At 63.8% G+C, this 397,932-nt stretch carries 334 protein-coding genes, 3 tRNA genes and 14 pseudogenes (1 of these 351 running past the window's edge); 181 read left to right on the top strand and 170 right to left on the bottom strand.

The window, feature by feature from the left end:
- From QZ656_RS01910 to QZ656_RS01920, 3 genes are all read right to left on the bottom strand, one after another.
- Positions 1-102 carry the 5' end (the start) of a transglutaminase-like domain-containing protein gene (locus QZ656_RS01910; protein ID WP_291991789.1) on the bottom strand. Its footprint begins 1,164 nt before the window's first position, so 102 of the gene's 1,266 nt are visible here — the first part of the coding sequence; it begins with the start codon at positions 100-102; its stop codon lies beyond the left edge, outside the window.
- 111 nt (positions 103-213) lie between these two features.
- Entirely contained in the window at positions 214-1,635 is a 1,422-nt protein-coding gene (locus QZ656_RS01915) for a PhoH family protein (protein WP_291991790.1), read from the bottom strand.
- A gap of 43 nt (positions 1,636-1,678) precedes the next feature.
- A complete protein-coding gene (locus QZ656_RS01920; protein WP_291991791.1) occupies positions 1,679-2,134 on the bottom strand; it encodes a peroxiredoxin in 456 nt (151 codons plus the stop codon).
- A gap of 167 nt (positions 2,135-2,301) precedes the next feature.
- On the opposite strand from QZ656_RS01920, the gene lexA reads away from it, so the two are divergent.
- The 9 genes from lexA to QZ656_RS01965 all read left to right on the top strand — a co-directional run bounded on the left by lexA (position 2,302) and on the right by QZ656_RS01965 (position 13,395).
- The gene (gene lexA / locus QZ656_RS01925) at positions 2,302-2,913 is read left to right on the top strand and encodes a transcriptional repressor LexA (protein WP_291991792.1); all 612 of its coding nucleotides are present in this window, start codon (positions 2,302-2,304) and stop codon (positions 2,911-2,913) included.
- A gap of 7 nt (positions 2,914-2,920) precedes the next feature.
- Positions 2,921-3,640 (top strand): translesion DNA synthesis-associated protein ImuA, encoded by a 720-nt coding sequence (imuA, locus tag QZ656_RS01930; protein WP_291991793.1) that lies wholly within the window; start codon positions 2,921-2,923, stop codon positions 3,638-3,640.
- Entirely contained in the window at positions 3,573-5,066 is a 1,494-nt protein-coding gene (locus tag QZ656_RS01935; protein ID WP_291991794.1) for a DNA polymerase Y family protein, read from the top strand. The genes imuA and QZ656_RS01935 overlap by 68 nt, the downstream gene beginning before the upstream one ends.
- A gap of 88 nt (positions 5,067-5,154) precedes the next feature.
- Positions 5,155-5,556 (top strand): hemerythrin family protein, encoded by a 402-nt coding sequence (locus tag QZ656_RS01940; protein ID WP_291991795.1) that lies wholly within the window; start codon positions 5,155-5,157, stop codon positions 5,554-5,556.
- A 345-nt stretch (positions 5,557-5,901) separates the two neighbouring features.
- On the top strand, positions 5,902-7,536 hold the full coding sequence (gene pgi / locus QZ656_RS01945) for a glucose-6-phosphate isomerase (protein WP_291991796.1): 1,635 nt from the start codon (positions 5,902-5,904) through the stop codon (positions 7,534-7,536).
- Positions 7,537-7,596: 60 nt separating this feature from the next.
- Positions 7,597-9,234 (top strand): alpha-D-glucose phosphate-specific phosphoglucomutase, encoded by a 1,638-nt coding sequence (locus QZ656_RS01950; RefSeq protein WP_291992109.1) that lies wholly within the window; start codon positions 7,597-7,599, stop codon positions 9,232-9,234.
- Between the two features lie 66 nt (positions 9,235-9,300).
- Positions 9,301-10,566, top strand: coding sequence for a glucose-1-phosphate adenylyltransferase (glgC, locus tag QZ656_RS01955; protein WP_291991797.1), 1,266 nt, complete (start codon positions 9,301-9,303; stop codon positions 10,564-10,566).
- Between the two features lie 24 nt (positions 10,567-10,590).
- Entirely contained in the window at positions 10,591-12,033 is a 1,443-nt protein-coding gene (gene glgA, locus QZ656_RS01960) for a glycogen synthase GlgA (RefSeq protein WP_291991798.1), read from the top strand.
- Positions 12,034-12,147: 114 nt separating this feature from the next.
- Positions 12,148-13,395, top strand: coding sequence for a DUF1015 family protein (locus QZ656_RS01965; RefSeq protein WP_291991799.1), 1,248 nt, complete (start codon positions 12,148-12,150; stop codon positions 13,393-13,395).
- 142 nt (positions 13,396-13,537) lie between these two features.
- Here QZ656_RS01965 and selD read toward each other — a convergent pair whose 3' ends face one another.
- The 5 genes from selD to hemN form a co-directional block, all read right to left on the bottom strand.
- The gene (gene selD / locus QZ656_RS01970; RefSeq protein WP_291991800.1) at positions 13,538-14,650 is read right to left on the bottom strand and encodes a selenide, water dikinase SelD; all 1,113 of its coding nucleotides are present in this window, start codon (positions 14,648-14,650) and stop codon (positions 13,538-13,540) included.
- A gap of 66 nt (positions 14,651-14,716) precedes the next feature.
- Entirely contained in the window at positions 14,717-14,923 is a 207-nt protein-coding gene (locus tag QZ656_RS01975; protein ID WP_291991801.1) for a heavy-metal-associated domain-containing protein, read from the bottom strand.
- Between the two features lie 87 nt (positions 14,924-15,010).
- Positions 15,011-17,446, bottom strand: a complete 2,436-nt coding sequence (locus tag QZ656_RS01980; protein ID WP_291991802.1) for a heavy metal translocating P-type ATPase — start codon at positions 17,444-17,446, stop codon at positions 15,011-15,013.
- A 34-nt stretch (positions 17,447-17,480) separates the two neighbouring features.
- A complete protein-coding gene (locus QZ656_RS01985; protein ID WP_291991803.1) occupies positions 17,481-18,167 on the bottom strand; it encodes a sulfite exporter TauE/SafE family protein in 687 nt (228 codons plus the stop codon).
- Between the two features lie 84 nt (positions 18,168-18,251).
- Positions 18,252-19,649: an oxygen-independent coproporphyrinogen III oxidase gene (gene hemN, locus QZ656_RS01990; protein WP_291991804.1), complete on the bottom strand. Its 1,398-nt coding sequence runs from the start codon at positions 19,647-19,649 to the stop codon at positions 18,252-18,254.
- 96 nt (positions 19,650-19,745) lie between these two features.
- Here hemN and fnr point away from each other — a divergent pair, with 96 nt between their 5' ends.
- The gene (gene fnr / locus QZ656_RS01995) at positions 19,746-20,489 is read left to right on the top strand and encodes a fumarate/nitrate reduction transcriptional regulator Fnr (RefSeq protein WP_291991805.1); all 744 of its coding nucleotides are present in this window, start codon (positions 19,746-19,748) and stop codon (positions 20,487-20,489) included.
- Between the two features lie 22 nt (positions 20,490-20,511).
- On the opposite strand, the gene QZ656_RS02000 is transcribed toward fnr, so the two are convergent.
- From QZ656_RS02000 to QZ656_RS02015, 4 genes are all read right to left on the bottom strand, one after another.
- Positions 20,512-20,904 (bottom strand): SirB2 family protein, encoded by a 393-nt coding sequence (locus QZ656_RS02000; RefSeq protein WP_291991807.1) that lies wholly within the window; start codon positions 20,902-20,904, stop codon positions 20,512-20,514.
- Positions 20,905-20,979: 75 nt separating this feature from the next.
- Positions 20,980-22,290, bottom strand: a complete 1,311-nt coding sequence (locus QZ656_RS02005; RefSeq protein WP_291991808.1) for a hypothetical protein — start codon at positions 22,288-22,290, stop codon at positions 20,980-20,982.
- Positions 22,290-22,526, bottom strand: a complete 237-nt coding sequence (locus QZ656_RS02010) for a DUF2249 domain-containing protein (RefSeq protein ID WP_291991809.1) — start codon at positions 22,524-22,526, stop codon at positions 22,290-22,292. Before QZ656_RS02010 ends, QZ656_RS02005 begins: the two co-directional genes overlap by 1 nt.
- Positions 22,523-22,984 carry a hemerythrin domain-containing protein gene (locus QZ656_RS02015; RefSeq protein ID WP_291991810.1) on the bottom strand — a complete coding sequence of 154 codons (462 nt, stop codon included), beginning with the start codon at positions 22,982-22,984 and terminating at the stop codon, positions 22,523-22,525. The genes QZ656_RS02010 and QZ656_RS02015 overlap by 4 nt, the downstream gene beginning before the upstream one ends.
- Positions 22,985-23,272: 288 nt before the next feature.
- On the opposite strand from QZ656_RS02015, the gene QZ656_RS02020 reads away from it, so the two are divergent.
- From QZ656_RS02020 to QZ656_RS02035, 4 genes are all read left to right on the top strand, one after another.
- A complete protein-coding gene (locus QZ656_RS02020) occupies positions 23,273-23,716 on the top strand; it encodes a universal stress protein (protein WP_291991811.1) in 444 nt (147 codons plus the stop codon).
- 159 nt (positions 23,717-23,875) lie between these two features.
- Positions 23,876-24,559: a TIGR02281 family clan AA aspartic protease gene (locus QZ656_RS02025; RefSeq protein ID WP_291991812.1), complete on the top strand. Its 684-nt coding sequence runs from the start codon at positions 23,876-23,878 to the stop codon at positions 24,557-24,559.
- 12 nt (positions 24,560-24,571) lie between these two features.
- The gene (locus QZ656_RS02030; protein WP_291991813.1) at positions 24,572-24,841 is read left to right on the top strand and encodes a hypothetical protein; all 270 of its coding nucleotides are present in this window, start codon (positions 24,572-24,574) and stop codon (positions 24,839-24,841) included.
- 97 nt (positions 24,842-24,938) lie between these two features.
- Complete coding sequence (locus tag QZ656_RS02035) at positions 24,939-25,469, top strand: CoA pyrophosphatase (protein ID WP_291992110.1); 531 nt, start codon at positions 24,939-24,941, stop codon at positions 25,467-25,469.
- Positions 25,470-25,633: 164 nt separating this feature from the next.
- Here the strand turns inward: QZ656_RS02035 and QZ656_RS02040 are convergent, their stop codons facing one another.
- A complete protein-coding gene (locus QZ656_RS02040) occupies positions 25,634-26,164 on the bottom strand; it encodes a hypothetical protein (RefSeq protein WP_291991814.1) in 531 nt (176 codons plus the stop codon).
- A 99-nt stretch (positions 26,165-26,263) separates the two neighbouring features.
- Here QZ656_RS02040 and QZ656_RS02045 point away from each other — a divergent pair, with 99 nt between their 5' ends.
- From QZ656_RS02045 to QZ656_RS02065, 5 genes are all read left to right on the top strand, one after another.
- Positions 26,264-27,190 carry a CobD/CbiB family protein gene (locus QZ656_RS02045; RefSeq protein WP_291991815.1) on the top strand — a complete coding sequence of 309 codons (927 nt, stop codon included), beginning with the start codon at positions 26,264-26,266 and terminating at the stop codon, positions 27,188-27,190.
- A gap of 24 nt (positions 27,191-27,214) precedes the next feature.
- Positions 27,215-28,396: an acetyl-CoA C-acyltransferase family protein gene (locus QZ656_RS02050; protein WP_291991816.1), complete on the top strand. Its 1,182-nt coding sequence runs from the start codon at positions 27,215-27,217 to the stop codon at positions 28,394-28,396.
- Between the two features lie 637 nt (positions 28,397-29,033).
- Positions 29,034-29,333, top strand: a complete 300-nt coding sequence (locus QZ656_RS02055; RefSeq protein ID WP_291991817.1) for a hypothetical protein — start codon at positions 29,034-29,036, stop codon at positions 29,331-29,333.
- A 332-nt stretch (positions 29,334-29,665) separates the two neighbouring features.
- Positions 29,666-30,637 (top strand): DMT family transporter, encoded by a 972-nt coding sequence (locus QZ656_RS02060; RefSeq protein ID WP_291991818.1) that lies wholly within the window; start codon positions 29,666-29,668, stop codon positions 30,635-30,637.
- Positions 30,638-30,781: 144 nt separating this feature from the next.
- Complete coding sequence (locus QZ656_RS02065; protein WP_291991819.1) at positions 30,782-33,397, top strand: PHB depolymerase family esterase; 2,616 nt, start codon at positions 30,782-30,784, stop codon at positions 33,395-33,397.
- Between the two features lie 76 nt (positions 33,398-33,473).
- Here the strand turns inward: QZ656_RS02065 and QZ656_RS02070 are convergent, their stop codons facing one another.
- Together QZ656_RS02070 and QZ656_RS02075 are read right to left on the bottom strand one after the other, a co-directional pair.
- The gene (locus QZ656_RS02070) at positions 33,474-34,250 is read right to left on the bottom strand and encodes an enoyl-CoA hydratase (RefSeq protein WP_291991820.1); all 777 of its coding nucleotides are present in this window, start codon (positions 34,248-34,250) and stop codon (positions 33,474-33,476) included.
- Positions 34,251-34,532: 282 nt separating this feature from the next.
- A complete protein-coding gene (locus QZ656_RS02075; RefSeq protein WP_291991821.1) occupies positions 34,533-35,999 on the bottom strand; it encodes a metal transporter in 1,467 nt (488 codons plus the stop codon).
- Positions 36,000-36,692: 693 nt separating this feature from the next.
- Here QZ656_RS02075 and QZ656_RS02080 point away from each other — a divergent pair.
- Positions 36,693-38,231, top strand: coding sequence for an AMP-binding protein (locus QZ656_RS02080; RefSeq protein ID WP_291991822.1), 1,539 nt, complete (start codon positions 36,693-36,695; stop codon positions 38,229-38,231).
- Between the two features lie 254 nt (positions 38,232-38,485).
- On the opposite strand, the gene QZ656_RS02085 is transcribed toward QZ656_RS02080, so the two are convergent.
- The 5 genes from QZ656_RS02085 to QZ656_RS02105 form a co-directional block, all read right to left on the bottom strand.
- Positions 38,486-41,227, bottom strand: a complete 2,742-nt coding sequence (locus QZ656_RS02085) for a tetratricopeptide repeat protein (protein WP_291991823.1) — start codon at positions 41,225-41,227, stop codon at positions 38,486-38,488.
- A gap of 328 nt (positions 41,228-41,555) precedes the next feature.
- On the bottom strand, positions 41,556-44,261 hold the full coding sequence (locus tag QZ656_RS02090; RefSeq protein ID WP_291991824.1) for a hypothetical protein: 2,706 nt from the start codon (positions 44,259-44,261) through the stop codon (positions 41,556-41,558).
- Positions 44,236-44,853 carry a hypothetical protein gene (locus tag QZ656_RS02095; protein WP_291991825.1) on the bottom strand — a complete coding sequence of 206 codons (618 nt, stop codon included), beginning with the start codon at positions 44,851-44,853 and terminating at the stop codon, positions 44,236-44,238. Before QZ656_RS02095 ends, QZ656_RS02090 begins: the two co-directional genes overlap by 26 nt.
- A gap of 3 nt (positions 44,854-44,856) precedes the next feature.
- Positions 44,857-45,345 (bottom strand): hypothetical protein, encoded by a 489-nt coding sequence (locus QZ656_RS02100; protein ID WP_291991826.1) that lies wholly within the window; start codon positions 45,343-45,345, stop codon positions 44,857-44,859.
- Between the two features lie 20 nt (positions 45,346-45,365).
- Positions 45,366-45,536 carry a hypothetical protein gene (locus QZ656_RS02105; protein WP_291991827.1) on the bottom strand — a complete coding sequence of 57 codons (171 nt, stop codon included), beginning with the start codon at positions 45,534-45,536 and terminating at the stop codon, positions 45,366-45,368.
- A gap of 153 nt (positions 45,537-45,689) precedes the next feature.
- On the opposite strand from QZ656_RS02105, the gene QZ656_RS02110 reads away from it, so the two are divergent.
- From QZ656_RS02110 to QZ656_RS02140, 7 genes are all read left to right on the top strand, one after another.
- Positions 45,690-46,919 carry a hypothetical protein gene (locus tag QZ656_RS02110; protein WP_291991828.1) on the top strand — a complete coding sequence of 410 codons (1,230 nt, stop codon included), beginning with the start codon at positions 45,690-45,692 and terminating at the stop codon, positions 46,917-46,919.
- A gap of 244 nt (positions 46,920-47,163) precedes the next feature.
- Positions 47,164-47,499 carry a CRISPR-associated endonuclease Cas1 gene (locus tag QZ656_RS02115; protein ID WP_291991829.1) on the top strand — a complete coding sequence of 112 codons (336 nt, stop codon included), beginning with the start codon at positions 47,164-47,166 and terminating at the stop codon, positions 47,497-47,499.
- Positions 47,500-47,512: 13 nt separating this feature from the next.
- The gene (gene cas2, locus QZ656_RS02120) at positions 47,513-47,782 is read left to right on the top strand and encodes a CRISPR-associated endonuclease Cas2 (protein ID WP_291991830.1); all 270 of its coding nucleotides are present in this window, start codon (positions 47,513-47,515) and stop codon (positions 47,780-47,782) included.
- Positions 47,782-48,072 (top strand): CRISPR-associated endonuclease Cas2, encoded by a 291-nt coding sequence (cas2, locus tag QZ656_RS02125; RefSeq protein WP_291991831.1) that lies wholly within the window; start codon positions 47,782-47,784, stop codon positions 48,070-48,072. Before cas2 (QZ656_RS02120) ends, cas2 (QZ656_RS02125) begins: the two co-directional genes overlap by 1 nt.
- An 80-nt stretch (positions 48,073-48,152) precedes the next feature.
- Positions 48,153-48,437, top strand: coding sequence for a hypothetical protein (locus QZ656_RS02130; RefSeq protein ID WP_291991832.1), 285 nt, complete (start codon positions 48,153-48,155; stop codon positions 48,435-48,437).
- Between the two features lie 70 nt (positions 48,438-48,507).
- Positions 48,508-48,684 carry a hypothetical protein gene (locus tag QZ656_RS02135; protein WP_291991833.1) on the top strand — a complete coding sequence of 59 codons (177 nt, stop codon included), beginning with the start codon at positions 48,508-48,510 and terminating at the stop codon, positions 48,682-48,684.
- A gap of 60 nt (positions 48,685-48,744) precedes the next feature.
- A complete protein-coding gene (locus QZ656_RS02140) occupies positions 48,745-49,179 on the top strand; it encodes a thioesterase family protein (RefSeq protein WP_291991834.1) in 435 nt (144 codons plus the stop codon).
- A 39-nt stretch (positions 49,180-49,218) separates the two neighbouring features.
- Here the strand turns inward: QZ656_RS02140 and QZ656_RS02145 are convergent, their stop codons facing one another.
- Positions 49,219-51,090, bottom strand: coding sequence for an alpha/beta fold hydrolase (locus tag QZ656_RS02145; protein ID WP_291991835.1), 1,872 nt, complete (start codon positions 51,088-51,090; stop codon positions 49,219-49,221).
- Positions 51,091-51,634: 544 nt separating this feature from the next.
- Here QZ656_RS02145 and QZ656_RS02150 point away from each other — a divergent pair.
- The 4 genes from QZ656_RS02150 (at position 51,635) to QZ656_RS02165 (ending at position 56,054) form a co-directional block, all read left to right on the top strand.
- The gene (locus QZ656_RS02150; protein ID WP_291991836.1) at positions 51,635-52,771 is read left to right on the top strand and encodes an ABC transporter ATP-binding protein; all 1,137 of its coding nucleotides are present in this window, start codon (positions 51,635-51,637) and stop codon (positions 52,769-52,771) included.
- Between the two features lie 100 nt (positions 52,772-52,871).
- Entirely contained in the window at positions 52,872-53,891 is a 1,020-nt protein-coding gene (locus QZ656_RS02155; protein WP_291992111.1) for an ABC transporter substrate-binding protein, read from the top strand.
- A 60-nt stretch (positions 53,892-53,951) separates the two neighbouring features.
- Positions 53,952-55,220 (top strand): ABC transporter permease, encoded by a 1,269-nt coding sequence (locus tag QZ656_RS02160; RefSeq protein ID WP_291991837.1) that lies wholly within the window; start codon positions 53,952-53,954, stop codon positions 55,218-55,220.
- Positions 55,221-55,232: 12 nt separating this feature from the next.
- The gene (locus tag QZ656_RS02165; RefSeq protein WP_291991838.1) at positions 55,233-56,054 is read left to right on the top strand and encodes an ABC transporter permease; all 822 of its coding nucleotides are present in this window, start codon (positions 55,233-55,235) and stop codon (positions 56,052-56,054) included.
- A 60-nt stretch (positions 56,055-56,114) separates the two neighbouring features.
- On the opposite strand, the gene QZ656_RS02170 is transcribed toward QZ656_RS02165, so the two are convergent.
- Positions 56,115-57,596: a PLP-dependent aminotransferase family protein gene (locus tag QZ656_RS02170; protein WP_291991839.1), complete on the bottom strand. Its 1,482-nt coding sequence runs from the start codon at positions 57,594-57,596 to the stop codon at positions 56,115-56,117.
- A 616-nt stretch (positions 57,597-58,212) separates the two neighbouring features.
- Here QZ656_RS02170 and QZ656_RS02175 point away from each other — a divergent pair.
- The 7 genes from QZ656_RS02175 (at position 58,213) to msrA (ending at position 64,339) form a co-directional block, all read left to right on the top strand.
- The gene (locus QZ656_RS02175; protein WP_291991840.1) at positions 58,213-58,980 is read left to right on the top strand and encodes a 3-hydroxyacyl-CoA dehydrogenase; all 768 of its coding nucleotides are present in this window, start codon (positions 58,213-58,215) and stop codon (positions 58,978-58,980) included.
- 61 nt (positions 58,981-59,041) lie between these two features.
- Positions 59,042-60,223 carry an acetyl-CoA C-acyltransferase gene (locus QZ656_RS02180; RefSeq protein ID WP_291991841.1) on the top strand — a complete coding sequence of 394 codons (1,182 nt, stop codon included), beginning with the start codon at positions 59,042-59,044 and terminating at the stop codon, positions 60,221-60,223.
- Between the two features lie 67 nt (positions 60,224-60,290).
- Positions 60,291-60,731 (top strand): MaoC family dehydratase N-terminal domain-containing protein, encoded by a 441-nt coding sequence (locus tag QZ656_RS02185; RefSeq protein WP_291991842.1) that lies wholly within the window; start codon positions 60,291-60,293, stop codon positions 60,729-60,731.
- A gap of 10 nt (positions 60,732-60,741) precedes the next feature.
- Positions 60,742-61,161 carry a MaoC family dehydratase gene (locus QZ656_RS02190; RefSeq protein ID WP_291991843.1) on the top strand — a complete coding sequence of 140 codons (420 nt, stop codon included), beginning with the start codon at positions 60,742-60,744 and terminating at the stop codon, positions 61,159-61,161.
- Between the two features lie 142 nt (positions 61,162-61,303).
- A complete protein-coding gene (locus tag QZ656_RS02195; protein ID WP_291991844.1) occupies positions 61,304-62,371 on the top strand; it encodes a poly(R)-hydroxyalkanoic acid synthase subunit PhaE in 1,068 nt (355 codons plus the stop codon).
- Between the two features lie 66 nt (positions 62,372-62,437).
- Positions 62,438-63,544 (top strand): class III poly(R)-hydroxyalkanoic acid synthase subunit PhaC, encoded by a 1,107-nt coding sequence (gene phaC, locus QZ656_RS02200; protein ID WP_291991845.1) that lies wholly within the window; start codon positions 62,438-62,440, stop codon positions 63,542-63,544.
- Between the two features lie 246 nt (positions 63,545-63,790).
- The gene (msrA, locus tag QZ656_RS02205; protein WP_291991846.1) at positions 63,791-64,339 is read left to right on the top strand and encodes a peptide-methionine (S)-S-oxide reductase MsrA; all 549 of its coding nucleotides are present in this window, start codon (positions 63,791-63,793) and stop codon (positions 64,337-64,339) included.
- Here the strand turns inward: msrA and QZ656_RS02210 are convergent.
- The 8 genes from QZ656_RS02210 to QZ656_RS02245 all read right to left on the bottom strand — a co-directional run bounded on the left by QZ656_RS02210 (position 64,323) and on the right by QZ656_RS02245 (position 72,087).
- Positions 64,323-65,168 carry an alpha/beta hydrolase gene (locus tag QZ656_RS02210; protein WP_291991847.1) on the bottom strand — a complete coding sequence of 282 codons (846 nt, stop codon included), beginning with the start codon at positions 65,166-65,168 and terminating at the stop codon, positions 64,323-64,325. The genes msrA and QZ656_RS02210 overlap by 17 nt on opposite strands.
- Positions 65,169-65,415: 247 nt before the next feature.
- Positions 65,416-66,057 carry a [NiFe]-hydrogenase assembly chaperone HybE gene (gene hybE, locus QZ656_RS02215; RefSeq protein WP_291991848.1) on the bottom strand — a complete coding sequence of 214 codons (642 nt, stop codon included), beginning with the start codon at positions 66,055-66,057 and terminating at the stop codon, positions 65,416-65,418.
- Positions 66,054-66,371 (bottom strand): HypC/HybG/HupF family hydrogenase formation chaperone, encoded by a 318-nt coding sequence (locus tag QZ656_RS02220; RefSeq protein WP_291991849.1) that lies wholly within the window; start codon positions 66,369-66,371, stop codon positions 66,054-66,056. Before QZ656_RS02220 ends, hybE begins: the two co-directional genes overlap by 4 nt.
- Positions 66,371-66,910: a HyaD/HybD family hydrogenase maturation endopeptidase gene (locus QZ656_RS02225; RefSeq protein ID WP_291991850.1), complete on the bottom strand. Its 540-nt coding sequence runs from the start codon at positions 66,908-66,910 to the stop codon at positions 66,371-66,373. Before QZ656_RS02225 ends, QZ656_RS02220 begins: the two co-directional genes overlap by 1 nt.
- Entirely contained in the window at positions 66,910-68,613 is a 1,704-nt protein-coding gene (locus QZ656_RS02230) for a nickel-dependent hydrogenase large subunit (RefSeq protein ID WP_291991851.1), read from the bottom strand. The genes QZ656_RS02225 and QZ656_RS02230 overlap by 1 nt, the downstream gene beginning before the upstream one ends.
- A gap of 42 nt (positions 68,614-68,655) precedes the next feature.
- A complete protein-coding gene (gene hybB / locus QZ656_RS02235) occupies positions 68,656-69,825 on the bottom strand; it encodes a Ni/Fe-hydrogenase cytochrome b subunit (protein WP_291991852.1) in 1,170 nt (389 codons plus the stop codon).
- Positions 69,826-69,827: 2 nt separating this feature from the next.
- Positions 69,828-70,910, bottom strand: a complete 1,083-nt coding sequence (hybA, locus tag QZ656_RS02240) for a hydrogenase 2 operon protein HybA (protein ID WP_291991853.1) — start codon at positions 70,908-70,910, stop codon at positions 69,828-69,830.
- A 1-nt stretch (position 70,911) separates the two neighbouring features.
- Entirely contained in the window at positions 70,912-72,087 is a 1,176-nt protein-coding gene (locus QZ656_RS02245; RefSeq protein ID WP_291991854.1) for a hydrogenase small subunit, read from the bottom strand.
- Between the two features lie 642 nt (positions 72,088-72,729).
- Between QZ656_RS02245 and QZ656_RS02250 the strand changes: the two genes are divergently transcribed.
- From QZ656_RS02250 to QZ656_RS02270, 5 genes are all read left to right on the top strand, one after another.
- Positions 72,730-73,353 carry a glutathione S-transferase family protein gene (locus QZ656_RS02250; RefSeq protein WP_291991855.1) on the top strand — a complete coding sequence of 208 codons (624 nt, stop codon included), beginning with the start codon at positions 72,730-72,732 and terminating at the stop codon, positions 73,351-73,353.
- Between the two features lie 361 nt (positions 73,354-73,714).
- Positions 73,715-74,101 (top strand): hypothetical protein, encoded by a 387-nt coding sequence (locus QZ656_RS02255; RefSeq protein WP_291991856.1) that lies wholly within the window; start codon positions 73,715-73,717, stop codon positions 74,099-74,101.
- A gap of 629 nt (positions 74,102-74,730) precedes the next feature.
- The gene (locus tag QZ656_RS02260; protein WP_291991857.1) at positions 74,731-75,336 is read left to right on the top strand and encodes a DUF4337 domain-containing protein; all 606 of its coding nucleotides are present in this window, start codon (positions 74,731-74,733) and stop codon (positions 75,334-75,336) included.
- Between the two features lie 465 nt (positions 75,337-75,801).
- Positions 75,802-76,434, top strand: a complete 633-nt coding sequence (locus tag QZ656_RS02265) for a hypothetical protein (RefSeq protein WP_291991858.1) — start codon at positions 75,802-75,804, stop codon at positions 76,432-76,434.
- A 430-nt stretch (positions 76,435-76,864) separates the two neighbouring features.
- Positions 76,865-78,361, top strand: a complete 1,497-nt coding sequence (locus QZ656_RS02270; protein WP_291991859.1) for an AarF/UbiB family protein — start codon at positions 76,865-76,867, stop codon at positions 78,359-78,361.
- A gap of 6 nt (positions 78,362-78,367) precedes the next feature.
- Here QZ656_RS02270 and QZ656_RS02275 read toward each other — a convergent pair whose 3' ends face one another.
- From QZ656_RS02275 to QZ656_RS02290, 4 genes are read right to left on the bottom strand one after another with little or no spacing between them, the layout of a single operon-like run.
- Positions 78,368-79,477 (bottom strand): ABC transporter permease, encoded by a 1,110-nt coding sequence (locus QZ656_RS02275; protein ID WP_291991860.1) that lies wholly within the window; start codon positions 79,475-79,477, stop codon positions 78,368-78,370.
- 5 nt (positions 79,478-79,482) lie between these two features.
- On the bottom strand, positions 79,483-80,589 hold the full coding sequence (locus QZ656_RS02280; protein ID WP_291992112.1) for an ABC transporter permease: 1,107 nt from the start codon (positions 80,587-80,589) through the stop codon (positions 79,483-79,485).
- Positions 80,590-80,636: 47 nt separating this feature from the next.
- Positions 80,637-82,505 (bottom strand): ATP-binding cassette domain-containing protein, encoded by a 1,869-nt coding sequence (locus QZ656_RS02285; protein WP_291991861.1) that lies wholly within the window; start codon positions 82,503-82,505, stop codon positions 80,637-80,639.
- On the bottom strand, positions 82,505-83,539 hold the full coding sequence (locus QZ656_RS02290) for an efflux RND transporter periplasmic adaptor subunit (protein WP_291991862.1): 1,035 nt from the start codon (positions 83,537-83,539) through the stop codon (positions 82,505-82,507). Before QZ656_RS02290 ends, QZ656_RS02285 begins: the two co-directional genes overlap by 1 nt.
- Before the next feature lie 280 nt (positions 83,540-83,819).
- Here QZ656_RS02290 and QZ656_RS02295 point away from each other — a divergent pair, with 280 nt between their 5' ends.
- Positions 83,820-84,137: a hypothetical protein gene (locus QZ656_RS02295; RefSeq protein WP_291991863.1), complete on the top strand. Its 318-nt coding sequence runs from the start codon at positions 83,820-83,822 to the stop codon at positions 84,135-84,137.
- A 378-nt stretch (positions 84,138-84,515) separates the two neighbouring features.
- On the opposite strand, the pseudogene QZ656_RS02300 reads toward QZ656_RS02295, so the two are convergent.
- A pseudogene (locus QZ656_RS02300) lies at positions 84,516-84,626 on the bottom strand (Tn3 family transposase); the annotation flags it as partial.
- A gap of 146 nt (positions 84,627-84,772) precedes the next feature.
- Here QZ656_RS02300 and QZ656_RS02305 point away from each other — a divergent pair.
- The 12 genes and pseudogenes from QZ656_RS02305 (at position 84,773) to QZ656_RS02360 (ending at position 96,284) form a co-directional block, all read left to right on the top strand.
- Complete coding sequence (locus QZ656_RS02305; protein ID WP_291991864.1) at positions 84,773-85,063, top strand: nucleotidyltransferase family protein; 291 nt, start codon at positions 84,773-84,775, stop codon at positions 85,061-85,063.
- Between the two features lie 129 nt (positions 85,064-85,192).
- Positions 85,193-85,327 (top strand): annotated as a pseudogene (locus QZ656_RS02310) (helix-turn-helix domain-containing protein); the annotation flags it as partial.
- Between the two features lie 257 nt (positions 85,328-85,584).
- Positions 85,585-86,532, top strand: a complete 948-nt coding sequence (locus QZ656_RS02315) for a hypothetical protein (RefSeq protein ID WP_291991865.1) — start codon at positions 85,585-85,587, stop codon at positions 86,530-86,532.
- A gap of 242 nt (positions 86,533-86,774) precedes the next feature.
- A pseudogene (locus QZ656_RS02320) lies at positions 86,775-87,950 on the top strand (CHASE3 domain-containing protein); the annotation flags it as partial.
- Positions 87,951-88,001: 51 nt separating this feature from the next.
- Complete coding sequence (locus QZ656_RS02325) at positions 88,002-90,092, top strand: PAS domain-containing hybrid sensor histidine kinase/response regulator (protein WP_291992113.1); 2,091 nt, start codon at positions 88,002-88,004, stop codon at positions 90,090-90,092.
- Entirely contained in the window at positions 90,086-90,919 is an 834-nt protein-coding gene (locus QZ656_RS02330) for a response regulator (protein ID WP_291991866.1), read from the top strand. Before QZ656_RS02325 ends, QZ656_RS02330 begins: the two co-directional genes overlap by 7 nt.
- Position 90,920: 1 nt before the next feature.
- Entirely contained in the window at positions 90,921-91,664 is a 744-nt protein-coding gene (locus tag QZ656_RS02335; protein ID WP_291991867.1) for a Crp/Fnr family transcriptional regulator, read from the top strand.
- A 202-nt stretch (positions 91,665-91,866) separates the two neighbouring features.
- Complete coding sequence (locus QZ656_RS02340) at positions 91,867-92,730, top strand: ABC transporter permease (RefSeq protein ID WP_291991868.1); 864 nt, start codon at positions 91,867-91,869, stop codon at positions 92,728-92,730.
- A gap of 1 nt (position 92,731) precedes the next feature.
- Positions 92,732-93,568, top strand: a pseudogene (locus QZ656_RS02345) (ATP-binding cassette domain-containing protein).
- Positions 93,565-94,509, top strand: coding sequence for an MlaD family protein (locus QZ656_RS02350; RefSeq protein WP_291991869.1), 945 nt, complete (start codon positions 93,565-93,567; stop codon positions 94,507-94,509). Before QZ656_RS02345 ends, QZ656_RS02350 begins: the two are co-directional and overlap by 4 nt.
- Positions 94,506-95,171, top strand: a complete 666-nt coding sequence (locus QZ656_RS02355) for an ABC-type transport auxiliary lipoprotein family protein (protein ID WP_291991870.1) — start codon at positions 94,506-94,508, stop codon at positions 95,169-95,171. The genes QZ656_RS02350 and QZ656_RS02355 overlap by 4 nt, the downstream gene beginning before the upstream one ends.
- A 231-nt stretch (positions 95,172-95,402) precedes the next feature.
- Positions 95,403-96,284: a nickel transporter gene (locus QZ656_RS02360; RefSeq protein ID WP_366522079.1), complete on the top strand. Its 882-nt coding sequence runs from the start codon at positions 95,403-95,405 to the stop codon at positions 96,282-96,284.
- A gap of 99 nt (positions 96,285-96,383) precedes the next feature.
- Here QZ656_RS02360 and QZ656_RS02365 read toward each other — a convergent pair whose 3' ends face one another.
- Complete coding sequence (locus QZ656_RS02365; RefSeq protein ID WP_291991871.1) at positions 96,384-96,662, bottom strand: hypothetical protein; 279 nt, start codon at positions 96,660-96,662, stop codon at positions 96,384-96,386.
- Between the two features lie 153 nt (positions 96,663-96,815).
- Positions 96,816-97,517: a Crp/Fnr family transcriptional regulator gene (locus QZ656_RS02370; protein WP_291991872.1), complete on the bottom strand. Its 702-nt coding sequence runs from the start codon at positions 97,515-97,517 to the stop codon at positions 96,816-96,818.
- 437 nt (positions 97,518-97,954) lie between these two features.
- Here QZ656_RS02370 and QZ656_RS02375 point away from each other — a divergent pair, with 437 nt between their 5' ends.
- From QZ656_RS02375 to QZ656_RS02425, 11 genes are all read left to right on the top strand, one after another.
- Positions 97,955-98,245: a hypothetical protein gene (locus QZ656_RS02375; protein WP_291991873.1), complete on the top strand. Its 291-nt coding sequence runs from the start codon at positions 97,955-97,957 to the stop codon at positions 98,243-98,245.
- A 326-nt stretch (positions 98,246-98,571) separates the two neighbouring features.
- A complete protein-coding gene (locus tag QZ656_RS02380; RefSeq protein WP_291991874.1) occupies positions 98,572-98,793 on the top strand; it encodes a hypothetical protein in 222 nt (73 codons plus the stop codon).
- Between the two features lie 118 nt (positions 98,794-98,911).
- Positions 98,912-99,112, top strand: coding sequence for a hypothetical protein (locus tag QZ656_RS02385; RefSeq protein ID WP_291991875.1), 201 nt, complete (start codon positions 98,912-98,914; stop codon positions 99,110-99,112).
- Between the two features lie 144 nt (positions 99,113-99,256).
- Complete coding sequence (locus tag QZ656_RS02390; protein ID WP_291991876.1) at positions 99,257-101,650, top strand: EAL domain-containing protein; 2,394 nt, start codon at positions 99,257-99,259, stop codon at positions 101,648-101,650.
- A gap of 220 nt (positions 101,651-101,870) precedes the next feature.
- Positions 101,871-102,074, top strand: coding sequence for a CsbD family protein (locus QZ656_RS02395; RefSeq protein ID WP_291991877.1), 204 nt, complete (start codon positions 101,871-101,873; stop codon positions 102,072-102,074).
- 198 nt (positions 102,075-102,272) lie between these two features.
- Positions 102,273-102,935 carry a hypothetical protein gene (locus QZ656_RS02400; RefSeq protein ID WP_291991878.1) on the top strand — a complete coding sequence of 221 codons (663 nt, stop codon included), beginning with the start codon at positions 102,273-102,275 and terminating at the stop codon, positions 102,933-102,935.
- A complete protein-coding gene (locus QZ656_RS02405; protein WP_291991879.1) occupies positions 102,932-104,221 on the top strand; it encodes a cation:proton antiporter in 1,290 nt (429 codons plus the stop codon). Before QZ656_RS02400 ends, QZ656_RS02405 begins: the two co-directional genes overlap by 4 nt.
- A gap of 263 nt (positions 104,222-104,484) precedes the next feature.
- Positions 104,485-104,973: a phasin family protein gene (locus tag QZ656_RS02410; RefSeq protein ID WP_291991880.1), complete on the top strand. Its 489-nt coding sequence runs from the start codon at positions 104,485-104,487 to the stop codon at positions 104,971-104,973.
- 240 nt (positions 104,974-105,213) lie between these two features.
- The gene (locus QZ656_RS02415) at positions 105,214-105,483 is read left to right on the top strand and encodes a hypothetical protein (RefSeq protein WP_291991881.1); all 270 of its coding nucleotides are present in this window, start codon (positions 105,214-105,216) and stop codon (positions 105,481-105,483) included.
- Between the two features lie 91 nt (positions 105,484-105,574).
- Positions 105,575-105,763, top strand: coding sequence for a hypothetical protein (locus tag QZ656_RS02420; RefSeq protein WP_291991882.1), 189 nt, complete (start codon positions 105,575-105,577; stop codon positions 105,761-105,763).
- 61 nt (positions 105,764-105,824) lie between these two features.
- Complete coding sequence (locus QZ656_RS02425; RefSeq protein WP_291991883.1) at positions 105,825-107,153, top strand: alpha-amylase family glycosyl hydrolase; 1,329 nt, start codon at positions 105,825-105,827, stop codon at positions 107,151-107,153.
- A gap of 344 nt (positions 107,154-107,497) precedes the next feature.
- Here the strand turns inward: QZ656_RS02425 and QZ656_RS02430 are convergent, their stop codons facing one another.
- The 5 genes from QZ656_RS02430 to QZ656_RS02450 form a co-directional block, all read right to left on the bottom strand.
- Positions 107,498-107,881, bottom strand: a complete 384-nt coding sequence (locus QZ656_RS02430; protein ID WP_291991884.1) for a hypothetical protein — start codon at positions 107,879-107,881, stop codon at positions 107,498-107,500.
- A 328-nt stretch (positions 107,882-108,209) separates the two neighbouring features.
- A complete protein-coding gene (locus QZ656_RS02435; protein ID WP_291991885.1) occupies positions 108,210-108,410 on the bottom strand; it encodes a hypothetical protein in 201 nt (66 codons plus the stop codon).
- On the bottom strand, positions 108,407-109,201 hold the full coding sequence (locus QZ656_RS02440; protein ID WP_291991886.1) for an ATP-binding protein: 795 nt from the start codon (positions 109,199-109,201) through the stop codon (positions 108,407-108,409). Before QZ656_RS02440 ends, QZ656_RS02435 begins: the two co-directional genes overlap by 4 nt.
- 1 nt (position 109,202) lies before the next feature.
- A complete protein-coding gene (locus tag QZ656_RS02445; RefSeq protein ID WP_291991887.1) occupies positions 109,203-110,531 on the bottom strand; it encodes a DDE-type integrase/transposase/recombinase in 1,329 nt (442 codons plus the stop codon).
- 129 nt (positions 110,532-110,660) lie between these two features.
- Complete coding sequence (locus QZ656_RS02450; RefSeq protein WP_291991888.1) at positions 110,661-111,194, bottom strand: DUF6431 domain-containing protein; 534 nt, start codon at positions 111,192-111,194, stop codon at positions 110,661-110,663.
- 1,112 nt (positions 111,195-112,306) lie between these two features.
- On the opposite strand from QZ656_RS02450, the gene QZ656_RS02455 reads away from it, so the two are divergent.
- Positions 112,307-112,729: a carboxypeptidase-like regulatory domain-containing protein gene (locus tag QZ656_RS02455; RefSeq protein WP_291991889.1), complete on the top strand. Its 423-nt coding sequence runs from the start codon at positions 112,307-112,309 to the stop codon at positions 112,727-112,729.
- 127 nt (positions 112,730-112,856) lie between these two features.
- Here the strand turns inward: QZ656_RS02455 and QZ656_RS02460 are convergent, their stop codons facing one another.
- From QZ656_RS02460 to QZ656_RS02515, 12 genes and pseudogenes are all read right to left on the bottom strand, one after another.
- A complete protein-coding gene (locus tag QZ656_RS02460; protein WP_291991890.1) occupies positions 112,857-113,423 on the bottom strand; it encodes a septal ring lytic transglycosylase RlpA family protein in 567 nt (188 codons plus the stop codon).
- Positions 113,393-113,593, bottom strand: coding sequence for a hypothetical protein (locus tag QZ656_RS02465; protein ID WP_291991891.1), 201 nt, complete (start codon positions 113,591-113,593; stop codon positions 113,393-113,395). Before QZ656_RS02465 ends, QZ656_RS02460 begins: the two co-directional genes overlap by 31 nt.
- On the bottom strand, positions 113,590-114,384 hold the full coding sequence (locus QZ656_RS02470) for an ATP-binding protein (RefSeq protein ID WP_291991886.1): 795 nt from the start codon (positions 114,382-114,384) through the stop codon (positions 113,590-113,592). Before QZ656_RS02470 ends, QZ656_RS02465 begins: the two co-directional genes overlap by 4 nt.
- 1 nt (position 114,385) lies before the next feature.
- Positions 114,386-115,084: pseudogene (locus QZ656_RS02475) on the bottom strand (integrase core domain-containing protein); the annotation flags it as partial.
- Between the two features lie 349 nt (positions 115,085-115,433).
- The gene (locus QZ656_RS02480; protein ID WP_291991609.1) at positions 115,434-115,700 is read right to left on the bottom strand and encodes a hypothetical protein; all 267 of its coding nucleotides are present in this window, start codon (positions 115,698-115,700) and stop codon (positions 115,434-115,436) included.
- Positions 115,701-115,857: 157 nt separating this feature from the next.
- Positions 115,858-116,703: an ATP-binding protein gene (locus QZ656_RS02485; RefSeq protein WP_291991892.1), complete on the bottom strand. Its 846-nt coding sequence runs from the start codon at positions 116,701-116,703 to the stop codon at positions 115,858-115,860.
- On the bottom strand, positions 116,700-118,142 hold the full coding sequence (locus tag QZ656_RS02490; RefSeq protein WP_291991893.1) for a DDE-type integrase/transposase/recombinase: 1,443 nt from the start codon (positions 118,140-118,142) through the stop codon (positions 116,700-116,702). The genes QZ656_RS02485 and QZ656_RS02490 overlap by 4 nt, the downstream gene beginning before the upstream one ends.
- Positions 118,143-118,239: 97 nt before the next feature.
- Positions 118,240-118,581, bottom strand: a complete 342-nt coding sequence (locus QZ656_RS02495) for a hypothetical protein (protein WP_291991894.1) — start codon at positions 118,579-118,581, stop codon at positions 118,240-118,242.
- A gap of 364 nt (positions 118,582-118,945) precedes the next feature.
- Positions 118,946-119,581 (bottom strand): annotated as a pseudogene (locus QZ656_RS02500) (helix-turn-helix domain-containing protein); the annotation flags it as partial.
- Between the two features lie 129 nt (positions 119,582-119,710).
- Positions 119,711-120,244 (bottom strand): DUF6431 domain-containing protein, encoded by a 534-nt coding sequence (locus QZ656_RS02505; RefSeq protein ID WP_291991612.1) that lies wholly within the window; start codon positions 120,242-120,244, stop codon positions 119,711-119,713.
- 615 nt (positions 120,245-120,859) lie between these two features.
- Positions 120,860-121,555: a BON domain-containing protein gene (locus QZ656_RS02510; protein WP_291991895.1), complete on the bottom strand. Its 696-nt coding sequence runs from the start codon at positions 121,553-121,555 to the stop codon at positions 120,860-120,862.
- 180 nt (positions 121,556-121,735) lie between these two features.
- Positions 121,736-121,882, bottom strand: coding sequence for a lmo0937 family membrane protein (locus QZ656_RS02515; protein WP_291991896.1), 147 nt, complete (start codon positions 121,880-121,882; stop codon positions 121,736-121,738).
- A gap of 700 nt (positions 121,883-122,582) precedes the next feature.
- Between QZ656_RS02515 and QZ656_RS02520 the strand changes: the two genes are divergently transcribed.
- The 15 genes from QZ656_RS02520 (at position 122,583) to QZ656_RS02590 (ending at position 134,645) form a co-directional block, all read left to right on the top strand.
- Entirely contained in the window at positions 122,583-122,798 is a 216-nt protein-coding gene (locus tag QZ656_RS02520) for a glycine zipper 2TM domain-containing protein (protein WP_291991897.1), read from the top strand.
- Positions 122,799-122,928: 130 nt separating this feature from the next.
- A complete protein-coding gene (locus QZ656_RS02525) occupies positions 122,929-123,123 on the top strand; it encodes a hypothetical protein (RefSeq protein WP_291991898.1) in 195 nt (64 codons plus the stop codon).
- Positions 123,124-123,313: 190 nt separating this feature from the next.
- A complete protein-coding gene (atpD, locus tag QZ656_RS02530; RefSeq protein ID WP_291991899.1) occupies positions 123,314-124,801 on the top strand; it encodes a F0F1 ATP synthase subunit beta in 1,488 nt (495 codons plus the stop codon).
- Entirely contained in the window at positions 124,791-125,180 is a 390-nt protein-coding gene (locus tag QZ656_RS02535) for a F0F1 ATP synthase subunit epsilon (protein WP_291991900.1), read from the top strand. Before atpD ends, QZ656_RS02535 begins: the two co-directional genes overlap by 11 nt.
- On the top strand, positions 125,173-125,511 hold the full coding sequence (locus QZ656_RS02540) for an AtpZ/AtpI family protein (RefSeq protein ID WP_291991901.1): 339 nt from the start codon (positions 125,173-125,175) through the stop codon (positions 125,509-125,511). The genes QZ656_RS02535 and QZ656_RS02540 overlap by 8 nt, the downstream gene beginning before the upstream one ends.
- On the top strand, positions 125,504-125,818 hold the full coding sequence (locus QZ656_RS02545; protein ID WP_291991902.1) for an ATP synthase subunit I: 315 nt from the start codon (positions 125,504-125,506) through the stop codon (positions 125,816-125,818). Before QZ656_RS02540 ends, QZ656_RS02545 begins: the two co-directional genes overlap by 8 nt.
- Positions 125,808-126,503 carry a F0F1 ATP synthase subunit A gene (locus QZ656_RS02550; RefSeq protein WP_291991903.1) on the top strand — a complete coding sequence of 232 codons (696 nt, stop codon included), beginning with the start codon at positions 125,808-125,810 and terminating at the stop codon, positions 126,501-126,503. Before QZ656_RS02545 ends, QZ656_RS02550 begins: the two co-directional genes overlap by 11 nt.
- A 34-nt stretch (positions 126,504-126,537) precedes the next feature.
- Positions 126,538-126,819, top strand: a complete 282-nt coding sequence (locus tag QZ656_RS02555; RefSeq protein WP_291991904.1) for a F0F1 ATP synthase subunit C — start codon at positions 126,538-126,540, stop codon at positions 126,817-126,819.
- A gap of 3 nt (positions 126,820-126,822) precedes the next feature.
- A complete protein-coding gene (locus tag QZ656_RS02560; RefSeq protein ID WP_291991905.1) occupies positions 126,823-127,656 on the top strand; it encodes a F0F1 ATP synthase subunit delta in 834 nt (277 codons plus the stop codon).
- Positions 127,653-129,230 (top strand): alternate F1F0 ATPase, F1 subunit alpha, encoded by a 1,578-nt coding sequence (locus tag QZ656_RS02565; RefSeq protein ID WP_291991906.1) that lies wholly within the window; start codon positions 127,653-127,655, stop codon positions 129,228-129,230. The genes QZ656_RS02560 and QZ656_RS02565 overlap by 4 nt, the downstream gene beginning before the upstream one ends.
- Positions 129,231-129,282: 52 nt before the next feature.
- Positions 129,283-129,648 carry an HPF/RaiA family ribosome-associated protein gene (locus QZ656_RS02570; protein ID WP_291991907.1) on the top strand — a complete coding sequence of 122 codons (366 nt, stop codon included), beginning with the start codon at positions 129,283-129,285 and terminating at the stop codon, positions 129,646-129,648.
- A complete protein-coding gene (locus tag QZ656_RS02575; protein ID WP_291991908.1) occupies positions 129,648-130,547 on the top strand; it encodes a F0F1 ATP synthase subunit gamma in 900 nt (299 codons plus the stop codon). The genes QZ656_RS02570 and QZ656_RS02575 overlap by 1 nt, the downstream gene beginning before the upstream one ends.
- A 34-nt stretch (positions 130,548-130,581) precedes the next feature.
- On the top strand, positions 130,582-131,475 hold the full coding sequence (locus QZ656_RS02580) for an ADP-polyphosphate phosphotransferase (protein WP_291991909.1): 894 nt from the start codon (positions 130,582-130,584) through the stop codon (positions 131,473-131,475).
- A gap of 615 nt (positions 131,476-132,090) precedes the next feature.
- Positions 132,091-133,791 (top strand): IS66 family transposase, encoded by a 1,701-nt coding sequence (locus QZ656_RS02585; protein WP_291991655.1) that lies wholly within the window; start codon positions 132,091-132,093, stop codon positions 133,789-133,791.
- Complete coding sequence (locus QZ656_RS02590; protein WP_291991910.1) at positions 133,788-134,645, top strand: DUF4338 domain-containing protein; 858 nt, start codon at positions 133,788-133,790, stop codon at positions 134,643-134,645. The genes QZ656_RS02585 and QZ656_RS02590 overlap by 4 nt, the downstream gene beginning before the upstream one ends.
- 310 nt (positions 134,646-134,955) lie before the next feature.
- On the opposite strand, the gene QZ656_RS02595 is transcribed toward QZ656_RS02590, so the two are convergent.
- The 3 genes from QZ656_RS02595 to queA all read right to left on the bottom strand — a co-directional run bounded on the left by QZ656_RS02595 (position 134,956) and on the right by queA (position 140,780).
- On the bottom strand, positions 134,956-136,080 hold the full coding sequence (locus QZ656_RS02595; protein ID WP_366522080.1) for a DEAD/DEAH box helicase: 1,125 nt from the start codon (positions 136,078-136,080) through the stop codon (positions 134,956-134,958).
- A 1,375-nt stretch (positions 136,081-137,455) separates the two neighbouring features.
- Positions 137,456-139,627 (bottom strand): hypothetical protein, encoded by a 2,172-nt coding sequence (locus tag QZ656_RS02600; RefSeq protein ID WP_291991911.1) that lies wholly within the window; start codon positions 139,625-139,627, stop codon positions 137,456-137,458.
- Between the two features lie 109 nt (positions 139,628-139,736).
- Positions 139,737-140,780, bottom strand: coding sequence for a tRNA preQ1(34) S-adenosylmethionine ribosyltransferase-isomerase QueA (gene queA, locus QZ656_RS02605; RefSeq protein ID WP_291991912.1), 1,044 nt, complete (start codon positions 140,778-140,780; stop codon positions 139,737-139,739).
- Between the two features lie 165 nt (positions 140,781-140,945).
- Here queA and QZ656_RS02610 point away from each other — a divergent pair.
- Both QZ656_RS02610 and QZ656_RS02615 read left to right on the top strand, forming a co-directional pair.
- Positions 140,946-141,032: transfer RNA gene (locus QZ656_RS02610), tRNA-Leu, on the top strand.
- Between the two features lie 114 nt (positions 141,033-141,146).
- Entirely contained in the window at positions 141,147-142,049 is a 903-nt protein-coding gene (locus QZ656_RS02615; RefSeq protein WP_291991913.1) for a 1,4-dihydroxy-2-naphthoate polyprenyltransferase, read from the top strand.
- A gap of 7 nt (positions 142,050-142,056) precedes the next feature.
- Here QZ656_RS02615 and cobA read toward each other — a convergent pair.
- The 3 genes and pseudogenes from cobA to QZ656_RS02630 form a co-directional block, all read right to left on the bottom strand.
- Positions 142,057-142,818, bottom strand: a pseudogene (cobA, locus tag QZ656_RS02620) (uroporphyrinogen-III C-methyltransferase); the annotation flags it as partial.
- A gap of 282 nt (positions 142,819-143,100) precedes the next feature.
- On the bottom strand, positions 143,101-143,922 hold the full coding sequence (locus QZ656_RS02625; protein WP_291991914.1) for a pyruvate, water dikinase regulatory protein: 822 nt from the start codon (positions 143,920-143,922) through the stop codon (positions 143,101-143,103).
- 52 nt (positions 143,923-143,974) lie between these two features.
- The gene (locus QZ656_RS02630) at positions 143,975-144,727 is read right to left on the bottom strand and encodes an SDR family oxidoreductase (RefSeq protein WP_291991915.1); all 753 of its coding nucleotides are present in this window, start codon (positions 144,725-144,727) and stop codon (positions 143,975-143,977) included.
- A 408-nt stretch (positions 144,728-145,135) separates the two neighbouring features.
- On the opposite strand from QZ656_RS02630, the gene QZ656_RS02635 reads away from it, so the two are divergent.
- Both QZ656_RS02635 and QZ656_RS02640 read left to right on the top strand, forming a co-directional pair.
- Positions 145,136-145,471 (top strand): cytochrome c, encoded by a 336-nt coding sequence (locus tag QZ656_RS02635; protein ID WP_291991916.1) that lies wholly within the window; start codon positions 145,136-145,138, stop codon positions 145,469-145,471.
- Positions 145,472-145,626: 155 nt separating this feature from the next.
- Positions 145,627-146,163 (top strand): hypothetical protein, encoded by a 537-nt coding sequence (locus QZ656_RS02640; RefSeq protein ID WP_291991917.1) that lies wholly within the window; start codon positions 145,627-145,629, stop codon positions 146,161-146,163.
- A gap of 155 nt (positions 146,164-146,318) precedes the next feature.
- Here the strand turns inward: QZ656_RS02640 and QZ656_RS02645 are convergent, their stop codons facing one another.
- From QZ656_RS02645 to QZ656_RS02685, 9 genes are all read right to left on the bottom strand, one after another.
- Positions 146,319-147,668, bottom strand: coding sequence for a mechanosensitive ion channel domain-containing protein (locus QZ656_RS02645; RefSeq protein WP_291991918.1), 1,350 nt, complete (start codon positions 147,666-147,668; stop codon positions 146,319-146,321).
- Positions 147,665-148,927: an RsmB/NOP family class I SAM-dependent RNA methyltransferase gene (locus tag QZ656_RS02650; RefSeq protein WP_291991919.1), complete on the bottom strand. Its 1,263-nt coding sequence runs from the start codon at positions 148,925-148,927 to the stop codon at positions 147,665-147,667. The genes QZ656_RS02645 and QZ656_RS02650 overlap by 4 nt, the downstream gene beginning before the upstream one ends.
- Before the next feature lie 3 nt (positions 148,928-148,930).
- Entirely contained in the window at positions 148,931-149,986 is a 1,056-nt protein-coding gene (locus tag QZ656_RS02655) for a DUF3108 domain-containing protein (protein ID WP_291991920.1), read from the bottom strand.
- Positions 149,987-150,006: 20 nt separating this feature from the next.
- On the bottom strand, positions 150,007-150,660 hold the full coding sequence (gene purN / locus QZ656_RS02660; RefSeq protein WP_291991921.1) for a phosphoribosylglycinamide formyltransferase: 654 nt from the start codon (positions 150,658-150,660) through the stop codon (positions 150,007-150,009).
- Complete coding sequence (locus QZ656_RS02665) at positions 150,657-151,298, bottom strand: DedA family protein (protein WP_291991922.1); 642 nt, start codon at positions 151,296-151,298, stop codon at positions 150,657-150,659. The genes purN and QZ656_RS02665 overlap by 4 nt, the downstream gene beginning before the upstream one ends.
- Positions 151,299-151,505: 207 nt before the next feature.
- A complete protein-coding gene (locus tag QZ656_RS02670) occupies positions 151,506-152,381 on the bottom strand; it encodes a lipid A biosynthesis acyltransferase (RefSeq protein WP_291991923.1) in 876 nt (291 codons plus the stop codon).
- 453 nt (positions 152,382-152,834) lie between these two features.
- Positions 152,835-153,425, bottom strand: a complete 591-nt coding sequence (locus tag QZ656_RS02675; RefSeq protein WP_291991924.1) for a CHRD domain-containing protein — start codon at positions 153,423-153,425, stop codon at positions 152,835-152,837.
- Between the two features lie 262 nt (positions 153,426-153,687).
- Positions 153,688-156,483 carry a formate dehydrogenase subunit alpha gene (gene fdhF, locus QZ656_RS02680; protein WP_291991925.1) on the bottom strand — a complete coding sequence of 932 codons (2,796 nt, stop codon included), beginning with the start codon at positions 156,481-156,483 and terminating at the stop codon, positions 153,688-153,690.
- Positions 156,476-158,176 (bottom strand): NADH-ubiquinone oxidoreductase-F iron-sulfur binding region domain-containing protein, encoded by a 1,701-nt coding sequence (locus tag QZ656_RS02685; protein ID WP_291991926.1) that lies wholly within the window; start codon positions 158,174-158,176, stop codon positions 156,476-156,478. The genes fdhF and QZ656_RS02685 overlap by 8 nt, the downstream gene beginning before the upstream one ends.
- Before the next feature lie 408 nt (positions 158,177-158,584).
- On the opposite strand from QZ656_RS02685, the gene QZ656_RS02690 reads away from it, so the two are divergent.
- Positions 158,585-160,324 (top strand): nitrite reductase, encoded by a 1,740-nt coding sequence (locus tag QZ656_RS02690; protein ID WP_291991927.1) that lies wholly within the window; start codon positions 158,585-158,587, stop codon positions 160,322-160,324.
- Positions 160,325-160,514: 190 nt separating this feature from the next.
- On the opposite strand, the gene QZ656_RS02695 is transcribed toward QZ656_RS02690, so the two are convergent.
- Both QZ656_RS02695 and QZ656_RS02700 read right to left on the bottom strand, forming a co-directional pair.
- Entirely contained in the window at positions 160,515-161,639 is a 1,125-nt protein-coding gene (locus tag QZ656_RS02695) for a mechanosensitive ion channel family protein (RefSeq protein ID WP_291992116.1), read from the bottom strand.
- A 114-nt stretch (positions 161,640-161,753) separates the two neighbouring features.
- Positions 161,754-162,716 (bottom strand): DUF808 domain-containing protein, encoded by a 963-nt coding sequence (locus QZ656_RS02700; protein WP_291991928.1) that lies wholly within the window; start codon positions 162,714-162,716, stop codon positions 161,754-161,756.
- Between the two features lie 267 nt (positions 162,717-162,983).
- On the opposite strand from QZ656_RS02700, the gene QZ656_RS02705 reads away from it, so the two are divergent.
- From QZ656_RS02705 to QZ656_RS02740, 8 genes are all read left to right on the top strand, one after another.
- A complete protein-coding gene (locus QZ656_RS02705) occupies positions 162,984-164,114 on the top strand; it encodes an aminotransferase class V-fold PLP-dependent enzyme (RefSeq protein ID WP_291991929.1) in 1,131 nt (376 codons plus the stop codon).
- A gap of 96 nt (positions 164,115-164,210) precedes the next feature.
- Complete coding sequence (locus QZ656_RS02710) at positions 164,211-165,092, top strand: mechanosensitive ion channel domain-containing protein (protein WP_291991930.1); 882 nt, start codon at positions 164,211-164,213, stop codon at positions 165,090-165,092.
- Between the two features lie 313 nt (positions 165,093-165,405).
- Positions 165,406-168,747, top strand: coding sequence for a ligand-binding sensor domain-containing diguanylate cyclase (locus tag QZ656_RS02715; RefSeq protein ID WP_291991931.1), 3,342 nt, complete (start codon positions 165,406-165,408; stop codon positions 168,745-168,747).
- 42 nt (positions 168,748-168,789) lie between these two features.
- Positions 168,790-170,250, top strand: coding sequence for a DUF3375 domain-containing protein (locus QZ656_RS02720; protein ID WP_291991932.1), 1,461 nt, complete (start codon positions 168,790-168,792; stop codon positions 170,248-170,250).
- Positions 170,251-170,728: 478 nt separating this feature from the next.
- On the top strand, positions 170,729-171,457 hold the full coding sequence (locus tag QZ656_RS02725; RefSeq protein ID WP_291991933.1) for a DUF4194 domain-containing protein: 729 nt from the start codon (positions 170,729-170,731) through the stop codon (positions 171,455-171,457).
- Positions 171,450-174,821 (top strand): ATP-binding protein, encoded by a 3,372-nt coding sequence (locus QZ656_RS02730; RefSeq protein WP_291991934.1) that lies wholly within the window; start codon positions 171,450-171,452, stop codon positions 174,819-174,821. Before QZ656_RS02725 ends, QZ656_RS02730 begins: the two co-directional genes overlap by 8 nt.
- Positions 174,818-176,014, top strand: a complete 1,197-nt coding sequence (locus QZ656_RS02735; protein WP_291991935.1) for a Wadjet anti-phage system protein JetD domain-containing protein — start codon at positions 174,818-174,820, stop codon at positions 176,012-176,014. Before QZ656_RS02730 ends, QZ656_RS02735 begins: the two co-directional genes overlap by 4 nt.
- Before the next feature lie 296 nt (positions 176,015-176,310).
- On the top strand, positions 176,311-176,973 hold the full coding sequence (locus tag QZ656_RS02740) for an MT-A70 family methyltransferase (protein ID WP_291991936.1): 663 nt from the start codon (positions 176,311-176,313) through the stop codon (positions 176,971-176,973).
- 146 nt (positions 176,974-177,119) lie between these two features.
- Here QZ656_RS02740 and QZ656_RS02745 read toward each other — a convergent pair whose 3' ends face one another.
- On the bottom strand, positions 177,120-178,448 hold the full coding sequence (locus QZ656_RS02745) for an FAD/NAD(P)-binding oxidoreductase (protein ID WP_291991937.1): 1,329 nt from the start codon (positions 178,446-178,448) through the stop codon (positions 177,120-177,122).
- A gap of 18 nt (positions 178,449-178,466) precedes the next feature.
- Positions 178,467-178,787 (bottom strand): c-type cytochrome, encoded by a 321-nt coding sequence (locus QZ656_RS02750; RefSeq protein ID WP_291991938.1) that lies wholly within the window; start codon positions 178,785-178,787, stop codon positions 178,467-178,469.
- A 480-nt stretch (positions 178,788-179,267) separates the two neighbouring features.
- Here QZ656_RS02750 and QZ656_RS02755 point away from each other — a divergent pair, with 480 nt between their 5' ends.
- Positions 179,268-179,738: a hypothetical protein gene (locus QZ656_RS02755; RefSeq protein ID WP_291991939.1), complete on the top strand. Its 471-nt coding sequence runs from the start codon at positions 179,268-179,270 to the stop codon at positions 179,736-179,738.
- 227 nt (positions 179,739-179,965) lie between these two features.
- Here QZ656_RS02755 and QZ656_RS02760 read toward each other — a convergent pair whose 3' ends face one another.
- Positions 179,966-180,877, bottom strand: coding sequence for a recombination-associated protein RdgC (locus QZ656_RS02760; protein WP_291991940.1), 912 nt, complete (start codon positions 180,875-180,877; stop codon positions 179,966-179,968).
- A gap of 197 nt (positions 180,878-181,074) precedes the next feature.
- Between QZ656_RS02760 and QZ656_RS02765 the strand changes: the two genes are divergently transcribed.
- The 13 genes from QZ656_RS02765 to QZ656_RS02825 all read left to right on the top strand — a co-directional run bounded on the left by QZ656_RS02765 (position 181,075) and on the right by QZ656_RS02825 (position 191,806).
- Entirely contained in the window at positions 181,075-181,905 is an 831-nt protein-coding gene (locus QZ656_RS02765) for a 3',5'-nucleoside bisphosphate phosphatase (RefSeq protein ID WP_291991941.1), read from the top strand.
- Positions 181,906-181,920: 15 nt separating this feature from the next.
- Positions 181,921-182,547 carry an L-threonylcarbamoyladenylate synthase gene (locus QZ656_RS02770; protein WP_291991942.1) on the top strand — a complete coding sequence of 209 codons (627 nt, stop codon included), beginning with the start codon at positions 181,921-181,923 and terminating at the stop codon, positions 182,545-182,547.
- Positions 182,548-182,563: 16 nt separating this feature from the next.
- Positions 182,564-183,223 (top strand): site-2 protease family protein, encoded by a 660-nt coding sequence (locus QZ656_RS02775; protein ID WP_291991943.1) that lies wholly within the window; start codon positions 182,564-182,566, stop codon positions 183,221-183,223.
- Between the two features lie 15 nt (positions 183,224-183,238).
- Positions 183,239-184,441 carry a tryptophan--tRNA ligase gene (locus tag QZ656_RS02780; RefSeq protein WP_291991944.1) on the top strand — a complete coding sequence of 401 codons (1,203 nt, stop codon included), beginning with the start codon at positions 183,239-183,241 and terminating at the stop codon, positions 184,439-184,441.
- The gene (locus QZ656_RS02785; RefSeq protein WP_291991945.1) at positions 184,442-185,314 is read left to right on the top strand and encodes a ScpA family protein; all 873 of its coding nucleotides are present in this window, start codon (positions 184,442-184,444) and stop codon (positions 185,312-185,314) included.
- A 7-nt stretch (positions 185,315-185,321) separates the two neighbouring features.
- Positions 185,322-185,879: an SMC-Scp complex subunit ScpB gene (gene scpB / locus QZ656_RS02790; protein WP_291991946.1), complete on the top strand. Its 558-nt coding sequence runs from the start codon at positions 185,322-185,324 to the stop codon at positions 185,877-185,879.
- The gene (locus tag QZ656_RS02795) at positions 185,869-186,825 is read left to right on the top strand and encodes a pseudouridine synthase (RefSeq protein WP_291991947.1); all 957 of its coding nucleotides are present in this window, start codon (positions 185,869-185,871) and stop codon (positions 186,823-186,825) included. Before scpB ends, QZ656_RS02795 begins: the two co-directional genes overlap by 11 nt.
- Positions 186,826-187,054: 229 nt before the next feature.
- On the top strand, positions 187,055-187,963 hold the full coding sequence (locus tag QZ656_RS02800; protein WP_291991618.1) for a DUF4338 domain-containing protein: 909 nt from the start codon (positions 187,055-187,057) through the stop codon (positions 187,961-187,963).
- Entirely contained in the window at positions 187,960-189,480 is a 1,521-nt protein-coding gene (locus QZ656_RS02805) for a transposase family protein (RefSeq protein WP_291991619.1), read from the top strand. Before QZ656_RS02800 ends, QZ656_RS02805 begins: the two co-directional genes overlap by 4 nt.
- A 312-nt stretch (positions 189,481-189,792) precedes the next feature.
- Positions 189,793-190,326: a septation protein A gene (locus QZ656_RS02810; protein ID WP_291991948.1), complete on the top strand. Its 534-nt coding sequence runs from the start codon at positions 189,793-189,795 to the stop codon at positions 190,324-190,326.
- Positions 190,326-190,628: a YciI family protein gene (locus QZ656_RS02815; protein WP_291992117.1), complete on the top strand. Its 303-nt coding sequence runs from the start codon at positions 190,326-190,328 to the stop codon at positions 190,626-190,628. Before QZ656_RS02810 ends, QZ656_RS02815 begins: the two co-directional genes overlap by 1 nt.
- 2 nt (positions 190,629-190,630) lie before the next feature.
- Positions 190,631-190,939, top strand: coding sequence for a BolA family protein (locus QZ656_RS02820; RefSeq protein WP_291992118.1), 309 nt, complete (start codon positions 190,631-190,633; stop codon positions 190,937-190,939).
- Positions 190,940-191,008: 69 nt separating this feature from the next.
- Positions 191,009-191,806, top strand: a complete 798-nt coding sequence (locus QZ656_RS02825; protein WP_291991949.1) for a peptidyl-prolyl cis-trans isomerase — start codon at positions 191,009-191,011, stop codon at positions 191,804-191,806.
- Positions 191,807-191,952: 146 nt separating this feature from the next.
- Here the strand turns inward: QZ656_RS02825 and purL are convergent, their stop codons facing one another.
- Positions 191,953-195,990: a phosphoribosylformylglycinamidine synthase gene (gene purL / locus QZ656_RS02830; protein ID WP_291991950.1), complete on the bottom strand. Its 4,038-nt coding sequence runs from the start codon at positions 195,988-195,990 to the stop codon at positions 191,953-191,955.
- Between purL and QZ656_RS02835 the strand changes: the two genes are divergently transcribed.
- From QZ656_RS02835 to QZ656_RS02845, 3 genes are all read left to right on the top strand, one after another.
- Entirely contained in the window at positions 195,980-196,303 is a 324-nt protein-coding gene (locus QZ656_RS02835) for a hypothetical protein (protein WP_291991951.1), read from the top strand. The two genes, purL and QZ656_RS02835, sit on opposite strands and share 11 nt — an antisense overlap.
- Positions 196,304-196,397: 94 nt before the next feature.
- A complete protein-coding gene (locus QZ656_RS02840) occupies positions 196,398-198,107 on the top strand; it encodes a BamA/TamA family outer membrane protein (protein WP_291991952.1) in 1,710 nt (569 codons plus the stop codon).
- The gene (locus QZ656_RS02845) at positions 198,104-202,189 is read left to right on the top strand and encodes a translocation/assembly module TamB domain-containing protein (RefSeq protein ID WP_291991953.1); all 4,086 of its coding nucleotides are present in this window, start codon (positions 198,104-198,106) and stop codon (positions 202,187-202,189) included. The genes QZ656_RS02840 and QZ656_RS02845 overlap by 4 nt, the downstream gene beginning before the upstream one ends.
- A 218-nt stretch (positions 202,190-202,407) precedes the next feature.
- Here the strand turns inward: QZ656_RS02845 and QZ656_RS02850 are convergent, their stop codons facing one another.
- The 5 genes from QZ656_RS02850 to QZ656_RS02870 form a co-directional block, all read right to left on the bottom strand.
- Complete coding sequence (locus QZ656_RS02850) at positions 202,408-203,439, bottom strand: L-threonylcarbamoyladenylate synthase (RefSeq protein WP_291991954.1); 1,032 nt, start codon at positions 203,437-203,439, stop codon at positions 202,408-202,410.
- A complete protein-coding gene (locus QZ656_RS02855) occupies positions 203,429-204,586 on the bottom strand; it encodes a 5-(carboxyamino)imidazole ribonucleotide synthase (RefSeq protein ID WP_291992119.1) in 1,158 nt (385 codons plus the stop codon). The genes QZ656_RS02850 and QZ656_RS02855 overlap by 11 nt, the downstream gene beginning before the upstream one ends.
- Before the next feature lie 82 nt (positions 204,587-204,668).
- Positions 204,669-205,166, bottom strand: coding sequence for a 5-(carboxyamino)imidazole ribonucleotide mutase (purE, locus tag QZ656_RS02860; RefSeq protein WP_291991955.1), 498 nt, complete (start codon positions 205,164-205,166; stop codon positions 204,669-204,671).
- Positions 205,166-206,017, bottom strand: a complete 852-nt coding sequence (folD, locus tag QZ656_RS02865; RefSeq protein WP_291991956.1) for a bifunctional methylenetetrahydrofolate dehydrogenase/methenyltetrahydrofolate cyclohydrolase FolD — start codon at positions 206,015-206,017, stop codon at positions 205,166-205,168. Before folD ends, purE begins: the two co-directional genes overlap by 1 nt.
- A 129-nt stretch (positions 206,018-206,146) precedes the next feature.
- Complete coding sequence (locus QZ656_RS02870; protein WP_291991957.1) at positions 206,147-206,518, bottom strand: hypothetical protein; 372 nt, start codon at positions 206,516-206,518, stop codon at positions 206,147-206,149.
- Between the two features lie 39 nt (positions 206,519-206,557).
- Between QZ656_RS02870 and aceE the strand changes: the two genes are divergently transcribed.
- The 3 genes from aceE to lpdA are packed head-to-tail and all read left to right on the top strand — an operon-like array spanning position 206,558 to position 212,654.
- Entirely contained in the window at positions 206,558-209,251 is a 2,694-nt protein-coding gene (aceE, locus tag QZ656_RS02875) for a pyruvate dehydrogenase (acetyl-transferring), homodimeric type (protein ID WP_291991958.1), read from the top strand.
- A 12-nt stretch (positions 209,252-209,263) separates the two neighbouring features.
- Entirely contained in the window at positions 209,264-210,889 is a 1,626-nt protein-coding gene (gene aceF, locus QZ656_RS02880; RefSeq protein WP_291991959.1) for a dihydrolipoyllysine-residue acetyltransferase, read from the top strand.
- Positions 210,890-210,902: 13 nt separating this feature from the next.
- Positions 210,903-212,654, top strand: a complete 1,752-nt coding sequence (lpdA, locus tag QZ656_RS02885) for a dihydrolipoyl dehydrogenase (protein WP_291991960.1) — start codon at positions 210,903-210,905, stop codon at positions 212,652-212,654.
- A 221-nt stretch (positions 212,655-212,875) separates the two neighbouring features.
- Here lpdA and QZ656_RS02890 read toward each other — a convergent pair whose 3' ends face one another.
- From QZ656_RS02890 to QZ656_RS02900, 3 genes and pseudogenes are all read right to left on the bottom strand, one after another.
- A complete protein-coding gene (locus tag QZ656_RS02890; protein WP_291991961.1) occupies positions 212,876-213,166 on the bottom strand; it encodes a hypothetical protein in 291 nt (96 codons plus the stop codon).
- Positions 213,167-213,404: 238 nt separating this feature from the next.
- Positions 213,405-213,779: pseudogene (locus tag QZ656_RS02895) on the bottom strand (Tn3 family transposase); the annotation flags it as partial.
- Positions 213,780-213,875: 96 nt separating this feature from the next.
- A complete protein-coding gene (locus QZ656_RS02900) occupies positions 213,876-214,685 on the bottom strand; it encodes an NF038132 family protein (protein ID WP_291991962.1) in 810 nt (269 codons plus the stop codon).
- A 344-nt stretch (positions 214,686-215,029) separates the two neighbouring features.
- Here QZ656_RS02900 and QZ656_RS02905 point away from each other — a divergent pair.
- Positions 215,030-215,188, top strand: a pseudogene (locus tag QZ656_RS02905) (transposase); the annotation flags it as partial.
- A gap of 382 nt (positions 215,189-215,570) precedes the next feature.
- Here QZ656_RS02905 and QZ656_RS02910 read toward each other — a convergent pair.
- From QZ656_RS02910 to QZ656_RS02935, 6 genes are read right to left on the bottom strand one after another with little or no spacing between them, the layout of a single operon-like run.
- Complete coding sequence (locus QZ656_RS02910) at positions 215,571-221,624, bottom strand: PilC/PilY family type IV pilus protein (RefSeq protein WP_291991963.1); 6,054 nt, start codon at positions 221,622-221,624, stop codon at positions 215,571-215,573.
- Between the two features lie 30 nt (positions 221,625-221,654).
- Positions 221,655-222,302: a hypothetical protein gene (locus QZ656_RS02915; RefSeq protein WP_291991964.1), complete on the bottom strand. Its 648-nt coding sequence runs from the start codon at positions 222,300-222,302 to the stop codon at positions 221,655-221,657.
- A complete protein-coding gene (locus QZ656_RS02920; RefSeq protein WP_291991965.1) occupies positions 222,293-223,363 on the bottom strand; it encodes a PilW family protein in 1,071 nt (356 codons plus the stop codon). The genes QZ656_RS02915 and QZ656_RS02920 overlap by 10 nt, the downstream gene beginning before the upstream one ends.
- A 6-nt stretch (positions 223,364-223,369) precedes the next feature.
- Positions 223,370-223,831, bottom strand: a complete 462-nt coding sequence (gene pilV, locus QZ656_RS02925) for a type IV pilus modification protein PilV (protein WP_291991966.1) — start codon at positions 223,829-223,831, stop codon at positions 223,370-223,372.
- A gap of 2 nt (positions 223,832-223,833) precedes the next feature.
- On the bottom strand, positions 223,834-224,418 hold the full coding sequence (locus QZ656_RS02930) for a GspH/FimT family pseudopilin (RefSeq protein WP_291991967.1): 585 nt from the start codon (positions 224,416-224,418) through the stop codon (positions 223,834-223,836).
- Entirely contained in the window at positions 224,415-224,855 is a 441-nt protein-coding gene (locus QZ656_RS02935) for a type IV pilin protein (protein WP_291991968.1), read from the bottom strand. Before QZ656_RS02935 ends, QZ656_RS02930 begins: the two co-directional genes overlap by 4 nt.
- 192 nt (positions 224,856-225,047) lie before the next feature.
- On the opposite strand from QZ656_RS02935, the gene QZ656_RS02940 reads away from it, so the two are divergent.
- The gene (locus QZ656_RS02940; RefSeq protein ID WP_291991969.1) at positions 225,048-225,911 is read left to right on the top strand and encodes a TonB family protein; all 864 of its coding nucleotides are present in this window, start codon (positions 225,048-225,050) and stop codon (positions 225,909-225,911) included.
- Positions 225,912-226,326: 415 nt separating this feature from the next.
- Here the strand turns inward: QZ656_RS02940 and ispH are convergent, their stop codons facing one another.
- The 5 genes from ispH to QZ656_RS02965 are packed head-to-tail and all read right to left on the bottom strand — an operon-like array spanning position 226,327 to position 231,976.
- Positions 226,327-227,250, bottom strand: coding sequence for a 4-hydroxy-3-methylbut-2-enyl diphosphate reductase (gene ispH, locus QZ656_RS02945; protein WP_291991970.1), 924 nt, complete (start codon positions 227,248-227,250; stop codon positions 226,327-226,329).
- An 8-nt stretch (positions 227,251-227,258) separates the two neighbouring features.
- Entirely contained in the window at positions 227,259-227,720 is a 462-nt protein-coding gene (locus QZ656_RS02950; RefSeq protein WP_291991971.1) for an FKBP-type peptidyl-prolyl cis-trans isomerase, read from the bottom strand.
- The gene (lspA, locus tag QZ656_RS02955; RefSeq protein WP_291991972.1) at positions 227,717-228,247 is read right to left on the bottom strand and encodes a signal peptidase II; all 531 of its coding nucleotides are present in this window, start codon (positions 228,245-228,247) and stop codon (positions 227,717-227,719) included. Before lspA ends, QZ656_RS02950 begins: the two co-directional genes overlap by 4 nt.
- Positions 228,216-231,044 carry an isoleucine--tRNA ligase gene (gene ileS, locus QZ656_RS02960; RefSeq protein WP_291991973.1) on the bottom strand — a complete coding sequence of 943 codons (2,829 nt, stop codon included), beginning with the start codon at positions 231,042-231,044 and terminating at the stop codon, positions 228,216-228,218. Before ileS ends, lspA begins: the two co-directional genes overlap by 32 nt.
- 8 nt (positions 231,045-231,052) lie before the next feature.
- The gene (locus tag QZ656_RS02965) at positions 231,053-231,976 is read right to left on the bottom strand and encodes a bifunctional riboflavin kinase/FAD synthetase (protein WP_291991974.1); all 924 of its coding nucleotides are present in this window, start codon (positions 231,974-231,976) and stop codon (positions 231,053-231,055) included.
- A 399-nt stretch (positions 231,977-232,375) separates the two neighbouring features.
- On the opposite strand from QZ656_RS02965, the gene QZ656_RS02970 reads away from it, so the two are divergent.
- From QZ656_RS02970 to QZ656_RS03015, 10 genes are all read left to right on the top strand, one after another.
- Positions 232,376-234,844 carry a heavy metal translocating P-type ATPase gene (locus QZ656_RS02970; protein ID WP_291991975.1) on the top strand — a complete coding sequence of 823 codons (2,469 nt, stop codon included), beginning with the start codon at positions 232,376-232,378 and terminating at the stop codon, positions 234,842-234,844.
- Positions 234,844-235,062, top strand: coding sequence for a cbb3-type cytochrome oxidase assembly protein CcoS (ccoS, locus tag QZ656_RS02975; protein WP_291991976.1), 219 nt, complete (start codon positions 234,844-234,846; stop codon positions 235,060-235,062). Before QZ656_RS02970 ends, ccoS begins: the two co-directional genes overlap by 1 nt.
- Before the next feature lie 327 nt (positions 235,063-235,389).
- Complete coding sequence (gene ccoN / locus QZ656_RS02980; RefSeq protein WP_291991977.1) at positions 235,390-236,817, top strand: cytochrome-c oxidase, cbb3-type subunit I; 1,428 nt, start codon at positions 235,390-235,392, stop codon at positions 236,815-236,817.
- A gap of 12 nt (positions 236,818-236,829) precedes the next feature.
- On the top strand, positions 236,830-237,444 hold the full coding sequence (ccoO, locus tag QZ656_RS02985; protein ID WP_291991978.1) for a cytochrome-c oxidase, cbb3-type subunit II: 615 nt from the start codon (positions 236,830-236,832) through the stop codon (positions 237,442-237,444).
- Between the two features lie 4 nt (positions 237,445-237,448).
- Positions 237,449-237,643, top strand: coding sequence for a cbb3-type cytochrome c oxidase subunit 3 (locus QZ656_RS02990; RefSeq protein ID WP_291991979.1), 195 nt, complete (start codon positions 237,449-237,451; stop codon positions 237,641-237,643).
- Positions 237,640-238,548: a cytochrome-c oxidase, cbb3-type subunit III gene (ccoP, locus tag QZ656_RS02995; protein ID WP_291991980.1), complete on the top strand. Its 909-nt coding sequence runs from the start codon at positions 237,640-237,642 to the stop codon at positions 238,546-238,548. The genes QZ656_RS02990 and ccoP overlap by 4 nt, the downstream gene beginning before the upstream one ends.
- A gap of 147 nt (positions 238,549-238,695) precedes the next feature.
- Positions 238,696-239,526, top strand: a complete 831-nt coding sequence (locus tag QZ656_RS03000; RefSeq protein ID WP_291991981.1) for a DUF3313 domain-containing protein — start codon at positions 238,696-238,698, stop codon at positions 239,524-239,526.
- A 266-nt stretch (positions 239,527-239,792) separates the two neighbouring features.
- Positions 239,793-241,232, top strand: coding sequence for a cytochrome c oxidase accessory protein CcoG (gene ccoG / locus QZ656_RS03005; protein ID WP_291991982.1), 1,440 nt, complete (start codon positions 239,793-239,795; stop codon positions 241,230-241,232).
- Complete coding sequence (locus QZ656_RS03010) at positions 241,229-241,777, top strand: FixH family protein (protein WP_291991983.1); 549 nt, start codon at positions 241,229-241,231, stop codon at positions 241,775-241,777. Before ccoG ends, QZ656_RS03010 begins: the two co-directional genes overlap by 4 nt.
- A 3-nt stretch (positions 241,778-241,780) precedes the next feature.
- The gene (locus QZ656_RS03015) at positions 241,781-241,924 is read left to right on the top strand and encodes a DUF3149 domain-containing protein (RefSeq protein ID WP_291992120.1); all 144 of its coding nucleotides are present in this window, start codon (positions 241,781-241,783) and stop codon (positions 241,922-241,924) included.
- 25 nt (positions 241,925-241,949) lie between these two features.
- Here the strand turns inward: QZ656_RS03015 and QZ656_RS03020 are convergent, their stop codons facing one another.
- From QZ656_RS03020 to QZ656_RS03040, 5 genes are all read right to left on the bottom strand, one after another.
- The gene (locus tag QZ656_RS03020) at positions 241,950-242,489 is read right to left on the bottom strand and encodes an NUDIX hydrolase (RefSeq protein WP_291991984.1); all 540 of its coding nucleotides are present in this window, start codon (positions 242,487-242,489) and stop codon (positions 241,950-241,952) included.
- Between the two features lie 169 nt (positions 242,490-242,658).
- Positions 242,659-242,916, bottom strand: coding sequence for a MoaD/ThiS family protein (locus QZ656_RS03025; RefSeq protein ID WP_291991985.1), 258 nt, complete (start codon positions 242,914-242,916; stop codon positions 242,659-242,661).
- 9 nt (positions 242,917-242,925) lie between these two features.
- Entirely contained in the window at positions 242,926-244,215 is a 1,290-nt protein-coding gene (locus tag QZ656_RS03030; RefSeq protein ID WP_291991986.1) for a glycosyl hydrolase, read from the bottom strand.
- 36 nt (positions 244,216-244,251) lie between these two features.
- Positions 244,252-244,620, bottom strand: a complete 369-nt coding sequence (locus tag QZ656_RS03035; RefSeq protein ID WP_291991987.1) for a YciI family protein — start codon at positions 244,618-244,620, stop codon at positions 244,252-244,254.
- 26 nt (positions 244,621-244,646) lie between these two features.
- On the bottom strand, positions 244,647-245,045 hold the full coding sequence (locus QZ656_RS03040) for a VOC family protein (RefSeq protein WP_291991988.1): 399 nt from the start codon (positions 245,043-245,045) through the stop codon (positions 244,647-244,649).
- A gap of 26 nt (positions 245,046-245,071) precedes the next feature.
- On the opposite strand from QZ656_RS03040, the gene QZ656_RS03045 reads away from it, so the two are divergent.
- A complete protein-coding gene (locus tag QZ656_RS03045; RefSeq protein ID WP_291991989.1) occupies positions 245,072-245,227 on the top strand; it encodes a hypothetical protein in 156 nt (51 codons plus the stop codon).
- Positions 245,228-245,237: 10 nt separating this feature from the next.
- On the opposite strand, the gene QZ656_RS03050 is transcribed toward QZ656_RS03045, so the two are convergent.
- The 3 genes from QZ656_RS03050 to QZ656_RS03060 all read right to left on the bottom strand — a co-directional run bounded on the left by QZ656_RS03050 (position 245,238) and on the right by QZ656_RS03060 (position 249,350).
- Positions 245,238-245,654 carry a YciI family protein gene (locus tag QZ656_RS03050; RefSeq protein ID WP_291991990.1) on the bottom strand — a complete coding sequence of 139 codons (417 nt, stop codon included), beginning with the start codon at positions 245,652-245,654 and terminating at the stop codon, positions 245,238-245,240.
- Between the two features lie 242 nt (positions 245,655-245,896).
- A complete protein-coding gene (locus QZ656_RS03055) occupies positions 245,897-247,222 on the bottom strand; it encodes an RNA polymerase sigma factor (protein ID WP_291991991.1) in 1,326 nt (441 codons plus the stop codon).
- A 136-nt stretch (positions 247,223-247,358) separates the two neighbouring features.
- The gene (locus QZ656_RS03060) at positions 247,359-249,350 is read right to left on the bottom strand and encodes a site-specific recombinase (RefSeq protein WP_291991992.1); all 1,992 of its coding nucleotides are present in this window, start codon (positions 249,348-249,350) and stop codon (positions 247,359-247,361) included.
- Between the two features lie 177 nt (positions 249,351-249,527).
- On the opposite strand from QZ656_RS03060, the gene yaaA reads away from it, so the two are divergent.
- Positions 249,528-250,295 carry a peroxide stress protein YaaA gene (gene yaaA, locus QZ656_RS03065; RefSeq protein ID WP_291991993.1) on the top strand — a complete coding sequence of 256 codons (768 nt, stop codon included), beginning with the start codon at positions 249,528-249,530 and terminating at the stop codon, positions 250,293-250,295.
- Between the two features lie 52 nt (positions 250,296-250,347).
- On the opposite strand, the gene QZ656_RS03070 is transcribed toward yaaA, so the two are convergent.
- The 4 genes from QZ656_RS03070 to QZ656_RS03085 form a co-directional block, all read right to left on the bottom strand.
- Positions 250,348-250,779, bottom strand: a complete 432-nt coding sequence (locus tag QZ656_RS03070; protein WP_291991994.1) for a putative toxin-antitoxin system toxin component, PIN family — start codon at positions 250,777-250,779, stop codon at positions 250,348-250,350.
- A 4-nt stretch (positions 250,780-250,783) separates the two neighbouring features.
- Positions 250,784-251,917, bottom strand: coding sequence for an NAD(P)/FAD-dependent oxidoreductase (locus QZ656_RS03075; protein WP_291991995.1), 1,134 nt, complete (start codon positions 251,915-251,917; stop codon positions 250,784-250,786).
- 169 nt (positions 251,918-252,086) lie between these two features.
- A complete protein-coding gene (locus tag QZ656_RS03080; protein WP_291991996.1) occupies positions 252,087-253,652 on the bottom strand; it encodes a sensor histidine kinase in 1,566 nt (521 codons plus the stop codon).
- Positions 253,639-254,322, bottom strand: a complete 684-nt coding sequence (locus QZ656_RS03085) for a response regulator transcription factor (RefSeq protein ID WP_291991997.1) — start codon at positions 254,320-254,322, stop codon at positions 253,639-253,641. Before QZ656_RS03085 ends, QZ656_RS03080 begins: the two co-directional genes overlap by 14 nt.
- Here QZ656_RS03085 and QZ656_RS03090 point away from each other — a divergent pair.
- The 3 genes from QZ656_RS03090 (at position 254,321) to QZ656_RS03100 (ending at position 256,675) form a co-directional block, all read left to right on the top strand.
- Positions 254,321-254,455 carry a hypothetical protein gene (locus QZ656_RS03090; RefSeq protein WP_291991998.1) on the top strand — a complete coding sequence of 45 codons (135 nt, stop codon included), beginning with the start codon at positions 254,321-254,323 and terminating at the stop codon, positions 254,453-254,455. The two genes, QZ656_RS03085 and QZ656_RS03090, sit on opposite strands and share 2 nt — an antisense overlap.
- A gap of 217 nt (positions 254,456-254,672) precedes the next feature.
- Positions 254,673-254,990: a DUF485 domain-containing protein gene (locus tag QZ656_RS03095; RefSeq protein ID WP_291991999.1), complete on the top strand. Its 318-nt coding sequence runs from the start codon at positions 254,673-254,675 to the stop codon at positions 254,988-254,990.
- Positions 254,990-256,675 (top strand): cation acetate symporter, encoded by a 1,686-nt coding sequence (locus QZ656_RS03100; protein ID WP_291992121.1) that lies wholly within the window; start codon positions 254,990-254,992, stop codon positions 256,673-256,675. Before QZ656_RS03095 ends, QZ656_RS03100 begins: the two co-directional genes overlap by 1 nt.
- A 127-nt stretch (positions 256,676-256,802) precedes the next feature.
- Here the strand turns inward: QZ656_RS03100 and QZ656_RS03105 are convergent, their stop codons facing one another.
- The 3 genes from QZ656_RS03105 to QZ656_RS03115 form a co-directional block, all read right to left on the bottom strand.
- Entirely contained in the window at positions 256,803-258,890 is a 2,088-nt protein-coding gene (locus tag QZ656_RS03105; protein WP_291992000.1) for a sulfatase-like hydrolase/transferase, read from the bottom strand.
- A gap of 338 nt (positions 258,891-259,228) precedes the next feature.
- Positions 259,229-260,239 carry a zinc-binding alcohol dehydrogenase family protein gene (locus QZ656_RS03110; RefSeq protein WP_291992001.1) on the bottom strand — a complete coding sequence of 337 codons (1,011 nt, stop codon included), beginning with the start codon at positions 260,237-260,239 and terminating at the stop codon, positions 259,229-259,231.
- Between the two features lie 28 nt (positions 260,240-260,267).
- A complete protein-coding gene (locus tag QZ656_RS03115; RefSeq protein WP_291992002.1) occupies positions 260,268-260,558 on the bottom strand; it encodes a putative quinol monooxygenase in 291 nt (96 codons plus the stop codon).
- Positions 260,559-260,656: 98 nt separating this feature from the next.
- Between QZ656_RS03115 and QZ656_RS03120 the strand changes: the two genes are divergently transcribed.
- The gene (locus QZ656_RS03120) at positions 260,657-261,568 is read left to right on the top strand and encodes a LysR family transcriptional regulator (RefSeq protein WP_291992003.1); all 912 of its coding nucleotides are present in this window, start codon (positions 260,657-260,659) and stop codon (positions 261,566-261,568) included.
- A gap of 389 nt (positions 261,569-261,957) precedes the next feature.
- On the opposite strand, the gene QZ656_RS03125 is transcribed toward QZ656_RS03120, so the two are convergent.
- The 7 genes and pseudogenes from QZ656_RS03125 to QZ656_RS03155 form a co-directional block, all read right to left on the bottom strand.
- Positions 261,958-262,158: a hypothetical protein gene (locus tag QZ656_RS03125; protein WP_291991885.1), complete on the bottom strand. Its 201-nt coding sequence runs from the start codon at positions 262,156-262,158 to the stop codon at positions 261,958-261,960.
- Positions 262,155-262,949 carry an ATP-binding protein gene (locus QZ656_RS03130; RefSeq protein WP_291992004.1) on the bottom strand — a complete coding sequence of 265 codons (795 nt, stop codon included), beginning with the start codon at positions 262,947-262,949 and terminating at the stop codon, positions 262,155-262,157. The genes QZ656_RS03125 and QZ656_RS03130 overlap by 4 nt, the downstream gene beginning before the upstream one ends.
- Position 262,950: 1 nt before the next feature.
- Positions 262,951-264,279, bottom strand: coding sequence for a DDE-type integrase/transposase/recombinase (locus QZ656_RS03135; RefSeq protein ID WP_291992005.1), 1,329 nt, complete (start codon positions 264,277-264,279; stop codon positions 262,951-262,953).
- Positions 264,280-264,408: 129 nt separating this feature from the next.
- Positions 264,409-264,942, bottom strand: a complete 534-nt coding sequence (locus QZ656_RS03140; protein WP_291992006.1) for a DUF6431 domain-containing protein — start codon at positions 264,940-264,942, stop codon at positions 264,409-264,411.
- 240 nt (positions 264,943-265,182) lie between these two features.
- On the bottom strand, positions 265,183-266,625 hold the full coding sequence (locus QZ656_RS03145; protein ID WP_291992007.1) for an efflux transporter outer membrane subunit: 1,443 nt from the start codon (positions 266,623-266,625) through the stop codon (positions 265,183-265,185).
- 1 nt (position 266,626) lies between these two features.
- A pseudogene (locus QZ656_RS03150) lies at positions 266,627-267,082 on the bottom strand (efflux RND transporter permease subunit).
- Between the two features lie 73 nt (positions 267,083-267,155).
- Positions 267,156-267,944, bottom strand: a pseudogene (locus tag QZ656_RS03155) (efflux RND transporter permease subunit); the annotation flags it as partial.
- Positions 267,945-267,961: 17 nt separating this feature from the next.
- On the opposite strand from QZ656_RS03155, the gene QZ656_RS03160 reads away from it, so the two are divergent.
- The 6 genes from QZ656_RS03160 (at position 267,962) to QZ656_RS03185 (ending at position 272,788) form a co-directional block, all read left to right on the top strand.
- Entirely contained in the window at positions 267,962-268,495 is a 534-nt protein-coding gene (locus tag QZ656_RS03160) for a DUF6431 domain-containing protein (protein WP_291991638.1), read from the top strand.
- A 129-nt stretch (positions 268,496-268,624) separates the two neighbouring features.
- Positions 268,625-269,953 carry a DDE-type integrase/transposase/recombinase gene (locus QZ656_RS03165; protein WP_291992008.1) on the top strand — a complete coding sequence of 443 codons (1,329 nt, stop codon included), beginning with the start codon at positions 268,625-268,627 and terminating at the stop codon, positions 269,951-269,953.
- Position 269,954: 1 nt separating this feature from the next.
- Complete coding sequence (locus QZ656_RS03170) at positions 269,955-270,749, top strand: ATP-binding protein (RefSeq protein ID WP_291992004.1); 795 nt, start codon at positions 269,955-269,957, stop codon at positions 270,747-270,749.
- Complete coding sequence (locus QZ656_RS03175) at positions 270,746-270,994, top strand: hypothetical protein (protein WP_291992009.1); 249 nt, start codon at positions 270,746-270,748, stop codon at positions 270,992-270,994. Before QZ656_RS03170 ends, QZ656_RS03175 begins: the two co-directional genes overlap by 4 nt.
- A 7-nt stretch (positions 270,995-271,001) precedes the next feature.
- Positions 271,002-272,075 (top strand): Druantia anti-phage system protein DruA, encoded by a 1,074-nt coding sequence (locus tag QZ656_RS03180; protein WP_291992010.1) that lies wholly within the window; start codon positions 271,002-271,004, stop codon positions 272,073-272,075.
- Positions 272,039-272,788 carry an ISAs1 family transposase gene (locus tag QZ656_RS03185; RefSeq protein ID WP_291991589.1) on the top strand — a complete coding sequence of 250 codons (750 nt, stop codon included), beginning with the start codon at positions 272,039-272,041 and terminating at the stop codon, positions 272,786-272,788. Before QZ656_RS03180 ends, QZ656_RS03185 begins: the two co-directional genes overlap by 37 nt.
- Positions 272,789-272,983: 195 nt before the next feature.
- Here QZ656_RS03185 and QZ656_RS03190 read toward each other — a convergent pair.
- The 5 genes and pseudogenes from QZ656_RS03190 to uvrB all read right to left on the bottom strand — a co-directional run.
- Positions 272,984-273,447, bottom strand: a pseudogene (locus QZ656_RS03190) (efflux RND transporter permease subunit); the annotation flags it as partial.
- A gap of 13 nt (positions 273,448-273,460) precedes the next feature.
- Positions 273,461-273,913, bottom strand: a complete 453-nt coding sequence (locus tag QZ656_RS24020; RefSeq protein ID WP_366522082.1) for a hypothetical protein — start codon at positions 273,911-273,913, stop codon at positions 273,461-273,463.
- A 45-nt stretch (positions 273,914-273,958) separates the two neighbouring features.
- Entirely contained in the window at positions 273,959-274,606 is a 648-nt protein-coding gene (locus QZ656_RS24025) for an efflux RND transporter periplasmic adaptor subunit (RefSeq protein WP_366522083.1), read from the bottom strand.
- A 340-nt stretch (positions 274,607-274,946) separates the two neighbouring features.
- Complete coding sequence (locus QZ656_RS03200; RefSeq protein ID WP_291992011.1) at positions 274,947-275,582, bottom strand: DUF1043 family protein; 636 nt, start codon at positions 275,580-275,582, stop codon at positions 274,947-274,949.
- 343 nt (positions 275,583-275,925) lie between these two features.
- Complete coding sequence (uvrB, locus tag QZ656_RS03205; protein ID WP_291992012.1) at positions 275,926-278,004, bottom strand: excinuclease ABC subunit UvrB; 2,079 nt, start codon at positions 278,002-278,004, stop codon at positions 275,926-275,928.
- 108 nt (positions 278,005-278,112) lie between these two features.
- Here uvrB and QZ656_RS03210 point away from each other — a divergent pair, with 108 nt between their 5' ends.
- Entirely contained in the window at positions 278,113-279,315 is a 1,203-nt protein-coding gene (locus tag QZ656_RS03210) for an amino acid aminotransferase (RefSeq protein WP_291992013.1), read from the top strand.
- A gap of 602 nt (positions 279,316-279,917) precedes the next feature.
- Here QZ656_RS03210 and QZ656_RS03215 read toward each other — a convergent pair.
- Together QZ656_RS03215 and QZ656_RS03220 are read right to left on the bottom strand one after the other, a co-directional pair.
- Positions 279,918-281,747, bottom strand: a complete 1,830-nt coding sequence (locus tag QZ656_RS03215) for an AsmA-like C-terminal region-containing protein (protein ID WP_291992014.1) — start codon at positions 281,745-281,747, stop codon at positions 279,918-279,920.
- A 47-nt stretch (positions 281,748-281,794) separates the two neighbouring features.
- Positions 281,795-281,995, bottom strand: coding sequence for a hypothetical protein (locus QZ656_RS03220; RefSeq protein WP_291992015.1), 201 nt, complete (start codon positions 281,993-281,995; stop codon positions 281,795-281,797).
- 243 nt (positions 281,996-282,238) lie between these two features.
- On the opposite strand from QZ656_RS03220, the gene QZ656_RS03225 reads away from it, so the two are divergent.
- A tRNA-Asn gene (locus tag QZ656_RS03225) sits at positions 282,239-282,314 on the top strand.
- A 783-nt stretch (positions 282,315-283,097) separates the two neighbouring features.
- Here QZ656_RS03225 and QZ656_RS03230 read toward each other — a convergent pair.
- Entirely contained in the window at positions 283,098-284,885 is a 1,788-nt protein-coding gene (locus QZ656_RS03230) for an ATP-dependent helicase (RefSeq protein ID WP_291992016.1), read from the bottom strand.
- Complete coding sequence (locus tag QZ656_RS03235; protein WP_291992122.1) at positions 284,872-286,668, bottom strand: AAA family ATPase; 1,797 nt, start codon at positions 286,666-286,668, stop codon at positions 284,872-284,874. Before QZ656_RS03235 ends, QZ656_RS03230 begins: the two co-directional genes overlap by 14 nt.
- Before the next feature lie 201 nt (positions 286,669-286,869).
- Here QZ656_RS03235 and QZ656_RS03240 point away from each other — a divergent pair, with 201 nt between their 5' ends.
- The 4 genes from QZ656_RS03240 to QZ656_RS03255 all read left to right on the top strand — a co-directional run bounded on the left by QZ656_RS03240 (position 286,870) and on the right by QZ656_RS03255 (position 289,951).
- The gene (locus tag QZ656_RS03240) at positions 286,870-288,222 is read left to right on the top strand and encodes an IS4 family transposase (RefSeq protein WP_291991684.1); all 1,353 of its coding nucleotides are present in this window, start codon (positions 286,870-286,872) and stop codon (positions 288,220-288,222) included.
- Between the two features lie 103 nt (positions 288,223-288,325).
- Positions 288,326-288,544, top strand: a complete 219-nt coding sequence (locus QZ656_RS03245) for a hypothetical protein (protein ID WP_291992017.1) — start codon at positions 288,326-288,328, stop codon at positions 288,542-288,544.
- A 96-nt stretch (positions 288,545-288,640) separates the two neighbouring features.
- Positions 288,641-289,000 (top strand): hypothetical protein, encoded by a 360-nt coding sequence (locus QZ656_RS03250; RefSeq protein ID WP_291992018.1) that lies wholly within the window; start codon positions 288,641-288,643, stop codon positions 288,998-289,000.
- A gap of 384 nt (positions 289,001-289,384) precedes the next feature.
- Entirely contained in the window at positions 289,385-289,951 is a 567-nt protein-coding gene (locus tag QZ656_RS03255) for a lipocalin family protein (RefSeq protein WP_291992019.1), read from the top strand.
- Positions 289,952-290,223: 272 nt separating this feature from the next.
- Here the strand turns inward: QZ656_RS03255 and bioD are convergent, their stop codons facing one another.
- The 8 genes from bioD to QZ656_RS03295 form a co-directional block, all read right to left on the bottom strand.
- Entirely contained in the window at positions 290,224-290,919 is a 696-nt protein-coding gene (gene bioD, locus QZ656_RS03260; RefSeq protein WP_291992020.1) for a dethiobiotin synthase, read from the bottom strand.
- A gap of 17 nt (positions 290,920-290,936) precedes the next feature.
- Positions 290,937-291,707 carry a malonyl-ACP O-methyltransferase BioC gene (gene bioC / locus QZ656_RS03265; RefSeq protein ID WP_291992021.1) on the bottom strand — a complete coding sequence of 257 codons (771 nt, stop codon included), beginning with the start codon at positions 291,705-291,707 and terminating at the stop codon, positions 290,937-290,939.
- Positions 291,688-292,452 carry a pimeloyl-ACP methyl ester esterase BioH gene (gene bioH / locus QZ656_RS03270; RefSeq protein WP_291992023.1) on the bottom strand — a complete coding sequence of 255 codons (765 nt, stop codon included), beginning with the start codon at positions 292,450-292,452 and terminating at the stop codon, positions 291,688-291,690. The genes bioC and bioH overlap by 20 nt, the downstream gene beginning before the upstream one ends.
- On the bottom strand, positions 292,449-293,603 hold the full coding sequence (gene bioF, locus QZ656_RS03275) for an 8-amino-7-oxononanoate synthase (RefSeq protein WP_291992024.1): 1,155 nt from the start codon (positions 293,601-293,603) through the stop codon (positions 292,449-292,451). Before bioF ends, bioH begins: the two co-directional genes overlap by 4 nt.
- Positions 293,600-294,931, bottom strand: a complete 1,332-nt coding sequence (locus QZ656_RS03280; protein ID WP_291992025.1) for an adenosylmethionine--8-amino-7-oxononanoate transaminase — start codon at positions 294,929-294,931, stop codon at positions 293,600-293,602. The genes bioF and QZ656_RS03280 overlap by 4 nt, the downstream gene beginning before the upstream one ends.
- A gap of 19 nt (positions 294,932-294,950) precedes the next feature.
- Positions 294,951-296,126 carry a DUF2863 family protein gene (locus tag QZ656_RS03285; protein WP_291992026.1) on the bottom strand — a complete coding sequence of 392 codons (1,176 nt, stop codon included), beginning with the start codon at positions 296,124-296,126 and terminating at the stop codon, positions 294,951-294,953.
- A 231-nt stretch (positions 296,127-296,357) separates the two neighbouring features.
- Positions 296,358-296,831, bottom strand: a complete 474-nt coding sequence (locus QZ656_RS03290; RefSeq protein WP_291992027.1) for a carbohydrate-binding protein — start codon at positions 296,829-296,831, stop codon at positions 296,358-296,360.
- Between the two features lie 71 nt (positions 296,832-296,902).
- On the bottom strand, positions 296,903-297,295 hold the full coding sequence (locus QZ656_RS03295; protein ID WP_291992028.1) for a DUF2934 domain-containing protein: 393 nt from the start codon (positions 297,293-297,295) through the stop codon (positions 296,903-296,905).
- Between the two features lie 271 nt (positions 297,296-297,566).
- Between QZ656_RS03295 and QZ656_RS24030 the strand changes: the two are divergent.
- A pseudogene (locus QZ656_RS24030) lies at positions 297,567-300,377 on the top strand (SUMF1/EgtB/PvdO family nonheme iron enzyme); the annotation flags it as partial.
- Between the two features lie 74 nt (positions 300,378-300,451).
- On the opposite strand, the gene QZ656_RS03310 reads toward QZ656_RS24030, so the two are convergent.
- From QZ656_RS03310 to QZ656_RS03335, 6 genes are all read right to left on the bottom strand, one after another.
- Positions 300,452-300,694, bottom strand: a complete 243-nt coding sequence (locus QZ656_RS03310) for a hypothetical protein (RefSeq protein ID WP_291992031.1) — start codon at positions 300,692-300,694, stop codon at positions 300,452-300,454.
- Positions 300,695-300,844: 150 nt separating this feature from the next.
- On the bottom strand, positions 300,845-303,679 hold the full coding sequence (locus QZ656_RS03315; RefSeq protein WP_291992032.1) for an SUMF1/EgtB/PvdO family nonheme iron enzyme: 2,835 nt from the start codon (positions 303,677-303,679) through the stop codon (positions 300,845-300,847).
- Between the two features lie 288 nt (positions 303,680-303,967).
- A tRNA-Val gene (locus QZ656_RS03320) sits at positions 303,968-304,044 on the bottom strand.
- A gap of 162 nt (positions 304,045-304,206) precedes the next feature.
- Positions 304,207-304,830, bottom strand: coding sequence for an outer membrane lipoprotein chaperone LolA (lolA, locus tag QZ656_RS03325; RefSeq protein WP_291992033.1), 624 nt, complete (start codon positions 304,828-304,830; stop codon positions 304,207-304,209).
- Entirely contained in the window at positions 304,827-307,211 is a 2,385-nt protein-coding gene (locus tag QZ656_RS03330) for a DNA translocase FtsK (RefSeq protein WP_291992034.1), read from the bottom strand. The genes lolA and QZ656_RS03330 overlap by 4 nt, the downstream gene beginning before the upstream one ends.
- 20 nt (positions 307,212-307,231) lie before the next feature.
- A complete protein-coding gene (locus tag QZ656_RS03335; protein ID WP_291992035.1) occupies positions 307,232-307,942 on the bottom strand; it encodes a Crp/Fnr family transcriptional regulator in 711 nt (236 codons plus the stop codon).
- Between the two features lie 163 nt (positions 307,943-308,105).
- Between QZ656_RS03335 and trxB the strand changes: the two genes are divergently transcribed.
- Positions 308,106-309,065, top strand: coding sequence for a thioredoxin-disulfide reductase (trxB, locus tag QZ656_RS03340; RefSeq protein ID WP_291992036.1), 960 nt, complete (start codon positions 308,106-308,108; stop codon positions 309,063-309,065).
- A gap of 77 nt (positions 309,066-309,142) precedes the next feature.
- Positions 309,143-309,703 carry a Smr/MutS family protein gene (locus tag QZ656_RS03345; RefSeq protein ID WP_291992037.1) on the top strand — a complete coding sequence of 187 codons (561 nt, stop codon included), beginning with the start codon at positions 309,143-309,145 and terminating at the stop codon, positions 309,701-309,703.
- 21 nt (positions 309,704-309,724) lie between these two features.
- Here QZ656_RS03345 and QZ656_RS03350 read toward each other — a convergent pair whose 3' ends face one another.
- The 4 genes from QZ656_RS03350 to QZ656_RS03365 all read right to left on the bottom strand — a co-directional run bounded on the left by QZ656_RS03350 (position 309,725) and on the right by QZ656_RS03365 (position 313,240).
- Positions 309,725-310,063 carry a P-II family nitrogen regulator gene (locus QZ656_RS03350; RefSeq protein WP_291992038.1) on the bottom strand — a complete coding sequence of 113 codons (339 nt, stop codon included), beginning with the start codon at positions 310,061-310,063 and terminating at the stop codon, positions 309,725-309,727.
- 74 nt (positions 310,064-310,137) lie between these two features.
- The gene (locus QZ656_RS03355) at positions 310,138-311,748 is read right to left on the bottom strand and encodes an NAD+ synthase (protein WP_291992039.1); all 1,611 of its coding nucleotides are present in this window, start codon (positions 311,746-311,748) and stop codon (positions 310,138-310,140) included.
- A 64-nt stretch (positions 311,749-311,812) separates the two neighbouring features.
- Positions 311,813-312,361 carry an inorganic diphosphatase gene (gene ppa, locus QZ656_RS03360; RefSeq protein ID WP_291992041.1) on the bottom strand — a complete coding sequence of 183 codons (549 nt, stop codon included), beginning with the start codon at positions 312,359-312,361 and terminating at the stop codon, positions 311,813-311,815.
- Between the two features lie 171 nt (positions 312,362-312,532).
- The gene (locus tag QZ656_RS03365) at positions 312,533-313,240 is read right to left on the bottom strand and encodes a glutathione S-transferase N-terminal domain-containing protein (protein ID WP_291992042.1); all 708 of its coding nucleotides are present in this window, start codon (positions 313,238-313,240) and stop codon (positions 312,533-312,535) included.
- A 204-nt stretch (positions 313,241-313,444) separates the two neighbouring features.
- Here QZ656_RS03365 and QZ656_RS03370 point away from each other — a divergent pair, with 204 nt between their 5' ends.
- Positions 313,445-315,760, top strand: coding sequence for an SUMF1/EgtB/PvdO family nonheme iron enzyme (locus QZ656_RS03370; RefSeq protein WP_291992043.1), 2,316 nt, complete (start codon positions 313,445-313,447; stop codon positions 315,758-315,760).
- A gap of 75 nt (positions 315,761-315,835) precedes the next feature.
- Here the strand turns inward: QZ656_RS03370 and QZ656_RS03375 are convergent, their stop codons facing one another.
- Positions 315,836-319,498 carry an EAL domain-containing protein gene (locus QZ656_RS03375; protein WP_291992044.1) on the bottom strand — a complete coding sequence of 1,221 codons (3,663 nt, stop codon included), beginning with the start codon at positions 319,496-319,498 and terminating at the stop codon, positions 315,836-315,838.
- A gap of 86 nt (positions 319,499-319,584) precedes the next feature.
- Entirely contained in the window at positions 319,585-320,733 is a 1,149-nt protein-coding gene (locus QZ656_RS03380) for an ABC transporter substrate-binding protein (RefSeq protein WP_291992045.1), read from the bottom strand.
- Between the two features lie 418 nt (positions 320,734-321,151).
- On the opposite strand from QZ656_RS03380, the gene ppk2 reads away from it, so the two are divergent.
- The 3 genes from ppk2 to fetB all read left to right on the top strand — a co-directional run bounded on the left by ppk2 (position 321,152) and on the right by fetB (position 323,929).
- The gene (gene ppk2, locus QZ656_RS03385) at positions 321,152-322,408 is read left to right on the top strand and encodes a polyphosphate kinase 2 (protein ID WP_291992046.1); all 1,257 of its coding nucleotides are present in this window, start codon (positions 321,152-321,154) and stop codon (positions 322,406-322,408) included.
- A gap of 115 nt (positions 322,409-322,523) precedes the next feature.
- Entirely contained in the window at positions 322,524-323,129 is a 606-nt protein-coding gene (locus tag QZ656_RS03390; RefSeq protein WP_291992047.1) for an ATP-binding cassette domain-containing protein, read from the top strand.
- A complete protein-coding gene (gene fetB, locus QZ656_RS03395; protein WP_291992048.1) occupies positions 323,126-323,929 on the top strand; it encodes an iron export ABC transporter permease subunit FetB in 804 nt (267 codons plus the stop codon). The genes QZ656_RS03390 and fetB overlap by 4 nt, the downstream gene beginning before the upstream one ends.
- 199 nt (positions 323,930-324,128) lie before the next feature.
- On the opposite strand, the gene QZ656_RS03400 is transcribed toward fetB, so the two are convergent.
- Positions 324,129-324,590: a hypothetical protein gene (locus tag QZ656_RS03400; protein ID WP_291992049.1), complete on the bottom strand. Its 462-nt coding sequence runs from the start codon at positions 324,588-324,590 to the stop codon at positions 324,129-324,131.
- Between QZ656_RS03400 and QZ656_RS03405 the strand changes: the two genes are divergently transcribed.
- From QZ656_RS03405 to QZ656_RS03440, 8 genes are all read left to right on the top strand, one after another.
- On the top strand, positions 324,579-325,082 hold the full coding sequence (locus QZ656_RS03405; RefSeq protein ID WP_291992050.1) for a dual specificity protein phosphatase family protein: 504 nt from the start codon (positions 324,579-324,581) through the stop codon (positions 325,080-325,082). The two genes, QZ656_RS03400 and QZ656_RS03405, sit on opposite strands and share 12 nt — an antisense overlap.
- A gap of 163 nt (positions 325,083-325,245) precedes the next feature.
- Entirely contained in the window at positions 325,246-327,021 is a 1,776-nt protein-coding gene (locus tag QZ656_RS03410; RefSeq protein ID WP_291992051.1) for a carbamoyltransferase, read from the top strand.
- A gap of 345 nt (positions 327,022-327,366) precedes the next feature.
- A complete protein-coding gene (gene pgk / locus QZ656_RS03415; protein ID WP_291992052.1) occupies positions 327,367-328,623 on the top strand; it encodes a phosphoglycerate kinase in 1,257 nt (418 codons plus the stop codon).
- A gap of 62 nt (positions 328,624-328,685) precedes the next feature.
- The gene (gene tpiA / locus QZ656_RS03420; RefSeq protein WP_291992053.1) at positions 328,686-329,453 is read left to right on the top strand and encodes a triose-phosphate isomerase; all 768 of its coding nucleotides are present in this window, start codon (positions 328,686-328,688) and stop codon (positions 329,451-329,453) included.
- Between the two features lie 373 nt (positions 329,454-329,826).
- Positions 329,827-330,900 carry a Druantia anti-phage system protein DruA gene (locus QZ656_RS03425; protein ID WP_291991588.1) on the top strand — a complete coding sequence of 358 codons (1,074 nt, stop codon included), beginning with the start codon at positions 329,827-329,829 and terminating at the stop codon, positions 330,898-330,900.
- Complete coding sequence (locus QZ656_RS03430; protein WP_291991589.1) at positions 330,864-331,613, top strand: ISAs1 family transposase; 750 nt, start codon at positions 330,864-330,866, stop codon at positions 331,611-331,613. The genes QZ656_RS03425 and QZ656_RS03430 overlap by 37 nt, the downstream gene beginning before the upstream one ends.
- Before the next feature lie 127 nt (positions 331,614-331,740).
- Complete coding sequence (locus QZ656_RS03435) at positions 331,741-332,613, top strand: DUF3365 domain-containing protein (protein WP_291992054.1); 873 nt, start codon at positions 331,741-331,743, stop codon at positions 332,611-332,613.
- Between the two features lie 180 nt (positions 332,614-332,793).
- Entirely contained in the window at positions 332,794-334,188 is a 1,395-nt protein-coding gene (locus QZ656_RS03440; protein ID WP_291992055.1) for a serine/threonine-protein kinase, read from the top strand.
- A gap of 118 nt (positions 334,189-334,306) precedes the next feature.
- Here the strand turns inward: QZ656_RS03440 and ettA are convergent, their stop codons facing one another.
- Both ettA and QZ656_RS03450 read right to left on the bottom strand, forming a co-directional pair.
- Positions 334,307-335,971, bottom strand: a complete 1,665-nt coding sequence (ettA, locus tag QZ656_RS03445; RefSeq protein WP_291992056.1) for an energy-dependent translational throttle protein EttA — start codon at positions 335,969-335,971, stop codon at positions 334,307-334,309.
- 218 nt (positions 335,972-336,189) lie between these two features.
- Positions 336,190-336,966, bottom strand: coding sequence for a ferredoxin--NADP reductase (locus QZ656_RS03450; RefSeq protein ID WP_291992057.1), 777 nt, complete (start codon positions 336,964-336,966; stop codon positions 336,190-336,192).
- Positions 336,967-337,065: 99 nt separating this feature from the next.
- On the opposite strand from QZ656_RS03450, the gene QZ656_RS03455 reads away from it, so the two are divergent.
- The 5 genes from QZ656_RS03455 (at position 337,066) to QZ656_RS03475 (ending at position 350,413) form a co-directional block, all read left to right on the top strand.
- Positions 337,066-337,992: a LysR family transcriptional regulator gene (locus QZ656_RS03455; protein ID WP_291992058.1), complete on the top strand. Its 927-nt coding sequence runs from the start codon at positions 337,066-337,068 to the stop codon at positions 337,990-337,992.
- A gap of 538 nt (positions 337,993-338,530) precedes the next feature.
- A complete protein-coding gene (locus QZ656_RS03460) occupies positions 338,531-338,677 on the top strand; it encodes a hypothetical protein (RefSeq protein WP_291992059.1) in 147 nt (48 codons plus the stop codon).
- 326 nt (positions 338,678-339,003) lie between these two features.
- Positions 339,004-348,591 carry an SdrD B-like domain-containing protein gene (locus tag QZ656_RS03465; RefSeq protein ID WP_291992060.1) on the top strand — a complete coding sequence of 3,196 codons (9,588 nt, stop codon included), beginning with the start codon at positions 339,004-339,006 and terminating at the stop codon, positions 348,589-348,591.
- Between the two features lie 286 nt (positions 348,592-348,877).
- Positions 348,878-349,954, top strand: coding sequence for an HD domain-containing phosphohydrolase (locus QZ656_RS03470; RefSeq protein WP_291992061.1), 1,077 nt, complete (start codon positions 348,878-348,880; stop codon positions 349,952-349,954).
- A gap of 84 nt (positions 349,955-350,038) precedes the next feature.
- A complete protein-coding gene (locus tag QZ656_RS03475) occupies positions 350,039-350,413 on the top strand; it encodes a CZB domain-containing protein (RefSeq protein ID WP_291992062.1) in 375 nt (124 codons plus the stop codon).
- Positions 350,414-350,419: 6 nt separating this feature from the next.
- Here the strand turns inward: QZ656_RS03475 and QZ656_RS03480 are convergent, their stop codons facing one another.
- From QZ656_RS03480 to QZ656_RS03505, 5 genes are all read right to left on the bottom strand, one after another.
- A complete protein-coding gene (locus tag QZ656_RS03480; protein ID WP_291992063.1) occupies positions 350,420-350,908 on the bottom strand; it encodes a cyclic nucleotide-binding domain-containing protein in 489 nt (162 codons plus the stop codon).
- A gap of 95 nt (positions 350,909-351,003) precedes the next feature.
- Positions 351,004-352,257, bottom strand: coding sequence for a glycosyltransferase family 4 protein (locus QZ656_RS03485; protein ID WP_291992064.1), 1,254 nt, complete (start codon positions 352,255-352,257; stop codon positions 351,004-351,006).
- Between the two features lie 199 nt (positions 352,258-352,456).
- Positions 352,457-354,610, bottom strand: a complete 2,154-nt coding sequence (locus QZ656_RS03495; protein WP_291992066.1) for a helix-turn-helix domain-containing protein — start codon at positions 354,608-354,610, stop codon at positions 352,457-352,459.
- A gap of 151 nt (positions 354,611-354,761) precedes the next feature.
- On the bottom strand, positions 354,762-355,529 hold the full coding sequence (locus tag QZ656_RS03500; RefSeq protein ID WP_291992067.1) for a Druantia anti-phage system protein DruA: 768 nt from the start codon (positions 355,527-355,529) through the stop codon (positions 354,762-354,764).
- On the bottom strand, positions 355,526-356,866 hold the full coding sequence (locus QZ656_RS03505; RefSeq protein ID WP_291992068.1) for an IS66 family transposase: 1,341 nt from the start codon (positions 356,864-356,866) through the stop codon (positions 355,526-355,528). The genes QZ656_RS03500 and QZ656_RS03505 overlap by 4 nt, the downstream gene beginning before the upstream one ends.
- 661 nt (positions 356,867-357,527) lie before the next feature.
- On the opposite strand from QZ656_RS03505, the gene tadA reads away from it, so the two are divergent.
- A complete protein-coding gene (tadA, locus tag QZ656_RS03510; RefSeq protein ID WP_291992124.1) occupies positions 357,528-357,989 on the top strand; it encodes a tRNA adenosine(34) deaminase TadA in 462 nt (153 codons plus the stop codon).
- 4 nt (positions 357,990-357,993) lie between these two features.
- On the top strand, positions 357,994-358,476 hold the full coding sequence (locus QZ656_RS03515) for a L,D-transpeptidase (RefSeq protein WP_291992069.1): 483 nt from the start codon (positions 357,994-357,996) through the stop codon (positions 358,474-358,476).
- On the opposite strand, the gene QZ656_RS03520 is transcribed toward QZ656_RS03515, so the two are convergent.
- On the bottom strand, positions 358,446-359,228 hold the full coding sequence (locus tag QZ656_RS03520; protein ID WP_291992070.1) for an NRDE family protein: 783 nt from the start codon (positions 359,226-359,228) through the stop codon (positions 358,446-358,448). The genes QZ656_RS03515 and QZ656_RS03520 overlap by 31 nt on opposite strands.
- A 20-nt stretch (positions 359,229-359,248) precedes the next feature.
- Entirely contained in the window at positions 359,249-360,241 is a 993-nt protein-coding gene (locus QZ656_RS03525) for a folate-binding protein (protein ID WP_291992071.1), read from the bottom strand.
- Between the two features lie 262 nt (positions 360,242-360,503).
- On the opposite strand from QZ656_RS03525, the gene mltG reads away from it, so the two are divergent.
- The 6 genes from mltG to QZ656_RS03555 are packed head-to-tail and all read left to right on the top strand — an operon-like array spanning position 360,504 to position 365,005.
- Positions 360,504-361,505, top strand: a complete 1,002-nt coding sequence (mltG, locus tag QZ656_RS03530) for an endolytic transglycosylase MltG (protein ID WP_291992072.1) — start codon at positions 360,504-360,506, stop codon at positions 361,503-361,505.
- Positions 361,502-362,134 carry a dTMP kinase gene (gene tmk / locus QZ656_RS03535; RefSeq protein ID WP_291992073.1) on the top strand — a complete coding sequence of 211 codons (633 nt, stop codon included), beginning with the start codon at positions 361,502-361,504 and terminating at the stop codon, positions 362,132-362,134. Before mltG ends, tmk begins: the two co-directional genes overlap by 4 nt.
- The gene (gene holB / locus QZ656_RS03540) at positions 362,131-363,162 is read left to right on the top strand and encodes a DNA polymerase III subunit delta' (RefSeq protein WP_291992074.1); all 1,032 of its coding nucleotides are present in this window, start codon (positions 362,131-362,133) and stop codon (positions 363,160-363,162) included. The genes tmk and holB overlap by 4 nt, the downstream gene beginning before the upstream one ends.
- Before the next feature lie 15 nt (positions 363,163-363,177).
- On the top strand, positions 363,178-363,558 hold the full coding sequence (locus tag QZ656_RS03545; RefSeq protein ID WP_291992075.1) for a PilZ domain-containing protein: 381 nt from the start codon (positions 363,178-363,180) through the stop codon (positions 363,556-363,558).
- Between the two features lie 11 nt (positions 363,559-363,569).
- On the top strand, positions 363,570-364,352 hold the full coding sequence (locus QZ656_RS03550; protein ID WP_291992076.1) for a TatD family hydrolase: 783 nt from the start codon (positions 363,570-363,572) through the stop codon (positions 364,350-364,352).
- The gene (locus QZ656_RS03555; protein ID WP_291992077.1) at positions 364,349-365,005 is read left to right on the top strand and encodes an ankyrin repeat domain-containing protein; all 657 of its coding nucleotides are present in this window, start codon (positions 364,349-364,351) and stop codon (positions 365,003-365,005) included. The genes QZ656_RS03550 and QZ656_RS03555 overlap by 4 nt, the downstream gene beginning before the upstream one ends.
- Here QZ656_RS03555 and QZ656_RS03560 read toward each other — a convergent pair.
- Positions 364,997-366,433 carry a 3'-5' exonuclease family protein gene (locus QZ656_RS03560; protein ID WP_291992078.1) on the bottom strand — a complete coding sequence of 479 codons (1,437 nt, stop codon included), beginning with the start codon at positions 366,431-366,433 and terminating at the stop codon, positions 364,997-364,999. The genes QZ656_RS03555 and QZ656_RS03560 overlap by 9 nt on opposite strands.
- A gap of 126 nt (positions 366,434-366,559) precedes the next feature.
- The gene (locus QZ656_RS03565) at positions 366,560-367,444 is read right to left on the bottom strand and encodes an alpha/beta hydrolase (RefSeq protein ID WP_291992079.1); all 885 of its coding nucleotides are present in this window, start codon (positions 367,442-367,444) and stop codon (positions 366,560-366,562) included.
- Positions 367,445-367,733: 289 nt separating this feature from the next.
- Between QZ656_RS03565 and QZ656_RS03570 the strand changes: the two genes are divergently transcribed.
- On the top strand, positions 367,734-369,221 hold the full coding sequence (locus QZ656_RS03570; protein WP_291992080.1) for a hypothetical protein: 1,488 nt from the start codon (positions 367,734-367,736) through the stop codon (positions 369,219-369,221).
- 385 nt (positions 369,222-369,606) lie between these two features.
- A complete protein-coding gene (gene fumC / locus QZ656_RS03575) occupies positions 369,607-371,058 on the top strand; it encodes a class II fumarate hydratase (protein WP_291992081.1) in 1,452 nt (483 codons plus the stop codon).
- Positions 371,059-371,158: 100 nt separating this feature from the next.
- Here the strand turns inward: fumC and QZ656_RS03580 are convergent, their stop codons facing one another.
- The 6 genes from QZ656_RS03580 to QZ656_RS03605 all read right to left on the bottom strand — a co-directional run bounded on the left by QZ656_RS03580 (position 371,159) and on the right by QZ656_RS03605 (position 385,470).
- Positions 371,159-372,544, bottom strand: coding sequence for an ATP-binding protein (locus tag QZ656_RS03580; RefSeq protein WP_291992082.1), 1,386 nt, complete (start codon positions 372,542-372,544; stop codon positions 371,159-371,161).
- Positions 372,545-372,817: 273 nt separating this feature from the next.
- Positions 372,818-373,573, bottom strand: coding sequence for a class I SAM-dependent methyltransferase (locus QZ656_RS03585; RefSeq protein ID WP_291992083.1), 756 nt, complete (start codon positions 373,571-373,573; stop codon positions 372,818-372,820).
- 1,087 nt (positions 373,574-374,660) lie between these two features.
- On the bottom strand, positions 374,661-383,279 hold the full coding sequence (locus QZ656_RS03590; RefSeq protein ID WP_291992084.1) for a glucoamylase family protein: 8,619 nt from the start codon (positions 383,277-383,279) through the stop codon (positions 374,661-374,663).
- 190 nt (positions 383,280-383,469) lie between these two features.
- Entirely contained in the window at positions 383,470-384,540 is a 1,071-nt protein-coding gene (locus QZ656_RS03595) for an AI-2E family transporter (RefSeq protein WP_366522087.1), read from the bottom strand.
- A 264-nt stretch (positions 384,541-384,804) separates the two neighbouring features.
- Positions 384,805-385,119, bottom strand: coding sequence for a BON domain-containing protein (locus tag QZ656_RS03600; RefSeq protein WP_291992086.1), 315 nt, complete (start codon positions 385,117-385,119; stop codon positions 384,805-384,807).
- A 96-nt stretch (positions 385,120-385,215) separates the two neighbouring features.
- Positions 385,216-385,470: a GlsB/YeaQ/YmgE family stress response membrane protein gene (locus tag QZ656_RS03605; protein WP_291992087.1), complete on the bottom strand. Its 255-nt coding sequence runs from the start codon at positions 385,468-385,470 to the stop codon at positions 385,216-385,218.
- Positions 385,471-386,278: 808 nt separating this feature from the next.
- On the opposite strand from QZ656_RS03605, the gene QZ656_RS24035 reads away from it, so the two are divergent.
- Positions 386,279-388,432, top strand: a complete 2,154-nt coding sequence (locus QZ656_RS24035; protein WP_291992874.1) for a helix-turn-helix domain-containing protein — start codon at positions 386,279-386,281, stop codon at positions 388,430-388,432.
- A gap of 30 nt (positions 388,433-388,462) precedes the next feature.
- Here QZ656_RS24035 and QZ656_RS03615 read toward each other — a convergent pair.
- From QZ656_RS03615 to QZ656_RS03635, 5 genes and pseudogenes are all read right to left on the bottom strand, one after another.
- A pseudogene (locus QZ656_RS03615) lies at positions 388,463-389,005 on the bottom strand (rhodanese-like domain-containing protein); the annotation flags it as partial.
- The gene (locus QZ656_RS03620; RefSeq protein ID WP_291992089.1) at positions 388,915-389,793 is read right to left on the bottom strand and encodes a rhodanese-like domain-containing protein; all 879 of its coding nucleotides are present in this window, start codon (positions 389,791-389,793) and stop codon (positions 388,915-388,917) included. The gene QZ656_RS03620 and the pseudogene QZ656_RS03615, both read right to left, overlap by 91 nt.
- Complete coding sequence (locus tag QZ656_RS03625; RefSeq protein ID WP_291992090.1) at positions 389,790-391,043, bottom strand: IS4 family transposase; 1,254 nt, start codon at positions 391,041-391,043, stop codon at positions 389,790-389,792. Before QZ656_RS03625 ends, QZ656_RS03620 begins: the two co-directional genes overlap by 4 nt.
- A 200-nt stretch (positions 391,044-391,243) precedes the next feature.
- Entirely contained in the window at positions 391,244-391,939 is a 696-nt protein-coding gene (locus tag QZ656_RS03630; RefSeq protein WP_291992091.1) for a YeeE/YedE thiosulfate transporter family protein, read from the bottom strand.
- Positions 391,932-392,465 (bottom strand): YeeE/YedE thiosulfate transporter family protein, encoded by a 534-nt coding sequence (locus QZ656_RS03635; protein WP_291992092.1) that lies wholly within the window; start codon positions 392,463-392,465, stop codon positions 391,932-391,934. Before QZ656_RS03635 ends, QZ656_RS03630 begins: the two co-directional genes overlap by 8 nt.
- A 75-nt stretch (positions 392,466-392,540) precedes the next feature.
- On the opposite strand from QZ656_RS03635, the gene QZ656_RS03640 reads away from it, so the two are divergent.
- Both QZ656_RS03640 and QZ656_RS03645 read left to right on the top strand, forming a co-directional pair.
- Entirely contained in the window at positions 392,541-393,608 is a 1,068-nt protein-coding gene (locus tag QZ656_RS03640; protein WP_291991544.1) for an IS630 family transposase, read from the top strand.
- Between the two features lie 306 nt (positions 393,609-393,914).
- The gene (locus tag QZ656_RS03645; RefSeq protein ID WP_291991628.1) at positions 393,915-395,012 is read left to right on the top strand and encodes an ISAs1 family transposase; all 1,098 of its coding nucleotides are present in this window, start codon (positions 393,915-393,917) and stop codon (positions 395,010-395,012) included.
- Here QZ656_RS03645 and QZ656_RS03650 read toward each other — a convergent pair.
- Positions 394,999-395,466, bottom strand: coding sequence for a rhodanese-like domain-containing protein (locus tag QZ656_RS03650; RefSeq protein ID WP_291992093.1), 468 nt, complete (start codon positions 395,464-395,466; stop codon positions 394,999-395,001). The two genes, QZ656_RS03645 and QZ656_RS03650, sit on opposite strands and share 14 nt — an antisense overlap.
- Before the next feature lie 306 nt (positions 395,467-395,772).
- On the bottom strand, positions 395,773-395,997 hold the full coding sequence (locus tag QZ656_RS03655; RefSeq protein ID WP_291992094.1) for a hypothetical protein: 225 nt from the start codon (positions 395,995-395,997) through the stop codon (positions 395,773-395,775).
- Positions 395,998-396,381: 384 nt separating this feature from the next.
- On the opposite strand from QZ656_RS03655, the gene QZ656_RS03660 reads away from it, so the two are divergent.
- On the top strand, positions 396,382-396,915 hold the full coding sequence (locus tag QZ656_RS03660; protein ID WP_291991612.1) for a DUF6431 domain-containing protein: 534 nt from the start codon (positions 396,382-396,384) through the stop codon (positions 396,913-396,915).
- Positions 396,916-397,044: 129 nt separating this feature from the next.
- Positions 397,045-397,932 (top strand): DDE-type integrase/transposase/recombinase (locus QZ656_RS03665; RefSeq protein ID WP_291992095.1); only part of this gene is annotated, 888 nt, incomplete at its 3' end.

Here is a 397,932-nt window from a genome sequence, read left to right on the forward strand (position 1 = left end):
AGCTGCGTGAGCAGTCGTTTTCTTCTTGTTGGCGGCGAGCACCGAAGAAGGCGCCAGTAGTGCAAGAAGCGCCGAAGCAGCAAGGAAATCGCGTCGTTTCAATCGACTCTCCGGTAAGCGCAGGATCCCTGTGGCAGGGAACTGGTCGCCCGTATCGGTGGCTACAAACGAGCAGGCCGTGTCACTAGACACGGCCCGTTAACGTTCGGCAAATTATAGCACCTCGGCCGCGTAGTCAGCGAGGCGGGAGCGCTCGCCGCGTTGCAAGGTGACGTGACCGGCGTGCTTCCATCCCTTGAAACGATCGACGACATAGGCCAGGCCGGAGCTGCCTTCGGTGAGATAGGGGGTGTCGATCTGCGCAATATTGCCGAGGCAGATCACCTTGGTGGCGGGACCGGCACGGGTGATCAGTGTTTTCATCTGCTTCGGGGTCAGGTTCTGCGCTTCGTCGATGATCAGGAATTTATTGAGGAAGGTGCGACCGCGCATGAAGTTGAGTGATTTGATCTTGATCCGGTTGCGAATCAGGTCGTCGGTGGCCGCCCGGCCCCAGTCGCCGGCATTTTCGTCGCTCCTGTTGAGCACCTCAAGGTTGTCTTCGAGAGCGCCCATCCATGGCCCCATCTTTTCTTCTTCGGTTCCCGGCAAGAAACCGATGTCCTCGCCGACCGGCACGGTGACGCGGGTCATGATGATTTCGTTGTAGCGTCGGGCTTCGAGTACCTGCGTAAGCCCCGCTGCCAGGGTCAGCAGCGTCTTGCCGGTGCCCGCCTGGCCGAGCAGGGTGACGAAATCGATCTCCGGATTCATCAATAAATTGAGGGCAAAATTCTGCTCGCGGTTGCGCGCGGAGATTCCCCAGACGCTGTTCCTGGCGTGCGTGTAGTCGGTCAGCGTCGCGATCTCGGCGCTTGTTTCCGAGACCTCGCGGACGCTGGTGTGGAGAGGTCTTTCACCTTCGGCGATGAGGAACTGGTTGTGCAGCAATTGCGTACAAAGGGGTCCCGTGAGGCGGTACAGCGTACGACCGTCGTGCTTCCAGGATTCCATCCCCTGAGCATGGTCGACCCAAAAACCAGGGGGCAGTTCGCGCATGCCGGTGTACAGCAAATCGGTGTCTTCCAGCACCTTGTCGTTGAAGTAGTCCTGCGCGCGCAGCCCGAGTGTGCGGGCCTTGATACGCATGTTGATATCCTTGGAAACGAGGATTACCGGACGCTCCGGATGCCGACCTTGCAGGTGGATGAGCACCGCCAGAATCTGGTTATCGGCCTTGGCTGTGGGTAAGCTTGCCGGGAGCTCGCTGGCAATCGCCTCGGTCTGCAGGAAAAGACGGCCACTGGCCAGTTTGCGGGAAGGCTCGTAGAGTTTGATGCCCTTGGCGATCGCCTCGTCCATGCTGGTAACGATCTCGTCGAGCGTCCGCGTCACCTGGCGAGCGTTGCGAGCGATCTCCGACAGGCCCTTCTTGTGGTTGTCGAGTTCTTCCAGGGTCATGATCGGCAGGAAGACATCGTGCTCCTCGAAGCGGAAGACGCTGCTCGGATCGTGCATCAGGACATTGGTGTCAAGGACGAAGAGCTTTTTCGGCCTGGCGGCCGCGTCGCTACTGACTGCGGGTGGGCGGGCCATTCGAGTGTTTTCCAGGTTGCCTGTGCTTGGGGGGCGATGGCGATCAGAGCTGCACGACAAAATCGAGAACTTCCTGCGCGTGGCCAGCGACCTTGACGCCACGCCATTCGCGCTGCAGCACGCCTTGGCCGTCAATGACGAAGGTGCTGCGCTCGATGCCGCGAACCTGTTTGCCGTACAGCGACTTCATCTTGATCACCGAGAAAGCGGTGCACAGTAATTCGTCGGTGTCGGAGAGCAGATCGAAGGGCAGCTCCTGCTTGCTCTTGAAGTTTTCGTGCGACTTGATGCTGTCACGCGAGACGCCGACGACGATGGCGCCGGCGTTGACGAATTGTGGGTGCAGGTCGCGGAACTGCTGTGCCTCAGTGGTACATCCCGGCGTGCTGTCCTTGGGGTAGAAATAGAGCACCACCGGGCTACCCTGACAGGCTGACAGAGTGAATGTCCGGCCAGCAGTTGCCGGCAGGCTGAAATCGGCTACGGTCTGGTCGCTCATGGCTGTCTCTCAGGGAAGGGGGAATGAATTGTGGTAAGAAAGCGGCGCATCGGTCAAGCCGCTCGATGCCGCCATCTTTTTCAGCCGCCTGCTGCGGCGCTCGTTCTGCTTGCATTCTTGCCGAGAACTGTACGAAAATACAGTGTCAGGAACAGGAGTGGACAATCATGAGCAGAGCTACGGCACTTACTTCGCGACAACAGGAAATACTCGACTTCATCCGCAACACGCTGGAGAGCCTGGGTGCGCCGCCGACCCGGGCCGAAATTGCCAGTGCCTTCGGATTCGCTTCGCACAATGCTGCCGAGGAGCACCTCAAGGCACTCGCCAGGAAAGGCATCATCGTCCTCGAACCTGGCTCGGCGCGTGGCATCCGCCTGGTCGAACAACTTGGCCTGCCGCTGATTGGTAGTGTCGCTGCCGGCAGCCCGATTCTGGCGGTGGAAAACGTCCAGCGCCGCTATACGGTCGATAACAGCCTGTTCAGCCCGCGTGCCGATTTTCTGTTGCGCGTGCGTGGCTTGTCGATGATCAACGCCGGTATTCTGGAGGGTGACTTGCTCGCTGTGCACAGCAGCAGCGAAGCGCGTAACGGTCAGATTGTCGTTGCCAGGCTCGACGACGAGGTGACTGTCAAGCGTTTCCGTCAGCAGGACGGCATGATCCGCCTGATCGCCGAGAACCCCGATTTCGCACCGATCGTCGTCGATTCGGAAGCGCAAACGCTGACTATTGAAGGGATCGCTGTCGGGGTAATCCGCGGTAGCGAGACGATGTGAGTGCGACTTGGCAGCGCTTGTCTCCTCGTCTCCGACGCTTTCGCAAGTCCTTGATCGTGCCGATGTCTGGCGCGGTGATACGCTGGCCAGAGCGCCACTACCCGGCGTGCCGACGGGCTTTGCCGAGCTTGACTGTGAGTTGCCAGGCGGCGGCTGGCCGCGTGGCGGCCTGATCGAAATCTTGCCGGTGCATCGCGGTATCGGCGAACTGAGCCTGCTGCTGCCGGCGCTGGCGCGGCTTTCGACCGATGAACTCTCCTGGCTCGTTTGCGTTGCTCCACCACATCCCCTGCATGCGCCAGCGCTGCAGGCTGGCGGTATTGCTTTGTCGCGACTGCTGGTGGCCAGCGCTCCAGGTCGTGATGCCGTCTGGGCCTGCGAGCGCTCACTGGCTGCCGATGGCGTTGGCGCCGTCGTCGCCTGGCTACCGGAAGTACAGGCCACGTCACTGCGCCGCCTGCAGCTGGCTGCCGAGCGCAGTGGAACACTGTTGTTTGTTTTTCGGCCGGCGGCTTGTGCCAGCCAGTCTTCGCCGGCACCGCTGCGGCTGCTGCTCGATGGGGAGGGTGAGCAACTCAGCGTTCGTCTCCTCAAGCGCCGTGGCGGCGCACAGCCGGCCCCCCTGTCCATCGCCATTCAACGCCCGCTGCGCCTGAGCCATGCTCTGGCTTGTCCTGCATCTACCGCGCCTGTCGCTCGAAGCCTTTCCCGGCCTGCCATCGCCTAGCGCCATCGTCAGCGGCGAACGAATCCTGGTCGCCGACCAGGCGGCGACGTCGGCCGGCGTGTTGCCCGGACTACGGCTGGCCGAGGCGTGGGCGTTGCTGCCGGCGCTGAGCATGCACCCGCGTGATCTCGAGCGAGAGCAGGCCGCCTTGAGCCGACTCGCCTGCTGGGCGGGCGCTTTTACGTCGGAAATCTGCTGCCTGCCGCCACAGACCTTGCTGCTGGAAGTGGCCGGATCGCTGCGTCTTTTTGGCGGCGTTGCGGCGATCTTCGAGCGCATCGTTGCCGGCTGTGTCGAGCAGGGTTTTTCCCCGCAGGCGGCTTTGGCGCCAACGCCGCTCGCTGCGCAGTGGCTGGCGCTAGCCGGTGACGACGAGCCTTGTCTCGACGCGGCGCAACTGCCGCTGCGCCTCGGCAGGCTACCCTTGGCCGTGCTCGATTTGTCGTCAGAGAAACAGGCGTGCCTCGGCAATTTTGGTGCGCGTCTGCTGGCCGACGTGTTTCGCCTGCCGCGTGCCGGCCTGGCGCGCCGCCTCGGCAGCACTTTGCTCACTGACCTGGCGCGGGCGCTCGGCGATTTGCCGGACCCCCGGCCACGCTTTGTTTTTCCGCAGCACTTTGCCGAGCGGCTGGAACTGCCGATGCGGACCGAGCAGGCGATGGCCCTCGGTTTCGCCGGGCGTCGTCTGATCGCCACCTTGTGTGGTTGGCTCACGGTACGTGCCGCTGGGGTCAGCGAATGCTTGTTCGAGTTTGCCCACGAGCGCGCTAGCAGGCAGCGGCCGCCGACCGTTCTCACCCTCGCTTTCAGTACCGCCACGCGTGACGCCGAACGGATCTCGCGAGTGCTCGTCGAACGCCTGCAGCGGCTCAAACTGCCCGCCGCTGTCGAACTGGTCAGCTTGCGGGCCGAAGCGTTTGAGGATCTGCCAGGGCGTACGGCCAGCCTGTTTGGCGAACGTCGAGAGGGCGTGGTGGGCACTGTAGACGATTCGCTGGCGGTGCTCGTCGAACGTCTGCAGGCTCGCCTCGGCAACGAGCGCGTGCATTCGCTCTCGGTGGTCTCCGAGCATCGTCCGGAGAATGCCTCGCGGCCAATCAGGCCGCGGCTGCTGGCCGGAAAAAAAGCCGTGGCAAGCGTGCTCGCTGCTTCGGCGACGCTGGCTACGGGAGCCGCTCCGCGTCCCTTGTGGCTTCTCAGCAGGCCGCAGACCTTGCGCGAAGTGGCCGGTCGGCCGCAGTGCGGTGGCGCCCTGCGGCTGCTGGCCGGCCCCGAGCGTATCGAGAGTGGCTGGTGGGATGCGGCCGAGCCTGAGGCGCTCGGCGACCTGCGGCGCGACTACTTCGTGGCCATTTCCGTGCAAGCTGAATGGCTGTGGATTTTTCGTTGCCAGGCGGGCTGGTTTCTGCATGGCGTGTTTGCCTGACTGCAGCGGATTTAACTGGTGCTTTGCGACAACCATTCTTATAATGCGTGTATTTCCACAGTCGAGCGTTCACCAGCGGAGTCCTATCATGGAGAGCAGCCTCAGCGGTCTGTTACCGCCGTCCATGCTGATTGACATACCGGAAATAGACGTTCAGCACGAAGAGATCTTCCGTCGCATCGAGACCCTGAAGCTAAGCTCCTTCGGCAGCGCGCCGACATCGCTCGACGAATTCGACAGCCTCATCAATTATCTGGAGTGGCATTTCACCAGCGAAGAGCGCCTTGCTCTGCTGCGCGGTGTGCCCTTCGCCGAACACGCACGAGTCCACGAAGAGAATTTGCAGATGTTGCGAAAAGCGCTGCGTGGCGTGCGTGACGGTTCGCGAGATGTTCATTCCTTCCTGCGCTTTATGGAATACTGGTTCGAGCGCCATATCAACGAGGAAGACAAGCCCTTCGCGGCCAGTTTGCATGCACCTCAAAGCTGACGCTTTCCCGCTGCCCGACTGCGAGTTCCCTGTGCTCCGTCGATCTGACCCAGCAATTACCGCCGCCGTTCGCCTGGCCCGTTTGTCGACCGACATTCAGAGGCCGCGCCCGGTCATGGCTGGAAAGGCACTTGCCAATGACCCCGCAAGCGCTTCCGGCAAGCGCCCTGACGAGCATTCCGAAAATAGCCTCGAAAGCCGCCGCCGCGGATTCTTTTTTGCGTTCTTCCGAGCATTCTGGCAAGCTGATAACCGGAACAGCATATGTTGTCATATTTCATTGCAGACCCTCCAGAAGGACCGTTTGCAGTTCTCCTGATTACTCCTCAACGGGCTCTACCGACCATGAACATCACCAACTCAGCCGCCTGGAAGGCCATTGAAACGCACCGGCAATCGCTCTCGCCGGTGCATCTCCGAGAACTGTTTGCCGGCGATCCGGAGCGTGTCGCTGCGCTCTCGCTGAGCTTCGAAGGAATCCATTACGACTTCTCGAAGCAGCGTCTGAATTCGACGACGCTGGCGCTGCTGCTCGAACTGACCAGGGAAGCACGCCTCGTCGAGGCGACGACTCGCATGTTCAGCGGCGAGAAGATCAATGTCAGCGAAGACCGATCCGTGCTGCACGTCGCCTTGCGGCGGTCGCACGCACCTTTCCCCAGTGCTGATTTCGATGTGATGGCCGAGGTTCTGCCGACGCGCCAGCGAATGGCGGCCTTCGCCGACAGAATCCGCGCCGGGCAAGCGCTTGGTTTCACCGGTCTGCCGATTCGTAATGTCGTAAATATCGGCATTGGTGGCTCCGACCTCGGGCCGAAGATGCTCGGCTACGCGCTACGTTCGATCTCGCATCCGGCACTTGGCGTGCATTACGTCTCCAATCTCGACGGTGCCCAGCTGGCGCCGCTGCTACAAACCCTCGATCCGCGCACGACGTTGTTTCTGGTCGCCAGCAAGACCTTCACGACGCAGGAGACGATGCTCAACGCGCAAACCGCCCGCGATTGGCTGATCGCCAATCTCGGCGACGCCGCTGCGGTCGCCAGGCATTTTGCGGCGCTGACCGCAAAACCGGAACGCGCCGTAGACTTCGGAATCAACGAGGATTCGGTTTTCCCGCTGTGGGACTGGGTCGGCGGGCGTTTTTCTCTGTGGTCGGCGGTCGGCCTGGCGTTGATGATCGCCATCGGCCCACAAGCTTTTGGCGATCTGCTGGCTGGCGCTGAACGCATGGATGAGCACTTCCGGACTACGCCGTTCGAGCGCAACCTACCGGTGGTGATGGCGCTGATCGGTATCTGGAATACCAACTTCCTGGGCGCGACGAGCAATGCCGTCCTGCCCTATAACGAGTCGCTGAAGTATTTCCCGTCGTTCCTGCAGCAGCTCGAAATGGAGAGTAACGGCAAGTCGGTCGGCATTGATGGTCAGCCACTGACGCAGGCGACCAACCCGGTCGTCTGGGGCGAACTCGGCAACAACGGCCAGCACGCCTTCTTCCAGCTGCTCCATCAGGGCGGGCGATTGGTGCCTTGCGATTTCATCGCCGCTGTCCGTTCGGACTTTCCACTGCCGGGTCACCAGGAGGCGCTGCTGGCCAACTGCTTTGCGCAGAGTGCGGCCCTGGCATTCGGCAAGACCGCGGACGAGGCACGCCAGGAGCTCGCTCGCAGCATGCCGCCGGCGGCGTTGGCAGAACTTCTGCCGCACAAGGTGTTTGTCGGCAACCAGCCCTCGTCTACCTTGCTGCTGTCACAACTCGATCCGCAGACGCTCGGTGCCCTGGTGGCTCTCTACGAACACAAGGTCTTCGTCCAGGGCATCATCTGGGGGCTCAATTCCTTTGACCAATGGGGTGTCGAGCTTGGCAAGGCGGTGGCCAGCAGCATCCTGCCGGCGATCGCCGATCCGTCGCTGGCGGCAAAGCTCGACGCGTCAACGCAGGCTCTGTTGGCGTACAGCCGGAAACATCTGGCGTGAAGCTGTTTTTTTGCGCCAGCGAATTGGCGCGTTCAATTTGCAACGAGGCATGACATGACTATGAAGTTGATCAGCGTTCCCAGCGCGCCATTCTCGGGCCAGAAGCCGGGGACATCCGGGCTGCGGAAAAAAGTGACGGTATTTCGCCAGCCACGCTATCTCGAGAATTTCGTCCAGGCCATTTTCGACACGCTCTCGGGCCAGCAGGGTAAAACCCTGGTTCTCGGTGGCGACGGCCGCTTCTACAACGATGTCGCCATCCAGACCATCCTGCGGATGGCGGCGGCGGCGGGTTTTGGCCGCGTTCTCGTTGGCCGTGACGGTATTCTGTCGACGCCGGCGGCCAGCGCGGTGATCCGCAAGTGGCAGGCTTTCGGGGGCATCATCCTGTCGGCGAGTCACAACCCCGGTGGTCCAGACGGCGACTTCGGCATCAAGTACAACCTGAGCAATGGCGGTCCGGCCAACGAAGGCTTTACCGACGCTGTTTATCAGCGCACCCAGGAGATCAGCGCCTATCACACCGTCGACGCGGCGGACATCGACCTGGGCCGGATCGGCGAGCTTCACATCGGCGAGATGCTCGTCACGATAATCGATCCGGTGGCTGACTACGCCGAACTTCTGGAGTCGCTGTTTGACTTCGAGCGCATCGCTGCGCTGTTGGCGCGCCCGGATTTTCGCATGCGTTTTGACGCCATGCATGCCGTCAATGGTCCCTATGCGCACGAAATTCTCGAGCGCCGTCTTGGTGCGCCCGCCGGGACGGTGGTCAATGGCACGCCGCTGCCCGATTTCGGCGGTGGCCACCCCGATCCCAACCCGGTTTATGCGGCCGAACTCGTTGCGGCGCTGGCCGATAGCCGTTCCGGATTGTCCTTTGGCGCGGCTTCGGACGGCGACGGCGATCGCAACATGATCGTTGGCCGTGATTTCGTCGTCAGCCCGAGTGATAGCCTGGCGGTGATCGCCGCCAACTACGCACTGATTCCCGGTTACGCCAGCGGGCTCGCCGGCGTGGCGCGATCGATGCCGACCAGTTGTGCCGTTGATCGCGTCGCCAGGGAACTCGGTATCCCGTGCTACGAAACGCCGACCGGCTGGAAGTACTTCGGCTCGCTGCTCGATGCCGGCAAGGCAACGATCTGCGGCGAGGAGAGCGCCGGCACCGGCTCCAGCCACGTGCGTGAGAAGGATGGTCTGTGGGCGGTGCTCTACTGGCTCAACATCCTGGCGGTGCGCGACACGCCGGCCGACGTGATCGTTCGCGAACACTGGCAGCGTTTTGGCCGAAACGTCTACTCGCGCCACGACTACGAGGGCATCGACACCGCCGCTGGCGATCGCCTGATGAATGACTTGCGCGCTCGCCTGCCGCAGTTGGTGGGCACCCTGTGCAACGAGCTGCGTGTCGCCGCGGCCGATGATTTTGCCTATACCGATCCGGTCGACGGTTCGCTGTCGGAGCGTCAGGGCGTTCGTATCCTGCTTGAAGATGGCTCACGGGTCGTCTTTCGACTGTCCGGAACGGGCACCGAGGGTGCCACCCTGCGCGTCTATCTGGAGCGCTACGTGGCCGACGCCAGCCAGCATGAAGTGCCCACGCAGGAAGCGCTGGCACCGCTCATCGGCCTCGCCGAGACCGTCGCTCAGATTGCGGCGAACACCGGGCGGAAGGGCCCGGATGTGATCAGCTAGCACGCGATGACACTTACGGCTGCCGTCACGGATTGTGAATCGAGCTTAAAAACAGGGGATAAGAAAATGGACAGGAAAACATTCCAATTATCACGCAAGGCGATTGCCTTGGTGCTGGCTGGCGGGCGCGGCAGCCGACTACACGAGCTAACCGACCGACGCGCCAAGCCGGCCGTCCATTTTGGTGGTAAGTTCCGGATCATCGACTTTGCCCTGTCGAACTGCGTCAATTCGCAGCTTCGGCGCGTCGGCGTGGTGACCCAGTACAAGTCGCACAGCCTTTTGCGCCACCTGCAGCGCGGCTGGAGCTTCCTGCACGGTGAGGTCAACGAGTTTGTTGACCTGCTGCCCGCGCAGCAGCGGATAGACGAGGAGTCGTGGTATCGGGGTACGGCCGACGCGGTCTATCAGAACATCGATATCCTCGAGACCTATGTGCCGGCGCCTGAATACGTCGTGATTCTCGCCGGTGATCACGTCTACAAGATGAATTACGGTGTGATGCTGGTTGACCACGTCGAAAGCGGTGCCGAGTGCACCGTCGCCTGCATCGAGGTGCCACGCAAGGAAGCCAGCGGCTTTGGCATCGTCGCGGTCGATGAAAATGGTTTGATCACCGACTTCATCGAAAAGCCTGCCGACCCACCGGGAATGCCGAACAACCCGGAAATGGCCCTGTGCAGCATGGGGGTCTACGTTTTCAACGCCAAGTATCTTTATGCCGAACTGGCACGTGACATTGCCGACGAAACGTCCAATCACGACTTCGGCAAGGACATCATTCCGCACGCCGTCGCCAACCGCTGTGCGGTAGCACACTCGTTCTCGCGCAGTTGCGTGGTGGCGCCCGATGAACCGGTCAGAGAACACTACTGGCGCGACGCCGGGACCATCGACGCCTATTGGGACTCCAACATCGACCTGACAGCGACGGTGCCGGCATTGAACCTCTACGACAGCAACTGGCCGATATGGACTCATCAACAGCAACTGCCGCCAGCCAAGTTCGTGCATAACCATCTTGACCGACGCGGTACGGCGATCGAGTCGACGGTGTCCGGCGGCTGTATCGTCTCCGGGGAAGTCAACCGCTCGCTGCTGTTCTCGAGTTGCCGTATCCATTCCTACTCGCGCGTCAACCTGTCGGTGCTGTTGCCCGATACGGTGGTTGGCTCGCGAGCGCGTTTGAGCCGCTGCGTGGTGGACAGCGGTTGTTCCATCCCGCCGGGGATGGTCGTCGGCGAGGACCCGGATGACGATGCCCGGCGCTTCCGCCATACCGAGAATGGCGTCACGCTGATTACCAAGAAAATGCTCGATCGGCTCGCCTAGCGAGGCCTGCAAGGGGCTTGCTCCGTGCGTATCCTGCACGTTGCTGCGGAGATCTATCCGCTGGTCAAAACCGGCGGCTTGGCCGACGTCGTCGCCGCGCTGCCGGCAGCGCTTGCTGCTCGCGGTCTTGACGTGCGCATCCTGTTGCCAGGGATGCCGGCGATTCTCAATGGTGTCGTCGACCTCAAGCGGGTAATCCGCTTTGGTCCGGCCTTTGGTGCCGCCGTCATCACGCTGCGACTGGGTCGCTTACCCGATAGTGGCTTGCTGGCCTACGTCATCGACGCGCCATTCCTCTATCGGCGCGACGGCAATCCGTATCTTGGTCCGGACGGTTGCGACTGGAGCGACAACCATCGGCGATTCGCTCTGCTGGGCTGGATCGCCGCGCACCTGGCTGCCGGCGAACTTGATCGACACTGGCAGCCCGAGGTCGTCCATGCCCATGATTGGCACGCCGGGTTGGCTCCCGCCTACATCGCGCAGAATCCGGCCGGGACTACGGCGACGGTGTTCACCATCCACAATCTCTCGTTCCGTGGTCTCTTCCCACTTGACCACCACAACGACCTCGGTCTGCAAATTTCCGGCGCCAATCAGAGCAGCGTCGAATTCCACGGCCAGCTGTCTTTCATGAAGGCGGCGCTGGTGCATGCCAAGCGCGTGAACGCCGTCAGTCCGACCTACGCCCGCGAGATCTGTACGCCGGAGTTTGGCTGGGGGCTGGACGGTGTTCTCCGTGGCCGCGGCAGCGACCTATCGGGCATCCTCAATGGTGTCGATTATTCGGTCTGGGACGCGCGCACCAATGCAGCGCTGCCCCGCAACTATAGCGCCGATCGTCTTCGTGGCAAGATGGTTTGCAAGCTCAAGCTACAATCTGATCTCGGTTTTGCGCTGCGGGCCAAGGCGCCGCTGTTCGCGGTGGTCAGTCGATTGACTGCGCAAAAGGGCATGGACCTGCTTCTCGGGGCCTTGCCGACGCTGCTCGCCGATGGTGCTCAACTGGTTGTCATCGGCAGTGGCGAAGCCGATATCGAAGCCGCTTTCCGGGCGGCCGCCGCCGCTCATCCTGATGCCGTCTCGGTCCATCTCGGCTACGACGAGCCCTTGTCGCATCGGATCATGGCCGGCGCCGATGTCCTGCTCGTTCCGTCGCGTTTCGAGCCCTGTGGTCTGACGCAGCTCTACGCCTTGCGCTACGGCACTGTGCCACTGGTGCGGCGGGTTGGCGGTCTGGCCGATACGGTAGTCGATGCGACGCCGGAAAACCTCAAGGCGGGTACCGCCAACGGCTTCACTTTTGACGACGCCAGCAGCCGCAAGCTGGCGGCGCGTATCGGCAAGGCTTGTGCGCTCTTCCGCGACCCGGCGGCCTGGCGGCAGATGCAGCAGCACGGCATGGCGCAGAATTTTTCCTGGGACGACTCTGCCGTTCGCTACGAGGCTTTGTACCGTAGCATCTGAAGCGGCGTACGGCGCAGCGGCCGGCCCCGGACCCGCCGCCTGGCAAGCGACTGGCGGCGCCGCCGAGAATCCGCTACTGTTGCTGCCGGAAACCATACTTCACAGGAGAACTCCTTGCCCCTTGATTCTCGCCGCCTGATCCAGCCTTTCAACGGCCTTCGCCCGCGCCGCGCCGACGCGGCAGCGGTTGCCGCACCACCGTACGATGTCCTGTCCAGCGACGAGGCCCGGCAAGCGGCCAGTGGCAAGCCGCTGTCCTTTCTGCATGTCTCCAAGGCCGAGATTGACCTGCCAGCCGCCGTCGATCACTACGCTGCCGAGGTCTATGTCCGATCGGCCGAGAACTTTCGGCGGCTGATTGATGCGGGAATTCTGTCGCGTGACGAGCGCCCCTGTTATTACGCGTATCGCCTGGTGATGGGCGAGCACGTCCAGATCGGCCTGGTGGCGGTTGCCTCGGTCGCCGCCTACGACAGCAATCGTATCCGCAAGCACGAACTCACTCGCCCCGACAAGGAGGACGACCGGGTCCGTCAGATCGAGGCGCTGAATGCCCAGACCGGCCCGGTATTGTTGGTGCACGCCGACGACGCTGAAGTCGAGCGCCTGCTGCTTCAGGCTACCGAGGACGAGCCGGTCGCCGATCTGACCGCCGACGGCAGCGTCAGGCATAGCGTGTGGACCATTGACGATCCCGAACGTGTGGCGCGAATCAGCGCGCTTTTCGATGCCATGCCGTCGCTCTACATCGCCGACGGCCACCACCGTTCGGCGGCCGCCTCGCGAGTAGCGGCCGCTCGGCGCGGCACGCCGGCTGCCACGGCTAGCGGCGAATTCTTCCTGTCGGTGATTTTTCCCGCATCACGCTTGCAGATCATGGACTACAACCGGGTCGTGCGCGATCTGCACGGCCTGACCGAGGAAGCGTTTCTGGCGGCACTTGCCGAGCGCTATCGAATCACCGTGTGTACCAGTCAGGAAAAGCCCGAGCGTCTGGGCGTGTGCAGCATGTATCTCGGTGGGCGCTGGTACCGGCTCGAGGTACAGCCCGAACGCGTTCCTGTGGCGGACCCCGTGCGTCGCCTGGACATCTCGGTGCTTGCCGAGCAGATCCTCGGGCCGCTGCTGGGGATCACCGATCTGCGCCGCGACACGCGCATCGATTTCGTCGGCGGCATGCGTGGCCTGGCAGAACTCGAGCGCCGCGTCGATAGCGGCGAGATGGCGGTAGCCTTTGCCATGTATCCGACGCCGATGGCCGAACTGATGGCGGTGGCCGACACCGGCCAGGTGATGCCGCCGAAGTCGACCTGGTTTGAACCGAAACTCGCCGACGGCCTGGTCTCGCACGTCCTCGATTGAAGTCGCTGTCAGCCGGGTGGTGGTGACCGCGGTGGTGAGCGCAGCGGGTCACCCTCTTCGGTCGCTGGCGGCGCCTTGCCGGGCCGCGCGGAAAACGGCACGCCAGCGGTGCGGTGTCAGCCGCGTCGGTGTCGGGCGGGCGTCAGCCGGCCTTGCTGTTGACCACCGAAACCTGCGCTTTTCCGGCTGACACCTCGCCGATCACGGCGGCGTGATCGAAGCCTTCCTGCAGGAAGATCGCCAGGACTTCGGTCACTACTTCCGGCGCACACGCGAGTAGCAGCCCGCCGCTGGTCTGCGGATCCGTCAGCAGGGCGCGTTCGAGGTCGCCGAAATTTTTCTTCGGGACGACGACGCGCTCAGCATAGCTTGCCCAGTTGCGCTCGGACGCGCCCGTGATACAGCCATTGGCCGCGTAGTCGAGAGCATCCGGCAACACCGGCACGGCCGCGTAATCGACGGCCGCCGCGACTTTGGACGCCTTGCAGATTTCGACCAGATGACCGAGCAGACCGAAGCCCGTTACGTCGGTCATCGCATGCACACCGGCCAGGCACGCCAAGGCCCGCCCCGGGGTATTCAGTTGCGTCGTCGAGGCGATCATTGCCGCGTAGCTGCTCGGCGACAAGATTCCTTTCTTCAATGCCGCGCTGTAGAAGCCGACCCCGAGGGCCTTGCCGAGAACCAGCTTGTCGCCCGGCCGGGCACCCGAGTTGCGTTTGAGCTTGTCCGGGTGTACCAGGCCGATGGCCACCAGACCGTAGATCGGTTCGACCGAATCGATGGTGTGGCCGCCGGCGATCGGTATGTTCGCCTTGGCGCAAATTGACTCACCGCCTTCGAGAATGCGTTTGATGGTCTCGAGTGGCAGCAGCTTGACCGGCATGCCGACGATCGCCAGCGCCAGCAGTGGTACGCCACCCATAGCATAAACGTCGGAGAGCGCATTGGTCGCCGCGATACAGCCGAAATCGAAAGGGTCATCGACAATCGGCATGAAAAAATCGGTCGTCGCGACCAGCGCCTGATCGTCGTTGAGCTGGTAGACGGCCGCGTCGTCGCTGTTCTCGATGCCGACCAGTAGTTGCTTGGGAACCATCGACGGAGCGGTCTTGGCAAGGATCTGTTCGAGCACGCCGGGTGCGATCTTGCATCCACAACCGCCGCCGTGCGAGAACTGGGTCAGTCGGACCACTTCGCTGGCGGTGGTTTCGGGAGCGTCGGGTTCGTCGCTCTTTGATTTTCTTCTGGACATGATGATCAGCTAGGCAGTGTGGCGAGGTGATTCCGGGGGCGGCGCGGTTGTGATCGGCAGCGTATTTCAGGTGGCATCAAAGCCCGCTGCCTCGATTGCCTCGCGAAAGTTGGCGGCGCTGGCGAGCGTCGGGTCGTAGCTGACGCTGGCTTGTCCCGCGGCCAGCGAAACGTCGACGCCGGCAACGCCGGGCAGGGCGGTGAGGACGGTGCTCACGTTCTTTACGCAAGCCTGGCAATGCATTCCGGCGACGCCAATCACGACTGTTTCCATCGGTAGTTCTCCTCTCGATCGTTACCGGCGGCGGTCGCATCTTGCTCCCTCTTGCCTGTCGCAGTTGGGGAGGCGTCGCCGCAAGCCTTAGTTGCCGCCAGCGCGCCAGCGCTTGAGGAGCAGCGAGTTGGAGACCACCGAGACTGAACTCATCGCCATGGCGGCGCCGGCAATGACCGGGTTGAGCATGCCCAGGGCCGCCAGCGGTATGCCGAGCACATTGTAGATGAAAGCGCAGAAGAGATTCTGCCTGATTTTCCGCAGCGTCGCACGCGAAAGCAGGATGGCGTCGGCAATCGCGTGCAGATCGCCGCGCACCAGGGTTACGTCGGCGGCGTCGATCGCGGCATCCGATCCGGCGCCGATGGCAAAGCTGACGTCAGCCGCAGCCAGCGCCGGCGCGTCGTTGATGCCGTCGCCGACCATCGCCACGACTGCGCCCTTGCTCTTCAAGGCATTGATCGCGGCGGCCTTTTCGCCGGGCAGGATGCCGGCCCTGAAATCGTCGATGCCGGCTTCTTTGGCGACGGCTGCAGCTGTCGCCAGATGGTCACCGGTCAGCATCACCACTCGGATTCCCATCGCCTTGAGCCGCGCCACGGCCGCCCGCGAGGTGGGGCGCAGCGGGTCGGCGATGGCCAGCAGCGCCAGGGCGACGCCAGCCTGATCGTCGGCGGCGCTGGCCGCTGCGCCCGCCGTGCCAATTTCTGCCAGGACGACGACGGTTTTGCCAGTGCCCTGCAGCTCCTCGAGCAGTTTTGCCGGCACGGCGACGCCGGCAAAAGCGTCGGCGGCAGTCAGGCGCAGCAGCCGTCCGCCAACCCGACCTTCGACGCCGCGCCCGGGGATCGCGCGAAACTGCTCGAGCGCCGGCAGTGTCAGGCCGCTGGCCCGTGCTTGCTGCAGGACGGCCCTCGCCAGCGGATGCTCGGAAGCCTGTTCGAGAGCAGCCGCGAGCAGCAGTGCCTGCTCAGCCGAAGCGGCCAGCGGCAACAAATCGGTCAGCAGCGGTTCGCCGCGAGTCAGCGTGCCGGTCTTGTCGACCGCCAGCACGCCGATTTTCTCGGCACGCTCCAGCGCCTCGGCGTTCTTGACCAGGATTCCGGCCGACGCACCCATGCCGGTGGCGACCATGATCGCCGTCGGCGTCGCCAGTCCGAGCGCGCAAGGGCAGGCAATCACCAGCACGGCCACGGCATTGACCAGCGCCGCGCTGAAGTTGCCACCCAGGGTCCACCAGGCCAGCAAGGTGCACAAGGCGACGGCACAGACGATCGGCACGAAGACCGCCGAGATACGGTCGGCGAGTCGCTGCACGGGCGCCTTGGAACCCTGCGCCTCGGCGACCATGCGGATGATTCCGGCCAGCAGGGTGTGCTCGCCGACGCCGGTCGCTCGGCAGCGCAACATCCCTTCGCCGTTGGCGGTGGCCGCAAAAACGCGATCACCCGCGTGCTTGGCCACCGGCATGCTCTCGCCGGTGAGCATCGCTTCGTTGACGTTCGACGCGCCGTCGATCACGGCGCCATCGACCGGTAGGTTTTCGCCCGGGCGGACGATGAAGACGTCGCCGGGAATCAACACGCCAGCGTCGACTTCGATCAGCTGGCCGTCGCGCTCGACGCGCGCGGTTTTCGGCTGCAGGCGAGCCAAGGCCTCGATGGCATCGGTGGTCCTGGCTTTGGCGCGCGCCTCGAGCAACTTGCCGAGCAGGACCAGCGTGATCACCGCTGCCGAAGCCTCGAAATAGACGTGCAAATCGCTGGCTGCAGAGAGCGTGACGACCAGGCTGAAGCCATAGGCCATCGACGTGCCGAGCGCGACCAGGACGTCCATGTTGGCGCCGCCCCCGCGCAAGGACTTCCAGGCACCCTCGTAAAAGCGCCAGCCGATCCAGAACTGCACCGGCGTTGCCAGAGCCAGTTGCAGCCAGCGCGGCAAGAGATCCTGATGGTGCGACGCGCCGCCGTCGAACATGGTCAGCATCTGCGCCGCCAGTGGCAGCGTCAGCAGCGCGGCGATCCAGAAGCGGCGCAATTCGGTTTGCTCGGCGGCAAGCCTTCTGGCCTTCTCCTGCGCGTGCGTGCGATTGTCCGCCAGGCGTCCGACGAAGCCTGCGCGCTGCACGGTGGCGAGCAGCAATGGCACATCGACGACGCCGGGAAGATAGCGGATGCTCGCCCGCTCGGTGGCCAGATTGACGACCGCTTCGACAGCCGGCAGACGTTTGAGGAGCTTTTCGAGGCGTGTCGAGCACGCCGCGCAGCTCATGCCCGCGATGGCCAGTTCGACCGCTTGCAGTGGCACTCCGAAGCCGGCTTTCTCGATCGCCGCGACGACCTCCTGCGGGCTGCTTGCCGCGACCGCAAGCTCGACGCGCGCGCGCGCGCTGGCCAGGTTGACGGTGGCCGTGACGCCGGGCAGGCGATTGAGGACTTTCTCGATACGCGCCGCACAGGCCGCGCAGCTCATGCCGGTGAGCGGCAGGTCGAGGAGTCGGGAGTGGGTCGTCGGATCGCTCATCGTCGGAGAAGCCGCAGGAGGTTGAGGAGAGGCATCAAGTCGCGGGTGGCCAGGTCTGGATAAGCAGTCGGCCCAACCCGATCAGTCCCCAGACGCCGAAGCCGAGAATCAGCAGCCCGCAAGCGACGCGCAGCGCCGGCTTGCGCGCATAGGCTTGCAGCCGCGCGGCGAGCAAACCGGCGAGCAGCAGATTGGGCAGTGTGCCGAGTCCGAAGGCGAGCATCAGGCCGGCGCCATGCCACGCCGAAGCGCTGGTCAAGGCCGTCGCCAGCGCGCTGTAGACCAGACCACAGGGCAACCAGCCCCACAGCAGACCGAGCGGGAAGGCCTGCGCGACAGAGCGGGCCGGCAAGAAATGGCGGCTCAGCGGTTGCACATGTCGCCACAGCTTCTGACCGAAGCGCTCGGTGAACGCCAGGGCGCGCGTCAGACCCATCAGATAGAGGCCGAGGGCGACGAGCATCATGTTGGCGAGCAGGTAAAGAATGCTGCGCAGCGGCAACTGCCCGGAGAGGGCGAGGCCGGTTTCACCGAGCGCACCGACGAGTGCCCCGGCGGCCGCGTAGCTGACAATACGTCCGGCGTTGTACGCCAGGTGCAGCGAGGCACGTGCCGGGCCGCCCATCGACAGCGCGCCGACGATGCCGCCGCACATGACCACGCAGTGCGTGCCCCCCAGCAGGCCGACCAGCAACAGCGCGAGATAACTCGATTCAGGCATCAGGGGCGGGCGCGAACGCCGAGCGGGAGGAGGGCAGATTCTACTACTTCGCCCTCGCCGGTCGCCGGCGCACTGGCATCTGCTTCAGATTACCTTCGAGTAGCGCGTGCGCTGGCGGTCGGCGCGCAGGTAGCGGTCGAAGACCATCGAAATGGCGCGCACCAGCATCCGCCCCGGCGGCAGAACGGTAATCCACTTGTCGTCGATACGCACCAGGCCGGCGTCGACCATCTCGCGGAGGTCGTCGAGTTCGGTGGCGAAGTACTTCCTGAAGTCGATCAGGTGGGCGATTTCAATCGACTCGAGCGACAGTTCGAAGTGACACATCAGCGACTGAATGATTGACCGCCGCAGCAGGTCGTCCGCGTTGAGTTCGATGCCGCGGTAGACCGGCAAGGTGCCGCTGTCGAGCAGGTCGTAGTACTCGTCGAGCGTCTTCACGTTCTGACTATACGTCGGGCCGACCTTGCCGATCGACGAAATGCCGAAGGCCAGCAGATCACAATCCGAATGCGTCGAATAGCCCTGGAAGTTGCGATGCAGGCGACCCTGCCGCTGCGCGATGGCCAGTTCGTCGTCGGGCTTGGCAAAGTGGTCCATACCGATGTAGACGTAGCCGGCTTCGGTCATCTTGCGAATCGCCAGCGCAAGAATCTGCAGCCGCGCGTCGGCGTTCGGCATGTCTGCCTCGAGAATTCGCCGCTGCGGCTTGAAGAGGCTGGGCAAATGCGCGTAGTTGTAGATCGAGACACGATCCGGGCTGGCGGCAATGACCCGGTCGAGGGTACGGCTGAAGCCCATTACGGTCTGTTTGGGCAGGCCGTAGATCAGGTCGACGCTGATCGATTTGAAACCGTTGGCGCGCGCCGCGTCCATCACCGCACAGGTTTCTTCCTCGCTCTGGATGCGGTTAACCGCCTGCTGCACGCCCGGGTCAAAGTCCTGTACGCCGACGCTCATGCGGTTGAAGCCGAGTTCGCCGAGCAGTTCGACGGTTGCTGTGTCGACCTTGCGGGGATCGACTTCGATCGAGTACTCGCCGCCTTCGATCAGTGTGAAATGTTGGCGCGTGGCCGCCATCAACTGGCGCATTTCGTCGTGCGAGAGGAAGGTCGGCGTGCCGCCACCCCAGTGCAGCTGCGCTACTTCGTGATCGCCACCTTCCAGATAGCTGCTCTGCAGCGCCAGTTCGCGCGCCAGGTACTTTAAATACTTGGCTGAACGTCCATGATCCTTGGTGATGATCTTGTTGCAGGCACAGTAGTAGCAGATGGTGTTGCAGAACGGAATGTGGAAGTACAATGACAGCTGCCGACTGACAGCGCCGATGTTGCGCTTGCCAAGCCAGAGCTGGTAGGCGTCTGCAGAAAAAGCTTCGACGAAACGATCCGCTGTCGGGTAGGACGTGTAGCGGGGGCCATTGACGTCGAAGCGGCGAATGATCTGCGGATCAAAGAGAAGATTGCCGACGACAGCGCTCATGTTTCCACTACAAGATTTGTTGCGTGCATTATCGGATTGCCCTGAAGTAAACGGGTTGACGTGGATCAAACGTAGAGTTTAGTGAAAAGGGCGCGCATGTCTACCGACGCGACGGCAGCAAGGCTTGCGTTCGAGGTCGTGAAGACCGCTTGTTCGAACTGCAACCTCCGCGAGCTGTGTCTGCCCATCGGCCTCGAACCGGCCGAATTGAAAAAGCTCGACGAGCTCGTTTCGACACGTAAACGCCTGAAACGCGGCGATCACCTGTATCGGGCTGGTCAGGGCTTCGAATCGATCTACGCGGTGCGCAGCGGCTTCTTCAAGACCGACGTGTTGGTCGAGGACGGACGTGATCAGGTCACGGGTTTCCAGATGACCGGCGAGCTGCTCGGCCTTGACGGGATCAGCAGCGAGGTGCATACCTGCAATGCCATTGCCCTCGAAGACAGCGAAGTCTGCGCCATTCCGTTCTCGCACCTGGAAGGCTTGTGTCGGCAAATTCAGGCCTTGCAGCACCACTTCCACAAGGTCATGAGTCGGGAGATCGTTCGCGATCACGGGGTGATGATGTTGCTCGGAACGATGCGCGCCGAAGAACGTCTGGCCGGCTTCCTGCTGAACCTCTCGCAGCGTTTCAAGGCGCGCGGCTACTCGCCCGCGGAATTCAACCTGCGCATGTCGCGTGACGAAATCGGCAGTTATCTGGGCCTTAAACTGGAAACCGTCAGCCGCGCCTTTTCGCGCTTCCAGGACGAGGGGCTGCTTGCCGTTCATCAACGAAAGATCCGCATTCTCAACACCGCAGGTTTGCGAAAACTGATGTCGCACCAGCGCAGCTGAGCCGTGCCAGGGGCGCCGCGCTTCAAGCGAACGACGCCAGAAAGCCGAGCGGGTTGCGGGTCAGGGCGACCGACACGATATAGGCATAGGCGAGCAGCGCGGCGACAAAGTAGAGCGCACGCTGCGCCTGGCTGCGCGCCCGCTTCAGGGCCATCGTGCCACAGCCAATGTAGACCAGCAAAGCGATCAGTTTCGCGCTCAGCCAGTCCACGGCGAATGGATATTGAGCGCTGATCACGGCCATGGCGATGGCGCTGCCGAGCAAGGCCGTATCGACAATGTGCGGCACTACCCGGACCAGCCGGAGTTGCAACAGTGGCGACTCTCTGAGCATCCATACGCCACGCAGCAAGAAACCGGCGCCGCTGACCACAACACAGGTGATATGCAGCTGTTTCAACAGCAGGTAAGTCATCAGTGGCCTCGATTGGCGGTCGGCCTGACGCAGCCGACCCGGAAAATGGTGGGCTTCTTCGCCACCTGTTGTGCTTCAGCTGCTGGTCGCCGGACGTGGCGTCAGGGCTTCGATCTTCAAGCGCTGTCCGCGGTAGAACCATACCGCTCGGAGGACGTTGCGCAGCAAGCAGGCGTTGCTTGCCAGCAAGGCCAGTCCAGCGGGATAAACGAACCATCCGGGCCACAGCGTTGCCGCCAGCAGCAGCGCCAGAGCGACAAAGTGGGCGTACATCTGCCGGTCGATCGCTTTGCCGGCGATCACCTTGTTCATGTTCGGCGCCAGCACGCGACCGCGACCGAGATTCTGCAGGTGCGACCACACCAGAAAAGGAACGATCTTGTAAAGCATGCCACTCGTCGCCGACATCAAACCGCCATTGAGCGCCAGGACGCCACACAAGAGTGGCCATTCGTGACGTTCGGCGATCGCCGGAAAAGCGCTTGCCGCGAGCCACACGGCACAGGCGGCAAGCGTGCACAGCATGGCCATCGACCAGTAGCGCTGTGTAGCGTCGACGCGGGCGCGTTTGCTGCGGCGCTGAAGCTGCAAGGTCAGCCCGGCAAATGCGGCGACCATCAGTACCGCAGCGCTGGCCAGCAAGGCCGCCGGCTCTTGCCAATCCGCAATGTCAGCGGCACTCCACAAGGACAACAAGGCCAGCATCGTCCATGCGAAACGACGAGCGAACCATTCAGGATACGCTGGCGTCATCTGAAACATTGGCACCACGATGAAAGCAACGGCAGCAAGCAGAACGGCACTCCAGCCGCCCAAGCCCCAGCCAAGGTGAATCGACGTCACCTGCATCAATGGTAGTTCGAACGAGCCGTCGAGTGCCGTGGCCAACAGCATCCCGAGAGTGACGGTAACGCTCAGGCCGATCAAAGCCGCCTTCAGGCCGCGAATCGTCGAGTCGGCCGACGAGACGCCCAACAAGGAATGCCCGGCGGCGAGCACGAACACGGCAACACCGCTACCGATCAGCGCTGCCGCCAGCCTGAAAGCGAGCGGCTGATTGCCGAGAAAAGCGGCTGCCAGCAGCAGCGCGCCGAGGCCAACCGCCAGATGAACGAGCCTGGCGATCGCTAGTGGCCAGGGCACGTTGGCGCCCGCCACCACCGGGAGAATCTGGAGCATCGCGCCAAGCATCACCTGCAGCAGGAAACCGACCGTGATCAGATGCGTCAGCGCCAGCGCCGCAGGCGTCCAGCGCGAGGCAAACAGCTCGGGACCGCTCCACAAGAGCAGCAGGGAAGCGAGGATGGCAAACAGCGGTGCAGTCAGAAAAAAGCGGAGTGGCGCAGCAAACGGTGGTGACTGGTCAAAGGACAGCAGCGCCTGCATTACGGTGCTTGATGGCGGATTAGGACTGCTACCGTGCCGTCCGGGAGGCGTTCGGTCTGCCAGGCGAATCCGTTGAGTTCGAGCGCTCTATAGAGCGGGTAGGGCTCACGTGGCAAGAGCACCAGGAGCGTCTCCGAGCGACCGAGGCTGTCGAGTGCTTCCATGGTCTGCACCATCGGCTCCGGAGCTTCCATTTGGCGCGCGTCCAGGACGACATCGGCGCGTTTCTTCGTCATCTCGGAGCTCTCTCGTGGTCGACAATCAGCTCCTGCAGCCGCGGCAGCAGTGTCTCGAGCTGCGCAGCCAGTCGTTGATCACACATCGGGTAGAGCACGTTTTCTTCCTTGATATTGTGCTGCTGGATCATGATCAAGAGCGTCTCGGAATTGCCGTCGTACTCGTCGGCATCGTTCTCGGCCAACGCGGCCTCGGCGGCGGTCAGCAACTGTCGCATCTGTGCATGCTCATCGCGCATGACCTGCGTGGGCCCCAGGCGCATGCCGGTGCATTCTTCAAAGAGCGGAAAGAGGACCGACTCTTCGGCCCCAAAGTGACTCAGAAGCGCATCCCGGAAACGGCCAAAGTCCGCTTCCGCCAACTCCCAGGCGCCCTTGACGACAGACTGCTCGACAGTCGCCAGAAGGCGGTCGCAAGCCCGATGATCGTTGGCCATGAAATCCCGGATCCCGTGCATCGTTTTGCCTTTTCCGATAAATGCTGCATTGTCGGCCGCCGCCTAGGTGCCGACGTTGATCAACATCAACAATTTTCATACGCACGCCGTGCGGACAGCGCCGGAATCGTTCAATGGGCAGGTACATGCGCCGCAAGTTCCCCGTCTCACCGCCGTCGCTGCTGGCATGAGGCGACGACGATTGGGCAATGCTCCTGCCCGAGCCGCCGTCGATGGTTTGATTTCGATCAAGATTGATGCCACATTTCATGCCTATAGTCATTTCATCCCCTATCTGGAGAAAGAACCATGTTCAAGCACATTCTTGTTCCCGCCGATGGCTCCGATCTGTCAAAGCAGACGGCGCGGCGGGCGGTTTCCTTTGCCAAGGAAGCGGGCGCCCGGATTACCGCGTTCTTTGCCAAACCCGAATATCCGGTCAGCTACTACGGTGAAGGGGCGCTAATCGATCCGACGACGCCCGAAAAGTTCGCCGAACTTGCCGAGCAGCAGGCGCAACAGGTTCTCGATTTCGTTGTCGATCTGTGCCAGGACGCTGGCGTCCCGGTAGACCGCTTGGCGCTGACCAGCGACATTCCCTATCAGGCGATCATCGATGCGGCAACGCAATCGGGTTGCGACCTGATCTTCATGGCTTCACACGGCCGTCGCGGCATCTCGGCGCTGCTCCTCGGCAGCGAGACGCACAAGGTGCTGACGCACTCGACGATTCCTGTCCTGGTCTATCGCTGAGAGCGGCACCGGCCGGTCCCGGGTCGGCCGGGGTCAATGCCGGCAGCAGCTGAACGCCGGCGGCGCGGCGTCAGCAGGGCCGCTGCTCGAGTGTGGCAAAATGCCTTGAACCCGTCTCGTTTCGATGGCGAAATACGGTAGGCGGCAGAGGGAGGCAGGATGGTCGTTCGGTGCTTCGAGACTTTGGCCTGGCGGCGAGTGTGGCAGGAATTTCGGCGAGCGTGCGCGCTTGCTCTGGTCGCTCTCTGCCCCTCGGCCCACGCCGTCGACGTCGGGCTGGCCGGAGTTTTTCCGGGCAAGGCGCTGCTGAGCATCGACGGCGGCGCACCGCGAACGGTTGCCGTTGGCGCGACAACTGGCGAAGGCGTCAAGGTGCTCGCCGTCGACAGTGAATCGGCGACCGTCGAGAGCGATGGAAAGAAGCGTATCCTGCGGGTAGGTCAGAACGTCGTTTCGCAGCCTTCGGCGGCGGGCGGCGGTCGTGCGGTGTTGACCGCTGATGCTAGTGGCCATTTTTTAACCACTGGAAACATCAACGGTACCAGCGTTCGTTTCCTGGTTGACACTGGCGCCACGATGATCTCGCTGGGGGCCAGCGATGCGCGGCGGGCCGGTATTGACGCCAGCAAGGGGCAGCCGGCGATGGCCACGACGGCCAACGGCCAGACGCGGGTGTCACGGGTCAAGCTCGATACGGTCCGCGTTGGCGAGATTGTCCAGCACGGCGTCGATGCCCTGGTGCATCAACAGGACATGCCGGTTGTCTTGCTCGGAATGAGTTTCTTGAACCGCCTGGAAATGCAGCGTGATGGTGAGACCATGACCCTTAGAAAGCGCTATTAGGAGTAGGTAAGCATGCGACAACGAAGCGAAAAAGTATCGATGTTGGGAAGTGAACTCGAGATTCTGATGAGCGAGCGACAGGCCTTGCTGCAGGTGGTTGGCGCGGCTGCGGCGCTGATTGCCTCGCTGGATAGTCGTCTTCTGCCGCCGGCCGCGATGAAGTCTGCGGATCTCGTGGCGACGACGATCAATGCCTTGCCGGACGAGGTCTTGCGCGATGCGCTGGCGGCCGTGCGTGCCGAGATCGACGAGGAAGGCGAACGTGCTTTCGTCAGCCACTGAAGACTTGCCCGGTCTGGCGACGGTCCCCAGCGGCCGCGTCGTCAATGTAGAGCGCTTGCCGCAGGTCTTGTACGCTGAACCTTCACCGAATCCCCACGTGCTCGAAGACGGCGTCGGCGACGAGGAGCTGCTGCCGGCAGCCATCCTCTTTCCGATTGTCCTCCGCGGCGGCGAGCCGACGGTATTGCTGACGCAGCGCACAGCACACCTGAAGGATCATCCGGGTCAGATCAGTTTTCCGGGTGGGCGCTGCGAGGCGGTCGACGCTTCGCCGGCAGATACCGCCCTGCGCGAGACGGTCGAGGAAATCGGCCTGTCGCCAGCGCATGTCGAAATCATCGGCTATCTGCCCGAATACCGTACCGCGACCGGTTTCCGGGTGACACCGGTGGTGGCCCTGGTGACGCCGCCCTTCGACCTGCAGCTTGACGCCTTCGAGGTGGCCGAGGCTTTTGAGGTGCCGCTGTCATTCCTGATGGATTCGGCCAATCATCAGCAGCATTCGTTGCACTACCGCGGCAAGCTTCGTCATTATTATGCGATGCCCTACGGTGATTACTTCATCTGGGGCGCCACCGCGGGAATCATCATGTCCCTCTACCGGGCGCTCGCGACCGACGCTTCTTAGGTGATTGCCGGAACGGCGCGTACCCGATAGCCGATTGCGCCGGATTGTCAGTCGCCTTCAAGGCGCGACAATCGGCGCCTGGTCGAGCCATGTCACTGTTGTTGCAACCCGGGAAACCGCCGAAAAGACCAGCAATACGGCGTGGCAGTCGTCATAAACCGCCTTTAGTCGAGCACCAGTGCGACCTTCTCGAGAAACTGCTTGGCCAGCTTCTGGTCTGCGGCCGTGCTGAGCGCCGTGCGCAGTTTGCCGAAATGCTGGCGAAGTTCGTCCGGGGTGTCCGCCTTCTCGATCTCCGCGACCAGCGCGCGCGCGTCAGCACCGACCAGCTCGTGCAGCGTGCGGATAACATAGCTTTTGGCCAGACTGATGTCCTCGTTGGGCAGCACCGTGCGAACAGCGGCGGCCGCTGCTGCAGCTGTTGCCGCTTGCTTCTGCGGTTGAATGAAGCCACCGTCGAGCAGCGCGCCGAGGTGTCGTTTGCCTTCTGCAGCGGACGCGCCGAGCGCCAGTAGCTGGCTCCCCGTGCGGTGGCCGTCGACCATGATCAGCAAGGCGCGCACGCGTGCTGGCAGGCGATGCGCGCGGGTGGAGATCTCGTTGAGTCCCTTCGCTGTCTTACTGAATACAGACGATAGTTCCATCGTGAAGAGCTTCCTAGGTACGCCAGCGCGATGTTGCTTGAAGGGGTGCATTTCTGCAAGCCCCCATAAATTATGGTATGGTCGCCGTTTGACTAATGAGGGCGCGCGGACCATGCAGCGTAGCCGCTACCGCTCAGGCAAGGCTTCGGGATGATCCTTTTTTCCCTGCTTGCCGTCTTGCTGCTCGAGCAGCTACAGCCCCAGCCTTCTCTTCGGTTTGTCGAAAAAAATATGCTGCGCCTGTCAGCTTTTCTCGAAAGCCGATTCAATGCGGGCGAGCGTCGGTATGGAACAATCGCCTGGCTGCTTGGGGTCGGTGTTCTGGTTCTTGTCAGCGGCGGCGTCGCTGTAGCCTTGGCCCATCTCAACCCGCTACTGGCGTGGCTCTGGAATACCCTGATTCTCTACCTGACGATGGGTTTCCGACAGTTCAGCCACTATTATACTGACATTCGTCTGGCCCTTCGCATGGGCAAGGTCGACAATGCGCGCCAGCTGCTGGCCGAGTGGCGCGGCGTTTCGACGGATGGCCTATCGTCGTCGGAGATCGCCAGTCTGGCGATCGAGGAAGCGCTTTGTGCAGCGCATCGCCAGGTGTTTGGCGTCGTTGCCTGTTTTCTCCTGCTGCCAGGTCCTTGTGGCGCTGTTCTTTACCGCGCGAGCGCGTTCTTCGCCGCGTCCTGGGGAACACGCGATGACGAAGAAACTGCTGCCTTCGGAAGCTTCGCACGGCGAAGCTTTGCTATCATTGATTGGCTTCCGGCGCGCCTGACGGCGCTCAGCTTTGCCATCGTCGGCAATTTCGAGGATGCTTTCTACCGCTGGCGGAGGCAAGCAGAATTGCGGCCGGATGATGGTTTGGGTATTGTGCTGGCCAGTGCGGCTGGCGCGCAGGGGCTTCGTCTGGGCACGTCGGCGCGGGTAGCCGGTGAGCTTGCCGAGCAGACCGGGGTCGACGGCGGCGATGGAGCCCATGTCGATTCCATGGACAGTACCGTCGGCCTGCTCTGGCGGGCGCTGGTGCTGTGGATCTTGTTGTTGCTGTTGTTGGGGCTTGCCAATCTGGTAGGCGGTTGATCGATTATTTACAGGAGTTTCTTCATGAGCAGAGAAGTCGTCGTACTAAGCGCAGCCCGTTCGGCCATTGGCACCTTCGGTGGTTCCCTGGCCAACATGGAACCCCACGAGCTGGCCGGCATGGTGATGAAAGAATCGATCGCCCGTTCAGGTGTCGATCCGCAGCAAATCAATTACGTCGCCGTCGGCAACTGTATTCCGACCGATTCGCGTTTTGCCTACGTCGCCCGCGTCGCCGCGATTCAGGCCGGCCTGCCGATGGACTCGGTGGCCATGGCCGTCAACCGCCTGTGCGCGTCAGGCCTGCAGGGTATCGTCAGCACGGCGCAGAACATCCTGCTTGGTGACTCGGATTACGGCGTCGGCGGTGGCGTCGAAGTGATGTCGCGCGCTTCCTACATGCTGCCGGCGATGCGTTCCGGCGCGCGCATGGGTGATGCCAAGGCGATCGACATGATGGTGGCGACGCTCAATGATCCCTTCGGTGTGGGCCACATGGGCGTTACTGCCGAGAATCTCGCCAAGAAGTGGGAGATTAGCCGCGAGGAACAGGATGCGCTGTCGGTCGAGTCGCATCGCCGGGCGGCGGCGGCCGTCGCCGAGGGTCGTTTCAAGTCGCAGATCGTGCCGATTGTCATGAAGACACGCAAGGGTGAGGTGATTTTCGATACCGACGAACACATCAAGCCGACGACGACGATGGAAACGCTGGCCAAAATGAAGCCGGCTTTCGCCAAGGACGGAACGGTTACCGCCGGTAACGCCTCGGGGATCAACGACGGTGCTGCCTTCATGGTCCTGGCGGCTGCCGACGTCGCCGCGGCGGCCGGCCAGAAGCCGATTGCACGCCTCGTTTCCTACGCCGTCGCCGGCGTGCCGAACGAGCTGATGGGTGAAGGCCCGATCCCGGCGAGCAAGCTGGCGCTCAAGAAAGCTGGCCTGACGCTCGACCAGATGGACGTTATCGAGTCCAACGAAGCCTTTGCGGCGCAGGCGATCGCGGTCAACAGGGCGCTCGGCCTCGACCCGGTGAAGACCAATCCCAACGGCGGCGCGATCGCTCTCGGTCACCCGGTCGGCTGCTCGGGTGCGTTTATTGCCACCAAAGCGATCTACGAGCTGCAGCGCGTCGGCGGCAAGTACGCGCTGGTGACCATGTGCATCGGTGGTGGGCAGGGTATTGCGGTTATTTTTGAACGTGCCTGATCGCCTCCTGAGCTAGCGCTTCACGGCGCTTCAGGAAGCAGCAAAGCCCGGCCGCTTGCGGTCGGGCTTTTCTTTTGCGTGCCCTTGGCATCGGCGCACTGTTGCGGGGTGTCAGCGGGGGTGCAAGTCCCGCCGCACGCTGATCGCCGCGAACGAAGTGAAGCGCAACTGCATGAAGTTAACGAGTGTGGGGCGCGGGCGGCAGGCGTGCCGCCTTCGCCGCCGGCAGCTGGCGGCTGACACGATTTTCCAGGCGATCGGCCGCGCACCCGACACGTGCGAAGCAAGGCATGCGAAGGTGGGGCAGCTGCCAGGCTGTCCGCGGTGTCTCGCCTTAGGACTTGCAGAGCTTGACGATTTGCGGCCGCCATTGCGCCGCTTACGCGAGGCGCTTGTGCGGTTCTAGTGGGCGATTGACGAGCACGGCAAAGAGTTTATACATTCTTGCCGTAGCGTTCGATCACCATTCTTAAATCAGGGTCGAATGCGATAAAATCGGGGGGCGAGAAGGTAGGATCGCGCAGCCGGTGACCGGCACGCATGGCCATTTGGCGGCAGCAGTACGCGCACCAGCCCGGTGCGCGGCCTCGACGCAGGGGCAAGCCGGCTTCTGCCAATCTTGATACGGGAGCGACAAATGAGTTTGAAAGACAGCAAAGACGCTTACATCGAAAAATTGAAGGTTCAGCTTGACCAATGGAGCGCCGACGTAGACGCCATGGACGCAAAGGCCAAACAAGCTGATGCCGATCTGCGAGAAAAATACCAGCAGAAAGCCGACGAGCTGCGCTATCAGAAAACCCTGGCGCAGGGCCGGATCGCCGAGTTGCAGGAATCTGCAGATGGCGCCTGGGAAGAAATCCGAATCGGCAGCGAAAGCATCTGGGAAACGGTCAAACAAACTTTCGCCGACGCCAAAGCGAAATTTGACCGGTAATCGTCTTGGTCCCTGCTTGCAAAGGGGAAGGTCGAGGAAAAAAAAACGGGGCTTTGCTCCGTTTTTTTCTTTGTAGCGGCGCGCAGCATGTGCTTTGGTCGTCGGCGTATCGATAGCCCTGATCGTCGGCCAGCCGAGCTTGCTACCCGGTCTTTCGGGAAGCTGAAAGGCCCGGCTGTAGCCGCCGCCGCGGGCCGATACGGCTCCGCCGGCGCGCTGGCGGCGACAACTCGGCGCTTGAACGATCATCGTAGCCGCAAGCGCAATCTACTGCACGGCCAGACCGCCGCGAGTGCGGCAAACTCTCGCCTTTGCAGACGGGGAGACGGCTGATGTGGATTGGCGTGGCGTTTGCTCTGGCGGCGGGCATGCTGTGGGGCCTGGTATTCATCGGACCCTTGCTGCTTCCCGAGTATCCGGCAGCCTTGCAATCGTTCGGGCGCTACCTGGCCTTCGGTCTGGTGGCCATCCCGCTCGGCTGGCTCGACCGCGCCGAACTGGTGCGGCTGACGCGCGCCGACTGGGTCGAGGCGCTGAAGTTGGCGATTGTCGGCAACCTGCTCTACTACCTGTGCCTGGCCAGCGCCATTCAGCGCGCTGGCGGGCCGCTACCAACGATGATCATCGGCACGCTGCCGGTGGTCATCGCGGTCAGCGCCAATCGGCGCAATCGCCACCGTGACGGTCAGTTGCCGTGGCGGCGCTTGATGCCGTCCATGCTGATCATTGGCACCGGGATCGCCTGTGTCAATTACATCGAGCTGGCGGCGTTGGCCGGGCGCTCGGCGCTCGACCTCGAACGCTACGCCAGCGGCGCCTTACTGGCACTTTGCGCTGTCGTCTGCTGGACCTGGTACCCGTTGCGCAACGCCGACTGGCTGCGCGACCACCCCGAACGCAAGCCGCGCGCCTGGGCGACTGCCCAGGGCCTGGCGACGTTGCCGCTGGCGCTGGCCGGCTACCTGTCGCTGTGGGGCTGGCTGAGCGCCAGCGGCGATCCGCTGCCGATGCCCTTCGGCCCACGTCCCGAGACCTTCGTCGGGCTGATGGTCACGATCGGCCTGCTGGCGTCATGGCTGGGGACGCTATGCTGGAACGAGGCCAGCCAGCGCTTGCCGACGGCCTTCGTCGGGCAGCTGATTGTCTTCGAAACGCTTGCCGCGCTGGCTTACGCTTTCATCCTGCGCGGCCAATGGCCGGCGCCGATGACCCTGCTTGGCATCGGCCTGCTCGTTGCCGGCGTGCTGTGGGCGGTGCGCGTCAAGCCAGTCAGGATCGCCGGAACGCCGACCGGCAGGTCGTGACCGGCTGCTGAGTGGCTGGTAATACGCGCGTTCCCGATAGCAACGAGCACCCACCAAGGTTGGCTAGAGGCACTCAAAACTGTTTAGACGTCACTTACTCAATAAGTGCGTGCATCTTCGCATGGGGCGTGCTATCGTCGCTCCATGCTTACTCGACTTGCCCGCTACGAATTCAGCGAACGACTTGCCGACATCCTTGGCGAGTCGCGCCGCGACCTGCGTTTTCGCGTCACCCTGATGGTCACCAGCGGCCTCGTCGCCGCTGGCCCACGCGGCCGCGGCTCACCACCGGCGACGCCGCAGTACGCGGCGCAGCTGCTGCTCGGGGCGATGGCCGCTCCGCAACAGGCGCAGACCGTCGAGGCGATTCGTTGTTATGCCGACCTGCAGCCGGCGGCGGTCGCGCCGGGTGGCAATACGCCGCGCGTGCTGTTCGGTCCGGCGCTTGCCGCGGCCGCCGCCGACGAGCAACCCGCATCGGCGATCCGCCTGGACGGGCTGCGCTTCGGCGACGCGCTGGCGCGACTGCTCGAACTGACGTGCGCCGAAGAAACCCGGGCGATCGTCGCCGGCGAGCTGTTCGGCGTCTGGATCAATCGCGGTTGCCCGGTCGCGTCCTTGCAGTTCAGCGCCTGCTGGCATGGTCGCCGCGCCGTCTTCAGCCACACCTATGGCCTGGCCCCGGACGCAAGCCCGCCGGCCTGGCTTGACCCCGAACGTGGTGGAGTGGTCGACCCCGGCCTGTTCCACACCGTCTTCCTGCCGGTCCGCAAATTGCTTGAGATCGGCTGCCTTACCACCTTGTCAGATGACAGGAGTAGTCCAATGCTGAATAAACTGGGCCACAAAATGGCCGCCATTGCCAACATGGCAAAACTCGCCGCCAAGACACCGCACGGTAGTCGCTGGGAAAAACTGCTGACCACTCTGGCGTCGGTACAAGCCTGGTCCGAGCAGGTCGATTCGCAGGAGAACCGGCTGCGCGAAGTCAGCGACTTCGGCGCCAATCCGGGCGAACTGCGGATGTACACCTACCTCCCCGAAGGCCTGTCGGCCAAGGCACCACTGGTCGTCGTCCTGCATGGCTGCACGCAGAGCGCGGCTTCGTACAACAAGGGCAGCGGCTGGTCTACCTTGGCCGATCGCTACGGTTTCGCGCTGCTCTTCCCGCAGCAACAGTGGAACAACAATCCGCTGCGCTGCTTCAACTGGTTCCGTCCCGAAGACAACGAGCGCGAACGCGGCGAGCCGCAGTCGATCCGCCAGATGGTCGGCAAAATGGTCGCCGAGAACGGCGTCGACCCCGGCCGCGTCTTCGTCACCGGCACCTCATCGGGTGGCGCGATGACCGCCGTGATGCTGGCCAGTTATCCCGAGGTGTTCGCCGGCGGCGCGGTGATTGCCGGCGTACCCTACCGTACGGCCAAGGGTCTGCAGGAGGGACTGGAAAGCATCTTCCAGGGACGCTCGCAGTCACCGCAGGAATGGGGCGATCTGGTGCGCGCCGCGTCGTCGCACCAGGGGCCGTGGCCGAAGGTCTCGATCTGGCACGGCGACGCCGATACCGCCGTCAAGCCGGTCAACGCCGAAGAGCTGATCAAGCAATGGAGCGACGTGCACGGCATTGCTCTGCAACCAACGATCGAGATGCACGTCAATGGTTATCCGCGCCGGGTCTGGCAAGGCGCCGACGGCGAGGAGCTGATCGAGTCCTACACGATTACCGGCATGTCGCACGGCGCCGCGCTGGATCCCGGAGCCGAGCCGCATCAGTGTGGCACGGCGGCGCCTTTCTTCAACGCCGTCGGTATCTCGTCGACGCACCGCATTGCCGATTTCTGGGGTTTGCTCGCCGAACGTCCGGCCGCGTCGGCAGCTCCAGCCGCCGGCGCCAGCCGCGGCGCTGCCGCCAGCCGCGGCGCTGCCGCCAGGCCGGCGGCGAATGCCTCGGCCGCCGATCCGCTTGCCGAACCGGCGCGCGCTGGCACGCCGATTGACGCCCTTGAGCGGCCAGGTCGCGAGGAATCAGCGCGCCAACCCGATGACGCGCAGACCGCCGGCGGCGACCGGCAGCGGCGTGGCGGCGGCTCGCCATTGGGTCTCGACGTGCACGGCATCATTTCGGCGTCGTTGCAGGCGGCGGGTTTGCTCAAGGCTGGCAGCCGGCCGCGCAGCACTGCACCGCTGGGGATAGACGTTCCGGGAATCATTTCGACCGCCTTGGAAGCGGCCGGGGTGCTCAAGGGAGGTGGCCTGCGCGGCCAGCGCCCGGCGGCCGAGACTGCCGACGGGACGCTGCGCAACGCCGGCTGGGAAGGCGCCGGATGGGATCTGCTGCACGACGATCCGCGCGCTTTTCGCGGTGGCTCGATGCTCTACGGGAGCGCGTCGTCGGGTGATGCTGGTGCCGTTGGCGCCAGGGCGCAGTCGATATCGCGGCGCGTCGAACTGGGGCCGCGGCCCGAGCTTAGCTATGTCCGCCGACTCGACCTCAGTGCCGCGGTCAACGATTACACCAGCGCCAGCTTCAGGGTCCTGGTCGACGGCATCGTCGTCGATGAAGTCACGGCGATCGGCATGGTCCACCAGGAGAGCGAGTGGTTACGGCAAGCGGCGGTCGACCTGGCGCGCTTTGCCAACCGCACGGTGACGCTGACGCTCGAAGTCGCCGCGTATTCGAACATCTACAGCCCGGTGCATGCCAGGGCCTGGGTCGACCAGGTGACGATCAGCAACGCTGTCGATGTCGCGCACTGCTAGGTGTTGAGTGCTGAACTGCCTGCCTCCCTCGCGGCGCGGCCGCGGGGAGGGCAGGCAGTTTCAAGCGGTGGGCAGGTCAGCGGTTGGTGAACGCCGCCTTGCGTTTTTCGACAAACGCCGCCATGCCTTCTTTCTGATCGTCGAGCGCGAAAGCCGAATGGAAGGTCCGACGCTCGAACAACAGCCCTTCGCCGAGCGAGCTCTCGTACGAGCGATTGATGCATTCCTTGATCATCATCACCACCGGCAGCGAGAAGCTGGCGATGCGGGTGGCCGTCGACATCGCTTCTTCAAGCAGTTTGTCGGCCGGAACGACGCGCGAAACCAGGCCGGAACGTTCAGCTTCCTCGGCGTCGATGTTGCGCGAAGCGAGGCACATTTCCATCGCTTTGGCCTTGGAAATGGCGCGTGGCAGGCGTTGCGTGCCGCCGGCACCGGGAAGAATTCCCAGGCGCACTTCGGGCTGGCCGAACTGCGCCGTATCGGCGGCCAGGATGATGTCGCACATCATCGCCAGTTCGCAGCCACCGCCGAGCGCGTAGCCGGCGACGGCCGCGATTACCGGCTTGCGGCAATTCTTGACGCCTTCCCAGTTGCGGCTGATGAAGTCGCCCTTGTAGGCTTCCATGTACGTCAGTGACTGCATCACGGTGATGTCGGCGCCGGCGGCGAAGGCCTTGTCCGAGCCGGTGATGACGATCGCTCCGATGTTCTCGTCGGCTTCGTAGATGGCGAGTACCTCGCCCAGCTCGTTCATCAGGTCGTCGTTGAGCGCGTTCAGCTGCTTCGGACGGTTAAGGGTGATCAGGCCGACTTTTCCACGGACTTCGGCGATGATGTTTTCGTAGCTCATAAAGGTGAATCTCCAGGCTGGAAATAGATGATATTCGAGCACCCGGCAAGGACGCGGGTGCTCCTGCTGCTGCACTCGGCAGCGGCGTCGCGCCGGGCGCGGCCGCTATCATGAACGATTTTCGGCGCCACCGCTGCCCCGGCGTCGGCAATCGTTGCCGGCAATAGGCTTCCACAAGTGGCGCGGCCGGCCTGGACGATTGACGTCTGGCCGGCCGCGCCGTTCGTAGGGGATCAGAAAGGCGCCGTCAGAGGCGCTGTCGATCCCCGCTCCCCCCCTTGCTCAGGAAATGTCCATCTGGAACTTGACCGGCCCGCGCGCGGCTTTGCCGTTGGCGTCGGTGAATTCGCCGGTAACCGGTGCTTTCTTGCCGTAAGGGCTGGTCAGGATGGCGACGTGACCACCGAAGAAGGCGACCGACTCGAGCCCGTTCCAACCTTCGAGGAACCTGTTGCCGGCGGTGGCGCAAGCCGGCGTCACGAGGTCGTCCTTGATCGCGTAGTTCTGGTACCAGGGCACCTTCATGTCGATCAGGCTCTTGATGTTCAGCGGCTGGTCGAAGAGTTTCACCGGCAGGCTGCCATCTTCGGCAATCGGTTCCTGGAAGGTGTGCGAGCTCATGTTGGCGATTGCCAGCGGCAGGTGCACACGCTCCTTGAGCAGCCAGCGGAACAGCGCAGCGGGTGTCTTACCCGGGTTCATGCCGGTGGCGCGCTGCAGCGAAGCCTGATCGAGAACCTTGACCAGCGGCGTTTCGCGGTCGATGGCGACAAAGCGCATGCCGAGGCTCAGCAGGAAGCCGTTGGCGACCTTGTTGCCGCTCGGCAGGGTGGTGGTGATGAAATCGTGGTGCATCGTCGGCATGCCGCTGATCGCATCGCTGTAGGTGCCGTCGACCGGCGTCACGTTGGTGATCAAGGCGTCGCAGACGTCCTGCAGCTTGCCCGAAAGGATGTTCATCAAGCTGATGTAGCCACCCTGGCAGGTTCCGTTCAGCGTCACTTTCTTGCCGTCGTTCAGTTCCATGACCTTGGCGCAGAGCTCGCGAGTCTGCTCACAGTCCTGCTCGGGGGTCATCGTCTGGACTTTTTCGACCGACATGATGTCCTTGACGACGCGAACGTAGGTCGGGATGCCCTCGTTGGCGAAGGAGTGACTGTAGCTCTTGTTCTCGAAAGGCAGGAAGGCCAGGATGTGCACTCCGAGCATGTACGGCGGCACGAGAACGACCGGCTTGAGATCCTTGCGAACCTCGACGCCTTCTTTCAGCGGCATCACCTGGTAGAGGTCGAAGGCGTCGGTTTCGTGCACCAGCTTGTAGTTGGGCGTTTCGAAATGGAAACCGAACTCGGCGCCGATGGCCTCGATCTGCTCATTGAAGTTGGCGACCGCTTCCATGATCTCGGCTTCCCGGCGCATGTAGCCACCAAGCTTCTCACCGTCGGCCTTGAGAATCGTGTTGAGGTAGGCGCGCGTCCCTTCTTCGATCTGGTCGAAGGCGTAGTCGGCCATTTTTTCCTGCATGCCGGCGCTTCCCTTGCGGGCCATGCTGACGTTATGTTCCATGACCTCGAAGGCTTCCAGCATGCTCAGCGGATTGTCGCGCGCGGCGGTCATGGCGATATGGGCGGCAATGAACATGTTGTCGTTGAACTCGCCGACTTCGCGGTTCGAAGCGCGCATCATCGCCAGCATGTAGCGCCACCAGCTCGTCGTGAAGTCCGGCATTTCTCTTAACAGTGAGTACATTTTTCAACCTCCAATAATTGACATGAGTCAAAAAGGGCCGGCCCAACAGGGCGACCCACGATTACCTGGGTTTCGCGGCGAGTTCGCCTACTCATGAACTCTCCGCGAGAAACGAGTCGAGCATTGCTGCGAGTTGAACGACCCCGGCAACCTCCGATGGGCCGGCGTTTGGGCCGCCTGGGTGGGTGTCATTCCGCAGCGCACAATTCATTCTACTCTTCTGCGCTGCATTTGTTCACCCCCTGAGCCCTTATGGGAAATATTATTCTGCAGCTCGGCGAGGCCACCCAAAGATGAGCGTTCTGAAGGCTGCTGATGGCTCGCAGCGCACTCGGAGGGAGCTTGTGGCGAGCGCCGTGTGCCGTTTTTGGTCGCTTCTTTCGGGCATCCCCCTTGACGTTGTATAGTATGTCTATGTTGCGCTGCGGTGAGGTGGGCGGTCCACCGGCAGGCAATCGCTGTCGCTTCTGCCCTTGGCCCGCAGCGGCACCGACGATGGCCTGCGAGTGATCGCCCGACCGCGCCCTGACAGTCTAGACGCGCCGGCCAGCGGATGCCGGGGCGAAAGATCCGGCAGCGGCGAAGAATCCAGAAAAGCGCGAAGGGTGCGCCTTGCCAGGGCGCCAGTACACCATGAAGCAGTGGCGCCGACGACCATCGACGTCGCGCACTGCACCGCACGGGAGGATAGAAATGCTGCAACTTGCAAGGCTAGTCAAACACCACGCGCAGTTTCGACCCGATCAGGTCGCGGTCGTTTTCGAGCAAGAGCGCCTGACCTGGCAACAATTTTCGGCGCGCGTCACCCAGTGCGCCCGCCTGCTGCGCTGGCTCGGTGTGCGCAAGGGCGACCGCGTCGCGACCGCTCTGTCGAACTGCCGGGAATTGCTCGAAGTCTACTGGGCCGTGCCGTCGCTGGGTGCGGTGCTGGTACCGCTGAGCCCGCTGCTGATGCCCTCCGGGCTGGCCAGCCTGCTGCGCGATTCCGGGGCCAACTGCCTGATCACGCAGCGTTCGCTGGCGCCGCTGCTCGACGAGGCACGGCAGGAGCTGCCCGGGTTGGCCGCCAATCACGTGCTGATGGTCGACGGCGCCAGCGGCGATTACCCCGACTACACGGCGCTGCTCAAGACCTGTCCGGAAGGCGACGTCGTTGCGCCGACGATGGCCGCCGACGATCTCTTCAACATCATGTACACCAGCGGCACCACCGGCCTGCCGAAAGGCATCATGCACAGCCATTTCGTGCGCTCGATCTACGGCACGCTGTTTGCGTCGGCGTGGCGGATGACCCCCGAGTCGGTCGTCCTGCACACCGGCGCGATCGTCTTCAATGGCGCTTTCGTGACCCTCATGCCGTGTTTCTACCTCGGCGCGCGCTACGTCCTGCAGCGCCAGTTCGACGCCGAAGAGGCGATCGAAATCATCGCCCGCGAGCGCGTCACGCACACCATGATGGTGCCGGCGCAGATCATCGCCATCCTCAACGCGGCGAACTTCTCGCCCGAAAAGCTCGCCTCGCTGCAGATGATCCTGTCGCTCGGCGCGCCCCTGTACCAGGAGCACAAGGACCAGCTCAACAGCCTGCTGCCCGACCGTTTCTACGAACTGTACGGCCTTACCGAGGGTTTCTGGACGATCCTCGACAAGACCCAGTCGGCGCGCAAGTCGGGTTCGGTTGGCTCGCCGCCGTGCTTCTACGAAATGCGCATCGTCCGTACCGACGGCAGCGACGCGCCGCGCGGCGAAGTTGGCGAGATCGTCGGCCGCGGGCCGTCGCTGATGGGCGGCTACTACGGTCGCCCCGACCTCACCGCCGAGGCGCTGCGCGACGGCTGGCTATTCACCGGCGACCTCGGCTACACCGACGGCGAGGGCTACCTGTACCTGGTCGACCGCAAGAAGGACATGATCGACAGCGGCGGCGTCAAGATCTACCCGCGCGACGTCGAAGAAGTCGCCGTCCGCCACCCGGCGGTCCGCGAAGTCGCCGTCTTCGGCGTCGCGCACGAAAAATGGGGCGAAACGCCGGTCGCCGCGGTGATCCTGCACGCCGACGCGACGATCAGCGCCGACCAGTTGCGCGACTGGATCAACGACCGCGTCGGCGCCCGCTACCAGCGGCTACACGCCCTGCAGATCATGGACGACTTCCCGCGCAACGCCGCCGGCAAGACGCTGAAGCGCGAGATGCGCGACGCGTATCAGGCAACGGAGGAGGGCGACGGCTGAGCGCCGTTGGCGAGAGCGGCGTCCGGGCAACGCCTTGGCCGGCGCCATGACCGAGTGATGTGGGCAGACGGTCAGGCGGCAAGCTCGGCTGCCTGTCGGTGGCCGCTGTGCCGGATTCTCGCCGAACAGCGGCTGTCGGCCAGACTAGAGCTGCCGCGGGCCATATCGGCGGGCGTCGCTTTCGAGCATCCGGGATTCCCCGCATACGAGACTTTTATCGCAGCCCGGCCGCGGGGCTTCTTGGCACTTGTCGGTCAAGTCGACGGCTGACCCAGTAGTTCCCGCCGTAGCGAGTGAAATCTTTCCAGCACCTCGTCGTCTCCGTGGCCCATCTCGCCGAGCAGGACAACGTAGTTGCGCATTGCGGTCTGCGAATTCGGATGCTCCGCACCCAGGCTTGCAACGACGATGGCCAGCGCCCGGCGCATGAGCGGCTCAGCCTCGGCTAGGCGCTTGGTGTCCTGGAGCAATTGCGCCAGGTTGTTGAGGTCCCGGGAAACATCGGGATGCTCGGCGCCGAAACTTTGCTCGTCGATTGCCAGCGCCCGGCGCATGAGCGGCTCGGCCTCGGCTAGGCGCTTGGTGGCATGGAGCAATCCCGCCAGGTTGTTGAGGTCGATGGCAACGTGGGGATGTTCGGCGCCCAAGCTCCTCTCGTCGATGGCCAGCGCCCGGCGCATGAGCGGCTCGGCCTCGGCCAGGCGCTTGGTGGTTTTGAGCAATTGCGCCAGGTTGTTGAGGTCGATGGCAACGTCGGGATGCTCGACGCCGAAGCTTTCCTCGTCGATGGCCAGCGCCCGGCGCATGAGCGGCTCGGCCTCGGCCAGGCGCTTGGTGGCGTGGAGCAATGCCGCCAGGTTGTTGACGTCGCGGGCGACGTGGGGATGCTCGGCGCCGAAGCTTTGCTCGTCGATGGCCAGCGCCCGGCGCATGAGCGGCTCGGCGTCGGCGAAGCGGTTGGTGTCCTGGAGCAAGTGCGCCAGGTTGTTGAGGTCGCGGGCGACGTTGGGATGCTCAGCGCCAAAGCTTTGCTCGTCGATGGCCAGCGCGCGGCGCATGAGCGGCTCGGCGTCGGCCAGGCGGTTGGTGGCCTGGAGCAATTGCGCCAGGTTGTTGAGGTCGCGGGCCACGTCGGGATGCTCGGCGCCGAGGCTTTGCTCGTCGATCGCCAGCGCCCGGCGCATGAGCGGCTCGGCCTCGGCGTGCAGGGCCTTGTTGAGTAGCAAGAGTCCGGCCTGATTCATGAGCCTCGCGGTCGGCGCGGCGATGCCCGCCTCATCGCCATGGCCGGCGACGGCACGGGCGTGCGGCAGCAGCGGATCGAGCACCGGCCAATCCCGCACGTCTCGCGGATCGCCGACGAAGGCGTCGTTGATCCAGCCAAGCGCTTCGCCGAGCGTCGCCGCCGCCGCGCCACGACGCGTCACCTCCTGCACCAGGCGATGCACGGTGAAGCTCGCCGTCTCGTCGGCGCGGGTCACCAGCGAGTACGACTCCAGCTCCGCTAGGGCGGCGTAGGCATCGTCCTCTGCCGCAGCCCCCGCTGCCGCCACGTCCAGCAAAGATTCCGGAATCGGCGCGGCCGCCAGCCAGGCCAGCCGGCGCAGCAGCCGCCGCGCCGGCTCGCCGAGCTGCTCGAAGGAAGTCTGCCAGGTGACCGCGACGCTCCTGGGATACTTCATCAGGCGCGCGTCGTGCCACGCGAGCACCTTGTCGCGCTGGCCACGCCATTCCAGCAGATAGCCGGCCAGAGTGAGGCGGCGCTGCGCGATGTAGGCGGCGGCCTGTTCCAGGGCCAGCGCGAGCCCGCCCAGTTCCGCGGCCAGGCTGCGGGCCTGGGCGGCATCGTCGGCCTGCTGGCGGCGCCGCGCGTCAGTGCGCGCCAGCAGGAACGCGACCGCGGCGGGCTCCTCCAGCACGTCGAGCGGTAGCGCCTCGACGCCGCCGCTCCAGTTGCTCAAGCGGCTGGTGATGAGCACGTGCCCGCCGGGAACTTGCGGCAGCAGCGCTTCGACGGTCTGCGCGGCGGCTTCCGTATCGACGTTGTCCACGATCAGCAGCCAGCCGGGATTGCGCTGCAGCCAGGTGAGCACGGCGCTGACCTGCGCGGCTTCCTGCGTCACCCGATTTTCCGGCAGGTCGAGGAGCGCCGGCGCACACAAGGCGGCCAGGTTACGCGACAGTGTTTCGGCGCCGTCGGCGCCGACCAGGAGCAATGCGCTGTAGTCATCGACGTGCCGCCAGGCGTACTCGACGGCCAGCCGCGTCTTGCCCACCCCGCCGAGTCCGTGCAGCGCTCTGCCGACGATCGCGCTGGCGCCGGTCGCCAGGGCATTCGTCAGGCTGATGCACAAGTCGTCGAGCATGGCGGCGCGTCCCTTGAAGAGATCGCCGAGGCTGGGGTAGGGCAGGTGGATGACGCGCCGCGCCAATCCCGCGGCGACGAAGAGGTCGAAGAGCCTGGAGCGCAGGACCTCGATCGCCAGGAGCTCGGGGCTGGTGAAGCGGGGGCCGGGATAACGTTCCACCGCGGCCAGGCGCTGCAAATGCGCGTCCTGGGCGGCACGCTGTTCGGCGATCATTTGGTACCCCTCACCCCGCGGCGCGCCGTCCGCGGGCGCGGCGATGATCAGCGGCTTGCCGTGGTACAGCGCCAGCCACGCCTCCCACTGAGTGTAGGAAAGCGCTGGCGCGCCGGGCTGCAGGAAGGGAAGCAGCGGCGGCAGCTTCTCGCCGAGGTCAGGATAGCGACTGCGGATCAGCGTCAGCGACGGCGCCAACGCCAGCGCCCCGGTCATGTCGCCGACCAGATGGATGACCGCAGCGCAGTGCCGGATGTAGTCGTCCAGCAGGTCGAGCGTCGCGCTGCCGCTGACGATGAAATCCTCCTGCACGGCCACCGAGACATTCGGGCGCGTGAGCTCGTGGCGCAGCACGTCGCGGTAACCGCGGAATTCAGCGCTGACGGCCGAGAGGAAGAGCTGTAGGTGGGCCATGGTCGGGTTCCCTGGGTTGCTGGTCCTTATTCGTTCATCGCCCATCGCATCGACGCTGCAAGCGCGGGCGTCGATGCCATCGCGGACGTCGCTCGCGAGGAACTGGCCGCATTATCAGGGTATGACCGACAGACGTCGAGAAGTCCCCCAAGCCGATCGTCACCTCGAGATCGCGCACTGATTACCTTCGACGGGTGACCGCTAACTGAAGAACACTATTCACCCTTTGCGACCCTGATCAGCCCTTGGAATTTGAGGAAACGAACGGTCGAGCGCTTTGTCAATGGCAAGCGCTTGCCAAGCTAGCCGCCTATAGCCGGGACGGTCCTTACTTTTCCCTGGGTACGCAGACTTGCTTCAACGCCGTAGAAAAGCGGCAGGCCAATACTTCTTTCCCTTTTCTTTCGGCGGTGTTCTGCAAACTTCTCAGGTACTCTGGACCTACCTCGATAATCGGCCGCCAGTCCTCGAGCGGCAGCCAGTCAACAAGACTGTCCAACATCTGTGATTCTAGAGCCGCCCCAAGTAAAGGGCGGTCTCTAAACAACCATGCCGCACGGCGACGTTTCTCAGCCAGAGAAAGTTGGGAAGCGGACAGCGCCGACAATGCTTCCGCTAGCCAATGAGGAAAAATGCCCTCCGCCTTCATGGCGCGCAAGACCTCTGGTTTGAAGTCGAGGAGTGCGTTGACGAAAGCCTGGCGCTCGGCATTCCAGTGCGTGTCGGCAAAAGAGCCCATTGCGCGACCCCTCTCCGGGTAGACCCGATTGACGGAATCTTCCAGTGGCGGCGGGGCGCCAAGGCACGCCAGCGGTTCCATGCCCTTGCACTGACCAAGCAGCGCGGCCATCGCCGGATGGGTTTTCTGCAAAGCACGTAGCGTGGCCGCTTGTCCGTTGTCTGCCGCAAAGCGAAATAGCGCCGGTGGCGTTTCACGGCAGGTACCCAATGATTCGTTGCCGCCCAGCCAATAGTGCTCGCCATCGTTGGTATCGCGAATCAGCATCATGCGTCCAGGGAAAGGCAGGCCTTCCTGAAAGACTGAATTAATCTGCTCGCCAGATAATCGCCAAATCGACGTCGTGTAGACACCGTCGGCACATGGCGTAAATCGCTGAGAGCCTTCAAAGCTGTCGTCTTCAACGGACAACCTTCCTCCCGCGTGGCCTCCCCAGGTGAGCACGGCACAATTCTGCTCGCCTGGAATTGCGACGGCCACTACCCCTTCGATAGAGACGGGCTCGCGTTCCTTAATTGGCAGTGAGTGCAAACCCGCCAGTTTTCGCCGCCACGCGGCAGTCGGCCGAAAGGCGCATTGCCGTTCTTCCAGTACGAAGCGCCCGGCCGCCACAGCCAATGGTGGTTCTACCCAAGCGCGGCTCAATACGGTTTGCCGAATCTCGTCTGGCATTTCGTACCAACACGACGCTTCCATGGCGTATGGCCGCTCCGGCGATGTTGCGGCAGTAGTCAAGGGCAGCGCTTTTTCGATGATCAAACGATCAACGCAGTAGTAGTTCGAGTCATCGACCACGGGTCGGAACAGCAGCTCATGGCTTCTCGGGCCCCATTCGGGGAGGATGGACACTATCTTCGGCCAGAATGCATCGATAAGTTCCGCACTGTTTCTGTCGATCCACCAGCGCAGTTCCTCGCTGCTCGGTCGATAGCCAAGCTCTAGCAAAGTCAAGCGATGGACCTGTGGTACGAACATCCACAATCTTCCCTGCATAGCATTCGGAAGAGGGGGGCGTAAGAGCGCCAGCAGTTCTCCCCATGCGGCGGCGAGCTCTGGGTCGTTTTCCTGCTGATCAAACGAATGTGCGTCCAAGAGCACCGCCGTCAACAGAGCCTCTGGCTCGCGAACCGGCAAATCGCCCCAGCGAGCCATCGCCACCGCACGATCTCTCGCTGGTAAATGAGACAACCATTGCCACCACATCGAGAGTACCTGCTCGTCCTTGAATGCTTCCTGCAATGCCAATGCCGGTATGCGCTCGAGAAGCGTGTAGGTGTCTGATTCATTCGCCGAGCGGTATAGGTTTTTACTTAATACCTTCGCAAGCACAGCGGTAGTGAAAGCAGCGTCGTTCCACGGGCGACGTATCCGCAGCCGGAATAGGCGATCCACCTCGTCGACCGAATCGACCTGAGCGATCAAGGAGAGAAAAATGGGGTTTGGCAAGCGTCGATCGGCGATCTCGAAGTCCTCGTCCAGCGAATCAACCCTGGCCCTGAGTACCCGCTCCGGGTCCTCCGCCGTCAACGCGCGAATCAGGCGTGCATTGCCGGCGACGAGCGCATCATCCAAGAGAAGTTGGCGATTTTTTCCTGCCGGTACGGGTACGCGTGCGGTGATCAGTTGCTTAAGGCTCTCGTCCGAGTTGTTGGCCAAGGCCGCTTTCCAGGCTCGGTATACGCCCGACCGATGTGCATCGCGAACGCCAGGCTTCCTGACCAGAAGGTCAAAAACCGCCTGCTGCCGGTAGATAAGCGCCAGTTCAAGCGCGTCGTGCTCGCCCTCTTGCAAAGGATCGGCACCGTTGGCAAGTAGCCAGGTGGCCGTATCGACCATCCCTGCGCGGATGACGTGATGCAACAGGGTGCCGCCATGGCGCATGGCGTTCATATCGGCACCCAGCTCCTTCTGTTGTTGCAGCCAAGCAAGCAGCATCGCCTCGTCATCGTCGCCATCGACAACAAACCCCGGAGGTGCGTGGTGCTCCCAGCCCCCCTCCGGTGGCTGGGTTTGAGGAAGGGATAGCAGAGCCTCAAACGCGGCAATGGTGGCTTGATTTTCCGCAGCACACGCCGGCCGGGCCAATAGCAGGCTCATGCTGGCCACCACTAGCGCCAGCCCAAACAAGGCCGCGCGTTTGCGACCATCCGAAGAGGTAAGATTCATATTCCATGAATCATAAACCTTGCAAAGCACTTTCCGATAGCGACGTAGAAAACCGGCGGCGAAACGCCGCTTGCGATCAAAGTGGCGGGGCCAAAAGGTATTTTTAAGATGTCCTTGCACGGCCGTCATGCAGAAAGCGCTTGCGTCTGTTTTCCGGGTAGAACGTTGCACACCCGTTCATCGCCATTGGCGCCGCCGAGCATTTTCCAGACGCTGCAATCTGTTTCGACCGCTGCCACGCCCTTGTTCGTGCGGCGCTTGTCTCTGACGATTCCGCGAACCCCAGAACGACTTTTGCCGGCAGACGCTGATCGTCCTGGCGCAGAACAAGCCGATTATCCCGCGCGAACTCGATCTCGCCGAAGCCGAGCGCGATCGCCACAAGCTCGATCTCTGGCGACCGCAGCTGGCCAGCCTGCGGCAGCGGGTGGCGCACGCCGACGACAGCCAAATGGCGCTCGCTAGTGACATCCGGAACGCCGCGCTCGAGGCTTATGCAATAGCCAAGGTCTTCGGCAAGGGTGCTGGGCTCGATGCCTTGAAGGAAGCGATTGCAGTTCGCAGCAGCCGCAAGCCTAAACCGACCGCGGTCGCCGCTCGCTGAGCGCCGCAGCAGCCCTCGCGCTCGGCGCGCAAGGCTCGGAGCTTCAGGCGCAAAGCTCCGAGCTTCGGCGGCAAGCCTCAGAGGCTTGGCCGCAAGCTTCTGAACCTCGGTGTGCAAGCGTCAAAGCCTTGGCCGCAAAGCAAAAAGTCTTGCGCGCAAAGCGTCGATCCTTGGACCAGATGAAAAATAGCCTCGAGCGCAAGCTTCGCGACCTTGCGCGCAAGGCTCTGAGCTTCGCGCGCAAGGATAAAAGCCTTGAGATGCGAGCCTCGCCGCCTTGCGCGCAAGTCTTTTTGCCTTGCGCGCGAAGCTCAGAGCCTTGCCGGGACACGTCGCCATGACGCCGATCGAGCTAAAAGCTTCGCCGCTACGCTTCTCGGGCTGGCGAAAGCAGAATAAAGGCTTGCGGGCCAGCCTTTTTGCCTTGCGCGTGAAGTTCAAAGCCTTGCCGGGACACTTCGCCGTGCCGCCGATCGAGCAGCGAGCTTCGCCGCCAGGCTTCTCGGGCCAACGAGCGCCGATCAAAGGCTCGCCCGAAGTGCAAAGAGGCTTGCCGATCGAGCAAAAAGCCTCGCGCACGCCGATCCGAACTATCAGCACCAGCGCCAAGACGCGCTCGTCACGCAGAATCACCGGGCGAACTCGCCGCCAGGCATCGCGATCCTGGCGCTCAGCGCGACCGTTCCGAGGCCTTGCTCGCGGCGCTGCCGTCCGGCCCGCGTGGCGGCATGGTCGAGATTCGTGCCGCACGCTGCAAGCTCGGCGAGGGCACTCTCGGCCAGTGCCTGGTGTTCACGCATCCGCAGGCGCCAGGCGCAGCTTTTGCCGTCGAAGGCTCCCCGTCGCGCTTCGCCAGCGCCGCGAGCAGCCGAGCTCCGTTAAAATGTCACGATGACCACATACACATCAATCGCCCCCCTCTCCGACAACCGTCACCTACAGGCGCTAGCGCGATGACTCTAGCCGAAAAACGCCGGCAAAAGACGCTCGCCAGGAAACGCAAAGGCCACGGCGCCGGCAAGCCTACGCCGCGATCTCGCGAAGCTCGGCCGGTGCCGCAGGCGGCGCTTTTGCCGATCCATGCGGCTCTCGTGACCCGGGATCTCTTTGCCAAGGGAATCGGCATGGTCGTGCTCGCACGCGCGCTCGCCAACGGCGACGTGGCGCTGGCGGCTTTTATCGTGGACGTCTATTGTCTGGGCGTCAAAAGTGCCCGCTTCAGCGTCGTTTCACCAGACCAGTGGGCGGCCCTGGTGCAGCCCTTCGACCTCGAAGATCTCGATCCAGCCTGCCTGCGCCAGCTGATCGAGGGCGCGGTCGCCTACGCCAGAGATCTTGGCTTCGCAGCGCCTGCCGAATACGCCGCTGCCGCCGCGCTTTTCGGCAACATCGACGCCGCCGCGTGTCCGCGGCACTACACCTACGGCAAGGATGGCAAGCCGCTGTATGTGAGTGGCGCTGAAGACACGCCAGCGCAGTCGCAACACATCCTGGAAACGCTGAGCAGGCGGCTGGGTGCGCAAGGCTTCCACTTCCAGACCGCTGTGCACCATGCGCAGGCGAGCCTTGGCGGTAAGCTGGTGGGGCCGGTGACGCTGTGCAGCTACGAAATCACCGACCAGCCAATTGCCGACGCCGCCTTCGATCGACTGCCCGCCGAGGTGCAGGAACAAATCAACGCGCTCTACCCCAGGGTCATGAAGAGCCGCCCAAGCGCGGCGCTGGCCGAGGTGCGAGTGCTGATCACGCAGCATCCCGAAATTACCCAGCTGCACAACTACCTGTACGCGGCTTACCACAACATGGGTGAGCACGCCGAGGCGGCGCGCGTCGTCGAGGAGACGGTGCGGCGTTTTCCCGATTATCTGTTCGGCCGTATCGCCTGGGCCGAAAGCTGTCTGAAACGCGGCGAAGCGGCGAAGATCGCCGAGATCTTCGAGAACAAGTTCGATCTCGGACTGCTCTACCCCGAGCGCGTGCGCTTCCACGTCACGGAGGCATTGGGCTTCCACAGTATCGTCGCGCGCTACTTTCACGCCCAGGGCGAGCACGAGCTGGCGCAGAAATCCTATGAGCTGATGTGCGAAATTGACCCCAGGCACCCGAACACCAGGCTGGTCGCTGCTGTCCTGCACCCATCACTCCTTGGCGCGTGGCTGCGAAAACGGCTGCTGCAGCCGTGAAAGCCCGGGGCGCGCGCCTTGTTCGGCCATGGCTAGCGCCTTGCGCCTGCCCGCCGCGGGGGCGTTCTCGGGAGAGGGGATGAAAGCACGGCCACTGACTGACCGAGCCGCGGCATGACCACCGGTCTGCATCGTCACTTTGCAACACGGCCGCTCGTCGCCCGGCTGGATCGATGGCGCTTGCCGGTGGTGTTCTAGCAGCTGCTGACGCGGCTTACCGAACGCGGCCTTACCCACACCTGGCGTGCCTGCACGCCGCCACCACCTGGCGCTGGCCTCCGAGCTGATGGGGGAGCTCCGCGCTCTGGTTGTCGACGCGGTGATTCTCAAACGGCTGCACCGTAAGTGCATCGTGGCAAGCGACTTCGTCGGCGGTGCCGCCGGCGAAGCCTGCCGAATTGGTCTGCGCGTGCGCAAGGCCTACCTCGTCGAGCTCGAAGCCAAGCTGCCGAGCGAGGTGAGCCATCCGCTGGGCGGGCCGGGCGGCGACTACCGGCGGGCGATGCGTGCGCAGGTCGCGCACTGGATCCAGGTCCTGCAAGGCGAGGCGCCGGTGTATCGGCCTTTCCTGCCGCGCTGATATGCGACTCTGGGTGATTGCCTACGACATCGCCGACGACCGGCGGCGGCGCGAGCTCGCGCGACTGCTCGGCCGGCAGGCCGAGCGCGTGCAGGAGAGTGTCTTCGAAGGCTGGTTCGGCGGCGCTGAGGTGAATGCGCTGCTCGCCGAAGTGGCGGCGCTGATCGAACCGGGCGTCGACGCCGTCCGCGCCTATCCGCTGGCGATGCGCCATCCTTCCCGGCGCGCAATGCTCGGTGAGCAACCGGGCGCCGCGCTGCCGGCCGATTACTGGATTGCCTGATGCGCGGGGCAGGCGAGTTCACGGTGATCTGCTTCGACATCGCCGACAATCGTCGGCGGCGGCGCGCCGTGCGCGTGCTCGAGTCATTTGCCTACCGCGCGCAGGAGAGCGTCTTCGAGGGCTATCTCGATGCTCGCGAACGGCTGCGCCTGAAAGTCGCGCTGGCGACGGCGATCAAGGCCAGCGAAGATCGCCTGGCGATTTACGTCCTGGCGCCGACCGACCGCGCCGACGTGGTCTCGCTGGGCCACGGCCTGCCGGCCGAAGATTTCCAGGACGTGCTGCTCTGAGAGTGGGTAGTATCGGAATGGCGCCGCCACCCGTCCGGTGGCGCTGCTTGATTCATCCCCTGTCGGTGAAGGAGAACACGATGCAAGCCATCGAACTTGAAACCACCCTATCCGCGCACGGCGGCATTGAGCTGCCAGCGGAACGCAAAGCGCTCTACGGCCGGCATGCGCGCGTGATTCTGCTGCTCGACGACGTGCCGCCGGCTGCGGCCCCGTCGACACCCGGAAGGGCTGAGCGGCAGGAGGCGCTGCGTCAGGCGCTGGTTGCCGTCGCACAAGCCGGGACTTTCGCGCACATCGACGATGCCTCGGCCTGGCAGCGCGAAGCGCGTAGTGATCGCGAGCAGCCCGGGCGCGAGGGCTGAAGCATGTGGCTGGCGGACAGTAACATCCGCATACACGCTTGCGGTCCCGGGTCACCCTCTGCAGGGCTGCTTGTTGGATCAGTTACCGGCGATTTCGGTGGTCACGCGCATTGAGGTGCTTGGCTATCCACGTCTGCGCTTGGACGAGGAGATCTTGCTGCTCTCTTCATTCGACGAATATCCGATTGGCGCGCGAACGGCTGAGCTCGCCATCGCCCTACGGCAGCAGCGAAAACTGTCGCTCTAAAGCAAAGCCATGCCGGGAGGGGGTCGCTTTGAAGAACTGCACGATTATTGGAGATTAATTATGTCTGAACCCGTAGAAATCCTGCGCGGAGTGGTGCACCCGTGGTATTGCGACAACTTTGGCCACATGAATGTGCGTTGGTATAGCCATTTCTTCGACGATGCCGCGTATCACCTTTGGCCGCTTTACTGGGGGAGTCACCGGAAAATGCAGGACGAGTTTGGCGTCCATACGGTGACCGCTGCGGCGACGATTCAGTTTCTACACGAGTTGCTGGCCGGGGATTTGATTTTGGTCGATAGTTTGCTGACTCGCGTTGGCCGAAAAAGCTGCACTTTTACCGAACGGATGTTGCACGTCGACACCAGGGAAGTGCATGCGACATACGAAACCACCGAAGTCTTTTTTGACCCCATAAGCCGCAAGGCAAGAGAAATTCCGGCCGCGATCAGGCCGGCGCTTGAAAAGGCCTGCCACCGCGCGCAAGAGGAGTAGGAGTAGTCGAGGCGCGGTGGCTGAGCGCAACTGCTCTGCTTATTGCATCAGCACGTAAGTCCCCGGAGCGTCGCACAGCACCTCGTAGCCCTTCTCGGGGTCGCCCATCGCTGGCGGTGCTTCGCTGCCCGACGAGTGGCGCGTCAGCCATTCCTGCCACGCCGGCCACCACGAGCCGGGCGTGCCTGGTGTCTGTTTCTTCCAGGTTTCCGGGTCGATGCAGCGGTCGCCTTCGTGGCAGACGCTGAGCTGGTACGAGCGGTGTGGGTGGCCGGGTTCGTTGACGATGCCGACGTTGTGGCCGCCGCTGGTCAGGACGAAGGTCAGCTCGGTGGCGTCGCTTTGCAGGTGCAGCTTGTACACCGAGTGCCAGGGCGCGACGTGGTCGGCGACGGCGGCGACGGAGAAGATCGGGCAGTGGATGTCGCTGATCGAGATGGCGCGGCCCTCGACCATGTACTTGCCCTGGAAAAGCTGGTTGTCCACGTACAGCCGGCGCAGCAGTTCGGAGTGCTGGCGATACGGCATGCGCGTGCCGTCGGCGTTCCAGGCCATCAGGTCGAACATCGGTTCGCGGTGCCCGAGGTAATACTCGCGGACCATCTTCGACCAGATCAGGTCGGCAGATTTGAGCAGCTGGAAGCCGCCCGAGACCTGTTTGTGATCGAGGTAGCCCTTCTGCCACATCATGTCTTCGAGCAGCGTCACTTCGCTGGCGTCCATGAAAACGTTGATTTCGCCGACTTCGGTGAAGTCGGTCATGGTCGTGAACAGCGTCACGCTGGCCAGGCGGTCGTCGCCGTCGCGCGCCATGGCGGCGGCGGTGATGGTCAGCAGGATGCCGCCCAGGCAGTAGCCGGCGGCGTGGATCTTGAGCCCGGGTTGCAGCTCGGCGACGACGTCGATGGCCGCCAGCGTGCCGTGCCGGCGGTAGTCTTCCATGCCCAGGTTGCGGTGCTCCGGACCCGGGTTGAGCCAGGAGACCATGTACACCGTATGGCCGCGGTCGACCAGGTACTTGACCAGCGAGTTGTGCGGCGAGAGGTCGAGGATGTAGTACTTCATCATCCACGCCGATTGCATCAGCACGGGTTCGCGCTGCACCGTATCGGTGGTCGGCGTGTATTGAATCAGCTCGATCAGGTGATTGCGGTAGACCACCTTGCCGGGAGTGATGGCCAGGTTTTCGCCGACCTTGAAGGCCTCGACGCCGGCGGGCGCTTCATTGCGCAGCGAGCGCTTGAAGTCGTCGCGATAGTTGGCGGCGCCGCGCACCAGATTGCCGCCGCGTTCGGCGATCGTCGCGGTGGCGATCTCGGGGTTGAGAAAGGGGACGTTGCACGGAGCGCTCATGTCGAGGATCTGGCGCGCGGTGAACGACACCGCCGCCTCGCTGTGTTTGGCGATGCCGCGCACGCCGGTGGTCGCGTTATGCCACCACTGCTGGTTGAGCAGGAAGCCCTGGTAGATGACGTTGTAGGGGAAGCGTTGCCAGCCGGGATGGTCGAAACGGTGGTCGCCGGGAAGCGGTTCGATACACGGCTCGGCCTTGCCGGTGGCGATCGACGTCAGCGCGTAGCTGCCCAGGCGCAGCGCTTTCCGTGTCGCCTTGGCGGCGAGTTGAAACCGTTTGCCGGGCGACGACGCGAGGTGCACCGTCCAGTCGAGGTAGGCCATCGCCAGCGACGCGGGTGAAACGCCTCCGGTAAACTGACCGAGCGCGATATTGGTCATCCGGTCGATTTCTTCGAGCGCGTCGGAATCGAGCATGCGGCGGTCGCCGAGGCGGCGCGAGAGGTCCGCCGGTGGTGTGGCGTTGGCGGTTGCTGCGTCGGTCTGGGCGCTGCGTTCGGTTGCTGGCGCTGGTTCGTCGCGGGCAGGCTCGGTAGCGTCGATCGGGTTCGTGCTCATGGTGTTGTGTCCATTGATTGCTGCATCGTTCGTTATGTGTTGGCGTCGAAGATTTGATGCAAGCGGTGCTGATGAATCGGGATACCCCCCCCAATGATGAAAGTATGACCCCTTCCTCCACCCGTCGTGCGCTTTCCGGCTTGCCCGCCGGAATCGTTCGCCGGGCAGGGCGCGGCTGTGCGCGTTGGTGGCACGCCGGTGGCACGCTGGTGCCACATTCCGTCTCACCCCGGCGCTTCTCGCGCAGCGGCGAGCAGGGGGGTTCGTAAGTCGTCGCGTTGCACGGGAAGATTGAATGCTAAGAGATGCAGCGGCTGACGCCCTGATCCAGGTCAACTTGTGCCGTGCTGGCGCGGCGCGAGCCGGCGGCATGCCGCGCTTCCGGTTGTGGAAATGGCTCTGTGCAGGCCGTGCAAATTGGTTCTTTTTAAGGCCAATAATGTTCTAGCATCATTTGCTGCCAAGCAGCGCTGAGCTTGTCACGTTGGCGGCGGGCAGGGCGAACTATCGTGATGACGCGCAACGACCAGTCAGGAGGCTGTTAATGAACCAGGCCGTTCCCGGTGCCAGCAGCGCCGACAGTGCGCCGCACGTCTCGTTTCGCGGCACGCAGAAGACCTACGACGGCGAACACCTGATCGTCAGCGATCTCAACCTCGACATTCGCCGCGGCGAATTCCTGACCTTGCTCGGCCCCTCGGGTTCGGGCAAGACGACCTGCCTGATGATGCTGGCTGGCTTCGAAACGCCGACCGCAGGCGAGATTCGCCTCGGCGACCAGGTGATCAACAAGGTGCCGCCGCACAAGCGCAACATCGGCATGGTCTTCCAGAACTACGCGCTGTTCCCGCACATGACGGTCGCCGAGAACCTGCGTTTTCCGCTGGCGGTGCGCAAGCTGTCGGCCGCCGATATCGACCTCAAGGTCAAGAATGCGCTCGACATGGTGCGCCTCGGCGAATTCGCCAAGCGCTACCCGCAGCAACTTTCGGGAGGCCAGCAGCAGCGCGTCGCGTTGGCGCGGGCGCTGGTCTTCGACCCCGAACTGGTGCTGATGGACGAACCGCTGGGCGCGCTCGACAAGCAGTTGCGCGAGCATATGCAGCTGGAAATCAAGCATATCCACCAGAGCCTTGGCGTTACTGTCGTTTTCGTCACGCACGACCAGGGCGAGGCGCTGACCATGTCCGATCGCATCGCCGTTTTCGACCAGGGGGTGATCCAGCAGATCGATAGCCCGGAAGCGCTCTACGAGCGCCCGGCGAACTCCTTCGTGGCCAGCTTCATCGGCGAAAACAACGCCCTGCACGGCACCGTCGAGTCGCTCGACGGCGACTTTTGCCGGGTACGCCTCGACTGCGGCGCCGAAGTCCTGGCGCGCGCCGGCAACGTCGCCGGGGCAGGCGTGCGGACGATGCTCTCGGTGCGCCCGGAGCGCGCTTTCCTGGTCAATGGCCCGGCGCCATCGGTCAACGTCTTTGCCGGCGCGGTGAAGGAGGTGATCTATCTTGGTGACCACGTGCGGATTCGTCTTGGCCTGGCCGGCAGTCACGACTTCACCGTCAAGACGCCGATCTCGCAGCTCGACAAGAGCCTGCAGGCGGGTGATCAGATACAGGTGGCGATGGACCCGGCGCATATTTCCGCACTCGATGCGCCCGACGCCGCCACCGCGATGTAGGCGGTGACGTCGCCTGGCGACGAGTGTGGCTGGCGGTAAGTGGTAGCGACTGTAACGACAATCAACGGAGGTGACAAAGATGAAACAGAAGCAATCGACGATGAAGTGCCTGGCCCTGGCCATCGGCATGGCGACGATGGGCGCGGCCCACGCCGACCTGACGGTGATTTCCTTTGGCGGCACCAACCAGAAAGCGCAGGTGAAGGCTTTTTACGAACCCTTTACCAGGGACACCAAAATCGGCATCGTGCAGGGTGAATACAACGGCGAGCAGGCCAAGATCAAGGCCATGGTCGACGCCAAGAACGTCACCTGGGACGTCGTCGAGGTCGAATCGCCCGAACTCGCGCGCGGCTGCGAGGAAGGCGTCTACGAGAAGCTCGACTACAGCAAGATCGGCAACAAGAAGGATTACCTCGACTCGGCGATTCGCGAGTGCGGTTTTGGTTTCTTCGTCTGGTCTACGGTGCTCGCCTACAACGCCGACAACCTCAAGACCGCGCCGACATCGTGGGCCGATTTCTGGGATTTGAAGAAATTTCCCGGCAAGCGCGGCATGCGCAAGGGCGCCAAATTCACCCTCGAATTCGCGCTGATGGCCGATGGTGTGAAGCCCGCCGACGTATACAAGGTGCTCGGCAGCAAAGCCGGTGTCGAACGCGCCTTCAAGAAGCTCGACCAGATCAAGCCGCAAATCCAGTGGTGGGAGGCCGGCGCGCAGCCACCGCAGTTGCTCGCTTCCGGCGACGTGGTGATGAGTTCGGCGTACAACGGCCGCATCGCCGCTGCCCAGCAGGAAGGCCGAAACCTGAAGATCGTATGGACCGGCAACATCTACGACGTGGAATTCTTCGCTCTTCCGGTCGGCGTCGCGCAGCGCGACGCGGCCTACAAGTTCCTGGCGACGGTCGGCAAAGCGGACCATCAGAAGGTCTATTCCAGCGAGATTCCCTATGGACCGACCAACCTCAAGGCGATGGCGCAAATCCCGCCAGCGGTAGCCGCCGAGTTGCCGACGGCGCCGGCCAACGCCAAGACGGCGATGGCCAGCAACACCTCGTTCTGGGTTGAGCACGGCGAAGACCTCGAGCAGCGCTTCAACGCTTGGGCCGCCAGGTAGAGCGCCTGCGGCATTTCCCCGGGGCGATCGCTCCGGGGTGGCTGACGAAAGGAAAGCAGGATGAGCGCCAACGCCAGCAGCGCCACCGTATCCGGACCCCCGAACACGACGGCGCTGCCGCTCAAGACGCAACTGCGCCGCGCCGAGCGCTTGAAGAAGCTGAAGTACGGGGCCCTGATCGCGCCGCTGGCCTTGTTCCTGCTGCTGACCTTTCTGTGGCCGATTGGCGCGCTGCTGATGCGCAGCGTCGAAAACCCCGAGGTCCCCGAAGCGCTGCCGCAAACGCTGCACGCGCTCGCCGGCTGGGACCGCCAGGCGCTCCCCGGCGACGCCGTTTTCGCGGCGCTGGTCGCCGATCTGACCGAGAACAAGGGCAGCCGGACGCTGGCCGTGGCGGCCAAACGCCTGAACATGGAAGAACCGGGCTTTCGCTCGCTGTTCATGAACAGCGCGCGCAAGATGCCGCTCGAGCCTGGCGTCGCGCCCCGGCAAGCCTTGCTGGAAATGGACCCGCAGTGGGGCGAGCTCGCCACCTGGCAGTTGATCGCCCGTAACGGCCGCGCCTACACCGACTACTTCCTGCTGGCGGCGCTCGACATGTACCGCGACGGCGCTGGTGATATCACCCAGGCCGACCCGCTGTCGTCGATCTTCGTCGACATCTTCGCGCGCACCTTCTGGATGAGCCTGATCGTCACCATCTGGTGTCTGGCGCTCGGTTATCCGGTGGCCTACCTGCTCGCCACGCAGTCGTCGCGGGTCTCCAACCTGTTGATGATCTTCGTCCTGCTACCTTTCTGGACGTCGATCCTGGTGCGCGTCGCGGCGTGGATCGTCCTGCTGCAGCAGGGCGGCCTGATCAACATGGGGCTGATCTCGCTGGGGATCATCGACCAGCCGCTGCAGCTGGTCTTCAACCGCATCGGGGTGTACATCGCGATGGTGCACATCCTCTTGCCGTTCATGATCCTGCCGCTCTACAGCGTCATGAAGGGAATCTCGCCAACCTACCTGCGGGCGGCGGTTTCGCTCGGTTGCCCGCCGTTCCGGAGCTACTGGAAAGTCTATTTCCCGATGACCGTCCCGGGCGTCGCGGCCGGCGGCCTGCTGGTGTTCATCATCGCGATGGGTTACTACATCACGCCGGCTTTGCTCGGTAGCCCGAAGGAGCAGATGGCCAGCTACTTTGTCGCCTTCTACACCAACGAGACGACCAACTGGGGGATGGCGGCGGCGCTCTCGGCGGTGCTGCTGGTGGCGACGATGATCCTCTACTTTGTCTATAACCGCCTGGTCGGCAGCGCCAGCTCCGGCGCCAAACCCCGCTGACCGGAGCCGATCATGATTCCCGCCTATGCCTCGCTGCCCGAACGGATCTGGTACTACGTTTTCCGCATCGGCTGCGGCCTGATCCTGCTGTTCCTGGTGATCCCGATCCTGGTCATCATTCCCCTGTCGTTCAATTCGGATTCGTTCCTGATCTACCCGATGTCGGGCTTCTCGCTGCGTTGGTACGAGGAGTTCTTCTTCTCCGACACCTGGATTCACGCGCTGAAGAACAGCCTGATCGTGGCGCCTTTCGCGACGCTGCTGGCGATGGTTTTCGGGACGCTGGCGTCGATCGGCCTGACGCGCGTGGATTTCCCCGGCAAGGCACTGGTCACCGCGATTCTGATTTCGCCGATGGTCGTGCCGGTGGTCATCGTCGGCGTCGCCACCTATTTGGTCTTCGCGCCGATCGGCCTGTCGGGCAGCTACCTCGGCCTGATCCTCGTGCATGCAGCGCTCGGCGTGCCCTTCGTGGTGACCACCGTCAGCGCCACGCTGCAGGGCTTCGACTACAACCTGGTGCGCGCCGCCGCCAGTCTCGGCGCCAATCCGCTCACTGCCTTCTTCCGGGTGACCTTGCCGCTGGTCGCGCCCGGGGTGATCTCGGGCGGCCTGTTCGCCTTCGGAATTTCCTTCGACGAGGTCGTTGTCACGCTGTTCCTGGCGAGCCCCGAGCAGACGACGCTGCCGCGGCAGATGTTCTCCGGGATCCGCGAGAACATCAGTCCGGCGATCGCCGCGGTGGCGACCATCCTGACGCTTTTCGCGGTCCTCATGCTGCTCGCGCTGGAATGGCTGCGCGGCCGTTCGGAGCGCCTGCGTAGCGGCGGCTAGCGGCGACTCGGTCGCGTTGCCTATGGGCGGACTGGCGGTATCGGCGTAATGCCCGCCGGCTTACCGAGATCGTCCCAGATGGCGCTCGATAATCGCCGCCAGCGTCGCCGCTGCCGGCCCGATGCGTTCAGCCGGGACGGCGGCAAAACCGAGATTCAGTCCGGGCTGCCGCTGTTCGCGATCGAGGTAGTACATCGACAAGGGGCGGCAAATGATGCCTTCGGCCAGCGCGTCGGCGGCAATGCGTTCGTCGTCCAGCGCCTGGTGGAAGCGATAGAGCAGTTGCAGGCCGCCATGCCCGCCGGACGGTGAAACGGCGTTGCCGAGGTGCGCGTGCATCGCCTCCTTCAGGACATCACGGCGCTCGGCGTAGACGCCGCGCATGCGCTTGACGTGCGAGGTGAAATAGCCTTCGTCGATGAATTCGGCAAGCGCCGCCTGCTCGGGTAGGCGGCCGCCACGATGCAGCTCGGAGGTGCCGGTGACGAAGGCGTCGATAAGGCCTTCTGGAACCACCAGGTAAGCGAGGCGCATGCCGGGGAACATGACCTTGCTGAAGGTTCCGAGATAGATCACCCGCTGCTTGTCGGAGAGGCCGAACAGCGAGGCGAGCGGGCGTTCGTGGTAGCGCAGTTCGTTGTCGTAGTCGTCCTCGATGATCCACGAGTCGGCGATGTCGGCGCGTTCGAGCAGTTGCAGGCGGCGTTCGAGCGAGAGCACGGTACCCGTCGGATACTGGCTCGACGGCGAGGTGAAGATCAGGCGCGGCGGCAGCGACCAATCGACGATCGTCGGGGCGATGCCTTTTTCGTCGACCGGGATCGGCGTCACCTGCAGGCCGGCGGCGGCGAGGACGTTGCGCGCCCCCCAGTAGCCGGGATCCTCGATCCAGGCGCGCTCGCCGTGGTCGGCGAGCATCCGCGCGCAGAGGTCGATGGCCTGATGCGAACCGTTGACGATCACCACCTGCTTGGGATCGACGTGCATCATACGCGTGATGCGCAGGTAGCTGGCGAGAGCGACTCGGAGTGGGCCGTAGGCGGTGTGCGAATAGTTGAGCAGGTGCGATTGCTCGACGCGCAGGTACTTGGCGAGCAGTCGGCGCCAGATGCTGAACGGAAAAAGGTCGACGTCCGGAATGCCGGGCATGAAGGCGCCGCGCTGGACGATGCTGCTGCAGACGCTGGCGGCAACCGCCCGGCCGCGGTGCGACAAGGTCTGCCGACCGGCGTCCACCGGCGGCCTCTGGGCGGGCGCCTTGAGGCCGCTGGAGACCGCCTCCGAGACGTAGGTGCCGTCGCCGATGCGGCCTTCCAGATAGCCCTCCACCAGCAGTTGTTCATAGGCCCGGACGACGGTATTGCGGCCCATGCCGAGTTCGCTGGCGAGGGCGCGCGTCGACGGCAGCTTGGTACCCGGCGACAGGCTGCGGTCGATGATCGCGTGCCGCAGCGCCAGGTACACGCGAACGCGTAGCTTGACGGTCGGCGCCTGCCGGTCCACGTACTGCTGCAGCAACTCGGCGATCAAGCCTTGTTCCATCGGTTCCCTTAATGTGAAAGTCATGTGGAATGATTTCGGCGTGTCAGCCGCAATGCGCACGGCGTCTTGAGCGAAATGGTGATGGCGTTCATGATTTGTGGTGTTTCGACCAGTCATCAGCGTTGCCGGCGATTGGTCTTCTCCATTGCTCGAATTGGCGGGCGTTAGTATGACCAATTAGCGGGCTGTCATCAACTGCCGAGGGCGTTTTGCACGACTTTCACGTGCCACGCACCAGCCGGCGGATTTGTCCCGGCGATGTTGCAGCGCCGCATAGCGCACGGCGCAGGGCACCGAGCGGCAAGCAGCAGCCATTTCGATCGTCAAATCGGTTCGTCTTCGGCCCAGAGCTTGACTCGGTAGCGCTCGCCAATCGACAATGCCGGGATTGCTCGCCGCCAGGGCTGAACGAGTACGGTTGCGATAAACGCGGCGGAGCGTGTGGGACGAGGCTATTCCTGCTGCCTGGCAGGAGTTGTTCAGCGTCAGCGGGACACCCGCGGTTCAGCAAGCGGGCCGGCTTTTCCTGTGACGATGTCGGGTCGTAACGATCGACGTCGGCATGGACCAGTAGCGCGACATCGCGTGATGTCGCGATATTTTTTTGGGGGTAAGTATGCAAATCAACGGAAGTGTATTTGTCGTAACGGGCGCGGGTTCCGGGCTGGGTGCGGCAACAGCGAGCAATCTGGTAGCACAGGGTGGCAAAGTGGTCATCGTCGACATCGATGCCACCGCTGGTGAAGCGCAGGCCGCGCAGCTCGGCGCCAACGCGCGTTTTGCCAAGACCGATGTGACCGACGAGGCGAGCGCCCGGGCGGCGATCGAACTGGCGGTCAAGGAATTCGGCGGACTGCACGGACTGGTCAACTGCGCCGGCGTCGCGCCACCCAAGAAAGTCCTCGGCCGCGACGGCCCGCACGATCTGGCGACCTTCGCCCGCGTCGTCAGCATCAACCTGGTCGGCACCTTCAACATGATCCGTCTGGCCGCCGAAGCGATGAGCAAGAACCAGCCGAACGAGGGCGGCGAGCGCGGTGTCATCGTCAATACCGCTTCGGTTGCTGCTTTCGATGGTCAGATTGGCCAGGCCGCCTATGCTTGTTCGAAGGCTGGCGTCGTCGGTCTGACCTTGCCGGTAGCGCGCGAAATGGCCGCACACGGCATCCGTGTGATGACCATCGCTCCAGGAATCTTCGAGACGCCGATGCTCAAAGGTCTGCCGCAGGCTGCGCAGGATTCGCTCGGCCAGATGGTCCCGTTCCCATCGCGTCTCGGCAAGCCCGCCGAATACGCCGCGCTGGTGCAGCACATCTGCGAGAACGGCTACCTGAATGGCGAAGTGATCCGCCTTGATGGTTCCATCCGGATGGCCTCGAAGTAATCCCCAGCAAGTCGCGAACTTCAATCCGGCAATAATAGCCGTTGCAAAAAAGGAGTGCAGCATGAGTGAATCAGTTGTCATCGTAGGTGCCAAGCGTACGCCAGTGGGTGCCTTCCAGGGCCAGTTTGCCGGCGTTACCGCGCCGCAACTCGGCTCCGTCGCGATCAAGGCCGCTGTCGAGCAGGCTGGCGTCAAGGTCGAAGATATCGACGAGGCCCTGATGGGCTGCTGCCTGATGGCCGGTGTCCGCCAGGCACCTGCTCGCCAGGCTGTTCTCGGCGCTGGTCTGCCGACGTCGATCCCGTGTACCACCTTGACCAAGATGTGCAGTTCAGCGCAGAAAACGGTCATGATCGCGCATGACGAGCTGCTCGCCGGCTCGGTCAACATCGCCATCGCTGGCGGCATGGAGTCGATGACCAACGCGCCGCACGTGCTGACCACCGCCCGCTCGGGTTACCGTCTCGGTAATGGCGTGCTGCACGACCACATGTTCCTCGACGGCCTTGAGGATGCCTACGAAAAAGGCAAGCCGATGGGCGTGTTTGCCGAGCTGTGCGTCGAAAAATACGCCTTCACGCGCGAGGAAATGGATGCCTTTGCCGTCGAATCGGTGACCCTGGCGCAGAATGCCGTGACCAGCGGCGTCTTCAAGGACGAAATCGCACCGGTGACGGTCAGCACCCGTAAGGGTGACACCGTGGTTGAGCTCGACGAAACGCCGATGAAATGCGACGTGTCGAAGATCTCGAAGCTGAAGCCGGTCTTCAAAAAGGACGGCGGCTGTACGCCGGCCAACTCGTCGTCGATTTCCGACGGCGCAGCAGCCTTCGTGATGATGCGTGAATCGGATGCCAAGGCCGCCGGAATCACGCCGCTGGCCCGCATCGTCGGCCACTCGACGTTTGCGCACGATCCGTCGTGGTTCACCACGGCGCCGGTGTTTGCCTTCCAGAACCTGTTGAAGAAGCTTGGCTGGCAGGCCGAGGACGTCGATCTCTGGGAGATCAACGAAGCTTTCGCGGCGGTGACCATGGCTTCGATGCGCGACCTCAAACTGTCGCGCGACAAGGTCAACGTCAATGGCGGCGCTTGCGCTCTCGGCCATCCGATTGGCGCCACCGGTTCGCGGATTCTCGTGACCTTGCTGTACGCGCTCAAGGCGCGTGGCCTCAAGCGCGGTATTGCCGGCCTCTGCGCCGGTGGCGGTGAAGCAACGGCTATTGCCATCGAAGTTCTCTGATCGAGTCGCCAACGAGAATTCCCACCCCGCTGACCTGAGGTTGCGGGGTGGGCAAGGAGTGAATCGGATGTTGATTGACAAGAAACACATAGGCATGAAAGTGCCGCCACACGCGGTAACACCGACGGCGTGGCAACTGAAGTGGTTCGCCAAGGCCACCGGAGAAACGAACCCGATCTATTTCGACGAAGCCGCCGCCAGCAAGGCCGGACTGCCGGGCGTTCTGGTGCCGCCGACTTTCTTTTTCTGCATGGACATGGACAAGGATGAGCCTTTTGACTACATCGCGACCATGGGCTGTGACTTCGCCAAGATGCTGCACGGCGAGCAGATTTTCACGTATCACAAACCGGTCTATTCGGGCGATACGCTGGATTTCGACGGACAGGTGACCGATATCTACGACAAGAAGAACGGCGCTTTGCAGTTCATCGTCAAGGATGTCAAGGTCAGCCGGCAAGGCGAAGCCGTGTGCGATCTGCGCACCGTGATCGTCATCAGGGCATAGGGGAAAGTCGATGACAATACCGAATTTTGAGGCACTCAACGTCGGTGACGAGATTCCTTCGTTCACTACGGAACCGGTGTCGCGTCTTACTCTGGCGCTCTACGCGACCGGCTCGGGCGACCACCATCCTCTGCACCTCGACCAGGACTACGTCCGCTCGAAGGGGATGAAGGATGTCTTCGCGCATGGCATGCTGGGCATGGCCTACCTCGGCCGTCTGCTGACGCAATGGGTGCCGCAGGGTGCGATCCGCAGTTTCGGCGTGCGCTTTACGGCGATCACCTGGATCGGCGAGAGCATGGTCTGCACCGGCAAAGTGGTCGAGAAGCTGGAGCAGAATGGCGAGAAATGTGTGCGTCTCGAGTTGACCTGCGCCAACGAGCAGGGTGAGGCCAAGCACAAGGCAGATGCGGTGGTTGCACTGGCGTGACAAGGCAAGTCGCCAGTACGACTGCATGATCGCGGCCGTCTTCGGACGGCCGCTGTTTAGTTGTAGAGCACTTTGTCTACCGATGGGCATCCGCCCGGCGTCACGGTAGGCGTGTCCGACACACTGGAAGGAGATCAAACGAGTGGAAAGCAATAATCCGAATGAGCAACTAGGCGGCGTCGTCAACGCTTGGGCTGATATGCAGAAGCGCATGATGAGCGACTGGGCCGGTATGCTGCAGAATCTCCCAGGCAGCGCCAAGGAAGGCCCCGTTGAAGCAGTGAAGAAAGGCGTTGAAGCGGCCACCAAGGGTGGCAATGACGCGGCGAAGGCGCTTATGGAGCGTATGGCCGGCAGCCAGACCGCAATGACCCGGGTGATGGATTTCTTTTTCCGGTCGATGAAGGTCGTGGCGCCGAACCTTGAGGCCAACAAGGACTGGCGTCCCGACCTCAAGGGTTTTGCTGACCAGTGGGCCAAGGAATCGACGGCCATGCTCCAGCGCAGCATGGGTATGGGTTCGCACCTCGCGAGTCTGGGTAGCACGATGGGCAAGGACGTTCCCGAGGCGATGGGTCCCTGGCTGTCGTTCCTGATGCAGGCGGCTTCGTCGGGTCACTTCGGCGAGGCCATGCTCGGTGGCACGGCAGGCCTCAATCGCCTGCTGTCGATGGAAGGCGATGTCGGCGCCGTCGCCGGTGTCGGTCAGATTCCGCTTTTTGGTGCATCGCGCGAGAAGCACGCCAAAACCTTGCGGCTGGTCGACTCGGTCGTTGATCTGCGCAATACCAGTCTGGCGTTTCACAAGCGCTTCGCCGAGGCGCTCGCCACGGCTGTCGAAGCGACCGTGGACGAACTTGGCAAAGTTGCTGCCAAAGGCGACAAGATCACCGCCGTGCGCCAGCTGATGAGTCTCTGGTACAGCACCGCCGACAAGTCCCTGCTGGTGACCTTCAACAAGCAGGAATTCCTCGACACGCAAAACAATTTCACCAAGGCTCAGCATGCGTTCAAGCTGGCAAAACGCGCTGTCGTCGAGGACATTTTCCGCGACCTCGATATGCCCACGCGCAGCGAGCTGGACGAAACCTATCAGGTGATCCACGACCTCAAGAGGGAGGTCCGCATGCTCAAGAAGGCCTTGCCCGCGACCGCAGCAGCCAAGCCTGCCGCTCGTACCACCGCGGCGCGTCGTGCCAAGAGCGAGTAAGCAGAGCCGCGCGAATCTTGTGATCCGGCTGATTAGCTAATAGACCTTTAGGAGGACGCTACCCCTATGTTTTCATTTCCAATACAGATTCTTCCCGCCGACATCGCCGCGGAAACCGCCGCCCTGAACGCGAAGCTCACCAAGGGCATCAGCAATCTCACCAAAATGACCGACGACGATATCGACATCGGCAGCACGCCGAAGGATGTCATCTTCGCGCAGGACGGGATCGAGGTTTACCATTACCACGCGCTCGTCGAGCAGGCCAAGGTCATGAAGACGCCGCTGCTCATCGTGCCGCCGCTGATCAACGGCTACGAAGTGGCCGACCTGCAACCCGATCGTTCGCTGGTTCGTAATCTGCTGAACGAAGGTATCGACGTCTACCTGAACAACTGGGGCTACCCGCGTCCGGTCGACAAGTATCGGACCATCGACGACTACATCAACGGTTACCTCGACGACACCATTGATTTCATTCGTCAGTACCATGGCGTCGACAAGATTGCCCTGTTGGGCATCTGCCAGGGTGGCGCCATGTCAACCACCTATGCGACGCTCAATCCGGAGAAGATCAGCCACCTGGTCCTGACCGTTACGCCGATTGACTTCGACGCTTACAAGGCGAATCACAAGCCTCACGAGGGCTTGATGTTCACCATGGGCGGCGAAGCCGACGTCGAGCAGATGGTCGCTGTGCACGGCAACGTGCCGGCGACGGTGCTCAACGAGTCGTTCATGATGGCCTCGCCGTTCATCCTGAACTACGGCAAGTACGCCGACGTGGTTGATATCCTCGACGACCCGAAGGCCGTGCAGAACTTCCTGCGCATGGAAAAGTGGCTGTTCGGTGGGCCCGACGCTGGTGGTCAGATGTTCAAGGAGTTCGTCCGCGACTTCCTCAAGGGCAACAAGCTCGTCAAGGGCACCCTTGAAGTCGGTGGCCGCAAGGTCGACCTGAAGAATCTGACGGCGCCGATCCTCAACATCTTCGCCGAGAAGGACCACATCGTGCCGCCGCCATGCACGGTTGCCCTCGGCAAGCACGTCGGCAGCAAGGACTACACCGAGTTCGCCATCGCAACCGGCCACATCGGTATCTACACCGGCGGCCTGTCGCAAAAGGTGCTGGCGCCGACGGTCGGCAAGTGGCTGCGCGACCGTAACGCCTGAGTCCTGTAGCAAGCTGGTGTCCGTGCGGACGCCAGTTCGTCTGAAGTCAGCGTGGGAGCACGCTTGGCCGACTACCCTGCTGCTAACCTGATCAGCAGCAGGATGTCGCCAAGCGTGTTCCCACCTGCCGTTTACCGGCTGATGTTACTGTGGAAGTCGCGCCACCGAGGCGGCGCACGCGGCGCTGACTCCGCTGCTACAGCACGTTTCGCCGGTTTGACGCAAGAATGCGCAGAGGAGAAGAAGATGGAATCAAACAAGGAGATGGCAACCCTGGGCGGCGGTTGCTTCTGGTGCCTGGAAGCGGTGTTCGAGCAGATGCTTGGCGTCGAGGCGGTAGTTTCGGGTTACTGCGGTGGGCAGCTCGAGAACCCCAGCTATGCCGCCGTATGCGGTGGCCGGAGCGGCCACGCCGAGGTCGTCCAGGTGGCTTTCGATCCGGCCAGCTGCACTTATCGCGAGATCCTGGAAGTTTTCTTTGCGATTCACGATCCGACGACGCTGAACCGTCAGGGCAATGACGTCGGCAGCCAGTATCGTTCGGTGATCTTCCATCATTCGGCCGCGCAGCAACAGGTGGCGGCGGCCTTGATCGCCGAGCTCGATCAGGCGAGCTTGTGGGATGGTCGGATAGTGACCGAGCTGCTGCCGGCGCCCCACTTCTTCGTCGCCGAGTCGTCGCACCAGCACTACTTTGCCCGCAACCCCGAGCAGGGTTACTGCCAGGTTGTCGTCAGCCCCAAGCTGGCGAAGTTTCGCAAGAAGTTTGCCAGCCGCCTCAAGGTGAATCGATAAATTCGCGCAGGTCGCTGACAAAGCGCTCGCGCTCCCACTGGTGCGGCGAATGGTCGCTGCCTTCGTAGATGCGCAGGATGGCACCGGCGATGCGGTTCTTGACGTAGTGGGCGGTCTCGCCGCGATAGTAATTGCTGGCGCCGCCGTAGACCAGGAGCGCCGGGATGTCGATCTTCTCGAGAGTCGCCCGGTAGTCGGCTTCGGCAAGGCTTTCCCAGCAGGCGATCAGCGGTAGCGGATCCTGCGCGCTGAGCCACTGGCGCGCCTTCTCCAGGCCGCGCGAGTTTTCCTGGTACTTCTGCCGGGCGCGATCGTTCAGCCCCGTGCCGCCGAGTCGCAGGACCGATTCGGCGAAGTCGTCTTCGAGATGCTTCAGGAAGGCGTCCGAGCGTTCGCGGTCGAAGTCGCCGTAGATGCCATTCGCCCAGTTGTCGTCAGTCAGCAGTTTTGGCGATTGATCGATGAAGGTGACTTTGCGCAGGTTTCTGCAGCCGTACTGCTCGATGTACTGCCAGAGCGTCAAGGCGCCCATCGAGTGGCTGACGACCACCAGCTCATCGAGCGCGTAGTGGTCGATCAGGTTGCGCAGGTCCTGCGCCATGCGTTGCACGGTCGGCACGGTGTCGGTCAGCAGGCGATGGCCACCGTGGCCGCGGGCGTCCCAGCGCAGGACGCGATGGTGAGGTGTCAGTTGTTCGAGAAAAGGCTGCCATTCGCGGTGGCTGGCGGTCCAGCCGTGCAACATGAGGATCGGCGAGCCATTGCCGGAGACCTGCACATGGATCTTTTCGCCGTCATCGGCAAAGAAATGCGTCATCGGATCGGACAAGCTAGGGAAAGCCGCGAGCGTGTCACAAGCCCGTGCGCAAGGCAACTGGAATTGCCATCCGGCAAGTAATGGAACGGGTAGGGAGGCAGGCTTTGCAGCGCTTCGAGCACGCTATCCGCGGCGTCGATGCCGGTCTGACGCAACCTGGACGAGCTGCAGCACTTTGGCTGTCGTCTGGCTCGAATCGCCGGCCGCCGGCGGCTGAGTGCGCTGGCGCGCCAGGCCCGGCGCGGCGGCGACGAAGCGCTCAGTCGCGCGCTTGGCTTCTGGCGATGCGGCGCATGAAGCTGCGGCGGCTGGCGCGTTGGGGTTGCTCGGCGGCGGCCAGCCGCGCGGCGGCGCAGGCGGCTTCTGGCGTGGCGAACATCGCCTCGAGGGCGGCCATCGCCGCGGCGCGCGCGGCGGCCTGCGAGGCAAAGTGACCGGGTGGCGCGAACAGCGGACAGTACTGGTAGGCCGGAATCTCGGCCGCCGCGTCGTTGTCGGCGATGAACTCCAGCGGCCCGATCGGGAAATCGATGTGACAACGCTCACCGGCGGGCCGGTCGGACCACAGCTCGCCGCCGCCGGGCAAGACCATCAGATTGATGAACCAGGGCGTGATCAGCGCGCCGACCCAGTCGCCGCTGCCAGAAAGACGGCCGTTGGCGGTGCTCGCCGGCAGGCGAGTGGAGTCAGCAGCGGCGGAAAGCGAACTCGCCGGGCGCCAGCGGCGAAAGCCGATCGCTTCGACCGACAGGGCGAGGTTGACGAAGGGCAGGTCGCGCATGCTGTCGATCCAGATGCGGCGGTACATCGCTTCGAGGCGCGCCGTCGGGTCGTCGACCAGCGGCTTGGCGGCCAGCGGTTGCGGCGCCTGCATGGCGGCCTTGCGAATGCCATTGATCATTGTCGATTGCTCCGGCCCGAAGGCGTGTTGGTCAGGTCGGAAAAATGCGCGGCCGGGTCGTAATCGCCGTCCAGTGCAGCGGCGACTGCCGCCAGTGCGTCTTCGATCAGCGCCCGCTCGTCGTCGGCTATGACCTCCTTGGCGAAGCCGAGCGAGGCCAGGATCCAGGTGCCGATCGGCTGTGCGCCGATGAGCATCATATTCACGCGTTCGCGACGCAGGCCGCCGCCGTGTTGCCGCTCGACGATGGCGTAGTCACAGTCGCCGCCGTCACCCTCCAGCGCGACGACCTGCATCGGGATCGACAGGCACATCACGCGACCTCGGCCGCCAGCGGCGAGGCGCGAAATTTCCGTCCGAACCCTTGTAGTCCCAGCCCGGCGAGTTCGTCAACGACCATTCGCAGCAGCGTTGGCATGACGGCTTCGACGGCCGGGCTGAGCTCCATTCCGAGCGCCAGTGACTGTGGTTCGACGCCGAGAATGGCGGTATATTTCGGCGCCCGTCCGAGCAGTTCGAGCGTTGCCAGGACGTCGCACAGGCCGATCTGGTGCGGCGAAAGCTTGGTCCTGAAGAAGACCGGGACGGCGTCGCCGGTGAGGCGGAGCAGCGCTCCGGGCGCTTGGCCGGAACGAATCGCGTCGACCATGATCAGCGCGTCGAGACCCTCGAGATCCTCGAGCATTTCCATGCTGCAGGTGCCGCCGTCGATGATCTCGACTTGCGGCGGCAGCACGTAGGCCAGCGGCAGGCGCTCGATGGCGCGAACGCCAAGCCCTTCATCGCTCAACAGCAGGTTGCCGGCGCCGAGAACGACGACACGCCCGGTGCAAGTGCCTCTGGCCGGGGACATCACAAGGCCCTGACCGTGACCACCGGGCGTTTTTCCTGATCGACAACATGTACCGCGCAGGCCAGGCAGGGGTCGAAGGAGTGTACCGTGCGCAGCACTTCGAGCGGCTGATCGGCAATCGCCACGGGTGTTCCGGCGAGGCTCGCCTCGTAGGCGCCGGGGGCGTCGGCTTCGTTGCGCGGCGCGGCATTCCACGTCGTCGGCACGACGCACTGGTAGTTCTTGATCTTGCCGTTGTCGATCACCACCCAGTGCGAGAGAACGCCGCGCGGCGCTTCGTGGAGGCCGACGCCGGCGATCTCGCCCTTCGGGAACTCCGGCTTGTTGAAGGTTTTCAGATCGCCGCTGGCCATGCTGGCGAGCAGCAGATCCCACTGTCGGGCGAGTTCGTCGACCTGCACCGCGCAACCGACGGCGCGCGCCGCGTGCCGGCCGATCGTCGAGTGCAGCGCGTCGAGACCGACCTTGGTCTTGGCGACGGCGGACACCAGATCGAGCGCCTGCGTGGCGTAGGCGATCGTCGCCTGATGCTCGGCAGCAACCATCGCCAGGACGCGCGGCAGCGGCCCGACCTGCATCGGCTTGTCGTAGAAGGTTGGCGACTTGAGCCACGAGTACTTGCCGTCTTCCTGGAAGTCGGTGTACTGCGGAACGGTTTCGCCCTTGTAGGGATGCAAGGGGCCCTTGCCGCCCTGGTACCACGAATGCTTGACCGATTCGGCGACGCCGTCCTTGAAATAGGCGTCGTCGTGGGTCTTGATTTCCCTGAAACTGGCGAGGTCGCCAGCGGCGATATGGCCACCGGGCAGGGCAAACTTCGTGTTCTTGCCGTCGAGCGGGATGTCCGGGACCGAAACATAGTCGACAATGCCGCGGCCGATTGCCGTCCACTCGGGGTAGAAGCCGCCGATCACCGCGACGTCGATCAGGTAAACGTTCTTCACGAAATCGCTGAGCTGGTCGATCCAGCCCTTGACCGCCAGCAGGCGTTCGACGGTCAGCACCGACTGCGAATCGACCGACAGCGCGTTGGCGACGCCGCCGACGGCGACGTTCTGGATATGCGGCGTCTTGGCGCCGAGGATGCTGACGATCTTGTTGGCGTGCCGCTGCACTTCCAGCGCTTGCAGGTAGTGCGCGACGGCGATCAGGTTGACCTCCGGCGGCAGCTTCATCGCCGGGTGGCCCCAGTAGCCGTTGGTGAAGATGCCGAGCTGGCCGGTACCGACAAAGCCGCTCAGGCGCTCCTTGACGCGGGTAAATTCGGCCTTGCTGTTGCCCGGCCAACTCGACAGGCTTTCGGCCAGAGCAGCGGCCTTGCCGGGGTCGGCCTTGAGCGCGCTGGTGACGTCAACCCAGTCGAGCGCCGAGAGGTGGTAGAAGTGCACGATATGGTCGTGTACGGCGTGTGCCAGGATGATCATGTTCCTGATGTACTGGGCGTTGATCGGGATTTCCATCTGCAGCGCGTTCTCGACGGCGCGCACCGAGGCGATGGCATGAACCGTCGTGCACACGCCGCAGATGCGCTGGGTGATCGCCCAGGCGTCGCGCGGGTCGCGGCCGATCAGGATGGTCTCGATACCGCGCCACATCTGTCCCGACGCCCAGGCCTTCTTGACCTGACCGCCGTCGACCTCGACGTCGACTCGCAAGTGGCCTTCGATTCGCGTGACCGGATCAATCGTGACTCGTTGCGACATGTTCTTGTCTCCTGAAATGAGCGCTAGCGGGAAAGCCGCGAGTTAGCCGTGCGCCGGCTGCGCGTACGCCTCTTCGCGCGGCAAGACCGGGAAGCGGCGGGTGATGATGATGTAGCCGAGGATCTCGGCGGCAAAGACGCCGATGGTCACCAGCAGTTCCGGAACCGACGGGAAGTAGGTCCAGCCCGGCCCGGTATCGAAAGCGATCAGGAAGCCATTGAGGCGCAGCAGGATGCCGCCGAGCATGACCGCGACGCCGGCCAGGAACAGCCGCGCCGGATTGCGCCGCGCCGCGACCGTGCCGATCAGCAGGAAGGGCGCGATGTAGCAGGCGTTCTCGATCCAGAAGGTGAGGGCGATGCCATTCAGCTGGAAGGCCTGGCCAAGGACGCCGCGGACGGCCAGGTCGGCAAAACGCACCAGCAGGTAGACCGCCATGATCCCGAGCATCACCCTGGCCAGCGGATTGAGCATCTGCACCTCGATCTGCCGGCGGTACGCCGATGCCGCGACGCAGGACTCGAAAAGCACCACGCCATAGCCCAGAGTGATTGCCGAAAGCAGGTACAGCAGCGGTTGCATCGGCGTCTGCCAGAGCGCGTTGACCTGCCCGCCCATGACCACCAGCATGGTTCCCAGCGACGCCTGGTGCATCATCGGCAGGACGACGCCGAGGGCGATGAAGATGTACAGGATCTTTTCCAGCTTCTTGCGCGCATCGTGCAGGCCGAGCTTCTCGAGAAAAACCGGCGAGAACTCGATCCACATGACGATGATGTACAGCGTGATGCACGCCGCGACCTCGAACATCACCGAGTTGACGTTGAAGTATCCGGGCCAGAAGATGTGCCAGAAGTTCCACCAGCGACCGAGGTCGAAGGTGATCGCCGCTCCGGCCAGCGTATAGCCGAAGAGGCTGCCGAGCAGCGCCGGTCGCACCAGCGGATGGTACTCACCCTTGTTGAAGATATAGACCAGCAGCGCCACCGAGAAGCCGCCGCAGGCCAGCGCCGAGCCGATGAAGACGTCGACGACCACCCAGATACCCCAGGAATAACCGTCGTTGAGATTGGTCGTCGCGCCGAGGCCGAAAACGAGACGGACCAGGACGATCGCCGCCATGACGGCGATCAGCACGCCGCAGATCAGCGTCGTGGCATTGAACAGGCTGCCGCCAACGGCTGCCGGTTTGGCGTGTGACTGAGCGCTCATGATCACTCCTTCTTTGGCTGTTCTGGCCGCTGTTCTGCCGGTTTTTCTACCCGCTTTTCTATCGGCTCCTCGGCGTGGCGGCCGTCATCGTCGTCATGATGAACATTGCGCTTGGCGACATAGGTCATCGCACCGAGGACGGCGAAGGGCATCAGCAGGCCGCCGTAAAGCGTGTGCTGGATCGTCTCCGACGTCGCCGCCGACGACTTGGGCGGCAAGTTGGGCATGCCGACCTTCGCGAAAGGCACCGCCGAGAGCTTCAGCACCTGCGTGCCGCCGTACTCGGTCTCGCCATAGACGTGTTGCTGGTAATGGCCGACGTAGCCTTCGTAACTCTGGTCGGGCCCACCATTGATGCTGCCGCGCGGGTAGGTGGTGACGCTGCCGGCCGGCAGCGCCAGGCGGCGTTTGGCTTCGGCCAGCAGGTCGCTGCTGCGGCCGTAAAGCGTCGCGCCGGTCGGGCAGACTTCGGCGCACGCCGAGTAATGGCCGTCTTTGTAGCGGTGCCGGCACAGTTCGCACTTGCCGATCTGGCCGGTCGGCGAGTCGTACTGGTACTTGGGAATTCCGAAGGGGCAGGCGACGACGCAGTAGCGGCAGCCGACGCACGCCTCGGGGTTGTAGGCGACGATGCCGGTCGTCGGATCCTTGGTCATCGCCGTCACCGGGCACGCCGAAACGCAAGACGGGTCGGCACAGTGCATGCACGAGGTCTTCATGAACGCGTAGCCGTTTTCTTCGGCGTCCTTGGTGCTCATCGTGCCGTGGCGGTACATCTTGATGATGTTGAAGGTGTGGCCGCTGGTGTCCAGCGGTGTATCCCACAGATGGTCGAGCGTCGAGAATTCCGGCGGGTTGTCGTTGGCCTGTTTGCACGCCGCCACGCAGGCCTTGCAGCCGATACACAGCGTCGCGTCGTAGAGCAGGCCGAGGGCGTCTGGCGGGCGCTGATAGGTGTCGCGGGCCGCGGCTGGCGTACTGACGACGCTGGCGGCGACGGCCGTTCCGGCGGCGCCGAGGCAGCCCTTGAGAAACTGGCGACGATCTTTGTCGTCGCCAACGCGTTCAGAGATCTTGCGAGCCATCTCAGGCCTCCGTTTTCTCGCTGGCCGTGCGCGCGCGTTCGGCCTCTTCCGCCTGCTGGTGCGAGACGCCCAGATTGCGCGCGACCATCGCACCGGCGCCGGCTGCCGCGCCTGCTACCGCTGCCAGAGTCGCCGCCGAGCCCATGGTGGCGCCGACGCCCTGTTCCTCGACGATGCGCGGATATTGTTGCGGTGGCTCGACATTCCTGACTTTCGCCAGCATGTGGATCGGCTTGGTGAAACCGACGCCCTGTTCGGTACAGCCGATACAGGGGTGGCCGCAGCCGACCGGCCAGGTGCCGGCGCCGGCGTCACCGAACAAAATCGTCGGGCAATTGGCGTAGGTTTCCGGCCCCTTGCAACCGAGCTTGTAGAGGCAATAACCCTTCCGATGCCCCTCGTCGCCGAAATTCATCGCAAAGCGGCCGGCGTCGAAGTGCGCCCGCCGCTCGCAGTTTTCATGGACCAGGCGGGAGTAGGCGAACTGCGGCCGACCGAGTTGATCGACCGGCGGCAGCGCGCCGAAGGTCAGGAAGTGCACCACCGTCGACAGGAAGTTGTAGGGGTTCGGCGGACACCCCGGAATCGTCGCCACCGGCTTGCCGAGCACCTCGGCAACGCCGGAAGCACCGGTCGGGTTGGGGTCGGTCGATGGCATGCCACCCCAGCTGGCGCACGATCCGATGGCGATCACCGCGGCCGCATCGGCGGCGCATTCCCTGGCCAGCTCGATCGCCGTCTGGCCACCGATCTTGCAGTAGATGCCGCCGTCGCGCGTCGGGATGGCGCCTTCGATGACCAGCACATAGGCGCCCTTGTTGTCGGCCATCGCTTTCTTGCGTGCCTGTTCGACCTGATGGCCGGCAGCAGCGAACAGCGTCTCGTGATAATCGAGCGAGATCACGTCGAGGATCAGACGTTCCAGCGTCGGATGCTCGGCGCGCAACAGCGACTCGGTACAGCCGGTGCATTCCTGGAAGTGCAGCCAGATCACCGACGGCCGCTTCTTGGTCGCCACCGCCTCGGCGACAGCGGCCTCGGCTCCCGGCGGCAAGCCGAGACCGGCGGCCACCGTCGCGCAGAACTGCAGGAACTCGCGCCGTGGCATACCGAGTCGCCTGCTCGCGTCGGCGATCTTCGCATCACTTTCCAGCTTCAGCAGACCGGTACTGGCCATTTTCCTGCTCCCTGTCTCGTTGTCCCTGCCCGACCAAAGTCGGCTATTTGGCGGCGCCACGCCCCGAACGACCGAGGCCTTGACAGAGCAAGGGATAACAAGAAGCGTGCCAGTTCACAATGCGCCAATAAATTAGTGACATGGCGTGAGCGGGTAGCGACCATAAAGAGAAGCATCTTTCCGCTCGGCGCGCGAATTGGAAACATGCTTTCCACTGAAGAGTCGTCGAAGCCTGACGGCAGCGCGCCGCCGCCAGTCCGTCTCGGCTCGCACAGCGAAGCAGGCGTTTGCGCGGTCCAAACCGCCCCCGGCAAGCTCGATTACTCGTCGCTGCCCGCCTTGCGCTACGATCAACGAACGCGGCTAGCGGCGATGAGGAGAGCGCGGCGATTCACACAGGAAAGCCGACGCGCCAAATTTCAGGATAGAATCGGCGCCGTCATTTCAGCGTCGTAAAGCCTCTCGATTGCATTTCGACACTGACCCAAATCACCGTAACAAGATCGCGTACACGCTCGAATGGCAAGCCGCCGAGCAGTGCAGCCAGGTTTGGCTTTCGGCGGTCGAACGCTGCCCCGTGCGACCGCTTCTGGCGGCTTGCTTAATGCTCCTCCCCGACTGGATACCTCAGAAAGGCGACAAATGAATAAACTGAAGCTGACCTATTTCGACTTCCCCGGCGGACGGGCGGAACCTGCTCGGCTGGCGATGCATATCGGCGGAGTTCCGTTTGAAGACTATCGTTTTGCGCCCAGCGATTTTGCTGAAGTCCGCAAGACGACCCCCCTGAATCAGGTTCCGACGCTTCACGTCAATGACTTGCAGATCACGCAAAGCGACGCGATCACGCGTTATGTCGGGAAGCTGTCCGGGCTGTATCCCGAAGACGATTTCCAGGCCTTGTTGTGTGACGAAGTCATGGGTGCGCTGGAAGATATAAACGCGAAACTTGGGGCAACGTTCGGGAAGACCGGAGACGACCTGAAAAGTGCTCGTGACGCGCTGGTAGCAGACGCCTTACCGACGTATTTGCGATGGCTGCAGCAGCAACTTGAAAGCCACGGCGGCGAGTTTCTTGCGGACAATCGCCTGACCATCGCCGACCTCAAAGCCTTCGTTATCCTGCGTTGGCTGAGTTCCGGGAAACTGGATCACATCCCGAGCGATTTGGTCGAAACGGTGGCGCCGAAACTCAACAATTATATGAACAGTGTCGCCAAACTTCCTGCCATTGCGCAATATTACGCAAGTTTCGGTTCGTCGTGAGGCAATAACGGTTCAACAGCCGCCGGATGATTGGTTGCCTTTTTCTTACGTCCTTGCGAGCATCTTTCGGACAGGAACGGCCGCTGAGGACGGTTGCCAAGAGCAGCGTTTAAGCGTTCCAGGTGTGTGCTTGAATGCTATCGCCGTGCCTACGAAATGCTGCTTTTCGCCAAAATTCAGTACCCTGTTGAAGCGACAGCCGTGTGAGCGGAAGTCTGCTGAGAAGCGTCTTCCAGCGCGCTGCGGGGTGCCGAGTTGGGCAGCCGGCGCCGAATTTTCTCGGCGAAACTGCTTCCGATAGCAAAGTTGGGCGAAGCTGGAGCGCCCTAAATTTCCAGCCCAAGCTTGAGGAGATACAGAAATGAAGTTCATCTTGACGGTTTTAGCTGTGGTTACGCTATCCATATCCTTCGCTCGTGGTCAGGAATCTGGAGAGAGTTCCGGAGGGGCTCGCTTGACAGAGAGACAAGCGCTTCTAAACCCCAGCGGCTTCAACGTTGACTGGAATTGCGGAGGCTCAACTGGGCGGTCTTTTGTCACCTTTCGGGAAGACGGTGAAAAGATCGTCGTCGACATCAGTAACTATGGACGCGGAGCGTGCAAATCAGAGGCCAAGATGACGGATTCGGGTCTTGTATGGGATGGATGCAAAGACACCGGGATTGCCATGTCGTTTGATGCCAGCAATAAGGGAATTCCATTCAAAGGACAAAGTTCTCGTTGTTCCTATGAATTCAATGCCAGGTAAATCTACGCCCAACGAATACGGTTAGATCGTGCGAAGCCACGATCTGTACCGTTCGTTTGGAAGGTAAAAAAGGGCCAGGCTCAATTAGCTATATACTCACGGCATGCCATGCTGTCCACACATCCGTCTTCCGGACCTGCCGTTGCTCATCGTGCAATGAGGCTGCAACCGCAACGTTTCTCTCTTCGGTGGAGATCATGGGTATTCGAGCCTGGTCCTTTTTCTTCATGACCGACGACATCCTCGGCTTCTACAACAGCCTCCGCTGGCACTTGAAACTCGCTTACCTGCCGCCGAATGTCTCTGAGCATCACATACCAGATAACAAGCTATCCGGGTGTCCGAATTCCTTGACCACGACAATTTCGGGGTGTCAAGGACCTTGGCACTGATGCAATTGCCCTGGCCAGGCAACGCTGAATCGCTCACAAAAGCGCATTCTCGCTTAATATGCGCGTCGTCCGTAGGATGAACGCGGCCGCTCCGGTCACTCGTGCGGACCCAGTGCCGCTCGCGCGCGAGATGCTACCGTCCGCGGGAGATGCGGTACCGCAGAATCGAGTGCGCCGCGGCGGCGGCGCGCTACGTGACCTTTTGTAGGCGTTTTGCTGTTCAACAAGGAGCTTGAAATGTCTGACATCAAGGAATCTATCGAAGAGGTCATCGACAAGGCGGAACGGCCTTCTGACCGCCTGAACAGCACCGTGGCGGCGCTGGTGGCCGTCCTGGCGACGGTGATGGCGCTATTCAACGTCAAGGACGGGAACGTCGTGCAGGCGATGGCCCAGGCGCAGGCCAGGAGCATCGACACCTGGTCGTATTTCCAGGCCAAGAGCACCAAGCAAGCGCTCGCCGAGAACATGGTCGATCAGTTCACCCTGGAGCGAGCGCGGGGTGCCGCGGTGACCCCGGAGGCTGGCGCCGCGCTGGACCAGAAAATCGCCTTCTATCGCGACAAGGCGACTCGTTACGAACACGACAAGGACGAAATCAAGAAGCAGGCGGAGGCCTACGAAGCAGAATACGATCGACTGAATATTCACGACGACCAGTTCGATATCGCCGACGCGGGAATTTCTGTCGCACTCGCTGTACTCGGTATTGCCGCCCTGACACGCCGAAGCTGGCTGGTCTGGTTCGCTCTGCTGTTCGCTGGAGTGGGGCTTGTTTCGGGAATCTCCGGTTTTGTCGGCGGCGACTTCCATCTCGATTTCCTCGCGTCGCTACTGAGCTGAGACGTGTCGCAACCAAGGATGCCAGGCATCGAAGCCGAGCGGTTCGAATTCCCGTCGCTGGCGTGGCTCGCAGCGATGCCAGAGGCAGCACTGGAAGGGATTTGCCAGGTGGCATCCGCTGTCGTCGCGGACATGAGCTCAGCTGGCGATGAGTTGCTTTCGGCGCAGGCGTCGGGGGAGTGCTATCGGCCAGCAAGAGTCATTCGCTGGTTGCTAAAATCTGCGAAATGAGCGTCGGCTGCAACCCTGATAGCCGACGCTCACAATAGAACTATCGTGGTACCGGCTTATCAGTCATAGGTGACGGCCGTCAAAGTTTCGGTTAGCGATTTCCCGATTGGGGGCTTCGTAGTACCATCGGCAGGCCCCACTCCGATACAGACGCCAGGCAAATGCGCCAACGAGATAGGAAACAGTCCCAGCACCAGTTTGGTAGTGCCTGTCAGGCTAGATAGGTTAATTCCGATGATCATTCGTTTCAATCCCACGCTACTTAACCGGAACGTTGCTCCTTGCATTGCAGAGTTTGTATCGGCAGAAATTCCAGATCTTCGCCCGACTTTCCCACAAGCAGAGCATTGGCTGTCGAATCACTTCCTAAACACCCTGTTCGGCCCAAAATTCACGGGGAACTCTAGACAGTTGGCAATCAACCTGCTAAGCCGCGCACAAGGTCAGTTTTCGTTTTTCCATGAGGCACGCGAATCGACACACACTTTTCTTGAAAAAAGTAAACCCTGCTATCCTGCTGTTCGGCATTACTACGGAGCCATTGTTCGCTGGGAAGCGTGTTTCCTTAATCTTCAGATGTTTGTCGATACCTATAAGAGATTATTTGGCAAGGAGGTGTTCGAGCGCGGTGACGGATCTGAAGTTCAACGCGCATACGATATGGCGAATAACGTTAAGCACTGGGCCGACGTGGTGAAGTCGGACCGCAGCGACGACGAACACACGATTCCTTTGTGGATGTCGAACTCCGGTTTTCACACCTACGCCCATTCGCTCACCTATGCTGAGCTATCAGCGATCACTGCCGAAGTAGCAAAAACAGCGAATCTACTTCAGAACCCAGGATCAATAGCCAAAGCAACCTGACATCATGTTCGACCTCGCGCGTTTCCGTCGCCCGTCACTACACGAAAAGGTATGCAGCGTAGTTTAAGTACCCGACCTCTCAATCAGAAAGATCGGAAACGGTCGCACTCCGGCGCCATGCTTCGGAAACCGGCCAATGCGCGTTTCTGCGAAGCCAAATCCCACGGCCCAATCGCGACCGGCGGCTCATCCTCGGATAGCTGCCATCGATAACGTAGCAGGTCGAACGTCTCGTATGGGTCGTAAGCTGTCGTTCAACACCACTCGGCGACGACACCCGGCGGCTGGCCAAATGCACCCGTCTTGCGTTTTCCATTTCAACCCTTCAGCAACCGCCAAGATCTGCGCCTGGAACTCCCCGCTGCGCATCCGGGCTACAATTCGGCCATCCGCTTGCTCATCGCCCCTCGCTCGCCAGCGCTCTCCCATCATGACCACCCCCTCCGACATAGACCATCGCAGCGATCCGCTGGCGATCTTGCTGCAGCTCTGCGAGTTGTTGCCTGCGGACTACGCGCACATGCGGCCACTGGTGGCCGACGCTTTGTCCTTTTTCCTCCAGCGGCTCTCACCGCTTCGCCAGCAGGCCATTCTTGGCGCGCAATTTGCGCTGCCGAGTAGCGCCAGCCGTGAGCAGCGGGTGGTCAGTCTGTTTCGTCTCTGTCCGAGCTTGCACAAGCTGGGGCAGGTGGTGGCGCATGACCGCCGCCTGTCGAGCGAGTTGCGCCAGCGTTTGCAGGAGCTCGAAACGCTGGCACCCAGCGATTCGCTGGCGACCGTCCTGCCGCTGCTGCAACGTGAGGTGGGGCCGATCGCCGGTTTGCAGATTGGGCGGCAGGCGCTTGCCGAGGGCAGTGTCGCCGTCGTCGTGCCTTTCGCCTGGCAGCCGGCGAAGAACACGCCGGCGCAGCGGGGCGTCTTCAAGGTTCTGCGGCCGGGTGTGCTGGAGCGGCTCGACGAAGACCTCGCCATCTGGCCGGCCCTCGGGGCATTCCTGGAAGAACGCTGCGTTCACCATGGCCTGCCGGTGCTCGATTACCGCGATACGCTGGAAACGGTTGCCCGCCTGCTGGCCAACGAAGTCCGCCTGGACCAGGAGCAGGCCCACCTGAGCGAGGCCGGCGACTTCTACGCCGGCTCGCCGGATGTCCTCGTGCCGCGTTTGTTTCCTTTTTCCACACCGTTTGTCACGGCCATGGAAAGGGTCGATGGCTGCAAGGTGACCGAGCAGAATTTGCCGGCTGAGGAAATGCGTCAGCGTGCCGAGCGGATCATCAGGGCGGTGCTGGCGCAGCCCTTCTGGGGCAGCCGCGAGGCGGGCGCGCTGTTTCATGCCGACCCGCACGCCGGCAACCTTCTGGCGACGCCGGATGGGCGGCTGGCGATCATCGACTGGGCGCTCACCGCGCGCCTGTCGAAGGCGCAGTGCGAGGCGGTCGTGCAACTGGGTCTGGGCGCGCTGACGCTTAACGATGCGCGCGTCTGCGCGGCCATCGCTGCGCTCGGCCAGACGCTCGATGTCGTGCGCGTGCAAGTGGCCGTCACGGCGGCGCTGCAGCAGGTGCGCGGTGGTCGATTCCCCGGCTTCGGCTGGATGACCTCGCTGCTGGATGCACTGGGATCGACGTCGGCCGTGCGCTTTCCCGAAGATGTGGTGCTCTTTCGCAAGGCCTTGCTGAGTCTGTCGGGCGTCGTCGCCGACGTTTCCGAGCAGATGGCGGTCGATGGCATCCTCATTCGCCAGGGCGCTTCGCAGTTCGTCAAGGGGCTGTTGCGGCGCCCCTGGAACTGGGCAGACTCGCGTGCGGTCGGCGCCCACGTCTCGAATGCCGACCTCGTCGGTCTCTGGGCCGAGCTACCGGCGACGACGCTGCGCTATTTGGGGGGAGGGCGCGGCGGCCGGCCTGGTGGCGAATTGGCGCTCTGAGGTCGGCTAGTACATCCGGTTGCGAAAAAGCCAGGTGGCGGCGGCCAGTGCGACCGCGCCAATCGCCGCCATCGCCACAAACGGTTCGAGCAGCAGCTCGAAGGGCGTGCCTTCGAGGAAGACGCCGCGCAAGATCACCAGAAAATAGCGCATGGGGTTGAGCAGCGTCAGATGCTGGACCAGCGACGGCATGTTTTCAATCGGCGTCGCAAAACCCGAGAGGATGATCGCGGGTACGAGGAAGAAGAAGGCGCCGAGCAATCCCTGTTGCTGGGTGACGGCGAGCGATGAAATCATCAGGCCCAGGCCGATAGCCGACAGCAGGAACAAGACGACGCCGGTATACAGCGTCAGCAGTTTGCCCAACAGCGGGACATGGAACCAGAAGACGGCGACCAGAATGATCGCCGTGGCTTCGCCCATGCCAATCACAAAACTCGGCAAGGCCTTGCCGAGCAGGATTTCGCCCGGCCGCAGCGGCGTCACGAGCAGTTGGTCGAAGGTCCCCTGTTCGCGCTCGCGTGCCACCGACAGCGCCGTCACCAGCATGGTGACGAGCAGCGTCAGCAGGCCGACGATGCCGGGGACGAAAAACCAGCGGCTTTCCAGGTTGGGATTGAACCACGCGCGGGTCTCGATCACCGCCGCTGGCGGTCGGCCGCCGTGGCTGGCGATCCAGTCGCTGTTGAAGCCCTTGACGATCGCTTGCGCATAGTTGACCACCAGCTGCGCGGTGTTCGAATTGCGGCCGTCAACGATCACCTGCAGCGGCGCCGAGCGCCCGCTCAGCAGGTCGGCGCTGAAGCGCGGCCCGATGCGGATGACCATCAGCGCCTGCTGGCTGTCGATCATCGGCGCGATCTCGTGGTCCTGCCTCAGGCGCGCCACTTCCTCGAAACTGGGCGCGCCGTGAAAGGCGGCGACGAGCTCGCGCGAGACCGTGCCGCGGTCTTCGTTGAAGACGGCAAAGGGCACATGCTTGAGGTCGAAGGTCGCGGCGTAACCAAAGACCATCAGTTGAATCAGCGGCGGCACGAAGATCACCACGCGGCTGCGCTTGTCCTTGAGCAGGGTCAGGAACTCCTTGATCGCCAGGGCGAAAATGCGTCTCCACATCGCCTCTACTCCAGCCGCTTGCGCGATTTACGGATCGTCAGACCGAGGAAGATGACGGCCAATACGCAGAGCCCCAAGACGTTCGGCAGAATCACGCTCCAGACATTGCCGGCGAGAAACACCGTCTGCAGGATCGCCACGTAGTAGCGGGCAGCAATGGCGTGCGTCAGCGTTTGCACGATGGCCGGCATGCTGCCGATATCAAAGATGAATCCGGACAGCAGGAAAGCCGGCAGGAAGGTGGTGATGATGGCAATCTGCCCGGCGACAAACTGGCTCCTGGCGATGGTCGAGATGAAAAGGCCCATACCCAGTGCGGTGAGCAGAAACAGCGCCGATGCGCCGAACAACAACCAGGGCGAGCCGCGCAGCGGCACATCGAAGAGCCACAGCGCCATGGCCACGGAAAGTGCCAGGCCGCCCAGTCCCAGGATGAAGTAGGGAATCAGCTTGCCGAGAATCACTTCGTGCATGCTCACCGGCGTCACCATCAGCGCTTCCATGGTGCCGCGCTCCCATTCGCGCGCCATCACCATCGCCGTCAGCAAGGCGCCGATCAGCGTCATGATGATCGCGATCAGGCCCGGCACCAGGAAATTGCGGCTGCGCAACTCGCTGTTGAACCACACCCGCTGCTCGATGCGGACGGGCGTGGCCAGCGACTCGCCGCGTGCCAGCGCGAGGTGTTCCAGCCAGCGCCCCCAGACGCCCTCGACATAGCCTGAAATGATTCTGGCCGTATTGGCATCGACGCCATTGACGATCAATTGAATCGGCGCGCTGCCCGGTCCGCGCAGGCGCTGCGCGAAGTCCTGGCGCAACACCAGGACGGCATGGACCTTGCCGGCCATCATCGCGCTTTCGGCCGCCTGCGTGCTGGCGTACGAAGTGGGTACGAAATAACGCGATTGGTTGAACGCCGCGGTGAAGCTGGCGGTATCGGCACTCGGCTGTTCGACGACCAGCGCCACCGGTATCGATTCCGAGTCCAGCGACACGCCATAGCCGAACAGCAGCAGCAACACCACGGGCATCAGAAAGGCAATGGCGATGCTGCTCGGGTCGCGGAAAATCTGCAGGAACTCCTTGCGGATCAAACCGCGCAGGCGCATCGCCGATTTGCCGGCTGCTGCCGAGGGCTTCTGCTGCGAGCGCTCGTTCACGAGGCGGGCTCCGTTTGACTCTCGGCGCGGCTGTGCGCTTCGATCAGGCCAATGAAGGCATCCTCCATCGACGGGTCGGGCAGGGCTTCGCTACGCGCCTGCCGCTTGATCGCGGTCGGCGTGCCGATGGTCAGGATCTCGCCCGCCACCATGATCGCCAGGCGGTCGCAGTATTCGGCTTCTTCCATGAAATGGGTGGTCACCATGATCGTCACGCCTTGCTCGGCAAGCGTGTTGATGCGCTGCCAGAACTCACGGCGCGCGAGCGGATCGACGCCCGATGTCGGTTCATCGAGAAACAGGATATCGGGCTCGTGCATCAGGGCGCAGGCCAATGCCAGACGCTGTTTGTAGCCGAGCGAGAGGTCGCCACTGGCCGTCGCCGCCAGCGGCGCCAGGGCAAATTCGCGCATCGCCCAGCGCATGCGCTGTTCGGCCCGCTGCCGCGACAAGCCGTAGGCGCTGCTGAAAAAGCGCAGGTTCTCGGCGACGCTGAGGTGGCCATAGAGCGAAAACTTTTGCGACATGTAGCCGATGCGGGCGCGCGCCGCGGCCGGCGCGTGGCGAAGGTCGACGCCGGCCACGCGCAGGCTGCCGCCACTGGCCGGCAGCAGGCCGCAGAGCATGCGGAAGGTCGTGGTCTTGCCGGCGCCATTGGCGCCCAGCAAACCGAAGACCTCGCCCGCAGCGACGGCAAAGCTGACGTTCCGGACGGCGCGGAAGCTGCCGAAACTACGCTCGAGCTGATTCACTTCAATGATCGCCGCGGCATCTTGCGTAGGCGTCGAGGGCCGCGCATCCGGCGCGGCGGCTGGCGCAGGTGCGGCGCTATCCTGACTATCCGGACCATCAGGACTATCCAAGCCATCCGCATGCGGCTGGCCCTTGAGAAGCGCGATGAAGCTGTCCTCGTAGCGTGGCGGCACGGCGCTGATGCGGGCGTTCTCGATCCCCGGCAGCAGCGCGGCGAGCCTGGGGGGCGTCGCCACGGCCATCACCAGACGCACCTGCTCGCCCTGGATGACGGCGTCCACGACGCCGGGCGCCTGCGATAACTGCGCGTGCAGCGACCGCTTGGACAGCTTCTCGGCGCTGACCGAAAAGATCCTGCCCTGCAGGCGATCGCGGAGGATCTTCGGGTCGCCCTGATCGAGGAGCTGCCCGTCATGCAGCAGAAAAATCTCGTCACAACGTTCCGCCTCATCGAGATACGCCGTACTCAGCAGCACGGTGGTCTGTTCGTTGCGCACCAGGCGATTGACGATCGCCCACAGCTCGCGTCGCGACAGCGGATCGACGCCGACGGTGGGCTCGTCGAGCAGCAGCAAGGCCGGCTGGCGCACCAGGCTGCACGCCAGCCCGAGCTTCTGCTTCATTCCCCCGGAGAGCTTTCCGGCCAGGCGCCGGGTAAACGGTTCAAGCCCCGCCATCTGCAGCAACTCGCCATAGCGGTCGCCGCGATCAGGCAGCGCAACGCCCTGCAGGTCGGCGTAGAGGTCGAGGTTCTCCTGCACCGTCAAGTCGTCATAGAGGCCAAAACGTTGCGGCATGTAGCCGATGCTGCCCTGCACCTGCAGCGACTCGCTGCCGGCATCCTTGCCGAGCACCGTGACGCTGCCGCTATCGGCGAGCAACAAGCCGGCCGCCAGGCGCATCAGCGTCGTCTTGCCGGCGCTGTCCGGGCCGATGAGGCCGCTGACGCGGCCGTGGCGAACGCTAAAGCTGACCTTGTCGAGCGCCTGAACGACGCGCCCGTTGCTTGCCTGAAAGGCCTTGGAGAGCTGCTTGATCTCCAGCGCGACCGGCTCGCCGTGGTCCACCGGCGAGTCAGGCCTGGTCGACGGGGCCGCGCCACCTGGCGGCATCACTGCTCCTGGCAAGGAGGCGCCGCGGCTGCGCCGGACTCGGCTTGATCGAGGGCAATGGACACCGTTGCCGGCATGCCGAGGCGCAGTTCATTCTGGGGATTGCAGACAAACACCCGCACTTGATAGACCAGGTTCGAGCGCACCTCGCTGGTTTCCACCGATTTCGGCGTGAATTCGGCGCTCGGGGAGATGTATCCCAGCCACGCGCGATAGCGTTTGCCGGGATAGCTGTCGGTGCTGACCTCGGCGCGCATGCCGCTGTAAATCTTCCCCAGATCGTGTCCCGGCACATACGCGCGCACCCAGATCGGATCGGTGAGCGCCAGGGTGTACAGCGAAAGCTGCGGCGAAGCCATGTCGCCCGGCTCGAGGATGCGGTCTTGAATGACGCCATCGGCAGGGGCATAAAGCGACCCATCGGCGAGTTGTTTGCGGGCAATCGCCAGCGCCGCTTCGTTGGCCTTGAGCGTCGCCTGCGCGGCGGCGACATCCTCGACGCGCGCACCCAGTTCGAGCAGGTGACGCATCGCCTGCGCCGCCTCGTACCTGGCCTGGGCCGCGTCGGACGCGGCCTTGGCGTCGTCTGCCTGCTGGCGGGCGACGAATTGCCGGGCGACCAGATCGGCGAGTCGCCGATACCTTCGTTCGGCGTTTCGAGCGTCGATCCGGGCGGCCTCGGCGTCGGCCCGCGCCTTCTGTATTTCCTCCGGCCGGTTACCGCGCTGCAGGCGCGCGACGACTTGCTGCTGCGCCGCCAGCTGCGCTTCGAGCAGCGCAACATTCTGTTCCAGCCGGGTGCTGTCGAGCGTCGCCAGCAACTGCCCCTGGCGAACCGCGTCGCCCTCCCTGACGAGCATCCGATCGATCCGGTCGGCGCCGTTGAAAGCCAGCTGGATCTGGCGAATATCGACGTTTCCATAAAGCGCGAGGGCTGTCGTGGACGCCTGCTGGCGATGGCTGCGCTGCCAGTAGAAAGCGCCACCGCCGAGCACGGCGATGGCCAGCAATGCCAGGAGTATTGGGCGTTTCATGCGGTCTCGATCATGGGAATTTGCAGTTGTCGCGCGGCAGATTGCTCCGTGATACACCGTCAAGCCCCATCACTGCAAGCATGACCTTACTGCGAAAGGCGCGTACGCGACTCACGAGACTCCCTTCTCCCCTCTGCGGGAGAAGGGCCGGGGTAGTGGGGGAGGCCATGACGCCCAGCCTGCGGTGTCGGCCAAAGGCACGGCAATCTCCGGGAATGGTGCGCCGACAAGTCCGACCTTTATCCCACCGACCCGCAGACCGCTCCGCCGGGGCGAGCGCTTGATCGGCATTCGTCAGCCCAATAGGCGTGGCGGCGAAGCTCTCTGCTCGATCGGCGTCACGGCGAACTGTCCCGGCACGACTCTGAACGTCACGCGGCAGCCAAAAAGCCTGGCCCGCAAGCCATTTTTCTGCGTTCGCCGGCCCGAGAAGCGCAGCGGCGAAGGTTTTTTCCCGAAGCGCGTCACAGCGAACTGCACCGGCAAGGCTCTGAACTCCGCGCGCAAGGCAAAAAGCCTTGCCCGCAAGCCTTTTAGCCTTGCGCGCAAAGCGCAGAGGCTTGCACCTCGAAGCTTTGATCCTTGCGCGCGAAGCTAAAAGCCTTGCGCGCAAAGCGCAAAGCCTTGCCCGCAAGGTCGCGAAGCTTGTACTTGGGCTTGTTTTTCATCTGGATCGAGCATCGACGCTTTGCGCGCAAGGCTTTTTGCTTTGCGGCCAAGGCTTTGATGCTTGCACAGCGAGGTTCAGAGGCTTGCGGCCAAGCCTTTGAGGCTTGCCGGCGAGGCTCGGAGCCTTGCGCCTGAAGCTGCTAGCCTTGCGCGCCGAGCGCGAAGCCTGGCGCGGCTCTTAGGGAGCGGCGACCGGGGTCGGTTTACGCTTGCGGCTGCTGCCACCGGCCATCGCTTCCTGCAAGGAATCGAGCCCGGCGCGGTTGCCGAAGACCTTGGCCAGCGCACAAGCCTCGAGCGCGGCGTTCAGGTCGATGTATTCCCAGCCCAGCGGCGACAGGTCGTGCAACAGCGCGTCATCGACGGCATGGCCGTTGCCGCGCGGCGCATGCGCTACCCGCTTTAGGTAGACCGTGTTCCTTCTTCTTGAAAAGACAGGTTTGCGACAAGCCTGCCCGGCCATTCCGCGCGGCCCGCGAAATCAATGCCTTGCGATTTGTCATCCTTGAAACGCTATTCTCGATCCCTTACCATTGCCATGAGTTTCGATAAGAAAGAATTCCCATGCGACCGTCCGTTGTGCTCGACATGAAGCGAAGCGCGGTGCGCGAAGCGGTAAGCCGTTTCCGCACGGCGAATCCGCGCGTCTTCGGTTCGGTGCTGCATGGCACCGACCGGGACGGCAGCGACCTTGATCTGTTGGTCGATGCGCTGCCTGGTGCTACCTTGTTGGACTTGGGCGATTTGGAAGACGAATTGAAATCGCTGCTCGGCGTTCACGTTGACTTGCTAACCCCAGGCGACCTGCCGCCAAAGTTTCGCGCAAAGGTACTTGCCGAGGCGCAACCGGTATGAATGAGAACCGTCTTACCGATTACATCGATCACATACAGCAGGCTGCAGCGGATGCGCGCAGCTTCGTGGACGGGGTGGCCAAGGACGACTTCGTTACCGATCGATAAGCGCACCCAGCAGGCCGTTACCAAGATGACCGATAGCAAGATCGAGTCAGCCAGGAAGCTTCTGGCCAGCGGCGTGCCAGCCAAGGACGTGGCCAATAACCTCGGCGTGTCCGTTCCTACGCTGTACCGCTGGGTGCCAGCCTCAACGCAGGCTTAGCGTACGATTTTTCCGTTTTATGAGACGACGCCGCTCAGGCCGCCGAGTTTCTCTTGCCGGCCACTGATCGCGGCGGCGATCGGACTGTGTTCGACAACGCACAGACGCCGACGCCCAAGAAGGTGATCATGCTTTCCCGGGACAGCACACGCCTGGAATTTTCAGGGCCGCGCCCCGACCCCGGGGAATGGCGGTCAAAGCGACTTCGGTCGTCGCCAGGTGGCGGCGGTCCTGGCTATTGAACGGAGGATCAGAGAATGCGCAAGCAAGTCATCGTACTGTGCCTGGCCTTGGGCGCGTTGGCGCCGGCCAGTGCCCAGCTGAGCATCGCCATTGGGCTTCCCAATGTGAGCATCGGCATCAACCTGCCGGTCTATCCAGAGCTTGAGCGGATTCCTGGCTACCCGGTTTATTACGCGCCGCAGGTGGACGCCAATTTCTTCTTCTACGACGGCCTGTACTGGGTTTTCCAGGGCAACAACTGGTACGCAAGCTCGTGGTACAAGGGGCCGTGGGATCAGGTCGGCCCCGAGCGCGTGCCGCTCTACATTCTGCGTGTGCCGGTACGCTATTACCGCCAACCGCCGGCCTACTTCCAGGGCTGGAAGGAGAACTCGCCGCCGCGTTGGGGCGATCACTGGGGCAAGGATTGGTCACAACAACGACGCGGCTGGGACCACTGGAATCGCCAGTCCGCTCCCGCCCCGGCGCCGCTACCGCACTATCAGCGGAATTATGCCGGAGACCACTATCCCGACCGGCAACGGCAACAGGAACTCCATCAGCAGAAGTACCGTTATCAGCCGCGCGACCCGGTGGTGCGCCACGAGTATGAGAGCCAGCGCGGCCACCCTCCGGCTGCCGCCCGGCAGCGGGAAATGCAGGACGAGCAGCCGGGACAGCGCCCCGAGCCGCGGGCCAGGGAACACGCCAAGCCGCCGCAGTCGGAGCAGCGGCGGGCGCCCCCGACGCCGCAGGGGCAGCATTCCCAGGCGCAATACCGCGACGGCGAAAACCAAGATCGGGGCGCATCGCCCCAGTCCGCCCGCAGGTCAGGCCCGCCGGATGGCAAGCCGCCTTCGCAGCAAGCCAATGAGCAGGGCCAGGGCTCGGGCCACGACAGAAAATCGCCGCCCAGGGACGAGAATAACGGGCGCGGGCAGGGTAATGATTCGGACAACCGTGGCCAGGGCCACGGCAAGTGAGTGGCAGCCGCGGCGCATTGCTCTGCGCCCCGACTTGTCGCCGCCAGCTGCCGAGCCCGCCCGGCCGAGCGGATTTGCCCGCCCGCGGCGGCGTAGCAGGTGGTGGGGCAGCCGCTGGCCCCGGCAGGGGTAGCCGCCGCAGCGGGCTCGACTCGAAACGACCTGAACGCCATTCTTGCCGGATGCGTGTATAAACAGGCGAGGAGCGGCGCCAACCGTGCGTCATGCACGGCGCCAGACTGATGCACGCTTATCTAATTGAGGTTGGACATGCCCGGGGAAGTTTCAAAGTGAGCATCAGCAACAAGGACGCCGGCAGCGACGCAGGCCGTTTTCTCGTGAAAGCGACGCATAAAACGCTGGCCTGGTTTGTTGCCGCAGTCCTGCTGGTGGCGCTGGGGATTCTCTTATCGCTGTGGACCTTCAGGCAGATCGAAGAAGCGGCCGCTGTGCGCAAGCATTCCTTCGCGGTCATTTCGGATAGCGGCCGTTTTCTGTCGGCATTGATCGATGCCGAGACCAGTCAGCGCGGCTACTTGTTGACCGGTGACGAATCTTTTCTGGAACTGCATCGGCTCCAGCGCGATAGCGTCAGTGCCCGTCTGCAGGAGTTGCGGCAGCTGAGCCTGGTTGCTGCGGCCCAGAAACACCTCGATGCGCTCGCGCCATTGAGCGAAGCGAAACTGGCTGAAATGTTGCAGTCCATCGAACTGCGTCGCCAGCACGGGATGTCGGCCGCCATGACGCTGGTACGCAGCGGTCAGGGCAAGACCCTGATGGATTCGATCCGTAGCGAAATGCGCGACTTTACCGAAATGGAAGAAAAGCTGCTGGCGCAGCGCGAAGCAGAATTCCAGGTGGAAATGCGGCGCATGTTTTCACTCATTGTCGCCGCCAGTCTGCTGGCCCTGGTGTTTGCCATGGCCTTCGCCTGGTTGGTCTATCGCCAGACACAACAGCGCTTCAAGGATTTTCTGCATCTCGAAACACGGCATTTGCTCGAGATTCAGGAGGCGACGAATCGTCAATTGCAACAGGCTAACGCTGCCCTGAGCGACCGTGAGGAAAAGCTCGCCGTGACGCTTGACTCGATCGGCGACGCGGTCATCGCCACCGATGCCGAAGGACGCGTGACGCTGCTCAACCCGGTCGCCGAGCAACTCACCGGGTGGATGCAGGCGCAGGCCGTCGGCCTGCCGGTGGGCGAGGTTTTCCATATCATCAGCCAGAAAACACGTGCACCCGTCACCCTCCCGGTCATCGAAACACTGGCGCAGGGCACCATCCAGGGCCTGGCCAATCACACGGTACTGATTGCGCGGGATGGTCGGGAGAGCGATATCGCCGACAGTTGCGCACCGATTCGCGACCGTAACGGTCAGGTGGTCGGTGCCGTGCTCGTGTTCCGCGATGTCAGCGATGACTATGCGTTGCAGCATGTCCTGGAGGTGCAACAGGTCGAACTGGAGATGCAGAACGAGGAACTGCGGCAGTCGCGGGAGGCACTGGAAACTTCGCGCTTGCGCTATTTCGACCTCTATGACCTGGCGCCGGTCGGCTATTGCACCCTGAGCGAAGAGGCGGCCAGTTCCGGGCTGATCCTGGAGGCCAACCTGACCGCCGCCAGCTTGCTGGGTGTGGCCCGCGGCAAGCTGGTCAAGCAAGCCTTCTCCCGTTTCATTTCCAGGGCCGGCGCGGATACCTTCCATCTGCTGCGCAAACAGCTCAGCGAGACCGGTGCGGCGGCGCCGTGCGAGTTGCAGATGCTCAGGAACGACGGCACGCCTTTCTGGGTGCGTCTGGAAGCCACGGCGGCACAGGACAATGGCGGCTCGGTCACGCGCATCGTGATCAGCGACATCGGCGCGCGCAAGCGGGTGGAAGAGGAGTTGTACAAGGCCGGCGCCCTGCAACGAGCGATTTTCAACAGTGCCAATTTCTCGAGTATCGCCACCGACGCCAGCGGCGTCATTCAGATCTTCAACGTCGGTGCGGAGCGCATGCTGGGCTTCGCCGCGATCGACGTCATGAACAAGATCACCCCGGCGGATATTTCTGACCCGCAGGAAGTCATCGAGCGCGCACAGACCCTCAGCGCCGAGCTGGAAACGCCGATTGCACCGGGCTTCGAGGCCCTGGTGTTCAAGGCCTCGCGCGGCATCGAGGACATCTACGAGCTGACCTACATCCGCAAGGATGGCAGCCGCTTGCCGGCGCTGGTCTCGGTCACCGCCCTGCGCGATGCCCGAAACGCGATCATCGGCTACCTGCTGATCGGCACCGACAACACCGCGCGCAAGCGCATCGAAACCGAGCGGGCACGGCTCGATCAGGCTCTGCAGGACCAGAACGTCGAGCTTGAGAAGGCCAAAATCGTCGCCGAAAAAGCCAACCTCGCGAAATCGGAGTTTCTGTCCAGCATGAGCCATGAGTTGCGTACACCGCTCGGTGCGATCCTTGGTTTTGCCCAACTCCTCGAATCCGGCACGCCCTTGCCGACGCCCGCGCAAAACAAAAGCATTGGCCAGATCCTCAAGGCCGGCTGGTATCTGCTCGAGCTGATCAATGAAATCCTCGATCTGGCGCAGATCGAGTCCGGCAAGCTGTCGCTGTCGATGGAGCCGGTGGCGCTGAGCGAAGTCATGTTCGAATGCGAGGCGATGATCGAGCCGCAGGCGAAAAAGCGCGGTATCGATCTGACTTTCGAGCGCTTCGCAAGACCCTGTTTTGTCCAGGCCGACCGGACACGCGTCAAGCAGGTACTCATCAACCTGCTTTCCAACGCCATAAAGTACAACAAGGAAGATGGATCGGTCAGCGTCACGGCTAGCCGGATCGATCAGGATTTGCTTCGTATCAGTGTCCGGGACAGCGGCGCAGGTCTTTCTCCGCAACAGCTTACGCAACTTTTCAAGCCCTTCAACCGTCTCGGACAAGAGGAAAATGACACCGAAGGCACCGGTATCGGGCTGGTGGTGAGCAAGCGCCTGATTGAATGGATGGGAGGCAAAATCGGCGTTGCGAGCACGGTCGGCGAAGGCAGTGTGTTCTGGATCGAATTGCAGCTGATTCCTGAACCGCAGGTGCTCGCTGCCGCGGCCGAAACGCCGCTACCTGACCCTTTGCTCGCTGCCGACGCAGCAGCACTGCGCACGCTGCTCTACGTCGAGGACAACCCGGCCAATCTGATGTTGATCGAGGACCTCATCGCGCGCCGGCCTGATATTCACCTGTTGAGCGCAGCCGACGGCTACCAGGGCATCAAGATTGCGCGCGACGCCCTGCCGGATGTGATCCTGATGGACATCAACCTGCCGGGAATCAGCGGCCTGCAGGCGCTTAAAATATTGGCTCAAGACCCGGCAACAGCCCACATCCCGGTGATCGCGCTCAGTGCCAATGCCATGCAGCGCGATATCGACAAGGGACTCGAAGCCGGATTCTTCAGATATCTCACGAAACCGATCAAGGTAGCGGAATTCATGTCTGCGCTGGATGTGGCCCTGCAATTTGCCACCGCCGAGCGTCGCAACGCCGCCCACAAGGAAGCCGAATGTTGATCACCGGGTCCGAAATCCTTGGCGCCAGAATCCTGATTGTTGACGATCAGGAAGCCAACGTCAGTCTGCTCGAGCTAATGCTGCTTGAGGCCGGCTACATCGCTGTCAGCTCGACCATGGAGCCGCGCGAGGTCTGCGCGCTGCATCGAAAAAACCGCTACGACCTGATCCTGCTCGACCTGCAGATGCCGGGAATGGATGGTTTCCAGGTGATGGAAGGCCTCAAGACCAACACCGTGGACAGTTTTCTGCCGGTGCTGGTGATCACCGCCCAGCCGGGCCACAAGCTGCGCGCGCTGCAGGCCGGCGCCCGGGATTTCATCAGCAAGCCCTTCGATCTGCTGGAGGTCAAGACGCGCATCCGCAACCTGCTGGAGGTTCGGCTGCTGTACAGGAAGCTCGAAAATTACAACAAGGAGCTGGAAGAAACCGTGCAGGAACGTACCGCCGAGCTGCGCGAAAGCGAAGCCCGCTATCGCAGCCTGACCGAACTGGCTTCCGACTGGTATTGGGAGCAGGACGAGAACATGAACTTCACCAAGGTTTCCGGCCCGGTGCTGGAGATGCTTGGCATCCGCGTCGACCCGCTCAGCGGCGATGCCGATGGCGACGTCGGTAGGCAAGTGGCCGGCTGGAATGAGGCCGAGCGGGATTTGCTGCAGGCGACGATTGCCGCCCGGCAACCTTTCCTGGACTTTGTCTTCACCCGCGTCAATGCCGATGGCTCGCAGCAGAAGTTTCAGGTCAGCGGCGAGCCGATGTTCAATCAGTCGTGCCGATTCCTCGGTTACCGAGGAATTGGCGTCGAACTCACCGGCAAGTATTGAAATGAACGAACGGGGCAGTTCAACGGCGCCTGGTCCGAATCAGAACCATCTTCTCGGCGCCTTGCCGACGGCTGAATTCGAGCCGCTGGCGGCGCAACTGGAACTGGTTCCGATGCCTCTCGGGCAGATGCTTTACGAACCCGGCGGACAGTTGCAGCACGCCTATTTCCCGACCAACTGCATCGTCTCGCTGCATTACGTCACCGAGTCTGGCGCGACGGCCGAAACCGCCGGCGTCGGTTGTGAAGGCATTGTCGGTGTGTCGCTGTTCATGGGCGGGAACACCACATCAAGCTCGGCCGTAGTGCAAACTGCAGGCTACGCCTACCGGCTGGAGAAACACAAACTGCTGCAGGAGTTCAATCGTGCCGGCCTCCTGCAGCGCCTGTTACTGCGTTACACGCAGGCCTTGCTGACGCAGATGGCGCAGACGGCGGTGTGCAACCGGCGCCATACGCTTGAGCAGCAGCTGTGCCGCTGGCTACTGATGACGCTGGACCGCCTGCCGACCAACGAGTTGGTGATGACCCAGGAACTGGTCGCCAGCATGCTCGGCGTGCGCCGGGAAGGGGTTACCGATGCGGCCGGAAAGCTGCAGCGCGCGGGTTGTATCAGTTACCGGCGTGGCCACATTGCCGTTCTTGACCGATCCGCTCTCGAGACCCGCGTCTGCGAGTGCTACGCCGTGGTCAAGAAAGAAATGAGCCGCCTGCTCTCCGATATTCAGTATCGCCAGGGCATATAGTCTGCATGAACTTCCGCCGCCGCACGGTTCTCTATGGCGCGCCTGATTCTGAGATGTTGACAGCGCTTGCGAGGTCGCTGCGGCGGTAGCGGACGCTGGCCCACGTCGCTGTCACGCCGTTTCGCGTGCGGCGCCAGAGGCGACTGCAGTTCTGTTCGCTGGCGAACAAACGACGCGCCGACATTGATCTCTTCTCGGGCGCATGGATGCCCTGACGATCACGCCCGCTGCAATCACTCAAGCGACCGCCCGGGAACTTGCGCTGTCGGGGTCGTGGACGGCGCTCGGGGTCGCGGCCATCGAGCAGGAACTCAAGGCGCTGGCGGCCGCGGCCACGCTGCGCATCGACGCCGCCGGAATCGACGCGCTCGATACGGTGGGCGCCTGGCTGCTGCGAAAATACCTGCGGCGTGGCGAAGGAGCGGGCAGCGAGCTGCGCGGTCTGCGTCCGGAGTTTACGCGCCTGCTCGACGCCGTCGCACAGCAGGTCGCCTACCAGGGCGCCGACCAGCTGCGCCAATACGGCGCCAACATCTACGTCGCCGATCTCGTCGGGCTGTCGATGTTGCGCGAGTTCGCGCCGCTGATTACCGCCATCATCATCGCCGGCCGCTCGGGTTCAGCCTACGCCGCGCAGATCGGCACGATGTCGGTGACCGAGGAAATCGACGCCATGCGCACGCTCGGCATCGCCCCGCTCGAACTGCTGGTGCTGCCGAAAATCATCGCGCTGCTGATCGTGTTGCCGCTGCTGACCCTGTTTGCCGACCTGCTCGGCGTCTTCGGCGGCATGATCATGGCGCGCTCGCAACTGGGCGTCGGCTTCGGCGAGTTTCTCGATCGCTTTGTCACGGCGGTCAGCGTCAGCGCCTACCTGACGGGCATCGGCAAGGCGCCGGTGTTCGCCGCCATCATCGCCATCATTGGCTGCTTCCAGGGTTTCCGCACCCATGGCGGCGCCGACAGCGTCGGTCGCCAGACGACGCGCAGCGTCGTTCAGTCAATTTTTCTGGTGATCGTTGCCGACGCCCTGTTCTCGGTCGCCTTCAGTGCGCTGGACCTCTGAGATGGGCGCCGCGGCCGAGCCTCTGGTGATCGAGATCAGCAAGCTGTCGACCAGTTTCGGCGAAAAGGTGGTGCATCGCGATATTGACCTTGAAGTCCGGCGCGCCGAGATCTTCGCGGTGATCGGCGGCAGCGGCTCTGGCAAATCGACCCTGCTGCGCGAGATGATCCTGCTGCAGCGTCCCAACACGGGGTCGATCCGCATCCTTGGCGTCAGCCTCGAGGCGATTGACGAGCGGTAGGCCCTGGCGCTGCGCCAGCGCTGGGGAGTGATGTTCCAGCACGGCGGCCTGTTCGGCTCGCTGACGGTCAGCGAAAATGTCGGCCTGCCGCTGCGCGAATACACCCGGCTTGACGATCGCCTGATCGATCAGATCGTCGCCTGCAAGCTGGCGCTGACCGGCCTGGCCCCCGAGGTCGGCGCGCAGTACCCGTCCGAGCTCTCCGGCGGCATGATGAAGCGGGCGTCGCTGGCGCTCGATCCGCAACTGCTGTTCCTCGACGAGCCAACGGCCGGCCTCGACCCGCAGAGTGCCGGCGAGGTCGACCAGTTGGTGCTCAGCCTGCGCGCGCTCTTTGGCCTGACCATCGTCATGATCACCCACGATCTTGACCTGCTGTGGCAGGTGGCCGACCGCGTCGCCGTCCTCGCCGACGGCGAGATAGCCGGAATCGGTTCGATGCCGGAACTCGCGCAACTCGACAAGCCGGCGATCCGCGCCTTCTTCGACGGTCCGCGCGGCCGGGCGGCGCAGGGCAAGCCAGCAGGAGCGGGCAGCGCAATGCCGCCGCCGGCCGACTCGAAACCTGACGGGAGACCATCATCGAAAACAAAGTGAATTACACGCTCGTCGGCGCCTTCGTCCTGATCCTTGGCGGCGCGCTGCTTGCCGCCGCCCTGTGGCTCGCCTCGGGTGGCGCCTGGCAGAAAAAATACGACCTCTACCTGACCGTCGAGGAAGAGTCGGTGGCCGGTCTCAACCTCAATGCACCGGTCAAATACAGCGGCGTCGATGTCGGCAAGGTCAGCGAAATCCAGCTCGATCCGGCTGATCCGCAACGGGTGATCCTGCTCTTTGCCATCGAGCGCGGCACGCCGATCAAGCAGGATACGGTCGCCGTTCTGAAAACCCAGGGACTGACCGGCATCACCTATGTCGAACTTTCCGGCGGCGCACGCGACGCAGCGCCGCTGACGGTGACCGACGGCAACCGCTATCCACTGATCCGCAGCAAGCCGTCGATCAGCGCGCGTCTGGAAAACGTCCTGACGCGGGTACTGAGCAAGCTCGACAGCACCTCGGGCAGCATCAACGCCCTGCTCAGCGCCGAAAATCAGGCGGCGTTCAAGAGCGCGCTGGCCGACATTGCCATCGTCGCGCACACCATCGCCGCGCGCCAGGAAACGATTGACGCGGGAATCGCCAATGCCGGACGCACACTCGAAAACAGCTCACGCGCGTCGGCAAAACTCGGGCCGGCCATCGAAGGCGTCGATCGCAGTGCCTCGGCCATCGAAAAAATGGCCAAGGAAGTCACCCGCACCAGTGCCAGCGCCGGCAAGACGGTCAATTCGATCGGCGCCGACGTCCAGCGCTTCAGCGCCGAAACCTTGCCCGAACTCGAGCGCCTGCTCGGCGAACTCAGCGCCCTGTCGACCTCGCTGCGCAGCCTGACCGAGCAGACCGAACGTAATCCGGCCAGCCTGCTGTTCGGGCGCCGGCCAGTGGCCGAAGGTCCGGGCGAATCATCAAGCCGCGCAGAAAAAGGAAAGCCATGAGAAACCCAACTATCCTCCGGCTGCTTGCTGCCGCGCTGGTGCTCACCCTGACCAGCGCCTGCAGCGCGCTGCGGCCAACGGCCAGCGAGCAGCCGGCCTTCTATTCGCTCGACAACGCCCGCCTCGACGCACCGGGTGCGCCGGCGGAAATGCCGAAAGCAGCGCCTGCCGCGGCGACGCTGATCGTCAATCCACCGCAGGCCGCGTCGGGTTTCAAAAGCCAGCGCATCGTCTATGTGCGCACGGCGCATCAGCTTGAGTACTATGCGCACAGCGAATGGATAGACCCGCCGGCGCACATGATCGCCCCGCTGATCGTCGCCGCGCTCGAGTCGCGCGGACGCTTCCGTGCCGTCATCCTGACGCCGAGCGTCGCCGCCGGCGAGCTGCGACTCGACACCGAGATCATTCGCCTGCAGCGTGAATTGGCCAGCGCGCCAAGTCGCGTGCGACTGACGCTGCGCGCCTACCTGGTCGACAACGCGACGCGCCAGGTACTGAGCTGGCGTGAATTCGACGAGAGCGTCGCGGTCGCCAGCGAAGATCCCCACGGCGCCGTCGTCGCGGCCAATCGTGCAACGCCGGTGGTGCTCGGAAAACTGGCCGACTTTTGCGCCGATGCGGCCACGCAATGGCAGCCGGCGGCCGATCAGCAACGCTAGCGTCGGCACGCCGCGCCCCGGGGCTGCTCAACCCATCCGTCGGGCAGCGCGTGCCCGGGCTGCGGCAGGCCGTTGGCCGCTTGCTTTTCTGGGGCGACGCGTGCCGCTACGCAGGCATGGCTACTAAAGTGCTCTCCTGAAATCGAGCCAGCACTGCCTGTCCACCATCGTCCTGCGCGCTGACAAAAAAAGGAAACTCTGGGTCTTGCGGAAGCTACGTAAAACGGCGCATTGACTCGCCGCCGTCCAGCGTATGAGAATATTTACAACTTCCATACGGGATGCGCCATGCCTGCGTTACCGACCGACTGGCTTTCACTGCTGGCTCTGACCCTTGTCCTCGGCATGAAACACGGATTCGACGCCGATCATCTGGCGACCATCGATGGTTTGACCCGTTTCAACATCCACGCCCGTCCGCGTCTGGCCCGCTATTGCGGCACCCTGTTCTCGCTCGGGCACGGCGCCGTCGTTCTGCTCATCGCCCTCGGGGTTTCGGCCCTCACCGGTCACTGGCAGGTGCCCGAGTGCTTCGATACGCTCGGGGCACTGATTTCGATTGTTTTTCTGGCGGCGCTCGGCGGCCTGAATCTCGCGGCCGTGTTGCGCGCCGCACCGAACGAGATCGTCCGGCCGATTGGCCTCAAGGGGCGGGTTCTCGGCAGGCTGCGCCACGTTTCCCACCCGCTGTTGGTCGCGCTGGTTGGCGCGCTGTTCGCCCTTTCATTCGACACCATGTCGCAAGCCGCCTTCTTCGCGCTAACGGCAACGCAGTTCGGCGGTTGGCAGCAAGCGTTGATGCTCGCCCTCCTGTTCATGCTCGGCATGCTGCTGACCGACGGCATCAACGGCTTGTGGATCGCCCGCTTGATCGCCCGGGCTGATCAGACTGCCGTGATCGCTTCACGCGTTATCGGCCTCGTCGTTGCCAGCCTCAGCCTGTTGGTCAGTGCGTTCGGCGTCATGAAACTGAGCATGCCCGGGATCGACGTTTGGAGCACAGGCAAGGAACTGAGTTTCGGGGTCGCCATGGTGTGCTTGGTCGCTGTCAGTTTCCTGCTGGCCATCCGGCTTGCACGCAGGCACGTGGCGGTGGCCGCCAGGCGCTATTAGCGGCCGTGAAGTCGCGCTTTGCGCCTGCGCCGCAGTGGCCCGGAAGTTCAGGCCGACGCCAGTGAGCAGTGCCTGAGAACGCTTCCGAACGACCGCCGTTTAGTGTCCGTGCGAGTGCTTGTTGTGGGGCTTGGCGGGCACCGGCTCGGGCAGCTCGGGCGGGTGGCGAATCACCGCCACGACTTCATCGGGCTCGTACCAGAACTCGCCGTGCGGACCACTGAGAGCGCCGGTAATCAGCAAGATCAGGCCATCCACGACATTGATCTGGGTGATCGTTTCCCAAGTATCGGTTGGGTGTTTGCTGGTGCCGAGACCGTTGTAGATCAAATCGCCGAGTTGGACTTCGGCCGCGCCAATCTTGATTCTGGTTGTCATACCCTCTCCCTTTTGAACCGCCGGCCGCCGATGTGCCGACCTTGGCCGATCATGCGCCTTTCCTGAGCTCCGCGCCACGTCCGGCCTGGTCCACCTGAGCTCACGCCTGGCTGTCTCGGCGCATCTTGGCAGAGGAGGGCGGCCCGCTCACTGCTAGCCCATTCCGCGCGCGTAAGTGGCGTTGTCGGCCTCGTAGCAGCCGCAGGAAGCGGCTTCGAGGCCGCCGCGGTCGAGAATCGTGATATTCCCACGGCTGTAGCGGATCAGTTTGCGATTTTGCAGCGAAGTGGCGGCCCTGGTTACCCCGACTCGACGCACCCCCAGCATCGACGCCAGGAATTCGTGTGTGCCGTGAAAGGCGTCCGAGTGCGCCCGGTCCTGCGTCATCAAGAGGCAACGCGCGAGGCGCTCTTCGACGACATGAAAGCGGGTGCAGGCGCTTGATTGCGCCAGTTGCCCCATGACCACGTGCAGGTAGCGCTTGAGCAAGCCTTGCAGCGCCGGACAGAGTCCGAGTTCACGAAGAAACGACGCCGTGTCCATTCGCAGTGCGAGGCCGTCGCCCTGGACCAGCGCGCTGAGCGGCGAAACATCGACCCCGAGGACCAGCGAGATCCCGAGCATACCTTCGTCACCGACCAGACCGACCTCCAGGCTGGCACAACCGTCGATCGGCGTGAGCAGGGAAATGTAGCTGGTGGTGGGAAAGAAGACGTGGCGAATGCGCTCGCCGGGTTCGGCCAGAACCTCGGCAAAGCTCAGTTCGACCAGCTCACCGGCGGCCAGTAGACGCCGCCGGCCTTTTTGCGGCAGAGCGTCGATCAGACGATTGACAGCAGGGGAAGACTTGGTCATTGGCACGTCGTCCCTCGCGATGCAAAAAGGAAAGCGTTAGCTGTAAAGACGGTGCTGCAATCTCGGTGTCGGATGCGGGCGACGAGTGCACAGCGTCGCCCGCATAAATACGTCATGGCGCAAAGTGTGGAATGAAACTTGACGGCGGTCTGGGCGGTGGCGCACACAAGGGCGCTGAACGTCGGGCGTGCGACGCCAGCGGCGCGGTTCTTCGCCCATCCGTCAGCAGCGATCCGACGACGTCGCCGATGCTCCGGGATTGAGGGTTCGAGCTGTCTTGACTACACACCTCCCCGGTAGTCGCTATGTGCAGCAGCGCACAGACCAGCCCGGGGGCTCGGCGCAGTCTCTGGCCACTCGTGGTGAGAAACGGGGAATCGACCGCAGCCGTTCCACCACCGCCTGATGGCAATTGCCAACCAATCACTGGAACCCGCATGGAAAACCGTCAATTCACGATCGAAGTGGCTCTGGAGTTTCACCGGCGCACGGCGGCGATCATCGCTGCCGTCCAGGCCGGAATGTGGAACAACGGCGTGCACGACCTCCTCGGCTATGCCACCGACTTCGCCGTCGGTGAGGCGCGCGGACGGCAGACGCTGGTGCTGAAAAGCCGCAGCCGTTCGAGCTATATGCGTCTGCAATGGGAGTCCATCCTCGGCGACGGCGCCGCTGATCGGCAACTGGTAGACGACGCCATTCAGAGCGCGATCAACGAACTCGCCTGAGCGGTCTGGCATCGCCGAAGCGCCATACAGAAAAGGTTCTGAATTCGCTGGCTGATTGCTGGCCCTGGATCGTGCCCCTCGCTGTGCGCCGTTGCGCAAGCCCGCACCCTCCGGTACGCCTATGTTCGCTGGCAGACAGACCGCCAGAGCGGTTCTGCGTAGCCTGCAGAGGTCCGGGACGGACGACGGCGCCGTGGCGATGCGCAAGGCTTGCAAAGAGCGTGCGCATGGCGAAACGAACCAACTGTTTGCTCCGCCTGTCGCAAGCCGTGATGGACCAGGCAAGACGTGCCATAAACAGCATTTTTTTACCAAGAGGTAAGTCGATGAAAATGATTCGGAGAGTTGGGTTCAGCGCACTCGCCGCCGCTGTCCTGTTCGGCCTGGGTGCCTGTGCGGAGATGGCGGAGCAGGACAAGAGTAGCAGCATCGACGCCGGCGCCGACGCGCTCGGAGTAGCCACTCTTCCGGACGGCAGCACCGTCGGAGCCGTCGGCGGCGCCCCTGTCGGCGGCGTCATCGGCCACGACGTCGGCAAGAAGAAGTGATGCGCGCCTGGCCTCCGGCAGGCGCCTGGCGCCGGCTCCTGACGCTGATCCGGCAGCCAACGCGACCCTCGTGCTCACTCCCACAGCCGGACAATCGAATGACCAGGAGGTAGCAGAAATGAAACACCGTCGATCAATCAGCACCGCTTTGCTCGTGAGCGCATTGCTCCTGGCATTATCGGCTTGCCAGAAGCACGAAGGCGAAGGCCCGGCAGAGCACGCAGGAAAGGCCATCGACAAGGTCGTCGAGAAGGCTGGGCAGCAGGTCGAAAAAGCGGGTGAAGCCATCCAGGAAACGGCCAAGGGCGACAAGCAATAGGATGTTGCAAGCACACGCGAGCTGGCGTCGCGCCACCGAAGGTATCGCAAGCTCCCTTTCCTGGCCTGGCGTGGGCGCTGGGCGGCCGATATTCACCAGCGCCCGTTGCCCAGCAAACGACCCCGAGCCCTCGCGGTACAGGCCATGAACAATTCCCCGACCGCGGTGCTTCTCGTCGACGATCCCGCCGAAGCTAAAATTGTCCTGGCCGTGCTCGTCGCTACGGGCGACAAGGAAAACGCGCACCCGGCCTTGCCGGGCGGCGTCGATGAGCCTGTCGCCCCCCGCCGCCTGCCAGCCCTGTGCGAGGCCATCGAGCGCGAGGCCAGCCTGGGCGCGCTGCGCAACAGCGAGGCGCGTTTCCGCGCCATTAGCGATGCCTCACCGCTGGGCATCTTCGTCGCCGACGCACAGGGTCGTTGCGTCTATAGCAATGCCGCGTATCACACCATAGCCGGGCGAAGCTTCGAGCAGACGCTGGGAACGAACTGGAGTTGGGCTATCCATCCGCAGGATCGCCCGCGCGCTCTTGCCGCGTGGCACGCGGCGGCACACGCCCGGGAGCCATTCCAGTCGGAAGTCCGCTTTCTGCGGGAAGACGGCAGCGTCGTATGGACGCGCCTGAACGCGACTGCCCTGAGTGACCGGGGGACAATGCAAGCGCACGTGCAGACGGTTGAAGACATCAGTGTGCGCAAGTCGATGGAGCTCGTGCTGCACGCGGCGGAAGAAGCCTTGTTCGAGGAAAAGGAGTGGGTCCAGGTGACGCTCAACTCGATTGGCGACGCGGTGCTGACCACTGACCTTCTCGGCAAGGTCAGCTATCTCAATCGCGTCGCCGAGGCCTTGACCGGCTGGTCTCGCGACGACGCCCTGGGCCGACCACTTTCCGAGGTGTTCCGGATCATCGACGGCACGACGCGCCAGGCCGCTGCGAATCCCGCCCAACGCGCCATCGCCGAGGATTGCAGCGTCGGATTGATCGCCGATTGTCTGCTGCTGCGCCGTGACGGAGCCGAGTGCGCCATCGAGGATTCCACCGCGCCCATCCACAACCGCTATGGCCAGGTCGTCGGCGCGGTGATCGTCTTCCACGACGTCAGCGAATCGCGGGCGATGACGCGCAAGATGGCCCACCTGGCCCAGCACGACATTCTCACCGGCCTGGCAAACCGGTCGCTGCTGACAGAACGGCTGGCGCACGCCATCGCTCTGGCGCGGCGGCACGGCAAGCAAGTCGCGCTGCTGTTCCTGGACGTGGATCATTTCAAAGACATCAACGATTCCCTGGGGCATCTGGTAGGCGACCAATTGCTGCAGTCGCTTGCCGGCCGTTTGCTGGCTTGTGTGCGCGCCACCGACACGGTATGCCGCCACGGCGGTGACGAGTTCGTGATCGTGCTGGCGGACATCGAGCAAGCCCAGGATGCAGCCCATGTTGCCGAGAAGGTGCACGCCGCCGCGGCCGTGCCACAGTTCATTGGTGGGCAGCAACTTCATGTCAGCCTGAGCATCGGCATCAGCGTCTATCCGGATGATGGCAGCGACGCGGAGACCATGATCGCCAACGCGGACACCGCGATGTATCACGCCAAGGAATGCGGCCGTAACACCTACCGGTTTTTCACGGCCGACATGAACACCAGCGCGCTGCGCCGGCTGTTCGTCGAGAGCAGCCTGCGCCGCGCCCTCAAGCAGAACGAGTTCGTCCTCCATTACCAGCCACAGATCGATCTGGCTTCAGGCACCATGACCGGTGCCGAGGCCCTGATCCGCTGGCGGGATCCCGATCGTGGACTGCTCTACCCGGGCGAGTTCGTAGCGATTGCAGAAGAGTGCGGCCTGATCGTCCCGATTGGCCGCTGGGTGCTGCGCGAAGCCTGCAGGCAGGTCCAGGAGTGGCGGGACGCGGGCCTGCACGCGGTACCGGTGGCGGTCAATATTTCGGCCGTCGAGTTCAGACACGGGGATTTTCTTGAAAGCGTTGCCCTGAGCCTGAAGGAGAGCGGTTTGGCCGCGCGCTATCTCGAGCTGGAACTGACGGAAAGCGTTCTCATGCACAACAGCGAGTCGTCGGCAGCGGTGTTTGACGCTCTCAAGACCATGGGAGTGACGCTGGCCATCGACGACTTTGGTACTGGTTACTCGAGTCTGAGGGATCTGAAGCGTTTTGCGATTGGAACCCTGAAGATCGACCAATCCCTGGTGCGCGAGATCGCCAGCGATGCCGATGACGCAAGCGTCGTCAGCGCGGTGATCGGCATGGCGAGAAATCTCAAGCAGCGGGTCATCGCCGAGGGCATCGAAACGCCAGAGCAGCTCGCCTTCCTGCAGACGCAGCGCTGCGACGAGGGGCAAGGCTTTCAGTTCAGTCGGCCGCTGTGCGCCGAGGACTTCGCGCGCTTGCTGCTTGCGGGAAATGACTTGCAACCCTGGTGTCGGCCGGCCGGCTGGATTCGCGGCTGCGTATTCCACAGCAAACCGGCAACGCATTCGACGCGGACCTGGAAGGTGGGCCCACGGAAACCCGAACACTGACGGCAGGCATTCTTGTCGTCACCAGCGGGCAGTCGATCGGATTGCGCCAGGCCGGCCCGCGTAAGCGCCAATGTTTGCTAGCGCACAGAACTTGACCCCCCCTTGATCGTAGTCTCTCGACATCGACACGGGGTATCGCTTGTTTGATGACCGCGAGTCGCTGGACGAACCGCAGCTGGTTCGACGATCAGAGATATAAACCATTACACAGGAGTTCACGATGAACGAAGATCAAGTCAAGGGCGCAGCAAAGGACCTGGGCGGCAAAATTCAGCAAGAGGTCGGCAAACTGGTAGGCAGCACGGAGCAGCAGACCAAGGGATTGAAGAATCAGGCTGAAGGCCAGGTGCAGGAACATCTCGGCGACCTGAAAGAGGACGTCAAAGACGCCAGGGACGCAGTCAAGGATGCCTTGAAGCCGTAGGCCCAATGGGCATAGCTGCCCATCGTTTTCACGAAGCAAGCGCCATTGGCGCTTGCTTCGTTTCCGCTGCTCATGCCCTGGTCTGGTGAGTTCTTGCGGTCAATCCCGAGCGCCGGAGCGACTTCTACGTCGTCAGCAGCGAGCATGCTGGTAAGCGAATTTCCGCCGCCTGCTGGTCGATCTGCAGCGATCGCTGACATGTCATGGCCGTTAGCCGCCGACGAGCAAGCAGGCGATCGTGTCGCGCCCAGCCAGCAGGTCGGTGGACTCTCTAATGAATATCCGCATCGGCTGGACGACGTCAATCGGGACGCGCAACAGATCGCCCTCCAGGATCTGCCGGAGGAGACGCTGGCCTTCCTGCTCGGCAGCCGCCACTGCGAAACCGATCGACTGTCCACCGAGGCATGGCGGCTGTTCGAGCACACGCCGCTCGGCTGGGCACGCGTGCAGGCGATCTGCGATTTTGTTCATCAGCGGATCCGCTTCGGCTACCAGTTCGCATGCCCGACCAAGACCGCCTGGGAGACCGACAACGAGCGCGACGCCGCCGACGTCGCGCTGCTCACGACCTTCGGACCGAGCGTCCTGAAGAGCTTTTTCGTCCGCTGCGACGAAGTGGCGACGGCCTGGTGCAGGGGAGCCGCAGCCATGCCTGGCATCATTGACCTGCGCCGGCCAGGTCGTCAGCCGCCAGGAGGTCGCCAAGCCGCGGCAGCTGGCCTGGACGGTCGACGCCTGGCAGAGCGGCGCCATCGTTGCCGGCAGCGCGACGGCGAGCGCAATCGTCAGGCGCCCGCCGGCAAGATCGGGGACGCGCTGGGCGGCATCCGAGACCTTCAAAGAGCCAAGCGGCGATGACCGGAGCACTGTGGTTCCTGCTGGTCGGCGGCCTGTTGCTCGTCATGGGTCTGACCCCGTCGTTCATCAAGCGCCTACCGGTGACCTCGGCGATCATCTACCTGGCGATCGGTCTGCTCGTCGGGCCGACGCTACTCAACGCCTTTCACTTCAACCCGCTCAAGGAATCGGCCCTGCTGGAAGTGCTGACCGAAGTGGCGGTGCTGATTTCGCTGTTTGCCGCCGGCGTCAAGATGCCTGCGCCGATGCGGCTCGATCGCTGGCGAACACCGCTGCTGCTGGCATCGGCGTCGATGGTCCTGACGGTCGCCATGGTGGCCGCGTTTGCCCACTACGCGCTCGGACTGTCCCTCGGCGCTGCGGTGCTTCTCGGTGCCATCGTCGCGCCAACCGATCCGGTCCTCGCCACCGACGTCCAGATTCGTCATCCCGGCGACCGCGACCGCCTGCGCTTCGATCTCACCTGCGAAGCCGGCATGAATGATGGCAGCGCCTTCCCGTTCGTGATGCTCGGCCTCGGTTTGCTCGGCTTGCACGACCTCGGCGATTTCGGTCTGCGCTGGGCGCTGGTCGATGTGTTGTGGGCGACCGTCGCCGGGATCGCGATCGGCCTGGTCCTCGGTTCTGCTCTCGGGCGGCTCGGCTGGACCCTGCGCAGCCGACGTTTTGACCACCAGTTGATGGACGATTTTCTCGGCCTGGGACTAATCGGCGTCGTTTATGGGCTCAGCGAACTGGTCAACGCATGGGGCTTTCTGGCGGTGTTCTTCGCCGCCGTCGCGCTTCGCCAGACCGAAGTAAAGCTGATCAACGCGCGCGCCGCCAACCTGGAAAAAGGGCTTGCCGGGAACGATCCGGTCGCTACGCCAGGTGGCGGCGATCCGGTGCCGACCGTCAGCGAAGGCTCGCTGATCTTCAAGGAGCATCTCGAGCGGATCTCGGAACTGCTGCTGATCCTGCTCGTCGGCGGCTCGCTGTTCCTCGATTCGTGGAGTTGGCGTGCGGTGAGCCTCGCCCTGTTCCTGTTTCTCGTCGCCCGCCCGCTCAGCGTGGCGCTCGCGCTGCTCGGCTCGCGCACGCCAGCGCGCCTGCGCGGCATGGTCGGCTGGTTCGGCGTGCGTGGCATCGGCTCGCTCTACTATCTGATGTACGCCATTGAACACGGCCTCCCGGAAAACGTCGCGCTGGAGCTCATCCACATGACGCTGATCGTCGTCACGATGTCGATCCTCGTGCACGGCGCCAGCGTCAAGCCCCTGATGAACCGCTTCTGGCGATCTGGCTGATGCGCCCCGCGCCGGAGACCTGGGTACCTCGCGGAAGGCTATGTGCCGCCGGCCAGGCTGGCTGATCGATGCGCTTGCTGCCGAGCGCCCGCGCAAGAAGGAATGAAAGGTTCGGCGCTACGTACGCCAGCGAACAGTGTTTGTGGAGTTTTTCGCGCAAGCTGCTCTTGGAGTTCGCAGTTGGTGCTTACCTGAATCGCTGTTTTAGCGCGGCATTCCTGTACCGCTCAATTCCTGTTTTCAATCCCAAAAGGAGTAACACCATGCTATCTGCCAGCCCAGACCTGATCGGCGCCGTCGAGATCAACACCAAGGCCTTCATGACGTTGTCGAAACTTGCTTTTTCCAACCTTGAACGTTTATCTACCCTGAACCTGAATGCGACTCGTGCTGCATTGGCGGGCGGTAGCGCCGCCGTCAGCTCCCTGGGCCAGGCCAAAGGCCAGCAGGAGCAGCCGAAGCTGCTGGCCGGAGCGGCTGGAGCAGCGAAAACCAACGCCGCTGATTACCTCAAGGGCGTACAGGAAATTGCCGCCGAAACGCAGAAAGAGGTGAGCAGCCTCATCACGTCCTACTTCGCGCCGCATGGCGATGGCTCAAACCCCAGCGCGGGGTGGCTCAAAGGCTTCGAGCAGTTCAAGGGCTTTGCGCAGCAGATTACCGACATGACGGCCGCCAACGCCAAAGTGGCCGGTGACGTCAGCGCCCGAATCGCAAGCTCGGCGGCCTCTCTGGCAAAGAAAGACGCCTGAGCAGGCAAACCACGGTGCTGATGAACGAGCCCCGCAAGCCGGGGCTTTTTCTTGGCTAATGCCGTTCCTTGAGCGCGTACTTCCAGGAAGCTCATGCCGAAACGTGTCGGGTGCGCTGGCGCACAGACCTTGTTCGATTGCCAGCCTACGCTGCAAGAAGCCTGCTTTCCAGCGACCTCACAACGAGCCGAAGACAAGGCGTTTGAGTCCGCTTGATGACGGCACACCACGGAGACTGAAATGAGGCAAATGTACCCCAAGATCCTGCCATGGGTCGCCAGCAAGGCCGGCGGTCGCGACGACAAGGCCGAGGTCCTGTGGATCGAGGCCCTGCGCGATGCCAGTGACAGCGCCGCGCCCGAATCGTCTGAATACTGGGAGATCGCCGTTAATCACCTGCGCGAATCCCTGCCGTGTCGGGCGTGCGCCGGGAACGTGTCAATGACTTTGCGACAGCAGAGCACATTGACCTGCCGCGAAAGAACACCCTCGTCGTGCACCACCGCCTGACACCATTCGCAGCTGCCCCCTGATTGGCAGATTTCACAGTTCGCTTCCGGTGGTGTCCAGAGCGGGTCAGTTGGCAGTCCATTGTGGTGCGATGAACGCCATCCTCGGCAGCCTGGTAGTTGCCCTCGACCAAGCCGGGCTCGACGGCAATCGGGTTCCGGGGACGAGCGGCGTTGTCTCGAATTGGCCTGGCGAGTATGCTTCGCCCGAGCAAATCGCGGCCGGTGTCAAGACACTGGCGCTGCCAGTTGCCAATCCGGCAGCCGGCAGTGGCGGCTGAACCGGGACAAGGCCGACGAGCAAGTAGGCGCAATGTACGAGCAATCAGGGAACGGCACTTTATGACCGGCAGTGAAATCTGGTATCACCTCTATCCGCTCGGCTTTCTCGGCGCGGACGATCGGAATCCTGCCCCTGGTACAGTCGGCGGCCCGATTTCCCATCGACTGGCGGACCTGGTGGCGTGGCTAGACCACCTCGTGGAACTCGGCGTGACGGGACTGCTGTTGGGCCCGGTCTTCGAATCGGCATCGCACGGCTACGATGTCGTCGATCCATTTCGCATCGACCGCCGACTGGGCAGCGAAATGGACCTGGTGCGCCTCATCGATGAGTGCCACCAACGGGCTCTTCGAGTGGGGCTCGATGTCGTTTTCAACCACGTCGGACGCGGCCATGCTTTCTTTGTTGACGTATTGGAGCACGGTCGTGAATCTGCCCGGTCGGATTGGTTTCACATCAATTTCGATCGCCAGGGACACGACGGATTCAGCTACGCCAACTTCGAGGGGCACGGTCAGCTGGTGAAGCTCAACCACGCCAATGGCCAGGTCCTCGACTGGGCCGTGGACGTCGCCCGTTATTGGCTGGAACGTGGCGTCGACGCGCTACGATTGGACGCGGCTTACGCGATCCCGGCGGCTTTCCTGGCGACCTTTGCGAATCGCGTGCGGGCGCTGCGGCCGGATCTGCTGCTGCTCGGCGAAGTGATCCATGGCGACTACGTAGCTATCGCCAAAGCCTCACGGCTGACGTCTGTGACGCAATACGAACTTTGGAAAGCCATCTGGAGTTCTCTCAACGAGCGCAACTTCTACGAATTGGCACATGCGCTGGAGCGTCACATCGATTTCTGCCCGCATTTCGTGCCGTGGAATTTCGTCGGCAACCACGACACGACGCGAATTGCCACAAAACTGATCGACCGGCGCCATCTGGCGCATGCGCTGGCGATCTTGTTCACCATACCGGGCATCCCGGCCGTCTACGCCGGCGACGAGCAGGGAGCAGAAGGTCGCAAGTACGATCGGGAGGGCGGCGACGCGGAGATTCGCAAGCCCTTAGCGTTTCTCCCCGGCGAATTGGCCGGCGACAGTCTGCTCATCTGGCAAATGCATCGTGAATTGATCGCCGTCCGTCGTGCTCGACCCTGGCTCGTCGATGGCGCGCTCAAGGTCAGGCAGCTGGCCAACCGCTCGATGACGTTCGAGGTTCGCTCACAGCAGCACCTGCTGCTCACGGTGTTGAACACGGATGATGTAAGCGTTGCGTGCACCATTCCGCCCGGGTTGGTCGCGGTCGCCGGGAACGCCCTGGCCAAGCCGGAGGCGACCGAGTTGCCAGCGCACGGATGGGGAATCTGGTCGTCGGCTGGCCCGTCTGTCGACTGATCGACACAGTGACCGTCGTGGGAAGCTTGTCGGCGCTGGCGACGATGCTGCGCCCATGTCGTCTTGGCGAGCGCAGTGCACTGCATTCGAAGTTGGACTTGGCGCTGGCCACCGCATCTGGCGCACACGGACGTGTCGACCCGGAGTTCGATGCTGTCTCGGCGGCATTCGCGGCAATCAGAGAGCAGCACCTTGCTGCTCCGCCAAACGCCAATCAGAAGACATTGGACCTGGAGTACTGACTACGTGGCTGGCTGCTGAAGGTGGCGCGCGAAACCCTTGCCGCAAGTTGCCGCGCGCGCTGCCTTGAGACGAGTTTTCGCTCGTCGCTCCTGCGCTGCAGCTTAGAGCTGCGACTTGAAGTACTTGAAGGAATGGACGAAGGCGTCGCGAACCTTTTCCATTTCCGCAACCATGGCGTCCCACGAGCCTTCGCCGGCAACCCGCAGTTCTTCGAGCTTGCCGAGAGCCTGATCCGACTGCTGGCGCAGTTTGCCCATTTCCTCCGCGTATTTCGCGCGCGCATCGGCCTTTGCTTCTTTCGCCTTGGCTTCCAACGCGCTCATCTTGGTATTCAGCTCATCGAGTTGAAGTTTCATCGTCTCGATGTAATCGTCTCGTTTTGACATGGCAATGCTTCCTTGTGGTTGAAAAACTTGAAAGGGTTCGGCTTGAAGGCGCTCAGGCAGGCTTTCGATAGACTTGATGCGCGCCTTCTCGAGCAGCACCGTAGTCAGCATAATGGGAAAGGAACGAGGGCTCTGTGCGCTGGCGTACAGATCGGAGCGAAGCTTTCTCGGGCTTAACTGCAAGTGCACGCTCGGTTGTGCGTGCGATCTGCCGCCGTGCCGAGAGTGCCGAGTGGCTTCCCCGTGCGGCGCCGGACTTTGGCGCCCCCCACGCTTCTTGCTCCGGCAATCGCCGCGTCGCCTGGCCGGATGTTACGTCCGGCCCTAATCCAGACTCCTCGGCCCAAGCTTTTCGAGGTTGAAACGATGGCCGAGTCCCATGCTGCAACCGGAAGAGTGATCCCGGCGGCAACGTGGGATGAAGGCCCTACCGAGGCGGCAGCAGCGGCAACCGCCAAGGCTCTTCGGGGTCGTACAGATTCATCTGCCGCTGGTGGTAGCGGCGTAGCTGTACGGCATAGCGGCTTTCGCAAGCGACGGCGAGTTGGTGAAGGAAGTGGCTGAGCGCGGCCACGCTTTCATCGGAGAGGCCGTCGGGGAATAGCGGCTCGGCAGAGCGGCGCTTCATCGCAATTCCTCGATCGCCAACTGCAACAGATCGTCCGGCAAATGATTCAGGCCACGCGGCACCGCCAGGCGCATCGCCGTGCGCAGAATTCGCCCGGCGTGCCGCGGCAAGCCCTTGCTCGCCTGGCGCACGATCTCCAGGCCCGAATCGCTGAGCAGCGTACTGGTACAACCGGCACTCTTCAAACTGTGCTGGATCAGCTGCGCGAAGCGCTCGCGTTCGAGCACCGGCTTGAGCTGCACGCGCACCTGAATTCGCCCCGCCAGCGCCGCGTACGGTGCCCGCTCCAGCGTTTGCGCCAGTGTCGGATGGCCGATCAACCAGACCGCCATCACATCGCGCGTATCGAAGGCGAAGTTGAGGAAGGCCGGCAAATCCCGAAAGAACTCCGGCGGCAGATTCTGCGCCTCATCGATGATCCACACCGGCATCAGCTGACGGCTATCGACCAACTGCAGAATCCGCTCCTTCAGATCGCGCCACAGCTGCGCCCGCCGATACCCCGGCTCGACGCCCAGCGCCCGTGCCAGACCGCGGTAGATATCCAGCCGACCAAAGTCCGTCTCCGCCTGATAGATCACCTGATAACGATGCGGATTCAGGCCACGGGTCAATTGGCGCAAGGCCGCCGTCTTGCCCACCCCCGGTTCGCCGGTGATCAGCCCGACCCCGGGCGAGTGCAACAACCAGGCAAAGCGCTCGGCCAACTGTCCCAGCGTACCGTCATCCCACAGCTCGGCCGCTTGCTTGCCCAGCGGCGGATGCCGCAAACCAAAGTGTTGAAGGTCCACCTCACTCTCCTTCGGGGTCGTAGTACTGCTGATAGATCTGCTCGATCAGATTCGGGCCGCTCGTCCCTTTCTGGGGCGGGCTAGCGTCCGCTGGGTCAGGCTGGCGTCGTTGGCGCGTGGCATTGGCCAGCGCATCGAGTGGCGTCGCCGCACCGATCGATTCCCCTTTCTCGTCCTCGACGCCGATCACCGTCTCGGTATGCGGATCGACCACCAGGGGCACCGTTTTGCCCGACAGTTCAAAGGGCACCTCGAAGCGTTGTCCCTGATACGATACCGTGCCATCCTTCCTGACCAGTCGCGTGACGCGATGCTGGAACAGGGCATCGAGGCTTGCCGCCAACGGCCCCAACGGACGAATCCTGGACAGGTCCTGCTGGTAACGCGCCAACGGCGTCATGCCGGCGAGACCGGCGTGCGGGCTGCGGTGATAGACCTGTTCAAGCCAGGCCCACAGGCGAGCATTGAGATCGTCCAGGCTGGCGATATGGCGCTCATCGAGTTCGCTGAGAAACTGATCGCGGCAGCGGCGGTGCCAGCGCTCCAACTTCCCTTTACCCTCGGGCGCGTACGGCCGACAGTGAATCAGATGGATGCCGAGCCGGGCGCAGATCCCTTGCAGCGTCTCGGCGCGGTAGGCGGCGCCGTTATCGACCACCAGCTTGAGCGGAATGCCGCGTTTGAGCACCGCCTGCTTGAGCACGCCCTCGATGTCCAGGGCGGTTTCTCCGGGGCAGAAGGCGCTGTGCGTGAGTAGCCGGGAGGCGTCGTCGAAGAGCGACACGAGATAGCTCTTGGCGAGTTTGCCGTCGATCGGCACGCGTGGGCCGTGCATCACGTCGCCATACCAGATCGCCCCCGCTGTCGCGGCGACGAAGCTGCGTTTCTCCTCGGGCAGACTGGCCGAGCCGCTGATCCGTGACAGGCCGTGCTGCTGCAGCAGACGGTGAATGGTCGACCGGGCCAGGCGGCCTCGGGCAACGGTGCCGGTGGCTTCGAGCAATTGTCGAATCTGGCACAGCGAGCGCCGCGGGTTGTCGCGCTTGGCGGCGAGAATGGCCGCCTGGGTGGCGGCCGGGAGCTTCGATTGCCCGCGGTCGGCGCGCGCCTTGGGCGTCAGGCCATCAAGCTGGTGGAGGCGCCAGGCGTAGTACCACGCCTGAATCGTCTTCTCGCTCAGATAGCGCCGACGGCTGCCGGGGATGGCGTACTCGCGGCTGGCCAGCTCCCGGAGGAGCTGTTGCAGTTCGCCACGTTCCAGCCGCTCGCGGCTGATCAGGGGACCGAGAACGGACAGGCGAAACAGGGCTTTCGGATCAATCGGGTTCATAACCACTCCTGGTGATAAATCGGAGCGGTGATCAAACCAGAACGGCCGTTCTAATGACAGGAGCAAACTGTGTGGGGTCCCCGCCCGGGCGGGGACCTCACCGTCTGCCGCTCGTTCGGAATCAGTTCATCACGGGACGCTGATCTCCCGATCAAGCCAGGTCATGGCCTGTGCCAGGCCGATCGATTCGAACACCCGGCGCCAGAAAGCGCTGCCGTCGACCGTCCGCCCGAGGTCGGCAAAGCGAGCACGCAGGTGAAACTCGAACAGCAGGCGGCGCTCCTGGAGCCAGGCCCACCAGCGACCGGCGGTGCGCCGCTCGGGCGCCGCGCCGGGTGCGCCGGGGCGATCGGGCGCACCGCTCAGCCGCTGTGCCAGGACCGCTTGCTGCACTGACCAGTCATACCAGCGGCGCGGCGCGATGCACGCCGGCAGACGCGAACACGTGCGCCGACATCCAGAGCAACAGTAGCGGCAGATCGGCACCGGATTGAGTGAATCCTGCCCGGCTCGCCGGTCGGCCTTGCGCTCGTAGTGCCCGTGCTGCCAGAGAATCTTCAGGCCGCAATGCGGGCAGCACGGCGGTCGATACGCTTCGGGGGTTTGCTTGATGGCCTCAAGATGCTGCTCGATCGTCTCGATGCCGGCTACAATTCGCTGCATGGGCTGGGCGCTTTGCGGTGTGGTTTGTCTTGATAACTTCCCACGATAGCAGAGTTGTCCCGGCCCTTCTTTCGTTCACTTCGTCCCAACATCCTTCAGGCAGGCCGCCTTCTTTCGCTCTGACCGTTCTCGGGATGAAGCGCGCCGTCAGACCCGGGAGAGCGGCGGACGTAACACCGGACGAAACGCCTTTCCCTTTGACCTTGTGGTCGGAGCTACCCTGGCGCCCGGGCATTCATCGGAGTGAGGACGGCGCTATGCGCGCTAGCGTACAGAGCCGACGGCAAAGCACAGTTACTCTGCATGCAAACGGTGGGGCGCAGAATTGGCGTACTCCTTGCAGCGGTACCCGCAAGGCGGCGACTGATCCGCTGCCGTAGCGGCGATGGCCTGATTTGCCGACGCTGATTGATACCAACGGAAACTGATCAATTCCGGAGAATTGCTCACCATGCGGTGTGTGCTTCTCGTAAGTCCAAAAAGAGGAATCGCCATGAAATATTCGAAACTGACAGTCGTAGCCCTTATGACACTTGCGCTGAGTGCTTGCTTTACGCTTCCTGCTGGCCCGGCCGGTCCGCAAGGCGCCACGGGCGGTACGGGGGCAACGGGTAGCACCGGTGGCACCGGTGCCGCGGGTGGCACCGGTGCTACGGGCGCCACGGGCGGCACCGGCGCAACCGGCTACACCGGCGCGACGGGTGATACCGGAGCAACCGGTAGCACCGGCAGCACCGGCGCAACCGGTAGTACCGGTGCGAAGGGCAGCACGGGCGCGAAAGGCCATACAACGGGCGACACCGTGGTGATCGTTCCGGCTCGCTAAGGGCGCCCGGGGCGAGCCATGAACGCGAGTTCACGGCTCGCCGCAGCGGTGGAATGGCGACAGACCTGCGATGAAGTCATCCGGCCCGTTGGGGCCCAGGCCATGAACCATTTTCCTGCCGCCGTACTTCTCGTCGATGCTCGACTGCTCCTGGTCGCGCCGTATGCCTCGGACCCTCGCCGCGGTGAGCGACTTGAACGTGCCCCCTGGGTGACCGGGGACGACGCCAGTTGGGCAAGCCAAGCTATCTGAATCTGTTCCTCGGCCCATGAATCGGAGTTTCAAAATGGAAAATAGATTTCTCGTGCACGGCCTGGTGATTACGGCGATGACCTTTGGGTCGTTCGTGAGCGATGCCAGAGCGGATGATGGACCCATCGTCCAGCAAGCGGCTGGTTTGCCCTATGTCTCGGGCGGGGTAGGCGAAGAATCGCTGCAGCGACTCAGGGACCGCGTCAGCGAGTTCAACCTGAAGCTGGTTTTCGCCATGAAGTCGGGAGCCTACCTGAGCGCCGTGCGGGTTAGCATCGCTGACGCGAAGGGCAAGACGATCCTGGAGGCTATCTCCGATGGACCGTGGTTCCTGGCAAAATTACCAGTGGGCAAATATCGGGTAATCGCGAGCTACGCTGGCAAGGCGCTCGAGCAGTCGGTTGCCGTCGACGCGACGGCGCTCAAGACGGTCGATTTCCGCTGGGACCATGAATAACACGGAGCAAGGCCGGTCGCTGCGAGCGGCGGCGCCTCGGACAATGACCGTCAGTGGTGATCGATTTCCGCATCCCCCAATAGTTCGCGGCCGGTAGACGGAAAACTCAAAATGCATACTCGGATCGTCACTTGGCGCGAATGCTGGAGGGGCGCCCATCTGTCTTGGCGTCCTGTGCCGCGACGCCGGATTTCACACTGCCGTCAGGCATCGGGACCGCGATTGGGGCGACCTCCACCTTGGCCACGCCTTCGTCTTGCGTGATGCCGATCTTCTGCGCCGTGGACGGCGAGAGATCCACTATCCGCCCATTCACGTGCGGCCCACGGTCTTGAATGGTGACGACCGCGCTCTGCCCGGTGTCGATGTTGGTGACCTTGGCGGTGGTGCCGAGCGGTAGCGTCTTGCTCGCCGCGTTGCTACCGTGCGGCTTCATTGCGGTGCCGTCCGCCATTTTTTTGCCGGCAAATTTTTTCGCATAGAACGAAGCCTTACCAACTCGCTTATGGCCCGACCGGTCAAGCTTGGGCTTGGCCAGCGACTTGGTGTTACGTCCGGCCCTAATCCAGACTCCTCGGCCCAAGCTTTTCGAGGTTGAAACGATGGCCGAGTCCCATGCTGCAACCGGAAGAGTGATCCCGGCGGCAGCGTGGGATGAAGGCCCTACCGAGGCGGCAGCGGTGGCGTCCGCCAAGGGGCTTCGGGATCGTACAGATTCATCTGCCGCTGGTGGTAGCGGCGAAGTTGCACGGCATAGCGGCTTTCGCAAGCGACGGCGAGTTGGTGAAGGAAGTGGCTGAGCGCGGCCACGCTTTCATCGGAGAGGCCGTCGGGGAATAGCGGCTCGGCAGAGCGGCGCTTCATCGCAATTCCTCGATCGCCAACTGCAACAGATCGTCCGGCAAATGATTCAGGCCACGCGGCACCGCCAGGCGCATCGCCGTGCGCAGAATTCGCCCGGCGTGCCGCGGCAAGCCCTTGCTCGCCTGGCGCACGATCTCCAGGCCCGAATCGCTGAGCAGCGTACTGGTACAACCGGCACTCTTCAAACTGTGCTGGATCAGCTGCGCGAAGCGCTCGCGTTCGAGCACCGGCTTGAGCTGCACGCGCACCTGAATTCGCCCCGCCAGCGCCGCGTACGGCGCCCGCTCCAGCGTTTGCGCCAGTGTCGGATGGCCGATCAACCAGACCGCCATCACATCGCGTGTATCGAAGGCGAAGTTGAGGAAGGCCGGCAAATCCCGAAAGAACTCCGGCGGCAGATTCTGCGCCTCATCGATGATCCACACCGGCATCAGCTGACGGCTATCGACCAACTGCAGAATCCGCTCCTTCAGATCGCGCCACAGCTGCGCCCGCCGATACCCCGGCTCGACGCCCAGCGCCCGTGCCAGACCGCGATAGATATCCAGCCGACCAAAGTCCGTCTCCGCCTGATAGATCACCTGATAACGATGCGGATTCAGGCCACGGGTCAATTGGCGCAAGGCCGCCGTCTTGCCCACCCCCGGTTCGCCGGTGATCAGCCCGACCCCCGGCGAGTGCAACAACCACGCAAAGCGCTCGGCCAACTGTCCCAGCGTACCGTCATCCCACAGCTCGGCCGCTTGCTTGCCCAGCGGCGGATGCCGCAAACCAAAGTGTTGAAGGTCCACCTCACTCTCCTTCGGGGTCGTAGTACTGCTGATAGATCTGCTCGATCAGATTCGGGCCGCTCGTCCCTTTCTGGGGCGGGCTAGCGTCCGCTGGGTCAGGCTGGCGTCGTTGGCGCGTGGCATTGGCCAGCGCATCGAGTGGCGTCGCCGCACCGATCGATTCCCCTTTCTCGTCCTCGACGCCGATCACCGTCTCGGTATGCGGATCGACCACCAGAGACACCGTTTTGCCCGACAGTTCAAAGGGCACCTCGAAGCGTTGTCCCTGATACGATACCGTGCCATCCTTCCTGACCAGTCGCGTGACGCGATGCTGGAACAGGGCATCGAGGCTTGCCGCCAACGGCCCCAACGGACGAATCCTGGACAGGTCCTGCTGGTAACGCGCCAACGGCGTCATGCCGGCGAGACCGGCGTGCGGGCTGCGGTGATAGACCTGTTCAAGCCAGGCCCACAGGCGAGCATTGAGATCGTCCAGGCTGGCGATATGGCGCTCATCGAGTTCGCTGAGAAACTGATCGCGGCAGCGGCGGTGCCAGCGCTCCAACTTCCCTTTGCCCTCGGGCGCGTACGGCCGACAGTGAATCAGATGGATGCCGAGCCGGGCGCAGATCCCTTGCAGCGTCTCGGCGCGGTAGGCGGCGCCGTTATCGACCACCAGCTTGAGCGGAATGCCGCGTTTGAGCACCGCCTGCTTGAGTGAGTGTGATCACCCGATTTGATGTTCAGATGTTCACCTACGGCGATGGTTGGTAGGGGTGATGGTAGGCGACCCTGGGGCTCCGCCCCAGACCCCGCGCTCGTCGCGAGGCAGCCGCCGGGGATGAACAAGTACTTCCCCGGCAACTGCTCGCAAGCATCGGGACCCTCCAAGGCGTCAAGAGGCTTTCGCGGCATAAACGGGCCGATGAAGCCGGCCCATTTATTCCACGGTCCTCTTGACGCCTTTCCTGGTCAAAGAGCCTCCCCTTCTGTCGGCTCGTTCGTCGAAAGGGCCAAGACGACGCCTCCCGAGGGGACTTTCCGTCCGTCGTTCCTGTCGCCTCTGGTCATTCCGTGACGGTCATGAATCCGTACCGCTGACCGAAAGCCAACCATGCCCGTCGGGCTGAAGAACGAGCCGGGTCGGATACCTCCACTCGCCCCAGGAGGTCGAGCAGCGCTCGAAGTGGCGCGTCGGTCTCATTGCCGATGGCGTCAATGACCGTTCTTCGGTCGCGCATCCGCTGGGCACGCTTGCGCTCTCGGTCTGTCATCGCTCGCTCGCCCTGGGGTGGGCGGCCTCTTTTCGTGACGGTCACCAAGGGCTCGGTCATCTTGTCCTCCTGTTTTTGTGCCCGTCACGAGAAGAACGGAACGTTCTGCGGTAGCTCCTCCCAAGGTCCGCAGGCGTCGTACCGTCCGAGGCAGCTGTCAAGGGTCGTTGGGCGTGATCGCACAACAGCGCGAGCCCGTCGCCTGGCGGGAGGGTCGTCACCGGCCGGCCGCCACGCGACGCTGCGCAGGGGTCTCGGGTGACGCGAAGACCTCGAGGTAAAGTTTCTCGTCGAGTTGCGGCAACTCACGCTGCGCCGCGGCGGCGAGCAGTTCGGCCGCGAGGGTGGTCAGGATGCGGTAGTTACCGGCGGCGTGATCGCACAGCGTATGACAGAGCGCGGGGGTCATCAGGCTGGCGTTCCCGGCGCGGCTCAGCAGATGGGTCAGGCAGGCGAGTAACTCGTCACGCGACGCATACTCGGTGGCGAGGCGGGTACGGATGCGGGAGCCGAGCGGGATCAACTCCTCACGACGCAGCTTCTCGATGAGACGCGCATCGCCGGCCAGCACCACACACAGGAGCGGCTGCGAATCGAAGCGCGCACTGGCGAGCAGGCGCAACTCGCAAAGAACGGCCGGACTCATCTCCTGCGCCTCATCGACCAGCAACACCACCCGGCGACGGGTCGTTTCCAGATGCGCGAACCAGACTTCGCGCAGCGCCTTGAAGCCACCCCAGCGGTTATGCGGGCGCAAGGGCACGGTGAAGATGTCGCCCATTTCGCGATAGAAATCGGCCAGGTTGCTCTGCGGATGGTTGATCGCGCCGACGGTGACGTCCGACTGACTTCCCAGACGGTCGGCCAGGAGGCGCAAGACCACGCTTTTGCCGGTGCCTGGATCGCCGTGGATCATCGCGAAGCCCCCTTCGCGCAGCTGAGCGTGTTCGATTCGCCAGCAGAAGTTCTCGATCCGGGGCGGAACAAAGAGGGCCTCGATCGGCAATTCAGGGGAGAAGGGATTCCACTTCAGCCCGTAGAGGGCGAGGAGCCGATGGTTCATGCCGGCTCCTTGTCGGCGGACGGCAAATACGCAGGCGGCAAGCCCGTCGCAGCGTAGTCAGCGAGCAGCTGGCGCAGCAGCGGCGCGATCCCGGTAGACGGCGGCGCCAGAGCCTCTGTCGTGACGGGCGCGAGGCGCCGACGCTGACCATCGGCGTTGGCCGACTTGTCGAGCACCTTGACCGGGCAAAGCACGACGCCGGTGCTCGGATCCACGAGATCGACGTGCCTGAGGTCCCAGCGGGCGTAGCGTAGATGAACCACCGGCAGGTGCCGATAACTGGCGGGGATCTCGAAGCGTATGCCAGCCAGACTGACCGTGCCATCGGCACGCCGCTGGCGGCGCGCGACCTCAATCCGGAAGGCGGCCTGCAGCGTGCCAGTATCCGGGCAGTCACGGCGAACACTGGGCCCAGCGAGATAGCGCGCCAAGGGGGTCGCATCGATCTCGGAATGGAGCGTACGGTGGTACTCTTGTTCGACCCAGGCTTGGCTGGCCTGATTGAGCAGGTCCAGCGTCAGCAATTTCTCGCCTTCGAGCATCGCCATCAGGCGCCCTTCGATGCGCCCCCAAAACGATTCCTGTTTGGCATTTTGATAGGGCGAATACGGCAAGGTGGTCTGATGCACGACACCCAGACGGGCGAGGCCGCCGACGGTCTCTTCGGCGAGCATGGCGGCGCCGTTGTCGGTCATCAGGGCTCGTGGCAATCCGCGCTTCATGAAGGCCTGCGACAAGCCGTGCACGAGACTCTCGGCGGTCTCGTCGAGATACCACTGCAGATGGCAGACCAGCCGGGAGCGATCGTCGATGACGCCAAACAGCAGCGGCTTGACCCACAGGCCGGTTCGGGTCAGAACCTTGCGTGAGGCGTGATGGAAGTCGAGATGCCAGAGTGCGCCGACATAGTCGACTTCGTAGCTCCTGACTTCCAGCCGGTCGAGCCGATCCCGGGCCAACAGCGCCCCGGCGGTTGCCCGTTTGGCGGACGCCTGGCGGAACATTCCCCGGGCCTTGAGATAGCGACGGATCGTCGGATACGACGCCAGGGAAGAGTCGCTCCCGGCCAGGGCGACACGGAGGTTGTCGAAGTGCAGTTGCACCGTCCAGCCCGGATGCTCGTGGTACTGGGCGGTCAGAATCTGGATGGCCACGGGCGTGATGCTCTTGAACCGACCGACGTTGCTGCGCAGGCGATTCCTGAGAACCGCGACCGGATCGGCGGCCGCGCGGGCCGCGTAGTACCAGCGCTCAATTGTCGAGGCGCCAAAGCACACCTCCTGTCCCGATACCGGATGCCGCCAGGACTTGGTCGACAGGGCGCGCAGCGCCGGGGATAACTCGCCGGCGGCGGGCGGAGCCGCCAGCAAGGGGCCGATGATCGCAAAGCGCAGGCGCGCCCAGCGATCGCGTTTGAGGGGATCGATGTGAGAGGTCAAAAGGGTCTTCCAGAAGGTCGGTGCCGGCGGCACCAGGACGGGAAGTGAAGGCTACAAGCCCTTGAGGAACGGGCCTATCGACATCTTCTGCGGGTCATCAGCACCCCCCACGCAACGTGCTCGGCCGGACCGTGATCGGCGCCAGAAAGAGGAGGAAATGCCCCATGGCTTCTGTGGCGTCGCCGACAAAACGTTCCAGCAAACGGCTCGGGAAGTCGTCAGTTACCGGCGGCATGAAGCGCGCACAACACGCTTGCCATAGCGCGGTCAGCGGAAACTGTTCTTTCCACCACTGACGCCAACGCGCCAGGGTAAGCAACGGAATCGCCAGGGTCATGGAGAGCCGCGCCGCCGCTGGGTTCTGCCCGGCATGCCGGGCAGAACCCAGCACTACCAGCAGCGCCAGATAGACGCGCCGGCCCAGGAAACGTACGGACATCGACGTCGTCCGACGACGACAAGCGTTGCAGCAGAAGCTGAACCGCCGAGCAAAGTCGGCACGCGCTTCCGGCGGGCACCCACGGGGCTTTCGCGGATAGTCAGCGCGGTGCAGAACGCCGCCGCACGCACATCCTGCCGCTCGCGCCTCGTCCGCCAGCTCCGTGTCAACGCGCAGCAACCATCGAAAAAATTGGGGATTTTGCAGGAGGGCATGGCACACTGGAATGGTCTCTTGGCGTCGAAACCAGAGACTCCCCCAACGGGTGCCTTTGTTCAAGTCCCCTGAGGGGGGTCACCCCCTCAACATCACTCTGCTTGACCCGTCAGGCAGCAAATTCCATCACGATTGGTGACCGTGCTCACTTGAGCACGCCCTCGATGTCCAGGGCGGTTTCTCCGGGGCAGAAGGCGCTGTGCGTGAGTAGCCGGGAGGCGTCGTCGAAGAGCGACACGAGATAGCTCTTGGCGAGTTTGCCGTCGATCGGCACGCGTGGGCCGTGCATCACGTCGCCATACCAGATCGCCCCCGCTGTCGCGGCGACGAAGCTGCGTTTCTCCTCGGGCAGACTGGCCGAGCCGCTGATCCGTGACAGGCCGTGCTGCTGCAGCAGACGGTGAATGGTCGACCGGGCCAGGCGGCCTCGGGCAACGGTGCCGGTGGCTTCGAGCAATTGTCGAATCTGGCACAGCGAGCGCCGCGGGTTGTCGCGCTTGGCGGCGAGAATGGCCGCCTGGGTGGCGGCCGGGAGCTTCGATTGCCCGCGGTCGGCGCGCGCCTTGGGCGTCAGGCCATCAAGCTGGTGGAGGCGCCAGGCGTAGTACCACGCCTGAATCGTCTTCTCGCTCAGATAGCGCCGACGGCTGCCGGGGATGGCGTACTCGCGGCTGGCCAGCTCCCGGAGGAGCTGTTGCAGTTCGCCACGTTCCAGCCGCTCGCGGCTGATCAGGGGACCGAGAACGGACAGGCGAAACAGGGCTTTCGGATCAATCGGGTTCATAACCACTCCTGGTGATAAATCGGAGCGGTGATCAAACCAGAACGGCCGTTCTAATGACAGGAGCAAACTGTGTGGGGTCCCCGCCCGGGCGGGGACCTCACCGTCTGCCGCTCGTTCGGAATCAGTTCATCACGGGACGCTGATCTCCCGATCAAGCCAGGTCATGGCCTGTGCCAGGCCGATCGATTCGAACACCCGGCGCCAGAAAGCGCTGCCGTCGACCGTCCGCCCGAGGTCGGCAAAGCGAGCACGCAGGTGAAACTCGAACAGCAGGCGGCGCTCCTGGAGCCAGGCCCACCAGCGACCGGCGGTGCGCCGCTCGGGCGCCGCGCCGGGTGCGCCGGGGCGATCGGGCGCACCGCTCAGCCGCTGTGCCAGGACCGCTTGCTGCACTGACCAGTCATACCAGCGGCGCGGCGCGATGCACGCCGGCAGACGCGAACACGTGCGCCGACATCCAGCGCAACAGTAGCGGCAGATCGGCACCGGATTGAGTGAATCCTGCCCGGCTCGCCGGTCGGCCTTGCGCTCGTAGTGCCCGTGCTGCCAGAGAATCTTCAGGCCGCAATGCGGGCAGCACGGCGGGCGATACGCTTCGGGGGTTTGCTTGATGGCCTCAAGATGCTGCTCGATCGTCTCGATGCCGGCTACAATTCGCTGCATGGGCTGGGCGCTTTGCTGTGTGGTTTGTCTTGATAACTTCCCACGATAGCAGAGTTGTCCCGGCCCTTCTTTCGTTCACTTCGTCCCAACATCCTTCAGGCAGGCCGCCTTCTTTCGCTCTGACCGTTCTCGGGATGAAGCGCGCCGTCAGACCCGGGAGAGCGGCGGACGTAACACTTGGCATGCCGTGACGAAACCGTTTCCTGCGGTGCCGTACTGCCGACGGCATGTGCATGGGGTGTGAACACCATCGCGCCGACGCTACAGATCATCACAAACATGGACAGTCGATTGAATCTGGAGATCTTCCGCACGATGTCAATTCTCCATGAGGGGCGATGGCGCTTGGGCGCGTCGGACTCGTAGCCGATTGGTGTCACACGCTCACACTCCCGTCAATCGTCTCGTCGGCAAAGGCGATGTGGTAAGCGCGCGAAGGCATACGACATCCCCAAGAACGCTTTGTCTGCCGCGATACGCCAACGGTGCGACCAGGCGCCATCTCGTCGGTAGTCAGGCGCGCCGGAAATGAGGTAGTTGAGCGGCAGGTTCGGGATACCCTGCCGCCATCAACGAGGCGGCCCCCTGAAACAGCGTTCAGGGGGCCGTTTTGACTTACTGTTGGCCCTTGACGATCATGTCGTTCTTGACGGACGTCACGCCCTTGACACCCCTGGCGACCTGGACGGCCTTGTCGATATCGGCGCGGGATCCGACGAAGCCGGTCAGCTGTACCGTGCCTTTGTAGGTTTCGACGTTGATTTCTGCCGAGCTCAGCGAAGACTCGCCCAATACCGCTGCCTTCACCTTGGTCGTGATAAGGGTGTCGTCGACATATGCACCGGCGGATTCATGGGACGCCGGTGCAGCAGCTTTCTCATCGGCCGCTGCCGTGGTAGGCTGCATCGGCTTCTTGGCGTCAGCCTTGGCTTTGGCCTCTGCGGCGGTTGCTTCCTGCACGCAGATCTTCTTGTCGTTAGCAGCCTTGTCATCGCACTTTTCCTTGGCCACGGCGTAATCCGCCTCTGCCTTGGCGATACCCACCGCTTGGCTGCTCTTATCGCCCGGTTTGTAGCGGGCCTCGAGTTCGGCCTTGGCAACTTTTTCCTTGCCTTTGGCCTCGACCACGCAGATGTCCTTTGCGTTGCCAGTCATAGATCCACAGGATGCCTTGGCCGATTTGTATTCGGCCGCGATCTTGCTCTTGTCGGCTTTGTATTCGTCCTTTGATATGCCCGATGCAGCCATCGCGCCGGCACTGAAAGCAAGGGTAATCGTTGCTGCTATGGCGGTCATTTTGATTCTGTTCATGGTCGTTCCTTCATAAGTAAAGTTGTCAAGTGAGGCGCCGGTGGAAACTCCTGCCACCATGCGTCACATCGGGTAATGCCTTTTGCTCGAGAATCCTGACGAATTCGGCGATTGGCTCCGCCGACTGATTGTTGGCGAGAGGGACAGCTTCTTCGTGGTGCCCAGCAGATGTCCGGGCCGCTACGCCCTGCGCCGACCTATCACACCAACGAGGAACATCACGACTGCGATCACCAGCAGAATGTGAACGAAACCACCCAAGGTGTAGGAACTAACCAGCCCCAACATCCAAAGGACCAGCAGAACAACAGCAATCGTGTACAGCATGGCAATTTCTCCTTTCGAGCGTCACGTCGGGCCTGGCTTTTCAACCGGCCAGGAATTGCAGGGGGCCTGCCTGAATCCGCCGGCTGTCTCTCTGCTGATGAGATTAGATACCTCGAGTCACAACGACTCCGTTCGATAGCGAACATACCGGCTGAAGTCGGAACAATTCTCGGTCGTCGGGAAACGCCGGGTCAGTGCGCCGCCGCACATACCAGGACCGAAGCCGCTTTTTGATTTCTTCCGTTTGGTCCTGGCGCAAGGGAACAAAAACTGAAGCCGAAGACCGTGCAAACCCGCAAGCAATTTCCCGCCGCCAACGACCTGCTTGGCGCAATGCCCAGAAAGGCGTATCTGCGCATGCAGACAAGTCCTTGGTGGAGCACATTCCTGCGGCGTTGTCGGGCGACGCCCGACAGCCGTGCGGGATGGAAAAAACCGCCAGTCTGCGGCGCCTATGTTCGCTGGGAGACAGACTGCAGACTCGGGTCTGCGTAATCTCGGGCAAGTGATTCACGCCCGAGCATCTGCTGCCTCGGCATCGCGGCAATGGCCAGCGGCTGAAAGCAGCGCGGTCCTGGCGAGGAGAACCAAGAGATCATGACCTGGATCTGGCGAAGACGACGTGCTTGGGCAAGTCGCGAGCGCTGGTCTACCAGGCATGACTTCCCCGAAAAACCATGTTCGAGAATGAGGTAAGGCCATGAAAACGATTCAGAAAGTTACGTTCAGCGCACTCGCCGCAGCCGTCTTGTTCGGCCTCGGTGGGTGTTCCGGCATGTCGCAGCAGGGCAAGAATACCGCCATCGGCGCCGGCGCCGGTGCCGTCGGAGGAGCCATTCTTACGGGCGGTAGCGCCGTCGGCACGGTCGGTGGCGCGGCTATTGGCGGCGTGATCGGTCACGAAGTCAGCAAGTGATGCGAAGAGCGATGCGCCTGGCCTTCCCGGCAGCTGCCTCGCGCCCGCTCCTTGCCCTGATCCTGCCGTCGACGCGACCGTCATGGTCACTGCCGCTGCGGGGCCAACAAACTACCAGGAGAAATCAGAGATGAAACACGTTGGATCAATCAGCGCAGCCTTGCTCATGAGCGCGCTGCTCATCGCACTACCCGGCTGCCAGAAGCAGGAAGGCCCGGCAGAGAAAGCGGGCAAGGAAATCGACAAGACGCTAGAGAAAGCTGGACAGCAGGTCGAGAAGGCCGGTGATGCCATCCAGGACGCTGCCAAGGGCGACAAGAAATAGGATGTCGCAACCGCGCGCGACCGCTTGTCGTGTCAGCGAACGGTTCGCAAGGTCCCTGATCTGGCTTAGCGTGAGCGCTGGACGGCCGGGGCACCAGCGCCCGTTCCCCAGCAAGCGCCAAAGCAACATGGTTCGTTGCTACGAATAAGCCAAGGCGCGTACCATGCTATTGCCAGTCTACGGGTGAGAAATGAAAGTTAGCAAGGTCCCTGCAAATGTCGGCAGCGTCATTTCGGTGCGTGGCAGCGTTGTGGATATACGCTTCGACGGATGTTTGCCGCCCATTCATTCCGTGCTTCGTACGGGCGACGACAAGCAGATCGTTATCGAAGTGCAGACGCAGCGTGATGCGCATCATGTCCGCGGCATTGCCTTGACCCCGACGCAAGGCCTGGCCCGTGGCATGGCAGTGGAAGACACGGGCGGGCCGCTGCAGGTGCCAGTCGGCAAGGCAATTCTCTCGCGCATGTTCGATGTATTCGGCAACACCATTGATCGCCAGGGGGCCTTGTCCGATGTCGAGTGGCGCTCGGTACACCGGCCGCCGCCGCCGCTGGCACGGCGCTCGACCAAATCGGAAATTTTCGAGACGGGCATCAAGGTCATCGACGTGCTGATGCCGCTCGAGCGCGGCGGCAAGGCGGGGCTGTTTGGCGGCGCCGGCGTCGGCAAGACCGTATTGCTGACGGAAATGATCCACAACATGATCGGGCATCACGACGGTGTCAGCATTTTTTGCGGCATCGGCGAGCGCTGTCGCGAAGGCGAAGAGCTCTACCGTGACATGAAAGCGGCTGGCGTGCTGCCGAACATGGTGATGGTCTTTGGACAGATGAACGAACCGCCGGGCAGCCGCTTTCGCGTCGGCCATGCCGCGCTGACCATGGCCGAATATTTCCGCGACGACGAGCATCGCGACGTGCTGCTGCTGGTCGACAATATCTTTCGCTTTATCCAGGCCGGCATGGAAGTGTCCGGTTTGATGGGGCAAATGCCGTCCCGCCTCGGTTATCAGCCGACCATGGGCACCGAACTGGCCGGACTGGAAGAGCGCATCGCCAACACCGACACGGGCGCCATCACCTCAATCCAGGCGGTGTATGTGCCGGCGGACGATTTCACCGACCCGGCGGCGGTGCATACCTTCGCCCATCTTTCGGCCTCCATCGTGCTCTCGCGCAAGCGTGCCAGCGAAGGGCTTTTTCCAGCCATTGATCCGCTGCAGTCCAGTTCGCGCATGGCGACGCCGGGCATCGTCGGCGAACGTCACTATGCCCTGGCACAGGAAGTTCGCCAGACGCTGGCGCAGTATGCCGAACTCAAGGACATCATTGCGATGCTCGGCCTCGAACAGCTTTCGCCGGTGGATCGCCAGGTGGTCGCTCGTGCCCGCCGCCTGGAGCGCTTTCTGACCCAGCCTTTTTTCACGACCGAACAGTTCACCAATCTGAAAGGAAAACTGGTCAGCCTGAACGACGCGCTGGATGGTTGCGAACGCATCCTGCGCGATGAATTCAAGGACACGCCGGAAAGCGCGTTTTACATGATTGGCAAGATCGATGAGGCGAAGAAAACGGCTGCCCCCGAGGAAGCCGCCAAGAAAGTCGACGCCAAGCCCGCCGCCGAGGCCAAGCCTGATGCAATACCCGAAGCAGCGGTAGTCGCCCATGAATCTTAAGATTCTGCTGCCGTTCCAGGTATTCGACGAAAAGACCGGGGTGTCGAGCATCGTCGCGGATACGCACGCGGGTTCGTTCGGGCTTCTGCCACAGCGGCTCGACTGCGTGGCGGTACTGGTGCCGGGAATCCTGACTTATGAGATCGAAGCGGGCGATGAAATTTTTGTCGCCGTCGATGAAGGGGTGCTGGTCAAGACCGGCGCGGAGGTGCTGGTTTCGGTACGCCGCGCCGTCAGCGGCAAGGATCTCGGTCAACTACGTACGGCGGTCGCGAAGGAGTTTCTGACCATTGACGAGCAGGAGCAGGGCGTACGTACGGTCATGGCCAAACTGGAAAGCGGATTTCTGCACCGCTTCGCAGCCTTTCAACATGGTTGACGAAGCCCCCGGCAAGGCATCGAAAAGCGCTTCAGCCTTCACCGATAAGGTAGCCGCCAAAGCGACGCGCAAGCTCAAGGCGCGGCGCAACGCCGCGCCGGGGGTCTGGTTCGGGCTGGGCATGATGGGCCTGGTCGGCTGGTCGGTGGCCGTACCGACCTTGCTCGGCGCGGCACTCGGACTGTGGGTGGACAAACACCACCCGGGTCAGCATTCCTGGACGCTGGCCTTGTTGATGGCGGGGCTCGCGATTGGCTGCCTGAACGCCTGGCACTGGGTAGACAAGGAAGACAAGGCGATGCGCGAGGAAGCGGAAGATGACGATGAATGAGATCCTCGCATTGGCGCTGGCGGGCATGGCCGGTTTTGCACTCGGCGCGGTTTTCTTCGGCGGCCTGTGGTGGACGGTACAAAGAGCCGTTTCATCGCGACGACCGGCGCTGCTCTTCCTGGGCAGCGTGCTATTGCGTATGAGCATCGCGCTGGCGGGGTTTTATGCCGTCGGCCACGCCGATTGGCGGCGCTTGCTGGCGTGTCTGGTCGGCTTTGTCGTCGTGCGTTTGATCGCGGTGCGCTTGACTCGGCCGCCGGTCGAACGAGAAAACCAGCGCGCACAGGGGATCAGCCATGCGTCTTAGTCCCGACGAAATCATTTTCTGGCAGCACGGATTTCTCAAGCTCAATGGCACGATCGTGTTCACCTGGGGGCTGATGCTGCTGCTGACGGTCGGCTCGCTGTTGATCACGCGCAAGCTTTCCAGCGGGCTGAAACGCTCGCGCTGGCAGAACTTTCTTGAAATCGTCGTCACCGGCATCGCAGGACAGATTGAAGATGTCGGCCTGTCGCAGGCGCGGAAATTTCTCCCCTTCCTCGGCACCTTGTTCCTGTTTGTCGCCAGCGCTGCGCTATGCACCGTCATTCCCGGCTACGAGCCACCGACGGCTTCGCTGTCGACCACGGCGGCGCTGGCGCTGTGCGTGTTGGTGGCGGTACCGCTGTTCGGCATCAAAGACCAGGGCCTGGGCGGCTACCTCAAGTCCTACATCGAGCCAACGGTGATCATGCTGCCGTTCAACATCATCAGTGAAATTTCGCGCACCCTGGCACTGGCGGTGCGCCTGTTCGGCAACATGATGAGCGGCTCGATGATCATTGCCATCCTGCTGACCATCACGCCATTCGTTTTCCCGGTCTTGATGACCCTGCTCGGCCTGCTTACCGGCATGGTGCAGGCCTACATTTTCAGCATCCTGGCCGCCGTCTACATCGCGGCCGCGATGCACGTTCGCAAGCCAGGAATCGCTGCGCAAGCCGCGCCTTGAAGCACGCATTACCAAAGAGAGCAAAGGAAGACCCATGGACAGCATGACCATCATTGCAGTGGCATCGATCATCACCGCCGGCATCACCATCGCCATCGGGGTCATCGGCCCTTCGCTTGGCGAGGGCCGGGCGGTTGCCACCGCGCTCAGCTCGCTGGCGCAGCAGCCCGACGCCTCCGCCACCATCACCCGAACGCTGTTTGTCGGTCTGGCGATGATCGAATCCACGGCCATCTATTGCTTCGTGGTCTCGATGATCCTCATTTTCGCCAACCCGTTCTGGAATTACGTCATCGCCCAGAACGCGGGAAAGTAAGCCATGTTGATCGACTGGTTCACCGTCGGCGCGCAAGCGCTCAACTTCCTCGTCCTGGTGTGGTTGATGAAGCGCTTTCTTTATCAGCCGATTCTGCACGCCATTGATGGCCGCGAGAAGCGGATCGCCGCAAAACTCGCCGACGCCGCGGCGAAAGAAAGCGAGGCAAAAAGTGAGCGCGACAAGTTCGTGCAAAAGAACGACGAGTTCGACCAGCAGCGCGCCGCCTTGTTGACCAAGGCGAGCGAAGAGGCGCAGACAGAACGCCAGCGGCTGTTCGATGAGGCGCGCCAGGCGGCCGATGCATTGAGCGCCAAGCGGCAGGAAACCCTGCTCGGCGACGCGCGCAAGCTGAGCAAGACGATCAGTCGCAAAACCCGGGAAGAAGTGTTTGCCATCGCGCGAAAAGTGCTTACCGATCTTGCCGGCGCAAGTCTGGACGAACGTATCGGCGACATCTTCATCGACCGTCTGCGAGCGCTCTCCGACGAGGCCAAGGTGGTTTTCGCCAAGGCGCTCAAGACGGCCTCCGGGCAGGCTTTGTTGCGCAGCGCTTTTGAGCTGCCCGAGGGTCAGCAGACGATGATCCAAAAAGTGATCAATGAGACTTTCTCGGCGGCTATCCAAGTCCGCTTCGAAACCGCACCGGATCTGGTGAGCGGCGTCGAACTCAACGCCGGCGGGCAAAAAATAGCCTGGAGTATTGCCGATTACCTCAGCGCGCTGGAACAGAGCGTGGGCGAACTGCTGCAAGAAAATGACCAGCCCGAAGTCAAACCCGAGAGCAAAGCCAAATCCGCACCGGAGCCATCGAAGTCCACGGCGAGGCCGCAATGAATTCGGCAGCCGAGACCTTGCAGAGCGTATTTGACCGGACCTTGGTCGACATTGGCAAGGCGCGGGAAGCCTTTGCAGCGCAGCTGAGCCCGCGCGAAAGCGGCACCATCACCAGTGTTTCCACCGGCGTCGCGCACGTCTCTGGCCTACCCGGCGTCGGCTTCGAGGAATTGCTGAAGTTTCCACGCGGTATTTTCGGCATTGCCTTCAACGTCGATGAGGACGACATTGGGGTCGTTCTGCTCGGCGACTATGCGAAGCTGCAAGCAGGCGATGCGGTCGAACGTACGGGCCGGATAATGGATGTTGCGGTCGGTGACACACTGCTCGGCCGCGTCATCAATCCGCTTGGTCAGCCGCTCGACGGCAAGGGCGCGCTAGCCGAGACCGGACGCCTGCCGATCGAACGCTCTGCGGCGGCGATCATGGATCGCGCGCCCGTTACCGTACCGCTGCAGACCGGGCTCAAGGTGGTCGATGCGCTGATTCCGATCGGCCAGGGCCAACGCGAACTGATCCTCGGCGACCGCCGCACCGGCAAGACCGCAATCGCCCTCGACACCATCCTCAACCAGCGCGGCCGCGACATCCTGTGCGTCTATTGCGCCATCGGCCAGCGCGCTTCCGCCGTCGCCAAGCTGGTTGCCAACCTGCACGAACAGGGCGCGATGGACTACACCGTTGTCGTCGTCACCGAGGGCAACGACCCACCCGGTCTGGCCTATATCGCACCCTACGCGGCGACCAGCATCGCCGAGCATTTCATGGAAGCGGGACGCGACGTGCTGATCGTCTATGACGACCTCACCCATCATGCGCGTGCGTATCGCGAGCTCTCGCTCCTGCTGCGCCGCCCGCCCGGCCGTGAGGCTTTTCCCGGTGACATTTTTTATATCCATTCGCGCTTGCTGGAACGGGCGACGCATCTCTCCCAGGAACGCGGCGGTGGCTCGCTCACGGCGCTGCCGATCATCGAGACCGAAGCGCAAAATATTTCCGCCTATATTCCGACCAATCTCATTTCGATTACCGACGGGCAGATTTATCTCTCGCCGTCACTGTTCGAGCTGGGCGTCCTGCCCGCAGTCGATGTGGCGAAATCCGTATCACGCGTCGGCGGCAAGGCGCAACGCGCCATTTACCGCGCTGTGGCGGGCGACCTCAAGCTTGCCTATGCGCAGTTCGAGGAGCTCGAAACCTTTTCCCGCTTCGGCGCCCGCCTCGACGAGGAGACGCGCAAGACTGTCGAGCACGGCAAGCGCATCCGCTCCTGTCTTCAGCAGCCGGAATTCGCCCCCGTGCCCGTGTCCGCGCAGATCGCCGTCCTGCTGGCGCTGATTGAAAAACTGTTCGACACCGTGCCCCTGGAAGACATGAAGGATGCCGAACGCGCCGTTCAGGAGGCGGCGGCGAGGATTCCGGCCGCGGTCTCGGCGCGCTTCGACAGCGCCGACAAGCTAAGCGATGAAGATCGCCAGGCCATCATCGACATCGCCCGCCAAGCGCTTGCCCCCTTCCAGCCGACGCCAGAATCACAGCTGGAATCCGAAGCCAAGCCCGCAAACGGGAAATAGCGACTCTCCAAGCGGTAATGCAGCAAGCATCATCACCAGAGGAAAAAAAGCCATGCACATACAAATCAATGCCGCCCACAACATCGACGGTCACGAGGCCTTGTCCGTCTGGGCCAGCGACGCCGTAAAGAGCGGGCTGGACAGACAAAGTGAGCACATCACGCGGGTGGAGGTGCACCTCACCGACGAAAACGGCGGCAAGAGCGGAGCCAACGACAAACGCTGCACGATGGAGGCCCGCCTTGGCGGCTGTGCACCGATTGCAGTGACGCAGCACGCGTCGACCCTGCGCGAGGCGACTGCCGGTGCCCTGGAGAAATTGACCAGGGCGATCGACAGCACGCTCGACAAGCGGCGCAATCAAAAGCGGCATCCGGCCGATTTGTCACTGCCCGGATCGCCACCCCCGGAGGAGTAATGAGCGATACCACGGCGAGCCTGCGCCGTAAGATCGACAGCGCCGGCGAACTCCAGTCGGTCGTGCGCACCATGAAGGCCCTGGCCGCGTCCAGCATCGGCCAGTATGAGCAATCGGTGCGTGCTCTGGGCGATTATCACCGGACAGTGGAACTGGGCCTGAGCATCTGCTTCCGAAAAAGTGCTCTGGCCGCGGCCGTACCGGCACGCAAAGGTCACGCCGATACGGCCACCGTGGGTGCTATCGTTTTCGGTTCCGATCAGGGACTGGTCGGGCGCTTCAATGACGTGGTGGCCGATTTCGCGGTAACAAAGCTGGCTGCACTGCCCGGCAAGCTGCAGGTCTGGGCAGTTGGCGAGCGCGTGTACGGGCGCCTGTTCGACGCCGGACTATCGCCAGTAGGCCGTTTTACGGTGCCGACTTCGATTGCCGGCATTGCTCCACTTGCAGGGCAGATACTGGTCGACAGCGAGGCGCACCGCGACGCGGATGACGGAGGCGAACTTCACCTGTTCTACAACCGCCCGACCGCCGGTGCGGCATTCGAACCCGTCACTCAGCGCCTGCTGCCGCTGGACGACAGCTGGCGGCGCGATCTGGCCGAACTGCCGTGGCCGACCAGCAATCTGCCCGAGGTACTCGGAGACCACGGCGACAACACGGCGACCCTGCGCGCGCTGATCCGCGAATATCTCTTCGTCTCGCTGTTCCGGGCCTGCGCCGAATCCCTGGCCAGCGAAAACGCCAGCCGACTGGCGGCGATGCAGCGCGCCGACAAGAATATCGACGAATTGCTGGAAACGTACAACGGCAGCTTCCACCGCCTGCGTCAAAGCAGTATCGACGAAGAATTGTTCGATGTGACCTCCGGATTTGAAGCCTTATCGACAGAAAAGTAGCTTCAGGGCGGACCTTGAAGGAGCAGAGAAAGCCATGAATACCGAAATCGATTCCAGTGATTTCCGCGTGCCGGAAGGAAAACCGGTCAATCTCAAAAAATGGCCGACGCTCGTAGAGCCCGTGTACAAGTCGAAGAAGAAGTACGCCAAGCGACTCCAGGAACACGAGCAGGAGCTAAACACCCTGCAACGTGTTCATTTCGCCTCCAACCGCTATGCGGTGCTGCTGATTTTCCAGGCGATGGACGCCGCCGGCAAGGACGGCGCCATCCGCCACGTGATGTCCGGCGTCAATCCGCAGGGATGTCAGGTGTTCAGCTTCAAGCACCCGAGCGCGATCGAGCTGGATCATGACTTTCTCTGGCGCACCACGCGATCCCTGCCCGAACGCGGGCGGATCGGCATCTTCAATCGTTCCTACTACGAGGAAGTGTTGATCGTTCGCGTGCATCCGGAGATTCTGCTGAGTCAACGGCTGCCGGAAGGAATCATTGAGGAGAAGGCGACCTGGCAGGATCGCTATCGCTCAATCGTGGACCTGGAGAGCCATCTTTATCGAAACGGCACCCGGGTCATCAAGTTCTTTCTTCACCTGTCGAAGGAAGAGCAGCGCAAGCGCTTTCTCGCACGTATCGATGATCCGGACAAGAACTGGAAATTCAGCGTCGCCGACCTCGAAGAAAGAAAATACTGGGATCAGTACATGCAGGCTTACGAGGCATGCCTTGGCGCGACAAGCACGGAACAGGCGCCCTGGTACGTGGTTCCCGCCGACGACAAGAAGAACGCCCGGCTGATCGTTTCCCGAATTGTTCTGGATACCTTCAGGGCGCTCAAAATGGATTATCCAGAAACCGACGCGGCACGAAGGAAAGAGCTGTTGTCGATTCGCGAACAGTTGATCAAGGAAAGCCCGGGCGGCAAATGATCCAGGCCAAGTCGGCATTCTTGAAGTAATCGTTCACTCCCCTGTACGGCAGCCGGGATAGCGGGGAGCGGTAAGCCTTTGCGAGCGGCAGCAGGGGCTCCGCGAGCGGACGCAGGATGACTTTCCAGTCGTAGAGGAATTCGTGCACGACCCGGCGCAGGCCCGGATGTTCAGCCGTCTGTTACGCCTCGCACAGGTGTCGGAATCGTTTGACCTCGGCGGCGTAGCGCTGCGGTAGCGCTGTTGCGGCGGCGGCTCTAGCCGCGCCGCGTCGATGGCCGCCATCAGCGCTGGCAGGATACCTTCCATCTCGTTTCCAAGCCGGGATACCCGGCCATCACTCGATTCGGCCAGCCCTCGTAACTTGCGCATCAGGTGCGGCCAGCAGCGCAGGCGGTTTTCCCAGCCCCGGTAGGTCACGTGAGCATCGCTGATGAGAATGCCGGCGTAGCCGTCGTTCTCCACGGCTGGCTCGCGCCACTTCTCCCACGGCGCCTTTATACGTAAGTATTCGGTGAACCCGTAGCCCCCGCTTTTTTGGTCGGCGTGGTTCAGTCAGCGATTGGCGGGTAGACCGGAAATCTGGACTGGACACAGCAGCGGAAATCCGGCACCATGCGGCGCATGGACACGGGTGCGGACATCATTGGCGGAGGATCGGCGGCAAGTCACCGCCAAGTGGCGCCGTTCGCCGAGGTGTTGGTGACGTTGACCAAGGAGCAGGAAATCAAGCTCCGCTGGGAGGCCAGCTTCTGGCGGAGCCAACATCGACAAGCGCTGGTTCGGTTGGCGCAATCGGAGGCCGCTCATCGGGTGGAAATGGCGCAAGCGGCGGCGCGCGAGGCGGCCTTGCGCAGCGAACTGGAGCAGGCCAAGGGCAAGATCCGCGATCTGCAAAAACGCCTGTTTGGTCGCAAGTCAGAACGCTCTTCGGGAGCCGAGAAGAACCCGGCGGCGGACCAAAAATCGTCGCGAGCTCGAGGTCAGCAACCGGGAGCAGCGGGTCACGGGCGGAACCCGGAAAGTCACTTGCCGACGCAGATCGAGGTCATCGACATCGACTGCCCGCATTGCCCGGACTGTGGTCTGGGCTACGTCGACTTTCCCGGCACGGAAGACAGTGAAGTCCTCGAGATCGAGGTCAAGGCCTACCGCCGGAAGATCTGCCGGCGGCGCTACCGGCGGACCTGTCAGTGTTCGGGCGCGCGGGGTATTCTGACCGCGCCACCGCCGGCACGATTGATCCCGCGTGGAAAGTACGGCGTGTCGATCTGGGTGCACCTGCTGCTGTCGAAGTTCTTGTACGGCCAGCCGACGCATCGGCTTCTGCGAGACTTGTCCGACCACGGACTGACGCTCTCGGCAGGAACGGTGGCCGGCGGACTGCGTGCCTTGGCACCGCTGTTCGAGCCGCTTGAAGAAGCACTGCTTGGCCAACTACGCAGCGAGAAACAGTGGCACGCAGACGAGACCCGCTGGCGGGTCTTTGCCGAGACCGAAGGGAAGGTCGGACATCGCTGGTATTTCTGGGTGTTCCACGGCCCATCGGTCATCCACTTCGTGCTCGACCCGAGCCGCTCGGCGGCGGTGCCGATCCGGGAGCTCTCCGGTAGCGCCGGAGGAGTCATCATCTGTGATCGCTATTCGGCCTACAAGAAGCTCGCGCGAGTTCTTGACCACTTCATTCTGGCTTTCTGCTGGGCACATCAGCGGCGTGATTTCCTGGAACTGGCCAACGCCCATCCGGAGCTCGCGGACTGGGCACTGGCCTGGGTCGAGCAGATCGCTCAGCTCTACCACTTGAATGGACGGCGCCTGGAAGTCCGTAGCGACCCAGTACAGTGGGCCGAACGCGACCGCGCCTTGCGGCAGGCGATCACGCAAATGGCCAGTCAACGGGAAAGCGAACTGGCGAACCCGGCGCTCAAAATGCCGGCGAGCAAGGTGCTGCGAAGCATGCGCAAACATTGGTCCGGCCTGACCGTCTTTGTCGACCGCCCCGAGGTGGCGATGGACAATAATGCCGCCGAGCGCGCACAGCGCACGCCGGTGGTCGCACGCAAGAACTTCTATGGGTCGGGCAGTCTCTGGTCCGGCGCACTCGCCGCGACGATGTTCAGCTTGCTGCTGACGCTGCGCTTGTGGGGAATCAACCCGCGCACCTGGCTGACGGCGTATCTGGAGGCCTGCGCCGCCAACGGCAACCTGCCGCCGACGGACTTGAGTGCCTTTCTGCCCTGGGCGATGGCGACCGATCGACTGGCTCAGATGCGTGGCATCCCGGTCGATCAGAGCCGTCCCATCGATAGCTCGTGAAGCCTTATTGCGGGCGTCACTTTACCGACGACGAACTGCAGGCCCTCTGCCGCCTGATCGAAGCCCATCCTGGCAGCAGCCGCGCGCAACTGTCGCGCCAGGTGTGTGAGCTCTTCGACTGGCGTAAGCCCAATGGCGAGCTGAAGGATATGACCTGCCGGGTGGCCATGCTGCGTATGCAGGCCGACGGCCTGCTCACCCTGCCGGCGGCACGACGGGCCGCTCCTCGCCAACCCGAGTATCTGCCTACTCACGCCACCGATCCACAACCGTTGCTCACCCAGCCGGTGCATGAACTGCCGCCGCTGCGTCTGCATCAGGTCGTCGGTTCGGCGAACTCGCGTCTGTGGAACGAGTACATCGCCCGCTACCACTATCTCGGCCACACGCCCATGGCGGGCAGTCAGAGCCGCTACTTCGTCTTCGCCGGCGAGACCCTGGTCGCCTTGCTCAGCTTCGGCGCCAGCGCCTGGAAACTCGCCGCGCGCGAGCAATTCATCGGTTGGCACGATGAGCAGCGACAAAGGAACCTGCAACTGGTGGTGAACAATGCCCGCTTTCTGATCCTGCCCTGGATCCAGTGCAAGGGCCTGGCCTCCAAGATCCTCTCGCTTATGCAGCGGCAATTGCCCAAGGACTGGCTGGCGCGCTACGGCTACCGCCCCGTACTACTCGAAACCTTCGTCGAGACGCCCCGCCATCGCGGCACCTGCTACCAGGCCGCCAACTGGATCAAGGTCGGCCAAACCGCCGGCCGAGGCAAGAAGTGCCCCACCCGCAAGTCGATCCTCCCGATCAAGGATATCTGGCTCTATCCCCTTCACAGAGCCTTCCGATCAGTCCTCTGCCGCTAACCCGCCTCGGCAATGGCGCTGGCGCGCTACGGGTTGGCCGAATACTTACCTTTATACTCGGTGGCCGCCAGCTGTTGCCCGGGTTTTGCTTCAGCCGATCCTGCAACTCGTTGACGTCGTGCAGCAGTCGCTTCGACACTTTCAGCAACAGCTCCGCCGGCAGCGCCTTCAGTCACTCGCAGCAGCTACCGGCGCGGCGACGCACGCCGGTAGCCGCGAACAGGAGCGCCGACACGCGCAGCAACAGTAGCGGCCGATCGGTACCGGCTTGGGTGCGGCCGGAGCGGCTCGCCAGCTTCGCAGCACCGGCTCATTGCCCGCGGATCAGCGCGACCAGATCGTCGGTCGAGGGCAGCGCGCTGGCTTCGCCTTCGGCGAGGATGCTGTCGGCAAGCGCGCGTTTTTCGTGGTGCAGGTCGACGATTCGTTCCTCGACGGTGCCCTTGGTGACCAGGCGGTAAACGGTCACCGGCCGCAGTTGCCCAATGCGGTGTGCGCGACCCATCGCCTGGTCTTCGGCAGCCGGGTTCCACCACGGGTCGGTGATCACCACGTAGTCGGCGGCGGTGAGGTTGAGGCCAAAGCCGCCGGCTTTCAGGCTGATCAGGAAGAGGTCGCCCTCACCGGCCTGGAAAGCGGCGACGCGGCGTGTGCGCTCGGCCGCCGGCGTGGCGCCATCGAGGTATTGATAGGCGATGCCGGCCTGATCCAGTGGTTCGCGCAGGATTTTGAGAAAGTCGACGAACTGGCTGAAAACAAGTGCTTTATGGCCGTTTTCGACGAGCTCGGAAGCGAGTTCGGCGAAGGCCTGAACCTTGGCGCCGGCGATCCCGAATTCGGGGCTGCTGAGGCGTGGGTCGCAGGCGGCGCGGCGCAGTCGCGTCAGCAGCGCCAGGATGTTGAAGCGCGCCTGCGCTTGCGGCGTGCTGTCGATTTCGCTGTCGATCTCGTTCGTCGCCTCGCGGCGCAGCGCTTCGTAGTGCGCGGCTTCGGCGGCCTCGGGAGTGACCGTCAGGATCAGCTCGGTGCGCGGCGGCAGTTCCTGCAGCACTTCGGACTTGGTGCGGCGCAGGACGAAGGGGCCGACCAGGCGCTTGAGGACGTGTTGCGCTTCGCGGTCGCGGTTACGTTCGATCGGCCCGGCGAAGCGTTCGTTGAAGCGGTGCAGGCTGCCGAGCAGGCCGGGGTTGGCGAAGCGCATGATCGACCAGAGGTCGGCCAGGCGGTTTTCCACCGGCGTGCCGGTCAGCGCCAGACGGAAATCGGCGTCGAGGCCGAACACCGCTTGCGAGCGTTTGGCGGCGGCGTTCTTGATCGCCTGCGCCTCGTCGGCGATCAGCGTGTGCCAGCGACGCCCGGCAAAGCGTTCCTGCGCCAGTTGCAGCAGGGTGTAGGAAACGATCAGGAGATCCTGCGGGCCGGCTTTGCTGACCAATTCCTCGCGCTCGCTGTCGCTGGCGTCGGCGCGGGGCGGTAGACTGGCTACGGGCGTCTCTTTTCAGCTCGCTTGTTTTCGCTCGTGAACGCGCGCCGCGCGACTCTTGATCCTCTCGCCGTGTGCCCATTTTCGTTGGCTATGCTGTGTGCGCCGCGTTTCGCATCCGAGCACTGCCTCCGAGACTCCTTGCCACAGGTCTTTTTTCCTCGAGGCCCCATGTATGCCCGCCATCTCATGCCGTGCCATTTCCGTGCAGTGGCCCTAGGCTACAATGCCCTTGACCCTCGCCGTCCTTCCTCGACCTTCACTGTCCGCATCCGCTGGCCCTGGTGCAGCACTCCCCTCGTGTCAACGCCTTTCGGCTTTCGCTGGCCTGGCTGGGCCCTTACCGGCGCATGGCGGTCTCCGTGATTCTGTCCACTGAGGTCCCTGAACGCTCCTTCGCTGCTTGATTGGTGCCCCTTGTCGCCTTTGCCTCCGCTCCCTTGTCGTTTTCCTAGCTGCACCGTCCCGCCGCAGGTCAGCTCTTTCTCAATCTCTTCTGTTTCTCGCGCACCAGCGCTTGCGTATCAGCGTCCGGCGTGCACTACCGACGCCCGCTGTGTGCCCATCTGGCCGATGTGAACACCGCCTCCTTTTCTTCCTCACTGTGCGCTTGCTCTGCGGTGTCGGCGTGAGTACGTGTGTTTAGTTAGTTTTCTGCAGGATTACGTCCCCCTTCCTACTACTCTTCGATATGAGTCGCTCTGCGCCTCCCGCCGTCCCGTAACCATTCTCCGTTCGCGGCTGACCTCTGCTCGCTCGATGGTCTCCTTCTTCCCCTCGCCTGTCGTTCGATTCCGCGTTCCAGAACCCCGCCGTCTCTCTCTTAGTCCGCCGTTTGCGCGATTCCACTCCATTTGTACGGTGCCGGCTCGACCTTCGGGGGGGGTGGGGGCCGGGAGACCCAGGCGCGTCTCCTGGCCTTCTAGTCCTTCGACCGTTTTTGTGCCGTGCTTCTCTCGTCCCGCCCGTCGTGCACACTTGTTCGATGGTACTCAGCGGTTCGCGGTGCCGTCGATGCACGCGTGCGTTCGAGAGGGCGGCCGCTCGCCTTGTTTGACGTATCCCCCTTCCCGCTGTTGTGCGCTCTTCTCCCCCCCTCTCTTCTTCCTGTGTGTGTAGCGTGTTTCTCGGGCTCTGCCGTGATCACCGCGCCAGTTCTAGGCGGCACTTGCGGCCGCTGTGCGTGCCGCTGGCTGCCCGTGGTACCCGCGCTCGTGTCGCGAGCGGTCCGCGACGACCCAGCGCAGCGTCAGTTCGTCGCCGGAGCGGCGACGGGTTCTCCGGCTGTCTCTCTGCCTCTGCTTCCCGCGACCGTCCCGCTCCTGCGTCAAACTCTAACGGCCTGCGCATTACCCTGGCCTCTGCCATGTGGTTCATGGTGTCTACCCCCCTCTGAATCCTGCGGCGGAGTACTTCGCGCGGTCAGCGCCTTGCCATGCTGTGTATCTCGTTGGTTCTCGTTCGCCGTCCTGTGCTCTCCAGGTGCTGTGTGCTCTTCCGGTCTCTGTGCTGTACTCCATGTCTGATAAATAGCTTGACTCCTCTTGATCTTACCGTTGTATCTGCTTTGTTTCATGCTGCGCGGTCTGTCTTGTCCGGTGAAGCGTGCAACCCGTAGGTCCGCACTGCCGTTGCGGGCCTGTTTCCGGCGACGAGCGTCGTCGCGCGTTTGCGAATCGTGCGTATTGGTGGGTGGGCGGGGCCGCAGCGGCGGCTCGACGCGCATTACGAAGCGTTCGCCCTGACGCACCAGGTCGAGTTCTGGCGCCGCTTCGGTCAACTCGACGAACTGCTCGGGAGAGTTCGCCAGGACGATGCACGGGTGGCCGACCAGCGCGACGATGGCCGCCGCCAGGTCGATGGTGTAGCGGTTGCGGTAACCCGGCTCGGCGCGCAGCGCGCGCGCGACCTTGGCGTCGCACGTCGCCAGTTGCTGGTTGCCGGCGAGTTTCACCAGGCTCAGCGCGCGTGCTCGGCCCCAGGCGCGCTGGCCGCGCTTCTGTTCGAGCGGCCTGATGCCAAGCAGATCGCCGCGGCTGCCGATCTCGAGCTCCCACAGCACGCGCGATGACTCGCCACCCTTGGCGGCGGCTGGCTGATCGCCGCCGAGCGCTTGCAGGGCGGCGAGGACCTCCCGCCACTTGTCGCCGGAACCCGCGACGAAAAAGCCCGCCGGCGGGTCGCGGCCGTCGAGTACCGCCTCGCAGCCGTCGAGCAGCTTCTGCAGCGCTGGCAGCCGACACATCTGTAGCCGCTGGCGGACAAAGTCGATCGTTTCTCGCCACTCGGAGAGCGGCACGCGCGGGTCGGCGTCGGCGATCATCTCGCGGCCCAGCCAGGCCGATAGCACGATCGCCCACAGCGATTCGAGCGCCCAGCTGTAGCGTGGCTCGGCCTCGGGCTGGAAAGCGGCGCGGACGATGGCTGCCTTGCCGAGGCGTACGTCGATGGCGTGCACCCAACGTCCCCAGCGGTCGTAGGGGCTGGGGTCACGCTTACCGGCTTCGCCGACGCAGAAGCGGCGCGCCAGTTCGAGGTGCTTGGGCGTCGATTGGGCGAGCAGCGACAGCGGATAGAGCCAGATGACACTGAGCGGCAGCAGGTTCTTGGCGGCGCCGGTTTCGCTTTTTCGCTGCTTGAAAGCAGCTTCGAACGCCGCCTGCCCGGCCGCCCACTGGCCATCAACGACCAGCGCCGCGGCGTAGACGCCGGCGTCGAGTCCCTCGTTGCTCTCGGGCAGCGCGGCGTGCAGCAGATCGGCATCGCCGCGCTGCATGGCCAGGTCGCCGAGCGCCAGGCGCAGGTCGTCGGACAAGCGATCGGGGTCTTGTCGTAGCTGTTCGCACGCCCAGTCGGCGATCGGCAGGTAGTCGGGTATCCAGTAGCGGCACAGCGTGGCGACCGCTTGATCAGCGAGCTGCGAACGCCAGACCGGCTCGATATGCTCGAAAGTAGGCCCGTCAAAGGGTAGCAAAATCCCCTTGATGACGATCGTCGACCATTCAATCGATCGACTCAGGACGTTCTTGACGTGTGCCAGTTCCTCGCCGGGCGCTCCCGAATGGAAGCGTGCGCGAACGTAGGCGATGGCCGTCGGGAGGTTGGCGGTAGGCCAGTAGTGCGTCGATCTGGATGGGTCGAAATGGTCCAGATCGACGATCAGTTGGGCCAGCGTGTTGCCCGGGTGGGTGTCGAGCAGTTGCCGGTACAGCGGCGCGCGCAGTGCGTCCACCAGCTGAAAGGTGGTGGCGCGCGCGTTCTCGTCGACGAGCAGGTCGCTGTCGCGCAGTTGTTGGTTGGCGGCCTTGACGTCGCTGGCGGTGAAGGCCTTGCCGGCGCTGTTCTGCAGGCCGCTCAAGGCGAGCAGGCGGTACACGTCGGTGTTGCTGCGAAAAGTCCACAGCAGCGCGCACGCCAGTGCGACCTTGTGCGTGTTTGGCGGCAGGCCGAGTCGGTCGAGTTGCTCGATGGCGCTGCGGTTCAAGCTGGGTTTATTCATTTCTGGGCGTGTGTCGCGAAGTGTCCTTGCTGATCGCAAGAGTTGTTGGCAGGGATCGTTGGCCACGGCGACTGGTGGGGGTGCCAGGCGGGCAAAGCGGGCGCGAGACTCACCGGCGGGTCAACAGCATGGCGTCGCCGTAGCTGAAGAAGCGGTAACGGCCGGCGATCGCGTGTCGATAGGCGGCGCGGATGCTGTCGACTCCGGCGAAGGCCGAGACGAGCATCAGCAGCGTCGACTTCGGTAGGTGAAAGTTGGTGAGCAGCCGGTCGACGACCTGAAAACGGTAGCCCGGGGTGATGAAGATGTCGGTCTCGGCGGCGCCGGCGGCCAGTGCGCCGTGCTGCGCGGCGGCTTCGAGCGCGCGCAGGCTGGTGGTGCCGACGGCGATGACTTTGCCGCCGCGGGCGCGCGTGGCGGCGATGGCGGCGACCGTAGCCGGCGGGATGGCGAAGCGTTCGGCGTGCATGCGGTGGTCGGCGACGTGGTGCACGCGCACCGGCTGGAAAGTGCCGGCACCGACGTGCAGCGTCAGCCACGCCGCTTCGACGCCGTGTTGCGCGAGCTGCGCAAACAGCGCGTCGTCGAAATGCAGGCCGGCGGTCGGCGCGGCAACGGCGCCGGGGTGGCGGGCAAAGACCGTCTGGTAGCGTGCTTCATCGTCGGCATTTGCCGGGTGGGTGATGTACGGCGGCAGCGGCAAGCGGCCATGGGCCTCAATCAAGGACCAGAGGTCACCTGCGCCCGGCTGTTGGCGATCGAGTTCGAGCTCGAAGAATTCGTCGTGCTCACCGCAGCGGGCGCCGACGACCAGGCTGATCGCGTCTTCGAGGACAATCCGGCTGCCGGGTTTGGGCGACTTGCTGGCGCGGATCTGCGCCTGCGCATGCCGGGCGTCGACGATGCGCTCGATGAAGACTTCGATCTGGCCGCCGCTTTCCTTGCGGCCGAAAAGCCGCGCCCGGATGACGCGCGTGTCGTTGAAGATTAGCAGGTCGCCGGCGTCGAGCAGCCCGGGCAGGGCGCCGAAACGGCGATCGTGGAGCGCGTCGTGGTCCACCTGCAGCAGCCGGCTGGCGGTCCGTTCGCCACTCGGGTGCTGGGCAATCAGTTCGTCGGGAAGGTCGAAGTCGAAGTCGTCGAGGGTCAGCATGCAGTGGTTTGCCAGCGAATGGTTGTCGAGCGGCGGCGGCCGGCACCGCCGATGTTAACCGGAATCAGTTCAATCGGCCGGTTTATGGCCGCTTTTGTAGCTTGTCGGCGCTCGGAGAATCAGCGATAATCCGCAGCTCTTCTGGCTCGGCAACTTCGAGCCAAAGCCGAGATGGCGGAATCGGTAGACGCAGCGGACTCAAAATCCGCCGATGGTGACATCGTGGGGGTTCGATTCCCCCTCTCGGCACCACCCAATACAGTACTGGCCGGCCAGGGCGCGCATCATAACACCCCTGCGGGCGAGCCGAAGCGGCCGCCGACGACTGCGCGGCCGGTCGACCGGCGCGCAGGAGGCCGCTTGGCGGTGAACGACTGCGCTACGCCACCATCCGGCTTCGCCGCCTGGTGGCTGGCGATTCGCCCCAAGACGCTGACCGTTGCCCTGGTCCCGGTAGTCCTTGGCAACGCGCTGGCGTCGGCGCACAGCGGCTCGCTGCACTGGCCGGCGGCGCTGCTTGCCCTGGCGGCGGCCTTGCTGATCCAGATTGCCACCAACCTGCACAACGACGTCGCCGATTTCGAGCGTGGCGCCGACGCGCCGGACCGCCTGGGGCCGCCGCGGGCGACGGCCATGGGCTGGCTGCCGGCCCTTGCCGTGCGGCGCGCGGCCCTGGTCGCTTTCGCGCTGGCCTTCAACTTCGGAATTTATCTGGTCTACCTCGGCGGCTGGCCGATTGTCGCCATCGGTCTGGCGTCCTTGCTCGCCGGCTGGGCGTACACCGGCGGACCACGGCCGATCGCCTACGCGCCGCTCGGCGAACTGTTTGTCCTGCTGTTCTTTGGCCTGGCGGCGGTCGGCGGCAGCTACTACCTGCAGACGCTGACGATCAGCCCGGCGGTACTGCTGGCCGGAGCGATGCTGGGGCTGTTCGGCGCGGCCGTGATCACCGTCAACAACACCCGCGACCTCGACAGCGATCGCCGGGTCGGCAAGCGTACCCTGGCGGTCGTTCTCGGTCGGCGCGCGGCGGCGTGGGTCTACGCAAGCGAAATATTGCTGCCCTTTGCCCTGCTGCCGTGGCTGGCGGTCCTGGTCGGCGGCGGCGGCTGGCTGGCCTTGCCGCTGCTGGCGCTACCGCCGGCGCTGTTGCTGCTCAAGCGTTTTCGCGACGCGCTGGCGGGTCCGGTCTTCAACCAACTGCTGGCCAGTACCGCCCGGCTGCAGCTCTTCTTCGGACTCTTGCTGAGCGTGGCGATCCTCGTTTGAGCGCCGCTCAGCGCGGGGTATCGACGCCCGGCGACTGGAACCAGGCCAGCTTCTTGTGCAGGCGGACAACGGTGCCGACGATGATCAGCGCTGGCGACGTGATGCCGGCCGCTGCAACTTTCCCCGGCAGCGTTGCCAGATCGGCGGCCAGCACGCGCTGGCGGCGCGTCGTGCCATGCTGTACGACCGCCGCCGGGTGGTCTTCGGGCAAGCCGTGGGCGATCATCTGGCGGCAAATCTCGGCGAGCCCACCGACGCCCATGTAGAAGACGACGGTCAGCCGCGGCCGCGCCAGCGCCGGCCAGTCGAGATTGATCGTCCCGTCCTTGAGGTGGCCGGTGGCAAAAGCGACCGCTTGCGCGTGCTCGCGATGGGTGAGCGGGATACCGGCGTAGGCCGCGCAGCCGGCCGCGGCGGTCACTCCCGGAACGACTTCGAAGGGGATCGCCGACTCGACCAGGGTCTCGATCTCTTCGCCGCCGCGCCCGAAAATGAAAGGGTCACCGCCCTTCAGGCGGACCACCGTTTTGCCGGCGCGCGCCAACTTCACCAGCAGGCGATTGAGCTGCTCCTGCGGCACCGAGTGATTGGAGCTTTTCTTGCCGACGTAGATCTTTTCGGCGTCCGCACGCGCCAGATCGAGCACGCCGTCGGCGATCAGATGATCGTAGACGATGGCGTCGGCCTGGCCGATCAGCCGCGCCGCGCGCAGGGTCAGGAGGTCGAGGTCTCCTGGACCGCTGCCGACGATGTACACGGTTCCGACTGACGTGGGGGCGGGCGTTTGACTCATTCCTGTTTTTTCCATTTTTTGCCGAGGTGCAAGCATAAGCGTCCCGGGCAGGGTAATTCAACTCGAATGCCTCGGGACGCCACCTTAAACACGCCACGCGCATAAATATTTGATGGAGGTCAAGGAAAGGGGCGGTGCAGACATGATCTCCGGCACCTCAACCCCGGCAAGGAAGCACGATGAAAGTGCCCACCCTGTTGCTGTCGGCCGCCCTGTGGCCGCGGTTGGTTGTCGCCGCGCGCCCGCTCGCTGCCCTCGCTACAAGTCCGCGCCTTTGGCGCGTGCCCTTAGCAGGTCGATGATCATCGACGACACCTGCTCGATCGAACGATGCGTGACGTCAATGACCGGCCAGGCACGCGCGACGAACAAGCGGCGTGCGTCTTGCACCTCCTTGCGCAGGGCGCTGAAGTCGTTGTACTGGCTGTCTTCGTTGTCCCATGCCCGCAAGCGCGCCGAGCGCACGCGCGCCAGCCGCGTCGGGTCGACGGTCAGCCCGACGATCAGCGGTCCCCTGGCTTTCAGCAGCCCCATCGGCGGCTGCGAGAACGGCACCAGTGGGACGTTGGCGGCCTTGATGCCGCGTGACGCCAGATACATGCAGGTCGGTGTCTTGGTCGCCCGCGAGACGCCGACAACGATCACGTCGGCGCTATCGAGATCATCGCTGGCGATGCCGTCGTCGTGGGCCAGGGTATATTTCATGGCTTCGACGCGGCGGTAGTAATCCTCGTCAAAGGCATCGCGCGAACTGTTGTGAAAGTGCACGGCGGCGTCGGCGTATTCGGCGAGGTGGCTGATCAGCGGTTCGAGGGCGAATTGGTACGGAACCAGCAGACGGCTGCAGCCATCCTCGAGCGCCTGACGCAGGTCGGTGTGGCTGATGCTGTGCAGGACGTAACCCGGAGACTGCGCGATTTCGCCGAGGATCTCGGGGATCTGGCCGAGGTGGCGGACCATCTTCCACAGCCGCCGCTCGACCTGCACGCCTTCGAGCTGGTTCAGCGCGTTGCGTGCGAGCAGCTCGACGAGCTCGCCGGATGCATGCGAGACCAGGTGCAGAACCAGCGTTTTGCTCATTTTTCCCCTTCCGGTTAAGGTCGCGTCGGTGACCATTTCTACGGCTGCGGAATCAGCGATGGTAGCCGCCGTCGAGGCGCAGCACCGTGCCGTTGATCATCACGTTCTTCAGGACGTGCAGAACCAGCATGGCAAATTCGGCCGGGTCGCCGAAGCGGTGTGGGAAGGGGATCTGGTGCGCCAGCCGGGAGTCGAGGTTCTTTTCCATGGCGAACAGCGTTTGCGTGCCGAACAGGCCGGGGGCAATGCCGACGACGCGGATGCCGAGTGGACCCAGCTCGCGGGCAGCGGGCAGGATCATGCTGACGACGCCGCCCTTGGACGCCGAATACGCCGCCTCGCCGCTCTGGCCGTCGTATGCCGCGACCGACGCCGTCGACAGGATGACGCCGCGCTCGCCGTTGGAACGTGGTTTCAGGCGCGCCATGTCGGCGGCCGCCAGCCGCATCATGTTGAAGGTCGAGATCAGATTGACCTCGACGAGTTGGCGAAAGTCCTCGAGCGGCAGCGGGCCATTGGCGCCGAGCGTTGGCTCGGAGTGGCCGCGACCGACGCAGTGCACCAGCACGCGCGCCGCGCCGTGCGCATCGCGCGCCGTCGCCAGGGCATTCTCCGCCGACAGTGAATTGGCCACGTCGCAGGGAATCGCCAGCGCGCCAATCTCGTCGGCGACCTTCTGGACGCCAACGGCGTCGATGTCGATTAGCGCTACCTTGGCTCCCGCCTCGGCGAGATAACGCGCCGTCTCTGCGCCCAAGCCCGATGCTGCGCCGGTGACCACCGCCGGACACGCCCACAGATCCATCTAGTGTCTCCTTGTCATGCCGGCCGCAAGGGCTGGCGGAAGCACGCATTATGGTCGCTGGGTCGGTTACGCGCAAACCGCGCAGCACGTCGCCGGCGGCGGCGCCGAAGCCATCCGCCGGGTAGATCAATGGCGCCACTCGGCGCTGCCGACGTGTGGCTTCCTGGGGGCAAACCGCGCGGCGAGCTGCGGTGCGGGCATCCGCCACGGGGATTGCCGCTGCTTGCGCGCGGCGCAAACTTTGGCGCCGGTCGACAGCGCTTCGCTGCGGTACCAGTGCGGCGTGCGTCTTCGGATAGAATTGACGCCAACCGGCGCGCTGCCGAGACGACTGCATGCCGCTTGGTCAGCGCCAGCTTCCTGGCCAGCGGCTGCCGGTCGCAACCACCAACCGAGCGAGTTTGCACCATGCCTTCTGTTCTTGTCCTGATGCTTCTCCTGGCGTCCCCCCTGGCGCTCGCCGAAGTCGTTCTGCTGCCGGCCGCACCGTCGCCACAACGCCAGAAGGAGCTGGTGCACCTCGTTCGCCAGGATTGTGGTTCCTGCCACGGCATGACGCTGCAGGGGGGCCTTGGCCCGGCGCTGACGCCCGCGGCCTTGCGCGAGAAACCTGCCGAATCGCTGGTCGCGACGATCTACAGCGGGCGTCCCGGTACGCCAATGCCACCCTGGCATCGCTTTCTCAGCGAAGCCGAGGCGCAGTGGATCGTCGCGCAGTTGCTGGCAGGATTCCCAAGCGAGTAAGCCGGGCGGCTCGCATGCGTCATTGCCGGAGCCGCTGCGGCGGCGCGAAGGCCGGAGCGGCCGCCGCTGCCACGCGCTTAATACCATCGAAGCATGCGAGTGTCCGGGCAAGCCGTTCCCGACGACCGCGAATACCCTCTGAAAGGTAGGCAAGGATGAACTTTTCCGATGTGCTCAAAGGACTGAATCAGGCCTCGGCCTTCGAACTATTCCGCATGCGGGCGGCGATCAACCGGGTACTCGATCAGCCGCAGTGGGTAGACGCGATTCGTGCTCGCTTGCGCGTCGGGCAGCGCGTCGAGTACTTCGACACGCAGGCCAACGCGGCCTGCCAGGCCCAGATCCTCGAAATGCGCCGTAAGCTGGTGCTGGTGCAGGAATTGGCGACGCAGAAGCGCTGGTTGATTGACTACGCGGCGATCAACCTCGACGGTGCCGATGTCCAGATTCGCGAACAGGTGCGTCGTGGCCTCGGTCGCAATGAAGTCGCGGTCGGCGAAGTGGTCGGCTTTCTCGACCGTGAGCAGCGCGAACGCAGCGGTGAGGTCATCCGGCTCAACGACAAGACGGTGACGCTGCTCTGCGGCGGGCTGCGCTGGCGGGTTCCCTATGCCTTTCTGCACCGGATTGTCGACGGTCGCGCGATCGACGGTGAAGTGCTCGAAATCGGCGTTCAGCGTTCGCCGCCTTGATCGCGTTTTGACGCCGAGTGATCGGCGCAGAGCCGCTGATCGCCGCTCGCCTCGCCGGTCGAGGTCGTGCCGCCTGAGTTGATCGCTGTCGAAAGACGCGTCGCGCAGGGCGTCGAAGCCGGATCGTGGTGTCGCCCGGAGAAGGTGTCAGGCGATCACTCCGCCGCTGGCGCGACCGTTGACGGCAGGCCGCCAATCAGGCGGACCTCGCGTTGCGGGAAGGGGATCTGGATGCCGTTCTCGCGGAAGGCTCGCCAGATCGCCAGGTTGATCGCCGAGCGGATGCTGCCGGTACCGTTCTCGGGGTCGGTGATCCAGAACAAGAGATCGAGGTTGATGCCGCTATCGGCGAAGGCCATCAGCAGCACCTGCGGCGGCGGTTCGCTGAGTACCCGCTGGTGCGCGCGTGCCGCCTCGCCCATCAGGCGCATGGCGATATCGAGGTCGGTGCCGTAGGCGACCTGGACGCTCAACACGAAGCGCACGCGTGAATCGGTATAGGACTCGTTGCGAACGATGTTCGACACCAGGAACTCGTTGGGGATGATCACCTCGGTGCCGGTCAGCGTCCGCACCACCGTATAGCGCGCGGTGATCTGCGTCACGACGCCGGTGGTCAGCGGATCGACGGCGATGACGTTGCCGATGCGAATCGACCGGTCGAGCAGGATGATGAAGCCGCTGACGTAGTTGCTGGCGATCTTCTGCAGGCCGAAACCGAGGCCGACCGCCAGCGCGCCGCTGAAAACCGACAGCGCGGTGATGTCGATGCCGACGATCGACAGGCTCAGCAGCAGCGCCAGCACCGACAGCACGGCCTTGACCAGGCGGCTGAGGACGACGCGGATGCTGGCGTCGATGCGCTCCTTGGCCAACAGCCGGGTCTCGATGATGCCCGAGAGCCAGAGTGCGATCAGGACCGTCAAGACGACCGTCACCAGGCCGGTGAGTATCGTCCACAGGTCGAGGTGCTGCTTGCCGACGTTGAAGCTCACCTGCTGCAGCATGTCGATCAGTGGCGTTGCCAGGCCGCTGAGGTGGAGCGCCAGGCCGATCCAGATGCTGGTGGCGATGAAGCGCTCGGAGGTGGCGAGCAGGCTGCTCGGCGCGAAGGCGTGGTGTACGACGTAGATCACCGTCCTGACCAGCGCCATCGACAGCAGCAGCGGCACCGCCAGGTCCATCAGGCTGACAGGCCCAAGCTCCCAATAGCGGAAAGTCTTGCGCAGAATCAGGATCAACAGCAGCGACAGCAGTGGGAAGGCGAGGCGTTTCAGACTGCCGGTGCCGAAGGCGCGCAGGAGCCCGTGTTCGGCGTTGCTGCGCGCGTACTCCTGGCGTAGCCAGTAGCGCGCCAGGCCCCAGGCCAGCGCCAGGCAGATGAACAGCGCCAGCACCTGCCAGAGAAAGCCCGGGTCGTGAAGATCGCGCCAGAGGTCAACGAACAAGGACGCGAAGGTCGCTTTCTGGTCGGCTGTTTCGCTCATCTTGCTGACCTCGCTCATTGCCGCTCCATGGCCACCGCAAAGAAGGCATCGGTTCCGTGCTGATGCGGAAACAGTTGCAGCCGCTCGCCACAGTCGATCGAAATCTCTTGCCGCTGCAGAATCTCATGCGCCGAGCAGACGACAAACTCCGGGTGCTGCGCCAGAAAGGCCTCGACGATCGCCTCGTTCTCGGCTTCGAGAATGCTGCACGTCGCGTAGACCAGCCGACCACCCTTTTTCACCAGACGCGCCGCCGCCGCCAGAATTGTCGTCTGCTTGGCGCTTAGCTCGGCGACGCTCGCCGGCGTCTGCCGCCACTTGATGTCGGGATTGCGGCGCAGCGTTCCCAGCCCCGAACACGGCGAATCGACCAGCACGCGGTCGAGTTTGCCGGCCAGGCGCTTGATCTTGAGGTCGTTCTCGGATTCGATGCGCGCCGGATGGACGTTCGACAGGCCGGAACGCGCCAGCCGCGGCTTCATTCGGGCGAGGCGCTTGTCGGCAACGTCGAAGGCATAGAGCCGGCCCTGCGAGCGCATCAGCGCGCCGAGCAGCAACGTCTTGCCACCGGCGCCGGCGCAAAAGTCGGCGACCATTTCACCGCGTTTGGGCTGCAGCAGGAAGCCCAGCAACTGGCTACCCTCGTCCTGTACCTCGATGCTGCCGTTGATGAACAAGGGGTGTTTCGACAACGCCGGTTTGCTCGCCAGGCGGATGCCCAGCGGCGAATAGGGGCACGGCGCCGCCGCCAGCCCTTCGCCCTGCAGTCGGGCCAGTACCTCGTCGCGGCCGGCCTTCAGCGAGTTTACGCGCAGGTCGAGCGGCGCCGGCTGATTCAGGGCGGTGGCGAGTGCCTCGACTTGATCAGTGGCGAAGCGCGCCGCCAGCAACTCGTACAGCCAGTCGGGCAGATCGAGGCGAACCGCCGGCGGCAGTTCGCTGACCGGCAGCGCCTTGGCCTGCGCCAGCCAGTGCCCCTCGGCCTCGGTCAGGACGACCTCGAGCTCGCGCCGATTCATTCCCTGCAGGCACGCCAGCGCCGCCAGCAGCAGGCGCCGCGAGGTCAGCTCGCCGGCGCAGCGCGCCGACAGCGAACGCTTGCGGCGCAAGACGCTGAACACCGTTTCGGCGATGAAGCCGCGGTCGCCATGGCCGAGTTCGCGATGCTGGCGAAAGTAGTGCGAAACGACCAGGTCGGCCGGAAAGGTCGAGCGCAGCAGTTCGCCGAGCAGCGCCTGCGCATGATGAAAAAGGGCGGGACTAAAACGCGTGCGCATGGTTCAGGGTTCCTGGTTCGGGTTCTGGTGCAGCTCGATGGCTGTCGCCGTCTGGACGTAGACGGCGCCATCGCGGTCGACATACTGGATCTTCACCGGCAGCAGCGAGCGATCGTAAGCCAGCCACAGTTCGGTCGTTGAAACACCCGGCGCGCGCAGGTGCAGCGCGCGGAAGTTGCCGGCGGGCGTCTCGAGGTCTTCGTCGCCGACGACTTCGATGCGGTATTGCCCGTACTTCTTGCCGGTGGCGACTGGCAAGACGCTGCCGCTGACCAGATCGGGGCGCAAAGCCAACTGGTAATGAAACGACAGCAGGTCCTGCGTGCCTGGGAGCAAGGGCTGCGCTGGCCGATTGCCGACACGAAGCAGCATCTGCTGCCAGTCGAAGTCGGCGTGCTCACCGGTCTCGACGCCCTTGCGGCGGGTGACGAAGCGCTCGGGCACCAGGCCGGCCGGAGTGACGCGGCCGCGGCTCTCGAGTTCGATGCGCAGCGGCTTGAACAGCGCCACCAGGCCGCTGGTTTCGGTGACCGCGGTGATTCGGTAGGCGCCATCGGCGATTTCCCAGTCGTGCGTCGCCCGGCCGATCTCGAAGCCCTGCTCACCGCGGTCGACGCGGTAGCTGATCTTGCCGCGCGCCGGCATCAGCAAGGCGGCGGCGGGTGGCGCCGGCGCTGGCAACTGCTCGGCGGCTGACTCCCCCGTCGCTGCTTGTTCCGGCAGCGTCGGCTCGCCGACGGGAGCTGGCGCAGGCAGCGCTGCCGGGACCAGCGTTGGCGAATCGGCTACGCTGAGCACCGGCCTTGGGCTCGCTGCTGGCTGCGGCTGGCGCTTCTTGCTGCGGATCCTGGCCGCTTTGGCGACCGGTTTTGGCGGCGAATGCAGTGGTGCCGCGAGTGGCGCCTGTGGCGGCCGCTCGCGGGGCGGTGGCGGCTGCAATTCTGCCAGCAGGGGAGGTAACGGCTCGCTGGCGGTCGACAAGTCGAAATCAGGACCAAAAAGAAGCAGAGCGTGCATCCCGAGCGACGCGGCGAAAGCGATGATCAGGACGATGGGCATCGGCTGGCCGGCTTGGCGACTCAGCCTCCGGCCGCTTGCGGAGCGATCAGCGCCGCGGCGCCATCCTGCGGCGAGTCGAAGACGACGCGTCCGTCGGCCAGGCGCAGGCGCGCTTCGGCAAACCAGCGAACGGCCAGTGGATAAACGCGATGCTCCTGCGCCAGGACGCGCGCGGCCAGCGTCGCTTCGTCGTCGCCGTCGAGGACCGGCACCGCGGCCTGGACGACGATCGGTCCGTGATCGAGATCGGGGGTCACGAAATGGACCGTGCAGCCGTGAATTCGCAGGCCCTCGGCGAGCGCCCGGCGGTGCGTGTGCAGCCCTGGAAAGCTCGGCAAAAGCGAGGGATGGATGTTCAGCAGTCGTCCCTGGTAGTGACGGACAAAAGCTTCGCCGAGAATGCGCATGAAGCCGGCGAGCACCACCAGGTCTGGCGCAAAGTGGTCGATGGCGGCGGCCATCGCCGTGTCGAATTCTTCGCGGCTGGCAAACTGGCGGTGGTCGACCACCGCGGTCGGCACGCCGCAGGCACTGGCGGTATTGAGTCCGCTGGCGTCGGGGCGGTTGGCGAGAACGCCGACGATGTGCGCCGGCAGCGCTCCCGAGTCAGCGGCAGCGAGCAGCGACGCCATGTTGCTGCCGCGTCCCGAGATCAGGATGACGACGCGGATCATGCCTCGGACCGGCGGTGCTGCAACCAGCCGACGAACAGCGGCAGCAGCGAAATGACGATGATCGCGACGATCACCAGCGTCAGGTTTTTCTGAATCCACGGCATATTGCCGAACCAGTAGCCGAGCAGCGTCAGCGAGCCGACCCACGACACGCCGCCGATCAGGTTGAAGAAGGTGAAACGCGCGTAAGTCATTGCGCCAATTCCGGCGACGAAGGGCGCGAAGGTGCGAAACAGCGGCAGGAAACGCGACATGATCAGCGTCTTGCCGCCGTGCTTCTCGTAAAAGGCGTGCGTCTTGTCGAGCGCCGCCTTGTTGAAGAAGCGCGATTGTTCCCAGTGGAAGACCTTGGGCCCGAGATAGCGGCCAATCTGGTAGTTGAGCATATTGCCGAGGACCGCCGCGGCCATCAGGACGATCAGCAGGATGCCGATCTCCATGCCACCGAGCGCCGCCAGCGCGCCAGCGACGAAAAGCAGCGAGTCGCCGGGCAGGAAGGGCGTGACGACGAAACCCGTCTCGCTGAAGATGATCACGAAGAGGATCGCGTAGATCCACGACCCGTATTGCTGGACCAGCATGGCCAGGTGCTTGTCGAGATGCAGGACAATGTCGATGAAATAAGTCAGGTATTCCATGGGCGGGAGAATGGCGGGAAGATTATGGAAGAGGCCAGCGAGCAGCCAGGGAGAAGCGAGGCCAGCCGGCTAGAGCCAGGCGCAGGCAGGCGTAAGGCGCGATTCTACCGGAAGCACGGCCGCCTCGCTGCCCTGCTTGCCGCGCCGCGCCATGCGCGGCTTGGCGACGGTCCGGCGAAGTTCGCTACGCAGGCCGCGGCGGCCGCTTCAGTACGGGCGCCGCTCGCCCGGCGGCCGCGTCTTGAAGCGGCGATGGACCCAGTAGTACTGCTCGGGCATGGTCCGTACGGCGGCCTCGATCCAGGCGTTCATGCGCCGCGTATCGGCCTCGACGTCGTCGCTCGGGAAGTTGGCCCACGGCTCGCCGACCTCGACCGCGTAGCCCTGGCCAGCGGGCAGGATGCGCGTCACGCAGGGAACGACGGTCGCGCCGGCGAGCCGCGCCAGCCGCGACAGGCCCGGGATGGTCGCCGCCTGGACGCCGAAAAAAGGGACGAAGATCGAATCCTTGCCGCCGAAATCCATGTCCGGCAGGTAGTACAGCGGTCGACCCGCCTTCATCGCCCGGACGCTGGCACGCACGCTCTCCTGGCGCGAGAGCAGCAGTTGATCGCCAAAGCGCTGGCGACCGCCGAGCAACAGGGCGTCGAAGACCGGGTCCGACTGCACGGCGTAGATGCTCGCGCAGTCAAAGCGCATGGCGATCGCCGCGCCGCCGGCGTCGAGGCCAAGAAAATGCGGCGTCAGCATCAGCACCGGCCGACCGGCGTCGACCAGCGCGCGCAGCCGCTCTTCGCCGTTGACCTGCAGCAGCGGCGACAGCCGCTGCGGACTCGCCCACCACAGCAGCGAACGCTCGAGCATGCTGCGACCGAGAACCTTGAAATGTTCCTTCGCCAGGCGCCGCCGCTGGGCGTCGTCGAGTTCAGGGAAACACAGGCGCAGATTGACCAGCACGATATGCCGGCGCCTGCCAGCCAGCGCGAACAGCGTGCGACCCAGGCCCTGGCCGAGCCAAGCCAGCACCGACAAGGGCAGGAAATGCAGCAGCCACAGGAAGGCGACGAGCAAGCGCCTCAGCATGGGCTGGCAGCTCGCGTCCGCGCCGTCGGGCGCTGGCGGTCTTGAGAAAGTTGGGTCATGGCGGGGCGGTGACGCAGCGGGTCGCCGGGCAGGTCGGCAAGCGCCGTGGCGCAGTCGAGGAGTTGAAAGTGAGGGGAGGGGGCAAGGCGGCGTATTGTACTTTCATTCGATTGCCGGCCATGCCGTTTTCCGGGCGGCGACCTTTACTCGATCGGCAAGCCTTGGCGCTCAAGCCGCAACGCGATGCGGTCATGGTCTCTGTCCCGTCAGCAAGAGGATGTGGGCTTGCGCTGGATCCCGTCCTTGCCAACGAAGTGACGGCGGTGGTGGTGGCGACGGTGGTATGCCATTGGCCGCCAGCTGAGGTCGCCTGCTGGCGGCTTGGCGGCGACACGCATCACCGGTGTACATAAAAAAAGCCCGCCGAAGCGGGCTCCTTGTTCGTTGTTGCGACTACACGATTCTACGGCGGCCGAGTGCGAGTCCGACCAGGCCAAGGCCGATCAGGGCGATGCTGGCAGGCTCTGGAACCTGCTGGAGAAAACCGCGAATCTCGCCACCGCCGAAAACCGATGTGTGGATGTTGAAATACGACTTGCCCTGCGCCATGCCTGCGAACAGGGCCGTCTCTGCCGCAGCCGTCGTCCCGCCATTGGCCGTGATGAACGCGGCGTTGTACGAGGTAGCCAGCATCATGTCGAAGGTCTTGTCATAGAGCCCGCTCATGACGCCCGCGGGGAAATCAAGAAACGTCGGTGTGCGGGTGGCTACTCCGGCGGTCCCGACCATGGCGGTTGTCGTGCAGCAGTGAATGTGCGCCGCGGTCGTAGTGCCGGTCAGGCCGGAAAACGTCGCCTCTACTCGCATGCTGTGCAGTACGTCATCATAGGTCACGATGGCGCTGCCGAATCCGGGCGATGCATTGGGCAGAGCCTCGTTCGCGCCATTGAGATCGGCGTGATAGGTGATGATTGTCGCCTGCGCGACAGGAGCGGCGACGAGGATCGCAGCGGCCATCGTCAGAGCACAAACTGAACGTTTCATGGGGTCTCCCGTTGTTCATTGAGCAAAGTTCGAATGTTCGACTGCGCGGCTATCGGCGTTCGCATCGGCAGCAGCGCCAATTGGCGGCAAGCACAAAACGGGCCCGCGAGCTCTGCACTAATCGAATCAATGGCTTGCAAAGCTTCCGAGATACCCACTATGGGTATAGTGTAAAATTTGTCGACAGTGTTACGCGTTTGCCGCGCGTCGGTACGGGATGGTCTCGATCGGGCGCGAGCACAAAGCCTTGGCCACCGCTGATTCAGGCGCGCTCGAGGCGGACGGCGCAGTACTTGAACTCGGGAATCTTGCCGACCGGGTCGAGGACCGGGTTGGTCAGGCGGTTGGCAGCGGCTTCGTGAAAGCAGAACGGTAGCCACACCGACCCTGGGGCGACCGCCGGATCGGAGTGGGCGATGGCCTCGATGGCGCCGCGGCGGGTGACCAGGCGAACGCGCTCGCCTTCGCCGAGACCGTGCCGCCGCAGGTCTTCGTCGCTGACCGTGACCACCGCCTCGGATTCGAGCGCATGGAGTGCGCTGCTGCGCCGCGTCATCGCGCCGGTATGCCAATGTTCGAGCAGGCGCCCGGTCGACAACACCAGCGGGTAATCGGGCGATGGCTGTTCGTCGGGCGCTAGCAGCGCGGCGGGAACGAAGCCGGCGCGGCCACTCGGCGTCGGGAAGCCGTCGCCGAAGACGACGTCGACGCCGGGCTGGTCGTCACCCGCGCAGGGGTAGGTGACCGACGCTTCGCGCTCGATCCGCGCACGGCTGATGTGGGCCAGCGACGGCATCGCGACGCGCATCTCGGCGTAGATTGCCGCCGGGCCGTCGTAGGACCAGTCGAGGTCGAGGCGACGCGCCAGCTCCTGGATGATCCACCAGTCGGGCCGGGTCTCGCCGGGCAAGGGCAGCGCCTGGCGGCCGAGTTGCAGCTGTCGGTTGGTGTTGGTCACGGTGCCTTCCTTTTCCGGCCAGGACGACGCCGGCAGAACGACATCGGCATAGATCGCCGTCTCGGTGAGGAACAGGTCCTGCACCACCAGATGTTCGAGCGACGCCAGCGCCTGCCGCGCGTGCCCTAGGTCCGGGTCGGACATCGCCGGGTTTTCGCCGACGATGTACATGCCCCGAATCGTGCCGGCGGCAGCGGCGTTGATGATCTCGACGACGGTCAGCCCCGGTTGCGGGTCGAGAGCGGTGTTCCAGAGTTTCTCGAAGCGTTGCCTGTTACTGGCCAGCGAAATCGGCTGGTAGTCGGGCAGGACCATCGGGATCATGCCCGCGTCGGAGGCGCCCTGGACGTTGTTCTGCCCACGCAGGGGATGCAGGCCGGTTCCCGGGCGGCCGATGTGGCCGGTCATCAAGGCCATGGCGATCAGGCAGCGAGCGTTGTCGGTGCCATGCGCGTGTTGCGAAATTCCCATCCCCCAGAAGATCATCGACGCCTGCGAACGCGCGTACAGCCTCGCCACCTCGCGGATCGTGCCGGCGGCGATGCCGCAGACCTCGGCCATCGTTTCCGGGCTGTAGGCGGCCAGGTGCGCGCGCATCTCGTCGAAACCGCTGGTGTAGCGGGCGATGTAGGCCGCGTCGAAGAGTTCCTCGTCGACGATCGTGTGCAGCAGCGCGTTGAGCAGTGCGACATCGGTACCGGGGCGAAACTGCAGCGTCTGCTCGGCAAAGCGCGCCAGGCCATGGCGGCGTGGGTCGATGACGATCAGCCGCGTTCCTCGGCGCGCGGCACGCTTGAAGAAGGTCGAGGCGACCGGGTGGTTGGCTTCGGGATTGCAGCCGATCAGGATCGCCACTTCGGCATGGTCGATCTGCATGAACGACGCCGACACCGCGCCCGAGCCGACGCCTTCGATCAGCGCCGCCACCGACGACGCGTGACACAGTCGCGTGCAGTGGTCGACGTTGTTGGTGGCGAAGCCGGTACGCACCAGCTTCTGGAACAGGTAGGCCTCTTCGTTGCTGCACTTGGCCGAGCCGAAGCCGGCCAGTGCGCCGCCACCGTGTTGCTCGCGGATCGATCGCAGCCCCGCGGCAGCGCGCTGCAAGGCTTCCTGCCAGCTCGCTTCGCGAAAATGCGTGTACGGATTGGCCGGGTCGAAGGCCGCGTCGGCGACCTTGGGCGCGTCGTCGCGACGGATCAGCGGCTTCAGCAAGCGCTGCGGCGAGTGTACGTAGTCGAAGCCGAAGCGCCCCTTGACGCACAGGCGGCCACGGTTGGCCGGACCGTTGCGGCCGGTGACGGCGATGATCTGCTCACGACGCAGCTGGTAGTCGATCTGGCAGCCGACGCCGCAGTAAGGGCAGACGCTGGCGACGACGCGGTCGACGCGCTCACCGGCGGCGAGCAGTCCGCTGCCGTCGGCCGCCAGCATCGTCGTCGCCATCAGCGCGCCGGTCGGGCACGCCTGCACGCATTCGCCACAGCCGACGCAGCTCGAATCGCCCATGGCGTCGTCAAGATCGAAAACGATCTTCGCCGCGGCGCCACGACCGGCCATGCCGATGACGTCGTTGGCCTGGATGTCGCGGCAAGCCTGCACGCAGAGCTGGCAGTGAATGCACGCGTCGAGTTGCACGGTCATTGCCGGGTGGCTGCGGTCGGCGACGCGCGGGGCAGTGTTCGCCGTCGTCGTGCGTTGCGGGAAACGGCTGCCTGGCAATTCCAGCTCGCCGGCCCAGTGCCAGAACAGCGCGTTGCGATCGTGTGCCTGTGCGCGGGGCGGCTGGTCGGCAAGCAGCAGTTCCATGACCAGGCGCCGGCTGTTCAGGGCGCGTTCGGAGGTCTCGCTGCGCACCTCCATCCCGTCGCTGACCTGGCGGCTGCAACTCGCTGCGAGGTTGCGCTCGCCGTCGATCTCGACCATGCACGCGCGGCAGTTGCCGCCCGGCCGATAGTCGGGCGCCGCGTGTGTGCATAAATGAGGAATCGTCGTTCCGGCACGCCTGGCGGCCTGCCAGATTGTTTCGCCGGGCAGCGCCGTCAGCTGCCGACCATCGAGAGCAAAGCGGATCGGCGTCGCTGGCACGGTTTCACTCATCACGCTTCCTCGTCAGCTGTGCCAGCGGGAAATACTGCAGCGCCGTGGTGAGAGGATTAGGCGCCGCCTGACCGAGGCCGCAGATCGACGCGTCGCGCATCACCGCGGCCAGTTCGCCGAGTAGTTCGACGTCCAGTTCAGGTGCCTCGAACAGCGCCAGCATCTTCTCGGTGCCGATGCGGCACGGCGTGCACTGGCCGCAACTCTCGTCGGCGAAGAATTCGAGCAGCGCCTGCACCACGGCGCGCAGGTCGTCGCGGTCGGAGAGCACGATCACCGCCGCCGAACCGATCAGGCCGCCGTGTTTCTCGAGTTCGCCGAAGTGCAGCGGCAGCTCGGCCAGGCGGGCGGGCAGAATGCCGCCCGAGGCCCCACCCGGCAGGTAGGCCAGCAGTTGCTGTCCATCGGCCATGCCGCCGCAGTACTCGTCAATCAGCTGGCGCGCGCTGATTCCCGCCGGCGCCTGCTTGACGCCGGGTTGGCGGACGCGGCCGGAGACCGAGTAGCTGCGCAGACCGGCAAAGCGCTCGCTGCCCAGCGCCGCGAAACGCGCGCCGCCGGTCGCGATAATCGTCGGCACCAGCGCCAGCGTCTCGACGTTGTTGACCAGCGTCGGACGTCCGAACAGCCCGGCCTCGGCGACGTAGGGCGGCCGTTGTCGGGGATAGCCGCGCTTGCCCTCGATCGACTCGATCAGCGCCGATTCCTCGCCGCAAATGTAGGCGCCGGCACCGCGCCGCAAGTCGATGAAGCCCGGCTCGACGAGCGCGGCCGCTTCGAGCGTGGCAATCTCGCGGGCCAGTAGCGCGTGCGCGGCGGGGTATTCGTCGCGCAGGTAGATCCAGCAGCGCTCGGCAGCGATACACGTCGCCGCCAGCAGCAGACCATCGAGGAACTGGTGCGTCTGCTGCTCGAGGATCAAGCGGTCCTTGAAGGTTCCCGGCTCGCCCTCGTCGGCGTTGCAGACCAGATAGCGCGGCGCCGGCGCGGCGCCGACCAGGCGCCACTTGCGCGCGCTCGGAAAGCCTGCACCACCCATGCCGCGCAGGCCGGCGGCGTCGAGTTCGGCGAGGACCGTTGCAGCTTGCAGCGAACCGTCGCGCAGCGCCTGCAGCTGCTGGTAACCGCCGCGTTCGCGGTAGGCCGCCAGGCTCTCGCCGCTGGCCGGCAGGGGGGAAAATTCGCCGGCGTCGATCAGCGCCAGAACAGTGGCCGCGTTGGCGCCATCCGCGTGGCGTTTGCCGACCTGCACCACCGGTGCGAGATCGCAGCGGCCCATGCATGGCGCGCGCAGGACTCGCGCCCGCGTCGGCGGCAGTTGTTCGCGCAAGGACGCAGCGAGTGGCAAGGCGCCCTGCAGCCGGCAGCTGAGGCCGTCGCAGACGCGTACGGCGAGTGTCGGCGCCGGCTCGCTGTCGTCGCAGACGTCGAAGTGAGCGTAGAAGGTCGCCGTCTCGTACACCTCGGCGACGCCGATGCGCAGCAGAGCAGCCAGCGCCACGAGGTCGGCCGCGCGCAGGCAGCCGCGCGAGTCCTGTAGTCGGTGCAGGTGTTCGAGCAAGAGGTCACGGCGTAGCGGCAAGCCGCGCAGCAGTTCGGCGACCGCGTCGCGCGCGGCGGCGTCGACCCGTCGCCCGCGGCGCTGCCCGCGTCCCTTGCGTCGTCCTGCGACAGCTTGCTCGCTGCTGTTCATCCGCTGGCTCCCCGACTCGAAGCGGCCATGCTAACAAACGCGCGCCTTGCCGACGGGGAAATCAATGGCGGCAACTCGCAGCCAGTGCTCCGCCTGGCCGAGTCAATGCTTGCCTTACTGAGAAAGCGGCGGCCGCAACTCACGAATCCCCTTCTCGCCGCGGCGAGAGAGGGACCATGGCCTTGCGCGCGAGGGGGATTTCCGGGAGCATGCTAACTGCCCGTCGAACGACTCCGGCGTGCCAGCCGGAAGGCTTCCACGCGGCAAAAATTGTGAGTAATGGCGAGTAGTTGCGGGTAATTTTGAGTAATTGACCTGTATCAACGACTACTCACCGGTCGGAGCGTAAACCGTCATCGCGGCTCGGCGTTTTGCCGGCTGCGCGATCAAGGTGGAGGAACCTGAAACATGAAGAATCATCGCAGTTTGCGTAGTGTCGGAATTTTTCTTGTCGCCGCGTTGCCATTGGCATTGAGCAGCGCCTTTGCGCAGGATAAAGCAGCGAAACCGGTTGCAGAGGTTGAACAGAGCTATCAGGGCGGCGCATCGTCGCCGGTCGGCGACACTGAAATGCATCACAACATCAACCCGAAAGCGCCTCCGATGACCAAGGAGGAGTTCGAGAAAGCCAAGAACATCTACTTTCAACGCTGCGCTGGTTGCCATGGCGTTCTCCGTAAGGGCGCCACCGGCAAACCGCTGACCACCGACAACACGCTGGCCAACGGCACCGAGTATCTGAAGGTTTTCATCACCTACGGCTCGGCCGGCGGGATGCCGAACTGGGGGACTTCCGGCGATCTGACAGAAGCCGAAGTCGACATGATGGCGCGCTACGTTCAGCAGGAACCGCCGGTGCCGCCGGAATGGGGCATGAAGGAGATGATGGCGTCGCTGAAGATCGTCGTGCCGCCCGAGCAGCGCCCGACCAAGAAGATGAACGACCTCGATCTCGAGAACCTCTTCTCGGTGACGCTGCGCGATGCGGGCAAGATCGCGCTGATCGACGGCAAGACCAAGAAGATCGTCAAGATTCTGCCGACCGGCTACGCCGTACACATTTCGCGGATGTCGAAGTCCGGGCGCTACCTGTACGTGATCGGTCGTGATGCGCGCATCAACCTGATCGATCTGTGGATGCCCGAGCCGACCAACGTCGCCGAGATCAAGGTTGGTCTCGAAGCGCGTTCGGTCGAGACCTCGAAGTACAAGGGCTACGAGGACAAGTACGCGATCGCCGGCACCTACTGGCCGCCGCAGTACGTGATCATGGACGGTGACACGCTGAATCCGCTGAAGATCGTATCGACGCGCGGGACGACGGTCGATACGCAGGAATACCATCCCGAGCCGCGTGTGGCGTCGATCGTCGCTTCGCACTTCAATCCCGAGTTCATCGTCAATGCCAAGGAAACCGGCAAGATCATGGCCGTGAACTACTCGGACCTCAACAACCTGAAGGTCACGACCATCAACGCCGCGCGTTTCCTGCATGATGGCGGCTTCGACTCGACCGGCCGCTACTTCATGGTTGCTGCCAATGCCTCGAACAAGATCGCCGTGGTCGATACCAAGGAAGACAAACTGGCGGCCCTGATCGACGTCGGCAAGATCCCGCATCCGGGACGCGGCGCCAATTTCGTCCATCCCAAGTTTGGTCCGGTATGGGCGACCAGCGACCTCGGTGACGAGGGAATCAGCGTCATCGGCACGGACCCGGTCAAGCACAAGGCGCAGGCCTGGAAGGTCGTGCAAACGCTCAAGGGGCAGGGCAGCGGCTCCTTGTTTATCAAGACGCATCCGAAATCGACCAATCTTTGGGTCGATACGCCGCTCAATCCGGAAGCCAAGATCAGTCAGTCGGTTGCCGTCTTCGACATCAAGAACCTCGACAAGGGCTTTGAAGTCCTGCCGATCGGTGATTGGGCCGACCTCGGTGACGATGGCGCCAGGCGCATTGTCCAGCCCGAGTACAACCGGGCCGGCGACGAAGTCTGGTTCTCGGTGTGGAGCGCCAAGGACAAGAAGTCGGCACTGGTCGTCGTCGACGACAAGACGCGCAAGCTGAAAGCGGTGATCAAGGATCCGGAACTGATCACGCCGACCGGCAAGTTCAACGTCTTCAACACCCAGCACGACGTTTATTGAGTCAATGTGAAAGTCGCACAAGCGACTCACAAAGCTCCCTTCTCCCCTCGCGGGAGAAGGGTTGGGGAAGAGGGGCAACGGTCATGACTTTCATGATTTGGGGTGTTTCCACGGGTCCTGACCGTTAGCCGCGTACTGGCCGCCGTCGCCCCTTGGGGTGATGGCGGACGAGCAGCTTCTATCGCCCGATTTATCGGGCGATTTTTTGCTCGCGCTCCAGCGGCATGACACCCGCGCCGCTGGCTACGTGCAGGGTGCGCGTCGGGAAGGCTATTTCGGCGCCGTTCCGAGCGACGATTTCGGCAACCTTCAGCAGCACGTCCTGCTTGATCTCGTGGTATTCGACCCATACCGTCGTTCGCGTAAAGGTATAGACCAGGATGTCCAGCGAGCTTGCCGAGAACTGGTCGAAGTTGACGATCATCGTTTGCTGCTGATCGATTTCGCGGTGAGCGCGTAACATCGCCTTGATGTCGGCGGCGATGGCGGCGACCTTGCCGATGTCGTCGTAACGTACTCCGACCATTTCCTTGATCCGGCGATTGCTCATGCGCGACGGATTCTCCAGCGCAATCTGCGTGAAGATCCCGTTCGGGATGTACAGCGGGCGCTTGTCGAAGGTGCGGATGCGCGTCAGACGCCAGCCGATCTCTTCGACGGTGCCCTCGATTTCCTTGTCGGGCGAGCGGATCCAGTCGCCTACTTCGAAGGGGCGATCGAGGTAAACCATCAGGCCGCCAAAGAAATTGGCGAGCAGATCCTTGGCCGCGAAGCCGACCGCGACGCCGCCGATGCCGCCAAAGGCGAGGACGCCGGAGATCGAGAAACCGAGGCTTTGCAGCCCGACCAGGACGGCGGTGATCAGCACCGATACGTGCAGCAGTTTACCGATGGCGTCGACCGTCGTGCGATCGATCGACTCGCCGCGCGCCAGGCGCTGGTCGATGATGCTGTCTTGGACGTTGCCGACGAAACGCACCAGAAACCAGGCGATACAGGCGATGACGCCGATGGTACGTAGCGGGTCGATGATCTCGAAGATCGTCGCCTCGGTACCCGCCTCGACAATCCGCGCCGCAAAACACAGGCCGAGCAGCCACGCCAGGACGGTCAGTGGCTGGCGCAGCGCCGAGACCAGCGCGTTGTCCCACGGTGTGGCGGTCAGGCGCGTGCGTGCTTCAAGTTTGGCCAGCACGCGGCGCAGGATGAAGTTCGCCACGACCACGCCGAGGACGACCAGAAATACCTCCAGGGCAAGGATCGTCGTCGTGTCGCCCTGCGCCAGGCGCTCAAGCATCTTTTCCAGCCAGTCCATCTTCATGTGCTTGTTCCGGGTTTCTCCAGGCCGTGCATTCTAAGGTACCGGCCTGCGATCGGCCCCGGGTGCGGCTGCTCGGAGCGTATTGACGACGTGGCTCACGGCCCGCCGTCAGTGGTTTGCAGGCGGTTCCTCGGGCTTCGCCTTGAGCGCCGTACGCAGCGCGCCCGACGCCCGAAAAGCGAGCAGCGTCAGGCTGCCGCCGACGACGCCGACGAGCATTTCGAGCGCCAGCGAGCTCAGCGCCTTGAGCAAGCCGCCAACGGCGGCGACCGTCCCAGCCAGTTCGGCGGTGTCCGCGATGAGGTGATGGAGCGGCGGGATGCCGTGGCTCAGGATGCTGCCGCCGACCATGAACATCGCCGCCGTACCGATCACCGTTAGCCCCTTCATTAGCCGCGGCGCTGCCAGCAGCAGTCCCTGGCCAATCGTGCGGGCGAGGGCGCCGTTTTTGCCGAGCAGGTACAGCCCGAGATCGTCGAGCTTGACGATCGCCGCGACGACGCCATAAACGCCGACCGTCATCAGCACGCCGATACCCGCCAGGACCATCACCTGCGTCGAGAACGGTGCGTCGGCGACAGTGCCGAGGGCGATGACGACGATTTCGGCCGAGAGGACGAAGTCGGTGCGGATCGCGCCCTTGACCTTGTCGGCCTCGAGCGTCGCCAGGTCGACGTTTTCATCGACCAGCGCCGCGAGTTTCTCGGCGTGCGGCGTGCCTCCGTCGCCGTCGCCATGCAGCCACTTGTGCGTCAGTTTCTCGACGCCTTCGAGGCACAGGTAGAGGCCGCCGATCATCAGCAGCGGCAGCACCGCCGACGGCATGAAGCGGTTGATTGCCAGCGCCGCCGGCACCAGAATCAGCTTGTTTTTCAGCGAACCGACGGCGACTGCCCAGACCACCGGCAACTCGCGTTCAGCGCGCACGCCGGACACCTGCTGCGCGTTCAGCGCCAGGTCGTCGCCGAGCACACCGGCGGTTTTCTTGGCGGCGACCTTGGTCATCAGAGCGACGTCGTCAAGAACCGTCGCAATGTCGTCGATCAGGGCAAGCAGGCTGGCTCCAGCCATGGCACTCTCCGGTTCGGCAAGCAAAGGGAAACCGTCGCGACTTTCATCGTCGGCGGGGCCGTTTCGTGCCGATTGACGCGACCGCAGTTTACCCTGCTCTGTAGGCTCGTGGCAGACCGCAGGTGACGCCGCTGAACGCGTTTTCCGGCTCCAGATGCCGCGCCAGCGGGTGCCTGATGACTAGCGTGGCATCGCGACTTGGCGTTATCCTGCGCCTTTTTCGTTTGTCGCGATTCACCGACCGCGAATCATCGACTGGAGACAATCGTGCCTGCACTGCTACCGCAAGCTGATCCCGATGGCCTGCTCGAATACTCGGTGGTCTATACCGACCGCGCCCTCAACCACATGTCGCAACGCTTCCAGGGCGTGATGAAGGACATCTCGCGAATCGTCAAGGCGGTCTACCGGGCGAAGGCGGCAATCGTCGTTCCCGGTAGCGGCACCTTCGGCATGGAGGCCGTCGCCCGCCAGTTTGCCACCGACAAGAAGTGTCTGATCATCCGCAACGGCTGGTTCAGCTTCCGCTGGACACAGATTCTCGACATGGGGCGGATCGCTTCCGAGAGCGTCGCGCTGATCGCTCGCCCGGTCGACGAACAGCGGCACGCGGCCTTCGCGCCGCCGCCGATCGACGAGGTCATCGCCTGCATTCGCGCCGAGAAGCCGGAAATCGTCTTCGCGCCACACGTCGAAACGGCGTCGGGAATGATCCTGCCCGACGCTTACCTGCGCGCCATCGGCGAGGCGGTACGCGCGGTCGACGGTCTTTTCGTTCTCGATTGCGTGGCCTCCGGTGCGGTCTGGGTCGACATGCTCGCCAACGACGTCGACGTGCTGATCAGCGCGCCGCAGAAGTGCTGGAGCGGCTCGCCGTGCTGCGCGCTGGTCGCCCTCGGCGAGCGGGCGCGCGCCAGGATCGACGAAACGACCAGCAGCAGCTTCGCCTGCGATCTCAAGAAGTGGCTGCAGATCATGGCGGCCTACGAGAACGGTGGCCATGCCTACCACGCAACGCTGCCGACCGACGCCCTGGCGACGCTACGCGACGTGATGGTCGAAACCGAGGAGTATGGTTTCGAGCGCGTTCGCCAGGAGCAGCAGGATCTCGGTCGCCGGGCGCGGGCCTTGCTGACCAGCAAGGGCTTCACGAGCGTCGCCGCCGAAGGTTTCCAGGCGCCCGGAGTGATCGTCAGCTACACCGACGACCCGGACATCCAGTCGAGCCGGAAATTCGTCCAGATCGGCGTTCAGACGGCCGCCGGCGTGCCGCTGCAATGCGACGAACCCGCCGATTTCCACAGCTTCCGCATCGGTCTGTTCGGCCTCGACAAGCTGCACAATCCCGATCGCACGCTACGCAGTCTGGCCGACGCGCTGGCTGCCGTCAGCGCCTGAAGAGGGGCTCGTCGAGCTTGCCGTAGGCAACGCCCCGCTGGCGGTAGATGACGCCGAGCGGGATGATCATTTAAAGAATCACCGGAGGAAAGCACCATGGCCACAACAGCCGCCGAGCTCGTCGAGAAGACCGCCGCAAAAGCCATCGATTACACCAATGCCGACCAGCTGATTGTCCTGGTGACCGAACATGGCACGTCGATCGGCATGAAAGCGGTCACCGCGATCGTGATTTTCCTGCTTGGCCGCTGGCTGGCCAGAGTGGTCACCAATATCGCCCGCAAGACCTTCCAGCGCGCGAAGATGGAGGACACGCTCGAGAAATTCCTGTGCAACATGCTCAATGCCGTGCTGCTGGTGGTGGTGATCATTGCCGCCATCGGCGCGCTCGGCGTCCAGACGACGTCCTTGCTCGCCGTTCTCGGTGCCGCCGGCCTGGCCGTCGGTCTGGCGCTGCAGGGATCCTTGTCCAACTTCGCGTCGGGCGTGTTGATCGTCGCCTTCCGCCCGTACAAGGTCGGCGACTTCATCGAGGCCGCCGGTGTCGCCGGAACGGTCAAGGAGGTGCAGATTTTCACCACCGTCATCCACTCGCCGGACAACAAGAAAATCCTCGTGCCGAACAGCCAGATCATGTCCGGGACGATCACCAACTACTCGGCCAACGCCACGCGCCGTGTGGACCTGATCGTCGGCTGCAGCTACGGCGATGATCTGGACCAGGTGCGCGCGCTCCTCAACGACATCGTTGCCGGCGACGAGCGCATCCTCAAGGACCCCGCGCCGACCGTCGAGGTCGTCGCGCTCGGCGACAACAGCGTTAATTTCGTCGTTCGCCCGTGGGTCGAAGCTGCCAATTACTGGGCTGTCCACTTCCATATTCACGAGCAGGTCAAGAAACGCTTTGACCAGGCCGGCCTGAACATCCCCTTCCCGCAGCGCGACGTGCATCTCTATCAGCATGGCGCCGACCGCTGATTGTCGGGCGTTGGCGGCAGGGAGCGCAGCCGTCCGCCGCTGACAGAACAGCGGCCACGACCACCGGCCGCTGATCTAATGCCCTTGTCGATTTCTGCTGCTTCTCGGCAGCTTGCAGGACTTGAATATCAGATTGACCGCCGTCGATCGCAGTCCCTATACTCGAGATTGTCTTATGGGGACCCCCGAGCTGACTGGCTGTCGCGGGAGTCCGTGTTCGGACGCTGGCGGCAGCGTGCGGTAGATGACAACTCGACTGGCTGCCGGGCGGCCCCTTTCATGACGCTCCAGACCCTGAAACGGAAGAGGTACTTTGCTAAAGCCGCTTGCCGTACTCGGGCTCCGACGAATTCTGCTGCTGGCTACCCTCTTCGTGTCGGGGACGACTGCGCTCCTCGCCAATAGCCCCGCTCTGAGTGATCGCGAAAACGCGCTCGCCGAGCCGCGTTTCGAGTCGGTCGGCGTCGGCATCATTCCGCGCAATGTCGTCCCGACGATGGCGCAGGATCGAGCAGGCTTTTTGTGGATTGCCACCGGCGACGGTCTGGTGCGCTTCGATGGCTACCGCTTTCGTCCGCAGGAACGCGAAAGCGCTGACCCGGCGGAGCGTAACCTGGGCTGGATCCGCGCCTTGCTGCCGGCGCGCGATGGCCGCCTGTGGATAGGCACCGAGTGGGACGGTCTGGCGGTCTATGATCCGCTGAGCGAACGCGTCACGGCGGTTCGCGGCGAACGCGAGAATGGCAAGGATAGCGAGGGCAGCGGCGGCCCGCTGCCGACGATTCGCGCGCTCGCCGAGGATCGTGACGGCGACATCTGGGCGGGCAGCGAGGGTGGCGGCCTCGAGCACGTCGATCTGGGCAGCGGCAAAGTCACGCACTACCGGCATTCGCAGCAAGCCGGCAGCCTGCCAGACGACCGTGTGCAAGCGCTGCTGGTCGATCGCCAGGGAAGCTTGTGGGTCGGCACCTGGGCTGGCTTGAGCCGGCGCGTTGCGGGCAGCGATCGCTTCGAAGCGGTGTTCTCGAGCGCCGGCGGCGCCGAGCTCGGTGGTCGTCTGGTGCAGGCGCTGTTACAGGCGTCGGACGGGCGCATCTGGGTCGGCACGCAGCAAGGTGACCTGGCCATCATCGACCCCGCCAGCGGCCACGGCGTGCTCGTCGAGCGCGCGCACGACGCCGCAAATAAGGGCGCGGTGTCGAGTCTGGTCGAGGCGTCGGGAGGACGAATCTGGGTCGGCCGATCGTCTGGAATCGAAATTCGTGAGCTCGCTGACGGTCGCTTGCGGCAGCGACTGCAGCACGATTTGCGCAAGCGTACGGGCCTGGCCGGCAACGAGGTTACGGCGCTGATTCGCGATCACTCGGGTTTGATCTGGGTTGGCGGCTTTGGCGTCGGTCTGCAACGCCACGACCCGAATAATCGCAGTATCTGGTTGCGTGGCGCCGATCCACAGCCAGACGGCCCATTTTCCGAAGCCGATGTGCGCAGCGTCCTGCAACTGGACAATGGTGAAATCTGGGCGGCGACGCGCAAGGGTGGCGTGGCGGTGATGGACAGCCAGTTGCGCGTCACCGGCGCGGTCTGGCCGCGCGACCGGCGGCCCACCGCCGCGGCGCCAGGAGCCAGACCCTCGCTGCCGCCGGTGCGCATCGAAGCCATCGCCCAGGCTGGCGATGGCAGCGTCTGGCTGGGCGCGGATTCCGCGCTCTATCAGTTCAGCGGCGACCGCCGGCAACTGCGTATCGTCGCGCACGCTGGCGGCCTGACCCGACGTTTGCTGGTCAGCCGCGATGGCTCCCTGTGGGTGGCCACGCAGGACGGCGTCTATTGCCTGCGACCCGGCGCGGCCGAAGTTGTCCGCATCGGTCAGGCCGGTGGACAGAAGGCGCACACCGATATCAACGCGCTCGCCGAGGCGGCTGATGGCAGCGTCTGGGTCGGCGGCGGCAGCGGACTGTTGCGCGTCGCTGCCGGCAGCAGCGAGATGCGGCCGGTCGAGAGCAGGAATGGCGCCGGCCTCGGCAACGCCAGCGTCATCGGACTGCTGTTCGACCATCAACAGACGCTGTGGGTCGACACGGCGGTGACCGGTCTGCATCGAATGAGCCGCTGGGACGATGGCCAGCCGGTCAGCTTCGAGCACATCAGTGCCCGCCACGGCGTCGTCAGTCGGCCATTTGGCGGCAATTTGATGGAGGATAGGCGCGGTCGCATCTGGACGCAGATGTATGTCTATGACCCGGCCAGCGATCGCCTCGAAGAGCTGACGGCAGCCGATGGCGCCGATCTCGGCACTGGCTGGTTCCTCTCGCGAACCAAGACGGCTGATGGCCGCATGCTCTTCGGCGGCAGCAAGGGCATGCTGGTGGTCAACCCGGAGCACTTCGACGCTTCGGACTACGCGCCGCCGCTGGCGATCGCCGAGCTGACCATCAACGGTCAGCGCCAGGCCGCGGGCCGGCTCCAGGAGGGACTGCAGCTGACGCCCGAGCAGCGCAGCTTCAGCGTTGCCTTCGCGGCGATTGACTACAGCGACGCTGGCCGCGTTCGCTACGCCTACCAGTTGCTCGGTTTCGACCCCGCCTGGATCGAAATTGGTGCCGAGTCCCGGCTCGCCAGCTACAGCAACCTGGCTCCCGGCGACTATCTGCTGCGCGTGCGTGCGACCAACCGCAGCGGCGTCTGGAGTCCGCACGAGCTGTCGCTCAAGCTGCACATCGTTCCCGCCTGGTGGCAAACGTGGTCGTTCCGTGTGCTTGCTTTGGCGCTGCTGCTGGTGATGATCTACGCCCTGGTGCAGTTGCGTACGCGCCATCTGCGTGTGCGCCAGGGCGAACTGCAACGACTGGTGCGCGAGCGCACGACCGAACTGGAGAAGCTGACCCTGGCTCTGCAACGCGAGTCGGCGGCGCTCGAAGAGTCGAGCCTGAGCGACCCGCTGACCGGCTTGCGCAACCGCCGCTTCCTGAGCCAGCATATCGAAGCCGATGCGGCGTTGGCGCTGCGCGAGTACGACAGTCACCGGCAGTACGGCGCCCCCTTGCGTGATGACGCCGGCCTGATATTTTTCCTGTTCGACATCGACCACTTCAAACACGTAAACGACCAGCATGGCCATGCGGCGGGTGATACGGTGATCATCCAGATGTGTCAGCGATTGCAGGCGGTGTTCCGCGAAACCGACTATCTGGTGCGCTGGGGCGGCGAGGAATTTCTCGTCGTGGCGCGCGCTACGCCGCGTGCGCACGCCGCCGAACTCGCCGAGCGGGCGCGCGCGGCGGTCGCCGATCGGCCATTCGAGCTTGACGATGGCCGCCTGCTGGCGAAGACCTGCTCGATCGGTTTCTGCTGCTTTCCGCTGTCGGCGCAGTATGCCGAAGTCCTGGACTGGAGTGCCGTCGTCAATATCGCCGATGCCGCGCTCTACGTCGTCAAGAGTGGCGGCCGCAATGGTTGGCTGGGAGCGCTCGGCGCCCGCTGCGAATCGGCCGAAGCCCTACTCACCTGCTCGCGCCGGCCGCTCGCCGATTGGGCGCGAGCCGGTGAGCTGAACGTCGTCTGCTCGCCCGATCACAGCGGCCTGGCGGGCGCTCTCGGCGCTCGCTGGCGACACTGGGAAGCCGAATTGCTCCCCGGCGCGAGTGCAAGTTGAGACGATGAGTCGATTTGCGCTGGCAAGCGGCCGCCTGCCCCTATGAGCCTCGACTACGCGACGCTCGAGCTGCTGCGCCTGAATCATCCGGCGTGGCGCTTGTTGCGCTCCGAGCACGCGCCACTGCTGGCGAGCTTCCTGCAGCGCGTGTTCATCGCGCCGAATGCACGCGTGCTGGCGCAGGCAGATTTGGCCGAAGCGCTGGAAGACGAGTTGTTTGCGCTGCGCGATCGCTTCGGCGCCGAGCTATTCCCGAAAGCGGCGCTCGACTACCTCAACGATTGGGCAGCGAACGACAAGGGCTGGTTGCGCAAGTTCTACGCGCAGGGCTCGGACGAGCCGCATTTCGACCTGACGCCGGCGACCGAAAAGGCCATCGCCTGGCTGGGGACGCTTGCCGCGCGCAGCTTTGTCGGTACCGAGTCGCGCCTGCTGACGCTCTTCGAGTTGCTCAAGCAGATGAGCGAGGGCAGCGAGACCGACCCGCAGACGCGCATCGCCGAATTGCAGCGCCGTCGCGACGACATCGACGCCGAGATCGAGCGCGTGCGCTCGGGCGACCTGCCGCTGCTCGACGACAGCGCGCTGCGCGATCGTTTCCAGCAGTTCGTCGCCATGGCGCGCGAGTTGCTGACCGACTTTCGCGAAGTCGAGCACAATTTCCGCGGCCTCGACCGCCGCGTGCGCGAGCGCATCGCTCTCTGGGAGGGCGCCAAGGGCGCCTTGCTCGAAGAAATCATGGGCGAGCGCGACGCCATTTCCGACTCCGACCAGGGACGCAGCTTCCGCGCTTTCTGGGATTTCCTGATGTCGAGCAGTCGTCAGGACGAGCTTTCAGCGCTGCTCGAGCGCGTCCTGACGCTGCCCGCCGTCGCCGAACTGCGGCCCGACGCACGCACCCGGCGCGTGCACTACGACTGGCTCGAAGCCGGCGAGCACACGCAGCGCACGGTCGCCCAGCTGTCGCAGCAACTACGTCGCTTTCTCGACGACCAGGCGTGGCTGGAAAATCGCCGCATCATGGACATCCTGCACGGCATCGAAGCCAAGGCGCTGGCGCTGCGTGAGACGCCGCCGTCGGCCAACGACGTGATGAGCATCGCCGACACCACCGCGGCGATCGAATTGCCGCTCGAGCGGCCGTTGTACACGCCGCCGATCAAGCCAGCCATCGCCGACCTGGTGCTCGAAGCGGGTGATCAGGACGTAGACGCGGCGGTCCTTTTCTCGCAAGTGGTCGTCGACCGCGCGCAGCTCGCGCGACACATCCGCCAGGCGCTGCAGGGCCGCTCGCAGGTGACGCTGCGCGAGCTCTGCGAAACGCGCCCCCTGGAGCACGGTCTCGCCGAGCTGGTCGCCTACCTGCAGCTCGCCGGCGACAGTTTCAAGAGCGTCATCGACGAAGACGTCAGCGAGCTGATCGTCTGGCGCGGCGTCGGGCCGGATGGCAAGGACTACACGAAACAGGCGCGGCTGTCGCGGGTGATATTTGTCGGCGGCTAGTGTGATGTTGCCCGCGGTATGGAATATACGAGGCCACGAAGCGCCAGCGATTCCCGCGCGTCAATCAGACCTCAACGCTCACGAAAACTGACCCTTTTTCGCTCACGGAAATTGACCCACCGTTGGCGCGCGCCAACACCCAGGTTTTCGCCTCGGAGCGGGGTCAAGGGCGGGCTGCGGTTTTTGCAGCCCGGCGCAGCGTACCCTTGACGCCGTGTAGAGGCGAGTACGCTCGGGAATGGCTGTGTGCGCGGCATTTTCGTGCGCACAGCCATGACGACTAGGCGGGTCCGGTTTCGTGAGCAAAAGTGGGTCAATTCCTGAGAGCGTCAAGGATCAGAGGGTGGAACTGGATTGCGGCGTCGGCTTTGCCTCCTCGCAATGACGGTGTGTGGGTGCGTGTCGCATGGGTATCATGGCACCGTGGTATCCTGGGGCGCGTCATGGCGGCTCTGAAGTTCGTGGGGTGGGGATAGTGGTGGCACAAGACCTGGAAGCACAACTTGAGCTTGACGCGTCGGCGGCAGCGGCGCCGGCCAGCGCCGAGCTGTCGGCGCTGGTCATTCCGCTGCTCAAGGGCGTGCTCTATCAGGACGGCGACGCGGCGCTGTGGAACACGCTGCTCAATCTGCAGGCGCGCGTGCGTGACTACGTCGCCGTGCTCGACCTCGAGCTGGTGCTCGACGAGGCCGAGGGCTACGCCTTCCTGCGCTCGCGTCCGCAGCCCGAGGAGGGCGAGGCGCCGCGGCTGCCGCGCCTGGTCGCGCGCCGTCCCTTGTCGTTTCCGGTCAGCCTGTTGCTGGCGTTGCTGCGCAAGAAGTTGGCCGAGTTCGACGCCGGCGGTGGCGATACGCGGCTGGTGCTGTCGCGCGACGACGTCGTCGAGCTGCTGCGCGTCTTTCTGCGCGAAGGCAGTAACGAGGCGCGCTTGATCGACCAGATCGACTTCTACCTCGGCAAGGTCGTCGAGCTCGGCTTCGTGCGCCGCCTGAAAGTGCAGGCTGGCCAGACGGCGACCTTCGAGGTGCGGCGAATTCTCAAGTCCTTTGTCGACGCGCAGTGGCTCGCCGAATTCGATCAGCGCCTGGATGCCTACCGCTCCTTGCTCGCCGGCGACAGCAGCGCCGCTGGCAACGGCAGCAAGGCCGGCAAAGCGCAGCCAGCGACGGCCAGGAGCGGCCGGTCGCGGGAAGCATCCGATGAATGAGCCGCAGAGTCTCGGCCTCGATTTTGTTGACGACGACACGCTTTCGGGTTTTCGCCTGCAGCGCCTGGAAGTCTTCAACTGGGGTACTTTCGACGCGCGTGTGTGGACGCTCAACCCGGGCGGCCAGAACGCGCTGCTGACCGGCGACATCGGTTCGGGCAAGTCGACGCTGGTTGACGCGGTGACGACGCTGCTGGTGCCGGCGCAGCGCATCGCCTACAACAAGGCGGCGGGCGCCGACAGCCGCGAGCGGACGCTGCGTTCCTATGTCCTCGGCCACTACAAGTCCGAGCGCAACGAGGTCAGCGGCAGCGCGCGGCCGGTGGCGCTGCGCGACCACAACAATTACTCGGTGATCCTCGGCGTCTTTTACAACGCCGGCTACGACCAGACGGTGACGCTGGCGCAGGTCTTCTGGATCAAGGACGCGCAGGGGCAGCCGGCGCGCTTCTTCGTCGCCGCCGAAAGCGATCTGTCGATCGCTGGCGATTTCGCCAACTTCGGCTCGGACATCGGCGCGCTGCGCAAGCGCCTGCGGCGGCCGCTGGCCGAGGTCTTCGACAGCTTCCCGCCCTACGGCGCGTGGTTCCGGCGGCGCTTCGGGATCGACAACGAACAGGCGCTGGACCTCTTCCATCAGACGGTATCGATGAAGTCGGTCGGCAACCTGACCGACTTCGTGCGCAGCCACATGCTCGAGCCCTTCGACGTCGCGCCACGAATCAGCGCGCTGATCGGTCACTTCGACGATCTCAATCGCGCCCACGAAGCCGTCCTCAAGGCCAAGCGACAGGTCGCGCTGCTCGCACCACTGGTTGCCGATGGCGAGCAGCACGCCGTCCTGGCGGCGAAGATCGAGGAAATGCGGGCGTGTCGCGAGGCGCTCAAAGCCTACTTCGCCACCCTCAAGCTCGGACTGCTCGACAAGCGCCTCGCCGGTCTGGCCGAAGACTGGCGGCGGCACGACGCGCAGCTCAAGCGTATCGACGAGCAGCGCCTGGCGCAACGCTCCGAAGAGGGCGAACTCAAGCGCAGCATCGCCGAGAACGGCGGTGATCGGCTCGAACGCCTGGCCGCCGAGATTCATCGGCTCGAAATCGAACGTCAGGCGCGGGCGCGCAAGGCGCAGCGCCATGGCGAGCTGCTGGCTGCGGTGGCTGAGCAGGCGGCGCCTGACGAAGCGGCTTTTCTCGATCAGCGCCAGCGCTTCGCGACGCTCGCCGAAGCCGCTCGCGAGCGCGACGCGAGCTTGCAGAACGACCTCACCGAGCTCGGTGTTAGCCTGCGCCAGGGCAAGCTCGAGCACGACGAGTTATCGGCCGAGATCAACAGCCTCAAGGCCCGGCGCAGCAACGTCCCGGCCGCGCAGGTGGCGATGCGCAGCGCGCTGTGCCAGGCGCTCGATCTCGCCGAAGAGGCGATGCCGTTTGCCGGCGAACTGCTGCAGGTCCGCGACGACGAGCGCGACTGGGAGGGCGCCGGCGAACGCCTGCTGCACAACTTCGCCCTGTCGCTGCTGGTCCCCGACGCCGATTACACGCCGGTCGCCGAATGGGTCGATCGCACGCAGCTGCGCGGGCGGCTGGTCTATTTCCGCGTCCGCAAGAGCAAGACTTCGCCCGGCGACCTGCCCAGCGTGCATCGCGACTCGCTGGTGCGCAAGCTCGAGGTGAAGCCCGACTCGCCGTACTACGACTGGCTCGAACGCGAGCTGACGCATCGTTTCGACGTCGCGTGTTGCGCCACGCACGAGCAGTTTCGCCGCGAGACGAAAGCGATCACGCGTGCCGGCCAGATCAAGGCGCCCGGCGAGCGCCACGAGAAAGACGACCGCCATCGCCTCGACGACCGCAGTCGCTACGTGCTCGGCTGGAGCAACGCCGCCAAGATCAGCGCCCTCGAAGCCAATGCCCGGCAACTCGAAGCACGGCTCGGCGAGCTGGGCAGCCGCATCGGCAAGATCATGGGTGAACAGAACGCGCTCAAGGAACGCCTGACCGCGCTGTCGAAGCTCGGCGAGTACGCCGACTTCAGCGAGCTCGACTGGCAATCGTCGGCGACCGCGGTGGCACGGCTGCAGGAAGAAAAGCGCTTGCTGGAAACGACGTCGGATGTTTTGCAGAACCTGAGCGCACGTCTCAAACGGCTGCAGGGCGAGCTCGCCGAAAGCGACGCTGCGCTCGCCGCCAGGACGCGCGAGCTGGGAGCGACGCAGGCCAAACGTGAAGCCGCCGAGGCCTTGCGCAGCGACACCCTGCTGCTGGTCGCCGATCAGGAGCAGGGTGCCTGGTTCGAGCGCCTCGACGCGATACGCAGCGAAGCGCTCGGCGAGCACCAGCTGAGTGTCGAATCGTGCGAAAACCGCGAGCACGACATGCGCAATTGGCTGCAGAGTCGCATCGAAAACGAGGACCACAAGCTGAAGCGGCTGCGCGACAAGATCATCGACGCCATGGGTTCCTACCGCAGCGCTTTCCCGCTCGACACGCAGGAGGTCGATGTCGCCATCGACGCCGTCGGCGAATACCGGACGATGCTCGACAAGTTGCAGGCCGACGATCTGCCGCGCTTCGAATTGCGCTTCAAGAAGCTGCTCAACGAGAACGCGATCAACGAGGTGGCCAACTTCAGCGCGCAATTGGCGATGTGGCGCGAGACGATCAAGGATCGCATCGCGCACATCAACGGCTCGCTGACGCAGATCGACTACAACACCGGCCGCTACATCACGCTCGAGGCGCAGCCGACGCCCGACGCCGACATCCGTGATTTCCAGGGCGAGCTGCGCGCGTGTAGCGAAGGCAGCATCACCGGCTCGGACGACGCCCAGTATTCGGAAGCCAAGTTCCTGCAGGTCAGGCACATCATCGAACGCTTGCGCGGCCGCGAGGGCCTCTCCGAGCACGACCGCCGGTGGACGACCAAGGTCACCGATGTCCGCTACTGGTTCGTCTTCGCCGCCAGCGAGCGCTGGCGCGAGGACGACAGCGAGCACGAGCACTACTCGGACTCGGGTGGCAAGTCGGGCGGCCAGAAAGAGAAGCTCGCCTACACCATCCTGGCGGCCAGCCTGGCGTACCAGTTCGGCCTCGAATGGGGCGCCGTGCGCTCGCGCTCGTTCCGCTTCGTGGTCATCGACGAAGCCTTCGGGCGCGGCTCGGACGAGTCGGCACAATACGGCCTGCGGCTCTTCGCGCAGCTCAACCTGCAACTGCTGATCGTCACGCCGCTGCAGAAAATCCACATCATCGAGCCCTTTGTCGCCAGCGTCGGTTTCGTCCATAACGAAGAAGGCCGCACGTCGAAACTGCGCAACCTGTCGATCGAGGAATACCGCGCCGAGAAGGCGAGGGCGAGCGGGTGAGCTGGACGCGGCCCGCCGAGCTGCGGGCGCAGGTGCAGAAACTGTGGGACCGCGGCGAAGTGCTCGCCAGCCGGGTCAGCGGCGAGTCGCCGTTTCCGCGCCGGCTGCTCCTCAAGGGACCGAACTCGGCAGAAATCGCCGAGCGTTTCGACGCCGTGCGCGCCTGGGTCGCCGAGCTGCGCGCCATGCCGCACTGCCGTATCGAGATGCGCGAATTCCGCCATCGCGTCTTCGGCGCCAATGCCGTTCCCAACGAGGCGTGGATCGACAGCATAGACGACGCGCTGGCGCTGATCGGCAAGCGCCGCGAGCTCGCGCGCTTCGATGCCCTGCTCGAGCTAACGCGGCAGCGCCAGCCGCAACTGCTCGCCTGGCTCGCCAAACGGCCGCTGCGGGCGCTCGAACTGGCCGGTGAATGGAGCCGGCTGCTGGCGATCGTCGCCTGGGTAGCGGAAAGGTCCCATGTGGAACCCAGGTCCAAGGTCTATCTGCGGCAGGTGGATATCCCCGGCGTGCACAGCAAGTTCATCGAAGCGCATCGCGGCGTTCTCGGCGAGTGGCTCGATCTCGTTCTGCCGCCAGCGGCCGTCGACGCGTCGGCAACAGGCGTCAGCGGTTTTGCCCGGCGTTACGGTTTCCGCGACAAACCGGTGCGCATCCGTTTGCGGATTCTCGACCCGGCGCACGCGCGCCTGCCCGGCGACTTCGGCGACGACCTCACGCTCGACGCCGATAGCTTCGCCCGCCTTGACCCCGGCGTCACGCGCGTCTTCATTACCGAGAACGAGATCAACTTCCTGGCCTTCCCGGCCGTTCGCGACAGCCTGATCGTCTTCGGCGCCGGCTACGGCTTCGAGATGCTGGCGCAGGCGCAATGGCTGGCGCGCTGCCGCATCCACTACTGGGGCGACATCGACACGCACGGCTTCGCCATCCTCGAGCAGCTGCGCGCGTACTTCGCGCACGTCGATTCCTTCCTGATGGACCGCGCGACGCTGCTCGCTTTCGAAGCGCAATGGGGCGAGGAGGACAAGCAGACGCGGCGCGACTTGCCGCGCCTGAATTCCGAAGAGCGCGCGCTCTACGACGACCTGCGCGACAATCGCCTGCGCAAGAATCTGCGACTGGAGCAGGAGAGGATTGGGTTCGGCTGGGTGGAGGCGGCGATTGCAGCGCTTGTGGCGCAGCCGTGAACGCGTCGAGGAAAGCGTCCACGTCCGTACACCACGACACCGTCATTGCGAGGAGGCAAAGCCGACGCGGCAATCCAGTGCCATCCTCATATTAGTTTTCCGCCGCTTCGACAACGTGCAGAGCCAATCTTCTGGATTGCCGCGTCGGCTGCGCCTCCTCGCAATGACGCGTGGGCGAATTTCGTGCCTTCCGCAGCTCCGCCAACATTCCACCAGCGAGAAGGAGGAGGCGGTGGTGCTCGTCCGATCCTGGTGTTCGGCATCAGCAGATCCCTTTACCTTGAAGATTGAACGAGATGACGAAACATTTTCCCGAGGCGGCTAGCGATCTGCTGCGCCGCGTCGGCGATCGCCGCTTCCACACCGTGCTTGCCGATCCGCCATGGCAGTTCCAGAACCGCACCGGCAAGATGGCGCCGGAACACAAGCGGCTGAACCGCTACGCGACGATGACGCTGGACGACATTCTTGCGCTGCCGGTGGCCAGCATCGTCGGAGATCCCGCCCACCTTTACCTTTGGGTGCCGAACGCGCTGCTTCCCGAGGGCCTGCGGGTTCTCGCCGCCTGGGGTTTCGAGTACAAGAGCAATATCGTCTGGCACAAGATCCGCAAGGACGGCGGCCCCGACGGACGCGGTGTCGGTTTCTACTTCCGCAACACCACCGAACTGATCCTGTTCGGCGTCCGCGGCAAGAACGCGCGTACGCTGGCGCCGGGTCGCCGCCAGGTCAATATCATCAAGAGCCGCAAGCGCGAGCATTCGCGCAAGCCCGACGAGGCGTACGAGCTGATCGAATCGTGCTCGCCCGGCCCCTACCTCGAGATGTTTGCCCGCGGCTCGCGCGATGGCTGGACGAGCTGGGGCAAGCAGGCCGACGAGTATTCTCCTGACTGGCCGACCTATGGCAATCACTCGCAGGCCGATCTGGGTGCCGATTGGCCGCCGGCGAAGCTTTGATTGCCGACTGCAAGGCTTAGAGAAAGAGCTGCTGCACACGGTGCTCGCGTCGTGTTTGCCCGACTTGATTGGCGCCGTCGGGACAAGCTCCGGAAACGGAGAAGCTCGGTCATGACTTCCACGACCGAGCTTCTTCGTCGTGACGCTTAGACGAAGCTGTCGGCGAACAGTCCTTCGGCCCAGGTGAACATGTCCTCGTAGTTATCGCCGTTGATTTTCGGCGCCTCGTCGAGATCGACGCGATGCATGCCCTTGCCTTTGACCTTGCCGGCGGCGTCGTAGATGTCGCCGTAGTTGAAGTTGCCCGATAACCAGGACGCCGTTTTGGCCGTGATCGGGCTGAAGCACGCCGAACCGGTGGCGACGTTGCTGTCGGGCGCCTCGCCTTTGAGCGCGCGCAGGATGGCATCGGCGCAAACCTTGGCTTCGGCGTTGGCCATATGGCCCGATTTCGGCACGCCCTTGCCTTCGCTGGCGGGCACGGCGCAGGCGTCGCCGATGACGTGCACGTTCGGGTGGCCGCTGACGGCGTAGCTGAGGGCGTCGACCGGCACGAAGCCCTGCGCGTTCAAGTGCGGCAAGCCGCGGTTGCCGCCGTTTTCCGGGCCGATGGCCGCCGCCCGCTGGTTGGGAATGTAGTTGAGGACGCGGACGTTAGACCAGGTGCCGGCGCTGGTGACGATCGTGCGCGCCTGCGAATTGACCGACGATACGGTGGCGTTGGGGATGTACTCGATCATGCCGCGGTAGATGCTGTTGAAGGCCTGTTCAAAGGCCAGCGGCTCGGCCTGAATGCCGGCGTTGGCGTCGAGAACGACGACTTTGGCCAGACTGCGCTGCTTGCGCTTCAGGTAGTCGGCGACCACGCAGGCGCGTTCGTAGGGCCCGGGGGGGCAGCGGTAGGGTGACTTGGGGACGGTCAGGACGAAGGTGTCGCCGTTGCGCATGCCCGCCAACTGCTGCTTCAGCATCAGTGTTTGCAAACCGGCCTTCCAGGCGTGCGGCGTGATCTCGGGATCCCAGTCCTGCGGGTCATTGGGTGGCGGCACGAAGTCGATGCCGGGAGCGAGCACCAGGTGGTCGTAAGCGAGCTTTTTGCCATTGCTGAGGCTGACGCTGCCCGTACTGCCACCGTAGTTGATCGCCGTCACGGCCGCCTGCTCGACGATCACTCCACGTTTTTTCAGAGCGCTGTAACCCAGAGTGATGCGGTCCATCGACAGCGCGCCGGTGACCACCAGGTTGGAGAGAATACACGCGACGTGGCTCGAACTGGGTTCGACCAGGGTGACCCGAACCTGGTCAGCGCCCCAGATGCGCAGGTATTTGGCGACGCTCGCGCCGCCGAAACCACCGCCGACCACGACGACGCGCGCCGCTACCGTTGGCGCCGCGCCGACCGTGCGGGGCAAAGCGGCTGCAGCGGCGGCGATGCTCGCCAGCCTGAGAAATTCTCTTCTGTTGAAGGCATGCATGTGGGCGTCTCCCGTGGATTAGTTGTCGCCGCCGCGCGTGTACGCAGCGAGGTAGTCGGCGATGAGCTTGATCTGGGCGTCGGTGTAGCCACGCGCCTGGCGGTCCATGATGCCTTCGACCGGGCGTCGTTTCATTTCCAGGAGGTCTTTGCGCAGCTCGCTGGCGCTCTTGCCGGCGATTTCGTCAAAACCGGGGCCGTTGCCGTTGCTGCCGTGGCATTGCGCGCATTGCGAGGCCAGGAGCCGCCCGGCAGGTGGCGCCGCGTGCGCCCCCGGCGTGGCTGTCAGCAGCAGCGCAAAAGGCAGCATGAGCTGCCGTGAAATCGCCTTGAAGGACATTGTTCATACCTCCGTAAAGAACGTTCAGGCCCGACTCGCTCGAGCACCTGATGAGCCGCTTGCGACAGCGAGTGCTTCGTCGCGACCAACAGCTCCCGGCTTGCCCGGAGTCTGCAACGGCGGGAACTTCCCGGGCCTGCCAGCGTGTATTCGTTTATGGCGACCTTCCAGCGACGTGCTGTTTTCAGGAGGCCCATCTCAGTGTTATGGTCAAATCTTAAGGCGCGCTTAAGACGGCGCATTGGCGCGCCACTTCTGGGAGCGGCGAGATGCTTCTGGCGCTGCAGCATTCGCCGCTTCTGGACGCCACAAGAAACAGCGCTCGCGGCGGTCGAAGGAGGCGCCTTTATGCTCAGCCTGGCTACAGGCTGACTCGTCACCGCCCTCGTTAATCCATAATTATCGTGTTTGTGCACCGCGGCAAAAATGGTGCTATAGTGGAATCTATTGAACGCTGGCCCACGGTTTCCCAGAAGCTGTATGTATATCGTCGATGATCCCACCCTTGCGCTGATTGCCCGTTTTGTCGGCAACGCGTCGTCTGCCGGCGGCTCCGATGAGGCCTTCTTCCGTGGCCAGATCGCGGCAATCGAAGCCCACGTCGAGCGCTTTCCCGTCGCCGAGCGCGATCAGCGAGCGCTCGAGTGGATCGAGAGCAACGCCGTGCACTATCGCCAGCAGTGGCAGAAACAGTCGGCAGTCACCACGCTGGCCAGGGAACGCTGTCCCGATTGCCCGCTGTGTGGTGGCGACAAAGAGACGCCGTGCGCCATTCACCGCCGTTGGTTGAAACTCCTCGAGCGCTACGCCGCCGACCAACTCTCGTCGCGCGACTACGTTGAAATGAGCCTCACGCTGCTCAAAGGGTACAAGAACTGGCTGAAGGTGACGCAGTTGCGCGATCCCTCACGAGTCGCGAAGCAGGGCCCGAGTGGCTTGTGCGCGGGCTGACCGAGACGTCGCGGCAAAAACTCCCCGGCTAACGGTCATGACCGGTTGAGATACCCCAGATCATGAAAGTCATGACCGCCCCCGCTCACTTGCAGTGTGCATTCCGGCTTGCATGCCGGCATCGTCCGCCGGGCAGGGAGCAGGCTCCCTGAATTCCCCGCCTCACGCCGCCCTTCTCCCTGCCAGGGAAGGGCCGGGGGTGCATCTCAAGCCCCTTTGGTCTTGCACTACAGGGCGGCTACCGGCTCGCCACCGAGTGCCGTCAGCAGGTCTTCGAGCAGTTGCGCAACTTCACCGCTCATCAGCGTGAAGTCGATGTCGAAGCGTTCGTCCTGATTTTCGGCCTGGCTGTCGGCCTGTTCCTTGAGGATGTCGAGGAAGGCCAGTCGTTTGACTTGCAGGTTGTCGTCGAGGACGAAGGAGATGCGGTCGTTCCAGGTCATCGCCAGGCGTGTGACGACCTTGCCGTCGGCGATGTGCTGGCGGATTTCTTCGCCTTCCAGGGTGTGCTTGACGTAGCGCACGGTAGCCTTCTCGGCCGAGCGTAGTTCGAGATCCTGGTCGAGCGTGAAGCCTACCGGCGCTTCGCCGCTGGCGACCCAGCTGGTCATCGCCGCCGATGGCGACTGGATGACCTTGAGCACTTTGGCCGGAACGTTTTCGACCGATTTGTGCAGGTGTTCGAGGAATTCCTCGGCTTTCGCCGGCGACGGCGAGTCGATCACCAGCCAGCCGTTGCTCGGGTCGATCCAGGCCAGCGTGCTGCGGCTGCGGATGAAGGCGCGCGGCAGCAGTTCGATGGTCATTTCTTCCTGAATCTCGCGCATTTCCTTGCGGCCGATGCGGCGTCCTTCGGCTTCCTCGATGGCTTTCGCCTTGTCGCTGGCGAAGCGCTTGACGATCGACGCCGGCAGCAGTTTTTCTTCGACGCCGAGCGCCAGCAGCCATTGCTGGTTGACCGAGTGAACCAGCGTGCCACCTTCACACGGTGGCACCCAGCCGATGCTGCGCGGGTCGGTGGCGTTACAGCCCTGCAGGGTCAGCTTGGCGAGTTGTTCTTCAAGCTGGGCAAGCAGCTGGACAGGGTCGCTGGCCCAGTTTTTCGGCAGACGGTAGAGGTAGAGGTTCTTGAACCACATCGGGCGGACTCGAAAAAAGTCGGTAATTATAGGGCCGAAACGCCGCCAGCTGCGCCGCGATCGGCGCCAATCCGGACTCTGGTAGGGGTTCTGATTGGTTCGAATCCGCTGATCGTCGCTTTGCCCGGGGAGGCGTCGGGCGGCTGTGCTATCATCCGCTGTTTACAATTTTGCCCTGCCTATACGGGTCTTCTGCTGTGCTCAACTGCGATCTGCATTGTCATTCCACCTGCTCGGACGGCCTGCTGCCGGCGGCCGACGTCGCCGCGCGGGCGGCGGCGAACGGTGTCGACCTGCTGGCGCTGACCGACCACGACACGCTCGACGGCTTGCCGGCGGCGCAGGCGGCCGCGGCCGCGGCAGGGATGCGTTTCGTCAATGGCGTCGAGGTTTCCATCGAGTGGCAGGCGCTGCAGATCCATGTTCTCGGCTACGCCTTCGACCGCGATGATGCGGCCCTGAACGACGGTCTGGCAACGATTCGCTCGGGTCGCGTCGAGCGTGCGCAGCGGATGGCGGCGGAACTGGCGAAGGTCGGCATCGACGGCGCTTTCGACGGCGCGATGCGCTTCGCGGCCAATCCCAGCTTGATCAGTCGCGCGCATTTCGGTCGCCACCTGGTCGACAGCGGCGTCTGCAAGGACTTGCGCAGCGTTTTCGAGTCGTACCTGGTTCCCGGTCGGCCGGGTTATGTCGCGCATCGCTGGGCGACGCTGGCCGATGCGCTCGGCTGGATCCATGGCGCCGGCGGCATCGCGGCGGTGGCGCATCCTGGGCGCTACAAGCTGTCGCGCCCCGAGATGCGGCGTTTCCTCACCGAGTACAAGGGTCTCGGCGGGCAGGCGATCGAAGTGGTGTCCGGCAGTCACACCCAGGAACACGTCGATACCTTCGCTCGTCTGGCCAGGGAGTACGGCTTCCTGGCGTCGCGCGGCTCCGATTTTCATGGGCCGGGCGAGAGTTATTTCGATCTCGGCCGTCTGGCGCCGTTGCCGGATGGGCTAAAGCCCATCTGGGATGCGTTCTGAGCCTCGGGGAGGGGCATGGCACAGTACTTTTCGATTCATCCGGACAATCCGCAGCCGCGGCTACTGAAGCAGGCCGCTGACGTCATTCGCCAGGGTGGCGTCATCGCCTTGCCGACCGATTCGAGTTACGCGCTCGGTTGCCATCTCGGCGACAAGGCGGCGGTCGAACGGATTCGGGCGATCCGCGGCGTCGACGATCGGCACCTGCTGACGCTGATGTGCCGCGACCTGTCGCAGATCGGCCAGTTCGCGCGCGTCGACAACGCCACCTATCGCTTGCTCAAGGCGACGACGCCGGGCAGTTACACCTTCATTCTGGAAGGCACCCGCGAGTTGCCGCGGCGCGTCCTGCATCCCAAGCGCAAGACCATCGGCCTGCGCGTGCCGGCGCACGTCGTCACCCTGGCCTTGCTCGAGGCGCTCGGCGAACCGCTGCTGACGTCTACGCTGATCATCGCCGGCGACGACGAGCCGCTGACCGAGGCCTGGGACATCCAGGAGCGGCTCGAAAGCCAGCTCGAACTGATCCTCGATGGCGGCAGCTGCGGTCTCGAGCCGACAACCGTTGTCGATCTGACCGCCGCGCTGCCGCAGCTGGTGCGCGCGGGACTGGGGCCGCTGGCGCCTCTGGGCCTGGATTAGGGATTAGGAAACTCGTATGAACACAGCTTCGGTGATTCAGACCATCGCCATCGCCGCCTTGCCGGTGATCCTGGCGATTACCCTGCACGAGGCCGCGCACGGTTACGCAGCGCGCCATTTCGGCGACCCGACGGCCTGGCAGGAGGGGCGGATCACCGCCAACCCGCTGAAGCACATCGACCCGGTCGGGACGATCCTGGTACCGATCGGCATCCTGCTGCTGTCGAGTGGTGGCATCCTGTTCGGCTGGGCCAAGCCGGTGCCGGTCAACTTCGGTCGCCTGCGCCATCCCAAGCGCGACATGCTGTGGGTCGCCGCCGCCGGGCCGGGCGCCAATCTGGCGATGCTGCTGTTCTGGGCGGCGATAATGAAGCTGGTGTTGCTGCTGCCGGTCAATTTCTTCAGCCTGCCGATGGCCGAGATGGCCAAGATCGGGATGATCATCAACCTCGCGCTGATGGTCCTCAATCTGTTTCCGCTGCCGCCGCTCGACGGCGGCCGCATCGCCGTCAGCCTGCTGCCGTCGCCTGCCGCCTGGCGCTTCGCGCAACTCGAACGTTTCGGTTTTCCGATTCTCTTGCTGCTGCTCTTCACCGGCGCCCTGAGTTGGCTGTTGACGCCGGTGATGGGTCTGGTAATGGGCGTGATCTACTTCATTTTTCAATTTCCCGTCTGAGTCGCCGGAGCGCAAATGTACGCAGAACGAGTCCTCTCCGGCATGCGGCCGACCGGCAGCCTGCACCTGGGTCACTACCACGGCGTCCTGAAGAACTGGCTCACGCTGCAGCACCAGCATCCCTGCCTGTTCTTCGTCGCCGACTGGCACGCGCTGACCACCCAGTACGACGACCCGCAGGGAATCGTCGGCTCGTCGTGGGAGATGATCATCGACTGGTTGGCGGCCGGCGTCGACCCGACGCAGGCAACGCTGTTCATCCAGTCGCAGGTTCCCGAGCACGCCGAACTGCATTTGCTGCTGTCGATGATGGCGCCGCTCGGCTGGCTCGAGCGCGTGCCGACGTACAAGGATCAGCAGGAAAAGCTCGAGAGCAAGGACTTGTCGACCTACGGTTTTCTCGGTTACCCGCTGCTGCAGTCGGCCGACATCCTGATCTATCGCGCTGACAAGGTGCCGGTCGGCGAGGACCAGGTGCCGCACATCGAGTTTTCGCGCGAAGTCGCCCGCCGCTTCAACCATCTCTATGGACGCGAGGCGGGCTTCGATGAGAAAGCCAGGGAGGCGGTCAAGAAGCTTGGCTCCAAGCGCGCGCGCTCGTTCACCCAGCTGCGCACCTACTTCCAGCAGAACGGCGACAAGACCGCGGTCGAGCGTGCGCATGCGCTGCTTGACGAAGTGGCCGATCTGGCGCCGGCCGATCGTGAGCGCCTCTGCGGCTATCTCGAAGGCACCGGCAAGATGATCCTCGTCGAGCCGGGCGCCTTGCTCACCGCCGCGTCGCGGATGCCCGGGCTCGACGGCCAGAAAATGTCCAAGTCCTACGGCAACACCATCACCCTGCGCGAGGACGCCGCGTCGGTGACGCAGAAGGTCAGGCGGATGCCGACCGACCCGGCGCGTATTCGCCGCGACGACCCGGGTAATCCGGACCTCTGTCCGGTCTGGCAGCTGCATCAGGTCTATTCCGACGAGACCTGCCAGGCCTGGGTGCAGCAGGGTTGTCGCAGCGCCGGCATCGGTTGCCTGGAATGCAAGCAGCCGGTGATCGACGGCATCCTCGCCGAGCAGGAGCCGATGCGCGAGCGCGCCCAGCCCTACCTCGACGACCCACGGCTGGTTCGCGAAATCATCGCCGACGGTAATCGTAAGGCGCGCCAACTGGCCCGCGAAACGATGCGCGACGTGCGTGCGGCGATGGGGCTGGACTACAGCTGAGTGTCGGTCGCCGAGCACTCCACCAGCGGCGCTGGCGCCACAGCCGTCGCCGACGTGCCGGCGGCGGCTGTGGCGACGCCGCTGGCCATGATCTACGGGCAGCCGCTGACGCAACTGCCGCTCGACCTGTACATCCCGCCCGACGCCATGGCGGTGATGCTCGACGCTTTCGAGGGGCCGCTCGACCTGCTGCTGTACCTGATTCGCAAGGCCAATGTCAATGTCCTCGACATTCCGATGGCGCCGCTGACCGAGCAGTACCTGGTCTACGTCGAGGCCATGCGCTCGCAGAATCTCGAACTGGCCGCCGACTATCTGGTGATGGCGGCGATCCTGATCGAAATCAAGTCGCGGATGCTGCTGCCGCGACCGAAGGCGCTCGAGGGCGAAGAAGCCGAAGACCCGCGCGCCGAACTCGTGCGGCGGCTGATCGAGTACGAGCAAATGAAGTTGGCGGCGTACGCGCTCAATGAGCTGCCGCAGGCCGAGCGCGATTTCGAGTGGGCCGAGGCGTGGGTCGAGAAGGCGCTGCGCCGACGCTTGCCCGAGGTGACGGTGTTCGACCTGCAGGATGCCTGGCACGCGATCCTTCGCCAGGCCAGTTTGCACACCCATCACATGGTGCAGCGCGAGGAGCTGTCGGTGCGCGAGCATATGGCGCTGATCCTGCGGCAGCTGCGCGACGCCGGCGGCTTCGTCGAATTCGGCGAACTGTTCGATCCGGCGCTGGGCGCGCCGGTGCTGGTCGTGCATATGTTGGCGCTGCTCGAACTGGCGCGCGAGCAGCTGCTCGAAATAACGCAGGTCGAAGCCTTTGCACCGATTTACCTGAGGTTGGCTGATGACTCCGGAAAACGCAAAGACTCCCGATGAGCCATCGATGGACGCTTTGCCGGCTAGTGCCAGCGAGCTCAAGCGGGTGCTCGAGGCGGTCCTGCTGAGTAGCCGCGAACCGGTGTCGGTGCTCGAATTGCGCAAGGTCTTCGAAGACCGCGTTGGCGCCGACGCCTTGCGCGCTCTGCTCGAAGAGCTGCGCGTCGAATGGCGCGAGCGACCGCTCGAGTTGTTGCCGCTGGCGAGCGGTTGGCGTTTCCGCACGCGCGCCGAGTACATGCCGTATCTTGAGCGGCTGAATCCGGAAAAGCCGCCGCGCTACTCGCGCGCGGTTCTCGAAACACTGGCGATCATTGCCTACCGGCAGCCGGTGACGCGTGGCGATATCGAGGATATCCGCGGCGTGACGGTCGCCACGCAGGTGATCCGGGTGCTCGAGGAGCGCGGCTGGGTCGACGTCGTCGGCCATCGCGATACACCCGGGCGGCCCGGTTTGCTGGCTACGACACGAAAATTTCTCGACGACCTCGGTTTGCGCAGCCTTGCCGAGTTGCCACCCCTGGAACCACTCAATTCGGACATGGACCTCGCTGATGGCCAATAGCAAGCGCAAATTAGATACCAATCCTTCCTCCTCGCCGCGGCCGCCGCGGCCGCCGCGAGTGCCACGGCCGCCACGGCCGTCGGCTCCCGACGAGCCGGCGCTCGAGACCAGCAGGCGCCGGCCAGCCACCGATCCGTCGGCGCGCGGCCGCCACCAGGAGGCGCCGGCCGAGCCCGAGCGCCTGCACAAGCTGCTGGCCCAAAGCGGCATCGGTTCGCGGCGCGAGATGGAGGAGCTGATCGCTGCCGGCCGGGTCAGCGTCAATGGCGAGACTGCACGCATCGGTCAGAGCGTCGGCCCGGGTGAGCGGGTGAAGGTCAACGGCAAGCTGGTCAATGTTCGTTTCTCGAACCGTCTGCCGCGGGTGCTGATCTACCACAAGCCCGACGGCGAGATCGTCTCGCGCAACGACCCCGAGCATCGGCCAAACGTCTTTACGGCAATGCCGCGGCTGTCGCTCGGCCGCTGGGTGGCGGTCGGTCGCCTCGACTTCAACACCAGTGGTCTGCTGCTGCTGACGACCTCGGGCGACCTCGCCAACCGCTTGATGCATCCGCGTTACCAGCTGATCCGCGAATACGCAGTACGGATTCTCGGCGATCTCCCCGACGAATCGCGGCAGCGCCTGCTCGATGGCATCGACCTCGACGATGGCCCGGCGAATTTCGCCAGCTTTCAGGACGCCGGTGGCGACGGCGCCAATCGCTGGTACCGGGTGTCGCTCTTCGAGGGCCGAAACCGCGAGGTGCGGCGTATGTTCGAAGCCGTCGGCGTCGTCGTCAGCCGTCTGATGCGCGTTCGCTACGGGCCGATCGCGCTGCCGCCCAACCTCAAACGCGGGCAGGTCGTCGAGCTCAGCGAGCCCGAGGTGAAGCGTCTGCTGACCGGTTTCGGCATGGAAAATCCACAGCCCGATCGAACGCCAAGGCGTCCGCGCGAGCGCTGAACACTTTTCTCGAAGCGCCGCCTGACTGCGCTTGGCAAAGCGTCAGCTCGGCGGCCTGCGGCAATCGCGCCGGAAAGCCAGCGCTGAAGCATGACTGCGCCAGCCCAGTACTGGCAAGGCGTTGCGGTGGGCAGGCAAAAAAGGTTTCGCACAAGGGAGCTAGACAGCCGGGGGGACTTCTGGCAGGATAGGTGGAGGGTCATTGGTCCACGTTTCAGCCGGAGGTATCGTGGTGGTTGCAACGAGCGAAGGGGAGTGGGTGCACTGCGGTCGCGTATTCAGCGCCGCGGAGATCGCCGAGGTGTGCGGGACGGTGGCGTGGCTGCCGGGATTGGCGCGCAAGGAGTTGGCGGCGACGGTCTGCGAGCACCTGGGGTGGACCACTCTGACAGGGACGGCGAAGATCAGCGCCTGCCTGGAGTTTCTGGAGCGTTTGCAGGCGGCCGGGCTGCTGACACTGCCGGCGATAAGGCCGTCGTCAGCACGCCGTTGCGCGCCGCCCGCGGCACCCGTAGATACGGTCACCGGGGAGCTTCCCGTGCACTGCGCCCTGTCGGCACTCGCACCGGTCTGCCTGGAAGTCGTTCGCGACGCGGCGTTGGTGGCGCAGTGGGATGCGCTGGTGGCGCGCTGGCACCCACTGGGTTTCCAGGGGGCCTTCGGCTACCGCCTGCGCTACTTCATCACGGCGGGCGACCGGCGGCTCGGCAGCGTCCTGCTGGCCGGCGCTGCCCGCGCGGTCGCCGTGCGCGACCGCTGGATCGGCTGGACGGCCCAGGCCCGCCGCGAGAACCTGGCGCGGGTGGTGAACAACAGCCGCTTCCTGATCTTTCCCCACGTCCGGGTGCCGCATCTGGCCAGTCATGTGCTCGGACAACTCGCGCGCCGCGCACGCGCGGACTGGCTCGATCACTGGGGCTTCGAGCCCCTGTTGCTGGAGACTTTCGTCGATCCTCGTCACTATACCGGCACCTGTTACCGCGCGGCCGGTTGGCAGTTGCTCGGGGCAACCAGCGGGCGCGGGCTGGCCCGCCCCGGCCAGTCGTATCGCAGCACGCCCCGCCAGGTGTGGCTCAAACCGCTGAGCGCCGATTGTCGCGACCGGCTGTGTGCCGCCCCTGGGAGCTCCCGGCCATGAGCAAACCCTGCCGTCGCCCGACACGCGCTGCCCTCAAGGAGCTGCGCTCAGAGAAGAAACGGCAGGAAAAGGCACTGAACGCGAAACGGCGCGCGAGTGGACAAGTCCTCCACTCCCCCACTTCTCTGCCCAACCGATGCTCAGCCTTCGCGACCGTCGGCGAGGAAAGGGAGGCCCGCGAGGACGCCGTGAGCAAAAAGACGCGTCTCCTGCGCAAAGAGCTACCCGCCTTGCTCGAGCAACTGGAACAAATTCCCGACCCGAGAGACCCCAGGAAGCGCCGCCACAAGCTGACCGCGCTGCTGCTTTACGGTCTGCTGATGTTCGTCTTTCAGTTCTCCTCTCGGCGCGAGACCAACCGCGAAATATCCCGTCCCCAGTTCATGGCCAACCTCCACCTGCTGTTCCCGGAGATCGAGACCCTACCACACGCCGACACCCTGTTTCGGCTGCTGCGCGACATCGACCTTGACCACCTTGAGCAGGCCCACGTCGATCTGGTGAAGCGGCTGATCCGCGGCAAGAGCTTCCGCCGCTATCTGATCAACCACTGCTACCCCATCGCCATCGACGGCTCGCAGAAGGTCGCCGGCGACACCCTCTGGGCGGAGGAACTCCTCCAGCGCACCGTCGGCAAGGAGGAAACCCGCCACACCCAGTACTTCGTCTACGTCCTCGAGGCCAGCCTGGCTTTCCACAACGGCCTGGTCGTCCCACTGCTCAGCGAGTTCCTCGAACACGCGCTGGGCGATACCGAAGCACAAAAGCAGGACTGCGAGCTGCGCGGCTTTGTGCGCTTGAGCGACCGGCTCAAGACGCTGTTCCCCCGCCTGCCGATCCTGCTCCTGCTCGACGGCCTTTACGCCAACGGGCCGGTGATGCAGCGCTGCTTGCGCGCCCACTGGCAGTTCATGATCGTGCTTAAGGACAAGGATTTGTCCACGGTCTGGCAGGAGTTCCGCGCACTCCACGCCCTGAAGCCACAAGCCGTGCAGCGCGCTTGGGGAAGGCGCCGACAACACTTCAGCTGGGTCAACGACATCGACTACGCCTTCGCGGCCAACGGGCGTCAGCGTCTCAAGCTGAACCTGGTGGTCTGTGAGGAAAGCTGGGAAAAGATCGATGAACAGGCCAGGACCGTCACCGAAACATCGCGCCACGCCTGGCTCTCCAGCCAACCGCTCAGACAAGACAATGTCCATGAGCGCTGCAACCTCGGTGCCCGCCACCGTTGGGGCATCGAAGCGGGCTTCCTCGTCGAAAAACATCAGGGCTACCACTACGAGCATGCCTTTGCCCTCGACTGGAATGCCATGAAAGGCTATCACCTCCTCATGCGCCTGGCGCATGTGTTCAATACCCTGGCACGTTTCACCCGGCAGTTACGCAACCTGTATCAAGAACTCGGTGTGCGCGGCGCCATCGCCTTCATCCGTAATTCCTGTGCTGCGCCCTGGCTTGACCCAGCACGCCTGCGTCTGCTTCTCGCCGAACCGTTCCTGCTGCAACTCGAATAACCTTGCCCAGGCCTGCCCAACACATCTTCCCAAGCGCGGCGCACCCCGCGCCGGGAAAGGCTCGCCTGGCGATCGTAACGGAGCTCCCTCGACCTCTCCTGTCCCACTGACTGAACACCAAACCCCCGCGCCGCAAGCGCTCCCTTGCCGCTAGCCAACCCCCATCTGGCCGCCTCGGCGGCGAAAGTGGGCGTAACCGGCAAGTGCTGTCGATTCGGGGAGGTCATGCGTCAGGGCTGCCGGAAAGCTCCGAGCATGGACAGGCGCGGGGCAAATCGGCAATAATCGACGGATATTTTTACGGCACACGTCATGAAGTTCCTCTTCGATCTATTTCCGGTCATCCTTTTCTTTATCGCCTACAAGACCGGCGACATCTATGTGGCGACCGGCGTGGCGATGGCCGCCAGTTTTGCGCAGATCGGCTGGCTATGGTTCAGGGGGCGCAAGATTGACACCATGCTGTGGGTCAGCCTGGTGGTGATCACCGTCTTCGGCGGTATGACGCTGATCCTTCACGACGAGTCGTTTATCAAGTGGAAGCCGACGATCCTGTACTGGGTGTTTGCCGCGGTGCTGCTCGGTGGCATGCTGTTCCTGAAGAAGAACCTGATCCGCAGCTTGCTGGCCGAGCAGATGGAACTGCCGGAAGTCGCCTGGACCAAGCTCAACTGGGCATGGGCCGGCTTCTTTCTGTTCATGGGCGTGATCAATCTGTGGGTGGCGTTCAACTTTTCCACCGACGATTGGGTGAACTTCAAGCTTTTCGGTGCCACCGGCTTGATGCTCGTTTTCGTCCTCGCGCAGGGCTTTTTGCTATCGAAGTACATGGAGGAGAAGAAATGATGTTTTACGCCATCGTCGGCGAAGATCGTCCCGATTCGCTCGCCGACCGTCTCGCCGCCCGGCCGGCGCACATCGCGCGGCTACAGGCGCTGCAGGAGGAGGGCCGGCTGTTGCTGGCGGGCCCGTTTCCAGCGATCGATTCGCCGGACCCAGGTCCTGCCGGTTTCTCGGGCAGCCTGATCGTCGCCGAATTCGCATCACTGGTCGCCGCCCGGAGCTGGGCCGATGCTGATCCCTACGTCGCCGCCGGCGTTTACCAGGCGGTCAGCGTCAAGCCATTCAAGAAAGCGTTGCCGGCGTGAGTCTGGCGCCGGTCGCGGCCGCTGCGGCGCGTGATGAGGTCATCCACCAGCGCCTCGCGGTCCTGGCGCCGCTGCGTCTCGAGCTGATCGACGATTCGGCTCGGCACGCAGGCCATGAAGGCGCCAAAGGCGGCGGCGGCCACTATCGCCTGCTGATTGTTTCGCCGGCTTTTGCCGGCGAGGGCCGGCTGGCGCGTCACCGCCGGGTGCTCGAGGCGCTCGGCGACCTGATGGACAGCCGGATTCACGCCCTGAGCATCAAGGCGCTGAGCCCCGACGAAGTCAGCACAATCGCAGCGGTCAGCCCCTGATTCCTGCATCGCACATCGCACATCGCACTATCCGATCCCACCCCCCATCTCAACTGAAGGAAAGAAGACATGCTCAAGCTCTCCAAGCTGGCCGGCGCACTGTTGCTCGGCGCACTGATCTCACTACCGGCGACCGCCGCCGACAAAGCCAAGGGCAACACGCTGGCGACCGTAAACGGCGTTGCCATCTCGCAGACCGTCGCCGATGCCTTCCTCTCCGAACAAGAGGCGCAAGGTGCTGCCGACACGCCGCAACTGAAAAACGCCATCCGCGAAGAGCTGATTCGCCGTGAGTTGCTGGTCCAGCAAGCCAAGAAGATGGGTCTGGACAAGAACCCCGAGGTTGCTGCACAGGCCGACCTGGCCCGGCAGGCGATTTATATCCGGGCCTTTGTCCAGGATTACGTCAAGAAGCATCCGATCAGCGACGAGCAGGTCAAGGCCGCGTACGACCGCCTGAAGGCGCAGATGGGCACCACCGAGTACAAGTTGCGGCACATCCTGGTCGACAAGGAAGAAGACGCCAAGCTGATCATCGTCAACCTCAAGAAGGGCCAGAAATTCGAGGAACTGGCGACGCAGTCCAAAGACCCCGGTTCGCGTGAAAAAGGCGGCGACCTCGGCTGGACGAGCACCGCCAGCTTTGTCAAACCCTTCGGCGATGCCGTCGCCGGCATGACCAAGGGCAAGTACAGCGAAACGCCGGTGAAGACCGATTTCGGCTACCACGTGATTCTGCTCGAAGACACGCGGCCGCTGACGCCGCCGCCCTTCGACCAGATCAAGCAGCAATTGGCGCAGCGCCTGCAGCAGGAGCAGATCCAGAAACTGGTCAACGAGCTGCGTGCCAAGGCGAAGGTCGACTAAGCGAGCGACACCGTCAAAAGAAAAAGCGCCGGTTTGCCGGCGTTTTTTTTGTGCGCGTCCTCGCCATGAGGGTGTCGGTGCGTGCCGCCCTTGGCACGCCAAAAAGGCAACACGACGCCAGCGACGGCGCCCGCTGTGGTCAGCGCCTAGCCGACCCAGCGGCGGGCGTTGTGGAACATCCGCAACCACGGCGAATCGTGCCAGCCGCGGGCTTCCCAGTCGGCCGGGTGCCAGGACATCTGGACGCTGCGAAAGACACGTTCGGGGTGCGGCATCATGATCGAGAAGCGACCGTCGGCGGTGGTCAGCGCGGTGATGCCGGCCGGGGAGCCGTTCGGATTGCCCGGATAGGCCTCGCTCGGCTGGCCGGCGTGGTCGATATAGCGCATCGCCACCAGCGCCCGCGCCTGCTCGTCGGGCGAGCCGAAGACGGCGCGTCCCTCGCCGTGCGAAACGACGATCGGCAGGCGACTGCCGGCCATTCCGGTGAAGAAGATCGACGGCGACGCCGGCACTTCGACCATCGAGAAGCGCGCCTCGAACTGCTCGACGCGGTTGCGTTCGAAGCGCGGCCAGGCGTCGGCGCCAGGGATCATTTCCTTGAGCGCACTGAGCATCTGGCAGCCGTTGCAGACGCCCAGGGCGAAAGTATCGGGGCGCGCGAAGAAAGCCGAGAAGCTGTTGCGTGCGCGCTCGTTGAAAAGAATCGTGCGGGCCCAGCCCTGGCCGGCGCCGAGCACGTCACCGTACGAGAAGCCGCCGCAGGCGACGGCGCCCTTGAAGTCGGCGAGCGCGACGCGACCGGCGAGGATGTCGCTCATGTGTACGTCGATGGCGGCAAAGCCCGCACTATCGAAAGCGGCAGCCATTTCGACGTGGCCATTGACGCCTTGTTCGCGCAGGATCGCGACGCGCGGGCGCAGGCCGCTGTTGATCATCGGCGCCGCGACGTCGTCGCTCGGGTCGAAGCTCAGTGTCACCGAGAGGCCGCGGTCTTCGGTGTCGAGGATCTGGTCGTAGGCCTGCTGCGCACATTCCGGGTTGTCGCGCAGTTGCTGCATGCGGAAACTGGTTTCGGACCACGCGCGTTGCAGGTCGACGCGCGGCTCGGCAAGAACCGCTTTGGCGTTGCGGATGATGCGGATCTGGTCCCAGGGGTTGGGCGCGCCGATGAACTGCGTGCACGCGCCCAGCCCGGCAGCGCGCAGAACGCTCATTACGCGGCTGCGTTCGGCGCGGCGAATCTGCACGACGGCGCCGAGTTCCTCGTTGAACAGCGCGCGCATCAGCAACTCGAAGGAACGGCCGGCGAGCAGGTTGGGTCGCTTCTCGTTGCCGTCGACGTCGCTGCTCAGCGGGTCGTAGCAGAGGCCATCGGTGTCGATCGAAACGCCGCAATGCGACGCGAAGGCCATCTCGCAGACGGTCGCGAAGAGGCCGCCGTCGGAGCGGTCGTGGTAGGCGAGCAGCAGCTCGTCGGCGGCCAGCTGACGTACCGCGGCGAAGAAGGCGACCAGCAGCGCCGGCTCGTCGACGTCGGGTGTCTTGCTGCCGGTGGCGTTGAAGACCTGTGCCAGCGCCGAGCCGCCGAGGCGGTTACGGCCGTCGCCGAGATCGATCAACAGCAGGTCGGTTTCGCCAGCGTCGAGTACCAGTTGCGGGGTCAGCGTCCGGCGCGCGTCGTGCACGCGCGCGAAGGCGGTGACGATCAGCGACAAGGGCGAAACAACCTGTTTCTGTTCGCCCGCTTCTTCCTCGCTACCGTCGTGCCAGGCGCTGCGCATCGACAGCGAATCCTTGCCGACCGGGATCGCCACGCCGATTTTTTGACACAGCTCGGAGACCGCACGGACGGTGTCGAAAAGGCGTGCATCCTCACCCGGGAAACCGGCGGCGGCCATCCAGTTGGCCGACAGCTTGACGTCGCCGAGTGTCGCCACGTCGGCGGCGGCGATGTTGGTCAGCGCCTCGCCGACCGCCATCCGTCCGGAAGCCGGCGCATCGATCACCGCCAGCGGTGCGCGTTCGCCGATGGCGAAGGCTTCGCCGAGGTAGCCAGAGAAAGCCATCAGCGTGACCGCGACGTCGGCGCAAGGCACTTGCCACGGGCCGACCATCTGGTCGCGGGCGCTCAGGCCGCCAACCGAACGGTCGCCGATGCTGATCAGGAAGGTCTTGTCGGCGACCGCCGGCAGCCGCAGGACGCGGCCGGCCGCTTCGCGCAGTTCGACGCTGGTGGCGTCGAAGGCCACCGTTGGCGCCGGCAGATGGGTGACGCGGCGGGTCATCCGTGGTGGCTTGCCGAGCAGCGCGTCCATGTCCATGTCGACCGGTTGGTTGCCGAAATGGCTGTCGGTGACGAGCAGGCGCTTGTCGTTGGTGGTCACGCCGACGACCGCGAAGGGGCAGCGCTCGCGCTCGCAGAGCGCCTTGAATTCGCTCAGGCGCGCAGGCGCAATGGCCATCACGTAGCGCTCCTGCGCTTCGTTGCACCAGATTTCGGCCGGCGACATCCCCGGCTCCTCGATGTGGATCGCTCGCAGCTCGAAGCGCGCGCCGCAGCCAGCGCCGTGCGCGAGTTCGGGCAGGGCGTTGGAAATTCCGCCAGCGCCGACGTCGTGCACCGAGAGGATCGGATTGCCGTCGCCGGCCGCCGATCCGTCGCCGGCCGGGGCGCCCATTTGCCAGCAGCGGTCGATGACCTCCTGTGCGCGCCGCTGGATTTCCGGGTTGCCGCGTTGCACCGACGCGAAGTCGAGGTCGGCGGTATTGCTGCCGGTAGTCATCGAGCTGGCGGCGCCGCCGCCGAGGCCGATCAGCATCCCCGGGCCGCCGAGCTGGATCAGCAGCGTTCCGGCCGGCAGCGTCGCGGCCTTGAACGACTGGCTGGCGGCGATGCTGCCGACGCCGCCGGCGACCATGATCGGCTTGTGGTAGCCGCGCAGCAAGCGCGCTTCGGGATTCTCGGCGCTGCCGGTGAACTGCTCGTAGGTACGGAAATAGCCAGCCAGGTTCGGGCGGCCGAACTCGTTGTTGAAGGCGGCAGCGCCGATCGGCGCTTCGAGCATGATCGCCAGCGGCGAAGCGATGCGTGCCGGCCGCCCGTAGTGGGCCGATTCGGCTTCCCAGGGCTGCAGCGCACCGGGGATGTTGAGGTTGGAGACCGAGAAACCACACAGGCCGGCTTTTGGCTTCGAGCCGCGGCCGGTCGCGCCTTCGTCACGAATCTCGCCGCCGGAGCCCGTTGCCGCGCCCGGGAAAGGCGAAATTGCCGTCGGGTGATTGTGCGTCTCGACCTTGGCCAGGATGTGCGTCAGTTCGTCGTGCCAGACGTATTGACCGTCGGCGGCGGCGTGAAACAGCGGCACGCTGGCGCCCTCGATGACCGACGAATTGTCCGAGTAGGCGACGACGGTTCCCGCCGGATGCGCCTGGTGCGTCGCCCGGATCATGCCGAACAGCGTCTCGCTGCGGGCTTGCCCGTCGATTACCCACGAAGCGTTGAAGATTTTGTGTCGGCAGTGTTCGGAATTGGCTTGCGCGAACATCATCAGCTCGACGTCGGTTGGATTGCGCTGCGCCTTGCCGAACAGCTCGACGAGGTAATCGACTTCGTCGTCCGACAGCGCGAGTCCGAGGCGAGCATTGGCTTCGGCCAGCGCGGCCTGGCCGCCCGCCAGCAGATCAACGCTGGCCAGTGGCTGCGGCGGCAAGTGGTGGAACAGCGCGGCGGTCTGCGCGAAGTCGTCGCTGACGGTTTCCAGCATGCGGTCGTGGAGCAGCGCGGCGATCGTTGCACGTTCGAGCGCCGACAGCCGGCGCTTGCCGGCGCTTAGCCGGTAGGCGATGCCGCGTTCGATGCGCTCGACGGCGAGCAGGCCGCTGTTGCAGGCGATGTCGGTGGCTTTTGACGACCACGGTGAGATGGTGCCGACCCGCGGGGTGACCAGGAACAGTTCGCCACTGCTGGCGGCGGCCTCGGCTTGCTCGTCGAGCAGCACCGCCAGTTGCCGCCGCTCATCGTCACCGAGCGCGCTGCGCAGGGCGACAAAATGCCAGTAATCGGCGGCGGCGATGCGTATCGCCGGGACGCCGGGAACGGCGCTCGCGACGCGCTGCTGCAGACCCTGCAGACGGAAAGACGAAAACGCGGCGGCGCCGCGGAGAAAGAGGATGTCGGCCATGGCGGGCGGGCTGCAGAGAAGGGCAGGCAAAGCTGCGGGCGGGAAGAAAGCCTGGAAAGATCGGCGAGGAGCCGCGATTATAGCCGACCGCGGCGGTGCTCCGGCGGTCGCCGGCTCGCTGGCGGTGCCAGCCGCCATGCCCACGGCGGGCGAGGGCAAGGGTCATGACTTTGCTGATCTGGGGTATCTCAACAGCTCATCACCCTTAGCCCTTGCTGGCCCGCAGATTTTTCCGACGATGGCCGCAAAGCGTTTATCCTATAGCGCCTGCCGCAACAGCTTGCGGCTGGTCGGCCGGATTGGCCACGAGTAGCCAGGATTCGCAACGATTTGCCACCAGTTCGGGCCGGCCGGGACGATCGTCAAGACCAAAATTCGCTGCATGCCATTCGGGTACATGATTCAAGATGCACAAGTTGTTCGCTCTCGCAGCCTTGCTGCTCGCCTTACCGGTCTTCGCCGCTGTGCCGCAATTGCAGGCGCCAGACGCGGTGCGCGACCTGCTGCGAAACTATCTCGATTTGGGGGACGTCAGCGACGCGCCGGAGCGGGCCGCGTTCGAGCGCCGCATGCAGCGCGAAGTGCCGGCTCTGTTGGCGACCGAGGGTTACTTCTCGCCAGTCGTGGTCGTCAGCGAGCGTGCTGGTGAGCTGCTGCTCGAGGTCGACCCGGGGCCGCGATCGAGCATCGGCAGCGTGCGCATCGAAATTGTCGGTGATCTCGAAGCGGCGCGTCGGGAGACCTTGCTCAAGGGTTGGAAGCTGCCGAGTGGCGAGCCCTTCCGGCAGTCCGCTTGGGACGACGCCAAGCAATCGCTGCTGGCCGATTTGCTTGCCGTAGACTTCGCGGGCGGTCAACTGCAGGACAGTCGCGCGGAAGTCCACCCGGACGAGCAGCGGGTCGATCTGGAGGTCGTCGTCGTCGCCGGTCCGCGCTACAGTTTTGGCGAGCTGAAGATCAGTGGTCTGAAACGCTACTCGGCGGCGTTGATCGAGCGCTACAACCATAGCGTTGCGGCGGGTGATCCGTACAGCGAGGAGCAGCTGCTGGCTTTGCAGGCGACCTTGCAGGACACGCCGTTCTTCGGATCGGTAACCGTTGCGCTCGATCGCAGCAAGGAAGCCGACAGCTCGCCGCTGCCGGCCGATGGGCGGGTCAGTGCGCCGGTACTGGTCCATGTCCGCGAGCTGGCGCCGTATCAGGTGGCGCTGGGCGCGGGTTACAGCACCAATACCGGTGCGCGCGTCGAGGCCAACTACCGCAGCGCTGATTTTCTTGAGCGCGCCTGGGAATTGCACACCGGCGTGCGTATCGAGCAACTGCGGCAGACGGCGTACGCCGACGTTTTCTTTCCACCCGACGAGCGGCGGCGGCGCGATGGTGTCGGCATGGCTTTCGAGAGCTCCGACATCCAGGATCTGGCGCTTGAGGGCTACTCGGTGGGAGCCACGCGCGTTCAGAAGCGCGGCAGCGTCGAGCAGCGCCTGGCGCTCAACTGGCTGGAAGAAAAGCAGACGCCGAAGGGTTCACCGAGCACCACCAACCAGGCCTTGACCGCACAGGCTGGCTGGACCTGGCGCGATGCGCCCAATCCGCTGAATGTCGCCGAGGGGATGGCGCTGCAGTTCCAGCTTGGCGGCGGCAGCAAGCAGCTGCTTTCCGATCAGAACTTTCTGCGGACCTATCTTCGTTATGCTCAGGGCGTGCCGCTTGGCGCCAGCGATGGCTTGTTTTTTCGCGCCGAGTTGGGCGTCACCTTTGCGCCTTCAAGCGATGGCATTCCGCAGAGTTTTCTTTTTCGCACCGGCGGCAGCAACTCGGTGCGCGGCTACGCGTATCAAAGCCTCGGCGTGCCGAGCGGCTCGGCGGTTGTCGGTGGGCGTTATCTGATGACCATGAGCGGTGAATACACGCACTGGCTGACGCCGTCGTGGGGTGCCGCGGTATTTGTCGACGCCGGCGACGCCCAGGACAGCCGCGATGCCTTCGACCTGGCCCTCGGCTACGGCCTTGGCGCACGCTGGAAGAGCCCACTCGGGCCGCTTGGTGTGGACCTCGCTTACGGCCAGCGCGAAGGCAAAGTGCGCCTGGACTTTTCCCTGTCGGTGCCGTTTTGAACGCCGCGTCCGAGCCGCCCGAGCCGCCCAAAACGCCCGACCCAATGGAGCTGGAGCACGCCGCGTCGCCAGCGTCGCCAGCGTCGCCGCGCAAACGGCGCCGCTGGCCGTGGCTGCTGCCGCCTGGCGCCTTGTTGACGCTCCTCGTCGCACTCGCCTGGCTGCTGGCGACCGAGAGTGGTTTCCGCCTGGCTTGCCAGGGTCTCGAGAAACTTGCCGGTGGCCAGCTGACGCTCAGCGAACCGACGGGTTCGCTGGCCGGCTCGCTGGCCCTGCGGTCGATCCATTGGCGGGATGCGACGGTCGACGTGCAGCTGCAGGACCTGCAGTTCGACTGGCGCCCGGCCGAGCTGCTGCAGCCGCGACTCGCGGTCAGCCGTCTGGCAGCGACGAGTCTGCGCGTCGCGAGCCTGCCCAGCGACGAGCCGTCGACGCTGCCGGGCAGCCTGCGTCTGCCGCTGCCGGTGGATATCGAGCAGCTCGAGGTCGGCCGTATCGAGGTCGGCGACTACGCTTCTCCCGAGGGCAAGGCGGCGACGCTGGTCGAAGCGCTGGCCGCGACGCTGGCCAGCGACGGTGCTGGGCATCGCGTGTCGGCACTGCGCGCCAGCGTCAGTAGCCTGGCGGTCAGTGGCGAGCTGTCGCTGGCGGCCGAGCAGCCGTACGCACTGGCGGCGAAGGCGGCGATCGAGGGGCAGGCGGCTGGCCGCGATCTGGCCTTCGATCTCAGCGCCGACGGCTCGCTCGAAGAGCTCGTCGTCCGCGGCAGCGGCCGGCCGCTAGCCGCAAAAGCGGGTGAGAACTTCGCCGGCCAGGTGACGGCCACGGTCAAGCCCTTCCTGGCACAGCCGATCGTCGAACTGGTCGCCAGCTTGACGGGCGTCGACCCGGCGGCGTGGAGTCCGGGTGCGCCGCAGGCGGCGCTTGATCTGAGCGTTGATTTGCGGCCGCTCGGCGATGCACCGGACGGCCTCGGCGGGCGCCTGAAGATGCTCAATCGGCGCCCCGGTGCCGCCGACCGGCAGTTGCTGCCGGTCGAATCGCTGCACAGCGGTCTGCGTCTGAGCGACGACGCGTTGCAACTGGCCGATCTTGATCTCCGTTTGTCGGGCGGCGGACGCTTGCGCGGCAGCGGCGTGCTGCGCGCCAGCGAATTGACGCTGCGCCTGACGGCGACGGCGCTCGACGCGAGTGCGCTGTACAGCAGCCTGCGGCGAACAAGACTTGCCGGTCCCTTGCGCGCCAGCCTGGGCCTCAATCAGCAGTTGCTCGAAACCGAATTGCGCGATCCGCAGTTCACCGTCGGCAGCAAGATTGCCATTCGCCCGACCGAGATCGTCGTCGAGCAGCTGCGACTGCAGAGCGCCGACGCGAGTCTGCTCGCCAGCGGCAAGCTCGGCCTGGTCGACAGCGGCAAGTTCGCGGTGCAGGGAAGCCTGAAGAATTTCGATCCCAGCCGCTTTGCCGACGTGCCGGCGGCGCGTCTCAATGCCGAGTTCGACGCCCACGGCAGCAGGCAGCCACAGCTCGCTCTCGGTCTGCGCTTTCAACTGCACGACAGTCGTTTTCGTGGCCAGTCGGTGACCGGCAAAGGCGATGTCGACCTGCTCGGCGAACGGCTGCGCAAGGCCGACGTCGAGCTCAACGCGGCCGGCAACCAGCTGACGGCGAAAGGCGCGTTTGGCGCCCGTGGCGACCGCCTGATGGTGACCATCGCGGCTGCGAAACTCGATCCGTTGGGCGTCGATGGCGATGTCAACGGCACGCTGGTTCTGGGCGGCAGCAGCAAGTCGCCGGAAGTGTCGGCAGACCTGCGGTCGGCGCGCCTGGCGGCGAAGGGCTTCGGTGAAATCCGCGGCCTCGATCTCGCGGCCCGTCTCGGCGATGGCCACGACGGGCTGGTCTCGGGCAAGCTGCAGCTGGCGGGGATGGACCTGGCTGACGGCACGACGCTCTTCAGCAAGCTGCTGCTCGACGCCGACGGCGTCCGCAGCGCGCACCGTTTGCGCGGCCAGATCGCGCTGCCGGGCAAACGCGATCTGCGTCTGTTGCTCGAAGGCGGCCTGGCGACGCCGGCCAGCGGCCCGCTGTGGACCGGTACGCTGAGCGAGCTGAGCGTGTCTTCGCTGCTCAGCAAGGACAAGCCTTTCGTTCGTCTCGCCGGGCCGCTGCCCTTGCAGGCTTCTGCCGAGCGCTTCAGTGCCGGCCCCGCGGAGTTCGTCGGGCCGGCGTGGTCGGCGCGTCTCGAGCGGGTGCTGGTTGAAGGGCCGCGCTGGCAGACGGCCGGTAGTCTGCGCGGCCTGCCGCTGGTGGCGACGCTCGCCGAGTTCCCGGAATGGTTCGACGACGCGACCATGGTCACCGCCAAGGGCAGTAGTGAGGCGCTACGCCTGAATGCCGAATGGGATCTGGCGAACAGCGGCAGCAGCGCTACGGGCGGCAAGCGCAAGACGCCGAAAGTCGCGGTGCCGACGGGTAGCCTGCGGCTGTGGCGCGACAGCGGCGACGTGTCGATCGGTGCCGTGCCGCTCGGTCTCGAGGAGGCGATCGTCAGTTTGCTGGCCAGGGATGGCCGTGTTGACGCCGAGCTCAAGTTGCGCGGCAAGCAGCTCGGTGAGCTGAGTGGCGCCTTGAGCGCGGCCGGTGCCGCCGACACCCTGATCAATCCACGGGCGCCATGGCAAGGTCAGCTCAAACTGAATGTTTCGGATCTGGCCTGGGCGGCGCGGCTGTTGGGCGAAGGATGGCAGTTGGGCGGTCGCCTGGCGGGCCAAATCCAGCTCGCCGGAACACCCGAGAAACCTCAGCTCAGCGGCGAATGGCGGGGTGACGGCCTGGCCATCCGCGCGCTCGACCACGGCATGCGACTGGAGCGCGGCAAGCTGCTGCTGCAACTGACGGGTGAGCAGCCAGGTGACGTACGCCTGCTTCTCAAGCAGCTTGTTTTTGAAAGCGATTTGCAGCCGATGCCGCGCACGCTGGCGCTCGATCCGGGAATCGATGTGGCGGCCCTGACCGGCAAACCCGGTAGCGTCGAGGCCAGTGGCGAGTTGCACCTTGGCAGTACCGACGGCGTTCTCAAGCTGCACGCCGACCGTCTGGGTGTGACGCAGCGTGACAATCAATGGATGCTCGTTTCCGGCGACGCCCAGTTGACACTCGGCCAGAAAGCGCTCGACGTCGTCGGCAAGTTCAAGGTCGACGCTGGCTACTGGGAGTTGGCCAAGAGCGGTACGCCGAAGTTGTCGGAGGATGTGGTGATCGTCCGCAAGGGGGCGGGCAAGGCGACGGCGCCAGCGGCGGCTCGTTTGTTGTCACTGGACATTGACGCCGACCTCGGGCGCCACTTCCGTTTCCGCGGCGCTGGCGTCGAAACCCGTCTGGCAGGCTCGCTCAAGATCGAGTCCGAAGGAACCGGGCTGCCGCGGGCGGTCGGTTCGATTCGTACCGTCGGCGGTCGTTTCGACGCCTACGGTCAGAAGCTGGCGATCGAGCGCGGGATTCTCAACTTCCAGGGCTTGATCGACAATCCGGGCCTCAACATCCGGGCGATTCGTAGCAATCTGCCGGTCGAGGCCGGCGTCGAGGTCACCGGCACCGCCCGGCGGCCGATCATCAAGCTGGTTTCCGACCCCGTGGTTCCCGACGCCGAAAAACTTTCGTGGCTGGTTCTCGGGCACGCGTCCGACCATGAGGGGGGCGGCGGGTCGTCGGTACTGCTGGCTGCCGCACAGACGCTGTTCGGCGGTCAGGACGGCGGCACGCTGAGCAAGCTGCAGCACAGTCTGGGAATCGACGAGTTCGGCGTCAGCAGCGGCACGATCGACGGTTCCGGCCGCTCGCAGACCAGCAGCATTGCCAACACCGGTTCATTCGGTTCGAGCAATACGACGAGTGGGCAGATCGTCAGCGTCGGCAAACGCCTGTCGTCGGACGTGCTGATCAGCTACGACCAGTCGCTGACGACCGCCGAAAGCGTCGTCAAGCTGACCGTCTTCCTCAATCGCAATTTCTACGTCGTCGGTCGCGCCGGCTCCGACAACGCGGTGGACTTCTTCTGGAAATACCGCTTCGGTCGCTAGTCTCGTGGTGCACGCTGTATGGAACATGCGCGGCGACGGAGGTGGCGACGCAGCGCGAGCGCTTTCCTGGCGCGACGCCTGGCCTGCGCCGCTTCAATCAGAGTGTGGAACTGGATTGCCGCGTCGGCTTTGCCTCCTCGCAATGACCGCGTCGGAGCGTGGTGCCGCGTGCTGCACGCTACGTACCGGCCGTGGTGGCGCCCGGCGCTCGCCAACAGTCAGATAGCGGCCTGGCCGGCGCCGCAGGCGGCGCGCTGCAGCCGATCGGCGACGGCCGACCAGGCTGCCGTCGTCGGTGTCTCTTCGACGACGATCAGTTCGGCTGCCGCTTGATCGAGCTTGCGCAAGGCCGCGTAAAGAGCGCGCGCGTAGCCGCGCGGGTCGGCCGGCAGCCGGCAGGCGGCGTGCGGCGCGTCGATGCCAGCCGGCCATGCACTGTGATGGAGGACGGCGCAGCGTTGACCGCTGCTGCGCAGGACGTCGACGACTTCGCCCAGGCGCGTCAGCGGCAGCAGGCGCAATGGCGTCGTCGGCGCATAGTGCGCGGCCAGCGAGCCGGGCACCCGCGGCGTCGCAGCGCTCGACAGTTGGCTGCCGATCTCCGGCAGGACGCCGATCACTGCAGCAATCTGCAGCGGCGTGACGTGTCCCGGGCGCAACAGCCGCGGCGGCCCAGCGGTGCCGCGCGTCAGATCGAGAATCGTCGACTCGATGCCGACCTGGCAGCGGCCGCCGTCGAGGATCAGCGGTACCGAATCGCCGAGTTCCTGGCGGACGTGCGCGGCGTCGGTCGGGCTGATTCGCCCGAAGCGGTTGGCCGACGGCGCGGCCAGCCCACTGAGGCCGCCGACGCCGCCGCCAGCGTCGGCATAAGCGCGCAGCAGGTCGAGCGCCAGCGGATGCGCCGGTACGCGCACACCGATCGTATCCTGGCCGCCGGTGACCGCGGTCGGCACCGCCGGCGCGCGTTTGAGGATCAGCGTCAGCGGGCCCGGCCAGAAGGCCTCGGCGAGTTCCCAGGCCAGCGGCGGAATGTCCTGCGCCCAACGGTCGAGGCAGCCGGCGCCCGCCAGATGGACGATCAGCGGGTGATCGGCCGGCCGCCCCTTGGCGGCAAAGATCTTGCCGACGGCCAACGGGTTGGCGGCGTCGGCACCGAGGCCGTAGACCGTCTCGGTGGGAAAGGCGACGAGTTCGCCGGCTTGCAGCAGCGCGACAGCGCGCGCGATCTCGCGCTGTTTAGGACGCATCGACGATGCCGATCGCGGTACGCGCCGCCATCGCCAGCTCCCGGGCTCGTTGCGGGTCGGCGTTGACGACGGTGAAGTGGCCCATTTTGCGGCCGTGACGAGCGTGGTGCTTGCCATAGAGATGCAGTTTGAGGCCGGGGAAACGATAGAGCTGCGCCCAGTCCGGCTCGCGGTAGCGTTGGCCGCCGGGGCTGTCTTCGTACCACAGGTCGCCGAGCAGGTTGACCATCGCCGCCGCCGAGTGCGCGCGCGGGTCGCCAAGCGGCAGGCCGCACAGCGCCCGTACCTGTTGTTCGTACTGGCTGGTCAGGCAGGCGTCGAGCGTGTAGTGGCCACTGTTGTGCGGCCGCGGCGCCATCTCGTTGACCACCAGCTCGCCGCCGACGACGAAGAATTCGACGGCCAGCGTGCCGACGTAGGCGAGGCCATCGGCGATCGTCGCGGCCAGCTCGGCGGCTCGCTTGGCGAGTGCGTCAGAGGCGCTGGCGGGCACCAGTGAAACGTCGAGGATGCCCTTGCGGTGGCTGTTTTCGGCCACTGGAAAGCTCTCGGTGCGGCCGTTTTCGTCGCGCGCCAGGACCACCGACAGCTCGCCGCCGAGTTCGAGCTTTTGTTCGAGGACGCAGGTCTCGCCCTTGAAGCGCTGGAAAGCGGCCAGCGCCTCGTCGGCATTGCCGACCACTTCCTGGCCTTTGCCGTCGTAGCCGAAACGGGCGACTTTCAGGATCCCGGGGAAGAGCGCGGCCGACGCTTGGCGCAGCTCGTGTTCGTCGTGCACGGCGGCGAAATCGGCTATTGGCAGGCGGTGTTGGCGCAGGAAGTTCTTCTCGGCAATGCGATTCTGGCAGACGCTGACCGCCGCCGCCGAGGGCCGCACGAGAACGAACTTGGCGAGATAGTCGAGGCTGCCGGCCGGGACGTTTTCGAACTCGGTGCTGATCGCCGTACAGCCGTTCGCCAGTTCGTCGAGTGCCGCATAGTCCTCGTAGCCGGCGACCAGATGACGGTCGGCGAGCAGTCCGGCGGGGCTATGCGGGTCGGGGTCGAGAACCCATACCAGGTAGCCCAGTTCATGGGCGGCGCTGACGAAGAAGCGGCCGAGCTGGCCACCACCGAGCATGCCGAGCGTTGCGGGAGGAAGGATCATCATCTTGATTTCACGTGCCGCGCCGCTGCCGGCGAGCGAGAATTCTGGCCGGGTGCAGCGCCGTTGTCCGGGCGGCGGCGGCTCACACTTCCGGCAGCTTCATGGCCAGCACCTTGTCGGCCTGCGCCTGGCGGAACTTGCCGAGACGTTGGGCCAGCGTCGCGTCGCCGGTAGCCAGCATGGCGACGGCAAACAGCGCCGCGTTGGCGGCGCCCGCTTCGCCGATGGCAAAGGTGGCGACCGGGATTCCTTTCGGCATCTGGACGATCGACAGCAACGAATCTTGCCCCGACAGCGCCTTCGACTGCACCGGCACGCCGAGCACCGGCAGGGTCGTCTTGGCGGCCAGCATTCCCGGCAGATGGGCGGCGCCGCCGGCACCGGCGATGATCGCTTTGAGGCCGCGCTCGACGGCTGTCGCGGCGTATTCGAAGAGCAGGTCCGGCGTGCGGTGCGCCGAGACGACGCGCGCTTCGAAGGGAACGCCGAAGTCCTTGAGCATCACCGCCGCCGCCTGCATCGTCGGCCAGTCGGAATCCGAGCCCATGACGACGCCGACCAGCGGTTCGAGGTCGGCCATCAGGCGACCTCTCTCTCGGCCGCTTCGAGGGTGTTGGCGAGCAGCATGGTGATGGTCATCGGCCCGACGCCGCCGGGGACCGGGGTGATCGCCGAGGCGACTTCGCTGACCGGGCCGAAGTCGACGTCGCCGCAGAGCTTGCCGTCGGGCAGGCGGTTGATGCCGACGTCGATGACGACGGCACCGGGTTTGACCATCTCGGCGGTGACGAAGCGGGCGCGGCCGAGCGCGGCGACCAGGATGTCGGCACGACGCGTGTGAAAGGGAAGGTCGCGGGTCTGCGAATGGCAGATGGTGACCGTCGCGCTGGCCTGCATCAGCAGCATCGCCATCGGCTTGCCGACGATGTTCGAGCGCCCGAGGATGACCGCCTCCTTGCCCTTCGGATCGATGCCGGCGTCGGCCAGGAACTGCATGACGCCGTAGGGCGTGCAGGGGATGAAACGCGGCTGCCCCTGCACCAGTGCGCCGACGTTTTCGGCGTGAAAGCCATCGACGTCTTTGGCCGGGGCGATGGCCTTGAGCACCGCGTCGCTGTCGAAGTGCTTCGGCAGCGGCAGTTGCACCAGGATGCCGTGGATTTTCGGGTCGGCATTGAGCTCGGCGATTTTTTCGAGCACCACCTGCGCTTCGACTTCGGGCGGGTAACTGATCTTCTCGGAGTGAAATCCAGCCTGCGCACAGGCATTGACCTTGTTGCGCACGTAGACCTGTGAAGCGGCGTCTTCACCGACCAGAATCACGGCCAGCCCGGGGCGCGTGCCGCGCGCTGCCAGCGCTTCGGCGCGCGTCTTGAAATCGGCGCGCAGCTTTTGTGCCAGCGCGTTGCCGTCGAGGATCTTTGCAGTCATCTTGGATATTCCTGGATTGGCCAGTAGGAGATTGAAAAAAGGTAAAAAAGCGTCATGGCGCCAGCAAAACGCGGCGCGCGGCAATGCTCGGCGCGGCGTCCTGGTAGCGATCGCCGAAGGAGCAGAATTCTATCGCAAATCGACTGGAACCGGCTTGCGCTTCGGCCTGCGCTGCGTCTTCGCTGGCACCGCGAAGCAGGTGCTGGCGTGCGCGTCGACATCGTCGCTGGCGGTTGCCACAAATGCCCGGATGCCAACCGGCGACGCCGCTCGGCGGTGGTCGAAGCGCATTTTGTCGTCGCCGCGGATCAACTTCTTGCGCATATGACGGTCAATAGCTTCGACGAGCATGCTGGCGACCTGCCACGCGCTGGCCAGAAATTGCACGATACAAAAAGCTGTTTTACAATCCGGAACCAAATCAATTGCTGCGCTGCGGTACCACGACAGCCAGCAACGTACTACTCTGGCTGCTGCCGTCCACTTTGGGGCGCAGCACACAACTTCACTTCACGATTCTGCAGACCAGGAGACAAGTTCATGGCAGCTCTGCCCGAAAACGCGCTGTCGGCCGCCAGCACCGATGCCGACCCGCAAGAAACCCAGGAATGGCAAGACGCACTGAGCGGTGTAATCGACAGGGAAGGCGCTGCGCGCGCTCACTACCTGATCGATGGCCTGATTTCACAGGCGCGTCAGGAGGGGATCGACATCCCCTATAGCGCGACCACCGAGTACATCAATACGATCCCGGTCGATCAGCAGCCCAAGTATCCCGGTAACGCCGATCTCGAAATCAGGATCCACAATTACATTCGCTGGAACGCCATGGCGATGGTCGTGCGGGCCAACCGGGACACCAACGTCGGTGGTCACATCGCTTCGTTCGCCTCGGCGGCGGCGCTCTACGACGTCGGCTTCTCGTGGTTCTGGCGCGCCCCCGGCGAGCAACACGGCGGCGATCTGATTTTTTTCCAGGGGCACTCAATACCGGGCATCTACGCCCGCGCACACCTGCTTGGGCGCCTGACCGACGACCAGATGGACAATTTCCGGCAGGAAGTCGATGGCAAGGGCATTTCGTCGTATCCGCATCCCTGGTTGATGCCCGACTTCTGGCAGTTCCCGACGGTCTCGATGGGCCTTGGTCCGATCCAGGCGATCTATCAGGCGCGCTTCATGAAGTACCTGGACAGCCGCGGCTTCATCGACGCCGGCGACCGCAAGGTCTGGGCTTTCCTGGGCGATGGCGAAACCGACGAGGTCGAATCGCTGGGCGCCATCGGCATGGCCGCGCGCGAGAAGCTCGACAACCTGATCTTCGTCATCAACTGCAACCTGCAGCGTCTCGACGGTCCGGTACGGGGCAACGGCAAGATCATCCAGGAACTCGAAGGAACTTTCCGCGGCGCCGGCTGGAACGTCATCAAGCTGGTCTGGGGAACGCAATGGGACACGCTCCTGCTGCGCGACAAGAGCGGCATCCTCAAGCAGCGGATGATGGACGCCGTCGACGGCGAGTACCAGACCTTCAAGGCCAAGGACGGCGCTTATGTCCGTGAGCACTTCTTCAACACCCCGGAACTCAAGGAACTGGTCGCCGACTGGACCGACGAGCAGGTCTGGGCGTTGAACCGCGGTGGTCACGACATCTTCAAGATCTTCAGCGCCTACAAGGCGGCTGTCGAACACCAGGGCCAGCCGACGCTGATCCTGGCCAAGACCATCAAGGGCTTCGGCATGGGCCAGGCTGGCGAGGCGATGAACATCTCGCACCAGCAGAAGAAGCTCGATTTGGAGGCGATCAAGCGTTTCCGTGATCGCTTCAACCTGCCGGTTGCCGACGACCAGCTCAAGGAACTGCCTTACCTGAAGTTCGAGGAAGGCTCGCCCGAACTGACCTACATGCGGCAGCGCCGCATGGACCTCGGTGGTTACCTGCCGCAACGCCGCCGCAGCGCGGCAGCGCTCGAAATTCCCGACCTGTCGGCCTTCGAGGCGCTGCTCAAGGCGTCGGGCGAGGGGCGTGAGGTGTCGACCACGATGTCCATCGTCCGCTTCCTGAACATCCTGCTCAAGGACAAGAAGATCGGCCGCCACGTCGTCCCGATTGTCCCCGATGAATCGCGCACTTTCGGCATGGAAGGCCTCTTCCGGCAGATCGGCATCTGGAATCAACAGGGTCAGAAGTACGTTCCCGAAGACCATGACCAGCTGATGTTCTACAAGGAGTCGATCGACGGGCAGGTATTGCAGGAAGGGATCAACGAAGCCGGCGCGATGAGTGACTGGATCGCCGCGGCGACCTCGTACTCGGTGCACGGCGTGCCGATGATCCCCTTCTACATCTGCTATTCGATGTTCGGATTCCAGCGCGTCATGGACCTTTGCTGGGCGGCTGGCGACCAGCGCGCGCGTGGTTTCCTGATCGGCGGTACCGCTGGCCGGACGACGCTGAACGGCGAAGGCCTGCAGCACGAAGACGGTCATTCGCTGGTGCTCTCGGGACTGATTCCGAACTGCATCAGCTACGACCCAACCTTCTCCTTCGAAGTGGCGGTGGTCATGCGCGAAGGCATGCGCCGGATGTACCAGGAGCAGGAAGACGTCTTCTACTACGTCACCGTGATGAACGAGAACTACGAGCATCCGGAAATGCCGGCAGGCGCCGAGGCCGACATCCTCAAGGGCATGTATCTGCTGCGCCGCGGCGCCTCGTCGGACAGCAAGCCGGCGACGCCGCGCGTGCAGCTGCTCGGTTCGGGGACGATCTTTCGCGAAGTCATTGCCGCTGCCGAGCTGCTCAAGAACGACTGGGGCGTCGATGCCGACCTTTGGGGCTGCCCTGGTTTCGGCGGACTGGCTCGTGAAGGCAACGACGTGCAGCGCTGGAACATGCTCAATCCGACCGAGAAACAGCGCCTGTCACACGTCGAGAAGTGCCTCGGCGAGACGCGTGGTCCGGTCATCGCCGCGACCGACTATGTGCGGCTGTACGCCGAGCAGATTCGCCCGTTCATCAACCGTCGCTACGTGACGCTGGGCACCGATGGCTTCGGCCGCTCGGACACGCGCGAAAAGCTGCGTCACTTCTTCGAAGTCGATCGCCGCTGGGTCACCGTTGCCGCCTTGAAAGCACTCGCCGACGAGGGAACGATCGAGCGCGAGACGGTGGCCATGGCGATTGCCAGGTACGGAATCGACGTGAACAAACCCAATCCGATGACGGTTTAAGGGAGACCTCTGATGAGTCAAATGATCGAAGTAAAGGTCCCCGATATCGGTGATTACAGCGACGTGCCGGTGATCGACGTCTGCGTCAAGCCTGGCGATACGGTCAAGATCGACGATGCCCTGGTGACGCTGGAATCCGACAAGGCGACGATGGATGTGCCGTCGTCGGCGGCCGGCGTGGTCAAGGAGGTGCGCGTCAAGCTCGGCGACAAGATTTCGGAAGGCGCGGTGGTGGTGGTTCTCGAAGCGGCTGGTGAAAGTGCCGCCGCCGCACCGGTGGCAGCGCCTGCGAGCGCTCCTGCCGCTGCTCCGGCAGCCGCTCCCGCTGCTGCTCCCGCCGCCGCTGGTGGGGCGAGCGTCGAGGTCACCGTGCCCGATATCGGCGATTACAGCGATGTGCCGGTGATCGACATTTGCGTCAAGGTCGGTGATACGGTCAAGGTCGACGACGCGCTGGTGACGCTGGAGTCCGACAAGGCGACCATGGACGTGCCGTCATCGGCCGCCGGCGTCGTCAAGGAGATCAAGGTACAGCTCGGCGACAAGATCTCCGCCGGTGCCGTGGTCGTCGTTCTCGACAGCGGCGGTGGTGCGGCGACAGCTGTTCCTGCCAGCACCGCTCCGGCAAGTGCTCCCGCAAGCGCCCCGGCCGCGGCCGCCAGTGCCCCGTCGGCGGTAACCGTTGCGCCGCCGGCCGCGGGTCTGGCGCTCGGCGCCAGAACGCACGCCAGCCCCTCGGTGCGCCTGTTGGCGCGTGAACTCGGCGTCGACCTCAGCAAGGTCACGGCGAGCGGACCGAAGTCCCGGATCCTCAAGGATGACGTTACGCGCTACGTCAAGGGCGTCATGAGCGCCGGTCCGGCAGCGGCCGCTGCGCCTTCGCTCGGCGGCGGTCTCGACCTGTTGCCCTGGCCAAAAGTCAACTTCGCCAAATTCGGCGCCGTCGAAGTCAAGCCGCTGTCGCGCATCCAGAAGATCTCGGCGCAGAACCTGGCGCGCAACTGGGTGATGATTCCGGCGGTCACCTATCACGAAGACGCCGACATCACCGATCTCGAAGCTTTCCGCGTGGCGATGAACAAGGAGAACGAGAAGTCGGCGCAGTTTGGTAACGTCAAGATCACCATGCTGGCCTTCCTGATCAAGGCCAGCGTCATGGCGCTCAAGAAATTCCCGCAGTTCAACAGCTCGCTCGACGGCGACAACTTGATAATGAAGCAATATTTCAATATTGCTTTTGCCGCCGACACGCCGAACGGCCTGGTCGTACCGGTGGTCAAGAACGCCGACCAGAAATCGGTGACACAGATCGTCGTCGAAAGCGGCGAGCTGGCCAGGAAGGCGCGCGACGGCAAGCTCGGCCCGGCCGACATGTCGGGTGCCTGCTTCACCATCTCCAGCCTTGGCGGCATCGGCGGGACCTACTTCTCGCCGATCGTCAACGCGCCGGAGGTGGCTATCCTGGGGGTCAACAAGTCGGTCATGAAACCGATCTGGAACGGCCGCGAGTTTGCGCCACGGCTAATCCTGCCGATGTCGCTGAGCGCCGACCATCGGGTCATCGACGGCGCGCTGGCCACCCGCTTCAACGTTTATCTTGCGCAGTTGCTCGCCGACATGCGACGCGTGCTGCTTTGATCGGGAGAAGACCATGAGCCAGATCATTGAAGCAAAAGTGCCCGACATCGGCGACTATCACGACGTGCCGGTAATCGATGTCTGCGTCGCCGTTGGCGATACCATCAAGGTCGACGACGCGCTGGTGACCCTCGAATCCGACAAGGCGACAATGGACGTTCCGAGCAGCGTTGCCGGCGTCGTCAAGGAAATCAAGGTCAAGCTGGGCGACAAGATCTCCGAAGGCGCGGTGGTCGTGCTGATCGAGACCGGTGATGCCGTGTCGGCCTCGGCCGCACCGGCGTCGGCGACAGCTGCGGCAGCGCCAGCGGCCAGTGCCGCTCCGCCACCGCAGGCCGCCGCGGCGATCAGCGGCAGCGCCGACCTGGAGTGCGAGATGCTCGTCCTCGGTGCCGGCCCGGGTGGCTATTCGGCCGCTTTCCGCAGCGCCGACCTGGGCATGAAGACCGTTCTCGTCGAGCGCTACGCGACGCTCGGCGGCGTTTGCCTGAACGTTGGCTGCATTCCCTCGAAAGCCTTGCTACACATCTCCGGGGTGATGGAGGAGGCCGAGCACATGGCCGACTGTGGAGTTAGTTTTACCGCCCCGACCATCGACCTCGACAGGCTGCGCGCGCACAAGGACAAGGTCGTCGGCAAGCTGACCGGCGGACTGGCGGGAATGGCCAAGGGCCGCAAGGTCGAAGTCGTGCGCGGCGTCGGGCAGTTTCTCGACCCGAATCACGTCGAAGTGACTCTCGCCGACGGCACGAAAAAGGTCGTCAGGTTCGAGAAAGCGATCATCGCTGCCGGTTCGCAAGCCGTCGCCTTGCCGTTCATGCCCAAGGACGATCCGCGGGTGGTCGACTCGACCGGTGCCCTCGAATTGCGACAGATTCCGACCAGCATGCTGGTCATTGGCGGCGGCATCATCGGCCTCGAAATGGCCAGCGTCTATTCGGCTCTCGGGTCGCGAATTACCGTCGTCGAACTGGGGGCGGTGCTGATGCCCGGTGCCGATCGCGACCTCGTCAAGGTCTGGGAGAAGAAGAACTCGCACCGTTTCGATCGCATCCTGCTCAATACCGGCGTCGTCGCTTCCTCGGCCAGCAGCGCTGGCATCGAGGTGACCTACAGCACCGACGAGAAGGAGACCTTCGACCTGGTGCTGGTCGCCGTCGGTCGCTCGCCGAACGGCCGCAAGCTGGCTGCCGAAAAGGCCGGCGTCGCGGTCAGTGACCGCGGCTTCATTCCGGTCGATACGCAGCAGCGCACCAACGTGCCGCACATCTTCGCCGTCGGCGACATCGTCGGGCAGCCGATGCTGGCGCACAAGGGCGTCCATGAAGCACACGTCGCCGCCGAGGCCGCGAACGGCAGTAAACGCTGTTTCGACGCCCTGCAGATCCCGTCGGTGGCCTACACCGATCCGGAAATCGCCTGGGCTGGCAAGACTGAGGAGCAGTGTCGCGCGGAAGGGATCAAGTTCGGCAAGAGCGTTTTCCCCTGGGCGGCATCGGGTCGGGCGCTGGCCAACGGTCGGGAGGAGGGCTTCACCAAGCTGATCTTCGACGAAGAAACACACCGCATCATCGGCGGCAGCATCGTCGGCACCGAAGCCGGCGATCTGATCGGCGAAATCTGCCTGGCGATAGAGATGGGCTGCGACGCTGCCGACATCGCCCACACCATCCACCCGCACCCGACGCTGGGTGAGTCGGTGGGGATGGCCGCCGAAGTGTACGAGGGCGTGTGTACCGACTTGCCGGCGATGAAGAAGAAATAGCGGACTTCCCTCCGGTCGTACAATGACGCCGTCGCACTGAAGTGTGGCGGCGTCTTTTCGTGCGGGTCGCGAATTCCTTCGTGACAAAAACATTCACCACGAGCGGCCACGATGTTGGCTGCGGGTGGCCGAAACCCTGACGCGCGAAGCTGACGGCTTCCTGCCTGACCGCGGCTGTCCAGGCGATCTCGGTCGACTGGCTCGCGCCGCAGCGCCCGACTCTACGGCGTGTCCTTGATGACCTCCGCCTGCTCGACGCACTGATAGTCGGTTGTGCATTTGGTCAGCGAGCAGACGCCGGCCGTCTTTATAGCCACCTGTTTGCGCTGTCTGCACAGTCCTTCGGCTCTGCTGCGAACGTCGGCGATCGCCTTTTCGGAATTCTGATGATCGAAGGTTAGGTAGTTGGTGTCGTTACCATAGCCGACAAGCACATTATCGGCGCAACCGGAGAGTAGTAAGCCAAGCAGGCAGGCGGGAAGGGCAGCGAGGAGGGGGGGACGGATGGTCATCAAGGGGGCTGTGGCGGGTCAAAAAAGTCGAAGCGACGGCCGAAAGTATCGCCGCCCTCGACGCTCGCGGTCAATCGAAGAATTTGTGCCAATCATCGGCAGCAGGCGCCGAGACGCGACCAGCATTGCTCTCGTTCCGAATGCGCTCGCTGGTGCAGCGCACGGAGTCGCAAGTCCTACCCTTTGCACACGCGCTGCGAGCTAGTGAATCGCGCATCGTGTCAGCGCGAATGTAACGGTCCGGCTGCGCGCTCAAACCTAAACAGCGGCAAACGATTGGCCGCGCGATTTCCCGGTTGTCACCGGCCAGCAGACCCGCGCGCGGATCAGCGTAACGCCAACTTGGGCGATCCGAGACATCGCGGCGGCGGATAGCCACGGGCAATTTGTCGAGGGCGCCGAAGGCAAAGGCCAACGCCAACGCATCTACCCGGCAATCCTCCTGTAATACATGGCGCTGCCATCCCTTGCCGACAATGGTGGTGGGTGGATCATGGTCGGGCGTCTGATGTAGCCATTGCAACGCTTGCACCAGTGGGCGTGCCGCCCAGTTGGCGTCGAACTGGATGACGGGCAGCAACGTCGCCAGAAAGCGCGTCACGGTGCCTTTCCTACGGTCGTAACAAAACGCCGCCGCACTGAGTGCGGCGGCGTTTTGTTGCGTATGGTCAAACCTGCCGGCTTGGCAGGCGATGAGCCCGACAGGCGCCTAGTTGCAAGCCTGACGTTTGCGGCGCCCGGTGCCCAGCCCAGCCAAAGCAACGCCGAGCAGCGCCAGTGTGGCCGGTTCTGGCACATCATCATCGATAGGCACGTCGTTGATGGTCACACCAGCCACTGCAAATGCGGTGTCATATTGGGTGTCCAGCGCATTGGTGACACCGAACTGCAGCGAGTAGGTACCCGCCGTGGTAAAGGTGTAGTCCATCCCGACCCAGTCGGTATAGCCGCAACCACCGCTATAGCATGTCCCTGAAGAACCGCCCAGAGGCGAGAAGGTCGGGCCGCCGGCAATGATCGGAGTAGTTGCCGGCGTCAGCATTACGCCAGCACCAAGGCCTGGCAAGCCAAAACCCGGAACTGTGTCGCCGCTCGGCGTAGTGCGCGCGGTGAATAGGTAGGAGTCGAATGTGCTTGTACCTTGAAACAGCCCGGCCCAAGCGTACTCGGTGTATTGCGCGCCGTCCGAAGTGATGAAGTTAAAGACGAACTTCAGTTTGTCGCCGCTAGCTACTGTAAAGGTTGGCGTCGATACGGTGGTGCCGTTGGTCTCCTGTCCGGTCAAGGGGGGAACAGGCAAGTTACCGCCAGCGCTGGGCGAGCCCGCCGTCGACAGCCACACGTAAGAACTGAAGCCGGTCGGTACCGTTACGTCACCGTCCGTGGCAGAGAAGGTGCCGGCGTTGCCGTTGGTGGTCCAGCCAGTAGGAAGTGGTGCCGCGTTTGCCGCGCCGGCAGTCAGCGCCAAGCCAATCGCGGCGGAGGTCACACACCCGAGGACTCTTTGTTTTGAAGACATTTATTTCTCCTTTGAATTTTGTTGCTAGAGCCGATTGGCCAGCAAACAATAAATAGCAATTCCCGTGCCAGGTATGTTGGTAGGCATTAAAGCAATGGCTTGGCTGCTATAAATCAGCAATACGGCGATCCACTGTAAAAAAATCCGACATGATTTACCATGGCATTCCGGCAATCGCTCACCCCGTTGGGCGGGTGTCGCGCCGCCCAGAAGCCGGCACACAGGCAGCCGGTAGATCATATTGCTCCCTCCTTCGTGATCCGGGATTGTGGTTTTCGATTGCTCAAAAAACCTCCCGTCTTGATGATGGGCTCGGACGGCAAGAATGAGGCGCAGGCTCACCGCCGGCGATGCATCCAACAATGAAGAGAAACCGATAGCACTTCGGCATGCTGGCGCACATGGGTGTCGATGCCGAGAGCGGTCTGGTGCATACGGTGGTGGGCACGGCGGCGAATGTCGGGGACGTGTCCCAAACCGAGCAGTTCCTGCTCGGCGACGAAAAGACCGTCTATCTGGATGCGGCCAAACTCCGTCACCCCGACTCCTGGCCTGCTACGCGCGTATTCAGCTTCACGTTGCTCAGCTTGCCGTCGCCTTGGCGTGTGAAGTGCCTGTTCAGCGGAATGTGCCGCGAAAGAAGGGGTCGCCCCAAGCGTCGTCTCAGCAGCCGTTTGAATTGGTCGGTGCAGACTAGCGCGGCCAGGGGTTCTCGGCGGCCTCAATCTGTCGTCGCCAAAGAGTGCGCGGCGAAGGCTTTTGGCATTGTGCACGGGCCGTGAATCGACGTGAATGCTGAACGGAGAAGTGCGTCGCCTCTGCTTACGCTACGGCACTGTCAGACAGAAGGCCGCTTTCGCGGCCTTCTGGTGTTGCGCGGGCGGGTTATTCGGTAACCAGTTCGCGCCAGGAAACGCGGCGTGTATCGAGCGGCGTCGGTGCGGTCGGAACCGGTGCGGTGATCGTATCCGGGGAGTCGGTCCTGATCAATTCCTTGATCGTGCCATCCTCGAGGCGGATCACGCTCGGCGCGGTGCTCAGGTAATCACCGAGTTTGCTGCCGATCAGCCCGTCGGTTCCTTCGACAGCGCCACCGGTCCGGTAGTCAAGGAAGTAGGCGAAGCTGACGCCGACCGGAACGCAGGCGCCGGTGGTCGGCGTATTGGTGTTGAACGCCAGCGTGCCGAGTTGCAGGCGCAGGTCGGTATTGACCCTTTCGCCGAGGACCGGGAAGTCGATGTACCAGCCGTCGTTGGTGTCGAAATCAACGGGCTTTTGTTCGCTGACCTTGACGATGGGATCACCCTCTGTACAGTAGGCATTGCCGGCGGGGCAGACGCCGGCGATCAGCGTTTGCGCGACGAAGCTGCCGGGGACCGGGTCGACCTGCACCGGAACCAATGGCCTTGGGCTGCCATAGTCGTCGGTACCGGTGAGGCGGTCCTTGATCGCGTAGAGCGACTGCTGCTGAGCCGTTACCAGGTCGTCCGAACCGAGCAGTTGGCCGGTGCCGATAAACACCACCGAGTGGCTGCCGACCTTGCCGAGTTCGGGCTTGCTGGTGATCGGCTGCGCGACGCCGCTGGCATCGACGAGGTGTGCCAGCCGCTGTGCGTCGTAGACCGGCGGATCGACGGTGACGGGAACGTCGCCGTTGATGTCGAAGCGCCACAGGTTACCAAGCTGATCGCCGCCGTAAACGCGCTGCGTGGTGTTGTTGTTGTCGGGGAAGTTTGCCCAGCCGGCAATCCGCGCCAGTCCGCTTGGCGTCGTGGTGTCACCGACGCCGGTGCTGATGGTGCGAATGACGGCTCCGGAAGCGGCATTGAGGATGAACAGCCGCCCTTCGCCGTCGCCTGGCGTGATGTTGTTGTAGCCCGAGGTGACGATCACCACCCAGGTGCCATCCTTGAGCTTGGTGATCACCGGGTTGCCGTAGGTGTAGCCGAGATTGTCGTCGGTAAACTCCCACAGTCCCTTGGGGGCAGCCGGATCGGTGACGTCAAGCGCGTAGTAGCCGCGGCCACCGTGGTTCAGGCCACCGACCAGGATGGTCTTCCAGACGGCCGAACTGCTCGCACAGTCGCTGACGCAGATGTCACCCGCGACGGGCGTGCCATCGACCAGGAACTGATGCCGGGTGGGGGCCGCGTAGTTCTTGTCGGCCAGCTTGTAGAGACTGGGCATCACGATCCTCGGCACATACGCCCACGCTTCCTCGCCGGTCGCCGCGTCGAGGGCGTGCAGCATGCCGTCGTTGGCGGCGACGTAGACCCTGGCGGCTCTGCTGTTGTTGGCGGTCTTGAAGGCGCCGTATTGCAAGTCAGCATAGTTCCAGGGTGAGCCCCGGACATAGACCGCTTCGGAGCCGGCGATGTCGCCCAGCAGATGCGCACGCTGGCGATAGTAGGAGCCAAGGTTTACCAGCGGACCTTCGTTGGTCTTGTCACCGCGCACGAAGTCGAGCAATGGTTCTTCATCGGCATTCGCTTGCGTATCGGCGGTCAGACAGATCGTCCCGATCTCGCAGAACTGCGACAGCGTCTTGATCGCCGGCAGCTCAAAGTAGGCCTTCTCGGCTGCGCTCAAGTTGCCCCACAGGAAAGGCTTGAGTTTGGTCGTCGGCGGGACGGTCGTCGAATCGTAGGTGTAGATCGTACGTGCCATGTGCGTGCCGCCCGAAACCTTGGCGTCGAGTAGTGCCTGTGCCGCCCAGACCGGCTCCGAAAGTTCGCCGGTACTTGCGTCGATGGTTCGCTTGACGACGTCACCCGACCACTCGCCGGCTTTGAACGAGACCTCGAAGACGCTGTTCTCGTTGCCGGCCACCAGGTTCGGGCTGGTCACCGTCACCGCGGCCAGCGCTCCGGCCTTGACGCCGACGTTGGACAGAGCGCCACTGATGCCGGTCGCCAGCGAAGCGGGGTCCGAAGCACTGAAGTAGGTGCCCCGGCCATTGACGGCGGCGTGCCAGAGGTCGTCGATGTTGGTCTGCGAGTCGCTTTCTGGTTTCGGCCAGTTGCACTCGCCGAACTTTTGCCACGGACACAGTCCGGTGGCGGGGTCAGCAGTGACGCCCAGGTTGAGGCTGTTGAAATCACCGCTGCTGGCGGTGAGGTAGTCCGCCTGGTACTGCATTAGTCCGGAAGCACCCAGGCCGAGCGTGTAGGTGTTCATGAATTGCCGCGGGTTCTTGGCGTCGTTCACGCAGACGTCGTTGTAAGTGGTGACGTTGCCGCTGACGACCGGACCGCCGGTGCAGCGATCCGGAAGCTGCAAGGGGTCGCGCAGGTCGGTCTTCCAGTAGTATTCCGCGACGTCAGCGAGCGTGTCGCTGGTCGGACCAAGGGCGACCACGGGGCACTTCGTCGTAACCCAGTTGTTGCCCTCGCTGGCGTCTGCTGCGGTGCACACGCCGACGTTGGTCGGGCCCGTCGTTAGCGTGTCGCACGTTGTGATCACACCGTCAAACGTTCCTTCCTGGCACTTGTCGACGCTGGCCACGAAGGACGTAACGGGCGGCGGGATGACGTTCTGGCAATAGGTGGTCACGCCCTTGACGTAACCGGCCGTGCACAAGGGGTCATCGGTCCACTCGGCGATGACCGGAACGGTTTTACATTTCAGCGTCTCGCTGGTCGCACAGGCGATATCGCCTGTCCAGTCAGCCCAGGGGTTTGGCCACGAGGTCTGACATTTCGTATTGGGCGCGTTGGGGTCGCATAAAGCCGTTGTGGTCCACGGCGTCCAGTCGGTCTGGCACTCTCTTGCCAGACTAACGCTGTAGTCGTTGGCTTGCGCGACTTCGCTGCAGGCGCCCGTGTTGGACCAGCCGCTCCAGGCCTCGTACTGGCACTTCTTGGTATCCGAGGCGGTGCACGAACTCGCATCGACCCAGGGGTTGGGCCACGTCAACTGGCATTCCCTGGCGGTGCCGACGGTGAAGATTGTCCCGGTCGATTGGGCCAGCGGGGTGCAGGAGGCGACGTTGGAGTAGCCTGTCCAGGGCGTATATTGGCAGTCCGTCGTGTCAGACTTGGTGCACGAAGAGGTGTTGGCGAACGCTGTCCACACCGTCTGGCACTGCGTGTTTTGGTCGGGAACGCAATTGGGCACATTGGTGAAGGTGGTCCAGAGGGTCTGGCAGTTCTTTGCCGTCGTGACGCTGTAGGGCGAACTGGTCGATTGCGGCACGGCCGTACAGGCGCCCGTGTTGCTCCAGCCGGTCCAGTTGGTGTATTGGCACTGCGTCTGCGTCGCACCGGAATCCACGACGGAGCACGTCGAGTTGCTCGCGACGTTGGACCAGTTGCCGTAGTTCACTGCGCACTGCTTGGCCGTCGTTACCGTATAGGGTGAGGCAGTGGATTTACCCACGTCCTCACAGGTCGGGTCAATGGCGTAGTTGCTCCAGCCGCCGTACTGGCAGCCGACTTTTGTCGACACGATGCAGGTCGCCGTGGTGTCGGCCCAGGGCGTCCAGCTGCCCGTCGTGCATTGAGTGGCGACTCCAACCGTGTACGGCGACCCGCTGGATTGCGCTTGCGGCGTGCACGAGTCGACATTGGAATAGCCGGTCCAAGCCGTGTACTGGCACTTCATGGTCGGCGAGGTCGTGCATGACGACGCGTCGACCCAGGGGTTCGGCCACGTCGTCTGGCACTCGACCGCTACGCCGACGGTGTAGTTGGTCGGTCCGGGGGACTGCGCGACCGCTGTGCAGGCGCCGGTGTTCACCCACGACGGCGACGTGTACTGGCATTGCGAGTCGGTGGTGTAGATCTTGGGGTCGTATTCGCCGCCGGTACCCGTTTCACCGCCGTCCACTTTCGTGCAGCTTGAAACACTGTTCCAAATTGACGGCGCCAATGTCTGGCACTGGACCCGGTTGGCGCCGCTATTTACCGGCGAACACGTAGCGACATCGCTCCAGCCGGTCCAGGTCGTGCCGCCGTTGCTGGAGGTTTTTTTCTGAACCTGGATCAGCTTCTGCTGTAGCTGGTAGGTCTTGCTCTGGAGCTGCGCCGCCTGGCTTTGTAGCTGCGATGTGCTTTCCTTATCCTGCGTCTTGGTTCTCGTCTGCAGATTTGCCGTTCTCCCGCGCAGCGGGCCGCTCCTTTTTTGCAGGGTGGAGGTCTGTACCTGGAGCTGGCTCAGCGTCTGACTCTGTTGCTGAGTGAAGGTGCTGATCTGGAGTTGCGAGGTCCGGCTTTGCCACTGCGGATCCTGGCTCTGGAGCTGCGACGTCCGCGTCTGCATCTGCGTGAAGGTGCTGATCTCGAGCAGCGCTTTCTGGCTCTGTTCCTTCTCGGTTTTCTTCTGCCGCAGCGTCGGCAAGGTGGGCGTTTCGGTCTTGACGATCTGCGTCGTGGTCATCTGCAGTTGCGGGCTGCCGCCATCGAGCTGCGGGCGGACTTCGAGCCCCGGGCCGTCCTGATCGCCGACGGCGGTGACGCCGTTCCATTTGAAACCGGCACCCTCGTTCCAGTAGCCGTCGGTCGACAGAATGGTGACGTTCTGTTGACAGTAATGCTGGACCGGGTCGACGACCTTGACACCGTTGAAAGTCAGTTCGTTCAGCCGGCCGGCGTAGAGGCGCCCGGCGTTCGACAGGGCGACGCGCAGCGGCGTCAAGGCGCCATCCTTTGGATAGGCGGTAAACAGTTTGTCGTACCAGGCTTTCTTCTGGGCGGCGTTGAACGAGTCGATATTCTGGAAGTCGGTCGTCGTGTTGTTGTTGATGGTCATGTAGCCGACGCGGAAGCTGCTGCCAATCGGCTCGAAAGACAGGCTGGTGGCGGTCTTCATGGCCTGCATGCGGGTCCGGTAATACGCCCACCAGTTGGCGTAGTTGGTCATTTCCTCGCTATGCGTGCACTCGCTGGCGGCACAGTCGCTGCGGGTGACCGCCTTGGGGTAGGTGGTTGTCGTCGGGGTGATCACGGTCAGCAGGTTTTCACCGGGTGCGAGGTTGGTCGCCGGGCGGGCAAAACTGCTGGCCGCAATCGACATCGAACCACTCTTGATGATCACCGGAGCCAGGTCGGTAATACCGGGAGCGCTGATAAGGACCGTGCTGCCGGTGGCGACGGCGTTGTAGCCGACGATCGTGCAGTTGCCGGCCAGCCCGTAGGTGCAGGCATTGATACTGGCCTCGATGGCGCTGGCCAGCGTCGTCGGCGAGCTGCTCGCCGCGATGGCCGCTGACAGGATCTCCCTGGCGTCGACGGTGATGCTGCTGATCGACGTGCTGCTGCTGCCGCTGATGGCGATTATGCTGGCGCGTGGCGCCGGCATGCGCGGGAAATTGAACGGAATATTGGCAGGGGTGTCTGGCGGCGGCGGGCTGGGGTCGACCTCGGTCGCCTGGCACGCGCCATCGGCAGGGGTGGGGGCCACTGCATCGGCGGCGGTCTTGCACCAGCGCAGGTAGGCTGGGATGGGATAGTCGACGCTGGGCGCGCTGAGGGCCTTGCAGGTCTTCAGGCTCCTGTTGGTACAGTATTCGCCGGCGACGGTGGTGAAGTAGTACGCGTTGCCGACCAGGTTGTTGGTGCCGGTACTCTGCACGCCGTAGCCGTCGTCCTTGACCGCGGTCCATGTGATCTGGCTGGGGTATGTTGTGGTGTCTGGCGTGCCGTCGGCCTGAAAATACTTGGGTGGGGAATAGGTGACCGCCGGGTTGTAGGCGATGCCGTTGAAGCGCGGGTTGTGGGTCTGATTGAGCTGCGTGCTCAGCCCTGCCCAGTCCGGGAGGTAATCCCAGTCCATGCTGCCCGAGTCGTCGAGGACGAACAGGATGTTGGGCGATATTTCGACCGACGAGGCGCCGGAGAGCGGCGAAGCGGCGAGTTGCGTGGGGGCCGCGTGCCCGCCGCTGGCGACGAGGAGCAAGGCGAGCAGCGCGCTCGATCGGATCATGTGTGGGATGGCTTCCATGGCGAACTCCTCGTCAAATACTCTGGGGACCTATAGCGCAACGATCGTCTGGATGTAGGCAACGGTGTTGCGTGGTCCGGCGATGCGCGTGGTGATCCGGTAATACACTTGGTTGTTGGTCAGCGGCTGGACGCCGCCAGCGCCAAGGCTGCCGCCGGTGTTGATGCCGGCGGGTTGCTTGGCGCAATTGGCGAGGTGCGGCGCGCCTCTTTGTTCACACAGGCGGTGAACGACGTAAGAGACGGTATTACCGGCGGGGTCGATTCCCAGGGTAACGGCCTGGGCGGCGAGCGTGGCGATCCAGAATGCGTCCCAGGACTGATTCGCCGCTGGGTCCTGCCTGAGAGCGACGTAGCCGTTGGCGTCGGTAATCCCCGGCGCGACGGCAACGGGATTACTGTCCTGGTGCAGCGCGGTGTCACCGAGCACGTTATGGAGATCCAGCCAGTTGGTGAGGGTGACTTCGGTGCTTCGTTCGCCGGCGTGCACGGCCGACTGATGAAACGACAGGTTGCCGGCGACGAGGTTGGCGGTGTCGACCGAGCGCATCAGCGCGACCCCGGCCAGCGTCAGCGCGACCAGGATGATCAACGCGACGAGCAGGACGACGCCGCCTTGCCTGGCGGGCGTGTCGCCGACGCCCGGTCGGCGGCGGTTGGGGGTTGGCCTCAGGTACATGCGGACATCCAGGGAAGATTGCGGAGCGGGATGACGGTCTCGAAAACCTTGTAGCGGTAGTTCTGCCAGTTGGCCCGCGCGCTCAGGTCAATGTTGGGTGCGGCGTCGTCGCCACTGCCGGCCCAGGTCGGTGCCGCGGCGGTAAGCTGGCCGCGATCGACCTGGCTGTTGCGCGCCACGACGGCGATGCGCAGCGCCGACGTTCTCGCCCACAAGCACGCCAGCGCCGCCTGGTTGGCATCGGCTGGCGTGGTCTGGTTCCAGCTGTCAACGCCGCTCGTCGCCGTCGAGGCGTGCCCATACTCGGCGCGCAAGCTAACGATGTCGTTGGCGATCGGTACCCAGCTGGCGCTGCAGGTGCCATCGCCTGCCGTACAGTCGGCGCCACAATCGGCCAGGAGGTAGTTGCAGACGGTCAGGTTGCCGGCACGAACGGCGTAAGCGAGGATTCTCGGATTGCCGCCGAGGTTGAACAGTGTGCCACCGTCGACGGCACCACTCGCGGCGATCGCGATATTGGGTGCGGCGACGGCGGTAACCTGCGCCATCGCCAGCGCGCAACCGTTGAGCGGCGCCGCCGGTGCGGCGACGACCCACTGATTTGCCGAATAGTTGATCGCCGTGGACACGGCGATCAGTTCGCCGTTGACAGCGGTGACGACGTCGCCTTCGGGCGGCCCCTCGTTGTTGCCGAAGGTCACCAGCAGGGTATCGCTGTTGGCGTCGCCGGCTGGTACGTCGGCGTTGATCACCACCGGCGCCAGTTGCGTCAGGGTGCGGCTCGCTGGTGCCGGCAAGGTCAGCGGGCAGCCCATGGCATTCAGTGCGTTGAAACCGTAGCCGCCCTGGCGGATGTCGCGCTGCAGCGCGTACAGCGCGATGGCGCCATTGCTCTGGGCGTCGCCGCTGCCGGTCGTCGTTCGCCGCTGCCCCTCGGCGACCGAAAAGACCTGCATCATGACGATCAGTCCGATCATGCCGATGACCATGGCGACCATGACTTCGACCAGCGTGAAGCCCTGGGGAACGATCCTTGCGGTGGCTAGCGAACGTTTTTTCATGTCGGTCTACGGGTTGCGGACGATTTGCGAGACGACGGTATATTGGTGGCGTTCAGCCGCCGGCATTCCGGGGGTACGCCAGAAGAGCGTGACCGCGACCTGACCATCGCCGGGGACGAAGTCGACTGTCGGCAGCGTGGACACCACGTCGCCGTCGGCAGCGGCGACGCCGGGCAGCCCGTCGGTGCCGGCGACGTCGGCGAGCCAGGCGTTGTAGGCGTCGCCACCAGTCTTGAAGTTGGTCTCGAGGTCGCTCAGGTCACCGCCGCTGACCCACATCTGCCCGATCAGCCGGTTGGCGAGCAGCGTCGCGTCGGTGCGGTACCTGGCGTCGCCGGTGAGTTTGATCGAGACGGCTTGCAGGGCGACCAAGGACAGGATTCCCAGCGAGAAGACGAGGATCGCGATCAGCGCTTCGAGCAGCATGACGCCCGCTTGTCCCTGGATCGGTGTGGGTTGTTTGTTCATCATCAGCACGCCTGCGTGTCGCCATCGGGCAAGGCTGGATCGCACATGCGAATCTGGCCGCCGAGCGAAACCACGATGCGCAGGCAACGAACCGGCCCACCGAGCGCGATACAGGTGGCGCCGGTGCTGCTGGTGACGTCGATGACGCCGTTGGGCGCCGCGGACAGGCGACCCAGGCCGGTGAAAAGGTACTCGGACTGTCCCGCCGCCACAGTGGTCGTCGTCGTGCCGTCGCTGCCACTGTGGAGCTGGATGATGCGTGGGGCGACGGTGTCGGAGGGTGGCGTCGCACACTTGTCGACGCCGGTGCTGGGGTCGTCGACGCTGACCACCCAGTTCGGACCGGCATTGGCCAGCGCGCAGGTGTCATCAATCGTCGTCACCAGCGAGAAGCGGACGCGGGCGTTGCGGCGCACGGCTTCGGCGCGTGCCAGTTGCAGGCCGTTGAGCACCGACTCGGCGGCGGTGCGCACCTTGATGTTGCGCAGCCAGTCGCGAAAAGTCGGTATGGCGAGGCTCATCAGGATGCCCAGGATGGCCATGCCGACGATCAGTTCGATCAGGCTGAAGCCGCGCAGTGCTTTCAACAGCCACCTCCCTTGCTTGTAATCCAGCAGGTCGTCAGCGCATGTATCCAGCCTGACGGCGCCGGGCTCGCAATCGTGCTGGTCCTTCCGTTAGCTTGGTCTACCGCGTAGGTGAAGCCGGCCATTGAACTCTTGCCGGTGGCGGTCAGGGTATACACCTCGGCATCACCGACTGCTGCCGGGCACGCGGCGGTGAAATTGAAGTAGGTGCCGCTATTGTCGGTGGCGCAAGCCGGCGCAGCGAGAAAGGTATGCTGATCCTGAAAGAACTGCTCCATCCGCACGCGCGCCGCAGCCAGACCCGACGTTGCATGCGTGATTCGTGAGCGGATCAGGTAATCGGAATAGGCGGGAACGGCGATCGCCGTCAGGATGCCGATGATGATCACGACGATCATGATTTCGATCAGGGTGAAGCCACTCTGGTATTTTTTCACGGTGCTCCTCGGCAGCAGGGTGGCCGGCGAACGCGCACCGGCGAATGGTGCAATCATAGTCGAGCGTCGCGGCGACACCAATGCCGGGCGATATACGGCGCTTTGTGCCGGACGAGTGGCGCGGCAGGCGCTGCCGACGACGGTAGAATCCAGCTTCCGCCGGCTTCGGCACCTTCCTTGCAGGCCGCAGGCGTGGTGACATTGTTCTTCTCGGACGCTCGCCTCAAGGACGCATGCTTGTCGCCGCTGGCGGCTGCGCTGCTGGCATCGTTGGTGCTGCATCTGCTGCTGCTGGTGGCTCTGCAGTTCGCCGCCGGGTCTGCTGCGGGCGAGCGGCTGGCCGGGTCGGCCTTGCAGGCGACGCTGAACGCGTCTGTTGGCGGCGAGGCGCCCGGCGAGAGCGCTGCGCAGACTGCGCTGCCGAGCGCGCTGCCCGGCGACGAGGGCGACGCCGTCGAAGCGGCCGCGGCCGCGCCGGCTGCTCTTGATGGTGTCGAGGATTTGGGGCAGCGGCAGCTGGCGACGTCGCTGCCACTCGACGAGTCGGCACCGCTGCCGTTGGCGTCGCCGAGCGAATCGCCGACCGAGTCGCAGGCAGAGTCGCTTACCGACTCGCCGCTGGGCCAGTGGTATTTCCCGCGTTCGCAGCTGACGCGTGCAGCGGAATTGCGCGACGAGCCGCCGATCGTTACGCCGCCGAACGAGGCGCCGGCAAGTGGCAAGCTGGTGTTACGCGTACTCTTGGGTGCCGGCGGTGCGGTAGACCGAATCGAAGTCAGCCGCAGCAGCCTGCCGCCGGCCTACGATGCGGCGGTCGTCAGCGCCTTTACCGGTCTACGCTTTCGTCCCGGCGAGATTGACGGCATGCCGGTGCGCAGCGAAGCGCGTTTCGAGATCGCCTTCGACGCCGACGAGATCGGCAGCAGCCACGCCGCCGGCCGAAGCGCGACCGCTGGCCGGCGAGCGCCGCTCGGCGTTCCGCCCGAGACTGGCGCGGCGGCCAGGAAGGTCGTCGAAGGTGCCAGGCCCGCTGCGCGTTTACCGGCCACGCGCTAGGGTAGCGTTGCACGCTGTATCGACCATACGAGGCTGCGCAAGCGATTTTCTGACGATGCGCCTGGCTCGCGCGCGTCAAATCAGAGGGTGGAGCTGGATTGCCGCGTCGGCTTTGCCTCCTCGCAATGACGGTGTGGGTACGCTGCCGGCCTTGTCGCGCGTCCACAGCGGGTCGGATTAGGGGGCTGGTTTCGGGCGCTTTCCTGGCGCTGCGCCTGGCCCGTGCCGCGTCATTGCGAGGAGGCGGAGCCGACGTGGCAATCCAGAGTTCTGCTCCTGGCGTTGGTACGGTGTCGGTGCGCTGGTTTTCTTTCGCGAGCGCAGCTTGTCAATGACGGTGTGGGTGCGGTGCGGGCTTTGTCGCGCGTCCGGGGCTGGCTTCGGGCGCTTGCAAGTTTGTTGCGTTGCTGGCTACTCAGGACTGCAGCTCGCGGGGGAGCGCGAAGGTGACGTTCTCGGGGGTGCCGTCGAGCTCGGCGAGCTTGCTGCGGTCGCCGCCCGAGAGGTGATCGACGACATTCTGGACCAGCACCTCGGGTGCCGAGGCGCCAGCGGTGACACCAACACGCTCGGCGCCGGCGAGCCACGCCGGGTCGATCTGTTCGGCGTGGTCGACCAGGTAGGCGCGGTTGCCGCGCAGTTCGGCGACTTCGCGCAGGCGATTCGAGTTGGAACTCGACTTGCTGCCGACGACGATGACGACTTCACTCACCATCGTCAGGGCCTTGACGGCGTCCTGACGGTTCTGCGTCGCGTAGCAGATGTCGTCCTTGCGTGGCCCGCTGATCTTGGGAAAGCGTTCTTTCAGCGCGGCGATGACCTGCGCCGCGTCGTCTACCGACAGCGTCGTCTGCGTTACGTAGGCCAGCTCGGCAGGCGTCCGGACGTGCAACTGCTGGACGTCGGCGGCGGTTTCGACGAGATACATGCCGTCGGCGCTCTGACCCATCGTTCCCTCGACCTCGGGATGTCCCTTGTGGCCGATCATGACGATCTCGCGGCCCTCCTTGCGCATCCGCGCGACTTCCAGGTGCACCTTGGTGACCAGCGGACAGGTGGCGTCGAAGACCTTCAGTCCGCGCGCGTCGGCTTCGTCGCGAACCGCTCGCGAAACGCCGTGGGCGCTGAAAATGACCGTATTGCCGGTGGGCACGTCGGCGAGTTCGTCGATGAAGATGGCGCCCTTGCTGCGCAGGTCGTCGCAGACGAACTGGTTGTGCACGACTTCGTGGCGGACGTAGATCGGTGCGCCGTACTTTTCGAGCGCGCGTTCGACGATGGCGATCGCGCGGTCTACCCCGGCGCAGAAGCCGCGCGGGTTGGCGAGGATGATTTGCATGCTGGGCCTCACATGATGGCGATGATTTCGACCTCGAAACGGATCGACTTGCCGGCCAGTGGATGGTTGAAGTCGAAGAGCGCGCTGGTCTCGCCGAGTTCGCGCAGGAAGCCGGCAAAGGCGCCGACGCCGTTGGGCGCGCTGAACTCGATCAGCGAGTTTACCTTGAGCTCGACGTCGGCCGGCAGGGCGCTGCGCGCGATACGTTCGAACAGACGCGGGTTGTGCGGGCCGAAGGCGTCGTCGGCGGCCAGTTCGAAGACCTGCCGCTGACCGGCCGACAGGCCGAGCAGGCAGCGTTCGAGGGTATCGGAAAGCTGGCCGCTACCCATCTGCAGCGTCGCCGGCGACAGGTCGAAGGTGCTGACGTACTCGCCGTCGGCCGCTTGCAGGTCGGACAGGCGGTAGTGCAGCGTCAGGAAGCTGTCGCCGCCGACCCGCGGGGAATTGTCGGGAACAGGGCTGTTCATGAGCGCTCACCGTGGCCGGGCCGGGCGGCGCCCTTGCCATGGTGTCCGGCGGCAAACTGGTCCCAGACCATCAGTACGGCGCCGACGCTGATTGCCGCGTCGGCGACGTTGAACGCCGGCCAGTAGAAGCCGCCGGCGTGCCATTGCACGAAGTCGATCACCGCGCCGAAGCGCAGCCGGTCGATGACGTTGCCGATGGCGCCGCCGAGGATCATCGTCAGCGCCAGCGACAGCCGGAATTCACCACTGTGGCGCGGCAGGATGCTGACGATCCACGCCGAGATGACCAGCGCCAGGACCGTGAAGAACCAGCGCTGCCAACCGCTGGCGTCGGACAGGAAGCTGAACGCGGCGCCAGCGTTGAAGGTCAGCACCCAGTTGAAGAAAGGCGCGACGTAGATCGAATCGCCGGGTTGCAGCCAGGCGAGGACCAGCCATTTGCTGAGCTGGTCGACGATGACGATGATCCCGGCGAGCCACAGCCAGCGGTCGATATTACGCGAAGGCACGGATTTCCCCCTGACCATGCAGGTTGCTGACGCAGCGGCCGCAGAGGCCCGGGCGTTCGCTGTCGCTGCCGACGTCGGCGCGGACGTGCCAGCAGCGCTGGCACTTGGCCAGCGCCAGCGGGGCGCAGAGCAGTTGCTCGTTGGCGTCGTCGATGACCGTCGCCTGCGAGCAGATCAGGACGAAGCGCAGGTCGTCGCCGAGCGACGCCAGCAGCCGGTATTTTTCGCCGCTGCAGTGCAGGCGTACCTCGGCTTGTAGCGACGAGCCGATCTTGCCGGCGATGCGCAGCTCTTCGAGGGCGCGCATGACGTCGCCGCGGTAGCCGCGGATCTTGGTCCATTTGTCGAGCAGCTCGGCTTCGTCGACGGGCGCCGGCAGCGTTTTCCAGGTTTGCAGCAGCACCGATTGCTCGGCGTCGCCGGTCTGCAGCCGCCAGATTTCGTCGGCGGTGAACGACAGGATGGGCGCCATCAGTTTGACGAAGGACTGCAGGATGTGCCACAGCGCGCTCTGCGCCGAACGGCGCGCCGGAGAGTTCGCGGCGGTGGTGTACAGACGGTCCTTGAGGATGTCGAGGTAGAAGCCGCCAAGGTCTTCGGAACAGAAGGTCTGCAGCGACTGGACGACGCGGTGGAACTCGAACTTGCTGTAATCGAGTTCGCATTGCGCTTGCAATTGACGCGTCATGGCCAGCGCGTAGCGGTCGATTTCCAGCCACTGGTCGACGTCCAGTAGGTCCCGCGTGGCGTCGAAATCGGAAGTGTTGGCGAGCAGGAAACGCAGCGTGTTGCGGATCCGCCGGTAGGACTCGACGACGCGCTTGAGGATTTCGTCGGAGATCGACAGTTCGCCCGAGTAATCGGTGGCGGCCACCCACAGGCGCAGGACTTCGGCGCCCAGCGTGTCGGCGATCTTCTGCGGCGCGATGACGTTGCCCCTGGACTTGGACATCTTCAGGCCCTTGCCGTCGACCACGAAGCCGTGCGTCAACAGCGCGCGGTAGGGCGCCCGGCCGTCCATCGCACAGCCGATCAGCAGCGAACTCTGGAACCAGCCGCGATGCTGGTCGGAACCTTCGAGGTAAAGGTCGGCGGGGTAGGCGAGTTGTTCCCGATGCGAGCCGCGCAGGACGCTGGAGTGCGTCGCGCCGGAGTCGAACCAAACGTCGAGGGTGTCGCTCATTTTGCGATACTGGTCGGCTTCGGCGCCAAGCAGTTCGCTGGCGTCGAGGGCAAACCACGCCTCGATGCCGGCCTTTTCGACGCGCAGCGCGACGGCTTCGACGAGCTCCGCGGTGCGCGGGTGCAGCGTACCGGTCTCGCGATGCAGGAAGAAGGGGATTGGCACGCCCCAGTTGCGCTGCCTGGAAACGCACCAGTCGGGGCGTGTCCTGATCATCGCTTCGAGGCGCGCGCGACCCCAGCTCGGGAAGAACTGCGTTTCGTCGACGGCGCGTTCGGCGCACCAGCGCAGGCTCGCTTCCTCGTCGCTGGGCGGCGTCGGTGAGTCGTCGGGCGGCGCCGCACGCTGTTCCATGCCGATGAACCACTGCGTCGTGGCGCGAAAAATGATCGGCGTCTTGTGCCGCCAGCAATGCGGGTAGCTGTGCTCGATTTTCTCGGCGCGCAGCAGGTGGCCGCCCGCCTCGAGTTCCTGCAGAACCAGCGCGTTGGCGTCCCAGACGATCGTGCCGGCGAGTTCGCCGACGCTCAGCGGCGGCGTGTTGGCGAGGAAGCGGCCGTCGTCACCGACCGGGTTATTGACCGGCAGGCCGTAGACCTTGCCGACCAGGTAGTCGTCGGTGCCGTGTGCCGGCGCGGTGTGCACCAGCCCGGTACCGGCCTCGGTGGTGACGTGGCGGCCGCAGATGATGGCCACGTCGCGCGGCTGGAAGGGATGGCGCAGCAGCACGTGTTCGAGCGCCTTGCCCTTGGCCGAACCGAGCACCGTACCGCTCAAGCCATAGCGTTGCAGGCAGGCGTCGGCGAGTTCGGCGACCAGGATCAGGGCGCCTTTCGGGGTGTCGATCAGCTGGTATTCGAATTCCGGGTGGGCGCTGACCGCTTCGTTGGCCGGCAAGGTCCACGGGGTGGTCGTCCAGATCACGGCAAAAGCCGGCCCACGCAGGTGCGTCAGGCCGAAAGCTCTGGCCACCTTGTCGGCGTGATTGGCGTGTACTTCGAAAGCGACGTCGATCGCTGCCGAGCTCTTGTCTTCGTACTCGACCTCGGCCTCGGCCAGCGCCGAGCGACAATCGAGACACCAGTTGACCGGCTTGAGACCCTGATAGAGGTAGCCTTTTTCGAGGATCGCGGCGAGCGCGCGGATTTCGTCGGCTTCGGTCTTGAAGTCCAGCGTCAGGTAGGGATTGTTCCATTCGCCGAGAATCCCGAGGCGGATGAAGTCTTTCTTCTGACGTTCGATCTGTTCGCCGGCGAAAGCCCGACACAGCTCGCGGACGCGGTCGCCTGGCACGTGCTTGCCGTGCAGCTTTTCGATCTGATGCTCGATCGGCAGGCCGTGGCAGTCCCAGCCCGGGACGTAGGGGGCGTCGAAGCCGGCCAGCGTCTTGGCGCGAACGATGATGTCCTTGAGAATCTTGTTGACCGCGTGGCCAATGTGGATGTCACCGTTGGCGTAGGGTGGCCCGTCGTGGAGAACGTAGCGCGGCCGTCCCTTGGCCGCCTCGCGGATCCGTTCGTACAGTTTTGTTTCCTGCCAGGCGGCAACCCACTGCGGTTCGCGCCGCGCCAGGTCGCCACGCATCGGGAACGGCGTGTCGGTGAGGTTGAGGGTTTTCTTGTAGTCGGCCATAACGGTTCTCACAACTTGAAGTAGGCTTGTGCGGCTTCGACGTCGCTGGCGATCTGCGCCTTCAGGGCGTTGAAGTCGGCAAATTTCATTTCGTCGCGCAGCTTGTGCAGGAAACGGACATTGAGGTGCGCACCGTAGATGTCGGCGCAGAAATCGAAGAGGTGAACTTCGAGCAGCGGTCGCTTCACCTGGTTTGCCGTCGGCCGGTAGCCGAGGTTGGCAGCGCCGCGGTGCGGTCCGCCGGGCAGCCCCATGACCTCGACCGCGAAGACGCCTTGCAGCGGTGGTGGTTCGTGCTTGATGCGGATATTGGCGGTGGCAAAGCCGAGCTGCCGGCCGAGCTTCTCGCCGTGTACCACCCGCCCATCGATCGAGTAGGGGCGGCCGAGCAGGCGCGCGGCGTGTTGCAGCCGGCCGCCGTGCAGTGCGTCGCGCACCGCCGAGCTGGAAGCGCGTTCGCCGGCGAGGGTGACGCTGTCCATTGCTTCGACCTGAAAGCCGAGGCGCTCGCCGCTGTCGCGCAGCAGTGCGAAATCACCGCGGCGCCCGGCGCCGAAACGAAAATCGTCGCCGACGATCAGCTGTCGGACGCGCAACGTGTCAAGCAGCACGCGCTGGATGAATTCCTCGGCGCTCAAGGCGGCAAAGTGGGCGTTGAAGCGGCAGACGTGCACGCTATCGACGCCGTCGTCGGCCAGCAGTTCGAGTTTCTCGCGCAGCGTGGACAAGCGTGGCGGCGCCGAGTCCGGCGCAAAGAACTCGCGCGGATGCGGCTCGAAGGTGAGCACTGCCGCCGGCAGGCCGGCTTGCGCCGCCGCAGCCGTTAGGCGGGCGAGCAGCGCGCGATGGCCAAGGTGTACGCCATCGAAGTTGCCTATGGTCAGTACGGTGGCACTGGGCACTGCCTGTGAGAAACCGCGATAGACGAGCATCAGGCGCGAGAGGGGGCGAAAAAACGTGCAATTATAACTACTTTCGTGCGCCGCCAACGGCTATCGACGCGGCTTGGCCAGTCCGCCGGGGCAACCTGGCGGCCGTCGTCGAAGCCCGGCGGCCGAACTGGCCAGCGCTGATCGCCAACGGTCGATTGGCGAGGCGGCGAGTCGGTGAGCGACGATTGGCGGTAAGATGCGACGCTGCCGACGCCGAGCACTGCCGCTCGATCGGGCCGCTACGGCAGCGTGGCGGCGGCGCCCGGCGTCGTCGCCGAGCGGCGCGATCAGCAGCCGGCGCAACACGCTGACGCCAGCCAGCGCCTTGCCGCGCCTTGTCGCGTTCTCGCGCCTTACAGCATTTCCCCGCGTTTTCCATTTTCCCGGTGCGCCGTATTGATGAAGCAGCTTGATTGTTACCATTGCGGCCAGGCAGTGCCGGCCGGCGTGGAGCTTGCCGTAAGCATCGATGGTGAGCCGCGCGGCATGTGCTGTGGTGGCTGTCAGGCGGTTGCGCAGGCGATCGTCGATAACGGCCTGGCCGACTACTACCGTAACCGTGACGCCTTGCCCGATTCGCCGCGCGAGGCGCTGCCGGCGATCATCGACGGCCTGCAGCTGTACGATCATGCCGACTTCCAGAAGAGCTTCGTGCGGACCATAGCCGCCGGCGACGGCGGCGGCGAAGGCCAGCGTGAGGCGTCGCTGATTCTCGAGGGGATCAGCTGTTCGGCGTGTATCTGGCTCAATGAGCAGCATCTTTCGCGGCTGGCCGGCGTCGTCGCCGTCGATATCAATTACGCGACGCGGCGCGCCCGGGTGCGTTGGGACGAGCAGCAAATCAAGCTTTCCGGGATCCTGGCCGCGATCGCCGCGATCGGCTATCGCGCGCATCCCTACGACCCGGCGAAGAGCGAGGAGCTCGCCGGCAGCGAGCGGCGGCGCGCGCTGTGGCGGGTATTTGTCGCCGGTTTCGGCATGATGCAGGTGATGATGTACGCGCTGCCGCTGTATCTGGCGGGCGACGGCGAGATGACGCCGGAGGTGGCGCAGTTGCTGCGCTGGGCGAGCCTGGTACTGACCGTGCCGGTGGTCTTCTTTTCGGCCGCGCCGTTCTTTCGCAACTCCTGGCGTGATCTGCGATTGCGCCGCGTCGGCATGGACGTGCCGGTGGCGCTGGGCGTCGGTGCGGCCTTCGCGGCCAGCGTCTGGGCGACGCTGAGCGGCCGCGGCGAGGTTTACTTTGATTCGGTCACGATGTTCGTCTTCTTTCTGTTGAGCGGGCGTTTTCTCGAAATGAGCGCACGCCAGCGCGCGCTTGGCGTTACCGAGGCCCTGGCCAAACTGATCCCGGCGCTGGCGGCACGGATGCCCGGCTACCCCGAGAGCCGCGCGCTCGAGCATGTGCCGGTCGCCGACCTGCAAGCCGGCGACGTCCTTGTCGTGCGGCCGGGAGAGACGATTCCGGCGGACGGGCAGGTGCTCGAAGGCGAAAGCAGCAGCAACGAGGCGCTGCTCACCGGCGAGAGCGCGCCAGTCGGCAAGGGCCCGGGAGCGAGCGTCACCGGCGGCGCCGAGAATATCGAGAGCCCGCTGCTGGTCAAGGTGCAGCACGTTGGCGAAGCGACGCGGCTGTCGGCGATCGTCCGCCTGATGGAGCGTGCGGCGGCCGAGAAGCCGCAGATCGTCGAACTCGCCGACCGCATCGCCAGCCGCTTCATCGTCACCCTGCTGTTCCTGGCGGTGGCGGTAGCGCTGTTCTGGCTGTACGTCGATCCGGCGCGGGCGCTGTGGGTCACCGTTTCGGTGCTGGTCGTCACCTGTCCGTGTGCTCTGTCGCTGGCGACGCCGGTGGCGCTGACCGTCGCCAGCGGGGCGATGGCCAGGGCCGGCCTGCTGGTGACGCGCAGTCACGCCATCGAGACGCTGGCGCGGGCTACGCACATTGTTTTCGACAAGACCGGTACGCTGACCACCGGCCGCATGCGCTTGCTCGAAGTGCTGCCGCTGGGCGAGCTCGGCCGCGAGCAGAGCCTGGCGCTGGCGGCCGCTCTGGAGCAGGCGTCGGAGCATCCGATCGGTGCCGCGCTACGCGACGCCGTCGCCGGCCAGGGTCTGCCGCTGGTCGAGGCGCTGATCAACGAGCCGGGGCGCGGCCTGAGCGCCCGCCATGCGGGGTCGAGCGTGCGCCTCGGACGGCCGGACTACGTTCTCGCTTTGCACGGCCAGCCGCTGCCGCTGGCGGCGCAGGCGCTGCTCGATGGCGGTGACACGGTCATCGCGCTCGGCGACGAGCACGGCTGGATCGCGCTGCTGCGGATTGGCGACGATCTGCGGCCGGAAGCGGCGGCGATGGTCGCCGCCCTGGCCGCCGCCGGGCTGCGGCTTTCTCTGCTCAGTGGCGATGCGGCGCCGGCCGTCCAGCGCGTCGCGGATGCCCTGGCCATCGACCAGGTGGTGGCGGCGGCGTCGCCGCAGGCCAAGCACGACTACGTGCGCCAGCTGCAGGCCGACGGCGCCGTCGTGGCGATGGTCGGTGACGGCGTGAACGACGCGCCGGTGCTGGCGCAGGCGCAGGTTTCGGTGGCCATGGGCGGCGGTTCGCAGCTGGCGCGCACGCAGGCCGACCTGATTCTGCTCTCCGAGAACCTCGACCACCTGCGCCGCGGCGTCCTCCTGGCCCGCGCCACGCTGCGCGTCATCCGGCAGAATCTACTATGGTCTTTCGTCTATAACCTGGTGGCGCTGCCGCTGGCGATCAGCGGCCTGGTGACGCCGTGGATGGCCGGGATCGGCATGTCGGGGAGTTCCTTGCTGGTCGTCCTGAATTCCTTGCGGCTGCAGAAAACGCCGAAGGTCAGGCGCTGATGGAAACGCTCTACCTGCTGATTCCGATTTCGGTGGTGTTGGTCTTCCTGATCGGCCTGGCCTTCTGGTGGTCGCTGCGCAGTGGCCAGTTCGACGACCTCGAAGGGCCGGCGTATCGCATCCTCATGGATGACGACAGCCCGCCAGCGCCGCCGTCGGCCACTTTTCCCGATCTTCCCGAGACGCCGCCCGACGACCGCGAGCGCGGGCCGGGCTGAAGGCCGATGGCGTTGGCCGATGTGCGCCACATTTGATGCAGGTCAACCCGCGTCGCTGCGGCGCTGTTGATAATTGCGTCATTGGCGGCCCTAGTGCAACGGCATTGTGCGTTGCGGGTGGTTTGGGGGCTTCTTCTCGGTTGGGGTTCGGGTGCGTTTCGGCGCACCCTTTTTTTGTGTATAAGCATTCAATTATGCATGTGGGGGCTTTTGATGTCTGTCAAGCGGGCTCCCGACGCGTTAGAATAGCGGCCGCGTAGAGGACCCTGTCCGCAGGGGTATCGAGGACGGCGAGAGCCGGTTTTTTGTCATAAACGAGGTGAGTCCATGTCGGAAACTCCGTCAACATATAACTACAAGGTGGTCCGGCAGTTTGCCGTGATGGCCGTCGTCTGGGGCATTGTCGGGATGCTCGTCGGCGTGATCATTGCCGCCCAGTTGGTCTGGCCCGAGCTGAATATGGGCTTCCTGCATTTTGGCCGCCTGCGCCCGCTGCATACCAATGCGGTCATCTTTGCGTTCGGCGGTAGTGCCCTTTTTTCCACCTCGTATTACGTGGTGCAGCGCACCTGCCATACGCGAATTTTCTCGGACGGACTGGCCGCTTTCACTTTCTGGGGCTGGCAAGCGGTGATCGTCCTGGCGGCCATCACGCTGCCCCTGGGGATGACGCAGGGCAAGGAGTACGCCGAGCTCGAATGGCCGATCGATATCCTGATCGCGGTCGTCTGGGTGGCCTACGCAGTGGTGTTTTTCGGCACTATCGCCAAACGCAAGGTCACCCACATCTACGTCGCCAACTGGTTCTACGGCGGCTTCATTCTCGCCGTGGCGCTCCTGCATATTGTCAACAGCGCCGCGATCCCGGTTTCGCTGACCAAGTCGTACTCGGCCTACGCGGGCGTGCAGGATGCGATGGTGCAGTGGTGGTATGGCCACAACGCGGTTGGCTTCTTCCTGACCGCCGGCTTCCTCGGCATGATGTATTACTTCGTTCCCAAGCAGGCCGGCCGGCCGGTGTATTCGTACCGGCTGTCGGTGGTGCACTTCTGGGCGCTGATCTTTACCTACATGTGGGCGGGTCCGCACCACCTGCATTACACGGCGCTACCAGACTGGACGCAGTCGGTCGGCATGGTGTTCTCGCTGATCCTCCTGGCACCTTCCTGGGGCGGCATGATCAACGGCGTGATGACGCTCTCGGGGGCGTGGCACAAGCTGCGCGACGATCCAATCCTGAAGTTCCTGATCACCTCGCTTTCCTTCTACGGGATGTCGACCTTCGAAGGGCCGATGATGGCCATCAAGACGGTCAATGCGTTGTCGCACTACACCGACTGGACGATCGGGCACGTGCACTCCGGGGCGCTGGGCTGGGTGGCGATGATCTCGATCGGCTCGATCTACTACCTGATTCCGCGCCTGTATGGCAAAGCGGAGATGTTCAGCGTCAAGCTGATCACCGTGCACTTCTGGGTGGCAACGATCGGCGTCGTGCTGTACATCGCTTCGATGTGGATCGCCGGTGTCATGCAGGGCCTGATGTGGCGGGCGACCAACGCCGACGGTACCCTGACCTACAGCTTCGTTGAATCGGTCAAGGCTTCGTATCCGTTCTGGGCGATCCGTTTCGTCGGTGGCGTTCTCTTCCTTTCCGGCATGCTGATCATGGCCTACAACATGGTCAAGACGATCGTCGGTGGGCGAACTGTGGACGATGCGCTGGTTCTGCTGCCAGCCGCTCACCACGCCTGAGAGAGGAATGAAATGAAACTTACGCATGACGCAATTGAACGTAACGTCTGGCTGATGGTGGTGCTGACCGTGCTGGTGGTCAGCGTCGGTGGCCTGGTCGAAATCGTACCGCTGTACTTTCAGAAATCGACGACCGAGCCAGTGGCGGGGCTGAAGCCCTACGCGCCACTGCGCTTGACCGGCCGCGATGTCTATATCCGCGAGGGTTGCTTCCTCTGTCACTCGCAAATGATTCGTCCGTTCCGCGCTGAAACGGAGCGCTATGGGCACTATTCGGTCGCTGGCGAGTTTGTCTACGATCATCCGTTCCAGTGGGGCTCCAAGCGCACCGGTCCGGATCTGGCGCGGGTCGGCGGGCGCTATTCAGACGAATGGCATCGCGCGCACCTGATCAATCCGCGTGACGTCGTTCCCGAGTCCAACATGCCTGCGTTCGCTTTCCTCGAGCGCGCGCCTGCCGATGCCGAGTTGATTGAGACCAAGATGCGCGCGCTGCGCAAGGTGGGGGTTCCCTATACAGATGAGGAAATCGCCGGTGCCAAAGCGCAGCTTGAAGGCAAGACCGAACTAGACGCGCTCATTGCCTACCTGCAGGGAATGGGCCTCGAACTGAAGAACGCGAAGTAATCTCATGGATATCAACGATATTCGCGCCATCGTTACAGTTGTTTCGCTGCTGACGTTCCTGGGAGTGGTGTGGTGGGCGTACGGCGTGAAAAGTAACAAGAAGCGCTTCGATGAGGCGGCCATGCTGCCGTTCACCGATGAAGAGGCCGATCGCTTCGAACTCGGCCTCGATCGCAACGGACAAAGGAAAGCATCATGAACGATTTTGTGAATCAGTTTTGGAACTGGTACGTCATTTTGCTGGTGCTGGTCAGCATCATCGCGTGCGGCGTACTGCTCTGGTCGCAAAGCACCTCGCCGGTCGCCGGACAGGCCGATACCACTGGTCACGTCTGGGACGAGACGCTCGAGGAATACAACAACCCGCTGCCGAAATGGTGGATGTGGCTGTTCCACTTCACAGTCATCTTCTCGCTGGTGTACGCGGTTCTCTATCCGACACTCGGCAGCTTCCAGGGCGTCCTCGGGTGGTCGTCCGGCGGGCAGTACGCGAAGGAAGTGGCCAAAGCCGACGCCGAGACCAAGCCGCTCTACGACAAGTACCTGGCGATGGATCTGCCGACTCTGGCGGCCGACAAGGAAGGCGTCGAAACGGGTAAGCGTTTGTACCTGACCTACTGCATGCAGTGTCATGGCGCCGACGCACATGGCTCGAAGGGCTTTCCGAACCTCGCCGACGACGACTGGCAGTGGGGTGGCCAACCGGCCGAGATTGTCGAGACGATCAGCAACGGGCGGATGGCCGTGATGCCTGCACACGCTCAACTCGGTGCCGAAACGATCAAGGATCTCGCCAACTACGTGCGCTCGCTGTCGGGCTTGCCGGCCGACTCCTTGCGTGCGGCCAAGGGCAAGGAGGCTTTCGAGACCGTCGGCTGCTCGGGCTGTCACGGGCCCGACGCACACGGCATGACGGCCATGGGCGCCCCGAATCTGACCGACAAGACCTGGCTCTACGGCGGTTCCGAAGCGACGATCATCGAGACGATTACGAAAGGTCGCAACAACCAGATGCCGGCCTGGCAGGAGTTTCTCGGTGAAGCCAAGGTGCACGCGCTGGCTGCCTACGTGCTCAGTCTGGGTAAGGCCGGCGGCAACAAGTAGTCGTCTCGTCAGAGGCTGGAAGAGCGGCCTTGGCCGCTCTTTTTTTGCGCGCCCTGGAATAGTCGTATGCAGGGCGCGTCGGTGACAACCAGTCTATGGATCGAGGGTGCTCAATCGGTCATAATGCCGTGCTTTCAGGAGACAACAATGAATACACCAACTCTCGTCGCAGCTAGCGTGCGCGGCCGCACGATCGGCGTCGTCGCCGTTGCCGTTGCCGCCAGCGCTCTTCTTGCTGGCTGCGCGCCCGATACCGCCGTGATGGGTAGCGGCACCGACGTCACCGCCAGCTACCAGGCGGGCATGACGAAGAGCGGTTTCCTGTCCGATTACGCACGCCTGAAGCCGACGTCCTGGGGGCAGGGGGTCGAGTGCTGGCGGGCGGATGGTCTCAACGCCGCCAGCTACGACAAGGTGCTGGTTTCGCGCATTGTCGTTTCTCTGGCGCCGCCGACTGATCAAAGCAAGTCGCAAACGATCGATCCGAACGACCTGACAACGCTCACCGACTACTTCCACGGTACGCTGGTCAAGGCGCTGAAGCCGCAAATGCAGGTGGTCGACAAGGCCGGTCAGGGGGTGGTGGTGATGCGCATCGCGCTGACCAACCTGGTACCGACGACGGTCAGCGACAGCCTCGCCGGCACGCTGATTCCCTACGCCTTCATCGCCGAAGCCGGCTCGGGCGTGGCCACCGGCCGACCAGCGGGTTCGACGCCGTACATGGGCGAAACGGGTATGGAAATGCAGTTTCGCGATGGTGCATCGGGCGTCGTCCTCGGCGAGTGCCGGGACACCGAGATCGGCCGCAAGTACGCGGCAGATACAAATTCCGGCGCCACCGACGCGGCGCAGACCTGGGCCAGCGGCTACCTGAGCTCGTTCCAGCAGTGGACCTACGCCAAGGACGCTTTCGACAAGTGGTCATTGCTCGTTGCGCAGCGTCTTGCGCAGCTGCGTGGGGTCAATCCACAATAACACCAGCGCTGGCGCGGCAGTGCGCGCTGTGCCGCCAGCACCTCGACTCGCCGCCCGTCGTTGCTCGTAGTGGCTTGGCGATCCTGGCGAGATTGCCGGCGTCGAGGCGGGCATAATCGAAGCGGCGCGGTCGGCCTGCATCGACCGCGCGCAGACGTTCCAGGCGCCACACCAGGCGAGCTTGCTGATGCACATCAAAGGCGTCTGCAGCGAAGTCTGTAATATTAGAGTTTGGTGTAATTCTGAAATAGATCGGAGTTCAGATCATGAATGAGGCGGCCAGCACAAAGGCCAAGGCCATTCCCATCAACATCGACGGTTTGTACGAGAAGCACAAGACCGTCCATGCGCGCACCATCACCGGTTTCTTCAACAGTTGGCGCTGGGCAATGGTTTTCTTTACGCAGGCCCTGTTCTACGGCCTGTGCTGGTTTCAATGGAACGGCCGCCAGGCGGTTCTTTTTCACATCGCCGAACGCAAGTTCTACATTTTCGGGATGGTTTTCTGGCCGCAGGACGTGATCTATCTGGCGATTCTGCTGGTGATCTCTGCTTACGGACTGTTTCTGGTGACAGCCGTCGGTGGCCGCCTGTTTTGCGGCTACGCGTGTCCACAGACCGTCTACACCGAGATCCTGATGTGGATCGAACGCAAAATCGAGGGCGAGCGGCCGGCGCGAATCAAGCTCGACGCGCAAGCGATGAATCCGCGCAAGTTCCGGCTCAAGTTGCTCAAGCATTCGCTGTGGCTGCTGGTCGCCCTCTGGACGGGGATCACCTTTGTCGGTTACTTCACGCCGATCAAGGAATTGCTCGGCGAAATGGCGTCTTTCCGGATCGGCCCATGGGAGGCCTTCTGGGTATTCTTTTACGCGTTCTTCCTGTACATGATGGCCGGCTTCCTCCGTGAACAGGTCTGCAAGTACATGTGCCCGTACGCACGCTTCCAGGGCGTGATGTTCGACCCCGATACGCTGATCATCAGCTACGACCCCGAGCGTGGCGAGCCGCGTGGTCTGCGCAAGAAGAAAGCCACTGCCGAAGCGGCGCCGCTCGGCGATTGTGTTGACTGCAGCATCTGTGTGCAGGTCTGCCCGACCGGTATCGATATCCGCAATGGCTTGCAGCTCGAATGTATCGCCTGTGCGGCGTGCATCGACGCCTGCGATCAGGTGATGGACAAAGTCGGTTCGCCACGCGGGCTGATTCGCTACTCGACCGAGAACGCTCTCGCCAAACACTACAAGCCGCGCGAGATCCTGGCCCATTTGCTGCGCTTCAGAACGCTGCTGTACACCGGCATCCTGCTGGCCATCATCGTGGCGGCGGCGTGGAGCCTGGGCAATCGGGTGCCGCTCAAGCTCGACGTCCTGCGTGACCGCTCCAGCCTGTCGCGCGAGGCCGACGACGGTCGCATCGAGAATGTTTTCAACCTGCACATCTCGAATACCGACGAGGCCGAGCATCGCTATTCGATCAGCGTCAGCGGCCTCGACGGTATCGAGATCGTCGGCCAGCGCGTGCTGGAAATCCCCGCTGCGTCGTCGGAGACCGTTACCCTGGCGGCGCGCGTCGAGCCAGGCGTCGGCAAAAAAGGCTCGCAGCAGATCTTCTTTGAAGTTCGTTCCGAGGATCGGGGGCAGGAGCAGGGTCAGGAGCGCGAGCAGATCTCGGTTCGCGAGAAAGCGAGCTTTTTCCTACCATGAACGACTATTCGAAACGTCGCAGCGATAGCGGGCCCTGGTATCGCGAGCCGTGGCCCTGGCTGGTGATGCTCGGCCCCGCGGTGGTCGTCGTCGCTGGTCTTTTCACGGCCTATCTGGCGGTGGTCACCAACGACGGGCTGGTCGAGGATGATTACTACAAACAGGGACTGGCGATCAATCAGCGGACGGCGCGCGACCAGCACGCCGCCGACTTGGGAATCGTCGCCGACCTGGTTCTCGGTGGCGCCGGCGATCGGATAAGGGTGTTGCTGCGAGCGCATCCGGGGACACGCCTGCCCGAGGCGCTGGCGCTGCGAATTACCCACCCGACGCGCACCGGCTCCGATCAGAGCATCACTTTGCGCGCCGAGGGTGGCGGCGTCTATATGGGTACGCTGCTGCCCTTGCATGGCCGCTGGCGGATCGCCCTTGAGGACCCGCAGCAGGAATGGCTCCTGGCAGGTGACTGGGAGATCGAGAAGCAGCCGGCGCTGAGCCTGACGGCGTCTGCCGCGCAACGCAGTTCAGGCAACAACGAAAGGTAAGTGATGGCTTGGGATCTGCTGTTTTCGACCGACTACGGTTTGTTCAGTGTCGTTGTGATTGTCGTCATCCTGGGGATGTCGGTGGGGTTTCCGTATTTTTTCAACAAGAAGATGCGTGAAGAGGCGGCCAGACGCGGGCAGCAATAAACGTCGTCGCCGCGACATCCGCTGGCTAGCGCGGCACGGCTTGCAGGGTGTCCTCGTGCAGCAGGAAGCAGCCCGCCCGGCGGTCGCTGAAGTAGGCGTGCAGGCAGACACTGACGCTCTGGAAAGCGATCTCTGGCCACGGTACCGCCGCTTCGCTGAAGAGTGCCGTTTCCAGCGTTTCGAGGCCGGCAGAGAAGTCGGTGTCGAGCAGTCGTGCGCGGTAGAAGAGATGTACCTGATTGATGTGGGGAATGTTGACCAGCGAAAAGAGTGGGCCGAGTTCGACACGGGCGCAGGCTTCCTCGAGGGTTTCGCGCGCGGCCGCCTCGGCAGTGCTTTCACCGTTTTCCATGAAGCCGGCGGGCAGCGTCCAGAAGCCACGGCGCGGCGCAATCGAGCGTCTGCAGAGCAGGATCTGATCGTCCCACGCGGCGATGCACCCGACCACCACCTTGGGGTTCTGGTAGTGAATCGTCGCGCACTGCCGACAGACGTGACGTGGCAGGTTGTCGCCGTCGGGAATCGACACGCTGACTTCGCCACCGCATTGACTGCAGAAGTTCATTCCCGGTAATTCCTGTCTTGGCTGGTGGACGACGCGACAAGTTTAGGCGATTTCGCTCAAGGGACATACCACCATGATGGTCTTTTCTCCCGCCTGCTCTGCGGCAAGCGTTGCTGGTCACCTACCTGGGCAGCAGGGCGCGGGCTACGCCGGCCGGGTTTGACGCCGCTCAGCCGCCGCTCAGTGCTTGCACGATGATCAGTTCGCCGTCGCTACGCAGTGGCTGCGAGAGTTCGTGTAGCGGCTCGCCGTCGAAGAAGAAGCGGACGTGCGGCCGCATTTGCTGCTGTTCGTCGATCATCCGGAAGCGAATCCCCGGATAGCGGCGATCGAGGTCGGCGAGGACGGCGGCCAGCGTCGCGCCGCTGGCTGCAACGTCGGAACGCTCGGTGTACGAGCGCAGTGCGCTCGGGATCAGCACTTTCATGGGCCGGCGCTACGGGGCTTTGGCCGCTGCTATCGCGGCGCTCGCTGCCGTCGCTGCGCTGGCCGTGCTGGCGGCGCCGTCGACCTCGAGCAGCTCGCTCACCGTGGCCGCTGCAGCGACTTCGAGCGCGTAGATTTCCGGCAGGTGGCGGGCGATGCATTGCCAGTGCTGGCCCTCGTCGCGGCTCATCCAGAGTTCGCCGCTGCTGGTACCGAAGTACAGGCCCAGCGGCTGCAGGCGGTCGGCGGTCATCGCCTGCCGTTTGACCGTCCACCACGCCTGGCTGCTTGGCAGGCCGGCGTCGAGACGCTGCCAGCTGTTGCCGCCGTCGCGCGTCGCGTAAACCGCCGGCATGCCAGCCGGGCTGGTGCGCGGCCACACCGAGGTGCCATCCATCGGAAACACCCAAGCGCGGTCGGCGTCGCGCGGATCGACGACCATCGGGAAGCCGACGGCGCCGACCGCTGGCGGCATGTTCTTGCCGATGTCCAGCCATTGCTCCGACGGCCGGTCGAGGCGGTAAATGCCGCAGTGGTTCTGCTGATAGAGGCGATCCGGATTGCTCGGGCAGAGGCGGACGCAGTGCGGATCGTGGAAAGTCGGATTGGCGCGATCGAAGCCTTCGACGACCGCCAACTGTTCGAGCAAGGGCTTGAAGGTCTCGCCGCCATCGACACTTTCGTGCACGCCACCGCTCGACATCGCCAGGTACAGATGCCGGCCATCGCGCGGGTCGACAATGATCGAATGCAGCTTCGCTCCGTCGGGTGTGCCATCCTGCGCGCTGCCCATCCATTGTCGGTATTGCGGGTCGTCGTTAAGGCACGAAAACGGCGCCCAGGTGATGCCGCCGTCGGTGGAACGGAACAGCCCCTGCGGCGACGTTCCGGCATACCAGACGTCGGTTTCGTCGGCGTGTCCCGGCGTCAGCCAGAAGGTGTGATCGACGCTGCGCCCCGGCAGACCGTCGCTGGCCGCCGATTGCGCGAAGGCGGGTGGGCGCGCGGCTTCGCGCCAGTTGCGCCCGAGGTCGGTCGAGCGGAAGATGGTTGGGCCGAGGTGGCCGGTCTTCGCCGCGGCGAGGAGCGTGCGGCCGTCGCGCGGGTCGAGAACCAGATGGCTGATGATGTGCCCGAGAAAGTGCGGACCGTCGACGCGCCAGCTGTCGCGTGCCGCGTCGCCGTGATAGATCCAGGCGCCCTTGCGGGTGGCGACCAGCAGCACGACGTGGCGCGTCTCCGCCGCATCGACCGCTCGATCCTGCGCTTGCACGACGCTTTCTTCCTTGTCTTGTGCCATCGATCGCTCCTTCCAGAAAGTTCAGGCATTGATTGCTCAGCGCGTTGGCTGTTGCGCCTCGGCCTCGGCGACGCTTTCCCGAATCGGCCGTATCGGTCGTACTTCGATGCTGCCGACCCGCGCCGGCGGAATCCCGGCGGCGACCTGGATCGCTTCGTTGAGATCCCGGGCTTCGATCATGTAGAAGCCGGCGAGTTGCTCCTTGGTCTCGGCGAAAGGACCGTCGGTGACCGCCAGTTTACCGTTGCGAACGCGCACCGTGGTCGCGCTGTGCACCGACTGCAGGGCCTCGGAAGCGAGGCACTGGCCGCTCTGCCGGATCGCCCGGTCGTAGGCGACGCATTCGCGGTCGGGCAATTCATCGAGGCGATTCTCGTCGAGATAGACCAGGCACAGGTATTTCATCGTCGTCTCCCTTTGCTGTTTCGCGGTCAGCAGGCGCCGCCTGCTTGCGGCCCAGTTGGCATCGAATGCAGGCCGAAGGTATTGCCTTCGGTATCGACCGCGAGGACGATGAAGCCGTACTCGTTGATCGACATCTTTTCCTGCTCGATGCGGCCACCCGCTTCGATGACGCGCGCGGCTTCTAGCGCACAGTCATCGCAGGCGAAGTAGATCAGGACACTGTTGCCGCCGGAGGCAACGCCGTCGATCCTGACCAGCGAGCCGGTCGCGCCATACTGCTCCTTCTGCATCGGGAAGGCCCACATTTCGCCTACCGGCGCGTTCAGTTTTTCGAGCGTCAGCTGCAGCACCGTTTCGTAGAATTTCTTCGCGCGCGGCATGTCCTGCACGTAAATTTCAAACCAGCGGACGGGGTTGTGAGTCATTTTCGTTCTCCTTGGGGAATGAGTTGTTGATCAAGAGGTCACTGCTGGCACGGCGCAATGCCCGCCAGGCGAGCAACTTGCTGCGGCTGCGATCCGCTACGGTCAATGTCGTACGCCTGCTGCAGGGCAGCGACGGCCAGACTGATCATCTGCAGCAAGGTGCTGAGCGGCCCTCGAAGTGACGGCGACCGTTTACCCCGCGCCGCCGACGCCGATCTCGCGGAAGCGATCGATTGCCTCGCCGGGGGTGAAGTCTTCCAGTTCGAAGAACTGGCGCACTTCGATCTCGGCGTCCTGACCTTCGCCCGCCGGATTGGGGAAGCGCATGCTCCACTCGATGGCTTCTTCCTTCGACCTGACCTGGATGATTGTGTAGCCGGCGATCAGTTCCCTGGTTTCGGCGAAGGGTCCATCGACGAAGCTGCGCCGCTCGCCGGCGTAGCGGATTCGCCAGCCCTGGCTGCTCGCCTGCAGCCCCGAGCCATCGACCAGGACGCCGGCTTGCGCCAGTTCCTCGTGGTACTTCGCCATCGCCGCCAGCAGCGGTTCTTCGGGCATGACGCCGGCTTCGCTGCCGGCAGTCGCTTTGACAATGATCATGTAGCGCATCTGATGACTCCTGTGGGTGGCTGCCTGGAGCAGGGGAAGGGCGCTGCGCAGGCGGTGTCATTGCTGGTCCGCCTGGCGATCCGGAAATGCGCCTCGCCAATGACGTTCGGACAGTCAAAAGGCTGTTCCTGATCACTGGTCGATCGGCAGGGCCGTGAATCGACACGCTGGCGAGTTTTTTTCACTGGGCAGCGTCGCCGTGGTCGGGTGCCAAAAACATACCGCCGGACGCCGCCGTTGACTCATTGGCCCAATTCGCTCAATCGCCGCTCCAGGAAGCGCCGTTCGGGCGCCTGGCTGCTCAGGCTCAGCGCTCGCTGGTAGGCGGCGCACGCGTCATCGCGTCGGCCGAGTCGGCGGCAGAGGTCGGCGCGGGCGGCGTGTGCGAGTCGATAGGCGGCGAGTTCGCCGCGCGCCAGGATCGCGTCGATCAGCGTCAGGCCGGCTGCTGGACCATCGCGCATGGCCACCGCGACGGCGCGATTCAATTCGAAGACCGGCGAGGGTTCGACCCGCAGCAGCACGTCGTACAGCCCGACGATCTCGTGCCAGTCGGTCTCGCTGGTGCTCGGCGCTTCGGCCAGCAGCGCCGCGATCGCCGCCTGCAGCGCGTACGAACCGAAGCGGCGCGAGCGCAGCGCGTGCTCGACCAGCGCGGCGCCCTCGACGATCTGCTCGCGCTTCCAGAGCGAGCGATCCTGGTCGTCGAGCAGAACCAGATCGCCCGTCGACGAAGTGCGCGCCGCGCGCCGTGACTCGTGCAGGAGCATCAAGGCCAGCAAGCCCTCGACTTCCGGTTCCGGCAACAGCTCGCGCAGCAGGCGAGCCAGACGGATCGCTTCGCCCGAGAGGTCGTGGCGCGTCAGCGCCGCCCCCGACGACGCCGAGTAGCCCTCGTTGAACACCAGGTAAATCACCCGCAGGACGCTGTCAAGCCGGTCGGGCAGGTCACCTGGCGACGGTTCCTGGTAGGGGATCCGGGCATCGCGGATCTTGGCCTTGGCGCGGACGATGCGCTGCGCCAGAGTCGGCGCTGGCGTCAGAAACGCGTGCGCGATTTCTTCGGTGGTCAGGCCGCAGACCTCGCGCAAGGTCAGCGCCACCTGCGCGTCGGGCGACAGCGCCGGATGGCAACAGGTGAAGATCAGGCGCAGCCGGTCGTCCTCGAGGTGCTGATCGTCAACGCTCGTCGCTGCATCGGCGATCGCCGCCAGCCGCTGGTCGGCCGCCTCCAGATCGCCGAGCGGCTCGAAGCGCGAGTTCCGACGCAGCGCGTCGATGGCCTTGAAGCGACCGGTGGACACCAGCCAGGCGCGCGGATTGAGCGGTACGCCAGCACGCGGCCACTGCTCCATTGCTGCTCTGAAAGCATCCTGTAGGGCCTCTTCGGCGAGGTCGAAATCGCCGAGCAAACGGATCAGTGTGGTCAGCACCCGGCGCGACTCGGCACGGAAGATGATGTCGATCAGCTGGCGTGTAGCCGCCGGCCTGCCGTCGATTGCTTCACGCAACGGCTCGGTCGGCGTGTTGCCGGGCAGCACTGCGTCGGCGGGTGGGCGGATCAACATCGTCGCCGCGCACGATGCGTCGTTCGGCACAACACGCAGCTTGCCGGGTCGGCATCGCCGGCAGAAAGCGACGATCGGCGCCAAGCGGCTCGGTTCAACGCCATCGCGAACGCTGCTCGGGATGGCGTCTGGCACATTAGCTGACGCTCTTCCGGGGCGGCAGGAAGAAATCCATGGGCCTGCGCAGCAAGTGCTCAAGGATTGATCGGCCCAGCGTTCGCCACTGCGGGTCGGAAACCTGTCGGGAGCGCAGCGCGACGTCGAGGGCGAGCACGAAACTGACGCCCAGATTGACCAGGCCGATCAGCGTCACGCCGACTGCCGCCCAGACGAAAGCCCACACGTGCGTCGAGAAATCAAGGCCGACCGCGGCGATGCCGACGAAAGCCGACGAGAAGGCGACGTGACGAATGTCGATCGGCAGCCCGAGCAGCAGGCCGAATAGCGTCGTGCCGCCGAGCAGGACGCCGAACAGGAAGTTGCCGGCGAGCGCCCCGAGGTTGTCGCCGACGTAGGTGGCAAAATGGCGTCGACGCGATTCACCAAACACGCGCTTGGGCCACTCGAGTTGCAGGATGCGTTCGGGAATCCGGTTGTACGCCGCGAAGTTGTCGTAGTAGCCACTGATCAGCCCGGAGATGAACAGGCAGACGCCGGCAATCGCTGCGTAGAAAATCGCGCCGCCGTGGACCGGACTTTGCGCCGCCAGCAGATAAAGTGATTCCTCGACACTGGCGAAGGGCTTACCGCTGATTTTGAAGAGGCTCCAGGCGATCAGCGCCGAGAATGGGATGGCGACGCAGACGTTGCCGACGATGGCGACGATCTGGCTGCGACACGTGCGCGCGATGAGGTCGGTCATCGCCTCGATATTGCGCAGCTTGCCGCCGGCTTCTTCGATGCTGGCGGCGATGGTATTGGCGGTCATTGCCGGCTGTTTGGTCGACACCGTGCCGTGCACCATGTGGATCAGGCAGAAACCCAGGCCATAGTTGAGGCAGAAGAGGATCGCCCCGGTCAGCGGCGGCAGCTGCGTTTCGACCAGCGCCAGCTTGAGGCAGGCCATGAAGGCAATCACGCAACCGCCAATCATCGCCGAACGCGCCATCGACCAGTACTCGGCAGGCGTATCGGTGATGTAGTGGTCGCCATGGTGACTGGCGTTGTCGGTTACCCGCAGGGCGATCAGCTCGGTGTTCTGGCGCCAATGTCGGCGCAGGTTGTCGCGCAGGCATTCGTCGCAAATCAGCTGCACCGACAGCGTGACGATCGGCGGGTAGGCGGCAACACCGCTGGCGTCGCTGCGCACCCCGGCGAGAATGTCCAGCAGTTGCTCGCACCGGCGCAGCAGTTGTCGCAGTCGCTGCAGGCCATACGTCAGGCGGATGCTGGTGCCGTCCCTGGCGGCGGTCTTGCGAACGCGTTCGATGACTCCCTGGCACTGGTCCAGGAGGACGCGTAGTTGCCGGTCGTCGCTGTCGTCGGCAGGTGGCTTGCCCCAGTCCTTCGGTGTCGCCTCGATGTAGGCGGTCATTTCGATGCTCTGGGCGACGAAGGGCGACTCGTAGGTCTCGAGCGACGGTTCCAGACGCAGCAGTTCGGGATCGACGCCGCAGGCGGCGATCCAGTATGAGAGCACGCGCAGCGAGCGCAGGATCTCGGCGGCGGCCGGCGGCATCGTTTCTCTGGCCGGAGTCTCGTCAAAACGCATGGCCGCGACCAGTTCCAGCCAGGCGTCGTCGCCGATGCCGCGGACCCAGTGGCGGTCGCTCTCGTGATCGAACATCCTGCGCAGCACTGTCCGCAGCAGGCCGCGATCAAGCACTTCGGGCAGCAGCTTGTGGCCGATGCAGCGCAGGATTTCGCTGACGAAACCGCTATTCGGCAGGATGCCGGTGACGGTGTACAACTCGATGTGGCGGTGCGTCTGGGCGAGCCGGGTGATCGCTTCGCGCAAGGCGCCGCGCAGCTCGGCGCGGCTGCGCAGGATCTCGCTGAGCGCGCTCATCTGCAGCCGAGCCGCGTCGATATCGTGCGCGTCTGCCGGCCTGATCTCGTCGATCAGTTGCGTCAGCAAGTGCGTCGCATGGGCTTCCGGGTCGGCGAATTGGTTGAGTAGTTGTTCCATTTCCCTGGCGCTAATCCTGGCTGAATTCTTGCGGCATCAAGGCTGCAACGGCGCTGGCGACGGAGCAGGGCAGCGGCGAATTGACGGCCGGGGTCGTGCCGCCCCGGTGTCGTCGTTTACAATCGCGGCATACTAGCAAATATTCGTGCCGGGAATCGTCCCGGCTGGAGGTCACCGATGATCATCGTTCTTTCACCCGCCAAAGCGCTCGATTACCAGACGCCGCAGACGCTTCACGAGCATTCGCAACCCCTTTTCATCGCGGAGTCGCAGATTTTGATCGATCGTCTGCGCGAGTTGTCGCCGGCCGAACTCGCCAGTCTGATGAAAATCAGTGACGCCTTGGCGGTGCTCAATGTCAGTCGTTATGCCGAGTGGACGCAGCCGTTCACGCTGGATAATGCGCGGCAGGCGATTCTCGCCTTTGCTGGCGACGTCTACGCCGGACTCGAGGCCACGACGCTGTCGGTGGCCGATCGCCACTTCGCGCAACAGCACTTGCGCGTCCTCTCGGGTCTTTACGGCGTCCTGCGTCCGCTCGACCTGATGCAGCCGTATCGCCTCGAAATGGGCAGCCGCCTGAGCAATCCGCGTGGCAAGGATCTTTACGCGTTCTGGGGCGACCGCATCAGCGATGCGCTCAACGACGCGGTTCGTGAAGCCGCGGCGCCGGTGCTGCTCAATCTGGCTTCCGAGGAGTACTTCAAGGCGGTCCGGCCGAAGAACCTGACGGTGCCGGTCATTCAGCCCGTTTTCCAGGATTGGGGCAACGGCAAGTTTCGCGTCGTCAGCTTCTTCGCCAAGCGCGCGCGTGGGCTGATGGCGCGCTTTGCGATCATCAATGGCCTGCTCGAACCCGCCGGCCTGAAGGACTTCACGGTCGCCGGCTACGCCTACGCGGCCGACGCCTCGAGCGACAGCGTCTGGGTCTTCCGGCGCCGCTAGGAGTTCGCCGCCGGCCAGGGCTGCGGCGGCCTTCGGCACGCTGTCGCGCCGCTCAGCGGGCGGCGATCAGCGCGCTGGCGGCGGCGCTGCCGATGATCAGGCAAGGCGGCGGTGGCCGGCGCTGGCCGGCGAGTCTGAGCAGCTGCCGATCACGCGTGATCAGCAGGTCGGCGCGACAGCGTGCGCCGAGGATCAGGAACTTCTGGTCGTCGGCGTCGCGACAGCGTGGCAGCCGGTAGTCCTCGGGACCGGCGGCTTCGCAGCGCTCGAGGAAGCCGAGGTAGCTGTCGATCAGCGCCTGCTGAGCGCCGGCGTCAAGCATGAACTGCGGGTATGCGGCGACGCGCTGCAGTTCGTCGAGGCAAGGCTGATCGCTGAAGCACAGCAGCGTGCCGTCGGCGATCGCCCGGCGCAGCGCCAGCGTCTGCGGGTCGGCAAAGTGCAGCAGGTCGATGACGACGTTGGTGTCGAGAACCGCGCGCATGCCTTCAGCCGACGTGCAGTTCGGCAAGCGCCCGTTCGGCGATCGCCAGGCATGCCGTCAGCCCCGGCGATTCGATGCCGAACAGGTTGACCAGGCCGGCAATGCCGTGTTGCGCCGGACCCTGGATCAGGAAATCGCCGGCGGCCTCGCCGCGACCGGCAATCTTCGGCCGGACGCCAGCGTAAGCAGGCGTCAGCGCGTTCGCCGGCAAGGCCGGCCAGTAGCGACGAATCTCGGCGTAGAAAGCGTCGGCGCGCGCCGCGTAGACGCGGTAATCGAAGTCGCCGATGGCGTTCTCGGCTGGCGGCTTCGGCAACCACTCGACGTCGGGACCGAAGCGCGCCTGGCCGCCGAGGTCGAGCGTCAGATGGACGCCGAGGCCGCCGGCTTCCGGCAGCGGATAGAGCAGCCGCGCAAAGGGTGCGCGACCGGCGAGCGCGTAGTAGCTGCCCTTGGCGTGGAAGCTGGCCGGGATCTGCGCTCCTGGGAAACCATTCAGCGTGGCGGCGACCTGCGGTGCCCACAGGCCGGCGGCGTTGATCACCATCGTCGTCCGGAAGCGCAGGCTTTCGGCACCGCCGCTCTCGAGCACCATGCCGGTGGCGTCGATCGAGCCGGCGCGCAGCGGACTGCGCAGCGCCAGCGTCGCGCCGTCGCGCTCGGCGTCGCCGAGCAGCGCGAGCATCAGCCCGTGACTATCGATGATGCCCGTCGATGGCGACAGCAGCGCGGCGGTGCACGCCAGTTCGGGTTCGAGCGCGCACGCTTCGGCGGCGCTCAGAAGCTGCAGATCGTCGACGCCGTTGGCCTCGCCCTGCCGTTGCAGCGCGGCGAGTTGCCCCTCCTGCGCCGACGTCGTGGCGACGATCAGCTTGCCGCAGCGGCGGTGCGCGACGGCGTGCGTGGCGCAGAACTCGTAGAGCTGTCGTCGGCCGGCAACGCACAGGCCAGCCTTGAGCGAGCCGCTCGGGTAGTACAGCCCGGCGTGGATGACCTCGCTATTGCGGGCGCTGGTCTCGGTTCCGAAGGCCGCGTGCCGTTCGAGAATCACCGTCTCGATGCCGCGCTGTGCCAGCGCGCGTGCGCAAGCCAGTCCGACTACGCCAGCGCCGATCACCACCGCTGCGATGCTTTCCATTACTCACTCTCCTGCGGGCGATTGCGCATTGTAAGCACCCAAGCACCGTAAGCACGGTCTGAGGAGCGTGCTCGGTCGGTTTGCGGTGCCGTGCGACGGTTGCGCAGGCCTTCGCGCGTATGGCCGTTGCCGGTTCGTCAGCCCGCCGCTCAACGGGCGTATCGGCGCCTCACGAATCGAGCTTCGCCGGCAGGCGCGAGAGCTGTAGGGATTGCGGGAAATGATCACGACTGGCATCGTTGGCGGTGTCGCGAGCCGTGCTGAGCGTTTGCATCGATCCCGGTGGTGGCTTGGCCGGCAGGCGGACCTGTACGCAGCTACCTTTGCCGTCTGCGCAGCTGCTGATGACGATTGAACCGTGGTGACCGCCAACGATCTCGCGAGCGATCGGCAAACCCAGGCCGCTGCCGGCAGCCATGGCATCGGGCAAGCGGTGAAAGCGCTCGAAAACGCGTTCGCGCTCATCCTCCGGAATGCCTGGGCCGTTGTCGCTGACGTCAATTTCGACCAGGTCACCGACGCGTTCGCAGCGCAAGGTGACCAGCCCCCCGGTGGGCGTGTACTTGAGGGCGTTGTCGACCAGATTGGCGAGCAGTTCCCGGAGCAGCGTTGGATCGCCGATGATCGTCGAAACACCTCGCTGTATGCCAAAGTCGATCTTCTTCTCGTCGGCGATGCGTAACCACTCTTCGAGCATTTCATCGATCAGTTTCGCCAGATCAACAGAAGACGCATTGGCCATCAGGCGCTGGCCGGCTTCGGCGCGGGCCAGCGCCAGTAACTGGTTGGCCAGTCGAGTGACGCGCTTTACGGACTTGCGCAGCTGCTTGCTGACGGCCTGGTCGGTCTGCTCGCCATTTAACAACTCGATCTGGACCTGCAGACCGGCGAGCGGGGTACGCAATTGATGCGCAGCGTCCTGCAGAAACTTTCTTTGCGCGGCGTTGGCTTCATGCAAACGCGCCAGAAGTGCATTCAGCGCGCGCACCACCTCGCGAATTTCGAGTGGCACCTGGCGCAGATCGATCGGTGCCAGATCTTGGCCGGAACGTTCGGCCAGCTGTGCTTCCAGGTCATACAGCGACGCCAGGCCGGAGGTTATTCCGTAGTTTGCGACAGCGGCGACAGCCGCGAGCACGAGCAGTACGGCCAGGCCAAAACCGAACAACAGATCGCCAATCGCGGCACGGCGCTTACCCAGTGTTTCAGCGACCGTTACGTATACGCCGTGCTGGTCTACCACCGGGTGGAAGCGGACGCCGCGTATGGCTTCGCCACGGAAGTCTCCGTCAAAGAAGGAAAATATCGGCTCGACGGTGTTCGGGCGCTGGTCGCGAGCCTCGAAGGGGGGCGGCGGCACGCCCGATAAACCTTCTGGTGGCGGCAGGTCGGCGTGGCCGGCGACGATTCGGCCTGATTCATCGCGAACCCGGAAGTAGATGTGGTCTACGGTGTCGGTGCGCAGCAGTTCTTCGGCCTCGGCGGTCAGGCCGATCGTGATTTTGCCATTTTCGACCCGTGCACGATTGGCGATGCCGCTCGCGAGGTTCGCCAAACTCTGATCGTAGGCGGCACTGACGACCTTTTCGGCGGCTTGATAGCCGAACACTCCGCCTGCCAATAGCGCCACCAGAATGGGGACTGCCAGCGCTCGCAGCAGACTGCGCCGGAGGCTGCTGCCTGTTTCTGTCTCGGTGCTGCGGGCGCCAGCTCTGGCGGCGCTAGTCGCCGGCATCGGGCGTTGTCTTGCCGGCGATCTTGCGGGTGTTTTCCAGACGATAGCCGAAGCCGCGGACCGTGCGGATGTTGAGACCCGCAACTTCCAGCCGCCGCCGCAGACGGTACACATACACTTCCAGCGCATTGACGCTGCTGTCGGCTTGCAGGCGTTCCTTGGCCACCGTGTGTCCGTCGGCCTCGGCCAGGGCGCTGAGTAGATCCCATTCCCGGCTGGACAGGATCAAGGGTTGCTCGGCCAGTGAAGCGTGGCGACCGGCGATGTCCATCGACAGCGGACCGAAATCGATGCGCCGGGCCATGGCATTGGCGCCCCGACGAGTGGTCGCGCGCATGCGCGCGGTCAATTCAGCGAGTTCGAAGGGCTTTGACAGGTAGTCGTCGGCGCCCAGGTCGAGGCCGTAGATTCGATCATCGAGGGTGTCGCGTGCGGTAATCATGATCACCGGCAGCGATTGGCGGCGTTCGCGGATTCGTCTGACGATTTCGTAGCCGCCGAGCCCCGGGAGGCCGACGTCGACCAGGACGAAATCGAACTTCTGCTCCTGCAACAAGCGATCCGCCGCCATGCCGTCAGATTCCACGAGCACGCTATCGCCTTGCCCGGCCAGGAAAGTGGCGATGCCGTCAGAGAGCTCCCTATCGTCTTCTATCAACAGGACATGCATGAAACACCTCGATTGCCAACGCAAAAAGACAGAAGCGGATTGTGGCAGAAAGACGCGCCGCTTTGTTCTTGGCCGTGCCGCGGCGGCGATGGTGCCCGGCTGGCGCGGCAAACAACATGCGTGGGCAATCTGAGTCGGCGGCCTTGCCTGCGCGGCCGTTTCCGGATAGCCGTCTGAAGATGCCTGGCCGCCGTAAGGCGTTCTTCAGAATTCAGACAGATTCATGTAAGTCACTGTTATTAATAAATAAATGCTTTGTTTTGTAAGCGCGGCGTAAGTTCGTCAGCCTACCTTGGCGTCGGCAGTTGCCCTGAATGATTCGACAAACCGTCCCTTTGCGAGGAGGCAAGATGAAAGAAGACGATCTGGTTGCGCGTATCGCCGCCAACCCCAAGTACAAAAAACTGGTGAGCACGCGCTCGACCTACAGCATCACCATGACCATCCTGATCATGGTCATCTACTACGGCTACATCCTGCTGATTGCTTTTGACAAGGAGTTTCTGGCGCAGAAGCTCGGCGCCGGCATGGTGACCTCGATCGGTATTCCACTGGGCGTTGGCGTGATCATTCTGACGGTCCTCATCACCAACATCTACGTTCGTCGCGCGAATAGCGAATTTGACACGCTGACCAACGAACTGATCAACGAGGCGTCGCAGAAATGATGAACATACTGACACGCAATAGCCTGTGCTTCCTGGTCAGCATGCTGGCCGCAGCTTCGGTCCTCGCCGCAGGCGCCGATCTTGGGCAAACGACCCAGCAGGAAACCAACTGGGTCGCCATCTCGATGTTCGCCGGATTCGTCTTGATCACCCTGTTCATTACCAAGTGGGCAGCCAACAAGACCAAGACCGCCGCCGACTTCTACACTGCCGGTGGCGGCATCACCGGCTTCCAGAACGGTTTGGCAATCGCCGGCGACTACATGTCCGCGGCGTCCTTCCTGGGTATTTCCGGCCTGGTGTTCGCCAACGGCTTCGACGGCCTGATCTTTTCGATCGGTTGGCTGGTGGGCTGGCCGGTGCTCACCTTCCTGATGGCCGAGCGCTTGCGCAACCTCGGCCGCTTTACCTTTGCCGATGTCGTTTCCTACCGCTTCGCGCAAACACCGACGCGTGTCTTCGCGGCATCTGGCACGTTGGTCGTCGTCGCCTTCTACATGATCGCCCAGATGGTCGGTGCCGGGCAGCTGATCAAGGTGCTGTTCGGCCTCGAGTATCACTACGCGGTGATGATCGTCGGCGTGCTGATGATGTGCTACGTGTTGTTCGGTGGCATGACGGCAACCACCTGGGTGCAGATCATCAAGGCGATCCTGCTGCTCTGCGGTGCCAGCTTCATGGCCCTGGCGGTGCTCTGGCAGTTCCACTTCAATCCCGAGCTATTGTTTGCCAAGGCCGTCGAAATCCACAGCAAGCACGACGCGATCATGGCGCCGGGAGCGCTGATCAAGGATCCGATCTCGGCGATCTCGGTTGGCATGACGCTGATGTTCGGTACGGCCGGTCTGCCGCATATCCTGATGCGCTTCTTTACCGTGCCGAGCGCCAAGGAAGCACGCAAGTCGGTCGGTTGGGCGACCACCTGGATCGGTTACTTCTACATCCTGACCTTCATCATCGGCTTCGGCGCCGTCGTCCTGCTGACGCAGGATCCCGGCCTGTACTACGTCGATGGCGAACTGGCCAAGGGTCTGAAGGGCGGTGGCAACATGGCCGCTATCCACCTGGCGAACGCGGTCGGCGGTAACGTCTTCCTCGGCTTCATCTCAGCTGTTGCTTTCGCCACCATTCTGGCCGTGGTATCGGGCCTGACGTTGTCGGGTGCCTCGGCGGTTTCGCACGATCTTTACGCCACGGTGTTCAAGAAAGGGCACAGCGATTCGGCCCACGAATTGCGGGTGTCCAAGATCACCACCATCTGCCTGGGAATCGTCGCCGTTATCCTCGGCATCGCTTTTGAGAAGCAGAACGTTGCCTACATGGTGATGCTGGCTTTCGCCATCGCCTGTTCGGCCAACTTCCCGGTCCTTTTCATGTCGGTTCTGTGGAAAGATTGCACGACCAAGGGTGCGGTTGCCGGTGGCGTCGTTGGCTTGATCAGTTCGGTTGGCTTGACCATCGTCTCCGCTTCGGTGTGGGAAGCGGTGATCGGCAATCCAAAGGGTTCAGCGTTGTTCCCGTATTCCTCGCCGGGCCTGTTCTCGATGAGCGCTGCTTTCCTGACCATCTACCTGGTTTCGAAGATGGATAACAGCAAGCAGGCGCAGCTCGAACGCTCACTCTACCCGGCTCAGAAGGTTCGCTCCGAAACCGGCGTCGGTGCCGCGGGAGCATCGGGTCACTGAGCAGGAGAGCTCTGCCGCGCTCAACGGCAAGACGGCCCGAGGTTTCTCGGGCCGTTTTTTTTGCTCTCGCCGTTCTCGGGATGACGGACGCTGCCAGACCCGCGCGAGCGGCGGACTTAACACCAGGCTACGCGCCGACAGCCGCGCCCGCGGTTGGATAGGCGCTGGGGTAGGGCTTCAGCAACTCGGCTTCCTGCTTGCTCAGCTCCAGCAGCAGGATGCGCGCGATCTCGGCAATCTCCTCAGGGGTCTTGCGCAAGCGTTCAGGCAGCTGATCGGCGGCAATGACCGTCGGAAAGACGGCATCGTAAACCACCAGGTTGCACTGTTCCGTCGGGTCGGCCTCAAGCTGGTACAGTTCCCATTGATCAGGCACCGGCTCGGCGCTCCAGGGATCGCAAAAGCGCACCAGCTTCCACGGACCCGAGCGCAAGGCGCGCACGTGGCAGGGCTGCATCACCGGCCCCGGATTGAGCTCGGGCAGGTAGGGATGATGCGCGAGCTTGCCGGGCTCACTGCGCAGGCGTCGCACGGTTTCACAAAAAACCTCGAACTGCTGCCAACTGTTGTTGTTGTGCGGGTCGTCGTCGCGCGGCAGCGGCTCGGTGATCATGTCGTCGGTGACGAACAGCACGCCGAGTCGCTCACGGCCGTCGGGGCCGATCACCGGGCCCGAGCCGCCGCCAGCGATAATCGGCGTGAGGTCTGCTCCCGGCAGTGGCGCCGTCGGATGCGTCATCGACAACTGCCGCCGAATGGCGTCGCGCCGATCGGCGTCGCAGCCGGCGAGTCCGAGCAGCGTCGGCAACAGGTCGATATGACTGCTCTGCGCGCTCACCACCAGCGGCGTGTCGCCGCCGTTCAGCCTGGCGCTGCTGAACAGCACCGGCACATGCAGCGCCTCCTGGTACGCGGCGTGCCACTTCTCGAGCATCATCGAGTGCGCGGCGCCGTACTCGCCGTGGTCGGAGGCGAAGACGACGATGGTGTTGTCGCGCAGACCGGAGTCGTCGAGCGCCTCCAAGACCTTCAGGATGTGGCGGTCGACCATCGAGATCATGTAAGCGTAGTACTGCAGGAAGCCGACGGCGGCGCCATCCGGGTCGTCCTGGATCTGGAGCGGCACGGCGACCTGCAGGGTCGCCGCGACCGCCGCTTCGAGCACCGCCGCCGGCTTGGCATCGTCGCCGAGCGCGCCCTGGGCGGCGGCCAGGCCGAACTTTGCAGCGAGCCCCAGACCGAGCTTGTAGGCGTAGTCGTACTGGGCGCGCGGCTTGTTGTTGGCGAGCAGATCTTCGTCCTGGCTGGGGCTGGCGCTGGCGCAGTGCTGCGGCAGCCCGGTGGGGTTGAGCGGGATGCGGAAAGTCCCGTGCTGCGGCGTGCAACTCGTGACACCCTGCCTCGGAATGGGCACCGACTTGCCCGGGCCAAAGGACTCCCGGAGACTCTCGAGCGGGCCGGCATCGGGGTCCTGGCCAGCGCCGAGTTGCCGTGGCAGCGTCGGGTAGGCAGCGATGTCATGCGGGTTCGTGAAGGAACAGACGGCGAAGAATGGCGCTGTCGGCGGTAGCTGATCGCTGCTCTCCGGATTGAGCTTGCCTTGCGTCGATACCGCCCGGTCGTAGGGAACGCCGAGGCCACGCGCGCGCAGAAAAGTACAGGCCAGCTCGGCGAACTGATAATCGCGAAAGCTCCCCAGATTGTTGATCAGAGCGCCGTGCGGTTCCGGCCAGCTGAGTTCCCAATCCTGAAAGCCGAAACCCTCGAGCGTGTGTTCGGGTGGGTTGCTGACGTGCCACTTGCCGAAGTAGTGGGTCGAATAGCCGAGATGGCGGAACCAGTCGCCGATGGTCGGCATGCCGTCGGCCTTGAGCCACGGAAAAGCCTGCGCCTCGCCGCTCTTGAACAGGCCGTCGGTCTGCGTCACGCCGCTCCGCGGCCCGTATTGACCGGTCATGATGCTGGCCCGACTCGGGATACACGCCGATTCGGCGATGGTGTGATCGGTCAACACCACCGCGTGCTCGCGCAGCTTGCAGAAACCGGGAAAGTGCTTGGCGTAGGGGTTGTCATCGATGTTGCCGACGAAGGACAGGATGTCCTTGATCGGATCGACGAAGCCGGCAGAACCGTAGCCGAGGCGCGGGTAGCGCAGCTGGTCCACCATGATCATCAGGAAATTCGGAGCTTGTTCGTCGCTGACTGGTGTTGACATGGGATCTCCTTTTGGAAGTCACGTGCTCTGCCGTCCATGGACCGCAGATGAACAGCCGATCCATACGTCCAATGGAAACAGGGAACTCCAAGGACGCGCCCAGAGAGTATAGGGAGCCCCCGCCAACGCTGTCAAACGCCGACTTGGCCGCGGCAAGGCCTGGAAAGAAGCGACTGAAGGCCGGTTTTTCAGCGCGGGCCGGCTTTCCCCGCGAGGTTCCGAAGGACCGTTTGGCCAGGCAGGGCCGACGAAATTCATCAGGCGAAAAGACACCGTTCGGCCCGATTCGCAGGGCCGAACGGTGTCACATTCACATCCGAAACCCGCTGCGATCGATTTCAGAACGATTGAACGACGATCTTGCCTTTTGCCTGACCGGTTTCGATGAGCGCGTGCGCGGCGCGAATGTTGGCGGCGTTGATCGGGCTGAGAACCTTGTCGAGCGTCGTGCGAATTCGCCCGGCGTCGATTTCATCTGCCACGTAGCTCAGCAAGTTGTGCTGCTCGATCATGTCCGGCGTGTGGTGGATGGCGCGCGCGAACATGAACTCCCAATGCAGGCTAGCCGCCTTCATTTTCATGCCAGCCATCGGCATCGGCAGATCGGTGTCATCGATCGTGACGATCCCACCCTGCGGCCGGATCAGTTCAACCGCGCTTTCCCAGTGGCGCATGTCATTGAAGATGGCGATGTGATCGACGTGTTGAAAGCCGAGCGCCCGTACCTGTTCAACGATCGCTTGGCGGTGATTGACGACATGATCGGCGCCAAGCTCGGTGACCCAGCTTGCCGTCTCCGGGCGAGACGCCGTGGCAATGACTACCAGCTCGGCGGCCTTGGCCAGTTGAATGCCGATCGAGCCAACACCACCACCGGCGCCGATGATGAGCACCGACTGCCCCTTGTCGGCGCCATCGCGAGCAATTCCGAGACGGTCAAAGAAAGCCTCGTAGGCGGTGATCGTGGTCAGCGGCAGCGCTGCGGCTTCGGCAAAACCGAGGCTCTTTGGCTTACGTCCGACAATCCGCTCGTCAACCAGCTGGAATTCCGCGTTCGAACCCGAGCGGGTAATATCTCCGGCGTAATAGACTTCATCGCCGGGTTTGAACAGTGTGACCTCCGGGCCGACCGCCTCGACAATCCCGCTGGCATCCCAGCCAAGGACCCGGGGAGGGTCTTCTACCTTGTCCGAGGGGCGGCGAACCTTGGTATCGACCGGGTTGATCGACACCGCCTTGACCGCGACCAGAAGATCGCGACCCGCTGCCGTAGGCTTGGGCAGCTCGACGTCGAGAAATGCATTGACGTCGTCGACGGGAAGATAATGCGTAAGAGCGACAGCTTTCATTGTTGAATCTCCTGGTCTCGATGCGGGCTTAGCCAATGTGGGTCATTTCGTTGAGCGTGAATTCGGCAATGGCGCCGTCCGTAGCTTTCATAAAGGCCGCGATGTGCGGGGCATTCATGTGCGTCTGCCACAGTTCGCGCGACTGCCAGTTCTCAAAGAACGTGAAATGCGCCGGATTGTCATTGTCGCGGTGCAAGTCATAGGCGACGCAGCCTTCTTCAGCGCGCGTGATCGGGATCAGCTTCAGCAGCTCTACCTTGACCAGATCAATCTGATCGGCGTTGGCGTGGATGTTTGCGACGATCGTCAGTTTGCTCATTTCTGTTGCTCCTTGATTGGCGGTGCGAGCAATATAACTGTTTGCCAAAGCCGGATAAACAGGCAAAATGCGAAAATATAATCCGGAACTTCCGTACAGTGTTACTCAACAACATCGCCCTGTTCCTGCTGATCGTCGAGAAAGGCGGCCTGGGCGCGGCAGGTCGCGAAGCCGGGCTTTCGTCGACGACGGTATCCGAGCGGCTGGCTGCGCTTGAGGCGCATTTTGGTGTCACCCTCTTGAACCGCACGACCCGCGCGCTCAGCCTGACCGAAGAGGGGCGGACGCTGGTCGACGGTGCCAAAGTCGTCCTGGGCGAGATCGACGACCTTGAAACGCGCGTCCGCCTGGGTGCCAAAGCGCTGTCGGGTCCGATCCGGATCAGCGCCCCAAGTGATATCGGGCGGAGCCTTGTTTCTGCCGAGATTGGCCGCTTCCTGGCCGAACACCCGGCGATCTCCGTCGAGCTTCTGCTGTCGGACGGCTATGTCGATATAGTGGGCGAGGGCTTCGATATCGCTTTGCGTTTCGGGCCGGTCATCGACAGTTCATTGCGCGTCCGAAGCCTTGGCCGGAAACGGCGCGTGCTTTGTGCCGCGCCCAGCTATCTGGTAAAGCACGGCCGCCCGAAGAAACCCGTCGATCTCAAGCGTCACAATTGTCTTGTCATGCGCTTTGGCGGGCATCTGGACAATGTCTGGCGCTTTGGCCCAAACAGCATGCAACAGATCGTCACTGTGCGCGGCGACCGGGTGGCCAATGACGGGGCGCTGGTGCGGCAGTGGTGTCTTGCCGGTCACGGGATCATTCTCAAGTCGGAACTGGACGTCGGGCCGGATATCAGGGCTGGCAATCTGCTTGAGCTTCTGGCCGACTACGCGCCGCCCCCGACGCCGCTGCAACTGTTGTTTCCGCCCGGTCGAGCGCAGCCAAGGCGGGTGCGCGCGCTCGCCGACCAACTGGCCTCGACGCTGCAAAGTCTTGAACCATCCGCAGAGAACGCCAGCTAAGGGTCATGACATGTTGAGATACCCCAGATCATGAAAGTCATGACCGTTTCCCTCTCACTTGCAGTGCGCATTCCGGCTTGCACGCCGGAATCGCTCGCCGGGCAGGGAGCATGCTCCCTGAATTCCCCGCCTCACCCCTGGCCCTTCTCCCGCAAGAGGAGACGGGAGTTTCGTGAGCCGCCTCCGCGACTTTCACAGTAAGGCGCTTGCCGGAAAACGATGTGCCAGATGGCGCCGGATTTTCGGTCGGGTGGTCGTCAAGGGACGACAACTGTTACGTCCGGCCCTAATCCAGACTCCTCGGCCCAAGCTTTTCGAGGTTGAAACGATGGCCGAGTCCCATGCTGCAACCGGAAGAGTGATCCCGGCGGCAACGTGGGATGAAGGCCCTACCGAGGCGGCAGCAGCGGCAACCGCCAAGGCTCTTCGGGGTCGTACAGATTCATCTGCCGCTGGTGGTAGCGGCGTAGCTGTACGGCATAGCGGCTTTCGCAAGCGACGGCGAGTTGGTGAAGGAAGTGGCTGAGCGCGGCCACGCTTTCATCGGAGAGGCCGTCGGGGAATAGCGGCTCGGCAGAGCGGCGCTTCATCGCAATTCCTCGATCGCCAACTGCAACAGATCGTCCGGCAAATGATTCAAACCACGCGGCACCGCCAGGCGCATCGCCGTGCGCAGAATTCGCCCGGCATGCCGCGGCAAGCCCTTGCTCGCTTGGCGCAAGATCTCCAGGCCTGAATCGCTGAGCAGCGTACTGGTACAACCGGCACTCTTCAGGCTGTGCTGGATCAGCAGCGCGAAGCGCTCGCGTTCGAGCACCGGCTTGAGCTGCACGCGCACCTGAATCCGCCCCGCCAGCGCCGCATAAGGCGCCCGCTCCAGCGTTTGCGCCAGTGTTGGATGACCGATCAACCAGACCGCCATCACATCGCGCGTATCGAAGGCGAAGTTGAGGAAGGCCGGCAAATCCCGAAAGAACTCCGGCGGCAGATTCTGCGCCTCATCGATGATCCACACCGGCATCAGCTGACGGCTATCGACCAACTGCAGAATCCGCTCCTTCAGATCGCGCCACAGCTGCGCCCGCCGATACCCCGGCTCGACACCCAGCGCCCGTGCCAGACCGCGATAGATATCCAGCCGACCAAAGTCCGTCTCCGCCTGATAGATCACCTGATAACGATGCGGATTCAGGCCACGGGTCAATTGGCGCAAGGCCGCCGTCTTGCCCACCCCGGGTTCGCCGGTGATCAGGCCGACCCCGGGCGAGTGCAACAACCAGGCAAAGCGCTCGGCCAACTGTCCCAGCGTACCGTCATCCCACAGCTCGGCCGCTTGCTTGCCCAGCGGCGGATGCCGCAAACCAAAGTGTTGAAGGTCCACCTCACTCTCCTTCGGGGTCGTAGTACTGCTGATAGATCTGCTCGATCAGATTCGGGCCGCTCGTCCCTTTCTGGGGTTGGCTAGCGTCCGCCGGGTCAGGCGAGCGTCGTTGGCGCGTGGCATTGGCCAGCGCATCGAGTGGCGTCGCCGCACCGATCGATTCCCCTTGCTCGTCCTCGACGCCGATCACCGTCTCGGTATGCGGATCGACCACCAGAGACACCGTTTTACCCGACAGTTCAAAGGGCACCTCGAAGCGTTGTCCCTGATACGATACCGTGCCATCTTTGCGAACCAGTCGCGTGACGCGATGCTGGAACAGGGCATCGAGGCTTGCCGCCAACGGCCCCAACGGACGAATCCTGGACAGGTCCTGCTGGTAACGCGCCAACGGCGTCATGCCGGCGAGACCGGCGTGCGGGCTGCGGTGATAGACCTGTTCAAGCCACGCCCAGAGGCGGGCATTGAGATCGTCCAGGCTGGCGATATGGCGCTCATCGAGTTCGCTGAGAAACTGATCGCGGCAGCGGCGGTGCCAGCGCTCCAACTTCCCTTTGCCCTCGGGCGCGTACGGCCGGCAGTGAATCAGATGGATGCCCAGCCGGGCGCAGATCCCTTGCAGCGTCTCGGCGCGGTAGGCGGCGCCGTTATCGACCACCAGCTTGAGCGGAATGCCGCGCTTGAGCACCGCCTGCTTGAGCACGCCCTCGATGTCCAGGGCGGTTTCTCCGGGGCAGAAGGCGCTGTGCGTGAGTAGCCGGGAGGCGTCGTCGAAGAGCGACACGAGATAACTCTTGGCGAGTTTGCCGTCGATCGGCACGCGTGGGCCGTGCATCACGTCGCCATACCAGATCGCCCCCGCTGTCGCGGCGACGAAGCTGCGTTTCTCCTCGGGCAGGCTGGCCGAGCCGGTGATCCGTGACAGGCCGTGCTGCTGCAGCAGACGGTGAATGGTCGACCGGGCCAGGCGGCCACGGGCGACGGTGCCGGTGGCTTCGAGCAATTGTCGAATCTGGCACAGCGAGCGCCGCGGGTTGTCGCGCTTGGCGGCGAGAATGGCCGCCTGGGTGGCGGCCGGGAGCTTCGACTGCCCGCGGTCGGCGCGTGGCTTGGGCGTCAGGCCGTCAAGCTGGCGGAGGCGCCAGGCGTAGTACCACGCCTGAATCGTCTTCTCGCTCAGATAGCGCCGACGGCTGCCGGGGATGGCGTACTCGCGGCTAGCCAGCTCCCGGAGAATCTGTTGCAGTTCGCCACGTTCCAGCCGCTCGCGGCTGATCAGGGGACCGAGGACGGACAGGCGAAACAGGGCTTTCGGATCAATCGGGTTCATAACCACTCCTGGTGATAAATCGGAGCGGTGATCAAACCAGAACGGCCGTTCTAATGACAGGAGCAAACTGTGTGGGGTCCCCGCCCGGGCGGGGCCCGCACTGTCCGCCACTCGTTCAGGATCAGGAGATCATGGGACGCTGATCTGCCGATCAAGCCAGGTCATGGCCTGTGCCAGGCCGATCGATTCGAACACCCGGCGCCAGAAAGCGCTGCCGTCGACCGTCCGCCCGAGGTCGGCAAAGCGAGCACGCAGGTGAAACTCGAACAGCAGGCGGCGCTCCTGGAGCCAGGCCCACCAGCGACCGGCGGTGCGCCGCTCGGGCGCCGCGCCGGGTGCGCCGGGGCGATCGGGCGCACCGCTCAGCCGCTGTGCCAGGACCGCTTGCTGCACTGACCAGTCATACCAGCGGCGCGGCGCGATGCACGCCGGCAGACGCGAACACGTCCGCCGACATCCAGCGCAACAGTAGCGGCAGATCGGCACCGGATTGAGTGAGTCCTGCCCGGCTCGCCGGTCGGCCTTGCGCTCGTAGTGCCCGTGCTGCCAGAGAATCTTCAGGCCGCAATGCGGGCAGCACGGCGGGCGATACGCTTCGGGGGTTTGCTTGATGGCCTCAAGATGCTGCTCGATCGTCTCGATGCCGGCTACAATTCGCTGCATGGGCTGGGCGCTTTGCTGTGTGGTTTGTCTTGATAACTTCCCACGATAGCAGAGTTGTCCCGGCCCTTCTTTCGTTCACTTCGTCCCAACATCCTTCAGGCAGGCCGCCTTCTTTCGCCCTCGCCGTCCACGGGATATCTCACGCCGTCAGTTCCTGGAGAGCGGCGGACGTAACAACAACAGACGGCTGGTCGAACCCAGTAAGGGTTGGCGCCTGCACCACCCCCGGAGTGACGTGCGTCAGAACAGTGGTGGCCAGCCTGCGGTGCTGGGTGGCGGCTGGCCGCCGCCGGTGCTGCGGCGGTCGGCCTGCGTCACCCAGCCGCCACCCATCGCCTTGTAGATATTCACCGACGACGCGAGCAGCTGCGCGCGAATCGCCATCAGGTTCAGCTCGGCCGGAAACAAGGCCTGTTCGGCCTGCAGCACCGTCGAATAATCGGCGTAGCCACCCTCGTAGAGCTTGCGCGACAGGCCGGCGTACTCCTTGAGCGCGGCCACCGGGCGGATCTGCGCCTGCAGCTGCTGACTGATGTTGCTGTTGGCGACGAGCGCGTTGTCGACGTCGGCAAAGGCATCGCGGATCGCCAGCTGGCAGCTCAGCAGCGCGGCGCGCTGCGCGGCCTCGGCCTGCGTCACCTGGCCGCTGACCGCGCCGAAGGTGAAGATCGGCCCGGCCAGCGAGCCGGCGTAGCTCCACACCCGCGCCGGTCCGGTGAACAGCTTCGTCAGCTCGGCGCTGGCGTAGCCGAAGCTGCCGGTGAGCGAGATCGCTGGGAAGTACAACGCCTTGGCGGCGCCGATCTGCGCGTTGGCAGCGATCAGTTGCTGTTCGGACTGCAGCAGGTCGGGTCGGCGCTCGAGCAGCTGCGAGGGCAGGCCCGCCGGCACCGCCGGCAGCGTCAACTGGTCGATGGCCTTGCCGCGGGCGATCGGGCCGGGGTTGCGGCCGACCAGCACCGCCAGCGAGTTTTGCGTCTGCGCGATGTTCGATTCGAGCAGCGGAATCTGCGCCGCCGCCGACTCGTATTGCGATTCGGCCTGCGCGACGTTCATCTGCGACACCTGCCCGTACTTGAACTGCAGCTTGAACAGGTCGACCGATTCGGCGTAGGTCTGCAGCGTCTGGCGCGCCACGACCAGCTGGGCGTCGAGCCCGCGCAGCTGCAGATAGCCGTTGGCCACCGCGGCGACCAGCGACAGCACGACGCCGCGACGCGCCTCATTGGTCGCCAGCACGTTGGCCAGCGTCGCTTCCGACTGGCGCTGGACGCGACCCCAGAGGTCGATCTTCCAGCTCGCCGAAATCCCGGCCTGGTAGGCGCTGCTCGGATTCGGGTAGTTCGGCAGCTGCGCGGCGAATGCCGGCTCGCGGCCGCGCTCGCGGGCAGCGCTGGCGCCGTAGCCGATCTGCGGAAAAAGCGCCGAACGCACCTGCGGCAAGAGCGCCGCCGCCTGCTCGACGTTCGCCGCGGCGATGGCGATGTTGCTGTTGTGCGCCAGCGCCTCGTCGATCAGGCTGTTGAGCAGCGGATCGTCGAACTGCTTCCACCACAGCGTGTCGACGACGTCGCGGGTCACGTACTGGAACGACGCCGCTGCCGCGACCTCGGGGCGCTGGTAATCCGGGCCGAGCACGCAGCCCGCGAGCATCAGGCTGGCGACGATCAGCAGGCGTCGCATCTCAGGGCTCTTTGACTGCTGGCGCGGCCGCTTCGGTGGGCGCGGCGCCGGCCTTGCGGCGCTCGGCGAGGCGGTCGAAAAGATAGAAGAACAGCGGCACGTAGAGCATCGCCAGCGTCGTCTCGCCGATCATGCCGCCGATGATGCCGGTGCCTATCGAATGGCGCGCGTTGGCGCCGGCGCCGACCGCCAGCGCCAGCGGCAGTCAGCCGACGGCGAAGGCCAGCGAGGTGATGATGATCGGCCGCAGCCGCTGTTCGCCGGCGAGCACGGTCGCTGCCATGATGCTCTTGCCCTAGCGGCGGAAATCCACTGCCGCCGAGACGCGCAGCACGGCGTTCTTGGCGCCCAGGCCGATCAGCACCAGCAGGCCAATCTGGAAGTACACGTCGTTCTCCAGTCCGCGGATGGCGTTGGCGAGCAGCGCGCCGAGGACGCCGAAGGGAATCGCGGTCATCACCGCGTCCGGCAGCGACCAGCGAAACGACGATCGCCACGGCACAGATCAGCGTCGTGCGCACGCTTTGCAGGAACAGGTACACCACCAGCACCACCAGCACCACCAGCAGCAGCGCCTCGGCGAGAGTCTTTACCACCTCTTCGATCGACAGCCGCACGAAATCGTTGGTGTCCAGCGCGATGACATAATCCAGGCCGTTCGGGAAACGCGCCTTCATCTCCTGGAGCGCCTTGCGCACGGCACTCGACACCAGCAGCCCGTTGGCGCCGGGTTGCTGGTAGATGGCAATCAAGGTCGCCGGCGTGTTGTTCAGGCGGCTGTCGACGATGTACTGGCGGAGGCCAACCTCGGCGCGCGCCACCGCACCCAGGCGGACGATCGCGCTGTCGTCCCGGTCGGCGCGCAGGATGATCTTCTCGTACTGCCGCGGCTCGGTGAATTGCTCCTGGGTGACCACCGGAAAGCTCAACTGCACGGCGCCGGCATTCGGCTGCTGGCCGATCTGGCCGACGCCGAACAGCGCGTTCTGCGAATTGACGGCGTTGGCGATGTCGCTGGTCGTGACGCCCAGCGACGCCATGCGGTTGGGATTCATCCAGATGCGCATCGCCTGGTCGGGAACGCCCATGATCTGCGCCTGGCCGGCGCCCGGCACGCGCTTCAGCGCGTCGAGCACGTAGACGTTGGCGTAGTTGGCGACTGTTACGTCCGCCGCTCTCCAGGAACTGACGGCGTGAGATATCCCGTGGACGGCGAGGGCGAAAGAAGGCGGCCTGCCTGAAGGATGTTGGGACGAAGTGAACGAAAGAAGGGCCGGGACAACTCTGCTATCGTGGGAAGTTATCAAGACAAACCACACCGCAAAGCGCCCAGCCCATGCAGCGAATTGTAGCCGGCATCGAGACGATCGAGCAGCATCTTGAGGCCATCAAGCAAACCCCCGAAGCGTATCGACCGCCGTGCTGCCCGCATTGCGGCCTGAAGATTCTCTGGCAGCACGGGCACTACGAGCGCAAGGCCGACCGGCGAGCCGGGCAGGATTCACTCAATCCGGTGCCGATCTGCCGCTACTGTTGCTCTGGATGTCGGCGGACGTGTTCGCGTCTGCCGGCGTGCATCGCGCCGCGCCGCTGGTATGACTGGTCAGTGCAGCAAGCGGTCCTGGCACAGCGGCTGAGCGGCGCGCCCGATCGCCCCGGCGCACCCGGCGCGGCGCCCGAGCGGCGCACCGCCGGTCGCTGGTGGGCCTGGCTCCAGGAGCGCCGCCTGCTGTTCGAGTTTCACCTGCGTGCTCGCTTTGCCGACCTCGGGCGGACGGTCGACGGCAGCGCTTTCTGGCGCCGGGTGTTCGAATCGATCGGCCTGGCACAGGCCATGACCTGGCTTGATCGGCAGATCAGCGTCCCATGATCTCCTGATCCTGAACGAGTGGCGGACAGTGCGGGCCCCGCCCGGGCGGGGACCCCACACAGTTTGCTCCTGTCATTAGAACGGCCGTTCTGGTTTGATCACCGCTCCGATTTATCACCAGGAGTGGTTATGAACCCGATTGATCCGAAAGCCCTGTTTCGCCTGTCCGTTCTCGGTCCCCTGATCAGCCGCGAGCGGCTGGAACGTGGCGAACTGCAACAGCTCCTCCGGGAGCTGGCCAGCCGCGAGTACGCCATCCCCGGCAGCCGTCGGCGCTATCTGAGCGAGAAGACGATTCAGGCGTGGTACTACGCCTGGCGCCTCCACCAGCTTGACGGCCTGACGCCCAAGCCACGCGCCGACCGCGGGCAGTCGAAGCTCCCGGCCGCCACCCAGGCGGCCATTCTCGCCGCCAAGCGCGACAACCCGCGGCGCTCGCTGTGCCAGATTCGACAATTGCTCGAAGCCACCGGCACCGTCGCCCGTGGCCGCCTGGCCCGGTCGACCATTCACCGTCTGCTGCAGCAGCACGGCCTGTCACGGATCACCGGCTCGGCCAGCCTGCCCGAGGAGAAACGCAGCTTCGTCGCCGCGACAGCGGGGGCGATCTGGTACGGCGACGTGATGCACGGCCCACGCGTGCCGATCGACGGCAAACTCGCCAAGAGCTATCTCGTATCGAGCTTCGACGACGCCTCCCGGCTACTCACGCACAGCGCCTTCTGCCCCGGAGAAACCGCCCTGGATATCGAAGGCGTGCTCAAGCAGGCGGTGCTCAAACGCGGCATTCCGCTCAAGCTGGTGGTCGATAACGGCGCCGCCTACCGCGCCGAGACGCTGCAAGGGATCTGCGCCCGGCTGGGCATCCACCTGATTCACTGTCGGCCGTACGCGCCCGAGGGCAAAGGGAAGTTGGAGCGCTGGCACCGCCGCTGCCGCGATCAGTTTCTCAGCGAACTCGATGAGCGCCATATCGCCAGCCTGGACGATCTCAATGCTCGCCTGTGGGCCTGGCTTGAACAGGTCTATCACCGCAGCCCGCACGCCGGTCTCGCCGGCATGACGCCGTTGGCGCGTTACCAGCAGGACCTGTCCAGGATTCGTCCGTTGGGGCCGTTGGCGGCAAGCCTCGATGCCCTGTTCCAGCATCGCGTCACGCGACTGGTCAGGAAGGATGGCACGGTATCGTATCAGGGACAACGCTTCGAGGTGCCCTTTGAACTGTCGGGCAAAACGGTGTCTCTGGTGGTCGATCCGCATACCGAGACGGTGATCGGCGTCGAGGACGAGCAAGGGGAATCGATCGGTGCGGCGACGCCACTCGATGCGCTGGCCAATGCCACGCGCCAACGACGCCAGTCTGACCCAGCGGACGCTAGCCCGCCCCAGAAAGGGGCGAGCGGCCCGAATCTGATCGAGCAGATCTATCAGCAGTACTACGACCCCGAAGGAGAGTGAGGTGGACCTTCAGCACTTTGGTTTGCGGCATCCGCCGCTGGGCAAGCAAGCGGCCGAGCTGTGGGATGACGGTACGCTGGGACAGTTGGCCGAGCGCTTTGCGTGGTTGTTGCACTCACCGGGCGTCGGCCTGATCACCGGCGAACCCGGGGTGGGCAAGACGGCGGCCTTGCGCCAATTGACCCGTGGCCTGAATCCGCATCGTTATCAGGTGATCTATCAGGCGGAGACCGACTTTGGTCGGCTGGATATCTATCGCGGTCTGGCACGGGCGCTGGGTGTCGAGCCGGGGTATCGGCGGGCGCAGCTGTGGCGCGATCTGAAGGAGCGGATTCTGCAGTTGGTCGATAGCCGTCAGCTGATGCCGGTGTGGATCATCGATGAGGCGCAGAATCTGCCGCCGGAGTTCTTTCGGGATTTGCCGGCCTTCCTCAACTTCGCCTTCGATACGCGCGATGTGATGGCGGTCTGGTTGATCGGTCATCCAACACTGGCGCAAACGCTGGAGCGGGCGCCTTATGCGGCGCTGGCGGGGCGGATTCAGGTGCGCGTGCAGCTCAAGCCGGTGCTCGAACGCGAGCGCTTCGCGCTGCTGATCCAGCACAGCCTGAAGAGTGCCGGTTGTACCAGTACGCTGCTCAGCGATTCAGGCCTGGAGATCTTGCGCCAAGCGAGCAAGGGCTTGCCGCGGCATGCCGGGCGAATTCTGCGCACGGCGATGCGCCTGGCGGTGCCGCGTGGTTTGAATCATTTGCCCGACGATCTGTTGCAGTTGGCGATCGAGGAATTGCGATGAAGCGCCGCTCTGCCGAGCCGCTATTCCCCGACGGCCTCTCCGATGAAAGCGTGGCCGCGCTCAGCCACTTCCTTCACCAACTCGCCGTCGCTTGCGAAAGCCGCTATGCCGTACAGCTACGCCGCTACCACCAGCGGCAGATGAATCTGTACGACCCCCAGGGTGGATTTGTCCTCTCAGGCAACGCACGGGCAATCAAGCAGTTAGTTCTTCCCCCTGGACATCTGCGCCGGAAGTCCGTATAAATGGCGCATGGAAAGCGTTCTTGGTGCATTGCGTGTTCGCTTGGTGGGCAAGAGCGAAGAGGCTCGCTATCGGGAGTTGATGGCAGAGCATCACTACCTGGGCGACCTGGCGAAGATCGGGCACACGCTTTGGTACGTGGCCACCTACGGCGAAAAGTGGACGGCCCTGCTGAGTTTCTCTGCGGCGGCCTGGAAATGCGGCGTTCGTGACCGCTGGATCGGCTGGGACTATCGGCATCAGTACGATCGCTTGGGCCTGGTCGCCAACAACAGTCGCTTTCTGATCCTTCCCGATTGGCATTACCCCAATCTCGGCTCCAAGGTGCTCTCGCTGTGCGAGCGACGGGTCGCCGAGGATTGGCAGGCGCATTTCGGGAAGCCGCTGTTACTGCTGGAGACCTTTGTGGACCCCTCGCGCTTCCAGGGGACCGTCTATCGCGCCGCGAACTGGACGCCTCTGGGGCTGACGCAAGGCTTTCGCCGCACCCGAGAAGGCTACAGCGCCCACCCGACGTCGCCCAAAGTTGTCTTTGTTCGCCCCTTGCAGGCGGACGCTCGCGGCCAACTTTCCCGCTCGATACTCAACCCCCGCTATCGCACAGGAGCGCCCAGGATGATGCTCACCGCCGAACAGATGCGCACGCTTCCCGATTTCTTTGCCGGCATCGCCTACCCGCGGCGCGCGCAAGGAAGGCGTCACCCCCTTCCTGCCGTTCTGGCCATCGCCACGGCGGCGGTCTTGTGCGGAATGCGGGGCTACAAAGCCATCGCCGGGTGGGCCAAAGACCTCACACCGAAAGCACGCGAGCGTTTCCGCTGTCGTCGCGAGAAGGGCGTTTACCGCGTACCCAGCGAGTTCATCATTCGTGACGTCCTGATCCGTGTCGATCCCATGGCGCTCGATCAAGCGTGTCAGCAGTGGAACAAGGCCTATGCTCAAGACGACCCCAGTCTGGCGGTCGACGGCAAGACCATGCGCAATGCCCATGACGAGCACGGTCAGCAAGCACACATCATGAGCGTGGTCGGGCATCAGACCGGCGTGTGTCACACCCAAAAAAAGTCGGCACCTTGCCCGTAAATGGCGGGGACGAGCTCAAGCAGACCAATGAAATCGGGATGTTCATACCCCTGCTCGATGCGATCGATATTCAGGGCAAGGACATCACCGCCGACGCGCTACTGACACAGCGCAAGCTGGCGACCTACCTGGTGGAGCGCAAGGCGCACTATCACTTCACGGTCAAAGGCAATCAGCCAACACTGCAAGCCGATATCGCGCTCCTCTTCCAGGATCGGAAGGGGGCAGACTTCGTGGCGGTTTCGCCACCTGACCATGGTCGGATCGAGACTCGGCGTATTTGGTGCAGCAATGCCCTCAACGCCTATCTCGACTTCCCGTATGTCGGCCAGGTGTTCTTGATCGAGCGCGAAGTGCTGCACAAGAAGAGCGGCAAGCGGACGCACGAAATCGCTCTCGGGATCACCAGTCGCCCTCCAGAACAGGCCAGCCCACAGCAAATCCTCGCCATCAATCGCGGCCATTGGTCGATAGAGAACCGCTGTCACTACGTCATCGACTGGAACTACGACGAGGACCGTAGCCGTATTCGGACTGGTTACGGACCCGAGAACATGTCACGCCTGCGCCGCTTTGCCGTCGGAATCCTGCACCACTTCTCCGACGGCAAAACCAGCATTTCCGAAAAAATGCGCCACCTCAACCGCAACATCCGATTGGTCTTCGACTACCTGCGCATGACCAAAAATTCTACAGGCCACGTATCACCTTGATCCCGGCACGAGAACAAATTTACCGTGGTACGACCCCGAAGAGCCTTGGCGGTTGCCGCTGCTGCCGCCTCGGTAGGGCCTTCATCCCACGTTGCCGCCGGGATCACTCTTCCGGTTGCAGCATGGGACTCGGCCATCGTTTCAACCTCGAAAAGCTTGGGCCGAGGAGTCTGGATTAGGGCCGGACGTAACAGCGACGTAGGCCGAGCTGTAGCGATCGCCCTGGCCGGTGATGGCGAGCAGCACATGATCGTCGCCGACTTCTTCTGCACCGGCACGCCCAGCTGCGTGACCGCCGACGGCAGCTGCGGCAAGGCCAGATTGACGCGGTTCTGGACTTGCACCTGCGCGATGTCGGGGTCGGTGTCGAGCGAGAAAAACACCGTCAGCAGCAGCTGCCCGGTTGCCGAACTGGTCGACGACACATAGAGCATGTTGTCGACGCCGTTGATCTGCGCCTCGATCGGCGCGGCGCCCGAATCGGCCAGCGTTTTCGCGTCCGCTCCCGGATACGTCGCCTGCACGGTGACCTGCACCGGCGTGATCGACGGATACTGCTGCACCGGCAGCTGCGTCAGCGACAGCAGCCCGCCGATGACGATCAGCAGCGCGACGACGACCGCGAAGATCGGTCGTTCGACGAAGAAGCGCGAGAACATGTCGCGCGCCGGCTCAGTGGCTGCCGGTCGCCGCCGCCGGCGCAGCGGCCGCAGCGGACGACGCCTTGACGATTGCCGTGGCGTCGGGCGAGACCCGCAAGCCGCCGTCGACCACCAGTTGGTCGCCGGCGTGCAGGCCTTCGCTGATGAACCAGCTATCGCGGTACCAGTCGCCGACGACCACCGGCCGTAGCTCGATCTTGCTTTCCTGGTTGACCAGCCACACGAAGTGCCCCTGGCCGCTTTGCTGCACGGCACGTTGCGGCACCAGGATCGCGGTGGGCCGCAGCGCGCCCTTCAACCGCGCTCGCACGTACTGGTTTGGGCGCAGCTGGCCCTGCGGATTGTCGACCGCGGCGCGAATCAGGAAGGTAGCCGTCTGGGCGTTGTACGAGGGGTCGGTGAACGTGATGTGGCCGGTGAAGGGATAGACGCTGCCGTCCACCTGCTCGATCTCGACGAGCATGTTGCGGTCCTTCGGCAACACCAGGCGGCCAGCCTTGATGTCGTTTTAGATGCGCTGGTACTCGTTCTCCGAGAGGCTGAAGTTGACCCACATCGACGACAGCACCGAGACCGTCGTCAGCTGGCTGTTCTGCGGACTGACGTAGCTGCCCTCGGCGACGGCGGCGTAGCTGGAAATGCCGTTCACCGGCGAACGGATGACGGTGTACGACAGATCGAGCTTGGCCGAGTCGAGTTGTGCCTTCGACTGCGCCACCGCCGCTGCCGCTGCCGCCTGTTCGTACTGCCCCTCGGCGTTGTCGAGATCCTTTTGCGACAGCGCGTTGAGCTGCGCCAGCGGTCGCGTGCGCTTGAGGTTGGCCACCTGCAGCGACGCCTGGTTGCGCTGCATCGCCGCGGCGGCGGCGTCGACCCGCGCCTGGAAGGGTTTCGGGTCTATGCGGAACAGCACCTGGCTGGCCTTGACCAGCGAACCTTCCTTGTAAACGCGCTTGTCGAGGAAACCGGAAACGCGCGCCTGGATGTTCACCGCCTGCGAGCTCTGGGTCTGTGCGACGTACTCGGCCGACACTGGCACGTCACTCGCCGCGACGGTGATCGTCGTCACCTCCAGCGGCGCCGGCGGCGGTTTCGCGGGCCGCTTGCCGCAGCCGGACAGCGCCACGGTGAAGCCAAGCGCGACGAGAATTGCCACGCGGCACACCGTCAAATGTCGGGTTGGCGGCGCGTCCTGCCCAGTGCGAGCGCTGGCTAGAGCGCCAGGAAGAGCGGCGGCGGCAACTCCCGCAGGTGTGGCGCCGCGGCAAGGAATGCCGACGACGCCAACGGCAGCTTTTCGCAAGCAAGCGCGCGAAGGGTCTGCAGCCCATGAGCGGGTCTTCAATCCTTGCATGGCGTTTCCTGGCAGCGCTTGATCGGGCCGCGATCAAGCACATCGGTCAGCTGGTCCGCACCGTCAATCGCCGATTGCGCTTCACGACAATGAAGGCCATCAGCGAGCGACCGCGACAGCAAATCAGCTTGGCACGGCGCCTTTACGCGGGTGGCGTGGTGTTCCCTGCGGCGGGTTTCTGTCCCGCGGGCGAGGGCGTTTCCTCGCCGCCTGGCGTGCTTTGCCCTGAAGAGCCGTCGGAGTTGAGCTTGTCGGCGTCTGGCGTCGCGGCATCGTCGTTGGCGGTGCTACTCGTACTCGCCGCGTCCGGATCGACCGCGACCTTGCGGGTGTCTCCTTCGCTGGCCGCCGCCGATGGCTGCGACTCGGCCGCATCGACCTTGTCGGCGAGCGGCGCGCCGGCCTCGGCAAGGGCCGCCGAGACTTTGTCCGTGGTAGCGGCTTGATCGGCACTGTTCAGCAGCAGCCCGGACACCCGATCACGCAACAATTGGCGGGCGCTACCGTTGGCAAGTTGCTCGGATCCCGATGAAAGATGTTCGAAGAGGTCCTTGTACGTGCCAGCCATCGAGGCGACGAGGCTTGCCGTTTTTTCAAAGTGCGCCTCGACTTCATGCTTGTAGCCAGAAACCTCTTCCTTCTGGCGCAGAACCTCTGCCTCAAGCGCTTCGACGCGTTTGTTGGCGCCGCCGACCCTGCTGCGGCCCAGGAAAAACCCGATCACCGCGGCGGCAAGTACCGCCGCTGCAACGACAAGCCGCAAAGTCTCTTCATTCATGCCAAGCCCTTTCGTAAAATGGCAGCGCTTTGCCGCGGCTGCCGTGCCGAATCAATTTTCGACGTTCGAAACGCCATGCCGCAAGCCACCGGGACCGGGCTTTCGTCGGGCGCATCACGCGCCTGGCCGAGCACCCGCTGCGAGGCCAGTCAGCGGCCTTGTGATTCGGCTGAGTGGCCGATAACCCAAGGTGGCTGCAAGCATGGTAACACCAGGGCGCGAAAATCGAGCGCGATCGCCGATTCCGGGTGATCGACGGCGGCTGGCAATTTGCCCCCGGCCGCCGCCAAAAGCCCTGCCAATCGCCTGGCCGCGACGCCGCGTCGAGGATGAGGCAAGGACCCTACGGCGTGTCGATATTGGCGTGTTCGCCGCTGATTCCGAAGACTTGTTGGCGAAGCTGGAAGATCTCGTCGCGGGCGGCGGCGGCTTTCTCGAACTCGAGGTTCCTGGCGTACTCGAGCATCTCCTTTTCCAGACGCTTGATCGTCCGCGCCAGCTGCTTCTCGCTCATGGCCTCGTAGGTGGCGTGCTGCTCGGCGGCCTTGAGCTCGCGCCGTGCTTCGTCGACGTCATAGACGCCGTCGATGATGTCGGTGATTCGCTTGCTGACGCCCTTAGGGACGATGCCATGCGCTTCGTTGAAAGCCAGCTGCTTGAGCCGCCGCCTTTCGGTTTCGGCGATCGCCCGGCTCATCGAGCCGGTAACCCGATCGGCGTAGAGAATGGCGGTGCCGTTGAGGTGCCGGGAGGCTCGTCCAATGGTCTGGATCAGCGAGCGCTCCGAGCGCAGAAAGCCTTCCTTGTCGGCGTCCAGAATCGCCACCAGCGAGACTTCGGGGATGTCCAGGCCTTCACGCAGCAGGTTGATGCCGACCAGGACGTCGAAGCGGCCGAGGCGCAGGTCGCGAATGATCTCGACGCGTTCGACGGTGTCGATGTCCGAATGCAGGTAGCGCACGCGCACCTCGTGTTCGCCCAGGTACTCGGTCAGGTCTTCGGACATGCGCTTGGTCAGCGTCGTTACCAGCACGCGCTCGCCGAGGGCGACACGCAGCCGGATCTCCGACAGCAGGTCGTCGATCTGCGTCGACGCCGGGCGGACGATCAGCACCGGGTCGATCAGGCCGGTCGGGCGGACGACCTGCTCGACGACCTGAGCCTGGTGCGTCCGTTCGTATTCGGCCGGTGTCGCCGAAACAAAAATCGTCTGCCGTAGCAGGGCCTCGTATTCCTCGAACTTCAGCGGCCGGTTGTCGAGCGCCGACACCAGCCGGAAACCGTAGTTGACCAGGTTTTCCTTGCGCGATCGGTCGCCCTTGTACATGCCGCCGACCTGTGGAATCGAGACGTGCGATTCGTCGATGAACATCAGCGCGTCGGCCGGCAGATAGTCGATCAGCGTCGGCGGCGGCTGGCCCGGCTGGCGCCCCGAGAAGTGCCGCGAGTAGTTCTCGATGCCCTTGCAGAAGCCGAGCTGGTCGAGCATTTCGAGGTCGAAACGCGTGCGCTGCTCGATCCGCTGCGCCTCGACCAGCCGACCTTCGGCGTGGAAGAAGGCGGTGCGCTCGGTCAGCTCGCGCTTGATCGCTTCGGCCGCGCGCAGCACGGTCTCGCGCGGCGTCACGTAATGCGACGACGGAAAGACCGTGAAGCGCCGCAGCTGGCCCTGCAGGTGACCGGTCAGCGGATCAAACAGCTGCAGGCCTTCGATTTCGTCGTCGAACAGCGAGATGCGGATCGCCTGTTCGGCGTGTTCGGCGGGGAAGACGTCGACGACGTCGCCGCGAACGCGAAAAGTACCGCGACGAAAGTCGATCTCGTTGCGCTCGTACTGCATGTCCACCAGGCGCTTGATGACCTCGCGCTGGTCGATCCGGTCGCCGACGCGCATCGTCAGGATCATCTTGTGATACGCGTCGCGGTCGCCGATACCGTAGATGCACGAAACCGTCGCGACAATCACGCAATCACGCCGTTCGAGCAGGCTCTTGGTCGCCGACAGACGCATCTGCTCGATGTGTTCGTTGATCGCCGAGTCCTTCTCGATGAACAGGTCGCGCGCCGGCACGTAGGCCTCGGGCTGATAGTAGTCGTAGTAGGAAACGAAATACTCGACGGCGTTCTCGGGAAAGAACTCGCGGAACTCGGCATAGAGTTGCGCGGCGAGCGTCTTGTTCGGCGCCAGCACCAGCGCCGGCCGGCCACTGCGGGCGATGACGTTGGCCATGGTGTAGGTCTTGCCCGAGCCGGTGACGCCAAGCAGCGTCTGGAACGACAGCCCGTCGAGCAGCCCCGCCAGCAGCTTGTCGATCGCCGCCGGCTGGTCACCGGCGGGAAGGAAGGGCTGATGGAGGTGAAACGGGCTGCCGGCAAAGCTCACGGAAGGCTTCTTTTCGGACGGTCGGGCGGTATCTGACATGCTAGAATTTTACGTTGTTTCCAGGCGGGCCGTCGCCGTGCTCGATCGCCGAAGGCTTTGTCCGGGGACATCACCGTGTTGCACTTCCGCCCACTTTAGGAAAGATCAATGACCGCTTCAATCTTCGCCGCCGTTGCCATGGCTCCCCGTGACCCGATCCTCGGTCTCACCGAGTCGTTCAACGCTGACACACGTTCCAGCAAGGTCAACCTCGGCGTCGGTGTGTACTTCGACGACAACGGCAAGATTCCGCTGTTGGGGCCAGTCAAGCTCGCCGAAAAAGCCCGCCTGGAAGCGATGCCGGCGCGTGGTTACCAGCCGATCGACGGTCTTGCCAGCTACAACCAGGGCGTCCAGAAGCTGTTGTTCGGAAGCGAGTCGGCGCTGCTCGAAGCCGGCCGGGTGGTCACCATCGAGGCCCTCGGTGGCACCGGTGCGCTCAAGGTCGGCGCCGATTACCTGCGGCGTCTGTTGCCCGACGCCAAGGTTTATATCAGCGATCCGAGTTGGGAGAACCACCGCGCGCTGTTCGAGTTTGCCGGCTTCGAAGTCGAGTCTTATCCCTACTACGATGCCGTCAGCCGCGGCGTCGATTTCGACGCCATGAACGACGGGCTGAACGCCTTGCCGGCGGGGTCGATCGTCGTCCTGCACGCGTGTTGCCATAACCCAACCGGCGCCGACCTCAATGGCGCGCAGTGGCAACAGCTGATCGACACCATCGGTGCGCGCGGCCTGGTACCGTTCATCGACATCGCCTATCAGGGTTTTGCCGACGGCATCGCTGAAGACGCGCAGCTACTGCAGTTGTTTGTCGCCTCGGGCCTGCAGTTTTTGATTGCCAGTTCGTTCTCCAAATCGTTCTCGCTATACGGCGAACGCGTTGGCGCGTTGTCGGTGGTCGCCGCCAGCAAGGACGAAGCGGCACGCGTGCTGTCGCAGATCAAGCGCGTCATCCGGGCCAATTACTCCAGTCCGCCGACGCATGGTGGTGCGGTCGTCGCGGCCGTGCTGGCCAGTCCGGAACTGCGCCAGATGTGGGAAGGCGAGCTCGGTGAGATGCGCCAACGCATTCTCGCCATGCGCGTCAGCCTGGTCGACAAGCTGCAGGGCAGGGGCTTTGGCACCGACTTTTCCTTTGTCACCCGCCAGCGCGGCATGTTCTCCTACACCGGGCTGAGTGTCGAACAGGTCGACCGCCTGCGCGACGAGTTTGCCATCTACGCGGTGGGCACCGGCCGGATCTGCCTGGCGGCGCTGAATACCAGGAACATCGACTACGTAGCCGACGCCATCGCCGCGGTTATCTAACGGCTTGCGCAAGCGGCACGAAAACGCCGGCCCTGGGCCGGCGTTTTCGTTAGCGCGGCAAGGTTTCGGCGCCGCCGAGCTGGCCGCGGCCGCCGCATCAGCAACGCCAGGAGCAAGATCTCTGGACTGCCACGTCGGCTGCGCCGCCTCGCAATGACGGGACGTGGGCCAGGCGCAGCGCCAGGAAGGCGCTGGCGCTTCGCGGCCTCGAATGTTCGATACAGCGTGCCACACGACACCCGGCCATCGGCCCGAACTCTTGGCGATGAGCTTGCAGGCGCAGCACGTCCAGGTGCACGAAACCAGCCACCGCATCCGACCAGCTGCGGACGCTCGCCAAAGGCGACACGCACTCACGCCGTCATTGCGAGGAGGCAAAGCCGACGCGGCAATCCAGCTCCACCGTCTGACTGCTTCACGGCCGACGCATCACCAAGGCCAGGAGCAAGATCTCTGGATTGCCACGTCGGCTGCGCCTCCTCGCCATGACGCGGCGCGGGCCAGGCGCCGCGCCAGGAAGGCCCTGGCGCTTCGCGGCCTCGTATGTTCTGGCCACGTATGTTCGGGTGAGCACTGCGTCCCCTGCCGGGTGCAGCACTACCCTAGCGCGTCTGCAGCTGCGGGGTCTGCAGCGAACCACCGATCGATACCGGCACCGCCGCCTGGTCGGCGCGAGCGCGCATCTGGACGTCCATCCGGCCGCGCAGCTGCTGGTCGCCGCTGACTTCGATCTGACCTGTGGATTGCATCGTGCCGGCCTGCAGCAGCAGGCGGTTGAAGCGATAGTGGTCGGGCGTCAGCCTGATGGTGCCGGACAACTGCTCGAAGCGTGTCGCGCCCCCCAGCGTCGCTGGCGTGCCGGCGGCCCTGCGCACCGCCTCGGGAAGGTCGATCCCGCCCAGGCTGCCGCGGCCGATCGTGAAATTGCCGTCCGCATAGATTGCAAAGAGAATTCGCGACCATTTCTCGGCCATCGCCGAGAAGCGCAGCTTGCCGGCCGCATCGCCTTCGAACTGTCCTCCTATCCCCAGGGCGGCACCGAAAAGCGTCGCATCGATCCGCTCGAAGTCGATCTCGCCGGCGATTGCCGGCGCTCCGTCGGCGCGCAGGATCAGGGCGCCACGTACCCGGCCGTCGAAGATTCGCAGGTCAAGCGTGTCGACGACGAAAATAAAGCCATCGATCTCTCCTTTCAAGGTGAACGAATCCAGGCGAATCGGCGAGTTGGCCGATGGGCGCCAGCCGAGCCCCTCAATGCTGACCGCCAGTCTCCCGGCTGCCGGTTTGGCCTCGATGTGCACGCTGCGATCGGCCGATTGCAGCGACACCGATTGCAGCAGTCCGTCGTCCGAAAGCTCGACCTGGCCATGCATGCCGTCGAAGCCGAGCCCGGCGAAGGCGACGTCGGCGCGTGCAATGGCCACGCGCGGCGGTACGCCAGCAGCGCCTGCTTCTCGAGCGGCCGACGCAAACATTCGCGACAGGCTGGCGATGTTCTCTGCCGACACGTCGATGCCGCTCAGCGCCATCTCCCGGAACGCGACCGTCGGCGAAAGCAGTGTCCCGAGAACGGGCTGCAGTTGGAGCTCGGCGATGCGTACGTCGTCGCCTTTGTCCTGGTCTCGCAAGCGCACATTGGTGAGCAGCAAGCCCGGCGTGGGAAAGAAAGTGACGTGCATCTGCTCGATGCTCGCGGTCTGCCCGGTTTGCCTCGCCAAGGCGGCTTCGACCTCAGGCAGATAGCGACCATACGGAAAGGCCCAGGCGACCAGCACGAGCAACGCCAGCAGGACGCTGAAGGACAGGATGCCGAGCATCACGACCACCGGCCAGCTCAGGTGCAAGCGGATCTGGCCATGTCGTAGCGGCTGGAGATCCTGGCCAAGCTCACTCATCCAGTGCCGCAGACGATTGACCAGTGAACGAGGCGGCGGCTGCGTTGCGCTCGTCGCCGCCGCCAATTCCGGCATCGCCTCGGCTTTCGGCAGAAAGACCGTACCGGACTGCGGACCAACCGTGTAGTGCGGTGGCGTTAGCGCGCTCGGCGACAGCGAGCTCGACGAAGGAGGGCTGGTAGAAGGCGGGCTGGACGGGAGGCTGACCCTGCGGCTTTCCGGGAACGGAATGATTCGCGTCGGTTCGTTGCCAGACGTCGATGGCGCGCCGGATGTCGAACTGTCGCCAAGGGTCGACGAATCGGCGGCTGACCGCCCGGCCCTGATCGACTGGCTACCCTTTCGGCCGGGCGTCCACACCGAGTCTTCGTCGACCCGTCGCTCGATGAAGCCATCATCCTCGAGCTCGAGCAGCGCGTTTTGGGTAAGCTGCACATTGCCCGTCTTGTCGCAGAGCTCGGCCACGGTGGCGTTGCCGTCGACCAGGATCAGAACCATGCGCACGTTTCTCTGGACCACCCGTGTTCGCTGTAGCATGGCCTCTTCGCCGGACGCGGTCTTTGCGTAAATCAGCTCGGGGTCAATCAGCTCAGGGTCCATTTTCTCAGCGGCGCCGTGGTGACAATCAGTAGAGATGTTCGGCTTCTTTTCGGCAAGATCGCATTGTGCACTGTGTTGAGGTGCGCGAAAAGACGCAGATGCGCCAAGCCGTTGCTGATTCGCCCTTGCTTCGCCGCTTCGGTGACGCTGGCTGTCGGTGTCGCCGCGTGGCGCTGGTGGATCATCGGCGGCTGCCGGCCAGAAACAACGTGGCGGCGGCCGCCAGCGGGCGGCAAGCAGGGGCAGCGGCCCGAGCCCGATTGTCGATGGCGCCGCGCCCTCATTTCCGGCCATTGGGTGGCCGTTTGCTACGCGCGCAAGCAGGATGCATCAGGAGCGCTGGCCATGCCGGCTCGCAGATACTCCACAATCTCGCCAAGATCAGTTGACGAACGGCAGCCGAGTGGCTAAAATCCGCGCTCTCGTGTTCCTCGATAGCTCAGTTGGTAGAGCGTCGGACTGTTAATCCGTAGGTCCCTGGTTCGAGCCCAGGTCGGGGAGCCACAGAAAATTCCTAGTAGTACAAGCGCTTAGCCCAGCCCCCGAGGTTGGGCTTTTTGCGTTCTGGGAGGGCTTCCGGGCCTATACCGAGCTGGGGGTGGCTGCGGCGGTGTGGGCAAGGGGGTTGCGCAAGGGAAGGGCCTCGGGGGCGGGGAGACCACGTGGGTGTGCGGCTGGGTGGGCCGTGGTGGCACTTCTCGGCTAGTCGGCGTTCTGGCGGCACCGTTGCCCGTTGGCAAACATTCTGGAAAGCTGGGGAGATACCCGCTTCGGCGGGCTGAAGCAGCTGGTCACCCCTCGATGCAGCGATGCCGCCGAAAGCCGTCACTAACAGCCCTATCGAAAAACGTTGGGTCGTGCGAGCGAAGCGAGCCCCGATCTGAGCTCTTTGTTGGATCAGCCCGAGAGAATTGACCAGGCCGTATCGAGAATACGTTTCGGAGTGGCCCGGTGGGTGGTTCTGCCAGGCTGGGAGGGTCTGGCGCCACGGTAGGCGACGCCAAATATGGGCGGTCACCCCAGATTCAGCGCCGACTCAAGGCAAGTCAATTCTCAGCTCGTGGGCGCTGACCTTCCGCGACACTGCATGGATGGCTGGCTACAGGATCAACGAACCCTCGCGGTGGTGGCAAGCGGACGGGCATCGGTCCCGGGAACACAGACGGACTGTGTCCTCACGATCGCCATCACTGCCTCACAACAGGTGCAGCAAGGCGATCCGGTGCTTAGAGTCGGGGTGCCGAATGCCGAAGCTAGCACCTGCCAGGGAAACCTCGATGGCTCTGGCTATAACTCATCAAGAAACCGCAACCGCCCAGAATTGAACCGGCGCCCATACTTGTTCTCGTTCCAGCCGGAGTAAAGCATGTGCACTTCATCGCGGGCGCGCGTTAGGCCCACGTAGAACAGACGTCGGCTCTCTTTGAGCTCATCCCCGTGGACGTTCGACCAGTGAAAGTCACCTTCATCCAAACCAAGCATGATGACTACATCGTACTCACAGCCCTTTGCCGAGTGTAGGGTAAGCAAATTCAACTGATCCGGAGACCCATCGCGTCCACCAAGGCGTGCCATATCGAGATTCTCCAGTGCTCCACCTTTCTGCACGGCTCGCGTCATCGCGGTGACGTGAGCTACTTGGTCGGCCAACGATGGTTCGGCTGCGAGCAGTGCGTCGAGGTGCGTGTGACGTAGGGCAACGACAAAGTCGCGAGCAGAGCCATTGTGTCGGGAGGCCCAGAGAAAGGCCGTCAGTAGCCGTCGTTCCACACGAGCTTCAGTTTCGTGCAGGTGGCGGTGGCGAAATGCCAGCCAGCGATCCAGTAAGCCCTTGAGCCGAGGTCTGGCTTCTAGCCACCCACCGGCGCACCAAGCGGCACAGTCCTCAATCCAACTGGTCAGGGCACACTTGCGGTAAGGCGCGGCATTGTCGACGCGAATGAAATCATAGCCAGCCGCTATCGCCGCTTGCGCGGCTATGTCGCCGATGTTGGCTTTTCGATAGAGAATCGCAATGTCACCCAATTGCCGGCCCGTTCTACCCACGAGTGCCGCTGGAATGATTTCTGTTATGGCATGCTGTGCTTGGTGATTCAATCCCTCGCTACACCTGACCATTTCAATCCGTGAGGGCCGCTCGTTATCCCAAGCGCGATATCCACGCACTTCGCCTAGAGCGCGCTCGGAAACGTCCACAATTTCTTGTGCGCAACGGTAGTTCACCTCAAGTTTCACCTGCTCCACGCCTGGATAGCTGGCCAATTCATGTAGCAGGCTACTATCGGCACCATTGAAACCATACACAGATTGGTCCGCATCGCCGACGGCGAAAAGCCGCATACCACCTTCGAACGAAAGACGCTTTACGATTCGATGCAGGCCTGAGCCAAGATCCTGATACTCATCCACGGCCAGTAGCGGGAACCTTGCGCGTAGCAGTGGCAGTACCCAGTCATGTTGCATGACCAATCGCTGTCCGTAAATCACTAAGTCCTCAAAATCTACTTGACCCTCGTCGCGCAATGCTTGTTCGTAAGTCTCAGACAAACGAGCAAGGTCACCGTTTCCTAACCACGCCGCTGACGTCCGGTCCAGATGATCTCGCCGATAGTGGTCCATTAACACCTGCTTGAAAGGGTGATCTACCCCGAAGAGGTGATCGCCCAGCCGGGAGTGGAGTTGCTTGCAGTGCTCAATAGTTGCGACCTTAATGGGGTGAGGGATCCCGAGGTTGGCAAGTCGCGCATACGGCAGGAGAAGGTGCCGTAGGCAAAAGCCATGGACCGTTCCGATGTACAGGCGAGAAGATTCCTGTAGCCCGATTTGCGCTAGGCGCCGGCTCAGTTCCCGCGCGCACTCCTGACTGTAGGTAATGCAGGCGACACCCCGTGGTGATCGCACGTCCTCAACGAGCACTCGTGCCAGCTTGAGTACTAGGGTCTTCGTTTTGCCACTGCCGGGGCCGGCAAGGACGACACAGTGGCCTTGCGACGCGTAGGCCGTCCATTGCTGCTCATTTCCACGCAACTCCTCGGCCAGTTCCAGATAGGCGGTGCTGGTACTACGCAACGGCATCGCGGATGTACCTCAAGGCCTGACGAATATAGGGCGGACAACTGGTCGCAGTTGCGCAAGGCGCAAGAGCTTGGGCGAATCGGCCTTTCCCGATGCGCTCGATTAACGCGAGCAGCTTGCGGCCATCGAGCGCATCTGGTTTTTCCACCCAGCCGGCGAGCAGTTGCTTGGATGCGGCGCTCAGAGACAACTCGATTTCGATGACGTTCCGAATATCGCCCCCGAGCCCTGCTGAAAACAGCTCCAATTCAAGCGTGCTGTCATTGACGAAAAAGCCGCAGGCCTCGCCTTTATCCCACGGGTTTTTCATATCAAGAGAGGCCCATTCGTCTTCGGGAATCGTGAGCTTGAGCAAGCGGAGCAGACGATTTAGTCCTTGCGGAGGCTTATCCGCTGCAATCTCATCTAGATCCGTGAGCACGACATATGGGATGTCAAGTCCTTTCGTGCCAACAAGCTTGATATAGGGGGCAAAGTTGGTGCCGCTAACTGAGCAGACGGAGATGCCGAGTACGTCCAGAGAGATGCCCATGGCTTCAGCGAATGCTGGTATCAGGAAGCGCTCGGAATCGCCCTCGACGAAGATGATTCCGCGGGCAAAGTACAATTCGCCGCGCGTCACGTCGATGTAACGTTGCAGGTCATCCTCGTCATAATCTCCAAGCGGCGCCGACGCAGTGGACGTCGCTATGGTGGCGATCGCACCATCCTTAGGTTGCTGCCGAAGCAGCACGACCGACCGAATTGGCGCCACACTGGCGATATGGGGTGAGTGAGTTGTCAGGATTGTTGTGAGGTTCTTGGGCTTGTTGCCGCTCTCCGGCATCTCCCCAAGGAAGTACCGAAACACCAAGCGTTGAACGTGAGGGTGCAAGTGAGCTTCCGGCTCCTCGATTGCGAAGAAGGTATGGCTGCGCTCACCTTCGGTCACAAGACGATCAAGTTCGAGGCTCTTCAGTGCAAGGAAGATCACGTTCGCCGTACCAAGACTCGCGTCGCCGATACCACGGAGGCCGTTGTCGATCAGGATACGCAGGCTTCGCAACAACGCGTCGACTGCGGTCGGTGCGAGCCCCAGCTTGATTGGAACCGTGTGTTGGTCGCCGACGATTGCCTGAAGGCGATCACTGATGCGTTCGGCTGTACGGACCACTTCTTCGCGGTCCGTCAGCTCCGTCTGCGCCTTACCGACCAACTGCTGGATTTCATTTCGTGCTTCGGCATCAATCTCGCTCGTCAAATCCTCAACGAGTGGCCGAAGGGGTGAGCGGCGCCAGCTGGAGAGATCCTTGTCGGCATCGCGCAATGCGCCCTGTACATCGAGCGGCAGCTGTCGTCGATGCGTTGTCAGAAATGCATTGTCCTCGTCTTCCCCACCAAAAATCACGTACTCATAGTCAGCCAAGCTCTTTGGTGGCGAACCAGCGAGGCTTGATTTCGGGCGAAATCGGTAGGTCAGTCGGGCAACGATCGGCGGTCCGGCATCGACCAGGCAATCGGCGAGACAGGCGATGAGGTCAGGGTTGTCGTCAAAGGCGGTTAACTCGATGGACACTTCAACCGTGGCGCCAAGCTTGCGTTCGCCAAGCCCATCCCAAAGCTGCTCGAGCCCCAACTGGCGATCAAGGTCCGACAAACCTGGGTCGAGCACCAGTTGCAGCGCGCGGATGAAATTGCTCTTGCCAGCCTTGTTTTCACCGACAATCACGATGCTTTCGGCCGTGTTAACGTCGAGGGCCGCAAAGTTGGCGAAATTGGTAATTCTGATTCGTGAAATGTGCATGCTGCTTCCTGTGCTGCGATCAAGATTCGATCCGACGTTATGCTTTCCAGCCAAAACGATATTGACCAGCGTTAAAGCCATCTCGTTATACACAACTCACTCAGCATAACGTGGCCGCCCGATGTGTTCTGACAAATAGTTGACTGATTTTGTCTGGTATACCCCTTGCTTTCCCTTTCCCATTTTCATAAGGATCGGGCGATGGCAAACTGGGCGGGAGACGAATTTGGCGGGGCTGAACTGGGGGACGGACGTCTGAGACGGAGGCTAATCAAACTGGCGACACGCTTTGCAGAGCAGCCGACGGCGAGCATACCAGGCGCCTGTGGGGATTGGGCGGAGACTGTGGCGGCGTACCGTTTCTTCGATCAGGCCCACGCTGGCAAGCGCGGGTTGAACTGGCAATCGATCCTGCAACCGCACATGGATTGCAGCCAAAGGCGCATGGCACAACACCCGGTGGTGTTGTGCCTTCAGGACACCACCGAACTGGACTTCAACGGTCAGGAGATCGAAGGACTCGGGCCGCTCTCGTACGAAGCCCAGCGCGGCATGTATCTGCACCCGACCTATGCGGTGACCCCGGAACGTGAACCGCTCGGGGTGATCGACGCCTGGATGTGGGCGAGAGAAGCGAAAGCGGCCGACGGAAGCCGGCCGGGCATCAGCGAGAGCACGCGCTGGATTGAAGGCTACGAGCGGGTCGCCGAAACCGCGGCGGGGATGCCACAAACGCGATTGGTCTATGTGGCCGACCGCGAAGCGGACATCGTCGGCCTGATGCAGCGCGCCCAGGCGTTGGGAACGCCGGCCGACTGGCTGATTCGCGCCAAACACAACCGCTGTTTGCCGCAAGGCGGCAAACTGTGGGCGGCAACTCTTGCCGAAGCGCCCCTCGGCGAGATCGAATTCACTCTGGCATCGCGGCACGGGCAGCCAAAACGGATCGTGCGCCAGCAGTTGCGAAGCCATGCGGTCGACCTCCCGGCTCGTGACACGGACGGCCGCCACATCAGAGTGACCTGCCTGATCGCCACGGAAATCGGGGCGCCCGCCGGCTGCAAGCCGGTCGAATGGCGCTTGCTGACCAATCGTAAAGTTGCCGATCTTGAGGCGGCCGTCGAATTGATCGACTGGTATCGCTGCCGCTGGGAGATCGAAACCTTGTTCCATGTGCTCAAGAACGGCTGCCGGGTCGAGGCCTTGCAACTGGGCAGCCAGAGCAAGCTGGAACTGGCTCTGGCGGTCTATCTGGTTGTTTCCTGGCGCCTTGCCCGCCTGATCCGCCTGGGACGCATCCACCCGCAGTGGCCTGCCGATCTGCTCTTCTCCGAAACGGAATGGGCCGGCGCCTTTATCCTCAACAAGAAGAAACCACCGAAGAAGGTGCCGAGCATTCGCGAGGTCATCCGTTTGATCGCGCAGCTCGGCGGATTCCTCGCCCGCAAGGGCGACGGCGAACCCGGCGTCAAATCCCTCTGGCTCGGCATCCAGCGCTTGCGTGATTTCGTCTCCGGCGTAGAGCATATGCGCGAGCTCCGTCATGTCATGTGAGTTGTGTATAACGGGATGCCCCTGACCCCGCTCGTCGAAAGGCTCACGGGGTTTTTTTACGTCTGGAGTTCGCCAATTCCCAATGCCAACCCAAGAGGTGCCAATGAAGAAAGTCCTCGCAGCAATAGCCATCACCGCATCAATCGCCGCCGCCGCGACCCACCAATACCTCCAGCACTCGGCCGACCAACGCCACCAATCCGATCTCCTGTCAAAGCTGCACATCGTTGATCAAACCCTGTCGGCCACCAAGCAGGACCTGCTCGGCTACACAACTTTCACGCAATACCTGGAGGTCACCAAGAAAGCAATCTCCGGCTGAGCAAAATTCCTGGCGGCAACCATCGACCGCAACTACGTCCATGTCGAGCACATCAACAGGTCAGCGCTGGGCATCAAGTCGGATGCAACCATCATCTTGAACTACGCGGTGGAGTACTCCGTCGGCTATGACTTGAGCCCCGAAAGTTTCACTGTCGCTGCGGACGCCACCGGCATCACCGTGACGTTGAAGAAGCCGGAGCTCGTGTCGTCGCCAGCCATCGGGGCGATTTCGCATGAGATTCCCGGCAAGGGGCTGCTGATTGATGAGAAAGCGCAAGTGATCGCCCTGCAGCAGCAACTGATCACCGCCGCGGCGAAGCAGGGTGACGCCATCAAGATGGAAGAAGCCGTCATCGCACTCTGTGAGCGGAAACTCGGTGAATTCCTGCGCGACTTCCTGGCGAAGCAGCCCAATGTCCGTGCCGTCCCGATGATCACGTTCGCATATCGCTAGATCGCCACGCCCGCAGTGCCGCAAGTCGATTGACCCCTCCGCAGTTTCCACCAAGCCAAAGCACTACCAAGCCAAGCACCACCAGCACTGACCCGTTAGTTGTCACCTACCGCGCCCGCCCATTTTCCCAATGGCTGGGCATTTTTTTTGCCCATGAAAGGAATCGCCGTCGCCGACGCGGCAAGCAAGTGCGCGGCGTCGTTGCGCGCATTGCGTCGGCCATTGCCTGTGGCATCACGACGTACATTTATCGCCCCGGCGCTGTTTGTTCTGGACACGCGTTCTGATTGTGTACAACAAATATAGCTCGTAGCGCAACACTTCGACTTTGTCCGTACAATGTCCAGGACAAACAACAACTCCTCCTCCTCCAGGATTGCGCCGATGAACCACCTTCCTCTTCTTTGCCACGCTCGCCGTCTCTGGGCAGGCCTGCTGCTGCTTTCTCTGCTTGGACTCGCCGGCTGCTCGACGGCGCCACCGGCCGGGTTGAATCCGGTGACGCCTTTCGATCTGACGCGCTACGAGGGGAAGTGGTACGAACTGGCGCGACTGGACCATTCCTTCGAGCGTGGCTTGAGCGACGTCAGCGCCACCTATCGCGGCCAGGCCGATGGCAGCGTCGAGGTCATCAACCGCGGCTATGACCTTGAACGCAAGGACTGGCGGCAGGCAGTCGGGCGAGCATTGTTCACCGGCAATGCGAATCGTGCCTCGCTGAAAGTATCGTTCTTCGGGCCGTTCTACGGTGGCTACCACGTCGTCGAACTCGACCGCCAGGATTACGCCTGGGCGATGGTCGTCGGGCCGAGTCGCGACTACCTCTGGATATTGGCCAGGGAGAAGCAACTACCGGCGGACGTCCGCGAACGCTTGCTCGGCCAGGCGAGGAGGCTTGGCTTCGATGTTGACGCGCTGATCTGGGTCGAGCAGACGCGCCAGGATGGCTAGGCGCGCAGGCTGCGTCGTCAGCGCATCCACCGTCAACCAGAGCACAAGGCGCCGCTCGCCGGAAAGTGAGCGCTGCGTAGGCGCTCCAGCGGAAGCAGTATCTCTACTGAGCCGGCTGTGAGCAGCGAGAGGTCCTGGAAAATCGTCGTCAGATGTCGGCGAGCGCGAGCGCCGTGCTCGTGCGGGAGTACCTGGTTCGGCCAGGATGGCGTCGCGGCCGCGAGCACCAGCGACCCTTGCAGCAATTTTGAGGTCTTGATGACGATCGGCGCTTAGTGCGCCCGATCGGGCAATTGCAGCGATAGCGCGGCCTGCTCGGGCGTCGTTGCGTGTTCGACGACGCCGAGCAGCGGTGCTGCCAACCGCGTCTGCAGGGCGGCCAGGTTTTCGGGGAAGCGCGCCATCGCCGGATCGATGCGGTTGGCTACCCAGCCGGCGAGCGTCAGACCGCGAGCGGCGATCGCCTGCTGCGTCAGCAGCGCATGGTTGATGCAGCCCAGGCGCATGCCGACGACCAGGATCAGCGGTAACTGCAGCGCCGCCGCCAGGTCGGCGGTGTCGCAGTGGCGGCCGAGCGGCACGCAGAAGCCGCCGACACCTTCGACCAGGACGACCTCGGCCATCGTCTGCAGTTGCTCGAAGGCGGCGATGATCGGCGCCAGCTCGATGCTCCGGCCTTCCTCGGCAGCGGCGATGTGCGGCGCGATCGCGGCGGCAAAACCGTAGGGGTTGACCAGCGCCCGCGGCGCCGTTTGCGATGACGCCGCGAGCAGCCGTTCGACGTCGTCGTTGCGGCCGTTCTCGTCAAAGCCGGCGGCGACCGGTTTCATCGCCAGTGCGCGCCGACCGGCATTGCGGAGTGCGTGCAGCAGCGCGCAGGCGACGAAGGTCTTGCCGACCTCGGTGTCGGTGCCGGTGACGAACCAGCCGGCAGGCTGCCGCGCCAGTGGTACGGGGGGCGTTTTCATCGGGGCTAGGGGCTCGTTCATTTTTTGGCGTAGGCCAGAATGACATCGTAACGCGCCGGCAGGCCGGCCGGCGTCCGGTACTGCTCGTAGGCGGCCTGCACGCGTTGCCAGGCGCTACGGCCAAGCAGGCCGCTGCGTACGCCTTCGCCGACCGAGTTGGCGCCGATTTCCTTGACCGCGCGCAGCAAGGTCTTCAGGTCGGGGTAGTGCAGCTTGATCGTCTGGCGCTGCAGCCTGATGTCGACGAAGCCGGCGCGCTGCAGGGCTTCGCCGATGAGCTGTGGTTCGCTGAAAGTCAGCGTGTGGCGGTGGCCGTCGACGCCGCTGAAAGCGTCGCGCAACTCCCGGAAGGTGTCGGGGCCGAGCGTGCTCAGCGCCAGTTGCCCGCCGGGGCGCAGGACGCGCCGCGCTTCGCCGAGAACCTGGCCGATATCGCACCACTGCACGGTCAGGTTGGACCACCAGGCGGCGAAGCATTCGTCGCGGCACGGTAGCGCCTCGATGTCGGCGGCCAGGCAGGCGTCGGCGTCGTTTTGGGCGATGGCCAGCATCGTCGTCGCGAAGTCGATGGCGGTGACGTGCAGCTGTGGCCAGCGCGCGCGCAGCAGGCGTGCGCCGTGGCCGGTGCCGCAACCGGCGTCGACCAGGTCGCTCGGCGCGGCGTCGGCGGCAAAATCGGCCAGCAGGCGTTCGCCGACCTGGCGCTGCAGCGCTGCAGCGCCGTCATACGACGTCGCGGCGCGTTCGAAGGATTCGCGAATACGCGGCTTAGCGGGTAGCAGGGGCATGGCAGAAATTGTCCAGGACGCCGACGAAACGCTCGGGGTCAGCGAGAAAAGGAGCGTGACCGGCGCCAGCGAAGACCTCAAGGCGGGCGTTCGGCAGCTCTTTCGACAGGTATTGCGCCGCCGCCAGCGGGTTCAGCGAGTCGTTCTCGCCGTGGATCAGCACAGTGGGGCAGCTGATCGCCGACGCCTGCGAGCGCAGATCGACTTCGCGCAGCCAGTCCAGGCCGCGGCATAGCGTCGCGGCGTCGGGCGTCTGGCTGTTGCGCAGGCCGGCGAGCAGCGCGCGGCTGCTCGCCCGCGCCGTTTCGTCGCCGACGCTGAGCAGGGCCGCGAAACGCTGCAGCGTTTGTTCGGGTTTACTCCTGACGCTGGCGGCGAAGCTGTCGAGCACGGCCGGCGCTTGCGCGCTGGGCCAGTCGGCGCGCTGCATGAAACACGGCGTCGCACCGACCAGCAGCAGGCCGCCAACGCGTTCCGGTGCGAGCAGCGCTGCACGCATCGCCAGCAGCGCGCCGAGCGACCAGCCGCAGAGCATGACGCCGGCCGGCAGCGCGTCGACCAGCGCCTGCGCGGTGGCCGTGAAATCGTCATCGCTGGCCGCTGCCTGGCCGTAGCCGGGCAGGTCGACGAGGTGTAGCCGGTAGCCCTCGGACAAGCGCTCGAGCAGCGGCTGCCAGGCCAGGCTGCCCAGCCCCCAGCCGTGGATTAGCGCGAGATGCGGGCGATTGGCGTGCAGCGTGCTCATCCCAGATCGCGCAGCGCGTCGAGCAGCTGATCGATGTCCGCCGGCTGATGCGCGGCGGTCAGCGAGACGCGCAAGCGCGCGCTGCCCTTGGCCACCGTCGGCGGCCGGATCGCCGGCACCCACAGGCCGCGCTCGTAGAGCGCCGCGGCGACGCGCAGCGTCTCATGGTTGTCGCCGATGATCACCGGCTGGATCGCCGTCGGCGACGGCAGCAGCCGCCAGCGGCTGCCGGCCAGGCCGTCGCGCAACTGCGCGCAGAGTTGCCGCAAGCGATCGCGGCGGCCGTCGCCGGCGGCGATCAGTTCGAGGCTGGTGGCCAGCGCGCAGGCGATTGCCGGGCTGCTGCCGGTGGTGAAGATGTACGTTCGCGCGCGCTGCTGCAGCCACTCGATCACCGTCGCGTCGCCGGCGACGAAAGCGCCGGCGGCACCGGCCGCCTTGCCGAGGGTAGCCATGTAGACCAGGCGCGGCGCCGGCGGCAGCTGGAAATGCGCGACGCTGCCGCGTCCCTGCGCGCCGAGGACGCCGAAACCATGCGCGTCGTCGATCACCAGCCAGGCGTCGAAGCGCTCGGCGAGTTCGAGCAATCCCGGCAAGGGCGCCAGGTCGCCGTCCATGCTGAAGACCGCGTCGCTGAGGATCAGCTTGCGTTTGGCCGAACTCGCCGCGAGCAGGCGTTCGAGCGCCTGCAGATCGCCGTGCGCGTAGCGATGGCTGTCGGCGCGCGAAAGTTGTACGGCGTCGATTAGCGAGGCGTGGTTGAGGCGGTCGGCGAAGACCGCGTCGCCACGCCCGACCAACGCCGGGACGATTCCGAGATTGGCCATGTAACCCGTCGAGAAGAGCAGGGCGCGGGCAAAGCCGGTGAACTCGGCGAGCACTTGTTCGAGCGCGGCGTGCGGCGTCAGGTGGCCGCTGACCAGGTGCGAGGCGCCGCTGCCGACGCCCCAGGCTCTGGCGCCGGCGCACGTCGCGTCGATCAGCGCGGGCTCATTGGCCAGGCCGAGGTAGTCGTTGCTGCAGAAGCTGAGCAGGCGACGCCCGTCGACTTGTGCCGCCGGCCCGCAAGGCGAATCCAGGCTGCGTCGCTGACGCCGCAGGCCGTCGCGCTGCAGGCCATCGAGTTCGCTTTGCAACTGCTCCAGGATCATGCCGCCAGCGTCGCTTCCAGCGCGGCGACAGCGCCGGCGACGAGAAACTCGCATTGTTCGCTATCGAGCACGTAGGGCGGCATGAAATAGACCGTGTTGCCGATCGGCCGCAAGAGGATTTCGCGCGCCAGTGCCTGGCGGTGGAAACGTTCGGCGAAGCGCTCGTCGTCGCTGAGCACGTCGAAAGCGGCGATCATGCCACGCTGCCGGAGGTGGCGAACGCGCGGGTGGCTGGCGAGCGGGCGCAGGCAGCTGGCCAGGTGCTCGGCGAGCAGGCGATTGGCGGCGATGACCTCTTCGTCGGCAAAGATGTCGAGCGTCGCCAGGGCGGCGCGACAGGCCAGCGCGTTGCCGGTATAGGAGTGCGAATGGAGGAAGCCGCGGCCGACGCGGTCGTCGTAGAAAGCGCCATAGACGGCGTCGGTGGTGAGCACCACCGACAGCGGCAGATAGCCGCCCGAGATGCCTTTCGACAGGCACAGAAAGTCGGGTCGAATGCCGGCCTGCTCGTGCGCAAAGAAAGTTCCGGTGCGGCCAAAGCCGACGGCAATCTCGTCGCAGATCAGATGCACCTCGTAGCGGTCGCAGAGGGCGCGCGCCAGACGCAGGTACTCCGGGTCGTACATGACCATGCCGCTGGCGCACTGAATCAGCGGTTCGACGATCAGCGCGGCGATGCGCGGGTGGTGCTCTTCGAGGTGGCTTGCCAGCGCCGCAGCGGCGCGGCGGGCGACGTCTACGGGCGTCTCGCCATCTTTCGCCTGGCGTGCGTCGGGACTCGCGACGGTGCTCGCGGCGCGGATCAAGGGCGCGTAGGCGTCCTTGAACAGGGCGACGTCGGTCACCGCCAGCGCGCCGACGGTCTCGCCGTGATAACTGCCGCTCAGACAGAGGAATTCGGTCTTGTCGTGGCGACCGTGGTTGCGCCACGCGTGGAACGACATCTTGAGTGCGATTTCGGTCGCCGACGCGCCGTCGGAAGCGTAGAAGCAATGGCCGAGGCTGCCGCCGGTCAGTGCCGACAGGCGTTCGGAAAGTTCGACCACCGGCCGATGCGTGCAGCCGGCGAGGATCACGTGCTCGAGCTCGTCGAGCTGCTCGCGCAGCGCGGCGTTGATCCGCGGATTGCAGTGGCCGAACAGATTGACCCACCACGAGCTGATGCCGTCGAGGTAACGCCGGCCATCGAAGTCGTACAGCCAGACGCCCTTGCCGCGGGCAATCGGAATCATCGGTGCCGCGTCGCTGCCGGCGGCGTGCTGTTTCATCTGGGTGCACGGGTGCCAGACCGCGGCGAGGCTCCGCTGTAGCAGGTCGCTGTTGCTCATCGTCGGCCTGGGCAGTGCGTCAGTGCAGCGTTTGCGAGGGCGTGTCGGCTTGTTCGGGCATCTCGGCATGGACCGTCTCGCCCTCGGCGTTGGGGTAGAGCGGCGCGCCGCAGTCGTCACAGAACTCGTAGGGAAACTGCTGGTCGAGCAGCAGCACTTCCTTGAGGCCGGTCTTGCGCAGCACCCCCTCGATCTCGCTGGCGACATCGGTCGTTTCGTCTTCGATGCCGAGCAGCGGCCAGACGACGCCGTGGTAAATCACGTCGCTGTCGCGCGGGCCAAAGGCGATCCGGTACTCCTCGAGGCGCTTGTCGTGGAAGCTGCCGACGATTGCCCGCAGTTCCTCGACGGGCTGTCCGAGCGTCGCGTGCAGGAAGGCCACCGAGGCGTTCAACGAATACGGGCGCGAGGCGCTGTCGGCGGCGCGGCAGGCGGCATGATAGGCGTCAGCCAGCAGCGGTTGGTAGGCGCAACCGGTGAGCAGCGCCTCCAGGCAGGGTCCGCCCTGGCGAACCCATTCCTTGAGGCAGCTTTCGCGGGTACTCTTGTCCTCTTCGTTCCAGCGAAAGAGCGCCTTGCCACGCGGCACCGCCAGCGCGCCGACCAGGTAGCGGGTATCGGAGAGGAAACGGTTGGTTTCGGGCATGCTGGCGCCATCGATGCCGAGGTCGGCGCCAGCCAGCGCCGCGGCGCCGAGCTTCTGCAGCAGTTGCCAGGTCTCGACGAAGCTGTGCGGCAGCTGGTCCGGGCTATACAGGTAATCGGCGACGGCGAAGCGGGCACCGGCCGCCAGAACGTGCGCACCGAGATGGACCTTCAAGGTCTGTACGGTGCTCTTCGGGATCGTCGCGGCGGGGATCGAGAAGCGCGACCAGCCGAGAATCGGCACGGCGATCAACAGCACATCGAAGTCCTCGCCGCGATCGGCCATCACGCACGACTCGGCCTGCGCCTCGACCAGGTCGGCGAGGTCGTCATGGGCCATCGCGTGCGTGTCGAACAGGCGATCGAGCGACGCCGTCAGGTCGTCCTCGGAGCCGTCGTGAAACAGCTGGTCGATGAGTTCGGCGAGGCGGTTCTGCCAGAACGAGTCCTCAAGCTTGCTGCCCGATTCGGCCAGGCCGATAGCCAGACGCCCCAGTTCGGTGGCGTCGGCAGAAATACGATTGCGGGAGGAGAAGCGGTTGCGTTTCATCGTTGGCAGCCTGCGGCGAGATCAATCCGCCATTGTACCAAGCTGGCGAGCCCGGCGTCCGCGCGCGTGCATCTTCTTGTGAACACGCGCGTTGTGGGCGCGGCATAGGGCGGGCTCGCCTAGCCGGCAGCTGGCCGTCAAGGCGAGCTGAAAAACGCCTACCAAACGGCTGACCGTGACGCCAAGGCGCCGCTGCGGGGTCTTTAAGCCGGCAGGCGGCGCGACGGCGCTTCAGGCGATACGCAGCGCCGCCAGCGAAGCGTGCGCGTTGCCGTTGCCGATGTCCGGGGTGATGATCAGCTCGAGCACCGTGACCCCGGCGAGCTCGACGCGATGGTCCTCGGTCTGGCTATTGGCGCCTTCCGGGCTGAAGTTCCATTGCTGCCTGACGACCTCCCGAAACGACTGGCCGCCGTCGGCCGACCAGCGCAGCACATACTCCTGCGTGCGCTGCACCGAGGTCTCGACAAAAGACAGCCAGATCCGGTGCACCGCCTGCGCATGCGGGAAGAGCAGGCGGATCGTCTGCTTGCCGGGAGCCGCTGCCCGCCAGCCGCCGCCGTCACCGGGCAGCAGCGCCGACTCGATGGGATGTGCGGCGTCCTCCGAGCTGATTTCGACCTCAGCCAAGTCGTCGAGCTTGAGCCAGTCACCACTCGCCGGGGCCGCGGTTTCGCTGGCCTCGCTGATCACTCTCTTGCGCATTCGTGCCATCTCCCGTCAGTGGTGTGCAAGCCGCGGCGCGGCTCGCCTGGTTAGCGTGCAAACCGCGTCGGCTAGTCGCCCAGTTGGCCAGCAATCTGGCGTTCGGCCTGTACCCAGTAGTCGGCCGACGAGCCCTGGAAACCATCGTTCTCGGCGATGAAGTAGGCGGCCGACTGGACCATCAGGTAGCGTTCCTCGGCGCTTGGCGGCGCTGTCGCGGTGGTGGTGGCAGTAGTCGCAGCGCTGGTCGGGCTGGGGCTGCTGGTAGCGGCCGCTGGCGGGGCGCTGGCTGGCGTGGGCGTCGCTGGCGCCGCTTGTTTTGCCGGTGCCTTCTTCGCTGCGGCAACGGGTGTTGCCTTGGCCGCTACCGGCGCTTTGGCCGGCGCAGCGGCGGTGGTCGTCGTCTTGGCTGCCGTCTTCCTGGCGGCCGGTTTCCTTTTTGTAGTGCCGATTTCTTCGGTCATGATCATCCCTTGTCGTGCTGTAAGTAGGCTGCGGTTGGTGAGTGGGGCTTCGGAGCGGCGTGGCCGACCCGAAAGTACCCTCGCAGGATAGGAAAATAGGGCTTTGCGGTCAAGTTTGACGTCGGAAGGCGCCCGCGCGGATGCAGCCTGCAGCCTCGCCGAGCAAGGTGCTCAGCGGCTTCCAGCTCGGCCGTCGGCTGGCCGCTTTGAGCGACCCGGCGCTGTCCCCGGCGAGCGTTTGCCAGCGCCGCCCGATACCTCCTATCATTCCTTGCCAACGCCCTGGCGGCCACCCACACCCGCAAGCCATGATCGATCACCCGCCACGTGTCTTCATCAGCTATTCCCAGGAATCCGACGAGCATTCGGCGTGGGTGCTCGCTCTCGCCAACAGGCTGCGTGCCGAAGGTGTCGAGGCGCTCATCGACCGCTACTTCTCCTGGCCGGAGAAAGGCTGGCGCCCGTGGATGAACGAGCAGATCGAGCTGGCCGATTGGGTGCTCGTCGTGTGCACCGACGAGTATCGCAAACGATTCGACGGCAATGCCGCAGCCGGCAGCGGCCGCGGCGTTCGCTGGGAATCGCAGCACATCACGCAGGCGCTCTACGACGCCAAGTTCAGCAACAAGCGCTTCGTCCCCGTGTTGCCACCGGCCGGCGACGAGCGCTTCATCCCGCTGCCGCTGCAGGACTACCGCAGTTTCAGGCTCGACGATCAATACGACGACCTCTACCGCCTGCTCACCGACCAGCCAGCGACGCCGGCCCCGACCCTCGGCAAGCGGCGCCACCTGCCGCCGCTGCCGGTACCCGTGCCGGCGAGTGCCGAGCCGGCTGCGCGCGATCAAACGCCGCCGCAGGACATCGCCAACCCCTATCCCGGACTCGCCGCATTCAAGCCCGAGGACTGCCGCTTCTTCTTCGGCCGGGCAGACGACACGACACGGGTGCTCGAGCGTCTCGAACAAAGCCGTTTCGTCAGCGTCGTCGGCGGTTCGGGAACCGGCAAGTCGTCGCTGGTCGCCGCCGGCGTCGTTCCGGCGTTGCGCGAACGCAAGGGGCGGCTAATCTATCTGCGCTTCAAGCCGCAGGCCGATCCCTTCCGGCAACTCGCCGAGACGCTCGATCGCGCCCTGCCTGAAGAGCGCCTGCCGCTGGGCAAGGCGCGCGTCGAGCGCCTAATGCAGGAACTCGATAGCGACCCGGAAAAGGCCGTCGCCAAGGCCTTGGCAAAGCTGCAGGCAGTGCTCGTTCCGGTGATGATCTTCGTCGACCAGTTTGAGAGCTGTTCACGCAGACGCCGTCCGAGACCGCGCAAGGCTTCCGCGCGCTGTTCGCGGCGCTGCGCGGCCAGCCGTCGGTCATTCTGCTGCTGACGCTGCGCAGCGAATTCATGCACCGCCTGATGGACTGGCTCGGCGGCGAAGAATTCGCCGCTTCGCTCGTTCCGCTCGAGGCGATCAGCGACGAAACGCGACTGCGCGAGATCATCGTTCGCCCGGCCAGCGACAGCGGCGTTGCCGTGCAGCCGGAACTGCTCGCCGAGCTGTTGCCCGCGGCGCACGAGATGGCCGGCGCGCTGCCCCTGCTGGCGCTGACGCTGTCGCAGTTGTTCGCGCGGCGCGACCCCGCCAGTGGTCTGACGCTCGCCGGCTACCAGAGCATGGGCGGGCTGCCGAAGATCGTCGAGAGCGCGGCGGCCGGAATCGACCAGGAGATCGACGACGACCCGCTGCTGGCCGAAGCGTGCGAGCGTCTGTTTGCCGAGCTGGCGACGGTCATCGACGAGCTGCCGACCCGGCGCACGGCCGCGGTCGAGCCCTTGCGCGCCGACACCAGGGTCAGCGTGCTGGTCGATTCCCTGCGCGCGCAGGGCTTGCTCGCCGATCCCGACGAGCGACACGTCGAACTCGCGCACGAGACGCTGCTCAAGCACTGGCCGCGCCTGCGCGAGTGGTGCAAGCGCTACGCAGACAAGCTGGCCTTGCGTCGCCAGGCCGAGCAGGCGGCCGGCGACTGGCAGAAGGCCAGAACCCGAGAGGAGGAATCCGGACAGGCGTTGGCGGTCCGCCATAGCGACCTCCTGCGCTGGACATGGGAGCGCCAGAAGCCCGCGCTGCTGGCGCTGCTGGCGCTGAGTCCGCAGCTGAGCGTGCAGCATTACGCCGACTTCGCCGACGCCGGCATCGACGCCTGGCGCGCGCTGCAAGCGGTGCTGAGCGAGCCGTTACGGAGCTTTCTCGCACCCGAACCGCTGCGCCTTCTCGACGAACTTCGCTCCGACGACACGCCGCAGCAGCGCCGCGAGGAGATCGGCCTGCGCCTCAACCAAATGGGCGATGCGCGCCGTGGCGTCGGCGTCGACGCCGCAGGGCTGCCCGACCTCGTCTGGGTCGAGATCCCGGCGAGCCAGGTGAACCTGGAAACGGAGCCGCTCGAGACCGTCCCGGTCCACACTTTCCGGATCGCCAGGTATCCGATCACCTGGCAGCAATATCGCGCTTTCGTCGATGCCGCCGATGGCTATTATGATCCACGCTGGTGGAACGGGCTCAAGCACGAAGATCAGCCGGGCGCCGATCGCTGGGCTTTTGCCAGCTACCCGGCGATAAATGTCTCGTGGTACGACGCACTTGCTTTCTGCCGCTGGTTGAGCAAGCGCTTGGCGCTGGCCGAAGGAGAGGTCGTCCGCCTGCCGACTGAATGGGAGTGGCAATGGGTGGCGCAGGCAGGCACTCAGGCGCAGAAGTACCCCTGGCGCGGCGAGTGGAACACGATGCGCGCCAACAGTAACGAAAGCGGCATTGGCAGGACGACTGCCGTGGGCATGTATCCCCCGGGTGCACCCGATTGCTGGCCGGTCCTGGATCTGGCCGGCAACGTCAGGGAATGGTGCCTCAACCCGCATAAGAAGCCTGGCAGGGCATACGTGTCCCGCTTGCTGCGCGGCGGTTCGTGGAGCGACAGCCCGTGGGACTGCCTCTCCACGAACCGCAAGGACGACGCTCCGTTCTTGCGCAACAACTTCATCGGCTTCCGGGTGTGTCGTGGTGCCCCCATCGAACCGCCGCAGCGCCGCTGAACGCTGTTCTGGCCAAGCGCTGATCACTGCGCTGGGCGGCGTGCAGCGGCGCCGGCGATTATTTTCCCGCCTGGTCATGACTCACGTCGCGGTACGTCGCTGGGTTTGAGGACGAATGGCGCCAGCACGTGCTGGCGCAGGCCACACGAGTCGGCGTGCCGCACGTGATTGATCCAGCCGCGCACGCCGGCGTCGAACTCGGCGAAGGGGATCGTGCCAGCCTGGTAGGCTTTGTAACGCTCGCCGAGTCGGCGTGTCGCGTAGCGCACCTTGCGCGCCTTGACCAGACCGTAATCGGGATAAACCGGGAAGGCCATACACACTCAGATCATATCTGGAAAAATAAAGGCATATGTCGGCGGCACGACGGCTCTTGGGACGAGCGCCACGACGTTGCCGGTTCCGCTTCGCGGAGCTGTCAGCAAACAGCAAACTAGCCGTTCAGGGGACAGTGCGCCAGAGATCCTCTATTCGATGGAGGATTCACACAATGGCCGAAAGCCAACACTAGGGTAGGCACTGTTTGGGCCGTGGTCGTCGCGGGCGGCCGAGCGCGCGTAGTCGGCGCGAGTTTCCCAGGACCCACCGCGCACAACCATGGGTTGACTCTCTTCGGGGACGACACACCTCTGCTCATTCCCGTCAAACTGCTCGCGCCACAGGGAGCAGGTCCACTCCCACACGTTGCCCGAGGTGTCGTGGAGGCCAAACGAGTTGCCTGGAAAACTCCCTACTGGGGCCGATTGGTCGTCTCCGCCCGTACTGCTGCACTTCCCGCATTTTGCAAAGCTTCCCTCCTTGTCACCCCCGCTTCGGGGGATGTCATCGCCCCAGGGATACGCCGTGCTCCTGTTTTCTTTCCCTCGTGCAGCATGTTCCCACTCGGCTTCGCTCGGCAAACGGCAGGTCTTCTTGATGTGCTTACCAAGCCATTCGGTGTATGCCCTTGCCTCGTGCCATTTGACATTCACTACTGGGCGCGTCCCACGTCCGCCCTTGCCCGTGGTGGGATAGGCCACATCGCTCTCATCTGCGCGATGCGTCTCCCAGACGTAGTAGTCGAACTGTTCGTAGGTCACTTCATGCTTGGCCAGGCTGAAGCCGTGGCGGATCTCGATGTGTATCCCAGGAACACCAAAGTACGGCCAGTCCTTTTTATCAAGTTCCTTCACGAACTTTTTATTCTGCTCGCCCATGTCGAGCGAACCCGCGGAGATGGGCACCAACTCGGGAACAGGGGCATAGCCCAGACGAAAGCGTTGGTGCAGTACCATATAGTCCACGGGCAAGCTGTGCTTCCGCGTCCATAGGTATGACTCTCCGACAAAGGCGAACAGCAGCGCCAGCAGTAGAAACTGCCCCCGCGCCTTCCAGCGACTCCAATACACGAAGCGCTCGTCGTCGCTGCCCGCGGCCACCCGCAGGCGCCGGTAGCGCCAGAGATCGTGCCAGCCGGCCAGGTTCCACCAGCGACCGACGGCGTGACTCTTGCCCCACTGCTCGGCCTGAAACCGGAGCTGCTGGCGAAGCATGGGACGATCGCGGTTGTTCTCGATGTAGTCGTAAAGCGTCGGCCAGTAGCCGATCGCCTTGCCGGTCTGCTCGTCCTTGCTGCGGGCGCGGATCAGCGTCTCGTGAATCAGGTCGACGTATTGGCGCTTGTCCTCTTCGCTCTCCTTGCTGATCGTGATCAGCCTCAACGCGCCGGTGTGGGCCTGCGCGGGCGCATCGGCACGGCGCTCACCGGAAAGCAGTTGCAGCACGCGCTCGCCGACCTCCCGCTTGCCGTCACCGGCAAGCATCACCGCCTCTTCGCGGGGGATGCGCTGGCGCGTGTGGCGGCCTTCGTCGTTGATACGCGTCAGGAGGAGGAGCAGTTCGAGTGCCGCCTGTCGGCCCTTGCTGACTTGCCCGTCGATACGCGCCAGCAACTCGTCGGCCTGCGTGCTGAGCATACCGGCGATGCCTTTCAACTGGAGGTAGCGCTCGCCGCTGAGGGTCTTGCTCTGGCCCGGCTGCCAGAGCGTGAACAGCGCGTTCTCGACCAGCGGCAAGGCGCCAAGCTCGTCGCGGGCATCCTCGAGGATCGCCGCTTTGACCTCGTTGACGTCGAGACCGGCGAGCCGCGCGGGCTGCTCGATGATTTCGCGCAGGCCATGCTCGGAGATAGTCGGCAGGAAGTAGCGCTTGCAGTGGCTGTTGTAGATCGCCTGCAGGCGCGGTAGTTGTTCGAAGCGGTCGAGGAAGTCGGCGCGCACGGTGCTGATCAGGAACAGCGGGCACTCGGCGTCCTGCAGGGCGTTGGCCAGCAGGGCGTCGAACTGCTTGCTGGCTGCCGTTTTGGCGAAGGTGAACAGTTCTTCGAACTGGTCGACGATCAGCAGGAACGCCGTTTGCTCTGCCTTGAAATCACGCAGGGCGAATGCCAGGGCGCGCTCGTCGCGCTCGAAAAGCTGTTGCCGGGCGAGCATGTGGGGCTCGCGGTGGTCGGTAATCAGCCCGTGCTCGAGGACTTCGACCAGCAGGGACAACGGGTCCTGGCCCGGCATCATCGGACCGAGAATGATCCAGCGCTCGAAGCCGGTGCGCGCCCACAACGCGCCCTGTTCGATCATCGGCAGCATGCCGGCGTTGACCAGCGACGACTTGCCGGTGCCGCTGTTGCCCTCGATTTGCAGCCAGCGGCAATAAGCGCCGCCGCCACCGCCGCGCAGGCCTTCAGGGTTGGCCTGCTGCTGGTCGCCGAGGCAGGCGAGCGCTTCGAGGGTTTCCCGCCGGCGCCCGAAGAACAGCCGGGAATCCTTGCTGGTGAAGGCGTTGAGTCCGACGAAGGGGCAATCCTCGATGGCTGGCGGGGAATCCAGGCGGATGGCGTGCTTGCGGATGGCGTCAGTCAGGCCCGCAGGCAGCGCCTCCGAAGGTGTCCAGCGGGCGGCCTGGAACAGCGCCAGAAGCGGTGGCAGCGTTTCCGGCAGTGCTTCTTCGAGCAGGATCGGGAAGATCGGCAGGCGGTCTTCGTCTTTCTCGGGCGACAGGTTACGGATCAGCGCGACCTGCACCTCGGCACCGACCCAGCGCCGCACGCCATCGCGCCCGGCGAGCACGACGAACGCCGAGCAGCCCTGCAGGACCTCCTGCAGACGCCCCAGCCAGCGGTCACCGACACGCAGTGATTCGTCAGCCATGAAGACACTCAGCTGGTCCATTTCGAGCTTCATGCGCAAGTCGTTCGCCGCGCCCTGGTCCGCGCGGTTGTAGCTGAGGAAGACGAGTTCGGTCGCTTGCGGGCTGGCTGTCGGCACGTGTCACCTTTCCCGATCGAGCAGCATGGCATGCTGCGGGCGTGTCCGGGGAATTCTAACAGCCGCAGAGTCTTGCAGCCTGCCTTCGGTAGCACGGGCGCAGAAGCTGGCGCGGAGAACGCGCCGTCCCGACAGCAGCCGAGGACATGCGAGAGGGTCTCGAACCGGCGGACGAACTCGCCGCACAAGGCAGCGGCAACCGGTAAGGGGAGGGCGAGCGCACAGACGCGAAAAAGCCGCCCTCGGGCGGCTTTTTCTTACTTCATCTACCTGAACTTCCAAGAATTCTGGTAGGCGCGATTGGAATCGAACCAACGACCCCCACCATGTCAAGGTGGTGCTCTAACCATCTGAGCTACGCGCCTTCGTCAAAGTCAGTGCTGCTGGACTTCAAGGAAGTGCGCATTATACGGTGCCAAAAATCGAAGTCAAGCACCGATGTCGCTTCATTGCCATGGTGAGCAAACGCCCGCCACGTAGGAGTCCGGTTTATCGGGCGATTTCAGCCCAGGCGCAGCGCTCGAAGCTCACTCGCCAATCACGTCGGTATTGGCCGGCGGTGTGAAGCGGAACAGCGCGGGGGCGAGTTGCGGGTTGCGCTCGACGTGTGCAAAGAGCAGTGAGCTGGTCTGGCCGAGGCTGTCGAGCAGTTCCATCGCCGTCAGATCCTTGCCCGAGAAGCCGAGGCGAACCTTTTCAAAACCGCTGTCGGGCGCCTTGGGAGTCGCTTCCACCCATTCGAGGCCGTCGCGTTCGCCGGCTTCGCGCAGCGTGAAATCCTTTTCGATGCGGCTGTCGCCGGCGAGCAGGGCGGCGGGCGTGCCGCCGAGTGCGGCGCCGACCTTTCTGACCGTGACCTGGCGCAGATCTGGGTCGTAGATCCAGATCTTCTCGCCGTCGCCGACGAGCAGCTGCGCGTAGGGTTTGTCGATCTGCCAGCGGAACTTGCCCGGCCGCGAGATGATCATCACGCCGCTCGACACCTGCGGCTTGCGGCCGTTTCGGGCGATGACCGTCTGCGTGAAATCGGCGCGAACGGTACGCGTCGAGTCGAGAAAGCTGTGCAAGCGCTCGATCGCTCCGGCCGCCGCTGTCTGGGCGGCGAGCAGGCAGGCTGCCGCGAACAGCGCGCGCCACACGCGGCGCGTCATTCGCCTTCCTTGCGTGCCAGGACTTCGCGACCGCCGCGGGCGTCCATCGCCGAAACCAGGCCGGCCTTTTCCATCGCTTCAATCAAGCGCGCGGAGCGGTTGTAGCCGATGCGCAGGTGGCGTTGGACCAGCGAAATCGACGCGCGGCGATTCTTCAGGACGATTTCGACGGCCTGGTCGTAGACCGGGTCGGCCTCGCCGTCGGTGTCGAGGCCGCCGTTCTCGCCGCGTCCGCCGCCGTCGCCGTCGTCGTCGCCACCGGCACCGCTGAGCACGCCCTCGAGGTACTCGGGCGCGCCGGATTTCTTGAGATGATCGACGACGCGATGCACTTCCTCGTCGGCGACGAAAGCGCCGTGCACGCGCGTCGGGTAGCCGGTTCCCGGCGCCAGGTAGAGCATGTCGCCCTGACCGAGCAGCGCTTCGGCGCCCATCTGGTCGAGAACGGTTCGCGAATCGATCTTCGACGATACCTGGAACGAGATGCGCGTCGGGATGTTGGCCTTGATCAGACCGGTGATGACGTCAACCGACGGTCGCTGCGTTGCCAGGATCAGGTGAATCCCCGACGCCCGCGCTTTCTGCGCCAGGCGCGCGATCAGCTGTTCGACGGTCTTGCCGGCCACCATCATCAGGTCGGCGAGTTCGTCGATGACGACGACGATCGACGGCAGGATGGCCAGTGGCTCGGGCGTGTCGGGAGTCAGCGATACCGGATTGCTGACCTTTTCGCCGTTCTTCTCGGCGTCACGGATGCGCTGGTTGAGGCCGGCCAGGTTGCGTACGCCGAGCGCCGACATCAGCCTGTAGCGCTTGTCCATTTCGCCGACGCACCAGTTGAGTGCGTTGGCAGCCTGCTTCATGTCGATCACCACCGGCGCCAGCAGGTGCGGGATGCCCTCGTAGATCGACAGTTCGAGCATCTTCGGGTCGACCAGGATCAGCCGCACCTGATCGGGCCCCGACTTGTAGAGCAGCGACAGGATCATCGCGTTGATGCCCACCGATTTGCCCGAACCGGTGGTACCGGCGACCAGCAGGTGCGGCATCTTGGCCAGGTCGACGACCACCGGCTGGCCGGCGATGTCCTTGCCGAGACTCATCGTCAGCGGCGAGTTCATGTTGCTGTATTCCTGGCTGGCGATGATTTCCAACAGACGGACCATCTGTCTTTTCGCATTCGGCAGTTCGATGGCCATCGCCGACTTGCCGGGAATCGTTTCGACGACGCGCACCGAGACCAGCGACAGCGAGCGCGCCAGGTCCTTGGCGAGGTTGAGGATTTGCGCGCCCTTGACGCCGACGGCCGGCTCGAATTCGTAGCGCGTGACGACCGGCCCGGGGAAAGCGGCGGTGACGGTGACCTGCACGCCGAAGTCGGCGAGCTTGCGTTCGATCAGGCGCGAGTTGTACTCCAGCGTCTCGGGGCTGACGCGTTCGCTGTGCAGCGGTGCCGGTTCGAGCAGATGCAGCGGCGGCAGCAGGCCATCGCCGAGCACGTCGGGAAATAGCGGCGCCGGCCGTTCGCGGTCGATTCGTTTTTCGACTTTCGGCGGCAGTGGCGGCGTACTGAGCACCGGCGACTCGGCGACCACCGGTGGCGCACCGACCACCGGTTCGCGGCGCTCGACGAGGATCGGTTCGTGCGTCTCGACGCGCTTCTTCTCGACCTCGACAACGGCTTCGCGCTCGCGCGCCACCTCGCGGCCGATGCGGCGGTCCTGCCAGCGCTCGAAGAAGCTGCGAACTCCCAGCACCGCGCCTTCGAACAGCGCGCCGAGGCCTTCGGCAGCGGAAATCCACGAGATGCCGGTGAAAATGCTCCAGCCAAGCGCGAGCATCGCAAACAGCGCCAGCGTCGCGCCGGTGTAACCGAGATTGCGGACGCTGAAGGCGGCGAGCTCGATGCCGATCATGCCGCCGGGACCGATCGGTGTCGCCGCCTTGAGGGTGTAGAAGCGCAAGGTCTCGAGGCCGCTGCTGGCGACGATCAGTACCAGGAAGCCGGCCAGCGCGATGTACAAGGGTCGGCGGTCGGTCGGCCGCTGATGTTCCAGGCGGCGGTAGCCCCACCAGACGAAGACCAGCAGCAGCGCCACCCACCACCACGCCGACAGGCCGAAGACGTAAAGCATCAGGTCGGCCAGCCAGGCACCGCTGCGACCCGTCGGATTATGCAGGCTGGTGGTGTATACGGCGTGCGACCAGCCCGGATCGTCGTGGTTGTAACCCCACAGCGCCAGCGCCAGGAAGCTGGCGACAACGATCAGAATCAGCCAGCGCGATTCCTCCAGGAGTACCGCGATCTTTTCAGGCAGCGGACTGGCGGGTTCTCTGGACGCGTAGGAAAAGCGGCCGGCAAGTTTGTTCAGCATAGCCATCGGGACAATCGCAGTCGGTTCTAGGCCCTGGCCGCGGCAGCGCCCGGCGAGGCAACACGCTTTTCGAGGATGACGATGCGACCGTCCTCGACGCGGAAGTAGCCCTGGGTTTCGAGGTCCTTCATCACCCGGCTGACCATCTCGCGCGAGGCACCGATCATCTTGGCGATATCCTGTTTGGTCAGGCGGCGGCGGATGACGCGCTCACCATGATCGTCTTCGGAGAAATCGATCAGCAGCTTGGCGACGCGGCCGTAGACGTCCATCAGCGCCAGACTCTCGATATTGCGGTCGGCTTCGCGCAAGCGCTGCACCAGGCTCTTCATGATGTTCAGGCAGAGATCGAAGTTTTCGGCCAGGCAGCGCTTGAAGTCGTTCTTGGTGATCACCAGTAACTCGCAGGTCTCGGTAGCCATCACGTCGGCCGAGCGCGGACTGCCGTCGATCAGACCCATTTCGCCAAAGAACTCGCCGGGACCGAGCAAGGTCAGGATCACCTCGCGTCCCTCTTCGTCGCTGTTCAGAACCTTGGCGCCGCCACTGATCAGCACGTACAGCGAATCGGTGCTGTCGCCGGCACGAACGATCGTCGTCTGGCGCGTCACACGGCGATGAAAGGCGACCTTGGCGATCTGCTCCAACTGGCTGTCCGGGACGCCGGCAAAGATCGGAATGCTGTGAAGCAAGGTCAGGCTTGGACCCCGCCTGGGTTGCTCGACGTCGCTGTTCATGAGGCATTCCTTCATCAAGTGAAGTTATTTCTATCAATGGCTTGGGCGGCAATTATAAGGCACTTTGCGCGTTTTAAAAGCAAAGCCGGCACAAAGTTGCTGGCGGAGCAGCCGACGTTGCCGGTTATAATTTTTTCATCGCCCACTACCCGAGCACCTCAAAATGAGCCAACCGACTCGCCACTGCCGCCTGCTGATCCTCGGCTCCGGCCCTGCCGGCTACACCGCTGCCGTCTACGCCGCCCGTGCGAATCTGAAGCCGCTCCTGATCACCGGCATGGCGCAGGGCGGCCAGTTGACGACCACCACCGACGTCGACAACTGGCCAGCCGACGCGCAGGGGGTGCAGGGGCCGGAATTGATGCAGCGCTTCGAAGAGCACGTGCGCCGCTTCGATACCGAGATCGTCTTCGATCATATCAACACCGCCCGGCTGACCGAAAAGCCGTTCACGCTGATCGGCGATTCGGGCACCTACACCTGCGACGCGCTGATCATCGCCACCGGTGCTTCGGCGCAGTACCTGGGTCTGCCATCGGAGGAAGAGTTTGCCGGCCGCGGCGTTTCGGCCTGCGCCACCTGCGACGGTTTCTTCTATCGCGATCAGCCGGTGGCGGTGATCGGCGGCGGTAATACCGCCGTCGAGGAGGCGCTCTATCTGGCGAATATCGCCAGTCACGTGACGCTGGTGCACCGTCGCGACAAGCTGCGCAGCGAGAAGATTCTCCAGGACAAGCTGTTCGCCAGGGCGCAGGCCGGCAAGGTCACGATCCGCTGGGACTGCACGCTGGACGAGATCCTCGGCGACCAATCCGGGGTGACCGGCATGCGCATCAGGGACAAGCTGACCGACCAGACCGAAGACATCGCGCTGACCGGCGTGTTCATCGCCATCGGCCACAAACCCAATACCGAACTGTTCGTCGACCAGCTGGCGATGGAAGGCGGCTACCTGACAACGCACTCCGGACTGCACGGCAATGCGACGGCGACGTCGATTGCCGGGGTGTTCGCCGCCGGTGACGTGCAGGACCATATCTACCGCCAGGCCTGCACTTCGGCAGCGAGCGGCTGCATGGCGGCGCTCGACGCCGAGCGCTACCTCGACGATCTCGACGGCTGAGCGCCAGAGGCCTTTGCCGTCGCTCAGCGTCAGCGGCAGGGGCTTTCTTGCCGCTGACATGAACAGGGCTTTCCGTGATGACCCAGCGACAGCGACCAAGCGCCGAGGATCTGGCTGCTTTTCTGGCGGCGGTCGACGGCGCGACGCCGCTCGCCCAGCCCGACCGGGTTCGCTTCGAAACGCCAAAACCGAGCCCCCGGCCGCGCCAGCGCGAACTCGACGAAGCCGCGGTGATCGGCGAACTGCTGCACACGCCGCAGACAATCGACGACTGGCTCGACCTCGGCGGCGCCGATTCCTTCCTGCGCAGCGGCTTGCCGCGGGTAGTGCTGCGCGACCTGCGGCGCGGCCGCTGGAGCATTCAGGACCATGTCGACCTGCACGGCATGAACCGCCACGAGGCGCACGAGCAGGTGGCGCATTTCCTCGCCGACTCGCTGGCCGCCGGCAAGCGCTGCCTGCGCATCGTGCACGGTCGCGGTAACGGCTCGCCTGGTCGGGAAGCGATCCTCCGCCAGTTGGTCAAGGTCTGGCTGGCTCGCTGCAAGGATGTCCTGGCTTTCTGCCACCCACCGCTCAGCGACGGCGGCGATGGTGCGCTGTGGGTCTTGCTGAAAGGTGGCGGCAAGCCGCGCTAAGTGGCCGCGCGGCGGCAGCGTTCAGATCGCCGATTCGTCGACTTCGCCGGTGCGGATGCGTACCACCTGCTCGACCGTGGTAACGAAAATCTTGCCGTCGCCGATCTTGCCGGTACGCGCTGCCTTGACGATGGACTCGATGGCGCCGTCAACGACATCGTCGGAAACGACGATCTCGATCTTCACCTTGGGCAGGAAATCGACGACGTACTCGGCGCCACGATACAGTTCGGTGTGTCCCTTCTGGCGGCCGAAACCCTTGACTTCGGTGACGGTCAGGCCGGTCACGCCGATTTCCGAGAGCGCTTCGCGCACTTCGTCGAGCTTGAACGGTTTGATGATGGCTTCGATTTTTTTCATGAACTGTACTCCGCAGGAAGATCGTAAAGAAATCGTATCAGAAATCGGTCATCGATAAACGATCGCTACGACGATCAAAACGGGTCACGGTAACGATTGGTGATCGGATAGCGCCAGTCCTTGCCGAAGCCGCGCTGCGTCACGCGGATGCCGACCGGTGCCTGGCGCCTTTTATATTCGCTGATCTTCAAGAGCTGCACGACGCGCCGGACATCGGCTTCGGCATAACCGCGAGCGATGATTTCGCGTGGGCTGACGTCCTTCTCCATATACGCCTCGACGATTGCATCGAGCACGTCGTAGGGGGGCAGGCTGTCCTGATCGGTCTGGCCGGCCTTCAGCTCGGCCGACGGCGGCCGGCTGATAATCAGCTCCGGGATCACCGTCGAGCGCGTGTTGCGCCAACGCGACAGGCGGTAGACCCAGGTCTTGGCGATGTCCTTGATGACTGCGAAGCCACCGGCCATGTCGCCGTAGAGCGTGCAGTAACCGACCGCCATTTCGGACTTGTTGCCGGTGGTCAGAACCAGCGAGCCGGTCTTGTTCGATAGCGCCATCAGGATCATGCCGCGAATTCGCGCCTGCAGATTTTCTTCGGTGGTGTCGGCGGGCAGGCCGGCGAACTGTTCTTCGAGCATCCCGGCGAAGGTCTGCATGGCGGGTTCGATGGCGATTTCGTCGTAACGGATGCCGAGCAGGCGGACCATCTCGCGCGACTCCGAGACGCTGATATCGGCGGTATACGGTGACGGCATCATCACCGCCCGCACGCGATCGGCGCCCAGCGCATCAACCGCGATGCACAGCGTCAGAGCCGAGTCGATACCGCCCGACAGGCCGATGATCGCGCCCGGGAAGGCGTTCTTGCCGAGATAATCGCGGACGCCGAGAACCAGCGCCTGATAGACCTCGGCTTCGATGCACTGTGCCGGAACGATGTCGCCGGCCAGTGGCTGGCCGTCGACGAATTCGACAACCGCCAGCGCCTCCTCGAACTGCGGCAACTGGCAGCACAGCGTACCGTGCGAGTCGAGAACGAAGGAGCCGCCGTCGAAAACCAGTTCGTCCTGGCCACCAGCGAGATTGGCATAGACCACCGGCAGTCGCGTGCTGGCGATGCGCTGCCGCAGGACTTCGGTACGCCGCTCGCGCTTGCCGATGTGGTAGGGCGAGGCGTTGAGAACCAGCAGGATCTCGGCGCCGGCTTCGCGCGCCAGGTCGGCCGCGCCGGCTTCCCAGACGTCGGCGCAGATATTGACGCCGCAACGCACGCCCTTGAGCGTCAGGACGCAGGGGTATTGACCCGAATCGAAATAGCGCTCCTCGTCGAAGACCTCGTAGCTCGGCAGCCGCTGCTTGTAATACGTGGCCACGCGCTCGCCGTCGCTGAGCAGCGTCGCCGCGTTGTAGCAGCGTTCACCGCGCCGCTCGGGGTGGCCGACGAGGACGGCGATTCCCTGCACCCGGGCGACCAATGCATCGAGCTCGCGTTCGCAGGCGACGCAAAAATCCTCGCGCAGCAGCAGGTCCTCGGGGGGGTAACCGCAGAGCGCCAACTCGGGCGTCAACAGCAGGTCGGCACCTTGTTGGCGGGCGCGTTCGGCGAAGTCGAGGATGCGCGCCGCGTTGCCGGTGAAGTCACCGACCGTTGTGTTGATCTGGGCAATGGCAATCTTGAGGGACATGAACGCGGGCGCCAGCGAAAGGGGCGCTTGCGCGCCCCTTGATCAGAACAGGGAAGAACGAGGCCTAATAATTCGGCTTCTCTTTGGCGGCATTGTAGCGCTGCACGCCTTCCATGATTTCCTTCTTGGCTTCGTCGCTGCCCAGCCAACCAGCGACCTTGACAAATTTGCCGCGTTCGAGGTCTTTGTAGTGCGCGAAGAAGTGCGCGATCTGGTCGAGGATCACCTGCGGAAAATCGCGCGGTGACTCGATATCGCGATACATCGGAGTCAGCGCGTCGACCGGAACCGCCAGCAGCTTGCCGTCCTGTCCGGCCTCGTCTTCCATCGCCAGCAGGCCGATTGGCCGGCAGCGCACGACGACGCCCGGCGGCAAGGCGAACTGGGTGATCACCAGCACATCGACGGGGTCGTCGTCGCCGGCAATGGTGTGCGGAATATAGCCATAGTTGCACGGGTAGTGCATGGCGGTAGACATGAAGCGATCGACGAAGACCTGGCCGCTTTCCTTGTCCACTTCGTATTTGACCGGATCAGCGTGCATCGGGATTTCGATGACAACGTTGAAATCATTGGGGAGCGACTTGCCGGGGGGCACGCGATCTAGGCCCATGTCAGTTCTCTTTGCTGGTTGCGGGAACATGCATTATACGCGCCTAATGGCAGCAGGGGTTTCCCCGGAATTCGCAGGCGGCGCGCGGTGCCGCTGTGGCGGTGGCGGCGTGGCTCGAGTCACCGCGGGCGATCCGCTCGCCCGCCCGCGAGCAGCGCCATCCGCAGGGGTTCAGCCGGCGCTCGGCCGCGGCTCTCCCATTTCGACCATCTGGCGCGCGTCGGCGGCAAACTTCAGCGCCTGCTCGTCGTCGGCGTCGCGATCGATCGCCGAAGGCGGCGCATTGATGCCTTTCTGTACGGCCGGTCGTCGGCGAATCTCCTCGCACCAGCGTTGCAGCGACGGCAGATCGTCGATAGCCACGCCGGACCAGCGGTGCGTGCGCACCCAGGCCCAGTTGGCAATGTCGGCGATCGAGTAGTCGCCGGCGAGAAATTCGTGCTCCTTGAGCTGGCCATCGAGGACCCGGAAAAGGCGTTTGCACTCAGCCTGGTAGCGGTCGATAGCCGGCTGGATCTTTTCGGGAAAGTAGCGGAAGAAGACGTTGGCCTGACCCATCATCGGGCCGATCCCGCCCATCTGGAACATCAGCCACTGGATGACCAGCGAGCGGCCTTTGACGTCGGTGGGCAGCAGCCGGCCGGTCTTTTCGGCCAGGTAGAGCAGAATCGCTCCCGATTCAAAGACCGCGAAATCGTCTGCTGCGCGATCGACGATCGCCGGGATGCGACCGCTCGGATTGATCGCCAGAAACCACGGCTGCTTCGGTTCTTTCTCCGACAGGCTCAGCGTGTGCAGCTTGTAGGGCAGGGCAAGTTCTTCGAGGGCAATCGAGATCTTGTGCCCGTTAGGCGTTGCAGCGGTGTAGAGATCGATCATTCGGGTCGCCTCCTGAGTGGCCATGGCAAGGGTGTGTGCAGCACCAAGTTGTCGGCCGATGTTAGCGCAATTGTCGGCAGGAGGTGCCACCCTGCCTGGCAAGAGTCATCGGTGCGCGCGCTGGCCGACCACCGGGCCTGGCTTTCGGATGCCCGTCTTTCGGCCTATGATGTTTTCTGGATGTCGCCAGAGGCTGGATCTGCAATGACTCACAGTGCTGCCGCACCAGACAGTGGCCGGAAAACGGTCAAGCAAGCCGCTGCGCCGGGCCTTGCGCCGTCGGCCTCGAGCGGCAATCCCTACCCAGGCCTGGCCGCGTACCGGCCGGAGGAGCACCAGCTGTTCTTTGGCCGTGATGACGATAGCCAACGAATCGTCGATCGCCTTGCCGAGAGCCGGCTGATCAGCGTCATCGGTCGCTCGGGTACCGGCAAGTCTTCGCTGGTCGCGGCCGGCGTCGTGCCGCGCCTGGCGGCGCAGCTCGAACACTTGAGCTATCTGCGTTTCGAGCCGCAGGGCAGCCCCTTCCAGCAACTGGCCGACGCGCTCTGTCGCGCCTGCGCTGACGACGCCAACGGCCGCCGGCGGTCGCTGGTCGATGCTCTGCAGCGCGCGCTGGCAGAGGCCGGAGAAGCGGCGGAACTCGAGGAACGGCTGGCGGCTGCCTGCGTCGAGCTGCTCGGGCAATGGGGCCGCCCACTGCTGCTACTGGTCGACCAGGCCGAGGACCTGTTCACGCACACCCCGGCGGCCAGTGCACAACGCTTCCGCCAGCTGTGTGCTCGCCTGCTCGAGGTCGAAGGCCTTCGCCTGGCACTGACGCTACGCAGTGAATTCGCCGCTCGGCTGATGGAGTGGCTGGGTGAAGATCTGTTTCGGGCGTCGCTGGTGGCTCTCGAACCGATCCGGGAGGAAGCGCAACTGCAGGCGATCATCACCGGTCCGGCAGGCGCCCGCGGCGTGTCGGTACAGGCTGAGCTGGTGTCGACGCTGCTCGCGGCGTCGAACGCAACCAAGGGTGCGCTGCCGCTGATCGCCCTGACGCTGGAACAGCTCTTCGAGCAGCGTGACGCCGCGCAGGGCCTGACGCTCGACGCCTACCAGCGCATGGGCGGCATCGAGAGCATCGTCGACAGCGCCGCCTCGAGTATCGATCGACTGATCGCTGGCGAGCCCGAGCTGGAGTCTGCCTGCGGCCGCCTTTTCGCCGAACTGGCAACGGTGATCGACGAATTGCCGACGCGTCGCGCGGCCGCGATCGAACCGCTACGCGCCGATCGGCAGGTCGGTCGGCTGGTCGATGCGCTGCGCCGGCAGGGCTTTCTCACCGACCCGGATGACCAACACGTCGAGCTGGCGCACGCAACGCTGTTCAGCCATTGGCCGCGCCTTCGGCAATGGTGTGCTCGCCATGCCGACAGCCTGTTGTTGCGTCGGCAGGCGAAACACGCCGCCCGGGAGTGGCGGCAGGCGGTGGACCACGACGCGATGCAGTCGCCCGGCGCGCAGAGCAGCGGTGGCGAACTCTTGCGCTGGAGCTGGGAGCGGCAGAAACCGGTGCTGCTGGCCTTGCTCGAACTCAGCCATCGAGGTGCTGCGCGTGACCCCTATTTTCACGACCCTGGCGTCGCCGCCTGGCGGGCGCTCGACGACCGCCTGGATGAGCCGTTGCGGAGTTTTCTGCGCCCCGAGCCGCTGCGCCTGATGGAAGAACTGAGCCGCGACGAGACGCCGCATCATCGCCGCGAAGAAATCGGTCTGCGACTCAATCAGATGGGCGACCCCAGGCGTGGTGTCGGGCTGGCTGACGATGGCCTGCCGGAGATCGTCTGGGTCGAGGTGGCGGCGGGCGAGGTGGAACTCGAAGGGAAGGCTAGCGAGCGCTTCACGGTCAAGCCGTTTCGTATCTCCAGGTACGCGATCACCTGGCAGCAGTACAACGCTTTCCTGAATGCCGATGATGGCTATCACGACCGCCGCTGGTGGCGGAAGCTGGTGCAGCGCAAGCAGCCTGGCGAAGCGCGCTGGAGTTTTCACAACCACCCGGCGATCCACGTCTCGTGGAGCGACGCGGTCGCTTTTTGCCGCTGGCTGAGCGAAAAATGGCAACTGCCGGGGCCCGCGGTCGTCCGCCTGCCGACCGATTGGGAATGGCAGTGGGTGGCCCAGGCCGGCGGCGAAAAGCGCAAGTACCCGTGGGGCGCCGAATGGCACGCGACGCGCGCCAATAGTCATGAAAGCGGCACCGGCAGAACGATGGCCGTCGGCATGTATCCGCTGGCTGTAGCCGAGCACGCGATGGTCGCCGATCTGGCCGGCAACGTCTGGGAGTGGTGTCTGAACGAGTACCACCAGCCCAGCCATACGCAGGTCGATGGCGACAGCGCGCGCGCCCTGCGCGGCGGCTCGTGGCTTGATTTTCCGGGTGACCTGCGCAGCGCCAAGCGCGACTACTTCTCGCCCGACGACCGCGATGGCGACATCGGTTTCCGGGTGGTGCTTGCCGACCCGCTGGAGTAAGTGGCGCAGGGCCGGGCGAAAAGTGGCCACGCGTGGCGCTGCGCGCCTTGCATCACGCCGCTGGCGGGCGGGGTTTCAGCGCAACGGCGGCACGGCGAAGCGGAAGACGTCGAACTCCGCCGCCGGCCGCGCGGCGCTGAAGAGATATCCCTGCGCCGCGAAGCAGCCGTGTGCTTCAAGAAAGCGCAGTTGCTCGACGGTCTCGACGCCTTCGGCGATGACATCCATCCGCAGGCTCTCGGCCATGGCGACGATGGCGCAAACAATCGCCGCGTCGTTGGCGTCGGTGCTCAGATCGCGAACGAAAGAACGATCGATCTTCAGTCGCGAGACCGGGAAGCGCTTGAGGTAGGCCAGGCTCGAGTAGCCGGTGCCGAAGTCGTCGATGGCCATCCGGATGCCCAGTGCGGCCAGCTTGTGCAGTACCCTTGATGCCGCCTCGGGGTCGTCCATCAGCAGGCTTTCGGTCAGTTCGAGCTCGAGCGCCGACGGTAGCAAGCCCGACTCGGCGAGCGTCGCAGCGATCTGCTCGCCAAGGTCGGCCTGCCGCAGCTGTCGTGCTGACAGGTTCACGCTGATGTGTAGAGCGTCGTGCCCCGCGTCGTGCCAGCGTCTGGCCTGGCGGCAGGCCTCGCGCAGTACCCACGCGCCGATCGGGATGATCAGTCCGGTTTCCTCGGCAATCGGGATGAATCGATCCGGCGGCACCAGGCCGTGCCGAGGGTGAAGCCAGCGGATCAGCGCTTCCATGCCGGTGACTTCGCCGCTGCGGCAGTCGACCTGTGGCTGGTAGAAGAGAACGAACTGCCCCTCGTCGATCGCCGTGCGCAAGTCATTTTCGATCGAAACGCGCTCCTGCACGGCCCGGTTCATATCCTGCGTAAAGAACTGGAAGTTGTTGCGGCCGCATTCCTTGGCGTGATACATCGCCGTGTCGGCGTTGCGCAGCAGCGTCGGCACGTCGTCGCCGTCGTCCGGGAAGATGCTGATGCCGATACTCGGCGTCACGTGCAGCGCGCGCTCGTCGACCCGTTGCGGCGCCGCGACGACCTCGAGCACCTTCTGCGCGACGCGTGCGGCGCGTTCGATGTTGGCCAGTCCGGGAATGACAATGATGAACTCGTCGCCGCCGAGCCGGGCGACCGTTTCGGTCTCGCGCAGCACGCCCTTGAGGCTCTCGGCGACGCGCGCCAGCAGTCGGTCGCCGGTGTCGTGGCCGAGCGTGTCGTTGATCAGCTTGAAGCGGTCGAGGTCGAGGAACAGCACGGCGGTTCGCCTGCCGTCGCGTCGCGATTTGGCGATCGCCTGGCGAATACGGTCCTCGAGCAGGCTGCGGTTCGGCAGCCGCGTCAGGGCGTCGTGATGGGCGAGGAAGTTGATGTGCTCCTCCGACCGCTTGCGTTCGCTGATGTCGTCGAAGCTGCCCAAATAGTGGGTCACCTGCGCGGCGCTGTCCTTGACCGCGGTAATCGTCAGCCATGCCGGAAAGATCTCGCCGCTTTTGCGGCGATTGCGCACTTCGCCGCGCCACAAGCCGTGCGCCGCAATCTGCGTCCACATTTCATGACCGGGCTCTTGGCCCTGGTCAGCGGCGGCAAACAGCTGCGGCGTCTGGCCGACGATCTCTTCCAGCGTGTAGCCGGTGATCTGCGTCAGCGCCGGGTTGACCGAGACAATTCGTTGTTCCGCATCGGTAATGCAGATCGCCGAGGTACTGGCCGAGAAGACCGTCGCCGCCAGACGCTGCGCCTGCTCGGCACGGCGCTGGTTGACGATTCGCCAGATGTCCTGGCTGAGCAGCCGCATGGTCTCTATTTCGCACGCACGGTAGGGCTCGGCCTTGTTGGCAACGCCGAGCATCATGCAGCCGAGACCGCCCTCGATGACCGGCACGCTGATCAGTCGCGTCAGCCCGGCGAGCGCCGCTGGCAAGGCGCTGGTCAGCGCCGCCGCTTGCTCGTTGCAAACCACCGGCGCGCGCTGGCGCATCGCCGTCGCCCACAAGGCCGCCAGGCTGAGTGCACAGAGCGGGTCGGGAAGCGACGCCGCTTTACCGCGGTGGGTGGCACGCGACCAGATCACCGAGTCGATCGTCTGCTGATCGGCGGCGACGAAATAGAGGAAGGCGATGCGGCTGCCGGTGAGGCGCTCGGCGACTGCCAGCCCGTGCTGGATGAACTCGCCCTCGTCCATCTCCTCGGCCGCCTTGGGCAGCTCGAGCATCGCCAGCGCGCGCTCGGCCTGATGCGCGAGCAGCGTTGCCGAGCGCCGCCGGGCTTCGTCGACGCGTTGCCGTTCGCTGATGTCGGTGAGGATGCAATGCGTGCGGAGCCGGCCGTTGACGTCTTGATGGACGCGACCGTTGACCAGCAGACTGATCACCGCGCCATCCTTGCGCCGGGCATCGACAACGAAGTCGTCGATCCGCCCGTCAGCGACGAATTTGGCGAAGTTCTCGGTGAACGCCGGCAGCGACCGTTCGGCGATGAAATCGACGATCGAGTGGCCGATCACTTCGTCGCGACGGTAACCCAGCAAGCTCAACCAGGCGTCATTGACTTCAACGAGTTGGCGGCTCTGCGCGTCGACCGACTGATAGGCGAGCGGCGCGCCGCTGAAGAGCGCGCGATAGTGCTCTTCGGAGGCGGCCAATGCCGCTTCGCGCTCGACGATGGCATTGGCCATGCGGCGCATGCTCAGCGCCAGATTGGCCAGTTCCTCGGCTCGCGAAGAAGGCAATGGTGCCAGGTAATCGCCGTCGGCAATGGCCTGAACATGGCGTCCGAAGTCAGCCACGCGTCGGACCAGCGTCTGGCCGTAGACATAGGCGCAGAGCAAGGTCAGGGCGAGCGCAGCGGCGACGCCTCCGGCGATCGCCAGCAAGGTCGAGCGCACGGTGGCGAAGGCCAGTTCGGTCGGTTGAGCGACCAGCGTCAGCCAGCCGGAAGTGCCGATCGGCATCACCGTGGCGATCTGCTCACGGCCATCGAGCGCCACCAGCCCGGTCCCGAAGTCGCCGGCCAGACCGGCCCGTACCAAGGGCACATTGCCAAGGTTTTCCTGGCGAGCGGCGCGGCTGGCGTCGGGGTGGGCGACGATCTGCCCAAGGCTGTCGATGATGATTGGCAGGACGGCGGCCGAGCGTCCGAGTTCGCCGATGTGCTCGGACAATTGTTCGAGATCGAGCTCGCCGAGCAGCGTCCAGCGTTCGTCCGCGGCAACAGCGGCCTGACTTTCGAGCGGCACGGTGACGGCGACGACGATCTTGCCGCGTTGTGACAGGTAGCTGTTGGACCAGATGACCGTGCCGCTCTGTTGGCCGGTGCCGAAGAAGCTGCGCGCCGCAAAATCCAGTCCGAGCAGGTCGTCGCGACCCTGACGCCGTTCTGGCGGCAGGCCGACGTCGACCACCCGCGCGCTGGCGTCGAGCAGGTAAAGAGCGTCCAGGGCGGCGTGCGCCGTGGCTAGCGTATCGATGATGATGCGCGTCCGCGCGCGGCTGGCGCCGCGCGACGGATCGATTTCGCTGGCCACACGTTCGAGCTCGGCCGCCGACCCGCGCAGGAAATCGTCGACCTGCCGCGACAGCGCCACCGCCAGGGCCTTGTTGTGGGCCTCGACCTGATCGTTCAGGCGCGGCAACAGAACGCCGAGGACGACGGCGACGAGCGCCAACACGGCCACCCCGACCATGGCCGACAAGCCGAGCGCAAGCCAGAAGCGAAGAGAGTGAGGCATCTGGCGAATGCTAATGCAAAACGCCCGGCAAACTGCCAAAGCTCGGGGCGAAAGTACTGGTGCCGCTCGTCGACCGCCGGTCGCGCCTAGTACAAGGATTTGAAGCGGCCATTTTCGATGACCGAGAGGAAGGTTTCGCGCTGCGTGTCGCCATTGGCGTCAAAGTGGATCGGCGACTGCGCGCCGGCAAAGTCGGCGTGCGTAAGCAGTGCCTGCTTGAGTGTCTGGCCTGCGGATCGGGCGGTGAGCGCGTCGAGCGCGACGTTGGTGGCGTCGAAAGCGGTCAGCCCGGGGTAGCCCGGTTCGTGGCCGAAGCGCTTACGGTAGGCGCTCAGGAATGCCAGGTAGGCCGCTGCCTTGCTTTCGCGGTCTACGTACTGCGCGACGACGACGCCTTCGACGGCTCGGCCACCGAGTTCGACCAGTCGCTCGGTGGCCGCCCACTCGGCGGTGCCGATGCGAACGGCGGCGTCGCGCATGCGGATCTGCTGGATCAGCAGCGCACTGTCCACCGAATTGCTGATTATCACCACGCCGTCTGGCTTGCTGTCGAGAACGCTGCTCGCCAGCGCCGCCAGGGACTCGTTGGACGCGAAGCCGATGGCATCGACGACCTGCCCACCCAGGCCCTCGAAGGCCTGCCGGAAATCATCCGCCCAGCTCTTGGTGTAAGCGTCGTTGCGGAGATCGCAGACGAGCACCACGCGACGCAGACCATTGCCCCGGAAATGATGTTCGGCCGACTTGAAAACGTGCGACCGGGTCGGGGCAACGACGCGAAAGAACTGGTCATCAATAGCCGTCAGCGCGTTGGTCGTTGCCGTCGGCGAAATAAATGGAATGCCGGCAGCATTGAACTGCGGCAGCACGATCAGCGCCATGGCGCTGGTCATCGGACCGATCACCACCTCGACCTTGCGGGCCAGCAGGCGAGCGACAGCCTGCCGGGCGACCTCGGGGTCCTGTTGATCGTCCTCGGCGATCAGTTCGATCGGTCGCCCGTTGATGCCGCCCTGCTGGTTGCGCATTTCGACCGCCAGCGTCGCGCCGTTGCGGCCGCCGATACCGAGGTCGGCGACGCGCCCCGAGAGACCGCCCAGGAAGCCGATGCGCAGCGGCTCCGGCGGCGTGCAGGCAAGCATGCCGAACAAGCAGATGAAAAGCATCGCGGCGACCCACAGCCGAGCGCAGCGAGCGTCTGGCGCACGCACCACCCTGCTTGGAGAAAAGAACATGCGCACCTCATTGAGCTCCAGATTTACCTGCGGCACGCGTTACGCGATTGAGCTGTCATTGTACGGGAGTCGATACGCTGCAGCGCTGTCGAGGTGACGTCGGCAAGAAAGTTCCAGGCCACCACACCGAGGCCGTCGCTGTCGGCCTTGAGAAAGCGCCTCGCCGATCTGAATCGTCGGTGGTACGCAGTCAGCGAAGCCGCCGACCGGCGGCACTCGTTCGCCTCTTCTCGGCCAACAGCCCTTGCCTTTTGCGTGGGAGATCGGCGGCAGATTCCCGGAAACATCACAAATTCGCCTACGAAATGCACTCAAGCGATTGAAAGTCATGACATATTTGGACTATCATGGCAGCCGTCGTCGATCTTCGATCTGACGCCACTTTTGCACCAGAACGTACCCACAGGGAGAGAGATAGATGGACAAAAGGACTCCGCCACCCAGCCCGACCAGCGACAGCAGCACGGCAGGAGAAGCAGCAAGCGAGAAAGCGGCAGCCGCAGCGGCCAAACCGACGCCGCGGGCCCGCGCGGTTTCGGGATCTGCCCGCGCGGCGCAACCGCGCAAGGCGTCGGCTGGTGACGTGGCGCCCGCCCGCACTCCCGAGGGAATGGAAGCTTACGATGTCGCCGAAGCAACGAGTTCGGCGATCGAGCACAAAAAGGTCGCGCTGCGCGACATCATCGCGCAGGCCACCGTTGGCGACACGGCTTCACTGGCCAAAACGCTCGAAGCGATCATGACCGGCGCTTCGCCCGATGACGCTGCGGCACTGCGCAAGGCGCTGATGGAACAAGAGAAAGGGCCGCAAGCAAGGCAAGCAAGCAGCCCGGACGACGAACTGGCATCCAGTTGGCGCGAAACGAGTTCTTACCCCTACCGCAACCTGATGTCGCGCAAAGCGTACGAGAAGCAGAAATACCGCTTGCAGGTCGAGTTGCTCAAGCTGCAGAACTGGATCAAGGAAACCGGTCAGCGCGTGGTGGTCATTTTCGAAGGCCGCGACGCGGCGGGCAAGGGTGGGGCGATCAAGCGGTTTACCGAGCACCTCAATCCACGCGGTGGGCGGGTCATCGCGCTCGAGAAACCGAATGAACAGGAACGCGGCCAGTGGTACTTCCAGCGCTACGTGCGGCACCTGCCGACCGCCGGCGAAATCGTCTTCTGCGACCGCTCGTGGTACAACCGCGGCGGCGTCGAGCGGGTGATGGGTTTCTGCAGCGAAGACGAATACACCGAGTTCATGCGCCAGACCCCGGAAGTCGAACGTACGCTGGTTCGCAGCGGCATCCACCTGATCAAGTTCTGGTTTTCGGTGAGCCGCAAGGAACAGCGCCGCCGCTTCAAAGAGCGGCAGGTGCATCCGCTCAAGCAGTGGAAGCTGTCGCCGATCGACCTGGCCTCGCTCGACAAATGGGACGACTATACCAAGGCCAAGGAGGCGATGTTCTTTCATACCGACACCGCCGAGACACCGTGGACGGTGATCAAGTCCGACTGCAAGAAGCGTGCGCGTCTGAATGCCATGCGCTACGTCCTGCACAAGCTGAACTACACCGGCAAGGATATCAATGCCATTGGCCCGATCGACCCGCTGCTCGTTGGCCGCCCGCACGTCGTCTACGAACCCAGCGGTTCGGTTCACCCGGCAGGCGAACACACGCCGATCCTGTAGATTGCAGCGCCGCCGGCGTTGACCGCACAGCAAAGGGGGCGCCGCCGGCGCCCCTTTTTTCCCTTCATCGCGCGCCGCCGCTGTACCGACGCTCTTCATCCCACTGATCTGAACCTTGGCCATCCTTCGTCTCCAGCAATTGATCACTCGCCACGTCGGTCCGATCGAGCTCAGCGTCGCGGCCGGCGAGTGCGTTTGCATTCACGGCGCCTCGGGCAGCGGCAAGACGCTGTTGCTGCGCGCCATCGCCGATCTCGACCCCCACGACGGCGAGGCCTGGCTCGATGCGGAAAGTTGTTCGAGTCTGCCCGCCCCGGACTGGCGCCGTTCGGTGGCCCTGGTCATCGCCGAAAGCCAGTGGTGGTCCGAACGCGTCGGCGATCACTTCGCGATGGGCGTCGATGCCGCCTGGATGGAAGGTCTCGGCTTGCCCACTGACGCCCTCGATTGGCAGCTTGGCCGCTGCTCAACCGGCGAGAGACAGCGACTGGCCTTGTTGCGGACCTTGATGCAGGCGCCGGCAGTGCTCCTGCTTGACGAGCCGACCGGCAATCTCGACCAGGAAAGTACGCAGCGCGTCGAGGCTTTGCTCGACGACTATCGACGGCAGAGGCAGGCGGCCCTGCTGTGGGTCAGCCACGACACCGGCCAGATCGATCGCGTCGCGGCTCGCCGCTTCATTCTGCGCGACGGCCAACTGGCAGAAGAAGCAAGGCCATGAACGTGATCGCCCTTTCCCCGTTCGATCTGGCAGTCGCCGCGCTCCTGATCCTGGCTCTGGCTGGCCTGTCGCGGCGACTGCAGCTCGGCGTCGAGCGGCAACTACTGGCGTCGGCGGCGCGCAGCACCATTCAACTGTTCCTGATTGGTCTGGTCCTCAAGGTCCTGTTCGACAACGTCCATCTGGTCTGGGTGGCGCTGATGGCGACGGTGATGATCGTCGTCGCCGGGCGCGAGGTGATGGTCAGGCAGAAGCGCCGCTTCGTCGGCTGGTGGGGATTCGGCGTCGGCACCGTGTCAATGTTCGTCTCGTCGTTCACGGTCACCGTCATGGCCTTGCTCGTGGTGATTGGCACCAGCCCATGGTACGCGCCGCAATACGCGATTCCGCTGCTGGGAATGATCCTCGGCAATACCATGAACGGCATCTCGCTGGGCCTCGACCGGCTGACCCAGGATGCCGCCCAGAAGCGCTCGATCATAGAGTCGCGTCTGGCACTCGGCCAGAGCTGGCAGCAGGCGATTTCCGATAGTCGCCACGAGGCCATCCGCGTCGGCCTGATCCCGATCATCAACGCCATGTCGGCGGCCGGGATCGTCAGCCTGCCGGGGATGATGACCGGTCAGATCCTCGCCGGAATACCGCCGGTCGAGGCCGTCAAGTACCAGATCCTGGTGATGTTCCTGATCGCCGGCGGCACCGGCTTCGGGACCGTGGTGGCGGTCAGTTTTGCCGCCCGCCGCCTGTTCGACGAACGCCAGCGTTTACGACTCGACCGCTTGAGTTCGCCGAAGACGTGATCCCGAACGGGCGCGTCGCGGTCAGTGGCATGGCGGCAAACGCCCGGCCAGCGCGAACGGCCGGGCGCCGATTCGGCCGCGAGCTGGCTATTTCCGACAGGCAAAAAAGAGGCTGTCGGAGTTCTCGTCGCTGATTGCTTCGCCAGCACTCCAGAACATCCCGACAGCCACATCGCACGCAGGCGTGCGATCAACGCTTCTATTTGTGGATCAATGGCGCCGCACCAGAGGCGTGCTTTTCGGCCTGTTTGGCGGTCTTTTTTTCTTTTGGCGTCAGCAGCGCTTGCTTCTTCGTTTCCTTGTTGCCTTGCCTTATCTTGCCCATGATCGTTCTCCTGGTGAGCACCGGCGGCCGCAGGTGCGATTTCAGTATAGGCCGATCGCCGACAAGAAACCGTTTGCCCGGAAATAGGCCGCCTGCCTTGATCGTCGGCCAAGCGACGGCGGGCACGGAAACGTGCACGCCGGGTCGGTCGAGGGGCAAGCCGCGAGCGCTTGGGCAAGACGACAGGGGCTCAACGGGAACAGTCAACTCAGGTAGAATCGGCGGCGATCCTGGCTGTTGGCGCGGCAGTGGAAGTCGCTCGCTGCGCCATTCGTCGCTGACGCGCTCAGCCGGCAAAACAATCCATTGATGACAGGTTACGACATGAGTGTCCATCCCTACGATTTGCTGCCGCTGCCTGGATGCCGCGGCGGTTTGCTCCTCACTCCTTGCCCGGGAACGACCAGCGTCGCCACCGAGACGGCGCTTCTCGAGCTCAAGGCCGCCGGTGCCGAGGCGCTGATTACGCTGATGCCGGAAGCTGAAATGGCGAGGAATTCTGTGACCGACCTGCCGACGCTTTGCGCCGGACACGGGCTGCAATGGTTTCATCTGCCGATTGACGACGACCAGGCACCGGCTGCAGAGTTTGCCCTTGCCTGGCAAGCGCAGCGGGCGGCTGTGCAAGAGCTTCTCGACGCCGGCAAGAAGATTGCCGTCCACTGCAAAGGCGGTTCGGGCCGCACGGGTTTGCTGGCGGCGCAAATCCTCGTCGAGCGAGGCTGCTCGAAAGACGATGCCATCGTGGCGGTCAAGGAGCTGCGACCGAAGGCGCTGAGCCTGGCGGTTCATCAGGATTATCTGGCGCGATTGCCGCTCGCTGGGTAAGCGCGTTTTGTCGCAGCGTGCGCGCCAGCGCGCGGCGGCCTGGCTGGCGCTCGCCGCCGATCGTGCAGCGCGAAGCGACGCTGCTGCAGGTATACTCCAGCTTTCTTCGGTCCGCCGCCTAGCGGCTTCCCGGGCCGCAAGAGTGACCCTGTGAGACCCCACCTTGGCCCTGATCCTACTCGGACTATCCGGCGCGCTGACCCACGACCCCTCGGCAGCGCTGTACATCAATGGCAAACTCGTTGCCGCAGCGGAAGAAGAACGCTTCGTTCGCGACAAGCACGCCAAGAACCGCATGCCCTACGAAGCGGCGAAATTCTGCCTGGAGTTCGCCGGCATCAAGCCGGCCGACGTCGATGCGGTGGCTATTCCCTTTGCGCCGATCAGCATTTTCGAGCCGGCGCGCTGGCATTACGCCAAGCGCTACTGGTACGCGCCGGAGCGGGCGCTCGACGCCATCCTGACCGGCAACCGGCGTTTTTACCGCTACCGCAAGCGCATCGAGTGGTGTCTGCTACAGCTCGGTTTTGATCTCAAGAAGACCGACATCGTGCCGGTGGAGCACCATCTGGCGCACGCCGCCAGCGCCTATTTCTGCGCCGGCTTTACGGAGAAGACGGCGATTCTCGGCATCGACGGTAAGGGTGAGTACGCAACCACCTTCTTCGGTTACGGCGAGCACGGGCGAATTCACAAGATCAAGGAGTTCTACGACCCCGATTCGCTCGGCGGCCTGTATGGCGCATTGACCGAGTACCTCGGTTTCGAGATGCTCGACGGCGAGTACAAGGTGATGGGCATGGCACCTTACGGTGACCCGCTGCGCTACGATTTCTCGCGCCTGGCGAAATTCGAGAATGGCGAACTGCGCGTCAACACCGATTACGCCAACGTGATCGGCTTTCGCCGTTACAAGGAAAAAGGGAAGGGTTACTACTTCTCGCCGAAATTGGTCGAGTGGCTCGGTCCAAAGCGCACCGGCGACGTCGCCGATGACCCCTACATCCATTACGCAGCAAGCATGCAGAAGCTGTTCGAGGACCTCGCTTTGCAGATGCTCGAGCATTATCTCGGCGATATCCTGCGCGAAACCGGCCGGCTCGCTTTTTCGGGTGGTGGTGCGCTCAACGTCAAGCTCAACCAGAAGATCATCGCCCGTCCGGATGTCAGGGAGCTCTACGTCCAGCCGGCGTCGGGTGACGCTGGCACGGCAGTTGGTGCGGCGGCGTGGGTATCGGTGCAACGCGGCGTGCCGGTCGAGAAGATGGAACATGTCTTCCTCGGGCCGGCCTACAGCAATGAAGACGTCATCGCCGCCTGCGCCCGTCATCCCGCGCAGCCGCAATGGCGACGCCTGCGCCAGGTGGACAAGGAAGTCGCCGCGATCCTGGTCGCCGGCAACCCGGTCGCCTGGTTCCAGGGGCGGATGGAGTTTGGTCCGCGGGCACTCGGCGGCCGCTCGATCCTCGGTTGCCCGAGCGTTGCCGGGGTGGCCGACCGCATCAACGCACAGATCAAGTTCCGCGAGCGCTGGCGGCCATTTTGTCCAAGCATGCTCGATACCGTCGGCCGGCAAATGCTCGGCAGCGACCACCCGGCGCCGTTCATGACCTTCACCTTCGCTGTCGCCGACGGCTGGAAGGAGCGTGTTCCGGAAGTCGTGCACGAAGACGGTAGTTCGCGCGCGCAGGTGCTACAACGGCAATTCAACCCGCGCTACTACGACCTGATGGTCGAACTCGAGCAACTCACCGGCAACGGCGTCGTCCTCAACACCTCGCTCAACCGCCGTGGCGAGCCGATGATCTGTTCGCCGACCGATGCGTTGAACATGTTCTTCGCTTCGGACCTCGAGTACCTGGTGATGGAAGACGTATTGGTCGTCAAGGCTGCGCTGCCCGCAGAGTTCGATGGCAAAGTGGCGCCGGCCGCGGCGTAGGCGATAAGCGGTCGGCCGCGGCTGTCCTTAGTGGCCGTCGTGCGCCGACCAGCGTCTCACTGGCGACCTTCCGACACGACTGTTTTCGGGTATATAGCCGCGCGCTTCGTGACGATCGACAAGGCCGCTCGGCGGCCCTTCGATCGACTCGGATTTGACTCCGGCAGCGGCGCCACGGATACTTCGTCTGCGTCCTTGAAACGCCTTCCCCAAGTTTTGTTTTCTCAACATCGTGGTTGAAAGTGCTCTGTCGAGGGGTCGTTTTGAAGCCGAAACGGAGACTCCATGCCATTTTCAATCCTTGGTCCGCCCATTTCTTAACTGCAACTCACTTACGAGGAAGTCATGTCCAAACTGTTCATCGAAGATCTCGCCCTGGCCGGCAAACGCGTCCTGATTCGCGTTGATTTCAACGTCCCTCAGGACAAGGTCAGCGGAGCGATTACCAACACCAAGCGCATCGAAGCGGCGCTACCGACGATCAAATACGCCCTGGACAAGGGTGCCGCAGTCATTCTGATGTCGCATCTTGGCCGTCCTGACGGCAAGGTGATGCCGCAGTACAGCCTGCAGCCGGTGGCCACGGCGCTTGCCGGCCTGCTCGGGCGCCCGGTCAGTTTCCTGGCTGACTGCGTTGGTCCGGAAGTCGAAGCGGCCTGCGCCAAGGTCAAGCCCGGCGAAGTCGTCCTGCTCGAGAACCTGCGTTTTCACATCGAAGAAGAAGGCAAGGGCACCGTCAAGGCTGCCGATGGCAGCGTCAGCAAGGTCAAGGCCGACCCAGAGGCCGTCAAGGCCTTCCGCGCCTCGCTTACGCGATTGGCCGACGTCTACGTCAACGACGCATTCGGCACTGCGCACCGTGACCACTCGTCGATGACCGGCGTGCAATTGCCCGAACGTGCAGCCGGCTACCTGATGAACAAGGAGCTGGAAGCTTTCTCGGCGGTGCTCGAATCGCCGCAAAGGCCCTTGCTGGCGATCCTCGGTGGCGCCAAGGTCGCCGACAAGATTCAGTTGATCAACAACCTGCTCGACAAGGCTGACCAGATCATTATCGGTGGTGGCATGGCCTTTACTTTCAAGAAAGTCATCTCCGGGATGCCGATCGGCAACTCGCTGTACGACGAAGAGGGCGCCAAGCTGGTTCCCGATCTGATGGCCAAGGCCAAGGCGAACGGCAAGCAAATCCTCCTGCCAAGTGATTTCATCATCGCCGACAAGTTTGACGCCGACGCCAACACCGGCACCGCCAACGACGTCGACGGCATCCCGGACGGTTGGCTGGGACTCGACTGTGGTCCCGAATCGACCAAGCTGTTTACCGACGCCATCGTCAATGCCAAAACGGTGATCTGGAATGGCCCGGCGGGAGTTTTCGAGTTCGCCAAGTTCGAGGCCGGCACCAAGGCGATGGCCGATGCCATCATCGAGGCGACCGCCAAAGGCGCAACGACGGTGATCGGTGGCGGTGACACCGCGACGGCCGCCAAGAAATACGGCGCCGAGAAGAAGGTGACGCATACCTCGACCGGCGGCGGAGCATCGCTCGAGTATCTGGAAGGCAAGGTCTTGCCCGGCGTCGCCGCACTCACCGAGAAGTAAGCGCAACGGCCCCGCTGCCGGGGCCGTTCGTCCAATAAACCAAAGTACACAAGAGGAATAGCATGCGCAAAATCGTTATCGCCGGCAACTGGAAGATGAACAAGTCTGTTGCCGAATCAGTCAAGCTGGCCACCGAAGTCGTTGCCGCCGCCAAAGACATCAAGAACGTCGTTGTGGTCATCGCGCCGACCTACCTCGCTCTGGCCAAGGTTGCCGACGTCGTCAAGGGCAGCAACGTCAAGCTCGCCGCGCAGGACGTGCACTGGGAAAACCAGGGCGCCTTCACCGGCAAGGTCAGTGCCGACATGCTCAAGGAAATCGGTGTCGATATGGTCATCATCGGCCACTCCGAGCAACGCAGCTACTTCGGCGAGACCGACGAGACGGTCAACAAGAAGATCAAGAAAGTTCTTTCGCTGGACATGGGGCCGATCGTCTGTATCGGCGAAACGCTTGACGAGCGCAAGGGCGGCAAGCTGGAAAGCGTTCTGACGACGCAGGTCAATGGCGCCTACGCCGGTCTTTCCGCCGATGATGCCTTGCGCACCGTCGTCGCCTACGAACCCGTCTGGGCGATCGGTACCGGCGTCACCGCCAGCGACGCCGAAGCGCAGGAAGCGCATGCCTTGGTCCGTGGCCTGCTCGGCAAGCTCTTCGGCAACGACGTCGCGCAGTCGATCAGCATCCAGTACGGCGGCTCGATGAAGCCCGACAACGCGGCTGGCCTGCTGGCTCAGCCCGACATCGACGGCGGCCTGATCGGCGGCGCGGCGCTCAAGGCCGACAGCTTCCTGGGAATCATTACCCCCGGCGAGTCGATCAGCAAGTAGATCGCTCAGCGTCATCAAGCGCGGGCGCCGCATGGCGGCGCCCGCGCTTTTTTTGCCTTGGCGAACGCCTCACCGGCGATGGCACAAGCGTCGCTTGCTGCCGACCTCGCGCGCCAAAGCGAGATCTGCACCTGACAAGAGCGAACGATCGTCGCCATAATGCCGGCCGCGCTGGCGATCCTTGCTCGGTGCAGGTGAGCGCAGGCCGTACGCACTGGCCGTGCCGAAAACGGTCGAAAAGAAATCCAGCGCCGACGAGCGCTTGGTCGATTCCGGCCGCAGGGTGGATTTGTCCTCTCAGGCAACGCACGGGCAATCAAGCAGTTAGTTCTTCCCCCTGGACATCTGCGCCGGAAGTCCGTATAAATGGCGCATGGAAAGCGTTCTTGGTGCATTGCGTGTTCGCTTGGTGGGCAAGAGCGAAGAGGCTCGCTATCGGGAGTTGATGGCAGAGCATCACTACTTGGGCGACCTGGCGAAGATCGGGCACACGCTTTGGTACGTGGCCACCTACGGCGAAAAGTGGACGGCCCTGCTGAGTTTCTCTGCGGCGGCCTGGAAATGCGGCGTTCGTGACCGCTGGATCGGCTGGGACTATCGGCATCAGTACGATCGCTTGGGCCTGGTCGCCAACAACAGTCGCTTTCTGATCCTTCCCGATTGGCATTACCCCAATCTCGGCTCCAAGGTGCTCTCGCTGTGCGAGCGACGGGTCGCCGAGGATTGGCAGGCGCATTTCGGGAAGCCGCTGTTACTGCTGGAGACCTTTGTGGACCCCTCGCGCTTCCAGGGGACCGTCTATCGCGCCGCGAACTGGACGCCTCTGGGGCTGACGCAAGGCTTTCGCCGCACCCGAGAAGGCTACAGCGCCCACCCGACGTCGCCCAAAGTTGTCTTTGTTCGCCCCTTGCAGGCGGACGCTCGCGGCCAACTTTCCCGCTCGATACTCAACCCCCGCTATCGCACAGGAGCGCCCAGGATGATGCTCACCGCCGAACAGATGCGCACGCTTCCCGATTTCTTTGCCGGCATCGCCGACCCGCGGCGCGCGCAAGGAAGGCGTCACCCCCTTCCTGCCGTTCTGGCCATCGCCACGGCGGCGGTCTTGTGCGGAATGCGGGGCTACAAAGCCATCGCCGGGTGGGCCAAAGACCTCACACCGAAAGCACGCGAGCGTTTCCGCTGTCGTCGCGAGAAGGGCGTTTACCGCGTACCCAGCGAGTTCATCATTCGTGACGTCCTGATCCGTGTCGATCCCATGGCGCTCGATCAAGCGTGTCAGCAGTGGAACAAGGCCTATGCTCAAGACGACCCCAGTCTGGCGGTCGACGGCAAGACCATGCGCAATGCCCATGACGAGCACGGTCAGCAAGCACACATCATGAGCGTGGTCGGGCATCAGACCGGCGTGTGTCACACCCAAAAAAAGTCGGCACCTTGCCCGTAAATGGCGGGGACGAGCTCAAGCAGACCAATGAAATCGGGATGTTCATACCCCTGCTCGATGCGATCGATATTCAGGGCAAGGACATCACCGCCGACGCGCTACTGACACAGCGCAAGCTGGCGACCTACCTGGTGGAGCGCAAGGCGCACTATCACTTCACGGTCAAAGGCAATCAGCCAACACTGCAAGCCGATATCGCGCTCCTCTTCCAGGATCGGAAGGGGGCAGACTTCGTGGCGGTTTCGCCACCTGACCATGGTCGGATCGAGACTCGGCGTATTTGGTGCAGCAATGCCCTCAACGCCTATCTCGACTTCCCGTATGTCGGCCAGGTGTTCTTGATCGAGCGCGAAGTGCTGCACAAGAAGAGCGGCAAGCGGACGCACGAAATCGCTCTCGGGATCACCAGTCGCCCTCCAGAACAGGCCAGCCCACAGCAAATCCTCGCCATCAATCGCGGCCATTGGTCGATAGAGAACCGCTGTCACTACGTCATCGACTGGAACTACGACGAGGACCGTAGCCGTATTCGGACTGGTTACGGACCCGAGAACATGTCACGCCTGCGCCGCTTTGCCGTCGGAATCCTGCACCACTTCTCCGACGGCAAAACCAGCATTTCCGAAAAAATGCGCCACCTCAACCGCAACATCCGATTGGTCTTCGACTACCTGCGCATGACCAAAAATTCTACAGGCCACGTATCACCTTGATCCCGGCACGAGAACAAATTTACCGTGATTCCGGCCGATTGCCGATTGACCGCGGTTCACCGACACTCCTATACTCCCGGCGGTGCCGTCGAATTTCCGATCCTCATTCTTGCAAGGGGAAGCGATCATGGGTCTACGACTGAAATTCAACTTGGTGCTGCTGCTGGTCTTTGGCGCCGGCATGGGCGTGTCGGCGTACGTATCGCACCGCTTGCTCGAAGAAAATGCCAAGCAGGAGACGCTGCGTAGCGCCGGCCTGATGATGGAGTCGGCACTGTCGGTGCGTGGCTATACCGTCAAGCAAGTGAAACCACTCCTCGAATCGCAGCTGGCAACGACTTTCCTGCCGCAGACGGTACCGGCGTATGCCGCCACCGAAGTGTTCAGCAAACTGCACAGCAAGTACCCCGACTTCTCCTACAAGGAGGCCACGCTCAACCCGACCAACCCGCGCGACCGGGCAGTCGACTGGGAGAGCGACATCGTGCAGAAATTTCGCAGTGACGAGAGCGTCAGCGAGCTGATCGGCGAGCGCGAGACGCCAACGGGTCGCATGCTCTATATCGCCCGGCCGATCACCATCAAGGATCCGGCGTGCCTGGCGTGCCACAGCACTCCCTCGGCAGCGCCAGAGTCGATGATCAAGATCTATGGCGGCAACAACGGTTTCGGCTGGAAGCACCTGGAAACCATCGGCGCGCAGGTGGTGTCGGTGCCGATGTCGGTGCCCCTTGCCAACGCCGAAAACACTTTCAAGACCTTCATGTTGTCGCTCGGTGGTATCTTCCTGGCCACCTTCGTCGTCCTCAACGTCATGCTGTCGCTGCTGATCATCCAGCCGATCGCGCGGATGTCGGACGCGGCCAACCGGGTATCAACGGGCGACTTCGAGGTGCCCGAGTTTTCGTCCAGTGGCGGCGACGAGATCGGCGTGCTCGGCAACTCGTTCAACCGCATGCGCCGCAGTCTGCAAAAGGCGATCAAGCTGATTGAATCCTGAGTGTGCGATATTCGTCGCCGGCGACTGACGCCCGCGACGGCGAGCTTCGGGTCTCCTCGCTCCGGCGGCGAACGACGCGAGATAGCCAATGACTAGAGGAGGAACGAGCGGATGAGCAAGCAGGTCGATCGGTCGCGCAGCAGTTTCGTCGATGGCGTCTGAGCGCCGAGAGTCGCGCGGATGACCATCCCGGAACGTATCGGCAAGTACGAAATCCGTCGCGAGCTCGGCAAGGGCGCGATGGGCACCGTCTACGAGGGTTTCGACCCGATCATCGAGCGCCCGGTGGCGATCAAGACGATTCTCGCGGAGTACCTGGCGAACGTCGAGTCGGCGGCAGCTGTGGCGCGCTTCAAGCACGAGGCGCAGGCCGGCGGCAAGCTGCAGCATCCGGGTATCGTCGGCGTGTACGAGTTTGGCGAGGACCAGGCGATGGCTTACATCGTCATGGAGTACGTGCTGGGGCAGGAGTTGCGCACGCTGATGCGCCAGCGCGGGCGCTTCGCGATGATCGACGTCTTCGAGGTCATGAAGCAACTGCTCTCGGCGCTGGACTATTCGCACAAACACGGCGTCGTCCATCGCGATATCAAACCGGCCAACCTGATGGTCCTCAGCGGCATGCGGATCAAGGTCATGGACTTCGGCGTCGCCAGGATCCAAAGCTCGTCGCTGACGCAGGTGGGGACGGTGGTCGGGACGCCGACGCACATTTCCCCCGAGCAACTGCTCGGCCTGCCGGCCGATCGCCGTTGCGACCTCTGGGCAGCCGGGGTGATCCTCTACCAGCTGTTGACCGGCCTTGCGCCGTTTGTCGCCGAGACGCCGGTCGTGGTGATGCACAAGGTTTTGCACGCCGAACCGGCTCCACCCTCATCGATCGTGGCGGGCCTGCCGACGGTCTTTGATGCGGTGATTGCGCGGGCGCTGGCGAAAAAGCCGGACGAGCGCTTTCAGACGGCCGGTGAATTCGCCAGCGCGCTGGTGACGGCGTTTGTAAAAAGCAAACCGGTGGCGCCCGGCGGCCCTCAGCCGGCGGGCAACACGGTCGCCGCAAGCTTCCGCGATGAGAGCGCCGGAGCCGTCGTCGGCAAGACCATGCCGGGGTCGCCGCAGCTGACTCTGGCGCCGGAAATTCTCGCCGAGATCGAGTCGTCTCTGGTCCGTTCGATCGGTCCGCTGGCCAAGGTCCTGGTGCGCAAGAGCGTGCTACACGCCAGAAGCGTCGAGGAATTCAACTCGGAACTCGCCGAGAACGTTCCGCTGGGGATCGAGCGTTCGGACTTCCTGAAACGCATTGAGCGGCTGGAGAAATCGTCGCCATCGACATCGCTACCGCCGCCAGCGACGCCCGCTCCGGCGGCGAGCACGCGCTCGACACCGGCGGCGGCGTTTGCGCCAGAAACACTCGCCGCCGCCGAGAAGCGCCTGGCGTACTACGTTGGCCCGCTGGCCCGGGTGCTCGTCAAGCGCGCCGCCAGCGCCGCCGCTGACGTTCCCGAGCTGCATCGGAAGCTCGCCGAACAAATCGACTCGGAGCCGGAACGTGCGGCCTTTCTAAAGAGTTTGCAGTAGGCCCGGGGAGGGAGAGGGGCAAATGCAGGCAGGATGCTCGCTGCCGGTCGAACGATGCCGGCGTGCAAGCCGGCATGCCGACCTCAAATGCCGGCAGCGGTCACGACTCGCACGGCCCTTAGCGCGTAATCGGCTTGTAGCGAATGCGTTTCGGCTTCGCTCCCTCGTCGCCGAGCCGGCGCCTCTTGTCTTCCTCGTACTCGTGGTAGTTGCCGCTGAAGAAGGTCCATTGCGAGTCGCCTTCGCAAGCCAGAATGTGCGTGCAGATCCGGTCGAGGAACCAGCGGTCGTGCGAAATGACCAGCACACTGCCGGCGAATTCGAGCAGTGCGTCTTCCAGTGCGCGCAGCGTTTCGACGTCGAGGTCGTTTGACGGCTCGTCGAGCAGCAGGACGTTGCCACCGGCGATCAGCGTCTTGGCCATGTGCAGGCGCCCGCGCTCGCCGCCCGAAAGCTGGCCAACGCGTTTTTGCTGGTCGGAACCCTTGAAGTTGAAACGGCCGATGTAGGCGCGCGCCGGTGTTTCGTACTTGCCGACGGTGAGGATGTCGGCGCCGCCGGAGATCTCCTCGAAGACGGTCTTCTCGCCGTCAAGGCAATCGCGGCTCTGGTCGACGTAGGCGAGCTTGACCGTGCTGCCAATCTCGAGCACGCCCGAATCGGGCTTTTCGCTACCGATCAGCATCCGGAAGAGCGTCGACTTGCCGGCGCCGTTCGGCCCGATGACGCCGACGATGGCGCCAGGCGGCACGCTGAAACTGAGCTTGTCGATCAGCAGGCGGTCGCCGTAGGACTTGCTGACGTCGCTGAAATCGATGACCTTGCCGCCCAGGCGGTCGCCGACCGGGATGAAGATTTCCTGCGTCTCGTTGCGCTTCTGGTACTCAACGCTGCTCAGTTCGTCAAAACGCGACAGCCGCGCCTTGCTCTTGGCTTGCCGCGCCTTTGGACTCTGGCGTACCCATTCCAGCTCCTGCTTCATCGTCTTGAGGCGGCCGGCCTCCTGCCGCGATTCGGTTTCCAGGCGCGCTTCCTTCTGCTCCAGCCAGCTCGAGTAGTTGCCCTTCCAGGGAATTCCCTGCCCACGGTCGAGTTCGAGAATCCACTCGGCGGCGTTGTCCAGGAAGTAGCGGTCGTGCGTGACGGCGACCACCGTCCCGGGGAAGCGCACCAGAAACTGTTCCAGCCACTCGACCGATTCCGCGTCGAGGTGGTTGGTCGGCTCGTCGAGCAACAGCATGTCCGGTTGCGAGAGCAGCAGTTTGCACAGCGCAACGCGACGTTTTTCACCACCCGAGAGGGTCCGGATCAAGGCCTCCCAGGGCGGCAGGCGCAGCGCGTCGGCGGCGAGTTCGAGCTGGCTGCCGAGGTCGGAACCAGCGGTGGCGATGATCGCCTCGAGGCGAGCCTGCTCTTCGGCGAGCTGGTCGAAATCGGCGTCGGCTTCGCCGTAGGCGGCGTATACCGCTTCCAGCTTGGCTTGCGCCTGGAAGACCTCGCCGAGGCCCGATTCGACTTCCTGGCGGACCGTCGCCGCCGGGTCGAGCTCGGGCTCCTGCGCCAGATAACCGATCTTGAGGTTGGGCATCGGCGTTGCTTCGCCGATGATGTCATGGTCGAGGCCGGCCATGATGCGCAGCACCGTCGACTTGCCCGAGCCGTTGAGGCCCAACAGACCGATCTTGGCGCCGGGGAAGAAAGAGAGCGAGATGTCCTTGATGATCTGCCGCTTGGGCGGGACGATCTTGCCAACGCGGTTCATCGTGAATACGTATTGAGCCATGGCCTTGCTTATCGATCAGAAGAGGTAACAGGTATGAATGCGGTCGGCGGACGCGCGCTGCGCGGCGCCGGAAAGCGCCAGTCTACCCGAGACCGGCCGCTCGTGGCGGGCAAGACCTTACAGCTTCGTACGGCGGCCAGGCGGCGAAGCTGGTCTGGCGCTCCCGGCCGGCGCCGCCGGCAAGCCTGGCGCGGTGTCGGTGGCGATCGCTACGACGCTTACTTTTCGACGAAAGCCCGCTCAATCACGTAGTCACCCTGAGCGCCGATGTGCGGCGAAACTTCGAAGCCGCGACTGTCAAGCAGGGCACAGCAGTCCTTGAGCATCGCCGGGCTGCCGCAGAGCATCGCGCGGTCGCGAGCGGCGTCGAACTGCGGCAGGTCAATGTCCGAAAACAGGCGGCCGCTGTCGACCAGTTGGGTGATCCTGCCCTGATTACGGAAGGGCTCGCGGGTCACCGTCGGATAGTAGATCAGCTTGTCGCGCAGCAGGTCGGCGAAAAACTCGTGCTCCGGCAACTGACGTTCTATGAAATCGCTGTAGGCCAGATCCTTGGCCCAGCGAACGCCGTGGATCAGCACCACTTTTTCGAAACGTTCGTAGGTCTCGGGGTCCTGGATCAGACTGATGAACGGCGCCAAGCCGGTGCCCGTCGATAGCAGGTACAGGTTTTGACCCGGGCGCAGGTCGCGCAGCACCAGCGTCCCGGTCGGTTTGCGGCTGACGACGATTTCGTCGCCGACCGCCAGGTGCTGCAGCTTCGAGGTCAGCGGGCCATTCGGCACCTTGATGCTGAGAAACTCGAGGTAGTCGTCGTGGTTGGCGCTGGCGATGCTGTAGGCGCGCGTCAGCGGGCGTCCTTCCTGTGCCAGGCCGATCATCACGAACTGACCGTTGATGAAGCGCAGGGCAGGGTCGCGAGTGGTACGGAAGCTGAACAGTGTCTCGTTCCAGTGATGAACGGAAAGAACCTGCTGGGCAGAGAAAGTGCTCATTGTCAAAATCCTGTTGTGCGGTTGATGCAGGACATCGTATTTCGGCGTGCTATATTTGTAAAACGGATTTTTTCAATAAACCATATCTGGATACTAGATATGCGATTTACCTTGCGACAGGTCGGGGTCTTTGTTGCCGTCGCCCGGCACGAGAGCGTTTCGCGCGCCGCCGAAGAGCTTTCCCTGTCGCAGTCGGCGACCAGTACGGCGCTCGGCGAACTCGAACGGCAGTACGACACACAGCTTTTTGACCGCTTCGGCAAGACCCTGCGCCTGAACGAGCTTGGCCAGGCGTTGTTGCCGCAGGCCGTCGAACTGATCGAGCGCGCGGCAGCGATCGAAAGCGCACTCGAGGGGCACGCCGGTTACGGCAAGCTGCAGATCGGCGCGACGCTGACTATTGGCAACTACCTGGCGACGCTGATTGTCGCCGCTTTCCTGAAGCGTCACCCCGAGAGCACTTTGCAGCTTAAGGTTCATAACACCGCGACCATTGTCGACAAGCTGGCGCGCCACGAGCTCGATCTGGGGCTGATCGAAGGCAGTTGCCGGCACCCCGAGCTGGTCGTCGAACCGTGGGTCGCCGACGAGCTGGTGGTCTTCTGTGCGCCGGGACACGCGCTGGCGACCCGGGGCACGGCGACCTTGAGCGAACTCGCCGATGAATCTTGGATCGTTCGCGAACCGGGTTCGGGGACGCGCGAGACGCTCGACCAGGCGCTGCGCCATCATCATTCGCCGCTGCAGGTCCGGCTGGAACTGGAACATACCGAAGCCATCAAGCGGGCGGTTGAATTCGGCCTCGGCATCGGCTGCATTTCGCGGCTGGCACTGCGCGAGGCGTTCCGGCGCGGCAGCCTGGTCGCCATCGAAACGCCGGAACTCGATTTGCGGCGGCATTTCCACTTCCTCTGGCACCGGCGAAAGTTCCAGACCGCCGGCCTGCGCGAATTCATCGGCCTGTGCCGCGCGATGACCGCCGGCGTCGAACGCAGCGACCAAATCGAGTGGTCGTTCATTCCTTGATCACTGGTCGAGTCCGCAGCACAAGAAAGCCAGTTTGAGACTCGTTGTCCTGCGCTTCTCGCCGCCAAGGGGATGGGCCGCGAAGGGGCCGTGCCGGGTCCGCCTGGCAGCTTGCGGCAAGGCCAGAAAACTCGCTGAACGCTGCCAGGTGAGTCGAACGAGTTCAATCGTGCGGCGGTCGGCCTGTTGCCGGTTTTGCCATGTTCCCACTGCCATCACCGTCGAGAACAGCTGACGCCTGAGCGGCGCCATCAAAGGCCTTGCCAGGTCGCTCGGTCGGGGCAGCGCAGCAGCTTGGCTGTGATCAAGAAGGCAGGGAAGGCGTGCGCGCCGCGTTGCCGATGCGAATCAACGCTAACGGCATAGGCTGTCGGAAAACTTTACACCTCACTGGCATAAGATCTTGGCCTGGATTGCAAATACCCATTAAATCCGTAGCGTTTTATGGATGGCACGTAGTTTGCTTACCTGAACGCGACTGGCGCTCATGGATCGGTCGGTAGTAGTTAATCATCAACTTCTTGTGGAGGAATCCCTCATGCGTACCTTGCTGTCTTTTGCCGTTCTGCTGTCTGCCGCGATGCCCGTACTTGCGGATCCTATCCCTGTTTCCGAACCGGAATCGCTTTCCCTGATCGCCCTGGCCGGGGTTGCAATGGCCGTTGCTCTGTTTCGCAAACGCTGAGATGAACCGGGGCGCCGCAATCGGCGCCCCTTCGTCGTACCGGATGACATCGTTGGACTTGTTCTGGTAAGCGGCATGAGGTGGGCTCCGCAGTGGCTTGGCGGGGCTTTCCTTTGTTCAAGATAGTCGGGCTCTGGGAACTGCTGCCGACGAGTCTCAGACCAGCGCGCAAAAAATAGGTGGTCCGGCCCGCGTCAGGTGTTAACCGACGCGCGTTATAAGCCCGTCGCCAGGCAGCTCGTGAACGGAAGCTTTGGAATGCCTTGGCGCTCTACAGCACGACCAGCATCAGCATTTTTTAGGCATCTCTTTACAGGAGTTTGACCATGCCCGCCTATACGCCCCCGTCATTGAATATCAAAGTCACCGCGCCTGGCCTGTTGGGTTTGCCGAGTTATCTGGATACGACGATCATCTCGTCCACGCAGCCATTCGTTTATCCGACTAACTCGGTCTTCGATTCGTGGTGCGTGAACCGAAATGCGCCCATTTCGGTGCCGGGGACTTACGGGGCGTACGCCTATTCGAGTTATGAACTGGGATTGCTCAGCGTAACCATTCCAGGCATTGGCAACTTCGCGGGGCTGGACAACGTCAACTGGTTGCTGAACAACCTCAAGCCGAGTGCTAACCTCTATAGCGACACCATTAACCAGAAGCTTTACACCGGGATTCCGTACTACAACGTTACCGGCGTCTCTGGAGATTTCACCTACGGCGACGTCCAGCAGGCTATCTCCAGCCTTCTCGGGCAAGGTACGCCAACCGGCGTGTTGATTGGCAGCTGGGACCCGGAGCGGGTTGCCGCCATTGTCGGCCGGGCTACCGTGGACGGTAACGGCTTTGTGCCGGACGTGACCGACAGCTTCTCGGATAATGACAAGATTGCCGTTGTCTTGGATACCTTCCTTGATTCCAACAACAACGGCGTTCGGGACAACAGTGAGCTATCTCACCAACCGCTGGTGATCACGGTCCAATCGGCAGCGTTGGGCGACTTCGTTTGGGATGACTTGAATGGCAATGGCATTCAGGACGAGGTAGGAACTGGCATCGCAGGCGTCACCGTCAACCTTGTGCGAGACTTGAACGGCGACGGAGACTTTCTGGATCCAAACGAAAAGCTGGCAACAACGACCACGGATGCTTCGGGCTTCTACAAATTCATCGGCCTGACACCGGGGTTGTCCTACCAGGTGGAATTTGTCAAGCCGGTAGCCTACATCAGCTTCACCACGGCCGACACCACCGTCGATACCGCCGATAGCGACGCCAATGCTCTGGGCGTGACACCGATCGTGATCTTGGCGCCAGGTGAATACAACCGGACCATTGACGCGGGCTTGATCAAACCGGCCAGCCTGGGCGACTACGTCTGGGTCGACGCCAACAATGATGGCCAGCAGAACGATGGTCCGGCCAGTGGCCTGAACGGTGTCACGGTCAATCTCTACACCGGTGCTGGCGTTTTCGTCAGCACCACCGTCACCGCCGACAAGGCCGGCCAGCCGGGCTACTACCTGTTTGCCGACCTGATCCCGGGTGACTACAAGGTCGAGTTCGTCAAACCGGCGGGTTACGTCTTTGCCCAGCAGGACCAGGGCGCCGACGGCAGCGATAGCGACGCCAACCCCGGCACAGGCATGACCATCGTCACCACGCTGACCTCCGGCGAGAACGACCTCAGCTGGGATGCCGGGCTGGTCAAGCTGGCGGCACTCGGCGACCGCGTGTGGATCGACGACAACGCCAACGGCGTGCAGGATGGCGGCGAAGTCGGCAAAGCCGGCGTCACCGTCGAGCTCTACACCTGTCTGAACAATGCGCCGGGCGCGCTGGTCGGCACCCAGCTCACCGACAGCACCGGCAACTACCACTTCACCGGCCTGCTGCCGGGCGACTACATCGTCAAGTTCATCGCCGCCGACGGCTCGGTGCTGAGCACCGCCAACGTCGGTAACGACGCTCTCGACTCCGACGCCGGCGCGGGCGGCCTGACCGGCTGCTACACCCTGGCCCCGGGCGAGACCAACGACACCGTCGATGCCGGCTACTACCAGAAAGCCAGCCTCGGCGACTACGTCTGGGTCGACGCCAACAATGATGGCCAGCAGAACGATGGTCCGACCAGTGGCCTGAACGGTGTCACGGTCAATCTCTACACCGGTGCTGGCGCTTTCGTCAGCAGCACCGTCACCGCCGACAAGGCCGGCCAGCCTGGCTACTACCTGTTTGCCGACCTGATCCCGGGTGACTACAAGGTCGAGTTCGTCAAACCGGCGGGTTACGTCTTTGCCCAGCAGGACCAGGGCGCCGACGGCAGCGATAGCGACGCCAACCCCGGCACAGGCATGACCATCGTCACCACACTGACCTCCGGCGAGAACGACCTCAGCTGGGATGCCGGGCTGGTCAAGCTGGCGGCGCTCGGCGACCGCGTGTGGATCGACGACAACGCCAACGGCGTGCAGGATAGCGGCGAAGTCGGCAAAGCCGGCGTCACCGTCGAGCTCTACACCTGTCTGAACAATGCGCCGGGCGCGCTGGTCGACACCCAGCTCACCGACAGCACCGGCAACTACCACTTCACCGGCCTGCTGCCGGGCGACTACATCGTCAAGTTCATCGCCGCCGACGGCTCGGTGCTGAGCACCGCCAACGTCGGTAACGACGCTCTCGATTCCGACGCCGGCGCGGGCGGCCTGACCGGCTGCTACACCCTGGCCCCGGGCGAGACCAACGACACCGTCGATGCCGGCTACTACCAGAAAGCCAGCCTCGGCGACTACGTCTGGGTCGACGCCAACAATGATGGCCAGCAGAACGATGGTCCGGCCAGTGGCCTGAACGGTGTCACGGTCAATCTCTACACCGGTGCTGGCGCTTTCGTCAGCAGCACCGTCACCGCCGACAAGGCCGGCCAGCCTGGCTACTACCTGTTTGCCGACCTGATCCCGGGTGACTACAAGGTCGAGTTCGTCAAACCGGCGGGTTACGTCTTTGCCCAGCAGGACCAGGGCGCCGACGGCAGCGATAGCGACGCCAACCCCGGCACAGGCATGACCATCGTCACCACACTGACCTCCGGCGAGAACGACCTCAGCTGGGATGCCGGGCTGGTCAAGCTGGCGGCGCTCGGCGACCGCGTGTGGATCGACGACAACGCCAACGGCGTGCAGGATGGCGGCGAAGTCGGCAAAGCCGGCGTCACCGTCGAGCTCTACACCTGTCTGAACAATGTGCCGGGCACGCTGGTCGGCACCCAGCTCACCGACAGCACCGGCAACTACCACTTCACCGGCCTGCTGCCGGGCGACTACATCGTCAAGTTCATCGCCGCCGACGGCTCGGTGCTGAGCACCGCCAACGTCGGTAACGACGCTCTCGATTCCGACGCCGGCGCGGGCGGCCTGACCGGCTGCTACACCCTGGCCCCGGGCGAGACCAACGACACCGTCGATGCCGGCTACTACCAGAAAGCCAGCCTCGGCGACTACGTCTGGGTCGACGCCAACAATGATGGCCAGCAGAACGATGGTCCGGCCAGTGGCCTGAACGGTGTCACGGTCAATCTCTACACCGGTGCTGGCGCTTTCGTCAGCAGCACCGTCACCGCCGACAAGGCCGGCCAGCCTGGCTACTACCTGTTTGCCGACCTGATCCCGGGTGACTACAAGGTCGAGTTCGTCAAACCGGCGGGTTACGTCTTTGCCCAGCAGGACCAGGGCGCCGACGGCAGCGATAGCGACGCCAACCCCGGCACAGGCATGACCATCGTCACCACACTGACCTCCGGCGAGAACGACCTCAGCTGGGATGCCGGGCTGGTCAAGCTGGCGGCGCTCGGCGACCGCGTGTGGATCGACGACAACGCCAACGGCGTGCAGGATGGCGGCGAAGTCGGCAAAGCCGGCGTCACCGTCGAGCTCTACACCTGTCTGAACAATGTGCCGGGCATGCTGGTCGGCACCCAGCTCACCGACAGCACCGGCAACTACCACTTCACCGGCCTGCTGCCGGGCGACTACATCGTCAAGTTCATCGCCGCCGACGGCTCGGTGCTGAGCACCGCCAACGTCGGTAACGACGCTCTCGATTCCGACGCCGGCGCGGGCGGCCTGACCGGCTGCTACACCCTGGCCCCGGGCGAGACCAACGACACCGTCGATGCCGGCTACTACCAGAAAGCCAGCCTCGGCGACTACGTCTGGGTCGACGCCAACAATGATGGCCAGCAGAACGATGGTCCGGCCAGTGGCCTGAACGGTGTCACGGTCAATCTCTACACCGGTGCTGGCGCTTTCGTCAGCAGCACCGTCACCGCCGACAAGGCCGGCCAGCCTGGCTACTACCTGTTTGCCGACCTGATCCCGGGTGACTACAAGGTCGAGTTCGTCAAACCGGCGGGTTACGTCTTTGCCCAGCAGGACCAGGGCGCCGACGGCAGCGATAGCGACGCCAACCCCGGCACAGGCATGACCATCGTCACCACGCTGACCTCCGGCGAGAACGACCTCAGCTGGGATGCCGGGCTGGTCAAGCTGGCGGCACTCGGCGACCGCGTGTGGATCGACGACAACGCCAACGGCGTGCAGGATGGCGGCGAAGTCGGCAAAGCCGGCGTCACCGTCGAGCTCTACACCTGTCTGAACAATGTGCCGGGCACGCTGGTCGGCACCCAGCTCACCGACAGCACCGGCAACTACCACTTCACCGGCCTGCTGCCGGGCGACTACATCGTCAAGTTCATCGCCGCCGACGGCTCGGTGCTGAGCACCGCCAACGTCGGTAACGACGCTCTCGACTCCGACGCTGGCGCGGGCGGCCTGACCGGCTGCTACACCCTGGCCCCGGGCGAGACCAACGACACCGTCGATGCCGGTTACTATGAGAAAGCCAGCCTGGGCGACTACGTTTGGGTCGACGCCAACAATAACGGCCAGCAGGACGACGCTGCGAGCAATGGCCTGAACGGTGTCACGGTGAATTTGTACACGGGTGCCGGCGTTTTCGTCAGCACCACCGTCACCACCGACAAGGCCGGTCAGCCTGGCTACTACCTCTTTGCCGACCTGATCCCGGGCGACTACAAGGTTGAGTTCGTCAAACCGGCGGGTTACGTCTTTGCCCAGCAGGACCAGGGCGCCGACGGCAGCGATAGCGACGCCAACCCCGGCACAGGCATGACCATCGTCACCACACTGACCTCCGGCGAGAACGACCTCAGCTGGGATGCCGGGCTGGTGCAACTGAAGGCCGGTATCGACATCGAGAAATACGTCCGCGGTGAGTACGTGGACGAGGGTGCAGGCGGAGGTGAAGGGCTGACCCCAGGTTTCTGGAAGACACACTCCAGCTATGGGCCGGCGCCTCTTGCCGGTTGGCCGGAAACGGGCTACGGCCCGAATGACAGCTACGAGACCATCTTCGGTGTAGACGTGCCGGGCTCACCGAGCTTGTTGGAAGCGCTAGGCTCCGGCGGTGGTGGTGTATATGCCTTGATGCGCCACTCCACCGCGGCGCTGCTGAACGCCGCAAACGGTAATGTCGATTACGCCTACACCAAGGCAGAGATCATTGCCATGACGCAGGCCGCTTTAGACCCGGGTGGCGATATTAGCGGCACCAAAGATCTATTTGCGGCACAAAATGAACTGGGTGCCGACCTCAGCACGCCGGCAGTCGGTGGCACGCTGGTGATAACGCCAGACTACGACGCGGACTTTCCCACGGGACCCATGATTCCCGTGGGTGGTACGGCGGTGTTCACCTACGTGGTGACGAACACTGGCGAGGTCGCGCTGAGCAACGTGCTGGTAAGCGACGACCGTATCCAACACCTGACCTTCCTCGGCGGTGATAGCAACGGCGATCATCAACTGGACGTCAACGAGACCTGGACCTACAGCGCATCGGAAATGGTCGTTGCTAGTGGCCAATATGTCAATACCGGTACGGTCTTTGGCACCGATGCGAACACAGGCCAGACGGTATCTGATGCCGACAAGGCGCATTACATCACCTCGGTTCTGACCGCCAGCCTTGGCGATCGGGTGTGGCTTGACGCCAACGCCAACGGCGTTCAGGACGTCGGCGAGAACGGCCTCGGTGGTGTTGTCGTCAAGCTCTTGGACGCTAATGGCGGAGTTCTTGCTACTGACACCACGGACGGCGACGGAAACTACCTGTTCGATAACCTGGTTCCCGGCGACTACAAGCTCGAATTCGTCAAACCGGCTGGCTACGCTTTCACCCAGCGGGACATCGGCGCCGACGCCAGCGACAGCGACGCCAACGCTGCCGGGATGACCATCGTCACCACGCTGACCAGTGGTGAGATCGACCTCAGCTGGGATGCCGGCCTGGTCAAGCTGAAGGCCGGTATCGACATCGAGAAAACCACGAACGGCCCGAGCAACAGCAACCCGGTCAAGCCTGACTACGATAACGAAGACGCCGCCGACGGCGCTGGTGTTGCCATCCTGACCCCAGGTTCGGTGGTCACCTGGACTTATCAGGTCACCAATACCGGCAACACGACGTTCGCGAAAAGCGATATTGCAATCGTGGACGATAATGGCACGCCGGCCAATGCCGCCGACGACCTCTCGGTGGCCAACGGCAAGATCAGCTATGTATCGGGTGACGTGGGCAACGACAATCTCCTGTCGCCGGGCGAAGCGTGGCTGTACCAGGCCACGGGAACGGTCCAGAACCTGACCAGCACGGGCGCCGACAGCACCTTCAACTTCAACGGCAGCAGTAGCACGGACGGCACCGATGGCAACATCCGGACCTTCACCGCCGGCTCGATATCGGTTCATGCCAGCGCGTTCAGCCGCGACAAAGCCACTGGCGACTGGTCGCAGGCCTGGCTCGGCAGCTACGGCGGCGGGCTGGGAGTGACTGACAACAGCGAAGGCAGCGGCGGCAACAACCAGCACACGGTGGACAACACCGGTGGCCGGGACAATTACGTGCTGTTCGAGTTTGATCAGAACGTGGTCGTCGATTCAGCCTATCTGGGCTACGTCGTCAACGACAGCGACATCCAGGTGTGGATCGGCACGCGCACCAATGCCTACGCCAATCACGATGCCTTGCTCAGCGACGCCGACCTCGCAGCGCTCGGCTTCACGGAACTTAATTCGACGACCTTGAGCAGCGCACGGCTGGCCGATTTCAATAACGGCAATGTCTCGGGCAACGTCCTGGTGATCGCCGCCGACACGACCGACAAGACGCCGGAGGACATGTTCAAAATCCAGAAACTGACCGTTGCGCAGCTGCAGTCAGGTCTCTACGAGAACAATGCGACGGTGACCGCTCCCGGCGCGCCCGGCGATTCCGACCTCGGCCACTACAAGAATCCGGTGGTTCCGGCAACGCCGAAAATCGACATCGAGAAGACCACCAACGGCCCGAGCAACAGCAACCCGATCAAGCCGGACTTCGACAACGAGGACGCCGCAGACGGCGCGGGCGTCGCCATCCTGACGGCGGGTTCGTCGGTCACCTGGACCTATCAGGTCAGCAACACCGGCAACACGACCTTCGCCAGGAGCGATATTGCGATCGTCGACGACAACGGTACGCCCTCGAACGGTGCGGACGACCTCTCGGTGGCCAACGGCAAGATCAAGTACCTGTCCGGCGACGTCGGCAACGACAATCTCCTGTCGCCGGGCGAAGCTTGGCTGTATCAAGCCACGGGAACCGTCCAGAACCTGAGCACGATGGGTGCCGCCAGCACCTTCGACCTCAACGGCAGCAGCAGCACCAACGGCACCGACGGCAACGTCCGGACCTTCACCGCCGACTCGATATCGGTTCATGCCAGTGCCTTCAGCCGCGACAAGACCACCGGCGACTGGTCGCAGGCCTGGCTCGGCAGCTACGGCGGCGGGCTGGGAGTGACTGACAACAGCGAAGGCAGCGGTGGCAACAACCAGCACACGGTGGACAACACCGGTGGGCGCGACAATTACGTGCTGTTCGAGTTCGATCAGAACGTCGTCGTCGATTCGGCCTACCTGGGCTACGTCGTCAACGACAGCGACATCCAGGTGTGGATCGGCACGCGCGCCAACGCCTACGCCAATCACGATGCCTTGCTCAGCGACGCCGACCTCGTAGCGCTCGGCTTCACGGAACTCAATTCGACGACCTTGAGTAGCGCACGGCTGGCCGATTTCAATAACGGCAATGTCTCGGGCAACGTCCTGGTGATCGCCGCCGACACCACCGACAAGACGCCGGAGGACATGTTCAAGATCCAGAAACTGACCGTTGCGCAGCTGCAGTCAGGCATCTACGAGAACAAGGCGACGGTGAGCGCTCCCGGCGCGCTCAGCGATTCCGACCTCGGCCACTACAAGAATGCGGCGCTGGGTAGCCTTGGCGATCGCGTCTGGTTCGACGCCAACGCCAACGGCATCCAGGACGCCGGCGAAACCGGGCTTGCCGGAGTTACGGTCAAGCTGCTCAGCGGCGCCGGAGCTGTCCTGGCAACGCAACAGACCGACGGCGGCGGCAACTACCTGTTCAGCGGCCTCAATCCGGGCGATTACAAGCTACAGGTGGTGGCTCCGAGCGGCTACTTCGTGTCGCCGAAGGATCAGGGTGGCAACGACGCCAAAGACTCGGACTTCGATTCGTCTACCGGCAAGACCGTTCTCAAGACGCTCAACAGCGGCGAGAACGACCTCAGCTGGGACGCCGGACTGTTCAAGAAAGCGTCGGTCGGCGACAAGGTGTGGGACGACATGAACCACAACAATATCCAGGACGCCAGCGAACCCGGTATTGGCGGCGTCAAGGTGAGCTTGATGGATGCGACCGGAAAGAACGTCCTGGCGACGACCACAACCAACAGCGACGGCAACTACCTCTTCAGCAACCTCGACGCCGGTACCTACGTGCTGCAATTCGACAAGACGAACGTCCAGTATTACCAGTACAAGCAGTGGAACAACATGAGCACCTGGAAGTGGGCGGTCAAGGACGCCGGCAGCAACGACGCCATCGATTCGGACGTGGCGGGTGATGCCAAGGTGACGACCAGCGTCAGCAAGACCAGCGCCTTTACGCTGACGCTCGGTCAGAACGATATGACCCGCGACGCCGGCATCACGCCGATCGTCATCGACCTCGACGGTAACGGTATCCAGACGCTCAGCCGCGCCAACTCGGCTGGCAGCTTCGATCTGTTCGGCAACGGCAGCGCAGTGCAGTCGGGTTGGATTTCGGGCGGTGAAGGCTTCCTGGCGGTCGACCACAACGGCAACGGCCAGATCGACGACATCAGCGAGCTGTTTGGCGGTACGGCCAAGGGTGCAGGCTTCGCGCAACTGGCGAGCTACGACAGTAACGGTGATGGCCTGGTCAATGCCGCCGATAGTGGCTTTGCCGATCTGTTGATCTGGCGCGACGCCAACGGCAACCACCAGACCGACGCCGGCGAGTTGCTGACGCTGGCCGAAGCCGGTGTGGCGTCGCTCGACGTTGGCCATAGCGAGCTGCCGTTCCTCGACCGACAGGGTAACGTTCACCTCGAACGCAGCCTGGCGACGATGGCCGACGGTCGCGCGGCGGACATGACCGACGTCTATTTCAACGTCTCGGCCAACGATGCGGCTGCCGCCGGCGTCGTTCTGCCCGAGTTCGCCGATCTGCTGTTTGGCGGCACTCTTGTCGATCTCTCGGCATGGCGTACGACCGACGGTAATGAGCAGGCCGCTGCCACGCTGAGCGGTTTGAGCGTTGACGGTCTGGAAAACGCCTTCCTGGCCGATAGCGGCGTGTCGTTTGAGCACGGCGCCGCGATCTCCGGGGCCAGCGTGCCAGACCTGCCCGACGGCTTGTTCGCGGCCGCGGCCAACGATGCGCTCGACTCGGGATGGTTGTTCGGCTAGCTATGGCTGACGGTCTGCTGGCTCGCTAGCGGGAGAGCCAGCAGACCAGACCGCCGGATCATGGGCAGGTGAGGCGCGCGCGTCGAGCGCGCCTTTTTTTGCGCGCTCGTCGGCGCTGTTGCTGGCCAGCGCCAGGCAGCGACGGGCTCACGAAACGAACGCCTGTTGCTCTAACGCCGTGTCTCGATTACTCATCGACAAGGAAGGACCGCAAACTCGGTGACCGGCAGCGGTTTAATCCGGGCTGCCGTCTTGCTATACTCGACGAGACTCGACGGGGGGCAAGATGAACCGAATCGCCATTATCGATGACAGCGCGATCAATCTGGAGCTGTTCAAGGCTTGGGTAACTAAACTTGCTGATGGTGTGGCGCTTCCTTTTCAGGACGCACCCGAGGGCCTGCGGTGGTGTTCCGAAAACCAGCCGGATCTGGTTATCGTCGACTACCAGATGCCGGCACTCAACGGCCTGGAGTTTATTTCCCGCTTTCGAGACGTCCCCGGTCGTGGCGAGATCCCGGTACTGATGATTACCGCAACTGGAGACAAGAACGTGCGTTATCAGGCGCTGGATAACGGCGCGACCGATTTCCTGACCAAGCCTCCTGACCGCAGAGAGTTCGAGGCGCGGGTGCGGATCATGCTCAAGTTAAATGCCAGCCGCAAGCAGCAGGCCAACTACTCGGCGCGATTGGCTGAGGATATCGATAGAGCCACGGCGGACGTGCGCGCCCGCGAGGAGGAGCTGCTGACCATCCTGTCAGTGGCTGCCGAATATCGCGATCCGGAAACCAGCGCCCATACCAAGCGAATGGCGCTCTTTGCTGAACTGATCGCCGCCGAAATGGGACTTCCTCAGGACGACCTGGATCTCATCCTGAAGGCCGCGCCCTTGCACGACATTGGCAAGATCGGGATCGCTGACGTAATTCTGCTCAAGGCGGGACGGCTGAGCCCGGAAGAGTTCGCGACCATGAAGACGCACGCCAATCTCGGTTATCAGCTGCTTAAAGATAGCAAGTCAGAGATCCTGAAGGCCGCTGCCCAGATCGCTCTTTCTCACCACGAGAAGTTCGACGGTTCGGGTTATCCTGGCGGCCTGGTCGGAACCGCAATCCCGCTGTTTGGCCGGATCGTTGCCGTCGCCGATGTCTTTGATGCGTTGCTATCGGCGCGCCCATACAAGAGTCCGTGGCTGCCCGAGCGCGCCTTTGCCTTCCTGCAGAACGGCGCCAATGGCCATTTCGATTCGAGTTGCGTCGCCGCTTTCCTGGCCCGTCGGGATGAAGCACTCGAGATACGCGCGCGCTTTCAGGACGAGCAGTTTACAGACGATGGTGATTACGATGGTCCATCGCTGTAGCGCAGTGCTGGAGCCAGGCGTGCTGGTGCATCGCAGGTAAAGTTGGTCTTGGCTGGGCAGTGGCACTTGGCGAGGGACAATGGCGTGGACAAGGTGGCCGGTATTGAGCAAGCGATCAACAGTCATGCGCTATGGATGTCACGTCTCCGGCAGGCGATTCTTGATGCGCAATCGTTGATTGACGTCGAAGCAATACGGGCCGATGACCAGTGCGAATTCGGCAAGTGGTTGTATGGCTCGCGCTTGTCGGATGGCGATCGGGCAAGCCGTTATTACCAGGAGGTGAACCGACTGCACGCCGAATTTCACCAGGCGGCAGCGCGGGTCATCGAGCTGGCGGCGTCGGGCAAGACCCGCGATGCTTATGAACTGCTCTACGGCGACTACATCACCATGTCCGGGCGATTGGCCATCGCCATGCGTGCCTGGCGCGACCAGCTACGCGCTACCGTGCAGTGAGGGCGCTCATTCATCAGGGGCAGCTGCGGGACTGCCAATCGCCATGTAATGCACCGCCATGACGTCGATGCTACGCAGGCGACGGCTCAGTTCGCGGGCCAGATTCAGAACGATCAGCGTGAAGGTCGGCAGGTCGGACTCGTAGATCCGGAACAGGTCGCCATTGGACAGCGCCAGCGCCGCGACGGATTCGAGCGCGCGCACCGTCGCCGAGCGGCGCTGCATGTCGATCAACTCCATCTCGCCGAATACATCGCCGACCTTCAGAATGGCGATGCGCTTCTCGAAAACGCCGTCCTCCGCGACCGTAGCCTTCAGCACTTCGACCGAGCCGCAGCAGATCAGGAACAGGGAGTCGCCATCGTCACCTTCGCGGACGATGGCCTCGCCGGCAGCGAAACGGCACTCGCGCAGCAGCGGAACGATCGCCGCTATGGCTCGGTCGTCGACGCCGCCGAATAGAGGCTGGTCCTGCAGGAATCGGCTTGTGATCATCGCTCACCTCGATCGTTAAAGACGATTGCCGGCTTGGCCAATCGGCTGTTGCTGAGTCGCTTGTTGACTATTGTGCAGCACACGGCAAGCATGAGTCACTTTGCGGCTTGCCGCTTGCGCTGTCGTGAGTGTGGCGCCAGTGGGCCAGCCACGGCGCCACGCGCGTGCGACGCCAGGCGATTTACCAGGCCGAGAAGCTGCGGCAAAGTCTGCCTTTCGAGGTCCAGGTGCTGCTGGACGTCGCGGCGGGCCTGCACCCGCAAGGCTTGTATCCGCTGGGGGTCGTCAAGGACCGAAATAATCGCTTCGGCGAGCGCCGCTGGCGAGAAGAAATCGACCAGCAGTCCGTTGCGCCCGGCCTTGACGACCTCGCGAACGGGCGCTGTATCCGAGGCGATCACCGGGCAACCGCAGGACATCGCTTCAAGCAGTGACCACGATACGACAAACGGGTAGGTGAGGTAGACGTGCGCGCTGGAAAGCCGCAAGACGTCGATGAACGTGGCGTAGGGCACTTTGCCCAGGAAGTGCACCCGTCGGCCGTCGAGGCTGTCGCCGAGTTCCCTGCAATAGGCGTCGCGGTAGCATTCGCCAGCCGGCAGGCGACGACCATAGCTGACTTCGTCGCCACCGACGATCAATACCTGCGCATTCGGTCGCGCCGCCAGCACGGCCGGCAGGGCGCGCATGAAGGTATGAAAACCGCGGTACGGTTCGAGGTTGCGGGCCACGTAAGTGACGACCTCGGCGCCCGAACGCAACGTTCCGCGGCCATCGGGCAAGACGAAGTCGAGCACCTCGCCGGGGCAGACCAGGTCGGTCTGGACGCCGTCGTGGATTACCTGGATGCGCGAGTGAAACGCTTGCGGGTACTGGTCACGCTGCCAGCGCGTCGGGCTCAGACCAGCATCGGCCGCCGCCAGGCTGATCAGCTGCGTAGCGTTGCGGATACGCAGCCGGCACTGATCGTCGAAGGAGGTCGGAAACTCCGGGTCAAAACCCATATCCGACCCCTGCGCGCGGTAAAAGAATTCGAGATAGACGAGTAACGGGGATTCGGGGTAAACGTCCTTGAGAAACAGCGCTTCGCCCCAGCCGGGATGCGCGCAAATCACATCGGGAACGAAACCGGTCTTGCGCAGGGCCATCGCCACCCGGAGCACCGCCTGGCCGCGGCGGATCGCCGCCTCGGAACTGTGCAGGTAATGATGCGTTTTCTTCGCCGCTCCCGGTGGCTCCGGATACGCCAGCAAGCGGATGCGTGGATGCAGAGCGCGTGCCCGTTGGAGGTTCACCTCCTCACCGATGGCGACTACTTCGTTGTCGAGCGAGTGTAAGTATTCGGCCAACCCGTAGTGAGCCAGCGCCGTTGGCGAGGCCGGTTAGCGGCAGAGGACTGATCGGAAGGCTCTGTGAAGGGGATAGAGCCAGATATCCTTGATCGGGAGGATCGACTTGCGGGTGGGGCACTTCTTGCCTCGGCCGGCGGTTTGGCCGACCTTGATCCAGTTCAGATTTCCTGATCTCGGAGGAAACCGGGTTGGCACTTCAGACAAGAGTGAAGGTCATTCTTGCCCCGGTTTCCGGATGCGGAAAATCTTGCAGGGTGAGTTCCTCGAGGAGCGCGGCGATAGCGCGATCATGAGCTGGGCTGGCCATCCGGTGAATTTTGATGGTCAGGGTGTTGGCTAGCGCGTTCGGTTCGATGTCAGCGGAAGAAACGAACAATTCGCGAATGAGCGCACGTGCGTCGTCCTCCTTCTTCAAGTGGCGGCGCAATAGCGCCACCATGGCGGTCTCGGCCCGGTAGGCGACCATTTTCACGGTATCGCAGAGCATCTTGTTCAGCGGCGGCAGTTGGGTCGGTCGCTCGGTCTCGGGCAGACTGTCGATCGTCACCTTTCGGGGGCTTGCCTTGCGCGCCGCGCAAAGTCGCTTGAGCTCCTCCTGAACGGCCTGCAGTGCTTCGACAGACTCGGCGTTTTTCTGGATTTCGCCGCCGTCGTTCAAGGCCGTCCTGGCGATTGCGGCCTGCAGTTTTCTTTCGCTCTGGCGGGTTTGCCTGACGGCCTTGTCGAGTTCCCGCCAGCGGGGGTTAACGACCTGGTGAGTGCCGGGAAGAGATTCGTCTCCGTACTCGATAAGCCCATCAATATCATAATGTTCCATCATGTACGCGAAGTAGTTTTCCTGGCACCAACGGGCGAACATCCGCCCAGCGATGGTGGTGTTTCCGAGTTGCCGGGCGGTCGTGATCACGGCTGTTTGATGTCCCGTCTGGGTCAGCCGACGAACTTCGCTCACGGCCAGGCTGCCATCGCCTGTGCCGAGTCGGGTTTCGCGCATGGCGAGTTTCATCCCGGTGCTGCCGCCTGCCGGCAGATGGACTTCCTGTTCCTGAAACACCTCTTCGGACCAGAGGTCCTTGACGTTCTTGCGGTAGGTCAGTGCGCCGATGCGCTGTTTCCAGAGTCTGCCGAGGAGACTCTGGGTGGCCCCTTCCCGATCGAAGACCATGACAAACCGGTGCAGGGTCGGGTCGGCGTCCAGTTCGGCCGGCGTCGGCTGTCCCGGGACAATCTCCAGCAGTTGGGGGACGATGTCCTTGAGCAGGGTCTCGGCGAGTCCGTCATTGAGCGGCTGCGAAACCACAAAGAACGGGCGACCCAGGGCATCGTTAACCCAGTAGTCGGTGGTGCCCCGCAGGCACAGGCGTTCGCGCGAGACGTAGCGCTTCGACAGCCTGGCCTGCTCGCCGTGATACACCCGAACATGACCATCGACATACAGGTAACCCGCTTCTTCTGGCTCACTTTCCATCCAGAGCTTCGCGAGATCCCGCATCCAGGCTGCCGGGTCACCCGTCTTGGCCAGCAGATGGACCTTTTCCCGCAGGGTGCGGACTTCCGGTACCCGGTCCAGGCCGATGACTTTGCCGAGTTCTCCGGGCGAGGTTTGTCGCAGATGTTCCGGCCGCTTGATTCGCCCCAGGGCCATGAAGCCGAGGACGAGAAGGATGTGCAAGGCGCTGTAGAATCCCCGGGGCAGCTTGAGATGGCGATCCAGGCCGGTCAGTAGCCCGTTCGCGCACAAGGCCGGCAAGCCGGCCAACAGCCCCCCCATCGCCACATCGTGGCTCGCTTCGAAGCGCGTCGTCGCACCGGTCGCCAATCCCAGCGCCGTTTGGATCCGCTCGTCGGCGCGCGTGCAGGCGGTGCCCATCCCCGCGGCGGCTTCCGCATCCGCCCGGCTGCGCTCACTCTTGGTGCTCGCCGCTTCCAACTCCCCTGCCTCTTGCGGCAAGGCGGCCAACTGCGGCACGCCCTGGCGCCGGATCGCCTTGCGCAGCGTCGACTCCTGGACGCCCACCTGCCGTGCCACTTCGGCAGGACGCTTTCCCTCGCTCAACAGCCGCGCGCATTCGGCACTCTTGTCCGGCGTCATGATCCGCGGCCGGCTCGCCGCCGCCGGTCGAAAGAAAGACGATGGCCCGGCTTTGCGGCTTTGTCCCACCCAGTTCATCAGCGTGCGGTGCGGGATGCACAGCGGTGGCCTTTCCAGTTCGACCGCCTTGACGTGCCCGTTCTCCATCAGGCTGGTCAGAGCGAACCTGCGGCCAGCGTCGTCTCCTACGGGGTGCGAGAAGTAATTGTCTCCCCCAACAAAGTAGATCGCTTGGCCATCCTTCTCCAGAATCGCCAACCCTTCTCCCACTTTCTGCGCACCATCCGGAAACCCTGGAAGCCACGATTGCCTCAACGTCTGCTCCTCCTTGCACTCCTAGCGAAGCTTGGTTTATGCCATAAGAAAATCATGGCCGTCAAAATAAAGTGCCACGTGCAATTCCGGAATTCTACCTACATTCCCGGCCGGGATCAGGAAATCTGCAGTTGGCGGCCTGGTAGCAGGTGCCGCGATGGCGGGGCGTCTCGACGAAGGTTTCGAGTAGTACGGGGCGGTAGCCGTAGCGCGCCAGCCAGTCCTTGGGCAATTGCCGCTGCATAAGCGAGAGGATCTTGGAGGCCAGGCCCTTGCACTGGATCCAGGGCAGGATCAGAAAGCGGGCATTGTTCACCACCAGTTGCAGGTTCCTTTGTCGCTGCTCATCGTGCCAACCGATGAATTGCTCGCGCGCGGCGAGTTTCCAGGCGCTGGCGCCGAAGCTGAGCAAGGCGACCAGGGTCTCGCCGGCGAAGACGAAGTAGCGGCTCTGACTGCCCGCCATGGGCGTGTGGCCGAGATAGTGGTAGCGGGCGATGTACTCGTTCCACAGACGCGAGTTCGCCGAACCGACGACCTGATGCAGACGCAGCGGCGGCAGTTCATGCACCGGCTGGGTGAGCAACGGTTGTGGATCGGTGGCGTGAGTAGGCAGATACTCGGGTTGGCGAGGAGCGGCCCGTCGTGCCGCCGGCAGGGTGAGCAGGCCGTCGGCCTGCATACGCAGCATGGCCACCCGGCAGGTCATATCCTTCAGCTCGCCATTGGGCTTACGCCAGTCGAAGAGCTCACACACCTGGCGCGACAGTTGCGCGCGGCTGCTGCCAGGATGGGCTTCGATCAGGCGGCAGAGGGCCTGCAGTTCGTCGTCGGTAAAGTGACGCCCGCAATAAGGCTTCACGAGCTATCGATGGGACGGCTCTGATCGACCGGGATGCCACGCATCTGAGCCAGTCGATCGGTCGCCATCGCCCAGGGCAGAAAGGCACTCAAGTCCGTCGGCGGCAGGTTGCCGTTGGCGGCGCAGGCCTCCAGATACGCCGTCAGCCAGGTGCGCGGGTTGATTCCCCACAAGCGCAGCGTCAGCAGCAAGCTGAACATCGTCGCGGCGAGTGCGCCGGACCAGAGACTGCCCGACCCATAGAAGTTCTTGCGTGCGACCACCGGCGTGCGCTGTGCGCGCTCGGCGGCATTATTGTCCATCGCCACCTCGGGGCGGTCGACAAAGACGGTCAGGCCGGACCAATGTTTGCGCATGCTTCGCAGCACCTTGCTCGCCGGCATTTTGAGCGCCGGGTTCGCCAGTTCGCTTTCCCGTTGACTGGCCATTTGCGTGATCGCCTGCCGCAAGGCGCGGTCGCGTTCGGCCCACTGTACTGGGTCGCTACGGACTTCCAGGCGCCGTCCATTCAAGTGGTAGAGCTGAGCGATCTGCTCGACCCAGGCCAGTGCCCAGTCCGCGAGCTCCGGATGGGCGTTGGCCAGTTCCAGGAAATCACGCCGCTGATGTGCCCAGCAGAAAGCCAGAATGAAGTGGTCAAGGACTCGCGCGAGCTTCTTGTAGGCCGAATAGCGATCACAGATGATGACTCCTCCGGCGCTACCGGAGAGCTCCCGGATCGGCACCGCCGCCGAGCGGCTCGGGTCGAGCACGAAGTGGATGACCGATGGGCCGTGGAACACCCAGAAATACCAGCGATGTCCGACCTTCCCTTCGGTCTCGGCAAAGACCCGCCAGCGGGTCTCGTCTGCGTGCCACTGTTTCTCGCTGCGTAGTTGGCCAAGCAGTGCTTCTTCAAGCGGCTCGAACAGCGGTGCCAAGGCACGCAGTCCGCCGGCCACCGTTCCTGCCGAGAGCGTCAGTCCGTGGTCGGACAAGTCTCGCAGAAGCCGATGCGTCGGCTGGCCGTACAAGAACTTCGACAGCAGCAGGTGCACCCAGATCGACACGCCGTACTTTCCACGCGGGATCAATCGTGCCGGCGGTGGCGCGGTCAGAATACCCCGCGCGCCCGAACACTGACAGGTCCGCCGGTAGCGCCGCCGGCAGATCTTCCGGCGGTAGGCCTTGACCTCGATCTCGAGGACTTCACTGTCTTCCGTGCCGGGAAAGTCGACGTAGCCCAGACTTCCGCCCGTGACCCGCTGCTCCCGGTTGCTGACCTCGAGCTCGCGACGATTTTTGGTCCGCCGCCGGGTTCTTCTCGGCTCCCGAAGAGCGTTCTGACTTGCGACCAAACAGGCGTTTTTGCAGATCGCGGATCCGGCCCTGGGCCTGCTCGAGCTCGCTACGCAAGGCCGCCTCACGCGCCGCCGCTTGCTCCGCCGCACGCGCCATTTCCACCCGATGAGCGGCCTCCGATTCCGCCAAACGGACCAGCGCTTGCCGATGTTGGCTGCGCCAGAAGTTGGCCTCCCAACGGAGCTTGATTTCCTGCTCCTTGGTCAACGTCACCAACACCTCGGCGAACGGCGCCACTTGGCGGTGACTTGCCGCCGATCCTCCGCAGATAATGTCCGTAGCCGTGCCCATGCGCCGCATGGTGCCGGATTTCCGCTGCTGTGTCCAGTCCAGATCTCCGGGCTGCCCGCCAATCGCTGACGGAAGCTCGCCCACCAAAAAAACCGGGGCTACGGGTTCACCGAATACTTACGGTTCACCGAATACTTACGAGCGAGTTGGCCAGCGCTGGCGCCAGGTACTTGTATTGTCCGGGAAAATTCTGGTGTACAAAGAGGATTCGCATGACCGCTGGAGTGCCTCACGAGAAACATTGGTAATCCCGGATGTTAGCCGATTTCACCGCCGTCAAGAGGGCGCCAGCTGACCGCAAAAAGCCCGCGAACGGACGCCGAAGACAGCGGCTGTGCGAGCAGGCGCTGCGGTAGAATGCGCGCGATGAAAGACGAATACTTCATGCGCGAAGCGATTTCTCTGGCGCGCGCCGCCGAGTGTCTCGGCGAAGTGCCGGTCGGTGCGTTGGTGGTGCGCGATGGACTGATTGTCGGTCGTGGCTTCAACTCGCCGATCGGCGAGAACGATCCGACGGCGCACGCAGAAATTGCCGCGCTGCGCGACGCCGCTCGCAACTTGCAGAACTACCGCTTGCCGGGTTGCGAACTCTTCGTGACGCTTGAGCCGTGCGCGATGTGTGCCGGAGCGGTGCTGCAGGCGCGCATCGCTCGCCTGATCTACGGCGCTCGCGATCCGAAGACCGGTGTCCACGGCAGCGTCGTCGATCTCTTTGCCGTCGAACGCCTGAACCATCACACGGCGGTTGCCGGCGGCGTCCTGGCCGACGAGTGCGGGCTGCTGCTCTCCGATTTCTTTGCCGCGCGGCGCCGCCGCAGAGGGGATTGACACGATGTATGTCGAGATCTCGATCAGCCGGCAATTGCTGACCGTGTTCGATGCCGCCGGGTCGGTATGGCGCTCGTATTCGGTGTCGACGGCGAGCAAGGGGCCTGGCGAAGAGAATGGCAGTTATTGCACGCCGCGTGGCAGGCATATCGTGCGCGCCAAGATCGGCGCCGGACAGGCCGAGAACACGGTGTTTGTCGGCCGTCGTCCGAGTGGCGAGGTCTATTGCCGCGAACTGGGCGAGCGTTTCCCCAAGCGTGACTGGATTCTGACGCGCATTCTCTGGCTGTCAGGCTGCGAAGCAGGCCGCAACCGGCTGGGGAGCGTTGATACCATGCGCCGCTACGTTTACATTCACGGCAGCCCGGATGGCACGCCGATGGGCCGGCCGGGCTCGCATGGCTGCATCCGCATGCGCAACACCGACATCCTTGAACTCTTCGAGCGGCTGACGCCCTACACGCCGGTTGAGATCAGCGAGGACTGAAAGCTCTCGCGCACCTCGCCAGTGGCCACCGCGCCAACGGCGAAGCTGCGCTCGATCAGCGTCGTTCGGCCGTCGCGATGCCGGGTAAGCAGTGTGCCGGCGCGCGTCCCGTAGCTCGGCGACCTGACGAAGACGGCCGACAGGACGCGTTCCCACTCGAGCGGCACACCGGTCTCCGGCAGGTGCGAATCGGCGACGATTTCCTGATCGGCAAGCACCTCGAAGAACGGTGCCGTTGCCGGCAAACGCGCCAGCGCGGCGGCAAAGGCCGCCTTGGCGCTCGCCAGCTTGGGCCAGGGAGTATCCAGGAGATGGTTCGAGAGGCCGTAGATGCCCGGGCTCAAAGAGCGTGGCCGACGATCGCCGCGGTTGGCAAAGTAAGCGAGAGTGTGCTCGTCGCCGACGAAGACGTTGAAGCCATTGTAGTCGGCGGCACGCACCGCGAGCTGTGCCAGATACGCTTGCGGGCTGGCGTCGCCGGTCAGGAAATCGGCGACCAGGGCGCCGCGCGAGTGCGCGTCGGCGCGGACTTTGCCACCCTCGCGATAATTGGTGAGGGCCGCGAAACGCTGCTCGTGAGCGGCTCCCAACCAGGTTCCGCCGGCTTCCAGGTCACGGCCAGCGAGAACCTGCGGCGCGTCGGGCCAGAACGCCGCAGCGGCTGCCGGACGGGCGAAGAATTCGTCGCGGTTGGCGGCGACGACCAGAGGATAGTCGGCATGCACCCGCCAGGCGATCAGGATCAGACACATCGTCAGCGCGCCCGGCGGAATCAGGAGGATGTCTGTCGGCTGACCAGTTCGAGGTCGATGCGCGGGCCGGTCGGCGCCGCGACGGTCAGGTCAGCGGCGCTGACGAAACTTTCCTGGACGATCGCCAGCGCGTCGTAGCCACCGGCCGGCGCTGGCGCCGCGTTGGCGACCAGGCCACACGGATGTTGCGGACTGGCCGGCGAATAAATGGCGTCGCCGGCGCTCATCGGCGCGTCCGCGTGCGCGCGATACAAGTGGCGCTTTACCTTACCCAGGTACTGCGCGCGGGCGATGATTTCCTGACCTGGATAGCAGCCCTTGTGAAAGCTGACGGCGCCCAACTGCTCGAAATTGGCCATCTGCGGAACGAACTCCTCTTTGGTACGCTCGGTGATCAACGGCACGCCAGCGCGAATATCGAGCCACTGCCAGACCAGCGTGCCGACCGGGCGAGCGTCTACCAACAGTTGCTCCCAGAGAGCGGCGGCGGCGTCGCTGGCGACAATGATCGCAAAGCGTGTGCCGTCCAGGCGGATCACGACGCCGCCGGCAAAAGCGTTGGCGCTCAGTTCGCCGCTGGGCACCGGCAGGCCGGCGGCCTGCAGAGCCACCGCCGCGTGCTGACCCGACAAGCCGATAATCTCGCGCGCAGCCGTCTGATCGCTGATGCTCACCTTGCTGCGCAGGACGAACATCTGCAGGCGCTTGGCGATCGCCGGCAGCAGGTCTGCCGATAGCTGCAGCTGATAGACGGGGCCATTGCGGACGATCAGGAAGCTGGCCAGCATCCGCCCCTTGGCCGAGCACCAGGCCGAATACTGTGCCCCGTCGGTAGCCAGATGCTTGACGTCGCTGGTGAACTGCTGGTGCAGAAAATCAGCGGCGTCGCTGCCGCTGACTTCGAGCACCGCCAGGTGGGAGAGTGGCGAAACGATCGTCGCCGCGTGCGCCGCCTGCGCTGCCGTCAGCTCGGCGGCGGCATCGCCGAAATCGGTCACCAGATGGTGATTCATGCGGGCACCTGCGGCACCAAGAAAGTCCTGCCAGCTTGCGTTCATCGTTAAGCCATTTTCATTGAGTTGTGTGGGGGGCTGCGGGTAATCTGCCTGGCGACCGCCGAGACGTCGCGCTGCTCGCCAGCGGCCGGCACGGTCAGAGGACTCAGACCAGGCCAGCGGCGCTTCGGTTCAGCCTGGCCGCTTTCGGCTATTATACGGGCCAGTCGAAGTTCATTCTCCCCTGCCAGCTCCGCCGCCTTTCCACGGCGCCCGATCGATGCGCAAACTCCTCGTCAAGCTGTTCCTGGTCGCTGCCGTCGTTCTGCTGCTGTTGGTCGCGGCGCTCGCCTGGGTCGTGCAGACGCCGATCGGGATGGCGCATGAGCCGCTCGAATTCACGATTCTGCCGGGCAGCAGCATGCGCGCGGCGGCCCGCGAGATCGCCGCCGCGGGTGCCGAGACGCCGTCCTGGCTGCTACTCCTGCTCGGCAAATGGCAGCGCGTCGATACCTCGATCAAGGCGGGAAGTTACGAAATCGCCCGCGGCGTCACGCCGCTCGAATTGTTGAGCAAGCTAACGCGTGGCGACGTCAGCCAGTCCGACCTGGTATTCATCGAAGGTTGGACGTTTCGCCAGATGCGCGAACGCCTCGACGCGCATCCCGACCTGCGTCACGATACCGCGGGCCTGCCGGAAGCCGACTTGATGCGCTTGATCGGGGCGCCGGAAGCCGCCGCCGAGGGTCTCTTCTTTCCGGATACCTATTTTTTCGCCAAACGCAGCAGTGACGTCGATCTGCTGGCGCGCGCGTATCGGGCGATGCAGCAGCATCTGGCGCGAGAATGGCAGGCGAGGGCGGCCGAACTGCCGTACGCCGATGCCTATCAAGCCTTGATCATGGCCTCGATCGTCGAAAAGGAAACCGGCCGCGCCGATGATCGACCGCTGGTCGCCGGGGTGTTCGTTAATCGCCTGCGGCAGGGGATGCTGCTGCAGACCGACCCGACCGTGATCTACGGGCTGGGTGACGCTTTCGATGGTAATCTGCGCAAGCGCGACCTGCTCGCCGACACGCCGTTCAACACCTACACCCGCCGCGGTCTGCCGCCGACGCCGATTGCCATGCCTGGCCTGGCCTCGCTACAGGCCGCCTTGCATCCGCCCGCCACCGAAGCGCTGTATTTTGTCGCGCGCGGTGACGGCAGCAGCCATTTTTCGCCCAGCCTTGATGAACACAATCGGGCCGTACGGCGCTTTCAGAAAGGCGGCAGACCTTGAGTCAAACCAACAAGCCACGAGGCAAGTTCGTCACCTTCGAGGGGATCGACGGCGCCGGCAAGAGCAGCCATATCGCCGGCGCCGCGGCGCTGGTTCGCGGCCGCGGCCTGAACGTCGTCGCGACCCGCGAGCCCGGCGGCACGGCCCTTGGCGAAAAACTCCGTGAACTGCTATTGCATGAAGCGATGCACCTCGAGACCGAAGCCTTGCTGATGTTCGCCGCCCGCCGTGAGCATCTCGAACGAGTGATCGAACCGGCGCTGCAACGTGGCGAATGGGTCATCTGTGACCGCTTCAGCGACGCCACCTACGCCTACCAGAGCGGTGGCCGTGGCCTCGACAGCGGCAAGTTCGAACAGCTCGAGCAATGGGTCCATGGCCACCTGCAACCCGATCTGACGCTGCTCTTCGATTTGCCGTCGGCGGTTGCCAGTCGGCGGATCGCCGCGCAGGCGCGCGAAACCGATCGCTTCGAACAGGAGCGCGCCGAGTTTCACGAGCGCGTACGACTCGCCTATCTCGAGCGTGCGGCGCTTGCGCCGCGGCGCATCCAGGTCATAGACGCCGATCAAACCCCGGAAATAATCAAGATATTGGTTCAAGAGGCACTAATAAGACACTGTTTATGAACACAATAAATCTTCACGAACAAGCCTGGCAGCAGCTCTTGGCGAGGCGCGCGCAACTGCCGCACGCGCTCCTGATTGCCGGTCAGCGCGGCATTGGCAAGTTTGATCTGGCGCGCTGCTTTGCCGCGTCGCTGCTCTGCGAGAAGCGCGATGAGAACGGTAGTGCCTGTGGCGTTTGCCTGGCCTGCGGCTGGCTGGCGCAAGGCAACCACCCGGACCTGCATGTCGTGCAGCCGAATGCGCTCGCCGAGGGCGCGCTCGGCGAGTCGGCTGGCGGCGACGACGCCAGCAAGAAGAAAGCAAGCCAGCAGATCACCATCGACCAGGTGCGTGCCCTCGACGATTTCCTGCACGTCGGCACGCACCGCCATGGCGCCCGGGTGATCCTCATCAACCCGGCCGAGGCGATGAATCGTTCAACCGCCAACGCCATTCTTAAATCACTTGAAGAACCGATTGTAGGTACTTTATTTATATTGATTTCCAGTGAGCCATACCGCTTGCTGCCGACGATTCGCAGCCGCTGTCAGGCGATCGCCGTTCGACCGCCTGCGCGCGCCACGGCCGTCGAGTGGCTGCGCCAGGCCGGCGTCAGCGACGGCGAGCAGTGCTTGGCGCTCGCCGGCGGCTCGCCGCTGCTGGCGCGCGAACTCGCCGACCGCGGCGAGCGCGTGCTGCTTGACGCGCTGCTGGCACAGGTGTCGCGCGGCCGGGAGCTCGAACCGCTGGCTGCCGCAGCGCTGGTCGACAAGACCGTGAAGGCAGAAAAGCGCCCGGCGCCCGTAAAGCGGATGCTCGATTGGGCGCAGAAGTGGCTGGCCGATCTGACGCTGGCCAGCGCGGGCCTACCGCCACGCTATTTTCTGGCGCAGGCACCGCTGCTGCAGCGCCTGGCGCAGAGCACAGACACGCGCAAGCTCTTGGCATTCAACCAGAAGGCGATACAATACAAAGCTCAGTGCGAGCAGCCGGTGAATAGCCGCCTGTTTCTCGAAGAGTTCTTCCTGAATTACGCCAAGCTTTTCTGAAGCTCCCGAGGGGATATGTCCGAAGCCGACAGCCGCAAACCAGCCGCAGCCGCGTCGTCACGGCCCAGCGTCCTGTCGCTGAACATCAACTCGAAGTCGGCCTTGTACGCGGCGTACATGCCCTTGCTGCGCCATGGTGGAATATTCATTCCGACGACTCGCAACTACTCAATTGGCGACGAAGTCTTCATGCTGCTATCTTTGCTCGACGACGCGGCCAAGCTACCGATCGCCGGCACCGTCGTCTGGATTACGCCGGTTGGCGCTCAGAACAACAAGGCGCAGGGAATCGGCGTGCACTTCAACAGCGACGAAGGCGGCGTCGAAGCCAGGCGACGGATCGAAGGTCTGCTTGGCGGCGTCATGCAGTCGGGTCGCCCGACGCATACCATTTGACACGCAAGCCGATGCTGATCGATTCGCACTGTCACATCGACTTCCCTGATTTGTCCGCCAGGATTGGCCAAGTCGTCGAGTTGATGCACGCCAACGGCGTTTCTTGCGCCGTCTGTATCAGCGTGACGCTGGAAGACCTGCCGCGCGTACTGGCGCTTGCCGACGCCTGGCCCGAGATCCTGGCGTCGGTTGGCGTTCATCCCGAAGCGACTGGCGGGCGTGAGCCGTCGGTCGCCGACCTGGTCGAGTTGGCCAACCATCGGCGCGTCATCGCCATCGGCGAGACCGGTCTCGATTATTACTGGCACAAGGATGCGCCGGAGTGGCAACGCGAGCGTTTCCGGACGCACATCCGTGCCGCGCGCTTAGCCAGGAAACCACTGGTGATTCATACCCGCGAAGCTGCCGCCGACACCTTGCGGCTGATGCGGGAGGAGGGCGCCGCCAGCGCTGGCGGTGTCATGCACTGCTTCACCGAAACCTGGGAAGTTGCCGAAGCCGCTCTCGACCAGGGTTTCTACATTTCGATGTCCGGAATCGTGACCTTCAAGAAGGCACAGACCGTGCGCGAGGTGGCGCAGCGCGTGCCGCTCGACAGGCTTTTGCTTGAAACCGATTCGCCTTACCTCTCGCCGGTACCCCACCGCGGGAAAACCAACCAGCCTGGCTTCGTCAAACACGTCGCCGAAGAAGTCGCGCGTCTGCGCGGCCTGAGTTACCAGGAAGTTGTTGACGCCACGACGGAGAATTTCTTCCGCCTGTTCCCTGACGCCCGTATGAAAGTTGCCCAATGAACAAGACTATCGCCGTGCTGTTTGCCTTGCTCCTGCCGACCCTTGCCGCCGCTGGCGCTTACCAGGACATGGAGGAGGCGCTGATTTCGGGCAATACCTCGTGGGCCATTGAGCTGCTCGACAAGGGTATGGACGTGAACTCGGTTGACCCGGCCGGCAACACGCTGCTGATGCAGACGGTGCAGCGCAATAACAAGGACTTTTTCGAGCACCTCCTGCAGCGCCGCGCCAGACTCAATGTCCGGAACCGCAACGGCGAGACGGCGCTGAGCCTGGCGGCGTATAGCGGTAACCTGGCTTTCGTCAAGCGTCTTGTCGAGGCCGGCGCAGACGTCAATCTGTACGGCTGGTCGCCGCTGATCTACGCGACTTTCAACGGCCACAAGACGACGGTCGAATATCTGCTGAGCAAGGGCGCCAACGTCAATGCCAAGACCGAGAACGGCTCGACCGCGCTGCTCTTTGCGGCACGCTTCGGGCACCAGGAGATCGTCACTCTGCTGCTGAAAAATCAGGCCGACCCGAACATCGCTAACGAGAGCGGCGCGACAGCGGTCGACTGGGCGTTGAAGACCCAGAACACCGATATTGCCGAGCTGTTGGGCAAGGCGGGCGGGCGGGCAGGCACGGCCGCCGGCGCACCGTCAAAGTGAGAAAGCGGGCAGGACGCGGATGCCAATTTTTCCGGCCTGCAGGAAGCGGCTGACAATCCGGTAGGTTTCTGGGTCGAAGGGGCGGTCGCTCGGTCCGTCGGCCAGGCGGGCGTGCAATGCTTCGTCGCTGTGTACCGTGTCGACCAGTCGCCAGCGGTCGATCAGGTGAATATCCTCGCGCATCCCGAAATCGTCGCGCTCGACGAGCGCCAGCGGTCCCCGGTACGGCCAGACCTTTAGCTTGAACCTGGCCAGAGCGGTCAGCAGGCGAGCGCTGTGCAGCGCCAGAGCTTCCTTGCCGATGCACACGCCGCGGCAGCTTTTTTGCTTGTAGGCCGCACACGCCACGCCTCGCACTGAATCGTCAAGACCCAGCTGCTTGTAGCACAGGCGATGGGCGTCGGCGAGTTTGCGCAAACTGCGCAAGGCCTCGCGCCGATTCGGGTACAAACCGAACAAGTCGTCGGCGGTGGCGAAATCGATGTCGTCTGCGAAAACCAGCTGCGGTCGGCAATCTCCAGCAGCTGCCGGCAAGGACAACTGCCAGGTGCAGAGTTCCGTCGTCGTATTGCCGTGCGGCACGGCCGGCTGCTGAGCGCCGACGTCGGGCGACCAGCGAGCCAATTCGATCTCGCGTAGCCGCGCACCCAGTTCGCCGGCGGCGTCGCGCCATTCGATGCGGCGGATGGCGAGCATCAGCGGCGTTGCGCGCTTGTTGGCCGCGAAGTGTGCCAAAACCTGCTGGCGAAGATTGCTGGCGCGTCGGAGCAGCAACAAGCGGCCGCCTTCACCGTAAAACGCGTACGCACCGGCCGCCTCGGGCAGATCGTCGATGATCGCCGGATCGATCTGTGGCGGTAGCTCGGGACGGCCAAGGATCGTCGCAATGGCGCTGTGGATGGTCTCCGGGGCTAGTTGCCCGTACCAGCACTGCCAGAGGTCCCACAGCAGGCGGGCGTCGGCGAGCGCGCGGTGGCGGCTGCCGTTGACCGACAGGCCGTGGCGAGTCACCAGGGCGTCGAGATTATGCCGGTGATGCTGCGGAAACAGCTTGCGCGAAAGCTTGACGGTGCACAGCGTCGGCGTCCGGAAATCGACTCCGAGGCGCTTGAACTCGCATTTCAGGAAGCCGTAGTCGAAGCGCGCGTTGTGCGCTACGAGCAGGCGTCCGCGCAGCTTTTCGAGCAATGAAGGCGCGAGCTGCCGAAAAGTCGGCGCGCCGTCGAGCATCGCGTCGTCGATGCCGGTGAGCCCGGTGATGAACGGCGAAAGAGGTGTTTCCGGGTCGACCAGGACGCTCCATTCGCGGACCCCCTGGTCGTCGACTTCGAGTAAACCGATTTCGATGATCCGGTCGTTGGCAAAATTGGCGCCACTCGTTTCAAGATCGATGAAAACGAGAGCTTCGGGAGCGAGCAGGGCGTTCATCGGCGGCGGCAAGCGGCCGCACGGGACATCGACCGGCCGGCAGCGCGCGCGGAGACACTCGCCGCGGCCGGTTGCCAAGCGGCGTGATCGCATCGCCGACGGCAGATAGCGACGATCCCGGTCAGTTCAGCGCTCCGGCGACTGCGCGATGCCGGCGATCGCATCGGCGAAAACGTCGGTCAAGGCCAGCGGCAGATCGTGTGCCATGCCGTCGATGACGCGCATCACCGCACCCGGGATGTGTGCGGCGACGTCGTAGCCACAGGCAACCGGAATCAGCGGATCGTTGGCGCCGTGCAGGACCAGCGTCGGCGCACGGATCGTCCGCAGCAAGGGGCGACGATCACCGCTGCCGAGAAAGGCCGCCAGCTGCCGCGCGACGCCGCGCGGGTGAAAGCCGCGCTCGTGCTCGTCCAGCAGCGTCTCGCGCAAGCGCTGCGGACAACTCGGGAAATCGGGGCTGGCGACGGCCAGCTGGCGCTTCAGCGCGTCTTCAATCAGGCTCTCCTTGTCGCGCGTTGCTGGCAAGGGCGCCAGCAGCGCGCGCGCCGCCGCTGGTGTCGGCGGCGGCAGGTCCGGATGGCTGCTGGTGGACATGATGCTGGTTAGCGAGTAGCAGCGTTGCGGGTAGAGCGCAGCGATAATCTGCGCGATAGCGCCGCCCATCGACGCGCCGACGATATGCGCCCGCTCGATTCCCAGCGCATCGAGCAGAGCGACACTGTCGGCGGCCATGTCGGCGAGCGTGTACGGTGCGCTGGGCGGCACACCATGGCGCAGCGCTTCGCCTACATTCGGCACGCCGGCATCGTCGAGCTTGCTTGACAGACCACAGTCGCGGTTGTCGAAACGAATCACGCGATAAGCACGGTCGACGAGTGCATTGCAAAGCTCGACAGGCCAGCGGCTCAATTGCGCACCGAGGCCCATGATCAGCAGGATCGCCGGCGCGGCCTGCGGACCAAAGGTTTCGTATTCGATCTGGAGATTGTTGGCCGTAATCTGTGGCATCGGTAGGCGAAGTTCGAAAAAGAGAGGAGGGCGCCGGTGACGACAGCGGCAGCCCGGCAATCTACCACTCGATCTCCGGGCCGGCAAATGAAGTAGCTTTGCTGGGCCGCCAGAAGTGGCTGGCGATGCTCCGGCGAAAGTCTCGGTGACGCACCAGAAACATGTCAAACGGGTTTTAGTATGGCTGTGCGACATCCATCACGTTCGCCGGAGAATAGGCCACCGCTGCCGTCCGGACTTCGGCTAGACTTTCTCCCTGTCATATTTCCAGTCGAGGAGAAGCCACCCCATGCCGCACAAAATCCGTTATTCCATCCTTGTTGCGTGCCTTGCCGGCGCACCCGCGCTGGCGTCCGCGCAGACCCTGGCGCGGGTTAACGACGCCGACGCCACGCTCAATTGCGCCGGCATCGCTAGTGAACAGAAGAGCATGGACGAACTCGTCGCCGCCGGTGATCCAAATGCCCCCGGTGTCGGCAAGGCCGTTGCCGGTAGCGCCGCGAACGTCGGCGGGCAGGTCGTCGGCGCAACTGCCGCGCAGGCTTCCGGACTGTTCGGCGGGCTTGGTGGCCTGGTCGGCAAGGTCGCTGGCGTCGTCGCCCAGCAACAGGTCGAGGAAAAGCTGGCGCCCGACGCCGCGGCGCAGCAGCGCGCCGCTGCAGCTGGCGAGCGGCGGAGCTTCCTTGGCAAGCTGGCGAGCGCCAAGGATTGCCGGCCGGACGATCCCGATAGTGCCGGCAAGATGCTCAGCGCCGAGGAATTCCGCGCCCTCGCCGAAGGCCCGGCCGCGGGCGAACTGAAACCCTTTACGGCGGCAACAGTGCGCACCGCACTGTCCGAACCGCTGCTGCCTCTGGATAGCACCGGCTTTCTCGAAGGGCAGCTGAACACATCCGGCAAGCGGTTTTATATCAGTGAGTTTCGTGTTCTTTTTGAGGTATCTGGTGAAGTTTCTGCCAGCACCCGTGCCGGTTACATGCCGGGTACGAATTATGGTGGTACGCGCTCGAAGATCAAGTATCACGTGGCCAATGTCGACATCGCTGCACTGCAGGCGCTGACCGACAAAGCCTGGGACGAGCTGCAGGAGAGACTCGCTGCTGACGGCGTACACCTTGAGGCGGCGGCCGCCTTTACGGCAGAGAACGGGGCGGTGTATGCCACCACCGAGGCCGCCAGCACGGCGACGGCGCCGGTCTATGTCGAGCAGGATCTCGGCCACACGACACGCAAGTACCTAGTGCTGGCGCCGACGGGCATGAAGCTGCACGCCCGCGGCTTCGCCGGAATGGGCACGGGCGACATGGGCAAACGCGTCGAGTGGAGCAAGAATGGGCTCGACGGCATCGCGATTGGCGTGGCCGTCAATATCGCGTCGCTCGAGACGTCCGGGTCAGGTTCGTCAATCTTGCATCGCGACGGTGCCAGCACGGCTGCCGGCGAGCAGATGACGCTCAGCGCGCCGCCCGGCGCGGTTGTCGCCAACGGCCACGTGAACAGCGGCAGCGTACACGCACCGAAAGCGCTAGCGGTGTCGGGAAACTTTGCGCGCTTTCGCGAGGTGGGTGGCTACGACACGCAGAAGGACGCTGCCGTCCGGGCGCTGCAGGTCGTCGGCAATCTCGCCGGCGTTGCTGCCAACAAATCCAAAACGGTCGAAATGGAAGTCGATCTCGACGGACCGAACACCAGCCGCATGGCGCTGACCGCACTGGCGACATTCAATCAGGCGATCAGCGAGCAATTCAAGGCCGGCCAGAACGCCAAAGGCGGTTAACACGGCGCGCGCCGCTCGGCGCCAGGCCACACGGCACTGGCGCCGAGCGGCGCGCGGATGAATCCCCGGCGCTTGCCGGCAAAAGCGATCGATGACCGTGGTCCGCGGTCGTTTCTGAGTGGTCGTCGATTGGTGCGCATAATTCATATTATGTAAAGTTGGAAAGGTGAGCAGCGGGCGATAGTTGCAGCGAACACCTGTAGCCCCCTTCAGCTGATTCTGCAAATCAAGCGCGACCAGGCGCACAGCTCCATCGCTAAACCCTTGCCAACGGCGCCGCCGCGGATCGACATTCGCCGCCTACAGCGGCTTGCGTTACGATTGGTCCAGTTTCCGACGTTCTCGTGGCTTACGGGACGCGACCGCCAGACAGGAGGCAGGCAAGATGAACACTGACAAAACCGATTTGTCCACCGCGACGCCGGACAGTACGAGCGCGACGCGCAGCGAATGCGATTCTTTCGGCACCATCGAGGTGCCTGCCGAACGACTTTGGGGCGCACAGACGCAACGTTCGCTCGAGCACTTCGATATCTCCAGCGAATACATGCCCGACGAGATCGTCTTGGCGCTGGCGGCGGTCAAGGGCGCCTGCGCGCGCGTCAACCGCGATCTCGGGCGCTTGCCGGAAGCCGAGGCAGCGGCGATCGCCGCGGCGGCAGACGAAGTGCTGCAAGGACAGCACCAGCAGGAGTTTCCGCTATCGCTCTGGCAGACGGGCTCGGGCACGCAGAGCAACATGAACGTCAATGAGGTATTGGCCAATCGCGCCTCGGAGTTGCTCGGCGGTGAACGTGGCCAGAGCCGCCGCGTTCACGCCAACGACGACGTCAATCTCGGGCAATCGTCAAACGACGTTTTCCCGACCGCCATGCATCTGGCGGCGGCGCTCGGCGTCGTGCGCGCACTGCAACCCGCGCTGCGTCGGCTGCGCGCGACCTTGGCCGAGAAATCGCGCGCGTTCGCCGATATCGTCAAGGTTGGCCGGACGCACCTGCAGGATGCAACGCCGCTGACGCTCGGTCAGGAATTCTCCGGCTACGTCGCCCAACTCGAGCACGCCGAAAGTCTGCTCGACGGCGCGTTGCCGTCGCTGTATCCGCTGGCGATCGGTGGCACCGCGGTCGGCACCGGCCTCAACACGCCACCCGAATTCGGCGCCCTGGTTGCCGCGGATCTGGCCGCGAGTACCGGCCTGCCCTTCGTCGAGGCGACCAACAAGTTCTCGGCGCTGGCCGCTCACGACGGCCTGGTGGCCGCGCACGGCGCACTCAAGACCCTCGCCGTGGCGCTGATGAAAATCGCCAACGACGTCCGTTGGCTGGCGTCGGGGCCGCGCTGCGGCCTCGGCGAGATCCGCATTCCGGAAAACGAACCGGGCAGTTCGATCATGCCCGGCAAGGTCAACCCGACGCAGTGCGAGGCGCTTACCATGCTCTGCTGCCAGGTGATGGGCAACGACGTCGCCATTGCAATCGGCGGTGCCGCCGGCAATTTCGAGCTGAATGTCTTCAAGCCGCTGATCGCCCACAATTTCCTGCAGAGTGTTCGCCTGCTGGCCGACGGCATGAGCAGCTTTGAAGCACACTGCGTACGCGGCATCGAGCCGAATCGCGAGCGTATCGGCGAACTCCTGGAGCGCTCGCTGATGCTGGTCACGGCGCTCACACCGCACATCGGCTACGACCGGGCAGCCGAGATTGCCAAGTGTGCGCACCGCGCCGGAATCAGCCTTCGTGAAGCCGCACAGACACTGGGCTACGTCAGCAGCGAGGACTTCGACCGCTGGCTCAGACCCGAGGAGATGATTCACGGCGGCACTGGCGACGGCGCCTGAAAGCGATCAGCGCGGCTCCCGCGTCCTTTGGCACTGGCGACCATCGACGATCACGCCTGGCAGCGCGCCACGGCGGCAGCGAGACCTTGCAGGAAACCCTCTAGCCCGGCGCGAGCGGCAGGCTGAGCGTGAACACCGCGCCGCCCTCGGGCCGGTTCGACGCTTCCAGGCGGCCGCCGTGGCGTTCGACGATGCCATAGCTGATCGACAGGCCGAGGCCGGTCCCCTGCCCTACCGGTTTGGTCGTGAAGAACGGATCGAACAGGCGCGTCAGATCGTCGGCACCGATCCCCGGGCCGTTATCGGCAAAGCGAACGACGATCATCGCGTCGTGCAGTTCGGCGCTGATGGCGAGCGTCGGCTGCGCGGTGGCGCTGGTCGCGTCGTAAGCGTTCTGGACGATGTTCATCAAAACCTGCTGCATTTGCCCCGACGAACCGACAACCGGCAGCTGTTTCGGCAGATCGACCTTGACCGAAAAACCCTGCGAACCCGATCGCGTCACCCAGCGCACCGCCCGGCTGACGACTTCAGTCAGCTCGAAGGCCTCGTCGACGCGACGATCGATCGCCGAGAAGCGTTTCAGACCATCGACGATATCGCGCGTACGCTCGGCGCCTTCGCGCATGCCGTCGAGCAGCGGCGGGAGGTCGTCCAGGATGCGGTCGATGCGAAGTTCCGCACGCAGATCTTCGAGCTCCGGCGAGCGCCCGCTGGCATCGGCGTGCACCGCTTGCACATAGGTCTGCAGTCGGCCGGCGTAGCGCCGCATCGCCAGGACGTTGCCAAGAACAAAGCTGATCGGATTGTTGAGTTCGTGCGCGACGCCGGCGACCAGCCGACCGAGTGAAGCCATCTTCTCGGCCTGCAGGAGCTGCTGCTGAGTTCGTTTGAGATCGTCGTGCGCCTGTCGCAGCGCGTGATACGCGCGGCGCAGTTCGCCGACCGGGCGCCCGGTCAGCACCATGCCGACCAGTTTGCCGGTTCCCGACAGGCGCGGCGTGCAGTTCAGCGAGACCGGCAAGGGGCTGCCGTCTCGCCCCATGATCCGCAGCTCGCAGTCCTGAACCGTCGTCGGACGCGCCGCCGAGAAAAAATCGCGGGCGCGCTGGCGTGACGCCTCGTCGGCGAAGAGATCGGCCACCGGCTGGCCACGCAAGCGGCTTTCGTCCTGGCCGATGAAACGCCGTAGCGAATCGTTGACCTCCTGGATCGCACCATGGCGGTTGCAGACAATCAAAATGTCCGACATCGACGACAGAACGCTCTCGATGAAGTGCTGCGAGTCCTCGAGCGCTGCGTTCTTCTGTTCGAGGACCACTTCGTATTGCAGCAGATCGTTGTAGACCTCATCCATCTTGCGGATCACCTCGATCCACACCGCCTCATCAACCCCGTCAAAAGTCGACGGCTGTTCGGACAGGCAGTCGGAATTGATCAGCGGTCGCGGCCGCTGCCGCTTGGCAGGAAGGTTGGCGTCGGGCATGGCACGATCGTAGGGCGAAACGAAACGCCGTGCAACGCCAGCGTCACGATGACTCGTGTTGCGGCCTGGCGGTCGAGCGACTGATGCAAACGGCGTCGTGCGCCGATTCCAGGTCGAGCCGACACGGGTGACATCCGCCGCTATTTGAATCTCTCGTCGGCTAACGACCTGGAGCGGAAGTAGCCGGTTTTGGGAAACAGACGCTCAACGTTCGAATTCACCGGTACGCGGAGGCTGGCGACCCCGGCTGTAGTGCGTCGGGGGCAGGAAGGGTTACACGTCGTTAATCTTGCGTAAGACCACGTGCATCCAGTTGCCCCGAGGCTCTATAAACAGCTCGCTTATTTTACGCGACCAAAATGCGAATTTTGTGGCGACCAGTTGAACAAGGCTACGATTCGGCGGCGGGCTTAAACGGTGACCGCAGTGGATGCATGTCTCCTCCTGGTCATAGGTGCCATATGGATTCCCTGCAAAATCCATCAGGGCGGCCGAGAGCCAGTTCGTCTGTGAAGTGTTTACTCCGACGAACGAGATGGCCTCAACCTTGCAAAGGCCGAATAGTTTTGTGATGCGCTGCTCGTCAAAGGAGTTCACGTGGCCCCAAGGTGGATTCGCCATTCCACAAGAGTAGCAGGTCGTCCGCCCCACTCTAATGTCTTGCTTGTAGGGAACGCCAATCAAGATTCGGTCACTGGCTACTCGTTCAATCTCTTGGCAGACCTCGTGCAAGACCGGGGTAGGGACGTGTTCGAGGACCTCGGCGCAAAATACAAAATCGAATGAGCCATCCGAGAACTGCATGTTGGCGGCGTTTCCCTTTACGCATTTAATCCTTGGGTCTTGAATATTTGGCTCCGTCAGATCCAGAGCCGTCACTCCTTCAAAGCGATTGGCCATCAGCCGCGAAAAATGCCCGTCTCGAGCTCCTATATCCAATGCAGCTCGGCCAGCGGTCGGCGTCAGGCGCAGGAGGTCTGCGGTCCTCTCTTGCTCCGTAGAAGAAGCGCGGTACTCTGTCAAGTCCATAGGCGGCTTTCAATTGTTGCGACGCATGACAAATAGCGTTTATCTGCCGCCGTAGAAGAGCGTGGCTCAAGCACTGGCGGTTCGCGGGGCAGATAAGCCTGGTTGGACTGAACCGTCGCGCTGGCGGACACTAAGCGTGGATTATAGAGCTGTGCCGCCCAAGGTCAATCGTTTTGCATCGAGGCGCCGAGCGAACTGACGCTCGCCGATGCGCGGGGATGCGTACAGCAGGCCGTTCGGCCGAGGTGCTGCTGGTGAGCTGTGGTTCCTGGGAGCAATTAGCCGCCGAGAAAGCGAACAACACCGCTGACGGCCGCGCAGCTTGGGCAAATACCATTACGGCCGCAGAGCGGTGACTACGCGGAATTGTCCGCTTGCCCGATGCGAAAAGCGCTGATAGTCAATGCACGGCACGCGCTGCATGAAGTCGGCGACCGACTCGATTACCGCTGCCTGCCGGCGCGGCAGCCAACGCCTCTCTTTTGCGCGCGCGTGCAAGCAAGCCGAGGGCAAATCTTGCGGGCCCGCCGGAAGTAGTGCCGCGGCACGGAGCCGCAGTGCGGGCAGAGCACGTCGCTCGTATCGCCCCGCGCAGACGACGGTAGAAGGCAGCGGCGTCATTGTCGCTCATGCCCAGGACCTGCGGCATGAACAGAGTACGAGCTTCGGCCTTCAGCAGGAAATGCAAACTCATCGCACTATCGCATGCGGGTGGGCCATGAGGTTCAATGCAGGTCTATGCGGGTTCGCAGAATGAGACTGCGGAAGGATCCGGGTCGCCGCCAACGCGAAGCCCGCCGGAAAGCGCGCGTGGCTGCACCAGAATGCCGTACATCCGGCTGCCGCTGGGCCACCATTCTCGGCGACGCGCCGGGCGATCGACCAGGAGGCGACGACGCTGTCACGAGCGCGATCAACGAGTTGTCCTGATCGCCTGCAGAGCACGGCTACGCCGTAGTCGATTGTTTATCGCACTGCCTGCGCGAGATCCCGACAGTTCCAATCATCCGGGATGTTGGGCTGATCGAGTGTCGGACAGGCCAAGAAGTTGCGCGATCCGCAGGCATGTTGTGCGCGAAGCACGATCTTACCCGGCACGCAGACGCACCTCCACCAGGTGTTCGCGATGATCGTCTGCCAGAGGTATTTTTTGGTCGTTTCGTTGCTCACCGTCGACCGTGACGCTCATCTGAACGCGCCCACCCGGCTGCTCGCCGCGTTCCTGCGAAACGGTGATGTGATAAACGGTCTCCCGATAGCGGTAGTGGATCTTGAAGGCCTGCCAGCTGGCGGGCAAGCAGGGAGCGAACTTCAGCGTGTCGCCCTCGAGCCTGAGGCCGAGAAGCGATTCGACGATCAGCCGATACATCCAGCCGGCCGATCCGGAGTACCAACTCCAGCCGCCGCGCCCGGTGTGCGGCGCGCGCGCATAGACGTCGGCGGCCATCACGTAGGGTTCGACCTTGTAGGTGGCGATGTCTGCCGGCGATGTGGCATGGTTCACCGGGTTGATCATGGCTGTGAGTTCCCATGCGCGCCTGGCGTCGCCGAGTGCGGCGAAGGCCATGGCCGTCCAGATCGCCGCGTGCGTATACTGCCCGCCGTTCTCGCGCACGCCCGGCACGTAGCCACGAATGTAGCCGGGGTCGAGATGCGATTTGTCGAAGGGCGGATCGAGAAGCTGGACGAGCGCGTGCTCGCGGCGCACGAGTCGCTCGTCCACCGCCTGCATGGCCATCTGCGAGCGCCTCGCGTCGCCCGCGCCAGAGAGCACCGACCAACTCTGCGAGATGGAATCCAGCTGGCACTCGGCGTTGCTGGCCGAGCCGAGCGGCGTGCCGTCGTCGAAATAGCCGCGCCGGTACCACTCGCCGTCCCAGCCATGGCGTTCGAGGTCGCGGCGCAGCCGCACGCCCTCCTCCTCGCAGCGCTCGGCGACAGCCGCGTCGCCGCGCACACGCGCCAGGGCGCTGAATTGCCCGAGAACGTCACACAGGAAGAAGCCCAGCCAGACGCTCTCGCCTTTGCCAGCGATGCCGACCAGATTCATGCCGTCGTTCCAGTCGCCCGAGCCGATCAACGGTAGACCGTGCTCGCCAAAGCGCAGACCGTGCCGGACGGCGCGCACGCAGTGCTCGTACAGGCTGGCCACCTCGGCGGAATGCCCGGGCAGGTCGTAGTAGGAATCATCGCCGGCGTTTACCGGGCGCCCTTCCAGGAAATGCACCTGTTCATCGAGCACGCCGGTGTCGCCGCTGCAGCTCACGTAGCGACACACCGCCAGCGGCAACCACAGGTAGTCGTCCGAACAATGCGTGCGCACGCCACGGCCCGACGGTGGATGCCACCAGTGCTGGACATCGCCCTCGACGAACTGCCGGCTGGCGTGCAACAGCAGCTGTTCGCGCACCAGCCCGGGTTCGGCGTGGACCAGCGCCATGACGTCCTGCAATTGGTCGCGGAAACCGAAGGCCCCACCCGACTGGTAGTAGCCGCTGCGCGCCCAGACGCGGCACGCCAGCGTCTGGTAGATCAGCCAGCCGTTGCTCAGGACATTCAGCGACGCATCGGGTGTTTCCACCTGCACCGCGCCGAGCGTGTGCTTCCAGTACTGCCAGACGGCTTCGAGTGCGCTACGCGCGGCCAAGGCGCCGCGGCAGCGCTGCACGAGCGCGCCGGCGTCATCGGCGTTACGGCCGACGCCAAGCCGGAAGACGATTTCGCGCTCCTCGCCGTCGGCCAGTCCGAAGCCCACCTGGATCGCGCCGCAAGGATCGAGGCCAGCGCCGACCTTGCCGGAGAGGTGCGTGCGTTGCATCGCGGCCGGATCGCGCAGCGTGCCGTTGCGCCCGAGGAACTCCGTGCGGTCGCCGCTTACGCTGCGCGTCGCCTCATCAACGTCGAAGAAGGCCAGCCGATCGGCAAATTCCGCGCTGTAGGGATTTCTGGCGAACAAGGCGCCGCTGCGTGGATCGATCGCCGTGGTGACATGCATGGCCGTTTTCGCGGGCAGATCGCCCAACACCCAATCAACATAGCCGGTGGCCGAGAGCCGGCGCGGACGACCTGATTCGTTGCGCACTTTCAGCACCGAGAACTTGACGGCGGCGTCGATCGCCACGTAGATCCACAGCTCGGAGCGGATGCCGCCGGAGCAGTGTTCGAAGACGCTGTAGCCAAATCCATGCCGGCTCACGTACGGCGCCGCGGCACGCACGGGCAGCGGCGTCGGCGACCAGAAGTGGCCGCTTTCTTCGTCGCGGAGATAGAGGGCTTCGCCGCTGGCATCGCATACCGGGTCGTTGTGCCAGGGCGTGAGACGGAATTCGTGCGCGTTTTCGCTCCAGGTGTAGCCGACGCCGCTCTCCGAGACGATCGCCCCGAAGCCTGGATTTGCCAGGACGTTAACCCACGGTGCCGGCGTCACCTGGCCGGGCTTCAGGGTGATGACGTATTCCCGCCCGTCCGGGGTGAATCCTCCGAGCCCGTTGAAGACGATCAGATCGCCACGCGGCGTCGCGTCGGCGCCAGTCGTGGCCGCTTGCTCGTCACTGCGATGCGCCCGACTCGCCAGCAAGCGGGGCACGCGCGGCCCGGCGAGGCGATGATGATCAAGCTGTTCCGCCAAGCTTCCGCGACCGTCGGTGATGACCGCGCGGGCGACCGACTGCAGAAGAATGCGATCTTCGCTGGATATCTGCTCCGCAGGCCGCACGAAGATGCCGCCCGGCCGGTCGATCACGCTGGCCTCGATTCCCGAGGCGATGAATCCCATGATCTGTTCCTGCAAGCGCTGTCGATAACCGGCGTGATCGTCGTTCCAGATCACCAGGTCCACCGCCAGTCCCTTCAGGCGCCAGTACGCATGCGCCTGTACGAGCTGGCGAACGAGATCGATATTGGCCGCATTGCCGATCTGCAGCAGCACGATCGGCAGATCGCCGGAGATGCCGTAACCCCACAGCCCCGACTGCCCGCGACGATTCGTGTTGAGCACCGTGGCGTCCGCGCGCAAGGACGCGTTGGCGTAGATGACCGAGCTGGCCAGGCGCGCATAAAGTTGCGCATCGGCCTCGCTGGCGTTGAGCTGCCGCAGCACCACCTGGCTGTGCGTCCAGGTCAGATCGAAGACGCGGCTCGAGAGCTGCCGGTCCTGGTATTTCTCGATCAGGCTCAAGGCCATGTCGCGCGAGCTGGCGATTCCCGAAACCATGTCGATGGTCGCCGTCTGTTCCGGATCGAGCGTCAGCGAACAGCGAATGGCGACGATCGGATCGAGCACCGAACCCTCGCCGCCGGACAGCGCCCCCGGTTCGCTCATCGCCAGCGGCGCCGCAGCGCTGCGGCCACGGCCGATGAAGCGCAGACGATCGGTTTCGTACGACACTTCGCCGATGTCGGCGCCGTGCGCGGTCATCAGGTGGAACATCCAGGGCGCCTGCTCGCCGAGCGAGCGCGGCCGGCGGGTGCACAGGATGGCGCCGCATTCGCGCAGAATCTCGGTCTGCACGAATAGATTGCTGAAGGCCGGATGCAGGGCATCGGCGGCCGGCGGCGCGATCACCACTTCGGTGTAACTGGTGACGTCGATTAGCCGACGCTGCCGCGAGCGGTTGGTGATGCGCACCCTGCGCAACTCGATGTCATCCTCCGCGGAGACGATGATCTCGGTGTGCGTCTCGAATTGGCCATTGTCGGCAGCATCGCTGGCGGTAAGCGAATCGCGCCGTCGAAACTCGGCTCGCCCCTCGGAAAAGATCGCTTCGTAGTGCTGCGGTCGCCGGCGCGTCGGCTGGTAGCCGGTAGACCAGAAGGCTCCGCTGTGCGCATCGCGGACGTAGCAGAAGGTGCCCCAGTGATCGCCAGTCGGATCTTCGCGCCAGCGCGTGACGGCGAGATCCTTCCAGCGACTGTAACCGCCGCCGGCATGCGTGAGCATCACGTGATAGCGGCCGTTCGACAACAACTGCACCTCGGGAACCGGCGTGTCGGGGCTGCTGAAGACGCGAATCGGCGTCTCCGCCGCCGCCGACGGTGAACGCACCATCGCCAGTTTGGCGGTGTGCGCAAACAAGGTCGTGGCCTTGGGAATGCGCTCCTGGAGCAGCAGCATGACCGCCTGGAACAGGGGTTCCGATTGGAATCGACGCTGCATCGGTTGCTCCAGCAACAGATAGGCCAAGGCCAGCAGGCTCATGCCCTGGTGATGGGCCATGAAGGAGCGCACGACAACGTGCGATTGGCCACGCCGCTGCCGCGCTGGCGTGTAGTCGATCGCTTCGAAGAAGCCGAACTTGCCGGTAAATCCCTCTGCCGCGAGTCGCTGCAGATTCAGGCACGCCTGCTCCGGCGCCACCATCAGCGCGAGAACCGAGGCATAGGGTGCAATAACCAGATCGTCGGCGAGTCCGCGTTTGAGTCCCAGGCCGGGAACGCCGAAGGCACGGTACTGGTAGTTGAGATAAACGTCGACGGTGTTGTAGCCCGATTCCGACATACCCCAAGGCACGCCGCGCTGGCGCCCGTACTCGATCTGCCTGGCGACCGCGGCTTTGCACGTCTGGTCAAGTAGCGTGTGATCGTAGGTCGGCATCACCAACAGCGGCATCAGGTACTCGAACATCGAACCGCTCCACGACAGCAGCGCCGGTTCGCTGCCGGTGCCGGTGAGCAGGCGCCCGAGGGCAAACCAGCTTTCTTGCGGCACTTGCCCCTGCGCAATCGCCACGAAGTTGCACAAGCGCGCTTCCGACGCCAAGAGGTCGTAGTAGCCAGCGTCCTCGCGATGTTCGCCGACGTTGTAGCCAATCCTCAACAGATGCCGTGCCTTGTCGTACAGGAAGTCATACTCCATGCGCGCCAGTTGCAGGCATTGCCGCGCCAGGCGTTCGATCGCCGCCATCCTGGCGGCCGCTTGGGCACTACCCGCCACGGCCAGTTCACGTAGCGTCGGTATGCCAACGATAGCGGCAAACGCCTCTTCACCCTGCACCGATCGCTGAGATTGCCACGGAGCGAGGAAGCTCAGCTCGTCAAGTGCCTCACTGCATTGGCGCGTAAGCGCCTTTGCCCACGCCTCGTCGCGGCCTTTTCCGTAGCGCTCTGGCGCGCTGTTCTTCCCGCCATCCGGACTTTCCGCGACGCGCGCGGCAAGTTCGGCGGCGCTGGTCGCCAGCCGCTCGAGGAGTGATCGAGCCGCCGCGAGGCTGCCCGGCGGGGCTGCCGCCGCGGATTCCAGTTCGTTCCGAAAGGCCTTCGCCTGCTCCACAGTGGCTGCGTCCGCGTCGTCGAGGAGAATCCTCAGAGTGTCGCCCAGACCTTCGAACAGCCGTGCCGGCAGGATCTTGTCGTCGGCGAGTGCGAGTAGACCCGCATGCAGGGTCAGCAGATGGCCGGCGAGGTTGCCGCTGTCCACCGTCGAGATATACAGCGGCTGCAGCGGCCGCAGCGTCTGCGTGTCGTACCAGTTATAGAAGTGCCCCCGGTACCTTTCCAGTGCGTCCATCGTGCACAGGGTGTTCGCCGTGCGCTCGAGGACTTTTCCGGTCACCAGGTAGCCGAAGTCGTAGGCCGACAGGTTTGCCAGCAACGCCAACCCGATGTTGGTCGGTGATGTACGATGCGCGACCGAGACAACGCGATACTCCTGAATGTTGTCCGGCGGCAGCCAATGGTCGTCCGGGCCGACGAAGTGCTCGAAGAACGCCCAGGTACGGCGCGACAGCGCGCCGAGAAAGAGCGTCTGCTCGACGCTCAGGGTCGCCTTGCGACGAGCCAGCGGACGGCTGACCCACCAGGCAATGAGCGGAGAGGCGAACCACAGGAGCAGGATCGGCCCGGCCACGACCAGTACCACCGGCCTCGATGCCGCCAGGTAGATCGCCGCCGTGGCGGCGAAGGCCGGGGCGAACCACATGGCCCGAAAAGAAGCGCTGAGCGTGCCGGCGTCGCGCTCGCCCGATTCGCGATCCGCCTCCCCCGACGGATTCCATTCGAGTAATCGTGCGCGTGTCACCAACATCCGCCAAGCTGTGCGGGTAATGGCATCGAGACTGAAAAAAGCCTCGTACGGGAGACAGGCGATTTCGAAAACGACCTGCAAGAAGTGCCGGTAAGCCGAGTGGGCGATGCTTGCCAGGTGCTGCCTCAAGTGCACATCCTCCGGCTTGTGGAAGCTGTCGAGGATAGCCGCGCACAGGGAGGGAAGCAGCACGATGCCGATCACCGCCAGGGTCCACGACCACGCCGGCGCCAGGAGCGTCCATCCCGATAGCAACAGCAGCGTCAGCGCCGCGGGGACGAGGCTTCGCCGCAGGTTGTCGAAGAGCTTCCATTGCGACAGCATCGACAGCGGATTCTTCCGCCGCGTGTTGCCGGCGCCGGCCGCCGCGCCCGGGACGCGCCTGCGCAACCACCCCGCCAGCTGCCAATCGCCGCGGATCCAGCGGTAGCGGCGGCTCACGTCGGCGCTATAGCGGGTCGGGTAATCCTCGTACAGGTGCACATCGCTCAACAGTCCCGCGCGGGCGTAGCACCCTTCAAGAAGATCGTGACTAAGAATGCGATTCTCTGGGAAGCGCCCGCCCAGCGCTTGCTCGAAGGCATCGACGTCGTAGATTCCCTTGCCGATGAACGAGCCTTCGTCGAATACGTCCTGGTAAACATCCGAGACGGCGCGCGTGTACGGGTCGATGCCCGGCTCGCCTCCATAGAGGCGCGCGTAGCGCGAGCGGTTCGTCCCCGGCAGGCCGATCGCCACGCGCGGCTGCAGGATGCCGTAGCCCTCGGTGACACGCTGCTTCGCTGTATCGTAGCCGGGGCGATTCAGCGGGTGCGCCATGGTAGCGACGAATTGCCGCGCCGCATCCCGCGGCAGCCGCGTATCGGTGTCGAGCGTAAGCACGTACTTCACCGATGACAAAACCGCGCTATCACCGACGACGAGCGCAAAGCCATCCCCGGCGCCACCGCGCAGCAGTGCGTTCAACTCGGCCAGCTTGCCGCGCTTGCGCTCGTAACCCATCCACAGCTGGTCCTTGGGGTTCCAACACCGCGGGCGATGGAAGAGGAAGAAGAGGTCGTTCCTGATTGTGACCCCGTCACCGCCGTACTTCTCGTTCAACTCGCCGATCCGCGTCCGCGCCAGGAGCAGCACCGATTCGTCGTCGGGGAGCGATTCCTGGCGAGCGTCACGAAAATCGGTCAACAGGCCGAAGTGCAGGCATTCGTCGCGATTCGCCAGAAACCTGACTTCCAGCGCCTCGATCAGATCCTCCACTCCCGCCGTACTGGTAAGCATCGTCGGGACCACGACCAGCGTGCGTGCCTGCGCCGGAATGCCCTCAGTGAAATCCATTCTGGGCAGAGCATGCGGAACAACCAGCAGGGTCGCCAACCAGTTCACCAGCGCGATTCCCAGCTGACTTGCGGCCAGCAGCGAGAGGATGCCGATTGGCAGCAGCAGCCAGTCAGGTGTACCCGCGGCAAACGCCTGCGCCAGAAAACTTGCCGCGACGATTGCCGTGATCAGCGTAATGCCGCCCAGGAATACGAGTAGTGGGAAGCGGCCTGCCGTCTTGCGCAAGGCTTCGGCGCCGGAAAGGCGAACTTGCACTGCCCGTTCGAGTTGTGGCAGGCCCTGGTCGATCAGGTAATAGCCGACGTGCCCGGCATGATCGCCAGTGCCGGTGCCGGCAGCGATCGCCGCTGCACTAATCGACGCCAGCTCGATCGCCTTGCGGGCTACCTCGCCCTCGGATAGCCCGCCCTTCTTAGCCATCCGCTCGATGGCATGGCGGTATCGATCACGGGTGACAAAATCCATCCGGCCATAGACGCCGCCTGGATCCTCATTAAGCGTGCTCTCGACAACGCTTTGGGTCTCTACGAATGTGCGCCAGTCGGTCGCGCCGAGAACCCGGAGACTGCCGATACTGTTAGCGATGGAGACCTGATCGGTGGCCTGCTGCTGGTTCTCGGATTGCACGAGGTGTTCGATTGTCAGACCCGATTCCGCCAGGCGCTGCTCGATCCAGGTCAAGGGCAGCGCCAGAGTGGGACCGCGTCCCTGCAAGCGCCGCGCGAGCTCGGCAACGAAGCCGCCGACCATCGGCGGATCCGAGGTCGCCATGTCGGCGATCACCTGAATCAGACTCTTGGGATCACTGACGGCCGTCTCCACCATCAGGTCTGCCCAGGTAGCCGCCAGGTTACGCTCCGCCCAGCTGGCCGCGATGCGCACGCCGACGCGACGCAGATTCTCGATCACTGCCAGCCGCAGCATGATCGGGATTGCCCACAACTCGCCCAGTTTCAGCGGGCTAACGTTCTGGTAGGCCGCCACGAAGCCGCCGAGACTTTCGATATCGACACGCCCGTCGCCGTGCGCAATGGTCTCCAGCGCGATGTCGTACACCCGCGGACGCCCGGCCGACGGCCCATGCGCCAGGCGCGGGAGTTCAGCGCTATAGCCCTTTGGCAAATGCCGCTTGGCCGTGCTGATCTGCTCCTCGATGAGATAGAAATTGTCGAGCAGCCATTCTCCGGCCGGCATCATCCGGCGGCTCTCCGTGGCCGCCGTCGTCAACAGCTGGCAGATGCCGACCAGTGTGCTTTCGTTGTCTGCCAGCCGAGCCAGGAGTCGCTCCGGCGCCTGCGCGGGAGTCAGCTTGTGCGAGGCCGCGAGCACCGCGCCGTGCAGCGCCATTTGATCGGCGCTGTACAACTCGGAGCGAAATGGGGGTTCCGCGTCGGGTAAGATCGGAGGGCCCCCGCCACCGCGAAGCCGGGCCATCAATGGCCGAAAGTAGCTGCTGCTCTTGCTGTCGAGGTTCACTTCAAGGGGTCCTTTTCTGAATACATAATCGCCATGCAGCGCAGCGAGGAATGTGTGCCGCCTACTCTCCCAATAGTTCGGCGATCGCCTCGAGTTGCTCCACATGCTGAGCCACCACTTTCACGATGACCGTGATCGGGATGCTCAGCAGCATTCCCCAGATGCCCCACAGCCACGCCCAGAAAAGCAGCGAGACGAATACCGCGGCGGTGTTCATCTTGGCGATGCGGCCCGTCATCCAGGTGGTGACGAAGGTTCCGACGAAGGTGGCGACGGCCAAGGAAGCACCCGCGGGCAGCAGCGCCATCGAGAGAGCGTCGAACTGCATGAAGGCGGCCATGCCGATGGCGGCGGCGGTAACGGCTGGACCGAAGTAGGGGATAACGTGCAGCAGGCCCGCGGCGACGGCCCAGGCGCCGGCATTCTCGAGGCCGATCCAACGCAGTGCGAGCCAGGTCAGCAGCGCCACCAGCACGTTCGTCGCCAGGAGCATGGACATGTAGCGCTGGACGGATTCGTTGATGTCATCGAGGATGCGAACGGTGATCTTCCTGTTCGAAAACGTCGGACCCGTGAGGCGCACCAGCTTCCTCTTGTAGGTGTCGCCTGAAAGCAAGAGAAAGAAAGTCAGGAAGAGCACCATCGACGCCTGGCCGAGCAGCCCCACGGCGCCCACGGAATTCGCCCAAAGAAAGTCGCCGAGTTTGAAGCCGGGCGTGTCGATGACGACGCGCGTCACTGGCCGTTTGGGCGTTGAATCAATCCCGGCCGCCTGGCTGGTCGCCTTTTCGATCTCGCTGGCAGCCGTTTGTACCTTCTGCATGGTACTGGTCTGGCCCTTGCGTACACTGGCGAGGCCGGTCGATACCTTGTTCACCGCCTCCGGTACCTGATCGAGGATGGTTTGAAACTGCCCGCGCAAGGAGTAGGCCCCGAGGATGAGCGAGCAGACGACAGCCGCCATCACGACAGTGGTCCCGACAACGCGCGGCACCCTGATCTGTTCCAGCCAGACAACCAGAGGATTCAGGGTGTAGGCAAAGAGCAGCCCGAGCAACAGGGTGATGACAAAGATCTGTGCCCATTCCAAGGCGAAGACCACGGCTATCGTGGCCAGGACGGCCAGCGCCACGTTCTGGGCGCCTGGCCCGAGACGAAGCGTTGGCAGAGTCGCGGCGGTCTCGCCGGCCGGGGACTGCGCATCGCGATGCTCGGTGGATTGCGGCGCTGGCAAGGGCAAAGGCATCGCTTCTTCGCCGGCTGCGGCGGGTGATTGGCGGATCATCGCAGGCTATTCCCGCAGCGCCCTGGCTGCGTAAGCTCTTGCGATCGAGGCAGGCGGTTCACGGCCACCACCGAATGGAAGTATCCGGCGCTTGCCGCGAATCGCCATCGCTCACTTGACCCGCATGTCGTTTTTGACCGAGGTGACACCGGCGACCGTACGGGTCACCGCAACCGCCTTGGTGATCGCCGCCTGCGAACCCACGAAGCCGCTCAGTTGGACCGCGCCCTTGAAGGTCTCGACGTTGATCTCGGCGGACTTCAGGCTCGGCTCGTTGAATATGACGGCCTTCACCTTGGTGGTGATGACGCTGTCGTCCACATACTCGCCGGTCCCCTCCTGCTTCGAGGTCGACGCACAACCCGCGGCGGCAACCAGCGTGACAGCCAGGAACAGCGCAGAAAGATACTTGCCAAGTGTTTTCATGATTGATTCTCCAGATTGAGGTTAAAGAGGACTTCCATATTCCGGCTGTCGATCGATACGCCGAGATCGACACCCGTTCGTGCTCGGCACTTCGGCCTAGCGAACGCCGCGCGAAACGGCGTGGTACAGCAGAAGCAGAACGCTTGCTCCGACGACGGCCACAAAGAGGCTGTAGAGGTTGAATCCGCCGACGCCGGCTATCCCGAAGGTATTGAAGAGCCAGCCGCCGATGACCGCGCCGACCACTCCGAGAACGATGTCCATGACAGCACCCTGCCCGCTGCCGCTAACTATCTTGCTGGCGATGAAGCCGGCGATGAGGCCAAGTACGATCCATGCGATTAAGGACATGCTTGCCTCCAGTATTTGCAGCTGTCGGGCCTCAGCATTTTCAGCATTAGGCGGCAGGGCCCAACAATCGCTGCCGCATTTTCAGCACCGCTCGCGCCTGCCAGCCGTGCAAGCGCATAAGGGCGTCGCCCGGACGACACGCGAAGCTGACGGTGAGCGACTCGCACAACCGTGTCCAATGCGCAACGGCAGCATATTCACAAGGACACACATGGTCTGTACGGTGGCGCACATTGTTCAGTTCAAGAGGTCAGCACTTTCGAGTGCAGCGGCTGGTGGTGTCACGCAAATGAGGCAAACGGGCCGTCCGCCGCGCCGGGTGTGAGACTTCAGCGCTCTGATCGCTGATCGGGCCGACCGGGCGGGACGAGCACAGGCGCTGAGCGGGCCGGAATTCGGATGACTATGCAGGGGTTCCCGGGTCCAAATGCGTGCTGGACGCGGCTTGATGAAGGCTCACATAGTCTCGTCGGTGCCGTCGGATTTCCTATCCGTCATTGCTTGCTCTTGATGTCCTGCGTTTCGCTCACAATCGGAAGTTCTGGACGGGCAGCCCATTGCGTCCATCCGGCATCGTACCATCGGACATTCGCATACCCCAGCAGGCGCTTCAGTACGAAGTACAGATTTCCTGATCCCGGCCGGGAATGTAGGTAGAATTCCGGAATTGCACGTGGCACTTTATTTTGACGGCCATGATTTTCTTATGGCATAAACCAAGCTTCGCTAGGAGTGCAAGGAGGAGCAGACGTTGAGGCAATCGTGGCTTCCAGGGTTTCCGGATGGTGCGCAGAAAGTGGGAGAAGGGTTGGCGATTCTGGAGAAGGATGGCCAAGCGATCTACTTTGTTGGGGGAGACAATTACTTCTCGCACCCCGTAGGAGACGACGCTGGCCGCAGGTTCGCTCTGACCAGCCTGATGGAGAACGGGCACGTCAAGGCGGTCGAACTGGAAAGGCCACCGCTGTGCATCCCGCACCGCACGCTGATGAACTGGGTGGGACAAAGCCGCAAAGCCGGGCCATCGTCTTTCTTTCGACCGGCGGCGGCGAGCCGGCCGCGGATCATGACGCCGGACAAGAGTGCCGAATGCGCGCGGCTGTTGAGCGAGGGAAAGCGTCCTGCCGAAGTGGCACGGCAGGTGGGCGTCCAGGAGTCGACGCTGCGCAAGGCGATCCGGCGCCAGGGCGTGCCGCAGTTGGCCGCCTTGCCGCAAGAGGCAGGGGAGTTGGAAGCGGCGAGCACCAAGAGTGAGCGCAGCCGGGCGGATGCGGAAGCCGCCGCGGGGATGGGCACCGCCTGCACGCGCGCCGACGAGCGGATCCAAACGGCGCTGGGATTGGCGACCGGTGCGACGACGCGCTTCGAAGCGAGCCACGATGTGGCGATGGGGGGGCTGTTGGCCGGCTTGCCGGCCTTGTGCGCGAACGGGCTACTGACCGGCCTGGATCGCCATCTCAAGCTGCCCCGGGGATTCTACAGCGCCTTGCACATCCTTCTCGTCCTCGGCTTCATGGCCCTGGGGCGAATCAAGCGGCCGGAACATCTGCGACAAACCTCGCCCGGAGAACTCGGCAAAGTCATCGGCCTGGACCGGGTACCGGAAGTCCGCACCCTGCGGGAAAAGGTCCATCTGCTGGCCAAGACGGGTGACCCGGCAGCCTGGATGCGGGATCTCGCGAAGCTCTGGATGGAAAGCGAGCCAGAAGAAGCGGGTTACCTGTATGTCGATGGTCATGTTCGGGTGTATCACGGCGAGCAGGCCAGGCTGTCGAAGCGCTACGTCTCGCGCGAACGCCTGTGCCTGCGGGGCACCACCGACTACTGGGTTAACGATGCCCTGGGTCGCCCGTTCTTTGTGGTTTCGCAGCCGCTCAATGACGGACTCGCCGAGACCCTGCTCAAGGACATCGTCCCCCAACTGCTGGAGATTGTCCCGGGACAGCCGACGCCGGCCGAACTGGACGCCGACCCGACCCTGCACCGGTTTGTCATGGTCTTCGATCGGGAAGGGGCCACCCAGAGTCTCCTCGGCAGACTCTGGAAACAGCGCATCGGCGCACTGACCTACCGCAAGAACGTCAAGGACCTCTGGTCCGAAGAGGTGTTTCAGGAACAGGAAGTCCATCTGCCGGCAGGCGGCAGCACCGGGATGAAACTCGCCATGCGCGAAACCCGACTCGGCACAGGCGATGGCAGCCTGGCCGTGAGCGAAGTTCGTCGGCTGACCCAGACGGGACATCAAACAGCCGTGATCACGACCGCCCGGCAACTCGGAAACACCACCATCGCTGGGCGGATGTTCGCCCGTTGGTGCCAGGAAAACTACTTCGCGTACATGATGGAACATTATGATATTGATGGGCTTATCGAGTACGGAGACGAATCTCTTCCCGGCACTCACCAGGTCGTTAACCCCCGCTGGCGGGAACTCGACAAGGCCGTCAGGCAAACCCGCCAGAGCGAAAGAAAACTGCAGGCCGCAATCGCCAGGACGGCCTTGAACGACGGCGGCGAAATCCAGAAAAACGCCGAGTCTGTCGAAGCACTGCAGGCCGTTCAGGAGGAGCTCAAGCGACTTTGCGCGGCGCGCAAGGCAAGCCCCCGAAAGGTGACGATCGACAGTCTGCCCGAGGCCGAGCGACCGACCCAACTGCCGCCGCTGAACAAGATGCTCTGCGATACCGTGAAAATGGTCGCCTACCGGGCCGAGACCGCCATGGTGGCGCTATTGCGCCGCCACTTGAAGAAGGAGGACGACGCACGTGCGCTCATTCGCGAATTGTTCGTTTCTTCCGCTGACATCGAACCGAACGCGCTAGCCAACACCCTGACCATCAAAATTCACCGGATGGCCAGCCCAGCTCATGATCGCGCTATCGCCGCGCTCCTCGAGAAACTCACCCTGCAAGATTTTCCGCATCCGGAAACCGGGGCAAGAATGACCTTCACTCTTGTCTGAAGTGCCAACCCGGTTTCCTCCGAGATCAGGAAATCTGAAGTAAGTCTGGCTGGCCTGATGTCCCGTACGGCAATACACGATGACCATCGTATCTTTGGAGGGAATGATCTCACTGTATGCTGCCGTCAAGGCGGCGGTCGACTTGAATGAGACGGCTTTGTTTGAACCTATCACCAGATCTTCCGTGAACGGGCGGCTGATCGCGCCGGGGATATGGCCGGCACGAGCTTCGTCCGATTTTTTCCCCGTGTAGTAGTCCGTTGGCCGGACGTCAATAATCACGACACCCGGCTTGCCGAGTTGAGTGACCACTGTTTGGAAATCGACAGTGAAGTTATCGGCGTTCGTTTGCAGCGGGTATTTCGAGTTGCTTACGCCGGGCAACGTTGTGTCAGCGGGACGGCCTGCCTGCACCCACTTGACGTACCCCCCGTTCATAACGGCGTAGTTCATGTGCCCCATCCGCTCGAACGCCATGCCGGCTAGAGTGGTGTCATACAACTTCTCGCCGGACACCATGACGATGGTGTCGGAGGACTGCAGCCCCAGGAGCGAGAACTGGGCAGCGAGCATCGGGGGTGGCAGAAGTACGGACGGCGCGCCTTCGATGTTGCCGCGGAAACTCTCGAGATTAGGCTGATGGAGCCCGGAATGTGTGCGGTGTTGTATTCCGGTTGGGGCCGCAGGTCGATGATCTTGACACCCGGTGCGCCGATCATGGACGCCAGCTGATGGGTCTCGACTGCCCGAGGCATGGCGGCATGTGCCGGCGCGGAGGCGACGTCGGACTTGGCCGAGACGGCAGACGCGTCAAAGAAGGCGCGCCACGCGTTGACCCGCGCGGCGTCGACCGTTGCCAACGGCTCAGGCCGTAAGGAGACGGGCTTGAGGCAACGATCCCGGAAGCCCACCAGGCCGTCGGTCAGCAAGTAGACGTTGCCGAAGCCCTGGCGCTGCAGCGAGTCGCGCGCCTGGGCGGGATGGGTCATCCCGTTGGAATAGAGCACGATCAGACCTTGGTTCTTGTGGGGTTGAAGAGCTTGCGCCAATTCGGCGAGCGGCACGTTGACCGCACCGCGGATGTGGAAGGCGTTGAACTCTGCCGCTGGCCGCACATCAACGAGCACCAGATCCGGTTCGCCGGCCATTAGGCGGTCGGCAATATCTTCGGGCTCGATATGGTCCAGCCCCTGCTCAACACTCGCCATCAGAGCCTTCTCGTCGACGGGGGTTACGGCGGCCGCGGACTTCGCAGCAGCCTCTGTCATGTCGGGGCTTAGTACGAACAAGCCGCCCGCCAGTGCCACGAGGGCGAAGCTGAAGGTCTTTAGAAATGGCGCAACGGTGTCCGGCTGCCTCATAGGGATGCCAACAACAATGGCCGCAACTGGGCCTCGTAGAGCGCCTGCGAGGCGGGTTTGTGAAAACAATGCTTGAAGAATCGCAGGACTTGGCGGCTCACCTTGGAGGTGTAGCGGAATACCGGGGCAGTCCAGTCGGGGCGATCGGTCCCGTCGGTGGCCGAGGTCTGGCGCCGGTCCTGCTTGCGCAAAGCCTTCTCGTCCACGATTCCGTGCTGCCCCATTCTGTGGTGCACCAGCAGGGCCACCAAGAGGCTGGTGACAACGGCCAGGCGGACCTGATTCTCGATGGCCGCCACACTGGCGCCCCATGCCTTGGCGAGGCTGAAGTCGTTCTTCCATGTGTCGAAACATTTCTCCTCCTCCCAGCGGCGGGAGTAGAGGAAGGCGATGACGCCGGGCGCGAGGTCGAACTCGTTGGTCAGAAACTCCACGAGATGTCCTCGTCGGCTGCGGAAGGTGATCAGGCGCCAGTGTTGGCGGGAACTGAGCAAGGTGATGCGCAGATCGTTGAGCACCCCGTCGTTGGCCGGGACATCCTCGATCTTTAAGGGCTCGGTGGACTCGACGCACAGGCTGCTTTTCATGCGCGTGATCATGGTCACGCCCAAGCTCTTTTTCCGGTCATCCCAAAACGTCGCGTCGATGAAAGCGCGGTCGACCAGCCACAGCGCGCCCTTGTCACGGGTCATGGCCTGCGCGGATTGGTCATAGTCGCGCAACAGAGTGATTTCGTGGCGACTGCGGGTGTCGACGTGCACGTCGGTGGGGCAACCCAGGCGCACGTCGTAGAAGCTCAACAGCGCGTGCCCCTTGGGATTGTCCGTCCCGCCCTGGCGGGGCGTACACCGCCCGTAGTGGGCGCTTTCGCTCTGATAGGTCCCATCCATTGCATACACCGGCCGTCCTTGCAGGGCTGGGAATTGCGCCAGGCGATCCGGCAGCGCGGCCCGGGCCTCGGTGAGCAACGGCGGCATCGCCGCCTCCAAGACCGTGCGGCGGCGGCGCGAGGACAGCGCGTCCGACCAGGTGGAACGTGCCAGCGGGACGCGCTGCGCCGTCCCCGGCTCGCAATGCAGCAGCGACTGCACCTGCTCGCGCAGGGTGCGCATGCCCTGCAGGTGGCGCAGCACCCCCAGGCCGATAAAATCCGCCATGCTCAACACTCGCGATACCGCGTCGGTACCGCGCACCTGCGCCAAGGCACGAGCCATCGGCGCCAACAATTCACCCAAGACGGTTTGGTTCATGAGGCTATCCATGACCGCAGTTAATCGTTCGGTATCCACAAGACACTCCAATAAGCTGTTGTTTATACAGCCAAAATTGCGAGCATTTTGCCAAACCTTTGTCAAGTGTTTTTCGCATTATTTTAAAAATATTTTTGCCGCCTCAATATCCGCGCCATAGAGCACGTCGATTTCGAACCTGCCGCTTTTCTATTAAATGCTCAAATTATCCGCGTATAACACGACTGCGACGCCGCCTTGTGGGGGATTACCTGCTTCGGCCAAAATTCAAGCCGGACACCGTTGGAAATGGCGAACCCCTGTACGGTGCGCGGCCCGTGCGTACTTTTTCGGCCCACTCGGACAGCCAGAAGGCAGCCACGGCCACCAGCGTAAACATAAAGGATGAATCCGTTGCGCGACATGCCTACGGTGGTATAGGCCATCTGCGTTCCAAAATCCCCGATCGTGTACAGCGGCAGGACCAAGGCGAAGGACTCGTTGAACAGGATGCTGCCGCCCACGACTCCAAGCAGGAATACGAGCGCGTCGATCCGGCCTGCGGCCACGCCCACAGCTGCCGTCCCTGGGCACCATGCTCCCATGACAAATCCGACGCCGAACAGCAGCCCCCCCACGATTTGTGCGCCGTAGAGAGTGGGCATGAGGAAGATCTGATCGAACTGGATCCAGCCGAAACCCACCAGATACGAGAGTCCCAGCAGCGCAGTGATGAGCGCGGAAAACATCACTTTCACTACGGCCATGTCCGTAAAGTAGAAGACACCGGCCAAGCGGCGCGAACTGCTGAAGCCGGCCTGCTCGAGTGCAAAACCGAAACCGACACCGATCAGCAGTGCCAGAAGAAAAGCCTGTGGCGTGCCGAGCGCATCGAGGCCATAGAGGGTGTTAATCATGCCATTGTTTCTTTACAAACCAGGCCGCGGCGTAGCCGCTGGCAAAGAGGCAAACCAGAAACACGAGGCTGCCGGAAAGCAGCAGCGCGCCGCCTGTGAGTGCTTGACCCGAGGTGCAACCCTGGGCCAAGCGGCTGGCGAAACCGACGATGATGCCGCCGGCAAGGGCGTAACCGAGTCGGCGACCCACGGATGCAGCGGCACCGCGTTCGACCTGAATACGTGCTCGGTTCGCCAGGAGTGCCGAGAATAGCCCCCCGACGAAAGTGCCCACAAACATGAAGACGAGGTAATAGTGCAGCGGATTCTCACCCCATTTGCCGAAATACTCGCTGCTCAGCGTATGAGAGGGCGCGACACTCATGGAGAGTGCTGCACCGAAGCGCGAAATGCCGCCCGACGCGCCCAGCCCGGCGCCAAGAATTGCGAATGAGGCCAGGAGTACCAGCCCGAGCAGAACACCCACGAGGTAGGGGTTCGCGTAGGGTTTAGGCCCGCCATGAGGATTGTCGGTTTCGGTTGTCATGACTAGTGTCTAATTGCATTATTAACCGGTAGTAACTATCATGCTTCTCCATTGCTTCGTGGTGGAGGAGATGTGGTGGGACGTGTGGCGGTGGCGCTGTCTTGCACAGCGGAGGTGAAGGAGGAATTGGAGCGTATGTCACGGAGTCGCAGTGGCGAGGTTCGCTTGGCCGAGCGAGCGAGAATCGTGCTGGGTTGTTTGGAGGGTCTGCGAAACGACGAGGTTGCCCGCGCAGTTGGCGTACGTGCGAACACGGTGGGGCTGTGGCGTCGGCGCTTTGCCGAGCATGGTTTGTCGGGCTTGCGTGATGCTGCGCGGCCGGGCAAGCCGGCGAAGTACGGGCAGGATCTGCGTGACCGCATTCTGGCGCAACTCGAACGGACACCGCCGGAAGGTATGGCAAGTTGGGATGGTGGTTCGCTGGCGAAGGCGCTGGAAGTATCGGACGATGCCGTGTGGCGCGTGTTGCGTCGGGAGGGCATCCAGCTGCAGCGGCATCGCTCCTGGTGCGTGAGCACGGACCCAGAGTTCGCCGCCAAAGCAGCGGATGTCATCGGGTTGTACCTTAACCCACCTGAAAACGCGCTGGTCCTGAGCGTCGACGAGAAACCCTCGATCCAGGCTCTGGAGCGTCGGCGCGGCTATGTCCAAACCAGTAGCGGAAAGGTGGTTCAGGGACTGAAAAGCACCTACAAACGCCATGGCACGGTCAACCTGTTCGCCGCCCTCGAAGTGGCCACCGGCGTCATTCGAGGCAAGACTACCCTAACCAAGAAGCGCGCTGATTTCCAGGCCTTCATGGAGGAGACCATCGCTGATGAACCCGTCGACCGTGAGATCCACGTCATCTTGGACAACCTCAACACGCACAAGAAAAACGACGAGTGGCTCGCCGCTCACCCCAACGTCACCTTTCACTTCACGCCCACCAGCGCCAGTTGGCTAAACCAAGTGGAGATTTGGTTCGGCATCTTCCAGCGCAAGACCCTGAGAAACGCCAGCTTCTCGAGCCTGGATCAACTCGTTGCCGCCATTCACAGCTTCACCGCGGCTTACAACCAGAACGCCGCCCCATTCGCCTGGCGAAAGCGAGAGGTCAAGGGCGCGCAGCTGCGGAATACTATCGTTAATCTATGCAATTAAACACTAGCACCCCGCGCTCTTCTTCTTAATAGGTGCTTGACCGCCGGCCGGCGCCGAGGCCGCGGTGACCGGTCTCGCGTCAGCCGGCACAGAATCAGCGGGTTTCACGGCTTGAACCAAAGCCGGGGCCGGCGCCACCGGCAGGGCCTCCGCACTCGGATAGCATAGTGCTTGTTGTCATACTCGATCAGCGGAAAATCGTTAACATTCATGGGCTTATGACAACCACTTGTAAACCCTGTTGAAATCAGGTCTACTCTCGTCTTTTGGACGAACGAAATGACTGTGACGACGGGAGTGAGCCTGATGTGCTGCTTGAGGGAAGTGGACGACCCGCGCAGACCCAGCAACGGGACGCTGCATGACTTCCAGGAGATTTTGGTGATTGCCATGGCAGGGGTACTCTCGGATTGTGACACCATCGAAGACATCGCCTACTGGGGGCGCCGGAAAGAAAAATGGCTGCGTGAATTCCTGGTGCTCAAGAACGGGGTTCCCTCCACGGAGACGTTTCTGCGGGTGTTCCGAGCGCTTGACCCGAAGCAATTTGAGGTCGCGTTTCGCCGCTGGGTGGCCGGGGTGGTCGGCGCCTTGCGAGGCAGCGTCGCGTTCGATGGCAAGACGGTGCGAGGTTCCGGCAGTGGTGGCGAAACCGCGATTCACATGGTCAGCGCCTTCGCTACGGAATTGGGTATTGTCCTCGGCCAGGAAAAGGTCGCCAGCAAGAGTAATGAGATCACCGCCATCCCGGAACTCCTCAAGGCACTGTATATCAATGGGTTGCTGGTCACCATCGACGCCATGGGCTGCCAGAAAACTATTGCTCGGCAGATCACGGATCAAGGCGGTGACTACCTGCTGGCGGTCAAAGGCAACCAGCCGACGTTGCTGGAAGCCATCGAGACCGAGTTCATCGACCAGTATCAATCCGAGGCCGTTGATCGCCACCGTCAGGCCCGCAAGTCCCATGGTCGAATCGTCGGACAGATCGCCTCGGTCTTGCCTGCGCAAGGACTCGTTGATCTGGCCGATTGGCCGAAGTGCCAGACGATCGGCCTGGTCGACTCCCTGCGCAAGGTTGGCGACAAGGAATCGAACTTCGAGCGACGCTACTACATCAGTTCTCGTGCCTTGACCGCCGAAGAGCTGGCGGCCGCGGTGCGAGGCCATTGGGGCGTAGAAAACCGCCTTCACTGGGTGCTCGACGTCAGCTTTCGTGAAGATGCCAGCACTGTACGCAAGGACAACGCCCCACAGAACCTCTCCCTCTTGAAGAAAATCGTTCTCAACCTGATTCGTCTGGATACGACCGACAAGACTAAAGCCAGCTTACGCTTGAAGCGCAAAGGAGCTGCTTGGGATGACGATGTCCGGATGACGATGCTGGGCCTCACACCGCTATGACAGCCGAGTGCGGAGGCCCTGGCGCCACCGGCGGCTGGAGCGCCGCGGAGTCGTTCCAGTAGGCTTCCAACCCGCCATGGAGCACCCTGATGGACCGCCGAGTCTTCTGGGAGAGAATGCCGCCCACTGCCATCGCCAGTGAGCCGTCGCGATCGACGAGTATCAAGGGAACTTCGCCGTTCAGGTAATCAGGTTTGCCGATTACGTCCGCGATACTCGCGTTGATCGAGCCGGGTAGGTTGAAGTCCGCATACGCTGCCGGCGGGCGCAGATCCACGATCTCGATCATTTCGGGGAGATCCATCAGCATGCGTTTGAGTTCTACGGGGGCAATGCGCTGCGGCAGTATGACGGATCGCGTGGGGGGCTCGGCCCATGCCGTTGCTGTAATGATCGTTCCGCCTAGTAATAATCCGGCCGCGTACAGTGTGTTGCGAAGGTGCATGGGCTTCATGGGCAAACTCCTGTCTCCGCAAGAATAAATTCATGCGTCTGTTACTGACTGCGGCTGATCGACTCTAACCTTATAAGTTCAACCGTTTGCACTGTCTGTTCGCTTCCGAACGCAACGCTTTCAGGGCCTATTGCTGAGCGCAGTTCAGTTCGGAGGGGCTCATCTCAACTTGTGTCAGCCAGGGCAAGAACCTCTTGGGCGTGAAAGCCGACGAGTCGTGGCACGGCGATGTCGTGGTGCTCAACACCAGGGAGTTCATGCACGGCAAGTCGGTAGAGTCAGCTCACCGAGTGTGTCTTCGCCGACTCAGTAGCGGGATGGGTTGTCCGGGTGTCTGTCCTGGCTGTTGCGAACGCCATCGCCATCACGGTCACGGCCGCTGTCGCCGTGGCGAGAGGCGCCATCATGGCCACGATCGCGCTGGTAATCGTCCCCCCGATGCTGACCACGATCCTGATACGGTGTGTCGTAAACCATACAACCGGAAACCACCGTGCTGGCAGCGATCAGAAACACAACAAGCTTGTTCATACACCCTCCTGGATCATTTCTGTTAACCCGTTTGGCAAGGCACCGGTATCGATCGGTCAACAGCCGGAGCTTGATCTGCATCAATGATGAGGCGGTTCGGCGCCAACATCTGTGCGCTAGCAGACGCACCATGCCAGAACCAACCAGCAGTGAAGCCACCGGGGCTCCCGCGTTCAAGTCTGCCGGCGGCGTAGCGGCGGGCGGTGCCTGTTACGTCCGCCGCTCTCCAGGAACTGACGGCGTGAGATATCCCGTGGACGGCGAGGGCGAAAGAAGGCGGCCTGCCTGAAGGATGTTGGGACGAAGTGAACGAAAGAAGGGCCGGGACAACTCTGCTATCGTGGGAAGTTATCAAGACAAACCACACCGCAAAGCGCCCAGCCCATGCAGCGAATTGTAGCCGGCATCGAGACGATCGAGCAGCATCTTGAGGCCATCAAGCAAACCCCCGAAGCGTATCGCCCGCCGTGCTGCCCGCATTGCGGCCTGAAGATTCTCTGGCAGCACGGGCACTACGAGCGCAAGGCCGACCGGCGAGCCGGGCAGGATTCACTCAATCCGGTGCCGATCTGCCGCTACTGTTGCGCTGGATGTCGGCGCACGTGTTCGCGTCTGCCGGCGTGCATCGCGCCGCGCCGCTGGTATGACTGGTCAGTGCAGCAAGCGGTCCTGGCACAGCGGCTGAGCGGTGCGCCCGATCGCCCCGGCGCACCCGGCGCGGCGCCCGAGCGGCGCACCGCCGGTCGCTGGTGGGCCTGGCTCCAGGAGCGCCGCCTGCTGTTCGAGTTTCACCTGCGTGCTCGCTTTGCCGACCTCGGGCGGACGGTCGACGGCAGCGCTTTCTGGCGCCGGGTGTTCGAATCGATCGGCCTGGCACAGGCCATGACCTGGCTTGATCGGGAGATCAGCGTCCCGTGATGAACTGATTCCGAACGAGCGGCAGACGGTGAGGTCCCCGCCCGGGCGGGGACCCCACACAGTTTGCTCCTGTCATTAGAACGGCCGTTCTGGTTTGATCACCGCTCCGATTTATCACCAGGAGTGGTTATGAACCCGATTGATCCGAAAGCCCTGTTTCGCCTGTCCGTTCTCGGTCCCCTGATCAGCCGCGAGCGGCTGGAACGTGGCGAACTGCAACAGCTCCTCCGGGAGCTGGCCAGCCGCGAGTACGCCATCCCCGGCAGCCGTCGGCGCTATCTGAGCGAGAAGACGATTCAGGCGTGGTACTACGCCTGGCGCCTCCGCCAGCTTGACGGCCTGACGCCCAAGCCACGCGCCGACCGCGGGCAGTCGAAGCTCCCGGCCGCCACCCAGGCGGCCATTCTCGCCGCCAAGCGCGACAACCCGCGGCGCTCGCTGTGCCAGATTCGACAATTGCTCGAAGCCACCGGCACCGTTGCCCGAGGCCGCCTGGCCCGGTCGACCATTCACCGTCTGCTGCAGCAGCATGGCCTGTCACGGATCAGCGGCTCGGCCAGTCTGCCCGAGGAGAAACGCAGCTTCGTCGCCGCGACAGCGGGGGCGATCTGGTATGGCGACGTGATGCACGGCCCACGCGTGCCGATCGACGGCAAACTCGCCAAGAGCTATCTCGTGTCGCTCTTCGACGACGCCTCCCGGCTACTCACGCACAGCGCCTTCTGCCCCGGAGAAACCGCCCTGGACATCGAAGGCGTGCTCAAGCAGGCGGTGCTCAAACGCGGCATTCCGCTCAAGCTGGTGGTCGATAACGGCGCCGCCTACCGCGCCGAGACGCTGCAAGGGATCTGCGCCCGGCTCGGCATCCATCTGATTCACTGTCGGCCGTACGCGCCCGAGGGCAAAGGGAAGTTGGAGCGCTGGCACCGCCGCTGCCGCGATCAGTTTCTCAGCGAACTCGATGAGCGCCATATCGCCAGCCTGGACGATCTCAATGCTCGCCTGTGGGCCTGGCTT

It is taken from the genome of Candidatus Accumulibacter sp. ACC003 (genome assembly GCF_907163085.1).
GTDB lineage: Bacteria > Pseudomonadota > Gammaproteobacteria > Burkholderiales > Rhodocyclaceae > Accumulibacter.

Excerpts from the sequence above, each read along its gene's own strand:
- ccoG (WP_291991982.1), top strand. The coding sequence starts at position 239,793 with ATGAATGAGGCGGCCAGCACAAAGGCCAAGGCCATTCCCATCAACATC.
- QZ656_RS02315 (WP_291991865.1), top strand. The coding sequence starts at position 85,585 with ATGCGCAAGCAAGTCATCGTACTGTGCCTGGCCTTGGGCGCGTTGGCG.
- QZ656_RS03145 (WP_291992007.1), bottom strand. The coding sequence starts at position 266,625 with ATGCGACGCCTGCTGATCGTCGCCAGCCTGATGCTCGCGGGCTGCGTG.
- QZ656_RS01940 (WP_291991795.1), top strand. The coding sequence starts at position 5,155 with ATGGAGAGCAGCCTCAGCGGTCTGTTACCGCCGTCCATGCTGATTGAC.
- aceF (WP_291991959.1), top strand. The coding sequence starts at position 209,264 with ATGAGTCAAATGATCGAAGTAAAGGTCCCCGATATCGGTGATTACAGC.
- QZ656_RS02020 (WP_291991811.1), top strand. The coding sequence starts at position 23,273 with ATGTTCAAGCACATTCTTGTTCCCGCCGATGGCTCCGATCTGTCAAAG.
- QZ656_RS02245 (WP_291991854.1), bottom strand. The coding sequence starts at position 72,087 with ATGGCCAGTACCGGTCTGCTGAAGCTGGAAAGTGATGCGAAGATCGCC.
- QZ656_RS01975 (WP_291991801.1), bottom strand. The coding sequence starts at position 14,923 with ATGGAAACAGTCGTGATTGGCGTCGCCGGAATGCATTGCCAGGCTTGC.
- QZ656_RS03100 (WP_291992121.1), top strand. The coding sequence starts at position 254,990 with ATGAACATACTGACACGCAATAGCCTGTGCTTCCTGGTCAGCATGCTG.
- QZ656_RS02815 (WP_291992117.1), top strand. The coding sequence starts at position 190,326 with ATGTTTTACGCCATCGTCGGCGAAGATCGTCCCGATTCGCTCGCCGAC.
- bioH (WP_291992023.1), bottom strand. The coding sequence starts at position 292,452 with ATGAGCACGCTGCACGCCAATCGCCCGCATCTCGCGCTAATCCACGGC.
- QZ656_RS03055 (WP_291991991.1), bottom strand. The coding sequence starts at position 247,222 with ATGTTGATCCGCCCACCCGCCGACGCAGTGCTGCCCGGCAACACGCCG.
- QZ656_RS03255 (WP_291992019.1), top strand. The coding sequence starts at position 289,385 with ATGAACCACCTTCCTCTTCTTTGCCACGCTCGCCGTCTCTGGGCAGGC.
- QZ656_RS03600 (WP_291992086.1), bottom strand. The coding sequence starts at position 385,119 with ATGAAAACACTTGGCAAGTATCTTTCTGCGCTGTTCCTGGCTGTCACG.
- selD (WP_291991800.1), bottom strand. The coding sequence starts at position 14,650 with ATGTCCAGAAGAAAATCAAAGAGCGACGAACCCGACGCTCCCGAAACC.
- QZ656_RS02965 (WP_291991974.1), bottom strand. The coding sequence starts at position 231,976 with ATGCTCGTCTATCGCGGTTTCTCACAGGCAGTGCCCAGTGCCACCGTA.
- QZ656_RS01950 (WP_291992109.1), top strand. The coding sequence starts at position 7,597 with ATGAAGTTGATCAGCGTTCCCAGCGCGCCATTCTCGGGCCAGAAGCCG.
- QZ656_RS03295 (WP_291992028.1), bottom strand. The coding sequence starts at position 297,295 with ATGACCGAAGAAATCGGCACTACAAAAAGGAAACCGGCCGCCAGGAAG.
- QZ656_RS02225 (WP_291991850.1), bottom strand. The coding sequence starts at position 66,910 with ATGTCCCCGGCCAGAGGCACTTGCACCGGGCGTGTCGTCGTTCTCGGC.
- QZ656_RS03015 (WP_291992120.1), top strand. The coding sequence starts at position 241,781 with ATGGCTTGGGATCTGCTGTTTTCGACCGACTACGGTTTGTTCAGTGTC.
- fdhF (WP_291991925.1), bottom strand. The coding sequence starts at position 156,483 with ATGAGTGAAACCGTGCCAGCGACGCCGATCCGCTTTGCTCTCGATGGT.
- QZ656_RS03570 (WP_291992080.1), top strand. The coding sequence starts at position 367,734 with ATGCCGCACAAAATCCGTTATTCCATCCTTGTTGCGTGCCTTGCCGGC.
- QZ656_RS03050 (WP_291991990.1), bottom strand. The coding sequence starts at position 245,654 with ATGCGCTACATGATCATTGTCAAAGCGACTGCCGGCAGCGAAGCCGGC.
- QZ656_RS02045 (WP_291991815.1), top strand. The coding sequence starts at position 26,264 with ATGATCCTTTTTTCCCTGCTTGCCGTCTTGCTGCTCGAGCAGCTACAG.
- pgi (WP_291991796.1), top strand. The coding sequence starts at position 5,902 with ATGAACATCACCAACTCAGCCGCCTGGAAGGCCATTGAAACGCACCGG.
- QZ656_RS03565 (WP_291992079.1), bottom strand. The coding sequence starts at position 367,444 with ATGCCACAGATTACGGCCAACAATCTCCAGATCGAATACGAAACCTTT.
- QZ656_RS02630 (WP_291991915.1), bottom strand. The coding sequence starts at position 144,727 with ATGGATCTGTGGGCGTGTCCGGCGGTGGTCACCGGCGCAGCATCGGGC.
- QZ656_RS03560 (WP_291992078.1), bottom strand. The coding sequence starts at position 366,433 with ATGAACGCCCTGCTCGCTCCCGAAGCTCTCGTTTTCATCGATCTTGAA.
- QZ656_RS02425 (WP_291991883.1), top strand. The coding sequence starts at position 105,825 with ATGACCGGCAGTGAAATCTGGTATCACCTCTATCCGCTCGGCTTTCTC.
- QZ656_RS02720 (WP_291991932.1), top strand. The coding sequence starts at position 168,790 with ATGAGCCTCGACTACGCGACGCTCGAGCTGCTGCGCCTGAATCATCCG.
- QZ656_RS03365 (WP_291992042.1), bottom strand. The coding sequence starts at position 313,240 with ATGATCGATCTCTACACCGCTGCAACGCCTAACGGGCACAAGATCTCG.
- QZ656_RS02835 (WP_291991951.1), top strand. The coding sequence starts at position 195,980 with ATGTCGGCCATGGCGGGCGGGCTGCAGAGAAGGGCAGGCAAAGCTGCG.
- QZ656_RS03200 (WP_291992011.1), bottom strand. The coding sequence starts at position 275,582 with ATGAATGAAGAGACTTTGCGGCTTGTCGTTGCAGCGGCGGTACTTGCC.
- QZ656_RS02760 (WP_291991940.1), bottom strand. The coding sequence starts at position 180,877 with ATGTGGTTCAAGAACCTCTACCTCTACCGTCTGCCGAAAAACTGGGCC.
- QZ656_RS02375 (WP_291991873.1), top strand. The coding sequence starts at position 97,955 with ATGGAAAACCGTCAATTCACGATCGAAGTGGCTCTGGAGTTTCACCGG.
- QZ656_RS02920 (WP_291991965.1), bottom strand. The coding sequence starts at position 223,363 with ATGAAAAAACGTTCGCTAGCCACCGCAAGGATCGTTCCCCAGGGCTTC.
- QZ656_RS02190 (WP_291991843.1), top strand. The coding sequence starts at position 60,742 with ATGACAATACCGAATTTTGAGGCACTCAACGTCGGTGACGAGATTCCT.
- QZ656_RS02505 (WP_291991612.1), bottom strand. The coding sequence starts at position 120,244 with ATGCAGCGAATTGTAGCCGGCATCGAGACGATCGAGCAGCATCTTGAG.
- QZ656_RS03480 (WP_291992063.1), bottom strand. The coding sequence starts at position 350,908 with ATGATCACAAGCCGATTCCTGCAGGACCAGCCTCTATTCGGCGGCGTC.
- yaaA (WP_291991993.1), top strand. The coding sequence starts at position 249,528 with ATGATCATCGTTCTTTCACCCGCCAAAGCGCTCGATTACCAGACGCCG.
- QZ656_RS02450 (WP_291991888.1), bottom strand. The coding sequence starts at position 111,194 with ATGCAGCGAATTGTAGCCGGCATCGAGACGATCGAGCAGCATCTTGAG.
- QZ656_RS03355 (WP_291992039.1), bottom strand. The coding sequence starts at position 311,748 with ATGTCCCTCAAGATTGCCATTGCCCAGATCAACACAACGGTCGGTGAC.
- bioF (WP_291992024.1), bottom strand. The coding sequence starts at position 293,603 with ATGATCCTGGAGCAGTTGCAAAGCGAACTCGATGGCCTGCAGCGCGAC.
- QZ656_RS03075 (WP_291991995.1), bottom strand. The coding sequence starts at position 251,917 with ATGGAAAGCATCGCAGCGGTGGTGATCGGCGCTGGCGTAGTCGGACTG.
- QZ656_RS02275 (WP_291991860.1), bottom strand. The coding sequence starts at position 79,477 with ATGTGGAGACGCATTTTCGCCCTGGCGATCAAGGAGTTCCTGACCCTG.
- QZ656_RS02575 (WP_291991908.1), top strand. The coding sequence starts at position 129,648 with ATGAGCGATACCACGGCGAGCCTGCGCCGTAAGATCGACAGCGCCGGC.
- QZ656_RS02165 (WP_291991838.1), top strand. The coding sequence starts at position 55,233 with ATGATTCCCGCCTATGCCTCGCTGCCCGAACGGATCTGGTACTACGTT.
- QZ656_RS02085 (WP_291991823.1), bottom strand. The coding sequence starts at position 41,227 with ATGGCCCACCTACAGCTCTTCCTCTCGGCCGTCAGCGCTGAATTCCGC.
- QZ656_RS03580 (WP_291992082.1), bottom strand. The coding sequence starts at position 372,544 with ATGCCCGACGCCAACCTTCCTGCCAAGCGGCAGCGGCCGCGACCGCTG.
- hemN (WP_291991804.1), bottom strand. The coding sequence starts at position 19,649 with ATGAGCGCTGTCGTCGGCAATCTTCTCTTTGATCCGCAGATCATTCGC.
- QZ656_RS02600 (WP_291991911.1), bottom strand. The coding sequence starts at position 139,627 with ATGAATAAACCCAGCTTGAACCGCAGCGCCATCGAGCAACTCGACCGA.
- lolA (WP_291992033.1), bottom strand. The coding sequence starts at position 304,830 with ATGACGCGCCGCGTGTGGCGCGCGCTGTTCGCGGCAGCCTGCCTGCTC.
- QZ656_RS03280 (WP_291992025.1), bottom strand. The coding sequence starts at position 294,931 with ATGAGCAACAGCGACCTGCTACAGCGGAGCCTCGCCGCGGTCTGGCAC.
- QZ656_RS03310 (WP_291992031.1), bottom strand. The coding sequence starts at position 300,694 with ATGGCCTTCCCGGTTTATCCCGATTACGGTCTGGTCAAGGCGCGCAAG.
- QZ656_RS02080 (WP_291991822.1), top strand. The coding sequence starts at position 36,693 with ATGCTGCAACTTGCAAGGCTAGTCAAACACCACGCGCAGTTTCGACCC.
- QZ656_RS02030 (WP_291991813.1), top strand. The coding sequence starts at position 24,572 with ATGCGACAACGAAGCGAAAAAGTATCGATGTTGGGAAGTGAACTCGAG.
- QZ656_RS03660 (WP_291991612.1), top strand. The coding sequence starts at position 396,382 with ATGCAGCGAATTGTAGCCGGCATCGAGACGATCGAGCAGCATCTTGAG.
- QZ656_RS03240 (WP_291991684.1), top strand. The coding sequence starts at position 286,870 with ATGGCAAACTGGGCGGGAGACGAATTTGGCGGGGCTGAACTGGGGGAC.
- QZ656_RS03080 (WP_291991996.1), bottom strand. The coding sequence starts at position 253,652 with ATGCCGGCGACTAGCGCCGCCAGAGCTGGCGCCCGCAGCACCGAGACA.
- QZ656_RS02915 (WP_291991964.1), bottom strand. The coding sequence starts at position 222,302 with ATGTACCTGAGGCCAACCCCCAACCGCCGCCGACCGGGCGTCGGCGAC.
- QZ656_RS03645 (WP_291991628.1), top strand. The coding sequence starts at position 393,915 with ATGTGCTGCTTGAGGGAAGTGGACGACCCGCGCAGACCCAGCAACGGG.
- uvrB (WP_291992012.1), bottom strand. The coding sequence starts at position 278,004 with ATGTCAGATACCGCCCGACCGTCCGAAAAGAAGCCTTCCGTGAGCTTT.
- QZ656_RS03175 (WP_291992009.1), top strand. The coding sequence starts at position 270,746 with ATGAAGCGCCGCTCTGCCGAGCCGCTATTCCCCGACGGCCTCTCCGAT.
- QZ656_RS03635 (WP_291992092.1), bottom strand. The coding sequence starts at position 392,465 with ATGACAACCGAAACCGACAATCCTCATGGCGGGCCTAAACCCTACGCG.
- QZ656_RS03440 (WP_291992055.1), top strand. The coding sequence starts at position 332,794 with ATGACCATCCCGGAACGTATCGGCAAGTACGAAATCCGTCGCGAGCTC.
- QZ656_RS02515 (WP_291991896.1), bottom strand. The coding sequence starts at position 121,882 with ATGCTGTACACGATTGCTGTTGTTCTGCTGGTCCTTTGGATGTTGGGG.
- pilV (WP_291991966.1), bottom strand. The coding sequence starts at position 223,831 with ATGAACAAACAACCCACACCGATCCAGGGACAAGCGGGCGTCATGCTG.
- QZ656_RS02670 (WP_291991923.1), bottom strand. The coding sequence starts at position 152,381 with ATGCTGAGGCGCTTGCTCGTCGCCTTCCTGTGGCTGCTGCATTTCCTG.
- QZ656_RS02890 (WP_291991961.1), bottom strand. The coding sequence starts at position 213,166 with ATGACCATCCGTCCCCCCCTCCTCGCTGCCCTTCCCGCCTGCCTGCTT.
- QZ656_RS03290 (WP_291992027.1), bottom strand. The coding sequence starts at position 296,831 with ATGCGCAAGAGAGTGATCAGCGAGGCCAGCGAAACCGCGGCCCCGGCG.
- QZ656_RS02105 (WP_291991827.1), bottom strand. The coding sequence starts at position 45,536 with ATGCGTGAACACCAGGCACTGGCCGAGAGTGCCCTCGCCGAGCTTGCA.
- QZ656_RS02290 (WP_291991862.1), bottom strand. The coding sequence starts at position 83,539 with ATGAAACGCCCAATACTCCTGGCATTGCTGGCCATCGCCGTGCTCGGC.
- hybB (WP_291991852.1), bottom strand. The coding sequence starts at position 69,825 with ATGAGCGCTCAGTCACACGCCAAACCGGCAGCCGTTGGCGGCAGCCTG.
- QZ656_RS02390 (WP_291991876.1), top strand. The coding sequence starts at position 99,257 with ATGAACAATTCCCCGACCGCGGTGCTTCTCGTCGACGATCCCGCCGAA.
- QZ656_RS03085 (WP_291991997.1), bottom strand. The coding sequence starts at position 254,322 with ATGCATGTCCTGTTGATAGAAGACGATAGGGAGCTCTCTGACGGCATC.
- QZ656_RS03030 (WP_291991986.1), bottom strand. The coding sequence starts at position 244,215 with ATGGCACAAGACAAGGAAGAAAGCGTCGTGCAAGCGCAGGATCGAGCG.
- QZ656_RS03230 (WP_291992016.1), bottom strand. The coding sequence starts at position 284,885 with ATGCCGTTGCGTAGTACCAGCACCGCCTATCTGGAACTGGCCGAGGAG.
- purN (WP_291991921.1), bottom strand. The coding sequence starts at position 150,660 with ATGATCCGCGTCGTCATCCTGATCTCGGGACGCGGCAGCAACATGGCG.
- QZ656_RS02025 (WP_291991812.1), top strand. The coding sequence starts at position 23,876 with ATGGTCGTTCGGTGCTTCGAGACTTTGGCCTGGCGGCGAGTGTGGCAG.
- QZ656_RS03520 (WP_291992070.1), bottom strand. The coding sequence starts at position 359,228 with ATGTGTCTGATCCTGATCGCCTGGCGGGTGCATGCCGACTATCCTCTG.
- fumC (WP_291992081.1), top strand. The coding sequence starts at position 369,607 with ATGAACACTGACAAAACCGATTTGTCCACCGCGACGCCGGACAGTACG.
- QZ656_RS02255 (WP_291991856.1), top strand. The coding sequence starts at position 73,715 with ATGAAGTTCATCTTGACGGTTTTAGCTGTGGTTACGCTATCCATATCC.
- QZ656_RS02070 (WP_291991820.1), bottom strand. The coding sequence starts at position 34,250 with ATGAGCTACGAAAACATCATCGCCGAAGTCCGTGGAAAAGTCGGCCTG.
- QZ656_RS03545 (WP_291992075.1), top strand. The coding sequence starts at position 363,178 with ATGTCCGAAGCCGACAGCCGCAAACCAGCCGCAGCCGCGTCGTCACGG.
- QZ656_RS03350 (WP_291992038.1), bottom strand. The coding sequence starts at position 310,063 with ATGAAAAAAATCGAAGCCATCATCAAACCGTTCAAGCTCGACGAAGTG.
- QZ656_RS02700 (WP_291991928.1), bottom strand. The coding sequence starts at position 162,716 with ATGGCTGGAGCCAGCCTGCTTGCCCTGATCGACGACATTGCGACGGTT.
- QZ656_RS03625 (WP_291992090.1), bottom strand. The coding sequence starts at position 391,043 with ATGAACCAAACCGTCTTGGGTGAATTGTTGGCGCCGATGGCTCGTGCC.
- QZ656_RS03000 (WP_291991981.1), top strand. The coding sequence starts at position 238,696 with ATGAATACACCAACTCTCGTCGCAGCTAGCGTGCGCGGCCGCACGATC.
- QZ656_RS02730 (WP_291991934.1), top strand. The coding sequence starts at position 171,450 with ATGAATGAGCCGCAGAGTCTCGGCCTCGATTTTGTTGACGACGACACG.
- QZ656_RS02795 (WP_291991947.1), top strand. The coding sequence starts at position 185,869 with ATGGCCAATAGCAAGCGCAAATTAGATACCAATCCTTCCTCCTCGCCG.
- QZ656_RS02810 (WP_291991948.1), top strand. The coding sequence starts at position 189,793 with ATGAAGTTCCTCTTCGATCTATTTCCGGTCATCCTTTTCTTTATCGCC.
- QZ656_RS02380 (WP_291991874.1), top strand. The coding sequence starts at position 98,572 with ATGAAAATGATTCGGAGAGTTGGGTTCAGCGCACTCGCCGCCGCTGTC.
- lspA (WP_291991972.1), bottom strand. The coding sequence starts at position 228,247 with ATGGTCAGGGGGAAATCCGTGCCTTCGCGTAATATCGACCGCTGGCTG.
- QZ656_RS02160 (WP_291991837.1), top strand. The coding sequence starts at position 53,952 with ATGAGCGCCAACGCCAGCAGCGCCACCGTATCCGGACCCCCGAACACG.
- QZ656_RS01985 (WP_291991803.1), bottom strand. The coding sequence starts at position 18,167 with ATGCCTGAATCGAGTTATCTCGCGCTGTTGCTGGTCGGCCTGCTGGGG.
- QZ656_RS03425 (WP_291991588.1), top strand. The coding sequence starts at position 329,827 with ATGGAAAGCGTTCTTGGTGCATTGCGTGTTCGCTTGGTGGGCAAGAGC.
- QZ656_RS03335 (WP_291992035.1), bottom strand. The coding sequence starts at position 307,942 with ATGAACAGCGACGTCGAGCAACCCAGGCGGGGTCCAAGCCTGACCTTG.
- QZ656_RS02560 (WP_291991905.1), top strand. The coding sequence starts at position 126,823 with ATGTTGATCGACTGGTTCACCGTCGGCGCGCAAGCGCTCAACTTCCTC.
- QZ656_RS03455 (WP_291992058.1), top strand. The coding sequence starts at position 337,066 with ATGCGATTTACCTTGCGACAGGTCGGGGTCTTTGTTGCCGTCGCCCGG.
- QZ656_RS03460 (WP_291992059.1), top strand. The coding sequence starts at position 338,531 with ATGCGTACCTTGCTGTCTTTTGCCGTTCTGCTGTCTGCCGCGATGCCC.
- QZ656_RS03245 (WP_291992017.1), top strand. The coding sequence starts at position 288,326 with ATGAAGAAAGTCCTCGCAGCAATAGCCATCACCGCATCAATCGCCGCC.
- QZ656_RS02650 (WP_291991919.1), bottom strand. The coding sequence starts at position 148,927 with ATGCGCACGCGTTTTAGTCCCGCCCTTTTTCATCATGCGCAGGCGCTG.
- QZ656_RS03650 (WP_291992093.1), bottom strand. The coding sequence starts at position 395,466 with ATGAAGCCCATGCACCTTCGCAACACACTGTACGCGGCCGGATTATTA.
- tpiA (WP_291992053.1), top strand. The coding sequence starts at position 328,686 with ATGCGCAAAATCGTTATCGCCGGCAACTGGAAGATGAACAAGTCTGTT.
- QZ656_RS02535 (WP_291991900.1), top strand. The coding sequence starts at position 124,791 with ATGAATCTTAAGATTCTGCTGCCGTTCCAGGTATTCGACGAAAAGACC.
- QZ656_RS03235 (WP_291992122.1), bottom strand. The coding sequence starts at position 286,668 with ATGCACATTTCACGAATCAGAATTACCAATTTCGCCAACTTTGCGGCC.
- QZ656_RS02405 (WP_291991879.1), top strand. The coding sequence starts at position 102,932 with ATGACCGGAGCACTGTGGTTCCTGCTGGTCGGCGGCCTGTTGCTCGTC.
- QZ656_RS02410 (WP_291991880.1), top strand. The coding sequence starts at position 104,485 with ATGCTATCTGCCAGCCCAGACCTGATCGGCGCCGTCGAGATCAACACC.
- QZ656_RS02950 (WP_291991971.1), bottom strand. The coding sequence starts at position 227,720 with ATGAACAGCCCTGTTCCCGACAATTCCCCGCGGGTCGGCGGCGACAGC.
- QZ656_RS02130 (WP_291991832.1), top strand. The coding sequence starts at position 48,153 with ATGCAAGCCATCGAACTTGAAACCACCCTATCCGCGCACGGCGGCATT.
- QZ656_RS03585 (WP_291992083.1), bottom strand. The coding sequence starts at position 373,573 with ATGGACTTGACAGAGTACCGCGCTTCTTCTACGGAGCAAGAGAGGACC.
- QZ656_RS03605 (WP_291992087.1), bottom strand. The coding sequence starts at position 385,470 with ATGTCCTTAATCGCATGGATCGTACTTGGCCTCATCGCCGGCTTCATC.
- QZ656_RS02435 (WP_291991885.1), bottom strand. The coding sequence starts at position 108,410 with ATGAAGCGCCGCTCTGCCGAGCCGCTATTCCCCGACGGCCTCTCCGAT.
- QZ656_RS02335 (WP_291991867.1), top strand. The coding sequence starts at position 90,921 with ATGAACGAACGGGGCAGTTCAACGGCGCCTGGTCCGAATCAGAACCAT.
- QZ656_RS03040 (WP_291991988.1), bottom strand. The coding sequence starts at position 245,045 with ATGACTCACAACCCCGTCCGCTGGTTTGAAATTTACGTGCAGGACATG.
- QZ656_RS02285 (WP_291991861.1), bottom strand. The coding sequence starts at position 82,505 with ATGCCGCCAGGTGGCGCGGCCCCGTCGACCAGGCCTGACTCGCCGGTG.
- QZ656_RS02525 (WP_291991898.1), top strand. The coding sequence starts at position 122,929 with ATGAAACACGTTGGATCAATCAGCGCAGCCTTGCTCATGAGCGCGCTG.
- QZ656_RS03220 (WP_291992015.1), bottom strand. The coding sequence starts at position 281,995 with ATGATCCACCAGCGCCACGCGGCGACACCGACAGCCAGCGTCACCGAA.
- scpB (WP_291991946.1), top strand. The coding sequence starts at position 185,322 with ATGGACGCTTTGCCGGCTAGTGCCAGCGAGCTCAAGCGGGTGCTCGAG.
- QZ656_RS02090 (WP_291991824.1), bottom strand. The coding sequence starts at position 44,261 with ATGACGGCCGTGCAAGGACATCTTAAAAATACCTTTTGGCCCCGCCAC.
- QZ656_RS03590 (WP_291992084.1), bottom strand. The coding sequence starts at position 383,279 with ATGGCGCTGCACGGCGCGGTGCTCGCGGCCTCGCACAAGCTGACTCCC.
- QZ656_RS02675 (WP_291991924.1), bottom strand. The coding sequence starts at position 153,425 with ATGAAACGTTCAGTTTGTGCTCTGACGATGGCCGCTGCGATCCTCGTC.
- tadA (WP_291992124.1), top strand. The coding sequence starts at position 357,528 with ATGAAAGACGAATACTTCATGCGCGAAGCGATTTCTCTGGCGCGCGCC.
- QZ656_RS03370 (WP_291992043.1), top strand. The coding sequence starts at position 313,445 with ATGACTCACAGTGCTGCCGCACCAGACAGTGGCCGGAAAACGGTCAAG.
- QZ656_RS02780 (WP_291991944.1), top strand. The coding sequence starts at position 183,239 with ATGTACGCAGAACGAGTCCTCTCCGGCATGCGGCCGACCGGCAGCCTG.
- QZ656_RS02625 (WP_291991914.1), bottom strand. The coding sequence starts at position 143,922 with ATGAGCAAAACGCTGGTTCTGCACCTGGTCTCGCATGCATCCGGCGAG.
- QZ656_RS03435 (WP_291992054.1), top strand. The coding sequence starts at position 331,741 with ATGGGTCTACGACTGAAATTCAACTTGGTGCTGCTGCTGGTCTTTGGC.
- QZ656_RS03465 (WP_291992060.1), top strand. The coding sequence starts at position 339,004 with ATGCCCGCCTATACGCCCCCGTCATTGAATATCAAAGTCACCGCGCCT.
- ileS (WP_291991973.1), bottom strand. The coding sequence starts at position 231,044 with ATGGCCGACTACAAGAAAACCCTCAACCTCACCGACACGCCGTTCCCG.
- QZ656_RS03285 (WP_291992026.1), bottom strand. The coding sequence starts at position 296,126 with ATGAAACGCAACCGCTTCTCCTCCCGCAATCGTATTTCTGCCGACGCC.
- QZ656_RS03140 (WP_291992006.1), bottom strand. The coding sequence starts at position 264,942 with ATGCAGCGAATTGTAGCCGGCATCGAGACGATCGAGCAGCATCTTGAG.
- QZ656_RS02055 (WP_291991817.1), top strand. The coding sequence starts at position 29,034 with ATGAGTTTGAAAGACAGCAAAGACGCTTACATCGAAAAATTGAAGGTT.
- QZ656_RS03375 (WP_291992044.1), bottom strand. The coding sequence starts at position 319,498 with ATGCCTCACTCTCTTCGCTTCTGGCTTGCGCTCGGCTTGTCGGCCATG.
- QZ656_RS03655 (WP_291992094.1), bottom strand. The coding sequence starts at position 395,997 with ATGAACAAGCTTGTTGTGTTTCTGATCGCTGCCAGCACGGTGGTTTCC.
- QZ656_RS02640 (WP_291991917.1), top strand. The coding sequence starts at position 145,627 with ATGAACTTTTCCGATGTGCTCAAAGGACTGAATCAGGCCTCGGCCTTC.
- QZ656_RS03110 (WP_291992001.1), bottom strand. The coding sequence starts at position 260,239 with ATGAAAGCTGTCGCTCTTACGCATTATCTTCCCGTCGACGACGTCAAT.
- QZ656_RS03025 (WP_291991985.1), bottom strand. The coding sequence starts at position 242,916 with ATGAAAGTGCTGATCCCGAGCGCACTGCGCTCGTACACCGAGCGTTCC.
- QZ656_RS02695 (WP_291992116.1), bottom strand. The coding sequence starts at position 161,639 with ATGGACTGGCTGGAAAAGATGCTTGAGCGCCTGGCGCAGGGCGACACG.
- QZ656_RS02745 (WP_291991937.1), bottom strand. The coding sequence starts at position 178,448 with ATGCATGCCTTCAACAGAAGAGAATTTCTCAGGCTGGCGAGCATCGCC.
- QZ656_RS03060 (WP_291991992.1), bottom strand. The coding sequence starts at position 249,350 with ATGGAACAACTACTCAACCAATTCGCCGACCCGGAAGCCCATGCGACG.
- QZ656_RS02180 (WP_291991841.1), top strand. The coding sequence starts at position 59,042 with ATGAGTGAATCAGTTGTCATCGTAGGTGCCAAGCGTACGCCAGTGGGT.
- bioD (WP_291992020.1), bottom strand. The coding sequence starts at position 290,919 with ATGAAAACGCCCCCCGTACCACTGGCGCGGCAGCCTGCCGGCTGGTTC.
- QZ656_RS03550 (WP_291992076.1), top strand. The coding sequence starts at position 363,570 with ATGCTGATCGATTCGCACTGTCACATCGACTTCCCTGATTTGTCCGCC.
- QZ656_RS02280 (WP_291992112.1), bottom strand. The coding sequence starts at position 80,589 with ATGCGCCTGCGCGGTTTGATCCGCAAGGAGTTCCTGCAGATTTTCCGC.
- QZ656_RS02635 (WP_291991916.1), top strand. The coding sequence starts at position 145,136 with ATGCCTTCTGTTCTTGTCCTGATGCTTCTCCTGGCGTCCCCCCTGGCG.
- QZ656_RS03105 (WP_291992000.1), bottom strand. The coding sequence starts at position 258,890 with ATGTCAACACCAGTCAGCGACGAACAAGCTCCGAATTTCCTGATGATC.
- QZ656_RS02395 (WP_291991877.1), top strand. The coding sequence starts at position 101,871 with ATGAACGAAGATCAAGTCAAGGGCGCAGCAAAGGACCTGGGCGGCAAA.
- QZ656_RS03330 (WP_291992034.1), bottom strand. The coding sequence starts at position 307,211 with ATGGCTATGCTGAACAAACTTGCCGGCCGCTTTTCCTACGCGTCCAGA.
- QZ656_RS02000 (WP_291991807.1), bottom strand. The coding sequence starts at position 20,904 with ATGACTTACCTGCTGTTGAAACAGCTGCATATCACCTGTGTTGTGGTC.
- fnr (WP_291991805.1), top strand. The coding sequence starts at position 19,746 with ATGTCTACCGACGCGACGGCAGCAAGGCTTGCGTTCGAGGTCGTGAAG.
- QZ656_RS02420 (WP_291991882.1), top strand. The coding sequence starts at position 105,575 with ATGAACGCCATCCTCGGCAGCCTGGTAGTTGCCCTCGACCAAGCCGGG.
- QZ656_RS02580 (WP_291991909.1), top strand. The coding sequence starts at position 130,582 with ATGAATACCGAAATCGATTCCAGTGATTTCCGCGTGCCGGAAGGAAAA.
- ccoN (WP_291991977.1), top strand. The coding sequence starts at position 235,390 with ATGTCGGAAACTCCGTCAACATATAACTACAAGGTGGTCCGGCAGTTT.
- QZ656_RS02740 (WP_291991936.1), top strand. The coding sequence starts at position 176,311 with ATGACGAAACATTTTCCCGAGGCGGCTAGCGATCTGCTGCGCCGCGTC.
- QZ656_RS02065 (WP_291991819.1), top strand. The coding sequence starts at position 30,782 with ATGCTTACTCGACTTGCCCGCTACGAATTCAGCGAACGACTTGCCGAC.
- QZ656_RS02330 (WP_291991866.1), top strand. The coding sequence starts at position 90,086 with ATGTTGATCACCGGGTCCGAAATCCTTGGCGCCAGAATCCTGATTGTT.
- QZ656_RS02155 (WP_291992111.1), top strand. The coding sequence starts at position 52,872 with ATGAAGTGCCTGGCCCTGGCCATCGGCATGGCGACGATGGGCGCGGCC.
- QZ656_RS03160 (WP_291991638.1), top strand. The coding sequence starts at position 267,962 with ATGCAGCGAATTGTAGCCGGCATCGAGACGATCGAGCAGCATCTTGAG.
- cas2 (WP_291991831.1), top strand. The coding sequence starts at position 47,782 with ATGCGCGGGGCAGGCGAGTTCACGGTGATCTGCTTCGACATCGCCGAC.
- QZ656_RS02665 (WP_291991922.1), bottom strand. The coding sequence starts at position 151,298 with ATGGAATACCTGACTTATTTCATCGACATTGTCCTGCATCTCGACAAG.
- QZ656_RS02465 (WP_291991891.1), bottom strand. The coding sequence starts at position 113,593 with ATGAAGCGCCGCTCTGCCGAGCCGCTATTCCCCGACGGCCTCTCCGAT.
- QZ656_RS03630 (WP_291992091.1), bottom strand. The coding sequence starts at position 391,939 with ATGATTAACACCCTCTATGGCCTCGATGCGCTCGGCACGCCACAGGCT.
- QZ656_RS02495 (WP_291991894.1), bottom strand. The coding sequence starts at position 118,581 with ATGTCCGTACGTTTCCTGGGCCGGCGCGTCTATCTGGCGCTGCTGGTA.
- QZ656_RS02645 (WP_291991918.1), bottom strand. The coding sequence starts at position 147,668 with ATGAGCGAGGTCAGCAAGATGAGCGAAACAGCCGACCAGAAAGCGACC.
- QZ656_RS02655 (WP_291991920.1), bottom strand. The coding sequence starts at position 149,986 with ATGCCCATCGTCCTGATCATCGCTTTCGCCGCGTCGCTCGGGATGCAC.
- QZ656_RS02710 (WP_291991930.1), top strand. The coding sequence starts at position 164,211 with ATGGCCACAACAGCCGCCGAGCTCGTCGAGAAGACCGCCGCAAAAGCC.
- ccoS (WP_291991976.1), top strand. The coding sequence starts at position 234,844 with ATGGAAACGCTCTACCTGCTGATTCCGATTTCGGTGGTGTTGGTCTTC.
- QZ656_RS03215 (WP_291992014.1), bottom strand. The coding sequence starts at position 281,747 with ATGCTACAGCGAACACGGGTGGTCCAGAGAAACGTGCGCATGGTTCTG.
- QZ656_RS02220 (WP_291991849.1), bottom strand. The coding sequence starts at position 66,371 with ATGTGCCTGTCGATCCCGATGCAGGTCGTCGCGCTGGAGGGTGACGGC.
- QZ656_RS03555 (WP_291992077.1), top strand. The coding sequence starts at position 364,349 with ATGAACAAGACTATCGCCGTGCTGTTTGCCTTGCTCCTGCCGACCCTT.
- QZ656_RS03345 (WP_291992037.1), top strand. The coding sequence starts at position 309,143 with ATGACCCAGCGACAGCGACCAAGCGCCGAGGATCTGGCTGCTTTTCTG.
- QZ656_RS02325 (WP_291992113.1), top strand. The coding sequence starts at position 88,002 with ATGCAGAACGAGGAACTGCGGCAGTCGCGGGAGGCACTGGAAACTTCG.
- QZ656_RS03180 (WP_291992010.1), top strand. The coding sequence starts at position 271,002 with ATGGAAAGCGTTCTTGGTGCATTGCGTGTTCGCTTGGTGGGCAAGAGC.
- QZ656_RS02050 (WP_291991816.1), top strand. The coding sequence starts at position 27,215 with ATGAGCAGAGAAGTCGTCGTACTAAGCGCAGCCCGTTCGGCCATTGGC.
- QZ656_RS02805 (WP_291991619.1), top strand. The coding sequence starts at position 187,960 with ATGAGCAAACCCTGCCGTCGCCCGACACGCGCTGCCCTCAAGGAGCTG.
- lpdA (WP_291991960.1), top strand. The coding sequence starts at position 210,903 with ATGAGCCAGATCATTGAAGCAAAAGTGCCCGACATCGGCGACTATCAC.
- QZ656_RS02075 (WP_291991821.1), bottom strand. The coding sequence starts at position 35,999 with ATGTACTCACTGTTAAGAGAAATGCCGGACTTCACGACGAGCTGGTGG.
- QZ656_RS03450 (WP_291992057.1), bottom strand. The coding sequence starts at position 336,966 with ATGAGCACTTTCTCTGCCCAGCAGGTTCTTTCCGTTCATCACTGGAAC.
- QZ656_RS02910 (WP_291991963.1), bottom strand. The coding sequence starts at position 221,624 with ATGGAAGCCATCCCACACATGATCCGATCGAGCGCGCTGCTCGCCTTG.
- QZ656_RS02400 (WP_291991878.1), top strand. The coding sequence starts at position 102,273 with ATGTCATGGCCGTTAGCCGCCGACGAGCAAGCAGGCGATCGTGTCGCG.
- QZ656_RS02415 (WP_291991881.1), top strand. The coding sequence starts at position 105,214 with ATGAGGCAAATGTACCCCAAGATCCTGCCATGGGTCGCCAGCAAGGCC.
- QZ656_RS03020 (WP_291991984.1), bottom strand. The coding sequence starts at position 242,489 with ATGAACTTCTGCAGTCAATGCGGTGGCGAAGTCAGCGTGTCGATTCCC.
- QZ656_RS02855 (WP_291992119.1), bottom strand. The coding sequence starts at position 204,586 with ATGATCCTTCCTCCCGCAACGCTCGGCATGCTCGGTGGTGGCCAGCTC.
- QZ656_RS03165 (WP_291992008.1), top strand. The coding sequence starts at position 268,625 with ATGAACCCGATTGATCCGAAAGCCCTGTTTCGCCTGTCCGTTCTCGGT.
- QZ656_RS02060 (WP_291991818.1), top strand. The coding sequence starts at position 29,666 with ATGTGGATTGGCGTGGCGTTTGCTCTGGCGGCGGGCATGCTGTGGGGC.
- QZ656_RS03135 (WP_291992005.1), bottom strand. The coding sequence starts at position 264,279 with ATGAACCCGATTGATCCGAAAGCCCTGTTTCGCCTGTCCGTCCTCGGT.
- QZ656_RS02110 (WP_291991828.1), top strand. The coding sequence starts at position 45,690 with ATGACTCTAGCCGAAAAACGCCGGCAAAAGACGCTCGCCAGGAAACGC.
- ccoO (WP_291991978.1), top strand. The coding sequence starts at position 236,830 with ATGAAACTTACGCATGACGCAATTGAACGTAACGTCTGGCTGATGGTG.
- QZ656_RS02385 (WP_291991875.1), top strand. The coding sequence starts at position 98,912 with ATGAAACACCGTCGATCAATCAGCACCGCTTTGCTCGTGAGCGCATTG.
- ispH (WP_291991970.1), bottom strand. The coding sequence starts at position 227,250 with ATGCAAATCATCCTCGCCAACCCGCGCGGCTTCTGCGCCGGGGTAGAC.
- hybA (WP_291991853.1), bottom strand. The coding sequence starts at position 70,910 with ATGGCTCGCAAGATCTCTGAACGCGTTGGCGACGACAAAGATCGTCGC.
- QZ656_RS03095 (WP_291991999.1), top strand. The coding sequence starts at position 254,673 with ATGAAAGAAGACGATCTGGTTGCGCGTATCGCCGCCAACCCCAAGTAC.
- purE (WP_291991955.1), bottom strand. The coding sequence starts at position 205,166 with ATGGCCGACCTCGAACCGCTGGTCGGCGTCGTCATGGGCTCGGATTCC.
- QZ656_RS02340 (WP_291991868.1), top strand. The coding sequence starts at position 91,867 with ATGGATGCCCTGACGATCACGCCCGCTGCAATCACTCAAGCGACCGCC.
- QZ656_RS02480 (WP_291991609.1), bottom strand. The coding sequence starts at position 115,700 with ATGACCGAGCCCTTGGTGACCGTCACGAAAAGAGGCCGCCCACCCCAG.
- bioC (WP_291992021.1), bottom strand. The coding sequence starts at position 291,707 with ATGCCCCTGCTACCCGCTAAGCCGCGTATTCGCGAATCCTTCGAACGC.
- folD (WP_291991956.1), bottom strand. The coding sequence starts at position 206,017 with ATGACTGCAAAGATCCTCGACGGCAACGCGCTGGCACAAAAGCTGCGC.
- phaC (WP_291991845.1), top strand. The coding sequence starts at position 62,438 with ATGTTTTCATTTCCAATACAGATTCTTCCCGCCGACATCGCCGCGGAA.
- glgC (WP_291991797.1), top strand. The coding sequence starts at position 9,301 with ATGGACAGGAAAACATTCCAATTATCACGCAAGGCGATTGCCTTGGTG.
- QZ656_RS02540 (WP_291991901.1), top strand. The coding sequence starts at position 125,173 with ATGGTTGACGAAGCCCCCGGCAAGGCATCGAAAAGCGCTTCAGCCTTC.
- QZ656_RS02520 (WP_291991897.1), top strand. The coding sequence starts at position 122,583 with ATGAAAACGATTCAGAAAGTTACGTTCAGCGCACTCGCCGCAGCCGTC.
- ppk2 (WP_291992046.1), top strand. The coding sequence starts at position 321,152 with ATGGACAAAAGGACTCCGCCACCCAGCCCGACCAGCGACAGCAGCACG.
- QZ656_RS02040 (WP_291991814.1), bottom strand. The coding sequence starts at position 26,164 with ATGCACCCCTTCAAGCAACATCGCGCTGGCGTACCTAGGAAGCTCTTC.
- QZ656_RS02755 (WP_291991939.1), top strand. The coding sequence starts at position 179,268 with ATGTATATCGTCGATGATCCCACCCTTGCGCTGATTGCCCGTTTTGTC.
- QZ656_RS02775 (WP_291991943.1), top strand. The coding sequence starts at position 182,564 with ATGAACACAGCTTCGGTGATTCAGACCATCGCCATCGCCGCCTTGCCG.
- QZ656_RS02550 (WP_291991903.1), top strand. The coding sequence starts at position 125,808 with ATGCGTCTTAGTCCCGACGAAATCATTTTCTGGCAGCACGGATTTCTC.
- ettA (WP_291992056.1), bottom strand. The coding sequence starts at position 335,971 with ATGGCTCAATACGTATTCACGATGAACCGCGTTGGCAAGATCGTCCCG.
- mltG (WP_291992072.1), top strand. The coding sequence starts at position 360,504 with ATGCGCAAACTCCTCGTCAAGCTGTTCCTGGTCGCTGCCGTCGTTCTG.
- QZ656_RS02230 (WP_291991851.1), bottom strand. The coding sequence starts at position 68,613 with ATGTCGCAACGAGTCACGATTGATCCGGTCACGCGAATCGAAGGCCAC.
- QZ656_RS02185 (WP_291991842.1), top strand. The coding sequence starts at position 60,291 with ATGTTGATTGACAAGAAACACATAGGCATGAAAGTGCCGCCACACGCG.
- QZ656_RS02545 (WP_291991902.1), top strand. The coding sequence starts at position 125,504 with ATGAATGAGATCCTCGCATTGGCGCTGGCGGGCATGGCCGGTTTTGCA.
- QZ656_RS02690 (WP_291991927.1), top strand. The coding sequence starts at position 158,585 with ATGAAGAATCATCGCAGTTTGCGTAGTGTCGGAATTTTTCTTGTCGCC.
- aceE (WP_291991958.1), top strand. The coding sequence starts at position 206,558 with ATGGCAGCTCTGCCCGAAAACGCGCTGTCGGCCGCCAGCACCGATGCC.
- QZ656_RS02305 (WP_291991864.1), top strand. The coding sequence starts at position 84,773 with ATGCGACCGTCCGTTGTGCTCGACATGAAGCGAAGCGCGGTGCGCGAA.
- QZ656_RS01920 (WP_291991791.1), bottom strand. The coding sequence starts at position 2,134 with ATGAGCGACCAGACCGTAGCCGATTTCAGCCTGCCGGCAACTGCTGGC.
- QZ656_RS02825 (WP_291991949.1), top strand. The coding sequence starts at position 191,009 with ATGCTCAAGCTCTCCAAGCTGGCCGGCGCACTGTTGCTCGGCGCACTG.
- QZ656_RS24020 (WP_366522082.1), bottom strand. The coding sequence starts at position 273,913 with ATGCTCGTCGAGATCGAGCAGGTGGACGGCAGCGTCTATCCCTTCACC.
- QZ656_RS02445 (WP_291991887.1), bottom strand. The coding sequence starts at position 110,531 with ATGAACCCGATTGATCCGAAAGCCCTGTTTCGCCTGTCCGTTCTCGGT.
- QZ656_RS02265 (WP_291991858.1), top strand. The coding sequence starts at position 75,802 with ATGATCATTCGTTTCAATCCCACGCTACTTAACCGGAACGTTGCTCCT.
- queA (WP_291991912.1), bottom strand. The coding sequence starts at position 140,780 with ATGCTGACCCTCGACGACTTCGACTTCGACCTTCCCGACGAACTGATT.
- QZ656_RS02355 (WP_291991870.1), top strand. The coding sequence starts at position 94,506 with ATGAGAAACCCAACTATCCTCCGGCTGCTTGCTGCCGCGCTGGTGCTC.
- QZ656_RS02370 (WP_291991872.1), bottom strand. The coding sequence starts at position 97,517 with ATGACCAAGTCTTCCCCTGCTGTCAATCGTCTGATCGACGCTCTGCCG.
- QZ656_RS02005 (WP_291991808.1), bottom strand. The coding sequence starts at position 22,290 with ATGCAGGCGCTGCTGTCCTTTGACCAGTCACCACCGTTTGCTGCGCCA.
- ppa (WP_291992041.1), bottom strand. The coding sequence starts at position 312,361 with ATGGGCCTAGATCGCGTGCCCCCCGGCAAGTCGCTCCCCAATGATTTC.
- atpD (WP_291991899.1), top strand. The coding sequence starts at position 123,314 with ATGAAAGTTAGCAAGGTCCCTGCAAATGTCGGCAGCGTCATTTCGGTG.
- QZ656_RS02145 (WP_291991835.1), bottom strand. The coding sequence starts at position 51,090 with ATGAGCACGAACCCGATCGACGCTACCGAGCCTGCCCGCGACGAACCA.
- pgk (WP_291992052.1), top strand. The coding sequence starts at position 327,367 with ATGTCCAAACTGTTCATCGAAGATCTCGCCCTGGCCGGCAAACGCGTC.
- QZ656_RS01980 (WP_291991802.1), bottom strand. The coding sequence starts at position 17,446 with ATGAGCGATCCGACGACCCACTCCCGACTCCTCGACCTGCCGCTCACC.
- QZ656_RS02365 (WP_291991871.1), bottom strand. The coding sequence starts at position 96,662 with ATGACAACCAGAATCAAGATTGGCGCGGCCGAAGTCCAACTCGGCGAT.
- QZ656_RS03380 (WP_291992045.1), bottom strand. The coding sequence starts at position 320,733 with ATGTTCTTTTCTCCAAGCAGGGTGGTGCGTGCGCCAGACGCTCGCTGC.
- QZ656_RS01915 (WP_291991790.1), bottom strand. The coding sequence starts at position 1,635 with ATGGCCCGCCCACCCGCAGTCAGTAGCGACGCGGCCGCCAGGCCGAAA.
- ccoP (WP_291991980.1), top strand. The coding sequence starts at position 237,640 with ATGAACGATTTTGTGAATCAGTTTTGGAACTGGTACGTCATTTTGCTG.
- QZ656_RS03070 (WP_291991994.1), bottom strand. The coding sequence starts at position 250,779 with ATGCGCGCGGTTCTCGACACCAACGTCGTCATCGACCTGCTGCACTTT.
- lexA (WP_291991792.1), top strand. The coding sequence starts at position 2,302 with ATGAGCAGAGCTACGGCACTTACTTCGCGACAACAGGAAATACTCGAC.
- QZ656_RS01935 (WP_291991794.1), top strand. The coding sequence starts at position 3,573 with ATGCTCTGGCTTGTCCTGCATCTACCGCGCCTGTCGCTCGAAGCCTTT.
- QZ656_RS02770 (WP_291991942.1), top strand. The coding sequence starts at position 181,921 with ATGGCACAGTACTTTTCGATTCATCCGGACAATCCGCAGCCGCGGCTA.
- QZ656_RS02570 (WP_291991907.1), top strand. The coding sequence starts at position 129,283 with ATGCACATACAAATCAATGCCGCCCACAACATCGACGGTCACGAGGCC.
- QZ656_RS03620 (WP_291992089.1), bottom strand. The coding sequence starts at position 389,793 with ATGAGGCAGCCGGACACCGTTGCGCCATTTCTAAAGACCTTCAGCTTC.
- QZ656_RS02555 (WP_291991904.1), top strand. The coding sequence starts at position 126,538 with ATGGACAGCATGACCATCATTGCAGTGGCATCGATCATCACCGCCGGC.
- QZ656_RS02685 (WP_291991926.1), bottom strand. The coding sequence starts at position 158,176 with ATGAACAGCAGCGAGCAAGCTGTCGCAGGACGACGCAAGGGACGCGGG.
- trxB (WP_291992036.1), top strand. The coding sequence starts at position 308,106 with ATGAGCCAACCGACTCGCCACTGCCGCCTGCTGATCCTCGGCTCCGGC.
- QZ656_RS03210 (WP_291992013.1), top strand. The coding sequence starts at position 278,113 with ATGACCGCTTCAATCTTCGCCGCCGTTGCCATGGCTCCCCGTGACCCG.
- QZ656_RS02260 (WP_291991857.1), top strand. The coding sequence starts at position 74,731 with ATGTCTGACATCAAGGAATCTATCGAAGAGGTCATCGACAAGGCGGAA.
- QZ656_RS02850 (WP_291991954.1), bottom strand. The coding sequence starts at position 203,439 with ATGCGTCCTAAACAGCGCGAGATCGCGCGCGCTGTCGCGCTGCTGCAA.
- msrA (WP_291991846.1), top strand. The coding sequence starts at position 63,791 with ATGGAATCAAACAAGGAGATGGCAACCCTGGGCGGCGGTTGCTTCTGG.
- QZ656_RS03010 (WP_291991983.1), top strand. The coding sequence starts at position 241,229 with ATGAACGACTATTCGAAACGTCGCAGCGATAGCGGGCCCTGGTATCGC.
- QZ656_RS02150 (WP_291991836.1), top strand. The coding sequence starts at position 51,635 with ATGAACCAGGCCGTTCCCGGTGCCAGCAGCGCCGACAGTGCGCCGCAC.
- QZ656_RS02485 (WP_291991892.1), bottom strand. The coding sequence starts at position 116,703 with ATGAACCATCGGCTCCTCGCCCTCTACGGGCTGAAGTGGAATCCCTTC.
- holB (WP_291992074.1), top strand. The coding sequence starts at position 362,131 with ATGAACACAATAAATCTTCACGAACAAGCCTGGCAGCAGCTCTTGGCG.
- QZ656_RS03115 (WP_291992002.1), bottom strand. The coding sequence starts at position 260,558 with ATGAGCAAACTGACGATCGTCGCAAACATCCACGCCAACGCCGATCAG.
- hybE (WP_291991848.1), bottom strand. The coding sequence starts at position 66,057 with ATGATCAATGGCATTCGCAAGGCCGCCATGCAGGCGCCGCAACCGCTG.
- QZ656_RS03515 (WP_291992069.1), top strand. The coding sequence starts at position 357,994 with ATGTATGTCGAGATCTCGATCAGCCGGCAATTGCTGACCGTGTTCGAT.
- QZ656_RS02140 (WP_291991834.1), top strand. The coding sequence starts at position 48,745 with ATGTCTGAACCCGTAGAAATCCTGCGCGGAGTGGTGCACCCGTGGTAT.
- QZ656_RS03035 (WP_291991987.1), bottom strand. The coding sequence starts at position 244,620 with ATGAAATACCTGTGCCTGGTCTATCTCGACGAGAATCGCCTCGATGAA.
- purL (WP_291991950.1), bottom strand. The coding sequence starts at position 195,990 with ATGGCCGACATCCTCTTTCTCCGCGGCGCCGCCGCGTTTTCGTCTTTC.
- QZ656_RS02565 (WP_291991906.1), top strand. The coding sequence starts at position 127,653 with ATGAATTCGGCAGCCGAGACCTTGCAGAGCGTATTTGACCGGACCTTG.
- QZ656_RS03470 (WP_291992061.1), top strand. The coding sequence starts at position 348,878 with ATGAACCGAATCGCCATTATCGATGACAGCGCGATCAATCTGGAGCTG.
- QZ656_RS02900 (WP_291991962.1), bottom strand. The coding sequence starts at position 214,685 with ATGTCTTCAAAACAAAGAGTCCTCGGGTGTGTGACCTCCGCCGCGATT.
- QZ656_RS02170 (WP_291991839.1), bottom strand. The coding sequence starts at position 57,596 with ATGGAACAAGGCTTGATCGCCGAGTTGCTGCAGCAGTACGTGGACCGG.
- QZ656_RS03125 (WP_291991885.1), bottom strand. The coding sequence starts at position 262,158 with ATGAAGCGCCGCTCTGCCGAGCCGCTATTCCCCGACGGCCTCTCCGAT.
- QZ656_RS02175 (WP_291991840.1), top strand. The coding sequence starts at position 58,213 with ATGCAAATCAACGGAAGTGTATTTGTCGTAACGGGCGCGGGTTCCGGG.
- QZ656_RS02750 (WP_291991938.1), bottom strand. The coding sequence starts at position 178,787 with ATGTCCTTCAAGGCGATTTCACGGCAGCTCATGCTGCCTTTTGCGCTG.
- QZ656_RS02455 (WP_291991889.1), top strand. The coding sequence starts at position 112,307 with ATGGAAAATAGATTTCTCGTGCACGGCCTGGTGATTACGGCGATGACC.
- fetB (WP_291992048.1), top strand. The coding sequence starts at position 323,126 with ATGAACGTGATCGCCCTTTCCCCGTTCGATCTGGCAGTCGCCGCGCTC.
- QZ656_RS02015 (WP_291991810.1), bottom strand. The coding sequence starts at position 22,984 with ATGCACGGGATCCGGGATTTCATGGCCAACGATCATCGGGCTTGCGAC.
- QZ656_RS02010 (WP_291991809.1), bottom strand. The coding sequence starts at position 22,526 with ATGACGAAGAAACGCGCCGATGTCGTCCTGGACGCGCGCCAAATGGAA.
- QZ656_RS03090 (WP_291991998.1), top strand. The coding sequence starts at position 254,321 with ATGAAACACCTCGATTGCCAACGCAAAAAGACAGAAGCGGATTGTGGC.
- QZ656_RS02585 (WP_291991655.1), top strand. The coding sequence starts at position 132,091 with ATGCGGCGCATGGACACGGGTGCGGACATCATTGGCGGAGGATCGGCG.
- QZ656_RS02840 (WP_291991952.1), top strand. The coding sequence starts at position 196,398 with ATGCACAAGTTGTTCGCTCTCGCAGCCTTGCTGCTCGCCTTACCGGTC.
- QZ656_RS02270 (WP_291991859.1), top strand. The coding sequence starts at position 76,865 with ATGACCACCCCCTCCGACATAGACCATCGCAGCGATCCGCTGGCGATC.
- QZ656_RS02510 (WP_291991895.1), bottom strand. The coding sequence starts at position 121,555 with ATGAACAGAATCAAAATGACCGCCATAGCAGCAACGATTACCCTTGCT.
- QZ656_RS03525 (WP_291992071.1), bottom strand. The coding sequence starts at position 360,241 with ATGAATCACCATCTGGTGACCGATTTCGGCGATGCCGCCGCCGAGCTG.
- QZ656_RS02250 (WP_291991855.1), top strand. The coding sequence starts at position 72,730 with ATGAATAAACTGAAGCTGACCTATTTCGACTTCCCCGGCGGACGGGCG.
- QZ656_RS03405 (WP_291992050.1), top strand. The coding sequence starts at position 324,579 with ATGAGTGTCCATCCCTACGATTTGCTGCCGCTGCCTGGATGCCGCGGC.
- QZ656_RS02970 (WP_291991975.1), top strand. The coding sequence starts at position 232,376 with ATGAAGCAGCTTGATTGTTACCATTGCGGCCAGGCAGTGCCGGCCGGC.
- QZ656_RS03400 (WP_291992049.1), bottom strand. The coding sequence starts at position 324,590 with ATGGACACTCATGTCGTAACCTGTCATCAATGGATTGTTTTGCCGGCT.
- QZ656_RS02990 (WP_291991979.1), top strand. The coding sequence starts at position 237,449 with ATGGATATCAACGATATTCGCGCCATCGTTACAGTTGTTTCGCTGCTG.